413 protein-coding genes, 3 tRNA genes, 3 rRNA genes and 8 pseudogenes (1 of these 427 cut by a window edge) are annotated in these 458,190 nt (G+C 70.9%); 250 read left to right on the top strand and 177 right to left on the bottom strand.

Annotation, left to right across the window (positions count from 1 at the left end; all coding sequences use genetic code 11):
* The first annotated feature begins 105 nt into the window (after positions 1–105).
* From pdhA (CP975_RS17965) to CP975_RS18000, 9 genes are all read left to right on the top strand, one after another.
* Complete coding sequence (gene pdhA / locus CP975_RS17965) at positions 106–1,269, top strand: pyruvate dehydrogenase (acetyl-transferring) E1 component subunit alpha (protein ID WP_055529066.1); 1,164 nt, start codon at positions 106–108, stop codon at positions 1,267–1,269.
* The gene (locus tag CP975_RS17970; RefSeq protein WP_055529064.1) at positions 1,266–2,282 is read left to right on the top strand and encodes an alpha-ketoacid dehydrogenase subunit beta; all 1,017 of its coding nucleotides are present in this window, start codon (positions 1,266–1,268) and stop codon (positions 2,280–2,282) included. Before pdhA (CP975_RS17965) ends, CP975_RS17970 begins: the two co-directional genes overlap by 4 nt.
* Positions 2,282–3,721: a dihydrolipoamide acetyltransferase family protein gene (locus CP975_RS17975; RefSeq protein WP_055529062.1), complete on the top strand. Its 1,440-nt coding sequence runs from the start codon at positions 2,282–2,284 to the stop codon at positions 3,719–3,721. Before CP975_RS17970 ends, CP975_RS17975 begins: the two co-directional genes overlap by 1 nt.
* A 103-nt stretch (positions 3,722–3,824) precedes the next feature.
* Positions 3,825–4,874, top strand: coding sequence for an NTP transferase domain-containing protein (locus tag CP975_RS17980; protein ID WP_150477104.1), 1,050 nt, complete (start codon positions 3,825–3,827; stop codon positions 4,872–4,874).
* Positions 4,871–6,358 (top strand): molybdopterin molybdotransferase MoeA, encoded by a 1,488-nt coding sequence (locus tag CP975_RS17985; RefSeq protein ID WP_150477105.1) that lies wholly within the window; start codon positions 4,871–4,873, stop codon positions 6,356–6,358. Before CP975_RS17980 ends, CP975_RS17985 begins: the two co-directional genes overlap by 4 nt.
* A complete protein-coding gene (locus CP975_RS17990; RefSeq protein ID WP_199783075.1) occupies positions 6,346–7,452 on the top strand; it encodes a potassium channel family protein in 1,107 nt (368 codons plus the stop codon). The genes CP975_RS17985 and CP975_RS17990 overlap by 13 nt, the downstream gene beginning before the upstream one ends.
* A gap of 141 nt (positions 7,453–7,593) precedes the next feature.
* Entirely contained in the window at positions 7,594–8,571 is a 978-nt protein-coding gene (locus CP975_RS17995; RefSeq protein WP_055532437.1) for an NAD(P)H-quinone oxidoreductase, read from the top strand.
* Between the two features lie 236 nt (positions 8,572–8,807).
* Complete coding sequence (locus CP975_RS35065; protein ID WP_167532706.1) at positions 8,808–9,230, top strand: hypothetical protein; 423 nt, start codon at positions 8,808–8,810, stop codon at positions 9,228–9,230.
* Positions 9,231–9,295: 65 nt separating this feature from the next.
* On the top strand, positions 9,296–9,838 hold the full coding sequence (locus tag CP975_RS18000) for a bacterial proteasome activator family protein (RefSeq protein WP_055527234.1): 543 nt from the start codon (positions 9,296–9,298) through the stop codon (positions 9,836–9,838).
* 102 nt (positions 9,839–9,940) lie between these two features.
* Here the strand turns inward: CP975_RS18000 and CP975_RS18005 are convergent, their stop codons facing one another.
* Positions 9,941–11,563 carry a protein kinase domain-containing protein gene (locus tag CP975_RS18005; RefSeq protein WP_055527235.1) on the bottom strand — a complete coding sequence of 541 codons (1,623 nt, stop codon included), beginning with the start codon at positions 11,561–11,563 and terminating at the stop codon, positions 9,941–9,943.
* A 306-nt stretch (positions 11,564–11,869) separates the two neighbouring features.
* Here CP975_RS18005 and CP975_RS18010 point away from each other — a divergent pair, with 306 nt between their 5' ends.
* Positions 11,870–13,432, top strand: a complete 1,563-nt coding sequence (locus CP975_RS18010) for a protein kinase domain-containing protein (protein ID WP_150477107.1) — start codon at positions 11,870–11,872, stop codon at positions 13,430–13,432.
* Between the two features lie 49 nt (positions 13,433–13,481).
* Here the strand turns inward: CP975_RS18010 and CP975_RS18015 are convergent, their stop codons facing one another.
* A complete protein-coding gene (locus CP975_RS18015; RefSeq protein ID WP_055527239.1) occupies positions 13,482–13,925 on the bottom strand; it encodes a pyridoxamine 5'-phosphate oxidase family protein in 444 nt (147 codons plus the stop codon).
* A 73-nt stretch (positions 13,926–13,998) separates the two neighbouring features.
* The gene (locus CP975_RS18020; RefSeq protein WP_030794784.1) at positions 13,999–14,661 is read right to left on the bottom strand and encodes a response regulator; all 663 of its coding nucleotides are present in this window, start codon (positions 14,659–14,661) and stop codon (positions 13,999–14,001) included.
* Between the two features lie 393 nt (positions 14,662–15,054).
* Here CP975_RS18020 and pdhA (CP975_RS18025) point away from each other — a divergent pair, with 393 nt between their 5' ends.
* From pdhA (CP975_RS18025) to CP975_RS18035, 3 genes are read left to right on the top strand one after another with little or no spacing between them, the layout of a single operon-like run.
* The gene (pdhA, locus tag CP975_RS18025; RefSeq protein ID WP_055527240.1) at positions 15,055–16,257 is read left to right on the top strand and encodes a pyruvate dehydrogenase (acetyl-transferring) E1 component subunit alpha; all 1,203 of its coding nucleotides are present in this window, start codon (positions 15,055–15,057) and stop codon (positions 16,255–16,257) included.
* A gap of 2 nt (positions 16,258–16,259) precedes the next feature.
* Positions 16,260–17,240, top strand: a complete 981-nt coding sequence (locus CP975_RS18030; protein ID WP_055527241.1) for an alpha-ketoacid dehydrogenase subunit beta — start codon at positions 16,260–16,262, stop codon at positions 17,238–17,240.
* An 11-nt stretch (positions 17,241–17,251) separates the two neighbouring features.
* Positions 17,252–18,637: a dihydrolipoamide acetyltransferase family protein gene (locus tag CP975_RS18035; RefSeq protein ID WP_055527243.1), complete on the top strand. Its 1,386-nt coding sequence runs from the start codon at positions 17,252–17,254 to the stop codon at positions 18,635–18,637.
* 107 nt (positions 18,638–18,744) lie between these two features.
* Here the strand turns inward: CP975_RS18035 and CP975_RS18040 are convergent, their stop codons facing one another.
* Positions 18,745–19,641, bottom strand: coding sequence for a D-alanyl-D-alanine carboxypeptidase family protein (locus CP975_RS18040; protein WP_055527244.1), 897 nt, complete (start codon positions 19,639–19,641; stop codon positions 18,745–18,747).
* A 186-nt stretch (positions 19,642–19,827) separates the two neighbouring features.
* Here CP975_RS18040 and CP975_RS18045 point away from each other — a divergent pair, with 186 nt between their 5' ends.
* Together CP975_RS18045 and CP975_RS18050 are read left to right on the top strand one after the other, a co-directional pair.
* Positions 19,828–20,481, top strand: coding sequence for a GntR family transcriptional regulator (locus CP975_RS18045; protein WP_055527246.1), 654 nt, complete (start codon positions 19,828–19,830; stop codon positions 20,479–20,481).
* A gap of 107 nt (positions 20,482–20,588) precedes the next feature.
* Positions 20,589–21,854, top strand: a complete 1,266-nt coding sequence (locus CP975_RS18050) for an MFS transporter (RefSeq protein ID WP_246201798.1) — start codon at positions 20,589–20,591, stop codon at positions 21,852–21,854.
* A gap of 12 nt (positions 21,855–21,866) precedes the next feature.
* On the opposite strand, the gene CP975_RS18055 is transcribed toward CP975_RS18050, so the two are convergent.
* Complete coding sequence (locus CP975_RS18055) at positions 21,867–22,691, bottom strand: maleylpyruvate isomerase family mycothiol-dependent enzyme (protein WP_055527249.1); 825 nt, start codon at positions 22,689–22,691, stop codon at positions 21,867–21,869.
* 145 nt (positions 22,692–22,836) lie between these two features.
* Here CP975_RS18055 and CP975_RS18060 point away from each other — a divergent pair, with 145 nt between their 5' ends.
* Positions 22,837–23,646: a carbon-nitrogen family hydrolase gene (locus tag CP975_RS18060; RefSeq protein ID WP_055527250.1), complete on the top strand. Its 810-nt coding sequence runs from the start codon at positions 22,837–22,839 to the stop codon at positions 23,644–23,646.
* A 49-nt stretch (positions 23,647–23,695) separates the two neighbouring features.
* Here the strand turns inward: CP975_RS18060 and CP975_RS18065 are convergent, their stop codons facing one another.
* The 4 genes from CP975_RS18065 to CP975_RS18080 all read right to left on the bottom strand — a co-directional run bounded on the left by CP975_RS18065 (position 23,696) and on the right by CP975_RS18080 (position 27,965).
* Positions 23,696–24,193, bottom strand: coding sequence for an LURP-one-related/scramblase family protein (locus CP975_RS18065; protein ID WP_055527251.1), 498 nt, complete (start codon positions 24,191–24,193; stop codon positions 23,696–23,698).
* Positions 24,194–24,259: 66 nt separating this feature from the next.
* Entirely contained in the window at positions 24,260–24,490 is a 231-nt protein-coding gene (locus tag CP975_RS18070; RefSeq protein ID WP_055527253.1) for a hypothetical protein, read from the bottom strand.
* Between the two features lie 77 nt (positions 24,491–24,567).
* Positions 24,568–25,866: a M18 family aminopeptidase gene (locus CP975_RS18075; RefSeq protein ID WP_055527254.1), complete on the bottom strand. Its 1,299-nt coding sequence runs from the start codon at positions 25,864–25,866 to the stop codon at positions 24,568–24,570.
* A 272-nt stretch (positions 25,867–26,138) separates the two neighbouring features.
* Positions 26,139–27,965 carry an acyl-CoA dehydrogenase gene (locus CP975_RS18080; protein WP_030794821.1) on the bottom strand — a complete coding sequence of 609 codons (1,827 nt, stop codon included), beginning with the start codon at positions 27,963–27,965 and terminating at the stop codon, positions 26,139–26,141.
* A 120-nt stretch (positions 27,966–28,085) separates the two neighbouring features.
* On the opposite strand from CP975_RS18080, the gene CP975_RS18085 reads away from it, so the two are divergent.
* From CP975_RS18085 to CP975_RS18105, 4 genes are all read left to right on the top strand, one after another.
* Complete coding sequence (locus CP975_RS18085) at positions 28,086–28,577, top strand: SseB family protein (RefSeq protein WP_030794826.1); 492 nt, start codon at positions 28,086–28,088, stop codon at positions 28,575–28,577.
* A 569-nt stretch (positions 28,578–29,146) separates the two neighbouring features.
* Positions 29,147–30,394, top strand: coding sequence for a glycerophosphodiester phosphodiesterase family protein (locus tag CP975_RS18095; RefSeq protein ID WP_150477110.1), 1,248 nt, complete (start codon positions 29,147–29,149; stop codon positions 30,392–30,394).
* Between the two features lie 149 nt (positions 30,395–30,543).
* On the top strand, positions 30,544–31,500 hold the full coding sequence (locus CP975_RS18100; RefSeq protein ID WP_055535948.1) for a pirin family protein: 957 nt from the start codon (positions 30,544–30,546) through the stop codon (positions 31,498–31,500).
* Positions 31,501–31,549: 49 nt separating this feature from the next.
* On the top strand, positions 31,550–32,584 hold the full coding sequence (locus CP975_RS18105) for an AI-2E family transporter (RefSeq protein WP_055535953.1): 1,035 nt from the start codon (positions 31,550–31,552) through the stop codon (positions 32,582–32,584).
* 105 nt (positions 32,585–32,689) lie between these two features.
* Here CP975_RS18105 and CP975_RS18110 read toward each other — a convergent pair whose 3' ends face one another.
* Positions 32,690–34,903 carry an ATP-binding SpoIIE family protein phosphatase gene (locus CP975_RS18110; protein WP_055535949.1) on the bottom strand — a complete coding sequence of 738 codons (2,214 nt, stop codon included), beginning with the start codon at positions 34,901–34,903 and terminating at the stop codon, positions 32,690–32,692.
* A 164-nt stretch (positions 34,904–35,067) separates the two neighbouring features.
* Here CP975_RS18110 and aspS (CP975_RS18115) point away from each other — a divergent pair, with 164 nt between their 5' ends.
* Complete coding sequence (gene aspS / locus CP975_RS18115; RefSeq protein WP_055535950.1) at positions 35,068–36,846, top strand: aspartate--tRNA ligase; 1,779 nt, start codon at positions 35,068–35,070, stop codon at positions 36,844–36,846.
* 167 nt (positions 36,847–37,013) lie between these two features.
* On the opposite strand, the gene CP975_RS18120 is transcribed toward aspS (CP975_RS18115), so the two are convergent.
* From CP975_RS18120 to CP975_RS18130, 3 genes are all read right to left on the bottom strand, one after another.
* The gene (locus CP975_RS18120) at positions 37,014–37,193 is read right to left on the bottom strand and encodes a hypothetical protein (protein WP_030789072.1); all 180 of its coding nucleotides are present in this window, start codon (positions 37,191–37,193) and stop codon (positions 37,014–37,016) included.
* 149 nt (positions 37,194–37,342) lie between these two features.
* The gene (locus CP975_RS18125) at positions 37,343–38,044 is read right to left on the bottom strand and encodes a TetR/AcrR family transcriptional regulator (RefSeq protein ID WP_055535951.1); all 702 of its coding nucleotides are present in this window, start codon (positions 38,042–38,044) and stop codon (positions 37,343–37,345) included.
* A gap of 217 nt (positions 38,045–38,261) precedes the next feature.
* Positions 38,262–39,137 carry an NAD(P)-dependent oxidoreductase gene (locus tag CP975_RS18130; RefSeq protein ID WP_055535954.1) on the bottom strand — a complete coding sequence of 292 codons (876 nt, stop codon included), beginning with the start codon at positions 39,135–39,137 and terminating at the stop codon, positions 38,262–38,264.
* Positions 39,138–39,254: 117 nt separating this feature from the next.
* Between CP975_RS18130 and CP975_RS18135 the strand changes: the two genes are divergently transcribed.
* The gene (locus CP975_RS18135) at positions 39,255–39,899 is read left to right on the top strand and encodes a TetR/AcrR family transcriptional regulator (protein ID WP_150477111.1); all 645 of its coding nucleotides are present in this window, start codon (positions 39,255–39,257) and stop codon (positions 39,897–39,899) included.
* Here CP975_RS18135 and CP975_RS18140 read toward each other — a convergent pair.
* The 3 genes from CP975_RS18140 to CP975_RS18150 all read right to left on the bottom strand — a co-directional run bounded on the left by CP975_RS18140 (position 39,826) and on the right by CP975_RS18150 (position 43,881).
* Complete coding sequence (locus tag CP975_RS18140; RefSeq protein WP_055535956.1) at positions 39,826–40,734, bottom strand: endonuclease/exonuclease/phosphatase family protein; 909 nt, start codon at positions 40,732–40,734, stop codon at positions 39,826–39,828. The two genes, CP975_RS18135 and CP975_RS18140, sit on opposite strands and share 74 nt — an antisense overlap.
* Before the next feature lie 160 nt (positions 40,735–40,894).
* Positions 40,895–42,514 (bottom strand): methionine--tRNA ligase, encoded by a 1,620-nt coding sequence (gene metG / locus CP975_RS18145; protein ID WP_055535952.1) that lies wholly within the window; start codon positions 42,512–42,514, stop codon positions 40,895–40,897.
* Between the two features lie 107 nt (positions 42,515–42,621).
* Positions 42,622–43,881: a VWA domain-containing protein gene (locus tag CP975_RS18150; protein WP_342787963.1), complete on the bottom strand. Its 1,260-nt coding sequence runs from the start codon at positions 43,879–43,881 to the stop codon at positions 42,622–42,624.
* A 487-nt stretch (positions 43,882–44,368) separates the two neighbouring features.
* On the opposite strand from CP975_RS18150, the gene CP975_RS18155 reads away from it, so the two are divergent.
* Positions 44,369–46,459, top strand: coding sequence for a PhoX family protein (locus CP975_RS18155; protein WP_055533018.1), 2,091 nt, complete (start codon positions 44,369–44,371; stop codon positions 46,457–46,459).
* 18 nt (positions 46,460–46,477) lie between these two features.
* On the opposite strand, the gene CP975_RS18160 is transcribed toward CP975_RS18155, so the two are convergent.
* Together CP975_RS18160 and CP975_RS18165 are read right to left on the bottom strand one after the other, a co-directional pair.
* The gene (locus CP975_RS18160) at positions 46,478–47,341 is read right to left on the bottom strand and encodes a hypothetical protein (protein WP_055533020.1); all 864 of its coding nucleotides are present in this window, start codon (positions 47,339–47,341) and stop codon (positions 46,478–46,480) included.
* 190 nt (positions 47,342–47,531) lie between these two features.
* Complete coding sequence (locus CP975_RS18165; RefSeq protein ID WP_055533022.1) at positions 47,532–48,506, bottom strand: LysR family transcriptional regulator; 975 nt, start codon at positions 48,504–48,506, stop codon at positions 47,532–47,534.
* Between the two features lie 219 nt (positions 48,507–48,725).
* Here CP975_RS18165 and snpA point away from each other — a divergent pair, with 219 nt between their 5' ends.
* Positions 48,726–49,361 carry a snapalysin gene (snpA, locus tag CP975_RS18170; RefSeq protein WP_055533024.1) on the top strand — a complete coding sequence of 212 codons (636 nt, stop codon included), beginning with the start codon at positions 48,726–48,728 and terminating at the stop codon, positions 49,359–49,361.
* Positions 49,362–49,427: 66 nt separating this feature from the next.
* On the opposite strand, the gene CP975_RS18175 is transcribed toward snpA, so the two are convergent.
* The 5 genes from CP975_RS18175 to CP975_RS18195 form a co-directional block, all read right to left on the bottom strand.
* Entirely contained in the window at positions 49,428–51,422 is a 1,995-nt protein-coding gene (locus CP975_RS18175) for an FUSC family protein (RefSeq protein WP_150477113.1), read from the bottom strand.
* A gap of 80 nt (positions 51,423–51,502) precedes the next feature.
* The gene (locus tag CP975_RS18180; RefSeq protein ID WP_150477114.1) at positions 51,503–52,543 is read right to left on the bottom strand and encodes an endonuclease/exonuclease/phosphatase family protein; all 1,041 of its coding nucleotides are present in this window, start codon (positions 52,541–52,543) and stop codon (positions 51,503–51,505) included.
* A 437-nt stretch (positions 52,544–52,980) separates the two neighbouring features.
* Positions 52,981–53,862 (bottom strand): hypothetical protein, encoded by an 882-nt coding sequence (locus CP975_RS18185; protein WP_150477115.1) that lies wholly within the window; start codon positions 53,860–53,862, stop codon positions 52,981–52,983.
* A gap of 101 nt (positions 53,863–53,963) precedes the next feature.
* Positions 53,964–54,812, bottom strand: a complete 849-nt coding sequence (locus CP975_RS18190; protein ID WP_055534020.1) for an ABC transporter permease — start codon at positions 54,810–54,812, stop codon at positions 53,964–53,966.
* Positions 54,809–55,846: an ATP-binding cassette domain-containing protein gene (locus CP975_RS18195; protein ID WP_055534021.1), complete on the bottom strand. Its 1,038-nt coding sequence runs from the start codon at positions 55,844–55,846 to the stop codon at positions 54,809–54,811. Before CP975_RS18195 ends, CP975_RS18190 begins: the two co-directional genes overlap by 4 nt.
* A gap of 192 nt (positions 55,847–56,038) precedes the next feature.
* On the opposite strand from CP975_RS18195, the gene CP975_RS18200 reads away from it, so the two are divergent.
* Both CP975_RS18200 and CP975_RS18205 read left to right on the top strand, forming a co-directional pair.
* Positions 56,039–56,482, top strand: coding sequence for an SH3 domain-containing protein (locus CP975_RS18200; RefSeq protein ID WP_055534022.1), 444 nt, complete (start codon positions 56,039–56,041; stop codon positions 56,480–56,482).
* 69 nt (positions 56,483–56,551) lie between these two features.
* Positions 56,552–56,974 carry a hypothetical protein gene (locus tag CP975_RS18205; protein WP_055534024.1) on the top strand — a complete coding sequence of 141 codons (423 nt, stop codon included), beginning with the start codon at positions 56,552–56,554 and terminating at the stop codon, positions 56,972–56,974.
* A 6-nt stretch (positions 56,975–56,980) separates the two neighbouring features.
* On the opposite strand, the gene CP975_RS18210 is transcribed toward CP975_RS18205, so the two are convergent.
* Positions 56,981–58,402: an MFS transporter gene (locus CP975_RS18210; protein ID WP_055534026.1), complete on the bottom strand. Its 1,422-nt coding sequence runs from the start codon at positions 58,400–58,402 to the stop codon at positions 56,981–56,983.
* Between the two features lie 53 nt (positions 58,403–58,455).
* Positions 58,456–59,724 (bottom strand): SGNH/GDSL hydrolase family protein, encoded by a 1,269-nt coding sequence (locus tag CP975_RS18215; protein ID WP_055534028.1) that lies wholly within the window; start codon positions 59,722–59,724, stop codon positions 58,456–58,458.
* A 154-nt stretch (positions 59,725–59,878) separates the two neighbouring features.
* Here CP975_RS18215 and CP975_RS18220 point away from each other — a divergent pair, with 154 nt between their 5' ends.
* Complete coding sequence (locus CP975_RS18220; RefSeq protein ID WP_199783139.1) at positions 59,879–60,787, top strand: LysR family transcriptional regulator; 909 nt, start codon at positions 59,879–59,881, stop codon at positions 60,785–60,787.
* 68 nt (positions 60,788–60,855) lie between these two features.
* Here CP975_RS18220 and CP975_RS18225 read toward each other — a convergent pair whose 3' ends face one another.
* The 4 genes from CP975_RS18225 to CP975_RS18240 all read right to left on the bottom strand — a co-directional run bounded on the left by CP975_RS18225 (position 60,856) and on the right by CP975_RS18240 (position 66,414).
* Positions 60,856–61,302 carry a DUF7144 family membrane protein gene (locus tag CP975_RS18225; protein WP_055534034.1) on the bottom strand — a complete coding sequence of 149 codons (447 nt, stop codon included), beginning with the start codon at positions 61,300–61,302 and terminating at the stop codon, positions 60,856–60,858.
* A 101-nt stretch (positions 61,303–61,403) separates the two neighbouring features.
* Entirely contained in the window at positions 61,404–62,360 is a 957-nt protein-coding gene (locus CP975_RS18230; RefSeq protein ID WP_150477116.1) for an SGNH/GDSL hydrolase family protein, read from the bottom strand.
* A 162-nt stretch (positions 62,361–62,522) separates the two neighbouring features.
* Entirely contained in the window at positions 62,523–62,888 is a 366-nt protein-coding gene (locus tag CP975_RS18235; RefSeq protein WP_150477117.1) for a PH domain-containing protein, read from the bottom strand.
* Between the two features lie 88 nt (positions 62,889–62,976).
* Positions 62,977–66,414, bottom strand: a complete 3,438-nt coding sequence (locus CP975_RS18240) for an AfsR/SARP family transcriptional regulator (RefSeq protein ID WP_208835569.1) — start codon at positions 66,412–66,414, stop codon at positions 62,977–62,979.
* Positions 66,415–66,615: 201 nt separating this feature from the next.
* Between CP975_RS18240 and CP975_RS18245 the strand changes: the two genes are divergently transcribed.
* The 5 genes from CP975_RS18245 (at position 66,616) to wecB (ending at position 71,588) form a co-directional block, all read left to right on the top strand.
* On the top strand, positions 66,616–67,845 hold the full coding sequence (locus CP975_RS18245; protein ID WP_150477118.1) for an MFS transporter: 1,230 nt from the start codon (positions 66,616–66,618) through the stop codon (positions 67,843–67,845).
* Positions 67,846–68,169: 324 nt separating this feature from the next.
* Entirely contained in the window at positions 68,170–68,577 is a 408-nt protein-coding gene (locus CP975_RS18250; protein WP_055526729.1) for a DUF5994 family protein, read from the top strand.
* Between the two features lie 75 nt (positions 68,578–68,652).
* Complete coding sequence (locus CP975_RS18255; protein ID WP_055526732.1) at positions 68,653–68,856, top strand: hypothetical protein; 204 nt, start codon at positions 68,653–68,655, stop codon at positions 68,854–68,856.
* A gap of 189 nt (positions 68,857–69,045) precedes the next feature.
* Positions 69,046–70,389 (top strand): glycosyltransferase, encoded by a 1,344-nt coding sequence (locus tag CP975_RS18260; RefSeq protein WP_150477119.1) that lies wholly within the window; start codon positions 69,046–69,048, stop codon positions 70,387–70,389.
* Positions 70,386–71,588: a non-hydrolyzing UDP-N-acetylglucosamine 2-epimerase gene (wecB, locus tag CP975_RS18265; protein ID WP_246201543.1), complete on the top strand. Its 1,203-nt coding sequence runs from the start codon at positions 70,386–70,388 to the stop codon at positions 71,586–71,588. The genes CP975_RS18260 and wecB overlap by 4 nt, the downstream gene beginning before the upstream one ends.
* A gap of 25 nt (positions 71,589–71,613) precedes the next feature.
* Here the strand turns inward: wecB and CP975_RS18270 are convergent, their stop codons facing one another.
* On the bottom strand, positions 71,614–72,288 hold the full coding sequence (locus CP975_RS18270) for a DUF4232 domain-containing protein (protein ID WP_055526740.1): 675 nt from the start codon (positions 72,286–72,288) through the stop codon (positions 71,614–71,616).
* 330 nt (positions 72,289–72,618) lie between these two features.
* On the opposite strand from CP975_RS18270, the gene CP975_RS18275 reads away from it, so the two are divergent.
* The 3 genes from CP975_RS18275 to CP975_RS18285 all read left to right on the top strand — a co-directional run bounded on the left by CP975_RS18275 (position 72,619) and on the right by CP975_RS18285 (position 75,617).
* Entirely contained in the window at positions 72,619–72,807 is a 189-nt protein-coding gene (locus CP975_RS18275; RefSeq protein WP_055526741.1) for a hypothetical protein, read from the top strand.
* 1,035 nt (positions 72,808–73,842) lie between these two features.
* On the top strand, positions 73,843–75,012 hold the full coding sequence (locus CP975_RS18280) for a restriction endonuclease (protein WP_150477120.1): 1,170 nt from the start codon (positions 73,843–73,845) through the stop codon (positions 75,010–75,012).
* Positions 75,013–75,095: 83 nt separating this feature from the next.
* Positions 75,096–75,617, top strand: a complete 522-nt coding sequence (locus tag CP975_RS18285) for a hypothetical protein (protein ID WP_055526742.1) — start codon at positions 75,096–75,098, stop codon at positions 75,615–75,617.
* A 67-nt stretch (positions 75,618–75,684) separates the two neighbouring features.
* Here CP975_RS18285 and CP975_RS35070 read toward each other — a convergent pair whose 3' ends face one another.
* Positions 75,685–75,846: a hypothetical protein gene (locus CP975_RS35070; protein ID WP_167532707.1), complete on the bottom strand. Its 162-nt coding sequence runs from the start codon at positions 75,844–75,846 to the stop codon at positions 75,685–75,687.
* Between the two features lie 95 nt (positions 75,847–75,941).
* Between CP975_RS35070 and CP975_RS18290 the strand changes: the two genes are divergently transcribed.
* Positions 75,942–76,541, top strand: coding sequence for a hypothetical protein (locus CP975_RS18290; RefSeq protein WP_150477121.1), 600 nt, complete (start codon positions 75,942–75,944; stop codon positions 76,539–76,541).
* Positions 76,529–76,704, top strand: a pseudogene (locus CP975_RS36620) (IS1380 family transposase); the annotation flags it as partial. The gene CP975_RS18290 and the pseudogene CP975_RS36620, both read left to right, overlap by 13 nt.
* A 378-nt stretch (positions 76,705–77,082) precedes the next feature.
* Here CP975_RS36620 and CP975_RS35820 read toward each other — a convergent pair.
* The 3 genes from CP975_RS35820 to CP975_RS18305 are packed head-to-tail and all read right to left on the bottom strand — an operon-like array spanning position 77,083 to position 78,345.
* Entirely contained in the window at positions 77,083–77,469 is a 387-nt protein-coding gene (locus tag CP975_RS35820; RefSeq protein ID WP_150477122.1) for a hypothetical protein, read from the bottom strand.
* The gene (locus tag CP975_RS18300; protein ID WP_055526745.1) at positions 77,460–77,891 is read right to left on the bottom strand and encodes an ATP-binding protein; all 432 of its coding nucleotides are present in this window, start codon (positions 77,889–77,891) and stop codon (positions 77,460–77,462) included. Before CP975_RS18300 ends, CP975_RS35820 begins: the two co-directional genes overlap by 10 nt.
* 46 nt (positions 77,892–77,937) lie before the next feature.
* A complete protein-coding gene (locus tag CP975_RS18305) occupies positions 77,938–78,345 on the bottom strand; it encodes an NUDIX hydrolase (protein WP_055526746.1) in 408 nt (135 codons plus the stop codon).
* 107 nt (positions 78,346–78,452) lie between these two features.
* Between CP975_RS18305 and CP975_RS18310 the strand changes: the two genes are divergently transcribed.
* The 10 genes and pseudogenes from CP975_RS18310 (at position 78,453) to CP975_RS18355 (ending at position 85,420) form a co-directional block, all read left to right on the top strand.
* Positions 78,453–79,238 carry a GntR family transcriptional regulator gene (locus CP975_RS18310; RefSeq protein ID WP_055526747.1) on the top strand — a complete coding sequence of 262 codons (786 nt, stop codon included), beginning with the start codon at positions 78,453–78,455 and terminating at the stop codon, positions 79,236–79,238.
* A 164-nt stretch (positions 79,239–79,402) separates the two neighbouring features.
* Positions 79,403–79,759, top strand: coding sequence for an SCO3933 family regulatory protein (locus CP975_RS18315; RefSeq protein WP_055526748.1), 357 nt, complete (start codon positions 79,403–79,405; stop codon positions 79,757–79,759).
* Positions 79,759–81,138, top strand: a complete 1,380-nt coding sequence (locus CP975_RS18320; RefSeq protein ID WP_055526749.1) for an FtsK/SpoIIIE domain-containing protein — start codon at positions 79,759–79,761, stop codon at positions 81,136–81,138. Before CP975_RS18315 ends, CP975_RS18320 begins: the two co-directional genes overlap by 1 nt.
* A gap of 88 nt (positions 81,139–81,226) precedes the next feature.
* Complete coding sequence (locus CP975_RS18325) at positions 81,227–81,877, top strand: DUF2637 domain-containing protein (RefSeq protein ID WP_055526750.1); 651 nt, start codon at positions 81,227–81,229, stop codon at positions 81,875–81,877.
* A 38-nt stretch (positions 81,878–81,915) separates the two neighbouring features.
* Positions 81,916–82,107: a mobile element transfer protein gene (locus CP975_RS18330; protein ID WP_055526751.1), complete on the top strand. Its 192-nt coding sequence runs from the start codon at positions 81,916–81,918 to the stop codon at positions 82,105–82,107.
* 14 nt (positions 82,108–82,121) lie between these two features.
* The gene (locus CP975_RS18335; RefSeq protein ID WP_055526752.1) at positions 82,122–82,316 is read left to right on the top strand and encodes a hypothetical protein; all 195 of its coding nucleotides are present in this window, start codon (positions 82,122–82,124) and stop codon (positions 82,314–82,316) included.
* A 25-nt stretch (positions 82,317–82,341) separates the two neighbouring features.
* Positions 82,342–82,587: a hypothetical protein gene (locus tag CP975_RS18340; protein ID WP_055526753.1), complete on the top strand. Its 246-nt coding sequence runs from the start codon at positions 82,342–82,344 to the stop codon at positions 82,585–82,587.
* Between the two features lie 162 nt (positions 82,588–82,749).
* The gene (locus tag CP975_RS18345; protein ID WP_055526754.1) at positions 82,750–84,045 is read left to right on the top strand and encodes a replication initiator; all 1,296 of its coding nucleotides are present in this window, start codon (positions 82,750–82,752) and stop codon (positions 84,043–84,045) included.
* Positions 84,038–84,250 carry an excisionase family DNA-binding protein gene (locus CP975_RS18350; protein ID WP_030788957.1) on the top strand — a complete coding sequence of 71 codons (213 nt, stop codon included), beginning with the start codon at positions 84,038–84,040 and terminating at the stop codon, positions 84,248–84,250. The genes CP975_RS18345 and CP975_RS18350 overlap by 8 nt, the downstream gene beginning before the upstream one ends.
* Positions 84,250–85,420, top strand: a pseudogene (locus CP975_RS18355) (tyrosine-type recombinase/integrase). The gene CP975_RS18350 and the pseudogene CP975_RS18355 overlap by 1 nt, the downstream one beginning before the upstream one ends.
* Positions 85,421–85,470: 50 nt before the next feature.
* On the opposite strand, the gene CP975_RS18360 reads toward CP975_RS18355, so the two are convergent.
* Positions 85,471–85,544: transfer RNA gene (locus CP975_RS18360), tRNA-Gly, on the bottom strand.
* A gap of 572 nt (positions 85,545–86,116) precedes the next feature.
* On the opposite strand from CP975_RS18360, the gene dcd reads away from it, so the two are divergent.
* Both dcd and CP975_RS18370 read left to right on the top strand, forming a co-directional pair.
* On the top strand, positions 86,117–86,692 hold the full coding sequence (gene dcd / locus CP975_RS18365; RefSeq protein ID WP_030788950.1) for a dCTP deaminase: 576 nt from the start codon (positions 86,117–86,119) through the stop codon (positions 86,690–86,692).
* An 8-nt stretch (positions 86,693–86,700) separates the two neighbouring features.
* Positions 86,701–87,198, top strand: coding sequence for a phosphoribosyltransferase (locus CP975_RS18370; RefSeq protein WP_030788947.1), 498 nt, complete (start codon positions 86,701–86,703; stop codon positions 87,196–87,198).
* A gap of 120 nt (positions 87,199–87,318) precedes the next feature.
* Here CP975_RS18370 and CP975_RS18375 read toward each other — a convergent pair whose 3' ends face one another.
* From CP975_RS18375 to CP975_RS18405, 7 genes are all read right to left on the bottom strand, one after another.
* Positions 87,319–88,278, bottom strand: coding sequence for a Yip1 family protein (locus tag CP975_RS18375; RefSeq protein WP_055526756.1), 960 nt, complete (start codon positions 88,276–88,278; stop codon positions 87,319–87,321).
* A 145-nt stretch (positions 88,279–88,423) separates the two neighbouring features.
* A complete protein-coding gene (locus CP975_RS18380) occupies positions 88,424–89,863 on the bottom strand; it encodes an FG-GAP-like repeat-containing protein (protein WP_055526757.1) in 1,440 nt (479 codons plus the stop codon).
* A gap of 73 nt (positions 89,864–89,936) precedes the next feature.
* Positions 89,937–91,421 carry an FG-GAP repeat protein gene (locus tag CP975_RS18385; protein ID WP_150477123.1) on the bottom strand — a complete coding sequence of 495 codons (1,485 nt, stop codon included), beginning with the start codon at positions 91,419–91,421 and terminating at the stop codon, positions 89,937–89,939.
* 257 nt (positions 91,422–91,678) lie between these two features.
* The gene (locus tag CP975_RS18390; RefSeq protein WP_055526758.1) at positions 91,679–93,124 is read right to left on the bottom strand and encodes an FG-GAP-like repeat-containing protein; all 1,446 of its coding nucleotides are present in this window, start codon (positions 93,122–93,124) and stop codon (positions 91,679–91,681) included.
* 56 nt (positions 93,125–93,180) lie between these two features.
* Positions 93,181–94,566 carry an FG-GAP-like repeat-containing protein gene (locus CP975_RS18395; protein ID WP_055526760.1) on the bottom strand — a complete coding sequence of 462 codons (1,386 nt, stop codon included), beginning with the start codon at positions 94,564–94,566 and terminating at the stop codon, positions 93,181–93,183.
* A gap of 254 nt (positions 94,567–94,820) precedes the next feature.
* Positions 94,821–96,173: an FG-GAP repeat domain-containing protein gene (locus tag CP975_RS18400; protein WP_055526762.1), complete on the bottom strand. Its 1,353-nt coding sequence runs from the start codon at positions 96,171–96,173 to the stop codon at positions 94,821–94,823.
* Positions 96,174–96,327: 154 nt separating this feature from the next.
* Positions 96,328–98,595, bottom strand: a complete 2,268-nt coding sequence (locus tag CP975_RS18405; protein WP_055526763.1) for a (Fe-S)-binding protein — start codon at positions 98,593–98,595, stop codon at positions 96,328–96,330.
* 358 nt (positions 98,596–98,953) lie between these two features.
* Between CP975_RS18405 and dnaK the strand changes: the two genes are divergently transcribed.
* The 5 genes from dnaK to CP975_RS18430 all read left to right on the top strand — a co-directional run bounded on the left by dnaK (position 98,954) and on the right by CP975_RS18430 (position 103,898).
* Positions 98,954–100,819 (top strand): molecular chaperone DnaK, encoded by a 1,866-nt coding sequence (gene dnaK, locus CP975_RS18410; RefSeq protein WP_055526766.1) that lies wholly within the window; start codon positions 98,954–98,956, stop codon positions 100,817–100,819.
* On the top strand, positions 100,819–101,544 hold the full coding sequence (grpE, locus tag CP975_RS18415) for a nucleotide exchange factor GrpE (protein ID WP_055526767.1): 726 nt from the start codon (positions 100,819–100,821) through the stop codon (positions 101,542–101,544). The genes dnaK and grpE overlap by 1 nt, the downstream gene beginning before the upstream one ends.
* A gap of 33 nt (positions 101,545–101,577) precedes the next feature.
* Complete coding sequence (dnaJ, locus tag CP975_RS18420) at positions 101,578–102,771, top strand: molecular chaperone DnaJ (protein ID WP_030788920.1); 1,194 nt, start codon at positions 101,578–101,580, stop codon at positions 102,769–102,771.
* A 1-nt stretch (position 102,772) separates the two neighbouring features.
* On the top strand, positions 102,773–103,234 hold the full coding sequence (locus tag CP975_RS18425) for a heat shock protein transcriptional repressor HspR (protein ID WP_055526769.1): 462 nt from the start codon (positions 102,773–102,775) through the stop codon (positions 103,232–103,234).
* Positions 103,235–103,355: 121 nt separating this feature from the next.
* A complete protein-coding gene (locus tag CP975_RS18430; protein ID WP_055526771.1) occupies positions 103,356–103,898 on the top strand; it encodes a hypothetical protein in 543 nt (180 codons plus the stop codon).
* Here the strand turns inward: CP975_RS18430 and CP975_RS35835 are convergent.
* Both CP975_RS35835 and CP975_RS35840 read right to left on the bottom strand, forming a co-directional pair.
* Positions 103,861–104,592, bottom strand: a pseudogene (locus CP975_RS35835) (helix-turn-helix transcriptional regulator); the annotation flags it as partial. The gene CP975_RS18430 and the pseudogene CP975_RS35835 sit on opposite strands and share 38 nt — an antisense overlap.
* Positions 104,593–104,612: 20 nt before the next feature.
* Positions 104,613–105,617 carry a helix-turn-helix transcriptional regulator gene (locus CP975_RS35840; protein WP_425474324.1) on the bottom strand — a complete coding sequence of 335 codons (1,005 nt, stop codon included), beginning with the start codon at positions 105,615–105,617 and terminating at the stop codon, positions 104,613–104,615.
* A gap of 140 nt (positions 105,618–105,757) precedes the next feature.
* Between CP975_RS35840 and CP975_RS35075 the strand changes: the two genes are divergently transcribed.
* Positions 105,758–105,910 (top strand): hypothetical protein, encoded by a 153-nt coding sequence (locus CP975_RS35075; protein WP_167532708.1) that lies wholly within the window; start codon positions 105,758–105,760, stop codon positions 105,908–105,910.
* Positions 105,907–106,266, top strand: coding sequence for a Rieske (2Fe-2S) protein (locus CP975_RS18440; RefSeq protein WP_078594475.1), 360 nt, complete (start codon positions 105,907–105,909; stop codon positions 106,264–106,266). Before CP975_RS35075 ends, CP975_RS18440 begins: the two co-directional genes overlap by 4 nt.
* Positions 106,267–106,396: 130 nt before the next feature.
* Here CP975_RS18440 and CP975_RS18445 read toward each other — a convergent pair whose 3' ends face one another.
* Complete coding sequence (locus CP975_RS18445; protein ID WP_055526773.1) at positions 106,397–106,777, bottom strand: pyridoxamine 5'-phosphate oxidase family protein; 381 nt, start codon at positions 106,775–106,777, stop codon at positions 106,397–106,399.
* A 148-nt stretch (positions 106,778–106,925) separates the two neighbouring features.
* On the opposite strand from CP975_RS18445, the gene clpB reads away from it, so the two are divergent.
* Both clpB and CP975_RS18455 read left to right on the top strand, forming a co-directional pair.
* Positions 106,926–109,541, top strand: coding sequence for an ATP-dependent chaperone ClpB (gene clpB, locus CP975_RS18450; protein ID WP_055526775.1), 2,616 nt, complete (start codon positions 106,926–106,928; stop codon positions 109,539–109,541).
* A 175-nt stretch (positions 109,542–109,716) separates the two neighbouring features.
* Positions 109,717–110,265, top strand: coding sequence for a type III secretion system chaperone family protein (locus tag CP975_RS18455; protein WP_055526777.1), 549 nt, complete (start codon positions 109,717–109,719; stop codon positions 110,263–110,265).
* A gap of 72 nt (positions 110,266–110,337) precedes the next feature.
* On the opposite strand, the gene CP975_RS18460 is transcribed toward CP975_RS18455, so the two are convergent.
* Positions 110,338–111,537, bottom strand: coding sequence for a pyridoxal phosphate-dependent aminotransferase (locus tag CP975_RS18460; protein WP_055526779.1), 1,200 nt, complete (start codon positions 111,535–111,537; stop codon positions 110,338–110,340).
* 129 nt (positions 111,538–111,666) lie between these two features.
* Between CP975_RS18460 and CP975_RS18465 the strand changes: the two genes are divergently transcribed.
* The 8 genes from CP975_RS18465 (at position 111,667) to CP975_RS18500 (ending at position 118,483) form a co-directional block, all read left to right on the top strand.
* Complete coding sequence (locus CP975_RS18465; RefSeq protein ID WP_055526794.1) at positions 111,667–111,933, top strand: hypothetical protein; 267 nt, start codon at positions 111,667–111,669, stop codon at positions 111,931–111,933.
* 371 nt (positions 111,934–112,304) lie between these two features.
* Positions 112,305–112,829: a DUF2617 family protein gene (locus CP975_RS18470; RefSeq protein ID WP_055526781.1), complete on the top strand. Its 525-nt coding sequence runs from the start codon at positions 112,305–112,307 to the stop codon at positions 112,827–112,829.
* 67 nt (positions 112,830–112,896) lie between these two features.
* Complete coding sequence (locus CP975_RS18475; protein WP_055526782.1) at positions 112,897–114,465, top strand: polyamine aminopropyltransferase; 1,569 nt, start codon at positions 112,897–112,899, stop codon at positions 114,463–114,465.
* 60 nt (positions 114,466–114,525) lie between these two features.
* Positions 114,526–115,464, top strand: coding sequence for an SRPBCC family protein (locus CP975_RS18480; protein ID WP_150477125.1), 939 nt, complete (start codon positions 114,526–114,528; stop codon positions 115,462–115,464).
* 25 nt (positions 115,465–115,489) lie between these two features.
* A complete protein-coding gene (locus CP975_RS18485; protein ID WP_150477126.1) occupies positions 115,490–116,284 on the top strand; it encodes an aldose epimerase family protein in 795 nt (264 codons plus the stop codon).
* Between the two features lie 10 nt (positions 116,285–116,294).
* Positions 116,295–116,846, top strand: a complete 552-nt coding sequence (pyrE, locus tag CP975_RS18490; protein ID WP_055533773.1) for an orotate phosphoribosyltransferase — start codon at positions 116,295–116,297, stop codon at positions 116,844–116,846.
* 115 nt (positions 116,847–116,961) lie between these two features.
* Positions 116,962–117,990, top strand: a complete 1,029-nt coding sequence (gene fbaA / locus CP975_RS18495) for a class II fructose-bisphosphate aldolase (protein ID WP_030788870.1) — start codon at positions 116,962–116,964, stop codon at positions 117,988–117,990.
* A 79-nt stretch (positions 117,991–118,069) separates the two neighbouring features.
* Positions 118,070–118,483 carry a DUF3151 domain-containing protein gene (locus CP975_RS18500; RefSeq protein WP_055533774.1) on the top strand — a complete coding sequence of 138 codons (414 nt, stop codon included), beginning with the start codon at positions 118,070–118,072 and terminating at the stop codon, positions 118,481–118,483.
* Between the two features lie 100 nt (positions 118,484–118,583).
* On the opposite strand, the gene CP975_RS18505 is transcribed toward CP975_RS18500, so the two are convergent.
* Complete coding sequence (locus tag CP975_RS18505; RefSeq protein ID WP_425474257.1) at positions 118,584–119,765, bottom strand: NADH:flavin oxidoreductase; 1,182 nt, start codon at positions 119,763–119,765, stop codon at positions 118,584–118,586.
* Positions 119,766–119,877: 112 nt separating this feature from the next.
* Between CP975_RS18505 and CP975_RS18510 the strand changes: the two genes are divergently transcribed.
* The 7 genes from CP975_RS18510 to CP975_RS18540 all read left to right on the top strand — a co-directional run bounded on the left by CP975_RS18510 (position 119,878) and on the right by CP975_RS18540 (position 127,237).
* Positions 119,878–120,477, top strand: a complete 600-nt coding sequence (locus tag CP975_RS18510) for a CGNR zinc finger domain-containing protein (protein ID WP_150477127.1) — start codon at positions 119,878–119,880, stop codon at positions 120,475–120,477.
* A gap of 180 nt (positions 120,478–120,657) precedes the next feature.
* Complete coding sequence (locus tag CP975_RS18515; protein ID WP_055528549.1) at positions 120,658–121,509, top strand: tryptophan 2,3-dioxygenase family protein; 852 nt, start codon at positions 120,658–120,660, stop codon at positions 121,507–121,509.
* The gene (gene kynU / locus CP975_RS18520; RefSeq protein ID WP_055528551.1) at positions 121,502–122,746 is read left to right on the top strand and encodes a kynureninase; all 1,245 of its coding nucleotides are present in this window, start codon (positions 121,502–121,504) and stop codon (positions 122,744–122,746) included. Before CP975_RS18515 ends, kynU begins: the two co-directional genes overlap by 8 nt.
* Positions 122,747–122,858: 112 nt before the next feature.
* Positions 122,859–123,737 carry an alpha/beta hydrolase family protein gene (locus tag CP975_RS18525; protein ID WP_055528552.1) on the top strand — a complete coding sequence of 293 codons (879 nt, stop codon included), beginning with the start codon at positions 122,859–122,861 and terminating at the stop codon, positions 123,735–123,737.
* 174 nt (positions 123,738–123,911) lie between these two features.
* Complete coding sequence (locus CP975_RS18530; protein ID WP_055528554.1) at positions 123,912–125,267, top strand: sensor histidine kinase; 1,356 nt, start codon at positions 123,912–123,914, stop codon at positions 125,265–125,267.
* Complete coding sequence (locus tag CP975_RS18535) at positions 125,264–125,932, top strand: response regulator (RefSeq protein WP_055528555.1); 669 nt, start codon at positions 125,264–125,266, stop codon at positions 125,930–125,932. Before CP975_RS18530 ends, CP975_RS18535 begins: the two co-directional genes overlap by 4 nt.
* 78 nt (positions 125,933–126,010) lie before the next feature.
* Positions 126,011–127,237 carry a cytochrome P450 gene (locus tag CP975_RS18540; RefSeq protein ID WP_055528557.1) on the top strand — a complete coding sequence of 409 codons (1,227 nt, stop codon included), beginning with the start codon at positions 126,011–126,013 and terminating at the stop codon, positions 127,235–127,237.
* Positions 127,238–127,266: 29 nt separating this feature from the next.
* On the opposite strand, the gene CP975_RS18545 is transcribed toward CP975_RS18540, so the two are convergent.
* The gene (locus CP975_RS18545; RefSeq protein ID WP_055528558.1) at positions 127,267–128,886 is read right to left on the bottom strand and encodes an ABC transporter permease; all 1,620 of its coding nucleotides are present in this window, start codon (positions 128,884–128,886) and stop codon (positions 127,267–127,269) included.
* Complete coding sequence (locus CP975_RS18550) at positions 128,883–129,836, bottom strand: ABC transporter ATP-binding protein (RefSeq protein WP_055528560.1); 954 nt, start codon at positions 129,834–129,836, stop codon at positions 128,883–128,885. Before CP975_RS18550 ends, CP975_RS18545 begins: the two co-directional genes overlap by 4 nt.
* Before the next feature lie 90 nt (positions 129,837–129,926).
* On the opposite strand from CP975_RS18550, the gene CP975_RS18555 reads away from it, so the two are divergent.
* The gene (locus CP975_RS18555; protein ID WP_055528561.1) at positions 129,927–130,487 is read left to right on the top strand and encodes a GbsR/MarR family transcriptional regulator; all 561 of its coding nucleotides are present in this window, start codon (positions 129,927–129,929) and stop codon (positions 130,485–130,487) included.
* Positions 130,488–130,523: 36 nt separating this feature from the next.
* Here CP975_RS18555 and CP975_RS18560 read toward each other — a convergent pair whose 3' ends face one another.
* On the bottom strand, positions 130,524–131,570 hold the full coding sequence (locus CP975_RS18560; protein ID WP_150477128.1) for a diacylglycerol kinase family protein: 1,047 nt from the start codon (positions 131,568–131,570) through the stop codon (positions 130,524–130,526).
* Positions 131,571–131,763: 193 nt separating this feature from the next.
* On the opposite strand from CP975_RS18560, the gene CP975_RS18565 reads away from it, so the two are divergent.
* The gene (locus CP975_RS18565; RefSeq protein WP_055533032.1) at positions 131,764–133,047 is read left to right on the top strand and encodes an adenylosuccinate synthase; all 1,284 of its coding nucleotides are present in this window, start codon (positions 131,764–131,766) and stop codon (positions 133,045–133,047) included.
* A gap of 165 nt (positions 133,048–133,212) precedes the next feature.
* Positions 133,213–136,005 carry a type 1 periplasmic-binding domain-containing protein gene (locus CP975_RS18570; protein ID WP_055533034.1) on the top strand — a complete coding sequence of 931 codons (2,793 nt, stop codon included), beginning with the start codon at positions 133,213–133,215 and terminating at the stop codon, positions 136,003–136,005.
* A 15-nt stretch (positions 136,006–136,020) separates the two neighbouring features.
* Here the strand turns inward: CP975_RS18570 and CP975_RS18575 are convergent, their stop codons facing one another.
* The 4 genes from CP975_RS18575 to CP975_RS18590 form a co-directional block, all read right to left on the bottom strand.
* Positions 136,021–136,527, bottom strand: a complete 507-nt coding sequence (locus CP975_RS18575) for a hypothetical protein (protein WP_055533036.1) — start codon at positions 136,525–136,527, stop codon at positions 136,021–136,023.
* A gap of 218 nt (positions 136,528–136,745) precedes the next feature.
* The gene (locus tag CP975_RS18580; protein ID WP_150477129.1) at positions 136,746–138,770 is read right to left on the bottom strand and encodes a serine/threonine-protein kinase; all 2,025 of its coding nucleotides are present in this window, start codon (positions 138,768–138,770) and stop codon (positions 136,746–136,748) included.
* Between the two features lie 80 nt (positions 138,771–138,850).
* Positions 138,851–139,357, bottom strand: a complete 507-nt coding sequence (locus CP975_RS18585; protein ID WP_055527400.1) for a MarR family winged helix-turn-helix transcriptional regulator — start codon at positions 139,355–139,357, stop codon at positions 138,851–138,853.
* A gap of 13 nt (positions 139,358–139,370) precedes the next feature.
* Complete coding sequence (locus tag CP975_RS18590) at positions 139,371–139,967, bottom strand: DJ-1/PfpI family protein (protein ID WP_055527402.1); 597 nt, start codon at positions 139,965–139,967, stop codon at positions 139,371–139,373.
* Between the two features lie 183 nt (positions 139,968–140,150).
* Here CP975_RS18590 and CP975_RS18595 point away from each other — a divergent pair, with 183 nt between their 5' ends.
* The 3 genes from CP975_RS18595 (at position 140,151) to CP975_RS18605 (ending at position 142,063) form a co-directional block, all read left to right on the top strand.
* A complete protein-coding gene (locus tag CP975_RS18595; RefSeq protein ID WP_055527403.1) occupies positions 140,151–140,468 on the top strand; it encodes a hypothetical protein in 318 nt (105 codons plus the stop codon).
* Positions 140,469–140,603: 135 nt separating this feature from the next.
* Positions 140,604–141,260, top strand: coding sequence for a DUF4956 domain-containing protein (locus CP975_RS18600; protein ID WP_055527404.1), 657 nt, complete (start codon positions 140,604–140,606; stop codon positions 141,258–141,260).
* Positions 141,257–142,063 (top strand): VTC domain-containing protein, encoded by an 807-nt coding sequence (locus tag CP975_RS18605; RefSeq protein WP_055527405.1) that lies wholly within the window; start codon positions 141,257–141,259, stop codon positions 142,061–142,063. The genes CP975_RS18600 and CP975_RS18605 overlap by 4 nt, the downstream gene beginning before the upstream one ends.
* Here the strand turns inward: CP975_RS18605 and CP975_RS18610 are convergent.
* On the bottom strand, positions 142,002–143,366 hold the full coding sequence (locus CP975_RS18610) for a sensor histidine kinase (RefSeq protein WP_055527407.1): 1,365 nt from the start codon (positions 143,364–143,366) through the stop codon (positions 142,002–142,004). The genes CP975_RS18605 and CP975_RS18610 overlap by 62 nt on opposite strands.
* Positions 143,366–144,064, bottom strand: a complete 699-nt coding sequence (locus CP975_RS18615; RefSeq protein WP_055527410.1) for a response regulator transcription factor — start codon at positions 144,062–144,064, stop codon at positions 143,366–143,368. Before CP975_RS18615 ends, CP975_RS18610 begins: the two co-directional genes overlap by 1 nt.
* 97 nt (positions 144,065–144,161) lie before the next feature.
* On the opposite strand from CP975_RS18615, the gene CP975_RS18620 reads away from it, so the two are divergent.
* From CP975_RS18620 to CP975_RS18640, 5 genes are all read left to right on the top strand, one after another.
* On the top strand, positions 144,162–144,647 hold the full coding sequence (locus CP975_RS18620) for a hypothetical protein (RefSeq protein WP_150477130.1): 486 nt from the start codon (positions 144,162–144,164) through the stop codon (positions 144,645–144,647).
* A gap of 198 nt (positions 144,648–144,845) precedes the next feature.
* Positions 144,846–146,204, top strand: coding sequence for an aspartate aminotransferase family protein (locus CP975_RS18625; protein WP_150477131.1), 1,359 nt, complete (start codon positions 144,846–144,848; stop codon positions 146,202–146,204).
* Between the two features lie 234 nt (positions 146,205–146,438).
* Positions 146,439–147,137: a GntR family transcriptional regulator gene (locus tag CP975_RS18630; protein ID WP_055536344.1), complete on the top strand. Its 699-nt coding sequence runs from the start codon at positions 146,439–146,441 to the stop codon at positions 147,135–147,137.
* Complete coding sequence (locus tag CP975_RS18635) at positions 147,134–149,638, top strand: dolichyl-phosphate beta-glucosyltransferase (RefSeq protein ID WP_055536345.1); 2,505 nt, start codon at positions 147,134–147,136, stop codon at positions 149,636–149,638. The genes CP975_RS18630 and CP975_RS18635 overlap by 4 nt, the downstream gene beginning before the upstream one ends.
* A 152-nt stretch (positions 149,639–149,790) precedes the next feature.
* Positions 149,791–150,441 (top strand): hypothetical protein, encoded by a 651-nt coding sequence (locus CP975_RS18640; protein ID WP_150477132.1) that lies wholly within the window; start codon positions 149,791–149,793, stop codon positions 150,439–150,441.
* Between the two features lie 135 nt (positions 150,442–150,576).
* Here CP975_RS18640 and CP975_RS18645 read toward each other — a convergent pair whose 3' ends face one another.
* Positions 150,577–151,335, bottom strand: coding sequence for an SLATT domain-containing protein (locus CP975_RS18645; protein ID WP_055534968.1), 759 nt, complete (start codon positions 151,333–151,335; stop codon positions 150,577–150,579).
* 277 nt (positions 151,336–151,612) lie between these two features.
* Here CP975_RS18645 and CP975_RS18650 point away from each other — a divergent pair, with 277 nt between their 5' ends.
* The 7 genes from CP975_RS18650 (at position 151,613) to CP975_RS18680 (ending at position 157,972) form a co-directional block, all read left to right on the top strand.
* Positions 151,613–151,954 carry a YbaB/EbfC family nucleoid-associated protein gene (locus tag CP975_RS18650; RefSeq protein ID WP_055534966.1) on the top strand — a complete coding sequence of 114 codons (342 nt, stop codon included), beginning with the start codon at positions 151,613–151,615 and terminating at the stop codon, positions 151,952–151,954.
* A gap of 88 nt (positions 151,955–152,042) precedes the next feature.
* A complete protein-coding gene (recR, locus tag CP975_RS18655) occupies positions 152,043–152,642 on the top strand; it encodes a recombination mediator RecR (protein WP_030781910.1) in 600 nt (199 codons plus the stop codon).
* Positions 152,635–153,303 (top strand): DUF5063 domain-containing protein, encoded by a 669-nt coding sequence (locus CP975_RS18660; protein WP_030781913.1) that lies wholly within the window; start codon positions 152,635–152,637, stop codon positions 153,301–153,303. The genes recR and CP975_RS18660 overlap by 8 nt, the downstream gene beginning before the upstream one ends.
* Positions 153,304–153,549: 246 nt before the next feature.
* On the top strand, positions 153,550–154,827 hold the full coding sequence (locus tag CP975_RS18665; protein WP_030781916.1) for an aspartate kinase: 1,278 nt from the start codon (positions 153,550–153,552) through the stop codon (positions 154,825–154,827).
* Positions 154,824–155,882, top strand: coding sequence for an aspartate-semialdehyde dehydrogenase (locus CP975_RS18670; RefSeq protein ID WP_055534964.1), 1,059 nt, complete (start codon positions 154,824–154,826; stop codon positions 155,880–155,882). The genes CP975_RS18665 and CP975_RS18670 overlap by 4 nt, the downstream gene beginning before the upstream one ends.
* A gap of 438 nt (positions 155,883–156,320) precedes the next feature.
* The gene (locus tag CP975_RS18675) at positions 156,321–156,896 is read left to right on the top strand and encodes a SigE family RNA polymerase sigma factor (RefSeq protein ID WP_030781922.1); all 576 of its coding nucleotides are present in this window, start codon (positions 156,321–156,323) and stop codon (positions 156,894–156,896) included.
* Positions 156,893–157,972, top strand: coding sequence for a hypothetical protein (locus CP975_RS18680; protein WP_246201550.1), 1,080 nt, complete (start codon positions 156,893–156,895; stop codon positions 157,970–157,972). Before CP975_RS18675 ends, CP975_RS18680 begins: the two co-directional genes overlap by 4 nt.
* Positions 157,973–158,006: 34 nt before the next feature.
* Here the strand turns inward: CP975_RS18680 and CP975_RS18685 are convergent, their stop codons facing one another.
* Positions 158,007–158,780 (bottom strand): SURF1 family protein, encoded by a 774-nt coding sequence (locus CP975_RS18685; protein ID WP_055534963.1) that lies wholly within the window; start codon positions 158,778–158,780, stop codon positions 158,007–158,009.
* 30 nt (positions 158,781–158,810) lie between these two features.
* A complete protein-coding gene (locus CP975_RS18690) occupies positions 158,811–160,652 on the bottom strand; it encodes a S9 family peptidase (protein ID WP_055534962.1) in 1,842 nt (613 codons plus the stop codon).
* 72 nt (positions 160,653–160,724) lie between these two features.
* On the opposite strand from CP975_RS18690, the gene CP975_RS18695 reads away from it, so the two are divergent.
* Positions 160,725–161,549 carry a class I SAM-dependent methyltransferase gene (locus tag CP975_RS18695; RefSeq protein WP_055534961.1) on the top strand — a complete coding sequence of 275 codons (825 nt, stop codon included), beginning with the start codon at positions 160,725–160,727 and terminating at the stop codon, positions 161,547–161,549.
* A 43-nt stretch (positions 161,550–161,592) separates the two neighbouring features.
* Here the strand turns inward: CP975_RS18695 and CP975_RS18700 are convergent, their stop codons facing one another.
* From CP975_RS18700 to CP975_RS18715, 4 genes are all read right to left on the bottom strand, one after another.
* Positions 161,593–162,126: a GNAT family N-acetyltransferase gene (locus CP975_RS18700; protein ID WP_055534960.1), complete on the bottom strand. Its 534-nt coding sequence runs from the start codon at positions 162,124–162,126 to the stop codon at positions 161,593–161,595.
* Between the two features lie 137 nt (positions 162,127–162,263).
* Entirely contained in the window at positions 162,264–162,752 is a 489-nt protein-coding gene (locus CP975_RS18705; RefSeq protein WP_150477133.1) for a hypothetical protein, read from the bottom strand.
* A 72-nt stretch (positions 162,753–162,824) separates the two neighbouring features.
* Positions 162,825–163,232, bottom strand: a complete 408-nt coding sequence (locus tag CP975_RS18710; RefSeq protein ID WP_150477134.1) for a rodlin — start codon at positions 163,230–163,232, stop codon at positions 162,825–162,827.
* Positions 163,233–163,477: 245 nt separating this feature from the next.
* Positions 163,478–163,888 (bottom strand): rodlin, encoded by a 411-nt coding sequence (locus tag CP975_RS18715; protein WP_055533963.1) that lies wholly within the window; start codon positions 163,886–163,888, stop codon positions 163,478–163,480.
* Between the two features lie 292 nt (positions 163,889–164,180).
* On the opposite strand from CP975_RS18715, the gene CP975_RS18720 reads away from it, so the two are divergent.
* The 4 genes from CP975_RS18720 to CP975_RS18735 all read left to right on the top strand — a co-directional run bounded on the left by CP975_RS18720 (position 164,181) and on the right by CP975_RS18735 (position 167,849).
* A complete protein-coding gene (locus CP975_RS18720) occupies positions 164,181–164,585 on the top strand; it encodes a rodlin (protein WP_055533962.1) in 405 nt (134 codons plus the stop codon).
* Between the two features lie 297 nt (positions 164,586–164,882).
* Positions 164,883–165,074 carry a chaplin gene (locus CP975_RS18725; RefSeq protein ID WP_055533964.1) on the top strand — a complete coding sequence of 64 codons (192 nt, stop codon included), beginning with the start codon at positions 164,883–164,885 and terminating at the stop codon, positions 165,072–165,074.
* A 96-nt stretch (positions 165,075–165,170) separates the two neighbouring features.
* Positions 165,171–165,977: a chaplin gene (locus CP975_RS18730; protein ID WP_150477135.1), complete on the top strand. Its 807-nt coding sequence runs from the start codon at positions 165,171–165,173 to the stop codon at positions 165,975–165,977.
* A gap of 603 nt (positions 165,978–166,580) precedes the next feature.
* A complete protein-coding gene (locus CP975_RS18735; RefSeq protein ID WP_150477136.1) occupies positions 166,581–167,849 on the top strand; it encodes a glycoside hydrolase family 26 protein in 1,269 nt (422 codons plus the stop codon).
* Between the two features lie 21 nt (positions 167,850–167,870).
* On the opposite strand, the gene CP975_RS18740 is transcribed toward CP975_RS18735, so the two are convergent.
* The 8 genes from CP975_RS18740 to CP975_RS18775 all read right to left on the bottom strand — a co-directional run bounded on the left by CP975_RS18740 (position 167,871) and on the right by CP975_RS18775 (position 177,233).
* Positions 167,871–169,004, bottom strand: a complete 1,134-nt coding sequence (locus CP975_RS18740; protein ID WP_055533687.1) for a GNAT family N-acetyltransferase — start codon at positions 169,002–169,004, stop codon at positions 167,871–167,873.
* Positions 169,001–169,678 carry a YveK family protein gene (locus CP975_RS18745; protein WP_055533685.1) on the bottom strand — a complete coding sequence of 226 codons (678 nt, stop codon included), beginning with the start codon at positions 169,676–169,678 and terminating at the stop codon, positions 169,001–169,003. The genes CP975_RS18740 and CP975_RS18745 overlap by 4 nt, the downstream gene beginning before the upstream one ends.
* Complete coding sequence (locus CP975_RS18750; protein WP_055533683.1) at positions 169,675–170,820, bottom strand: glycosyltransferase; 1,146 nt, start codon at positions 170,818–170,820, stop codon at positions 169,675–169,677. Before CP975_RS18750 ends, CP975_RS18745 begins: the two co-directional genes overlap by 4 nt.
* Positions 170,817–171,542 (bottom strand): polysaccharide deacetylase family protein, encoded by a 726-nt coding sequence (locus CP975_RS18755; RefSeq protein WP_055533691.1) that lies wholly within the window; start codon positions 171,540–171,542, stop codon positions 170,817–170,819. The genes CP975_RS18750 and CP975_RS18755 overlap by 4 nt, the downstream gene beginning before the upstream one ends.
* Before the next feature lie 91 nt (positions 171,543–171,633).
* A complete protein-coding gene (locus CP975_RS18760; RefSeq protein WP_055533671.1) occupies positions 171,634–173,256 on the bottom strand; it encodes a lipid II flippase MurJ in 1,623 nt (540 codons plus the stop codon).
* Positions 173,253–174,599 carry an O-antigen ligase family protein gene (locus CP975_RS18765; RefSeq protein WP_055533669.1) on the bottom strand — a complete coding sequence of 449 codons (1,347 nt, stop codon included), beginning with the start codon at positions 174,597–174,599 and terminating at the stop codon, positions 173,253–173,255. The genes CP975_RS18760 and CP975_RS18765 overlap by 4 nt, the downstream gene beginning before the upstream one ends.
* A 4-nt stretch (positions 174,600–174,603) precedes the next feature.
* Positions 174,604–176,094: an exopolysaccharide biosynthesis polyprenyl glycosylphosphotransferase gene (locus CP975_RS18770; RefSeq protein ID WP_150477138.1), complete on the bottom strand. Its 1,491-nt coding sequence runs from the start codon at positions 176,092–176,094 to the stop codon at positions 174,604–174,606.
* Positions 176,091–177,233: a glycosyltransferase gene (locus tag CP975_RS18775; protein ID WP_150477139.1), complete on the bottom strand. Its 1,143-nt coding sequence runs from the start codon at positions 177,231–177,233 to the stop codon at positions 176,091–176,093. Before CP975_RS18775 ends, CP975_RS18770 begins: the two co-directional genes overlap by 4 nt.
* A 318-nt stretch (positions 177,234–177,551) precedes the next feature.
* Between CP975_RS18775 and CP975_RS18780 the strand changes: the two genes are divergently transcribed.
* The 7 genes from CP975_RS18780 to CP975_RS18810 all read left to right on the top strand — a co-directional run bounded on the left by CP975_RS18780 (position 177,552) and on the right by CP975_RS18810 (position 181,685).
* The gene (locus CP975_RS18780; protein WP_030781990.1) at positions 177,552–177,791 is read left to right on the top strand and encodes a chaplin; all 240 of its coding nucleotides are present in this window, start codon (positions 177,552–177,554) and stop codon (positions 177,789–177,791) included.
* A 209-nt stretch (positions 177,792–178,000) separates the two neighbouring features.
* Positions 178,001–178,282 carry a hypothetical protein gene (locus CP975_RS18785; RefSeq protein ID WP_055536456.1) on the top strand — a complete coding sequence of 94 codons (282 nt, stop codon included), beginning with the start codon at positions 178,001–178,003 and terminating at the stop codon, positions 178,280–178,282.
* A 226-nt stretch (positions 178,283–178,508) separates the two neighbouring features.
* Entirely contained in the window at positions 178,509–179,009 is a 501-nt protein-coding gene (locus tag CP975_RS18790; protein ID WP_055536455.1) for a DUF5949 family protein, read from the top strand.
* Entirely contained in the window at positions 179,009–179,674 is a 666-nt protein-coding gene (locus CP975_RS18795) for a vitamin K epoxide reductase family protein (RefSeq protein ID WP_150477140.1), read from the top strand. The genes CP975_RS18790 and CP975_RS18795 overlap by 1 nt, the downstream gene beginning before the upstream one ends.
* A 118-nt stretch (positions 179,675–179,792) precedes the next feature.
* Positions 179,793–180,299, top strand: coding sequence for a hypothetical protein (locus tag CP975_RS18800; RefSeq protein ID WP_055536454.1), 507 nt, complete (start codon positions 179,793–179,795; stop codon positions 180,297–180,299).
* 2 nt (positions 180,300–180,301) lie between these two features.
* On the top strand, positions 180,302–180,769 hold the full coding sequence (locus tag CP975_RS18805; protein ID WP_150477141.1) for a tyrosinase family oxidase copper chaperone: 468 nt from the start codon (positions 180,302–180,304) through the stop codon (positions 180,767–180,769).
* 43 nt (positions 180,770–180,812) lie between these two features.
* On the top strand, positions 180,813–181,685 hold the full coding sequence (locus CP975_RS18810; RefSeq protein WP_150477142.1) for a tyrosinase family protein: 873 nt from the start codon (positions 180,813–180,815) through the stop codon (positions 181,683–181,685).
* A 62-nt stretch (positions 181,686–181,747) separates the two neighbouring features.
* On the opposite strand, the gene CP975_RS18815 is transcribed toward CP975_RS18810, so the two are convergent.
* Positions 181,748–182,074 (bottom strand): chaplin, encoded by a 327-nt coding sequence (locus CP975_RS18815; protein WP_150477143.1) that lies wholly within the window; start codon positions 182,072–182,074, stop codon positions 181,748–181,750.
* Positions 182,075–182,299: 225 nt separating this feature from the next.
* Here CP975_RS18815 and CP975_RS18820 point away from each other — a divergent pair, with 225 nt between their 5' ends.
* The gene (locus tag CP975_RS18820) at positions 182,300–182,581 is read left to right on the top strand and encodes a hypothetical protein (RefSeq protein WP_150477144.1); all 282 of its coding nucleotides are present in this window, start codon (positions 182,300–182,302) and stop codon (positions 182,579–182,581) included.
* 188 nt (positions 182,582–182,769) lie between these two features.
* On the opposite strand, the gene CP975_RS18830 is transcribed toward CP975_RS18820, so the two are convergent.
* Positions 182,770–183,450, bottom strand: a complete 681-nt coding sequence (locus CP975_RS18830; RefSeq protein WP_246201552.1) for a M23 family metallopeptidase — start codon at positions 183,448–183,450, stop codon at positions 182,770–182,772.
* Between the two features lie 52 nt (positions 183,451–183,502).
* On the bottom strand, positions 183,503–183,688 hold the full coding sequence (locus CP975_RS18835) for a hypothetical protein (protein ID WP_055529166.1): 186 nt from the start codon (positions 183,686–183,688) through the stop codon (positions 183,503–183,505).
* A 129-nt stretch (positions 183,689–183,817) separates the two neighbouring features.
* On the opposite strand from CP975_RS18835, the gene CP975_RS18840 reads away from it, so the two are divergent.
* From CP975_RS18840 to CP975_RS18850, 3 genes are all read left to right on the top strand, one after another.
* A complete protein-coding gene (locus CP975_RS18840; protein WP_055529168.1) occupies positions 183,818–185,032 on the top strand; it encodes an FAD-dependent monooxygenase in 1,215 nt (404 codons plus the stop codon).
* Positions 185,033–185,312: 280 nt separating this feature from the next.
* Positions 185,313–186,221 (top strand): DUF2382 domain-containing protein, encoded by a 909-nt coding sequence (locus CP975_RS18845; protein WP_055529169.1) that lies wholly within the window; start codon positions 185,313–185,315, stop codon positions 186,219–186,221.
* 161 nt (positions 186,222–186,382) lie between these two features.
* On the top strand, positions 186,383–186,679 hold the full coding sequence (locus tag CP975_RS18850; RefSeq protein ID WP_030782019.1) for a DUF6401 family natural product biosynthesis protein: 297 nt from the start codon (positions 186,383–186,385) through the stop codon (positions 186,677–186,679).
* Positions 186,680–186,683: 4 nt separating this feature from the next.
* On the opposite strand, the gene CP975_RS18855 is transcribed toward CP975_RS18850, so the two are convergent.
* Positions 186,684–187,466 carry a mechanosensitive ion channel family protein gene (locus tag CP975_RS18855; RefSeq protein WP_055529171.1) on the bottom strand — a complete coding sequence of 261 codons (783 nt, stop codon included), beginning with the start codon at positions 187,464–187,466 and terminating at the stop codon, positions 186,684–186,686.
* A gap of 170 nt (positions 187,467–187,636) precedes the next feature.
* On the opposite strand from CP975_RS18855, the gene CP975_RS18860 reads away from it, so the two are divergent.
* Complete coding sequence (locus CP975_RS18860) at positions 187,637–187,843, top strand: hypothetical protein (RefSeq protein ID WP_150477146.1); 207 nt, start codon at positions 187,637–187,639, stop codon at positions 187,841–187,843.
* A 39-nt stretch (positions 187,844–187,882) separates the two neighbouring features.
* Here CP975_RS18860 and CP975_RS18865 read toward each other — a convergent pair whose 3' ends face one another.
* From CP975_RS18865 to CP975_RS18875, 3 genes are all read right to left on the bottom strand, one after another.
* Positions 187,883–188,224 (bottom strand): hypothetical protein, encoded by a 342-nt coding sequence (locus tag CP975_RS18865; protein ID WP_150477147.1) that lies wholly within the window; start codon positions 188,222–188,224, stop codon positions 187,883–187,885.
* A gap of 76 nt (positions 188,225–188,300) precedes the next feature.
* Positions 188,301–188,837 (bottom strand): hypothetical protein, encoded by a 537-nt coding sequence (locus tag CP975_RS18870; protein ID WP_055529175.1) that lies wholly within the window; start codon positions 188,835–188,837, stop codon positions 188,301–188,303.
* A 70-nt stretch (positions 188,838–188,907) separates the two neighbouring features.
* On the bottom strand, positions 188,908–189,357 hold the full coding sequence (locus CP975_RS18875) for a DoxX family membrane protein (protein ID WP_055529177.1): 450 nt from the start codon (positions 189,355–189,357) through the stop codon (positions 188,908–188,910).
* A gap of 180 nt (positions 189,358–189,537) precedes the next feature.
* On the opposite strand from CP975_RS18875, the gene CP975_RS18880 reads away from it, so the two are divergent.
* Entirely contained in the window at positions 189,538–190,758 is a 1,221-nt protein-coding gene (locus CP975_RS18880) for an amidohydrolase family protein (protein ID WP_055529178.1), read from the top strand.
* 33 nt (positions 190,759–190,791) lie between these two features.
* The gene (locus CP975_RS18885; RefSeq protein ID WP_055529180.1) at positions 190,792–191,712 is read left to right on the top strand and encodes an FkbM family methyltransferase; all 921 of its coding nucleotides are present in this window, start codon (positions 190,792–190,794) and stop codon (positions 191,710–191,712) included.
* 85 nt (positions 191,713–191,797) lie between these two features.
* Here CP975_RS18885 and CP975_RS18890 read toward each other — a convergent pair whose 3' ends face one another.
* The 3 genes from CP975_RS18890 to CP975_RS18900 form a co-directional block, all read right to left on the bottom strand.
* Positions 191,798–192,583: a glycosyltransferase family 2 protein gene (locus tag CP975_RS18890; protein WP_055529182.1), complete on the bottom strand. Its 786-nt coding sequence runs from the start codon at positions 192,581–192,583 to the stop codon at positions 191,798–191,800.
* Positions 192,584–192,945: 362 nt separating this feature from the next.
* The gene (locus CP975_RS18895; RefSeq protein WP_150477148.1) at positions 192,946–197,175 is read right to left on the bottom strand and encodes a WD40 repeat domain-containing protein; all 4,230 of its coding nucleotides are present in this window, start codon (positions 197,173–197,175) and stop codon (positions 192,946–192,948) included.
* 315 nt (positions 197,176–197,490) lie between these two features.
* Complete coding sequence (locus tag CP975_RS18900; RefSeq protein WP_246201554.1) at positions 197,491–198,372, bottom strand: hypothetical protein; 882 nt, start codon at positions 198,370–198,372, stop codon at positions 197,491–197,493.
* Positions 198,373–198,410: 38 nt separating this feature from the next.
* Here CP975_RS18900 and CP975_RS18905 point away from each other — a divergent pair, with 38 nt between their 5' ends.
* Both CP975_RS18905 and CP975_RS18910 read left to right on the top strand, forming a co-directional pair.
* Entirely contained in the window at positions 198,411–200,264 is a 1,854-nt protein-coding gene (locus CP975_RS18905; protein ID WP_055527227.1) for a toll/interleukin-1 receptor domain-containing protein, read from the top strand.
* Positions 200,265–200,674: 410 nt separating this feature from the next.
* Complete coding sequence (locus CP975_RS18910) at positions 200,675–201,010, top strand: MerR family transcriptional regulator (protein WP_055527226.1); 336 nt, start codon at positions 200,675–200,677, stop codon at positions 201,008–201,010.
* Positions 201,011–201,079: 69 nt separating this feature from the next.
* Here CP975_RS18910 and CP975_RS18915 read toward each other — a convergent pair whose 3' ends face one another.
* The gene (locus CP975_RS18915; RefSeq protein ID WP_055527224.1) at positions 201,080–202,330 is read right to left on the bottom strand and encodes a serine hydrolase domain-containing protein; all 1,251 of its coding nucleotides are present in this window, start codon (positions 202,328–202,330) and stop codon (positions 201,080–201,082) included.
* Positions 202,331–203,567: 1,237 nt separating this feature from the next.
* A complete protein-coding gene (locus tag CP975_RS18920) occupies positions 203,568–204,197 on the bottom strand; it encodes a hypothetical protein (protein WP_055527222.1) in 630 nt (209 codons plus the stop codon).
* 435 nt (positions 204,198–204,632) lie between these two features.
* Here CP975_RS18920 and dcm point away from each other — a divergent pair, with 435 nt between their 5' ends.
* The gene (gene dcm, locus CP975_RS18925; RefSeq protein ID WP_055527220.1) at positions 204,633–206,612 is read left to right on the top strand and encodes a DNA (cytosine-5-)-methyltransferase; all 1,980 of its coding nucleotides are present in this window, start codon (positions 204,633–204,635) and stop codon (positions 206,610–206,612) included.
* Here dcm and CP975_RS18930 read toward each other — a convergent pair.
* Entirely contained in the window at positions 206,524–207,021 is a 498-nt protein-coding gene (locus CP975_RS18930; protein WP_150477149.1) for a very short patch repair endonuclease, read from the bottom strand. The genes dcm and CP975_RS18930 overlap by 89 nt on opposite strands.
* A 57-nt stretch (positions 207,022–207,078) precedes the next feature.
* On the opposite strand from CP975_RS18930, the gene CP975_RS18935 reads away from it, so the two are divergent.
* Positions 207,079–207,267, top strand: coding sequence for a hypothetical protein (locus tag CP975_RS18935; RefSeq protein WP_055527218.1), 189 nt, complete (start codon positions 207,079–207,081; stop codon positions 207,265–207,267).
* A gap of 21 nt (positions 207,268–207,288) precedes the next feature.
* Here the strand turns inward: CP975_RS18935 and CP975_RS18940 are convergent, their stop codons facing one another.
* The 4 genes from CP975_RS18940 to CP975_RS18955 all read right to left on the bottom strand — a co-directional run bounded on the left by CP975_RS18940 (position 207,289) and on the right by CP975_RS18955 (position 214,620).
* Complete coding sequence (locus CP975_RS18940; RefSeq protein WP_055527217.1) at positions 207,289–209,298, bottom strand: AIPR family protein; 2,010 nt, start codon at positions 209,296–209,298, stop codon at positions 207,289–207,291.
* Positions 209,291–210,301, bottom strand: a complete 1,011-nt coding sequence (locus CP975_RS18945; RefSeq protein ID WP_055527215.1) for a PD-(D/E)XK motif protein — start codon at positions 210,299–210,301, stop codon at positions 209,291–209,293. Before CP975_RS18945 ends, CP975_RS18940 begins: the two co-directional genes overlap by 8 nt.
* Positions 210,298–213,081: a Z1 domain-containing protein gene (locus tag CP975_RS18950; RefSeq protein ID WP_055527213.1), complete on the bottom strand. Its 2,784-nt coding sequence runs from the start codon at positions 213,079–213,081 to the stop codon at positions 210,298–210,300. Before CP975_RS18950 ends, CP975_RS18945 begins: the two co-directional genes overlap by 4 nt.
* 63 nt (positions 213,082–213,144) lie before the next feature.
* Complete coding sequence (locus CP975_RS18955) at positions 213,145–214,620, bottom strand: ATP-binding protein (RefSeq protein WP_055527212.1); 1,476 nt, start codon at positions 214,618–214,620, stop codon at positions 213,145–213,147.
* Positions 214,621–215,022: 402 nt separating this feature from the next.
* Between CP975_RS18955 and CP975_RS18960 the strand changes: the two genes are divergently transcribed.
* The 6 genes from CP975_RS18960 (at position 215,023) to CP975_RS18985 (ending at position 220,327) form a co-directional block, all read left to right on the top strand.
* Complete coding sequence (locus CP975_RS18960; RefSeq protein WP_281292906.1) at positions 215,023–216,237, top strand: helix-turn-helix domain-containing protein; 1,215 nt, start codon at positions 215,023–215,025, stop codon at positions 216,235–216,237.
* A gap of 119 nt (positions 216,238–216,356) precedes the next feature.
* A complete protein-coding gene (locus tag CP975_RS18965) occupies positions 216,357–216,776 on the top strand; it encodes a hypothetical protein (protein ID WP_055527209.1) in 420 nt (139 codons plus the stop codon).
* 177 nt (positions 216,777–216,953) lie between these two features.
* Entirely contained in the window at positions 216,954–217,313 is a 360-nt protein-coding gene (locus CP975_RS18970; protein ID WP_055527208.1) for a hypothetical protein, read from the top strand.
* A 5-nt stretch (positions 217,314–217,318) separates the two neighbouring features.
* The gene (locus CP975_RS18975; protein ID WP_055527207.1) at positions 217,319–218,620 is read left to right on the top strand and encodes a radical SAM protein; all 1,302 of its coding nucleotides are present in this window, start codon (positions 217,319–217,321) and stop codon (positions 218,618–218,620) included.
* A complete protein-coding gene (locus tag CP975_RS18980) occupies positions 218,617–219,519 on the top strand; it encodes a radical SAM protein (RefSeq protein ID WP_055527206.1) in 903 nt (300 codons plus the stop codon). Before CP975_RS18975 ends, CP975_RS18980 begins: the two co-directional genes overlap by 4 nt.
* A gap of 37 nt (positions 219,520–219,556) precedes the next feature.
* Positions 219,557–220,327, top strand: a complete 771-nt coding sequence (locus tag CP975_RS18985; protein WP_055527205.1) for a hypothetical protein — start codon at positions 219,557–219,559, stop codon at positions 220,325–220,327.
* 58 nt (positions 220,328–220,385) lie between these two features.
* On the opposite strand, the gene aspS (CP975_RS18990) is transcribed toward CP975_RS18985, so the two are convergent.
* Positions 220,386–221,696 carry an aspartate--tRNA(Asn) ligase gene (aspS, locus tag CP975_RS18990; RefSeq protein WP_055527204.1) on the bottom strand — a complete coding sequence of 437 codons (1,311 nt, stop codon included), beginning with the start codon at positions 221,694–221,696 and terminating at the stop codon, positions 220,386–220,388.
* 344 nt (positions 221,697–222,040) lie between these two features.
* Between aspS (CP975_RS18990) and CP975_RS18995 the strand changes: the two genes are divergently transcribed.
* The 7 genes and pseudogenes from CP975_RS18995 to CP975_RS35845 all read left to right on the top strand — a co-directional run bounded on the left by CP975_RS18995 (position 222,041) and on the right by CP975_RS35845 (position 227,624).
* Complete coding sequence (locus CP975_RS18995) at positions 222,041–222,517, top strand: GNAT family N-acetyltransferase (protein ID WP_070321133.1); 477 nt, start codon at positions 222,041–222,043, stop codon at positions 222,515–222,517.
* A 92-nt stretch (positions 222,518–222,609) separates the two neighbouring features.
* The gene (locus CP975_RS19000; protein WP_055527231.1) at positions 222,610–223,461 is read left to right on the top strand and encodes a hypothetical protein; all 852 of its coding nucleotides are present in this window, start codon (positions 222,610–222,612) and stop codon (positions 223,459–223,461) included.
* 42 nt (positions 223,462–223,503) lie between these two features.
* A complete protein-coding gene (locus CP975_RS19005; RefSeq protein ID WP_246201556.1) occupies positions 223,504–225,021 on the top strand; it encodes an amino acid permease in 1,518 nt (505 codons plus the stop codon).
* Between the two features lie 210 nt (positions 225,022–225,231).
* Entirely contained in the window at positions 225,232–225,453 is a 222-nt protein-coding gene (locus CP975_RS19010) for a hypothetical protein (RefSeq protein ID WP_055527199.1), read from the top strand.
* A complete protein-coding gene (locus tag CP975_RS19015; protein ID WP_055527196.1) occupies positions 225,450–226,148 on the top strand; it encodes a restriction endonuclease in 699 nt (232 codons plus the stop codon). Before CP975_RS19010 ends, CP975_RS19015 begins: the two co-directional genes overlap by 4 nt.
* 230 nt (positions 226,149–226,378) lie before the next feature.
* Positions 226,379–227,065, top strand: a pseudogene (locus CP975_RS19020) (SPDY domain-containing protein).
* 97 nt (positions 227,066–227,162) lie between these two features.
* Complete coding sequence (locus tag CP975_RS35845) at positions 227,163–227,624, top strand: hypothetical protein (RefSeq protein WP_055527229.1); 462 nt, start codon at positions 227,163–227,165, stop codon at positions 227,622–227,624.
* 95 nt (positions 227,625–227,719) lie between these two features.
* Here the strand turns inward: CP975_RS35845 and CP975_RS36385 are convergent, their stop codons facing one another.
* Positions 227,720–227,869 carry a hypothetical protein gene (locus tag CP975_RS36385; protein ID WP_342787964.1) on the bottom strand — a complete coding sequence of 50 codons (150 nt, stop codon included), beginning with the start codon at positions 227,867–227,869 and terminating at the stop codon, positions 227,720–227,722.
* Between CP975_RS36385 and CP975_RS36390 the strand changes: the two genes are divergently transcribed.
* Positions 227,868–228,260, top strand: a complete 393-nt coding sequence (locus CP975_RS36390) for a hypothetical protein (RefSeq protein ID WP_342787965.1) — start codon at positions 227,868–227,870, stop codon at positions 228,258–228,260. The genes CP975_RS36385 and CP975_RS36390 overlap by 2 nt on opposite strands.
* A gap of 274 nt (positions 228,261–228,534) precedes the next feature.
* On the opposite strand, the gene CP975_RS19035 is transcribed toward CP975_RS36390, so the two are convergent.
* From CP975_RS19035 to CP975_RS19055, 5 genes are all read right to left on the bottom strand, one after another.
* Positions 228,535–228,924, bottom strand: coding sequence for a hypothetical protein (locus tag CP975_RS19035; protein ID WP_055527195.1), 390 nt, complete (start codon positions 228,922–228,924; stop codon positions 228,535–228,537).
* A 104-nt stretch (positions 228,925–229,028) separates the two neighbouring features.
* Positions 229,029–230,720 carry a relaxase/mobilization nuclease domain-containing protein gene (locus tag CP975_RS19040; RefSeq protein ID WP_150477150.1) on the bottom strand — a complete coding sequence of 564 codons (1,692 nt, stop codon included), beginning with the start codon at positions 230,718–230,720 and terminating at the stop codon, positions 229,029–229,031.
* 6 nt (positions 230,721–230,726) lie between these two features.
* Positions 230,727–231,113 carry a plasmid mobilization protein gene (locus CP975_RS19045; RefSeq protein WP_342787966.1) on the bottom strand — a complete coding sequence of 129 codons (387 nt, stop codon included), beginning with the start codon at positions 231,111–231,113 and terminating at the stop codon, positions 230,727–230,729.
* 577 nt (positions 231,114–231,690) lie between these two features.
* Positions 231,691–232,518: a DUF2637 domain-containing protein gene (locus CP975_RS19050; RefSeq protein WP_055532625.1), complete on the bottom strand. Its 828-nt coding sequence runs from the start codon at positions 232,516–232,518 to the stop codon at positions 231,691–231,693.
* Between the two features lie 212 nt (positions 232,519–232,730).
* On the bottom strand, positions 232,731–234,008 hold the full coding sequence (locus CP975_RS19055) for a DUF3631 domain-containing protein (protein WP_055532617.1): 1,278 nt from the start codon (positions 234,006–234,008) through the stop codon (positions 232,731–232,733).
* 249 nt (positions 234,009–234,257) lie between these two features.
* Here CP975_RS19055 and CP975_RS19060 point away from each other — a divergent pair, with 249 nt between their 5' ends.
* The 3 genes from CP975_RS19060 to CP975_RS19070 all read left to right on the top strand — a co-directional run bounded on the left by CP975_RS19060 (position 234,258) and on the right by CP975_RS19070 (position 236,856).
* Entirely contained in the window at positions 234,258–234,815 is a 558-nt protein-coding gene (locus tag CP975_RS19060) for a helix-turn-helix domain-containing protein (protein WP_425474258.1), read from the top strand.
* 125 nt (positions 234,816–234,940) lie between these two features.
* On the top strand, positions 234,941–235,318 hold the full coding sequence (locus tag CP975_RS35850) for a helix-turn-helix domain-containing protein (protein ID WP_425474259.1): 378 nt from the start codon (positions 234,941–234,943) through the stop codon (positions 235,316–235,318).
* 32 nt (positions 235,319–235,350) lie between these two features.
* On the top strand, positions 235,351–236,856 hold the full coding sequence (locus tag CP975_RS19070; RefSeq protein WP_055532615.1) for a LacI family DNA-binding transcriptional regulator: 1,506 nt from the start codon (positions 235,351–235,353) through the stop codon (positions 236,854–236,856).
* 23 nt (positions 236,857–236,879) lie between these two features.
* On the opposite strand, the gene CP975_RS19075 is transcribed toward CP975_RS19070, so the two are convergent.
* The 3 genes from CP975_RS19075 to CP975_RS19085 all read right to left on the bottom strand — a co-directional run bounded on the left by CP975_RS19075 (position 236,880) and on the right by CP975_RS19085 (position 240,358).
* A complete protein-coding gene (locus CP975_RS19075; protein ID WP_055532613.1) occupies positions 236,880–238,172 on the bottom strand; it encodes an HNH endonuclease in 1,293 nt (430 codons plus the stop codon).
* A gap of 384 nt (positions 238,173–238,556) precedes the next feature.
* Positions 238,557–239,156: a DUF4276 family protein gene (locus tag CP975_RS19080; RefSeq protein ID WP_055532610.1), complete on the bottom strand. Its 600-nt coding sequence runs from the start codon at positions 239,154–239,156 to the stop codon at positions 238,557–238,559.
* Complete coding sequence (locus CP975_RS19085; protein ID WP_055532608.1) at positions 239,153–240,358, bottom strand: AAA family ATPase; 1,206 nt, start codon at positions 240,356–240,358, stop codon at positions 239,153–239,155. The genes CP975_RS19080 and CP975_RS19085 overlap by 4 nt, the downstream gene beginning before the upstream one ends.
* Positions 240,359–240,564: 206 nt before the next feature.
* Between CP975_RS19085 and CP975_RS19090 the strand changes: the two genes are divergently transcribed.
* Positions 240,565–240,885, top strand: coding sequence for a 3'-5' exonuclease (locus CP975_RS19090; protein ID WP_055532606.1), 321 nt, complete (start codon positions 240,565–240,567; stop codon positions 240,883–240,885).
* A 22-nt stretch (positions 240,886–240,907) separates the two neighbouring features.
* On the opposite strand, the gene CP975_RS19095 is transcribed toward CP975_RS19090, so the two are convergent.
* The 3 genes and pseudogenes from CP975_RS19095 to CP975_RS35855 all read right to left on the bottom strand — a co-directional run.
* On the bottom strand, positions 240,908–242,899 hold the full coding sequence (locus CP975_RS19095; protein WP_055532604.1) for a hypothetical protein: 1,992 nt from the start codon (positions 242,897–242,899) through the stop codon (positions 240,908–240,910).
* Positions 242,889–243,299: a hypothetical protein gene (locus tag CP975_RS19100; RefSeq protein WP_055532602.1), complete on the bottom strand. Its 411-nt coding sequence runs from the start codon at positions 243,297–243,299 to the stop codon at positions 242,889–242,891. The genes CP975_RS19095 and CP975_RS19100 overlap by 11 nt, the downstream gene beginning before the upstream one ends.
* A gap of 382 nt (positions 243,300–243,681) precedes the next feature.
* Positions 243,682–243,906 (bottom strand): annotated as a pseudogene (locus CP975_RS35855) (YdcF family protein); the annotation flags it as partial.
* A gap of 198 nt (positions 243,907–244,104) precedes the next feature.
* Between CP975_RS35855 and CP975_RS19115 the strand changes: the two are divergent.
* The gene (locus CP975_RS19115) at positions 244,105–245,229 is read left to right on the top strand and encodes a hypothetical protein (RefSeq protein WP_246201557.1); all 1,125 of its coding nucleotides are present in this window, start codon (positions 244,105–244,107) and stop codon (positions 245,227–245,229) included.
* 174 nt (positions 245,230–245,403) lie between these two features.
* On the opposite strand, the gene CP975_RS19120 is transcribed toward CP975_RS19115, so the two are convergent.
* From CP975_RS19120 to CP975_RS19140, 5 genes are all read right to left on the bottom strand, one after another.
* On the bottom strand, positions 245,404–246,933 hold the full coding sequence (locus CP975_RS19120; RefSeq protein ID WP_055532598.1) for a hypothetical protein: 1,530 nt from the start codon (positions 246,931–246,933) through the stop codon (positions 245,404–245,406).
* Positions 246,934–247,209: 276 nt separating this feature from the next.
* Positions 247,210–247,692 carry a hypothetical protein gene (locus tag CP975_RS19125; RefSeq protein WP_246201558.1) on the bottom strand — a complete coding sequence of 161 codons (483 nt, stop codon included), beginning with the start codon at positions 247,690–247,692 and terminating at the stop codon, positions 247,210–247,212.
* Between the two features lie 255 nt (positions 247,693–247,947).
* A tRNA-Pro gene (locus tag CP975_RS19130) sits at positions 247,948–248,021 on the bottom strand.
* 51 nt (positions 248,022–248,072) lie between these two features.
* Entirely contained in the window at positions 248,073–248,828 is a 756-nt protein-coding gene (locus CP975_RS19135; RefSeq protein ID WP_150477153.1) for a Pr6Pr family membrane protein, read from the bottom strand.
* Between the two features lie 184 nt (positions 248,829–249,012).
* Entirely contained in the window at positions 249,013–249,972 is a 960-nt protein-coding gene (locus tag CP975_RS19140; protein WP_150477154.1) for a metallophosphoesterase, read from the bottom strand.
* Between the two features lie 164 nt (positions 249,973–250,136).
* Here CP975_RS19140 and CP975_RS19145 point away from each other — a divergent pair, with 164 nt between their 5' ends.
* Entirely contained in the window at positions 250,137–250,601 is a 465-nt protein-coding gene (locus CP975_RS19145) for a GatB/YqeY domain-containing protein (protein WP_055536041.1), read from the top strand.
* A 131-nt stretch (positions 250,602–250,732) separates the two neighbouring features.
* On the opposite strand, the gene CP975_RS19150 is transcribed toward CP975_RS19145, so the two are convergent.
* The gene (locus CP975_RS19150; protein WP_055536040.1) at positions 250,733–253,060 is read right to left on the bottom strand and encodes a transglycosylase domain-containing protein; all 2,328 of its coding nucleotides are present in this window, start codon (positions 253,058–253,060) and stop codon (positions 250,733–250,735) included.
* 384 nt (positions 253,061–253,444) lie between these two features.
* Here CP975_RS19150 and CP975_RS35080 point away from each other — a divergent pair, with 384 nt between their 5' ends.
* Positions 253,445–253,789: a WhiB family transcriptional regulator gene (locus CP975_RS35080; RefSeq protein ID WP_030782081.1), complete on the top strand. Its 345-nt coding sequence runs from the start codon at positions 253,445–253,447 to the stop codon at positions 253,787–253,789.
* A gap of 62 nt (positions 253,790–253,851) precedes the next feature.
* On the opposite strand, the gene bagB is transcribed toward CP975_RS35080, so the two are convergent.
* Positions 253,852–255,237 (bottom strand): ATPase BagB, encoded by a 1,386-nt coding sequence (gene bagB, locus CP975_RS19165; RefSeq protein WP_055536039.1) that lies wholly within the window; start codon positions 255,235–255,237, stop codon positions 253,852–253,854.
* On the bottom strand, positions 255,234–256,214 hold the full coding sequence (gene bagA, locus CP975_RS19170) for an ATPase BagA (protein WP_055536038.1): 981 nt from the start codon (positions 256,212–256,214) through the stop codon (positions 255,234–255,236). The genes bagB and bagA overlap by 4 nt, the downstream gene beginning before the upstream one ends.
* A gap of 104 nt (positions 256,215–256,318) precedes the next feature.
* Between bagA and sp36 the strand changes: the two genes are divergently transcribed.
* The 4 genes from sp36 (at position 256,319) to CP975_RS19190 (ending at position 258,785) form a co-directional block, all read left to right on the top strand.
* Positions 256,319–256,480 carry a Sp36 family protein gene (gene sp36, locus CP975_RS19175; protein ID WP_003975360.1) on the top strand — a complete coding sequence of 54 codons (162 nt, stop codon included), beginning with the start codon at positions 256,319–256,321 and terminating at the stop codon, positions 256,478–256,480.
* Positions 256,477–256,947, top strand: a complete 471-nt coding sequence (locus tag CP975_RS19180) for a RidA family protein (protein ID WP_030782088.1) — start codon at positions 256,477–256,479, stop codon at positions 256,945–256,947. The genes sp36 and CP975_RS19180 overlap by 4 nt, the downstream gene beginning before the upstream one ends.
* A gap of 52 nt (positions 256,948–256,999) precedes the next feature.
* Complete coding sequence (locus CP975_RS19185) at positions 257,000–257,893, top strand: NUDIX hydrolase (protein WP_055536037.1); 894 nt, start codon at positions 257,000–257,002, stop codon at positions 257,891–257,893.
* 61 nt (positions 257,894–257,954) lie between these two features.
* Complete coding sequence (locus tag CP975_RS19190) at positions 257,955–258,785, top strand: MBL fold metallo-hydrolase (protein ID WP_055536036.1); 831 nt, start codon at positions 257,955–257,957, stop codon at positions 258,783–258,785.
* Positions 258,786–258,866: 81 nt separating this feature from the next.
* Here the strand turns inward: CP975_RS19190 and CP975_RS19195 are convergent, their stop codons facing one another.
* Complete coding sequence (locus CP975_RS19195; RefSeq protein ID WP_016642758.1) at positions 258,867–259,541, bottom strand: Crp/Fnr family transcriptional regulator; 675 nt, start codon at positions 259,539–259,541, stop codon at positions 258,867–258,869.
* A gap of 182 nt (positions 259,542–259,723) precedes the next feature.
* On the opposite strand from CP975_RS19195, the gene nth reads away from it, so the two are divergent.
* From nth to CP975_RS19210, 3 genes are all read left to right on the top strand, one after another.
* Entirely contained in the window at positions 259,724–260,887 is a 1,164-nt protein-coding gene (gene nth / locus CP975_RS19200; RefSeq protein ID WP_425474260.1) for an endonuclease III, read from the top strand.
* A gap of 64 nt (positions 260,888–260,951) precedes the next feature.
* Complete coding sequence (locus CP975_RS19205) at positions 260,952–261,710, top strand: NUDIX hydrolase (protein WP_055536327.1); 759 nt, start codon at positions 260,952–260,954, stop codon at positions 261,708–261,710.
* 49 nt (positions 261,711–261,759) lie between these two features.
* Positions 261,760–262,965, top strand: a complete 1,206-nt coding sequence (locus tag CP975_RS19210) for a MarP family serine protease (protein WP_055536328.1) — start codon at positions 261,760–261,762, stop codon at positions 262,963–262,965.
* Positions 262,966–262,992: 27 nt separating this feature from the next.
* Here CP975_RS19210 and CP975_RS35860 read toward each other — a convergent pair whose 3' ends face one another.
* The 6 genes from CP975_RS35860 to CP975_RS19240 form a co-directional block, all read right to left on the bottom strand.
* Positions 262,993–263,181, bottom strand: coding sequence for a hypothetical protein (locus tag CP975_RS35860; protein WP_078594055.1), 189 nt, complete (start codon positions 263,179–263,181; stop codon positions 262,993–262,995).
* Between the two features lie 131 nt (positions 263,182–263,312).
* The gene (locus CP975_RS19220; RefSeq protein ID WP_246201560.1) at positions 263,313–264,338 is read right to left on the bottom strand and encodes an alpha/beta fold hydrolase; all 1,026 of its coding nucleotides are present in this window, start codon (positions 264,336–264,338) and stop codon (positions 263,313–263,315) included.
* Positions 264,335–264,832, bottom strand: a complete 498-nt coding sequence (locus tag CP975_RS19225) for a phage holin family protein (protein ID WP_055536329.1) — start codon at positions 264,830–264,832, stop codon at positions 264,335–264,337. The genes CP975_RS19220 and CP975_RS19225 overlap by 4 nt, the downstream gene beginning before the upstream one ends.
* A 52-nt stretch (positions 264,833–264,884) precedes the next feature.
* Positions 264,885–266,285 carry a Na+/H+ antiporter NhaA gene (gene nhaA, locus CP975_RS19230; protein WP_055536330.1) on the bottom strand — a complete coding sequence of 467 codons (1,401 nt, stop codon included), beginning with the start codon at positions 266,283–266,285 and terminating at the stop codon, positions 264,885–264,887.
* A 252-nt stretch (positions 266,286–266,537) separates the two neighbouring features.
* Entirely contained in the window at positions 266,538–268,499 is a 1,962-nt protein-coding gene (gene acs, locus CP975_RS19235) for an acetate--CoA ligase (protein ID WP_055535406.1), read from the bottom strand.
* Positions 268,500–268,661: 162 nt separating this feature from the next.
* Positions 268,662–271,025, bottom strand: a complete 2,364-nt coding sequence (locus tag CP975_RS19240; RefSeq protein ID WP_150477156.1) for a bifunctional SulP family inorganic anion transporter/carbonic anhydrase — start codon at positions 271,023–271,025, stop codon at positions 268,662–268,664.
* Between the two features lie 298 nt (positions 271,026–271,323).
* Here CP975_RS19240 and CP975_RS19245 point away from each other — a divergent pair, with 298 nt between their 5' ends.
* Positions 271,324–272,607: a polysaccharide deacetylase family protein gene (locus tag CP975_RS19245; RefSeq protein ID WP_150477157.1), complete on the top strand. Its 1,284-nt coding sequence runs from the start codon at positions 271,324–271,326 to the stop codon at positions 272,605–272,607.
* A gap of 15 nt (positions 272,608–272,622) precedes the next feature.
* Here the strand turns inward: CP975_RS19245 and CP975_RS19250 are convergent, their stop codons facing one another.
* On the bottom strand, positions 272,623–273,603 hold the full coding sequence (locus tag CP975_RS19250; RefSeq protein ID WP_055536325.1) for an ATP-binding protein: 981 nt from the start codon (positions 273,601–273,603) through the stop codon (positions 272,623–272,625).
* 101 nt (positions 273,604–273,704) lie between these two features.
* Between CP975_RS19250 and CP975_RS19255 the strand changes: the two genes are divergently transcribed.
* Positions 273,705–274,520 (top strand): Fic family protein, encoded by an 816-nt coding sequence (locus CP975_RS19255; RefSeq protein ID WP_055536324.1) that lies wholly within the window; start codon positions 273,705–273,707, stop codon positions 274,518–274,520.
* A gap of 398 nt (positions 274,521–274,918) precedes the next feature.
* On the opposite strand, the gene CP975_RS19260 is transcribed toward CP975_RS19255, so the two are convergent.
* Positions 274,919–275,743 (bottom strand): HAD family hydrolase, encoded by an 825-nt coding sequence (locus tag CP975_RS19260; protein ID WP_055536323.1) that lies wholly within the window; start codon positions 275,741–275,743, stop codon positions 274,919–274,921.
* 577 nt (positions 275,744–276,320) lie between these two features.
* Here CP975_RS19260 and ssd point away from each other — a divergent pair.
* The 7 genes from ssd to CP975_RS19295 all read left to right on the top strand — a co-directional run bounded on the left by ssd (position 276,321) and on the right by CP975_RS19295 (position 281,289).
* Positions 276,321–277,451: a septum site-determining protein Ssd gene (gene ssd / locus CP975_RS19265; RefSeq protein ID WP_150477158.1), complete on the top strand. Its 1,131-nt coding sequence runs from the start codon at positions 276,321–276,323 to the stop codon at positions 277,449–277,451.
* Complete coding sequence (locus tag CP975_RS19270) at positions 277,448–278,623, top strand: TadA family conjugal transfer-associated ATPase (RefSeq protein ID WP_055536248.1); 1,176 nt, start codon at positions 277,448–277,450, stop codon at positions 278,621–278,623. The genes ssd and CP975_RS19270 overlap by 4 nt, the downstream gene beginning before the upstream one ends.
* Positions 278,624–278,631: 8 nt before the next feature.
* Positions 278,632–279,495, top strand: coding sequence for a type II secretion system F family protein (locus CP975_RS19275; protein WP_150477921.1), 864 nt, complete (start codon positions 278,632–278,634; stop codon positions 279,493–279,495).
* A complete protein-coding gene (locus tag CP975_RS19280; RefSeq protein ID WP_055536506.1) occupies positions 279,492–280,277 on the top strand; it encodes a type II secretion system F family protein in 786 nt (261 codons plus the stop codon). Before CP975_RS19275 ends, CP975_RS19280 begins: the two co-directional genes overlap by 4 nt.
* 136 nt (positions 280,278–280,413) lie before the next feature.
* Complete coding sequence (locus CP975_RS19285) at positions 280,414–280,551, top strand: DUF4244 domain-containing protein (RefSeq protein ID WP_030782176.1); 138 nt, start codon at positions 280,414–280,416, stop codon at positions 280,549–280,551.
* The gene (locus CP975_RS19290) at positions 280,538–280,924 is read left to right on the top strand and encodes a TadE family type IV pilus minor pilin (protein ID WP_055536504.1); all 387 of its coding nucleotides are present in this window, start codon (positions 280,538–280,540) and stop codon (positions 280,922–280,924) included. The genes CP975_RS19285 and CP975_RS19290 overlap by 14 nt, the downstream gene beginning before the upstream one ends.
* Positions 280,921–281,289 (top strand): Rv3654c family TadE-like protein, encoded by a 369-nt coding sequence (locus tag CP975_RS19295; protein WP_055536503.1) that lies wholly within the window; start codon positions 280,921–280,923, stop codon positions 281,287–281,289. Before CP975_RS19290 ends, CP975_RS19295 begins: the two co-directional genes overlap by 4 nt.
* Positions 281,290–281,474: 185 nt before the next feature.
* Here CP975_RS19295 and CP975_RS19300 read toward each other — a convergent pair whose 3' ends face one another.
* Entirely contained in the window at positions 281,475–283,934 is a 2,460-nt protein-coding gene (locus tag CP975_RS19300) for a DEAD/DEAH box helicase (RefSeq protein ID WP_167532709.1), read from the bottom strand.
* 80 nt (positions 283,935–284,014) lie between these two features.
* Here CP975_RS19300 and bldG point away from each other — a divergent pair, with 80 nt between their 5' ends.
* From bldG to CP975_RS19355, 11 genes are all read left to right on the top strand, one after another.
* On the top strand, positions 284,015–284,356 hold the full coding sequence (gene bldG, locus CP975_RS19305; protein ID WP_003975386.1) for an anti-sigma factor antagonist BldG: 342 nt from the start codon (positions 284,015–284,017) through the stop codon (positions 284,354–284,356).
* An 81-nt stretch (positions 284,357–284,437) separates the two neighbouring features.
* Positions 284,438–284,878: an ATP-binding protein gene (locus tag CP975_RS19310; RefSeq protein ID WP_055532154.1), complete on the top strand. Its 441-nt coding sequence runs from the start codon at positions 284,438–284,440 to the stop codon at positions 284,876–284,878.
* A gap of 403 nt (positions 284,879–285,281) precedes the next feature.
* A complete protein-coding gene (locus CP975_RS19315; RefSeq protein WP_055532152.1) occupies positions 285,282–287,684 on the top strand; it encodes a sodium-translocating pyrophosphatase in 2,403 nt (800 codons plus the stop codon).
* Positions 287,685–287,912: 228 nt separating this feature from the next.
* Positions 287,913–288,500: a hypothetical protein gene (locus tag CP975_RS19320; protein ID WP_055532150.1), complete on the top strand. Its 588-nt coding sequence runs from the start codon at positions 287,913–287,915 to the stop codon at positions 288,498–288,500.
* A gap of 58 nt (positions 288,501–288,558) precedes the next feature.
* Entirely contained in the window at positions 288,559–290,103 is a 1,545-nt protein-coding gene (locus tag CP975_RS19325; RefSeq protein WP_055532148.1) for a DUF7059 domain-containing protein, read from the top strand.
* A 248-nt stretch (positions 290,104–290,351) separates the two neighbouring features.
* Positions 290,352–290,549: a hypothetical protein gene (locus CP975_RS19330; protein ID WP_055536295.1), complete on the top strand. Its 198-nt coding sequence runs from the start codon at positions 290,352–290,354 to the stop codon at positions 290,547–290,549.
* A gap of 565 nt (positions 290,550–291,114) precedes the next feature.
* Positions 291,115–293,946, top strand: coding sequence for a type I DNA topoisomerase (gene topA / locus CP975_RS19335; protein ID WP_055536294.1), 2,832 nt, complete (start codon positions 291,115–291,117; stop codon positions 293,944–293,946).
* Between the two features lie 71 nt (positions 293,947–294,017).
* Positions 294,018–297,266, top strand: coding sequence for a dTMP kinase (gene tmk, locus CP975_RS19340; RefSeq protein ID WP_055536293.1), 3,249 nt, complete (start codon positions 294,018–294,020; stop codon positions 297,264–297,266).
* Between the two features lie 162 nt (positions 297,267–297,428).
* Complete coding sequence (locus tag CP975_RS19345) at positions 297,429–298,634, top strand: DNA polymerase III subunit delta' (RefSeq protein ID WP_055536292.1); 1,206 nt, start codon at positions 297,429–297,431, stop codon at positions 298,632–298,634.
* A gap of 129 nt (positions 298,635–298,763) precedes the next feature.
* Positions 298,764–300,341: an alpha/beta hydrolase gene (locus tag CP975_RS19350; protein ID WP_055536291.1), complete on the top strand. Its 1,578-nt coding sequence runs from the start codon at positions 298,764–298,766 to the stop codon at positions 300,339–300,341.
* 95 nt (positions 300,342–300,436) lie between these two features.
* Positions 300,437–300,510 (top strand) — tRNA-Thr (locus CP975_RS19355).
* 97 nt (positions 300,511–300,607) lie between these two features.
* On the opposite strand, the gene CP975_RS19360 is transcribed toward CP975_RS19355, so the two are convergent.
* Positions 300,608–302,467, bottom strand: coding sequence for a serine/threonine-protein kinase (locus CP975_RS19360; RefSeq protein ID WP_246201562.1), 1,860 nt, complete (start codon positions 302,465–302,467; stop codon positions 300,608–300,610).
* A gap of 201 nt (positions 302,468–302,668) precedes the next feature.
* Positions 302,669–303,220 (bottom strand): LppU/SCO3897 family protein, encoded by a 552-nt coding sequence (locus tag CP975_RS35865; RefSeq protein WP_246201563.1) that lies wholly within the window; start codon positions 303,218–303,220, stop codon positions 302,669–302,671.
* A gap of 101 nt (positions 303,221–303,321) precedes the next feature.
* Between CP975_RS35865 and CP975_RS19370 the strand changes: the two genes are divergently transcribed.
* From CP975_RS19370 to CP975_RS19380, 3 genes and pseudogenes are all read left to right on the top strand, one after another.
* Positions 303,322–303,915, top strand: a complete 594-nt coding sequence (locus CP975_RS19370; protein ID WP_055536490.1) for a TetR/AcrR family transcriptional regulator — start codon at positions 303,322–303,324, stop codon at positions 303,913–303,915.
* A gap of 121 nt (positions 303,916–304,036) precedes the next feature.
* Positions 304,037–304,516 (top strand): annotated as a pseudogene (locus tag CP975_RS35870) (cupin domain-containing protein); the annotation flags it as partial.
* Positions 304,517–304,737: 221 nt separating this feature from the next.
* Positions 304,738–305,556 (top strand): SDR family NAD(P)-dependent oxidoreductase, encoded by an 819-nt coding sequence (locus CP975_RS19380; protein WP_150477162.1) that lies wholly within the window; start codon positions 304,738–304,740, stop codon positions 305,554–305,556.
* A 423-nt stretch (positions 305,557–305,979) separates the two neighbouring features.
* Here the strand turns inward: CP975_RS19380 and CP975_RS19385 are convergent, their stop codons facing one another.
* From CP975_RS19385 to CP975_RS19405, 5 genes are all read right to left on the bottom strand, one after another.
* Positions 305,980–306,624 carry a LuxR C-terminal-related transcriptional regulator gene (locus CP975_RS19385; RefSeq protein WP_150477163.1) on the bottom strand — a complete coding sequence of 215 codons (645 nt, stop codon included), beginning with the start codon at positions 306,622–306,624 and terminating at the stop codon, positions 305,980–305,982.
* Positions 306,588–308,036, bottom strand: coding sequence for a sensor histidine kinase (locus CP975_RS19390; protein WP_055532352.1), 1,449 nt, complete (start codon positions 308,034–308,036; stop codon positions 306,588–306,590). Before CP975_RS19390 ends, CP975_RS19385 begins: the two co-directional genes overlap by 37 nt.
* 166 nt (positions 308,037–308,202) lie before the next feature.
* Positions 308,203–309,048 (bottom strand): endonuclease/exonuclease/phosphatase family protein, encoded by an 846-nt coding sequence (locus tag CP975_RS19395; protein WP_055532354.1) that lies wholly within the window; start codon positions 309,046–309,048, stop codon positions 308,203–308,205.
* A gap of 87 nt (positions 309,049–309,135) precedes the next feature.
* Positions 309,136–309,681, bottom strand: a complete 546-nt coding sequence (locus CP975_RS19400; RefSeq protein ID WP_055532356.1) for a YceI family protein — start codon at positions 309,679–309,681, stop codon at positions 309,136–309,138.
* Positions 309,678–310,151, bottom strand: a complete 474-nt coding sequence (locus CP975_RS19405; protein WP_055532357.1) for a carboxymuconolactone decarboxylase family protein — start codon at positions 310,149–310,151, stop codon at positions 309,678–309,680. Before CP975_RS19405 ends, CP975_RS19400 begins: the two co-directional genes overlap by 4 nt.
* Positions 310,152–310,331: 180 nt before the next feature.
* Here CP975_RS19405 and sigJ point away from each other — a divergent pair, with 180 nt between their 5' ends.
* Both sigJ and CP975_RS19415 read left to right on the top strand, forming a co-directional pair.
* A complete protein-coding gene (gene sigJ, locus CP975_RS19410; RefSeq protein WP_150477164.1) occupies positions 310,332–311,321 on the top strand; it encodes an RNA polymerase sigma factor SigJ in 990 nt (329 codons plus the stop codon).
* A gap of 383 nt (positions 311,322–311,704) precedes the next feature.
* Positions 311,705–312,457: pseudogene (locus CP975_RS19415) on the top strand (AfsR/SARP family transcriptional regulator); the annotation flags it as partial.
* A gap of 552 nt (positions 312,458–313,009) precedes the next feature.
* On the opposite strand, the gene CP975_RS19420 reads toward CP975_RS19415, so the two are convergent.
* The gene (locus CP975_RS19420; RefSeq protein WP_150477165.1) at positions 313,010–314,719 is read right to left on the bottom strand and encodes a bifunctional 3'-5' exonuclease/DNA polymerase; all 1,710 of its coding nucleotides are present in this window, start codon (positions 314,717–314,719) and stop codon (positions 313,010–313,012) included.
* Positions 314,720–314,941: 222 nt separating this feature from the next.
* Here CP975_RS19420 and CP975_RS19425 point away from each other — a divergent pair, with 222 nt between their 5' ends.
* Positions 314,942–315,784, top strand: coding sequence for a nitrilase-related carbon-nitrogen hydrolase (locus CP975_RS19425; protein WP_055536405.1), 843 nt, complete (start codon positions 314,942–314,944; stop codon positions 315,782–315,784).
* Between the two features lie 64 nt (positions 315,785–315,848).
* Here the strand turns inward: CP975_RS19425 and CP975_RS19430 are convergent, their stop codons facing one another.
* Together CP975_RS19430 and CP975_RS19435 are read right to left on the bottom strand one after the other, a co-directional pair.
* A complete protein-coding gene (locus CP975_RS19430; protein ID WP_150477166.1) occupies positions 315,849–318,104 on the bottom strand; it encodes an ABC transporter permease in 2,256 nt (751 codons plus the stop codon).
* The gene (locus CP975_RS19435; protein WP_150477167.1) at positions 318,101–318,913 is read right to left on the bottom strand and encodes an ABC transporter ATP-binding protein; all 813 of its coding nucleotides are present in this window, start codon (positions 318,911–318,913) and stop codon (positions 318,101–318,103) included. The genes CP975_RS19430 and CP975_RS19435 overlap by 4 nt, the downstream gene beginning before the upstream one ends.
* Before the next feature lie 231 nt (positions 318,914–319,144).
* Here CP975_RS19435 and CP975_RS19440 point away from each other — a divergent pair, with 231 nt between their 5' ends.
* Entirely contained in the window at positions 319,145–320,323 is a 1,179-nt protein-coding gene (locus CP975_RS19440; RefSeq protein WP_150477168.1) for a DUF2786 domain-containing protein, read from the top strand.
* Between the two features lie 32 nt (positions 320,324–320,355).
* Here the strand turns inward: CP975_RS19440 and CP975_RS19445 are convergent, their stop codons facing one another.
* From CP975_RS19445 to CP975_RS19455, 3 genes are read right to left on the bottom strand one after another with little or no spacing between them, the layout of a single operon-like run.
* Positions 320,356–320,940 carry a GerMN domain-containing protein gene (locus CP975_RS19445; protein WP_246201564.1) on the bottom strand — a complete coding sequence of 195 codons (585 nt, stop codon included), beginning with the start codon at positions 320,938–320,940 and terminating at the stop codon, positions 320,356–320,358.
* Positions 320,937–322,379: a sensor histidine kinase gene (locus CP975_RS19450; RefSeq protein WP_055535245.1), complete on the bottom strand. Its 1,443-nt coding sequence runs from the start codon at positions 322,377–322,379 to the stop codon at positions 320,937–320,939. The genes CP975_RS19445 and CP975_RS19450 overlap by 4 nt, the downstream gene beginning before the upstream one ends.
* Positions 322,376–323,068, bottom strand: coding sequence for a response regulator transcription factor (locus CP975_RS19455; protein WP_055535247.1), 693 nt, complete (start codon positions 323,066–323,068; stop codon positions 322,376–322,378). The genes CP975_RS19450 and CP975_RS19455 overlap by 4 nt, the downstream gene beginning before the upstream one ends.
* A 160-nt stretch (positions 323,069–323,228) precedes the next feature.
* On the opposite strand from CP975_RS19455, the gene CP975_RS19460 reads away from it, so the two are divergent.
* From CP975_RS19460 to CP975_RS19480, 5 genes are all read left to right on the top strand, one after another.
* Entirely contained in the window at positions 323,229–323,888 is a 660-nt protein-coding gene (locus CP975_RS19460; protein WP_055535249.1) for a hypothetical protein, read from the top strand.
* Positions 323,888–324,991: an efflux RND transporter periplasmic adaptor subunit gene (locus CP975_RS19465; protein WP_055535251.1), complete on the top strand. Its 1,104-nt coding sequence runs from the start codon at positions 323,888–323,890 to the stop codon at positions 324,989–324,991. Before CP975_RS19460 ends, CP975_RS19465 begins: the two co-directional genes overlap by 1 nt.
* A complete protein-coding gene (locus CP975_RS19470) occupies positions 324,988–325,770 on the top strand; it encodes an ABC transporter ATP-binding protein (protein WP_055535253.1) in 783 nt (260 codons plus the stop codon). The genes CP975_RS19465 and CP975_RS19470 overlap by 4 nt, the downstream gene beginning before the upstream one ends.
* Positions 325,767–326,933, top strand: coding sequence for an ABC transporter permease (locus tag CP975_RS19475; RefSeq protein WP_055535255.1), 1,167 nt, complete (start codon positions 325,767–325,769; stop codon positions 326,931–326,933). The genes CP975_RS19470 and CP975_RS19475 overlap by 4 nt, the downstream gene beginning before the upstream one ends.
* 95 nt (positions 326,934–327,028) lie before the next feature.
* Positions 327,029–329,458: an FUSC family protein gene (locus CP975_RS19480; RefSeq protein ID WP_150477169.1), complete on the top strand. Its 2,430-nt coding sequence runs from the start codon at positions 327,029–327,031 to the stop codon at positions 329,456–329,458.
* Between the two features lie 425 nt (positions 329,459–329,883).
* On the opposite strand, the gene CP975_RS19485 is transcribed toward CP975_RS19480, so the two are convergent.
* The 3 genes from CP975_RS19485 to rpmB all read right to left on the bottom strand — a co-directional run bounded on the left by CP975_RS19485 (position 329,884) and on the right by rpmB (position 331,096).
* Positions 329,884–330,366 carry a hypothetical protein gene (locus tag CP975_RS19485; protein ID WP_150477170.1) on the bottom strand — a complete coding sequence of 161 codons (483 nt, stop codon included), beginning with the start codon at positions 330,364–330,366 and terminating at the stop codon, positions 329,884–329,886.
* A 118-nt stretch (positions 330,367–330,484) separates the two neighbouring features.
* Entirely contained in the window at positions 330,485–330,790 is a 306-nt protein-coding gene (gene rpsN / locus CP975_RS19490; RefSeq protein ID WP_150477171.1) for a 30S ribosomal protein S14, read from the bottom strand.
* Between the two features lie 69 nt (positions 330,791–330,859).
* Positions 330,860–331,096: a 50S ribosomal protein L28 gene (gene rpmB / locus CP975_RS19495; RefSeq protein WP_055536385.1), complete on the bottom strand. Its 237-nt coding sequence runs from the start codon at positions 331,094–331,096 to the stop codon at positions 330,860–330,862.
* 71 nt (positions 331,097–331,167) lie between these two features.
* Between rpmB and rpmG the strand changes: the two genes are divergently transcribed.
* The 5 genes from rpmG (at position 331,168) to CP975_RS19520 (ending at position 333,521) form a co-directional block, all read left to right on the top strand.
* Entirely contained in the window at positions 331,168–331,332 is a 165-nt protein-coding gene (gene rpmG / locus CP975_RS19500) for a 50S ribosomal protein L33 (protein WP_030361075.1), read from the top strand.
* Positions 331,333–331,337: 5 nt separating this feature from the next.
* Complete coding sequence (locus tag CP975_RS19505; protein ID WP_055536386.1) at positions 331,338–331,583, top strand: type B 50S ribosomal protein L31; 246 nt, start codon at positions 331,338–331,340, stop codon at positions 331,581–331,583.
* Complete coding sequence (locus CP975_RS19510) at positions 331,583–332,758, top strand: CobW family GTP-binding protein (RefSeq protein WP_246201565.1); 1,176 nt, start codon at positions 331,583–331,585, stop codon at positions 332,756–332,758. Before CP975_RS19505 ends, CP975_RS19510 begins: the two co-directional genes overlap by 1 nt.
* Positions 332,759–332,761: 3 nt before the next feature.
* Positions 332,762–333,001, top strand: a complete 240-nt coding sequence (gene rpsR, locus CP975_RS19515; protein ID WP_150477172.1) for a 30S ribosomal protein S18 — start codon at positions 332,762–332,764, stop codon at positions 332,999–333,001.
* Positions 333,002–333,293: 292 nt separating this feature from the next.
* A complete protein-coding gene (locus tag CP975_RS19520) occupies positions 333,294–333,521 on the top strand; it encodes a DUF397 domain-containing protein (protein WP_055533771.1) in 228 nt (75 codons plus the stop codon).
* Positions 333,522–333,558: 37 nt separating this feature from the next.
* On the opposite strand, the gene CP975_RS19525 is transcribed toward CP975_RS19520, so the two are convergent.
* On the bottom strand, positions 333,559–334,047 hold the full coding sequence (locus CP975_RS19525; RefSeq protein ID WP_055533768.1) for an ATP-binding protein: 489 nt from the start codon (positions 334,045–334,047) through the stop codon (positions 333,559–333,561).
* 314 nt (positions 334,048–334,361) lie between these two features.
* Here CP975_RS19525 and CP975_RS19530 point away from each other — a divergent pair, with 314 nt between their 5' ends.
* The 8 genes from CP975_RS19530 (at position 334,362) to CP975_RS19565 (ending at position 341,652) form a co-directional block, all read left to right on the top strand.
* Positions 334,362–335,225 carry a helix-turn-helix domain-containing protein gene (locus CP975_RS19530; RefSeq protein ID WP_030785815.1) on the top strand — a complete coding sequence of 288 codons (864 nt, stop codon included), beginning with the start codon at positions 334,362–334,364 and terminating at the stop codon, positions 335,223–335,225.
* An 86-nt stretch (positions 335,226–335,311) separates the two neighbouring features.
* Entirely contained in the window at positions 335,312–336,769 is a 1,458-nt protein-coding gene (locus CP975_RS19535) for an aldehyde dehydrogenase family protein (RefSeq protein ID WP_055533767.1), read from the top strand.
* A gap of 134 nt (positions 336,770–336,903) precedes the next feature.
* Positions 336,904–337,455 carry a DinB family protein gene (locus tag CP975_RS19540; protein ID WP_055533766.1) on the top strand — a complete coding sequence of 184 codons (552 nt, stop codon included), beginning with the start codon at positions 336,904–336,906 and terminating at the stop codon, positions 337,453–337,455.
* A 30-nt stretch (positions 337,456–337,485) separates the two neighbouring features.
* Entirely contained in the window at positions 337,486–338,127 is a 642-nt protein-coding gene (locus CP975_RS19545) for a PadR family transcriptional regulator (protein WP_055533765.1), read from the top strand.
* Between the two features lie 80 nt (positions 338,128–338,207).
* Positions 338,208–339,161, top strand: a complete 954-nt coding sequence (locus CP975_RS19550; protein WP_055533763.1) for an ATP-binding cassette domain-containing protein — start codon at positions 338,208–338,210, stop codon at positions 339,159–339,161.
* Between the two features lie 56 nt (positions 339,162–339,217).
* Complete coding sequence (locus CP975_RS19555) at positions 339,218–339,967, top strand: ABC transporter permease (RefSeq protein WP_150477925.1); 750 nt, start codon at positions 339,218–339,220, stop codon at positions 339,965–339,967.
* Between the two features lie 97 nt (positions 339,968–340,064).
* Positions 340,065–340,823, top strand: coding sequence for a MerR family transcriptional regulator (locus tag CP975_RS19560; protein WP_055533759.1), 759 nt, complete (start codon positions 340,065–340,067; stop codon positions 340,821–340,823).
* 148 nt (positions 340,824–340,971) lie between these two features.
* On the top strand, positions 340,972–341,652 hold the full coding sequence (locus CP975_RS19565; protein ID WP_055533757.1) for a DedA family protein: 681 nt from the start codon (positions 340,972–340,974) through the stop codon (positions 341,650–341,652).
* 19 nt (positions 341,653–341,671) lie between these two features.
* On the opposite strand, the gene CP975_RS19570 is transcribed toward CP975_RS19565, so the two are convergent.
* Both CP975_RS19570 and CP975_RS19575 read right to left on the bottom strand, forming a co-directional pair.
* Complete coding sequence (locus CP975_RS19570) at positions 341,672–343,348, bottom strand: threonine/serine exporter family protein (protein ID WP_055533755.1); 1,677 nt, start codon at positions 343,346–343,348, stop codon at positions 341,672–341,674.
* Between the two features lie 122 nt (positions 343,349–343,470).
* Positions 343,471–343,962, bottom strand: a complete 492-nt coding sequence (locus CP975_RS19575) for an inorganic diphosphatase (protein WP_030785786.1) — start codon at positions 343,960–343,962, stop codon at positions 343,471–343,473.
* A gap of 133 nt (positions 343,963–344,095) precedes the next feature.
* On the opposite strand from CP975_RS19575, the gene dacB reads away from it, so the two are divergent.
* From dacB to folE, 6 genes are all read left to right on the top strand, one after another.
* Complete coding sequence (gene dacB / locus CP975_RS19580) at positions 344,096–345,574, top strand: D-alanyl-D-alanine carboxypeptidase/D-alanyl-D-alanine endopeptidase (RefSeq protein ID WP_425474325.1); 1,479 nt, start codon at positions 344,096–344,098, stop codon at positions 345,572–345,574.
* 166 nt (positions 345,575–345,740) lie between these two features.
* Positions 345,741–346,862 (top strand): zinc-dependent metalloprotease, encoded by a 1,122-nt coding sequence (locus CP975_RS19585; protein WP_055533751.1) that lies wholly within the window; start codon positions 345,741–345,743, stop codon positions 346,860–346,862.
* Between the two features lie 236 nt (positions 346,863–347,098).
* Positions 347,099–348,136 carry a tRNA lysidine(34) synthetase TilS gene (tilS, locus tag CP975_RS19590; protein ID WP_150477173.1) on the top strand — a complete coding sequence of 346 codons (1,038 nt, stop codon included), beginning with the start codon at positions 347,099–347,101 and terminating at the stop codon, positions 348,134–348,136.
* A 54-nt stretch (positions 348,137–348,190) separates the two neighbouring features.
* Positions 348,191–348,751: a hypoxanthine phosphoribosyltransferase gene (hpt, locus tag CP975_RS19595; RefSeq protein ID WP_030785774.1), complete on the top strand. Its 561-nt coding sequence runs from the start codon at positions 348,191–348,193 to the stop codon at positions 348,749–348,751.
* A gap of 184 nt (positions 348,752–348,935) precedes the next feature.
* Complete coding sequence (gene ftsH, locus CP975_RS19600) at positions 348,936–350,960, top strand: ATP-dependent zinc metalloprotease FtsH (RefSeq protein WP_150477174.1); 2,025 nt, start codon at positions 348,936–348,938, stop codon at positions 350,958–350,960.
* Between the two features lie 111 nt (positions 350,961–351,071).
* On the top strand, positions 351,072–351,677 hold the full coding sequence (folE, locus tag CP975_RS19605; RefSeq protein ID WP_030785768.1) for a GTP cyclohydrolase I FolE: 606 nt from the start codon (positions 351,072–351,074) through the stop codon (positions 351,675–351,677).
* A 53-nt stretch (positions 351,678–351,730) separates the two neighbouring features.
* On the opposite strand, the gene CP975_RS19610 is transcribed toward folE, so the two are convergent.
* The 6 genes from CP975_RS19610 to CP975_RS19635 form a co-directional block, all read right to left on the bottom strand.
* A complete protein-coding gene (locus CP975_RS19610) occupies positions 351,731–352,216 on the bottom strand; it encodes a DUF3180 domain-containing protein (RefSeq protein ID WP_055526421.1) in 486 nt (161 codons plus the stop codon).
* A 78-nt stretch (positions 352,217–352,294) separates the two neighbouring features.
* Positions 352,295–352,906: a 2-amino-4-hydroxy-6-hydroxymethyldihydropteridine diphosphokinase gene (gene folK / locus CP975_RS19615; protein ID WP_055526419.1), complete on the bottom strand. Its 612-nt coding sequence runs from the start codon at positions 352,904–352,906 to the stop codon at positions 352,295–352,297.
* On the bottom strand, positions 352,903–353,262 hold the full coding sequence (gene folB, locus CP975_RS19620) for a dihydroneopterin aldolase (protein ID WP_030785759.1): 360 nt from the start codon (positions 353,260–353,262) through the stop codon (positions 352,903–352,905). Before folB ends, folK begins: the two co-directional genes overlap by 4 nt.
* Positions 353,263–353,428: 166 nt before the next feature.
* Positions 353,429–353,962, bottom strand: a complete 534-nt coding sequence (locus tag CP975_RS19625) for a nuclear transport factor 2 family protein (protein WP_055526417.1) — start codon at positions 353,960–353,962, stop codon at positions 353,429–353,431.
* Positions 353,959–354,828 carry a dihydropteroate synthase gene (gene folP, locus CP975_RS19630; RefSeq protein WP_150477175.1) on the bottom strand — a complete coding sequence of 290 codons (870 nt, stop codon included), beginning with the start codon at positions 354,826–354,828 and terminating at the stop codon, positions 353,959–353,961. Before folP ends, CP975_RS19625 begins: the two co-directional genes overlap by 4 nt.
* 30 nt (positions 354,829–354,858) lie before the next feature.
* Positions 354,859–356,679 carry a phosphatidylglycerol lysyltransferase domain-containing protein gene (locus tag CP975_RS19635; RefSeq protein ID WP_055526412.1) on the bottom strand — a complete coding sequence of 607 codons (1,821 nt, stop codon included), beginning with the start codon at positions 356,677–356,679 and terminating at the stop codon, positions 354,859–354,861.
* A 228-nt stretch (positions 356,680–356,907) separates the two neighbouring features.
* Between CP975_RS19635 and CP975_RS19640 the strand changes: the two genes are divergently transcribed.
* Positions 356,908–358,029 carry an alpha/beta hydrolase gene (locus CP975_RS19640; protein WP_055526410.1) on the top strand — a complete coding sequence of 374 codons (1,122 nt, stop codon included), beginning with the start codon at positions 356,908–356,910 and terminating at the stop codon, positions 358,027–358,029.
* Between the two features lie 62 nt (positions 358,030–358,091).
* On the opposite strand, the gene CP975_RS19645 is transcribed toward CP975_RS19640, so the two are convergent.
* Positions 358,092–359,249: an ABC transporter ATP-binding protein gene (locus tag CP975_RS19645; RefSeq protein WP_055526408.1), complete on the bottom strand. Its 1,158-nt coding sequence runs from the start codon at positions 359,247–359,249 to the stop codon at positions 358,092–358,094.
* Positions 359,250–359,407: 158 nt separating this feature from the next.
* Between CP975_RS19645 and CP975_RS19650 the strand changes: the two genes are divergently transcribed.
* The 4 genes from CP975_RS19650 (at position 359,408) to CP975_RS19665 (ending at position 363,046) form a co-directional block, all read left to right on the top strand.
* Positions 359,408–360,136, top strand: coding sequence for an ABC transporter permease (locus CP975_RS19650; protein ID WP_055526406.1), 729 nt, complete (start codon positions 359,408–359,410; stop codon positions 360,134–360,136).
* On the top strand, positions 360,133–360,813 hold the full coding sequence (locus tag CP975_RS19655) for an ABC transporter permease (protein WP_055526404.1): 681 nt from the start codon (positions 360,133–360,135) through the stop codon (positions 360,811–360,813). Before CP975_RS19650 ends, CP975_RS19655 begins: the two co-directional genes overlap by 4 nt.
* Before the next feature lie 38 nt (positions 360,814–360,851).
* Entirely contained in the window at positions 360,852–361,829 is a 978-nt protein-coding gene (locus CP975_RS19660; protein ID WP_055526402.1) for an ABC transporter substrate-binding protein, read from the top strand.
* A 113-nt stretch (positions 361,830–361,942) separates the two neighbouring features.
* Positions 361,943–363,046, top strand: a complete 1,104-nt coding sequence (locus CP975_RS19665) for a hypothetical protein (protein WP_055526400.1) — start codon at positions 361,943–361,945, stop codon at positions 363,044–363,046.
* Positions 363,047–363,149: 103 nt separating this feature from the next.
* Here CP975_RS19665 and CP975_RS19670 read toward each other — a convergent pair whose 3' ends face one another.
* Positions 363,150–364,481 carry a PH domain-containing protein gene (locus tag CP975_RS19670; protein ID WP_055526425.1) on the bottom strand — a complete coding sequence of 444 codons (1,332 nt, stop codon included), beginning with the start codon at positions 364,479–364,481 and terminating at the stop codon, positions 363,150–363,152.
* Positions 364,482–364,495: 14 nt separating this feature from the next.
* Positions 364,496–365,005 (bottom strand): PH domain-containing protein, encoded by a 510-nt coding sequence (locus CP975_RS19675; RefSeq protein ID WP_055526398.1) that lies wholly within the window; start codon positions 365,003–365,005, stop codon positions 364,496–364,498.
* Between the two features lie 101 nt (positions 365,006–365,106).
* Between CP975_RS19675 and CP975_RS19680 the strand changes: the two genes are divergently transcribed.
* Positions 365,107–366,270: an NADH-quinone oxidoreductase subunit D gene (locus CP975_RS19680; protein ID WP_055526395.1), complete on the top strand. Its 1,164-nt coding sequence runs from the start codon at positions 365,107–365,109 to the stop codon at positions 366,268–366,270.
* Here the strand turns inward: CP975_RS19680 and CP975_RS19685 are convergent.
* Positions 366,235–367,212: an SAM-dependent methyltransferase gene (locus tag CP975_RS19685; protein WP_150477927.1), complete on the bottom strand. Its 978-nt coding sequence runs from the start codon at positions 367,210–367,212 to the stop codon at positions 366,235–366,237. The two genes, CP975_RS19680 and CP975_RS19685, sit on opposite strands and share 36 nt — an antisense overlap.
* Positions 367,213–367,375: 163 nt before the next feature.
* Here CP975_RS19685 and CP975_RS19690 point away from each other — a divergent pair, with 163 nt between their 5' ends.
* On the top strand, positions 367,376–368,578 hold the full coding sequence (locus tag CP975_RS19690; protein WP_055526393.1) for a sensor histidine kinase: 1,203 nt from the start codon (positions 367,376–367,378) through the stop codon (positions 368,576–368,578).
* A 91-nt stretch (positions 368,579–368,669) separates the two neighbouring features.
* Positions 368,670–369,341: a response regulator transcription factor gene (locus tag CP975_RS19695; RefSeq protein ID WP_055526391.1), complete on the top strand. Its 672-nt coding sequence runs from the start codon at positions 368,670–368,672 to the stop codon at positions 369,339–369,341.
* Positions 369,342–369,369: 28 nt separating this feature from the next.
* On the opposite strand, the gene CP975_RS19700 is transcribed toward CP975_RS19695, so the two are convergent.
* Complete coding sequence (locus CP975_RS19700; protein ID WP_055526389.1) at positions 369,370–370,476, bottom strand: DUF5937 family protein; 1,107 nt, start codon at positions 370,474–370,476, stop codon at positions 369,370–369,372.
* Positions 370,477–370,717: 241 nt separating this feature from the next.
* On the opposite strand from CP975_RS19700, the gene CP975_RS19705 reads away from it, so the two are divergent.
* On the top strand, positions 370,718–370,963 hold the full coding sequence (locus CP975_RS19705) for a hypothetical protein (RefSeq protein WP_150477176.1): 246 nt from the start codon (positions 370,718–370,720) through the stop codon (positions 370,961–370,963).
* On the opposite strand, the gene CP975_RS19710 is transcribed toward CP975_RS19705, so the two are convergent.
* Positions 370,920–372,065 (bottom strand): threonine aldolase family protein, encoded by a 1,146-nt coding sequence (locus tag CP975_RS19710; protein WP_055526387.1) that lies wholly within the window; start codon positions 372,063–372,065, stop codon positions 370,920–370,922. The genes CP975_RS19705 and CP975_RS19710 overlap by 44 nt on opposite strands.
* Positions 372,066–372,211: 146 nt before the next feature.
* Here CP975_RS19710 and CP975_RS19715 point away from each other — a divergent pair, with 146 nt between their 5' ends.
* The 10 genes from CP975_RS19715 to CP975_RS19760 all read left to right on the top strand — a co-directional run bounded on the left by CP975_RS19715 (position 372,212) and on the right by CP975_RS19760 (position 380,448).
* Positions 372,212–373,150 (top strand): Rossmann-like and DUF2520 domain-containing protein, encoded by a 939-nt coding sequence (locus tag CP975_RS19715; RefSeq protein WP_150477177.1) that lies wholly within the window; start codon positions 372,212–372,214, stop codon positions 373,148–373,150.
* On the top strand, positions 373,147–374,151 hold the full coding sequence (gene panC / locus CP975_RS19720; RefSeq protein WP_150477178.1) for a pantoate--beta-alanine ligase: 1,005 nt from the start codon (positions 373,147–373,149) through the stop codon (positions 374,149–374,151). The genes CP975_RS19715 and panC overlap by 4 nt, the downstream gene beginning before the upstream one ends.
* Positions 374,148–375,863 (top strand): L-aspartate oxidase, encoded by a 1,716-nt coding sequence (locus CP975_RS19725; protein ID WP_150477179.1) that lies wholly within the window; start codon positions 374,148–374,150, stop codon positions 375,861–375,863. The genes panC and CP975_RS19725 overlap by 4 nt, the downstream gene beginning before the upstream one ends.
* Complete coding sequence (nadC, locus tag CP975_RS19730) at positions 375,860–376,855, top strand: carboxylating nicotinate-nucleotide diphosphorylase (RefSeq protein ID WP_425474261.1); 996 nt, start codon at positions 375,860–375,862, stop codon at positions 376,853–376,855. The genes CP975_RS19725 and nadC overlap by 4 nt, the downstream gene beginning before the upstream one ends.
* Positions 376,855–377,661 (top strand): type III pantothenate kinase, encoded by an 807-nt coding sequence (locus tag CP975_RS19735; RefSeq protein ID WP_150477181.1) that lies wholly within the window; start codon positions 376,855–376,857, stop codon positions 377,659–377,661. The genes nadC and CP975_RS19735 overlap by 1 nt, the downstream gene beginning before the upstream one ends.
* A gap of 317 nt (positions 377,662–377,978) precedes the next feature.
* On the top strand, positions 377,979–378,593 hold the full coding sequence (locus tag CP975_RS19740; RefSeq protein ID WP_208835623.1) for a hypothetical protein: 615 nt from the start codon (positions 377,979–377,981) through the stop codon (positions 378,591–378,593).
* A 14-nt stretch (positions 378,594–378,607) separates the two neighbouring features.
* Positions 378,608–378,787 carry a hypothetical protein gene (locus tag CP975_RS19745; RefSeq protein WP_055536232.1) on the top strand — a complete coding sequence of 60 codons (180 nt, stop codon included), beginning with the start codon at positions 378,608–378,610 and terminating at the stop codon, positions 378,785–378,787.
* A 157-nt stretch (positions 378,788–378,944) separates the two neighbouring features.
* Positions 378,945–379,331, top strand: coding sequence for a BlaI/MecI/CopY family transcriptional regulator (locus CP975_RS19750; protein WP_078594286.1), 387 nt, complete (start codon positions 378,945–378,947; stop codon positions 379,329–379,331).
* A 9-nt stretch (positions 379,332–379,340) separates the two neighbouring features.
* Complete coding sequence (locus CP975_RS19755) at positions 379,341–379,883, top strand: amino-acid N-acetyltransferase (RefSeq protein ID WP_030785673.1); 543 nt, start codon at positions 379,341–379,343, stop codon at positions 379,881–379,883.
* Between the two features lie 226 nt (positions 379,884–380,109).
* Positions 380,110–380,448, top strand: coding sequence for a histone-like nucleoid-structuring protein Lsr2 (locus CP975_RS19760; protein ID WP_055536231.1), 339 nt, complete (start codon positions 380,110–380,112; stop codon positions 380,446–380,448).
* Here CP975_RS19760 and CP975_RS19765 read toward each other — a convergent pair.
* The gene (locus CP975_RS19765; RefSeq protein ID WP_055536230.1) at positions 380,427–381,017 is read right to left on the bottom strand and encodes an SCO3374 family protein; all 591 of its coding nucleotides are present in this window, start codon (positions 381,015–381,017) and stop codon (positions 380,427–380,429) included. The genes CP975_RS19760 and CP975_RS19765 overlap by 22 nt on opposite strands.
* Before the next feature lie 440 nt (positions 381,018–381,457).
* Here CP975_RS19765 and CP975_RS19775 point away from each other — a divergent pair, with 440 nt between their 5' ends.
* Positions 381,458–383,986 carry an ATP-dependent Clp protease ATP-binding subunit gene (locus CP975_RS19775; RefSeq protein WP_030785664.1) on the top strand — a complete coding sequence of 843 codons (2,529 nt, stop codon included), beginning with the start codon at positions 381,458–381,460 and terminating at the stop codon, positions 383,984–383,986.
* An 82-nt stretch (positions 383,987–384,068) separates the two neighbouring features.
* On the opposite strand, the gene CP975_RS19780 is transcribed toward CP975_RS19775, so the two are convergent.
* Positions 384,069–387,122: an NACHT domain-containing protein gene (locus tag CP975_RS19780; RefSeq protein WP_055536229.1), complete on the bottom strand. Its 3,054-nt coding sequence runs from the start codon at positions 387,120–387,122 to the stop codon at positions 384,069–384,071.
* Between the two features lie 479 nt (positions 387,123–387,601).
* Here CP975_RS19780 and CP975_RS19785 point away from each other — a divergent pair, with 479 nt between their 5' ends.
* Positions 387,602–388,288: a M23 family metallopeptidase gene (locus CP975_RS19785; protein WP_150477183.1), complete on the top strand. Its 687-nt coding sequence runs from the start codon at positions 387,602–387,604 to the stop codon at positions 388,286–388,288.
* A gap of 39 nt (positions 388,289–388,327) precedes the next feature.
* Here the strand turns inward: CP975_RS19785 and CP975_RS19790 are convergent, their stop codons facing one another.
* Positions 388,328–388,915, bottom strand: coding sequence for a TetR/AcrR family transcriptional regulator (locus CP975_RS19790; RefSeq protein ID WP_055534660.1), 588 nt, complete (start codon positions 388,913–388,915; stop codon positions 388,328–388,330).
* A 168-nt stretch (positions 388,916–389,083) separates the two neighbouring features.
* Between CP975_RS19790 and CP975_RS19795 the strand changes: the two genes are divergently transcribed.
* Both CP975_RS19795 and CP975_RS19800 read left to right on the top strand, forming a co-directional pair.
* Positions 389,084–390,667, top strand: a complete 1,584-nt coding sequence (locus tag CP975_RS19795; protein WP_150477184.1) for an MDR family MFS transporter — start codon at positions 389,084–389,086, stop codon at positions 390,665–390,667.
* A 94-nt stretch (positions 390,668–390,761) separates the two neighbouring features.
* On the top strand, positions 390,762–391,208 hold the full coding sequence (locus tag CP975_RS19800) for a VOC family protein (RefSeq protein WP_055534658.1): 447 nt from the start codon (positions 390,762–390,764) through the stop codon (positions 391,206–391,208).
* A gap of 22 nt (positions 391,209–391,230) precedes the next feature.
* Here the strand turns inward: CP975_RS19800 and cseC are convergent, their stop codons facing one another.
* The 5 genes from cseC to CP975_RS19825 form a co-directional block, all read right to left on the bottom strand.
* Positions 391,231–392,607 carry a two-component system sensor histidine kinase CseC gene (gene cseC / locus CP975_RS19805; protein WP_070321282.1) on the bottom strand — a complete coding sequence of 459 codons (1,377 nt, stop codon included), beginning with the start codon at positions 392,605–392,607 and terminating at the stop codon, positions 391,231–391,233.
* A gap of 61 nt (positions 392,608–392,668) precedes the next feature.
* Positions 392,669–393,382, bottom strand: a complete 714-nt coding sequence (gene cseB, locus CP975_RS19810; protein ID WP_055534654.1) for a two-component system response regulator CseB — start codon at positions 393,380–393,382, stop codon at positions 392,669–392,671.
* A 125-nt stretch (positions 393,383–393,507) separates the two neighbouring features.
* Entirely contained in the window at positions 393,508–394,095 is a 588-nt protein-coding gene (locus CP975_RS19815; protein ID WP_246201567.1) for a hypothetical protein, read from the bottom strand.
* 41 nt (positions 394,096–394,136) lie between these two features.
* Positions 394,137–394,685 carry a SigE family RNA polymerase sigma factor gene (locus tag CP975_RS19820; RefSeq protein WP_030785636.1) on the bottom strand — a complete coding sequence of 183 codons (549 nt, stop codon included), beginning with the start codon at positions 394,683–394,685 and terminating at the stop codon, positions 394,137–394,139.
* A gap of 170 nt (positions 394,686–394,855) precedes the next feature.
* Positions 394,856–395,797 carry an HhH-GPD family protein gene (locus CP975_RS19825; protein ID WP_055534643.1) on the bottom strand — a complete coding sequence of 314 codons (942 nt, stop codon included), beginning with the start codon at positions 395,795–395,797 and terminating at the stop codon, positions 394,856–394,858.
* Positions 395,798–396,104: 307 nt separating this feature from the next.
* Here CP975_RS19825 and CP975_RS19830 point away from each other — a divergent pair, with 307 nt between their 5' ends.
* On the top strand, positions 396,105–397,706 hold the full coding sequence (locus tag CP975_RS19830; RefSeq protein WP_246201568.1) for a sensor histidine kinase: 1,602 nt from the start codon (positions 396,105–396,107) through the stop codon (positions 397,704–397,706).
* A 5-nt stretch (positions 397,707–397,711) separates the two neighbouring features.
* Complete coding sequence (locus CP975_RS19835; protein WP_281292907.1) at positions 397,712–398,416, top strand: response regulator transcription factor; 705 nt, start codon at positions 397,712–397,714, stop codon at positions 398,414–398,416.
* Positions 398,417–398,648: 232 nt separating this feature from the next.
* On the opposite strand, the pseudogene CP975_RS19840 reads toward CP975_RS19835, so the two are convergent.
* Positions 398,649–399,254, bottom strand: a pseudogene (locus tag CP975_RS19840) (phosphatase PAP2 family protein); the annotation flags it as partial.
* A 227-nt stretch (positions 399,255–399,481) separates the two neighbouring features.
* Here CP975_RS19840 and CP975_RS19845 point away from each other — a divergent pair.
* On the top strand, positions 399,482–400,315 hold the full coding sequence (locus CP975_RS19845; protein ID WP_150477185.1) for a hypothetical protein: 834 nt from the start codon (positions 399,482–399,484) through the stop codon (positions 400,313–400,315).
* A gap of 41 nt (positions 400,316–400,356) precedes the next feature.
* Here the strand turns inward: CP975_RS19845 and disA are convergent, their stop codons facing one another.
* Positions 400,357–401,481, bottom strand: coding sequence for a DNA integrity scanning diadenylate cyclase DisA (gene disA, locus CP975_RS19850; protein WP_055536174.1), 1,125 nt, complete (start codon positions 401,479–401,481; stop codon positions 400,357–400,359).
* Positions 401,482–401,558: 77 nt separating this feature from the next.
* On the bottom strand, positions 401,559–402,968 hold the full coding sequence (radA, locus tag CP975_RS19855; protein ID WP_030785619.1) for a DNA repair protein RadA: 1,410 nt from the start codon (positions 402,966–402,968) through the stop codon (positions 401,559–401,561).
* Between the two features lie 255 nt (positions 402,969–403,223).
* Between radA and CP975_RS19860 the strand changes: the two genes are divergently transcribed.
* Positions 403,224–405,143, top strand: a complete 1,920-nt coding sequence (locus tag CP975_RS19860; RefSeq protein ID WP_220450191.1) for a BACON domain-containing protein — start codon at positions 403,224–403,226, stop codon at positions 405,141–405,143.
* A 94-nt stretch (positions 405,144–405,237) separates the two neighbouring features.
* Here CP975_RS19860 and CP975_RS19865 read toward each other — a convergent pair whose 3' ends face one another.
* Positions 405,238–406,167, bottom strand: coding sequence for a DUF3109 family protein (locus CP975_RS19865; protein WP_055527787.1), 930 nt, complete (start codon positions 406,165–406,167; stop codon positions 405,238–405,240).
* A gap of 71 nt (positions 406,168–406,238) precedes the next feature.
* Here CP975_RS19865 and CP975_RS19870 point away from each other — a divergent pair, with 71 nt between their 5' ends.
* The 5 genes from CP975_RS19870 to CP975_RS19890 all read left to right on the top strand — a co-directional run bounded on the left by CP975_RS19870 (position 406,239) and on the right by CP975_RS19890 (position 411,108).
* A complete protein-coding gene (locus CP975_RS19870) occupies positions 406,239–407,174 on the top strand; it encodes a Ppx/GppA family phosphatase (protein WP_055527789.1) in 936 nt (311 codons plus the stop codon).
* A 57-nt stretch (positions 407,175–407,231) separates the two neighbouring features.
* Positions 407,232–408,056 (top strand): sugar phosphate isomerase/epimerase family protein, encoded by an 825-nt coding sequence (locus CP975_RS19875; protein WP_150477187.1) that lies wholly within the window; start codon positions 407,232–407,234, stop codon positions 408,054–408,056.
* Complete coding sequence (locus CP975_RS19880) at positions 408,053–408,685, top strand: TetR/AcrR family transcriptional regulator (protein WP_055527794.1); 633 nt, start codon at positions 408,053–408,055, stop codon at positions 408,683–408,685. Before CP975_RS19875 ends, CP975_RS19880 begins: the two co-directional genes overlap by 4 nt.
* A 148-nt stretch (positions 408,686–408,833) precedes the next feature.
* Positions 408,834–410,687 (top strand): dihydroxy-acid dehydratase, encoded by a 1,854-nt coding sequence (gene ilvD, locus CP975_RS19885; protein WP_055527795.1) that lies wholly within the window; start codon positions 408,834–408,836, stop codon positions 410,685–410,687.
* A gap of 115 nt (positions 410,688–410,802) precedes the next feature.
* Positions 410,803–411,108 carry an SH3 domain-containing protein gene (locus CP975_RS19890; RefSeq protein WP_055527797.1) on the top strand — a complete coding sequence of 102 codons (306 nt, stop codon included), beginning with the start codon at positions 410,803–410,805 and terminating at the stop codon, positions 411,106–411,108.
* 41 nt (positions 411,109–411,149) lie between these two features.
* Here CP975_RS19890 and CP975_RS19895 read toward each other — a convergent pair whose 3' ends face one another.
* Positions 411,150–413,375, bottom strand: a complete 2,226-nt coding sequence (locus CP975_RS19895) for a protein kinase domain-containing protein (RefSeq protein WP_055527799.1) — start codon at positions 413,373–413,375, stop codon at positions 411,150–411,152.
* 164 nt (positions 413,376–413,539) lie between these two features.
* Here CP975_RS19895 and CP975_RS19900 point away from each other — a divergent pair, with 164 nt between their 5' ends.
* The 4 genes from CP975_RS19900 to proC all read left to right on the top strand — a co-directional run bounded on the left by CP975_RS19900 (position 413,540) and on the right by proC (position 416,789).
* Entirely contained in the window at positions 413,540–414,022 is a 483-nt protein-coding gene (locus CP975_RS19900) for an EamA/RhaT family transporter (RefSeq protein WP_150477188.1), read from the top strand.
* 61 nt (positions 414,023–414,083) lie between these two features.
* The gene (locus tag CP975_RS19905; protein WP_246201570.1) at positions 414,084–415,058 is read left to right on the top strand and encodes an ABC transporter ATP-binding protein; all 975 of its coding nucleotides are present in this window, start codon (positions 414,084–414,086) and stop codon (positions 415,056–415,058) included.
* Between the two features lie 58 nt (positions 415,059–415,116).
* Entirely contained in the window at positions 415,117–415,854 is a 738-nt protein-coding gene (locus CP975_RS19910; protein WP_150477189.1) for an ABC transporter permease, read from the top strand.
* 113 nt (positions 415,855–415,967) lie between these two features.
* Positions 415,968–416,789, top strand: a complete 822-nt coding sequence (gene proC, locus CP975_RS19915; protein ID WP_150477190.1) for a pyrroline-5-carboxylate reductase — start codon at positions 415,968–415,970, stop codon at positions 416,787–416,789.
* Between the two features lie 27 nt (positions 416,790–416,816).
* Here proC and trpS read toward each other — a convergent pair whose 3' ends face one another.
* Positions 416,817–417,815 carry a tryptophan--tRNA ligase gene (gene trpS / locus CP975_RS19920; RefSeq protein ID WP_150477191.1) on the bottom strand — a complete coding sequence of 333 codons (999 nt, stop codon included), beginning with the start codon at positions 417,813–417,815 and terminating at the stop codon, positions 416,817–416,819.
* 864 nt (positions 417,816–418,679) lie between these two features.
* Between trpS and CP975_RS19930 the strand changes: the two genes are divergently transcribed.
* The 9 genes from CP975_RS19930 (at position 418,680) to CP975_RS19970 (ending at position 429,031) form a co-directional block, all read left to right on the top strand.
* Positions 418,680–420,205, top strand: a 16S ribosomal RNA gene (locus CP975_RS19930).
* Positions 420,206–420,524: 319 nt separating this feature from the next.
* A 23S ribosomal RNA gene (locus CP975_RS19935) occupies positions 420,525–423,650 on the top strand.
* Positions 423,651–423,737: 87 nt separating this feature from the next.
* Positions 423,738–423,854: ribosomal RNA gene (gene rrf / locus CP975_RS19940) — 5S ribosomal RNA — on the top strand.
* The 16S, 23S and 5S rRNA genes sit together here, the layout of an rRNA operon.
* Positions 423,855–423,970: 116 nt before the next feature.
* Entirely contained in the window at positions 423,971–425,146 is a 1,176-nt protein-coding gene (locus CP975_RS19945) for an acetoin utilization protein AcuC (RefSeq protein ID WP_055534180.1), read from the top strand.
* A gap of 118 nt (positions 425,147–425,264) precedes the next feature.
* Positions 425,265–426,080: a phosphatase gene (locus CP975_RS19950; RefSeq protein ID WP_055534178.1), complete on the top strand. Its 816-nt coding sequence runs from the start codon at positions 425,265–425,267 to the stop codon at positions 426,078–426,080.
* 132 nt (positions 426,081–426,212) lie between these two features.
* Entirely contained in the window at positions 426,213–426,422 is a 210-nt protein-coding gene (locus tag CP975_RS19955; protein WP_062770509.1) for a helix-turn-helix domain-containing protein, read from the top strand.
* Between the two features lie 158 nt (positions 426,423–426,580).
* Positions 426,581–426,679: a 30S ribosomal protein bS22 gene (locus CP975_RS19960; RefSeq protein ID WP_003948845.1), complete on the top strand. Its 99-nt coding sequence runs from the start codon at positions 426,581–426,583 to the stop codon at positions 426,677–426,679.
* Between the two features lie 232 nt (positions 426,680–426,911).
* Entirely contained in the window at positions 426,912–427,961 is a 1,050-nt protein-coding gene (locus tag CP975_RS19965; protein WP_055534173.1) for an NAD-dependent epimerase/dehydratase family protein, read from the top strand.
* 14 nt (positions 427,962–427,975) lie between these two features.
* Positions 427,976–429,031, top strand: coding sequence for a lysophospholipid acyltransferase family protein (locus tag CP975_RS19970; protein WP_055534171.1), 1,056 nt, complete (start codon positions 427,976–427,978; stop codon positions 429,029–429,031).
* Between the two features lie 92 nt (positions 429,032–429,123).
* Here CP975_RS19970 and CP975_RS19975 read toward each other — a convergent pair whose 3' ends face one another.
* From CP975_RS19975 to CP975_RS19985, 3 genes are all read right to left on the bottom strand, one after another.
* Complete coding sequence (locus tag CP975_RS19975; RefSeq protein ID WP_055534169.1) at positions 429,124–430,392, bottom strand: DUF5667 domain-containing protein; 1,269 nt, start codon at positions 430,390–430,392, stop codon at positions 429,124–429,126.
* A gap of 248 nt (positions 430,393–430,640) precedes the next feature.
* On the bottom strand, positions 430,641–431,429 hold the full coding sequence (locus tag CP975_RS19980) for an ECF subfamily RNA polymerase sigma factor, BldN family (RefSeq protein WP_055534167.1): 789 nt from the start codon (positions 431,427–431,429) through the stop codon (positions 430,641–430,643).
* Between the two features lie 344 nt (positions 431,430–431,773).
* A complete protein-coding gene (locus CP975_RS19985; RefSeq protein ID WP_055534165.1) occupies positions 431,774–432,718 on the bottom strand; it encodes an HAD family hydrolase in 945 nt (314 codons plus the stop codon).
* A 136-nt stretch (positions 432,719–432,854) separates the two neighbouring features.
* Here CP975_RS19985 and CP975_RS19990 point away from each other — a divergent pair, with 136 nt between their 5' ends.
* From CP975_RS19990 to CP975_RS20020, 7 genes are all read left to right on the top strand, one after another.
* Positions 432,855–433,133, top strand: a complete 279-nt coding sequence (locus CP975_RS19990; protein WP_030791715.1) for a glutaredoxin family protein — start codon at positions 432,855–432,857, stop codon at positions 433,131–433,133.
* A 307-nt stretch (positions 433,134–433,440) separates the two neighbouring features.
* On the top strand, positions 433,441–434,196 hold the full coding sequence (locus CP975_RS19995) for a redox-sensing transcriptional repressor Rex (RefSeq protein ID WP_030791719.1): 756 nt from the start codon (positions 433,441–433,443) through the stop codon (positions 434,194–434,196).
* Positions 434,193–435,926, top strand: coding sequence for a glutamyl-tRNA reductase (locus CP975_RS20000; protein WP_055534163.1), 1,734 nt, complete (start codon positions 434,193–434,195; stop codon positions 435,924–435,926). The genes CP975_RS19995 and CP975_RS20000 overlap by 4 nt, the downstream gene beginning before the upstream one ends.
* Positions 435,923–436,882 carry a hydroxymethylbilane synthase gene (hemC, locus tag CP975_RS20005; protein ID WP_055534161.1) on the top strand — a complete coding sequence of 320 codons (960 nt, stop codon included), beginning with the start codon at positions 435,923–435,925 and terminating at the stop codon, positions 436,880–436,882. The genes CP975_RS20000 and hemC overlap by 4 nt, the downstream gene beginning before the upstream one ends.
* Positions 436,879–438,537, top strand: a complete 1,659-nt coding sequence (locus CP975_RS20010) for a bifunctional uroporphyrinogen-III C-methyltransferase/uroporphyrinogen-III synthase (RefSeq protein ID WP_055534159.1) — start codon at positions 436,879–436,881, stop codon at positions 438,535–438,537. Before hemC ends, CP975_RS20010 begins: the two co-directional genes overlap by 4 nt.
* Before the next feature lie 65 nt (positions 438,538–438,602).
* On the top strand, positions 438,603–439,592 hold the full coding sequence (hemB, locus tag CP975_RS20015) for a porphobilinogen synthase (RefSeq protein ID WP_150477192.1): 990 nt from the start codon (positions 438,603–438,605) through the stop codon (positions 439,590–439,592).
* A 104-nt stretch (positions 439,593–439,696) separates the two neighbouring features.
* Complete coding sequence (locus tag CP975_RS20020) at positions 439,697–440,674, top strand: zinc-binding dehydrogenase (RefSeq protein ID WP_055534176.1); 978 nt, start codon at positions 439,697–439,699, stop codon at positions 440,672–440,674.
* Between the two features lie 34 nt (positions 440,675–440,708).
* Here the strand turns inward: CP975_RS20020 and istB are convergent, their stop codons facing one another.
* Positions 440,709–441,950, bottom strand: a complete 1,242-nt coding sequence (istB, locus tag CP975_RS20025) for an IS21-like element helper ATPase IstB (protein ID WP_425474262.1) — start codon at positions 441,948–441,950, stop codon at positions 440,709–440,711.
* Between the two features lie 110 nt (positions 441,951–442,060).
* A complete protein-coding gene (locus CP975_RS20030) occupies positions 442,061–442,960 on the bottom strand; it encodes an NAD(P)-dependent oxidoreductase (protein ID WP_055534153.1) in 900 nt (299 codons plus the stop codon).
* Positions 442,961–443,211: 251 nt separating this feature from the next.
* Here CP975_RS20030 and CP975_RS20035 point away from each other — a divergent pair, with 251 nt between their 5' ends.
* Entirely contained in the window at positions 443,212–444,525 is a 1,314-nt protein-coding gene (locus CP975_RS20035; protein WP_055534151.1) for a helix-turn-helix domain-containing protein, read from the top strand.
* 61 nt (positions 444,526–444,586) lie between these two features.
* Positions 444,587–445,795 (top strand): aminotransferase-like domain-containing protein, encoded by a 1,209-nt coding sequence (locus CP975_RS20040; protein WP_055534150.1) that lies wholly within the window; start codon positions 444,587–444,589, stop codon positions 445,793–445,795.
* An 18-nt stretch (positions 445,796–445,813) separates the two neighbouring features.
* Here the strand turns inward: CP975_RS20040 and argS are convergent, their stop codons facing one another.
* Positions 445,814–447,574 carry an arginine--tRNA ligase gene (gene argS, locus CP975_RS20045; protein ID WP_055534149.1) on the bottom strand — a complete coding sequence of 587 codons (1,761 nt, stop codon included), beginning with the start codon at positions 447,572–447,574 and terminating at the stop codon, positions 445,814–445,816.
* Positions 447,575–447,728: 154 nt separating this feature from the next.
* On the opposite strand from argS, the gene lysS reads away from it, so the two are divergent.
* On the top strand, positions 447,729–449,519 hold the full coding sequence (gene lysS / locus CP975_RS20050) for a lysine--tRNA ligase (protein WP_055534148.1): 1,791 nt from the start codon (positions 447,729–447,731) through the stop codon (positions 449,517–449,519).
* Positions 449,520–449,616: 97 nt separating this feature from the next.
* Here lysS and CP975_RS20055 read toward each other — a convergent pair whose 3' ends face one another.
* Positions 449,617–450,156: a hypothetical protein gene (locus CP975_RS20055; RefSeq protein WP_150477193.1), complete on the bottom strand. Its 540-nt coding sequence runs from the start codon at positions 450,154–450,156 to the stop codon at positions 449,617–449,619.
* Positions 450,157–450,282: 126 nt separating this feature from the next.
* Here CP975_RS20055 and CP975_RS20060 point away from each other — a divergent pair, with 126 nt between their 5' ends.
* Positions 450,283–452,115, top strand: a complete 1,833-nt coding sequence (locus CP975_RS20060) for a trypsin-like serine peptidase (protein ID WP_246201572.1) — start codon at positions 450,283–450,285, stop codon at positions 452,113–452,115.
* A 9-nt stretch (positions 452,116–452,124) separates the two neighbouring features.
* Here the strand turns inward: CP975_RS20060 and CP975_RS20065 are convergent, their stop codons facing one another.
* From CP975_RS20065 to CP975_RS20075, 3 genes are all read right to left on the bottom strand, one after another.
* Positions 452,125–453,468 carry a DUF2637 domain-containing protein gene (locus CP975_RS20065; RefSeq protein ID WP_150477194.1) on the bottom strand — a complete coding sequence of 448 codons (1,344 nt, stop codon included), beginning with the start codon at positions 453,466–453,468 and terminating at the stop codon, positions 452,125–452,127.
* A 145-nt stretch (positions 453,469–453,613) separates the two neighbouring features.
* Complete coding sequence (locus tag CP975_RS20070) at positions 453,614–454,546, bottom strand: DUF3558 family protein (protein WP_055527001.1); 933 nt, start codon at positions 454,544–454,546, stop codon at positions 453,614–453,616.
* 144 nt (positions 454,547–454,690) lie between these two features.
* Positions 454,691–455,659 (bottom strand): hypothetical protein, encoded by a 969-nt coding sequence (locus CP975_RS20075; protein ID WP_055526999.1) that lies wholly within the window; start codon positions 455,657–455,659, stop codon positions 454,691–454,693.
* A 181-nt stretch (positions 455,660–455,840) separates the two neighbouring features.
* Here CP975_RS20075 and CP975_RS20080 point away from each other — a divergent pair, with 181 nt between their 5' ends.
* The gene (locus CP975_RS20080) at positions 455,841–457,034 is read left to right on the top strand and encodes an RtcB family protein (RefSeq protein WP_055526997.1); all 1,194 of its coding nucleotides are present in this window, start codon (positions 455,841–455,843) and stop codon (positions 457,032–457,034) included.
* Between the two features lie 39 nt (positions 457,035–457,073).
* Here the strand turns inward: CP975_RS20080 and CP975_RS20085 are convergent, their stop codons facing one another.
* From CP975_RS20085 to CP975_RS20095, 3 genes are all read right to left on the bottom strand, one after another.
* On the bottom strand, positions 457,074–457,319 hold the full coding sequence (locus CP975_RS20085; RefSeq protein ID WP_055526995.1) for a hypothetical protein: 246 nt from the start codon (positions 457,317–457,319) through the stop codon (positions 457,074–457,076).
* Positions 457,319–458,083, bottom strand: a complete 765-nt coding sequence (locus CP975_RS20090) for an SDR family NAD(P)-dependent oxidoreductase (RefSeq protein WP_055526993.1) — start codon at positions 458,081–458,083, stop codon at positions 457,319–457,321. Before CP975_RS20090 ends, CP975_RS20085 begins: the two co-directional genes overlap by 1 nt.
* 95 nt (positions 458,084–458,178) lie before the next feature.
* Positions 458,179–458,190: the end of a YnfA family protein gene (locus CP975_RS20095; RefSeq protein WP_055526990.1), read on the bottom strand. 324 nt of this gene lie beyond the right edge of the window; only the last 12 of its 336 coding nucleotides appear in the window; its start codon lies beyond the right edge, outside the window; the stop codon is at positions 458,179–458,181.

Below are 458,190 nucleotides of genomic sequence, written 5' to 3' on the forward strand. Positions count from 1 at the left end.
CCAAAATGTGCCGACGACCGAACAATCGGTAGGTGAGGCGCATCACATCGCTGCGCCTCTTTTGCCGCTCCCACGAGGAGTCCGCTTCCCCCAGGAGGTGCCGTCATGACGGTCATGGAGCAGCGGGGCGCCTACCGGCCGACCCCGCCCCCCGCTTGGCAGCCCAGGACCGACCCCGCGCCGCTGCTGCCGGACGCCGAGCCGTACCGCGTCCTTGGCACGGAGGCCGCCGGGAAGGCCGACCCGGGGCTGCTGCGCCGGCTCTACGCGGAGCTGGTGCGCGGACGCCGTTACAACACGCAGGCGACGGCACTCACGAAGCAGGGCAGGCTCGCGGTCTACCCCTCGAGCACCGGCCAGGAGGCCTGCGAGATCGCCGCAGCGCTGGTGCTGGAGGAGCGGGACTGGCTCTTTCCCAGCTACCGGGACACGCTCGCCGTGCTCACCCGCGGGCTCGATCCCGTGAGTGCCCTGACGCTGCTGCGCGGCGACTGGCACACGGGATACGACCCGCGCGAGCACCGCATAGCGCCCCTGTGCACCCCACTCGCCACCCAGCTGCCGCACGCCGTGGGCCTGGCGCACGCCGCCCGTCTCAAAGGCGACGACGTGGTCGCCCTCGCCATGGTCGGCGACGGCGGCACCAGTGAGGGCGACTTCCACGAGGCGTTGAACTTCGCCGCGGTGTGGCGTGCGCCCGTGGTCTTCCTCGTGCAGAACAACGGCTTCGCGATCTCCGTGCCGCTCGACAGGCAGACCGCCGCCCCCTCCTTGGCCCACAAGGCCGTCGGGTACGGCATGCCGGGACGCCTGGTGGACGGCAACGACGTGGCCGCGATGCACGAGGTCCTCGGCGAGGCGGTCGCCCGCGCGCGGGAGGGCGGCGGGCCGACCCTGGTCGAGGCGATCACGTACCGCATGGAAGCCCACACGAACGCCGACGACGCCACGCGCTACCGCCACGACGACGAGGTCGCGGCCTGGCGTGACCACGACCCGGTCCTGCTCCTGGAGCGGGAGCTGGTGGAGCGCGGCCTCCTGGACGACGACACCAGGCGACGCGCGAGCGAGGACGCCGAGGCCATGGCGGCCGACCTGCGCGAACGCATGAACAAGGATCCCCTCCTGGACCCCATGGACCTCTTCACGCACGTGTACGCCGAGCAGACCTCGCAACTACGGGAGCAGGCGGCGCAGTTGCGGGCCGAGCTGGAAGCAGCCGCGGAAGAGGCGGAAGCGGCGGAGTCGGCGAAGGGGGAGACGCGATGACCACGGTCGCGGCGAAGCCGGCCACCAAACCGGCCACCATGGCGCAGGCGCTCGGACGAGCGCTGCGCGACTCCATGGCCGAGGACTCCTCCGTGCACGTCCTGGGTGAGGACGTCGGGGCCCTCGGTGGTGTCTTCCGGGTCACCGACGGGCTCACCAAGGAGTTCGGCGAGGACCGTTGTACGGACACCCCGCTGGCCGAGGCGGGCATCCTCGGGACGGCGGTCGGCATGGCGATGTACGGCCTGCGGCCCGTCGTCGAGATGCAGTTCGACGCCTTCGCCTATCCCGCCTTCGAGCAGCTGATCTCGCATGTGGCGCGCATGCGCAACCGCACCAGGGGCGCGATGCCGCTGCCCATCACCGTGCGCGTGCCCTACGGCGGCGGGATCGGCGGCGTCGAACACCACAGCGACTCATCCGAGGCGTACTACATGGCGACGCCGGGCCTGCACGTCGTCGCGCCCGCCACGGTCGCCGACGCGTACGGCCTGCTGCGGGCCTCCATCGCCTCCGACGACCCGGTCGTCTTCCTGGAGCCGAAGCGCCTGTACTGGTCCAAGGCGGACTGGAACCCGGACGCGCCCCAGAGCGTTGAACCGATAGGCCGCGCGGTGGTGCGGCGCCCCGGGCGCAGCGCCACGCTCATCACGTACGGCCCGTCCGTGCCCGTCTGCCTGGAGGCGGCCGAGGCCGCCCGCGCCGAGGGCTGGGATCTCGAAGTGGTCGACCTGCGCTCGCTGGTGCCCTTCGACGACGAGACGGTCGCCGCGTCCGTACGACGCACGGGCCGGGCTGTCGTCGTGCACGAGTCGAGCGGCTTCGGCGGGCCCGGCGGGGAGATCGCCGCGCGGGTCACCGAGCGGTGCTTCCATCACTTGGAGGCGCCGGTGCTGCGGGTCGCGGGGTTCGACATCCCGTATCCGCCGCCGATGCTGGAGAAGCACCATCTGCCGGGCGTCGACCGGATCCTGGACGCGGTCGCGCGGTTGCAGTGGGAGGCGCAGAGCTGATGGCGCAGGTGTTGGAGTTCAAGCTGCCCGACCTCGGCGAGGGGCTGACGGAGGCCGAGATCGTCCGCTGGCTCGTCGAGGTCGGGGACGTCGTCGCCGTCGACCAGCCGGTCGTCGAGGTCGAGACGGCCAAGGCGATGGTCGAAGTGCCGTGTCCCTACGGAGGCGTGGTCACGGCCCGATTCGGTGAGGAAGGCGCGGAACTGCCCGTCGGGGCGCCGCTGTTGACCGTCGCTGTGGGGGCTCCCGCCGATCCTGGCGCGCCGGTCGACAGTCACACCCCCGACGATGGAGGCGCACCGGTCGGGGTCCGTGCGCCGGAGGAGCCCGCAGAGCGGGCGCTGCAAGCGGCGGCCGAGGAGTCTTCCGGCAATGTCCTGGTCGGTTACGGCACCGCGGCCGCGCCTGCCCGCCGCAGGAGGGTGCGGCCCACCCGGCCGGCCTTTGAGGTGCCCGCCGCGCTCTCCGGAGAGGCGACCTCCGGAGGGTCGGAAAGTCCCGCCACGCGCGTGGACGGCCCTGTGCCGGTGATCTCTCCGCTCGTACGCAGGCTGGCGCGGGAGCATGACGTGGATCTGCGCGCGCTGGCGGGTTCGGGCCCCGACGGGCTCATCACGCGGGCCGACGTCGAGGCGGCCATCGGCGCGGGCCCGGCGGGCACGGCGGGCACACGTGAGGCCGTGGCCTCCGAGGAGCGCCGCCAGGTGGAGGCGGGGCAGGAGCCCACGCGCGCGGGCCTGGCGTCCCGGCATCCGCTGACCGGCGTCCGGGGCCTCGTCGCGGACAAGATGTCCCGCAGCAGGCGCGAGATACCGGAGGCCACCTGCTGGGTCGACGCCGACGCGACCGAGCTGCTCGCCGCCCGCGCCGCCATGAACGCCGCTGTGACGGAGCGCGACGGCCAGAAGGTGTCGCTGCTCGCGTTGTTCGCCCGCATCAGCGTGGCCGCGCTCGGCCGCTTCCCGGTGCTCAACTCCAGCGTGGACATGGAGGCGCGGGAGGTGCGCCGATTCGCCGACATCCACCTCGGGTTCGCCGCGCAGACCGATCGTGGCCTGGTCGTCCCCGTCGTACGGCACGCCCAGACACGGACGACGGAGTCGATCAACGCCGAGCTGATCCGGCTCACCGAGGAGGGGCGGGCCGGGAAGCTGACCCCCCGCGACCTCACCGGGGGGACGTTCACGCTGAACAACTACGGCGTGTTCGGGGTCGACGGCTCCACGCCGATCATCAACCACCCCGAGGCGGCCATGCTCGGCGTGGGCCGGATCGTGCCGAAGCCGTGGGTGCACCAGGGGGAGTTGGCGGTGCGGCATGTGGTCCAGCTGTCGCTCACGTTCGACCACCGGGTGTGCGACGGTGGTACGGCGGGCGGCTTCCTGCGGTACGTGGCGGACTGTGTCGAACAGCCGGCGTTGCTGCTGCGGTCGGTGTGAGGCGGGCGTCGGAGTGAGGGGGCGCCACCTGGTGACGTAAGTCCCTTGCCCTGAGCGCCCTTAGCGGGGTGGCAATGATCCTCCGTATGCCCATACTCAGGGGGTGACCGCGAACGAGGGTGCCTCCTATGACGCCGTGGTGCTCGCAGGTGGCGGCGCCGCTCGGCTCGGCGGCGCCGACAAACCCGGCGTGCGCGTCGGCGGGCGGACGCTGCTCGACCGGGTCCTGACCGCCTGTTCCGGCGCCGGGACCACCGTCGTGGTGGCCGCGCCGAGACCGACCGCGCGGCCCGTGGTGTGGGCGCGTGAGGAGCCGCCGGGCGGCGGGCCGCTGGCCGCGCTGGACGCGGGACTGCGGCGTACCGCGGCGGAGTGGGTGGTGGTGCTCTCCGCGGACCTGCCGTTCCTGGAGGAGTGGACCGTACGCCGCCTGCTGGAGGCTCTGCGGGACAGCGGGGCGGACGGGGCGGTTCTCACCGACCCGGAAGGGCGTGATCAGCCGCTCGTCGCGGCCTACCGCAGTGCGTCGCTGCGGCGGGGGATCGCGGAACTCGCGGGCACGGGTGAAGGCGGCGGGCTCGGCGGGCTGCCACTGCGGCGGCTCGTTTCGCGGCTCGGTCTGACCCGGGTAGCCGATCCCGTCGCCGCCTTCGACTGCGACACCTGGGACGACATCGCCACCGCGCGGGCGCGGATCAGGGAGCATGGGCATGTGTTGGATGAATGGATTTCCGCAGTCAAGGACGAGCTGGGCATCGAACTCGACGTCGATACCGGCATGCTCCTCGACCTCGCCCGCGACGCCGCGCACGGTGTGGCCAGGCCGGCGGCACCGCTGACCACCTTCCTCGTCGGCTACGCGGCAGCGCAGGCCGCTGCGCGGGGCGGGGCGGGGGCGACGGGCGGAGCCGAAGCCGTCGCCGACGCGTCGCGCAGGGCCGCGGCGCTTGCCGCCCGCTGGGCGGAGGAGGAGGCCCAGCAGGGTGCGACGCCGGGGGCCGGGGCCGCCCCCACCACCCCTGCAAAGCCGCAGACCTCGCCCTCGCAGCCGCAGACCTCCCCCTCGCGGTCGCAGGCCGCCGCCCCTACCCCGCACACCTCCCACACCTCCCACACTCCGCCCTCCCCCGGTTCCTCCTCGGATGCCGGATGACCGGGCAGCCCCTGCCGGACGCCGAGTTCGATGAAGCTCTCGCGCTGGTGAACGAGTGCAGGGACGGCCACGGTGCCGTCCCCCGTTCGGCGCCACCGACCACGCCGACTCCCACCCCCGCGCCCGCGCCGCAGGATGCCCCGTACGCGCAAGCCACCCCGCCCGCACAATCCACGCCCCCCACCCCCGGCGAGCCCAAGCACCGCGACGTCAGCCCCTGGCCCGCCGCCCGCGCCCGTGCCGCGCAGGCAGTGCCCCGGGCCGGGGGCGAGCCCGTGGCCGTCCCGCTGGACAAGGCGCTCGGCATGACCTTGGCCGCGCCGCTCGCCGCCCTGACCGATCTGCCGTCGTTCGACACCTCCGCGATGGACGGCTGGGCCGTCGCGGGCCCCGGCCCCTGGGTCGTACGGGCCGACGGGATCCTCGCCGGGCACGACCGCCCGGAGGCGCTGGGGGACGGCGAGGCGGTCCGCATCGCCACGGGCGCCCGTATCCCGCGGGACGCCACCGCGGTCCTGCGCAGTGAGCACGGCCGCATCGACGACAAGGGCAGGCTGCACGCCCTGCGCGAGGTCGTGCCGGGCCAGGACATCCGCCCGCGCGGCCAGGAGTGCCGTTCCGGCGACCACCTCCTGCCGTCCGGGGCCCGGATCACACCCGCCGTGCTCGGCCTGGCCGCGGCCGCCGGATACGACACGCTCAGCGCCGTCCGCCGACCGCGCGCCGAAGTCCTCGTACTGGGCGACGAGTTGCTGACCGACGGGCTGCCCCGCGACGGCCTCATCCGGGACGCGCTCGGCCCGATGCTGCCGCCCTGGCTGCGCACGCTGGGCGCCGAGGTCACCGGGGTGCGGCGGCTGGGCGACGACCCGGAGGCGCTCCACGAGGCCCTGACGACGTCCACAGCCGACCTGGTCGTGACGACGGGCGGTACGGCCGCGGGCCCGGTAGACCACGTCCACCCCACGCTGCGCCGCATCGGTGCCGAACTGCTCGTGGACGGCGTCGCCGTACGCCCCGGGCACCCCATGCTGCTGGCCCGCCTCCGTCCCGGTCGGCACCTCGTCGGCCTGCCGGGCAACCCGCTCGCCGCGATCTCCGGCCTGCTGACGCTGGCCGAGCCCCTGCTGCGTACGCTCAACGGACGCGGGCCGGGGCAGCCGGGCGGCCCCGCGACAACCGCGGCCTACCCCGCGAGCACCCCGCACCACGTAAGCACCGAGCACCCCGCAAACACCGCGTACACCGCACCTGTACGCGATGACGTGCAGGGGCATCCGTACGACACCCGCCTCGTGCCCGTCGCCCTGCGCGGTGAGCACGCCGTGCCGCTGCGCTTCAACGGTCCGGCGATGCTGCGCGGCATCGCCGCGGCCGACGGGCTCGCGGTCGTGCCGCCCGGCGGCGCGCACAAGGGACAGGAGCTGGAAATCCTCGACCTGCCATGGGGCCCGGCCGACGACGGCGGGGAGTGTTTCACGTGAAACTTCCCGGCCACGACGCCATCGCCCGTCACCCCGAAGAACACCACACGACGCACCGGATCAAGCTGCCCCAGCGGGTGGTTGAACGGCCCCTGCGCCAGGTCACCCGGCGTCTGGTGATGGCCTTGCTGGTGCTCGCCCTGACGACGTTCATAGTCTGGATCGATCGCGCCGGCTATCACGACAACTCCGACGAGCGCGTCGACTTCCTCGATGCCGCGTACTACGCCACGGTGACGCTCTCCACCACCGGTTACGGCGACATCGTCCCGTACAGCGACAGCGCCCGGCTCACCAACATCCTCCTGATCACGCCGTTGCGCGTGCTCTTTCTGATCATCCTGGTCGGCACGACCCTCGAAGTGCTCACGGAACGGACGCGCGAGGAATGGCGTCTGTCCCGCTGGAGGTCCAACTTGCGTGAACACACTGTCGTCGTCGGCTTCGGGACGAAGGGCCGCTCGGCGATCCAGACCGTCTGCGCGACCGGGCTGAAGCCGGAGCAGATCGTGGTGGTCGATCCCAGCGCGAAGGTCATCGACGCGGCCACGGCGGAGGGCTACGCGGGTGTCGTCGGCGACGCGACGCGCAGCGACGTACTGCTCCGCGCGGAGGTGCAGCGGGCCCGGCAGATCATCATCGCGACGCAGCGCGACGATACGGCGGTCCTCGTCGCGCTCACCGCGCGGCAGCTGAACCGCGGGGCGAAGATCGTCGCCGCGGTGCGCGAGGAGGAGAACGCGCCGCTGCTGCGGCAGTCCGGCGCCGACGCGGTGATCACCAGCGCCAGCGCGGCGGGGCGGCTCCTCGGGCTCTCCGTGCTGAGCCCGAGCGCGGGCATGGTCATGGAGGACCTGATCCAGCAGGGCTCGGGGCTCGACCTCGTCGAGCGGCCGGTCATAAAGGCCGAGGTGGGGAAGGGCGTCCGGGATACGGAGGACCTCGTCGTGAGTGTCGTACGAGGGCATCGGGTGCTGGGGTACGACGACCCCGCCGTCGGGAAGCTCCAGTTGACGGACCGGCTGATCACGATCGTCCGGGCCTCGCCCGCGACGGTGATCGCGCCTGACACGAAGCCGCTGCCGACGGACTGAACGGCCCGAACGGCCCGAACGGCCCGAACGGCCCGAACGGCCCGACGGTCCGAACGGTCCCGCCACGGTGGAGGGCGCCTCTCGCAGGGCGCCCCTGGCTTACAGGGCGCCCCAGTTGGGGTCGGGAGTAGCCTCGGAATCATGTATGCGATCACGATCCCCGAACCCGGCGGCCCCGAAGCGCTCGTGTGGGCCGAGGTGCCCGATCCCGTGCCCGGCGAGGGCGAGGTGCTGGTCGAGGTGGTGGCCAGCGCCGTGAACCGCGCCGATCTCCTCCAGCGGCAGGGCTTCTACAACCCGCCGCCCGGCGCGTCCCCGTACCCCGGTCTGGAGTGCGCGGGCCGCATCACCGCGCTCGGCCCCGGTGTCTCCGGCTGGGCGGTCGGCGACGAGGTGTGCGCCCTGCTCTCGGGCGGTGGATACGCCGAGCAAGTCGTCGTCCCCGCCGGGCAGCTGTTGCCCGTGCCCGAGGGCGTCGATCTCGTGACGGCGGCCGCGTTGCCCGAGGTGACCTCGACCGTCTGGTCCAACGTCTTCATGATCGCCCACCTGCGTCCCGGCGAGACGCTGCTCGCGCACGGCGGTTCGAGCGGCATCGGCACCATGGCGATCCAGCTGGCCAAGGCGGTCGGCGCGAAGGTCGCCGTCACGGCGGGCAGCAAGGAGAAGCTGGAGTTCTGCGGGGAGTTGGGGGCGGACGTTCTCATCAACTACCGCGAGCAGGACTTCGTCGAGGAGATCGAGCGGGCCACGGACGGGGCCGGCGCGGACGTCATCCTCGACAACATGGGCGCGAAGTACCTGGACCGGAACGTGCGGTCCCTCGCGGTCAACGGCCGCCTCGCGATCATCGGCATGCAGGGCGGCGTCAAGGGCGAGCTGAACATCGCCACGCTCCTCAACAAGCGCGCCGCCGTCACCGCCACCTCGCTGCGGGCGCGCCCCGCCGCCGAGAAGGCGTCGATCGTCGCGGCGGTACGGGAGCATGTCTGGCCGCTGATCGGCGGGGGGCACGTGCGGCCGATCGTCGACCGTACGGTGCCGATGAGGGACGCGGCGGCGGCGCATCGGGTGCTTGAGGAGAGCGGGCACATCGGGAAGGTGCTTCTTACGCGGTAGCGGTAGCGGTGGCGGTAGCAGTGGCGTTGGCGGTGGCAGCAGCGGTATGCGGAGCGGCCGCGGGTCGGACGTGGCTGAGCGCGCAGTTCCCCGCGCCCCTTTGGGGCGCTCGCCTTCGGGGCGCTCCCCTTCGGGCGCGATCAAGGTGCCGGAATTATTGCGTCATGTGAGGCTTGTCGGTGGCGTAGTGATCCGTCTGATCTTGGGCGTCCCGATGGCGGGAGGTGGCCGGCGCGGTGGCTGTTTCACGGGTGACTCTTCGCATGGCCCTCGTGGCCGCCCTCCTCACGGCCCTCGCGGCGGTCGTGCCCGGTCTCCTGGCGTACGCGGCCGAATCCGCGCCCAGCGGGCCCCTCACCACCGTCGACGAGACCCCCCGGGCCGGCAGTCGCCCCGGCGAGGGCCGGGCGCGGCCGGGCCGCCAGGACCCGCCCTTCCCCGACCCGCCACCACCGCCGCCCACGCCACCTCCCGCCGTCCCCCCGCCGCCACCGGACCCGTCGCCCGTGACCCATCACGACGGCGCGTCCGAGGCCACCGAGCCGACGCCCACCGAAACCGTCCTGACCGGCCTGCGCGTCCTGCCCCTCGGCGGCGGCCTGGTCCTCATCGGCCTCGGTCTCGGCTTCCTCGGTCTGCGTCTGCGGCGCGGTGGTTGAGGGTGGATCACCGCCGTACGGGGGCACCAACGATGTGTGATGTACGGGTGCGAGAGAATGGCGGCATGGAGATGCCGAGGAACGAACGGTCACCGGAGAACCCTCACGTCCTGGTCGTGGGCCAGGACGGAATGGCTCTCGGTGGTGGCGGAGACGACGATTCCCGCGAGGTCCCGGTGACGGAGATGGTCGAACAGCCGGCCAAGGTCATGCGCATCGGCAGCATGATCAAGCAGCTTCTCGAGGAGGTGCGGGCGGCTCCTCTCGACGAGGCGAGCCGGGTACGCCTCAAGGAGATCCACGCCAGCTCGGTCAAGGAGCTGGAGGACGGCCTCGCCCCCGAGCTGGTCGAGGAGCTGGAGCGGCTGTCCCTGCCCTTCACGGAGGAGGCGACGCCGAGCGATGCCGAACTGCGCATCGCGCAGGCCCAGCTGGTCGGCTGGCTTGAGGGCCTCTTCCACGGGATCCAGACGACACTGTTCGCGCAGCAGATGGCGGCGCGGGCCCAGCTGGAGCAGATGCGCCGTGCGCTGCCGCCCGGCGTGGGCGGCGGCGAGGACGACGACGAGGGCGGCCTCGCGGGCCGTACGGGGGGCCCGTACCTCTAGGCCCGTTGAACGACGAGGGGCCCGGTACGCATCGCGCGTACCGGGCCCCTCGTCGTGAAGAAGCAAAGACCCTCGTCGTGACGAAGCAGAGAGCAGAGAGAACTAGGCCGGGTTGCCCGTCGAGATGTCGAACTGGATGTCCACGTTCTTCGGGTCGACCTCCGTGCCTTCCTTCGGGGTCTGCCGCATCACGGTGTCCTTGCCGTAGGCGTTCTCGTCGACCAGGCGCTTGTCGTAGTTCCATCCGGCGGCCTGAAGGCAGGTCAGGACCGACTTCCAGTCCCTGAAGGTGAAGTCGGGGAGCTTGATCTTGGTCTCGTCGTTGTAGCCGACATCGGGCTCCTTGCACTTCTCCTTCTCGATCGTGTTGTTGCGCTCGGGCCCCTTGTACCCCGCCACCGGCTGCTTCGACTTGTCGTCCGAGGCTTCCTTGCCGTCGCCGCCGTTGAGGGTGAGCGCGGTGATGAGGCCGCCGATGGCGATGAGCGCGACGATGATCGAGCCGACGATCACCGGCATGTTCCGCCGCTTGCCGCCGCCCGAGCCCGACGCGGACGCGGTCGTGGCGGGCTGCGGGGAGAGGTTGTACGGGGGCGGGGTGTGCGCTCCCTGCTGCGGCGCGTACGCGTTGGTGGGCGCCGGGGTCGCGTAGCCCTGCTGGGGGTAGCCGTAGCCCGGCGTCGCGGCCGGGGTCGACGGGCCGTAGGCGCTCGGCTGGTACGGCGTCTGGATGCCGCCGGACTGCGGCGGGAGCGAGGAGTCGACCGGCGGGAAGACCGCGGAGCCGACGCCCGCGCCACTCGCCGTCTGCGCGCCCGGCACGATGCTGGGGGCCGCCGCCTGGAAGGACTGCGCGACGCGCAGGCACTCGTCGCGCATCGCCTCGGCGGTCGGGAAGCGCTCGTTCGGGTTCTTCTTCAGCGCGCGGGCGACGATCGCGTCGACCGCGGGCGGCAGCGAACGGTTGATCGAGGACGGAGCGACCGGCTCCTCCTGGACGTGGGCGTACGCGATGGCCAGCGGCGAGTCCGCCTCGAACGGCAGCCGCCCGGTGACCAGTTGGAAGAGCATGATGCCGACCGAGTACAGGTCGGAGCGCGCGTCCACGCCGCGGCCGAGGGCCTGCTCGGGGGAGAGGTACTGAGGGGTGCCGACGACCATGCCGGTCTGGGTCATCGACGTGACGCCGGACTGCATGGCGCGGGCGATGCCGAAGTCCATGACCTTGACGACGTTGCGCTTGGTCATCATGACGTTGCCCGGCTTGATGTCGCGGTGGACCAGGCCCATCTCGTGGCTGATCTCCAGCGCCGCCAGCACATCGGCGGTGATCTTCAGCGCCTGGTCGGTCGGCATCGCTCCGAACTGCGTGACGGACGCGTCGAGCACGGAGCCGAGCGGCTTGCCCTCGACGTACTCCATGACGATGTACGGCATCGTCGTGCCGTCCAGCTCGTCCTCACCGGTGTCGAACACCGACACGATGTTCGTGTGCGTGAGCTTCGCCACCGACTGCGCCTCGCGCCGGAAGCGCTCACGGAAGGACTGCTCGCGGCCCAGCTCGGTGTGGAGCGTCTTGATCGCGACCTGGCGGTCGAGAACGGCGTCGTACGCCAGGTGGACCGAGGCCATGCCGCCCTCGCCGAGCAGATCGCGCAGTTGGTAGCGGCCGCCGGCCAGCGAACGCCCCGCGTACCGCCCCTGTGCGCCGTCCTGGCTGCTCATCTCGTGCGTCCCCCATCGGCGCGGCGGCCGGACGGCTCCGCGGCTGGTGATCGATTACCCGCTATTCCTGGCCAAGTCTGCCCCAGGACGATGACGCGTCAAGCTCGGTGCCCGTTCCGTGACCGTACGCGCAAGAAGCGTCTCGGAAGCGTTACAAGTTTGCGCGTGAGGACCCGGGAACGCTTTTATGTCCGGTCCACCTCGAACCGGCAGGTGGCGTGAAGGCTGTAGCGTGGCCCGTCGGAGTACCCGTACAGCGGCGTACCCAGCACCAAGTACCACGACCAGAAACGACGGCGAGGACTGATGGCACAGACGCAGCGCGCTCAGGGCCCGTCCGACCCCGACGCGACTGGCGGCGGTATGTCAGACGCGCCCGAGTTGTGGGGCAATGGCGGGCTCGTCGGAGACGGCCGGTACCGGCTGACCCACCGGCTCGGCCGAGGCGGCATGGCCGAGGTGTTCGCCGCCGAGGACGTACGCCTGGGGCGGACGGTGGCGGTCAAGCTGCTGCGCTCCGACCTCGCCGAGGACCCGGTCTCCAAGGCGCGTTTCACGCGTGAGGCCCAGTCCGTCGCGGGCCTCAACCACCACGCTGTGGTCGCGGTGTACGACTCCGGTGAAGATGTCGTCGGGCCGAGCGTCGTCCCGTACATCGTCATGGAGATCGTCGAGGGCCGTACGATCCGCGATCTGCTGCTCAACGCGGAGGCGCCGGGTCCCGAGCAGGCGCTCATCATCGTCTCCGGGGTGCTCGAAGCGCTCGCGTACTCGCACCAGCACGGCATCGTGCACCGTGACATCAAGCCCGCGAACGTGATCATCACCAACACCGGCGCGGTGAAGGTGATGGACTTCGGCATCGCGCGCGCCCTGCACGGCGCGCAGTCGACGATGACGCAGACCGGCATGGTCATGGGCACGCCCCAGTACCTCTCGCCCGAGCAGGCGCTCGGCAAGGCCGTCGACCATCGCTCCGACCTGTACGCGACCGGCTGTCTGCTCTACGAACTGCTCGCGCTGCGGCCGCCGTTCACCGGTGAGACGCCGCTCTCCGTGGTCTACCAGCACGTCCAGGACACGGCCGTGCCGCCCTCCGAGGTCTCGGACGCGGCGCCGCCGGAGCTGGACGGGCTCGTCATGCGCTCCCTGGCCAAGGACCCGGACGACCGGTTCCAGACCGCCGAGGAGATGCGCGGCCTCGTCCAGTACGGGCTCCAGATGCTGCACGAACAGGGCAGCCACACGGGGACCTGGAACACCGGGCCCGTCGAGATGCACGAGGGCGGCAACACCCCGGCGATGGGCGTCGCGGGAACGACCGCGATGGGGCACCCCGATTCCGGGACCGCGCAGATCCCGGGCCCGATGCTGCGTCCGCCGGGCGGCGACGACGGTGGCTTCGAGGGCGGGCAGCGCGGGGGCAGGGGCGGCCGCGGCAAGATGTGGGTCTTCGCCGTGCTCGCGGTCCTCGCGATCGTCGTGGGCGTCGCCTTCGCGTTGAACGCCGCGGGCGACAAGACCAAGGACAAGACGCCCGACGTGACTCCTTCGACGAAGCAGTCGCAGGAGAAGAAGCCCAGCAAGAGCCCGGACAAGGACGAGACGAACGAGCCGACGGAGCCGGGCAGCGACACCGGGGGCCAGACGGGCTATCCCCCGCAGACGAACCAGCCGACCGGGCCCACGCAGCCGACCGGGGGCCCCACGCAGCCGACGGGGAACCCGACCACGCCGACGACGGACCCGACGACCGACCCGACGACGCCGGACCCGACGGACGATCCGACCGACGACCCGCCGCCGACGACGGACCCGACCGACGAGGGCGGCGACCCGGGCGGCGGCGGGGACGACCCGGGGGCCTGACCGGGCGACCCGGCCGCCCAGGGCCAGGTGGGTGAACCTGCCGCGTGCGTCAGCGGGCGTGCTGGAGGCCGCGGTCGCGGGCCGCGGTGAGGGTGTGGACCTTGGTCACCTGCGGCTCGATCCGCAGATAGACCGGGTCGAACAGCTCGCCGTCCGCGTAGTGCGGCGCGGGACCGAAGAGTTCCAGCTCGGCGTTGGACGGCTCGACCGCCTCGCAGAGGCCGATGCACTGCACGGTCCACTGGCCGCCCTGACGCGCGGTCGCCACGTCGAGGTTGTCCGCGCCGTACGCGACGACGCTGCCCACGCACGCGTGGTGGTAGCCGTATCCCCTGTGCAGACGCAGCAGGATCTGCCCGCCGACGACGATGTGGCGGGCCGCCGCGAGGAAGGGCAGCGCGCGCATGCTGGTCGCCACCCGCCCGTAGTCCGTACGGCGGAGCAGTTCGAAGGCGAGCTGTTCATCGGCGGAGGCGGTGGGGTCGATGGACATGCCCCCACCCTCGTCCAGAGGCGGGATGCCGCAAAAGAGGAGCCCGCCCCCATCAAACGGGACGAAAGTCCCTTCAGTGCTGCTTCTCGGCCTGCATGCGCGCCACATACGCGGCGGCCTGCGAGCGCCGCTCCATGCCCAGCTTGGAGAGGAGGCTGGAGACGTAGTTCTTGATCGTCTTCTCGGCGAGGTGCAGCCGCTCGCCGATGACGCGGTTCGTGAGGCCCTCGCCGATCAGGTCGAGGATCTTCCGCTCCTGGTCGGTGAGGTTGGCCAGGCGGTCGTCGCCCTTGGTGTTGTTGCCGTCGCGCAGCCGTTCGAGGACCCGGGCCGTGGCGACGGGGTCGAGCAGGGACTTCCCGGCAGCCACGTCGCGCACGGCGGTCAGCAGCTCATTGCCGCGGATGGCCTTGAGGACATAACCGGAGGCGCCGGCCATGATCGCGTCGAAGAGGGCCTCGTCATCGGCGAACGAGGTGAGCATCAGGCATTTGATGTCCTCGTTCTGCGAGCGGATCTCGCGGCACACCTCGACCCCGCTGCCGTCCGGCAGGCGCACATCGAGCACGGCCACGTCGGGCCGGGTCGCCGGGATCCTGACCAGGGCGTCCGCGGCGGTGCCGGCCTCGCCGACCACCTCGATGTCGGACTCGACGGAGAGCAGCTCATGGACTCCGCGCCGCACCACTTCGTGGTCGTCGAGGAGAAATACCGTAATTTTTCCATCTTCGCGCACGGAGCCAGTCTCACACACGATCTCTTCCGGTGCCCGGGCGGAACCCTTCCCGTGGCCGGGGTGGCCGGGATAACGTGCCGGTGTTCCGGCCCCCTGCCAGGCTGTGATCAGTGCTGTGACCAGGAAGTGTTCCCCCTTTTCTCGTGTACTTCTCGATGTACTCGGAAATCCGAGCAATCAGGTACTTGGATTTCCGAGTAAATTCGCAGGTCAGATGGGGTTTCACAGAATTGGCGAGCACTGGGTAACGTGCATTGTGCAGGGCGCTCGCCGGGGCACCTGTCACGCCTGTTCCCGGCCGAGACGCACCCACCCCGTGCGCGGGCACGGATCAGGCGAGCCGCACTGGCCTCACCGGTAACCCCCGGGGGCCGGACCGACGGAGGAGCACACGTGACCGTGGAGAGCACCGCCGCGCGCAAACCGCGCAGCAGCAGTACCGGCGGCGGCAAGCGCGCCGCAAGCGCCAAGAAGGCCGCTCCGCAGAAAAGCACGGAGCCCGAGCTCGTACAGCTGCTGACGCCCGAGGGCAAGCGGGTCAAGAGCGCGAAGAACGCCGTGTACGACGCGTACGTCGCCGGCATCACGAGCGAGGAGCTGCGCGGCCTGTACCGCGACATGGTCCTCACCCGCCGCTTCGACGCCGAGGCCACCTCGCTCCAGCGCCAGGGCGAGCTGGGCCTGTGGGCCTCGCTGCTCGGCCAGGAGGCCGCGCAGATCGGTTCCGGCCGGGCCACCCGCGACGACGACTACGTGTTCCCCACGTACCGCGAGCACGGCGTCGCCTGGTGCCGCGGGGTCGACCCGACGAACCTGCTCGGCATGTTCCGCGGCGTGAACAACGGCGGCTGGGACCCGAACAGCAACAACTTCCACCTGTACACGATCGTCATCGGCTCGCAGACCCTGCACGCCACCGGCTACGCGATGGGCGTGGCCAAGGACGGCGCCGACTCGGCCGTGATCGCGTACTTCGGGGACGGTGCCTCCAGCCAGGGGGACGTCGCTGAATCGTTCACCTTCTCCGCGGTCTACAACGCCCCCGTCGTGTTCTTCTGCCAGAACAACCAGTGGGCCATCTCCGAGCCGACCGAGAAGCAGACCCGTGTGCCGCTCTACCAGCGCGCCCAGGGCTACGGCTTCCCCGGTGTGCGGGTCGACGGCAACGACGTGCTCGCCGTGCTCGCCGTCACCAAGTGGGCCCTGGAGCGGGCGCGTACGGGCGAGGGCCCGGCGCTGATCGAGGCGTTCACTTACCGCATGGGCGCGCACACCACGTCCGACGACCCGAGCAAGTACCGCAACGACGACGAGCGGGTGGCGTGGGAGGCCAAGGACCCGATTCTGCGGCTGCGGGCGTTCCTGGAGTCCGAAGGCCACGCGGATGAGGGATTTTTCGCGGAACTCGACGACGAGAGCGAAGCGTTGGGCAAGCGAGTGCGAGAGGTGGTGCGGGCGATGCCGGATCCGGATCTGATGGCGATCTTCGAGAATGTCTACGCGGACGGGCACGCGCTCGTGGACGAGGAGCGCGCCCAGTTCGCCGCGTACCAGGCGTCGTTCGCCGACGCCCCCGCGGGCGGGGAGGTCAAGTAACCATGACTGTCCAGAAACTGCCCATCGCCAAGGCGATCAACGAATCGCTGCGCACGGCGCTGGAGAACGACCCCAAGGTCCTCATCATGGGCGAGGACGTCGGCAAGCTCGGCGGCGTCTTCCGGGTGACGGACGGGCTCCAGAAGGACTTCGGCGAGGAGCGGGTCATCGACACCCCGCTCGCCGAGTCCGGCATCGTCGGCACGGCCATCGGCCTCGCCCTGCGCGGGTACCGCCCGGTGGTGGAGATCCAGTTCGACGGCTTCGTCTTCCCCGCCTACGACCAGATCGTCACGCAGCTGGCGAAGATGCACGCCCGCGCGCTCGGCAAGATCAAGATGCCGGTCGTCATCCGCATTCCGTACGGCGGTGGCATCGGCGCCGTCGAGCACCACAGCGAGTCGCCCGAGACGCTGTTCGCGCACGTGGCGGGCCTGAAGGTGGTCTCTCCCTCGAACTCGGCGGATGCCTACTGGATGATGCAGCAGGCCATCCAGAGCGACGACCCAGTGATCTTCTTCGAGCCCAAGCGGCGGTACTGGGACAAGGGCGAGGTCGACAAGGAGTCGATCCCCGGGCCCCTGCACAAGGCCACCGTCGCCCGCGAGGGCAGCGACCTCACGCTCGCGGCGTACGGCCCGATGGTGAAGGTCTGCCTGGAGGCGGCCGCGGCGGCCGAGGAGGAGGGCAAGTCCCTGGAGGTCCTGGACCTGCGCTCCATGTCGCCGATCGACTTCGACGCCGTGCAGGCCTCGGTGGAGAGGACCCGGCGGCTCGTCGTCGTGCACGAGGCCCCGGTCTTCCTGGGCACGGGCGCGGAGATCGCCGCGCGCATCACCGAGCGGTGCTTCTACCACCTGGAGGCCCCGGTGCTGAGGGTCGGCGGCTACCACGCCCCGTATCCGCCGGCGCGCCTAGAGGAGGAGTACCTGCCGGGCCTCGACCGGGTGCTCGACGCCGTCGACCGCTCGCTGGCGTACTGAGGGAGAGGGTCGTGACGACGATGACAGACACCGCTCTTGCCGAGTTCAAGATGCCCGACGTGGGCGAAGGGCTCACCGAGGCCGAGATCCTCAAGTGGTACGTGGCGCCCGGTGACACCGTCACAGACGGGCAGGTCGTGTGCGAGGTCGAGACGGCCAAGGCCGCGGTCGAACTCCCCATTCCGTTCAACGGCGTCGTGAGTGAGCTGCGCTTCCCCGAGGGCACCACGGTCGACGTCGGCCAGGTGATCATCTCGGTGGACGTGTCGGGTGGGGCGGGTGCTGGTGCCTCGACGGCGCCCGAGCCGGTGACCGAGCCCGAGCCCGCCGAGCCGCAGGGGCGCCAGCCCGTGCTCGTGGGGTACGGGGTCGCCGAGTCCTCGACGAAGCGCCGGGCTCGGAGGGCCGAATCGGTGGACGCCCCTGTCGCGGCGCCGGAGCCGGCGGCACAGGGGCAGGGCGGGCTCAACGGCCACGGCGTCCGGCCGCTCGCCAAGCCGCCCGTCCGCAAGCTCGCCAAGGACCTCGGCGTGGACCTCGCGACGGTCACCCCGTCCGGGCCCGACGGGATCATCACGCGTGAGGACGTGCACGCGGCGGTGGCCCCGGCCGCCGCCGAGCCCGCGCCACAGGCGCCTCAGGCGGTGGAGGCACCCGCTCCGGTGGCCGCGTCCGCTCCCGCGGCCGGCGCGGATGCCAGGGAGACCCGCGTCCCCGTCAAGGGCGTCCGGAAGGCGACCGCGCAGGCGATGGTCGGCTCGGCGTTCACCGCGCCGCACGTCACCGAGTTCGTGACGGTCGACGTGACGCGGACGATGAAGCTGGTCGAGGAGTTGAAGCAGGACAGGGCTTTCGAGGGGCTGCGGGTCAATCCGCTGCTGCTCATCTCCAAGGCCCTGCTGGTCGCGATCAAGCGGAATCCCGAGGTCAACGCCGCCTGGGACGAGGCGAATCAGGAGATCGTCCAGAAGCACTATGTGAACCTCGGCATCGCCGCGGCCACCCCGCGCGGTCTGATCGTGCCGAACATCAAGGACGCGCACGCCAAGACCCTGCCCGAACTGGCCGAGGCACTCGGCGAGTTGGTGACCACGGCCCGCGCGGGCAAGACGTCGCCCGGCGCCATGCAGGGCGGCACGGTCACGATCACGAACGTCGGCGTCTTCGGCGTCGACACGGGCACGCCGATCCTGAACCCCGGCGAGTCCGCGATCCTCGCGGTCGGATCGATCAAGCTTCAGCCGTGGGTCCACAAGGGCAAGGTCAAGCCGCGCCAGGTGACGACGCTCGCGCTCTCCTTCGACCACCGCCTGGTGGACGGGGAGCTGGGCTCCAAGGTGCTCGCCGACGTGGCGGCCATTCTGGAGCGGCCGAAGCGGTTGCTGACCTGGGCGTAATGCCCGCAGGTAGGTGAACGACATGAAGGAGGGGCCCGCCGCGACAACGCGGCGGGCCCCTCCTTCACCTACGCACGCACGCACGTACGTACGGCTGCTGCTGAGCGTCAGGCGACCTTGAAGCCGTAGTCCAGCATCTTCTTGGCGTCCGCGGCGCGGTTGGCCGCCGAGGTGGAGGTCAGGACCGTGCCGACGAGCGTCTTGCCGTTACGGGTCGCGGCGAAGACGAGGCAGAACTTCGCCTCGGGGCCGGAGCCCGTCTTCACACCGATCGCTCCGCGGTAGGAGCCGAGGAGGGGGTTGGTGTTCTTCCACGGCATGTAGCGGTAGCCACCGGACCGCGTGGTGACCTTCTGCTTGGTCTCCTTCGTCTTCACGACCGTGCGGAACGTGGAGTACTTCATCGCGTTGCTGGCGAGCTTCGTCAGGTCCCGCGGCGTCGAGTAGTTCTGGCCGTGCCCGATGCCGTCGAACGAGTCGAAGTGCGTGTTCGTCAGGCCGAGGGACCTGGCGGTGGAGTTCATCTGGCCGATGAAGTTCTTCACGCGGGCCGAACGGGTCGAGCCCTTGCCGAACTTGTCCGCGAGTGCGTACGCGGCGTCGCAGCCGGAGGGCAGCATCAGCCCGTACAGCAGCTGGCGGACGGTGACCTTGTCGCCGACGATCAGGCGGGCGGAGGAGGCGTAGTTGTTGGCGACGATGTAGTCGCTGTACGCCTTCTGGACCGTGACCTTGGAATCCAGGTTGAGGTTCCGCTGGCCGAGGACCACGCGCGCCGTCATGATCTTCGTCGTGGACCCTGTGGACCGGCGGGTGTCGGCGGACTTGGTGAACAGGCTCTTGCCCGTGCCGTTGTTCATCACATAGCCGCCCTTGGCGGCGATGGACGGCTTCGGCGGTGCGGCCGCGTGGGCCGGGGTGGTGAGGGCGCCGCCGGCCAGTATCGCGCTCGCGGTGATGGTAACGGCTGATACGCGACGTACGCCCTTAATGCCGGTATTCAAGTTCTCTGCTCCAAATGCCCCTGGATTGCGGCCACATGGAGGGGCCGCTCTTACGTAAGACGAGCGGGAGACGTGAATGGATGTGCCGGATGACCCGGGAAATACCCGTGCGGCCTTCAAAGCGTCGAGTTTCCGCCATGTGGACCGGGGATTCCCGCGTATACGTGTTGTATCTATGCTGTGCGCATGTCAGTCATCGCCATCAAGCAGCCCCCCGCCGCGGAGCGCGTCTACGCGTATGTGAAGCGGGCCGTCCTGGAGCGCCGCTACGAGGGCGGCACGCTCCTCACCGAGGGTGAGCTGGCCGAGGCCGTGGGGGTCTCCCGCACGCCCGTACGGGAGGCGCTGCTGAAGCTTGAGGTGGAGGGGCTGCTGCGGCTCTACCCCAAGAAGGGGGCGCTCGTGCTGCCCGTCTCCGCGCAGGAGATCACGGACGTCGTCGAGACGCGGCTGCTCGTCGAGACGCACGCGGTGCGCAAGGCCGTGCCGGCGCCGACGGGGCTCGTGGAGCGGTTGGAGGGACTGCTCTCCCGGCAGCGGGAGCAGGCCGCGGCGGGGGATCTCGCCGGGGCGGCGGTCACCGACCGCTGCTTTCACGCGGAGATCGTGCGCAGCGGGGGGAACGAGATTCTCTCGCGGCTCTACGACCAGTTGCGGGACCGGCAGTTGAGGATGGGCGTGGCGGTGATGCATTCGCATCCCGACCGGATCGCCAAGACGCTCTCCGAGCACGAGGAGATTCTCGCGGCGTTGCGGTGCGGCGACGCCGAGGTGGCGGTCTCCGTGGTGACCCGGCATGTCGGGTGGTTCCAGAACCTGGCCCGGGGTGAGGTGCGGTGAGTTCTCCAGGCTCTCCGGGTTCTCCGGGCTTTCCGGGTTCTCCTTCCGACCCCTTTTCCCTTCCCGGTGATCCTTCCCCAAGCTCTGAAGGAGCTGGGGGAGACCCCATTGGCGGCAGGAAGGCCGTGATCGTCTGGTCCATCGGGGTCGCCGTCTATTTCGTCGCCGTCATTTTCCGGACCTCTCTCGGTGTCGCCGGGCTCGACGCCGCCGACCGGTTTCACGTCAACGCGTCCGCCCTTTCGACTTTCTCCATACTCCAGTTGCTCGTGTACGCGGGGATGCAGATACCCGTCGGCCTGATGGTCGACCGGCTCGGCACCAAGAAGGTGCTGACCATCGGCGTCGTGCTGTTCACGGTCGGACAGCTCGGCTTCGCCTTCTCACCCTCGTACGCGATGGCGCTCGCCTCCCGCGCCCTGCTCGGCTGCGGGGACGCGCTGACCTTCATCAGCGTGCTGCGGCTCGGCACCCGCTGGTTCCCGGCCCGGCGCGGCCCGCTCGTCGCCCAGCTCGCGGGGCTCGTCGGCATGGCGGGCAACCTCGTCTCCACCCTCGTCCTGGCCCGGCTGCTGCACTCCGTCGGCTGGACCGCCGCCTTCGCGGGCAGCGCGCTGTGCGGTGTCGTCGTCCTCGTCCTGATGACGCTCTTCCTGAAGGACCACCCGGAGGGCCATGAACCGGAGCCGGCCGGCCGCGCCGGCGTGGCCTTCGTCCGCGAGCAGATCGCCCTGTCCTGGCGGGAGCCCGGCACCCGGCTCGGGATGTGGGTGCACTTCACCACGCAGTTCCCCGCGATGGTGTTCCTGCTGCTGTGGGGCCTGCCGTTCCTCGTCGAGGCGCAGGGCCTGTCCCGGGCGACCGCGGGTGAGCTGCTGACGCTCGTCGTGCTGTCCAACATGGTCGTCGGCCTGGTCTACGGCCAGCTCGTCGCCCGGCACCACGCCGCGCGCCTCCCGCTGGCGCTCGGCACGATCGGGGCGACGGCCGCGGCCTGGGCGGCCACGCTCGCCTTCCCCGGGGAGCACGCCCCGATGTGGCTGCTGGTCGTCCTGTGCGCCGTGCTCGGCGCCTGCGGGCCCGCCTCGATGATCGGCTTCGACTTCGCGCGGCCCGCCAACCCGCCGGAGCGCCAGGGCACGGCCTCCGGCATCACCAACATGGGCGGCTTCGTCGCCTCCATGACGACGCTGCTCGCGATCGGCCTGCTCCTCGACGCGACCGGCCAGAACTATCGCGTGGCGTTCTCGGCGGTGTTCGTGCTCGAAGCGGTGGGGCTCTGCCAGATTCTGCGGCTGGGGTCCCGGGCGGTCCGCCGGGAGCGGGAGCGGCTGGTGGCCTCCCGGGTCGAGGCTGTCCACGTCCCTGCCTGAACCGCCCCGCCGCTACGGCGTCACCGCGAAGTTGCGCAGGATCGCCTCCGCGAGGTCCTGGTCGCCCTCAGCCTTGATCCGGTCGGCGACGGCCGGGTACGTCACGCGGCCGCAGGCCAGCCTGAAGTACGTCTCCCAGTCGAGGGCGATCGTGGCGAGCGGGCCCAGCGAGGGCGCGTTGTCCACCGTGCCCCTGCCCTCGGCGTCCACGCGCACCGTGCGCAGGAACTCCACGGGGCCGCTCACGTCGAAGACGACCGCCGAGTTCGCCGGCGCGCCCGCCTCCTTGGCCACGACCTTCGCGAGGCCTTGCAGGAGGAGGTCCCGGACGACGTAGGCACCGGCGGAGTCGAGGTTGCCGGGCTTCCGCAGCGTCGTACGCAGGTCCTGCTCGTGCACCCACACATCGAACGCCCGCATCCGCATGGCCAGTTCGAGGGTCTGCTCGGAGCCGAGCGGGCCGCGGATCTTGGTGCTCGGGTCCCGTGACTCGTTCCGCAGCTGCCGGGAGCGGCGGATGATCGTGTACTCCAGCTCGGAGGTCATCTCCGGTGCGGTGTGGTGGCGCCGCACGTCGACCTGCATCTCCATGTACCGCTGGCTCTCGGTCTTCACGTGGTACAGATCGCGGGGCAGCGTGTGGATCGGGCGCGGATCGCCCAGCATCTCGCAGTCGAGGCCGATGACGTGGGAGACGATGTCGCGCACGGACCACCCGGGGCAGGGCGTCGCCCAGTTCCACTCACCCTCGGCGAGCGGCGTGACCAGCTCGGATATCGCTTCCACGGAGTGGGTCCAGGCATCGGCGTAGGTTTGCAGGCTGGGATGGAGACTCACGGGACCCCTCGACGGTCGTACGCGGGCGGTGGGTGTCTGAGACGTTAAGTTACGCTGCCCGCAGGCACCCCGGCAGTGCTTTCGTGTGACGATCGTAGGCTGTACTTGACGGTGCCGACGGATCGAATGCCAGGACGGTGGTAGTGTGCGCGCCTCCCTCATCCAGATCGCTGTAGACGAGGGCGAGCCGGTCAATTCCCGTCGGTCGCGGGTTGCTTCACTGGTACGTGAGGTGAGCGCGCGGGACGGTTCGGACCTGGTCGTCCTCCCCGAGCTGTGGACCACGGGCGCCTTCGCCTACGAGTCCTTCGCCGAGGAGGCGGAGCCGCTCGAAGGGCCCACGTACGAGGCGATGGCCAAGGCCGCGAGCGACGCGGGCGTGTGGCTGCACGCCGGATCGGTCCCCGAGCGCGCCGCGTCCGACGGCGCGCTCTACAACACCTCGCTCGTCTTCTCCCCCGAAGGCGAACTCGCCGCCGCCTACCGGAAGATCCACCGCTTCGGCTTCGACAAGGGCGAGGCGGTACTGATGGCGGCGGGCTCGCAGCTCGTGACGGTACGGACGCCGGCCACCACCCTCGGCCTCGCCACCTGCTACGACCTGCGCTTCCCCGAGCTGTTCCGGGGACTCGTCGACGCGGGCGCCGAGATGTTCGTGGTGCCCGCCGGGTGGCCCGAACGGCGGCGTGAGCACTGGCGGCTGCTCGCCCGGGCGCGGGCGGTCGAGGACCAGGTGTACGTCCTCGCGTGCGGCACCGGCGGTACGCACGCGGGCGTCCCGCAGGCCGGGCACAGTGTCGTCGTCGACCCGTGGGGCGAGGTTCTCGCGGAGGCGGGTGACGGCGAGGAGGTCCTGACCGTCGACCTCGACCCCGCGAAGGTGGCGGCGACGCGCGAGCAGTTTCCCGCGCTGAAGGACCGCCTCCTGGGGCAGGCTCCGCCGCCGCGGGCCTGAGTCGCGGCCGGTGCTGGTCGCGCGGCTCCCCGCGCCCTCGCCCCTGGACTCAGTCGTGGTCCTCCCGCTCCTTCTCGGCGAGGCGGATGACGCAGACCGTGACGGCGAGCAGCAGCGCCGGGTCGGCGTCCTCGCGCACGACGTGCAGGCCGTACGCGTCGCGCACGCTGAACCAGCGGCGCGAGATGTCGGCGAGCAGTTCACCGTCGTACTCGATGGCGAACTCACGGTCGAGGATCTTGCCGCTGACGTCCAGCTCGGTGCCGTCGACGAGCGCGACGCGGTAGTGGTTGCGCAGCAGGGACAGGCGCTTGCGCTTGACGGTGGCGAGCGCCTGTCCCTCCCGCTCGATGACCATCGTGTCGCGCAGGGCGAGCATCTTGGCGTGGATGTCGACGAGGACCCTGCCCTGCATGTCCTTCAGCTCGAAGGTGTCGCGCAGCCGCATCGCCTTGCCGTCGACGAAGAAGACCTTGCGGCCCCGGTCGTCCTCGATCCAGTAGTCGTCGCCGATGCCGAGCAGCCGGTCGCGTACGAGTAGTTTCATGCCGCCATCACTACCCCGAAACCGGCACGGACCGGACGCGGCCCGACCGTGTCACCCCTCGGGGGGTCAGTAACCCCTGCGCTCCTGGTCGGGGTCGACGACCGTCGTCTGCGCGGCCGGTGGCACCACCGCCCGCCTGCGCCGCGCGATGCTGGTGAACGCGGCGACACCTATGAGACCCACCGCCATCATGACGAGACCGGCGACGGTGACGTTCAAGCCTTCCATCTTCCAGTCGGTCGCGAACGTGAGAATGGCGCCCACGGCGATGAGGATGATGCATCCGCCCAGGCCCATATGGACCGCCTCCCTGTGGTCGTGTCTGCGCAGCACCGTGTACCCGGCTCAGCCACCACCACACGGGATGCGGCCGCTCAGCCCTCCAGGAACGCCACGAGCGCGTTGGCCAGCAGGTACGGGTCGTCCGCGCCGCACAGCTCGCGCACGCTGTGCATGGACAGGATCGCGACGCCGATGTCGACCGTCTTGATGCCGTGCCGGGCCGCGGTGATGGGGCCGATGGTCGTGCCGCACGGCATCGCGTTGTTGGAGACGAACGACTGGAAGGGCACGCCCGCCTTCTCGCACGCGGCGGCGAAGACCGAGCGTCCGGCGCCGTCCGTGGCGTAGCGGTTGTTGACGTTGACCTTGAGGATCGGGCCGCCGTTGGCACGGGGGTGGTGCGTCGGGTCGTGCCGCTCCGCGTAGTTGGGGTGCACGGCGTGGCCGGTGTCGGAGGAGAGGCAGACGGTGCCGGCGAAGGCGCGGGCCCGGTCCTCGTACGAGCCGCCGCGCGCGAACACGGACCGTTCGAGGACGCTGCCGAGCAGCGGGCCGTCGGCGCCGGTGTCGGACTGCGAGCCGTTCTCCTCGTGGTCGAAGGCGGCGAGTACGGGGATGTAGGGGAGGTCGTCCCCGGCCGCCACGGCGGTGAGGGCGGCCGTCGCGGCGTGCACGGACAGGAGGTTGTCCATGCGGGGGCCCGCGACCAGCTCGCGGTCGCGGCCCAGGTACGCGGGCGGCTCCACGGAGTACGTCATGAGGTCCCAGCCGGTGACCTCTCCCTCGGCGAGGCCGGTCTCCTCCTCCAGGAAGCGGATGAGGTCGCCCTCGTCGACGTCGTCGCCCAGGCCCCAAATGGGCTGCATGTGCTTCTGCTTGTCGAGCTTGAGCCCGTCGGTGGGCACGTTCCGGTCCATGTGGATGGCCAGTTGGGGCACGCGCAGCAGCGGCCGGTCGATGTTCACGAGCCGCGAGGTGCCGTCGCGCAGCGAGAGGCGGCCGGCGAGGCCGAGGTCCCTGTCGAGCCAGGAGTTGAGCAGGGGGCCGCCGTAGATCTCGACCGCGACCTGGCGCCACCCGTGGGCGCCGGCGTCGGGCTGCGGCTTCACGCGGAGGTTGGGGGAGTCGGTGTGGGCGCCGACGATCCGGAAGGGGGTGTGCGGGGAGGCGCTCTCCGGGACGTACCAGGCGACGATGGCGCCGCCCCTCAGCACGTACTTGCCGCCGGTCGTCCCGTCCCAGGCGTCGGTCTCCTCGACCTGCCGGAAGCCGGCCTTCTCCAGCCGCTCGGCGGCGCTCGCCACGGCGTGGTACGGCGAGGGGCTCGCCGCGAGGAAGGACATGAGGTCTTCGGTGTGGCCGCGGTCGAAGGGGCCGGAGGGTGTGCGCATGGCTGCCAGCCTAGCCAGAGCGGTTGCTTTTCTGCGGGGCGGTTCTTCCGGTGCGGGGGCGGCTGTTCCCTGTCCCGCCGCTTCGCGACGGATACCTCCCACCCGCCCGTACGCCCCGCATCAGCTGCGGGGTGAGCCGCTCGGCCTGGGGCCTGCCTCAGGTCCCGCGGTCGCCGGGTGAGGAAGGGGGCGGGGCCCCCGGGGTGGCAGATGCGCGGGTGGCCCGCCCCCGAGGGGGGCGGGCCACTGCGTTGTGCGTGAGGTGGGCGGGGTCAGAACGCCGCCTCGTCCAGTTCCATGATGGACAGCTCCACGCCCTCGGCGAGCTTCCGCTCGGCCGCTACGCCCGGCAGGACCGTCGTCGCGAAGAACTTGGCCGCCGCGATCTTGCCCTCGTAGAACGGCTTGTCCTTCGCCGAGGCCGTCTCCAGCTTCTCGGCGGCGACCGCGGCACCACGGAGCAGCAGGTAGCCGACGACCACGTCGCCCGAGGCCATCAGGAGGCGCGTCGTGTTGAGGCCCACCTTGTAGATGGACTTCACGTCCTGCTCCGTCGCCGCGAGGTCCGTCAGCATGACGCCGACGATGGCCTCCAGCTCAACCGCGGCCTTGGCCAGCTCCTCGCGGGCGGCGGCCAGCGTCTCGCCGCCCGTGCCGACCGCCAGGAACTTCTTGATCTCCTCGGCGAGGCCGTTCAGCGCCGCGCCCTGGTTGCGGACGATCTTCCGGAAGAAGTAGTCCTGGCCCTGGATCGCGGTCGTGCCCTCGTACAGGGTGTCGATCTTCGCGTCACGGATGTACTGCTCGATCGGGTACTCCTGGAGGTACCCCGAGCCGCCGAACGTCTGGAGCGACTGCGCCAGCAGCTCGTACGACTTCTCCGAGCCGTAGCCCTTCACGATCGGCAGGAGCAGGTCGTTGAGCGCGTGCAGCTGCGACGCGTCCTCGCCCGCCGCCTCCTTGACCTGGATCTCGTCCTGGACGGCCGCGGTGTGCAGCACGAGCGCGCGCATGCCCTCGGCGTACGCCTTCTGCGTCATGAGCGAGCGGCGCACGTCCGGGTGGTGGGTGATCGTCACCTTCGGCGCCGTCTTGTCCATGAACTGGGCGAGGTCCGGACCCTGGACGCGCTCCTTGGCGTACTCCAGGGCGTTCAGGTAGCCCGTCGAGAGCGTGGCGATGGCCTTCGTGCCGACCATCATGCGCGCGAACTCGATGATCATGAACATCTGGCGGATGCCGTCGTGCTTGTCGCCGATCAGCCAGCCCTTGGCGGGGTGCTGGTCGCCGAAGGTCATCTCGCACGTGTTGGAGGCCTTGAGGCCCATCTTGTGCTCGACGTTCGTGGCGTAGACGCCGTTGCGCTCGCCCAGCTCGCCGGTCTCCCAGTCGAAGTTGTACTTCGGGACCAGGAAGAGGGAGAGGCCCTTGGTGCCGGGACCCGCACCCTCGGGGCGGGCGAGGACGTAGTGGAGGATGTTCTCCGACATGTCGTGCTCACCGGACGTGATGAAGCGCTTCACGCCCTCGATGTGCCAGGAGCCGTCCTCCTGCTGGACCGCCTTCGTGCGACCGGCGCCGACGTCCGAACCGGCGTCCGGCTCGGTGAGGACCATCGTGGAGCCCCACTGCTTGTCCACGGCGATCTGCGCGACCTTCTTCTGCGCCTCGTTGCCCTCCTCGAAGAGGATGCCGGCGAACGCCGGGCCCGAGGAGTACATCCAGACGGCCGGGTTGGCGCCGAGCAGCAGCTCCGCGTACGCCCAGATCAGGGAGCGCGGGGAGGTCGTGCCGCCGATCTCCTCGGGCAGGCCGAGGCGCCAGTACTCGGAGTCCATGAAGGCCTGGTAGCTCTTCTTGAAGGACGCCGGGACGGGCGCGGTGTTGGTCTCCGGGTCGAAGACCGGGGGGTTGCGGTCGGCGTCCGTGAAGGACTCGGCCAGCTCGTTCTCGGCGAGGCGGCGCAGCTCGTCGAGGATGCTCTTGGCGGTGTCGACGTCCATCTCCGCGAACGGGCCGGTGCCGTACAGCTTGTCGCGGCCGAGCACCTCGAAGAGGTTGAACTCGATGTCGCGGAGATTCGACTTGTAGTGGCCCATGGCGAAGGCTCCGTAAGCAGGAAAGGGATGGAATACCAGCAAGTAGCTACGATGATGCTACCCGTCGGTAATAAGATGCAACCCCTAGCCGCCCATCTGTGACTCAGTAGGCTTCCACCCATGTACGGCTATGACCAGAACCCCGGCGCTCAGCAGCAGTACGCACCGCCGGGGGCGCAGCCACCGCCGCAGCAGATGTCGGGCATGCCCGGCGGTGGGTACGGCCAGCAGCCTCCGCTCTACCCCGAGCCCTCGCCCCCGTCCCTGGCGGACGCGGTGCGGGCCTTCACGACCGGATCGATGTCCGCCGAGGACTTCCAGCAGATCTTCGCGGCCTCGAAGGTCTACTGCCCCCGCGGCGACAACCCCGGCTTCCTCGCGCTGCACAACACCCAGCAGCCCGTCATCCCGATGTTCACCTCCCTCAAGGAGCTGCGGCGGTACGCGGGCAAGGACTCGAAGTACTTCGTGATCACCGGCGCGGAGGTCATCGATCTCCTGCCGACGGGATACGGCTTCGTCCTGGACATGGAGGGCGAGCACCGGATGGTCTTCGACGCGAAGGCCGTGGAGCAGATGGTCGACTTCGCGATGCGGCGCATGTACGGGTGAGTGCGGCGCGCCCGGCCGGCTGACCTTCGGGGGCCGGACGGGGTACGGCAGGTGCCGCCCCGTCAGGTGAACGGGGAGCGGGGCGCGTTCGGGGCGGCGGCGGACGCGGGATGTCTCCGGCTATGCCCGCGTCCCTGATCTCCTGGCGGCCCGTCGCGGTCGGTGTCCTCCTATGCGTGACGATGCTCTGCGCTGTGCCGGTTACGTGGGCGGGGCCTCCCCCGCCTCCTGCGCCTGCGGCTCCTGCGCCTGCGGCTCCTGCGCCTGCGGCCCCCGCGCCTGTGGCCCCCGCGCCTGCGGCCCCCGGAGTCCCGGCCGACCCCGCCCTGGCCCGCCGCTTCGCGGCGGATGTCTCCCACCCACCCACCCGGTTGCCCCGCGCTGAGCAGCTGGGTGGGCGGGTGGCGGGTGTGCCTCCCGACCCGGGCCGTTTGCCCGGCGCTGAGCAGCTGAGCGGGAGGGTGGCGGATGTGCCTCCCGCCCGTTTGCCCGGCGCTGAGCAGCGAGCCGAAAGTCCCGCCGACCGTGCCCACCGCGACTTCCTCGACCGTGGGCCGGCGGCCCGGGTTATGACCGCCGCCCACCGGGGGCAGTGGCGCAAGGCGCCCGAGAACAGTCTCGCCGCGATCCGCGCGGGCTTCGCGGACGGGGCCGAGATCGTTGAGGTGGACGTCCGGCTGACCAGGGACAAGGTGCCCGTCCTGATGCACGACGCGACCGTGGACCGCACCACGGACGGCACCGGCCGCGTCGCCGACCTCACCCACGCCCAGCTGCGCGGCCTGCGCCTTCGCGCGGGCCTGGGCGGTCGCCAGGCGCCGCTCACCGGCGAACGGATCCCCACGCTCGCCGAGGCCATACAGACCGCCCGCACGCTCGGTCTGGTCAATCTCGACCAGGCGTGGAAGGACCGCGAGGCCGTCTGGCGGGTGCTTGAGGAGACCGGCACCGTGCGCAACGGCCTCTTCAAGTCTCCCGCTCCGGTGCCCGAGGTGCGGGCGTTCCTCGACCGTCACCGGGGCGCGCTGTACATGCACCTGGTGGACGACACCAACGCGGCATCCGTCGAGGAGTTCGGGAGGAACCGGCCGCCCGCCTTCGAGGTCGTCTTCGACGACGTGCGCGACAAGGTGGCCCAGCCCGTCTTCCTCCGGGGGCTGCGGGCGACGGGCCGGGTGTGGTTCAACACCATGCGGAACGACTACGCCGCCAAGTTCACCGACGAGGCCTCCCTCATCGACCCCGCCCGCGGGTGGGCGGCGCTCATCGCCGGCTTCCAGGCGACGCTCATCCAGACCGACAACGTCGAGGCGCTGGAGTCCTACCTGGCCAAGGGTGTCGCGGACGCGGTGCCGCCCGGTGCGGTACGCGTCCAGGCGGAGAACTACGCCCCCGGCGGCGCGGGCGTCTCCTACCACGACACCGATGCGGGGAACCGGGGTGACGGGCCGGGGCGGCGCGGCGACCACGTCGACGTGTGCGACCACGACGGCGCGGTGGTGGTGTGCTGGATGCGCGGCTCGGAGTGGATCACCTACGGAGTGGACGTACCGAAGGACGGCAGCTACACGCTCAAGGCGCGGGCGTCGTCCCCGTACGCGTCCGCGGGGACCTATCGGATCGCCTACGACGGCGGCCCGCCCGGCAGGCCCGTGCACGTCGCCAACACCACGGCCCACTACGCCTTCGCGCTCCAGGACAGCCGCGACCCGCGCCGCCTCACGCGCGGGCGCCACACCGTACGCGTCTCCCTGGACGCGGGCGCGTTCCAGAACTGGAACCTCGATTACCTCCAGCTGGAGCCGGTCGGGCCGTAACCGGGGACCGGACCGGAAGAGCACGGGACAGAACCAGCCACGCGCGCAGCACCGGAGAGACCCGGAGGGAATGTCCTCCGGGTTTCGTTCGTTCAAGTGGCAGAAAGTTCTACGTTCAACTAAAGTGAGCGCACAAGGAGGTCCCGACCATGCCCGCAGTGACCGTCGAGAACCCGCTGACCCTGCCCCGAGTGGTGGCCCCGGCCGATGCCGTGGCGCGCCCCGTGCTCGCTGTGACCACCGCGCCGAGCGGCTTCGAGGGCGAGGGCTTCCCGGTGCGCCGGGCCTTCGCGGGGATCAACTACAAGTACCTCGACCCGTTCATCATGATGGATCAGATGGGTGAGGTGGAGTGGGAGGCCGGCGAGCCGAAGGGCACTCCGTGGCACCCGCACCGCGGCTTCGAGACGGTCACGTACCTGATCGACGGCACCTTCGTCCACCAGGACTCCAACGGCGGTGGCGGCACCATCCGCAACGGCGACACCCAGTGGATGACGGCGGGCTCCGGGCTGCTGCACATCGAGGCGCCGCCGGAGCAGCTCGTCATGTCCGGCGGCCTCTTCCACGGCCTCCAGCTGTGGGTGAACCTGCCCGCCAAGGACAAGATGATGGACCCCCGCTACCAGGACATCCGCGGCGGCCAGGTCCAGCTGCTCGCCTCCCCCGACGGCGGCGCGCTGCTCCGCGTCATCGCCGGTGACCTGGACGGCCACGAGGGGCCGGGCATCACGCACACGCCGATCACGATGATCCACGCGACCGTGCGGCCCGGCGCCGAGGTGACGCTGCCCTGGCAGGCGGACTTCAACGGACTCGCGTACGTCCTCTCCGGGCGCGGCACGGTCGGTGCCGAGCGCCGCCCCGTGCACAGCGGGCAGACCGCGGTCTTCGGCGCCGGGTCCTCGCTGACCGTCCGCGCGGACGAACGGCAGGACGCGCACGCCCCCGACCTGGAGGTCGTACTCCTCGGCGGGCGGCCGATCCGTGAGCCGATGGCGCACTACGGCCCGTTCGTGATGAACAGTCAGGCCGAGCTGCGGCAGGCCTTCGAGGACTTCCAGAAGGGGTTGCTCGGCACGGTCCCGGCCGTGCACGGCATGTAGCCGTACATAACGTGCGCGGCGCCGGGCGGCGTGCTCGGGTGGGAGGGTGCTGACCCTCCTCCCCGAACCCGTCCGGCGCCTCGCCGCCTGGTGCGCGGTGGTGCTGCTCGTCGTGGGTGTGGCCGCCGTCGGCGTCTGGCTGTGCGTCACCTTCCAGACGGCCGTGACGCCGGTCCTGCTCGCCCTCCTCGGGACCGCGCTCCTCGGGCCGCTGTACAGGCGGCTGCTCAGGATGCGGGTGCAGCGGTCGCTGGCCGCCGGGCTGACCTGCGCGGCGGTCGTCGCCGTGGTCGGCGGGGTCACCTACATCGTGGCCAAGGCCCTGATCGACACGGGCGACCAGATCATCGCCTCCCTGAGGACCGCGGCGACCGACCTCGCCAAGTACTTCGGGGCCGCCGGCACCTCGCTCGACGACCTGGCGTCGAACGCCAAGGAGCTGCTCGGCAAGTTCGGCGGGACCGCGGCCTCGGGAGTGCTCAGCGGGCTCAGCGTCGTCGGCGAGGTCATCGCCATGGCCGTACTCGCACTCCTGCTGGTCTTCTTCTTCCTGCGGGACTCCGGCAAGGCGATGGCCTCGCTGCGCTCGCTCGCGCCGGGGGACTCCGCCGATGTCGTGGAGGCCATGGCGCACCGGGCCTTCGGCGCCATCGAGGGCTTCATGCGGGGCACGACGATCATCGCCTTCATCGACGCCCTCTGCATCACCGTCGGGCTGCTGATCCTCGATGTGCCGGGGGCGGTGGGCCTCGGCGCGCTCGTCTTCGTCGGCGCCTACATCCCGTACCTGGGGGCGTTCCTGTCCGGCGCGATCGCCGTCCTCGTCGCCCTCGCGGACCGCGGCTTCGTCATCGCGCTGTGGGCGCTCGGGGTGGTCCTCGCCGTGCAGGTCCTGGAGGGGCACGTCCTCCAGCCGGTGATCCAGAGCCGGACGGTGCAGATGCACCCGGCCGTGGTGATGCTGACCATCACGGCGGGCGCGTCCGTCGCGGGCATCATCGGCATGCTGCTCGCGGTACCGCTGACGGCGGCGGCCTTCGGCATCGTCGCGGAACTGCGCTCCCGCTACTCCGCCACGGCGTAGCGCCCCGAGCAGCGCCCCGAATAGCGCCCCGAAGGGGCGCGGGCAACTGCGCGACCAGCCAACGACAACCCGCGCGTTATCGGCCCCCCGCCGCTGCCCCGGTACTCACTCCCCCGCCTCACCGCCAAAGACCCCCGCGTCCTCATAAAGCTCGAACCAGATGCTCTTGCCGTCCCCGCGCGGATCCACGCCCCACGCCCCGGCGAGCAGCTCCATCAGGACGAGGCCGCGCCCGGAGGAGGCCAGTTCGCCCGGCTGGCGCTTGTGCGGCAGGTCGTCGCTGCCGTCCGCGACCTCGGCACGCAGCCGGCGCGCGCCCGGCTCGCCGGTGACCTCGGCGACCAGCAGGGCGTCCCCGTCCGTGTGCACGAGGACGTTGGTGAGCATCTCCGAGACCATCAGGACCGCCGAGTCGACCTGGTCGTCGTCCGCCCAGTCGTGCAGCAGCTCCCGCAGGTGGCGGCGGGCTCCCGCGACGCGCTCCGGCTCCGCCTGCGCGACCGTGAGGACCGTGCGGCGGGCGTCCGTGCGCTGCTCGGGGCGGCTCGTCCTGCTCAGCAGCAGCACCGCCACGTCGTCCTCGCGGCGGTCGGCGAGCGGGCCGGTGGTGTAGTGCGAGGTGGGCCCGTGCACGGTCTGCACGAGCCGGTCGGCGAGGAGTTCGAGGCCGTCCTCCTCGTCCTCGCCCAGATACCCCTCCAGGGTCGACCTGATCCGCGCCCAGCCGCTGTCCAGGTCGTGGCCGCCGGTCTCGATCAGGCCGTCGGTGCAGATCAGCATGGTCTCGCCCGGCTCAAGGACGAGGCGGGTCGTCGGATAGTCCGCGTCCGGGTCGATGCCCAGCGGAAGACCGCCCGCCGTGGGCCGTTGCAGAACCGTTCCGTCACTCGTGCGTATCGCGGGTTCGGGGTGGCCGGCGCGGGCCAGCTCCAGTACGCCGGTCGCCGGGTCGGCCTCGACGTACAGGCAGGTCGCGAAGCGCGGGTCGTAGACCGTGGACTCGTCGGCGCCGCTGCCGCTCGAACCGTAGGTGATGGACTCCGTGATCCCCGCGAGGAAACGTGTCGCCCGCGACAGCACCGCGTCCGGGCGGTGCCCCTCGGAGGCGTACGCGCGCAGGGCGATCCGCAGCTGACCCATCAGGCCCGCCGCGCGCACGTCGTGCCCCTGGACGTCGCCGATCACGAAGGCGATGCGGCCGTTGGGCAGCGGGATCATGTCGTACCAGTCGCCGCCGACCTGGAGGCCGCCGCCGGTCGGCACATAGCGGGCCGCCACGCTCATCCCCGGGATCCGCGGTCCGAGCATCGGCAGCATCGACCGCTGGAGGCCCTCGGTCAGCTCCCGCTCGGATTCCGCGACCCCGGCCCGCGAGAGGGCCTGCGCCAGCATCCGGGCGACCGTCGTCAGGACGGAACGCTCGTCGGGGGTGAAGGACACCGGGTAGGTGAACGCGGCCATCCAGGCGCCCATCGTGCGGCCCGCGACGGTCAGCGGCAGGAACGCCCACGACTGCCGCTCGAAGCGCCGCGCCAGCGGCCAGGCCGCCGGATAGCGGCGGCGGTAGTCCTCCGGGGAGGAGAGGTAGACGGCGCGGCCGGTGCGCACCACCTCGGCGGCCGGGTAGTCGGTGTCCAGCGGCATCGCGGAGAAGGGGCCGTCGTCGCCCGGCTGGTGGCCGTGGTGCCCGATGATCGAGAGCCGGTCGCCCGCCACGCCGAAGACGGCGAGCCCGTCCGGCGAGAACCCCGGCATGGAGAGCCCCGCGGCGACCCGCAGCACCTCTTCCGTCGACCGAGCCTCGGCCAGCGCCCGCCCGGCGTCCAGCAGGAACGCCTCGCGGGAGCGCCGCCAGTCGCCCGTGACGGGGGTGCGGGCGGCGGTGCCCGGCGTGGGCTCGGACACCTCTTGCAGGGTGCCGATCAGCTCGTACGCCTCGGTCGCGTCGTGCAGCACGGGCTTGGAGCGGCTGCGTACGGTACGCAGCACCCGGCGCCCCGTGTCGTCCATGATCCGCAGCCGGGCCTCGGCGAGGGTGCCCTCGGCGACGGCGAGCTGGACGGTTCCGTAGATCTCGTTCCAGTCGACCGGGTGGAAGCGGGAGCGCACGGCCGCCTCCGTGAGGGTCTGGGCGCGCGCGGGCAGACCGAGGAGCCGGGCCGCCTCGGCGTCGAGCGTGACGGTCCCGGACGCGTTGTCCCACCGCCACAGGCCCGTCGCGATGGCGGCCAGGACATCCCCTACGGGAGGCAGGGACTCGTCCCCCACCTTCGAGAGGGGATCGTTCCCCACCTGCGAGGGGGGATCGTCGGTGCGCATTGACCCACTTTAGGAAGATGTACGGGCCCGCCGCCACCGAGCCCCGGCGCCACGGGCCTCTGAACGGGGTGGCCGCGGCGGATATCCGGAAAGCGATCTTCGCCCGGACGGTAGCCTTGGAGGGTCTGCTCTCTCCCCTATTCGCGAAGACTGGATGAACGACGATGCATCGGTACAGGTCCCACACCTGCGGCGAGCTCCGCGCCTCTGACGTCGGCACCGACGTCCGGCTGAGCGGCTGGCTGCACAATCGCCGAGACCTGGGCGGCATTCTCTTCATCGATCTCCGCGATCACTACGGCATCACGCAGCTGGTGGCCCGCCCGGGCACGCCCGCCGCCGAGACGCTCGACAAGCTCTCCAAGGAGACGGTCGTGCGCGTCGACGGCAAGGTCGTCTCGCGCGGCGCGGAGAACGTGAACCCGGAGCTGCCGACCGGCGAGATCGAGATCGAGGCCGCCGAGGTCGAGGTGCTCGGCGCGGCGGGCCCGCTGCCCTTCACGATCAACGCCGAGGACGGGGTGAACGAGGAGCGGCGCCTGGAGTACCGCTTCCTGGACCTGCGCCGCGAGCGCATGCACCGCAACATCATGCTGCGCTCGGCCGTGATCGCCTCGATCCGCTCCAAGATGGTGGCCCTCGGCTTCAACGAGATGGCGACGCCGATCCTCACCGCGACCTCCCCCGAGGGCGCCCGTGACTTCGTCGTCCCCTCCCGCCTGAACCCGGGCAAGTTCTACGCCCTGCCGCAGGCCCCGCAGCAGTTCAAGCAGCTGCTGATGATCTCGGGCTTCGACCGCTACTTCCAGATCGCGCCGTGCTTCCGCGACGAGGACGCGCGCGCGGACCGCTCGCCCGGCGAGTTCTACCAGCTCGACGTCGAGATGAGCTTCGTGGAGCAGGAAGACGTCTTCCAGCCCATCGAGAAGCTGATGACGGAGCTGTTCACGGAGTTCGGAAACGGCCGCGAGGTGACGTCTCCCTTCCCGCGCATCCCGTTCCGCGAGTCGATGCTGAAGTACGGCAACGACAAGCCGGACCTGCGCGCCAAGCTCGAACTGCACGACATCACGGACATCTTCGAGGGCTCCGACTTCAAGGCCTTCGCGGGCAAGCACGTGCGCGCGCTGCCGGTGCCGGACACGGCCTCGCAGTCCCGCAAGTTCTTCGACGGCCTCGGTGACTACGCCGTCGAGCAGGGCGCCAAGGGCCTGGCCTGGGTGCGTGTCGCCGAGGACGGTTCGCTGACGGGCCCGATCGCCAAGTTCCTGACCGAGGCGAACGTGGCGGAGCTGACCAAGCGCCTCGGCCTTGAGGCCGGTCACGCGGTGTTCTTCGGCGCGGGCGAGTTCGACGAGGTCTCGAAGATCATGTCGGCGGTGCGCGTGGAGGCCGCGAAGCGTGCCGGGCACTTTGAGGACGGCGTCTTCCGGTTCTGCTGGATCGTCGACTTCCCGATGTACGAGAGGGACGAGGAGACGGGCAAGATCGACTTCTCCCACAACCCCTTCTCGATGCCGCAGGGCGGCATGAAGGACCTGGAGGAGAAGGACCCGCTCGATATCCTCGCCTGGCAGTACGACATCGTCTGCAACGGCATCGAGCTGTCCTCCGGCGCCATCCGGAACCACGAGCCCGAGGTCATGCTGAAGGCCTTCGAGATCGCGGGTTACGACGCGGAGACCGTGGAGCACGAGTTCGCCGGCATGCTGCGCGCGTTCCGCCTCGGCGCCCCGCCGCACGGTGGCATCGCGCCGGGCGTCGACCGCATCGTGATGCTCCTGGCCGACGAGCCGAACATCCGCGAGACGATCGCCTTCCCGCTCAACGGCAACGCGCAGGACTTGATGATGGGGGCGCCGACCGAGCTGGACGAGTCGCGTCTGCGGGAGCTGAACATCTCGCTGCGGAAGCCTGCGGCGCCGAAGCCTGCGGCGCAGTAGCGGTTGTTTTAAGGCCCCGGAACCTGATTGGTTCCGGGGCCTTTTCTTGTGCGTCTACTTCTGCTGGTTCGTCTTCGAGTGCCGGTGCGGTGTGGCTGGTCGCGCAGTTCCCCGCGCCCCTGACGGGGCCGCCCCTGATGGGGCGCTTCTGCTGAGGAGTTTTCAGATCACGCGGCGTGTGTGGGGGAGGAGTTGGCTTCCGCTTCGGCCCATTCGGTGACGAGTTGTTCGTACACCCGTCGCTCGTCGGGCCTCAGGCGTCCGCCGGCGCCCAGCCACAGCGCACGGATCTCCTCGTTGACCTCGTCGGCGGTGCGCCGCCGGTCGGGGGAGGGAGTCGTGGCCATGTAGTGAAGCTTACGTAGGCGAGTGTGAAGGCGGCGTCAAATTAAGCCATGACCGCGCATGACTTAGCTCACCGTGAGCAAGCGCTCAGCGCACGGTGAGCCGTACTCAGTTCGCCCTGGACCGCGCCGAGTTGGCCGCGAGGCGGCGCTCAGATCGCCGTGAGCCGCACGCCGAGTCCGTCGAGGACGCGCTGGAGGCCGTAGTCGAAGGTCTCCTCACGGGCCCTGGCCGGGTCTTCGTCCCCCGGCTCCCGCTCCCCGCTCCCCTGCTCCGAGCCCCGGAGGCTCGCGGCGAACTCGCGTTCGGTCCTGCCGCTGCGGGCGATCAGCGACAGATAGGCGGCTTCGCTGGTGGCCATGCCGATGACGTACGAGATGACGGTGCTCAGCGCCTGCTCGGTCTCCTCGGCGGGGAAGCCGGCCGCCCCGTACACGGCGGCCATCCGCTCCGACATCCTCGTCACGTTCGGCCCGAGGTGGATGAGGCCGACCTGGCCGAGCACGGAGGCGACCCAGGGGTGGCGCAGGATCATCGCGCGAAGGCTGTAGGCGCTGCGGGCGGCCGCGTCGCGCCAGTCGGCGGGGCCGGTGGCGGCGGGCACCGCCAGCTCGCCGTAGACCTCGTCGACGACCAGCTCGATCAGCTCGTCCTTGTTGGCGACGTGGCGGTAGAGGGAGGTGGCGCCCGCGTCGAGACGGGTGCCGAGCTTGCGCATGCTGAGCGCTTCGAGCCCGTCGGCGTCGAGCAGCCGCACGGCCTCGCCCACGATCTGCTCCCGGCTCAGCTGCTCGCGCTGCCGGCGCGGCCGGGTCCACACCGAGGCGATCTCGGACTTCTGCTCAGCGGGCACAGGGGCCTCCTCGTACGTCCACGGGTTCGTCCCGCCATCGTAGCGCACGGTGTACGCATCGTGCGTACACCGTCGGCGCGGGGGGCTTGCTACGCCGTTGCCCCCAGGCCGACGTGGGAGGCCTCGTGGTGTGAGGTGACCATGGGGGGGGGAAGCTGAGCGGGGACGGGTGCGGAAATCCGATGAGTTGACTGCGATCACCCTTTCGAGGGTGGCGTCACCGCTTCTTCAGGAGTTCGACCGCCCTGCTGAAGCTGTCCGAGCCGTGGCCCGCCTCGACCACGCGGCGGAAGATGTCCCGCACCGCCTCCGGGAACGCCGTGTCCGTGCCCGCGTCCGCCGCCGTGTGGACGACGTGGTCCATGCTGGCCAGGCCCATCGCGGTGCGGTCCACGTCGCCCTCGTGGTTGCCCGCGTCGATGCGGGAGGCGTAGAAGTCGACGAAGTGGCCCATGCCCGCGAAGTTCTCCGTGACGTAGGGGGCGATGTCGGTGGCGGTGAGGCCGTGGGCGCCGGCCAGGGCCACGGTCTGCCAGTAGGCGATCATCGATGGCCAGAAAATAGCCATGTTCAGCTGGTACATCAGCGCGGCCAGGCCCGGGTCCTCGCCCCGGTAGTCGGTCTTGCCGGTGATCACTTCGAGGGCGTCGCGATGGGTGTCGTACGCCTCGCGCGGGCCGCTGTAGAACGCCGACACCTCGGCCGTGCCGATCAGGGGCGGCGGGCACAGCACGCCGCCGGTGAGGTGCGTCCCGCCGAGTTCCGTCACCCAGCGGGCGCCCGCCCGCGCCTTCTCCGGGGTGTCCGAGCTGAGGTTCACCAGGGTGCGGCCCGCGAGCGCCGCCTTGGCGGGTTCGAGGATCGCGTACATCGCGTCGAGGTCCGTGAGGCTGAGGACCGTCACGTCGGATGCGGCCAGGGCCTGCTGGGGGCTCGCGGCCAGTGTCGCGCCGGCCCGCACCAACGCGTCGGCGCGGGAGGGTGTGCGGTTCCAGAGGGTGACGCGGTAGCCCCGGCCGAGGTAGGCGGCGGCCATGGCCTGGCCCATCGGGCCCAGGCCGATGACGGTGACGGAACGTGACGACTGCGGCATGTTCTTCAGCTCCAAGTGACGTTTCTCGTGACTAGAACGAGCGCTCTATTTAGGGTGGGGAAAACATAGCACAGCTCTAGAACGAACGCTCTACTTAGGAGTGGGTAGGGTGGGGTCATGACCCAGAGCAGTGCAGACAAGAGCGGCGCAGAGAAGAGCAGTGCGGGGAAGAGCAGTGGGGGGAAGAGTGCGACTCCTGGTACTCGGGAGCGGATCGTCGTCGTCGCCGCTCGCCTCATCCAGCGGCAGGGATACGTGGGTACGGGCATCAAGCAGATCGCCAAGGAGGCGGACGCCACGCTCGGCTCCGTCTACCACTTCTTCCCCGGCGGCAAGGAAGCCGTCGCCGTGGCCGCCCTCGCGTACAGCGCCGAGGAGTTCGCGGACCTGCTGCGGGAAGGGCTGGCCGGTGAGGGTGGTCCGGGTGCGTCCGTCGAGCGGTGCGCGGCCGAACTCGCCGTCGCGCTGCGGGAGTCGGGCTGGGTCGACGGCTGTCCGGTCACGGCCGCGGCCCTGGAGACCCTCGGCACGGACTCCGAGATCCAGCGGGTCTGCGCAAAGGCGCTGCGCGGCTGGGAGCGGATCGTCGAGGAGCGGCTCGCCGCGGCGGGGATCGCCCCCGAGGACGCGCGGGAGCTGGCGACGACCGTGATCAGTACGTTGGAGGGCGCGGAGGTGACCGCGCAGGTCAGCCGGAGCGAGGAGCCCCTGCGGGCGGCCGGACGGCAGTTGGCGAGGCTCGTCGGGACGTACGGGGTGTAGGGGCGGGGGCCAGGTCGGTGTGCAGCAGGTGGTGGTCCGAGTACGGGCTGGGACGCACGCCGTGCTTGAGCGGGACGAAGTCGCGCAGGAAGACGTAGTCGAACTTGGCGTGCCAGTCGGTGGTCGTCTCGCAGACGCCGGTTCCGGTGACGCCGCTCCCCGTGGGGCCGGTGCCGGTGGGCGAGGGGCGGCAGTGGGGGTCCGCGTCCGCGGCCAGTGACCACATGCCGGTGAGTTCGGGGGTGTGCGGTACGGCGTTGAAGTCGCCGAGAACGATCGCCCGGTCGTGCCGGGCGACCGCCTTGGCGAGTACGCCGGTCTGCTCGGCCCGGACCGCTTCCTGCCGCCGCTGGGCGAGGTGGGTGTTGAAGACGCGGGTGGGCCTGCCGCCCACCGCGGTGGTCACGGCCAGGTAGCCACGGTCCTCGGATCCGCCATCGGGGTACTCCACGTTCACGCGGTCCGTCATCGGTGCCGCCGAGAGGATCGCCTGGCCGAACGCGCCCGGCCGCCAGGGCCATCCTCCGCAGCGACCCCGGTTGCGCAGGACCGTCCCGTACTCGACGTGGTAGTCCAGCCCGTGCAGGCCCTTCAGATAGTCGCGGATCTTCTCGACGTCCCGTACGCAGGCTTCTTGCAGGCCGACGACCTGGGGCGCGTACCTGGCGATCTCCGCCGCCCGGCCGGCGTTGCCCGCGCCGCAGGGGTTGCAGATGTTCCACGTCATGACCCGGTTCGGCACGATGTCCTCGGCGGCCTCCGCGGGCAGCGACCTGCTGAGGAAGACGTCGCCCGGCGCGCTGGGGCCGATGAGCACCATGCAGGTCACGGTCATGGCGCCCGCGAGCAACCGCGTGCCTCTTCTGCGCACCCTGGCCTCCTCCGGCCCACCGATCGGAGAACCGATACGTAGAAGTCCCGGCGGCGCCCCGTCAAGTAAGGGGTTCCGCCGGGACTTTTATGCGATGCGTGAAGCCCGTACCGCTACGCGAACGCTACGCGTCCGGCTTCTCCTCCAGGCGCGGGAACAGCACCGCGCCCTTCGTCACCGTCGTACCCGCGGGAAGCCGGCCCCACGTGCCCGCGTCCTGCACGCGCTGGTCGGCCAGCGCGCCGAGGGAGGTCTCCGCGCCGAGGGAGTCCCACAGCTTCTGGGACGTCTCCGGCATGACGGAGTTGAGCAGGACGGCCATCGCGCGCAGTGACTCGGCGGAGGTGTAGAGGATCGTCGCGAGACGCGCCCGGCCCTCGTCCGAATCGTCCTTGGCGACCTTCCACGGCTCCTGCTCCGTGATGTAGCCGTTGACCTGCTTGACGAAGTCGAAGATCGCCAGGATGCCGCCCTGGAAGTCCTGCTCGTCGCCGATCAGCCGGTCGGCCTCGGCGACGGCCTTCGCGAGGCCCTCCCGCACGGCCTTCTCGGCGTCGCCGGACGCGTCACCGGCCGGAAGCGTGCCGCCGAAGTACTTGCCGACCATGGCGGCCACGCGGGAGGCGAGGTTGCCGTAGTCGTTGGCCAGCTCGGAGGTGTAGCGGGCGGTGAAGTCCTCCCACGAGAAGGAGCCGTCGCTGCCGAAGGTGATCGCGCGCAGGAAGTACCAGCGGTACGCGTCCACACCGAAGTGGCCGGTCAGGTCCTGCGGCTTGATGCCGGTCAGGTTCGACTTCGACATCTTCTCGCCGCCGACCATCAGCCAGCCGTTCGCGACGACCCTGCCGGGGAGCGGGAGGCCCTGTGCCATCAGCATCGCGGGCCAGATCACCGCGTGGAAGCGGAGGATGTCCTTGCCGACCAGGTGGACGTCGGCGGGGAAGGTCTCGTCGAACTTCTCCTGGTTGGAGCCGTACCCGACCGCCGTCGCGTAGTTCAGCAGCGCGTCGACCCACACGTAGATGACGTGCTTGTCGTCCCACGGGACCGGCACGCCCCAGTCGAAGGTCGAGCGCGAGATCGACAGGTCCTGGAGCCCCTGCTTCACGAAGTTCACGACCTCGTTGCGCGCGGACTCCGGCTGGATGAAGCCCGGGTTGGCCTCGTAGAACTCCAGCAGCTTCGGGCCGTACTCGCTCAGCTTGAAGAAGTAGTTCTCCTCCTTGAGGATCTCCACCGGCTTCTTGTGGACGGGGCAGAGCTTGGTCCCGTCCTCCGCCTCGACGAGGTCGCCGGGGAGCTTGTACTCCTCACAGCCCACGCAGTACGGGCCCTCGTACCCGCCCTTGTAGATCTCGCCCTTGTCGTAGAGATCCTGGACGAACTCCTGCACGCGGTCCGTGTGACGCTTCTCCGTCGTACGGATGAAGTCGTCGTTCGCGATGTTCAGGTGCTCCCAGAGGGGCTTCCAGGCCTCGGTGACGAGCTTGTCGCACCACTCCTGGGGGGTGACGTCGTTCGCCTCGGCCGTGCGCATGATCTTCTGACCGTGCTCGTCCGTGCCGGTGAGGAACCACACCTTCTCGCCGCGCTGACGGTGCCAGCGCGTGAGCACGTCGCCTGCGACGGTCGTGTAGGCGTGGCCCAGGTGAGGAGCGTCGTTTACGTAGTAGATGGGGGTCGAGACGTAGAACGCCTTCGCGTTCTCGTCCGCTCCCTGCTTCTCGGATCCAGTGGCCGCCATGGTCGAAATCCTAACGGCCGGATGAAGATCGACTCACACTGATATCGGGGGGTGGACCCGGGGGTTCCGGGGCCACCCCTCGGGGCCGCGTGCGTACCGTCTCGGGGTTACGGGCGCCAGGACGCCAGCAGGCCCTCGTACAGCTCCTTGTCCGTGAGTTCGCGCGGGGCGGGGCCCGCGTGGAAGAACGCCGCGTTCTCCGCCTTCAGCTTCCGGAGGTAGTCAAAGCCCTTCGCGTCGTGCTCGCCGAAGGCCACGAACTGGAAGAAGAGGGGGTGCGCGGCGGCCGCCGCCAGGGCCTGGGTCGCCGGGCCCTTCGCGTCCGGGGCGCCGTCGGTCTGGAAGATCACGAGGGCGGGGCCCTCGTGGGCCGACTTCTCGTAGTGCGATACGACCTCTTCGATCGCCCGGTGGTAACTGGTGCGGCCCATGTGGCCCGCGGCGGCGTGCAGCTCGTCGACGCGGCCCTCGTGGTCGGTGAGGGTGAGGGTGCCGGTGCCGTCGATGTCCGTGGAGAAGAAGACGACGTGGACGGTGGCGGCGGGGTCCGTGTGGGCGGCCAGGGCGAGCACCTGCTCGGCGAGGCTCTGGGCGGAGCCGTCCTTGTAGTACGGGCGCATGGATCCGGAGCGGTCGAGGACCAGGTAGACCTGGGCTCGGGTTCCTGTCAGGCCGTGCTTCTTCAGGGCGGTGCCTGCGGCCTTGTACGCGGTGGCCAGCCCCGGGGCTTTGGACCTCACCCTTGCCGCGGGGACGGCGGGCTTCCCGCCGACGCCGCCCTTGCTTTCCGGCTCCGCCGCGGTTTCCGGCTCTGCCGCAGGGGCCTCGGGCTCCGCCGTGGGTTCCGGCTCCGCCGAGGGGGTGGTGCTTGCCGTCGCTTCATCGGCCCCGGCGCCTTCGGGCTGTGCCCACCCGTCCCGCCCAGCGGGACGATTGCCCACAGTGGCGGGCGCCTCGCCTTCGGCGGCGTCTGCAGCGGGAGTGGCGGCCTCGCCTTCGGGGGCGGCGGCGTCAGCGGCAGCGGCCTCGCCTTCGGCGTCAGCGGTGGCAGCCTCAGCGGCGGGGGTCTGCTCCTGTTGTGGGCAGGCGTCCCGCAGGGCGGGACGGGTGGGCACAACTTCGTCGGCGGCGGGAGAGGCGGGAGCCTGACCCGGGGCTTCCGGGACGGCGGGCTCAGCCGCCTCGGCCTTCGGGGCGGCTTCCGGCTCGGGCTCGGGCTCGGGCTTCTGCTCCCGCGCCGCAGGCTGCTCCGCCGCCTCGGTCTCCGGGGCAGTCTCGGGCTCAGGATCGGGCTCAGGCTTCCGCTCCCGCGCCGCAGGCCCAGGTACCGAGACGTTGTCGAACGCGGCCGCGACCAAATCGTCCACCGCCGAAGGCGAGGGCTCCGGGCTCGGGGACGGGACGGAGGCCTTGGAGGGCGGCGTCGGCTCCGGGGACGGGGAGGGGAGTGAGACGGCGCCCGGCGCCGAGGACTCCCGCTCCGGTTCAGGCGCAGCCGCACGCTCAGGCTCCCGCGCCTCAGGAACGCTCTCCTTGCGTGACCGTCCGAACGCGTTCCGCAGGCGATCCAGAATGCCCATGTGCGCAACCCTTCGCGTGAGTTGATTCCCGAAATCCCTGGCCAGGGCGGACACGTAAGGTTAGCCGCCGCCCTGGGTGATCTTGGGCAGGGTCGCCGCCCATCACCCGGCCGAGCCATCCCCGGCCGCTCCCGGGTCAACTTCCTCCCATGTGCCACGGATTCACCCGCCGTTCACCCGGACGCCGCCGCCCTGCCGGAACCCACACCTAGCCTCACGGCGGAATCAAGCCACGCCAAGCCACGCCAGGCCACGCCACGACGACGGAGGATCCGTGCCCAAGCTGCTGCCGATCATCACCTCGCATCAGGGGAGCGGCGGCCGTTCCGCCCTGACCTGCCGCTTCCGCTGCGGTGACGCCTGCTTCAACGAGGTGCCCAACACCAGCGACAACGAGTACGTCGGCGACGTCATCGCCGGTGCGCTCAGCCGCCGTTCGATGATGCGCGCCGCCGCCGTCGTGACGGTCGCCGCCGCGGCGGGCAGCGCGGTCATAGCGGGCCCCGGCGCGAGCGAGGCCGCCGCGGCCACCCCGGACGGGATCAAGGGTGGGAAGGGCAAGGGGGCGCGTGGGCTGCGGTTCGCGCCCGTCGCTCCGAACACCACCGACGCCGTCACCGTCCCCACCGGCTACGAGCAGAACGTCGTCATCCGCTGGGGCGAGCCGATCCTGCGCGGCGCGCCCGCCTTCGACGCGGACCAGCAGACCGCCAAGGCGCAGGCCGGCCAGTTCGGTTACAACAACGACTTCCTCTCCCTGCTCCCGCTCCGCGGCGAGCACGGCCGCCAGGTCCTCGTGGCCAACCACGAGTACACGGACGAGATCCTGATGTTCAAGGGGTACGACCCCGAGAACCCGACCCGCGAGCAGGTCGAGATCGCGTGGGCGGCGCACGGCCTGTCCGTCGTCGTGGTCGAGGGCGAGCGCAAGGGCGGCGGCCTGCGCGCCGTCAGCCGGCACCACCTCAACCGGCGGCTCACCGCCACCAGCCGGTTCCGCCTCGCGGGACCGGTCGCGGGCAGCCCCCTCGTACGTACGAAGGCCGATCCGCGCGGCACCACCGTCCTCGGCACGCTCAACAACTGCTCGGGCGGCACCACTCCCTGGGGCACGACGCTGCACGGCGAGGAGAACTTCAACCAGTACTTCGCCAACGCCGCGAAGGTGACCGACCCGACGGCCGCCGCCCGCCTGAAGCGGTACGGCGTCGCGGGTGAGGCCTCGGAGCGGAAGTGGGAGCGGTTCGACGACCGTTTCGACCTCGCCAAGGAGCCGAACGAGGCGAACCGTTTCGGCTGGGTCGTCGAACTCGACCCGTACGACCCGGACTCGACCCCGCGCAAGCGCACCGCGCTCGGCCGCTTCAAGCACGAGGCCGCGCAGCCGCGCCTCACGCACGACGGCAGGCCGGTGGTCTACATGGGCGACGACGAGAAGTTCGACTACTTCTACAAGTTCGTCAGCAGCAAGCGCGTCGCCAAGGGCAAGTCCCGTGCCGCGCACGAGCACAACCTCACGCTCCTCGACGAGGGCACGCTGTACGTCGCCAAGCTCACCGGTGACTCCCCCGCGAGCGAGATCGACGGGAAGGGGACCCTCCCGGAGGACGGCGAGTTCGACGGCGGCGGCAAGTGGATCCCGCTCGCCACCGCCGGGCCCGGCGGGAAGGCCGTCAGCCACGTCGAGGGCATGACCGCCGAGGAGGTGTACGTCTTCACGCGCCTCGCGGGCGACAAGGTCGGCGCCACCAAGATGGACCGGCCCGAGGACATCGAGCCGTCCCCGCACACCGGCAAGGTGTACGTGGCGCTCACCAACAACTCCGACCGCGGCAAGGCCGGCAAGCCGGGCGCGGACGAGGCCAATCCGCGCAACCTCAACAAGCACGGGCAGGTGCTCGAACTGACCGAGCGCCGCAACCGCGCGGACGCCACGACGTTCGCCTGGTCGCTCTTCCTCGTCGCCGGCGACCCGAACGACCCCTCGACGTACTTCGCGGGCTTCCCCAAGGACCGCGTCTCGCCGATCTCCTGCCCGGACAACGTGGCCTTCGACCCGCACGGCAACCTGTGGATCTCCACCGACGGCAATCAGCTCGGCTCCCACGACGGCCTGTTCGGCGTCGCCACGCGCGGTGACCGGCGCGGCGAGCTGAAGCAGTTCCTGACCATGCCGAAGGGCGCGGAGACCTGCGGGCCGCTCGTCCAGGAGCGGCGCGTGGTCGTCGCCGTGCAGCACCCGGGCGAGGTCGACGGCGCGTCCGTGGAGAAGCCCGCGAGTGCCTGGCCCGACGGGCCGGGCAGGATCGTCCGGCCGTCGGTCGTCTCGGTGTGGCGCAAGGACGGCCGCGACATCGGCGTCTGATCGCGGGCCGGTCTCGGCTCAGCCGTTCTGCCTGCGGCGGTAGAGCGCGAAGCCGAGGCCGCCCGCGCCCAGGGCGGCCATGCCGCCGCCCGCGGCGACCAGCGGGGCGTCGGTGGCGGATTCCGGGGTGACCCCCTCGGCACCCGCCTTGACGCCCCCCTTCGGCACGACCTGGTGGGAGCCGTTCGCGGGCCGCGGCTTCGCGGGCTGGGGCTTCGTTCCGTTGTGGTGGTTCTTGCCCTCGACCCAGGACCTGACCGTGCCGTCGGGGTTGAGGACGACGTGCAGACCGTTGTTCTGGCCGTAGGCGGCCTTGCCGTTGGCGTCGAGGGTGTCGAGCTTGCTGCCGTGGGCGAAAACGTCGGCCTGGTAGTGGTGCGGCCCCAGCTTGTAGATCTTGGCGAGGGAGCCGTCGGCCAGCTTCACCGTGGTCCGGTAGACGCGCTTGGCGTCCGGCTTCGGCTCCGGCTTCGGCTTCGGCGGGGCCGGCTTGGCCGACATCGAGAGGGTGCCGTCGGGGGTCAGGGTGAAGGTGTTGCCGTCGACGGTGGTGCTCGCGGCCTTCTCGTACGCGGTGAGCGAGCCCTTCGCGGTGCCGTTCAGGGAGAGCGCGGCCTTGGCGGTACGGGCGGACACGTTGACGTCGACCTTCGCGGACCAGCCGTGGCCGAGGTCCGTGGTGCCCTTCGACTCCCAGCTGCCGGGCGCGGGGGCCTCGGAATCCGTCCGGTCCCGCGCGTCGGACGTGGTCCGGTCCTGTGAGGGCGAGGACGAGGGCGAGGGGGCGTCCGCGGCGAAGGCGGCCGTGGCCGGAACGGCGAGAGCGGCGATGGCTCCGGTGGCGATGGCGGCGGTACGGAAGGTACGGCGGGTGGCGCGCATGAGTGGCCCCTCGTGACTGGTCGTTCGAGCTTCGAGCTGTCCGTCTTTGTGCCCCTTTGCGGGGTGACGGCTCTGAAGGTACGGGCGCTCTGTGTGCGTCATCCGTAGGGAAGGTAACAACTGCCCTCATGCCTGGGCGCAGTACCGTAAACCGGGTGAAAGTGCAGGTCGGAGGCGGTGTGGCCGAAGGTCACCGGGTGGCGGGGACCAAGGGCCCGCCGGTGGCGCCCCGCGGGTCGCCGGCCCGCAGCAGCCACTCCGTATAGGCGGCGGACTGCCGCGCGGCCTCCCAGTAGGCGGCCTCCAGCTCGCCGTAGACCGCGTTCAGTTCGTCCTCCGTGCGGGCCGCCACCAGGAGCCGCACGCCGAGAGGATCGCCGAAGAGGGGACGTACGGCCATGTCGGCGCGGCCCCGCGAGGTCGGCTGGCAGAGCGTGACGACCTCGCCGGTCGCGACGAGGGACGCCGCGGTGAGGTAGTCGCCGTGCAGGACAGGCGGGTTGAGCCCGGCCGCGGACAGGACGCGGCGCAGGCCGTCCCACTCGCCGTCGACGGTGGGGTCGACCATCCAGCGGTCGTCCGCGAGGTCGCCGAGGCGTACGACGGGACGCTCGGCCGCCGGATGGTCCGCGGCGAGGGAGACGAACTGCGGCTCGCGGTCGAGCAGGACCCGTCTTCGGAGCGACTCGGGCAGCCGCAGCGGGCTGCCCTCGACCTCGTGCACGAACACGACGTCGAGCTGCGCCGCGGCCACCAGGCGCAGCAGCGCGTTGGCGGACACGTCCATCTGGAGGGAGATCTCGGTCCCCGGCAGGCGCACCCGCAGTCTGCGCAGCCAGCCCGGTATGGCGCGGCTCGCCGTGGAGCCGATGCGCAGCCGCGGCCCCTCGCCCCTGCCGGCGGCGGCGGCCTTGGTCTCGGCCACCAGGGCCCGCATCTCCGTGACCAGGGGGCGGGCCCGGCTGAGGACGATCCGGCCGAGCGGTGTGGGACGGCAGCCGGTGCGTTCGCGGGAGAAGAGCTGGCCGCCGAGCGCGTTCTCTATGCGCCGCAGCTGGGTCGTCAACGACGGCTGGCTCATACCGAGCTGGCGAGCGGCCTTGTGCAGGCTGCCGGCGTCGGCGATGGCGCACAGCGCGCGGAGGTGCCTGACCTCAAGCTCCATGGTCGATGAGCGTAGAGGCGGTACGGCTGCCGCACCAGACACCCAAACCCCATGAGAACCAGCCGTTCTGGGCAGGTCGGGGCCTGGTGATAGCCCCGCGCTATCGGGAGTTGCCATCATCCCCGCGCGGCTCGGGCTCCCCGAGACTCACAGCCACCGAAAAGTTCATCTTTCATCGACCCCCCACGGTCGTTCGAACGAGTAGGGAGCCCCCCACACATGAGCAAGCGACACCTGTCCCGATACCTGTCCGTCGCGGCCGTCCTCGGTCTCACCGTCGCCGGTCTCGGCGTGAACTCGGCGTCCGCCGCACCGTCGTACGCCCAGTACGAGGGTTCGGCGCGGGAGGCCAAGGCCAACAAGGCGTTCTTCGAAGCCGTCGTGAAGGCGGTCGCCGAGAAGCGCGCCGCCAACCCCGGCGCGAAGTCCGTGACGGTCGTCTACGACGCGTCCGGGGCGCCCACCTTCGCCCGGCAGATAGCCGGCTCCACGTCCATATGGAACTCCTCGGTCTCCAACGTGAAGCTCCAGCAGGGCAGTTCCGGCGCCAGCTTCTCCTACCGCGAGGGCAATGACCCGCGCGGTTCGTACGCCAGCACCGACGGCCACGGCAAGGGCTACATCTTCCTGGACTACGCCCAGAACAAGGAGTACGACTCGACGCGCGTCACCACGCACGAGACCGGGCACGTGCTGGGGCTGCCGGACACCTACGACGGGCCGTGCAGCCAGCTGATGTCCGGGGGTGGACCCGGGCCCTCCTGCACGAACGCGCAGCCGGACGCGGCTGAGCGCGGGAAGGTCGAGCAGCTCTGGGCCAACGGTCTCGCCAAGGCGTTGCACAAGGTTCGCTAACGGGGGCCCAGCTGTTGTCGGGGAGCCGCGGGGCCGTTGTGGCCGGCCGCGCGGTTCCCCGCGCCCCTATCGGGGGGTCGCGATTGCTCGTGCTGCTCCTACCTCCTGGCGCAGCGGTTCCAGGACGCTCTCCTTGGGGCCGACCGTGAAGTGTGAGCGCACCTCTTCCAGTACGTCCGAGGCGCGCAGGCCGTCCGCCAACTCCCGCAGTTCGTGCGCTACTTCCGCCACCTCGGCGGGGTCCGGTGGCTGCGCTCCGTGCTTGATGCGGACGCGGGCGGCGGTCGTGGCGTCCAGGATGCGTTCGACGGCGACGACCAGCGGCCACCACGCGGTGGCGCGCCTTCCGGTGGGCGGTGGCTCGGTCAGGGCCCGCTGGAACTCGGAGCGGATCACCGACAGGTCGCGGTAGAGACGGCGACGCAGGCGGGCCCGCGCGGCCGGTTCGACGGTGGCGCCGAACGCGCACTCCACGTACCCGGCGGTGTCCGCGACCGCGTCCGCGAGCCGGTCGCCGATCCGCGTCCCCCAGCTCTCGGGCCACAGCAGATACCCCGCGACGAGCGTGATGGCGCAGCCGATGAGGCTGTCGACCAGGCGCGGGACGACGAGGCCGAGGCCCTGGTGGTTGAGGATGTCGGAGAGCAGCAGGATGACGGGCGTGATCGCCGCCGTCTGGTAGCCGTAGCCGCGCGTGGTGAGCGCGGGGATGAGCGGGGCGAGCAGCAGCATCACGGGCACGTCCCACCAGCCGTGCGGCACCTCGGCGAGGACGGCGGCCGCGACGACCAGGCCCGCGGCCGTGCCGAGCGCGCGCAGGACGGCGCGGGAGAAGACCGAGCCGAAGTCGGGCTTGAGGACGAACGTGACGGTGAGGGCGACCCAGTACGACCTGGGCACGTCGATCAGCGAGACCAGTGCCTGCGCGACGCCGATGCACAGGGCGAGCCGCAGGCCGTAGCGCCAGGAGGCTCCGGAGAGTACGACGTTGCGGGCGGCGCGCCGGGCCCGCACCCGCAGCGCGGCGGGCCGGCCGAGGCGGTCGTCGGTCTCGATGACGCCGAGCGGGTCGGTGTCGCCCAGCGTCTCCACCGCGTGCCGCACGGCGTGGTCGAGGGCACGGGCCGCGTGGTCACCGGGCTCGTCGCCGGGCGCCGGGAGGGCCGTGGCGCCCTGCCCGCCCCGCTCCACGGCCTCCGCCAGGGACCGCACCGCCGCCGGGACCTCGGCGGGGAGGCGTACGCGCGCGTGGCGGGCGCCGAGGTGGGTGGCGGGTGCCGCCTCGATGATCGGGGTGAGGGCGTTCAACTGGGCGACGAGGCGGACCAGATCGGGGTTGCGGCCGTGGTCGCGGGCGCGGCGGGCGAGGACGAGGTCGTAGCTCTGGTTCAGCGAGGTGGTCACGGCGGCGCGCGCGTCGTCGTACGCGTCCGTGCCCGCCGCGTCGAGGAGCGCGGCCACCGCGCGGTAGGAGGCGGCGACCGCGGTGCGCTCGGGAACGCCGGACCGCAGCGGCCAGGCGAGCAGGCCGAGCGCGAGGACGAGGAGCCCGCCGCCGGTCATCAGGGCCGGGGCGAGCCACCACTGGCCGGGCATCGGAAGCCCCGCGCCGATCACGCAGTTGAGCAGCAGGAGCAGTCCCGATACGGACGCGACGGCCCCGATCGTCGACATCATCCCGGAGACGAGCGCCACGAAGGTGACCGCGCCGACCGTCACCCAGCCGTGCCCGAAGGCGAGCGAGCCGAGGGTGACGCCGAGGGCGCCGAAGAGCTGGGGGACGGCGATGTTGAGGACGCGCATGCGGTAGGCGTCGGCGGTGTCGCCGATGACGCCGGACAGCGCGCCCATGGAGGCGAGCGCGCCGTACGTGGGCTGTCCCGCGAGGAGGCCGACGGCGAGCGGCAGCGCCATGGCGAGGGAGGCGCGGGCGACGGCCGCCCAGGGGACGGGCGCGGACTGCGGCCTGAGGGACCTGACCAGCCAGTCCGGTGGGGTCAGCGGGCGGGGGCGCCGGGGGCCGCGTGGAACCGGAGGTGCGGTGGGGGTCTCACGAGGCATGTGCCCATTATCGCCGCTTTGCGCGGGCTGCCCGGGAGGGCGGGAACGACCGGGAGGCGGGGTCGACGGGGAGGGCGGGGTCAACGCTCCTTCTCGGGGCGGTGCAGGGTGAGCGTGACGACGAGTGTCCGGTGGTCGGTGTCGCCGATCTCCAGGAAACGGGCGTCGCGGGCGGAGAAGTCGGGCGTCGCGAGGACGTGGTCGATCTGCGCGCCGAGCGGCGAGGGCACGGCGGTGGGCCAGCTGGGGGCGCGCGAGGAACCGTCGAGGCGGGCGGCGTCGCGCAGGCGGCCCGCGTCGAGGATGGCGCGGAAGGCGGCGTGGTCCTGGGTGGCGTTGAAGTCACCGGCGATGATCGTGGACCGCCCCTCACCGGCGGCGGCGTACTCCCGGATCTTCCCCAGCTCCTCGCGCCACAGGCCGACCTGGCGGGGCATCGGGGGCATGGGATGGGCGAGCTGGACGCGCACGGGGTGCCCCTTCACGTCCGCCACCGCCGCGGGCATGCCGAGGGTGGCGGGGATGCGGGGGGCGCGCTTGAGGGGGACCTTGGAGAGGAGGACGGAACCCTCCGGGCCGTACGCGTCGACCGACGCGCGGTAGGGGTACTCGGCGCGGGGAAGCTCTTCGCGCAGGGTCGCGGAGCAGGCGTGGTCGCACTCCTCCACGAAGAGCAGGTCGGGTCGCTCCTCGCGGACGGCGCGGAGCAGCCCCGCTGTCTCGCGGTCGTACTCGACGTTGGACGTCATGACGCGCAGTTCGGCGACGGCCCTTCCCTTCGGGGCGTCGGTGTTGCCGTAGGGCTCCATGTACCAGGCGAGGAGGCCCAGGGCGGCCACGCCCCAGACCATGCCGGTGCGCCAGCGGGCGAGGACGGTCAGCAGGAGTGCGGTGGCGGTGGGCAGGAGGAGCCAGGGCAGGAAGGCGAGGAGTTGCGGGACGGGGGTGGGGCCGTCGGAGTCGGCGAGGCGGAATCCCAGGACGGCGCTGACGCCGCTGAGCAGGATTCCACCGCTCCACGCGGTGCCTCGCCTCCTTCTTCTACCTCGTGTGTGCGTCCCTGCTTCTGCCGCTGCTTCTGCCTCCGGTTCGGTGGCCGGGTTGGCGGTCACGCTGTCCAAGGCGGTGGCCTCTCGCTGGTTCTCGCGGTTTCTCGCGGTTTCTCGCGGGGTCGCGTGGGTTCGCGTTCATCGAATGTCGTGGCAGATCCTCTCTCAGGGACGAGGGATTGCCGCTTCGGGGTTGCGTGGGCCCTGTCGGGGGGCGGGATTGTTTGTCTGTCTGTGCGGGTGGGTGGTGGTTGCTCGCGCAGTTCCCCGCGCCCCTGGGGGGCTTGTGCCGTTGGCTGTCCGCGGGTGGGTGGTGGTTGCTCGCGCAGTTCCCCGCGCCCCTGACGGGGCCTTCTGTTGTTGGTTGTCCGCGGGTGCGTCGTGGCTGGTCGCGCAGTTCCCCGCGCCCCTACGGGGCACTCCGTCAGCGCCCCCGCCAGGGCCCCGTAAGGGGCGCGGGGAACGGCGCGAGCAACCACGTCCGATCCGCAGTCGCAGTACGTGCCCCTTTAGGGGCGTAGGGGCGTAGGGGCGCGGGGAACCGCGCGAGGGGCCGCTGCCCGCCGCACCCGGGGGGCGAGCCAAGCTCCCAGAGCCAGCAGCGTCCCTGCCCCCAGCACCACCCACCCCGCCACCCACAACGACTCCGTCAACGCGTCGTAGACGGACCCCACCGCCCCGCGGGAGATGTCCGGCGGGAGGTCGGAGAGGGTGAGCGCCCGGCCGACCGCCACGGCACCCAGGAGCAGCCCCGCCGCCAGGGCGATCCCGAGCCCCGCCACCACCACCGCCCGCCGCCGGCGACCCGCGGCGAGGACCCCGCCCACCGCGGACACGGCCGCCGCCACGGGAAGCCACAGCCCCGCCGACTGGAGCAGCTGGATGACCTGCCGCAGCCACCCCAGGTCCTTGGACCGCATGACCGTGACCTCCGTGTGCTCCACGGGGATCTTGGAGGCGAACGGCACCCCGTCGTCGGACAGTTGCTGCTTGATCCGCTGCGTGATCGGCGCGAGATCGATGGTGACCGCCCCGTCGGAGTCGTCGCTCAAGGCCCGCTGCACAGCGTCGTGCGCGGCCCGGTTCGCCGCGTTCCAGGCGGTCTTGTACGCCGCCGTCTCCGTGAAGGACCCCGCCGCGTCCCGTACGAAGGACTCCACCGCCCCCTGCAACGGCCCCACGTCGATCTCCTCCATGACCGCGCCGGTGACCGCGTCCGCCACGGCCGACCGCACCGCGGGGTCGGAGGCGAGCGGCGCCATCGTGGCGACGTAGTTGTCCGCGTCCCCGATCTCGTACCGCGACCAGGTGGAGAGCGCGCCGAGGGGCACGAGGAGGCAGGCCAGGACCAGGAGAACGGCGGACAGGGTGCTGCGGACGCTGCGGGGCACGCATCCCAGGCAAGGCCCCGCTCGCACGGGACGCGAGCGGGGCGACTGCATATGGGGCAAAGAGATCAGCCGACAGAGCAGACCAGGAGGCGCAGCACCCGCTACTTGCGGTTGTACAACCGCATGGTCACCGGCCCGAACACCCCCACCAGCAGCACCACCCACCCCAGCGTCCACATCAGCTCCGTCGTCGGCGACGTGCCGTCCATCAGGGCGCGGACCGCCGAGGAGACATGGGTGATGGGGTTGTTGTTGACGAAGGCCTGGAGCCAGCCCGGCATCGTCTCGGGCTTCACGAAGATGTCGCTGAGGAACGTCAGCGGGAAGATCACCATCATGCTGACGCCCATCACCGACTTCTCCGTGCGCAGCAGCAGCCCGAACATCGTCCAGATCCACGAGAACGCGAAGGAGAAGACGAGCAGCACCGCGATACCGCCGACCACGCCGAGCAGGCCGCCGTCGGGGCGGAAGCCCATGATGAGGCCGACGGTCAGGATGACGACGGAAGCGATGGCATAGCGCAGGGCGTCGCCGAGGAGGTAGCCGACCATCGTCGAGGGGCGCCAGATCGGCAGCGTACGGAAGCGGTCGAAGACGCCCTTCTCGATGTCGGTGTTGACCGAGACGCCCGTATACATCGTGATCATGACCACGGACATCACCAGGATGCCCGGCAGCAGGTACTGGATGTACTCCTGCGGCGACCCGGCCAGCGCGCCCCCGAACAGGTACGTGTACATCAGCACCATCATGATCGGGAAGGCCGTGACGTCGAACAGCTGCTCCGGTACGTGCTTGATCTTCAGCATCGCGCGCCAGCCGAAGGTGAGGCAGGCGGAGAGCGCGCTGGGCCGGGGCGGCCGCTCGGTGGCGATGAGGAGTTCGGCGAGGGACTCGGTCCTGACGGGCGCGAGGTCCTGGGTCTCGGTGGGGGCGGTGGCGCTCATGCCGTGGCCTCCTTCTGCGAGTCCTTCTGCGAGTGCTTCTGCGTGTCGGTCGCGGGGACGGAGTGACCGGCGTCCGCACCGGTCAGGGCGAGGAAGACCTCGTCCAGGCTGGGCTGGCCCAGCGCGAAGTTGTCGACGGTGATGCCGGCGTGGGCCAGCTCGGCCAGCGCCCGCGAGGCCTGCTCGGCGGCGCCGCGGCCGTTGAGGGCGCCGTCGTCCGTGCCGACGCGGGCCGTCAGCGCGACCGGGTCGGGCTCCAGCTGGATCTGCGCGTCGAGCACCGCGCCGAGCAGCCGCGCCGCTTCCTCGCGCTGGTCGGCCTCCCGCAGCCGCACGTGCACCGAGCCGGCGCCGACCGACGCCTTCAGCTCGCCCTTGGTGCCCTCGGCGATCACCTTGCCCTTGTCGATGACGGCGATGCGGGCGGCCAACTGGTCGGCCTCGTCGAGGTACTGGGTGGTGAGCAGGACCGTGGTGCCGTGGGCGACGACCGCGCGCACGATGTCCCAGACCTGGTTGCGGCTGCGCGGGTCGAGGCCGGTCGTCGGCTCGTCCAGGAAGAGCAGGTCGGGGGTGTTGAGGATGGACGCGGCGATGTCGATGCGCCGCCGCATGCCGCCGGAGTAGTTCTTCACCTGGCGACCGGCCGCCTCGGTCAGGCCGAACGCTTCGAGGAGCTGTCCGGCGCGGTCACGCGCCGCCTTCTTGGTGTGGCCGGTGAGGCGGCCCAGCAGGATCAGGTTCTCCAGGCCGGTCAGGTCCTCGTCGACCGACGCGTACTGCCCGGTGAGGCTGACCAGGCCGCGTACGGCGTCGGCCTCCCGCACCACGTCGTGGCCGAAGACGTGCGCCTCGCCGCCGTCGGGACGCAGGAGCGTGGCGAGCATCTTGACCGCCGTGGTCTTGCCCGCGCCGTTCGGCCCGAGTACGCCGTAGACCGTGCCGGCCCGGACGGTGAGGTCGATGCCGTCGACCGCGCGGTTGTCGCCGAAGGTCTTGACCAGACCCGCGGTCTCGATGGCCAGGGTGCTCATGTCCGTCCGCCCTCTCGCAAGGAGTGTCGTCGGGAGTGCAGACCGGTCGCGCGGCCGAAAGTCATCGGTGAGGGGCGCCGCAGGGCCCCGCCGGGCTTGGGAGGGCTCCGGTGGCTTCGGTGGCTCCGGTGGCTCCGGTGGAACGCTCGGCCGAACGGGTGTTTCCTGGATGAGGGGACGAGGAGGCCGATCATGCGAATCGCTCTGACCCTGGGGGCGGCCTGCGCGGCAGCCGTACTCACAGCCGGATCCGCCGCCACCGCCACCGCGTCCACGCCCGCGTCCACGCCCGCGTCCACGCCCGCGTCCACGCCCGCCGGCAACGACGGCTCGGTCATCTGGGGCACCGTCGTCTCCGGTCCCGATCTGAAGGTCAGGGACCAGCCGGCCACCAGCGGCGAGATCGTCGCGAAGCTGCCGCACGGCAGTCAGGACCGCGTCGAATGCGTCACGCACGGCACCGCTGTCCACGGCGACCCGCACTGGTACTGGCTGAGCGGCGTCCGCGGCTGGGTGAGCGCGGCGTACGTCGACACCGGCGGCCGCCACGTGCCGAGCTGCACCTCCGCCGACCCGTGCCCCCAGTGGCGTGACCGGGACTGCCACCACGACCCGTGCGCCGAGCACAACCACTGACCGCACATGAGCCGCGACCACTGACCGCATGACCGTATAACCGCACGACTGCACGGAAGGGGACCAGCCATGGCACACGCCGCACCCGTCCACTCCAGGCGCTCCAGGCACTCCGGGCCCGCCACGCCCCGCTCAGGGGCGGCCTCGACCCCCGCCGCCCGCTGGGCGGGCCTCGCTCTGCTGATGGGCGTCGTCTACGGCCTCTGGGCCTGCGCGATCCGGCGCGACGGCGGGCCGATCACCACCGGCAACGTCCTGTTCGGCGTGGTCACCGGTCTCCTCTTCGCCGCCCTCATGCTGGCCGTGCACCGGGTGGCGCCCACGCTCCCCCGCGAGCTGCGCGCCCTGTCCTGGGCGGCGTTCGCGGGGGTCGCCTTCGGGTTCCTCTACAGCCTGGCCGGGGCGAGTGTGCTGCGGTCCACGGTCATGGCCCTGTTGATCGCCGGGGGCGTCTTCGCGGTGACCTTCTACCGGTACTACACCACCGAGTGAGCGGTACTACTCCGCCGAGTGACCCGCCTGGCCCCTGCCCCGGCCCCGGGCCCGGTTTCCGCCCCCCAGCCGGTGCGCCGCGAGCAGTGAAGCGGCCAGCACCAGCGCCGAGTTGACGGCGAACGCAACGCTCACCCCGGACAGCACCGCCTCCGGAGCGGCGCCCGCGCCCGTCCCAGTCCGGGCCGCCACGATCGCGCTCATCACCGGGATGCCGAGGGTGATGCCGACCTGCTGGGTCATCGTGGCGAGCCCGGTCGCGAGGCCCTGTTCGGAGTCGGGCAGGCCGGACGTGGCGGTCACCATGAAGGCGACGATCAGCAGCATGTTGCCGACGCCGCCGACGAAGGCCGCGGCGAGTACCAGCCAGATCCAGCCCCCCGAGGTGCCGAGCGCGACGAGGGAGGCCGTGGCGGCGGCCTGGACGGCACCGCCGCCGAGGATCGTGGCACGGCCCCCGAACCGGCTCACCGCCCGGCCGCCCAGCATCCCGCCGAGCACCGTGCCGAGGCCGAGCACGCCGAACGCGAGTCCGGTCGCGAGCGCCGAGTAGCCGAGCACCTCCTGGAGGTAGAGCGTCAGGAGGAACACCAGCGAGGTCTCCGTGGCGAAGGCGATGAGCCCCGCCGCGTTGCCCCAGACCACCGTGCGGCGCCGCATGATGCGCACGGGGACCAGGGGCGCCGCCGACCGCCGCTCCACGCCCCGGAAGGCGAGGAGCAGGGCCGCACCCGCCACCAGCGCGGTGAGCGCCACCGGGTCGCCCCAGCCGCTCTCGCCCGCCCGCGTCAGCCCGTACACGAGGGCCAGCAGGCCGCCCGTGACCGTCACCGCGCCCGGCACGTCCAGGCGGTGCCTGCACACGATCCGGGAGTCGGTGAGCAGCGCGGGCGCGAGGGCGACGACGGCCGCGGCGACCGGCACGTTGATGAGGAACGCCCAGCGCCAGGAGAGCAGGTCCGTGAGGAGCCCGCCGAGGAGCGCCCCGGTGGTGAAACCGGCGGACATGAGCGCGCCGTTGAGCCCGAGCGCCCGGTCCCGCTGGGGCCCTTCGCGGAACGCCGTGGTGAGCAGCGAGAGCCCCGCGGGGGTGACGGCCGCGGTGGCGAGCCCCTGCAACACCCGGGCCGCCAACAGGACTTCCGGAGTGGTGGCGAGCCCGCCGAGAGCCGACGACAGGCCGAGAAGAGCCATCCCGCCGATGAAGAGCCGCTTGCGCCCGAAGAGGTCGGCGATCCGTCCGAGGAGGAGCGTGAAGCCGGCCGCGGCGAGGGCGAAGGAGGTGGCGATCCACTGGAGCCGGGCGAGGGGGAACCCGAGCCCCTCCCCGACGACGGGGAGGGCGACGTTCAGGATGGAGAAGTCCACGGCGACCATGAACTGCGAGCCGAGAAGAAGGACGAGGACGACCTTCTGCCGGCGGCTCATCGCTCCCGGCCGCTTCGGCGCGCGGGCCGGGGGCGGCGTGGCGGCGGCGGGCCTCACAGCTGCTCCAGTTCGACCGCGCGGGCCATGGCCCGGTAACCGGCCTCGTTCGGGTGCAGGTGGTCGCCGCTGTCGTACTCGGGGGCGATCCGCTCCGGGTCGGCCGGGTCGGCGAGGGCCTTGTCGAAGTCGACGTACGCGTCGTACTCGCCGGACGTGCGCACCCACGCGTTGAACTCGTCGCTCACGGCGGCGGCGTGCGGCCCGTAGTGGTCGGAGCCGCCGAGCGGCAGCAGTGTCGCGCCCACGACCTTCAGGCCCTTGGCGCGGGCCTCGCGGATCAGTCTCCGGTGGCCGTCGATGAGCTGGCGGGCGGAGACGGTCGGGCCGGGCTTGTAGGTGGGTTTGTCGGTCTCGCTGAAGCCGATGTCGTTGACGCCTTCGAGGACGACGACCGTGCCGACGCCGGGCAGGTCGAGGGCGTCCCGCGCGAACCGGTTGGCGCTCTTCTCGCCGTACCAGGCAGAGTCGTTGAGGACCATGTTGCCGCCGATGCCGGCGTTGAGGACGGGCCGCTGGCCGCCCGCCTTGGCGAGGCGCTCGGCGAGGGCGTCGGACCAGCGGCGGTTCCGGTCGGTGGAGGAGGCGAAGCCGTCGGTGATGGAGTCGCCGAAGAGGACGACGCCGTCCCGCTCGGCGGGCCGGGGGCCGCTGACGTCCACGCCCGAGAGGTAGTACCAGGACTCCGTCGACGCGCCGAAGGCCTCGGCGCCCGGGTCGGCGGTGTGGTCGCCGTCCGCGCGGTAGCTGGTCGCGAAGGCCTGGGCGTGGAAGGTGGCGGGGCCGGTCGTGCCCGAGAAGTGCAGTGTGACGGTCACCGACTCGAAGGCGTCGAGCTTCAATCCCGCCGCGTCACTGGATAGTTGGCCCCCGGCAGGGATGGTGACGGACCGTTTCCCGTCGAAGGTGAGCCGCCGCACCGACCCCTTCTCCACGGCGGCGCCCTTCTCCGTCCGGGCGACGGTGGCGCTCTCGACGCGCAGCGGCGAAGCCCCGTACGCGTTGGAGAGCCGGATGCGGGCTCTGGTGCCGCCCTCGGTGACGCGCACGACCTGGCGCAGGGTCTGGCGGTCGAATCCGGCCTCGGACCAGTTGGCATCGAAGCCGGCGCTGGGCCGCTGCGGGGCGGCCGCCCAGGCGGCGGACCACCCCGGCCCCCGGTCCTGTACGGCCGGGGAGGCGTGGGCGCCGGTCAGTGCGGCCCCGGCGGTCAGGGCGAGCGCGGAGGCGGTGGCGACGACGGACAAACGGGCACGCGAAATCATCGAAGACTCCAGGGAGTTGGGAGGAAGGGGGCCGTCCCGGCGGTGCGCCGGACCGACAACCCAAAGATCCGCCGAACCCGATGGCTCATCAACGACGATCCGTGAAACGATCTGCGTGCAGCGCTTATCGATGCAGGTCACAGGGGGGTACGCAATGGAACGGCAGGAGTTGGAGACCTTCCTGACGCTGGCCGAGGAGCTGCATTTCGGCCGCACCGCCGAGCGGCTGCTGCTCTCCCAGGCGCGGGTCAGCCAGACGCTGAAGAAGCTGGAGCGCAGGATCGGCGCCCCGCTCTTCGAGCGCACCAGCCGGGTGGTGCGGATGTCACCGCTGGGGCGGCAGTTGTACGAGGATGTCGCGCCGCTGCACGCTCAGATGGAGGCGGCGGTGGCGCGCGCGAAGGACTCCGCGCGGGGCGTCGAGGGCGTGCTGAACGTCGGCTTCCTCGGCTCGGGCGCGGGTTCGCTGACGGCGCCGGTCCTCGCGACGTTCCGCGAGCGCTGCCCCGGGTGCGAGGTGACGATGCGGGAGACGCAGTTCCAGGACCCGCTGGGGGCGCTGCGCGGCGGCGAGATCGACCTGCTCTTCACGTGCCTGCCGGTGGAGGAGCCGGACCTGACGGTCGGGCCCGTCGTCATCAGGGAACCCCGGCTCCTGGCGATGCCGCTCGGCCACCCGCTCGCCGGCCGGACGTCGGTGTCCCTGGAGGAGATGGCGGGCGAGACGTTCTTCGGCGTGGTCAACAGCGCGCCCGCGTACTGGTGGGACTTCCACGTCCCGCCGCGTACGCCCAGTGGGCGGCCGATCCGTCGCGGCCAGGCGGTGGCGTCGTTCCAGGAGCTGATGACGCTGATCGCGACGGGGAGGGGGATCTCCCCGGTGATCGCCTCCGTGGAGCGGTACTACTCACGTCCTGACGTGACGTTCGTCCCTCTACGGGATGTTCCGGCGGCGGAGGTGGCGCTGATCCACCGATCGGGTACGCCGGGCCCCCGCGTGGGGGCGTTCATCCGGGCGGTGGCCGACACGGTCACCGCGAACGGCGGCCCCGCCGCGTTCTGACGGTTCTCCCGTGCGGGCGCGAGCAACCACGACGCACCCGCAGAAAGGCCGCCGCCCAAGACCGCCCGTCAGGGCCCCGCGCTGTCGGGACGGTCCGTGCAGAGCGCCCAGATGACGAAGACGCCGATCGCGATCGAGATGAACGCCCACACCGGCGTATACGGCAGCCACAGGAACTGCGCCACGATGCCCAGCGCCGCCAGCGCCACGCCCGTAGCCTTCGCCCAGCTCGCGCCCTTGAGGATGCCCCAGCCGACGACGACGATGACGATGCCGAGCACCAGGTGGATCCAGCCCCACGCGGTGAGGCTGAACTTGTAGACGTAGTCGCCGATCCGCGTGTAGACGTCGTCCTTGGCGATGCCAGCGATCCCCGCGAACGCGCCGAGGAGCCCGTTGACCAGCATCAGGACCCCCGCGAACAGGGTGCCGCCGGTGGTCCACACGTCCTCGTCGCCGCCGTGGCCCGGCTTGCTGTGATCCGGCTTGCCGTGGTGCGTGGTCGCGCCGCTCATGGCCACCCCATCTCTCGCTGTCAGGACTCACAGCGTGTGACGGGCCCTGCGGGGAGGCGACCGGGCCTACTCCGAACGGGTGATGGGTGAGGGGTGGCGGGTTACGACGCCGACCCGTCGGCGACCGCCCGCGTGATCGCCGCCGCCATCCGCCGGATGCCCGGCGAACGGACCGGGCACGGCCGGGACTTGGCCGTGGTCGGCGCCAGACAGAAGTGCAGGTAGTCGTCGCCCCGGTGCAGAGCGGTCCGCCCCCGCCCGGGCTCGGTGCAGTACGCGGGGTTCTTGGTCTCGTACGCGGTACACGGCAGCTTCTCCGCCCACGTGTACCGCGCGGACGCCGGGGCGACGGCGCGGCCCGCGTCGGCGACGAGGCCGTTCGAGGCGCGGGCCTGTGCCTGGTAGAGGCCGTTGACGCGGCGGACGCGGTCGGGAGTGATGGGGTCGGGGCCCTGGAGGACCCACACGATGCGGGGCCGGTCCGCCCCGGCGGCGGAGTTGATCTGGCCGACCAGCGCACGCGCGTCCGCCGCGTACCGGTCGAAGTACTTCTCGCGGGCCTTGTCGTACGTGATGCCGTCCATGCAGGGCGTGTAGCCCCACGCGTTGCCCCAGAACTGGAGTACGACGTAATCGGGCCGCTCGGCCCGGACGAGGGCGGCGGCCTTGTGCCGGTCGGGGACGAGGGAGTCCTTGCCGGTGCCGTCGAGGTAGTCGCACAGGGTGGTGCCCGAGTAGGGCGCGCTGCGGTAGCGGGCGCCGAGCCCGTCCTTGAGCTGGGCGCCGAGGACGTCCTGGTTCTCCATGGCGAGGGAGTCACCGAGGTAGAGCACCTTCGGGGCTTTCCGGTGCCGGGTGGCCGAGGTGGAGGACGGGGCGGGGGAGCGGGCGTCGGGGCGGTCGGCGCCGGACTGGCCGGCGTCGGCGGGCCCTGGGCGCTTGGGTACGGGCGCGGCGGCCCGCGTCTCGCCCCCGGACCCCGGATCACCGCACGCCCCCAGCAGCAGCGCGCCCGCCAGCACCCCGGCGCCCACCCCCATGCCCCACAGCCTTCGCACGCGGCAACCCCCACCCCAGACAGCCGAAACGGCCCCCAGGCAAACACATGCGCGACGGCGACGGAAGGCGTCGGCCTGCCAAGTACGGCCGGGCGCCCTTCGGCCGAAGGTCTACGGGACCTTGGCCGAAGAGGGCGCCGCGGTGAGGCGTCCGGACAGTTCCTAGCGGGCGACGAACTGCGTGAGGATCGCCTGCACTTCGTAGATGTCGACGCCCTTGGTGAACGTCTTCTGGAGCGGCGTCGGATTGCTGGAGATCCAGATCTTCAGCTCGGCGTCGAGGTCGAAGTGCCCGGCCGTCTCGACGGCGAAGTGCGTGATGCTGCGGTACGGCACCGAGTGGTACTCGACCTTCTTGCCCGTTATGCCCTGCTTGTCGACCATGATCAGTCGACGGTCGGTGAACAGCATGGTGTCGCGTATCAGCTGGTACGCGGCGTGCACCTGCTCACCGTGACCGAGCAGACGCGCGTACTCGCCCTGGGCCTTCGACGGGTCGACGGTGTGTGCGTTTCCGAAAAGTGCCATGTAATGCCCCCCACTGGATAGTCACCGCTCGCGGTGACCCATCCCCTTTTTTCCCCGTGCCCGGGACGAGCCACGGGATCGGCCCACCCTAACCGGGGGCGCGGGCGGACGCGGGGGGTGAGGGGGCTCGGAGTGTGGGACGCGGGAGTTCGCCGGGCGGGAGGGTCGCGCCCCGCGCGAACGCGTCGGCGAAGGCGGTCTCACCGATGGCCGCCTTCGCAGCGGCCGTGATGCGGTCGACGTCGCCGCGTTCGGCGGGCGGCAGCGGGGCTCCCACACTGCGGCGGGCCGCGTCGGCGGCACCGAGGAGCAGGGCGCAGTGCGCGGCGCGCTCGGTGGGGCCCGCGGTATCGGCAGGGCCGGCGATATCCGGGAGGAGGGCCGCGCCGGCGAGGCCCTCCAGGGAGAGGGCCAGGGCGCGGGGCTCGGCGAGGCGGCGGGCGATCTCCAGGCCGAGCAGGTGCTCGGCCTCGGCGCGGGCGCCGTCGCCGCGGAGTTCGGCGACGAATCCCAGCTCGGCGTGGAGCAGGTGGTCGCCCGCGGGGGAGGACACGTCGGCGTGGCGGTCGCGGATGCGGAGCAGATGCGACTCCGCGGCGTCGAGGTCTCCGGAGCGGCGGGCGCCGAGGGCGAGCCCCATCTCGGCATGGATCTCGCCGTACCGGTAACCGTGGCGGGCCGCCAACGTCCGCGCCTGCTCATGGAGTTCGGCCGCCCTCTTCCCGTCCCTGGTGAGCAGGGCGAGCCGCCCGAGCCCGGAGAGCCTGGCGGCGACCTCGGCCTCAAGACCCAGCTCACGGGCGATGCGCAGCCCCTCGTCCTGGCGGCGCGCGGCTTCCTCGTAATCGCCCTTGATCTCGGCGAGCACGGCGAGCGGGGACACGGTCTGCAACGCACCCCAACGGTCCCCCAGCTCCTCGAAGAGCGCGGCCCCGCGCAGCCCGTCACGCCGAATCGTGGCGAGGTCACCCCGGATCAGCGCATGCATGGCCCGCAACGAAAGCGCCCCCGCGACCCCCCACACTTCCCCTCGCCTCTCGGCGAGCGCGAGCGCACAAGCGTTGACGTCCTCACTCCGCTCCAACTCGCCCCCGCTGAAGAGGGCGTAGGCGTACAGCCAGAGGGAACGGGGGGTGAGTCCGGCCCCGCCAGGGGCGCGGGGAACTGCGCGTTCGGCCACATCGCACCCGCAGGAACCCACACAGCCGCAGGCGCCACCCCTCTCGCCCGTAAGCAACGCGAACGCCGCCCACAACACCCGGAGTTCACGGCCCCCCACCCCCAGCCCGACCACCTCGGAGAGAGAACGGCGAGCCTCTGCAAGGCGGCCGCAAAGCAACCACCACCACGCCAGCGCCACCCCCATCCGCACCGCCAACCCAGCCGACGGCCCAACGGACGCCCCACCCCGCGCCTCCGCCGACGCCGCCCGCACCGCCTCCTCCAGCGCAGCCCGGAGATTGCCCGCCTCGGCGTCGAGCCGAGCGAGCCACTCCCGCTGACCGCTCCTGCGCAGGCACGGCTCAGCCTGCTCGGCCAAAGCGAGGTAGTAACGCAGGTGGCGTTCCCGTACGCCTTCCAGGTCCTCCCTCTCCGCCAGCCGCTCGACGGCATACGCCCCCACGGACTCCAGGAGCCGATACCGCGCCCCCGCCCCGGCCGCCGCCCCCGGCCGCCCGGGGACCAGTACCACCAGGGAGCGGTCCACGAGCCGGGTCACCAGATCGAGGACGTCCTCGCGCGCGACGCCGTCACCCGCGCACACGGCCTCCGCGGCCTCAAGGGTGCAGCCGTCGCGGTGGACGGCGAGGCGCCGCAGGACGGTGCGTTCGGGAGGGGTGAGCAGTTCCCAGCTCCAGTCGAGCACCGCGCGAAGCGTCCGCTGACGGGCGGGAGCGCCGCGCTGCCCGGAGGTGAGCAGCCGGAACCGGTCATGGAGCCGAGCGGCCAACTCCCGTACGCCGAGGCCGCGCACGCGGGTGGCGGCGAGTTCGAGGGCGAGCGGAAGACCGTCGAGCCGTCGGCAGATCTCGGCGACGGCCGCCGCGTCGCCGGGGTCGGCGAGCGAGAACCCGGGCGCCGAGGCGGCGGCGCGGGCGGCGAACAGAGTGACCGCGTCGGCGGCGTCCAGGGGCTCCACGAGGAAGACGGCCTCGCCCGTGAGGCCGAGCGGCTCCTGACTGGTGGCGAGGACCCGGAGCCGGGGTGCGGCGCGCAGCAGCGTGCCGACGAGGTGGGCGGCCTGCTCCACGACTTGCTCGCAGTTGTCGAGGACGAGGAGGGCGTGACGATCGCGCAGGGCGGCGGCGAGACGTTCGAGGGGCCCGGCGCAGGAGCCGGTCCCGGGCACGCCGGAGGGGGCGTCGTCCCGAAGCCCGAGCGCCCCGGCCACGGCCTCCGCGAGTTCGTCTACCCTGCTGCCCCCGCGCAGCCCGGCGAATTCCACGAGCCACACCCCGTCGGAAACCCCGCCGTCCCAGCCGCCTTCCCCAGCAGTCCGCGCCGCGGCCTCCACAGCGAGCCGGGTCTTGCCCACACCCCCGGCCCCGGTGAGCGTGACGACCCGCGCCCCCTCCAGCAGCCGCCGGACACCCCGTACGGCTTCCTCCCGACCGAGGAGGGGAGTGAGGGGAGCGGGCAGGTTGGTGAACTGCTGCCCGGGGCCTTGGGCGGGCGCCGGGTCTTGGCTCCTACGGGGCGGGGACGGGCGCGGCGAGACGGGTGTGTGGGTGGGAGACGGGGTGGGAGACGCCCGCCGCGGAGCGGTGGAAGAGGGAATACCCGGGGCAAGCCCGGGGTCCTGCCGAAGGATCGCCGCATGCAGCGCGGCCAGCGCAGGCCCCGGCTCGACCCCCAACTCCCAGTCCAGCCGCCCCCGCAGCTCCCGATAGGACGCCAGCGCTTCCCCCTGCCGCCCCGCGAGGTAGAGCGCCCGCATCTGCAACCCCCGCAACCGCTCCCTCAGCGGATACCGGGCCACGAGGTCGGCCAGCTCCCCGGTGAGCAACGTAAGGTCCCCCGAGGCGAGCCGCGCCTCCCCTCGCTCCTCCCACACCGCCAGCCGCTGCTCGGCCAGCCGCTGCGCCGACGCTCGTACGAACTCCTCGTCCGCGAAGTCGGCGTAGGCGGGCCCGCGCCACAACTGAAGTGCTTCATCGAGGAGTTCGGCGCGCACCCGGGGGTCCTCCTCAAGTCGCGCCCCGCCTACCAGGTCGCGGAAGTGGAACGCGTCCACGACGTCCCCCGCCGCCATGTCCAGCCGAAGCCAGTAACCGGCGGCCTGGTACACCACCCGGTCGCGCCCGATCGCGCGGCGCAGCTGGGAGACCTTGGACTGAAGGGCGTTGGCCGGGCGGCCGGGCTGTTCGTCGCCCCAGAGGTCTTCGACGAGCCGGTCGGCGGAGACCGGACGCCCCTCGTGCACCAGGAGGTCGGCGAGCAGCGCTCTGACCTTCGTCTCGGGGACCCTCACCGGCTCCCCCTCGCCGTCCCACACCGCCAGTGGACCGAGCACCCCGAACCGCATGCGGATCACCGTACACAGAGTCCGAGCCGCGGTGACGGCCGCGCCCGCCGACGGACCACACACGGATCACACGCGGACCATCAGCGGACCATCAGCGCCCCCGAAGCCCCCACGAGCAGAGTCGCCCTGCTTCACCGGACCACCGCCCGCCCTCACCGCCCCGAAGCCCCACTGCCTCGAAGCCCCGAAAGGTGCCCCTCCATGCCCACCGCGCAAACACCCCCCACAACCACACGCACGGTCGCCGCCCCAGCCCCAACTCCCCGGAAACTCCCCCTGGCCGCCCTACTGGCCCTGGCCACGGCCGTGTTCATCACCAGTCTGACCGAGACACTGCCCGCGGGCCTGTTGCCCGCCATGAGCGCCGACCTGGGCGTGAGCGAGTCCGCGACCGGCCAGACCGTCACCATCTACGCGATCGGCACCGCGCTCACCGCGATACCGCTGACGGCGGCGACGTCGGGCTGGCGCCGTAAGCGGCTGCTGCTCATGGCCATGGCGGGCTTCGCTGCCGCGAACACCGTGACAGCGGTCTCGGGCAACTACCCCCTCACGATGGCCGCCCGCTTCGTCGCGGGTGTGGCGGCGGGCCTGGCCTGGGCGCTGCTGGCCGGGTACGCCCGTCGTATGGCGCCCGTACACCTCCAGGGCAAGGCGATCGCGATCGCCATGGCGGGCATCCCCGTGGCGCTCTCGCTCGGCGTACCGGCCGGGACGTTCCTCGGCAAGGTGGTCAGCTGGCAGGTGGCGTTCCTGGCCATGACCGGGCTCACGGCGGGCCTGCTGGTGTGGATCGCCGCGCTCCTTCCCGACTTTCCCGGGCAGCCGCGCGGGGCGACGCCGCCGATGCTGCGGACCCTGCGTGTGCCCGGCGTGGTGCCGGTCCTGTCCGTGACCCTGATCTTCGTCCTGGCGCACACGGTTCTCTACACCTACATCGCGGCGTACCTCGACGGCCTCGGCATGGGCGGCACGACCGACCTGGTCCTGCTGGTCTTCGGCACGGCGTCCCTGACCGGCCTCTGGATCGTGGGCGCCCTGATCCACCGCAGGCCGCGTGCGCTGACCCTCGCGGCGGTCCTCCTCGTCGGCGTGGCGGCGGCCGTCCTGGCGGTGTTCTCCGGGACCCCGGCGCTCGTGTACGCGGCGGTGACGCTGTGGGGCCTCGGCTGGGGCGGCGCCCCCACCCTCCTCCAGACCGCGGCGGGCGACGCGGGCGGGGAGGCGGCGGACACCGCGCAGGCCATGCTGGTCACGCTGTGGAACGTGGCCATGGCGGCCGGCGGAGTAGCGGGCGGCCTCCTCCTGGACCTCTCGGGCACCGCCTCCTTCCCCTGGACCATCCTGCTGCTCCTGGCCCCGGTACTCGTCCTCGTCCTCACCTCCCGGACCCACGGCTTCCCCGCCCGCCGACCGGGCACGAGTCCCTGAGACGCGGCGCCGCCGGGGCCGGATCGAGCCGAAGGGATGCGGAGGAGCCCCCCGTTCAACTGCCCGCAGGAGTACGGTTGAACGAACGAGGGGCACGTAGCCCGCCGGTATCCGGACCGGCCTCGCTCTCACGCGCCGCGTCGCGCCGCCTCGCACTTCGCGCCTTCCGTAGCCCCGGCCCCCGGCGCACGGACCCACGCCACCACCGCACGACCCCCAGTACCTCACCAGTCCGCCTGTTGGACAGGGGCAGCCCAGGACCCCGGCCGCGCCGCGAGCCACGAGTATCCGACCGTCCCTCTTCCTCTCAGGAGCGCCCTCCCCATGACCGCCGCCCTTCAGCAGCCCCCGCTGCCTTCCCACCCCTTGCTCCGCCTGACCCTGGCCGCCCGCGTCGGCAGCACCCCGCGCCGCGTCGACGGCGCGTGGTGGCCGAGGTCGTACGACCTGCTGGTCGAACTCCCGCTCCTGGTCGCGGGGTTGCCCGCCGCCTGGGGCAACATCACCGCCGTCACCGTGACCGGCCCGGCCTGGACCTCATCCCCCGGCCGCCTCCTCATCGCCAACCAACTGGTACGCCTACGCAGGACGGACACAAGGACGGACGCCGGCCTCGCTCCGTCCACCATCTGCCTCCTGGCCCCCGGCCGGGGCCGCTGGGACCTGCTCGTCGTGCCCCCGGAGACCCCGGAGACGAGCGCCGAATCGGCCATGGCGGCCGCCGGGGAGTGAAGCTCTGCCCACAGGTCTGAGAGGATCGGGGCCCGTACGTAGGGCCCTGTGAAGGCCCGGCCAGGTGGGGTGGGGATGTCGATGATGGTGTTGCTGCTCTGCATGGGGGTGCTGATCGCGGCGGCGGGCCTCGGGGCCGTCGTGTGGGCCGCGCGGGGCGGCCCGCGCTGGGTCCACGGCGTGGCCAAGGCCACGTCTGTCGCGGCGGAGTTGGCCGCGTCGGCCACCAAGATGAGCCGCCGCGGCGGCGGCAACGGCAACGGCAACAACGCCGATTAGGCCGCGCCGGTCTGCCCAACTCCCGTACTGACGAGCCGATCCCGACACGAGAGGCGGTAGCGGGCAGCCGGAAGGCTTCAGCCGCAGCACCTTTCAAGCACGCTCGGTGTTTGCTCGGTCACCCGGAGTGCGGGACCATGAGCGCCTCGGCGGGCTGAAGGGCGTGTTGTGGACTCGTTGGACGCCGTCGTGCGCGACGTTGCTTTCCTCATCATGGCGGTCACGTTGGTCTACAACGGCCCCTTGATCGTCAGCGGCATCCTGTTCGCCCGCCGCGGCGGCGCATCGCTGCGCGGGCAGCTCGCGTTGAGTGGCGGAGTGCCGGTGGCGCTGCCCGGCCATTGGGCGGTGTTCGTCCTGATCCCCTGCCTGAACGAGGAGCGGGTCATCGGGAACACCGTGCGTTGCCTGCTCGACCTCCAGCCCGGAGTCCGGGCCGTGGTGATCGACGACGGCAGCGACGACCGTACGGCCGCACTGGCGGAAGCCGCGGGCGCGGGCCGTATCGAGGTGGTGCGGCGGGCGCTGCCCGAGGCCCGGCGCGGAAAGGGAGCCGCTCTGAACGCCGGTCTTCGGCACGTGCGCCACCGGGTACGGGACGAGGGCCTCGACCCGGCGCGCGTCCTGGTGTGCGTGCTCGACGCGGACGGCCGGCTGACGCCGGGGGCCACCGCCCGCGTGGCGGCGCTGTTCGAGCCGCCGGAGGTCGGTGGCGCACAGCTGGCCGTGCGGATCCGCGACCGCGGCCATGTCGCCCTGCGGTTCCAGGACTTCGAGTTCTGGGGGCTGAGCGCGATCAGCCAGTTCGGCCGGGTGGCCACGGGGTCGGTGAGCATGGGAGGCAACGGACAGTTCACCCGCCTGTCCGCGCTGGACAGCGTGGGCGAGCAGCCGTGGTCGTACTCCCTGACCGAGGACCTCGACCTGGGCGTCAGCCTCGCGGTGCACGGCTGGACGGTGACGTCCACGACGGGCGCCTACGTCTCCCAGCAGGGGCTGACCAGCCCTCGCCGCCTGCTGCGCCAGCGCACCCGCTGGCACCAGGGCCACATGACGGCTCTCGCGCGCGTTCCCCAGCTGTGGACCGCCCCCGGCATCCGGCGTGGGACCCGGATCGAACTCACGGGATACCTCCTGATCCCCTACCTGATCACCCTGCCCTGGTCCCTCGTCCAGCAATACCTGCTTCTGCGCCTCGTACAGGGGCACGGGTTGGAGCTGTTCGCCCTCCCGGCGGGGCCGTTGTGGCTCCAGGCGCTGGGCGGCCTGGGCTGCTACGCGCTGGCCTTCGCCGGGCACCTGGCCGTGGCGGCCGTCTACTGGCGGCGTACGGGCGACCAACCCCTGTGGAAGACGTTGGCCTACTCCCACGCCCTGGTGCTGTGGATGTACGTCAGTTTCATCGCCGTATGGCGAGCCGTGGGCCGCATGATCACGCTGCGCAGGGGGTGGGCCAAGACCGAGCGTTCCCAGGAGGAGCCCCTGGTGGCGGCGGACCCGCAGGCGGCTGCGGAAACGGGCTCTCGGACGTGAGTGATACGCCTGTCGTGATGGGCGCGCCCGTACGAGCCATGCTCGTCCTCGGCACCCGGCCGGAAGCCGTCAAGCTGGCGCCCGTGGCCCGCGCCATAACCGCCTCCCCGCTGTTCGAGCCGCTCGTGGTGACCACCGGGCAGCACCGCGAGATGCTCCACCAGATGCTGGACCTTCTCCAGACCGGCGACCGCACCGACCTCGACGTCATGCGGGAACGCCAGCAACTGTCCACCCTGACGGCCCGGTTGGTCGACGGCCTGGGCACGGTGATCCGGGAGCGGCGTCCCGACCTCGTCGTCGTCCAGGGCGACACGACGACGGCGCTGACCGGCGCCCTGGCCGCGTTCTACGAGCGGGTGCCCGTGGCGCACGTAGAGGCCGGGCTGCGTACGGGCGTGCTGGACAACCCCTTTCCGGAGGAGCTGAACCGCACCCTCATCGCCCGTATGGCGCGCTGGCACTTCGCGCCCACCGCGGGTGCTGCCGCCCACCTGAGATCCGAGGGCGTACCGGAGCGCGCGGTGTTCGTCACCGGCAACACCGTTGTCGACAATCTGCTGTGGGTGCTCGCCACGGGAACAGGCCGCAGCCACTTCACCACATCGCTGCGGCGCATCCTGCTCACCCTGCACCGCAGGGAGAGCCACGGCGGCGCCATGCGCGACATGGCGGGTGCGGTACGGACTCTCGCCGACCGGGAGGACGTCGAGATCCTGCTCCCTCTCCACAAGAGTCCCGCGGTCCGCGAGGTCCTGCTCCCCGCGCTCGCCGCGCATCCGCGCATCCGTGTGGTGGAGCCCCTGGACTATCCCGACTTCTCCGCGACCCTCGCCGCCTGCGACCTCGTCATGACGGACTCGGGCGGTGTCCAGGAGGAAGCACCGGCCCTGGGCAAACCGGCCCTGGTCCTGCGCACGGCCACGGAACGGACGGAGGCGGTGGAGGCAGGCGCCGCGCAACTGGTGGGCACCGAACCCCGCGCCATCGTGAACGCGGCGACGAGACTGCTGGACGACCCTCAGGCGTACACGCGGATGGCGACCGCCGAGAACCCCTTCGGAGACGGCCACGCCTCCCGCCGCATCATCGCCCACCTGGCCGCGGGCCTCAGGGCACCCGTCCCCGCCGCCGCACCGCCACCGACGTCACCGGCCCCTCGCCCCGCACCACACGCGGAGCCCACCGCGGCACGCTGACGACGCCCCGGCTATTCCCCTCGGCTCAGAAGTCGTCGGCGCCGTTACGCAGCTCGTAAGTCCAGTACCCGGTGGCCCACTTGGCCGGGTCCACGGCGATGCCGCCCTTGCCCGGAGCCGTGACGGCAGCCATGCCGCCTCCGCCCTGGAGCGTCACGGAGAAGCCGTTGACGATCTCGTTGTCCTCGTCGGTGCCCCCGTCCGACAGCCTGACCAGCGCGTACGCCGGGGCCCCCGCCTTGAGGACGACGGACGCGGCGGGCTTGCTCTTGGCGACCGGCGGCACGTTCTCCCGGTGGCTCTCCAGGAACTGGATCTCCGGGTAACCGGTCATCTTGCAGCTGTGCCCCGAGGTGTTCTTCGCGGTCAGGACGATGTGGGTGTAGGGCGGGCCGTTGTGGCGGGCGGCGCTGATGGAGAGGTCCTTGGCGGCGCAGACGGGGGCGGCGCCCGTGGCATCGGAGGCGGGGGAGGCCTGGCTACCGCCGCTCTTCGCGGCCGAGGCGCCCGCCTCGGACGACGCGGACGCGCCCGGCGACTTGGACGAGGAAACGGAAACGGACCCGCCGCTCCCACCACTCCCGCCCGTCCCGGACGCCTTGACCCCCGAGCCGCCACCACAGGCGGTGAGCGACAGCGCGAGCGCCGCGGTGGCGCCGGCGGCGGCGAGAACGGTGGTGCGGCTGCGGAACGTACGCATGGGACTTCCCCTGAGAGATAGAACGAGAGGCAGACCCGAGCTACCGACTGCCCCGCTGCCACCCCCCACCCTGCCGCCCACCACTAACGCCCCGCTGCCGCGCTACTCACGTCCGGCTGCCGTTCCACCGGGACGTGTGCGAAGCCGTCGGAGGCATGACGGGGTGGACCCGGCAGACGTACATCGGATCGGTACATGACCTAGGGGTGGGAACCCCTGCTGGTGAGCCGGTAGATCGCGTACGTCAGCGCCAGGGGTGCCGCTACTGCTGGCAGCGCCCCCTATGACCCAGATCAGGAAGAGCACCTCGGGTTCTGCTGCAACTTCTCCATGGTCACCGCATGGACGATGTCCCTGCTCGTGGCAGTGTTGTTCTCGCTCGTGCTGGCTCTGGTCGCCGGGATCCTGAAGACCAGCACCGGAGCCGCCTGCGCTGATGCAGTCCTTTACGGCGGCACTGCTTTCGCCACGTCGATGGGCCTCTGCGTGCTGGTCCTGTCCGCAGCTGGCCAACTCTGAGCGAACTGACATGCCTTTCGGAACGTCCAGACAACAAAGAAGGCCCAGGGCTTTTGACCTGGGCCTTCTTCAAAGAGCGGGTGACGAGAATCGAACTCGCACTCTCAGCTTGGGAAGCTGAGGTGATTTGCGGGCGGTTGCTCAGCTGACCTGCACGGGAGCGCTGCTGGCGTCTGACCATTCGCCGAGTCTTTGCCCGGTGATCCCCGTGGTTCCCCACACGACCTGGCACGCGACTGGCACGGGCGTGGTTGTTTGGTCTTCACCGGCCGCGCCACCGACTAGTCGTAGGTGGTTACAGCTCGCAGAGCACGTGTGAAGAAGATCGCGTATGTGGTTGTCGGCTCACCTGGGGAGAGGCTGACTTGCGCGTTCATGGTGAGCTTGCCGTCGTTCCCCCTTGTTCCCCGCTGGATGCCGTCTGATCGGGCACGTGGAGGACACGGGCTCTCTGATGCGCTCCCGGAGCCGCTGGGCTCGCTTCAGCCGGGCACGCACATCCTGCGGTGCGCTGGCATGACGGTCTCACTCGGCAGGGGATCGACTTCACGGACTCGTACAGCCACGATAGCGACGGCAATGGAGGGATCGGTCCGGTAGCTTCCGTTAAGCGCCGACGGAAGGGCTCTGGGACGTCTTTAGCGGGCAACTCCACCATGGCGAGGCCTACCCACCGGTCGCGGTTGGGTTGGTTAGACCCGAACCGGGGCGCCGCACTTGGGGCAGGTTGGCGGCTCGATCTCTGACACGTCGTCGGGATCAGGCTCGGGCCTTGGCGCGGCTGCGGCCCCATCGAGTTCGAGGATGTTCCAGCACGACTCGCAGTGCCTGATCGCATTAGGTAGCGATTCAGCCTCGTTCGGTGATCGCGCCTCACTTGGGCCGACGGATGCGCGGTTCAAGCAACGATGGGTGCGGTCACTAGCCGAAGAAGGGGGTGTCGGCTTCGCTGACGTGCAGCCTCCAGAGCGGCCAGGGACACAACTTAATGCGAAAGCCCTGCCGCTTCACGGTGCCCAATGCGAGTCTATGCGCATGGAACTGGAGGAGCTCCTTAGCGCCATGGACCGCACGGCGGCCAACCTGAAGAAGCTGGACAGCGTATGGGAGAGGGCCAAGCCGTTCATCCCAGCCGGCCCGCAACTCGGATCTGATGTCCAGTACGACAGCCTCAGGGCGGCGTGGGCGGACCTACTCCCCGGGCTCCCGCGCATCGACGGTTGGACGATCACCGACCCGCTTCCGGACATCAACGACCTAGGCCAAGCCTTCATCGACTGCCTCGACATCGGCGTGCCGCCCACCGCTGTGCATGCTGCTGGGGACAAGCCGGGAGCGGACATCGCTGCCTACCGATACCGGCTGGAACGGGCTCGCCGACGCGCCGCACGAGGTCGATTGGAGCAGCTTGTCGCTTCGATTGACGTCGCTCTCCCTCTCGCAATGGGAGGCACGGCGCGGGACTCCATGGAGCGCCTAGAGAACGAACAGACTGAGGAAATCGAGACGGCGATTGGAGAGATCGCTAGGCTCCTGGGTGAAGACGCCGAGAAAATTGATCGGTGGTGGGATCTGCATCGGCACATGCGCTTCAGTCAAGGGCAGGACTGGCACGACATTATCGAGCTCGACTGGCCCGCCGTACGCGCTGGCATCGAAGCTAAGGCGCTAGGCGACAGTGACCCGCTACCCGTCCCAGACATCGACCTTGGGCAGGCAGCTTCCGGCAGCCTCACGGGTGCGGCGACGTTGGCACTGCCGTGGGATCGGCTGAGCGACGACGGCTTCGAGCGGCTTCTCTATGACCTACTGCGAGACATTCCCGAGCATCAGAATGTCGAGTGGCTGATGCAAACTCGCGCTCCCGACCGAGGGCGCGACCTATCCATGGACCGCGTTCTTCGCGACGGTAGCGGCGGTGTCCGTACGGAACGCGTCATCGTTCAGGCAAAACACTGGCAGAGTCGTTCGGTGAACGCCGTTGCTGTTAGTGAGACTGCAACGGCTGGCAAGCTGTGGGGGCCCCCGCTCGTGCGTGTGGTTGTACTGGCCACTAGCGGCCGTTTCACTGCAGACGCAGTGTCCTGGGCAGAACGACACAACTCGGAGGGCAGCGTGCCCTACATCGAACTGTGGCCCGACAGCAGGCTCGAAACCCTTCTAGCTCAGAGACCGCATATTGCGGCGGCGCACGGCCTCAAGTAGCCCGCTAAGGCTCATGCTGCCGTCTGGTGTCAGGGGGGCGGCGTCGACCCGGCCTTTCGGTCAGCGAGGAGGGGGGAAGCAACATGTCGGAGACCTCGGTGGCACTGATCACCTCAGGTGCAGCACTTGCGGCGAGCGCAATCACTGGAGGGCTGACGTGGCTAGCCGGCCGCAGCAACTTGGCTCGGCAACTGGTGGACCAGAAGAGCGCTCGTCACGAGCAGCACCGCCGAGAGGTCTACACCTCTTGCCTCGAATCCTTGTCGACCATGCTCGACCTGATTCAGAAGTATGGCGCCAGCAGACTCTCCGATGGCGATGAAGGGGCACGAGAGCTTAGGGATGAGATCGCTTCTCAAATCGCTGTTCAGCTTCACCAGCAGTTGGCACTAACGCTCGTCGGCCCCGACAATGTCTTTGACGATTTTGCGTACGCCCACAGTGCCCTGATGGATTTTGCTGAGTTCATCGATGGCCTGCCGCCCGTCGGTAGTCCGTCCAGACCGAGTAATCCAGAGCAGGAAGCACACCGCCTCATGGCAAAGATCAGCGACACGAGAGAGCGCTTTGGGCGAGCCGCTCGCGCGTCTCTACAGACCCCCTGAGACAGGGGTGCGCGGTCGGTGAAGTCTCAGTGACCGAGTCGAGGTGACGGTCGTCGGCCGATGAAGCTCACGGCGCCCGTGCCAGGCTTAGGCCGTGAGGTCTGGCCTCATCCTTACCAGGTTGATCATGGGCATCGTAGAGGTCGGTCGACTCGCGCTGGGCTTCGACTAATCGTCCGCTGACGTTCAGCGCCGACCGCTCCTGCACGCGCTTGTTGGTGTCAGTCATCAGCCGACGGTCTTGACACGGTCGGCTTTCACCCGTTCGAGGAGCGTTCGAGCGGAGTAGGTCCGCACCAGCTTGCCGCATGTTAGGTCTCTTCCATGACCCAGAATCGCAAGCGTGTACCCGCTGCCGTTCAGCGGGCGCTGAAGGAAGAGGCCGATAACGGGTGCGCGATTCCCGGGTGCCCGTATGGCCACCCTCAGAAGTGCCACATCATCGATCATCAGTACGTCAATGGGCACAAATTCGGCGGAATGATCAACATGTGCGGCGCTCATCACGACGAGCACACGTACAAGGATCTGAAGAACCTAGACCTCTACATCGTGAAGGCGAAGCGGGCCTACGAGACGGACCGCTACACCGCGACGGAGCTGATCTACCTGGAGGTCTTCTCGCGCCTCAAGGGCTCCTACTTTCTTCACCCCGTCGCGACTCTGTGCTGTCTCGCGCGCCTCATCGATGACGGGTACGTCGAAGAAGTATCGCGAAGGGTGGACGAAGACGGCGTGCCGCAGGCCATATTCCGCCTCACTCGGTACGGCCGGGGACTCACGGCGGCATGGGTGGCGTCTGGCTCTCCTCGAATTCGCCTGAATCCGACCGAGGGCCGTTGGCGCCCGCCCCGGGGCGGGATGGTCGAGGTCCTGACGCACGATGGCCCGCAGGCGGCGGGCCCTTCGAATCAACGGCGCTGACGCTGTGGCGACGGCCGCGGGCGGTGCACGATCTGGGCAAGTTCCTGCTGGACGTGGCCCTCGCGGTCGCACTGGGCGGGACTGCCTCGCGTATGTCCCCCTCAACCCACCACTCACCCCAGCTCCTATCCCGTACGCCGTCGACCCACACACCGTGGAGCGGGCGTGGTTCAGGGCGTCCAGGTGGAGCGCGCCACTGTACGAACGACCTGGACGCCCTGGGCCGCGTCTGCTCGGCTCTGCCTGGGGCGACGGTGGTCGGGATGGGAGCGCCCCGCACGCCCCTACGGACTCGCAGTTGGCGACGGTGCCCCTCCACCCCGGTGCCGGCCGATCCCCCGCCGGAGGCATTGTCTTGACCGCCGGCTGCTTCCTGCGGTGCTCGCCTCATGGCCTCGGGCCCTATCCACCAGTGGGCGCGCGTCGGCGCAGCCCGGGCGGAGCGGGCCGAAGGCAGGAGCGGCGCCCGGAGCGGAGCCGGGAAGCGCGCCCGGCGGAGCGGAGCGCAGCCGGGGCTTGAACCAGTAGAGAAAGTTGTAACTCAGTCCATCTGCCGGGGCTTGAAGTCGTTTGCGCAGGCTGGGAGTTCTGCCGCCTGCCGGTGTGCGAACGGCAGGAAGAGGACTGGTCGTATCGTCCAGGTGATGCGTGTGTCTGAGTGAGCCACTGAGACCGTGCAGGGCTGCATCTGGAGAAGGGCTCTGCGGGTGCGGACGCGGCCCTCATATAGCCACTCCCAGGCTTCGACTGAAGCCTGGGTGTTCAGTGCCGGGGAGATCGTGCGGAGTGCCACCGCTACCCACCGATCCGCTTGCGGTGCCGAGTAGGCGTCGAAGGATGCTCGTAGCTGCGGCCCAGCCTGATCGTTCGTGACGAGTTCCGTCCAGCACTCGCACCAGTAACCGCGTCGGGGCCCGGTCATCCGCATAGTTGGCCTCCCCTGCCGGCCTCGGTGAAGAAAGCCGCGGTGACCGTGTGGCCGTGGTCGCTGTCGTTGACGACGACGCGGTGCGCGATGGCGCTGACCATGTCTAGACCTCGGCCGTGTTCCGCCTCCTCGTCCTGGTGCTCGGCCTTGGGGGCGGTTCCCGCGCCTCCGCCGTCGGTGACTGACAGGGTGACCATCTGAGGGGATACCTCGATGGCCAGGGAGAAGCTGCCCGACTGACGCCCGCTGGCCGTGTGCAGGATCGCGTTCGTGCTCAGCTCGCTCACGATTAGTGCGGCTTCATCCGCCAGGGGCGAGCCCCGCAGGATGTCCCGCGTCCAGCGCCGGGCCCGGCTGATCTCTTCTGGGAATCCTGGGCAAGTGAGGCCCCAGACTCGGGCGGTGCTCGTATACTCGTGCATACAAGTTCCTTCATGCTGGTAGGCCGCCATGTGCAGCGGGTTCGAGCTAGACGAGTTTCACGCCGTCATGGGCGCGAATGGCCGGCGGGGAAGCCGCGTCGAGTGCGTCCAGGACGCGGATCGCGTATGCCTCGTCGGCGAGTTCGGTGACTTCTTCGCGGGTGGCCCAGTGCAGTGCTCGGGTCTCGTCACCCGTGGTGGGCGTACCGTCGGCGGCCTCGCAGCGGAAGACCATGGAGACGATCAAGCCCGTCATGTTCTTGTAGATGCCGGTGAGGGTCGCCGGAAGCGCAATCTTGATTCCGGTCTCTTCGAGGACTTCGCGTTGCAGGGCTTCGGGGATGGTCTCCTCGCGTTCGAGGATGCCGCCCGGGGGTTCCCACTTGCCGTTGTCGCGGCGCTTGATCAGGAGGGCCCGGTTCTGGTCGTCGACGATGACTCCGGCAACGCTCACGGAGTGCGGACGGTCAGTGCTCAAGGTCCTCGACCCTCTCGGATGGCTAGGCTCTCCACCGTAGCAACAACACTCGCCCACTCGTCTAGATACCTAAAGGAGTACACGTGACGTCCCTTCCCGGCTTGCTCGGCGCTGTCGACCCCACGAGTGATCGTGCGGTCTTCCGGCAGATCGCTGACCAGCTTCGCGAGTCCATCGACCGCGGGCGATTCAAGGAGGGCGAGAAGCTGCCTTCCGAGGCAGAACTCGTCGAGCACTACGGCGTCTCCCGGATGACCGTTCGGAACTCCTTCTCGATTTTGCAGGGTGAGGGCCTGGTCCATGCCGAGCATGGCAAGGGCGTCTTCGTGCGACCACGGCCACCAGTGCGGCGTCTAGCCTCTGACCGCTTCGCCCGGCGCCATCGCGAACAGGGCAAGTCCGCCTTCATCGTGGAGGCCGACGCGGCGGGCAGTCACCCTCAGGTCGACAGCCTGGAGGTCAAGGAGGAGAAGGCCACACAGGACATCGCCACCCGCCTTGGTTCTGTGCGGCGCGTACTCGCTCGTCGGCGCCGGTATCTGCTCGATGGTCGGCCGGTCGAGTTCGCCACTTCGTACCTTCCGCTCGATATTGCGCGCGGTACGCAGATCGCCGAACCGAACCCCGGTCCAGGCGGCATCTATGCCCGCCTCGAAGAGCTGGGCCACCACCTCGACCACTTCGAGGAGGAAATCCGGGCCCGGATGCCCGCACCGTCAGAAGTGAAGACGCTCCGGCTGGCCTCCGGCGTACCCGTAATCCATCTGATCCGCACTGCGTATGACACCGAAGGACGGGCCGTGGAGGTCTGCGACACCGTCATGGCGGCGGACGCCTACGTCCTGTCGTACCAGCTCCCGGCCACGTGAGGGCCTGACGGCTGTGGCGCGCGGTGGTCCGCACCCTGAACTCGTATGCGCCAACAGGCCTACTCGTATAGACGAGTTGGCAAGTCGTGTGGCACAGTGGTTGGCGTTCCCGGAGATCGGGTTCGAACGCTGCATCTTGTATAGACGAGTAGATGGGAAGAACCTTGCGAACCATTCGTGTGGAGACCTCCGCCGCCACGATCCTGCTGACCGAGGCGCCCGAGCCCAAGGTTCGTGACCGGCAGACCGGCGAGATCGCCAAGGACGCCACCAGCGGTGAAGCACTCATGACGATCGGCGTCGTCTACATCGAGGAGGGGGAATCGTCCCTGATCAAGGTGACGATCCCGGAGAGCGGAGTCTCCGACGGGCTGACGCTCGGTGCGCCGGTCTCGCTGCCGGGGCTCGTGGCCCGGCCGTGGGAAAGCGTCTTCAACTGTCAGCAGCGGCACGGCATCGCCTACCGCTGTGCCGCCGTCACTCCGGCCGCCTTCCCGGCCGCCATGGGGGCCTCGGCCTGATGACCGATCTGACGACGCTTCTGGAGGTGGGTGGTCCTGTCGCCGCACTCGGCGGCGGGGCTGCCTACACCCGGGCCAAGCATCCCGGGGTCTACTGGTCCGCGGTCGGCCTGCCGATATCCACGGCCCGGCTGCTCAGCTCGTACGGCTCGGTCATGGAGGCCTGCGGCCTGTCCGTGACGCCGTCCCGACTGCGTGTCCTGGAGGTCAAGGCCACAACCCGTGGGGAGATCCGTCCCGTACCGCCTCGACGCGGAATCATCCGCCCGACCACGACCGGTTTACGGCTCCGGCTACGGCTCGCACCCGGCCAGGAACCCGCCGACGTGGCCGCCTCGGCCGAACGGCTGCGGCACGCCTGGGGAGTTCACGCCGTCTACGTGACCACGGTCAAGCCTGGCGTGGTCGACCTGCGTCTCGTCGGCTATGACGTGCTGCGAGAGGTCCGTATGCCGCGCAAAGCGGTGGGCGGATTCCTGAAAGTGCCCGTAGCGCTGCGGGAAGACGCCACACCATTCGTACGCGACTACCGCGTGGTGCCGCACGGCCTCTCCCTGGGCGCCACCCTGTCGGGCAAGTCCATGTACCTGCGGCACCTCGTTGCCGGACTCGCACCGCAGCCCGTCGCCCTGGTCGGCATCGACTGCAAGCGCGGTGTGGAGCTGGCGCCCTTCGCCTCGCGGCTGTCGGCGCTCGCCACCGATCCCGAGCAGGCTGCTGAGTTGTTGCCCGTGCTCATCAAGGAGATGGAGGACCGGTACGACCTGATCAAGGCACGCCAGAGGATCGCACCGGGCACGCCGAACGAGGAGATCACCTCCGACATCTGGGGGCTTCCCGAACAGGAACGACCCGTGCCCGTAGTCCTGTTCGTCGACGAAGTGGCGGAACTCTTTCTCATCGCCACGAGGAAGGAGGAAGAGCGGCGGGACGAGATGGTCACTCAGCTCATCCGGGTCGCCCAACTCGGCCGTGCGGCCGGTATCTACCTGGAGGTGTGCGGGCAGCGATTCGGCGCCGAGCTCGGCAAGGGCGCCACGATGCTCCGGGCCCAGTTGACCGGCCGCGTCTGCCACCGCGTGAACGACGAAGCTTCCGCGAAAATGGCGCTCGGCGACATAGCCCCCGAAGCGGTCTCCGCCGCCTGCGCCATCCCTGCCGAACGGCCCGGTCTCGCCGTCGCCGGTGACACGTCGGGCGGTTGGTCCCGCATCCGCACGCCGTATCTCTCCCTGTCCGACGCTGCCGAGACCTGCCGCGCGTCGGCCCACATGGTCCCCGACCTGCCCGCGCTGGAGCCCTTCCGGCCCTCCGTGCCCGCGCAGCCGGTCGAGTCCCCGGCCAACCCGGTCGTGCAGCCGCGACCGGTCATCGGCTGAGCCGCACCTTCCCGCACCCCCGGTCGGCGTGACCGTCTCGCGCCACGTCCCTACCCCTGCCATGCCTGAATCCGGAAGGAGCCGCAGCATGCGCGCCCAACTCGCCCGTATCGATGCGGTGCTCGTACAGGCCGTCATCGCGGCAGCCTTGTCCTTCGCCCACCTGCACGACGTCGCCTCGGCGGCCGGACAGGACGGGTGGAAAGCGTGGGCCTATCCGGTCTCGGTGGATCTGTTGCTCGTCGCCGCCTGGCGTCGGCTGCGGACCGGTGACGCCAAAGCCGCGGGCTGGTGCTGGTTCGTCATCGCGCTCGCGGCCTCCCTCGGTGCGAACGTCGCCACCGCCGGACTGCTCGACATGAACCACGTGCCGGCCTGGCTCCGCATCCTCGTCGCGGGCTGGCCTGCGGTCGCCTTCCTCGGCGGGACGCTCCTGGCGCACTCGACGCCGACACCGCCCGACGAGGTCCGGGAGCAAGACCCCGAGGGCGTCGACGACCAGGAGGACGCGCCCGATCCCGTACCGGAGCTCTCGTCGGCACCGGCGCCGGCCGCCGAGTCCGTCCCCACCTCGACCCCTCCGCCCACCGTTGCCGTCCCGGCTGCCCTCGTCGACCACGCCCGCAAGGTCGCCACCGAGCACCACACCCGTACCGGAACGGTCATCGACACCACGACCCTGCGCGCCCGTCTCGGCGTCCCGATGCCCATGGCCGACGCCATCGCCGCTCAGCTCTGAACGCCCGAAAGCTCTGAACGTCCTGAAGGGAGATCCACATGAGCGCCAACCGTCGCTTCCGCTCCGTCGCCCGTATCGGTCCCGTCCAGGTCGGCACGTCGTACGACGGTCGTGGCCGTGAGAAGCACACCGCCGCCTGCACGGCCCCGCGCTGCGGCTTCTCCGCCGACTACGACAGTCGCGCCGCCGCCGAACTGGCCGCCCGCACCCACCGCTGCCCCGTCCGCTGAAAGGACCCGCTTCCGTGACCGTCAGCCTGCCGCTCGTGTTCGTCCTCGGCCTCTTCGCCTGGGGAGCCGTCAAGTTCCTCGGCGTCCGCACGTGGATCGTCGTCGTGATCGCCCTGTTCGGCTTCTGGCTCTCGCACACCTTCATGGCCCCGGCCATCGAATCCGGCACGCGCTCCGGCGTGGACGTCGTAAACGGCTCGCATGTCTAGACGAGTAGGTAAGGAGAACTTTGCCGTGTTCCTGCCCAAGTACCCCGACAGCCCGACGCCGCCGCCCGTCCACCACCGCACGGTGGCCGACCCGGCGCCCGCGCGGCGGCCTTCACCTCAGGTCTCCGTCACCACCGGGGCGGTCGTGGCCGTCCTCGTCGGCGGCGTCGTGCTGACCGCGCTCCTGGCCGCCGTCGCCGTGACGGCCATCTCCGTCGCAGTGTGCGCCGTCGTCATCCGCTCGATGCTCCGCGACCAGCGGCGGCGCTAGTCGCCAGCACTGCCAGACCCCCGGGGCGGCCCTGATACCGCCAAGCATCCGCCGCCCCGGGGGCCCTGTCCCTCCTGACCGAAGCCAGAAGGAGAAGCCATCATTACCCGCGCCACCCCGCCCCCGCTCAGCGAACTCGGTCAACTGGCCGCAACCGGCACCATGCCGGGGCTCCTGCGTCAGCTCTCCGGCCTCGGCGGCTGCACCCATCCGGTCCGCCTCGACGGCCACCGGACCGAGCACGCCGTCGACACCCGGACCGGCGAGATCGGCAACGTCCTCCACCACCTCGACTCAGCCACCCTCCCGGCCGGTCACCTCCTGGTCCGCTGCAACAACCGCCGTACGACCCGCTGCCCGGCCTGCGCGGAGGTCTACCGCCGCGACACCTTCCACCTGATCACGTCCGGCCTGCGCGGCGGCAGGGGCGTCCCCGAACGCGTCGCCGCCCACCCCCGCGTCTTCGCCACCTTCACGGCCCCCGGCTTCGGCCCGGTCCACAACCGCCCCACCGGCCCGGCGAGAACAGTCCGCCCTTGCCGTTGCGGCCTCCTCCACGACCAGGACGACACCGCCCTCGGCACCCCGCTCGACCCGGACACCTACGACTACGAAGCAGCCGTGCTCTGGAACGCGCACGCGGGCCTGCTCTGGCGGCGCTTCTCGGTCTACCTCCGCCGGGAGGTCGCCAAGCGCGCCGGCCTCACCCAACGTGCCTTCCGCGAGTACGCCCGGGTCTCCTTCGCCAAGGTCGCCGAGTACCAGAAACGTGGTGCGGTCCACTTCCACGCGGTCATCCGCATCGACGGCCCGGACGGCGGCGACACCCCGCCCCCGCCCTGGGCAACCGCCGAGCTGCTGACCGACGCCATCCGCGCCGCCGCGACCGTCGCCCGCGTGGATGGCCCGGTCATCGACAACCGCGCGCACACCTTCGCCTTCGGCCGCCAACTCGACGTACGCACCGTCCGATCCGCCGACTTCGACGGCGGCCAGGAGCTGACCGAACGGGCCGTCGCCGCGTACATCGCCAAGTACGCCACCAAGGGCGCCGAAACCGCCACAGGAGCACTCGACCGCCCCCTCAAGTTCCTCGCCGAACTCGCGCAGCTCGACATCAGCGACCACGCCCGCCGCATGATCCGTACCGCGTGGACCCTGGGTGCACGCAAGGAGCTGGAAGAACTCCGGCTCCGCGCCTGGGCCCACATGCTCGGCTTCCGCGGCCACTTCTCCACCAAGAGCCGTCGCTACTCCGTCACCCTCGGCGCCCTCCGCGACGCCCGAGCCGAATGGCGCCGCGCCCAAGCCGCCACCGACGACCAGGCCGCGCCGGACACGACCCTCGTCCTCGCTCACTGGGTCTACGCCGGAACCGGCCTCACCGACGCCGAAGCCTGGCTTGCCGAAACCCTCGAACCCGCCCCCGGAACAGAAGGGGAACCCACCCGTGGCTGAGCGGCATCTCTCCGTCGACCAGGTCGCCGAGCTACTCGGCACGACCGCCCGTTTCCCGCGTCGGCTCATCGAGGAGCGGCGCATCCGGTACGTGAAGGTCGGCCGCCACGTGCGCATCCCGGAAAGCGCGGTCGAGGAGTTCATCACCTCCCACACCGTCGAGCCGATCAAGCGCTCCCGTGCTCGCTACGGGAGGGCTGCCTGATGGCGAACAGCAGGGGGAGGCGTCGCCGCTTCGGCGCGATTCGGCGGCTGCCGTCTGGCCGCTACCAGGCGCGGTACCCGGGGCCGGACGGCGTGATGCGCCCGGCGCCGTTCACCTTCGAGACGACCGCCGACGCTGACGACTGGCTGGCCGAGAAGCAGACCGAGATCCGCAGAGGTGATTGGCGGGACCCAGAGGCCGGGGCCGTCAACCTTCGCGCCTACGCAGACAAGTGGGTCGAGGAGCGCGAACTCAGCGTGCTCACGCGCGACCTGTACCGGTACCTCCTGGACCGGCACATCCTCCCGACCTTCGGTGACGACGACCTCGACGAGATCACCGCGCCCCGCGTCCGCACCTGGCGCACCGAGCGTCTCCGCACTGGCGCCAAGACGGCGACCGCCAAGGCGTACCGCCTCCTCAAGGCCATCATGGAGACCGCCGTCGACGACGACCTGATCCGCCGCAACCCGTGCCGGATCAAGGGCGCGGGTGCCGAGAAGGCACAGGAACGGCCTACGGCCACCGTCGCGCAGGTCGATGCCCTCGCCCGAAGCGGTCGGCATGCGGTGGCGCCTCATGGTCTACCTCGGCGCCTACGGCCCGACTCGTCCCGAGGAACTGGCCGGGCTCCGCCGCCGGGACGTCGACCTCGATGCTCTGCGCATCACGGTGCGGACGGCCGAACCTGAGAGGACGAACGGGCGACGCGCGCCCGGCGACACCAAGTCGGAAGCCGGTACCCGCACGATCTACCTACCCGCGTTTCTGGAGCGTGAGGTCCGCTGGCACATGGAGTCGTTCGCCGAGGAAGGACCGAACGGCCTCGTCTTCGTCGGCGATAGAGGAGCGCCCTTCCGCCGGAGCACCTTCGGCAAGTACTGGCGTAGGGCGCGCACGGTCGCCGGTCTGCCGGACAACTTCCGGTTCTACGATCTCCGCCACACCGGGCACACCCTGTCGACCCGATCCGGCGCGACCCTGAAGGACACGATGGTCCGCGCCGGCCAGTCGTCAGAGAGGGCGGCGATGATCTACCAGCACTCTGAGGAGGAGCGGCAACAAGAGGTCGCCGGGATGCTCGACCGGAGTGTTCGGAAGGCTCGCCGCTCCGTGGCACGGAAGCCGGATGATCAAGCATCTGGCACGGATGTGGCACGCGGCGACTGAGAGAAGGCAGACAGCAAAAAGGCCCGGGTCGATGACCTGGGCCTTCTTCGTGGAGCGGGTGACGAGAATCGAACTCGCACTCTCAGCTTGGGAAGCTGATGTTCTACCACTAAACTACACCCGCGAAACGCCCCGCTAGAAGCGGTGTCGTAACGTCGCACACTCTACCTCATCACGGGCCCCGGGCGCTCTCGCCCCGGGGCCCGCGTGCTGTCCGGGAGGTGGATGCGCCGTGCGGCGGGAGGGAGTTGGGGCGTACCGTGGGTGGGCCGTCCAGGGGTCGCGCCTTAGGTCGTGCCGCCTGGAGTGGCGTCCCTTTCATACCGTAATGTGGGCATTCGTCGTCGGCTCGGAAACGAGCCTCAGGCGTACGAGTTCACACACGGCTTTGGGGAAGGGACTCGAGGACTTGATGGACCGCACCGTCGTCCGATGTGCCGAAGGGCACGTGTTCAGCACCGCGTCGTTCCCGATGCAGCAGGCCGACCGGCTCGGGCCCGGCCGGCTCATCCGGTGTCCGCGCTGTGCCCGGCTCCGGCACTCCGTGCCGGTGACCTTGCAGAAGCAGTAATGCAGTAATGCAGTAATGCAGTAGTGCAGTAATCACGGGCAACGGGCAACGCTCGGTACGGGCGCGCGGGTCGTCACGGTCCAGGAGATTGTGGCGGGGCCGCGCGCTCTGCGTATCCTCGGTGCGTGCTTCTCTCAGACAAGGACATCCGGGCCGAGATCGACTCCGGACGGGTGCGGATCGACCCGTACGACGAATCCATGGTGCAGCCCTCGAGCATCGACGTGCGGCTGGACCGCTACTTCCGGGTGTTCGAGAACCACCGCTACCCCCACATCGACCCCTCCGTCGAGCAGGCCGATCTGACGCGGCTCGTGGAGCCCGAGGGTGACGAGCCGTTCATCCTGCACCCCGGGGAGTTCGTGCTCGCCTCGACGTACGAGGTCGTCAGCCTTCCCGATGACCTCGCCAGCCGTCTTGAGGGCAAGTCCAGCCTCGGGCGGCTCGGGCTCGTCACGCACTCCACCGCCGGGTTCATCGACCCGGGGTTCAGCGGGCACGTGACCCTTGAGCTGTCGAACCTCGCGACGCTGCCGATCAAGCTCTGGCCGGGCATGAAGATCGGGCAGCTGTGTCTGTTCCGGCTGACCTCGTCCGCCGAGGAGCCCTACGGCTCGGCGCGGTACGGGTCGCGTTACCAGGGGCAGCGCGGGCCGACCGCCTCCCGGTCCTTCCTCAATTTCCATCGGACGCAGGTGTGAGCAGCGGTATGAGTGACGTACGAGAGAACCTTACGTACGAGAAGTTCGGCGGCGCCGTGCGTGAGCTGGCGCAGACCATCGCCGACGACGGGTACCAGCCCGACATCATCATCTCCATCGCCCGGGGCGGTGTCTTCGTCGCCGGTGGGCTCGCCTACGCGCTCGACTGCAAGAACATCCACCTCGTGAATGTCGAGTTCTACACGGGCGTCGGGACCACGCTCGAAATGCCCGTCATGCTCGCGCCCGTGCCCAACGCCATCGACTTCACCGACAAGAAGGTGCTCATCGCCGATGACGTCGCCGACACCGGCAAGACGCTGAAGCTCGTGCACGACTTCTGCCTCGACCACGTCGCCGAGGTGCGGTCCGCGGTCATCTATGAGAAGTCGCACTCGCTCGTGAAGTGCGAGTACGTGTGGAAGCGCACCGACGAGTGGATCAACTTCCCCTGGAGCGTCGAGCCGCCCGTCGTGAAGCGGGCGGGGCAGGTACTCGACGCCTGACCGAGGTCGTCGATATACGTGGGGATATGCGTATGCGCGGGGATATACGTATGCGCGGGAGGGCCCGGCGGACCTAACGTCCGCCGGGCCCTCCCGCGTGGTCATGGGCCGTTCCGGCCGCTAGAACGTGCCCAGCTTGACGATCGACAGGATCGCGAGGAGCTGGATCGAGGCCGCTCCCAGCGCCTTCGGCCACGGCAGCTCGTGGGACTTGCTCACCATGGTCGTGAGCAGCGCGCCCGCCGCCAGCCAGGTCGCCCAGCCGAGGAGCTGGACGAAGGGCTGGCCGCCGCCCAGGAACATCGCCACGATCACGCGGGGCGCGTCCGTCAGCGACATGATCAGCATGGAGAGGCCGACCGTCGGCTGCCAGGCGCCGTCGCCGCCGAGCTGGCGGGCGAGGGTGTGCGTGACCACGCCCAGGATGAACGCGCTGATGGTGATCGCGACGCCGGTCGTCAGGACGTACGGGACCGCCGCCGAGAGGGTGGCGTTGATCGCGTCGGAGCGGGCGTCGTCGAAGCCGAAGATCGCGAGCAGTCCGTAGAGGAACGTGACGACGACCGCCGGGGCCCACATCGCGTAGTCCCGCATCTGGAGGAAGGTCGGAGCCGGGCGCAGCACGATGCCGCGCAGCAGGTCCTTCCAGTGCAGGCGCGGGCCGATGGGCGCGGGGGCCTGGCCCGCGCGGTACGTGTCGCCCTGGTTGTAGGGGTCATCCCCGATGGAGAAGGCCTGGGTGTGCCCGGGGTTGTTGGCCGCGTACGGGTCGTAGCCGCCCTGGGGGCCGGGGCCGGGGCCAAGGCCCTGGTCGCCGAAGTACTCCGGCTCCCCGTGACCGCCGCCGCCCGCCTGCGGCCACTGCTGGCCGCCGCCGCCACGCTGCTGCGGGCCGCCGCCCCCGTACTGGGGGCCGCCACCGCCGTACTGCTGCGGGTTCGGCGGCACGGGTGGGTAGCCGTACGGCTGCTGCTGCCCCTGGGGGGCCTGCTGTCCGTACGGCTGCTGCCGCGGTTGTTGTTGCGGTCGCGCTTGCGGGGCGCGGTTGTCCCGGCCGCGTCCGATCCTGAATCCAGCCACGAATCGAACGTACCTGGTCTCACGGAGTGGGGTCGTCCCCCCTCGGGAGGAGAGCGGCTTTGCGGCCGACCTGTGACAACCCTTAGGGGAAACCCTGAGGCCTGCTGCACCGGGCCAGCGGCGCAGCACTCACCGGCTCACCGGCTCAGCGGCGCAGCACCGCCCCGTACGCCAGCGGGTCCGAAGACGCGGGCAGGCCCAGGGAGTTCGGGGTGACGACCGAGCCGCCCGCGGTGACGGAGGGCAGGTCCCAGACACCGCCCGCCGAGGCGTTCTCGCCCGGCGCCGCGACGGAGAGGTCCGGGCGGCCGTCGCCGTTGTGGTCGGCGGTGGCGAGCGCCGCGCCGAAGGCGTCACCCTGCTCGGCGATGCCGCGGATGCCGGGGGAGTTCTGCTGGTACGCGACCGCCCTCGCCGCCCCCGACGCGTCGAGGATGCCCTTCGCGCCGCCCTTCAGGACCGTGACGCTGCCGGCCCGCGCCGCGCTGCCGATCGCCTCGCCGGGGGCGCCCGCGATCAGGTCGTCCTTGCCGTCGCCGTCGATGTCCGCGACGGCGAGGGCGTTGCCGAAGTCGTCACCCGTCTCGGCGACGCCGGGGACGCCCGGCGTGTCCTGGTTGAGGGTCTGGCCCTGCCAGATGGGCTCGTCGCCGCCCCCGTAGTGGATGTGGATGCCGCCGCCCTTGGCGCGCTCCTCGGGACCGCACGGGTCGTCGATGTTCTCGTCGGCGATCTCCCGGCAGTTGCCGAGCGCGAGGTCGTCGAGGCCGTCACCGTTGAAGTCGCCGGTGGCCAGCGCGTTCGCGGCGCTGTTGTCGCTGCTCCAGGTCAGGCCGAAGCGGTCCTCGTCCTTGCTGTAGCGGTAGAGCTGGACGTGGGACTGGGTGTGGGGCTGGTTCTGCGTGTAGTAGGCCACGGCCACTTCGGGGCGGCCGTCGGAGTTGAAGTCGCCGGTCGTCATGACGGGGGCGCGACCGCCCATGGGGTAGGTCATCACGGGCTTGGTCCGGGCGGCGTACGGGTTGAAGTTGGCGACGACCTTGTCCTTGGCGCCGATCGCCAGGTCGACGTCCGTGTCGCCGGTGAAGTCGGCGGCGGCCAGGGACATGCCGTACGCGTCGGAGGCCTTCTCGCCGCGGGCGGCGGTGTTGGCCAGGGCGAAGCCGTCGCCGGTGCCGTACAGGACGGTGACCGAGCCCGCGTCCGTCTTGGCGTCGATGTCCTCGCCCGGGGCGCCGATGACGAGGTCGGCGTACCCGTCGTCGTCGACGTACGCCGTGGTGACCGCGCCACCGAAGCGGTCGCCGGCCTCGGGCGTGCCGGGGACCTCGACGGTGGCCTGCGTGATGCGCCGCACGCCGTTTCGGCCCGGCCCGCCCTCGCCGCCGAAGACGACGCTCACGTAACCGGCCTTCGCCTTGCCGTTGACGGTGCCGGAGGGCACGCCGACGGCGAGGTCCGCGTAGCCGTCGCCGTTGAAGTCGGCGGTGTGCTTCGCGGGCGCGGCGAGGGCCGGCGTGGCGGGAAGGGCCAGCAGGCCCGTGGTCGTCAGGGACGCGCTCAGGAGGAAGGCACGGATGCGCACTGGGGCTCCGGGGGGTGAGGGCCGGGCCCGCGCTCGACAGCGCGGGCCCGGCGGTGAGGAGGAGAAGGGGCGGTCAGTCGGCGAAGTTGGTGCCGAGGCGGGGCGTGCCCGAGCCGGAGATGCCCACGGTGGAGGTGTAGACGCCGGACGTGCCCGAGAGCGTGCCGTCCGCCTTGGAGTCCAGGAGGTAGAAGGCGCCGTTGGAGCCGTTCTCGCCGGACGCGCCGATCGCGAGGTCGCCGCGGCCGTCGTCGTTCAGGTCGTCGACGTGGACCTCCGAGCCGAAGAAGTCGTTCTTCTCGTTGGCGTTCGGGACGCCGGGGGTGTTCTGGCTCAGCAGCACCGAGTTCTTGGTGGAGAGGCCGGAACCGTCCGTGGCGCCGTAGACGACGGTGACCGAGCCCGCGTCGCTGACGCCCTCCAGGTCCTCGCCGGGGGTGCCGACGACCAGGTCGAGGTGGCCGTCGCCGTTGATGTCCCCGAGGTCCAGCTCGGTGCCGAACGCGTCGCCGGTCTCGCCGCTGCCGGGCACGCCCTCGGACTCCTGGGTGATGACCTGGCTGCCTCCGTACGGGCCGGTGGACTTGCCCTTCACGACGTACACGGTGCCGCCCTTGTGCGCGCCGGAGATGCCGTCGTCCCAGGTCAGACCGATGATGATGTCGCCGTAGCCGTCGCTGTCCGTGTCGCCCACGTCGGTGATGACGCCGCCGGGAAGCCGCTGTACACCGGTCGTCGTGACGCCGTTCGCGCTGCCGGGCAGCCAGAGGTTCGCGTTCTCGCCCCCGGCGACGGAGTAGCCGTCGACGATCAGGTCGTCCTTGCCGTCGCCGTTGACGTCACCGGAGTGCAGGTTGAACGGGCCCGCGTCCTCGCCGCTCTGGATGGGCGGGGTGACGGTGTAGTGGCGGCCGGTGCCGCCGGCGCGGGTGAAGCCGCCCTCGTACACGTCGATGGTGGCCGTGCCGGAGCGGGAGCCGATGACGAGGTCGTCCTTGCCGTCGCCGTCGAAGTCGCCCGCCTGGATGGGCCCGCCGAAGAAGTCGTGCTTGGTGGGGCGCGGGTCCTTGAGCGTGGTCCCCCCGGACAGGCCGTTCTTCGAGCCCCACAGGATCTGTACGGTGCCGCCGTCGACGTCCGAGCCGACGTCCTCGCCGAACGCGGCTACCGCGAGGTCGTCGTACCCGTCGCGGTTGAAGTCGCCGTACGCGGTGTCGGCGCCGAAGCTGTCGCCCTTCTCGGCGTCGCCGGGCACGCCCGCGCTGTTCTGGCTGTACGTGGTGTGGTGCCGTTCGGCGCCGCCGTAGGTCACCGTGACCTGGCCGGCCCCGGCCTTCCCGCCGACGTACGCGCTCGGGGCGGAGGTGGCGAGGTCCGCGACGCCGTCGCCGTTGAAGTCGGCTTCGTCCGGCTGCGCGGCCGCGGCCGGCTCGGCGGCGGAGGCGGTGGCCGCCGTGGCGGTGAGCAGTCCACCGGACAGCGCGGCCGCGACGGCCGTCGCCGCGGCGAGGCGTATGCGTCCCGGTCTGGTGGCGGTGGTGCGCTTGTGCTGGGCCATGCGGTTCTCCTGCGGCAGGCGGGGGCGTTCACCGGGCATTGGCCCTGGCGTCACGCTGTGGTCGGCGAAGGGGAGACCGCCGGGGGGCCTCAAGGGTTGTACGGGAATGGGGAGTTGGGAGAGGTTGCTGTGTTCAGGGGATTTGGCGGGGAAACGCCAACGCCGGACGGGCTGGATCTCTCCAGCCCGTCCGGCGCTTGAGGACGAACTCGGCGAAGCCGGTGATCTACCGGCCAACCAAAGGCACCGCCCAGGGCCTACCGCCCAAGCACCGCCCCGTACTCCTTGGCGCCCGAGAGCCCCAGCTTGCCCGGTGTCACCGAGGTGACCGGCGGGTTCGGGCCGTCCTTCGGGGTCGCGGCGTACCAGACGCCGCCCTTGCCGTCCTCGCCCGGCGCGCCCACCGCGACGTCCGGGTAGGTGTCGCCGTTGTAGTCGCCGGTGGTGACGGCAGCGCCGAGCCGGTCGCCGGCCTCCGCCGTGCCCGCCACGCCCGTGGAGTTCTGGCTGAAGGAGGGGCCGACGAGGTGCTCGCCGGTGCCGAGCGAGGCGAGGACCGAGTAGGAACCGGCGTTCTTCGCGGTGCCGACGGCCTCGGTGTCGGCGCCGACGATCAGCTCGTCGATGCCGTCCTTGTCGACGTTGGCGGTCGCCAGGTGCGCGCCGAAGTTGTCGTCGGCCTCCGCGGTGCCGCCGACCTGCGGGCTGTCCTGCGTGGTGCAGGAGGAGCCGCCGTCGCCGAACGCGCCGCCCTTCTTGCCGTAGACGGTGAGGACGGCGCCGCCGAGGCGGTCCTCGCAGGCGGTGCTCTCGAACTCGGGGTTGGGCTGGACGTGTCCGATGGCGAGGTCGTCGGTGCCGTCGCCGTCGAAGTCACCGGCGGCCAGGGCGGAGTAGGTGGTGTCGCCGGTGGACCACGTCGTCTTCCACGCGCCGGACGCCCGGCTCAGCACCTCGGTGCCGCTGATCTCCATGCCGTCGTACGCCAGGGCGATGTCATCGCCGCCGTCGCCGTCGAAGTCACCGCTGGTCACGACGGTCGGCCCGGCGAAGTGCCAGCCCTGGATACGGGAGAGCGTGGCGGGCGAGCCCGCGGTGAAGGGGCCCGGCCGCATCGAGAGCGAGCTGGTCTCGTCGAAGTGGGTGTTGAGGGCGATGTCCTTGTCGCCGTCCCTGTCGAAGTCGCCGGTGGTGAGCACCGCCCCGTACCCGCGGGCTTCGCCGTTTCCTCCGGAGGCCGCGGTGAAGCCGCCCTTGAAGCCGCTCGCGGAGCCCCACACGATCGTGACGGTGCCCGCGCCCTGGGCGGCGTCGATGTCCTCGCCGGGGGCGCCGACGACCAGGTCCGCGTAACCGTCGCCGTTCATGTCGTTCGAGTCGACGGCCTTGCCGAACGTGTCGCCCGCCTCGGCCGTGCCGGGCACACCCGCGGTGGCCTGGCTGACCGTGACCGAGCCGTGCTTGCCGAGGCCGGACGCGCCGCCCCAGACGACGTTGACGTATCCGGCGCCGGCCTTGCCGCCGACCGTCGCGCCGGGCACACCGACCGCGAGGTCCGCGTAGCCGTCGCCGTTGTAGTCGGCGCGGAGCTGGGAGGGCGTGGCGGCCGAGGCGCCGCCCGCCGCCAGGCCCGTGAGGCCGAGGGCCGTGGCGGCGCAGAGGGCGCCCGCGGTGATGAGCTTGTTGCGCACGTGCTGAGTCACTGAGATATCTCCAACTGGCTGAGAGGAAGGGCAAGGTGCGCGGCGGGCGCGGGGCATCAACGCAGGGTGTGTCCGAAGCCCGCGTCCACGCCCCCGACGCCGAAGTCCCTGCCGTTGAAGGAGGTCGCGTAGGACGAGGTCAGGCCCGTCGCCGTGCCCCGCAGGGACCACACGGCGCCGACGTCCCGGGTCGTGTCGATGTCCTCACCGGTGGCGCCGGCGGCCAGGTCCGCCTTGCCGTTCTTGTTGATGTCCTTGAGGCGTACGGACGTACCGAAGTGGTCGCCCGGCTCCGCGACGCCCGGCACGCCCGAGGTCTCCTGGTGCCAGGACTTGCCCGAGGTGAAGTGCCCGCCGGAGGACTTCAGGAACGTCACGCTGCCCGTGCCCGCGACCGCGCCGACGGTCTCGCCGGGCGCGCCGACCGCGAGGTCGGCCAGGCCGTCGCCGGTCACGTCGCCCGCGGAGACGGACGCGCCGAAGCCGTCGCCGGTCTCATCGGTGCCGGGCACGCCCGCGCTGTCCTGGTGGTACGTCGTCGGGGCGCCGAACTCCCGGTCACCGCCGAGCCGCACGGTGACCGAACCGCCCTTGCCTCCCCGGGCGTTGCCGGTGATCAGGTCGGCGTAGCCGTCGCCGTTGACGTCACCGGAGGTGGCCGCGTCGCGGGTGGCGGTCGGGTCGTCGCCCTCGCCGAGGATCTCGGCGTTGTAGCCGTAGTCGCCCGCGCCGCCGTTCATGTGGGCGGTCCAGGCCCCGCCGTCCGCGCGCTCGCCGTACAGGACGAGGCTGATGCCGTCCGCCTGCTTGAAGTTCCCGGCGACCATGCCGTCGAGGCGGGTGCCCTCGGGGATGAAGTCGACCTCCAGGCCGAGCGGGCGCTCGAATTCGTTCCCGTCGCTGTAGTACCACCAGTTGTCGCCGCTGACCACGGCGAGCTGCTGGCTTCCGTCGCCGTCGAAGTCGGTCCAGACGGTGGCCTCGCCGAAGCGGCCCGTGGTGTCGGCCGGGGAGGTCACGACGCGGCCGCCGTCGTGGAAGCCGTCCTTGCCGCCCCAGATGATGGTGACGGCGCCGGACGGCTTGCCGTCGACCTTCTCGCCGGGGGCGCCGACGACGAGGTCGGCGTAGCCGTCGCGGTTCACGTCGCCCGTGGTGACGTTCTCGCCGAACTCGTCCTCGGGCTCGGTCACGCCGGGCACCTGGCGGGAGTTCTGGGTCAGGGTCGTCGCCTGGTTGGCGGCGAGCCCGGACGCCGAACCGAAGGTCACGGTCACGGAATTGGTGTGCGGCGAGCCGATCGCGAGGTCACGGTAGCCGTCGCCGTTGAAGTCGTCCTTCAGGGTGGAGGCGGCGCTCGCCGGACCGGCCAGCGGCAGCGTCAGCCCCGCGGCGGCGAGGGCCGCGACGGTGGCGGTGACGGCCAGGTTTCTTGCGCGCACGTGGTACTCCCGGGTTTGCGGCAGGACATCCGCGGGCTCCGACTGAGCCTTTGGGCAGGGCCTGAGCCTCTGGAGAGGGGCCTGGGCCTCTGGGCAGCGTGAGCCTTTGGGCAGGGCTCGGCTTCCGGGTGTGTGACTCGTGAGGCGTACGAAGGGTTGTGCGCCGGAAGTGGCGTGGTGGCCGCGAGATGAACACCGGCCCGCACTACTGACCCCCGCTCACCCGGCGCCCCCACCGCACTACTGACCCCCGCTCACCCCGCGCCCGGCGCCGCGAACTCCGCGGTGGAGAACGTCAACCGCGGCTTGCGCGCGACCACATCGCCCCGCACCCCCGGGTACACCCCCACGGTGTCCTCGGTGGCCCCGCGATACGTCCGTACGACCAGGTCGGCCCGCTTGTCGCCGTCGAAGTCGGCGACCTGGAGAACCTGCGTCGTGCCCTTGGCCGACGGGACCACCGTCGCCGTCGCCTTGGCCGCGAGGCCCGCCGTACGCCCCCTGAAGACCCGCACCTCCCCGGCGCCGCCATCGCTCCCGCCGCTCCCACCGCTGGCGACCAGCTCGCTCAGGCCGTCCCCGTCCAGGTCACCCGCGTCCACGGCGGTGTCACCGGCCTCCAGGGAGCCGCGCAGGGTGCCCGGAACCTCGTAGCGCAGGGCGATGCCCTTCGGGGCGGCGATCGCCGCGTCCACGCCCTTGCCCATGCCGAAGCGGCCGAAGGCGATGTCCTCGCCGGCCGGGAGGAGCACCCCGGCCGCCCCCGTCTTGCCGGGCCCTTGCGGGCCGCCGAGGACAAGGGCGCTCGCGGCGGCCCCGGAGGCGCCCGCGGTCTTGCGTACGAGCACGTCGTCGTAGCCGTCGCCGTCGACGTCCGTGGCGCGGCCCTTCCCGAGGCCGTCGCCGGGCGCGGTGACCGGGGCGCCCGCGGCGCGCGGCGCGCCCGACCGCTTGAACGGTCCGCGCAGGAAGGAGATCCGGGCCCCGCTCGCGTGCAGGACGAGATCGCTCGCGGTGTCCCCGTCGAAGTCCCCGCAGACCGGCTGGTCGGGCCAGTCGTTGCCGAAACGTGCCTGCGCGGGCACCTTCAGCTTCACGGCCTTGCCCGTCAGACCCTCGGGCGAGCCGAAGAGGATCTGGAGCGGCACGGGCGGCTGCCCCTGCCCGTCGTAGGGCGGGTCGGTGGAGACGAGCAGATCGGTGAAGCCGTCCTCGTCCAGGTCGCAGGAGACCTGGGACTCGAAGGCGGTCGGCAACTGTCCCTTCGTACGCGCCCCGTTGGCGTGCGCGCTCAGCAACTGCCGGGCACCGGGCACCAGGCCGCGCCCGGAGCCGTAGACCACGCCGATCCCCGCGTCGTCGCCGTGGTCGCGGTGCACCAGGTCGTCCAGTACGAGATCACGGGCGCCGTCGCCGTTGAAGTCGTCCTCGGCCCCGCTGCCGTCGCCGCGCGGCACGGGCAGCCGGGGCGCGCCCTTGCCCGCCATGCTGACCGGCCGGGGCTTGGTGCCGCCGGGTTTCGCGTCGTCCTGGTGGCCGGTGCAGCCCGCGAGGAGCAGCGCGCAGCCGACGGCCACCGCCGCCCCCGGGAGGCCGCCGCGCCTCACGCCGCGTCGCGCGTTGCGTGTCCCGATCCCGGTTCTGTGCACGCTTCTCACCCACCCCGAACGCCCCACAGGACAACAACAAGCCCATGATGTTACGCGTCAGGCCGGCCCCGCCCCGAGGGGCGGAACCGGCCTGACTGCCGTACCTAGGTGGTTACTTGACGGGCTCCGGCTCCGGCGTGTCCGCCGACTCCTCGTCGCCCGCCGGATCGGCCGGCGTCTTCACGGAGTCGAGCAGCAGCTGCGCGACGTCGACGACCTGGAGCGATTCCTTCGCCTGACCGTCGTTCTTCTTGCCGTTCACCGAGTCGGTGAGCATGACGAGGCAGAAGGGGCAGGCGGTGGAGACGATGTCGGGGTTGAGGGACAGCGCCTCATCCACGCGCTCCGTGTTGATGCGCTTGCCGATGCGCTCCTCCATCCACATCCGGGCACCACCGGCACCGCAGCAGAAGCCGCGCTCCTTGTGGCGGTGCATCTCCTGCTGGCGCAGGCCGGGGACGGCGGACATGATCTCGCGCGGGGGCGTGTAGACCTTGTTGTGACGGCCCAGGTAGCAGGGGTCGTGGTAGGTGATCAGCCCCTCGACCGGCGTCACCGGGATCAGCTTGCCCTCGTCGATGAGGTGCTGGAGCAGCTGGGTGTGGTGGATGACCTCGAAGTCGCCGCCGAGCTGCGGGTACTCGTTCGCGATGGTGTTGAAGCAGTGCGGGCAGGTCGCGACGATCTTCTTGGCCGACTTGGGCTTCTTGGTCGACTCGTCCTCGTCGTCCTCGCCGTACGCCATGTTCAGCATCGCGACGTTCTCCTGGCCGAGCTGCTGGAACAGCGGCTCGTTGCCGAGGCGGCGGGCGGAGTCACCGGTGCACTTCTCGTCGCCGCCCATGATCGCGAACTTGACGCCCGCGATGTGCAGCAGCTCGGCGAAGGCCTTGGTGGTCTTCTTGGCCCGGTCCTCCAGGGCGCCCGCGCAGCCGACCCAGTAGAGGTAGTCGACCTCGGTGAGGTCCTCGACGTCCTTGCCGACGATCGGGACCTCGAAGTCGACCTCCTTGGTCCACTCCACGCGCTGCTTCTTGGCGAGGCCCCAGGGGTTGCCCTTCTTCTCCAGGTTCTTGAGCATCGTGCCCGCCTCGGACGGGAACGCGCTCTCGATCATCACCTGGTAGCGGCGCATGTCGACGATGTGGTCGATGTGCTCGATGTCGACCGGGCACTGCTCGACGCAGGCGCCGCAGGTGGTGCAGGACCACAGGACGTCCGGGTCGATGACGCCGTTCTCTTCGAGGGTGCCGATGAGCGGCCGCTCGGCCTCCGCGAGAGCGGCGGCGGGGACATCGGCGAGCTGCTCGGCCGACGCCTTCTCCTCGCCCTCCATGGTCTTGCCGCCGCCCGCGAGCAGGTAGGGCGCCTTGGCGTGCGCGTGGTCGCGCAGCGACATGATCAGGAGCTTCGGCGAGAGCGGCTTGCCCGTGTTCCAGGCGGGGCACTGCGACTGGCAGCGCCCGCACTCGGTGCAGGTGGAGAAGTCCAGCAGGCCCTTCCAGGAGAACTGCTCGACCTGGGAGACGCCGAAGGTGTCGTCCTCGCCCGGGTCCTCCCAGTCGATGGCCTTGCCGCCACTGGTCATGGGCTGTAGCTCACCGAGGGTGGTGGAGCCGTCCGCGTCCCGCTTGAACCAGATGTTCGGGAAGGCGAGGAAGCGGTGCCAGGCGACGCCCATGTCGGTCTTCAGGGAGACCGTGATCATCCAGATGAACGACGTCGCGATCTTCACGCCCGCGAAGAAGTACGTGAGGTTCTGGAGGGTGGAGACGTCCAGGTCCTGGAGCGCCGAGACCAGCGGGTACGAGATGAAGAACGAGGCCTCGTAGCTGTCCACGTGGTGCTGGGCGCCCTCCAGGGCGTGCAGCGTGAAGATGCAGATACCGACGATGAGGATGACGGTCTCGACGAAGTACGCCTGGCCGGTGTTGGACCCGGCGAAGCGGGACTTGCGGCCCGGCTTGCCGGGACGGTTCAGCTGCCGGATCACGATCAGCGTCACGATGCCGAGCACGGTCATCGTGCCGAGGAACTCGACGAAGACGTTGTACGGCGCCCACTCGCCGATGATCGGCAGCATCCAGTCGGCCTTGAAGAGCTGGCCGATGGCATTGACGATCGTCAGCAGCAGCGAGAAGAAGCCCACCGCCACGAACCAGTGCGCGACGCCGACGATGCCCCATCGGTTCATGCGCGTATGGCCGAGGAACTCCTTGACCACGGTGAGCGTGCGCTGGACGGGGTAGTCGGTCCGGGTTCCGGCGGGCACGGGCTGGCCGAGCCGCATGAACTTGTAGATCTGCACGATGGCACGGCCGAACAGCGCGACGCCGACCGCGATTAGGACCAGCGACACGATGATCGCGGCGAGTTGCATTTGGGGGCTCCTCGGGCCTGCGAGGCGAACTATTACTAAGCGGTAACTTATGCAGTCCGTCTGAGACTACCCACTTACTCCGCCGCACTGTAGCCAGCAACCCGGTGATCTGCGTCGCTCAGGCAACCCTTCGCGGTTCGATCACGGGGCGACAGGGGGCGCCCCGTCAGGGGCGCGAGGAACTGCGCGAGCAACCACAACGAACCCGCAGCTGAGAAGAGACCCCCGGAAGGGTCCTACCTGCGCGTAAGCACAGGATAAGAGTTGAGTCCCCCAGACTCACATCTGTTGACGCCAGCGCAGCGCTCATGCATGCTTGAGCCAGATCCACTCAAGAAGTACATCTGGAGGAACCGAAATGGCACGTGCGGTCGGCATCGACCTGGGCACGACTAACTCCGTCGTCAGCGTTCTCGAAGGCGGCGAGCCCACCGTCATCACCAACGCCGAAGGCGCCAGGACCACGCCGTCCGTCGTCGCCTTCGCGAAGAACGGCGAGGTGCTGGTCGGCGAGGTCGCCAAGCGCCAGGCGGTCACCAACGTGGACAGGACCATCCGGTCGGTCAAGCGCCACATGGGCACCGACTGGAAGGTGGACATCGACGACAAGGGGTTCAACCCCCAGCAGATCTCCGCGTTCATCCTCCAGAAGCTGAAGCGCGACGCCGAGGCGTACCTGGGCGAGAAGGTCGCCGACGCGGTCATCACCGTCCCGGCGTACTTCAACGACTCGGAGCGCCAGGCCACCAAGGAGGCCGGTGAGATCGCCGGTCTGAACGTCCTGCGCATCGTCAACGAGCCGACCGCCGCCGCCCTGGCCTACGGCCTCGACAAGGACGACCAGACCATTCTGGTCTTCGACCTCGGTGGCGGCACCTTCGACGTCTCGCTGCTCGAGATCGGCGACGGCGTCGTCGAGGTGAAGGCGACGAACGGCGACAACCACCTCGGTGGTGACGACTGGGACCAGCGCGTCGTCGACTACCTGGTCAAGCAGTTCAACAACGGCCACGGCGTGGACCTCTCCAAGGACAAGATGGCGCTCCAGCGCCTGCGCGAGGCGGCCGAGAAGGCCAAGATCGAGCTGTCCTCCTCCACGGAGACCACGATCAACCTCCCGTACATCACGGCCTCCGCCGAGGGCCCGCTGCACCTGGACGAGAAGCTCACGCGCGCCCAGTTCCAGCAGCTCACGTCCGACCTCCTGGAGCGCTGCAAGACGCCGTTCCACAACGTCATCAAGGACGCGGGCATCCAGCTCTCCGAGATCGACCACGTCGTTCTCGTCGGTGGCTCCACCCGCATGCCGGCCGTCGCCGAGCTGGTCAAGGAGCTGACCGGCGGCAAGGACGCCAACAAGGGCGTGAACCCGGACGAGGTCGTCGCCATCGGCGCCTCGCTCCAGGCCGGCGTCCTCAAGGGTGAGGTCAAGGACGTCCTGCTCCTCGACGTGACCCCGCTGTCGCTTGGTATCGAGACCAAGGGCGGCATCATGACGAAGCTCATCGAGCGCAACACGACCATCCCGACCAAGCGCTCCGAGATCTTCACGACGGCCGAGGACAACCAGCCGTCGGTGCAGATCCAGGTCTACCAGGGCGAGCGCGAGATCGCGGCGTACAACAAGAAGCTCGGCATGTTCGAGCTGACGGGCCTGCCGCCGGCCCCGCGCGGCGTCCCGCAGATCGAGGTCTCCTTCGACATCGACGCCAACGGCATCATGCACGTGACCGCGAAGGACCTGGGCACGGGCAAGGAGCAGAAGATGACCGTCACCGGCGGCTCCTCGCTGCCGAAGGACGAGGTCGACCGCATGCGCCAGGAGGCCGAGAAGTACGCGGACGAGGACCACGCCCGCCGCGAGGCCGCCGAGTCCCGCAACCAGGGCGAGCAACTCGTCTACCAGACCGAGAAGTTCCTCAAGGACAACGAGGACAAGGTCCCCGGTGACGTGAAGACCGAGGTCGAGGAAGCCGTCGGCGAGCTGAAGGAGAAGCTCAAGGGCGAGGACACGGCCGAGATCCGCACCGCCACCGAGAAGGTCGCCGCCGTCTCGCAGAAGCTGGGCCAGGCCATGTACGCCGACGCCCAGGGCGCGCAGGCCGCGGGCGGCGCCGAGGGCGCGGCCCCCGGCGGCGAGCAGCCCAAGGAGGACGACGGGGTCGTCGACGCCGAGATCGTCGACGACGAGAAGCCCGGTGACGCGAAGGGCGGCGCTGCCTGATGACCGAGGAGACCCCGGGCTTCGGCGAGAACGCCGAGAAGCCTGACGTCCCCTCTGGCGCCACCCCTGATGACGCGGCGCCGAAGGCCGCCGAGCCCTCCACCGAGGAGGGCCCGGCGGCCCCGGCCGGGGACGCAGAAAGCAAGACGACGTCCGCCCAGGACGCGAGTGCGACGGCCCTGACCGCCCAGCTGGACCAGGCCCGCACCGCGCTCAACGAGCGCACGGCGGACCTCCAGCGGCTTCAGGCCGAGTACCAGAACTACCGCCGTCGCGTGGAGCGGGACAAGGTCGCGGTGAAGGAGATCGCCTCGGCGAACCTCCTCTCCGAGCTGCTCCCGACCCTCGACGACATCGGCCGCGCCCGTGAGCACGGCGAGCTGGTCGGCGGCTTCAAGTCGGTCGCCGAGGCGCTGGAGACCGTCGTCGCCAAGATGGGCCTCCAGCAGTTCGGCAAGGAGGGCGAGCCCTTCGACCCGACGATCCACGAGGCCCTGATGCACAGCTACGCCCCGGACGTCACCGAGACGACGTGCGTCGCGATCCTCCAGCCGGGGTATCGCATCGGCGAGCGCACCATCCGCCCCGCGCGGGTGGCCGTCGCCGAGCCGCAGCCGGGCGCGCAGACGGTCAAGGGCGACGAATCCCCCGAGGGTGCCGCGGGTCCCGCGGCCGCCGCGGAGGGCTCGGACGAGAAGGAGACCGGTGGCCCGGACGAGGGCTGACGGCTACGACATGAGTGAGGAGGGACGTCGAGGATGAGCACCAAGGACTTCATCGAGAAGGACTACTACAAGGTCCTCGGCGTCCCCAAGGACGCCACCGAGGCCGAGATCAAGAAGGCGTACCGGAAGCTCGCCCGCGAGAACCACCCGGACGCCAACACGGGCAACGCCAAGGCGGAGGAGCGCTTCAAGGAGATCTCCGAGGCGAATGACATCCTCGGGGACCCCAAGAAGCGCAAGGAGTACGACGAAGCGCGTGCTCTCTTCGGCAACGGCGGATTCCGGCAGGGCCCCGGAGGCGGCGGCGGTTCGTTCAACTTCGACCTGGGCGACCTCTTCGGAGGCGGCGCCCCGGGCGGCGGTGGAGCGGCCGGCGGCGGCTTCGGGGGCGGCCTCGGTGACGTCTTCGGGGGCCTGTTCAACCGCGGCGGCGCGGGTGCCGGTTCCGGCACGCGTACGCAGCCGAGGCGCGGCCAGGACATCGAGTCCGAGGTCACGCTGAGCTTCACGGAGGCGGTGGACGGCGCTACGGTGCCGCTCCGCATGTCCTCCCAGGCCGCCTGCAAGGCCTGTTCCGGCACCGGCGACAAGAACGGCACGCCGCGCGTGTGCCCGACCTGCGTCGGCACGGGCCAGGTCTCGCGGGGCGGCGGTGGCGGTTTCTCGCTGACCGACCCGTGCGTCGACTGCAAGGGCCGGGGCCTGATCGCCCAGGACCCGTGCGAGGTCTGCGCCGGCTCGGGACGCGCGAAGTCGTCCCGCACCATGCAGGTGCGGATCCCCGCGGGGGTGAGCGACGGCCAGCGGATCAGGCTCCGCGGCAAGGGCGCGCCCGGCGAGCGGGGCGGCCCGGCCGGCGACCTCTACGTCGTGGTGCACGTCGACACCCACCCGGTCTTCGGCCGCAAGGGCGACAACCTCACGGTCACGGTGCCGGTGACGTACCCGGAGGCGGCACTGGGCGGCGAGGTCAAGGTCCCGACCCTGGGCGGACCCGCCGTCACCCTCAAGCTGCCCGCGGGCACCCCCAACGGCCGTACGATGCGGGCCCGCGGCAAGGGCGCGGTCCGCAAGGACGGCACGAGGGGCGACCTGCTCGTGACGGTGGAGGTGTCGGTCCCGGCATCCCTGTCGGACGAGGCGAGGGAAGCCCTGGAGTCCTACCGCGAGGCGACCGCGGGCGACGACCCGCGCGCAGAGTTGTTCCAGGCCGCGAAGGGAGCATGAGATGGACGGCCGCCGTCGACAGTCCGGTTTCAGTAGCGCGTACCAACTCACCGACGAGACGCCGGTGTACGTCATCTCGGTGGCCGCCCAGCTGAGCGGCCTCCACCCGCAGACCCTGCGCCAGTACGACCGCCTGGGTCTGGTCTCCCCGGACCGCACCGCGGGCCGCGGCCGCCGCTACTCCGTCCGCGACATCGAACTGCTGCGCACCGTGCAGCAGTTGTCGCAGGAGGAGGGCATCAACCTCGCCGGCATCAAGCGCATCATCGAGCTGGAGAACCAGGTCGCCGCGCTCCAGTCACGCGTCGCGGAGCTGTCCGCGGCCGTGGAGGGAGCCGCCGCCGCCATGCAGCAGCGTGAAGCGGCGGTGCACGCCTCGTACCGCCGCGACCTCGTCCCCTACCAGGACGTGCAGCAGGCGAGCGCGCTGGTGGTCTGGCGTCCCAAGAGGGCGACGGAGTAGCTCGGCGATCTCTGTGTGCGACGCCGTCGGGGCCGGGAGGTGGGAACCTCCCGGCCCCGACGCGCGTTGCGTCTGACGACCTGAAGTGATTGTCGGTGCTGGGGGAAGTGGGTAGTTCGGCATGGCCATGGTGGGACTGTTCTGGATAGCCGAGGGCGATGTGTACGTGGGCGCGAAGCCGTCCGGCCTCGCTCCGGGGGTGCGCCTGACCCCGGAGGGCGTGGTGGCTCTCGGTGACAAGCAGGACGAGTTCTGGCCATGGGAGGACGTGCGTTCCCTGACGGTCGACGATGTGCCGCTGAAGTCGCTGATGCGGCAGGTGGGGGCGGCGGTCGACATGGTCCTGACGGTGGGCCTGGGCGGCACGGACGCGGCGTCGACGATGACGGTGCGGGTCGAGGGCCCCGAGGGCGAGAAGGAACTGACGGCGTACACCGCGACGGCCCTCTACTCCCCGGCCGAGTACGCCCTCTCCCGCGACCTGCTCGCCCGCCTCACGGAGGGCGCGGGCACGCTCCTGACGACGCTGGCGGCGATGGCGGAGTGGGGGCGGCGGCACGAGGGGGGCTCGCCGAGGGCGGCCGCGCGGGAGGCTCTGCTGCGGGAGTGGCTGGCGGTGGCGGACGCTACTGAGCCCGGTCGAGAAGACCTGACCGGCCGATGAGGTAGCCGAGTTGGGCGCGGCTCTCGCTGCCGAGGGTGGCGGCGAGTTTGGCTATGTGGACCCGGGCGGTGCGGATGTTCATGCCGAGGCGGTCGGCTATCTCGGCGTCGGTGAGGCCTTCGACGAGGAGGGCCGCTATGGCGCGCTGGCGGGGTGTGACGCCGCCTTCGGAGACCTGCGGGGCGGCCTGGGGCCACATGGGGGTGGCCAGGCGCCACAGCCGCCAGAAGGTGGTGGCGAAGTACTCCACGAGGGCCGGTTGGCGCACTTCCAGGGCGATGCTGCGGTCCCTGCTCGCCGGGATGAACGCCACGGTCCGGTCGAAGACGAAGAGGCGGTCGGTCACCTCGTCCAGGGTGCGGGCCTCGGCGTCGCCGTCGAGCTGCTCGAAGTAGGCGAGCACGGGCAGGGAGTGGCGCGTCGTGTGCTGGTAGAGGGTCCGCATCCGGCAGCCCCGGCTGAGCAGAGCCTGGTCCCTGGGGAAGGCCTCGGCCAGCGTCTCGGGCGGGCGGGTGCCGCCGGGCTGGATGGCGAGGAACTCCTCCGTGACGTCGTTCATGGCCTGGTCGATGGCCGAGTTGATGCGTTCGAGACCGTCGAGGACGGTGACCGCGGGGGCGTCCGCGAGGGTGCCCGCGGGGGTGTCCGTGGCGGAGAACAACCGCGCTTCGCGTGCGCGCCGGCCGGCCATGCGGGCTCCCTCCTGCTCTGCGCTCACTGCGTGCGGTTCTGGTCCAGGATCCCCGACTGGGCGATGAGATAGCCGAGTTGGGCACGGCTGCCGCTGCCGAGAGCCGCGGCGATCTTGGCGATGTGGGCGCGGCAGGTGCGGACGTTCATGCCGAGACGGCGGGCGATGGCCTCGTCGACGTGGCCCTCGATGAGGAGCTTGGCGATGGAGCGCTGGACGCCGGTTATCCCGTCGGTGGAGGGGGCGTACGGCACCTCGTCGAGGAGCGGGGTCGCCCGGCTCCACTCGTGTTCGAAGACCTTGGCGAGGTACTCGACGATGCCGGGGTGGCGCAGCTCCAGGGCGACTTGGCGGTCCTCGCGGGCCGGGATGAGCGCGACCGTACGATCGAAGATCATCAGTCGGTCGATCAGCTCTTCCAGGGTCCTGATCTGGACATTGCCCTTGGCCATGCGCGCCGCGTACGCCAGGGTCCCCTGGCTGTGTCTGACGGTGTGCTGGTAGAGGGTGCGCATCGTGATGCCCCGTTCGAGAACCGTCTGGCCGCGTTGCAGCGCCACGGTGAGCGAGTCCTCGCTGCGACCGCCTCCCGGCTGAGCGGTGAGTATCTCGAAACGGCATTCGGCCGTGGCCCGTTCGATGGCGGCGTCGATGTGCCCGTTGTTCTCCAGCACGGTGATCGAGTGGCCCGTCGGTTCGGTCCGGGCCGTGATGGACATAAATGGCTCGAAGATGTCGGTGAGCTGTACGGCGAGTCGCCGTCGGTCCTGGATTTCCCGTTCGATGGGGTTGAGGCGCTGGGCCAGCGCGGCGGACGGCGGAACCGGGCGGAGCCAGTCGACGTCGTCGGGGTCGGGGCGCAGCAGGCTGGACTCGAGGAGGCAGGGCGCGTTCTCAGCCTCCGAACGCGCCAGGCGACCGTTGCTCAGCGCGCTGGCGTAAAGCCTCGAACCCTCGTCGCAAAGTGGAGTCGAGGGGTGAGGATGTGTCGGTTTAGCGTGTGTTGTGAGCAAATCTCCACCCCCCAGGGTCCTGAACGTGCAGGAACATGATGCATCCACCCTGTGGCTTTGACGTGCTCGATTGAGACATCGTCTTGTTGGGCCGGGGGAGACGAACCTACCAAGTGAGGACGAAGCCGATCATGTTTAAGCGCATGCTTCGCTCGGTGCTTGTCACCACCTTCTCCGTCGGGCTGGGCCTGGGCGCGGTGACCACGCTGGATCTCTCCTGGAACAGCGAGCCGGCCGGCCGGTCTTCGGTATCCGCGCCGGAGTCGGATCTGTCCTGGCATGGTCTGCCGAAGGGTGGCGAGGCATGAGCACCCCTCCTGACGACCGCACCTTCCGCCGGGAAATGGCCACGGCCTACCGCTCCGGCTGGCACTTCATCGATCTCGTGACCGCGATCCCCCATCGCGGCGACTCGCTGATGGTGACCCTGCTCGGCGAGCCGATCGTCGTCACCCGTGACGACGAGGAGGAGATCCGGGCCTACCGGTGCCTCCGGAGGCCGCGGGGCGCGCCGCAGCCGGTGCGGTGTGCCGTGCGGTACGGGATGGTCTTCGTCAATCTCGACCGGCGCGACCACCAGCTCGTCGGAGAGCAGGAGCAGCAGGACCCCGGGGCGATGACGAGCGCCCCGGACAGCATCACAGCCACCCCCCGCAGTGCCTGACGCGATTCCCCCGTCGTTGTAAATCGCGCAGGTGCTTCCCCCAGCAGCGGCGCCACCGTGGACCTGAACACGGTGGCGCCGCTGTGGTGTGTGCGGGAAGAGCGGGGGCGGACGGGGGAGCAACCACCCCTCACGCCTTCCCCATGGTCCGCGTCACCTCGATCTCGATCAGGACCCGGTCCGGGTTCGGCGAGGGGCGCCGCCCGTAGCGGGCCTCGTAGTGCAGCTCCGCCGCCTCGATCTCCGCCGGTTCCGTCCTGATCGTCGCGATCCCCTCCAGCGTGGCCCAGCGCCGGCCCTCGAACTGGCAGACCGCCACCCGCGCCCCGCGGCCGTCCGCGACGCCCGTCGCCGCGAGGATGTGGACGACCTTCCGGCTCGTCTTCCGCGCGAGGACGCGGGCGATCCCGGCCTCCGGGTCGTAGGTCACGCCGACCGGGACCACGTGCGGGGTGCCGTCAGGGCGCAGGGTGGTCAAGGTGCACAGGTGCCGTTCACGCCAGAAGCTCATGGGTACGGAACTTAGCCGCCCCGTCTCCCCACCATGCCCTTGAGTGGAATAGACTCAACTTTGTGTACGTTGACTTAGTCAGCATGAGTGGTCGGACGCCCTGTGGGCGGACGCCAGTGGTGGGACGCCGTAAGGAGGACATGCGCACGTGGACGCAGAGCTGACCAACAGGAGCCGGGCCGCGATCAACGCGGCAGGCGACCGGGCCGTACAGGACGGGCACCCGGATCTGACCCCCGCGCATCTGCTGCTTGCGCTGCTGGAGGGGGAGGATAACGAGAACATCACCGACCTCCTCGCCGCCGTCGACGCCGATCAGGCGGCCGTGCGCGCGGACGCCGAGCGGGTGCTCGCGGCGCTGCCCAGCGTGACCGGGTCCACCGTCGCGCCGCCGCAGCCCAACCGCGAACTGCTCGCCGTCATCACCGACGCCGACCGGCGCGCGAAGGAGCTGGGCGACGAGTACCTCTCCACCGAGCACCTGCTCATCGGCATCGCCGCCAAGGGCGGCCGGGCCGGGGAGGCGCTCGCCGGTCACGGGGCCACCGACAAGAAGCTGCTCAACGCATTCGAGACGACAAGGGGAGGGCGCCGGGTGACCACACCCGACCCCGAGGGTCAGTACAAGGCGCTGGAGAAATTCGGCACCGACTTCACCGCCGCGGCCCGCGAAGGGCGGCTCGACCCCGTCATCGGGCGGGACCAGGAGATCCGGCGGGTCGTCCAGGTGCTGTCCCGGCGTACGAAGAACAATCCCGTGCTCATCGGAGAGCCGGGCGTCGGCAAGACCGCCGTCGTGGAAGGCCTCGCGCAGCGGATCGTGAAGGGCGACGTCCCGGAGTCGCTGAAGAACAAGCGGCTCGTCTCCCTCGACCTGGGCGCGATGGTCGCCGGCGCGAAGTACCGCGGCGAGTTCGAGGAGCGGCTCAAGACCGTCCTCTCCGAGATCAAGGAGAGCGACGGGCAGATCATCACGTTCATCGACGAGCTGCACACCGTCGTGGGCGCGGGCGCCGGCGGCGACTCCGCCATGGACGCGGGCAACATGCTCAAGCCCATGCTCGCCCGCGGTGAGCTGCGCATGGTCGGCGCCACCACCCTGGACGAGTACCGCGAGCGGATCGAGAAGGACCCCGCCCTGGAGCGCCGCTTCCAGCAGGTGCTCGTCGCCGAGCCGTCCGTCGAGGACTCCATCGCGATCCTGCGCGGGCTCAAGGGGCGGTACGAGGCTCATCACAAGGTCCAGATCGCCGACAGCGCGCTCGTGGCGGCCGCCACGCTCTCCGACCGGTACATCACCTCCCGCTTCCTGCCCGACAAGGCCATCGACCTCGTCGACGAGGCCGCCTCCCGGCTGCGCATGGAGATCGACTCCTCGCCCGTCGAGATCGACGAGCTGCAGCGCGCCGTCGACCGGCTGAGGATGGAGGAGCTGGCGCTCAGCAAGGAGACGGATCCGGCCAGCAAGCAGCGCCTGGAGAAGCTGCGGCGCGACCTCGCCGACAAGGAGGAGGAGCTGCGCGGCCTCACCGCCCGCTGGGAGAAGGAGAAGCAGTCCCTCAACCGCGTGGGTGAGCTGAAGGAGAAGCTCGACGAACTGCGCGGCCAGGCGGAACGCGCCCAGCGGGACGGCGACTTCGACACCGCCAGCAAGCTGCTCTACGGCGAGATCCCGACCCTGGAGCGCGACCTCGAAGCCGCCTCCGAGGCCGAGGAGGAGGCCGCCGCCCAGTCCAAGGACACCATGGTGAAGGAGGAGGTCGGCCCCGACGACATCGCCGATGTAGTGGGCGCCTGGACCGGCATCCCCGCCGGGCGCCTCCTCGAAGGCGAGACGCAGAAGCTGCTGCGCATGGAGGACGAGCTGGGCAAGCGGCTCATCGGCCAGGGCGAGGCCGTGCGCGCCGTCTCCGACGCGGTGCGCCGCACCCGCGCCGGGATCGCCGACCCCGACCGCCCGACCGGTTCCTTCCTCTTCCTCGGCCCCACGGGCGTCGGCAAGACCGAGCTGGCCAAGGCCCTCGCGGACTTCCTCTTCGACGACGAGCGGGCCATGGTCCGCATCGACATGAGCGAGTACGGCGAGAAGCACAGCGTCGCCCGGCTCGTCGGCGCCCCTCCCGGGTACGTCGGCTACGAGGAGGGCGGCCAGCTCACCGAAGCGGTGCGGCGGCGCCCGTACAGCGTCGTCCTGCTCGACGAGGTCGAGAAGGCGCACCCGGAGGTCTTCGACGTCCTGCTCCAGGTCCTCGACGACGGGCGCCTCACCGACGGGCAGGGCCGGACGGTGGACTTCCGCAACACCATCCTGGTCCTGACGTCCAACCTCGGCAGCCAGTACCTGGTCGAGCCGCTCACCTCCGAGGAGGAGAAGAAGCAGCAGGTCCTCGAAGTGGTACGGGCCTCCTTCAAGCCGGAGTTCCTCAACCGCCTCGACGACCTGGTGGTCTTCTCCGCGCTCACCAAGGACGAGCTGGCGCACATCGCGCGGCTCCAGATCGACCGCCTCGCCAAGCGGCTGGCCGAGCGGCGCCTGACCCTGGAGGTCACGCCCGAGGCCCTGGCCTGGCTGGCGGACGAGGGCAACGACCCCGCCTACGGGGCGCGGCCGTTGCGCCGCCTCATCCAGACCTCCATCGGCGACCGGCTCGCCAAGGAGATCCTCGCGGGTGAGGTGACCGACGGCGACACGGTCCGCGTGGACCGCGCCGGGGACGGCCTCCTGGTAGGCCCCTCGTCCGCCCCTGCGGGCAAGTCGCTGTAGCGGCATCGCGTCTGCCCCGGTCGCTTGTTCGCCGGGTGCGGCGGGAACTGCGCGACCAGCCACACGCTGTCCGCAGACGGCGAACGGCGGAAACACGGCAGACGAGCAGCCGGGCTTGCCCCGGGGGGCCCACCCTGGGAGAGGATGGGCCCATCCATACGAAGGGACAAAGCACGTGAGCATCGACCCGTCCTCGATTCCGAATTTCGGGGGACAGCCCGAACCGCCGCAGGGCGCAGGACCGGCGGGCCCCGTCGTCCCCGACCAGGACCTGGTCAAGCAGCTCCTGGACCAGATGGAGCTCAAGCACGTCGTCGACGACGAGGGTGACCTCGCGGCGCCGTGGGAGGAGTTCCGTACGTACTTCATGTTCCGCGGCGAGGACGACCAGCAGGTCTTCTCGGTGCGGACGTTCTACGACCGGCCCCACCAGATCGAGCAGAAGCAGCAGCTTCTGGAGTCGATCGACGACTGGAACCGCCGCACGCTGTGGCCGAAGGTCTACAGCCACACGCACGACGACGGCACGGTCCGCCTCATCGGCGAGGCCCAGATGCTGATCGGCACCGGAGTCTCCCTGGAGCACTTCGTGTCCTCGACCGTCAGCTGGGTGCGCGCCGCGATCGAGTTCGACCGCTGGCTCGTCGAGCAGCTGGGCCTGGAGTCCGAGGTCGACTCCGCCGAGGGCGAGACCGGCGAGAAGCAGGGCGACGACGAGGCCTGAGGGTCCGTACGCGCGCGAGAGCCCGGCCGGGGATGACACCCCGGCCGGGCTCTCGGCGTACCGGCGGCGGCTTCAGCCCGCCAGTGTCTTGAGGCGGGCCGCCGCCTCCTCAAGGACCGACGTCCGCTTGCAGAAGGCGAAACGGACGAAGGGCGCGCCCGCCTCCCGGTGGTCGTAGAAGACCGCGTTCGGGATGGCGACGACACCGGCCCGCTCGGGCAGCGCGCGGCAGAACGCGAAGCCGTCGGTCTCCCCCAGCGGGCGGATGTCGGTCGTCACGAAGTACGTGCCGGCCGGCCGGTAGACATCGAAGCCCGCCGCCGTCAGACCCTCGCTGAGCAGGTCCCGCTTGGCCCGCATGTCCGCGCGGAAGTCGGCGAAGAAGGAGCCGGGCAGGGCCAGCGCCTCCGCGATCGCGTACTGGAAGGGGCCCGAGGAGACGTACGTGAGGAACTGCTTCGCCGAGCGGACCGCGGCGACCAGCTCCGGCGTGGACGTCAGCCAGCCGACCTTCCAGCCCGTGAACGAGAACGTCTTGCCCGCGGACCCGATGGTGACCGTGCGCTCGCGCATGCCGGGGAAGGAGGCGAGCGGGATGTGCTCGGCGTCGTCGAAGACGAGGTGTTCGTAGACCTCGTCGGTGACGACGAGCAGATCGCGCTCGACGGCCAGCTTCGCGATCTCCGTCAGCTCGGCGCGGGTGAGGACCGTGCCGGTGGGGTTGTGCGGGGTGTTGATGAGGAGCAGCCGGGTGCGTGGCGTGATCGCGTCGCGCAGCTCGTCCAGGTCCAGGCGGAAGCGGCCGTCCGAGGGGCGCAGGGTGACCGGGACGCGCGTGCCGCCCGCCAGCGCGATCGAGGCGGCGTACGAGTCGTAGTAGGGCTCCAGCGCGATGACCTCGTCGCCCGGTTCGACGAGGGCGAGCAGGGACGCCGCGATCGCCTCGGTCGCACCCGCCGTCACGAGGACCTCGCGGTCGGGGTCGTAGGCGAGGGCGTAGCGGGCGAGTTGGTGCTCGGCGATCGCCGTGCGCAGCTCGGGGATACCGGGGCCCGGGGGGTACTGGTTGCCGCGGCCGTCGCGCAGCGCGCGCACCGCGGCCTCGCGGACGGACTCGGGGCCGTCCGTGTCGGGGAAGCCCTGGCCCAGGTTGATCGCGCCCGTCGACACCGCGAGCGCGGACATCTCGGCGAAGATCGTCGTACCGAACTCGGCGAGGCGGCGGTTGAGCAGCGGGCGCCCGCTCGCGGAAGTGGAGGTCATGGCGGCCATCCTCCGTCGAACCTCTGGAGTTCCTCAACTCTGCTTTGGGCCGTCCCGCACGGGGGCATCCCCCTGTCACGCAGGAGCGAGGCCCACGGGGGGACCGCGCTGCGGGGGAACGGAAGGAGCGTGGTGGTCATGTTCGTGGCCTTCATCTTCGCCGCGGTGATCATCTTCGCCGTGGTCGCGGCGGCCAATGTCGCGTACGGCCGCAGGAGCCACCGTGGGGGCCGGCGCTCGGGCACCGCCTCCACCGCGGCGGGCGGCGGCAGTTGGTGGGCCGGGGGCGGCGACAGCGGCGGCGGTTCCTCGTGCGGGGGCAGCTCCTCGTGCGGCAGCAGCTCCTCGTGCGGGAGCAGCAGCTCCTCGTGCGGGGGCGGGGGCGGATGCGGCGGAGGCAGCTGACACGGGGCAGCTGGTCCACCGATTCCAGTGGGCGCCCGGCGGGAGGACAACTCCCGCCGGGCGCTTCGGCGTTGTCGGACGCCACCGGACGCCCGTCGGACGTGGTTGCGTCATTGAACAGTTGAACTGTGGAGCCCCCAGGGGGATGGAAACCCTACGAAGTTGGGTAAAAACGCAGTGGCACTGTCGCCGACCATGATTCCCTCTTAACCGCCAGTACCGCCCTCGGACGTCCGTCACGGGTTTGGCAGGCCGAAGTCTGGAGACCTGTGCGTGACGTGCTCGTGGGCACGAGCCGGTATTCCGACCTCCCGGTGCCCGTAGCCGGGTGCGTCGGCCCCACCTCCATTGCGTGTTAGCGGAGCCGACCCATGCTCACGACCCTGAAGACTGTCTATACCGACACGCGCGCCGCGGACCTAGCCTGGGCCCTGGGGCGCGAGCCGTTGCCGGCGCTGGCCACCCTCGATGTGGAACTGGCCGACGCGAAAATGCAGTTGAGACTCCTCGGCGCCTCGCACCAGGTGTTGCTCGAGGAGGAGCAGGGCAGCTGTTCCGAGACCGTGGCCTGCATCCCCGGCAGCAGCACACCGCTCCCGCTGGGCGTGTCCAAGCGGGTGGGCGAATGGGAGTACGAGTTCGCCGCGCGCGTCGAGACGCTCTCGCGCGGCCAGTTCGCGGGCCGCGCCCAGGAGTTGCTCGCACTGGTGACCGAGCACCCGCATGGGCTTGCCGGGGTCTTCCCGGGCAGTCCGTACGCCTTCACGGCCATGCTGGCGCAGCGGCACGAGGGCTCGGTGATGTGGCGTACGTGGCACGCGTATCCGCAGGACGGCCAGCTGGTCGCCACGCGGACCCGGGTGGGTGTGCGGATGCCGCTTCCGGCGGCGCTGTGAGGGGCGCCTTCGATGTGCACCCATTTGGGGGACCCGGTGTGAGCGTGCGGTGACGTAGCGTGCTGGGGTGCTCGAGTCATCGGTGCGGTTGCCGGTCTCGCCCCGGGCAGGACGATTCCTCGTTCTGGCGGGCGTGTTCGTCTGCGCTGCCTGCGGACTCGTCTACGAACTGGAACTCGTCGCCCTCGCCGCGTACTTGATCGGCGACTCCGTCACCCAGGCCTCCGTCGTGCTCTCGGTGATGGTCTTCGCCATGGGCATCGGCTCACTGCTCGCCAAGCGGCTGCGGCGCCGCGCCGCCCTCTGGTTCGGCGTCGTCGAGGCGGCGCTCGCGCTGGTCGGCGGGTGCAGCGCCATGGCGTTGTACGCGGCCTTCGCGTGGACCGGCGACCAGGGCGAGGTCTGGGCGGGCGGCTCCCGCTACCTCCTGGTCGCCTTCTCGCTGGCCATCGGCGTCCTCATCGGCGCCGAGGTGCCGCTCCTGATGGTGCTCATCCAGCGCATCCGGCGGCAGGACGCCGGGGGCGCCGTCGCCGACCTGTTCGCCGCCGACTACGTGGGCGCGCTGGTCGGCGGCCTCGCCTTCCCCTTCCTGCTGCTGCCGATGTTCGGGCAGCTCACGGGCGCCCTGTTCACCGGCGCCGTGAACGCGCTCGCGGGCGGCGCGCTCGTCCTCGGCCTGTTCGGGCGGGACCTGAGCGCGCGCGGCCGCTGGGTGCTGGTCGGCGCGAACATCACCGTGCTGGCCGTGCTCGCCTCGGCGGCCGTGCTCGTCGACGACTTCGAGCGGGCCGCGCGGCGTGCGGTGTACGGCGCGGACGTGCGCGTCGCGGTCCAGACCGACGTGCAGGAAGTCGTCCTCACCGGAGGCCGGCGCCGCTCCCTCGACCTCTTCCTCGACGGACGCCTGCGCATCAGCGGCCGCGACGAGCACCGCTACCACCGAGGGCTCGTCCGCCCGGCGATGCGGGGCCCCCACGCGCGCGTGCTCGTCCTCGGCGGGGGCGACGGCCTCGCGGCGCGCGAGGTGCTGCGCCACCCGGGGGTGCGCCGCGTCGACGTCGTCGAGCTGGACGCGGGCGTCGTCGGTCTGGCCCGGCACGACCCGGCCCTGAGCGAGCTGAACGGCCACGCCTACCGCGACCGCCGGGTGCGGGTGGTGCACGCCGAGGCGTTCCACTGGCTGCGCTCGGCCCGCGAGCGGTACGACGTGGTGATCTCCGATCTGCCGGACCCCGGCATCACCGCGAGCGCGAAGCTGTACTCCCAGGAGTTCTACGGCCTCGCCACCCGCGTCCTCGCCCCCGGCGGCAGGCTCGCCGTGCACGCGGGCCCCGTGTCGGTCCGGCCGCGGGCCTTCTGGACGGTGGAGGTGACGCTGCGCGCGGCGGGCCTGAAGACCGTGCCGTACCGCGTGGGCGGGCGCCGGTCCGGGTTCGCCGCCGGACCCGACCGCACCTCCCAGGGGGCGCGGGCGCCACGCGACTGGGGGTTCGTGCTGGCCTCGCGGACGCGTCCCGTGCTGCTGCGCGCGGCCGGCTCCGAGGTGGTGCGCGCCGGGATGCGCTCGGCCGAGCCGACCAGGGTGGCGGGGCTGCGGGCGTCGACCCTGGTGCATCCGCGTTACGCGAACTGACGTACACGGTCGAGCGAAGCGACGTACATAGAGTCGAGTGCGTGGGTAGGCTCGACTGCCATGGAGCATGAGGTGTTCGTTCCGGTTTCGGCAGAGCGGCTCCGGCAGGTCCTGGCAGACCCCGAGCGGGTCGCCGGGGCGGTGCCCGGCCTTCAGCGCGCCGCGGAGGAGACGGCGGGCCCGCTCTCCGGCCGCCTCAAGGTGCGCGTCGGGGGGCACACCATCACGTACCGGGGGGCGGCGAGGGCCGAGAGTCATGCCGCCGGGGCGTACGCGATCGAGGGCGAGGGCGCGGAGGTGCGCGGTTCCGGTTCGGTGAAGCTCTCGCTGACCGTGCGGCTCGTGCCGGCCGTCGCGGGGACGACGGTCGTGTTCGGCGGGACGGCCACCGCGGACGGCCGGATCACGGAAAGTTCTCCACAGGCTGTGGAATCGGCTGTGCGCAGGCTCCTCGACCGCTTCGCGGAGGGGCTCGCCGAGGCGGCGCCCGCGGACTCCGGCCCCGCGGAGCCGGACGCGCCCCGGCCCGCGACCCCCACCGTCGTCGAGACGGAGGTGCCGCCGCCGTCCCTCGCGGGGCGCGGCGAGGAGGCCGATGACGCAGACGACGCAGCCGACGTAGATGACGTAGACGTAGATGCCGTGGACGACGTCGAAGACCTGGACGATGTCGACGACGCCGAGGACCTCGACGAGGTCGACGAGGTCGACGGTGTCGATGACGTGGACGGTATCGGCGGCATCGACGGTATCGACGACATCGACGACGACGTCAGCGACATCGACGTCCCGCCCGCCGAGGCCGCGCACGCCCGCCGCACGATGATCGGCCGCAGCGCCGAGGAGGTCGACCACGCCCCGCCCCGCGGCCGGTACGCCCCCGCGCCCGCCCCCGAGACCCTCGCCAACAGCGCCACGCTCCGCTGGGCCGCCCCCGCCGCCGCCCTCGCGCTCGCCTCGGCCATCGTGCTCGGCAGGGCCCTGCGCCGCCGCCGGTGACCGCGTACGCCGTAGGGTCGGGCCCGTGAGTACCGAAGACGTGACCCTGACCGCGGGCGACGCGGAAGTGACCGTGCAGCCGGGCAACGGCTGCCGCATCGGAAGCCTGCGCATCGACGGCGTCGAGCTGCTGAGGCAGGGGGAGCGATACGGCAGCTTCCCGATGGTGCCGTGGTGCGGCCGGATCCGGGACGGGCAGTTCCGCGACGGCGCGAGCGTCCACCAGATGCCGCTGAACTCCCCGCCGCACGCCATCCACGGCTTCGCCCGTGACGCCCGCTGGCGCACGGCACGCACCTCGAAGGCCGAGGCGGTCTTCACGTACGACCTCACCGCCCCCTGGCCCTACCCCGGCCGCGTCACCCAGATCGTGGAACTCACCGAGGAGGCGCTGACGCTGCGCCTCGGCATCGAGACGTACGGCGACTCCTTCCCCGCGCAGGCGGGCTGGCACCCGTGGTTCAACCGGGTCCTCGACGGCGGCGGCGAGCCCGTACGCATCGACTTCGACCCCGCCTGGCAGGAGGAGCGCGGCGACGACCACCTCCCCACCGGCCGTCGCGTCGATCCGAGGAGCGGCCCCCGGGACGACTGCTTCGGCATGCCCGAGGGCGTCGACGTGACGCTGACCTGGCCCGGTCGGCTCGCGGTGAACGTCAGGAGCCGCGAGCAGTGGGTCGTCGTCTACGACGAGCAGGACGCCGCGGTCTGCGTGGAGCCGCAGACCGGCCCGCCCAACGGGCTCAACACCGCGCCGCGCCTGGTGACACCCATCGAGCCGCTGGAGACGGCGACGACCTGGACCTGGACGCGGCTTTAAGCTGACAGGCATGACTGACGACGTACGTGGCGCTCTGCTCCAGCAGATCAAGGACAAGGCCGTGGTGCACGGCAAGGTGACCCTCTCCTCGGGTCTTGAGGCCGACTACTACATCGACCTGCGCCGCATCACCCTCGACGGCGAGGCCGCCCCCTTGGTCGGCCAGGTGCTGCTCGACCTCACCGCCGACCTCGACTACGACGCCGTGGGCGGCCTGACCATGGGCGCCGACCCCGTCGCCGGCGCGATGCTGCACGCGTCCGCCGCGCGCGGCAAGCGCCTGGACGCCTTCGTGGTCCGCAAGGCCGCCAAGGCGCACGGCATGCAGCGCCGCGTCGAGGGCCCGGACATCAAGGGCCGCCGCGTGCTCGTCGTCGAGGACACCTCCACCACCGGCGGCTCGCCGCTCACCGCCGTCGAGGCCGTCCGGGAGGCGGGCGCCGAGGTCGTCGGCGTCGCCACCATCGTGGACCGGGCCACCGGGGCGGGCGAGAAGATCACCGAGGGCGCGGGCGTGCCGTACCTCTTCGCGTACTCGAAGGACGACCTCGGCCTGGACTGACGGCAGCGCCCGGACCGGCGGCCGAGTCTGGAAAGATGGGGGCGACGATGTCGTCGCCCCCAGGTCAGGGTCAAGCAGCACAGCACCCAACCCGCACATCACAAGGAGCGGACACATGCCCATCGCAACTCCCGAGGTCTACAACGAGATGCTCGACCGGGCGAAGGCAGGCAAGTTCGCCTACCCGGCCATCAACGTGACCTCCTCGCAGACCCTGCACGCCGCACTGCGCGGGTTCGCGGAGGCCGAGAGCGACGGCATCATCCAGATCTCCACCGGTGGCGCGGAGTTCCTGGGCGGCCAGTACAGCAAGGACATGGTGACCGGCGCGGTCGCGCTCGCCGAGTTCGCGCACATCGTCGCCGCGAAGTACGACATCACGGTCGCGCTGCACACCGACCACTGCCCGAAGGACAAGCTGGACGGCTACGTCCGTCCGCTGCTCGACGTCTCCGCCGAGCGCGTCAAGGCCGGGCGGAACCCGCTGTTCCAGTCGCACATGTGGGACGGCTCCGCCGAGACCCTCGCCGACAACCTGGCCATCGGCCAGGAGCTGCTCGCGAAGGCCGCCGCCGCGAAGATCATCCTTGAGGTCGAGATCACCCCGACCGGCGGTGAGGAGGACGGCGTCAGCCACGAGATCAACGACGAGCTGTACACGACCGTCGACGACGCCCTGCGCACCGCGGAGGCCCTGGGCCTCGGCGAGAAGGGCCGCTACCTCCTGGCCGCGTCGTTCGGCAATGTCCACGGCGTCTACAAGCCCGGCAACGTCGTCCTGCGCCCCGAACTCCTGAAGGACCTCCAGGAGGGCGTCGGCGCCAAGTACGGCAAGGCCGGATCGCAGCCGTTCGACTTCGTCTTCCACGGCGGCTCCGGTTCGACCGCCGAGGAGATCGCCACCGCGCTGGAGAACGGCGTCGTGAAGATGAACCTCGACACCGACACCCAGTACGCCTTCACGCGGCCCGTCGCGGACCACATGTTCAAGAACTACGACGGCGTCCTGAAGGTCGACGGCGAGGTCGGTTCGAAGAAGACCTACGACCCGCGCACCTGGGGCAAGCTCGCCGAGGCGGGCATGGCCAAGCGCGTCACCGAGGCGTGCGCGAACCTGCGCTCCACGGGCACGCGCCTGAAGTAGCACCCCGTTCCGCACGGTGAAGGCCCCGGGTCACCCGACCCGGGGCCTTCACCGTGCCGCGATGCAGCAGACTGGGCCCATGGCCATTCACAAGGATCTGCTCGGGGGACCGCCCCCGACCCACCTGCCCGACGACCCGGAGCCGCGCGAGCTGCTGGCGAACGGCACGGCGCCCGCCGACGTCGCCGCCAAGTACCCCACGTCCTCCCTCGCCTGGGCGCAGCTCGCCGACGAGGCGTACGAGCGCGGCAGCGTCGTCGAGTCGTACGCGTACGCCCGTACCGGCTACCACCGCGGCCTGGACGCCCTGCGCCGCAGCGGCTGGAAGGGCCACGGCCCGGTGCCGTGGGAGCACGAGCCCAACCGCGGCTTCCTGCGGGCGCTGCACGCGCTGGCGCGGGCGGCGCAGGCGATCGGTGAGCAGGAGGAGTACGAGCGCTGCGCGGGCTTCCTGCGGGACTCCTCGGAGACCGCGGCGAAGACGCTGGGCTGACCTGGGGCGGGCCTACGTCGCTTGCGGCGCGGGCCCGCACTGCCGTGCCGTCGATCGCCCTTCGGGCTCGTCCTCAATCGCCGGACGGGCTCTTCCCCCGCTACCGCAGCTCGCGCAGCGAGCGCGCGTCGTAGGGCGCCGCCTCGGCCAGGCGGCCGGTAAGCGCCTTGTTCGCCCACACGGGGTCCGCGATGAGCGCGCGGCCCACCGCGATCACGTCGAACTCGTCCCGCTCCATGCGGTCGAGAAGCAGGTCGATGCCCGTGGCCGCCGTCTCCTTGGCCCAGCCCTGCGGACCCACGAACTCCTTGTCGAGGCCGACCGAGCCGACCGACAGCGTGGCCTTTCCGGTGAGCTTCTTGACCCAGCCCGCGAGGTTCAGGTCGTCGCCCTCGAACTCGGGGAGCCAGTAGCGCCGCGTGGAGGCGTGGAAGGCGTCGACGCCCGCGTCGGCCAGCGGCGCCAGCAGGGACTCCAGCTCGGCCGGACCGGACGCCGGCTTCGCGTCGAACGCGTTCGCCTTCCACTGCGAGAAGCGGAAGATCACCGGGAACGTCGGCGAGACCGCCGCCCGCACCGCCTCGACGATCTCGCGCGCGAACCGGGTGCGCGAGGCGAGGTCGCCGCCGTAGCCGTCGGTGCGGCGGTTGGTGGTGCCCCAGAGGAACTGGTCGATCAAGTAGCCGTGCGCGCCGTGCAGTTCGATGCCGTCGAAGCCGATCCGCTCGGCGGCGGCCGCGCTGTCGGCGAACGCGGCGATGACCGCGTCGATGTCGGCACCGGTCATCGCGTGCCCCTTGGCCTCGCCGTCCAGACCGAGGCCGGAGGGGCCGACCGGGGGCGCCGAGGGGATCGGGCCCTGGCCCTCGTCGCGGGTCGCGCCCACGTGCCAGAGCTGCGGGACGATCTTGCCGCCCGCCGCGTGCACGGCCTCGGCGACCTTCTGCCAGCCCGCGAGCGCCGCGTCACCGTGGAAGTGCGGGACGCGGTGGCTGCTGCCGGCCGAGGGGTGGTCGACGTAGGTGCCCTCGGTGACGATCAGGCCGACGCCGCCCGCCGCGCGGCGGGCGTAGTACGCGGCGACGTCCGCGCCCGGCACGCCCTCGGGCGAGAACTCACGGGTCATGGGGGCCATGGCGATGCGGTTGGGCAGGGTGAGGCCGTTGATGTCGAAGGGGCGGCCGAGAACCCGTGCGGCGCGTGAGGCGCCCGTCCCCGTCGTCCCGGTGGCCTCCGGCGTCGCTTCCGGCGCGGCTTCCGGCATCGCTTCCGTGGCTTCCATGCGGCCCTCCTGGGCTCTCGGTACGAATGGCGTCCTACGTTGCTGACAGCACTGTAGGCGGTTTGCTGGTGTCCCCCTTCGGGCGGGTGCCTCGCCGGGTACCTTGAGGGGCATGAACTGGCCAGCGACCGAGCGCCACTGCCTGAGTCCCGCGCCCGGCGGCCTCGCCCTCGTCCAGGAACTCCTGAACACCGCGCCCGCCGGCCGCCCCGGACCCGCCGACCTGCCCGACCTGCTGGGGGACGGCGCGCTCGGCGCCGCCCAGGAGTGGGCCGACCTCGCCGTGCGCGGCTGGGCCGGGGAGACGGGGCGGCCCGACGTGCACCTCGTACTGACCGAGGAGGACCTGCCGAAGCTGCGCTGTCTGCGCGACCAGGTGCGGCGGGCGCTCGCCGCGGGGGGCGGCGGGGGCGGGGACGCGGTGCGCTTCACCTCCGCGCCCGTCGTCGTCGGGCTCGCGGGGGACGGCACGCTGACCGTGGAGCCGGAGGGCGCGGGCGCCCGCTGGCTGGCCTCCGCGGCCCTCGCCGAGGGTCTGCTCGCCCAGGCGTCCGGCGTCTGGCGCCGCCTGAAGATCTGCCGCAACCCGTCCTGTGCCGCCGCGTTCTACGACCGTTCCCGCAACAACAGCGGCGTCTGGCACTCGGTGCGTGGCTGCGGGAACGCCGCCCACCTGCGCGCCTGCCGCGAGCGGCGCCGCGTGCGGGCCTGAGGGCGGCGCGTACAGGCAGAAGGGCGCTGACAACAGCGTAAAGCTTTAGCAGCTTTCACCGAACGGGTGTGCCTTGCCGTTTCGGGGAAAGTTGCAGAAGATTCCGGTGGGGACCGGGGCCCCCGTGCCGGTACCGGCAGGGGCGGACCGCTACCCGGAGTACGTATCGAGGAGACAGCGATGTCCCCAGAGGCGCATGAGACGCCCACCGAGGCGCACGCGGCCGAGAGCCCGAACCTCGACTTCGCGGGCACCACCCCGTACGAGGACTACGTCCAGGCGGACGTCCTCACCCACCTCCAGCATCTGCGCTCGGACGATCCCGGCGAGATGGTCTTCCTGGTCACCACCCAGGTCATGGAGCTTTGGTTCACGGTGATCGTCCACGAGTGGGAGACCGCGGCGCAGGCCCTGCGCCGCGAGGAGATCCCCGTCGCGGTGGCCGCGCTCAAGCGCAGCATCCGCGAGCTGGAGGCCCTGAACCACTCCTGGAAGCCGCTCGCCGGACTGACCCCCGCGCAGTTCAACTCCTACCGGGGCGCGCTCGGCGAGGGCTCCGGATTCCAGTCCGCGATGTACCGCCGCATGGAGTTCCTGCTCGGCGACAAGTCGGCGTCGATGCTGGTCCCGCACCGGGGCGCGCCGCGCGTCCACGCGGAGCTGGAGAAGGCCCTGCACGAGCCGAGCCTGTACGACGAGGTGCTCAGGCTCCTCGCCCGGCGCGGCCACGCGATCCCGGCCGCCGTCCTGGAGCGCGACCTCTCGAAGCGGTACGAGCCCTCACCCGAGGTGGAGGCCGTCTGGACGAAGCTCTACGCGGGCGACGAGAGTGACGAACTGGCCCGCCTCGGCGAGACGTTGACGGACGTCGCCGAGCTGGTCTGGCGCTGGCGCAACGACCACCTGGTCGCCACGCGTCGCGCGATGGGCTCCAAGACGGGCACGGGCGGCTCGGCCGGGGTGGCCTGGCTGGAGAAGCGCGCGACGAAGAACGTCTTCCCCGAGCTGTGGACGGCGAGGAGTCATGTCTGACCTGCGGCAGGAGGCGAACTCCCTGGACCGGGAGGACGAACTGCGCGCCAAGCGCAAGGAGTTCGTCCTCGACGACACCGTCTATCTGGACGGCAACTCCCTGGGTGCCCTGCCCGCGAACGTGCCGGGCCGCGTCGCGGACGTCATCGCCCGCCAGTGGGGCGAGCTGCGCATCCGCTCCTGGGACGAGAGCGGCTGGTGGACCGCGCCCGAGCGCATCGGCGACCGCGTCGCCCCGCTGATCGGCGCCGCCCCGGGCCAGGTCGTCGTCGGCGACTCGACGAGCGTGAACGTCTTCAAGGCGCTGGTGGGGGCGGTGCGGCTGGCACGGGGCGAGGTCTCCGGCGCCGCTTCCGGCGAGGTTGTGGGCGGCGGCGGTCACCCGGATGAGGGGCGCGACGAGATCATCGTTGACGCCACGACCTTCCCCACGGACGGGTACATCGCGCGGTCGGCGGCCCGCCTCACCGGCTGCCGCATCACCCCGCTCGCCCCGGCCGAGGTGCCCGCAGCGCTCAGCCCCCGCACGGCCGCCGTGCTGCTCAACCACGCCGACTACCGCACGGGCCGCCTGCACGACCTGCCGGGCCTGACGGCGGCCGTCCACGCGGTGGGCGCCCTCGCCGTCTGGGACCTGTGCCACACGGCGGGCGCCCTGCCCGTCGGCGTGGACGCGCACGGCGTGGACCTCGCGGTGGGCTGCACGTACAAGTACCTGAACGGCGGCCCGGGTTCGCCCGCGTACCTCTATGTGCGCGAGGAGCACCAGGCCCGCTTCGACTCGCCGCTGCCCGGCTGGACCTCGCACGCCGAACCCTTCGGGATGCACCCCGAATTCGAGGCGGCGCGAGGGGCGACGCGGGGCCGTGTCGGCACGCCCGACATCCTGTCGATGCTCGCCCTTGAGGCGGCCCTCGACGTCTGGGACGGGGTCTCCGTCGACGCGGTGCGGGCCAAGTCGCTCGCCCTGACCGACTTCTTCCTGCGGTGCGTCGAGGCGTACGTACCCGAGGGGCGGGTCGAGTCGCTCACCCCGGGGGCGCACGCCGAGCGCGGCAGCCAGGTCGCGCTGCGCTGCGAGGGCGCCGGGGACGTCATGAAGAGCCTGATCGAGCGGGGCGTGGTCGGCGACTTCCGCCCGCCGGACGTGCTGCGCTTCGGATTCACCCCGCTGTACGTCTCCTTCGCCGACGCCGAACGGGCGGCCCGCGTCCTCGCGGAGACCCTGGACGCGTGATGCCCGCGCTGACGCGAGACTGATAGCGTCCGGCGGATCTTGGTCCCGTCCCTCCGCACTCCGGAGGGACGGGACGGACCTGCCAGCCGCACTGCCGTTGAGAGGTTGCCGCATGCCGGACGACGCCGCCGTGGCCCGCGATGCCGCCGAGGCCGAAGCCGTCTACTCGCATCCCGTCGTGGAGCCGGACGCCACCGCCGCCTACGGCGAACACCCCGACCAGGTCATCGACTTCTACGCGCCCCGGGGCGACCTGGCCCGGCCCGCGCCGCTGGTCATCGCCCTGCACGGCGGGGCCTGGCGCACGCCGTACGACCGTTGGCACCTCACGCCGTTCGTGGACTTCCTCGCGCGCCGCGGTTTCGCGGTCGCCAACGTCGAGTACCGCAGGGGCAGCCCCATCCCCGCCCAGGGTGGCACGGGCCCGGTGGCCGGGCGCTGGCCGGAGACCTTCGACGACGTGGCCGCCGCGTTCGACGCGCTGCCCTCGCTCGTGCGGACCGCCCTGCCGTCGGCCGACGCGCGCCGCACGGTGGTCACCGGGCACTCGGCGGGCGGCCAACTCGCGCTGTGGGCGGCCGCGCGGCACCTGCTGCCCGCCGACGCGCCCTGGCGCACCGACCGCCCGGCCCCGCTGCGCGGCGTCGTCGCGCTCGCCCCGATCGCGGACTTCAAGGTCGCGGAGGAACTGGGGGTGTGCGGCGGGGCCGCGTCCCAGCTCCTTGGCGGACCCGCGAAGTTCGAGGCGCGACTGCCGTACGCGGACCCGGCTGCGCTGCTCCCGACGGGTATCGCCACGGCCGTCGTGCAGGGCCGCGAGGACATCGGGGTGCCGCAGGCCGTGGCCGAGGCGTACGCGGACGCGGCGGCGAAGGCGGGCGAGGTGGTGGGCCTCACGCTCCTGGAGGACGTGGGGCACTTTCCGCTGATCGACCCGGCGGCGGACGCGTGCGCGGTGGTCGCGGAGGAGATCGCGCAGTTGGCGTACTGAGCTTGGCGCCGGGGCGGGCGGGTGCGGGGGCGGACCCTGGGAGGGCCCCTGGGCGGGCCCAGTGGGCCCTGGGGAGAGCCCCCGGTGGCAGGCCGGGTAGTACCTGGGACGGACCCGCCAGGACCCGTCCTGGTGCGGACGCCGCGGGGGGCGGGCCCCCGTACCGTCGTAGACGTGACCGATACGACTGAGCAGCTCAGGGCCAGAGGCCCCAAGAGCCCGGAGTTCCATCTCGCGCGGGAGATCCTCGGCGGCCTGCGTGAGGCGCTGTTCCGCGACGTCTTCGCCTACCGGCTGCTGCCCCCGCGGACGACGGGCGGGCGGGGGGCCCGGCTCCTGCCGAAGCAGATACGTCCGTACGCCGTCTGGAACCGCCACGCCCTGGTGGTGGGCGCGGCCCTGATCACCGTCTCCATCGCCTACCAGGTGGGCGTCGGGGGCAACGAGGCCGCGTTCTTCCTCGCCGGTCTCATCCCGGCGGTCGCCGTCCTGATGACGCTGGTCAGGCCGGTCGGCGCGTTCTGGGTGTCGCTGGTGTCGACGCCGTTCACGGCGGCGCTCGGGAACAGCTGGGAGGGCTGGCCGTGGACGCCCGACGCCTTCTTCGCGCACATCGTGGTGATGGTCGTGGTCGCCGCCCGCACCCGGCCCCGTACCGCCCTGTGGATGTGGCTCCTGACTGCGGTGTACGCCCTGGGCACCGAGGCCTTCTTCGACGTCGGCGCCCGTGGCTACAGCGCGTCCGACGCCCCGGCGATGCTGTTCTTCTCGGCGCTCGCGCTGCTCGTCACCACGGTGGTGCACGTGCGTCGCGAGGCGCAGCGCGAGGTCACCGTGCAGCGCACCGTCACCGCCATCGAGCGTGACAAGCGCACGCTCCTGGAGGAGCGCACCACCATCGCCCGTGAGCTGCACGACGTGGTCGCGCACCACATGTCGGTGGTCGCCATCCAGGCGGAGGCCGCGCCCTACCGCGTGGAGAACCCGCCGCCCGAGCTGGAGCAGGCGTTCGTGACCATCCGGGAGAACGCGGTGGCCGCGCTGACCGAGCTGCGCCGCGTCCTCGGCGTCGTACGGGCGGAGGACTACGAGGCGCCGGACGCCCCGCAGCCGACCCTGGCCGACCTCGACCGGCTCCTGGACAACGTGCGGGACGCGGGACTGACCGTCGACAAGGCCGTCACCGGAGCGGTCCGCGAACTCCCGCAGGGAGTGGAACTCTCCGCGTACCGCATCGTGCAGGAGGCACTCAGCAACAGTCTGCGCCACGCGCCCGGCGCCCCGGCCCGCGTCGAGGTCGGCTACGTCCTCGGCGGCCTCGGCCTGCGCATCGTCAACGGCCCGGCGACCGGTCTGCTGAAACCCTCACCGGGCGCCGGCCACGGGATCACCGGCATGCGGGAGCGCGTCACGATGCTGAACGGCGAGATGATGGCGGAGGCGACACCCGACGGCGGCTACGAGGTCACGGTCTTCCTGCCCGTTCCGCTCGCCGACCGGCTCGACCCGGCGGGGGAGGACGTCGCATGACGATCCGCGTCCTGATCGCGGACGACCAGATGATGGTCCGCGAGGGGTTCTCCGTCCTGCTCAACGCCATGCCCGACATCGAGGTCGTCGGCGAGGCGGTGAACGGCCGCGAGGCGATCGAACGAGTCCGCGATCTCGCCCCCGACGTCGTCCTGATGGACATCCGCATGCCCGAGCTGAACGGCATCGAGGCGACCCGCGAGATCATCGCCTCCGAGGGCGAGGCGAAGGTGCTCGTGCTGACCACCTTCGACCTCGACGAGTACGTGTACCAGGCGCTGCGCGCCGGGGCGTCCGGGTTCCTCCTCAAGGACGCCTCCGCCCGCCAACTCGCTGACGGCGTACGGGTGGTGGCGTCCGGTGAGGCGTTGCTGGCCCCGACGGTGACGCGCCGCCTGATCACGGAGTTCTCCAAGCTGGCACAGGCGCCGCGGCTCTCGGCGGCGGCCCAGGCGCAGCAGTACGGCGAACTCACCGAGCGCGAGACGGAGGTCCTGGTGCTCATCGCGCAGGGACTGTCGAACGCGGAGATCGCCTCGCGCCTGGTGGTCGCCGAGTCCACGATCAAGACGCACGTCAGCCGGGTCCTGGTGAAACTGGGCCTGCGCGACCGCACGCAGGCGGCGGTATTCGCCTACGAGGCGAGGCTGGTGACGCCGGGCTGACGGGCGTGTCCCGCGGCGGCCCGGCCACAGAGCGCCCGCGGTGTTCCCCTAACACCGGACAGCGCCTAGCGTCGAGCCATGCCCGCCCGCCTGGAGCCCTCCGCGCTCTTCACCCCCACCGACCCGGAGTTCGTCGCCGACCCGTACCCGGCGTACAGCCGGCTCCGCGAGGCCGGCCGAGCCCACTACTACGCGCCCACCGGCCAGTGGCTGATCCCGCGCCACGCGGACGTCGCGGCCCTGCTGCGCGACCGCCGCCTGGGCCGCACCTACCTGCACCGCTTCACGCACGAGGAGTTCGGCCGCGCGGCGCCCCCGCCCGAGCACGAGCCGTTCCACACCCTCAACGACAACGGCATGCTCGACCTGGAACCCCCCACGCACACCCGCATCCGCCGCCTGGTCGCCAAGGCGTTCACCCCGCGCACGGTCGAGGGACTGCGTACGTACGTGAACGAGCTGGCGGACGCCCTCGTGCGCGGCCTCGTGGCGGACGGCGGCGGCGACCTCGTCGCGCGGGTCGCCGAGCCCCTGCCCGTGGCGGTCATCGCCCAGATGCTCGGCGTCCCGGAGAGCGACCGTCCGCTGCTGCGCCCCTGGTCGGCGGCGATCTGCGGGATGTACGAGCTGAACCCGTCCGAGGAGACGGCGGCCCGCGCGGTGCGCGCCTCGCTCGAATTCACCGCCTACCTGAGGGAGTTGATCGAGACCCGCCGCGGAAAGCCCGGGGACGACCTGATCTCGGGCCTGATCGCCGCGTACGAGGACGGGCAGTCGCTCAGCGAGCAGGAAATGATCTCGACGTGCGTGCTGCTCCTGAACGCGGGGCACGAGGCGACCGTCAACGCCACGGCCAACGGCTGGTACGCGCTCTTCCGCAACCCCGCCCAACTCGCCGCCCTGCGCGCGGATCCGGATGGCCTGATCCCCACGGCCGTCGAGGAGCTGATGCGCTACGACACCCCGCTCCAGCTCTTCGAACGCTGGGTCCTCGACGACATCGAGATCGACGGCGTGACGATCCCCCGCGGCTCCGAACTGGCGCTCCTCTTCGGCTCCGCCAACCATGACCCGGCCGCCTTCACCCGCCCCGGCGAACTGGACCTCGCCCGCCGCGACAACCCGCACATCTCCTTCGGCGCGGGCGTCCACTACTGCATCGGCGCGCCGCTGGCCCGTGTCGAACTCGCCGCGTCGATGCGGGCGTTGCTGCGGCGGGCCCCGTCGCTCCGGCTCGCGCGGGAGCCGGAGCGCAGTCTGAACTTCGTGATCCGTGGCCTGCGGGAACTGCGCGTCGAGGTGTGAGGCGTCAGGTGTGAGGCGTCAGGTGTGGGTCAGTTGGTCATGTCCCTGCGCCGCAGCACCGCGAGGCCCACGCCGGTCAGCGCCGCCGCCAGCAGTGTGAGCGTGATCAGCGGGGGCCAGGACAGCGCGGCGCCCGGCAGCTTCGGCAGGTGGCCGAAGGGGGAGAGGTTCATGACCGCCCGCGGGAGGTCGAGCGCGGGGCCGATCCAGCCGATCGCGAGGCAGCCGCCGACCACGGCCCAGGCCGCCGCCGCCCCCTTCGGATACGCGCCGACGAACAGCACCGTGAGCCCGCCGAGCACCCAGACGGCGGGGAGTTGCGCCAGGCAGGCGCCCAGCACCGCCCCCGCGTCCTCGCCGTGCCCGATGGCCACGCCGATTCCGCAGACGGTCATCAGCAGCGCCGACCCGCCGAAGGCGATCACCAGGTGCCCGGCGGCCCACCGCAGCCGCCCCACCGCGCCCGCGAGGAGCGGCTCGGCGCGCTGCGAGGTCTCCTCGGCGTGCAGCCGCAGCACGGACGCCGCCACGTACAGCCCGGCGACCATGCCGAACAGTCCGGTGATCGTGGAGAGGAAGGCCTCCGTCAGGTCCGACCGGCCGCCCATCCGCTCGATGATGTCGCGGGTGCTTTCGTTGTCACCGACGATGTCGGCCGCGCCGGACGCCATCTGCCCGAACACCATCCCGGCGAGCAGGAACCCGGCCGTCCAGCCCAGCACCGCACCCCGCTGGAGGCGCCAGGCGAGCGCGCCCGCGGTGGCGATGCGGCCCCGCGCGGGCCCGGGCCGCGTCGGCAGGAAGCTCATCCCGACGTCGCGCCGCCCCGCCAGTTCGTACGCGACGACGCCCTGTGCCACGGTCGCGGCGCCGACGAGGGCGAGCACCCACCAGCGCTCGCCTGCGAAGGCCCGCAGGTTCTCCTGCCAGCCGAGCGGCGAGAGCCAGGTCGGCGCGGACGAGCCGTCCGCCGTTCCCGAATCGCCCGCGGCCCGCAGCACGAACGCCGCCCCGAGGGCCGCGCCGGTCAGCCCCTTGGCGAGCCGCGCGCTCTCGGTGAGCTGCGCGGCGATCGCCGCCAGGGTGGCGAAGAGCATGCCGGTGCCGGCGATCCCGAGGCCGAGCGCGAGCGCCCCGCGCACGCCCTGCCCCGCCATGCCGGCGGTGATCAGCAACCCGGCCCCGGCGTTGGCCACGAACGCGGCAAGCAGTGCGGCGGTGAGCGGCGCCCGTCGCCCCACCATGGACGCGGCGAGCATCTCCTGGCGCCCCGACTCCTCTTCCTCGCGGGTGTGGCGTACGACGATGACGAGGCTCATGACGGCGGCGAGCACACCCGCGTAGCAGCCGATGCGCCAGGCGGAGAGGGCGCCGAGCGAGTCGCCGAAGACGGGGCCGTACATGGCCCGCATCGAGGAGTTGGAGTTCATCGTCTCCATGGCGTCGGCGCGCTCGGCGGCCGTTCCGTACACGCTCTCCAGGGAGCCCGGCATCGCGAGCACCAGCCCGGCGACGACGAGGATCCAGACGGGCATCATGACCCGGTCGCGGCGCAGCGCGAGCCGCAACAGGCTGCCGGTCCCGGCGAGTTGACGCGTCCTGCGCCCGCTCGCCGGGAGGGCGGTGGCGCGTGAGGCGACGGCGGTCATCGCGCCATCACCGCGCCCTCCGCGTCACCCGTATCACCCATATCACCTGTACCGCCCGTATCACTCGTATCGTCCTGGTAGTGCCGCAGGAACAGCTCCTCCAGAGTGGGCGGGGTGCTGGTCAGCGACCGGACGCCCGACTCGGTCAGCGACCGGAGTACGGCGTCGAGCTTGTCGGTGTCGACCTGGAGCTTGACCCGGTGGCCCGTCACGTCGAGATCGTGGACGCCGGGCAGGCGGGACAACCCGCCTGGCGGGCCCGCGAGTTCGGCGGTGACGCTGGTCCGGGTCAGATGGCGCAGCTCGGTCAGGGAGCCGCTCTCGACGGTCTGTCCCTTCCTGATGATGCTGACGCGGTCGCAGAGCGTCTCGACCTCGCTGAGGATGTGCGAGGAGAGCAGGATGGTCCGCCCGCGTTCGCGCTCCTCGGTCACGCAGCGCTGGAAGGCCTCCTCCATCAGCGGATCGAGCCCGGAGGTCGGCTCGTCGAGGATCAGCAGGTCGACGTCGGACGCGAAGGCGGCGACGAGGGCGACCTTCTGGCGGTTGCCCTTGGAGTACGTGCGTCCCTTCTTGGTCGGGTCCAGCTCGAACCGCTCGACGAGGTCGTCGCGCCGGGCCCGGTCGAGCCCGCCCCGCAGCTTCCCGTACAGGTCGATGACCTCGCCGCCGGAGAGGTTGCGCCACAGGGTGACGTCGCCGGGGACGTACGCGACACGGCGGTGCAGGGCGACGGCGTCGTGCCAGGGGTCCCCGCCGAGCAGCTGCGCGGCGCCGGAATCGGCGCGGAGCAGGCCGAGCAGGACGCGGATGGTGGTCGACTTCCCGGATCCGTTGGGCCCGAGGAACCCGTGCACCTCGCCGGTCTCGACGTCCAGATCGAGGCCGTCCAGGGCGTGGGTCCTGCCGAACGACTTGTGCAGTCCGGAGACGGTGAGTGCCTTCGTCATGATTCTGAAGGTACGCGAGTTTCACAAACTTGTGAAGTTAATGAACCGTATAAACTCGCAAGTGTGAGTGAGCAGGGAGATGATCTACGGATGACGAGCGAGCACGCGGGTGACGTCGAGGGCGAGGGCGTGGCCCCGGGGGCGGCCGAGGCGGACCGGCGTGACGCGGGCCCGCGTGACGCGGAGGCGGTCTCCCGCTTCGTAGAACAGTTCGCCTCGCAGCTCGTCGAGGCGGGCATGCCGCGGATGCCGTCGCGGATCTTCGCCGCGCTGCTCGCCTCCGACTCGGGGGCGCTGACGTCGGCGGAGCTGGGGGAGCGGCTGCGGGTCAGCCCCGCGGCGGTCTCCGGTGCCGTGCGCTATCTGACCCAGCAGCACCTGGTCTCCCGCGAGCGGGAACCGGGCACGCGGCGTGATCTCTTCCGGGTGCACAGCAACCAGTGGTACGAGGCGGTGGGCAACCGTGACGCGGTCCTCAACCGCTGGGAGATCGCGCTGCGGGACGGCATCGCCGGCCTCGGCGCGGACACGCCCGCGGGGCGGCGCCTCGCGGAGACCCTGGCGTTCTTCGAGTTCCTCCAGGAGGAGCTGGCCGCGATGATGTCCCGCTGGCGCACCCACAAAAAGTCCCTCTTCCCGGAGGACCACTGACACCGGTCCCGCGGCCCCGGGTGCCCTCATGACACCTCACCGCGGCAAGGTCAGCGCCCACGCCCCCTGCCGGACCGTCCACGTCCTCGTGCGGACCGGCCCCGCCACCGCCGAGTCCGCGCGGTAGCGGAAGTCCGCTCCCGACACCGTCACGGTCCGGGCCCGCACCCGCAGCGCTGCCGCCTCCGCGCCCACGGAGGAGGGCCGGATCTCCACCTGGGCAAGCCCGCCGTCCCCCGCGCTCACGCGGACGCCCTCGACCGGCTTGTCGAGGTCGACCAGCGTGACCCCGTCCGCCTCGATCCGCAGCCGCGAGGGCCCGGGCCCCGGCGCCGACGCCACCCGCGAGGGCCGCGCGGCGAGGGTCCGTACGAAGGACTGGCAGCTCCGCAGCCACGCATGCCCCTCGCCGGAGCCACCACCAGCCACCCCGGAAGCCCCAGCCGTCTCACTGACCCCAGCCGCTGTCTCGCTGATCCCAGCCGTCTCCGCGACCCCAGCCCTCTCAGAACCCCGAGAACCCCGCGACCCCCGCGACCCCCGCGAAGGCCAAGCCCCCCGGGAGACCCCACCGAGCCTCGCCGCCCCGGCCACCCAGGACCCCCCGAACCCCCCGGAAGCCCCAGAGGCCCCAGAAGCCCCCGCCCCCACTCCCCCCGAAGGAATCCGCAAGTCCCTCAACACCACCCCGTCACTGTCATCGACCAGCAGATCCATCCGCCGCTCGACCCCTTCAAGCACCGCCCGCGACGCCGCGACCGCCCCAGCGGGCACCCCGAGCGACCGTGCCAGCGACTGCGCGGCCCCTACCGGGACGAGGGAGAGCGCGGTCCCGCCGAGGACCCGCTCCCGGTGCAGCGCGGCCACCGCCCGCAGCAGCGCCCGGTCGTCGCCGATCACCACGAGCCGCCGCGCACCCCTCCTGGCCAGGGCTTTCGTGAAGTCCTCGGGGCTGTCCGGCAGGCACACCCGCACCGCCGCCCCCGCGCCGAGCACATCCCTCGCGATCCGTACCGACTCGCCGTCCGTGAGCCGGGCCACCGGGTCGATGACGACAAGGAGCTGGTCGCGAGCCGACACCATGCGCCCTTTCTTTTAGCCGTTCTTTGAGACCTCGGGTAGCATCTTTGTGCAAGAGCCCCTTGCGCTATTGCGCCAGGGGCTTCGTCTATTCCGGGGCAGCATCCAAGGCACACCCAGGCCGTACACGCCACTCCCACGCGGGGGCGACGGCCCCTGACCTTGGACATGCCCCGCCCGGAAGGGGTGTACGCCTGTGCCCGCACTTGTGCTGCTCGGTGCTCAGTGGGGTGACGAAGGCAAGGGAAAGGCCACCGACCTGCTCGGTGGCTCGGTGGACTATGTAGTGCGCTACCAGGGCGGCAACAACGCCGGCCACACGGTTGTCGTAGGCGACCAGAAGTACGCGCTGCACCTCCTCCCTTCCGGGATTCTCTCCCCGGACTGTGTCCCGGTCATCGGCAACGGAGTCGTCGTCGACCCGTCGGTCCTGCTCTCCGAGCTGAGCGGTCTGAACGAGCGCGGCGTCGACACGTCGAAGCTGCTGATCAGCGGTAACGCGCACATCATCACGCCGTACAACGTGACCGTCGACAAGGTGACGGAACGCTTCCTCGGCAAGAGGAAGATCGGCACGACCGGGCGCGGTATCGGCCCGACGTACGCCGACAAGATCAACCGCACCGGCATCCGCGTGCAGGACCTCTACGACGAGTCGATCCTCCAGCAGAAGGTCGAAGCGGCGCTGGAGATCAAGAACCAGCTGCTCACCAAGCTCTACAACCGCCGCGCGATCGAGGCGGAGCAGATCGTGGAGCAGCTCCTGGAGCACGGCGAGAACATCAAGCAGTACGTCGCCGACACCACCCTGATCCTCAACAACGCGCTCGACGAGGACAAGGTCGTCCTCTTCGAGGGCGGCCAGGGCACGCTCCTGGACGTGGACCACGGCACGTACCCCTTCGTCACCTCCTCGAACCCGACCGCGGGCGGCGCCTGCACGGGTACGGGCGTGGGCCCGACGAAGATCAGCCGGGTCATCGGCATCCTCAAGGCGTACACGACCCGTGTCGGCGCGGGCCCGTTCCCGACGGAGCTGTTCGACCAGGACGGCGAGGACCTGCGCCGCATCGGCGGCGAGCGCGGTGTCACCACCGGCCGTGACCGCCGCTGTGGCTGGTTCGACGCCCCGATCGCCCGTTACGCCACCCGCGTGAACGGCCTGACGGACTTCTTCCTCACCAAGCTCGACGTCCTCACCGGCTGGGAGCAGATCCCCGTCTGTGTCGCGTACGAGATCGACGGCAAGCGCGTCGAGGAACTGCCGTACAGCCAGACCGACTTCCACCACGCGAAGCCGGTCTACGAAATGCTGCCGGGCTGGTCCGAGGACATCACCAAGGCCCAGACCTTCTCCGACCTGCCGAAGAACGCGCAGGGTTACGTGAAGGCCCTGGAGGAGATGTCCGGCGCCCCGATCTCCGCGATCGGCGTGGGTCCGGGCCGCACGGAGACGATCGAGATCAACTCGTTCGTCTGAGCCGTTCACCCGGGCCGGTTCGGCCGAGTCGGCTCGGCAATTCGCAAAAGTTCAAAAAGCAAGCGCCTTCGACCCGTTCGCGCCGGTCGAAGGCGCTTGTCCTTTCCGTTCACAACTTCCCCCCAGGCGTGGATACTTGCTGCCACTCTTCGGGGGAGGGGTGGCATGGGTTTCCCGAACGCCGCGGGGGCGACGGACTTCCTGCGGGCATTTCGCGCGGTGGTTTACCCGAGCGACTGGAAGTCACTGAACGAGAAGGCGTTTCCGCCGGTCCTGCTGCGCACGGGCGGTGAGGGAGAGCGGGCGGCGCAGCGGTCGGCCCGGGTCCTCGACGCACTGGAGAACTCGCTGAGACTGCCGGACTGCCGTGCGGTCCCCTACGCCAGGCCGCAGCGCCCACCGTCCGCGACACCGGGCTCGGCGCTGCTGACGCTCCGCGTCGGCGCCGAACTGCCCCGGGACCCGCTCAAGCGCACGGGCAGGCTGAAGCTGCGCGACTTCAATCTCGTCGCGGAGCTGGTGGAGGGGGCCAGGAGGCTCGCCGAGCAGGACCGCGCGGCGCTGTCGGACCAGGAGTTACAGGACCGGCTGGTCGGCCGGGCGCTGCGGGACGACCTGTACGCGCTGCGGGCCCAGGATCCCGACGGCGTGCCGAACACCCTCGCGCAGCCGCCGCCCGAGGGCATGAATGTCGTCCTCGCCCTGATCCTGCGGGTGCTGGCGCGGCCCCTCTTCTACCGGCTGCCCCGGCGCCTGTGGGCGTGGCGGTGGAAGCGGCGGCTCCTCACGTCATGCCGGTACGGCTGGTACCGCAAGTGGCTGAACCTCGCGCACACCCACGGGTCGTTCTTCGACCGGGTCTCCGAAGTCCTGACGGCCCAGTCGACGGCGTTGCGAGGCAATGAACAGGACCGGCAGAACGCGCTGCTGGAGATGGAGAAGTTGCTGCTGCGCGCCCTGATGGCGGACCTCCACCGGGCGCGTTCCGGCCGGTGGGGGCCGTGGAAGCGGCGCCGCAGGACGCGCCGGGTCATCCTGCTCGATCTGCCGGCGGCCTCGACGCCCGGCGGCCAGGACGCCGTGCGGTTCCTCCAGGCGTACCGCAGTGTGTGCCGCGCGCCCGGCGCTTCCTCGCTGTGTCTGATCGGTGCGGGGCTGCCCGACGGCTATCCGGAGGTCGCCGGGCAGCGCTGGCACCTGGAGCAGACCGAGGGGCTCGCGGCCGTGGCGCAGTACTTGCGCGCGTCGGCGCCGTGGGAGGAGCGGGACGGCGATCCGAGACTGCTGCAACCCGCTCTGGACGACGACGCCTTCAGGGGGGTCGGCCTGGCGGTCGCCCCGCTGCATCCGGCGGTGCCGCCGATCGGCCCCCGCACGGAGAGCGCGCTGGCGGTCGCTCTCGCGCTGCTGCTCGCGGCGGTGCCCATCCCGTTCCTGCCGCTGTCCCCGCAGGATTCCTCTCCGGACACGCACTGCCTGGACGGAAGCGTCGCGGACGACGCCATCGAGCCGGAGCCGCTGCGCAACGTCGCACTTGAGCGGGGCGGACTGCGCAAGGAGAACGACAAGGCCGCGTACGACGCCGTGGTCCGGCAGATCGAGGGCCTGAAGAACAAGCAGTCGAACAACGAGCGGGCACGGGCCGCCGAGAAGGACGGCTTCACCGTGCGCAAGGTCGTCTACCTGGGTTCCTCGGTGAGCGCCGACCCCGGGCGGGGTGAGTTCAACGGCGCCGTCGCCGAACTGCGCGGGGTCTGGCTGGCCCAGACGCGGCTGAACGGCGAGGCCGCGCAGGACCCCCAGAAGGAGAAGGTGCAGCTGGTCGTCGATGTCCGGGACACCGGCAAGGACTTCGAGAACGCGGCGAAGGAGGCGGCCGAGGTGGTCGCCGAGGCCCGCAAGAACGCCAAGCACCACGACCACCGGACCATCGTCGGCGTGGTCGGGTTCGCCGAGAGCCGCGACCGTACCCAGAGCGCCGCCCGGATCCTCAACGAGGGCAAGGTGCCCGTGCTGAGTACGACGGCCACCGCCGACGCGATGCAGGAGGCGGGCCCGTACTACCGTCCGCTGGCGCCCAGCAACGAACGGGAGAGCCGGATCGCGGCGCAGTTCGCGCGCAGCGGCAGCGTCGTCGAGGAGACGGACGACGCCAAGAAGACGACCGGTTACTGCGAGACCGCGAAGCAGGCGGTCGTGGTGAAGGACCCCCGGGACCTCTACAGCGACGAGATCGGGTCGAAGTTCGTCAAACACTTCACCGGGGAGACCCACACGATCGAGTACCCGGGTGGCGCCGCCAACGGCATGGACACCGCCAAGCGGATCTGCGCGTTCCGCAAGGAGGAGCGGCGCACGGTCGTGTACTGGGCCTCACGCGTGGAGAGCTTCAACACGTTCCTCGACAACTTCAACAACACCGGCTGCGCGTACCAGACCCTGACGGTCATCGGCGGCAACGAACTCACCAACGCGGCGATGGCGGGCGAGTACAACTTCGCCCACGACTGGCTGCGGCTCTACCACACCGCGCACATCCTGCCCGTGGGGCACGAGGAGATGAACGGGGAGGCGCGGCGCTTCGCCGCCAACTACTCGTACTACGCCGGGGACAAGGACCCCTGGCTCAGCGACGGGCACGGCCCGCTGGGCTTCGACGCCCTGCGGGTCCTTGGCAGGGCCGCCGACGACGCGAACGCCAGCGTCAGGAACGAGGTGACGGCATCGGCCGTCAAGTCGAAACTGGACAACGAGCTGCGTCTCGAAGGGGCCAGCGGCGCGATCCACTACCGCGAGGGCAACGTGGGCTCGAAGCCGCCGGTCGACAAGGGTTTCGTCATCGAGAGGTACACGAAGAACGGCCCGAGCCTGGTGCTGCACTGCGGCTCCTTCAGCCTGAACAGACCCAGCGTCAAGACGTGGGGGCCGAACGATCTCTCCTGCCCCAAGGACCAGTAGTGCGGCCGCGTACCACTACGCGTCCTGGCGCCGACGCCGGTAGTACGCGTACGTGAGCACCAGGAGCAGTGGCCCCCACAGATTCATCAGCCCGCTCACGGTCATCGCGAGGACGTCCCAGCCCTCGGCGTAGGGCCAGCCGCTCGGGCCCCGGGTGAGGGCCGTGACCAGCCAGGCGATGGCGAGCGCGGTGAAGAGCAGCCCGCCGAGGGCCGCCGGGACGATCACGGCGGCGGGCGGGATGCGGCGGCCGCCGATGCGGGGCACCCAGGAGGGGACGACCTCGCCCCAGCCGCGTACGAGCCCGAAGCTCAGCAGCGCGGCGATCTCCGAGAGCACGCTGAGCCCGAAGACGTAGGGGATGTTGAACCACGCCGGGTCCAGGGTCTCCCCGCCCATCCCGTACCCGAAGGCGATGGGCAGCCGCCACACGCAGACCGGGAGCGCGACCAGGGGAATGGCGTGGGCGACCCGGACGGTCCAGGCGGGGGCGGGGGCGGCGTGCGCGGTTGCTGTGTTCATGCCTTCAGCCTCGCCGTGATCCCGGCGCGGTGGATCACCTCCGCGGCCGGTTCCCCTCCACCGCGCGGGGGAGGCCTGCTCGGCCCAGGAGAGGAACGCGGACCAGGCGTCCCGGCTCGTGGTCGAGGCCGAGAAGGATTCCGCCCTCAGGGTCTACGTACCCGCCCTGGCGCTCGCGGCCGCCGCCCGGTGCCGGCCAGGGCCCCGCGCCGCCGCGCTCACCCGGTCCTGTCGTACGTCAACTCACCCGTACCGTCCGTGTTCGCGCGGCGCAGCTTGCCGTTGCCGAGGATCGTCACGACGCTGGCCTTGCCGGGCGTGCAGGCCGACATGGGCTCGCCGACCGTGATCTCGGTCGGGCCGATGTGCAGCCGTTCCTGGGAGGCGGACTCCAGCTTGCCCTCGAAGACGCAGCGGTAGGTGCCGCCGTCCTCGCCGGGGCCCTCGGCTATCAGGGACAGCGCGGTCTCACCGGTCTCGCCCTGCTGGAGGGTGAGCCGGCGCGTGTGGTGGCCGAACTTGTTGTCGATGCCGCCGCTCCATGTGCCCAGGTACTTGTCCGGCACGGTGCCCTCCTCGTCGTCGGTGGAGGGGCTCGGGTCCGGACTCGTCGGGCCCGCGGACGGCGAGCTGCTGCCGGGAGTGCGCGGGGCGCTGCTCGCGGAGTTCTTGGAGTCGTCGCCCTTCTTCTCGCTGCCCTCGCCGTTCATGACGGCGTAGACGGTGCCGCCCGCTCCGATGGCCACTATCAACGCGACGGCGACGAGCGCGGCGGTCGAACGCCCGCTGCGGCGCGGCGGTTCGGGCGGCGGCGTGGGCAGGGGGGTGTACATGCCGGGCCCGTACGGGGGAGTGGGGCCGTAGCCGGGCGGCGCCTGGTGGGGGTAGCCGTAGGCGGCGGGCTGGGGGTGCTGTTGCGGGTGCTGGGGATAGCCGTACGAGGGGGCGCCGGGCGGCGGTGTGGGCGGCGGGGCCTGACCGGAGACCATGGTGGGGAGGTGGTCCAGAGGGGCGCCCCCGGGTGCGCCGGGGGGAGGCGGGGTGGGCCCGCCCCCGGAAGCGGCCGAGCCGGATGCGGCGGCGCCGGGAGCAGCCGCGCCCGCAGCTGCCGAGCCCGCGCCTGCGGCCTTCGCCCCGGGAGAGCCGGTCGAGGGGCTGCCTGCGGGGCCCGCGTCCGAGGGGCCCGCGTCTGAGGGGTCCGAGTCCGAGGAACCGTCGGCTCTCGCCCCGGCACCGCCCGCGCCACCGCCCTCGGCCGCCGAACCCTCGGCGGCGGCTCCAGCAGCTCCAGCGGCTCCAGCCGCGCCCGCGCCCGGCTCATCGGGATCCTCCGCGTCCAGCAACTGCACCGCGTGCCGCCCCAGCTGGGCGACCAGCGCGCCCGGCAGCCAGGGGTCGAGCGTGGTGCCCCCCGCGCTGAGGGTGTCCTGCGCCCCGGTCCGCTCCAGGACGTCGTCCAGGGAGGGCCGCGACGCCGGGTCCTTGCGCAGGCAGAGCGCGATCAGCTCGGCCAGGTTCTCCGGGAGCCCCTCCAGGTCGGGCTCCTCCTGCGCGATGCGGAACATCAGGGCGTGCACCCCGCTGTTGGCCGTACCGAAGGGCAGCGCGCCGGACGCCGCGTACGCCAGGACGGAACCGAGGCAGAACACGTCGCACGCCGGGGTGATGCGGTCCCCGCGCACCTGCTCGGGTGCCATGAAGCCGGGCGAGCCGACGAGCGCGCCGGTGCGGGTGAGGCCGCCGTCGGTGACCGTCTCCAGCGCGCGGGCGATGCCGAAGTCGATGACGCGCGGGCCGTCGATCGTGACGAGCACGTTCGACGGCTTGAGGTCGCGGTGGACGATGCCCGCCGCGTGGATGTCCTTGAGGGCGTTGGCGAGCCCGGCCGCGAGGATGTTCACGGACCGCTCGGGCAGCGGCCCGTGGTCGCGCGAGACGACGGTCTGGAGCGAGGGCCCCGCCACGTACCCCGTGGCGACCCACGGAATCGCCGCCTCGGTGTCCGCGTCCAGGACGGGCGCCGTCCACGCGCCGCCGACCCGCCGCGCGGCCTGCACCTCCTGCCGGAAGCGGTTCCTGAACTCGTCCTGTTCCGCCAGCTCCTGGCGGACCAGTTTGACCGCGACCGTGCGCCCCCTGCCCGACCGAGCGAGATACACCTGTCCCATGCCGCCCGCGCCGAGCCGCGCCAGCAGCCGATACGCGCCGATCCGCTGTGGATCCCCGGGCCCGAGCTTTTCCATCGCGGCACCGACCTCCCCCGTGTGGTGTGCAACAGGGTGAGGATAGTGCGGAGCCAGGACAGCGGCGCCCACCCCGCCCTCTACGGTTCCGTAACGGGTTCCGCATCCGGGTCGGCCACCGCGTCCAGCGCCTCGGACAGGCGTTCCAAAGCCCTTACGGTATGGGCGAATTCGTCCTCGCCGAGCGCCGCCGCGAGCCATCCGGCGAGTTCCGCGTGGCCCGGATCGATCTTCGCCACGGCCGCCCTGCCCCGGTCCGTGGGGCGCAGCAGCTTGGCGCGGCGGTGCGCGGGGTTCGGCACGTACTCGGCGAGACCCTCGCGTACGAGGATGTCCGCCACGCGCTGCACGCTCTGCCGCGTGATGCCCATCGCGCGGGCGACCCCCGCCACCGGCAGCGGCTCGCGCAGCACGGCGCCGAGCACCTGCCACCAGGCGGCGGTCAGGCCCGCGGGCCTCGCCAGCTCCTCGGAGCGGACGAGGAACTGCCCGTTCAGCCGGAAGACGGTGAGCGCCGCCCGGCTGAGCAGGTCCTGCGGATCACGGCGTGCGGAGCCGGCCTGATCGTGGTGTGCGGAGTCGGTCATCGGCCCGTCCCGCTCACGAGTTCAGCGTCTCGTACGCCGCCGGGTCCGAGTCGTGGAAGAGGCGGTACCACGCGTCGAGCTTCTCGCCCTCGAAGACATCGCCGAGCCGCCCGAAGACCTCCCGCGCGAACGCGACCGGCTCGGTCGGGCCGGCCGTGATCAGGTCGCCGTCGGTGACCGCGTCCGTCTCGACGTACCGCTCGCCGCCCTTGTAGCCGGAGGCCGCCAGATACATCGCGGCGCCGCTGGTGTGCGCCCGGTCGTCGAGCAGCCCCTCGCGGGCGATCCCCGCCGTGGCCCCGCAGATCGCGCCGACCGGCACCCCCGCGTCGAGGAACGCGCGGGCCGTGCGGGCGAAGGGCGCGAGGTCGTCGCTCGTGTCCCACAGATCGGCGCCGGGCAGGATCAGCAACGAGCTGTCCTCGGGGCGCAGTTCGGCGAGTGACAGATCGGGCTGGACGCGCAGGCCGCCGATGGAGGTGACCGGGGCGGCCGAGGGGCCGACCGTGCGGATCTCGTAGCCGACGCGGGCGAGCCACGCCGTGGTGTGACCGGTCTCCCAGTCGGCGAAGGTGTCGTAGACGGCGAGGTGTACGGGCTTGCGGGACATCAGGGCCTCCGTTGGCTGCGTGTCGGGCCGTTCTGCGTGCGACGTGCGTGCCGTGCTCTGTGTACGTAAGCATACTGTCAAAATGACAACATGCTGTCAAGGGGGCCAACCTTGGCGCGCCGCCTTCACCCCACTGGGCGCTCCCCGCTTTCGTGGAGGCGGGGGTGGGCGGAGGTTGGGCGCATGAACACCACACTCAAAGCAGTCTTCGTCTCCGGCGTCCTGGCCGTCACCGCTCTCGGTGCGGCGGGCACGGCGGGCGCCTCGATCCAGGATCCGCTTCCCCCGGTTACTGAAAACGGCGCCGCGAGCCTCGCGGATGCGCCCCTCGGTACGACGCTCGGTGATCCGCTCGCCAATGGCCTGTCTAACGGGGTCGACCCCGGCGGAGCCACCAACGGAGTGTCCCCGCCCCCCAACGGCCTGCCCGCCGCCGCGGCCCTCCCCGACCTGTCCGACTCTGACGGCCTACCCGCCCTGCCCAACAATCTCGACGACTAAGCCCATCCGTAGGACCAAGCCGTCGCCCGCGATGGCCCCGCCCCGGCGGGGCCATCGTCACGCCCGGCCCTCACCCGAGCAGGCTTAACGCCCGGCAGAGGCGCCCTTAACCCGCCGCTCCCTAGCGTCCCGGCCATGGACAGCACACTGAACCTCAGCGCCCTCGGTGCCCACCTGGGCCTCGACCTGGCCGCCGTCACGGTCCTGACCTTCGGCGTCTTCTATCCGCGGCACCGCAGGCGCGAGCTGGTCCCGGCGTATCTCGCCCTGAACGTCGCGCTGTTCGCCGTGGTCGCCGGGCTCGGGACCGTCGGCGGTGACGGTGGGCTCGCCCTCGGCTTCGGGCTCTTCGGGGTGCTCTCGATCGTGCGGCTGCGCTCCGACGCGCTCCAGCACCAGGAGGTCGCGTACTACTTCATCACCCTCGTGCTCGGCCTGCTCTGCGGACTTCCCGCGCTCAGCCTGCCGGTGGCGGCGCTGCTCTCCGGCGTGCTGCTCGTGGTGATGTACGGCGCCGACCACCCGCGGCTCTTCGCGCGCGACCGGCGCGCGGTCGTCACGCTCGACGCCGTGTACCGCGAGGAGGGCGCGCTCCGGGCCGAGCTGGCGCGGCGCCTCGGGGAGCCGCTGGGATGGACCGTCCAGGAGGTGGATTACGTACGCGACCTCACGGTCCTGGAAGTCCGCTTCCGCCAGCCGGAACCTTCGGTGCGGCGCGGGGAGTTGACGATACGACGACGCACGACCCGGTCCCGCACGATCGCCCCCAGCCACCCGAAGGAGACCGTGTGAACCCCGCCGTACGCGCCATCGGCCGCGCCGCGCTCGCCGCACACCCCATCGCCCTGGACGAGGTGAACGCGCGCGCGGAGCTGCTCGCCCGCTACGACAACAGCTATCTCGTGCCCGTGGAGATCTTCGAGGACCTCGCCGCGCTGCTGACCGACCCGCGCAGGGCCCACGGACCCTTCCGGGCGCTGAGCATCGGCGGGAAGCGCTGGTTCCGGTACCACTCGACGTACTACGACACCCCTGAGCTGGGCACCTTCCACGATCACCGGCAGGGCCGGCGGCTGCGCTACCGTATCCGTGAGCGCGTCTACCAGGACAGTGGCGAGCGCCAGTTCGAGATCAAGCTGAAGAGCGGGCGCGGCGAGACCGTCAAGCACCGGCAGCGGCTCGAAGGCGACGACCACGCCCTGGACGAGGCGCGGCGGGGCTTCCTCGCCGGTGTGCTGCGGGGGGCGTACGGCATCGAGGCCCCGGAGGGCCTCACCGCCTCGCTCGTGACCGACTACCAGCGGGCGACCTTCGTGGCCGACGGACAGCGCGTCACGTGCGACGCGGGTCTGGTCGTGCGGGACACCGCGACGGGGCGGACGGCCGCCGCCGACAGCGGGCTCGTCCTCGTCGAGACCAAGACCAAGGGGCATCTGACCGAGGCCGACCGGGTGCTGCACCGTTTCGGGGTGCGCGCCGCCGAGTTCACCAAGTACTGCGGGGGGTACGCGGCGGTCCGGCCCGAGCTGGGGATCAACCGCTGGGCGCGGGCGGTGCGGACGGCGTTCCCCCGGGGGGTACGAGCGGGAACGTGAGCGTGACACGCGCCCCTTCGGGTGTGCTCGCCGTCTCGAAGCGGCCGCCGGCCTCCTCGGCGGTACGCCGGGCGATGTCCAGGCCGAGCCCCGTGGAACCGGCGCCGCTCGTGCCGCGCCCGGGCGCCGTCGCGCCGGGAAAGCCGGGACCCTCGTCCGTGACGGTCAGCTCCGCCCCACGGCCCGGGGCCGGGGCCGTGCCGACCTCGATGGAGAACGCCGTGCCCTGAGGCGTGTGGTCCAGGACGTTCCCTATCAACGCGTCGAGTGCCGCGACGAGTTCGTCCTCGGGCACGGGGACCAGAACCTCATGAGCGGGCGTCGTGGTGCTGGTGGCGCGGTTCTGATCCTCCGCCAACGGCTTCCAGAACGCCGCGCGTTCGCGCGCCACCGCCGCCAGATCCGCGCGCGGCGCCTCGCGCAGAGGCCGCCTCGCCTTGCGGATCACGTCGTCGACGCTGTGCTCCAGCGCGGTGACGTCCGCCGCGATGCGGTGGGCCTCGTCCGGGTCCCGCAGGGTCTCCGCGTCCAGGCGCAGGGCGGCCAGCGGGGTGCGCAGCCGGTGGGCGAGGTCGGCGGCGTTCTCCCGCTCGGCCGCGAGCAGGGTGTCGATGCGGGCCGCGAGACGGTTCAGCTCGCCGGCGACCAGGCGCAGTTCGGGCGGGCCCTCCGGGGTCGCCCGAGCCGTCAGATCACCGGCGGCCAGGCGGTCAGCGGTGCGGGCGAGGCGACGGGTCGCCCCGACGAGCCGTGCCCCCAGGCGGTCGGCCAGGAGCAGACCGAGGAGTACGAGACCCACGCCGATGCCGGCCAGGACGAGCCAGGAAGCGAGCGTGCCCGCGTACAACTGGTGTTCGGTGAGCGTCACTTGGACGACGGCCGTGCCGTTCTGCGCGCCCTGCACCGGCACCAGGACCAGGCGGCCGCCGGACTCGGGCTCGTAGGTGAAGGCGCGGCCGGTACGGGCGAGACGGACCGGGGCGGTCACGGACCCCTGCCCGCCGCGGGACCCGGTGGCCGCCCGCACGCGCGGCCCGATGACCGTGCCGTCCGCGAGAATCAGCGAAGTGGCGGGCAGCCCCTTGCCGTTGACGCTCTCCACAGTCTGTTCAGCACTCTCCCGCTCGCCCGCGGTGGCCAGGGCGGGACCGAGGGCGTGGGCCACCCACTGGGCCCGCGCGGTCGCCTCGGCCGTGGCGCGGTCGGCCGCGTGGGTACGGGTGAGGAGGGTGAGGGGGACGAGGAGGGCGGTGAGGACCAGGGCGGTGGTGGCCGCGGTCAGCAGGAGCAGGCTGCGGCGCATCAGCCCGTGCCTTCGGGCTGCTCCGGTGCCGTGAGCTTGACGCCCACCGTGCGGACCGTGTGGAGGTAGCGCGGGTGCTGTGCCGTCTCGCCGAGTTTGCGGCGCAGCCAGGAGAGGTGGACGTCCACGGTCTTGTCGGCCCCGCCCAGGGGCTGCTGCCAGACCTCGGCGAGGAGTTCGCGGCGGGATACGACCTGTCCGGGGCGGCGGGCGAGATGGGCGAGGAGGTCGAACTCGCGGGGCGTCAGGTCGATGGGCGTGCCGTCCAGGGTGACCTCGCGGGACACCGGGTCGACGCGGAGCCCGCCGACGCGCAGCGGTTCCTCGGTCTCCGTCACGCCGAGACGCCGCAGGACGGCCTTGACGCGGGCGTCCAGCTGGGCCGCTCCGAAAGGCTTGACGATGTAGTCGTCCGCCCCGGCCTCCAGGACCGTGACCATCTCCGGTTCGTCGTCGCGGGCGGTGGCCACGATGACGGGGACGTCGCTGACCGCGCGCAGCATCCGCAGCACCTGCGCCCCGTCGACGTCCGGCAGCCCCAGATCGAGGACGACCAGGTCGGGGCGGCTGGTGACGGCCGCGTCGAGACCCGCCATGCCGCTGGGCGCGGTCGCCACCGCGTGCCCCTTGTCGCGCAGGGCCCGCACCAGGGCGCCGCGGAGCTGGGGGTCGTCCTCGACGACGAGAAGGTGCGCCATACAACCACCGTAGTCAGGGGCATTGGCCGGGGTTTAACCGGGCGTTAGGAAACGATGCGGCACAGTGGCGGGATGAGGGAAGCGGCGGGATGAGGAAGTGGCGGAGCGCCGCGGTGACGGCGGCGTGGGTGGCCGTCGGTACGGCGGCGGGGGCGCTGGGCGCCTGGCAGCTGGCCGGTTCGGACAGCGGGGGCGGCGCGGCGCACAGCCGTCCGCTGGACGAGGCGGCGGTGCGCGAGGCGCTGGCCAGGGCCTCGCGCAGGGGCCGCCGCCCGCACGGAAGCCGTCCGGCACGCCTCCGTCCCGCCCGAGGGCGACCCCCTCGCCCGAACGCTCCACGGTCCGCTTCACCGGCGGCGCGGCGACGGCGGAGTGCCGCCCGGACGGCACCGTCAGGCTCGTCTCCTGGAGTCCGGCGGACGGCTTCCACATCGACGACGACGTGGAGCGGGGCCCGGCGGCGGTCGCCCGCCTGGAGGCGGAGCCGGGTGACGACGACGAGCGGGAAGACCTCGTATACGAGATCCGCTGCACGGAGCAAGGCCCCCGAGCGAGGGTGACCCCGGACCGGGACGAGGACTGACCCCAGCGGCCCCCCACCTGCGGCCCGCCCCCCCATTGCGCGAGCTACCACGGCCGGCCGGCAGATCCCAGCTGAGGGCCCCCGGGCCTCGGCCCGACACGCTGAGGCCCCCGGCCAGACACTGTGTCGGGTTCCGCCCCCGACGCCCGACAAGACGCCCATACCCCGTCCACTCCGTGGACACTTACCCTCGGCCGCATGACCCCTCAGCCGAACCCGCAGCTCGGCGCCGCCGTGAAGGCCGCGGACCGCGCACATGTCTTCCACTCCTGGTCCGCACAGGAGCTGATCGACCCGCCTGCCGTCGCCGGTGCCGAAGGCTCGTACTTCTGGGACTACGACGGCAACCGCTACCTCGACTTCACCAGCGGCCTCGTCTTCACCAACATCGGATACCAGCACCCGAAGGTCGTCGCCGCGATACAGGCGCAGGCGGCGACGATGACGACGTTCGCGCCCGCCTTCGCCGTGGAGGCCCGCTCGGAGGCCGCACGCCTCATCGCCGAGCGGACCCCCGGCGACCTGGACAAGATCTTCTTCACCAACGCCGGCGCCGACGCCGTCGAGCACGCCGTCCGCATGGCCCGTCTGCACACGGGCCGTACGAAGGTCCTCTCCGCGTACCGCTCGTACCACGGCGGCACCCAGCAGGCGATCAACCTCACCGGCGACCCGCGCCGCTGGGCCTCCGACAGCGGCTCGGCGGGCGTCGTCCGCTTCTGGGCGCCGTTCCTGTACCGCTCGCGCTTCTACGCGGAGAACGAGCGGCAGGAGTGCGAGCGGGCCCTCCAGCACCTGGAGGACACGATCGTCTTCGAGGGCCCGCAGACCGTCGCCGCGATCATCCTGGAGACGATCCCCGGCACCGCGGGCATCATGACGCCGCCGCCCGGCTACCTCGCGGGCGTCCGCGAGATCTGCGACCGGTACGGCATCGTCTTCATCCTCGACGAGGTCATGGCGGGCTTCGGGCGCACCGGCAAGTGGTTCGCCGTGGACCACTTCGAGGGCGTCGTACCGGACCTGATGACCTTCGCCAAGGGCGTGAACTCCGGTTACGTCCCCCTGGGCGGCGTAGCGATCTCCGGCGCCGTCGCCGAGACCTTCGCACGGCGCCCCTACCCGGGCGGACTCACGTACTCCGGCCACCCGCTGGCCTGCGCCGCCGCCGTCGCGACGATCAACGTCATGGAGGACGAGGGCGTCGTCGAGAACGCGGCCCGCCTGGGCGCGGACGTGATCGGCCCCGGTCTTGCCGACCTCGCCGAGCGGCACCCGAGCGTGGGCGAGGTACGGGGCCTCGGCATGTTCTGGGCGCTGGAGCTGGTGAGGAACAGGGAGACGCGGGAGCCGCTGGTGCCGTACAACGCCACGGGCGAGGCGAACGCCCCGATGGCGGCGTTCGGCGCCGCGGCGAAGAAGCACGGCCTGTGGCCGTTCATCAACATGAACCGCACGCACGTGGTGCCGCCGTGCACCCTCACGGAGGCGGAGGCGAAGGAGGGCCTCGCGGCGCTGGACGCGGCCCTCACCGAGGCCGACGCCCACGTCGCCTGACCCCGCCCCTCCCAGGAGGCCCCGGCCCCGGCTCCCCCCTCGGGGGCCGGGGCCTCCCCCTTGCGCCGGCCGGAACTCACCGCGGCGCGGAACCCCCGCCGCCGCCCCCGCGGGGAAACACCGCCCAGGCCCCCAAACCCCCCACCGCGTAGTCTGACGTGCCCGCGCCCCTCCACAGGGCCCAGCAAGACGACCGCCCAAGGCGACCACGCCAGACTCCGTGGGAGAACCCAGATGCCCGGCACCGACGGCCCCGCCGTCATCCGCAGCACTCTGCGCCAGCAGATCGCCGACGCCCTCCGCGACGAGGTCCTCGCGGGCCGGCTGGAGCCGGGCCAGGAGTTCACCGTGAAGGAGATCGCCGACCAGTACGGCGTCTCCGCGACCCCCGTCCGCGAGGCCCTGGTGAACCTCACCGCCCAGGGCCTCCTGGACGCCGACCAGCACCGGGGCTTCCGCGTCCACGAGCACACGCTGGCCGACTACCGCGGCATGCTGGAGGCCCGCGGCCTGATCGCGGACGGCATCTTCCGCGACCTCGCCCGCACCGCGGACACCCGCGACGACATGTCCGACGCCCTGCTCTCCGTACGCCGCAGGGGCGAGGAGGCGGCCCGCGCGGCCTGCGCGGGCGACCTGAACGTCCTGATCGGCTACGACCTCCGCTTCTGGCGCGAGCTGAGCGCCCTCTTCGGCAACCCCTACCTCTCCGACTTCCTGCACCGCCTGCGCGTGAAGTCCTGGGTCTGCGCGGTCACGCACCTGCGCCGCTGGAGCGAGCAAGGCGGCGGCGACCTGCGCGGCGCCCTCTGGTCACGGCACACCGAACTGGTGGACGCCCTCGTGTGCCGCGACCCGGCCGCCGCCCACGCGATCGTCGTGGAGTACAACGCGCACTCCCTGTCCCTCATAGAGCGGCTGGCCACCGCATGAGCACGGACCAGACGTCCTCCGAACCGCACACCGGCACCCCGGAACTCACCGTCGTCATCCCCGCCTACAACGAGGAACGCCGCCTGGCCCCCACCCTGAAGGCGATCCAGGAGCACCTGGACTCGGCGGACGGCCACGCGGACTCCGGAGCCCGAAGCGCGTGGGAGCTGATCGTCGTGGACGACGGCTCCACCGACCGCACCGCGGAGATCGCCGCGGCGGCCTGTGCCGCCGACCCCCGCATCCACCTCGTCCGAAGCGAACGCAACCGGGGCAAGGGCCACGCCCTGCGCCAGGGCGTCCTCGCCTCCTACGGCCGCCGCGTCCTGATCACCGACGCCGACCTCGCCGCGCCCATAGCGGAGCTGGACCACCTCGACAAGGCGCTCGCCGACGGCCACACGGCCGCGATCGGCTCCCGCGCCCGCCCCGGCGCGACCATCGGCGCCCACCAGCACCGGCTGCGCGAGCTGCTCGGCCGTACCGGCAACTTCCTCATACGCTCGGTCGCCGTCCCCGGAATCCGCGACACCCAGTGCGGCTTCAAGCTCTTCGACGGCGACCGTGCACGCGAGGCCTTCGCCGCGTCCCGGCTGCGCGGCTGGGGGATAGACGTCGAGATACTCCAGTACTTCCGCCGGGCGGGCTGGCCGGTGGCCGAGGTCCCCGTGCGCTGGTCGCACCAGGAGGGCTCGAAGGTCAGGCCGCTGGACTACGTCAGGGTCCTCGCCGAACTGACCGCCCTCAAGGCCCGCGCGATCCGCCGCGCCGACGTCCTCGTCGCGCTCCTCTTCCTGGTCCTGTCGGTCACCCTCTACGCCCAGCGCTGGATATCCCCCGCGTCCCGCTACATCCCCGACTCCATGCAGGACCAGAACCAGTGGGAGTGGTTCTTCGCGGTGACGGCCGACAACGTCCGCCACTTCGACAACCCCCTGTTCACCACCCTCCAGAACTTCCCCGACGGTGTGAACCTCATGGCCAACACGGTCATGCTCGGCCTCTCCGTCCCCCTTGCCCCCGTGACCTGGCTCCTCGGCCCCGCGGTCGCCCTGAACGTGGCGATGACCGGCGGCCTGGCCGCCACCGCCGTCGCCTGGTACTGGCTGATCGTCAGACGCCTGACCGCACACCGGGGCGCCGCCGCCGTCGGCGCGGCCCTCGCCGCCTTCGCGCCGCCGATGATCAGCCACGCCAACGCCCACCCGAACTTCATCGTCCTGTTCATGATCCCGCTGATCATCGACAGGGCGCTGCGGCTCTGCGAGGGCACCCGCGTCGTACGCGACGGAGTCGTCCTCGGCCTCCTCACGACGTACCAGATCTTCCTCGGCGAGGAACCGCTGCTGCTCGCGGCCCTCGGCATGCTGCTCTTCGCCCTCGCCTACGCGCTCGCGCGCAGGGACGTGGCCAGGGCGTCCTGGCGCCCCCTCGCCCGCGGCATCGGCATCGCCCTCGCGGTCGCGCTCCCCCTCGTCGCCTACCCCCTGTACTGGCAGTTCTTCGGCCCGCAGAGCTACAAGAGCGTGCTCCACGGCGACCAGGCGGGCAACAGCCCGCTCGCGTTCATCTCCTTCGCCGAGCGCTCGCTCGCGGGCGCCGGGGACACCTCCGACGCCCTCGCCCTGAACCGCACCGAGCAGAACGCCTTCTACGGCTGGCCGCTCACCGCCCTGGCCTTCGCGATCGTCGTACGACTGTGGGAGCGCGCGGTGGTCAAGGCGCTCGCCTTCACGGTGCTCGCGGCGGCGCTGCTCTCGCTCGGCCCTGAGTTCCGCATCCCGCTCACGGACATCGTCCTGCCCGGACCGTGGGCCCTGATCCGCCACCGGCCGCTCTTCGAGTCGGTCATCGAGGGACGCGTGGCGATGGTGTGCGCCCCCGCGCTCGGCATGCTCCTCGCCCTGGCCCTCGCCCGTCTGCTGACCCGCCGCGAGACCGGCCGTCGCGGGGCCACCCGGTACGCGGGCCTCGCGGCCGTCGCCCTCGCCCTGCTGCCGATCGTGCCCGTGCCGCTCGACGCCGTGGACCGGGCCGAGGTGCCGCCGTTCATCGCGCGGGGCACCTGGCGTACGTACCTGGGCCCGGACGAGACCCTCGTGCCGATCCCGGTGCCCGACGCCGCCCACGCGGAGGCCCTGCACTGGCAGACCGTCGCCGGCCTCGGCTTCCGCTTCCCCGGCGGCTACTTCAACGGCCCCTGGGGCCCGGACCGCGTCGGCATCTACGGCCCCTCGCCCCGCAACACCTCGAACCTCCTGCGCCGCGTCAGCGAATCGGGCCGCGTCCCGGAGATCACCCCCGCCTGGCGCGAGGCGGCCCGCGTGGACCTGGAGTTCTGGAAGGCGGGCGTCCTCGTCCTGCCCCCGCAGCCGCACGAGGCGGCACTGCGGAACACCGTGGACGCGCTCGTCGGACGCCGGGCGCGGTGGGTCGACGGCGTGTGGGTATGGGACCTGTACGAAGGCGGCGGCGACCGGGGTGCGCACGGGGGCAGCTAGCGGACCCGGGTCGCGACTACGCTGCCTGCACGCGAGGCAACGCACAGCTACACAGCACGGCTACACAGCTACACAGCACAGCTACTCAGCACGGCACAGCTGCACAGCGCTAAGCACGTACCGTCCACCTGACCCTGACCCGAGGAGTCTTCTTGGCCTGCGACCTGTGGCTGGTCCCGCTCGTCGACGTGTTGTGCCACAGCCCCGACAACCCCTTCGCGGAAGAGATCGCCGCCTACGACAAGGCGCTGCACGAGGCGGGGTTCCCGCCCGTCCCCGTCTTCTCCTACATGCCGGGCCTGTCCGGTGACGTCGCCCCGGTCGCGGGCTTCGACTACGACGCGCTGCACTTCCTGCGCCGCGCCTACCTCCTGCGGATCTGCGGCCTGGAGGTCACGCCGGTGGACGAACTGGGCGGCGACTACGAGCAGTTGCTGGAGATGTTCGACGCCACGGCCCAGCACTCGCACCTGGTCTGGCACTACGACCACGCGGGCGCGTACGTGCCCGTGGACTTCCCGGCGCCGCTGTCCAACGACGAACTCCTCGCGGGCGGCGGCCCGTTGGGTTCGTCCCAGGCGCTCCTGCGTGAGCTGGAGTTCGTCGCCCCGTCTCTCGGCATCGACCCCGCGAACCCACCGCTGGCCCCGACCCCGCCCGCGGCCCCCACGTCCCTGGAGGAACCGGCGGCCCCCGCCCCTTGGGACGAGAGCCCCTTCGCCAGGGAGCGCCACGTCTGGCTGGGCCTGCACGCGGCGACAACGAGAAGCCTCGCCCAAGGCTCAATGATCATCTACAGCTGATACCAGAGCCCTGGCGCGGTGAATCAGAGGCCCGCACGGAGACCACAAGCCCGCACGGAAGATCTCAGGCCCGTCCGGCGTTTGAGGACGAACCAGGCGAAGCCGGTGACAAGCACCGCCCAAAGCAGCCGGTGACTACCTGGGCTCGGGCGGCCGCTGCCGGGGCATGTTCGGCCGTGCCCCCGGCGGCAGCGGGAACCGCCCGGGCGGAGAGGGGGCCTCCCGGGCGGCCCCGGGCACCATCGCCTGCATGACCAGCGGCACAGGGCCCGCCCGGAACTCCACCATCCAGTCCGACGTCTCCGCCCGCACCAGCTCCGTCACGTCCTCGGAGAACCTCCGCAGCACCCCGAGGCACCGGTCCGCCGCCTCCCCCGCGGTCCCCTCCGTCGGCCCGAGGACCTCCCGCACGCTCTCCGACGCCCAGTCGAACTGCAACGCCTGGAGCCGCCGCTGCACGGCCTGCGCGGTCGCCACGTCCCGCATCCACCCGGACGTCAGCCCGAAGAACCGGTCGCACCCCACGCACGCCACCCCGACGAGCAGCGAGACGAACCCCCACGTGGCCACGCCCTGCGCCGCCCCGGCCAGATCGAGCAGCGGCAGCACCCCGGCGCCCACGCCGCCCAGCGCGGTGCCGGTCCGCAGCAGCCGCGCCCCGCGCCGCTTCCAGCCGCGGTCCGTGAGATACCACTCGGCGGTGTCGAGGGCGCCCCGCTCCACCCAGCGGTACAGCTCGTCGAGCCGCGCGGCGGGCTCGCCCCAGTCGCCGAGCGGGAAGGCCCGCCCGGTCAGGTCCCCGACACGCTGCCCGCCCGCACCGGTACCGGCACCCGCCCCCGCACCCTGCCCCTCGGGGGGCACCCCCTCGGGCTGCATCTCCGGCTGGCTCACCCGGCACTCCTCTACGAGATCCCTGACTGTTCCCTGCGGGGCTGTTCCCTGCGGCGGCGCAACGTTTCCGGCCGATGCGGTGGCACAAGTCCTACCGCCCAATGGGTGGCCCTGAGCGCCGTTTCACGGCTTTTCCGCCCGGAAGAGGTGCTTGATCAGGTATAGGAGGACGGCCGACCTCACTCGAAAGAGTGCTGGGGCGACGGCACCCCTGACCACGTAGGCTCGTTTCAGGCGGAGACACCGCCTCATGGACCCGTAGGAAAGGGAGCTGATCGTGATCCCCGGTGGTGGCCAGCCCAACATGCAGCAGCTGCTCCAGCAGGCCCAGAAGATGCAGCAGGACCTCGCGACCGCGCAGGAGGAGCTGGCGCGGACCGAGGTGGACGGCCAGGCGGGCGGCGGCCTCGTCAAGGCGACGGTCACCGGCTCCGGTGAGCTGCGCGCCCTGGTGATCGACCCGAAGGCCGTGGACCCGGAGGACACCGAGACGCTGGCGGACCTGGTGGTCGCGGCGGTCCAGGCGGCGAACGAGAACGCGCAGACGCTCCAGCAGCAGAAGCTCGGCCCGCTGGCCCAGGGCCTGGGCGGCGGAGGCATGCCGGGCCTTCCCTTCTAAGAAACCCCCCGGCCAACTACCGTACGTAGAGAGTCGGCAACCTCCTGGGGACCTCGGGGTCCGCGGGATCTTCCGGAAAGGCGTTCCGTTGTACGAAGGCGTGGTTCAGGACCTCATCGACGAGTTGGGCAGGCTGCCCGGCGTCGGTCCCAAGAGCGCGCAGCGGATCGCCTTCCACATCCTCCAGGCGGAGCCCACGGACGTGCGCCGGCTCGCGCACGCCCTCCTTGAGGTGAAGGACAAGGTCCGCTTCTGCGCGACCTGCGGGAACGTCGCGCAGGAAGAGCTGTGCAACATCTGCCGCGACCCGCGCCGCGACCTCTCGGTCATCTGCGTGGTCGAGGAGCCGAAGGACGTCGTGGCGATCGAGCGGACCCGCGAGTTCCGCGGGAAGTACCACGTCCTCGGCGGGGCGATCAGCCCGATCGAGGGCGTGGGCCCCGACGACCTGCGGATACGGGAACTCCTGGCGAGGCTCGCGGACGGCACCGTCACGGAACTGATCCTGGCGACGGACCCGAACCTGGAGGGCGAGGCCACGGCGACGTACCTCGCACGCATGATCAAGCCCATGGGCCTGAAGGTCACCCGCCTGGCCAGCGGACTCCCTGTCGGGGGAGATCTGGAATACGCGGACGAGGTCACCCTGGGCCGCGCTTTCGAGGGGAGACGACTCCTAGATGTCTGACGCCACGCTGAACACCGTGACCGACAATCCGGACGACTTCGCGGTGCAGATCTCCGACCAGATCGAGAGCTTCATCGTCTCGGTCAGGGAGGTCGCGAAGGGCGACGAACCGGATTCGGCCGTTCCCTTCCTCCTCCTGGAGGTCTCCCAGCTCCTCCTGGCCGGCGGCCGCCTGGGCGCGCACGAGGACATCGTCCCCGAGGAGCGGTACGAACCCGACCTCGGCCCCGAGCAGGACGTCGACGACCTGCGGGAGCGCCTCGCGCTGCTCCTGGACCCCATCGACGTCTACTCCGAGGTCTTCGACCCGTACGAGCCCCGCAAGGCCCCCGTGCCCGCCCGGATCTCGGACGACCTGGCGGACGTCGTCGCGGACCTCTCCCACGGTCTGGCCCACTACCGCGCGGGCCGCACGACCGAGGCCCTGTGGTGGTGGCAGTTCTCGTACTTCTCGAACTGGGGCTCCACCGCGTCGGCCACCCTGCGCGCCCTCCAGTCCCTGGTGGCCCACGTCCGCCTGAACCAGCCCCTGGAGGACCTCGACGGCCTGGACACGGACGAGGACCTCGCCGAGGAGGCGCTCGCCGAGGAGGCGGGCCGGGTGATGGCGGAGGAGATCGCGGGCCCGCTGGGCCTGCACACGGTGAAGCCGGTGCAGTAGGCCCCGTCCGGCGGCCACCGCTTCCCCGCGCGCCCCTTGTGACCCGCCCCACTTTCCGGAGTGCAGCGCTCCACAGCGGGCATGTGCCAAGCCGAGCGATCGGAACGTACGACCCGACCAGCGGGAACGTACGCCCGCGGTGATCAGCTGGTGAGCGGGACATCTCACCATGTGACAGCCGCGAGGCGAATTTCGGTCGCTCGTTAAACTGAGCCGACCGCACAACGGATTGAGCGAGGAGCGCACGTGGGCCTTGTCGTGCAGAAGTACGGAGGCTCCTCCGTAGCCGATGCCGAGGGCATCAAGCGGGTCGCCAAGAGAATCGTCGACGCCAAGAAGAACGGCCATCAGGTCGTTGTCGTGGTGTCGGCGATGGGCGACACGACGGATGAGTTGATCGATCTTGCCGGGCAGGTATCCCCGATCCCTGCCGGGCGCGAATTCGACATGCTGCTGACCGCCGGAGAGCGGATCTCCATGGCGCTGCTCGCCATGGCGATCAAAAACCTGGGCCACGAGGCCCAGTCGTTCACCGGCAGCCAGGCCGGCGTCATCACCGACTCCGTCCACAACAAGGCGCGGATCATCGATGTCACCCCCGGGCGCATCAGGACCTCGATCGACGAGGGCAACATCGCCATCGTCGCCGGGTTCCAGGGCGTCAGCCAGGAGGGCAAGAACATCACCACGCTGGGCCGTGGCGGGTCGGACACGACCGCCGTCGCCCTCGCCGCCGCCCTCGACGCCGAGGTCTGCGAGATCTACACGGACGTGGACGGTGTCTTCACCGCCGACCCGCGTGTGGTCAAGAAGGCGCGGAAGATCGACTGGATCTCGTTCGAGGACATGCTGGAGCTGGCCAGCTCCGGGTCCAAGGTGCTCCTCCACCGCTGTGTGGAGTACGCACGCCGTTACAACATCCCGATCCACGTCCGCTCGTCCTTCAGCGGGCTCCAGGGCACGTGGGTCAGCAACAGCAACGAATCGCAAGGGGACCGCAAGGTGGAGCAGGCCATCATCTCCGGTGTCGCGCACGACACCTCCGAGGCCAAGATCACGGTCGTCGGCGTGCCGGACAAGCCGGGCGAGGCCGCCTCGATCTTCCGCGCCATCGCGGACGCCGAGGTCAACATCGACATGGTCGTGCAGAACGTGTCGGCCGCCTCGACGGGCCTGACCGACATCTCCTTCACCCTCCCCAAGGCCGAGGGCCGCAAGGCCATCGACGCCCTGGAGAAGACGCGCTCGGCGATCGGCTTCGACTCCCTGCGCTACGACGACCAGATCGCGAAGATCTCCCTCGTCGGCGCCGGCATGAAGACCAACCCCGGAGTCACGGCGACCTTCTTCGAGGCGCTCAGCGACGCGGGCGTGAACATCGAGCTGATCTCGACCTCCGAGATCCGCATCTCGGTCGTCACGCGCGCCGATGACGTCAACGAAGCCGTGCGCGCCGTGCACACCGCCTTCGGCCTGGACTCCGACACGGACGAGGCCGTGGTCTATGGAGGCACCGGCCGATGAGCCGAAAGCCGACGCTCGCGGTCGTCGGAGCGACCGGGGCCGTCGGCACGGTCATGCTCCAGATCCTGTCGCAGCACGCCGACATCTGGGGCGAGATCCGACTCGTCGCCTCACCGCGCTCGGCCGGCCGCAAGCTGACCGTGCGCGGTGAGCAGGTCGAGGTCCTCGCGCTCTCCGAGGACGTCTTCGACGGGGTCGACGTCGCGATGTTCGACGTGCCCGACGAGGTGGCCGCCCAGTGGGCGCCGCTCGCCGCGGCCAAGGGCGTCGTCGTGGTCGACAACTCCGCGGCCTTCCGGATGGACCCGGACGTCCCCCTCGTCGTCCCCGAGGTCAATCCGCACGCCGCGCGCGTGCGCCCGCGCGGCATCGTCGCCAACCCCAACTGCACCACCCTGTCGATGATCGTCGCCGTCGGCGCGCTGCACGCCGAGTTCGGGCTGCGCGAGCTGATCGTCTCCTCGTACCAGGCCGTGAGCGGGGCCGGCCGCGACGGCGTGGAGACGCTGCGGCGCCAGCTGAAGCTCGTGGCGGGCTCCGAGCTGGGCACGAGCCCCGGGGACGTACGCCGGGCCGTCGGCGACGACACGGGGCCCTTCCCGGAGCCCGTGGCGCTGAACGTCGTGCCGTGGGCCGGGTCGCTGCGGGAGGACGGCTGGTCGTCGGAGGAGATGAAGGTCCGCGACGAGTCGCGCAAGATCCTCGGCCTGCCGGGGCTGCGCGTCGCCGCCACCTGCGTACGCGTCCCCGTGATCACGACGCACTCCCTGACCGTCCACGCCCGCTTCGAGGACGAGGTCACCGTCGACCGCGCGCGCGAGATCCTCGCCACCGCGCCGGGGGTCGTGCTGTTCGACAACCCGGCCGCGGGGGAGTTCCCGACCCCCGCCGACGTGGTCGGCACCGACCCGACCTGGGTGGGCCGCGTGCGGCGCGCGCTGGACGACCCGACCGCCCTGGAACTCTTCGTGTGCGGGGACAACCTGCGCAAGGGGGCCGCCCTGAACACCGCGCAGATCGCGGAACTGGTGGCCAAGGAGTTCACGGCGGGCTGAGGCCCGCGGTGATATGCCCCCCCGGGGCGCGGCGATATGCCGCCCCAGGGCCGAGGCCTCTGTGAGGTCTGTGTAAGTTCTGTGTCCAACTCGGTGGCCCAGGGCGCTTGAACTGGATCATCTCCGCGTTCGAAGATTCCCGTCCGACCACTGCAACCGGCAGCCGGACGCGGGGCGTCTTTAGCGGTCGCCCTCCGGGGTGGCCTGAGCGCCGTAAAAATGGGGCATAGGGGAAGAGCTGGTACGCATGGGGGCATTTGATGCATCGTCACGAGCGGTGCCCGCGCGACGCGCCGCAAACGCGATGCCGGATGCGTACAACCCTGACGGGGGGAAGCGTGTCCAACAGGCGTGGCAGAGGTACTCGACTTCACAGCGGTACAGGCGAGAGGCGCGGCAGCGCTGCGTCCCCCTCGTCGTACCCGCGCGGCCGGCGGCATGCCGGTGATCGCGCCCATGCCCGCAGCGCGGGCCGCCTCTCTTCCGGCGCAGCGCGAGGGCGCTGACGACACGATGACCGCCGGCACCACTGTCGACCACCTCACCGAGACCTACCGCGCCCACTACCGGTCGCTGCTCGGCCTCGCCGCGCTGCTCCTGGACGACACGGCGTCCTGCGAGGACGTGGTGCAGGAGGCGTTCATCCGGGTCCACTCCGCGCGCAAGCGGGTGCGGGACCCGGAGAAGACGCTCGCCTATCTGCGGCAGACCGTGGTGAACCTCTCACGGTCCGCCCTGCGGCGGCGCATCCTCGGGCTGAAGCTGCTCTCCAAGCCGATGCCGGACATGGCGAGCGCCGAGGAGGGGGCCTATGACCAGCTGGAGCGCGACGAGCTGATCAAGGCGATGAAGGGCCTCCAGCGACGCCAGCGCGAGGTCCTCGTGCTGCGCTACTTCGCCGATATGACCGAGGCGCAGGTCGCCGAGACCCTGGGCATATCCCTGGGCTCGGTGAAGGCGTACGGCTCGCGCGGCATCGCGGCCCTGAGGGTCGCCATGGAGGCGCCGGCATGAGTGAGCGCAAGCGTGATGAGCAGGGCGGACTTGAGCAGCATGGCGGGAACGGAAACGTGAACCACGGCCCCGAGGACGAACCCGGCGAGCTGGGCTCCGACGAGCTGGCGCTCCGGCGCATGATGCGGCGGGCCGTCGAGGAGATCGAGCCGAGCGAGCGCTCCCTCGAACACCTGCGGCACGCGGTCCCCGCCCGCAGGGCCCGCAAGCGCCAGGCCGTCGTCGGCCTCGCCGCCGCGGCCCTCTTCATCGGCACGGCGGTCCCCGCCCTGGTGCACGTCACCAACTCCCGGGGCGGCTCGGACGACCGCCCCTCGATCGCGGGCAACAGCCAGGAGGCGCAGGGCGGCTCCGGTCAGGGCAAGGGCCCCGACTCCGGTCGGAAGGACGCCGACCGCAAGCCCGGCAAGTCCAAGGAGAAGGGCAAGAAGGACAAGAAGGGCAAGAAGGACGGCAAGGGCAAGGGCGGCACGGGCGGCGGCGGTACGGGATCACCCGACCCCGGCGCCTCCGAAGCCGCCACCTCGCCCGCCTGCTCCGCGGCCCAGCTCAGCGCCACGGGCACCGCGGGCCCGGCGGACGCCGACAACAAGGTGTACGGCAGCTTCCGCGTCACCAACGTCTCCGGCAGCAGCTGCACGGTCGAGGCCGCGGGCGCGGTCAGCACCACGGCGCAGGGCGCGGCCGACCCCGCGAAGATCACGGTGGTGGACCACACGGCGGGCGACGCCGCGGGCGCCCTGCCCGATCCCTCGCTGGAGGCGAGCCCCCTCGTCCTGCAACCCGGCACGGCCTACGAGGTGCGCTTCGCCTGGGTGCCCTCGGAGACGTGCCCCACGGACGGCGGCAACGAACCCACCCCCAACCCCACACCCACCGACAGCGGCGGCGGCACCACGGAGGGCGGCACGACCGACGGCACGGCACCCCAGCTGGAGCGGACGGACGGCGGAGTGGCCGACGGCAGCGTCGTCATCTCCCTGACCGCGGAGTCGGGCGCCCCCTCGGCGGCGACGACGGTCTCCAACGCGTGCGCGGGCACGATCTACCGCACCGGCATCCTGCCCGCGTCCTAGGCCCTTAGGGTCCCAGGTCCGCAGGGGCCCAGGTCTAGGGAGCCAGCCCCAGCCGCGCGTCGCGGGCGACCTCCGCCTCGCGGCGGAACAGGCGGAACCACATGAAGACGACGAAGCCCGCGAAGACGAACCACTCACCGGTGTAGCCGAGGTTCTGGAAGGCCTTCAGATCCAGGCCGGTGTTGTTCGGCGCGGTCGCCGGGACCGCCTTCATACCGGAGTCGCCCTTGTCGAGGGTGACCCAGGCGTCGTACACGTCGTCGCGTACGAGATTGACCAGCGAGGCCGAGCTGATCGCGCCCAGCTGACCCTTGGGGAGTCCGCCCGCCGCGCTCACCCCGTTGGAGCCGGGGCTCTCGGAGGCCTGGAGGGCGCCCTTGACGGTGACCTCGCCCTTGGGGGCGGCCGGGGCCTTGGCGGCGCTCGCGTCACCGGGAAGCCAGCCGCGGACCACGGGCAGCGACTTCCCGCTGTCCGTGCGCAGCAGGGTCAGCACATAGAAGCCGCGCTTGTCACCCAACTCCCGGTCCGGCACGAGGAGTTGCTCGCCGTACCGGCCGGTGGCCGTGGCCAGCTCGCCCGAGGTCTCCTTGTCGACGGGCAGCAGGGCGTCGAGAGGCCGGGCCCCGGCGTCCCGGCCGCGCGCGCCCCGCTGCTCCTCGGCCTGCTCCTTGGCGGACTCGTGGTCCTGCACGCGGTCCTCGAAGCGGCCGAGCTGCCAGGACCCCATGAAGACGCAGAAGGGGATGGCCAGCACGACGAAGACGTTGATCCCCCACCATCGGGGCGTCAGCAGAAACCGGTACACACTCCCACGGTACGGGGCCCCGGCGAGCCGCTAGGCGCCACCCCCCGCCAGGTGCCGCGCCGCGAAGTCCAGCTCCAGGGCGACCTGCTTGATCCGCTCGTCCACGACGAGCGACCCGTGCCCGGCGTCGTACCGGTACACCTCGTGCACCGCGCCCCGCGCGACCAGCCGGTCCACGTAGTTGTCGATCTGGCGGATCGGGCAGCGCGGGTCGTTGACACCCGCCGAGATGTAGACGGGGGCCTTGACCTGGTCCACGTACGTCAGGGGGGACGACGCGGCGAAGCGCTCCGGGACCTCCTCCGGGGTGCCGCCCAGCAGCGTGCGGTCCATCGCCTTGAGGGCCTCCATCTCGTCGTGGTACGCCGTCACGTAGTCCGCGACGGGCACCGCCGCCAGGCCCACCGCCCACGCCTCGGGCTGCGTGCCGAGCCCCAGCAGCGTGAGGTACCCGCCCCAGGAGCCGCCCGCGAGGACCAGCCGGTCGGGGTCGGCGAGGCCCGAGGCGACGGCCCACTCGCGGACCGCCGCGATGTCCTCCAGCTCGATGAGGCCCACGCGGTGCTTGAGCGCGTCCGTCCACTCCCGGCCGTAACCCGTCGAGCCGCGGTAGTTGACCCGCACCACCGCGTAGCCGTGGTCGACCCAGGCCGCCGGGCCCGCCGCGAAGGAGTCGCTGTCGTGCCAGGTGGGCCCGCCGTGCACCTCGAAGACGGTGGGCAGCGGCCCAGAGGCGCCCGCGGGCTTCTGCACGAGGGCGTGGATGCGGCCGCCAGGACCCTCCACCCACACGTCCTCCACCGGCACGGACCGCGGCGCCTGCATGCCGGGCGGGTCCAGCACCACGCCACCCGAGGTGGACCGCACCACCGGCGGCTCGGCCGCCGACGACCACATGTACTCCACGGAGCCGTCGGGCCGCGCGGTCGCGCCCGACACCGAGCCCGCGGGCGTCTCGATGCGCACCAGCTCCCGCGAGGCCAGGTCGTAGCGGAACAGCTCGCCCCGCGCCTCGAAGCCGTGCGCGATCAGCAGCGCGGAGCCGTCCGGATACCACTCGGCGCTCACGTCGCCCGGCAGCCCGAGCACGAGGTCGCTCTCCTCGCCCGTCGCGACGTCCCACAGCATCGGCTCCCAGCGGCCGCGCCGCTGGTGCCCGACCAGCAGCCGCGTGTCCCCGTCGACCGGCGCGAAGCCGAGCACCTCCAGGCCCAGCTCGACCGTGCCGCCCTCGGTGTCGTCCAGCTCGGCGACCGTGGAGCCGTCCGGCCTGATCACGCGGAGCGCGGAGTGCATCGCGTCGCCGTGCTCCGTGTGCTCCACGGCGATCAGCGTGCCGTCGTGGGAGAGGTCACCGACGCCCGCCGACTCGCGGTGGCGGTACACCTCGACCGGCTCCGCGCCCCGGCCGCCCGCGCCGTCCTGACCCACGACATGGATCGTCGAACCGTCCTCGTCCGTGGAGCGGCCGACGACCACCGTCCTGCCGTCCCTGCCGAGAGCGAGCCCCGCCGGGTACGAACCCTCAAGACCCGGCACCGCGGGCTCGTCCGGCCCTCCCGCGAACGGCTGGCGCAGCCATACGCCGAACTCGTCGCCGTCCTTGTCGTTGAACCACCAGATCCACTCGCCGTCGGGTGACAGCACGCCGTCCGTCGTCCCGTTCGGCCGGTCGGTGACCTGGCGCTGGGCGCCCGTCGTCCTGTCCCACGCGTACAGCTCGTACGTCCCCGTCGCGTTCGACACGAACAAGGAGCGCTGCGGCGCGTCCTCCGCCCAGTCCGGCAGCGACACCCGCGGCGCCCTGAAACGCTTCTCCCAGTCCGGCATGGACTTTGACCCCGTGGCCTTCTCGGCACCCGTCTCGCTCATGCCCCCCATAGTGCCCGCACCCGCCCACAATTCGCTGGCGAGGGTCCCCACCCTGTGGATAACTTTCCGACCATGTACTCCACCACCCCCACGGACTGGCTCGAAACCAACCGAAAACGCTGGGACGAACGCGTCCCGATCCACCTCGCGAGCGACTTCTACGACGTCGCCTCCTTCCGCGCCGGCAAGGACGCCCTGCGCGACTTCGAGCGCGCGGAAGTGGGTGACGTACGCGGCAAGTCGCTGCTGCACCTCCAGTGCCACGTCGGCATGGACACGCTGTCCTGGGCGCGGCACGGCGCCTCACGCGTCGTGGGCCTCGACTTCTCCGAGCCCGCCGTCGAGGCGGCCCGTGACTTCGCGGCCGAGCTGGGCCTCACCCCGGAGCAGGCCACGTTCGTCGCCGCGGACGTGTACGACGCGGCGCAGGTGGTCCCCGACCCCTCGTACGACATCGTCTACACCGGAGTGGGCGCGCTCTGCTGGCTTCCCGACATCCAGCGCTGGGCGGAGACCGCCGCCTCGCTCGTCGCCCCCGGCGGGTTCCTCTACCTCGCCGAGTTCCATCCGCTCACCGACATCCTGGACGACGCCACGGGCTCCCGCCTGGAGCACGACTACTTCGCGCGCGAGGCCTGGGTCGAGGAGGACCCCGCCGGGTACGTGGACTCGGACACGCCCACCGTCCACAACCGCTCGGTGGAGTGGCAGCACCCCATCGGCGAGGTCGTCTCCGCGCTCGCCGCGGCGGGCCTGCGCATCGACTTCCTGCGCGAACACGACATGACGCTCTACCGCCGCTTCGGCGCGCTGGAGATCCGGGACGGCGCCTACCGCTTCCCCGAGGACCGCCCCCGCGTCCCGCTCATGTACTCCCTGAAGGCGAGCAAGGTCTGAACGCACCCCGCGCGAAGACCCCGGGCAGAGGCGCTCCAGAGACTTACGGCAACGGCGAGGGCGGCCGCAGCCACCCCTCGCGCCCGGGGTCGAACTCACCCAGTTTCGTCCAGTCCCAGGCCCGCAGGACCTCCCGCCCCTGATCGTCGTCCCGCTTGATGACGGCGACGACGGCGTCTGCGGCGTGCCGGGTCAGGAGCAGCGTCCGCAGCCGGGTGGCGACGCCCGTCCCGCGGTGCGCGGGCGCCACCATCAGCTCGCTCAGCAGGAACACCCGCCCCGAGGCGGTCTGTTCCTCGATGCCGGCCGGCAGGATGCCGCGGAACCCCTCCCACCACTCGCCGGTGGGGGCGGCGCGGTGGCCGTAGAGGCAGCCGACGAGACCGCCCGAGTCGGCGACGACCATGTCGAAGTCGGGCTGCTGGACATCGCGTTCGAAGCGCCGCAGAAAACCCTGCCGGTCGCGGTACTCGGCGCCGGCCATGCCCCGATAGGCCTCGACGTAGAGGTTGGCGACGGAAGCGCGCTGCTGCTCCGCCTGCCAACGGCTCAGCCGCCGCAGGAACACCTCTGCCATGTACGCCTCCCGCCCCGCCCCCACTGAGGACGACTCCCCCTGCATCCCGGACTCCGCATGGTCGCAGCACGGACCGGCTAGCGGAACGGGGCGTGGGGGATCAGTGGGCGGCGGGACAGCGGCCCGGACCGCTGCCGCTAGGAGAACGTCACCGTGCGCGAGGCGGTGGCGTGCCGGGTCATCTTGAGGGTGGGCAGGTCGATGGAGGCCATGGTCACGGCCGCCTGCGCGGTGCTGTTCTTCGCCCACTCCCCGCGGAAGGAGCGCGTCCAGGGGCGGACCGTGTCACTGCCGTCACAGGTCACTTCGACGGTGCGGGCCTGGGTGGTGACGCTCGACAGCTTGGTGGGCGTGGACGGCCCGAAGAGCTGCTTCATCGCCTGGGTCTCGGCCGGGCTCGGCGTGCGGTCGCGCCGGGTCCGCAGGGAGACCATCAGCTGTACGGAGCCCTGCAAGCCCCGGCACGCGTAGGTGCCGGAGAGGACCGCGGCCGACGGACGCTGGCCGAGCCGGGCCGTTCCGTCCAGGGTCACCTCGGGCCGTTCGGCGGCGGTCGCCGCCACGGGAGCAAGGGCCGAGACGGCGGCCACCGCCGCCGTGAGACCGGCCTTAACGATTCGCTGCATCAGAGGCCTTCCGGAGCCGTACGAGCCACAGGGGCCGGCCGGTGTCCGGCCGGCCCCTGTCGGAACTCAGGTTCAGTGGTTGGCGACACCGTTGGCGGAGAGGGCCGAGATGTCGGACAGGATGTGCGACAGCGGCTCGTCGCCCTTGGCCTGCGTCGAGTTCTCGGTGCACTGCTGGGTCTGCGGCGCCGAGAGGATCGGGATGTCCTGGATGCCGACGTTGACGAGGGCGACGATGTTCTGGATGTTGCCCTTGACCGGGAGGCCGACACAGAGCTTGTTCAGCGAGCCCTGGGCCAGGGTCATCTGCGGGCTCATCCGGCCCTGGGTGGCGGAGTTGCCGAACGACTGCTTGGCGCCGTTGCCGCTGAGGGATTCGGTGCCCGAGTCATTGCCGGTGGCCATCGCCTGCGGAACCGCGCTGGCGGACATTCCGGCGGCGGACAGCGCGATGGCGGCTGTTGCGAGCAGCTTCTTCATGGTGAGGGGTTCCCTTCGAGTGAGGCTCCACTCCGGAGCCGCATGGTCATCAACTCAGTGACAAGGCGCGAGTTGCGGCGATTGGCCCATTCGGTGGATAAGTGTGCTGAATGCCAGTTCCTGGGAACGAAGACGAGAGGCGCACCCACTCTCGGCGAGGAACTATGAATGGCCGCCCCGGAACTGAGCACGGAGAAGCGGGCCGCCGAGGAGGAAGCCGGCGGCCCGCTTTTCTGTGGTCGGTGTCAGCGGTTGCGGACGCCGTTCCCGGCGAGGACCGAGATGTCGTCCAGGATGTGCGACAGCGGCTCGTCGCCCTTCGCCTGGGTCGAGTTCTCGGTGCACTGCTGGGTCTGCGGCGCGGACAGGATCGGGATGTCCTGGATGCCGACGTTGACCAGACCGACGATGTTCTGGAGGTTGAGCTTGGCCGGCAGAGCGATACAGGGCTTGTTGAACGAGCCCTGAATGAGCGCCATCTGCGGGCTCATGTTGCCGTGCGTGGCCGAGTTGCCGAACGACTGCACGGCGTGGTTGCCGCTCATCGTCTCGGTGCCGCCGTCGTTGCCGATGGCGAGGGCCGTGGGCGCGGCGGCGGCTGACATGCCGACGACGGAAGCCGTGACCGCAGTTGCGGCCATAACCTTCTTGATCACAGACGTTCCTCTCTGAGTTAGCCCCGTCCTCGGAGCACCCTGAGCAACTGCGCAGGATGGAAGGGGTTGCTGAAATTCACTCCGATGGCCCAATGCGCGGTCTCTCGACGGGTGTGAATCGCCGATCTGCGAATAATCGGACCGTCATTTCTGCGGGGCCTGTTCTATGAGCGATCCGTCGTCGCGGAGCCACCAAAAGATCCGATGGAGTGAATGCGCGGAACTAAACGTGGGGTGGGGAGTTGAGCAGGCCGCAGTAACGTGACCGTCTGCCCCAGAAAAGGAACCGCAAATGCTTAAGAAGGCAATGGCAACGGCAGCAGCCGCGGTCGCCGTGTCCGTGGCCGGTATCGGCTCCCCCGCGATGGCGATCGGTGACGACACCGGCACCCAGTCGATGAGCGGCAACGGCGCCCAGCAGTCGTTCGGCAACTCTGCCACCAAGGGTGACATGAGCCCGCAGCTCTCCCTTGTCCAGGGCTCGCTGAACAAGCCCTGCATCGGGCTCCCGGCCAAGCTCAACATTCAGAACATCGTCGCTCTCGTCAACGTCGGCATCCAGGACATCCCGATCCTGTCCGCGCCGCAGACCCAGCAGTGCACCGAGAACTCGACCCAGGCGAAGGGCGACGAGCCGCTGTCGCACATCCTGGACGACATCTCGGTCCTCGCCGGCAACGGCGGCGGCAACGGCTGATCCGTCACGTCGTAGGGCCCGCTCGGGCCGCCCGCTCTTCACGGTGGGCGGCCCGAGCTTTGTTTGTTCCACCGCCGAATCCGGGATTCTCGCTGCTCGGATTCGCAGTCGAGTGAATTTCCGAGGAACGTCAACACCTCGGTTTCCTCTGCGCTTATCACTCGTTAAGCAGGGCTCAGGTCACGGTGCGGGAACAGGAACTCCCCGCCCGGCCCCGGCCGCCGTTTAGGCGTGGCCCGAAAGAAGGGAAAAGCTGTGAAGCTCAAGAAGAGCGTGACGCTCATCGCCGGTGCGGTCATGGTCCTGGGCGTGGGCGCTCCGGCGTTCGCCGACGCCGGGGCCTCGGGCGCGGCCTCCAACTCCCCGGGTGTCATCTCCGGCAACGTGGTTCAGGTTCCCATCCACGTTCCGATCAACCTGTGCGGCAACACCGTCGACATCATCGGTCTGCTGAACCCGGCATTCGGCAACACCTGCGTCAACGACTGACGTAGCGACTCAGCTGCTCCAGCTGTGTCTTGGCCGGCCCCGGAAGCCCACCGGCTCCGGGGCCGGCTCCCCATCGCACAGAGAAAGACCACTAGATTGCGACAGGCCCTCAGCAAAGGAATGCTCTCCGCCGCGGCCGCCACGAGCATCCTGTCCCTGTCCGGCACCGCCGCGTTCGCCGACTCCGAGGCGAGCGGACAGGCTTCGGGCTCACCCGGTGTGCTGTCGGGCAACAGCGTGCAGGCGCCGCTGGAAGTGCCGGTGAACGTCTGCGGCAACTCCGTGAACGGCGTGGCCGCCCTCAACCCGGCCACCGGCAACAAGTGCGCCACCACCCCCTCTTCGGCCGGGCACCGCCACGACTCCTCGCGCACCGCGCGGAGTTCATCCACGGCCCAGGGGCGTCATGACTCCGCCGGGCACTCCTCAGGTGCCGCCGCCCGCGGCGATGTCACCAACTCACCCGGAGCGCTCTCCGGCAACAGTGTGAAGGCGCCGGTCTCGGTCCCGGTGAACGTCTGCGGCAACACCGTGGACGGTGTCGCCGCCGCCTCGCCCGCCATGAGCAACCACTGCGGCGGCCAGTCGCCCGAACCTCCCGCGGTGCGCCCGCCGTTCGTGCCGGAGCGGCCCGGTCACCGTCCCGGCGAACACGAGCCGCAAGACCCCGGAGCCGGGCCCGCGCCCGTACCGCCGGGGCACGCCCCGCAGTCGCCCCGGGCCGACAACCCGGCGCACCCGGCGTACGCGGCGGACGCGGCAGACGCGGCGAACGCGCAGACCGGGCTCGCCGAGACGGGCATGGACGGAGCGCTGCTGGGGACGGCGGCCGCGAGCACCGGCCTGCTGCTCGGTGGCGCGATCCTCTACCGGCGCGGACGCACCGCCCCGGGCCGCCGCTGACAGCCGTACGAAAACCGGTCGAGCCCCGCTACCTGCCGGGTAGCGGGGCTCAACCGGTCCTTGGCGGCCAAGGCTCTGACGCGTGGTGCCGGGCGCGTACGCCCCGAGGAATCGCGGAGCCGAGGCGGCGGACGGTGGACGACCGGCCCGCTGCGGGGATGTCGCTCACCCACGGCATGGCTGCCGACGGCTGGCGGGAAGCGACCCGGCCTGTCCCGTGAAGCCCGTCCAGTGCATCACCTGACGGGCCGTGCGGCGGACGAGGTTCACCCGTTCGCCCGCCGTGTCACTCATAAGAGAGCCGGTTTTTGAGGTCCGGTACTTGAGGACCGGTAATTGAGGGTCGGTACTTGGTGGCCCGGCTTCGGTGGACCATCGCATACACGGAAGCCGGGCCGGGTGCCGTCTCCGCGTCACCTGAGGCGAGCCTAGGGGTGCCGGGCCGCACGCGTGCGTGCCACGCCTTTGCCCGGCCGCGGTTCCACCCGATCAGCGCGGCCCATATGGGCGGTGTGGCGGATCGCGGGATTAGAAACTCGATTGGCGTAATAGGAATACATATGACGAAGTGTCATGGGTGGTGGTCGAGAAAGAGGAGCGGTTATGGGTGCGAGGACGGGTGCGGGGCGTCGGCGGCACGGTAAACGGCTTTCCTTCATCGCTGTCGGGGTGGTGTCGGCGGTGGTTCTCGTATCGGCGCCCGGATACACGGCGGGCGTCGTGCGCGACGGTGATCCGCCGGGTGCCCTGCCGTCGGCTCCCGCGGCTCCCGGTGCCCCCATGGCATCGGTCGGCCCGGTGGCCCCGGCGGCCTCTCCCGACCCCGCCCCCGACTCTGCCCCCGCCCCCGCTCCCGCCGCTCCGGGGAAGGCGCCCGCCTTCGGCGCGTACCTCCACTACGGGCCCCCCGGGGTGCGGCGCATCGACGAACTCAGCCAGTGGCTCGGCGGGGCCGAGCTGCGGGTCGGGCACACCTACCTCCCCGGTGACCTGTGGAGCAACATCGAGGGCGCTCCCGGCTTCCTGGACGCCTGGGCCACGTGGCGCAAGGAGAAGGACGACAGGCTCTTCGTCCTGAACGTCCCGATGCTCGAACGCAACGAGGAAGGCCTCGACGACGACGAAGTCGCCGGGCTGCTGCGGCAGGGCGCCGACGGCCGCTTCGACCACCACTTCCGGGCGCTCGCCGAACGCCTGGTCGACCTCGGCGTGCCCGACACGGTGATCGTGCCGGGCTGGGAGATGAACGGCACGACCTACACCCATCGCTGCGGCCCGGACCCGGAGTCCTGGAAGAAGTACTGGAGCAGGATCGTCACCACGATGCGGTCGGTGGCCGGGCAGAAGTTCCAGTTCGACTTCACGCCCAGCAGGGGGCGTGACGCCGTTCCGTGGACGCAGTGCTATCCCGGTGACGATGTCGTCGACATCATCGGCATGGACTCGTACGACCAGCCGCGCGGAATGTCGTTCGACGAACAGGTGGCGGAGCCGTACGGACTCCAGCAGCACGTCGATTTCGCGGCGGCCCACAAGAAACCCATTTCTTATCCCGAATGGGGACTTTTCCGCAACGGCGACAACGAAGAGTACATGCGCCGCATGCTGAAGTGGATGGACGAGAAGAAGCCGCTCTACAACACGGTGACCGACTACTGCCCGCACGGCGTGTGGCAGTGCAAGGAGAATCCGGCGGCCTCGAAGGTCTACCGCGATCTGCTCTCCGGCCGTGACGGCACCCCGAGCGTGCCGACCGCACCGGCGCTGCCGCCCGGGTGTTCGCCGGTGGACCTCGGCGACTGGGCGGAGCACTGGCTGGGCGGGAAGCTGTGCCTGCGGTTCGACTGGTGGAAGGGGACGGACCGCTCCTGAGCCGTCACGGGGTGCGGGCCGTCACGTGGTGGCGGCCCCGTCCCCGCGCCGTGCCTCGCGGCGTTCGCGCACCCGCTCCTTCGTCCACCGCCGGGCGGAGGCGTCCCAGACCGCCGCGCGGAGCAGGGGGGCCGTGCGCCTGCGGGCCAGCAGGAAGCGCTGGTTGGTGACCGGCTCGGGGCGCCAGTGGTGCTTGTACGGCTCGTCGCCGCGCAGGAGGCTCAGGGCGCGCCGCTGCTCGCCGCCGGTGTGGCGGGTGCACGCGTCCAGGAGCATCGTGGCCACGTCCACCTTGCGCTCCCGCAGCCGCGGATGGGCGCCGTACAGATAGCCGCCGGCCAGCGTCCCCGAGAGCAGGGTCAGATCGGCGGCCACCACCTCGCCGTCCAGGCGGAACTCGGTCATGACCGCTTCGCCGGCCGCGACCATCGGCCGCATCGAGCGCAGCAGGTGCTCACGGAACCGCGGCCGAAGATGCTCGGAGGTCACCTTCCGGCCGCGCCACTGCAACTGGTGCAGGCGCAGCAGGGTACGCACCGAGGCGTCCACCTCGTCGGCGGGCACGATGCGGCTCTCCACGCCCAGCTTGGTCAGCTTGCGCATCTTGGCCCGGGTGCGCTGGGCCCGCGACGTCGGCAGCCGCTTGAGCAGCTCCTCCATGGGCAGTGCGGGCAGCTCCAGGCACGGCGAGTCGGCCAGCGTCCGCTTCGGCCCCGGCCAGCGTGCGTGGACGCCCTCGACGCAGGCGCCCGGGCGTACCTCCCCGAAGTCGATCAGCGCGGTCCCGGCCAGCTCGGTGAGCCCGGCCACCAGCGCCTCGGTGGCGGCCTCGCGCGCCGCGCCGTCCACCAGGACGTCCGCGAAGTCGGAGATCGGCCCGCCGAGCGGCTTCAGCGCCGGGAGCGGACGGTGCACCCGCATCAGCGGAGCCGCGGCGATCAGCCGGTCCCCCTGCCGGACCAGGAGCACCCGCAGCCGCCCGGGCCGCCCGTAGGACCGCCACCAGGAGGACAGCCACGCGTGGCTCTGGAAGGGCGTGGCCGCCTCGCAGGCCCGGTGCAGCCGCCCCCACGGCTCGGCCAGCGCCTCGAACTCCCTCTCGTCCACGCACAACCGCGTCCTGACGAGGAGGCCCGTGCCCGTCGCCGTGCTCACGGGGCGGCGCTTCTGGCGAGGGCGGACGTGGGGCCGGACACGGGGCCGGACGTGGGGCCGGGAACGGAGGCCGCGCCGGCCGCCTCCGCGCGGCCCCGTGGGCGTACGAGGAGGGCGAGGCCGCCGAGCAGGCCGCCCGCGCATCCGCCCACCAGGGTCGTCACGCCGGTGGAGAGCGAGGACGGCGCGTCGGGCTCCAGCGCGCGGGAGAACGTCAGGAGTCTGACCTGGGTGCTGTCCTTGGAGTGGTTGGCGCTCCTGGAGAGGGAGCGGGCCACCGCGTCGGCGGTGACGGCGGCGGCCGAGGGCCGGGCGGAGCGCGCGGAGATCGCGATCATCGGCGCGTCGGGGGAGGTGGCCACCTGGACGCTGTCCCGCAGCTCCGTGGCCGACACGCCCGCCGCCACCTGCGCGTCGCCCAGCACGGCCAGCTGCGTCGCCACCCGTCCGTAGGCCTGGGCGAACCCGAGCGCCGCGGCCGGGTCCGACTTGGCCTGCGGTACGGCGACGACGTAACTCGTGGCGGTGTACTGCGGCGTCTGGAGCAGACCGTACCCGGCACCGGCCAGGACGCCGAGGGCCGCGCAGGCCGGCAGCGGCCACCAGCGGGGCAGCCGCGCGACGCGGGCACGCCAGGCGTCGGTACGCGGGCGCTCGTTCGCGGAGTCGCTCATCGGGGGTTCACCTCCGGGGTCGGGCCGGGGACGACGGAGGCGTAGACACGCATCAGTCGCTCGGCGCTGCGGGTGATGCAGTAGTGCCGCACCGCGGCCGGTGCGGGGCGGCGCGGCAGGAGGGCGGTGCGCAGGCCGTACAGGCCCTGCGCGAAGGAGTCCGCGTCGCTCGGGCAGTACGAGGCGTCCGCCCGCGCCCCGGCCGGGAAGCCGTCCACGGCGGGGCACGACGCGTAGATCACCGGAAGCCCGCAGGCCAGGCCCTCCACGAGCGCGAGCCCGAACGCCTCCTCGGGGGAGGGGGAGGCCAGGGCGTCCATCGCGGACAGCAGCGAGGGCAGGCCCGGTACACCGTCGGCGCCGCCGCCCTCCTCGTGGGCGGCCTCCCCGGCGAAGCGCACCCGGTCGGCCAGACCCAGCCGGTGGGCCAGCCGCCTCAGCTCCTGCTCCCGCGGACCGGTACCGACCAGCAGGACAGCCACGTCCTCGGGGAGTTGGGAGGCCGCGTGCAGGAGTACGTCGAAACGCTTGCCGTCGGTCAGCCGGCCCACACCCCCGACGACGAACGCGGAATCGGGCAGCCCGAGCCGGCGCCGCGTGCGGACGCGGGCCGCCGGGTCGAACCGGAAGCGGTCCAGGTCGATGCCGTTCGGCACCACCCGGATGCGCTGACGGGGCACTCCCCAGCGGTTCAGGCGCTGTCCGACGGCGGGGGAGACGGCGACCGTCATCCGCCCGAGCCGCTCCCCGGCGAGGTACAGCGCGCGGACACCGGCCGTCAGCGGGCGGCCCTCCATCTGCGAGTCGCCCAGCGAGTGCTCCGTGGCCACCACGGCCCGCACCCCGGCCATGCGGGCCGCGATCCGCCCGTACAGGCAGGCGCGGTACAGGTGGGTGTGGACCACGTCGTACCGCCCCGCCTTGATGAGCCGGGCGAGGCGGGGCAGCGCCGCGACATCGCGGTTGCCCGACATGCCGAGGTCGGTCACCTGGGTGCCGTCGGCGACGATGCCCCGCGCCACGGTGCCCGCGTCGGTCAGCGTGACCACGTCGCAGTCGGCGGGCAAGTGGCGCAGCATCAGGCGCAGTTGCAGCTCGGCGCCGCCCACGCCGAGGCCGGTGATGATGTGCAGGACCTTCATCCGGTGACCGCCGAGGTGACCGCCGGGGCGACCGCCACGCGGTCCAGGGTGCGGTGCCGCAGCCGGTTGGTCCACAGCTTCAGCCGCAGGCGCGGGGCCGTGTCGCTCTGGCCGATGTGGACGCGGGGCAGCGCGAGGACTCCGGAGAGGGGGCCGGGGGAGATCGCGCAGGCGTAGCGGTATCCGGCGTCCCGTACGGCGGCCGTCACCCGCTCGTCGACGTGGCCGTAGGGGTAGCAGAAGCCCTGCACGTCGGTGCCGGTCAGCTCGGCCAGGGCCGCACGGCTGTCGCTGACCTCGCGGCGCAGGAGCCGGTCGTCGGCTTGGGTGAGGTCGACGTGGGTCAGGCCGTGCGAGGCGATCTCCATGCCGTACTCGGCGGCGCGGCGGATGCCGGCGGCGCCCAGGAGCGGCTTGCGGGGGCCCAGCGGGTCCCAGGCGTTGTCGCCGTCGAGGCGGCCCGGCAGGACGAAAAGGGTGGCGGAGCAGTCGTGGCTCCGCAGCAGCGGGACGGCCTCGTCGACGAAGTCGCGGTAGCCGTCGTCGAAGGTGAGCCCCACCAGGTCGCGCTCCTGGCCCCGCGCGCACGCGTCCAGGAGCTGGCGCATCGACACCCCGCGCAGGCCCCGGCGGCGCAGCCACCGCAGCTGTGCGGCGAGGCGGTCGGGGGAGACGGTGATGCGGTACGGGTCGTCGGTGGGGTCGGCGACGGAGTGGTACATCGCGATCCACGCGCGCGTGCGGGGCGGCCCGGGGCGAAGGAAGGGCTCCGCGGACGGGGAGGACGGGGAGGACGGGGAGGACGGGGTGAGGTCAACGGACATGACGGACCTTTCCTCTGACGGAGCGAAGGGCGGACGGCCAGGGCTGCGCGCCCAGGAGCAGCCCGAACAGCACGAAGGAGACGGTGACGACCGAGCAGCCGGCCAGGACGGCGAGGGCGGGCTGCCCGGTCCCTTCCGCGCACAGGCCGCCCAGGGCCGCCGCGCCGACCGCGGCGAGCGTCAGGCGGCCCAGCTGCCCGGCGACCGCCCGCGTCCTGATGGGCACGGTGCGCGGGCCGAGACCGCGCAGCAGGAGCAGCGCGGTGACGCAGATGCCGGTGGCGTTCGCGGCGGCGATGCCGTGGACGCCCCAGGTACCGACGCTCAGGAAGCCGATCCCGGCGGTCATGACGATGCCGACGGCCATCGAGAAGAGCGGGATCCAGGTGGTGCGGGCGACGGCGAAGTGGGCGCGGGCGAGCGCGCCCACCAGCGTGTGTCCCAGCAGGCCCAGCGCGTACACCCGCATGACGGACGCCGTGGTGGCGGTGTCGCCCGCGGTGAAGGCGCCGCGCTGGAAGAGCAGTTCGATGAGCGCGGGCGCGGCGGCGACGACCGCGGCCGTGCCGCACAGCACCACGCAGCCCGCGAGGACGAGGTCGCGCTCCACGCGGTCCCTGGCCCGTTCCGTCTCACCGGCGGCCAGCGCGCGGGCGACCGTGGGGAAGGTGACGGTGCACAGCATGAGGGAGAGGACCATCGGCATCTGCGCGACCTTCTGCGCGTAGTTCAGGTGCGAGATGGCTCCGGCGGGCAGTGACGAGGCCAGGAACCGCTCGATGAGGACCTGCGACTGGCGGCAGAGCGCGAACAGCAGGACCGTCCAGATGATCGCCGTCTGGAGCGTCCTGTCAGCTGCCGTGCCCTTCGCGGCCGCCGCGCCGGGCCCGCGCCGCAACTGCCGCCACAGGGAGGGCGCCTGTACGACCACCATGAGGGCGCCGCCCACCGCTACGCCCGCCGCCGCGGCCCGTACGCCCCAGGGCGCCGCGAGGACGAACAGGGCGGTGATGATGGCCGCGTTGTAGGCGACGTACACGGTCGCCGGGGCGACGAACCGCTGGTGTGCCCGCAGCGCCGCGCTGCAATAACCGGTGAGCCCGAAGGTGAAGGCGCAGGTGGCGGTCAGCCGCGTACAGTCCACCGCCCGCCGCGGATCGGGCAGCCCCGGCGCGAGCGCGGCCACCACGTACGGCGCCGCCGCCATGAGCGCGAGCGCCGCCGCGGCGAACCACAGCGACATCCGCGGCAGCGACGCGCGGACGAGGTCGCGTACGGGGTCGGTGGCGGGGTCGGCCGCGCGGCGGGCCAGGGCCAGGCTGAACGCGGGGACGAGGAAGAAGGCCAGGCCGTCCTCGATGAGCAGCGTCGCGGCCAGCTCCGGGATCGTCCAGGCGACCAGGAAGGCGTCGGTGTCGGTACCGGCGCCGAAGAAGTGCGCGAGCGCCTGGTCGCGCACGAGGCCGAGGAGCGAACCCGCCACCGACAGCGCGGCGGTGACCAGCGCGGCCTTGGCGAGGAACGAGCCGCCGGTCTTCTCGGACGGCGCTCCCGCGCGCGCTTCGGCGGGCGGCGCGGTCTCCGGGACCACCGCGGGCGGCACGGTCGTCATCGCGCACCCGCCTCTCCCGCCGGCCCGCGCGAGCCGACCGCCCACCACGCGGCGATGCCGAAGGCCACCGCCGTCAGGACGGTGGAGGGCCCGCCGATGTCCGCGTACACGAAGTCGGTCAGCTGCCAGATCAGCAGTCCGCAGGCGACCAGCGCGCAGTCCAGCTCGGGCCCCTCGCGCCCGCCCGGCCGCGCGCACCCGCGCTTCCACCGGAGCAGTCCGCACACCAGGAGCGCCGCCCAGCCCCCGGCGAGGGTGGCGAGGCCGAGCAGCCCCTGTTCGCCGAGGACGAGCAGGTACATGTTGTGCGGGGACAGCAGCGGCTGGCGGACGAAGCCGCTGCCCGCTCCGGCCGTGTCGCTGCCGGAGGACAGGGCCAGCGAGGCGTGCTTGTCGCGGTGTTCGGGGAAGCCCTTCAGGCCCACGCCGGTCACCGGCCGCTCCCGCCACATGTCCGCAGAGGCCGCCCACATCGTGTACCGGTCAGTGACCGACTGATCGGGGGTGTCCGTGACCTGCGTGATGCTGCTGAGCCGTTCCTGGAGCATCGCGGAGCCCACCCCGAGCCCCGCGACCAGCACCACGGCCGCCGCGCCCCCCGCCAGCAGGACCGTGCCCGCCCGGCGCGCCCCGGCGAGCAGCAGGACGGCGAGGCAGGCCACCGCGGTGGCGATCCACGCCCCGCGGCTGAACGACAGGGCGAGCGGCACGGCCAGCAGGGCCGCGCACCCGGCCGCCGCCGCGCGCTGTCGTGGCGCGTGCGGACGGAAGGCGAGTGCGAGGGCGCAGACGAGCCCGTACGACACGACGGTCGCCATCCCCATGACGTCCGTGGAACCGAAGGTGCCGACGGCCCGGATGTCCTCGCCCATGTACGAGGCCCCGGTGCCCGTCAGGTTCTGCTGTACGCCGATGGCGCCCTGCCACAGGGCCAGCGCCACGAACGACCAGGCGAGCAGGCGGAAGTGGCGCGCGTCGCGGACGAGGATCAGCACGGCCGCCGGTACCAGCACGAAGATCTGGAGGTAGCGCGCGGCCCCGGCGACACCGGTCGCCGCGGAGGAGGCGCCGAAGGCGGCCGCGGTGATGCCGACGACCGGCAGCCCGAGGAGGACCGCGGCGGTCCGGCTCAGCGGGCGCCGCCCGGTCCGCGCCAGGTGGACGACGCAGGCGCCGACGACCAGGGCGGAGACCGCGTCGGCGAGCGTGCCGGTCCCGGTCTCCGCGCCGGACGCCTCGCCGCCGGCCGGCATCGGCAGGGCGAGCAGCGCGATGATCAGGACGACCGGCAGGACGGGCGCGGCGCGCCGCAGTTCGCGCGGGACGGCATCGCGTGGGGTCACCGTGTCAGCTCCCCGTGCGCCGCAGCAGGCAGCCGAGGGTGCGCAGCAGGATGCAGAGGTCCTGCCAGAAGGACCAGCTGTCGATGTAGGCGTTGTCGAAGCGGCACCGGTCCTCGATGGAGGTGTCCCCGCGCAGGCCGTGGATCTGGGCGAGCCCGGTGATGCCGGTCGGCATCCGGTGCCGTCGCGCGTAGTCCGGATAGGTCTGACTGAACTGCGCGACGAAGAAGGGGCGTTCGGGGCGCGGCCCGACCAGGCTCATGTCGCCGCGCAGGACGTTCCACAGCTGCGGCAGTTCGTCCAGCGAGGTGCTGCGCAGGAAGCGGCAGAAGGCGTTCATCCGCTGCTCGTCGGCGACGGTCCACCGCGTCGCCGACTCCTGCGGGTCGGCCGGCCGGTGGGTACGGAACTTCAGCAGGGTGAACAGGCGCCCGTCCTTGCCGACGCGCTCCTGACGGAAGATCACGCCGGGTCCTTCCACGGCCCGCAGCACCAGCGCGCAGCCCGCCAGCACCGGCGCGGCCACCAGCAGCAGTACCCCGGCGACCGTGATGTCCAGCAGCCGTTTGCCCACGCTCGTCCCGCGGGGCCCGGCGACCGTCAGCGGCCGGCAGGAGAACCCGGCCACGTACCGGTGGGCCCCCTCCCGGGCCGGGCCGAGTTCGGCGTGGCGCGGGCCGGTCTCCCAGAGGTCGCAGCCGAGGCCGGTCAGCACCGGCAGCAGGCCCGCGAGCCCGGGTCCGCCGCCGGGGAGCAGCAGCACGGCCCGTACGTCGTTCTGGATCACCGCCCGATGGAGTTCGTCCTCCGTGCCGAGCACCGGCAGTTCGGGAGCGGACCCCTGGCCCTGCTGGTCGGCCTCGCTCACCAGGCCCACGGGCCGCATGCCGCAGCGGGGGCGCCGCAACAGGGCCGCCGCCACGGCCCGCGCCTCGGCGCGGGGGCCGAGCACCAGCACCGGCCGGGGTCTGCGCAGGGCGTCCGCCCGCCGCTGCCAGTGCACCAGGGCGCGCCCGCCGACGACGAGCAGACACTGGGCGGCGCCCACGGTGGCCAGGTCCGACAGCGGGATCGGGGGCACGGGGGCGGGCAGGGCGGGGGCGAGAGCGATGGTGAGGGCGAGGCCGAGCGCGATCCGCCCGCTCAGCGCGGGGACCTCGTCGAGGGTGGCGGGCAGTGCCGTGTACGCGTACAGGCGCCCTTGCGCGTTCAGGGTGAGGACGGCGGCGAGCAGGAGGGGTGCCAGGGCGGCGTACCGGCTCGGCTCGTCGAGCGCGAGCAGGGCGAGCAGTGCGGCGGCGGAGTCGACGGCCACCAGGGCGGCGACCGAGCGGCGGTGGCGGGACGGGCGCCGCGCGCGTGCCCCGGCCCGCGAACCCTTCGCTCCCCGTGGGGCGATGACGAGGTTTCCGGGCGAGGCGTGGGTGTCCTGCCGTGACGTGGTGTCCTGCCGTGTCGGACCTGACGAGGAGGCAACGGTTCGTTCCGCACTCACGTGGTGGTGCACTCCCTGTACTTGGTGGGCGCCACGCCCAGAAGCTCGCGGTACACCACGTCGATCGCGTCCGCGGCGCGCCGCGCGTCGTGGTGGTCCAGGACATGCCGCCGGCCCCGCCGGCCGAGCGCGTCGCGCAGGTCTCCGTCCCGCAGCAGGGCGACCAGGGCCCGGGCCAGCGCGGCGGGGTCCTCCGGCGGTACGAGGCCGTGGGCGCGGCCGGCCCGCGGCAGGCTCTCCCGTGCGCCGTCCACGTCGGTGACGACCACGGGCCGAGCGCAGGCCATGGCCTCCAGCGGCGCCAGGGCCATGCCCTCCCACCGGGAGGGCAGCACCACCACGTCGGCCGCCCGGTACCAGTCGGCGGCGTCGCCGGCCGCCCCGGCGAACGTCACGGACGCGTCAGCCCCTTCGCGCAGCCGGGCCGCGTCAGGGCCGTCCCCCACCAGCACCAGGCGCGCTCCCGGCACCCGCGCGGTGACCGACGCCCACGCCCTGAGCAGGACGTCCTGCCCCTTCTGCCGGCACAGCCTGCCCACGCACACCACGAGGGGGGCGCGGGCGAAGGGGCCGGGCAGCAGCCGGTCGCGGGCCTCCCGTGGGGCGCGGGGCGAGAAGTGGTCCACGTCCACTCCGTTATGGACGACCGTGTAGGAACCGGTGATGCCCGCGCGGCGGCCCCTGGCCCGTTCGGCCTCGCTGACGCAGACGATGCGGTCCGTCCAGCGGGCCGCGCGGCGCTCCCAGAGCCGGGCCAGCAGCGCGGTGCTCCCGCCGACCGCTTCGAAGGACCAGGCGTGCGGCTGGAAGACGGTCGGGATCCGCCCGCGCAAGGCGATCCGCGCGGCGAGCCCGGCCTTGGCGCTGTGGGCGTGGACGAGGGTGGGCCCGACGGCGTCGACGACGCGGCGCAGCTCCGCCACCTCGACGCGCAGCCGGGGGCCGGGGGAGCGTGACGCCGCCCAGGGATGCCCGCGCACCCCGCCATCGGCGGCGGCCAGCGCCCGTGGCAGAGGCCCTTCGCCCGGACAGGCCACGTGGACGTCCATCCCCGCTGCCGCCTGGGCGACGGCCAGATCGGTGACGACCCGCGCCACGCCTCCGTCCACGGGCTGGCTGACGTGCAGGATCCGTGGCATGACGGCGTTGGCCTTCCGACGTGTGAAGAGCTCTGACCACAGCGGAGATGAGAGGTTCGCATCATTTACGCGAATCTGGCGCGTATGACTGAAATGCCCTAAATAGAAGGGCAACTGTAGCGGCTGCGAGAGGCCGATCCGTCAACCTGCGTACGTGTGTCGGATCGGTGAAGGGCATGGTGAATCGGCGATCGCGCGCGTGGGGGCCCGCCGCACATCACTCGTCTGGGCGCACAACTCGGCGTCCGGCTCGGCAGTTGATCCCTGTATACGGGCACCCGGCCCGTACGTCGCACCCTTACCAAGGAGCAGCACTCCATGTCGCGTACCACCAAGGCTCTCGCCCTGTCCGCCGTTGCCGCCGCCGCCGTGGCCGGAAGCGCGGGTGTCGCTGCCGCCGACGCCGGCGCGCAGGGCGCCGCCACCAACTCCCCCGGTGTGATCTCGGGCAACGCCCTCCAGGTGCCGGTCCACATCCCCGTGAACGTCTGCGGCAACTCCATCAACGTCATCGGTCTGCTGAACCCGGCGTTCGGCAACACGTGCGTCAACGACTGACGCGTCGTCTGACCTGACGGCCGTCCCCGCAAAAGCGGGGGCGGCCGTTTCGCGTGTGTTCCTCATTCACGTGGGTTCGGGGAAGTTTGCGGGCCAGGGGTTTCCGTACCGGCCTTGTCTCGTTAGTCCCGGTGAAGTGAGACGACAGGCATAACGATGCCTGAACGGTGCTCCCATAGGCGACACGAGTTGCCAAAGAAAGGAACATGATGAAGGCCCTGAAGGCTGCCGCTGTCCTTGCCGGTTCGATCGCCATCGCCGGTTCCGCCGCGCCCGCGTTCGCCGGCGGCCTGACGCCCACCAGCCTGAACGGCGGACTTGAGACCCTTGCCGGCCAGTCCCTGCTCGACACCAAGCCGGTGAGCACGAACATGCTCGACACCGAGAACAAGAACTCGGTCCTCAACACCGCCACGGACACCGTGGAGGGCCTGAACTCCGGTGGCGGTCCGGCGAAGACGCTCGGCGGACTCCCCCTCGCCACCCAGTAACTCCCGCTCCCTCCCCCCTTTCCGCTGCGGTGTATCGACCCGAGCGGAAAAGGGAACACACGACGACGCAAGGGCCGGCCCCCTCTCCCACGGGCCGGCCCTTTCGCGTGCCCGCGCGTCATCGGATTTCGTCGAATGACCCCATCGTGTGATGGAGGCCCCGCGATCGGCCAATTGGGTGACAGCTGAGGGAAATAAGAACCACGGCGTCTATACGGTTCCCCTCATGACCTCAACATCCAGCGAACAGCGCCCCTTCCAAGCAACTGACCTCGGAACCCTGGCTGTTCTTCCCTGGAGCGGCGAACACCCCGACGAGGAGGCGGACATGCCCTTCCTCCTCGCCTACTCCCTGGGCGACACGGAGGGCGGGCCCGAGGCCACGGCCGAGGCCATGCGCGTCCTGCTCCACGACGCGGGGCTGCCCGTCGGCGGACCCGTCGTCGACGGCGCGCGCCACCCGTCCCTGCCCGTCACTCTCCTCGTCGAGGTCGACCAGGCGGTCGTCACCATGCCGCATCTGCACGCGCAGTGCGTGGTGCCGCCGGAGTGGCTCGCCGCGGTGAAGCAGCGCGGCCACGCCTACTTCATGGTCACCACGCGCGCGTGGCCGGACGCCAAGCCGGGTGAGCCCGTCGACGAGAAGCGCCTCAGCGAGTTCGCGGGCGACGAGGAGACCTTGCTCAACGCCGCCCACTGCCTGCTGCCCGCGCGAAGCCTGCGCTGATGAGCACGACCGGACTGCCGGCCCGGGTGCCGCGGCAAGCCGTCGGCGGGCCCGGCGCGGCCGGCAGGACACCCTCGGACGGCCCCCACCGGACCGAGGGGAGCCGGTCGTTCGGCCTGCTCCTCGTCGCCACCGGCGCGGCGGGCCTGCTGGCGGCCTGGGTCATCACACTCGACAAGTTCAAGCTCCTCCAGGACCCGCACTTCACCCCGGGATGCAGCCTCAACCCGGTGGTGGCCTGCGGCAACATCATGAAGAGCGATCAGGCGTCGGCGTTCGGCTTCCCCAACCCGATGCTCGGCCTCGCCGCCTACGCCGTCGTCATCGGCGCCGGGGCGGGCGTGCTGGCGGGGGCCCGCTTCCCGCGCTGGTACTGGCTGACGTTCCACGCGGGCACGCTCTTCGGCGTCGCGTTCTGCACCTGGCTGCAATTCCAGTCCCTCTACCGCATCAATTCGCTCTGCTTGTGGTGCTGCCTGGCCTGGGCCGCCACCATTCTCATGTTCTGGTACGTGACGTCACACAACGTGCGCCGCGGATTTCTGCCCGCCCCCCGCGAAGTGCGCGCATTTCTGGGCGAGTTCGGCTGGACTCTCCCCGCCCTGCACATCGGCGTCATCGGAATGCTCGTACTGACGCGCTGGTGGGACTTCTGGACGAGTTGAACCCGCGAATGCTCGTGGGAATTAGTTCAGTCGGGCGAAGTTTGCGCTGATGTCGCCCCAGGATCGTTGATTCGGTGACGGCCGAGCGGCCGTCACGGCGAAAGGACGAGACCCCGCAATGAAGAAGTCAACCAGAGGCGCCCTCGCGGCGGTCATCGCCTGCGCGGCGGCGGTCGGCGGTGCCGGGTCCGCCACGGCGGCGGACCAGGTCGAGGTACCCGTACCGCTGCAGGGCATCGATTACGCCCTGGGGGTGCAGGCCCCCGAGATCGGCATCGGCCTCCCGGGGCCCCTGCCCAGCGGCGGCCCGCAGGGCCCCGACTACGTCGAGGGCCAGCTGCTGCCCGACCACGTGGTGCCGCGCGTCCCGGTCAACAACAGCCTGCCCTCCCTGCGGGTGTCGGCCCCGCTGTCCGATGTGCTCGGCGACGAGAGCGTCGAGTCCATCGACGCCGAGGTGAGCGCCTCCGACGTCACGGCCACCACGCCGGGCGCCGGCCTCGGTCTTCCCCTGACCGCGCCGCGCGCCGACCTCTGGGGGCTGCCCACCCCCCAGCTGCCGAGCGCGGGGCTCCACTCACCGACGCTGAGCGCACAGCCGACGACCGCCCTCGGTCTCAGCTGACCATGGCGCCCCTGCTGAACCGTGTGGGCCCGGTCCCGAGCCGGGCCCACACCTCACCGTGCCAGGAGCCCCCGCCCGCCGACCCGGCCCCGCGGCTCCTCGACCGCGTGACGCGACGCCATCTCCTCGGCGTCGCGGCCTCGGCGCTGCTCGCCGCCGGGGGCGTCCTCCGCGCCGTACAGACGCCGCACGGGGCGGGCCCGGCCACCCCGCCCGACGATCCGCCGTTCGACGAGACGTACCGGGGCCGCCGCATTCAGGGCGAGCCGGTCGCCCGGCAGGACGGGCACGCGCCGGGGGGCTGGAGCGTCACGGTCGACGGGCAGCCGCTCGGGCTCATGCGCCGCGCGGACGGCGGCTACCTCAGCATGGTCGACCACTTCCAGTCGTACGCCACACCGCTCGCCGCCGCCCGGGCCGCCGTCGACGAACTCGGCCCCTCCCAGGCCCTGAGCGGCCGCGGCCACTGAGAGGCGGTGCCGGGCGCCCCACCGGACCGCAGAACGGACGGACATGGCCCACACGCGCAAGAACCAGAGCAGCCTCAGCCGGTCCGAGCGGCGCAGGTTCGTCGACGCGGTGCTGAAGCTCAAGCGCAGGGGCGAGTACGACGAGTTCGTCCGCACGCACATCGACTACTACGTGTCGGACGGCGACGAAAGGCTCCGGGTCGCCCACATGACCCCGTCGTTCTTCCCCTGGCACCGCCGCTTCCTGCTGGAGTTCGAACGGGCCCTCCAGCGGATCGACTCGGGGGTCACCGTCCCGTACTGGGACTGGACGAAGGACCGGAGCCCCGCCTCGTCGCTGTGGGGCGAGGACCTGATGGGCGGGAACGGACGGGGGCCCGACCGGAGGGTCACGACCGGCCCGTTCGCCCATAGGAGCGGCGGCTGGGTCATCAAGGAGAGCATCACCGAGGGGGAGTTCCTCACCCGCGACCTCGGCCGTCCGCGCGACCCGATCGGCCTGCCCACCCCGCGGGACGTGGCCTGGGCGCTGGCCGACCCGCGCTACGACGTGCCGCCGTGGGACTCCCGTGCGCCCCAGGGCTTCCGCAACAAGCTGGAGGGCTGGACGTCGGCGACCGGCAAGGAGCGGTGGCGCAACCACAACCGGGTCCACCGCTGGGTCGGCGGGCACATGCTGGGCGGCGCCTCGGTGAACGACCCCGTCTTCTGGCTGCACCACGCCTTCGTGGACCTGCTGTGGGACCGCTGGCAGCGCCGCCACCCCCGCTCGGCGCCCTACCTCCCCGCACGGCCCCCCGGCCCCGGCTCCTCCCAGTACCGGCGCATCGTCGCCCGCCACGAGCCGATGCCGCCGTGGGACGTCGAGCCGGACGACCTGCTGGGGCACAAAGGGCTCTACACCTACGGCGGTTGACACCGCGGGCGGACAGCACGAAGCCCCCGGTGGAACGCTCACCGGGGGCTTCGCGGGACGTGTCAGCCGCCGTAGCCGCCGTGGTGGCGACCGCCACCCTTGTGGTCGTCGCCCTTGTGGTGCCCGCCGCCGTGGTGGTGGTGCTTGTCGCTCTTGTTGACACACTGGTTGCCGAAGGTGGGGTTCAGCAGACCGATGATGTCGACGGTGTTGCCGCAGAGGTTCACGGGGACGTGGATCGGGACCTGGAGCAGGTTGCCCGAGAGCACGCCCGGGGAGCCGACGGCCTGGCCCTGCGCACCGGCGTCCGCCGAAGCCAGGCCGGCGCCCCCGAGCACGACAGCACCGGTGCCGACGGTGGCGGCGGCTGCCTTCGCGATGCGATACATCACGTTCTCCTTTGAGTCGGAAAGAGCGGCTGCTGCGCGCAGCCGCATTTTTCTAACGTCTGTTCTCCCGGGGAAGTAACGGCATAAAACGCTTCGGCCACCGTTTCGGAAATCGCTATTCGGCGCGTCAAGCCGACGCGCCGAATACATGGTTTTCTGTTTTCTCATGAGTGAGAGCGGCGGGAAAGCCGTGTCCTTGGCGAGGGTCCGGCCGTTTCTGAGGGCATGACATCAGCACGACGACTTATCGCCGCTGTCTCACTGGCCGCCGGAACAGCCGCCCTGGCCACCCCGGCGGCCCACGCCGCCGGCGGCCTGCCGGGGCCGGGCAACATCTCGGTGCAGGGCACGATCAACGAACTCCAGACGGCGGGCATCCCCGAGGAGCACCGCGCCGTGGTGCCCACGATCGACCAGCAGCTCGGCGGTCTGAGCCAGCTGAGCAAGCTCCAAGCGCTGGTCGAGCCGGTGGCCCCCCTGATGAACCTCGTGCCCTCCGTCCAGTAGCCGGACACGCCCTAGGGCGTGTCCGCAAAGTCCCGCCTGCGCCGCGACGCCCGGCACGCACTCTCGCCGCGTCGGCCGAAAGCCCAAGTACGCCCAGTACGAGGGCATCCGGCCGCCACGCCGAGAGCACGCACCGGACGCCGCGACGCCCGCCCTGCGGGCGAACGACGGGACTTCGCGGACACGCCCTAGAGGAGCCGGGCTCCCCGTCTGGCCAGGTAGCGGACCGGGTCGATGTCCGTGCCGTAGCCGCGGTGGGCCCGGATCTCCAGGTGCAGATGGGGGCCGGTGGCCCGCCCCGTCGCACCGCTGCTCCCGATGCGGCCCCCGGCGCGGACCCGTGTTCCCTGCTGGACGTGGATGCGGGAGAGATGGGCGTAGACGGCATAGCGGCCGTCCCGCATCCGCACGGTCACCGCGTTGCCGTACGCCCCCGACCAGCGCGCGAGGACGACGACCCCCGCGCCCACCGCGTACACCGGCGTCCCGCGCGGCACCGCCAGGTCGATGCCCGTGTGGTGCCCGGCGAGCCAGTCGCCGCGGATTCCGTAGCGCGCGCTGACTCTGAAGCGCCTGCGCAGCGGGAGGGCGAAACGGCCGGGCGCTCGCTCGGGGGCGAGGCCCCGGGTCTCGTCGGGGGCGACGTGGGAGTCGGCCTCGGCCAGGGCCGCTTCGAACTCGGCGTCGTACCCACCCGTGCAGACATCCGCATCCGCTGGTCGCGCGAGGGCGCGGGACGCGGTCAGCGGGGCCGCTCCGACGGCCAGGATTCCGGCGGCGACGCGCAAAGCGTGGCGCCGCGTGGGAGGCGCCTTTGGCGCCTTCTCTATGTCGTAGTCCATGCCCGCCAGCTCACTAGCGGCGGGCACGACACGCATCCCGTGGCCGCCGTGACTACTCCAGGCGGCTCAATCGGCCCGATCACATGAAGGACATGCCGCCGCCCACGACGCAGGACCTGCCGTACTTCCAGTCGCACTCGACCTGGCCGACGACGGTCGCGGTAGGGCCGCTCGGGCCCGTGGGGGCCGCCGCGGAGGGGCTGAACACCAGCAGCGGGACCAACACCGCCACCAGCGACAAAAGCAGTCTGAGGTGAACCGACACGTCCGTTCTCCTCGTGATCGTCGTATCCCGAGACCCTCCGATCCTGCCCAGATGTCACTCATGATCGCTATTCCGACACGGTGAGTGACCTGCGGGGGAGCGGGGCGGTCGGCGCTTACGTTGGTCGGCGTGAAGATCGATTGCGTCGGTGGGGGGCCCGCCTCCCTGTATCTGGCCATCCTCGCCAAGCTTCAGGAACCGGCCCACGAGGTCACCGTCCACGAGAGGCACGCGGCCGGCACCAGCCACGGCTGGGGCGTCACGTACTGGCCCGATCTCCTGGAAGAGCTGCGCACCCACGACCCCGTGTCCGCGCGCGCCGTCGCGGAGCGGTCCGTGCGCTGGCGCGGCGGCTTCGCCCACGTCGGCGACAGGACCACGGCCCACGACGGCGACGTGGGCCACGCCATCGGGCGCCACCGGCTGCGGACCGTCCTCGCCGACCGCGCCCGGGAGCTGGGTGTCGGGCTGGAGTTCGGCGCCGAGATCGGCAGCCGGGCCGAGCTGCCCGACGCGGACCTCGTCGTCGCGGGCGACGGCGCGCACAGCAGGCTCCGCACGGAGAGCGCCGCCCACTTCGGTACGCGCGTGACCACCGGCGCCAACCGCTTCATCTGGCTCGGCACGACCCGGGTCTTCACCGCGTTCACCTTCGCCTTCGTGGAGAGTGGGCACGGCTGGATCTGGTGCTACGCCTACGGGTACGGCCCCGATCGCAGCACCTGCGTGGTGGAGTGCTCCGAGGCCACCTGGACCGGCCTCGGCCTCGACAGGATCGACCACGCCGACGCCCTGCGCCTGCTGGAGAAGCTCTTCGCCGACATGCTCGACGGCCACGAACTCCTCGGCCGTACGGACATCGAGGGCCACGCGCAGTGGCAGGCCTTCCCGACCGTCACCAACGAGGCGTGGTCCCACGGCAACCTCGTCCTGATCGGCGACGCCGCGCACACCACGCACTACTCGATCGGGGCCGGCACCAGCCTCGCCCTGCGGGACGCCGCGTGTCTGGCGCGGATGCTGGGTCCGGCGGGACCCGGGCGGCTTCCGGACGCGCTCGCGGCCTACGAGCGCGAGCGCAAGCAGGCCCTGCTCTCCGTGCAGAGCGCGGCCCGGCACAGCGCCCAGTGGTACGAGAACCTTCCCCGGTACATCGGCCTTGAGCCGCGGCAGATGTTCGCGCTGCTCGGACAGCGCCATTCGCCGCTGCTGCCGTATGTGCCGCCCCAGCTCTACTACCACCTGGACCAGACCGTGGGCCGCCTGCCGTCCCTGCGCCGGCTCAAGCAGAGCCTCGGCCCCCGGCTGGCGCGCGTCCTCCAGAGCCGACGCCCTCGGGGCTGAGCCGAGGGGCTGCGCCGAAGGGCGCGGCGGGGGCGGTGGAGGCGGTGGGTGCAGTGTCCACGCGTTCACCCGAATGGCCCCATCGGCCCCGGTGGGGGATGTGAGCGGTGCGAGCGGCGCCGGCCCCGGGATGGCGAGGCCTCGCGGGCCGTTCCCCGCACGCTGCGTGACGCTCCGCCTTGCGCGGCGGGCCTTGGCGGCGCGCGATGGAGCATGAGGCGTGCGTCGTCCGTGGCGGATTGGTTTCTGCCCGTCGCACGCTCCAAGGGAGTGATCACCCATGACGCAGGGCGAGGCCTTCACCAACCCCGATGCGCTCAAGGGCCTGACAGCCTACGACCGGACCGGCGAGAAGATCGGCAGCATCGAACGGGTCTACCTCGACGACCGCAGCGGACGCCCCGAGTGGGTGACCGTGAAGACCGGCCTCTTCGGCATGAAGGAGAGCTTCGTGCCGCTGGCGGGGGCCCGGCTGCGGGGCGAGGACCTGCACGTCACGGCCACCAAGGAGGCCGTGAAGGAGGCCCCGCGGGTGGATGCCGACCAGCACCTCGACCCTGGCCAGGAGCACGAGCTGTACGCCCACTACGGCCTGACCCGGCCGGGTGCCGCGACGGGCACCGGCAACGCGGCCACCGGAACCGGTACGGGCACGGCCGGCCTCGCGGGCGCGGGTGCCGGTGCGGGCCAGGGCCGTCACGCGGGTGACCGCGAGTACGCCATGCGGGCCGGCCTGGGCGAGGAGTCCAAGGAGCAGGACATGGTGCGCTCCGAGGAGCGGCTGCGGGTCGGCACCGAGGAGGAGGAGACCGGGCGCGCCCGGCTGCGCAAGACGGTCGTGAACGAGGAGGTCAGGACGTCCGTCCCGCTCTCCCACGAGGAGGTGCGCGTCGTACGCGAGCCGATCCGCGAGGGCGACCGGGTGCGCGGTGACATCGGCGAGGCCGAGACGGAGGTGACCCTGCACTCCGAGCGGGCCGTGGTGAGCAAGGAGACCGTGCCGGTCGAACGCGTGCACCTGGAGACGGAGAGGGTCACCGAGACCCAGGAGATCTCCGACACCGTGCGCAAGGAGCAGATCGAGTTCGACGACGCCAGGGACGCCAAGGGCCAGCGCCGCGGGATGAAGGGCGAGCGCGGCGCCAAGGGCGAGGACTGGCGTGACCGGAAGCAGGGCCCGCGCCACTGACGCGCCGGCTCCGCGGATCCACGGAGAGCGAGGGAAGCACTCACCGGAGTGCTTCCCTCGCTCTATGACGACCTCGTCGCTCTGTGACCACCCTCGGTCTGTGACCAATGGCATGGCGGAAGCCCCTCTTCGGGGCGGTCCGCCTGTCTTAGCTTGGAGGAATGTCGCCGCTCGCCCGCATCACCGCGTCCTACACCCCGCGGTTCGCGGAATTCGCCTTCGAGGCCGCGTTCACCGCGGCCGTGGACCAGCATGTGGCCCATCTGCGGGACCGGTTGGCGGCGGGCAGCCCCGGGCTCGTACCGCGGGCACCGGACCCGGACGCGCTGACGGACTACGCCCTCGGCTTCCTCGACGCGCTGGCCGAGTCGGACTGGCGCGAGCCGGTCGGGCACGACTACGCGGTGTGCCGCCTCACCGCCATTTCCTGGCTGGTGAGACGGCACGATCTGCTCTGAGGGATCAGAAGGGGTCGGTGGGTTCCCGTTCCTGGACCGGCTGGTTGGCCAGCGCGTCCTCGCGTCCCGCCTGGTAGGCGCTGACGCCGGTGCGGGCCTTGGCCGTCTCCTGCTCGGCCGTGTGCAGCCAGCGCTCCCAGCGCTCCCGCATCGGCCCGATGAGCCCGCCGCCCACGCCGACGATCAGGATTCCGGCGACCGAGGCGAGCACCGCGTACAGGACGGGCTGGGTGACGGTGGTGGCGATGCCGGCCTGGCCGAGGGCGGCGATCACGCCGAGCGCGACGATGCACGCCCAGACCATCGTGCCGACCGTCTTGCCGTACGAGAGCGCGGCAAGGGCGTTGGTGACGATGTCACGGACCATGTTCGCCACGGCCATGGCCACCACGATCAGGACCACCGCGACGATGCCGCGCGGCAGCCAGGCGACGATGCCGTCGATCATGGTGCTGACCGGGTTAGGGCCGAAGACGCCGAAGCCGAGCTGGAGGGTGATCAGGAGCAGGGCGGCGTAGACCACCTTGCAGATGATCGCCGTCATGTCGTACTTCGACCCGGCGAGCACCCGGGAGGCCCCGGCGCGGTCCGCCAGCTTCTCCGACCCGACCTTTCTCAGGACCCGGTCGAGAACCCGGGTGATCAGCTTCGAGACCATCCAGCCGATCGCCAGGACGACCAGGAACCCGACGAGTTTGGGTACGAACTGGGCGACCTTCGACCAGGCGTCGTTGAGCCCTTGGGTGAAATTCACGGAAAGGGTTATGCCCTCGGACAACTGGGACATGAGTGGTCCTCCACTCGCTGTGGCCCGCGCGCACGGTGGCGGCGGGCGTCTGACTCCCCACGAGCGGGGCTCTTTCAGCGGCGCCCGCTCCTGCGTCCGTGTCTATCACCGGGCCGGATCAGCGGCTCCTCGGGCCGAACCGAACGGATGACGCCGTCGTTGGGCAGGGCATGAGCGACGTACGAAGAAACGTTCTTCCGACTCGGCCGGGCGAGGCGGCCGCCGCTCCTGGAGACGGGGTACCCGGCTCGTCCACCCCCATCTACGACGCGCTCGTACGGCAGTGGCGCGCCCAGTGCCGGGAGGTGCCGCGCCCGCCCACGACGGGCGGGGACTGGGTGCGGGCCGATCCGCAGGATCTGTTCCGGCGCGGCTGACCGGTCGGCCCCGCGCGCGCAAGGCCGGGCGGCCCGGCGTCAGCCGAGGGCGACGGCCAGGACCCCTGACACCACCGCGGCGGTCGCGGCGGACAGCAGCATGACCCGGCCGAGCCCTCGCCACCTTCCGTCCCACAGCAGCCGTACGGCGACGGAATCGTTTCTCCTCGCCGCCCGTACGTGCGCGGACAGCTCGGCGAGCCCCCCGCCGAGGCCACCGTCGCCCAGCCCCCCGCCGCCGAGGCCGTCCGCCTGCCTCAACCGCGCGCACCACTCGCAGTAGTCGAGGCCCGCGTCGGGGTCCACCGGCCAGGGTGTCGCGCCGGTCGCAGCGGGAAGTGCGGGCGTCGGGTCGCGAGGGTCGTCGTCAAAAGCCGCCATGCCGGACCCAACGACTCACAGCGGGACGTCGGAACGTCCGGGTCAGTTTCCCGTACGGCTTTTCACCCGCCAGCGGTCACAGGTGCAGCATGGCCATCACCTCGGGGCTGCGTACGCCGGTCGCCACGCTCGGGACCGGCTCGCCGGGGCGGATCCATCCCGCGTCCTCGGCCGCTTTGACGGCCGCGCTCTCCGCTGCCGCGGCCTCGCCGTTCAGGTCCTCGTCGGCTCCCAGGTGCCCGGCCCCCGCCGCGGCGGCCGCGGCCTGTGAGGCTTCGCGGGCCGCCCGGCTCGCGCGAGCGCAGAACTCGGCCCCGCCGTCGATGAGTTCGGCCATCCGCGAGGCCTGCGCGGCGGCCGCCGCCGCGTTGCGGGCACAGCGCGAGTCCGCGGCCGGGTCGGGCGCGCTCTCGGAGAGCACGGCGAGGGCCTGGGCCGCCACGCGCGCCGCGTGGGCGGCTTTCCACACGGCGTCGGCGTGCTCCGCGCCCCGCTGCTCGGCATAGCGGCAGAGGGCCGCCGCGCGGGCTGCCGCGCTCTCGGCGCGGGCGGCGTGGTTCGCCCTGAGGGCCGCCGCTGTCGGCTCCCGCTCTTCGTGGTCGTGTTCGTTCACCGGCACCTCCGGGTCCGTGGGCAAAGGAGGGAGAGGGGGGCAGAGGCGGGAGAGGGGCGGCCGGCTGCGGTCAGAGGAAGATCCCCAGGGCCGCGTCCAGTGACCACGTCTGCCAGCTCATCGCGAAGAGCGCGACGAGGGAGATCAGCGCCATCATGAGGTTCTGCCCCTGCTCGGCCCAGTCGTGGATCATCAGCACGAGGTAGATCAGATTGAGCGCCAGGCCCGCGACGAGGGCGACCGGCGTGAGGAGGCCGACGATCAGGCCGAGGCCGAGGGCGAGTTCCGCGTAGGCGACGACGTAGGCCATGACCCGCGGCCGCGGCTTCACCACGACGTCGAAGCCGCTGCGCACGAGGGTCCACCGGTGCTTCTCGGCGATGCCCGCCGCCCAGCCGATGCCGCCCCCCTTGAACCACTCCTTCTTGTCCTTGTGGCGCCAGCTCTCAAGCCACCACAGGCCGAGGCCGATCCGGAGCACGGCCAGCCACTCGGCGCCGCCGAGCCACATCGTCTGCATCGAGAGCCCTCCCTCGCATAGCTCTGACGATCCGTCAGTTCAACTGATGTGCACGGGGTTCGCAAGGGGCGGGGCGAGTTCGGGAGGGATGGTTGCCGTCGTCGGGGCCAGCCCATAACCTCAATCTGATGGTCCGTCAGGTTCGCTGTGGCGGAACCGGCGAGCCGTAGGGGGCAAGCAGTGGTCAGCAGCCAGGTCGGCACCAAGGAAATCCCCCGGGTCATCAGCGTGGACGACCACGTGATCGAGCCCGCGCACCTCTTCGAGACGTGGCTCCCGGGCAAGTACCGCGACCGCGGGCCGAAGCCCTTCACCGCGGGCATCGGCGAACTGGCGTACGTCGGCGGGAAGTACAAGTTCACGACGGACCCGGAGGGCCAGACCACCGACTGGTGGGAGTACGAGGGCGACATCTTCCCCTACAAGCGCATCATCGCGGCCGTCGGCTTCTCCCGCGACGAGATGACCCTGGACGGCATCACGCGGGAGCAGATGCGGCGCGGCTGCTGGGACCCCAAGGCGCGCCTCCAGGACATGGACATCAACCACGTCGAGGCCTCGCTCTGCTTCCCCACCTTCCCCCGCTTCTGTGGACAGACCTTCGCCGAGGCCAAGGACAAGGAGGTGGGGCTCGCCTGCGTCCGCGCCTACAACGACTGGATGGTCGAGGAGTGGTGCGGCGACAGCGGGGGCCGGCTGATCCCGCTGTGCCTGATTCCCCTGTGGGACATCGGCCTGGCCGTCGCCGAGATCGAACGGAACGCCGCTCGCGGGGTGCGCGCGGTGACGTTCTCCGAGATCCCGACGTATCTGGGGCTGCCGTCCATCCACTCCGGGTACTGGGACCCGTTCTTCGCGGCCTGCGAGGAGACCGGCACGGTCGTGAACATGCACATCGGGTCCTCCTCGCAGATGCCGGCGGCGTCGCCCGACGCCCCGCCCGCAGTCCAGGCCGCGCTGAGCTTCAACAACGCCATGGCCTCGATGATGGACTTCCTCTTCTCGGGGGTCCTCGTGAAGTTCCCGAGACTCAAACTCGCCTACAGCGAGGGGCAGATGGGGTGGATTCCGTACGCCCTGGAGCGGGCCGACGACGTGTGGGAGGAGCACCGCGCGTGGGGCGGGGTGAAGGATCTGATCCCCGAGCCCCCTTCGACGTACTACTACCGGCAGATCTTCTGCTGCTTCTTCCGCGACAAGCACGGGATCGAGTCGATCGAGACCGTGGGCGTCGACAACGCGACCTTCGAGACGGACTACCCGCACGTCGACTCGACGTGGCCGCACACGAAGCAGGTGGCGCAGGACCATGTCGGCGGCCTGTCGGAAGAGGTCGCGTACAAGCTGCTGCGGGGCAACGCGATCCGGATGCTCGACCTGCCGTTCGACTCTCGGCGTTAGGGTTCGCCTGTTCCCTGCTGGAAAGGCGATCGGATGAGCAACCCCACGACGGAGGCCCTGGTCACACTCGGCCGCGCCTATGTACGGCGAGCCCCAGGGACGCTGTTCAAGAGCGCGCTCGCCGCCCGGTTCCTCAATCCCCGCCTCCGGGATCACCCGCGTCAGCGGGTCGTCGACGTGGCGTGCGGCGCGCGGTTCGCGGTCGACACCCAGGACCTCATCCAGCGCTATCTGTACCTCTTCGGCGTCTGGGAGCCGAACATGACGCGCTGGCTGAGGAGCCGGCTGCGCACCGGTGACGTGCTGGTGGACGTCGGTGCCAACGTGGGAGTGTTCGCCGTCCTCGGCTCGCGGCTCGTCGGCGGCACGGGCCGCGTGGTCGCCGTCGAGGCGTCCCCCGCCTTCCACCGACGGCTGCTGCGGAACGCCGAACTCAACGGCTGCGACAACATCCGCGCCGTCAACGCCGCTGTATCGGACAGCCGCAGGACGCTGACCTTCGTCCTCGCCAGCTCCCAGAACATGGGCGCGAACTCGATCGTTCCCTACGACGGCCCCGCCGAGTCCACCTTCGAGACGGAGGCGCTCACGCTCCCGGAGCTGCTGGAGGCGGACGAGATCGCCCGGGCCCGCGTCATCAAGATCGATGTCGAGGGCGCGGAGGGCGCAGTCGTCCGAGGGCTGAAGCCCGTACTGGACCGGCTCCGCCCGGACGTGGAGATCGCCGTGGAGGTCACGCCCGAGCGCATGGCCCAGCTCGGCGACTCGGTCGACGAACTGCTGGACACCATGCGGGAGCACGGCTTCCACAGCTACCGCCTCGCCAACGACTACGCGCCCGGGAGCTACCCGCGGACGATGAGGAGCCCTTCGGCGCCCGAGCGGTGGCGGGGGCCGGTGGTGGGCGAGACCGAGCTGGTCTTCTCGCGCGTCGACGCCGAGGTGCTGGTGTGACGGCTTGACGGCTTGACGGGCTGACACGGCCGGACGGTCCGGCGGCTTGGCGGCCAGCCGTTGTGCCGGTCAGCCGGTCGGTCGGTCAGCCGGCCAGTCGGTCAGCCGGCCAGTCGGTCTGGGCCGGGTATCGCCACCGGCAGTGCTCCAGAGCCCGTGCCCGCGCCGCGACGACGGCCATACGCGCCTCCCGCTCGGCGGCGTCCGTGTGGGACGGCCTGCTGGTGGCCTGGCCCTCCCACTTGCGGTAGAGGAGCCCCACCTCCGCCGAGAACCAGCCGCGGGCCACGGAGTTCAGCGCCAGCAGCAGGCCCGTGTCCTCGGAGGCGGGCAACGCCATCCAGCCGCCCAGCGCGAGGAGCAGGTCGCGCCGGACGAAGAGCGTCGCCGGGTGGACCTGCGCGCGGTAGTCGTGCGCCACCCAGTAGTCGAGCACGGCGCGGCGCTCGATCGGCCCCTGCCCGGGGTCGCCGGGAAACCCGGCGGTCGAACCGTCGGGCAGCAGGTCGAGCGCGCGGGACGTCGCCCAGCCGAGCGTCGGATCGCTTTCGAGAGCGGCCAGGTCGCGGGCCAGCGCACCGGGCGGAAGCTGGTCGTCGGCGTCCAGGATCTTGACGTACTCGCCGTCCGCGTGGGCGAGCGCCATGGTGCGGGCGACGCCGGGGCCGCCGGGACGCCCCTGGCGGAAGGTGACCCGCTCGTCGTCCGGGACGTGGGGGGCGACCTCGTCCGTCGCGCCGTCCTCCTGGATCACCCAGATCCACTCCCACCCCGCGGGCAACTCCTGTGCGCAGAGGGAGTCGTACGCCTCCGGCAGGAAGCGCGCCGACGGTGCATGGACGGCCGTGACGATGACGATGCGCCGGTTCACGGCTCACCACCTTTCCAAGCCGGCGTTATGCCGGATGCCGGATGTCCTGTCAGGTGCTTGTACTCGCGATATCGGGGAAGGCGGAGAGCTTTACCGCGCAGCCGCCCAAATTCGGGCTACCGGAGCCCGTCGTATCGCGTATCGGAAAAGCGCCTCGCGGCACGGTGATCCCATGAAAGGGCCCGACCGCTGGCGACGGGGGATGCACCAGCGATCGGGCTGCGACCAACAGTAACAAGGCTGCTTCCATGAGGGGAGTCAACTTCCCTGCTGTAATGGGGTGTTGTGAGCGGGATCACGTCGTAAAAGTGTGGTGTTCAACTGCCTTCCGCAATCCAGCTGAACAACCGGTTTTCCGAGCCCTACTCGTCGCATGGCGGCTCGTATGACAGCCGGGGCAGATACTCACGCCACTTTTCCGGTGTCAGAACGCCCCGCGTGGTCGAGCAGACCCGGTCAATCGCCGCGTCGGTGTCGAGGTCCCACATCCGGACGGTGTCGGTGCCGCTCGACACCCCGAGCATGTCGCTCTGCGGACTGAACGTCAGGAAGCTGCCGGTCTTGGCGTTGGGGCTCATCGACTGGCCGATGGCGGTGGCCTCGTCGGGGTCGACGACGTCCCAGAGCCGTACGGTGTTGTCGTTGCCGCCGCTCGCCAGTGTGCTGCCGTCCTGGCTGAACGTCAGCGATACCACCGCGTCCGTGTGGCCCTTGAGGGTGGCGGCCGGCCGGGCCGCCTTGTGCGGATCCGTGAGATTCCAGAGCCGGACCGTGCCGTCGTCGCTGCCGCTGGCCAAAGTGCGGCCGTCCGGGCTGTAGGAGAGCCTGTTGATCGGGCCCAGGTGGCCCGTCAGCGGCCTGCCGAGCGGGGTGGCGCGACGCGGATCGGCCGTGTTCCAGAGCCGGATGGTGCTGTCCGCGCTCCCGCTGGCGAGCCGTCGCCCGGCCTTGTCGAACACCAGGGAGTTGACGTACCCCTTGTGTCCGGTGAGCGGCTTGCCGAGCGGGCGCGGACGGGACGGGGAGCTGACGTTCCACAACTGGATGGTGCGGTCGGTCCGGGGCGTCGCCAGCGTGCGCCCGTCCGGGCTGAAGGCCAGCGCGGCCGCGAACCGCGTGCGCAGCGCGACCGGCGGCCCGTAGGGCGCGGGCCGGGTCGGGTCGGTGACGTTCCACAGCTGGACCGCGCTGTTCGCCGTCAGCACCGCGAGCGTATGCCCGTCGGGGGAGAACGCCGTCGTGCGTACGTCCCCCTTGCCGGCCCTGAACGGCCTGCTCAGCATGACCGGCCTGCCGGGGCGCTCCACGTTCCACAGCCGGATCTTGTCGTCGCGCGCGGCCGTGGCGAGCACCTTCCCGTCGGGGCGGAAGGACCCCGTCCGGCCGATCATGTCCGACGTCGGTATCGACCACAGCCGCACCTTGTTGTCACCGGTCCCGGTGGCGAGGTGACGTCCGTCGGGGCTGAAGCCGAGGGCGTACATCTCCCCGCTGCTCCCGGCGAGGGGCTCGCCGACCTGGGACGGGTGCGCCGGGTCGCTGACGTTCCACAGACTCGCCGTACTGTCCGCGCTGGCTCCCGCGAGCATCGTGCCCGCGGAGTTGAAGGACACGGACCACAAGGGGCCGGTGTGGCCGGTGAGCGGGGCGCCGAGCGGCTTCGCGCGGCGGGGGTCGGTCACGTTCCAGAGCCTGATGGTGTTGTCCGAGCTGCCGCTGGCGAGCGTGTCGCCGTCGGGGCTGAAGGCCACGGAGTGCACCCCGCTCGTGTGCTCCTTCAGCACCTTCCCGACCGGCTTCGGGCGGCGTGGATCCGCCATGTCCCACAACCTGATCGCGCTGTCGTCACCACCGGCCGCCAGTGTCCGCCCGTCGGGGCTGAAGGCCACGGAGCGTACGGCCGCCGTGGACCCGGTCAGGGTGCCGAGCGCCTTCGGCCGGCCCGGATCCGCCACGTTCCACAGGCCGACGGTGTGGTCGTCCTGGGCGGTGGCCAGCGTGCGCCCGTCCGGACTGAAGGCGACGAGGTAGATCGTGCCGCCGCGGCCGGGCAGGGGCGAACCGAGCAGGCGCGGGCGGCTGGGGTCGCGCAGGTCCCAGAGCCGGATCGTGCCGTCGTCCGAGGCGCTGGCGAGGGTCTGCCCGTCCGGACTGAAGACGGCGCTGCTCACCCAGCTCTTGTGGCCGGTGAGGGGCTTGCCCAGGCGCTTGGGGCGGGACGGGTCCGTCACGTCCCAGAGCCGGACCGTCCGGTCGTAGCTGGCCGTGGCCAGGAGGCGCCCGCTCGGGCTGAACGAGGTGAGGTAGACGGCGCCGGTGTGCCCGAGCAGCGGTGTGGCCAGCGGCGCGTTGACGATCGCGAGCAGCCGGTTGCGCGTGGCCGCGTCGTCCGGCCGCATCCGGTGGGCCACCAGATCGAGCTGGGCGGACAGGGAGGGGTCGGTGGGCTGGGCGCGATCGGCCTCGGCGACCACCTGCTGGAACACCGCGTCGTCCCGCTGCCGCCAGGCGACCACCGCCGAGACGACGGCCACCATCGCCAGGACGACCAGCGCCGCCACCGCGCCGCGGGCGATCCAGACCGTACGCTGGCGCAGCTTGGCCGAGGCCGCGAGGAACTCCGCCGCGCTCCGGGTCAGGAACGTGGCCCCGGCGGACTTCGCCCAGGCGCGGGCGTGCTCCAGCCGCGAGCCCCGGTAGAGCAGCGCGTTGTCGCGCTCCGATTCCTCCCAGGCCCTGCCGTCCTCCTCCAGGCGCTGGCGCAGCAGGTGGTCGTTCCGGTCCTCGTCGATCCAGTCGCGCAGCCTCGGCCAGGCGTGCAGCAGCGCCTCGTGCGTGATCTCCACGGTCTCCGCGTCGAGCGTCACCAGGCGGGCGCGGACCAGCGCTTCGAGCGACTCCTCCGTCTTGCCGGGGTCCGTCGACTCCTCCGCCAGCTGGCGCCGGGTGCCCCGCCTGCGGGTGGCCTGGGTGTCCTCGCCCAGCCGGACCAGCCGCAGGAGCAGCAGTCGCGCGGCGGTGCGGGCCGCGGGGTCGAGGTCGGACCAGGCCCGCTCGGCGGTCGCGGCCACCGCCCCTTGGATGCCGCCCGCCGCCCGGTATCCGGCGAGCGTCAGCCTGCCGGTCTTCCGCCGCTGCCAGGTGGCGAGCAGGGCGTGGGAGAGCAGCGGCAGTACTCCCGCGTCGTGCGTCCCGCGCGGGCCGTCGGTGCTCACTTCGCGGACGATCAGCTCGGCGAGTCCCGGTTCGAGTTCGAGGCCGACGGACTTGGCGGGCCCGGTCACCGCCTCGCGCAGCTCCGCGTTGGTCAGCGGCCCGAGCACCATGTGCCGGTGTTGCAGCGCGTCGGCCAGCTCGGGGTAGCCGAGGCACTGCTCGTAGAAGTCGGCGCGTATGCCGAGGACCACGAGTGCGGGAGCGGGGCCACCGGCGGCGGTGGGCGAGCAGGCGGCGTGCAGGAGATGGATGAACGTACGCTGTTCCGCCTCGTCCGAGCAGAGGGTGAAGGCCTCCTCGAACTGATCCACGATGATGACCGGGCGGGCGCGTGGGGGAGCGGGGACGGCGGGGGCTCCGGGGCTGCTGGAGGGGATTTCCGAGGGGGCCTCGTGCCGTGCCGCCCATGCCGTGATGGCCTCGTGCACGGCGCGCGTGAACGCGGGGTGCCCGGCGGAGGTGGCCTCGGAGGCGGAGAGGACGTGCGCGAGTCCGGGGATCTGGCGGGTCAGCTCGTCGAGAGGTGCGTTCCCCGGTACGAGCTGAAGCACGGGCCGGGCCGTGGCGGGGCGGCCTGCGTGGCCCGGGGTGCCGTCGCGAGGGGCGCTCGGGGCGCTCGGGGGGCCCGGTGCGCCCGGTGCATTCAAGCCCTGCGAGCCGTCCGAGCCGTCCGAGCCGGCCGAGCCGTCCGAGGCATCCGACCTCTTCACGCCATCCGAGCCATTCGGAACATTTACGGCATTCAAGGCATGGTCGCTCAACGCCCCGCCGCGCAGCGCGGGAACCAGACCGGCGTTCAAAAGGGAGGACTTCCCCGCGCCCGAAGCGCCCACGAGCATCACCAGGCCGCCCGTCTTCTCCACCGCTCGGAGCTGAGCGACGAGCGCCTTCGTGCTCCGCTCCCGCCCGAAGAACCACCGGGCGTCCTCGCGGCGATACGAGGCGAGTCCCCGATAGGGACACACGGCGGGGGCGGTCGGGGCCTCGGCGGGCGGCTGCCTCTCACCTTCCGCGGCTGCCGCGGAGCGCCCGCTGACCGGGTCGGCGACCGCCCGCTCCCACAGGAGCTGCCACTGGGCCATGTCGTACAGGCCCTCGGACACCGGTGCGGGCGACTCACGGCGCGCTTCGGGGATCAGGACGTGCAGCACCGCCGCGAGGGCGGCGAACTGGGCGGGCACGTTCTTGGCCCGTCGCCAGTCGCTGATCCGCTGGGCGGAGACCCGTACGGGCCGCCCGCGCTCGTCGACCCGTTGCAGCCGGACGACGGCCTCGGCCACGCGCTGGAGGGGCGGGTTGCCGGCTTCCTTGTACAGCAGAGCGAGCCGTTCCGCGAAGGCTGTGCGTGCCCCTGAGTCGGGACTCAAGGCCTCCACCCCTTACTTCCGCCGCGCTCGAACATCCGGACCGGAAAACTCACTTTATACGGCTGACCTGCGGATAACCGGTCCGGACGACTCCGGAACCTCCTCCGCAGAAGCGGTACCTGGCAGGATCTCAACCCAGTAGCGAGCCAACCGCGCAGTGTCAGGGCAGGCCACAAGCTCTGCGCTCGGAGAGGTGACTGATGACGCTGCACATTCTCGGCTGATTTCGGCCGGAGTCACGAAGCGGTGGCGACGACCTCGCCACGCGTGCTCCACCACGCCGGTCAGCCGGACACGTCCGGATCCTTGATCACTTTCCATCGATCACAGACCCGGACCCACCCCGATCCGTGCCGCAACGCCGACGCGACGCGGATCGACCCCGCGTCGTTCGGTACCGGTCCCCACAGGGGAGGGACCGGTGCCGATACGACGTGGCGCGCGCCCCCCACCACGCCCCGCCCGGCGCCCCTCACAAAAGGCGGCACTACCCCTGATCAGCGGGGGGGGGGTGCCCCCAACAGACCCGTCGTCAGGACGTGGGCCCGACTGGTCCGGATGACGTGGGCCCGACTGGTCCGGCGGAGTGAGCGGTCGCTGCCGCGGGCGAGCCGGCGGGGGCAGCGGCGGCCGGGGGACCGGCAGGTCGATCAGGTCGCCCACCTCCGCCACCTGCTGAAGCGTTCGTGCCAGCGAGCGCAGCGCCTGCCGCGTGGCATCCAGCTGGCGTCGCAGCTCGGCGGCCTCCGGCCAGGCCCGCTCGTAGCTCACCGGATCCGTGCCCTCCGGCCGCAGCGCCTCGTACGCCGAGAGCCGTGGATGCCACACCGTCAGCAGAGGCCGCAGCACGCGGTTGAGCGTCACCATCGCCAGCACCCCGAAGGTGAGCCGGCCCGGCGGCACCGGCGGCGCGACGGCCGGGCCGTGCTCGTGCAGGATGCCGCGGGTGACGTCATAGAGGGAGTACAGCGAGGTGAGCGCCTCGCGCAGCACACCCTCGTCCCGCTCCAGCGGAATCACCGCGACCCGGCTGGCCAGCTGGAAGTACAGCTCCCAGGCGGCGACGCGCTCGGCGTCCGCCGGCTCCCACAGGCCCGTCACCTCGCCGACGAACGGGATCGTCAGTTTCGCCGTGACCTGCGAAGGCCCCGTACGCCCCGCGCGCCCCGTACGCCCGCTCCGCGGTGCCTCGCCGGACTGCGTCATGATCGCCTCCCCGCTTCCCCCCAGTAGGGTAAGACACCGTGTGGGACGTCTTCCTCAGCTACAGCCGCAAAGACGCCGGGCACGTCCGCCGGTTCCACGAGGAGCTCATCGCGGCCGGGCTGAAGGTGTTCACGGACGAGTCCGCGGTCGCCGGGTTCGCCGGTATCAGCGAGACCATCCGCCGTGCGCTCGCCAACTCCCGCGTTCTGCTGGCGTACTACTCCCTCGGCTACCCCGAGCGTCCGGCCTGCCAGTGGGAACTGACCACCGCCTTCCTCGCGGGCCTCGGCGAGGGCGACCCGCGCCGCCGGGTCCTTGTGGTCAACCCCGAGCGGGACACCGCGCACATCCACCCGGTGGAGCTGCGCGACAGCAGGCACGGCGAACCGGAGACGCTCGTACCCGACATCCTCGCCCACCTGCGGCAGGTGTCCGGACCCATGCGGCCGGACGTCACCCCTCCGCGCGTACACGGCGAGTTGCCGGCCGCCGTGGGCGAGTTCACCGGGCGGCTGCCCGAACTGTGGCGCCTGCACAGCGCCCTGCACGTCCAGGAGGCCCCCCTCGTCACGGGCCGCACCTCGGCCAGACCCGTGCAGCTGCGCGGCATGCCGGGCATCGGCAAGACCCGGCTCGCACGGGAGTACGCGCTGCGGTTCGGAGCCGCGTTCCCCGGCGGCGTGCACTGGGCACGGGCCGCCGCGCCGCATCCGCCGCGGACACCCGACGGCCCGTGTCTGTACGTGGTGGACGACGTGCCCCACGGCCTGCCGCCCCGCGCCGTCACCGACCTCACCGCCCCGCACCCCCTGGTCCGCACCCTGCTGATCACCCGCAGCCGCGCCTACGGGGGACACGGCGAGCACCTCGACCTGGAACCGCTCCCCCAAGCTGCGGCCGCCGCCCTCGCGGGCGCCCCCGAGATCGTCGACGCCGCCGCCGGGCACCCCGGGGCACTCGGACTGCTCGGCCGTGCGGTGGGCGCCGGGCAGAACCCCGCGGCCCTGGCCAACCGGCTGTACGAACCCGGCCGTTCCCTGCTCGACATCCTCGCCGGCGACGAACTCACGGCCGACCACGTGCGGGACGCCCTGACCGCACCCGCCGAGGCCCAGGACGTGCTGCGCTGCGCCCTCGCCCTGTCGCCCCTGCCGGTCACCGCCGAGACCGCCGCCACCGTCCTCGCCGCGGCCGACCGGCTGCCGCGTGCCGTCGCGCTGCGCCGGGCCCGCTCCGGCCTGGCCGAACTGACCGCCCGCGGCCTGCTCACGCCCGCCCCGCACCTCCTGCACCCGGTCACGGCCCACTCCTGGCTCCACCACGAAGGCGACTCGGCCCGCGCGGAGACCCTGCGCCGTGCGGTCCTCTCCAGCCTCGGAGCCACGGCCACTACGCTGGACAACCCCGGACCGCCGGTCCCCGGCGTACGGAAGGAGAGCGTGCCGATGACGGTCAGCGAAGCCGAGCGGATGGCCGCCTTCGACCTCCAGGTCGAGCTGGTGAGCCGCATCGGCATCCAGCAACTCCCCGCCGACGGCGGCAGTCTGCGCGAGGCGCTCACCTCCCTGAACAGCCTCTTCCCGTTCACCCGCGACACGCTGCACCGCTACAGCATCGGCTTGAGGCCGAGCACGGGCCCCTCCGTCCAGTCGGTGGCGGACCAGCTCCTGAACGGGATCCTCCGCCCCTTCATGACCCGCTGGCACCCCCTGCTCATGGCCTGGGAGGCCCACCGCCCGCCGCACACGAGCGCGCTGGACCACGAGCGCACCTGGGACCGCGCCGAAAGCTTCCGCGCGGACCTGAACGCCCTGCACGAGCCACTTCGAGGCGTGGCGGCTTCCCTGGCGGCCATCTCGGGGGCGGACTTCGGGGTCTCGACGGAGGTCTGACCTCGGGACGGCTCCGTGTTCCTGCCCATGGACGATTACCTCACCCTGGAACGCTCGGAAATCTACCTTGGCTGAAGTAGACATTCGGTGGTCGTGTAGCTATGGTTTTCCCGTAGCCGAGATCGAGCGAGATCGAGCAAGGCCCGGCAGACACGAACTGCCGGGCAGCAGTTCACGTCTGTTCAAGTCAGTTCGAGTAGCAGTAGTACAGGTAGAAGCAGTACAGCTAGACCCGCGATTCACCGCATGACCATTCGCTCCCGGGTGGCCATGCGGATGCGGAGGCCGGCGCGGCACTAGGCCGGCAGACGGTATAGCAGTTCCTAGGGGCCCGGGTGCCAGTACGGCACCCGGGCCCCTCGACGTGTTCCCCCTCTTACCCCTCTTACCCTCTTGCCCAGTGAGGCGCGATGACAGCAGGCGATTCCTTCGACCGCCTCGATGACGACGACTACCCCGCCTACACGATGGGCCGGGCCGCCGCCATGCTCGGCACCACCCAGAGCTTCCTGCGCTCCATCGGGGAAGCCCGCCTGGTCACCCCGCTCCGGTCCGAGGGCGGCCACCGCCGCTACTCCCGCTACCAGCTGCGCATCGCCGCCCGCGCCCGGGAACTCGTCGACCAGGGCACCCCCATCGAGGCCGCCTGCCGCATCATCATCCTGGAAGACCAGCTCGAAGAAGCCCAGCGCATCAACGCCGAATACCGCCGCGCGGCCGAGGCGACACCGACGGCCGCGGGCTGAGGAAGACCTGAGCAAAGGCCCGAGCAAAGTCCTGGGGAAAGGGCTCAGGGGAGCCGAGGAGGGCGCGGCTCAGCGGCACAGGGCCGTCTCCACGACACGATCGACCCGCGCCCTGGACGCCGCGTCGGACAGCTGCATGGTCACCGCGACGTTGGCGGCGCGGCCGTCGTCGGTGGCCCCGCCCCGGGTCTCGTACCCCGGGAAGCTGCCGCCGTGCCCCCAGTAGAGGCCGCCGTCGCCGCAGGGCAGCGGCTTGCTCACGAGCCCCAGTCCGTAGCGGGCGCCGGGGCCGAAGGTCTCGTCGGCGGGGAGGGTCGCGGCGCGCATCTGGGCGAGCTGGGTCTCCGGGAGGAGCCTGCCGTCCAGGAGCGCGGTGAAGAAGCGGTTGAGGTCGGAGTTGGTGGAGATCAACTGCCCCGCTGCCCAGCCCCAGGAGGGGTCGATCTCCGTGATGTCACGCAGTGGCCCGCGCGCCGAGTCCCGGTAGTAGCCCTTGGGATGGGGCCCTCGGATGGTCGCGTCGCCGGGTGCGGGGAAGTAGGTGTGGCGCAGCCCGATGCGCTTGATGATGCGCCGGTCCATCTCCTCGGCGAGGGGCCGGCCGGTGACCTCTTCGACGATGAGCCCGGCCAGTACGTAGTTGGTGTTGCTGTACTCCCACTTCTTCCCGGGGTCGAAGCGGGCCTTGTGCTGGAGCGCGAGGTCGAGGAGCTCGCGGGGATCGTAATAACGGGCGTCGTCGCCGAGGTAGTTGCTGTAGTTGGGAAGCCCGCTGGTCTGCTGGAGAAGCTGCCGGACGGTGATGTGGCGTCCATCGATCCCCTCCCCGCGTACGACGCCCCGCAGATAGGTGTCGACCGAGGCGTCGAGGCGGATCTTGCCTTCCCCGACCAGTTGCAGCACGACCACGGCGGTGAACGTCTTGGTGTTGCTGCCGATCCGCACCTGCCCGTCCCTGGGCACCTTCGACCCGGTGGCGAGATCGCCGACGCCCGCGGTATAGCTACGACCACCCCCCTCCCAACCCTTCCACCCCTCCAGACCCTCCCGGCCCTGCACGCTCGCCAGCGCGGCGGGGGGCGGGTCGTCGGAACGCATGAGCGCGTTCAGGCCCTGCTGGACGGCGTCCGCGTCGGTGGCGGAAAGCGCCGGGGCCGGCGTGGGGGCGGCGAACGCGACGGACGGCGCGTGGACACCGCCCGCCACGACGCCCATAGTCACGAGACTCACGACCCCCGCGGCCACCGCGCCTCTACGCCGCCCGCGCTGCCGCTGCCGCTGCCCGGACGAACGGAACCTCTGCCACGCCTGCTTACGCACGAGCCAACTCCTAGGGAATCAACGGGATGGTGGGGACACCAGCGATACGTGCGCCCCGGACCCAGCATTTCCGGATACGACCGCCCGGGGCGATCCCGCTATCCCGCCCGCTCCAGGTGGGGCTAACCCCAGGTGACTGATCGGCGTTCGATTACCTAAGCCTCGAACACACGAAAACCTATGCCAGCCGAGGTAGACATTGGGTGCTGGTGTGGTTATGGTTTCTCTCGTAACCCAGAGAGACCGCAGGGCCTGGCAGAGACGAACTGCCAGGCAGCAGTACCCGCAGTTGCAGTGCGCAGTACGCAGGACGGTGCGGTGGTGGAGTTCCGAAGCCAGGGTTGTCGCAGGACGGCGACGGGGCTGACGACCGGACCGGGTGGCCCGCAGTGATCAGGGGCCGCCACAAGCAGTACCAGCAGTACGCAGTACTCCCGTGAAATAGCTAGTTGATCACCGAGGGAAGAACGGAGGGGCCAAGCGCCATCAGGATCGCCCAGGCGGAAGTCTCAAGCCTGGGTACCGCAGGACATCGATAGTGAGGTGGTCTCCGGTCAAGCAACCGCGATCCCCGCACCCCCGACCGCACCTCGGCCGGGCCTGCGGATACAGAAGGCCGACGCGGTAGAGGGTCGGCAGATGGTGTAGCAGTTCCTTCGGGGCCCTGGTGTCACACGACACCAGGGCCCCTCCATGCGTCGGCCCGCTGAGCCTCGCCCGGGAGGCCGGCGGCACCGGCTGCGAGATCACGGCTCAGAAGCCGCCCTCTCCGCTCTCCGGATTTCTCCGAAACGACCACCGGAAACAACTCAGGGCCACCAACTCGCGTGAGTCGATGGCCCTGACCTGGTACTTCAGCTGTCGGGGTGGCGGGATTTGAACCCACGACCTCTTCGTCCCGAATGAGGTTCGAGCAAGATCGCTACCGGGCTGAATAGGAATCTGTGCTGGTCAGGGGCTTAGGGTTGGGTGGTTTCGAGTGGCCTCAACGGGTCTCCGAGAGAAGATCATCTCCCAGATTTCTCCCAGACGGCGGCGTGGCAGCCGGGCAGCCTCAGCTGCAGACCGCGTTGCGTGGGCGAATTTGCGCGACGTACGGCATGTGGGCTGACGGGACGCATGACCTGACGGGCGCTCGCCATGTGCAGGCATCCGTCGGGGCGTCCCTGGCCCGATCTGTGGGCCGATCCCAAGTAATCGGCTGAGACGGTCAGCTGTGGGTTCAGCCGCTTCTCCCTCAGCAGTCGTTGACCCGCTCGAGTTCTTCCTCGAGCCCTTCGACCCACGTCGGTTGTGGCAGGGCGTCGAAGGCTTGCCGGTGCTCCAAGATCGACTGACCGAGGGCATGGAAGGCGGTCACCGACCTGGCGTACAGGTACCACCGGCCCCACTGCTGGCCGATTCCGCAGCCGGTACGTTCCGCGAGTTCGGCTATCAGGGTGGCGCGCTCTGCGTCGGGCACGAGGCCCACCATCGGGTACTTGGCGTGGTGCCGGTGATCGAGCCCGCTGGAACAGGAGTAGAAGGTGGCGGTCCGGGCCGCACTGAGAGCAAGACTCGCGCCGGCCACTCCGATGTCGTTCCAGTGGAAGACCGACATGAGTTCGGCGAACCCCACGCCATCCTCCTCGTGGAGCGCGTCGAGGATCTCCTCGATGCCGTCCGGCGCGCTCGAACGGGCAGCCCGCTCAAGGATCTCGGCCTCCTCGGCGAGGCACGCCGCGGCCTCCTGCCAGCTGGGCAGGCCGAGGCATTGGTAGTCGTGGTGCTCGACGAATCCAGAGGCCACATCCTCAGCGGTCAACTCGGTTCGTAACTCGACCAGTTCGTAGTGACGGCTGATCTCTACCTCGAACTCGGGAACCATGCGCTAATCATGTCGGAGAGGCTGGCGACGTGGATCCCTTTGTCGTGATTCTCGGCTGGGGCGGCCAACAATCGGCTCATGGCGTCCTGACTGACGCGGCCGTGCGGCCTGACGCGTGACTGCCAGCGGTGCCGCTCGTCGACAGTGGCTCGAACGTGTCTTCAGACCCGCCGGATCGTTGAGCCAGATACCGCACCTGACTGGGTCCGGTATGGCGCTGCTACGGCTGTCCTCTAAGATTGCGTCGGCATCGCACCAGAACATCGTTTCGAGGCGGAGGGCCGGAAGTCCTGTGGACGCGCCGGGGTGCCTGGCGGGACGACGCGAGCGGATCGCGGACATCTCCCGTGGTCAGCATGGTGGAATCCTTGCCTCCACCAGCGCGTCCGTGATCTCCTGGTGCTCGTTGTTCTCGCTGGTGTGGAGGTGCGTGCTGTGCAGGGTGGGCACTACGGCGTACCCCTTGAGCGAAGCGACTACCTGAAGCTCACGCGCAACAGGAACAGCTGTAAGCCCGAGCGCTTCGCCAAGTGGCTTGAAGGATTCGGGAGCGGAAAGCGGCTCGCTGTCGACCTCTTCTCGGGAGCAGGTGGGCTGAGTCTCGGACTCCAGCGCGCCGGCTGGACAGTCGCGGCCGCGGTTGACTTCGATGAACGGGCCTTGGAGACGCACGCCGCGAACTTCCCCGGCATGAGCCTGCACATGGACCTGGGCAACCCCGACGAGCGCGACCGGCTCGAGCAGGTGTTGGAACCGGCCAAGGGGAAGATCGATCTGGTGGCGGGAGGCCCGCCCTGCCAGCCGTTCAGCAGGGCGGGACGCAGCAAGATCCGGAACCTCGTCGAGTATCACGGGCGGGATCCCCACGACCGCCGCAAGGAGCTGTGGAGCGCCTACCTTGATGTGGTCAGGCGGCTGGAACCTCGTGCCGTCCTGATGGAGAACGTGCCCGACATGGGGCTGGGCGACGACTTCTTCGTGGTGCGCACGATCGAGCAGCAGCTGGAGGAGTTGGGCTACGCGACTCAGGTGCGCCTCGTCGATGCCTGGCGCTACGGAGTCCCGCAGCATCGCAAGCGGCTGATCCTGCTGGCCAGGAAGGACGTGGACAAGTTCGAGTGGCGGCAGGAGCTGGCGGAGGAGGACCGCACCACGCTGCGGGACGCCATCGGTGACCTGCCCGAACTTCCTGTCGTGCCCACGGAACGGGTCGGCGACCGTGAGTGGGCGTATTCCGCCGATCCCTCGGAACTCTCCTCGTTCGCGACGGACATGCGCAAGTGGGCGCGACGGGGCGTCGTCTTCGACCACATGACCCGGCGGGTCCGGAAGGACGACTGGGAGATCTTCGATGGGATGGACTCCAGGACCCTGTACTCGGAGATCTCCCCGGAGCTGCAGCGCTACGACGTCAAGCACTTCACGGACAAGTACAAGAAGCTCGGCTGGGGCGAACTCAGCAGGTCGATCACGGCCCACATCGCCAAGGACGGCTACTGGTACATCCACCCGGACCAGAACCGCACGCTGACCGTGCGCGAGGCGGCGCGGGTGCAGACGTTCCCCGACCGGTTCAGGTTCGCAGGAACGCGCAGTGACGCGTTCCGCCAGATCGGAAACGCCGTTCCTCCTCTGCTGGGCCAGGCCGCAGCCGAGGTTCTGTGGCCCACGGACCAGGGGCTGGCGGAGGGGGCGCTGCAGCCTCACTGGCGCACGGTGCGTAGGGAGCTGACCCTTTGGGCGGAGCGGCAACGCGAGGGAGACGAGTGGTACCAGCTTCCGAAGCTGTCCCCTCTGCACGCGGCGGTCGTGGCCATACTGTCCGGGACCAGAGTGCAGCCCGCCCAGATGTACAAAATGGTCGAGACGATCCGGGAACGCAGCTCCCTGACCAAGAACGCTTTCCTAGCCCTTCTTGAGGCCGCTCCCACCGACGCTGCTCGTGCGCGCGTAGACAGGCTGTCCGTGGTCGTGGGCAAGTCACGTGTGTGGCAGCAGCCGGAAGAAGTTCCTGGACACCTGGGGATGAAGCCTGGTGAACAGCGTCTCTACCAGCTGCTGACCGACAACGACCTCCTCTGGATCGGACAGGGTGCGCTCCGCGTCGCCGCTCGTCTCAACGGCAGCGAATCGGATCGCACGAACAAGCTCAGCGACGGACGGGTGGACCTCGTGAAGCTGGTCGGTGCCGGGGAGGAGGCGCCCCTGCGGATGGCTGCCCTGCGCCTGATCGGGGACACGCTGTGCCTGGCTCGGCAGCCACTCTGCGAACGATGCCCTCTGAGTGCGTTCTGCGCCAGCAGGGACGAGGTCTCGGGTGATCTGTTCAGTGACGCGGTGAGCGGGACCCACGGCCGGGCGGCGGTTCCTGCCCAGACCGGCGATCCTGAGCGGCGCACCGCAACGCGACGTTGAGCGCCGCCCGTTCGACGTCGCTCCGGACCTCGCACTCCCACACCCGGACAACGGCCCATCCTGCGGCTTCCGCCGCCTCGGTGTTCCGACGGTCCCGTTCCTTGTTCATCTCGATCTTCTGCTGCCACAGGGCGGCGTTGGGGCCTCGGAACACCTTGGGCCCGTGCACGGGACACCCGTGCCAGAAGCATCCGTCGACGAACACGGCAACGCCGTACCGAGGCAGGACGAAGTCGGCCGTGCAACGAGGGGTCACCTTGCGCTGAAGCCGGAACCGGAGCCCCTGCCGGTGAACGGCCCTTCGGAGGGCCACCTCGGGCGTGGTGTCACGTGCGCGACGTCCGCGGAGGTGCTCGCCCTTCGCCGTGCTGACCCAGTTTCCGCCTGCTGCGCTGCTGCTCTGTGCCATCCCCGTGGTTCCAGCCCGTCCGCGACGTCCCGGCAATGAGGGTGCCACACTCTGCTCATGCTCCGGGAAGCAGCTGAACTCCGTATCGACGGCCAAGGTCGTGTCGAACTCCCTCTAGGGCTGCTCGCCGAGGCCGGTCTCGCACCGGGCGCCGGCCTCGTGGCGTCCAGTGACGGGGACGGCAGGATCGTCCTCCGCCGGGCGGAGGACGCCATGCGGGACCTGGTCGAACGGGGGCGGCTCTGACGAGCGGGGCCACGGGGCTGCCTACGGCCCGGGGACGAAGCCCAGGGAGAGGGCCTCGTTGCGGGCGTGGAGGGCTTGGACCGCCTGAACTTCGGGAACCTCCTGGTCGAGTTCGAGGCGCCGACCGACGTACTGGGCGAGCTGACGCTGCCAAGGCTCGAGGTTGCGCGTTTCCTTCGCCCACTGTTCGACCGCGTACCACTCGTCCGGGGAGATGAGCGAGACCTCGTCAGTCGCGCCCGCGTCGGCCTGTGTACCGCCGGCGAGCGCCGCCTCGTCCAGGGGGTGGTCTCGGAGCTCCGCCCGCAGCGCCCCAGGCACAGCCCACGGCACTCGGGACACTGCATCCCAGCAGGCTGCCTTCTTGGCCCACTCGCCCACGTGGTTGCCCTCACGAGGCGCGGTCACGACCGCCATCACCCGGGGGCACAGGTCGTCGATCGACTCTGCGAGGGCCTCCGAGATCGCCTGTTCCCGCCAGATCTGGTCGAGATCGATCCGTCTGTCCGCAGCGAGTGACAGCCGGGCCATGGTGTAAGTGGTGATCATGCTCTTGTAGCTGCCTGCCTGGTGTGCGGCAGCGATGCGGTCCACCGCCTTGAACAGGATCGCCATGGCGATCACGTGCTGGCAGTACTGGACGTCGACTCGAGGGGGTGCCTCGTCGACGCGGAGCATGAACTCGGCGAAGTTCTTCTGGGCTCCCCGGCTGACGTGGTACGGAAGCTGGTTCCAGGAGTGGACGAACTTCGCTAGGTCCGCCTTCGTGAACTTCTGCCGTGTCGGATTGAGCGCCTTGAAGTGGCGCTGCCGGGCCGGGGTGCGGGCCTTGGCCAGCTCGTCGGTGAACTGGCCGCGGGCACGCTCGTAGAACCAGTGCGTCTCCTGGCCGCTCCCGTCCGTCGCAGGAGCCCAGAGGGAACGGGTGATCCTCTGAACGGCCACGTGGTACTCGTGGTTCGAGCTGAAGTCGACCAGTGTCACCCGATTCTGGGTGTTCGAGTACTGGGAGATCTTCGGAACGATCTCGGCGAGCCGTACCGGGGACACCTCCGTGAGCTTCATCTGCACCATGACGTGCGACAGGTCGGCCTTGTCACGGCTCGACGCGTAGTGAAGCGAGGCCGTCGTCTGGCCACCGTTGACGATCTGGAGCCCGTGCACCCGGGATATCCCGGTGGGCTCCCCGTGCGGGCCACGTGTGAAGTCGACCTGGGACGCCGTCGCCGTGATGCCGTTGTTGTAGGACAGGAACCTGCCGGGTGCGTCGAGCAGTGTCTCCCGGATGCCTCGGTTGACCGCGCCCCTGGTCTGCAGGAAGGAACGGACGTTCAGTTCGAGCAGCCGCGTGCCGTGCTCTCCGTACAGTTCTGCCAGCCGTTGCCCGGGGATCACCGACAGTGCCACGGAGTGGTCCGGCTCCGTGCTGGGGGTCGAGACGCAGGGCAGCGGTGGGTCGAAGGACACCACGATGGGCTCGCTGATGCTGCCGGACGTCGCGTGGCGGTGCAGCCGTGCCAGGTCCCACACCTCACGGCTGACCGGGAGTCCGCCGAACTCGCCGGGAGAGAGGTCGGTGGAGGTGCTCACACGGTTGGTGAGCAGGAACAACCTGATCCGCTGTACCTCGGTCAGGGCCTTCTCGACCGCGGCGCACATGTCGTACACGTCGAAGGACTCGTCGATGTGCTGCTGCAGTCCGTCCCGGCACCGGCGGGCGAACGTCAGGAGTCGTTTGAAGAACGACTCGGCCTGGGCCTTCGTGAGTTTGGCGTCCGACGGGTCGAGGCGGAAGTCCGTGAAGAAGAGGTCGAGGCACTCGCCGGACTCCCCGACGCCGTATCCGTGCACCTCGTGTCCGTGGGCCTTGTGGTAGGCGGTGAAGGTGTTGGACGCGATGCCGGTCTGCTCCAGGTCCTCGAACACCCTGCGTGTGAACGCCTCGGGGGTGGTGGTCCCCTCGGCGTCGGCGGTCGCCTGGACGTCCGCGACGAGGTCGCGGGAGAACTCGGTCAGGTCGAGTTCAGGCATGCTGGCCCCTGATCAGTTCGGTTACCTCGTCGGCCGTGGCTTGGTGCTGGTCAAGTCCCGTGGTGTTCACCTGGTACGTGCAGTGGCCGACGCCTTCGCGGAGATCGGCCTCGACGATTCTCGGAAAGTCGTCCCGCACGTGCCAGAAGCGCAGGTCACGAAGGGTGTACCGCGGCTCATCGTAGAGGTCACGGTGCCCCGGGAGGTATCCGGCCTGGATCAGACGGCCGTCGAACATGGTCCGGGCGGCAGGGCTGGTGAGCTGTTCCCGTATACGGTCGACCAGCCTGTTCAGGCTCTCGCCTGATCCGCCGCGCCGCTCGTCGAGCATCACGAGTGCCAGGAGGAGCGTGGGCACCCCGGTGGCGTCCAGCTGCCGCTCGCTGGCGATGCGGATACTCCGAGGACGCTTCGCGGTGCTCGACTTGGCCTCGATGGCCACAGCGGGAAGCTGGAAGTCCTGGTCGGCCCCCGCGGGCCCGGTCCAGGAGTCGACGGCGTCGGTCTGGGCGAGCGGGGGCAGGACGTGCTCCCTGAGGACCAGGAGCTCGCCGGCCAGCCCCCGGCGCTCCTCCGGCCTCAGACCGTCGGTGCCGACCGCCCGCAGCAGGTCCTGCCACCTCCCGAACCGGTCCACGGCAGCGGTCAGTGCCGCGTCGGCTGCGGGCGCGGCCCGCACCGTGTCAGCGACGTCGTCGACAAGCGGGTTGAAGACCTCACGAAGCTCGTTGGAGGTCAGGACCACCTGGAGTTCGTACTCGACCCGTGACACGGCGCTCAGGTTCATCTCCAGCCCTGCCGCCCGCGGAAGCCGGCCCACCGAGCGGACGATGTGGTCCGCGGCGCGTGCGTCGGCCCGGAGAACCAGCATGCGCTGGTGGCCCGGGTGGGAGACGGACAGGAAGACGTCCAGCGGTGCGTCAGGGTGCAGACGGAGGCGGGACCGCCCTGTCGTGCCCTGGGGCGTCTCCAGTTCACGCCATTCGTCCTCGGTTACGGTCACTCCGAGTCCTCCTCGTCGTAGGTGTCGAGGCCCTCCTGCTGCCAGATGCTGTTGACGACGTACGTGGTGTCTGACTGGTGCTGGGAGCGGGGGAAGCTCACCTTGAAGCCCACCAGAGGCGGTTGCGCCACCCCGTCCGCGGACGCGGGCCGCTCGATCAGGTAGATCAGCAGCAGCGCCTGGTCGGGCCTGCGCTGCCAGCGCAGGAGCTCGCCGGAGGGGTTCTGGGGAACCTTCTCCTTCTTGTTCTTCTCTGCTGCCTTCCGCGTCGCGTCGAGGGCGGCTTCCTTCTGGGGTTTGTCGAGGTCGAGGTACTCGTCAGGGGGGCTGAGCACACGACGGATCGTGTACCGCCCCTCAGCCTCGAAACCCGGGTTGATGGCTGTGCGCGTCACGGGTCCGACGGCGTGTCCGGCGACGTCCTGGGGGTCCTTCGCGGTGGTCTTGCCGACAAGGATCACCGTCCACTGGGGAAGTTCTCCCACGGCTACACACTGCTCGATGTACTTCGCGATGAACCGGGGGCGGACCCTCTGCGCCGTACGTTCGGTCTCGTAGCGGGAGAGGAACTCGACGACAGCGTCGGAGGGGACTCCGTTCCACCTCACGTTGCCGCCCGGCGTCTTCGCGGTCTCGGCCTCAGTGACCCCGTCAAGCCTCTGGACGAAGTCGCCGAGCGCCTTCAGGTTGTGCTCGACGGTCCGCTGGGCCAGGTCGAAGAGCACCGTCTCCGGACCTTCGCCCGAGTAGCTCAGCATGACCTTCGTGCCCTGGCGCATCTTGTTCGCGGCCGTGATCGCGAGACCGAGCGAAGAGGCACGTACCTTCAGCCCGAAGCTCCTCGGTGTGAGGTCGAGGGCGGCCATCTCCTCGACCTCACGGCGCAGTTCGTCGGTCGCAGAGGTCACCTCGACGTACCTGGCCTGGAGCTTGGGGGTGGTGTAGAGGCGGCAGAGGTCCTCGTAGCCTGGGCGGTATCCGAACCACCGGCCCATCTGGAGCAGACTGTCGTAGGTGGTGGTGTTGCGCAGGTAGTAGCTGACGGTCAGCCCTTCCAGGGTGAGACCTCGGGAGAGCTTCTGGCCTCCTATCGCGATGACCGAGAGGCCGTTCCTGCGGTGCTCGTAGTAGTCGAGCGCGTCACGCGAGGCACCGTTCACCGTCTTTACCACGATCTTGCGCAGGGCCGGCATGAGCTGCCGGGACACCTCCTTCCAGGTCACCCGCTCGGCCTCGTCGGCAGGGAAATGGTCAGTGGTGGGTACGAAGTCCCGCTCCCAGAGGTCCTGGAAGCTGGCCATGCGTGCTTGGGCCTGCCCGTATCGGTCGCTGAGTGAGTCCACGAGGAGGCGCAGGTGGTCGTAGACCTGGTCTCTCATGGCCGCCTGTGCCAGGTTGAAACGGCTGAGGTGGACGAGCATGGAGTTGTGGACCTTCGTCTGCCCCCGTGCCCTGCGGGCAGCACATGCGAGCACGAACGAAGCGATGGCCTCGTGAAGGGACCGCGGAAGGTCGTCGGAGGGTTCGAAGTCCGACTTGTGCTTGGTCGGCACCCAGGTCTCGCCGTCGTCCACAGGACGCACGAGCGGGAGCGGCAGGACGCCTTCCTCGTCGTCGTTGTCGACCTGGAGCCCGAAGACCCGTTCAGGGCCGAGGTAGTTGGTCGGTGAGGGAAGGGTACGGATGAAGCTCTCAGGGAAGAGGTCCGAGCCGAGGGAGGCGTGCTCGGCGTCCGGGTCGATGTAGATGTTGGCGAACGGCGTGGCCGTGTACCCGACGTACGCCGCCTTCTCGAAGCTCTTCATGAGGTCGCGGATCGCACCGTTGGTCCTGGTCGGGTCCGCTTCGGGGTCGCGCTTGGTGTTGACGGAGGCGTTGTCCGCCTCGTCGTCGATGACGAACAGCGGGATGTCACGTACGACCTTGCTACCCCTCTCGTCCTCCGTGCCCTGGACCTCCGTCACCCACGTACGCAGGTACTCGAGGATCTTCCAGTGCTTCTTGACGACGAGGACCACGGGGAAACGGCCGAGCGGGAAGTTGACTGCGTTCGCCGCCTGCCGACCGAAGTCGCCCTTCTCGGAGCTGTTGGTCGGTGACGCGATGTCCAGTCTCCGCGCACCGGGCATTCTCCCGGCTCCCATGAGGCGGGACTTCCCGTTCTGGTTGGACCGCTGCTGGTGCTGGGTGTCGAACCCGAGGAGGCCCTCGTCGACCCGCAGCTGCGTCTGGCTCCGGAGGTCGTTGTGGATGCCGGCGAGGATCACCACGAACTGGTACCCCGCATCGACGGCCTTCGCGGCGAGCCCGATGTACTGGCCCGTCTTGCCCGACTGGACCTGCCCGATCACGAGACCCGTGCGACGCCAGGATCCCGGGCGGCGAGGGTCCTCCAGCTGGCTCAGGACGTCGTCCGTGCTCTGGTCGAGGCGACGTACGACGACCGGGGGGAGGTTGCGGACGTCCTCGAGGTAGCGCCGGTATCGCTCCCAGAAGTCCCAGTCCCGGTCGTTCTTGGCCTCGGGCAACCACTGCTCGTGCCCTCTGTCGCTCTCCAGGCCGGAGGAGCCCTCCTGGAAGACGGCGGTCATGGCCTCGATCTCCTTGGCCAGTCGCTCCCGGTCGAGGACTTCGCCCTGCCCGGCCAGCATCCCGAAGATGACGGTGACCGCGTTCTGCACTTCATCGGGAGTCGGCTGTCGGTCCTGGGAGAGCAGGGCGAGTACCAGGCGCCTGGCCTTGGCGAGGGAGTCGGTCGACTCCTCGGGAGTGGGGCTCACAGCGGTCCTCCGACTGGAAGTTGACGGTATCGAGCAGCGTAGGGGCGGCCACTGACAACAAGCTCAGGTGCTCCAGAAACCCTGCAGTTGGTCGAAGGGCGGCATGGATCTCAGTCGCTCCCGGGCCGCGGCAGGTGAACGCCCGTCGGAGACCAGCGACTCGTACACCCGGTGGGCGATCTCCGTGGCCTCCGCGTCGGCGAACCCAGCCCCTCCGAAGGGTTCGGGGTCGTCGCTGGTGTCCGTCTCGTGCATCACGCGCAGCGCGGTGACGGGAACGGTCTCCTCCAGCAGGCGGATCAGCGCGCGTACGTCGTCCGCGCTGCCACCGCCGGGTCGCAGTGCCGCTCTGACCAAGGGGTGGCCACGGTTGATCCGGCAGCTGACCCGATCGTCGGTACGGCGGACGTTCCAGGCGTACAGCAGGGGATCGCCATGTGTCCGTGCCGCGATCTGCCCGCGGTAGCGCAACACGTCGGCAGCCTGTCTCCGGGTCCGCTTGGCGATGCGCTGGAGGTGGGGTCGCAGGCCGACGGGAGGGACGACGCTCGACTTGCGGACGTCGACGCCCCACTCGACATCGGTCTCGGCCGGGATGTCGACGGCGATGCGGGCCTGGTTGTACTTCTCCTCGCGGCGTATGCCGCGCTGTCCGAGCCAGTCCCCGGCGAGGATCAGACGGTCCCGGCGGTAGACGTAGAACCCCTGCTGGTCGAGCCAGCCACGTGGCCCTCCGGCAGATTCGTACTCGGCTGGGGTGAGCCGCTGGGCACTCGGCAGGACGAATGCCTCCACACGCACGGTTCCTGCTCCGAGTGGGAGCTGCTCGACCGGAAGTGACTGCACGGAGGGGTGTCCCGTCAGGAAGGGGTCCCACGGTTCGACGGGGCTCCCGGAGACCTGCAAGGTGCGGCGACGGCTTCCGACGAGGAAACGGGCGAAGACCATGGCGAGGTGTGACCTCACTCGGTGTCTCTCCGCGTAGAACTGCTTCTGGGTCCGCTCGTCGTCCACCGTCACGTCGTCGACGTGGTAGCCGTTGAGTCTCCGCCACAACACGATGGTGCCGTGATCCGACGTGCCGCGGATCCTGTCCAGCAGAGCGGTGGTCGTCTCGTCCGCGCCGCGCAGCAGGCGCCACTGGCCGGACTTCTCGACGACGTCGAGATCCCAGGTCCGTGTGTGCCACGCACCGGAGGTCGCGGTGGACACGGTGAGCTGTCTCGCCTGGGAGAACGACGCCGACTTGAGGCCGACCCCGAAACGACCCAGATCTGTGGTGCTCCGCTGCGTAGCCGGTCCACGCGCGGCCACGGTCATGGCGGTGACGAGCTCCTCCGCGTTCATACCGCCGCCGTCGTCGACGACGGCGATCCACGAGTCCCGTCCTGCCCAGGTGAACTCGACGTCGATGTCCGTCGCGTGCGCAGAGAGGCTGTTGTCCACCAAGTCCGCGACGGCTGCGGGCAGGGAGTACCCGAGGGAGCTGAGAGAGGCGACCATGCCCGCAGGTTCGGGGGCCGCGATGTCGTACGTCATGCGCAGTTCCAGCCCTGCTCCCGCTCCCTGCTGCTTCTCGGTGTGCGGCTGTCCCGAGAACCAGCGGAACCGAGTGAGCGAGCACCCCCTGACGGGCAGGGAAACCCAGCCGCACCTCTGGTTCTGACGTGCGCTCCAAGTCCCTGTCCAGGGCTGATGGTAATGGAGCGCGAGGGCGAAGAATCCGGGGTTGGCTTGAACCTGCCCATGGCATACGCACTCTCGCCGACCTTGGTGAAGGCGTCGACAGTTGTACTCGCTTCTCTTGGGGCACGCCCGCCGATCCCCAGGTCGGCCGATGCGTTAACTCTCAGCAACGGGCCTTCTGGGCACGGCTCGCAGTCCGTACTCTGGCCACATTGCTCCGATCAGCGAGGGGATCTCGACGTGGGTGAGAGCTTGATGCTGGGGGACCGTCTCCGGGTGGCACGCAAGACGCGCGGGCTGTCCGCCGCGCAGCTCGCCCAGCGGGTCGCGGTCTCCGTCAGCCTGCTTCAGAAGTTGGAGTCCGGCGCCCGGAAGGCGACGCCGAGTCTGATATCGGCCCTGGCGCGGGCGCTGCATTTCGGCCCGGAGGTGCTGACCGGCCAGCCGTACTACGGGGATCCGGAGGCCGAGGACGGGGTGCACACCGTCATCCCGGAACTGCGGCGCATCCTGCTGTGCTTCGACACTCCCGACGAGTTGGAGACCCGCCCGCGTGCGCTGCCTGTTCTGGCTTCCGAGGTGGACCAGATCGCGGCCCTGCGGCGTGACGCGCGGTACGTGCCGATGGGGCCGTTGCTGCCCCCGGTGATCACCGAGCTGACCCACGTAGCGCTCGGGTCGCGCGGTGAGGAACAGCAGAAGGCGTTCTGGCACCTGGCCCGTGCCTACCGGGCCGTCAACAGTCTGGCCCACAAGATGGGGCACCACGACCTGGGCAACACGGCGCTGGAGAGGATCCGGTGGGCCGCTGACCGAACCGGTGATCCGCTCATGCAGGTCACGGCTGGTTTCCTGGTCGCGGGGTCGATGCTCCGCCAGGGCGCGACCGAGTCGGCTCGCCGCAAGCTCAGGGGGCTGCGCGGGGAGCTGGAGCGGCTCCAGCCGGAGCGTTCGTACACCGATGACGCGTTGGCGGTCGACGGGGCGCTGTTGCTGAAGCTCGCGGTGGTGGAGTCGCGGGAGAACAATCCCGACGGGGCCGAAGACCTCCTGGCGGAGGCCGAGCAGGTCGCGCGTATGGCGGGCAACCGGGACAGCCTCGCCTACGAGATGAGCTTCGGGCCGACCAACATCAAGATCCACACGGTGCATGCACTGATCGACACCGGGGACAGCGAGCAGGCCCTCGCCCGACTCGACGAATGGGGCCAGGGGGGAGCCGGATGGGTGCCGCCTGCCTCGACGGTCGGCGAGCGATCCAGCCACCACCACATCGATGTCGCCTCCGCGCGCCTGGCGCTGGGCGATCGAAGCGGCGCGTTCGCCGAGCTGAAGCGGTCGAGGAAGATCGCCCCGAACCACACCCGATTCCACCCATCCGTACGTGAAACGCTCGGCTCGCTGCTGCGTATGGACACGCACCCGTCCGCTGAGTTGTCGGCGTTCGGTACCTGGGCAGGCGTCGCGTAGCACAACGCGCCTTCTCTCAACGGGAGTTGGCGTGATCTGGGTGCGGACAGTTTGTCCGCGCACACCTGCCTTGCGAATGGAATGGTCCTCTCACACCCAGTTGTGAGGGGGCCATTCCTATGTCGGACGCGATCCCGACCGCACGGCTGCCGAGGTGGATGCCGACCGGCAGCGAGCCGGAGCTGTGTCCCGCCGGTACCTGGTGGGATGCCATCCGCGCGCCTGAACATGTGGGGCGCCGGGCCGTGGCGCTCGTCGAGGAGCAGGGACTGCCGACGGGGCCTGTGATCCTCGACGACGGCGGCCGTGAGCCGCGGATGTACTTCCTGACGCCGGTTGGTACCGCGGCGCGCTGGGAGGAACCGGGAACGGTCGCGCTGGGTCTGACCTGTCACGTCGTGGTCCCGCAAGCGGACCGCACCACCGCCCCCGGCCTGCACTGGCACCGGCTGCCCAGCAGGCCCCGTTCCCTGATCGTGCCCGATGCGCTGCACCACGCCCTGATCAAGGCACGCAGGGAGCGCGAAGGCACCCCCTAGAACTTGCTTCGCGGTCCCGGTTCTCCGTCGGCCATGGGGCCGGCATCACCGTGGCCGACTACTGCGGAGCTGCTGAGCGCCGTCCCACTCACACTCCCCGAGTGGGGCGGTACCCGCCCGACCCCGGCGGACACAAGGGGTTGTTCCAGCACATCCAACACCGAGAAGGGATCAGCCATGCCTCAAGCCAGGCGAGAGAAGCAGGACCACCTCATCTACGCGGACGTCGTGGACTCCAAGTCCAAGGCGGGCGTGTGGATGGGCGAGCGCGCCTCCTTCCAGGAGAAGCAGGGCCTCATCATCGAGGCGCTCAAGGAGCAGACCGACTGGGTCGAGCTGAAGGACGCGGTCATGGTCATCAGCACCGACCCGGCCGGCATCACGGTCATCGCGCCGAACCCGACGCTGCCCGGTGTGATCGTCCTCGCCGACGGCGGCTCCCCGGCTGCCTCCGCGAAGCTCCAGGCCGCCGCCACCGAGAAGGTCCGTGCGGTCATGGGCGAGCTCGGGATCGTCGAAGAGGAAGCGGCGGCCTGACCACCATGGCCGTCCCCCGGATGTTGTGGGGGAAGTACTTCCAGTACGAGCGGGATGGGGAAGCGGTTCTCCTCGACCCGGTCGGCCTGGACAGTGTGTTCATCGACTCCGGCGAGGTCCACGACCTCGCCGGGGTCCCCCCGACCGCGACTCACGAAGCCCTCGCTGGGCTCGGCTTCACCCCCGACGGCCCCTCGGCCGACCGGCGCGAAGCACTCAACCATCGCCTTCGACTCCTCGGCCTCGACGCCGCCCCTCGCCGCATCAGCGGCCTGCGCGTCGTCCTCACCGACCGCTGCAACATGGCCTGCACGTACTGCTTCGTCGACACGAACACCGGCAAGCCGGACATGACGAAGGAAGAGCTGACGGAGGGGCTGGAGTTCCTGTTCGAGCAGAACGCTGGACAGGACGAGGTCTCCATCCAGTGGTTCGGTGGCGAGCCGACCATCCGCTTCGACCTCATGCGCTACGGCGATCAGCTCGCCGATACTCTCGCCGACCGCTACGACGTGCGCAGGGTGCGGCGCACGGTCGTCACCAACGGTGCCCGGCTGACGGACGAGGCACTCGACCACTTCGTCGCGTACAAGTACGGGGTCGGCATCTCCATCGACGGCCCTCCGGGCATCAACTCGGCCAATCGCCTGCTGCTCGGCGGCCAGCCCGCCGACGACCGGATCCGCCGCAACGTCGCCCGGTTCGTCGAGGCAGACGGCCTGCATGTGGGCTGCAACCTCACCCCGACGGCCGCGAACATCGGACGTCTCGCCGAGACCGTCCGGTGGATCATCGACGATCTCGGGCTGAAGTTCATCTACGTCAACACGCCCATCCCCACCGCGGGCCGCTGGCGGGTCAACGGCGCCGACCTGGCCCGGGAGTTGTACGAGGCCCGCGTGGCCGCCCTGGGGCGGGGCGGGATGCTGTTCTCCGTCCTGGACCGCGCCTTCCAGGCACTCGACACCCGCCGGCCGATGCTCTTCGACCACATGCAGGGCGACCGCAGCCTGAACGCGGCCCTGCTGCCCGGCAACCGCGTCAGCCTGTGTGACATCAACTTCACCGAGCCGTCGTTCCTGCACACCCTCGCCGAGCTCCGCGCCGATCCCAGTCTCCTGGCTGGCGTGGCGAAGAAGGTCGCGCCGATCCCCGAGTGCGGCGACTGCCCGGCGCTTGGCATCTGCGGCGGCCCGTCCCGTAACGAGCAGGCCCTCGTCGGCGGCGGCACGCCGGATCCGGAGATGTGCGCGTTCTATACGAGCACCGTGGAGATCGCGGTGTGGGACAACACGGGGGTGCAATGAGTACCCGCGTCCGTACCGCGTTGATCTCCACGGCCGGGCACTGCAAGGTGGCCTGCGGGTTCTGCTTCCGGGCCGACCGCGCCCACGGCCTCCTGGATACCGCGACCTACACCCGCACCCTGTCGCGGCTGAAGGAAGCGGGCGTGGAAGGGGTGTGCCTGAGCGGTGGCGAACCGACCCACCACCCGCAGCTCCGGCAGCTCGTACGGCTGGCTCGCCAGTTCGGCATGGCGGTGTCGATGGTGACCTCGGCCCGCACCGTGGCGGAGGTCATTGCTCTCTCCCAGGTGGCGCACCTGCTGGCCAATGTGACCGTCTCCGCCGACTCGCAGGGAGCGATGCTGCTGGGCCGCACCACCCGCACCGCGGTCTCCGGCCTCGACACGCTGCGAGCCATCAGCACCGAGACGAAGATCCTGCACGTCACCTGCTGGGGCCTGCGCGACGAGGAGTGCCAGAACCTGGCCGCCCTCGTGTCCGAGGCAGGGGTGGAGGTCCAGTTCAGTCCCGTCGTCCTCGACGAGCGCGCCCTGCGCCGCGATGGCAAGTCGGTCCAGGACTACCTGGTGCAGCAGCGGCTCGACGCCGACGTACTGAGCGACCACTTCAATCTGTCCGACCGATACCGGGCCTACCTCGACGAGCTGGGGGACCTGCAATTCCCCACGGACGGGGGTGAGCGGTGGTCATGCCGCTCAGCGGCCGCGTACGTCTCCGCGGACGGCGACATCCGGCGCTGCCCCTACGGCCAGGCATCGGTCAGTGCCCACGCTCCCCGGGCCGCGATCAGAGAGTTCCTGACCGCTCCGGCGCAGGACCGGGTGACCCCGGACTGCGCCGCCATCTGCCGCTCCGCCAGCACCTGTGCCGACGACAGTGCGTCGTGCGCTGCGGTGTGAGGCCGACTCGACGCATCCCGACTCCATGGACCGCTCTATGACGATCACGACGCCCGACGACTTCGCACTCCGGTGGAGGAAACCGCCGAACTTCCCACTGGAGGTCCCGTTCGACTACACGTTCCTGCCGGCCATCGATGTCCTCGACCACCTCCGCAAGGACGAAGAGGTCCGGTTCACGATCCTCGGGGACGACGACTGGCAGGTGCGCATGGACCGCACAGCCGCTTTCCGTACGGCGCCGATCGAGGAGATCGTCGCCTGGCCGTTCCGGCTGGTGCACTTCAATCTCAGCCGCTTCTACGACGACCTCCTGAACGGTTTCCAGGAGGAGGTAATGATCCCCTGGCGCAGCCATCTGTCCGACCGGGGATTCACCTGGCAGCGGCTGGCGCCGATCCTGTTCCTGTCCACCGAGGGTGCCGCCTCGACCTACCACAACGACAACTCCCACGGCCTGGCCTGGCAGGTCTACGGCACCAAGACCTTCCACAGCTACCTCAACCCCGACCAGCACCTGTCGGCCGAGGCGGCGGTCATCGGCGAGACCAGCGGAGAGGACCCGCCCGCCCACGATCCCGCCGACCGCCAGTCGGTCACCATGAGGCCCGGTGACCAGCTGTGGAGCCATGCTCTGACGCCCCACTGGGTCACCACCGAGTCGACGCTCGCCATGAGCGTCACCCTCTCCCACGGCGGCCTGTGCCACCAAGGCAACTTCTCCGAACGGGAGTTGGCGCTGCGGGCCTATTGGGACAAGAACCCCCACGAGGCGTGGGCACATGATCTGCGCAAGGTCCGCTACTGAGACTGCGTCCCACGGCACGAGGCACTCGCCCGTGCCGTGGGACGCAGCCCACTGCCGGTTACGGCGTGAGGCGGTTCGGGCCGCGGAAGAGGAAGGTGGCCTCGCGGATCGAGTCCAGGCCGAGCATCACCATCAGCACCCGCCCCAGGCCCATACCGAGCCCGCCGTGCGGCGGGCACCCGTAGCGGAACGCGTTCAGGTAGTCCTGCAGCGGCTCCGTGCTCATGCTCTTCTCGGCGGCCTGCTTCAGCAGCACGTCGTAGCGGTGCTCACGCTGGGCGCCGGTGGTGACCTCCAGCCCCTTCCACAGCAGGTCGAAGCTCAAGGTCACGCTCGGGTCGTCGGCCTGCCGCATGTGGTAGAAGGGCCGGATGCCGATCGGGTAGTGCGTGATGAACACGAACTCGTGCCCGGTGGCTTCCTTGATGTGAGCCGAGATGCTCCGCTCGCCCTCCGGGTCCAGGTCCTCCTTGACCCCCTGGGGGTCCCAGCCGCCCTTGCGCAGGATCTCGTGCGCCTCGGCCATGGTGATGCGGGGGAAGGGCGTGTTGGGGACGGTGACCTCGACGCCGAAGTGCTCGCGGATCGCCTCACCGTGCGTGTCGGCGACCTTGCCGATGGTGTGGGCGAGCATCTGCTCCTCGAACGCCATCACGTCCTCGACGCCGTCGATCCAGGCCAGCTCCACGTCGACGCCGGTGAACTCGGTGGCGTGCCGGGAGGTGAACGACGGCTCGGCGCGGAAGACCGGCCCGATCTCGAAGACCTTGTCGATGCCGGCCGAGATCGCCATCTGCTTGTAGAACTGGGGCGACTGCGCCAGGTAGGCGCTGCGGTCGAAGTAGCCGAGCTTGAAGACCTCCGCGCCGGACTCCGAGGCGGTGCCCATGAGCTTGGGGGTGTGCATCTCCGTGGCGCCCTGCGCATAGGCGTACTCGCGCATGCCCTGCTCCAGGGTGGTCTGTACGGCGAACAGCAGCTGGGCGGAGGGTCGGCGGCGCACGTCCAGGAAACGCCAGTCCAGGCGCTGCTCCAGACCGGTGTGCTCGTCGATCGGCAGTGGCGTGGCGGCCCGGTTCAGGACCTCGACCGTCTCGGGGACGATCTCCAGACCGCCGAGGTTGACCTGGGCTGCGTCGACGACACGGCCGGTGATACGGACGACGGACTCGGGAGTGAGGGCTTCGAGCTCGGCTTCCAGGGGGCCGTCGTCGCGCTTGTGGGTCACCTGCACCATGCCGGTGCTGTCTCGCACGATGACGAATTGCATCTTGCGCTGCAGGCGGAGGGTGTTCACCCACCCGCAGACGGAAACGGTACGGCCGACGTGTTCTCGCAGGTCAGAGACGTGTACGCGGCTGTGGATCATTGCGGTCCTCCGAAGGACATCGTCATGATCCCTTGGGAGTGCGGGCGAGAAGGGAACTCGCGGTACCACCGCACTTTCGCCGCCACCAGGTGGCGGCCTCATTCGGGCCCGATCACGGGGGCCGACCGGCGGGGCATTGGACCACGACGTGGTCGTTCCTCCCCGCGCTCAGGAGGGTCTTCGCCTCGGGGCGCGAGACCGCCTTCCCAGCTTCCGGCGGCTCTCTCTGCTCGCGTGATCCGTGGCTACTCGTCTCCGTCATCGCGTTGCCGAGCAGGATACGGACCTCGCGGGCACCGCCGCAATCAAGAACACACTCGTGATCAGGAGGATCTGTTGTGAGCGTGCCCGTACGACGGGCGGTAGTCGCCGATGCCGGGGAGCTGGCCCGCCTGCGCCAGCTTTCGCTGACCTGCCCGGCTGTGCCTTGGACCAGGCCGAGGGCGGTACCGGACGGGCCATGGGTCGAGGAGTGCCAGGAGGCCATCGCCGCCATGCTCCGCGACCAGGACACGGCTGCAGCGTTCGTGGTCGCCGCCGAACCGGGCCGCATGGCGGCCAGCGCGATGGGGCTTCTTCTGCCCAGGCTTCCGGGCCCAGATAGCGGCAAGCCGTTCAACGGCGACATCAGCACCGTCGCAACCGATCCGGAGTTCCGCAGGCGCGGCTATGCGCGGGCCGTGGTAACAGCGCTCATGGACTGGATGACCGTAAGCGGCTGCAAGCGCATCAGCCTCGCCTCCAGCCCGGAGGGTGAGCCGCTGTATACGTCGCTCGGGTTCGCTTACGACGACCCGCGGATGTCCTGGCGGGTCCGTTGACGGCGCGACACGGCCACGACCGCAGCCCTCCGCTCGACCAGCATCCGGCTCGCGATGACGCGGCGCTACGGCCGGTAGTGGAGGACGCGGCGATGGGCCGGTGGGAGGGCGCCCGGGATCTGCTGGCCGCGACGGGCCCGGACTGGGACCGGAGGATCTTCCGCCTTCAGATCCTTGCCGAAGCGGGGGCGCGGCTCAGGTTCGCCGACACCTGGGCCAAGGCCGAGCCCCGCTCTCCGCACGCCCTCGCTCTCCTCGCGAACGTGCAGGCCCTACGCGCGATGATCGCCGGGCGCAGTGCCGGACGAACCTTGATGGAGGAAGCCTGGTCCACCTGCCACACCGCTCTGGACGCGTGGCCCCAGGACGTGGCGCCGCTGGTCGTCATGCTCGCGCTGCTGCGAACCCACACCCCCGACCGGGACACGCTCGGCCGCGTGTGGGAGGAGATCAAGCAGCGCGACCCGTGGAACCGCGAAGCGCACCACGAGGTCGTCACCTACCTCTTCCCACGCCATCACGGCGCCCAGGGAGAGGCAGCGTGGTGGGCCGAGGAGCAGGCATCCATCGCTCCCCAGGGGCTGCCGATCGCCGTGCTGCCCCTGGTCGTCTTGGCAGAAGCACACCGCTCGCGCCAGGAGCGGGACCAGAAGGCGTACGGGCTGACGATCCACCCCTGGGTCGAGTGCCCGCAGATTGATCCGGTGCTGGAGCGGTGGTGGCGCTACCGCGCCCCGCGTTCGCACGCCTGCTTCGCCGATGACGCCAACTACCTCGCCCACGCCTTGTCGTTCGCGAATCGGCACCACGAGGCCCTGGAGGTCTTTGACGCGATCGGCCCGTACGCCACGCAAGTCCCCTGGTCGTACTGCGGCCAGGCCAGCGAGCTGTTCCTGCGGCATCGCGGCTGGGCGTACAGCCCGCCCCGGCGTCGACACCGCTGAGTCCCCGACCCATTCCTTTCCCGTACGAAGGACGGAATCCCTGTGCCTCTCGATGTCTCCCGTGTCTCCGACGAGGAACGCCTCAAGCAGCTGGGCTACCAGCAGACGCTGTCGCGCTCGATGTCCGGCCGCGCGAACTTCGGCGTCAGCTTCACGATCATCTCCATCCTGTCCGGCTGCATGACCATGTACGGCTACGGCATGAACACCGGCGGGCCAGCGGTCATCATGTGGGGCTGGCTGTTCGTCGGCCTGATGACGCTCTTCGTCGGTCTGTCCATGGCGGAGGTCTGCTCCGCCTATCCGACGTCCGCGGGCCTGTACTTCTGGGCCCACCGCATGGCCCCGAAGCGGTCGGCGGCGGCGTGGGCGTGGTTCACCGGCTGGTTCAACACCCTCGGACAGATAGCCGTGACCGCGGGCATCGACTTCGGCGCCGCCACCTTCCTCAACGCCTTACTGGACCTCCAGTTCGGCTTCGACGCCACACCCGGCCACACGATCACGCTGTTCGGGATCATCCTCGTGCTGCACGGCGTGCTGAACACTTTCGGCGTGCGCATCGTCGCCTTCCTCAACGAGGTGTCGATCTGGTGGCACGTCCTCGGCGTCGTCGTCATCTGCGGCGCCCTGGTCCTCGTCCCCGACCACCACCAGTCCACCGGCTTCGTGTTCGGCGAGTTCGTCAACAACACCGGCTTCTCGTCCAGCACCTACGTGGTGCTCATCGGCCTGCTGATGGCGCAGTACACCTTCACCGGTTACGACGCCTCCGCCCATATGACCGAGGAGACCATCGATGCCTCGACCGCCGGTCCCAAGGGCATCGTCCGCTCGATCCTCGTCTCCCTGGCGGCCGGGTTCGTCCTTCTCTTCGGCTTCACCTACGCCATCCAGTCCTACGCCGGATCCCTCGACTCCGCCACGGGCGTGCCCCCGGCGCAGATCCTCATGGACGCGCTCGGCGCGGCGGCCGGCAAGTGGCTGCTACTGGTCATCATCGTGGCCCAGCTGTTCTGCGGCATGGCCTCGGTGACCGCCAACTCCCGCATGATCTACGCCTTCTCCCGCGACGGCGCGCTGCCGTTCTCCCGGACGTGGCACAAGCTCAGCCCCGCCACCCGCACCCCTGCCAACGCCGTCTGGCTGGCCACTGGTGGCGCCTTCGTCCTGGGCCTGCCCTACTTGTGGAACAGCACGGCGTACGCGGCCGTCACGTCCATCGCGACCATCGGCCTGTACATCGCCTATGTGATCCCGACGCTCTTGCGGCTGCGGCAGGGGGAGCGGTTCGAGCGCGGCCCGTGGCACCTCGGCCCCTGGTCCACCCTCGTGGGCACGATCGCCGTCGCCTGGGTCGTGGTGATCACAGTGCTGTTCATGCTGCCGCAGAGCTCACCGATCACTGCTGACACTTTCAATTACGCGCCTATCGCAGTCGGCGTCGTCGTCGCCTTCTGCGGAATCTGGTGGCTCGCTTCGGCCCGCAAGTGGTTCCTGAACCCGGCCCACCCCCGCAACGCCCGCCCCGATCGCGAGCGGGAAGTGGCTCGCTCGTAGGCCGCGCTGGAGGGGAAACGGCTGAAGCCGGTCGGTCGAGCCATAGAACACGCTGGTCGCCAAGGCGCAGATACCGGAGTGCAACGGTTGCGATGACCGAAACCCCGCTACTGCTAGTGATCGAATCCTGACTACTTGTCAGTGGTGCGTGCTGTCATACGGCCTACGCGGGGAAACGACAACGACCTTGGACAGAGGGGGAGTTCCTCCGTGGTGGTTCAGGTGAAGGCGCACATGCGGGGCGGTGTCCCGGTACGGGCACACACCCGGTCCCATCCCGGATCCGGGCGCCAGCTCACGATCGCGGCCATCGTCGCGCTCCTGGTCTGGGGAGCCTCCGAGGGCGGCATCAAGTTCGAGGGCGAGGTCAAGACACTTCCGCCACACCGCTCCCCGTCCACCGCACCCGTACAGCCTGGCGGGGTCCGATGAGCCGCCGCCGCCCGGCACGGCGCCCCTCGCGGCGCAGCCCGGCTCGCCGTCGTTCCAGGAAGCAGGACGAGCAGGTCGCCTTGCTGGTGGCCGCGGTCGTCGCGATCGGCCTGGTCGCTGCCGTCGTGCAGTGGCTGCTGGTGCACTGGTGGGTCCTCGTCCTCGTCGTGCTGGTCGCCGCCGGCGCGGGTGGCCTGTGGTTCCGGCAGGTACAGCAGCGAGCTGCCTGGGTACGCGTCCGTGCCCAGGCCCTGCGGCTGCGCATCGCCGAGATAGATGCCCTGGACCACCGCGCGTTCGAGTTCGCCATAAGGGACTTGATGAGCCGGGACGGCGGTCAGGCCGAGCAGCTCGGCGGCGCCGGCGACAATGCCTGCGATGTGCGTGCCGTCGACCCGGCGGGCCGCGTGTGGGCGATCCAGTGCAAGCACCGCCGCGACGGCGACCGCGGCTCTGCCGTCGGGGTCGGGGTGCTCCAGCAGGTCAACGGCACCGCCCGGCAGATCCACGGGGCGGACATCGCGGTCGTCCTCACCAACGGCCGCTTCTCCTCCAAGGCCATCCCCTGGGGCCGGGAGCACCGCATCCATCTCGTCGACCGCCGCATGCTCGGAGAGTGGGCGGCGGGCTCGCGCCCGCTGTGGGACCTGCTGGACCGCATCCCACCGCCGCGTCGGCCGACGCAGCTTTCCTGATTCGGGGACAGCGCAATGGCCGCAGGGCGCATACCGGTAACGGGCAAATCCGGCCGCCATTTCAGCAGTTCGCCGGGGGCAGACAGGAATAGCCCGGCAAGGACTGGTGTCCTGCGGAACGGCATGCGAACGTGCAACGCCCTGCCGACAGTTCTGCCCCCGAGCCCGTGGAGGCGCCCCTGTATCCTCACTACCCCGCCAATCCCTCCCACCCCGAGACGACGGACCCGGTGTACTGGGTCACCCCCGCCACCTGGCTGGTGACGACGGTGCTCTCGCCGAGCAGATCGGTGATGCTCTGGCCGACCTCGGCTGGCGCATGTGGCCGACCGCCCGCAACACCCTGGTGTACACACGCCCGGACGGCCTGTGCGGCGCCGAGTGGATCCTCGCGGCCTACCCGTTCAAGCTGGGTGGACTCCCCGTTGCCTGGCAGCTGAGCGCCCGACCGCATACGGCCTCGGCGATGACGGAGTGGAACGCGTACTTCACGACCGGCATCCCGCACGAGGCGCTCGCCGATCTCTTCGTCGCACTTGATGCCCGTGAGACGCCTGTTGTCGGATTCGAGGGGCCGGAGACGGTCCTTGCCGCGCTGGGTGCCCAGGGGCTGGATGCGCGACGTGGACCGGCCCCGTACCACCGCCATGGACCCCGGGTTCTCCTGCAGCGTCTCCCTGGAGCTGCTGCCGCCGCTCATCCAGGACTCCGACCCGCGCCCTGACCTGCTGGGCTGGCAGGCGTGGGCGGAACCCGTGACTGGCGCCCCGTATCTGTGGTGCGCCGGCTTCAGCGCCAGCGTCCCCGATGGCCTGGTCGCCGCCTTCGTCTCCTCGCTCGCCTCGCCTGTCCCGGTGCCCCGCCGCACGTTGCCCAAGGGCGCCGAGGGCCGGCTCAGCGTCATCCACCGCAGCTGAGCCGACCTACGGCTCTTGAACGGCCGCTGTGCCGCTCGTGGCCGAGGCCCTGAACCACTTGTTCCCTGCCCTGTCCGATGACAGAGATGGAGTTTGCATGTTCCGAATGATTCGACGCCGTGCTCGCGCCGACCGTGAGTGGCGTGAGGCCCAGCGTGCGGGCCAGGAGATGCTGGCGATGCACGCCGAACTGCCGGTGCCCGACCTTCGTGACCCAGTCTCTGGCGCGGCCACGGCCGCTGCGCCGGAGGCGGCGGTGGTGCCCGACTTCCTGCCGCCGGACTTCAGGGCGCCGTCTCGCCAGGACGTCGCCGGGTTCATGATGCGCTGGGACCAGCCGCTCGTCATCGACGGGGAGGTCCACGCGTGCCCGACGTGCGGTTCGTACCGGGACTGGGTCGTCTTCAACATGCGCGACGGCGCTATCTGGCTGCGCTGCCGGGCCGACCACTACGCGCTTGAGCCGCGTCTGGATTCGGCCTGGTACAACCGCAACTCCGGTCCGGCCGACCGCTACCACCCGAATCTTGAGGACGGGCTGCGTCACCTCGGCCACTGAAGCCCTGGATACCCCGACTCCCTTGCTTCTCCGTATCGCCGGCGCTTGGAGGGCTGGCCCGGTCAGACCGTCCGCTTCACACCAACTCTGGGGTGTCACATCCGCTTTCCCACCACGACCGTCCTCCACTTGAGCGCCCTTGCTGTCCTGGCCTTGGCAGGCTGCTCCGTCGGCAGCGCTCCCGCCACGGCCCCGACTTCCTCGGCTGCCGAACGCCAGGAGCACAGGGATACCCCGGCGGGCATGCCTTTCTCCTCGGCCGCGTTGAGTAAGCGGCTCTTGGATGAGCGTGACCTGGGCGAGTGCTACATCCGCAGGCCGGATCAGCCCGAGCGGCACGACTACGTCACGGTGACCGGGTGTCCCGCGCTGGCCAGGCTCGGCGGCGAGGCAGCGGCCGGCGGCAGCCTCGGCTTCCCCCGCCAGGCGAAGGCGTCCTTCACCTACGCGGGCGGCAGTGGTTCGGAGCTGGCAGAGGAGCTCTACAGCGCCACCGAGACGGAGCTCTCCGACGGCGTGAGCAAGATCGTCGAGGCGATGACGGCTTGCTCGGCCTACGAAGTGCTCGCTGGTGGCACTCCTGTCACGGTCGCACCGCGTCGGGTGCCTGCCCCGCCGCTGGGCGACGAGCGGTAGAGCCATCTGCTCACCCTTACTACCGGTGGGCGCAGCAGCGTCGTCAAGCAGACGGCCGTGCGCATCGGGCCGGTGGTCGTGGTGGTCTCGGGGGCGGCCGCGCTGGTCGATGCCCATGTGGAGAAGGCGGTGGCGAAGGCCCGTGTGACCGAGTGAATTGCGCGGGTATGCCGCAGGCCCGGCCGGTGATTCCGGTCGGGCCTGCGGCATGTGCGGGGTCAGGGGCAACGTTGACGGGCGCAGTTCTGTCGAGCCGCCGCTGGCGTGTGGCGGGTCAGTCGGCCCCGTGCTCGGCGAGGTATTCGAGGGTGTCTTGCGCAGTCACGATCGGGAGCAGGCGCTCGTACTCCGCGTAGTCCTCGTCGGTCATGATGTCGACGACGTCGCTGACCGTGGAGCCTTCGGGAAGGTGGGCGTACTTCATGAGCAGCTCGACGAAGGTTTCCTTCAGCGCGTCGAGTTCACGTGCCCATTCGTCCTCAAGGCGCATCTGCGCATTCGCGGCGGAGAACTCCGCCCGGGTCGCGGTGGACAGCAGAGCGTGCTCGGCGGCGGTGAGCGGGCTCCCGTCGCAGCGGTACAGGCGCGAGGCGTCGTCGTGGCGGTCGTAGTCCACTTCGGTGAGGAGGACGACGACATGGGGGCGGATTTCAGTGTGGGGCATGCAGGGGCTCTTTCCGGGCTTGGGGTTGGGACTATCAAGGCTCCGGACGATCCCCGGTTTCGGTAACCGGGGATCGTCGGCTATTTTCCGGCCCGCTTGTGAGGTCAGTGCCGACGAGCGGCACCGTTCGTCGGCCTGACGCCGGGTGCGGTGGTGCCGGGGGCGGGGTGCGGCATGGCGGCCTGGAACTGGACCTGGGCGCGGGGGCCGGGGGCGTGGCGTTGGCCGAGGCGTTGGATGCGCCAGGTCAGGGCGCGGGCGGGGTTGCGGGCGTCGTCCAGAGTGCGCTGGCCGACGGCCTGGTCGAGGACGGTGGCCGCCTTGTGCCCCGCCTTCTCCGCCTCCACGAGCACGGCGGCGAGGGCATCCCAGGCAGAATCTTCAAGGATGCGCTCGGCGTACTCGGGGACGGCCTGCCGAACGTGCTGGGCGAGGCGGTGCTTGGTCTGCAGGGTGGGCGCGCGGTGGGCGAGGCCGTCCAGGACTGGTCCGGCGATCTGCGCGTACGCGGTCTGTAGGTGAAGGAGGGCCTGTTCGGCTGCCACTTCCTGCTGGGCGTGCTGGCGGGTGCGGTGCCAGTGCCGGGCGAAGCCGACCGCGGTGAGCGCGGCGTCGATCACCATCGCCAGGCCGGAGCCGTCGCCCACGGATGCAGGGTTGTGCCAGATTGCCTGGACGCTGCGGCGCAGGACACGGGCGCTGTCGAGGTCGGCGGCAATGCGGGAGCGGGTAGCGCGCTCGAACGCCGCGGCGGCCCGTTCCAGTTCGCCCCGCACCGCGGTCGGTGCGGTGAGCGGCAGCAGGTCCAGGGCGGCGCCGAGCGCGACGAGCTGTCCTTGGGCGGCACCGTCGTCACCGTGGGTGAGGTGGTGGGGGATGCGCTCGGTAGCGGCGGTGGCCTGGTGCCACGGATTGCCCGGCGGGGTGGCGGCGGGCTCGGGGCCGGTGGTGGCGAGGCGCTGGCGGATCTTGGGCAGGGAGAGGTCGCCTGCGAGGGTGGAGCCCGCGTACCAGATGGGTTCGTCCTGTTTGTTGACGTCGCCGGGCAGGGTGACGCTGTAGCCGGTGACGTCGCCGGACGGCTCGGTCTTCGGGCGTACGTTCACGCCGGTGGCCTTCAGGAAGGCGAAGAACTCGGCTTCGCTGGAGGCGGCGGCCACGGCGCGGCGTACGCGCGTGCGTAGGATCTCGCGGGATGTGGCGTCCTGGCCCAGGCGCTTGGCCTTGAAGTGCTCTTTGCTGGTGGGGCGCTTGGCGGCGGTGCCGTCGCCTGGCTTCAATCGGCGCAGTCCGTAGTCGACTTCGATCTGGCGGGCCTCCTTCTGGACGGCGCGCTGGTCGTAGTCGCGCTTGGGGCGTCGGCCGTCTTGGCGTACGAGGGTGGCGGCGATGTGGATGTGGTCGTCGGCGTGGCGGACGGCGACCCAGCGGCAGGCTTCCTCGTCGCCGTCGGGGGCGATGCCGGCAGCGGCCACGATGCGGCGGGCGATGTCGGCCCACTGGGTGTCGGTGAGGATGGGGTCTTCGGGTGCGGCGCGGACGGGGCAGTGCCACACGGTGTATTTGGGTGCCTTGTCGCCGAGCATCTGTACGGGCTGGTCGAGCTGACGGGCGAGTTGGTCCTCCACGTCCTTCGGGTCGCGGTGGGGGCTGCGGCCGGGGTCGGGGGCGAAGTTGTTCCAGGAGGCCACCAGGTGCGGGTCGGTGTGCTCGTTGGCGCGGCCCGGTCCGAAGAGGTAGCCGATCGTGCGACGGGCGGCCTTGGGCCCCTTGCCAAGGATGATCTTCGGTATCACCGGCTCTCACCGTCCCTCGGTGACCTGGGCGACGGCGGTGTCCAGCTCGGCGATGGATGCCTCGACGCGGTCCAAGAGGCGTTGGACGGTGTCGGGGTGGGGCCAGGCGCCGTCCTTGTGGAGGTGCCAGGTGAGCTGGTTGAGGTTGTTGCCGATCTGGCCGAGCTTTCCGTTGGCGGCCATCAGGGTCTTGACCATGGCGCGGTAGTCGGCGACCGAGGCGGTGGGGTCGTCGGCGCGGGCGGCGGCGAGGGAGCATTCGGCGACGTAGCCGCCCGCTGCCATCTCGCTCAGAGCGGCGGCGTTCTTCACGAGGGCGAACTCGTTGTCGTTGTAGCGGGGATGGACTCGATGCTCGCGCAGCTGCTTGTCACGCAGACGGCGACGCTGCACGGGCTTTTGCGGCACGTTTGACGACGACTTGCTGGTCCCCGTCTCGGTCGGCTCCCCAGGGCCGGCCGACTCCGGTGCCCCCTCGGCGCCGGATGCCTCCGTCCCCTGTGGGGCGGGGGCCGGGTAAGGACTCCTTACCCGACAACTTGCTGCGCGTGTGACGGGGGTGGCGGTCGTCTGCTGCTGAGTTGCGAGGGGTTCGTGGTGCGGGTCGTGCATGGGGCGGTTCTCCGTGGGGTGGTGGTGTCGAGGGCCACACTGTCCGGCCTCGGCAGTCCCGCGTTGTCCCCTGAAGGGACACGGGGCTAGCCGCGAGGGTGAGGTGAGCATGGGGAATCAGATGGCGTCGGCAGGGGTGTTGGGTGAGTCCTGCTGCTGAGAGGCGGCCTCGTCGCGTCCGTCGACAGGCTCGGCCTCGAAGCCGTCGTACGCGGCGTGCTCGGCCTGGCCGGTGCGCTCGTGGGGTGTTGATGGGGGGCGGTGATGTCGGATCGACTCGTCGCCAAAGGGGGACTCGTCCCCGCGCTGACGTGCGCGGGGACGAGGGATGCGGGACGCGGTCGGCAGCGGCCGATGGTCAGGAAACGATCGCCGCTGGCGTGGCCTCGCTCGGCTCGGCTGCGGCGGCTTCGTCGAGTTCGGCCTGCAGTGCATCCTTGACGCGTTCCGCCTCGTCCTTACCGATCGATCGACCGGTGCTGCGGACCGCGTCCTCGATGTGGCGGCGTGAGGCTTTGCCTCCGCGCCCAAGCGGCGCACGGCGGGCGAGGGCGAGCAGCTTGGGATCGACGGTGTCCGCCTCCTCTTCGTCGGCCGCAGGGCAAGAGGCGGAGGAATCCGCCACATCGGCAGCGTCCTCCGCCACGTCTGCCGGGGCGTCCGCCACCTTGAGGTGCGTGGACCGCTGGATGTCCGAGGTGGCGTTGCGCCTGGAGCCGACGACCTCCTGCTCGGCTGCCAGGGCAAGATCCCGCTGGATAATCTGGAAGAAGTGCACCGCGCCGGCCAGGGCGAGCGGCGGGAGCGCGGAGAGCACGGCCACGGTCCAGTCGCCGAGCTGCAGACCGCCGCCCAGGGCCTGCTGGTTGAGGCGTAGGGCGTGCAGCGCGTTGGCCCAGATGCTGAGCGCGGTGGCCAGGATGACGAGAACCCATACGTATACGCGGGCGGCCTTCGACGCGGTGCGTACCAGGAGCAGGGTGGCGATGCCGATGGCGATGAACCCGTCGATCACGAGGGGGAAGCCGATGGCGAAGAGCGGGCGTATGTGGGCGGCGATGGCCATCTGCCGTAGGGCGTCGTAGGACAGGACGAAGCCGATGGTGCCGAGCAGGGCGATGCCGAAGCGGATGGCGCCGGTCTTTGGCGCGGTTGATACGGGTGCGGTGGATTCGTGCGGGGGCAGGGGAGACCTCCGGTGGGTGGGAGGCACCTACAAGCAGCCAGGGCAGCGGGGCAGGGCGCTGTGGCTGCGAGGTGCTGGGACTCGTACCACTCGTCGCGTGCCTGGTCAGCACAGGTACGAGTGGAGTGGTGATGTCGAGACGACTCGTTGCGGGCTGTTCACTCGTCCCCGCGCTGACCTGCGCGGGGACGAGTGATGCGAGTGGAGTCGGGTCAGGCTGCGGTGCCGGGCAGCGGCCCGTCTGCTGACGAGGCGGGCGCGTCAGCAGCCTTCGGCTCGGGGCAGTACCGCGCCCACGTGTCGAGGAATTGGTTGCGAGCGAAGCCCTTGGCCTGGGTGCCGTCGGGGAAGCGGCGGTTGGCCGAGCTGATGCCGTAGGGCTTCAGGAGCAGCTGCAGACCGCGCGGGGTCAGGCCGTTTGCGCCGTACTCCGCCCACGGTGCTTCCTTGTCCGCGTTGAGGGACTCCAGCAGGTGCTTCGTGCTCAGCACGGCCGGATCGCCGACGGCGGCGAAGGCGCGGCGGATGCCGACCAGGAGGCGGGTGCGCAGACCGCCCTCCTCGTCCTGGCCGGCCTCGTAGTCGGTCATGGTGCGGCAGGCGGTGCGCGCCAGCATCGGCCAGTCGCCTCCGGCGAGGTCGGCGATGATCACCAGTGGTTCCCAGGTGTCCGCCGCGCGGTCCTCGACCGGCATGGCAGGCTCCATCTCCAGGGCCTGAGCGTAGAGCGGTTGGAGCCAGGCGTGGAGACGCTCGCGTATCGCGTTCAGGGCGGGGGTGTCCCGGCCGGTGCGGAAGGACGCCACCTTCTCGCCTGCCGCGCGGCGGCGCATCCGGATGACCACCGCCCGGTCCTGGATCGTGTCGGGCAGGTCGCCGATCCCGGCGAGTGCGGCCATGGCGAAGGTGGGGAACTCCTGCACCTGGTGCTCGGGACCGGACACCCGCAGAGTCGGCCGACCACGCTGGTGCCCCGCATTGATCAGGCCACGGACCTCCTCGTTCTTCTCCGCGGCCCTGGTGGTGCCGAAGAGGGTGTCGGCCTCGTCGACCAGGAGGGTCGGCGGGTCGTCCCCGTCGATCGACCGGAAGATCGCCGCCGCGCTGGCGTTGACCGTGATCAGCCGGTTGTGCACCGTCTCGGTCACCACGTCCAGCAGACGGGACTTACCGCACCGCTTCTCCGGAGCGACGATCGCCAGGCGCGGCGCGTGCTGCCATGCGCGCTGCAGATGCGTCGCCGCGATCCACAAGGCCACCGCCGTGACGGCCTCCTCGCTCGGCATCGCCACGTACCGCTTGATCTGCGCCCGCAGGGCGTCCAGGATCTGCGCCCCCTCGGTCCGCAGCGGTGACGAGGTGGCGTCGTCGCGGTCCCCCTCTGTCGGAGGCGCAGCGGAGCCGGACGGTTGGCCGGGCACGGCAACTGGAGGCCACGATGTGCCGGAGCCGTCAGGAAGGGATGGCGTATTCGGCTGGGCATCGGTCATACTGGGCATCAGCTCCTCTGCTTGCGGGCCATATGGGACGGCAATCCCGGGCTCCGCAGGTTGATCGCTAGGGATGGCGGTTGAGAGGTTTGCGCTTGAGCCCCCGGCGATGCCGGGGGCTTCTTTCATGTGACGTGCGGTCGTGCGAACTCCTGAGGTCGGTGGGGTGGGGTGCCACCACTATGCCACATGAATTGCAGATCGCAGAAGTGTTTTGCGTCTCGCAGTAGGAATGCTACTGTTTAGGCTGTGCTGCAAACCGCAGTGCATCGCTACGAACGGAAGGAGGTGCCGGTGGCGGAGGAAGAACCGTCCGAGGGCGTCCTGCTCAGCGGCGAGGCCAATGTCGCGACCCGCATCAGGGTGGAGCGTGAGGCGCGCGGCTGGAGCACCAATGCCCTGTCCGACCGGCTCAACGAGGCCGGCTTCGAGATGAACCCGTCCGCGGTCTGGCGGATCGAAAACGGGAAGCGCCGCATCAACCTCGACGACGCCATCGGCTTCGCCGAGGTCTTCGGCATCGACCTGCGCAACCTCGTCGGGCCACCGCAGCTGGCGGCCAAGGCCCGCGCCATGGAGCTCATCGACGAGGTCGTGGACGCGTTCCGCGCGACGCAGAGAGCCAACATGGCCTTCACGGAGGCGCGCGACGCTCTTGACGCCTACCTCGCCGAGCACCCCGACATCCGCGAGGAAGCCGACCTCATGGTCCAGAGCGCCATGGCGGAGGAGGCCAGCAAGACCATGCTGAAGATGCATGGCCCTCCGCCCGGTGACGGCGACGCCCACCCCGCCGACGAGGCGTAGCCTCCGGCGCCCACTCCCGTCCTGGGCCGCAAACCCCCAGGACGGGCAGCTCATCTCCATCCCTAGCGATCGACCGGCGGGTCGGCGTTGCCGCGCCTCATGCCTGCCAGAAGAGGACTCACCCCTTGCGCGAACCCGCGATAACCCCTGCCTCCGCACCGACTCCGCACGCTGAGGTCGGCCTGCCGCGCCTCCATGTCCCCGAGGAAGTTGCCGCCGTCCTCGGCTGCTCCGCCTGGTGGGTCAAGGACCGCGCCCGCCGCCGGCTCATCCCGTTCACCCGCGTTGGCCGTGCGTACCGCTTCTCGGACGAGCATCTCGCCGAGATCATCCGCATGCACGAAGAGCGTCCGGCCGTGAAGCCGCAGCGCCTTGGCGTTGCTGCTGCGCCGACTCGCAAGCCTCCCGCTCGGCAGCGATCTGAAGCGGCTGTGCCCACCGTCCGGCTCCAGGCCCGGCCGCCGCGCCGAATGGCCAAGTCCCAGTACGGAACCGCTGCTTAACGCACCCCACACGACAGAAGGGAGGGAAATCTGTGGGGTACGCCGAGAAGCGCAGCGGCTACTGGCGCGGCCGCTACAAGATCGAGGACGGCAAGTACGGCACCGTCGCCGATTCCACGGGCGCCGTGGTCAAGTTCGCCACCAAGCGCGAGGCCAAGCAGGCCGCAGACGCCGAAGAGGTGACCGTTCGCCGTGGCCAGTGGCGCGACCCGGGCCTCGGTCAGGAGACCTTCGGCGCGTACGCGAGCCGTTGGTACGCCGCCCAGGACCTGGCCGCCTCGACGATGCAGAACTACAAGCGCCACATCGAGGAGCACCTGCTCCCCGACTTCGAGGACAAGGCGCTCGCCGGCATCCTGCGTACGGACGTCGATGCCTGGGAGAAGAAGGAGAAGGCCGCCTACGCGACTTCCAGCGTCAAGACCTGGCGCTCCACGCTCCACCTGATCTTCGAGGACGCGATCGACGAGGGCCTGCTCACGTCGAACCCGGCGGCCAGGCGGCGCGGGCGGGGCAAGCGCGCCGGCCGCTCGCGCGACCGCGGCCCGGAGAAGGTCGTCACTGACGCGCTCGGTATCCTGCTCACCGCCGAGCGGGCGGCCCTGCTCTCAGGCCGCGACGACGAGTTCGTTGCCACGGTCCTCAAGGGCTACACCGGTAAGCGCTGGGGCGAAATCGTCGGCCTGGAAACGGAGTTCGTCCGGCCGAATGCCTTCCGGGTCGAATGGCAGCTGTACGAGCTGGACACCGGCGAGCTGGTGCGTTGCCCGCCCAAGGACGACAGCTACCGCGACATCGACTCGCCGGACTGGCTGTCCGCCTTGGTCTTCGACCACATCGCCCGTAGGAAGCCGACCCCCTGCCCCTGCCACGGCAGGACGTACGTCTTCCGAGGCCAGGGCGCGGCACGCACTGGCGGCCATCAGGGGGCGAAGCTCGTCGACGTCGCGCGCCGTGCCGGAGTCTCCACGGGCACGGTCTCGAACGTCCTCAACCACTCCGACCGCGTGCGCGAGGACACCCGCATGCGCGTCGAACTCGCCATCACAGAGCTCGGGTTCGTACGGGGCGGCACCACGTCGGAGCACGCGGCCCACTGGCGCCGAAACGGCTTCGCCACCTGGCTGTTCACCCCGGCGGTCTCCGGCTGGTACCCGAAGAAGGCGCCACAGGAGGCCCGCCCGGTGCCGATCCTCGGCGAGCCGTGGCCTGGTGTCCCGGCCCGAGGCCGAGGGGCAGCCGCTCGGGCGGACACCTGCTGGCTTCCGATCGCCAAGGGCCTCACACCGCACGGGCTTCGCCACACTCACCGGACGATGATGGAGGACCTCGGCACCGAGAAGGTCCTCATGGACGAACGCATGGGCCACATCGACGGCTCGGTCTCTGCGCGCTACGCCCACGTCACGCCCGGCATGCGTCGGCGCCTCATGATTGGCCTGACCGAGCAGTGGGAGGCGGCACTCGCGGCCAGGCGTGCGCTACACCCGCGTTCCCCGGTATCTGCGCTGGACAGACTTCTGCAGACCGGCGGTTGACGCTTCGGGCCCAGCCCTCCTCTTTAGGAGGGCTGGGCCTCGCCAGGTCCCCAGGCGTCTCCCTTGCGGATGTTGCAGATCCAATGGGCTGCCTGCAGGTTCCCGGCTGTGTGCGCGCCGCTCTCCGCGACAGGCTTGATGTGGTCGAGGGTGGCGGACCACGGGTCGGGCCACTCAACGGCGGGGTTCATCGCGCGATGACACAACTGGCAGACCCATTGGTCGCGTTCGTAGATGTCGAACGGGTCCACCTGGTCAGCGTCGGCGTTGAGAGCGCCGTAGCCGCGCATGCGGGCCTGGTAGCTGTTGCGGGCCCGAGTGGAGCGCCGCTGCTTCTCGGAGCGGGCGGTGTAGGCCGGGGTCCAGAGCGTGGGCGTCGGTTCTGCGACGCAGACCCAGGCTTCCCAGTCGTAGGTCTTCCCGCTCTCGTCCACGTCACGGAAGATCTCGTTCTGCCAGTGCCACTGCCGCCCGTCGTCCCCCTCGAACGACGTCTGCTGGACGAGGGGGTGTTCCTGGCCGGGCACTTTGGTCCACCACAGGACTCGGTCCGTGTAGGCGAGGAGTGCTCCGGTCTGCTGGTGGATCGCGACCATCGGCTCTGCATCGGGCTCGGAGTTGGCCTGCACCAAGGCGACGAGCTCGTCGGCGCCCAGGGAGGTGGCGGTGGCGTACGTCGTGACGGAGCTGTGCCGCTCGATGACATCGCCCTCGATGGGGCTCAACCCGTAGAACTCGTAGGGGAAGTCACCGTCGGCGGTCCTGGTGCGGAAGATCTGCGGCTCCCTTGCTGCCCCGAACCGAGCGCGCTGGTCGGCATCGGCGGAGGATCGGTCACCACGATCCGGGATGGCGGCCACGTCGATCTCACCCCGTTCGATCCGCGCCTTCGTACGCCGCTTGAGCGTGGTGTTGCACCGACCAGAGCAGACGTGCCGGTCACGGTGCTCCCAGTGCGCGCTCCTTGGAACGGGCTCGCCGCAGATCCGGCAAGGTTCGCCGCCGTTGGCACGTTCGGCAGCCGCGAGGATCGGGTTCCAATGAGGATCACCGCGAACCTCGCGGGTCCTGGAGAGGTCGGGCACCGGCGGCGTCCCTGGCGTGAGCGTCTGCTGCGGGCGCCGTACCTTCGGCGCGTCCTTCGGTCGTTCGGCCCGCTGCTTCTTGGCGGCCGAGGTACGGCAGGGATCGGAGCAGTACTTCTGGCTGCGCGGGCGCCAGTACTCCATCACTGTGCCGCAGACCGCGCAGGGGCGCCCCGCGTGCTCAGTGGTGCTGTTGTCGGCGTCGTTGCTGCTGCCGAAGCCGTGGTCCACAGGCTGTCCTCGGGTCGAGTGGGCGACTGGAGTTCGCGAAAGCGCAGGTGCGAGCGGACACGCGGGCGGCGTGCCGCTCCTGCCGGGCGATCGTCTGTTGGGAGAGGCCGACCAAGATCTTCTTCCATATTTCTCCCAAACGATCACCGGAGACGCAGGAAGGGCCTGATCCTCACTGAGGTTCAGGCCCTTGACCTGGTGTTTCTCTGTCGGGGTGGCGGGATTTGAACCCACGACCTCTTCGTCCCGAATGAGGTTCGGCGAGGATCGCCACCGGCGAAGTTGGTGTTTGTGCTGGTCATGCGACCAGACGTGGGTGGTTTGAGCTGGGTTCGAGTGGCTTCGGGAAGCAGGTCGGCTCCCAAACGGCTCCCTGAATGGACATCACCGGGGGGCCTTCCTGAGTAGACCCTCAACCGCGTGGACCATTCTCCGGAAGGATCTGCTCTTCTCCTTCGCGGCATGTAAGTCGATCAGTGCGGAGAACTTCGCCTGGTGGAGGGTCTCCTTGTAGGACTCGCACATCATGGATTCGAGCTGGCTCTTAGCGCCCCGCCTGGCTTCGGGATCTGCTGGTGCGGATGCGTTGTTGTGGACTGCTGGGTGGCTGCGGAGCGAGTCTGCTGCGGCGAGGAACCAGGCTTCGTATTCATGACGGGCGATCACGATCTCAACGGGGACCGGAACCAGGTTAGGTTCTGGGGCCAGTTGACGTGCAAGCTCGACTGGGCACTGGATGTCGCTGTCATCGCCGTCCCGTAGCACGAGGACACCGCCAGGCCCTTTGACACGCTCAGCCTGGACACGTACAGCTTTGGCCAGTTCGTCGGGTCTGCGCATCTTGCCAGAGTCGAGACGAAATGCTGGTGCGACATCTGTCCAAGTCCCGCAGAACTCGGCAGCGATGCGGGTGATGAGTTCACGCACCGCCTGGACCTCGCCGTGACCCTCCACGATCGGGGCCACGACAGGGGGTAGCGTCATCGGCGCACCCCCGACTGCGATTCCGCAGTGATTGCGGGAAGGAGCTGGTCGTTCCGAAGGAGCTCGCCGGGGGTGTAGAGCTGCTCGCGTAGAGCGAGGACTCCTGCTTCATCCAGCTCACCGATCTTGGTCTCGCCAGCAATGGAGCGCACGGCGCGCAACTCGGAGAGATCGAAGTCGTGGCGGTCGAGAAGGTCAGGACTGTGGCTGGTGACGATGACCTGGCGGCGTTCGCTGGCATCCCGCAACGCGTCGAGAAGCACGCCTGCTGCCGCAGGATGCAGGGCGCTTTCTGGTTCCTCGATACCAACCGTGCTGAGAGTGCTGCCCGTGCCGGCGAAGAGCGAGACCAGTACGCCAAGCGCGCGCAGCGTGCCGTCGGAGACAGACTGTGCCTGAAAGCGCCAAGGGTTCTTGGCACCCGGTACGTCCTGGGCGAACTCCAGAGTTTCCCAGTTTCCCAGGTCGGAGCGGGCCACGCCGTGCATGCCAGGCACGATCAGCTGTAGGTAGCTCTCAATCCGGCTCTTGTCTTCCCGGCCGCGGGCACTGCGCTGCAGACGATGCAGGACGCTGGCGATGTTGGAGCCATCACGATGCAGGAACTCTCCCGAGTCGGGTGTCTGAGGTTGGCGTATTACGTCCGGGTTGAGGCTGAAGACACTGATACCGGAGAGACCGTCGTAGACAGGTCGGAATGCGTCAAGGCCGGCGGCGGCCACCAGATACAGTCGCTGCTCGCTCACGGGAGGCATCACAGGTTCGGTCTTGCCTGCCAGCTCGCCGTTCTCGATGCGGAAACCAGCATCGGCGTACTTGGAGCCTTCCTCTCGTCGCGCGTCGTACCAGACGCCGCAGTACTCGCGCGAGATCCGGAAGCCACCGCCTCTCACTGCGGCAACCTCGAAGCCGTACTCGCCCTGGTACTCCGGCCCCCTGAACTGCAGGTCGATCGAGAAGTGAGTCGGGTGGCCAGTTGACCTCCTGCGTACTTCCGCCACGCCTCCACGACTCCGCAGAGCCTGGTCGAGAGACGTCTGCAGAGACTCGGAGAGCAGCCGCAAAGCGTCGAGGAAGTTGCTCTTCCCAGACCCGTTCGGTCCGACAAGCAACAGCAGTCTGCCCAACTCGACGTTGGCTGCCGCGATGCTCCGATAGTGCTTTAGCCGGACGCGGGTGAGCGAGAAATAGTTGTCCTGCATGCGATCAGTCTGGCAGCAATACAGCCTGCTTCGTGATGTTTGCTGGCAGGATCTGAGGTTCCCCGAGATGGGCCGTCTTGAGGGATCAGCCGGTGGGTTCTCTTGGCGGGCGTCATCCCGACGCTGAGGAAACCCCCGGATCAGGTCGAACCCGTACACCACTGCCGCCCGGAGAGCGCCCCGACACCGCCGTGCTGTGCCCGTCCATGCGCGCCATCGGCCACTACCAGCGGTTCCTCGAACGGTCCGGCATCCCCGTATGCCTGCTGGAGCACTACGACGGCCGCCCCGTCGACGCCGTCAAACTCGGCAGCTACCGCCGGGCCAAGGGCTTGGAGTTCAAGCGCGTCTACCTCCCGGAGCACGACGCGGCCTTGGCGAACGGCTTCCGCACACAACCCGAAGCGGAAGCCTCGGAGCCTGAACGCGGGCGCGAAGAGCTGGCCCGCAGCCAGCTCTTCGTGGCCATGACCCGAGCGCGTGACGTGCTTTGGCTGGGGAGTGTGAACCGACAGACAGAAGGTTGACGGGTGGAACTCGTATCCCCTTCTACACATCGAGGGCGTCCATGGCATCCACGTCGGCGCTTTGGCGCTCCTCGTCGTTCTGTGCGTTATACCAGTCCGCCCAGTCCGCCAGCGTGCGGCTGACCTTATCGAGGTAGCGGCGGGCCTTCTCGATCTCCGGGGGGTCCCATCCCTCCCTCTTGATCAGGCTGCCGCCGCCCTCGTAGGCAGGAACGGACTTCATGGCACTCACAGCCTGGCGCAGGTTGTCCACGCTCTTGGTCACTGTTGCCCAATGCGCTCGTGCCGCGGGAAGTCCTACGACCGCCTCGGTCAGTGCCTCGCCGTTGTACGTGTGGCGGACCAACGCATCCGTCAGCTCACGGTACCCACCACCGTCCGTGTAGATCGGTGCGCCGTCCTCGTCAACCTCGTGCAGCGGCCTGCCCAGCCGACCCGCGCGGACGACCTCATACGCCTGGATCACCCCACGCTGCCGAGAGAGCATCGCCCGCAGCACCCCGACCGCGCTGCGGCTGTCCTCGGCTCGTGCCGCGCCGGAGCCTTCGGTCTGGAGCGCCATGGTGTCGGCGGTGACCATGTAGAAGGTGGCCTTGACTGCAAGTTCCGTCTGAGCCACGCCCAGCCTGCCGCCCGCGCCGAGTCCTTCCGCAGCTTCCTTCAGCGCGGCGTCGCGTAGCTCCTCCAGTGATCGGCCACCGTCGGGCGCTCCCTCCAGCAGAGCGTCGGCGGGCAGCTCCTCAATCTCAGGAAGACGGTAGGCGCGCTGGAGCACGGCGCGCCGGGGACGGACGTACGGAGGGACGTCGTTCTTGGCCGTGCGGACGGGGCGGAGGATCAGCTCAACGGCGATGTCGACACGGTCCTCACGTTTGGGCCGTTGCTGCGCGGTCAGTGAGCGGATTCCCTCATTGACCCGCCGCGCGGTGCCGGTCCCACCACCGAGTACGGTCCGGATGATTTCTGCAGCGCGTACGTCCTGGTGCGGGCTGAAGCCCTCCTCGGCAGCCTCCTGCTCGGTGATTACGCCTGCGAACCAGCGCTTTTCCTGTGACGTGATCCGCGCGTTTCGGCTACGGGTGGGCTCGGCAAGCGAGTCGAGGACCGCGTCCCCCTTCGCCTCGCTCTCGACGGCAGACGCGTACGGCCTTGGCGGCCGAATGTGGGTAAGGCCGATGAAGTTGCGTACGGCGGTGTGGAAGCGGACACCGGCCCGGGCGTCGGGCACAAAACCCACCACCACCCGGGCAGGCACGGTCAATGCACGCAACTTGCCTTGATCTGCCGCACTCAGCGAGTCCCATCCCTGCTTCTGGACCAGCCGGATCCATCGATTGATCTCCTGCCGGAACTTCCGGGTGTTGTCTGCCAACTCGTACGCGAGCAGCGAAGGGCGGTAGCCAAGCAACTGGTGGACTGCGCTGATCCGGCTCGAACCGTCCGCTGTGATCAGCAGCGTGGGCGGCCTGTTTGGCGAGTTGTCGTAACAGACCATCATGGGGACAACCATCAAGGGCTGGAGTACCCCTTCGGCCGCGATGTCGTTGTCGAGAGGGTTCTCCTTGACGAGCCGCGCCTTGGCGTCATCCAGGCGATGCGCAAGGTCGTTGGGATGAGGCACCCGGATCTGCAACTCCGGACCGCCCCCAGGGGCCGGCTCCGGCATCGGGAGGATCCGCAGGGCGGCCGATGCACCCCCCAGGGCGTAGCTCCGGCGGCCGTACTCGCGGGGGTTGGCCGGGTGCGGGACCACCGCCGCTGACCACAGGCGGGTTTCGACGATGTGTATCGTGCCACCCTGCACACGCAGGTTGTTGACATCCGCCAGTTTTCGCCGCATGTCTTCCGGCTGAACGGCCGCCCTGGCCAGCGATTCGGCCGCCTCCTCGCTCAGACCTTTTCCGAACAGCGCGTCGGCGAGCTTGTCGACGGCGGTGATGCGCGGCAAAACGTAGGGTTCGGGCTGCCATCCGGTTCCGTCTTGACGGGGTTCCGCGTTGGCCTCATCGGTCATTCGTTGCCTCCGCGATCTTGTGCGCCAGATGCAGGGCGCGATACATCCGCTCTCGGACCGGGGTGTCGGCCGGGACGCTGTCGTCCAGTTCACCGGAGAGCTGGGCGACGCAGGCACTGAGTGCCGCCCGGACCTGATACCAGCCTTCGGCGGTCAGCGGGACCGTGAACAATCGCTCGCCGTGCAAATTCACGACGGCGCAGTGCAGTTCGCGCTCCGCGATGTCCGTCCAACGCGCGGTCAGCTGGCCCAGGGTGATACCGGTGTACTGGTCCGCAGTTACGTCAGACGGGGCGGCGGCACGACACTCGTCGGCCGCACGCTGGAGAATGCCTACGACCAAGGTGACTTCGTCCTGGTCGAGGTCGATCGAGATGGTGAGGGTGTCGTCGAGGGGCACGGGGAGGCGCTCCGGCGGGTACGCCGATGCCTGTGGCACCGGCTGTCGGCGTTCTGGCTGCATGACGCGGGCACGCCAGGCAGAGCGAGAGCGCGGACATTGTGCCGCTGACCTCCACCCGTGTCGGTCTGCGGAGCAGTACTCCGAGACGTCTGGTGCAGTCCGGACCACACATTGTCCGGCCCGGCAGCGAGAAGGAACACTGAGCTGAGGGAGCACGGCCAGGGAGACTGCTGCTCAGTTCCGCCTACGGCAAGCCTGGCGGAGGAGAAGCGGTCCCCCCCACAATGCGGGATCTCGAACAAGTCGCCCGGACGGAGCGTATTGGCTGTGTCACTTTGAGTGCAAGGTCTTCTCGGGGGTCACGGGGTGGCTGAAGTGCCACAGCCTCTCCGCGGGGCATCCGTGCTCGGGTCGTAGGGCTCGTGGCCCCGGTGCACACGATGCCCGACGCCATGGCCTGGGGGTACAGCACAACCGTCACGTCAGCCACGCCTAGATCGTGGCTGCCCAGACCGACGGCACCGGAGCAGGGGCGGGGGCCGTGGCGCATGCGGTGGTAGTCCCACAGAAGTCGGGCATCCGCCCATGTCTGCACCGAGATCATTCCTGCCCCTTCGTGTCCTGCGCCGATTCGGGAACCTTGAAGTCGTACTCCCACGCGAAGCGAGAAGCCGAATGCACGTTGCCTACATCAGCCGGGCCGACTGCCTGGCTCGATCCGTAGTGCTCGTGATTGAGCGGATTCCTCCCCGTCGCCTGGCATTTCCCTGCCAGGATCGGATGCGTGACATACGTAGTAACCGTGGACGCCCACATCTCGGAGGGCACTCCGGAGATGGACCCACTTCAGCGAGCTGGCGCCGTGGCGCTCATCGGGGACGGCTTCGACTCGGTTGAGGCCATCGAGGGACCCGACGGCATGGAAGTCGATCTCCTCGACAGCATCGTGGCCGTCTACCCGGGTGGAGCGCTGCTGAAAGTGTTCGTGGATGCGCCGGCCCTGGAATTCGCCGAGGAGGCGGTGCGCTCGGTCGTGGGTGAACTGCTGGAACGGTCCGAGCTGTTGGCTGACTGGCAGATCGACCGATGCGAGGTCGAACTGCACCCGGAACTCGCCCAGGAGAGTCTCGCCGCCGCCGACGGTCCCGATGCCCCGCCCGATGATCCGGCTGACCGTAAGGCCCGGCATGCCGAGCGGCCCACGGCCGAGGACGACAGCGACGGCTATGACGCCGAGGCGAAAGCTGAGGCAGTACGCAGTCAGATGCTGGCACTGGCAGACGAGCTGCGCTCTTTCCCGCCCGTGATGTTCGGCGTCCCGGACGACGAAGACGACGAAGACGAAGACGGTGACATCGAGTTCGCCGTCTCGCCGGAGGACGCCAAACTCGCTGCCGGTGCCTTGGTGTACGCGACGGACATCTTGGTGGACGAGCTGTTCCAAGACGTGCAGACCCTGACGGAGGAGGACACCACCGCTGCGGAATGCGATGGTCCCCTGTGGCACTTCGAGGATCTTCCCGAGCGATACGCCCTCCAGTACGACGCTCGTTTCGCCCGTCGCTTCCTGGTGACGGTGATCGCCATGACTACCCGCTTCACGGATGGCAGCTTCCAGCAGCTGAGCTGCGTCGCTGAGGAACTCGCGCTGAAGCTGCTGCTGAATGAGACGAACGTGACCCTGGAGACTTTCGGGCTGCTCGACGACGGCGTCTCGGCCGCGCTCGACTCGTTTGCCAACAACGTCTACGAGGACATGGACCACGAGTGGCTCTACGACGACTCCATGGACGGCATCGACGAGAGCACCGTCGGAGCGGCTCTCGGCGTCGCACCGATGGCGTTCAAGGCGTGGTTCACTCCGTTCAACGAGGGCAGGTATGTCCACCCGTCCGCGGCGGACGAACCCGAGGGGGCGGCGCAGTGAGGTGTGTCCCGTGGTCTCGAGGGCTTCACCCGTAGCTGCTCGTGGGCCGTTGTAGAGACCGACTTCGCGGCCAGCGACGGGTTTGAGGGCAGTGGTGGGTCATTGACGCCGGAAGATCACCTCAATCAGTCAGGGGCCCGATCCACCTATGGTTCGGGCCCCTGACTCAGCAACTCAGTCCGACTCTGTCGCGGTATGCCTGGCAAAGAACGCCGCAGCGACGGCGAGTACGGCCGCGGTGTCCTTCCGGTCGAGATCAGAGGGCGCACTGGCGAGGACGGACACCCGGTTCTGCAGCGTTGCGCCACCCCAGGCCCGGGCGAATTCGGCAGCGGAGTCCAAGAGCGATGGGTCCTCCTGTACGAGCTCCTCCAGCGAGGGGGTCATGCGGTCGAGGAAAGAGCCGAGCAGTTCCCCTCCACTTCTACCGTCCAAGATGGCGACGAGCTCGCGGCCGTGCTCGGGATCCTGAGCCGCCGTCATCACTTCCCTGGCCAGGAAGTTGGTCCGAAGGATCTCCATGTTGTCCTCGAAATCGGGGACCTCACCGTCGGCCTGTTCCGTGTAGCGAGCGACCGCTTCCTCCCACTCAGCGGCATCGCGCTCCGTCAGAAACGTGCCGTCAAGGCGCGGCAGCAGCCCCTTGGTCTCGCGGTAGGCAAAGATCCAAGCCGCGGACAGGCCGATGGTCTCCAGCAGCTCGACGCCCTGGGTTTCGACGCTGCGCAGGGAAGGTAGTTGGGGTGTTTCCGCGTCGGGATCGAAGAACACGGGGTCGTCAGGGCCGGGAGGCCGGCCGAATTTCTCCTCGAACCGACGGAGCTGCGCCTTGAAGGAGGCAACCGCGGTGTCGTCGATGCGAACGACCTTGCCGTTGCGAGTGACGACCTGGGAGAAGCCCCGCTCGAAAGCGAGATTGATCAGCGCGCACCCAGGGGAGCTGGTCCATCGCCTGTCCGTGCTGCTGACGGGCTCCCCGAGGTTGGGGAGGGCGAAGAGCCGAGCGAGTATCTCGTCTGTGCTCAGGCCATGAGCAGGTCCCAAGAGAAGGATGTCAGTGACCGGAATCAGCGAAGATCCCGGAGGCAGCGCGTACGCCCAGGCCACTGCTCGCCTCCCCGCATCGCTGATCTCTTCACCGTCCTTTGCCACCAGGGCGAGATAGAGGGCGGGGAGGAGTGCCATCGGGTCATCGTCGAGGCGCAGGCCCATTTGGGTGAGCAGGTAGACCCCATGCCGCAGTGCGTCAAGGGGCGTTCCGTCGTGAGCGAGCTCGATCTGAGTGCCCTCCCAGAAACGAGCGATCCTCTCGTTTGCGTCGGCCGGAGGTTCCGGCAGCACCTGGTCGGAGGGAGGTCCTTCGATCGGCCGCGTCCCGACCAGTGCTGACCCTGGCAGGCAGTTGGCGGGCAACTTGCGCTGGTCGAGGCCAAGCGGCTCCAACCGGCCGGTGAGCCTCAGCATCAACTCCCCTTCATCCACGGGGAGTTCGTATTCCTCGCTTGCAGCAACGACCTCGCGGACGAAGCTCTCGATGCCCTTCCAGTGCACGGTGCCATGAAGAATCCGGAGCCATCCGTCACGTGCGTTGGCGAACTCGAACTCGTCCCTGAACTTCTGCGGCCACGCGGTGCCTAAGAACAGGGCATCCAGGGGGTCGATGTCATGGAACCAAGGTTGGTCATCCCCCTCCAGCTGCGCCATTCCCAGAGCTCCGTACCCGAACGCGTACGCTCCTGCCAGGCTGACCTTGCCCGGGGAGTTCGTGCGCATCAACCGCTCCAGAGCGGCTTCGCCTTCGGCGCGCGGATCTGTAGGCGGTGGCGCAGCCACCCGTGCCTGCCTGCGTTGTCCTGCTGAACGCTGCTCACGCTTCTTTCGAGATGCCCGTCCCATATGTGCCCTCCTTGCGCTCAGCCTGCCGTAGGGCTGAGGCGCGTGGACGGCTTTTGGGAAGGATGCTGCGCTTGCTGCAGGCGTTCAGATGCCCAGACTCTTCCGTCGCACGCGCAGGGAGTAAGACGTGCCTTCGGGGCTACTGCTGCTGCCCCACCCAACGCTGGTCGCGATGGCCCACCCCTGCTGCTCCCGTATCTGGCTCGCGAAGGTGCTCAAGTCGCGGATCTCGCATCCGCACGTCAGGTTGAGCCGGATGCTGATGTACGGACTCCGGGGATTGAGGTCGCGGCCCGTTGCCTCGGTCCACTCCACGTCGTGAACGTGTTCCTCCAGTCCGGTCCGGTTCTGGTCGTGCTTGATCCCATGAGCTTTGGCGTACTCGTCGAGGTCGTCGATCACGAAGAGGTGGCTCGACCACTCGCCGGGCCAGACGGCGAACAGCCGCGACTTTCCGGCGACGGCGCGCTCGTACGCGGCCCGATCGTCGCCATGAGTGACTCTGCCGTCCTCATGAACCTCGATATAGCAGGTGGTACGCGCGGTGTACGGGAAGTCCCTTCCCACTGCTGCTGCACTTCTCGGTTCCACTGGCCCCCCTGGTTGACACGGTTCCCAACCGCGCCGGTCCTGCGGGTCCGCCGATTCACGAACGTGCATACGGCGGTCCCTGCTAGGCACCTCACCGTAGGGGAAGAGAGCAGATGCCGCTGGGAGGAGCCGACCAAGATCTTCTCCCAGATTTCTCCCAAACGATCTACAGAAACCCGTCAGGGGCCCGACCCGCTAAGCGGATCAGGCCCCTGACCTGGTACTTCACTGTCGGGGTGGCGGGATTTGAACCCACGACCTCTTCGTCCCGAACGAAGCGCGCTGCCAAGCTGCGCTACACCCCGATGTCGTTGCTCCACCGACCCGCATTGCTGCAAGGCCCGTGGCGACATCGATTACTTTAGCGGACCGGAGGCCTGAGGCGAAATCCGGTTCTCGGGAGGCCGGGGCCAGGGGCGGACGCGGTCCAAGGTCACCGTCAGCAGCGCCAGTGCGTAGAAGGCCAGGCCGAAGGTGAGCGCGTTGCCGAGGACGCCCGTATAGCCGTGGGACTCGACGTCCAGGAACGGGTAGGGGTAGCGGGCCGGGGAGCCCGGTGGCAGGAGGGCGCCCCGGGTCAGGGCGAAGCCCAGGTACGCCAGGGGATACAGCAGCCACAGGGCCGCGTGGCGCGGGCGCAGGCCGCCCGGCCTCGTCAGCAGCAGCCAGTCGAGGGCCACGGCGATCGGCGTCACGGTGTGCAGGAGCTGGTTGGAGAGGGTGTGCCAGCCGGATGGCGGTGCCGTTTCCTCTGTCATCGAGAAGCCGCTCGACGCGTTCGCCAGGACCAGGTGGTAGACGAGGCCCGTGATCGCGATGAAGAGCAGCGTGCCGCCGGTCACCCACGACGGAAGAGGGCGGCGGCCCCGCCACGCCCGCCACGCGGAGAGGCCCAGAACCACCGCCACCAGCGCGTTGCTCTGGACGGTGAAGTAGCTGAGGACGCGCGGAGGGCTGCCGATGGCCAGGTCGATCACGATCCCGGTCACCGCGATGAGGGCGATCAGCATGCGGAGAACGGCCACGAGGGGGCGGCGTACGGGTGGCACGACCGCCTCCACGGGGACGCCCGAAGCGCTTGAGGTGCCCGGGGGAGGAGTCGGAGCGATCATGCCCCCACGGTAGGGGGCAGGGGGTCATATTGGCCTAAAGGGGGCGGGCTGTGCGGGGCCCCGGCTCATGACCGTCCCGGTTAACGACCCGGCCCCGGCTCATGACCGTCCCGCTCAACGACCCGGCCCCGGCTCATGACCGTCCCGCTCAACGACTTACCCCCGTTCAACGGCCTACCCCCGCTTAAGCCACCCGCCCTGACGTCCCCGGTACCCTCGCCGCCCCCGGCACCAACGTCAACAACGTCGCCTCCGGCGGACACGCGAACCGCATCGGCGTATAGCGGTTCGCGCCGCAGCCCGCCGAGACGTGCATGAACGCCGTCCGGCCCTCCGCCGTGTGCGTCGAGAGGCCCTTCACGCGGTCCGTGTCGAGGTCGCAGTTGGTGACCAAAGCCCCGTAGAAGGGGATGCAGACCTGTCCGCCATGGGTGTGGCCGGCGAGGATCAGCGGGTAGCCGTCGGCCGTGAAGGCGTCCAGGGAACGCAGGTACGGGGCATGCACGACGCCCATCGAGAAGTCGGGCCCGGCCTCCGGACCGCCCGCCACGCGCGCGTACCGGTCGCGCTTGATGTGCGGGTCGTCCAGGCCCGTGAGGCCGATCTCGTAGCCCTCGATCTTCAGGGAGCCGCGGGTGTTCGTGAGGTTTACCCAGCCCGCCTCGTCGAAGCCGTCGCGCAGGCCTTCCCAGGGGTTGTGGATGACGCCGACGGCGGGTGCGTTGCCGTTCAGGCCGTGCTTGCCCTGGACCTTCTCGACAAGGTAGCGCGCGGGGTTGCGCGGCTTCGGTCCGTAGTAGTCGTTCGAGCCGAAGACGTACGCCCCGGGGAACTCCATCAGCGGACCGAGGGCGTCCAGCGTCTCCGGGACGCCCTCGGGGTCGGACAGGTTGTCGCCCGTGTTGATCACGAAGTCGGGCCGCAGGCCCGCCAGCGAGCGCAGCCACCGCTGCTTCTTGCGCTGCCCGGACACCATGTGGATGTCGGAGACCTGGAGGACCCGCAGGGGACGCATCCCCGCCGGCAGCACGGGCACCGTGACCCGCCGCAGCCGGAAGGAACGGGCTTCGAAGCCCACCGAGTAGGCGAGACCGGCCGCGGCCGTCGCCGTGATGCCCAGGGGTACTGCGTATCGCGCGCGCATCTTCCCATCGTGTCAGACGCGGTCCGGCCCGGATCGGGAGGGCGCCGAGGCCAAAGCGGGCGGCCGACCGACCCGGCGAAGGGGAGGGGCCTCGGGGTCAACCTCCCCGCCTTCCGGGGTAAATCGGTGGGCAGGAAACCGGCCGCACCTGCCACAATCAACCCATGACCACGCTCAAGTCGAAGCTCCAGGAAGACCTCACCGCCGCGATCCGGGGGCGTGACGAGCTGCGCTCCTCGACGCTCCGGCTGACCCTCACCGCCATCACGAAGGAGGAGGTCGCGGGCACGGAGGCGCGCGAACTCTCCGACGACGACGTGCAGAAGGTGATCGCCCGCGAGGCGAAGAAGCGCCGTGAGGCCGCCGAGGCCTTCGGTCAGGCCGGGCGCACCGAGCAGGCGGAGAAGGAGAAGGCGGAGGGCGAGATCCTCGCCGAGTACCTCCCGAAGCAGCTCTCCGACGACGAGCTGCGGGAGATCGTCACCCAGGCCGTCGAGGAGGCCAGGGCCGCCGGCGCCGAGGGCCCGCGCGCCATGGGCCAGGTCATGAAGATCGTGAACCCCAAGGTCGCGGGTCTGGCCGAGGGCGGCCGCGTCGCCGCCACGGTCAAGAAGCTCCTCGCGGGCTGAGGCTCCTCGCGGGCTGAGGCCTCGCGAGCCGCAAGTACCCCCTTCGTACGACGATCAAGTACCCCCTTCGTACGACGATGAGGGCGCCCCCTGAAGCCAGGGGGCGCCCTCACGCGCGTGCCGAGACGGGACTACCGGCCCCAGCCCCCGCCGTTCCCGCCGCCGTTCCCGCCACCGTTGCCGTGGCCCCCGCCGTTGCCGAGGCCGCCCAGCATGTCCGGCGGGATGGAGATGTCCGGCCACGGGTTGCCACCGCCACCGTCACCGCCGCCACCCCCGGGGCCGCCCGGCTTGTCGTCATCGTGATGGCCGCCGCCGTCACTGCCGCCACCACCGTCGCTGTCGTCGTCCCCGCCGCCGTCGCTCCCGTCACCCTCGTCGCTCCGGTCGTGGCCCTTCCCTCCGCCGGGGAGGTGCACGGAGTTGAAGCCGGGCGCCGGCTTGCCCGCCAGGGCGCCGCTCATCGCGTCGCGCCAGATCGGACCCGGCACCTCGCCGCCGAAGACCTTGTCGTACGGGACGCCGCCGATGGTGATCTTGACCATCTGACGCTTGTGCTGCGGGTCGCCGACCCAGACCGCGCCCGACATGTTCGGGGTGTAGCCGACGAACCAGGCGGCGTACCGGAAGTCCGTCGTACCGGTCTTGCCCGCGCTCGGCCGGGAGCCGAGGCCCGCCTTCTGACCCGTACCGTCCTCGACCACGCCCTTCAGAAGGGTGTTGATCGTGTCCGCGGTCTTCTCCGACATCGCGCGCGAGCACGTCGACTTCGGCACCGGCAGTGACTTGCCCGCGAGCGTGGTGATCGAATCGATGGCGACCGGGGAGCAGTACGTGCCGCGCGAGGCGAACGTCGCGTACGCGCTCGCCATCGTCAGCGGCGACATCTCCTGCGTGCCGAGCGCGATCGACGGCGCCTGGGCCATCTCCTTGCCGTCGGCCCGCTCGACGCCCATCTTGGCGGCCAGCTTCGTCACCGGGCAGATGCCGACGTCGCCGATCAGCTGCACGTAGTAGGTGTTGACCGACTTCGCGGTCGCTTCCCGCATGCCGTACGGGCCGACCTCGGACTCGTTCTCGTTGGTCAGCTTCTCGTTGTTGGTGTTCACCCAGGTCTTGCCGTCACAGGCCGAGACGCGGTCCGGATACGGCATCTCGTACGGGGACGAATACTTCTGCCCGGCCGACTTGCCGCCCTCCAGGGCGGCCGCCGCGACGATCGGCTTGAACGTCGAACCGGGCTGGTAGCCCGCGCCGCCGCCCATGGAGTCGTCCACGGAGAGGTTGATCGTGGTCTCGTCCTTGCGGAAGCCGTACGGCCGCGACTGGCCCATGCCGAGGATCTTGCCCGTGCCCGGCTCGACGAGGGTGGCGGCGGTCGCCACGTCGTCCGTCTTGTTCACGTGGTCCTTGATCGACGCCTGCACCGAGTCCTGCGCCTGCGGGTCGAGCGTCGTACGGACCTTCAGGCCGCCGCGGTTCCAGACCTTGGCCCGCTCTTCCTTCGTCTTGCCGAAGACCGGGTCGTTGAGGAAGACCTCGCGTACGTAGTCACAGAAGAAGCCGGCGCCGCTGACCGCGGTGATGCAGCCGTTCTTCGGCCGGCTCACCTTCAGGCCGAGGTCCGTCTTCTTGGCCTCGTCCGCCTCCTGCTGCGAGATGTCGTGCGTGTCGGCCATGCGCTGGAGTACGACGTTGCGCCGCTGGGTGGCCTCCGTCGCGTCGTTGACCGGGTCGTACCGGCTCGGCGACTGCACGATGCCGGCGAGGAGGGCGGCCTCCTGGAGCTTCAGCTCCTTGGCGGGCTTGGAGAAGTAGCGCTGGGAGGCGGCCTCGATGCCGTAGGCCTGCTGACCGAAGTAGGTGATGTTCAGGTAGTTCTTGAGGATGCGCTTCTTGCCCAGCTTGTCCTCGACCTGAATCGCGTACTTCAGCTCGCGGATCTTGCGGCCGAGGGTCTGCTGCGTGGCCTCGGCGACCTTCGTCGGGTCGTCGCCCGCCTCCTCGACGAAGACGTTCTTCACGTACTGCTGCGTGAGCGTCGACGCGCCCTGCGAGACGCCGCCGCTCTGCGCGTTCTGGTTGAGCGCGCGCAGGATGCCCTTGAGGTCGACCGCGCCGTGCTCGTAGAAGCGGGCGTCCTCGATCGCGACGATCGCCTTCTGCATGTACGGCGAGATGTCCTTGAGCGGGACGACCGTGCGGTCACGCGAGTAGACCGTGGCGATCTGACCGCCCTTGTTGTCCAGGATGCTGGTGCGCTGGCTGAGCGGCGGCTGCTTCAGATTGGCGGGGATCTCGTCGAACCCCTCGACCGACCCCTTGGCCGCCAGACCCAGCGCGCCGGCCGCGGGCAGCGCGATCCCGGCCAGCACGGCACCCGCCAGTACGCTGACCCCTAGGAACTTCGCGGCCTGCTGAGCCGGTGACAGACCACCACCCGAGCGCTTCTTTCCCATGAGGGCAGCCTACGTTCTGATTCTCCGGACAGGCCTTAATGCCTTGGCCTAAGCTGCTCTCAACTGTCACAGCTGTGGGGTGCAGCAACAAACCCTCCGTCGCTCCCGAATCCGACGGATTCATGTCCGAATTAGCCTTATGTGGCGCCGGGCGTCCGTTGTGACTCAACTGAAACGTCCCGCTTTGCCGGGTTCCTCACGCATGTCGCCAGCTCACTCCGTCGGGTGATCTGCCGCTTACGCATAGTCCGTTCGGGCCATTCAAGATTGGGCCCGAAGGGGGTGTTGCGCTGTGCCCACCTTCCGTAACGTCCTCAACTGGCGGCGGTGAATATGCCGCTGCCGCCGTGGGGGAGCCTCGATTCGGGAGAGGACGGCGCCGGTATGGGCTGGGTAACCGACTGGAGTGCGCAGGCGGCCTGCCGCACTACCGATCCAGATGAACTGTTCGTTCAAGGAGCAGCGCAGAACAGGGCCAAGGCGGTGTGCACCGGATGCCCGGTGCGGACCGAGTGCCTGGCCGACGCGCTCGACAACCGCGTCGAGTTCGGCGTGTGGGGTGGCATGACGGAGCGTGAGCGCCGCGCACTGCTGCGCAGGCGTCCCACCGTCACCTCATGGCGCAGGCTCCTGGAGACCGCGCGTTCCGAGTACGAGCGCGGCGCGGGCCTGCTGCCCGTGGACTTGGAGGACGAGGAGACGTACGAGAGCTACGCGGCGGTGGGCTAGCCCCGCCACCGAAACGGTATGCGTAGAAGCGGTATGCGTAGGGGTACGCGGTCGGCGCGGCGTCAGCCTGCCAGCCGGTCCCCGATGGCCCGGAGCCCCGCGAGGTCGTGCACATCGCCCGGCAGCGCGGCAACTTCGGCCACGGCCACCTCCGGGTGGAGCGCGGTGAACCTGTCTCGCGTGCGCTGTTCACGCGCGAGCAGCTGCATGCGCTCGGCGTGCAGCCGCAGCAACCCCGCGGTCAGCCGCTCGACGGACGGGTCGGCATCAGCGGACAGGGCGGCTTCAGCGGACGGGTCTGCTTCAGCCGAGGGGCCGGCTTCGGCCGATGCGTCGGCATCAGGCAGTGTGTCGGCGGACGGGTCGGCCGTGGGCTCGGGAAGTTCTGAGGTCTCGGGGGGCGCGGGACTCGAAGTCGCGGGATTATCGGAGGAGTTACGACCTCCAACCTTCCCGCCCTCCTGATCCACAATGCCGCTCTCCTCAAGATTTTCCGCGGCGGACAGCGCCCGCTCGGCCGACAACTGAGCGGCGCCACTGCCGTGCACGCGGTTCAGCACCAGACCGGCCAGCGGCATGTCGTCGGCGGCCAGGCGCTCCACGAAGTACGCGGCCTCCCGCAGCGCGTCCCGCTCCGGTGACGCCACCACGAGGAACGCCGTGCCGGGCGCCTGCAACAGCCGGTACGTGGCATCCGCCCGCGTACGGAACCCGCCGAACATGGTGTCCATCGCCGCCACGAACGTCTGTACGTCACGCAGCAGCGGCCCGCCGAGCAGCTTGCCCAGCGCCCCCGTCATCATCGACATGCCGACGTTCAGGAACTTCATCCCGGCCCGGCCGCCCACCTTCGCCGGCGCCATAAGCAGCCGGATCAACTTCCCGTCCAGGAAGGAGCCGAGGCGCTTGGGGGCGTCCAGGAAGTCCAGCGCCGAGCGCGAGGGCGGCGTGTCTACGACGATCAGGTCCCACTCGTCGCGGGAGCGCAGCTGCCCCAGCTTCTCCATCGCCATGTACTCCTGCGTGCCCGCGAAGCCCGCCGAGAGCGACTGGTAGAAGGGGTTGCCGAGGATCGCGGCGGCCCGCTCCTTGTCCGCGTGCGCCTCGACGATCTCGTCGAACGTGCGCTTCATGTCGAGCATCATGGCGTGCAGCTCGCCGTCGCCCTCGACCTCCTTGACCCGCCGCGGGACGTTGTCGAGCCGGTCGATGCCCATGGACTGGGCGAGCCTGCGCGCCGGGTCGATGGTGAGGACGACGACCTTGCGGCCCCGCTCGGCCGCGCGCAGCCCGATGGCGGCCGCGGTGGTCGTCTTGCCGACGCCCCCGGAGCCGCAGCACACCACGATGCGGGTCCGCCGGTCGTCGATCAGGGCGTCGACGTCCAGCGCGCGGGACGCGTCCAGGGGCCGTGCCGAGTCCGAGGTCCGTGCCGGTTCCGGGGTCATGCGATCCCTTGCTTCCGCAGTGCCGTGGCGAGCTCGTAGAGGCCCGCGAGGTCCATCCCGCCCGCGAGCAGCGGGAGTTCGTGCAGGGGCTGGCCGAACTCCGCGAGCACGGACCGCTGGTCGCGCTCCAGGGCGTACCGCTCGGCGTACTCCGCGGCCTGCTCCAGGAGCGGGTCTACCAGCCGCTCGGCGCTGCCCCCGCGCCGGGCGCCGCCGAGGCCGGCGGCGGACAGCGACTTGGCGATGGCCGTACGGGGCGCCCGCTCCAGGCCCAGCTCCAGCTCGGCCTCGTCGAGCAGGGCGGAACGCACCATGTTCACGATGACGCGCCCCACGGGCAGCCGCGCGGCCCGCAGCTCGGCGATCCCGTCCGCGGTCTCCTGGACGGGCATCTCCTCCAGCAGGGTCACCAGATGCACGGACGTCTCGGGCGACTTGAGCACCCGCATCACGGCCTGCGCCTGATTGTGTATGGGCCCTATCTTCGCGAGGCCCGCCACCTCGTCGTTCACGTTCAAGAAGCGGGTGATGCGGCCGGTCGGCGGGGCGTCCATCACGACGCAGTCGTACGCGTACCGCCCGCTCTTGTCCTTCCTGCGCACCGCCTCGCAGGCCTTGCCGGTCAGCAGGACGTCCCGCAGGCCCGGCGCGATGGTGGTCGCGAAGTCGATGGCGCCGAGCTTCTTCAGGGCCCGGCCGGCTCCCCCCAGCTTGTAGAACATCTGGAGGTAGTCGAGCAGTGCCAGCTCGGGGTCGATGGCGAGGGCGTACACCTCCCCGCCCCCGGGAGCGACGGCGATCTTCCGCTCCTCATAAGGCAGCGCCTCCGTCTCGAAGAGCTGCGCGATGCCCTGCCTGCCCTCGACCTCGACGAGGAGGGTGCGTTTGCCCTCCGTCGCGAGGGCGAGCGCGAGGGCCGCGGCCACCGTGGTCTTGCCGGTACCGCCCTTGCCACTGACGACCTGGAGCCTGCTCACACCTTGAGCCTAACCAGTACGCGCCCGGCCTACGCAGGACCCCACCCTGAGCGTTCCCTGATGCCCACCCTGAGCATCCCCCGACACCGACTACAGTCGGCCATATGACCAAGTGGGAATACGCAACCGTGCCTCTGCTCGTCCATGCCACGAAGCAGATTCTGGACACCTGGGGCGAGGACGGCTGGGAGCTGGTCCAGGTCGTGCCCGGGCCCAACAACCCCGAGCAGCTGGTGGCCTACCTGAAGCGCGAGAAGCAGGCATGAGCGGGGCCGTCGAGGCGCGCCTGGCCGAGCTGGGCCTGACGCTGCCGGAGGTCGTGCCGCCGCTGGCCTCGTACCAGCCGGCCGTCCAGTCCGGTGTGTACGTCTACACCGCGGGCCAGCTCCCGATGGTGGAGGGCAAGCTCGCCGTGACCGGCAAGGTCGGCGCCGAGGTCACCCCGGAGGAGGCCAAGGACCTGGCCCGTACCTGCGCGCTGAACGGACTGGCCGCGGTGAAGTCGGTCGCCGGTGACCTCGACCGCATCGCGCGCGTCGTGAAGGTCGTCGGCTTCGTGGCCTCCGCCCAGGACTTCACGGGCCAGCCCGGCGTGATCAACGGCGCGAGCGAGCTGCTCGGCGAGGTGCTCGGCGACAAGGGCGTGCACGCGCGCAGCGCCGTGGGCGTGGCCGTGCTGCCGCTGGACGCGCCGGTCGAGGTCGAGTTCCAGGTGGAGCTGACGGCCCCGTAGGGCGTGACGGCCGTCTCTCGAACATCAGCTCACTTGGGGATAGCCTCCGCCCATGGCAAATGGGCAGTGGTATCCCCCGGAGTGGCCCGACCGCATCCGCGCCCTCGCGAGCGGTGAGCTGATTCCGGCGACCCCGCGCCGCGCCGCGACCGTCATGCTGCTCAGGGACGGGCGGGACGGGGCGGTGAACGGCGCGATCGGCGCGCCTGAAGTACACATGCTGCGCAGACGCGCCTCCATGGCTTTCGCCGGGGGCGCGTACGCGTATCCGGGCGGGGGCGTCGACCCGCGCGACGACGACCACCTGGTGCGCTGGGCGGGGCCCACGCGTGCGTGGTGGGCCGCCCGGCTGGGCGTCGATGACGAGGCCGCGGCCCAGGCGATCGTCTGCGCGGCGGTCCGTGAGACGTACGAGGAGGCGGGCGTGCTGCTCGCCGGGCCCACTCCGGAGACCGTCGTCGGTGACACCACGGGCGAGGACTGGGAGGCGGACCGCGAGGCACTGGTGGCCCGTGACCTGTCCTTCGCGGACTTCCTGGACCGCAGGGGTCTGATCCTGCGCAGTGACCTGCTCGGTGCCTGGGCCCGCTGGATCACCCCGGAGTTCGAGCCCAGGCGCTACGACACGTTCTTCTTCGTGGCCGCGCTTCCGGAGGGGCAGCGCACGCGCAACGCCTCCACGGAGGCGGACCGCACCGTCTGGATCCGCCCGTCGGACGCGGCTGCCCGCTACGACGCGGGCGAACTGCTGATGATGCCGCCGACGATCGCGACGCTGCGCGCCCTGAGCGGGTACGGCACGCCTTCGGAGGCGCTCGCCGGGGCTTCGGCGCAGGACATGACTCCGGTGCTGGCCGAGGCGCGGCTGGTGGACGACGAACTGGTGCTGTCCTGGCCCGGCCACGACGAGTTCACCAAACGGATCGCACCGGGCGGCGCGAGGTGACGCCGGGCCGCGCCCGCACGAACCCCCCGCACCCCCCGAACCCGACGGGAGTCACCTCCGCATGACAGAAGCCGCCGCCCTCCCGGGCCAGCCCCGGGGCGGAGTCCTCAGTGGTCCCGCCACCGACCGCGCGGTCAACGTCCTCGCGCCCAACCCCTCCGCCATGACGCTGGACGGCACCAACACCTGGATCGTCTCGGAGCCGGGCTCACCCCTCGCGGTGGTCATCGACCCCGGGCCGCTCGACGACGCCCATCTGAGCCACGTCGTCGAAACCGCCGAGAAGATGGGCAAGCGCGTCGCCCTGACCCTCCTGACCCACGGTCACCCCGACCACGCGGAGGGCGCCGGCCGCTTCGCCGAGCTGACACGGACTCACGTACGGGCCCTCGACCCCGCCCTGCGCCTCGGCGACGAGGGCCTCGCCCCCGGGGACGTGATCACCACGGGCGGCCTGGAGCTGCGCGTGGTGGCCACCCCCGGCCACACCGCGGACTCGCTCTGCTTCCATCTCCCCGCCGACCGGGCGGTCCTGACGGGCGACACGGTCCTCGGCCGCGGTACGACGGTCGTGGCGCACCCGGACGGCCGTCTGGGGGACTACCTCGACTCCCTGCGCCGCCTGCGGTCCCTGGCGGTCGACGACGGCGTACACACGGTCCTGCCGGGCCACGGGCCGGTGCTCGACGACGCCCAGGGAGCCGTCGAGTTCTACCTCGCGCACCGGGCCAACCGGCTGGCCCAGGTCGAGACGGCCGTGGAGAACGGCCACACCGAGGCCGCGGATGTCGTCGCGCACGTGTACGCGGACGTGGACCGCTCCCTGTGGCCCGCCGCGGAGCTGTCGGTCCGGGCCCAGCTGGAGTACTTGCGGGAACACGGCCTGATCTGACCGGGCCTCCTACGCCGATGGGCCCCGCCTCCTGAGAGGCGGGGCCCATCCACGTACGGACTCGGCGTCACGGACTCGGCGTCAGCGCGACCGCTTGGCGAGCCGCTCCACGTCCAGCAGGATCACCGCACGCGCCTCCAGGCGCAGCCAGCCACGCCCGGCGAAGTCGGCCAGCGCCTTGTTGACCGTCTCGCGGGAGGCGCCGACCAGCTGGGCCAGCTCCTCCTGCGTGAGGTCGTGCACGACGTGGATGCCCTCCTCGGACTGCACGCCGAAGCGGCGCGACAGATCGAGCAGCGCGCGGGCCACGCGGCCCGGCACGTCGGAGAAGACCAGGTCGGACATCTGGTCGTTGGTCTTGCGCAGGCGCCGGGCGACGGCGCGCAGCAGCGCGGCGGCCACCTCGGGCCGTGCGTTCAGCCACGGCTGGAGGTCGCCGTGGCCGAGGCCGAGCAGCTTCACTTCGGTGAGGGCGGAGGCCGTGGCCGTCCGCGGACCCGGGTCGAAGAGCGACAGCTCACCGATCAGCTCGCCGGGGCCGAGCACCGCGAGCATGTTCTCGCGGCCGTCGGGCGAGGTGCGGTGGAGCTTCACCTTGCCCTCGGTGACCACGTACAGGCGGTCTCCGGGGTCGCCCTCATGGAAAAGCGCATCCCCGCGCGCGAGCGTCACCTCACTCATGGAGGCGCGGAGCTCCGCGGCCTGCTCGTCATCGAGCGCCGCGAAGAGCGGGGCGCGCCGCAGAACGTCGTCCACGAGTTCTCTCCTTGTCGACCTGCATTAGGGGACCGTGTTCCCCAGTTTGCCGGACGGTCCAAACAGTGTGATCAGTCACAAGTCTGCCGCACCGGCGTGGCGTGCTGTGCGGGAGGGGGCCAATTGGGGGCCGATCCATGACGGCAAGGACGGATGTCAGTGTCGGCCTCTAGGCTGGCCGGGTGTCCAAAAAGCCGGTGAGAGCACAGGCCAAGGGGGCTGAGAAGGTGGCCGCACCCCGTGATTCCGCTGTGGGCGAACACGCGTCCGGGGAGTCGGGTAATGCGACAAATCAGACAGGCGGGGCGCGTGTGGCGTCCGCGTCGGCTGCCGAGCAGGCGCGTACTACGCCGTCCGCGGGGAAGACCGGCTCCGTAGCGAAGAAATCCGCTTCCGCTCCGAGGACCCCCGCTTCCCCCGAGCGGGCCCCCGCTTCCCCCGAGCGCCGTCCCGCGTCCACCACGAGGAACTCCGAGCCCGCCGTGCAACAGTCCGCCTCCACGCCCGCAAAGAAGTCCGGCCGGTCCGGCCCCGCGAAGAAGTCGGCGGCCCCTGCGATCAAGCCGCCCGTCATCTCCCCGCAGGAGTCCCGCACCGCCCTCGTCCGCCGTGCCCGGCGGATCAACCGCGAGCTGGCCGAGGTGTATTCGTACGCCCACCCCGAGCTGGACTTCGAGAACCCCTTCGAGCTTCTGGTCGCCACGGTCCTCTCCGCACAGACCACCGACCTGCGGGTGAACCAGACGACCCCGCGCCTGTTCGCCAAGTACCCCACCCCGGAGGACCTGGCCGCGGCCGTCCCCGAGGAGGTCGAGGAGCTGATCAGGCCCACCGGGTTCTTCCGCGCCAAGACGAAGTCGATCATGGGCTTGGCGAAGGTGCTGAGGGACGACTTCGGAGGCGAGGTGCCCGGCCGCCTCGACGACCTGGTCAAGCTGCCCGGGGTGGGCCGCAAGACCGCGTTCGTTGTGCTCGGCAATGCTTTCGGCGTCCCCGGGATCACTGTGGACACCCACTTCGGCCGCCTGGTCCGCCGCTGGAAGTGGACCGAGGAGACGGACCCGGAGAAGGTCGAGACGGCCGTCGCCTTGCTCTTCCCGAAGAGCGAGTGGACGATGCTCTCGCACCGCGTGATCTTCCACGGCCGCCGCATCTGCCACTCCCGCAAGCCCGCCTGCGGCGCCTGCCCCATCGCCCCGCTCTGTCCGGCGTACGGGGAGGGCGAGACCGACCCGGAGAAGGCGAAGAAGCTCCTGAAGTACGAGATGGGCGGCTTCCCGGGCCAGCGGCTCAAGCCCCCGGCGGACTACCCGGGAAAGCCCGCGCCGCCGCTGGCCGCGGGGTGACACCGCGCCAGGTGGAACGAACCCAGGGGCAAAGAGCGTTGTCCAGAGACGGACGGGGGTGCCGATGACACACGCGAACAACACGGCCGACAGGACCGACACGACTGGCGGGACAGACACGGCCGGCGGGACCGGTGGGGCCGGAAGGACCGACCCCGCGAGCCTCCTCAGCACCGACGGCCTTCCTTCTTGGCTGACCCCCGTCGCCCGCGCCGCCGAGACCATCGAGCCGCTCCAGTTGAGCCGCTTCCTGCCCCCGGAGAGCGGCGCCGGGCGGCAGTCCGCGGTGCTCGTTCTCTTCGGAGAGGGCGAGCGCGGCCCCGAGCTGCTCCTGATGGAGCGCGCCGGCTCCCTCCGCTCCCACGCGGGGCAGCCCTCCTTCCCCGGCGGTTCCCTCGACCCCGAGGACGGCGACCCGCGGACGGACGGCCCGTTGCGCGCCGCCCTGCGCGAGGCCGAGGAGGAGACGGGCCTCGACCCCCGGGGCGTCCAGCTCTTCGGCGTGCTGCCGCGCCTGTTCATCCCGGTGAGCGACTTCGTCGTGACGCCCGTGCTCGGCTGGTGGCGCGTCCCGAGCCCCGTCGGCGCCGTCGATCTGAACGAGACAGCGCGGGTCTTCACGGTCCCCGTGGCCGATCTCACGGACCCGGCGAACAGGGCGACAGCGGTCCACCCGCACGGCCACAAGGGCCCCGCGTTCCTCGTCGAGTCCGCTCTGGTCTGGGGTTTTACCGCCGGAGTGATCGATAGAATTTTGCACTTCGCGGGTTGGGAGCGCCCCTGGGACCGCGGCAGGCAGGTCCCGCTCGACTGGCGCGCATGACAAGGTTGCGGGGACGTGGCGACCGCGATGCGAGGCGAGGATTGAATCGGTGAACGTGCTGGACATCCTGTTGCTGCTCGCCGCGGTCTGGTTCGCGATCGTGGGCTACCGCCAGGGCTTCGTGGTCGGCATCCTCTCGGTGATCGGGTTTCTCGGCGGCGGGCTCGTCGCCGTCTATCTCCTGCCGGTCATCTGGGACGCCCTGACGGACGACGAAGCGGCCGCGGTGAGTACGACCGTGGCGGTGGTCGCCGTCGTCATCGTGATCGTCTGTGCCTCGATCGGCCAGGCCTTCACCACCCACCTGGGCAACAAGCTGCGCAGATACATCACGTGGCAGCCCGCCCGCGCCCTGGACGCGACGGGCGGCGCGCTGGTGAACGTGGTGGCGATGCTCCTCGTCGCCTGGCTGATCGGCTCCGCCCTCGCGGGGACGACGCTGCCGACGGTCGGCAAGGAAGTGCGCAACTCCAAGGTGCTTCTCGGCGTCTCGCGCGCCCTGCCGAACCAGGCCGACACGTGGTTCAACGACTTCTCCTCGGTCCTCGCGCAGAACGGCTTCCCGCAGGTCTTCAGCCCGTTCTCGAACGAGCCCATCACGGAGGTCCAGCCTCCCGACCCCAAGCTCGCCAGGAGCGAGGTCGCCACGACCGCCAAGCGCTCCATCGTGAAGGTCCGTGGCGAGGCCCGCAGCTGCGGCAAGGTCCTCGAAGGCACCGGCTTCGTATTCGCCGACCGCCGCGTGATGACGAACGCCCACGTGGTCGGCGGCGTGGACGACCCGACGGTCCAGATAGGCGATCAGAACCAGACGTACGACGCGAAGGTCGTCCTCTACGACTGGGAGCGGGACATCGCCGTACTGGACGTGCCCACGCTGAAGGCACCGCCGTTGAAGTTCACGTCGAAGGACGCGGCGAGCGGCGTCGGCGCCATCGTCGCGGGCTTCCCCGAGGACGGGCCGTACGACGTCCGCCCCGCGCGCGTGCGCGGCCGCATCACGGCCAAGGGCCCGGACATCTACCACCGCGGCACCGTGCACCGTGACGTCTACTCGCTCTACGCGACCGTGCGCCAGGGCAACTCCGGCGGCCCGCTGCTCACCCCCGACGGCAAGGTCTACGGCGTGGTCTTCGCCAAGTCCCTCGACGACCCGGACACCGGCTACGCACTGACGGTGGACGAGGTGCGCGAGGACATCGAGCGAGGCCGCACCGCCAACCAGGAGGTCGACAGCCAGGGCTGCGCGCTCTAGCGAGCGAGAGGAAGAGGGAGGGCTGGGTCAGTCGCGCGTATGCCGAAGCCGCGCGGAGACCCAGCGGGCCCTGCGGCGGAGAATGCGGGGGATGCCCATGCCTTGAGGGGGGCCGTGACGGCCCGGATCCTGCGGCCCGCCCCTCTCGCGGCTGTTCAGCGCTGCGGCCGAGCGGCGATTGCGTGCTACGTCACTGTAGTCGTGCGTCCAGCCCATACCCCGACGTTTGCCCGGGCCTCATGGTCGGTAACCGCGCCCAAGGGCCCCAATTGGCCTATGCGCCGGGCAATTGGCGTTCGTAGGACAACTGTTCCCCTGCCGTTGGCCGTGCCGTCGGCTGGGGGGGCTCAGCGGTCCGGCTCGGGGTCCTTCAGCCAGTTCACCAGCTCCGTGGAGAACGCCACCGGGTCCTCCTCGTGCGGGAAGTGCCCGAGGCCGTCGAACAGCCGCCAGCGGTAGGGCGCTTCGACGTACTCACCGGACCCCGCCGCGCTCCTCGTACGCATCACCGGATCCAGCGACCCGTGCAGATGCAGCGTCGGCACCCGCACCGGCCGCTTCATGCGGCGGTTGAACTGGATGCCGTCGGGCCGCGCCATCGAACGCACCATCCAGCGGTACGGCTCGATCGCGCAGTGCGCCGTCGAGGGGATGCACATCGCCCGCTGGTACGCCTCCACCGCCTCGTCCTCCGGCAGCCGGGGCCCGGACCAGTCCCGGACCAGACGCCCCACCAGGGCGCCTTCGTCGGCGACCAGTTGACGCTCGGGCAGCCACGGGCGCTGGAAGCCCCACACGTACGCCCCCGCGGCGGTCTGCTTCCTGTCGGACAGCATCGCCGAGCGCCAGCGCCGCGGATGCGGCATCGAGGAGACCGCGAGGCGGCGCACCAGCTTGGGCCGCATCACCGCCGCCGTCCACGCGAGATATCCGCCCAGGTCGTGCCCGACGAGCGCGGCGTCCGGCTCGCCGAGCGAGCGCACGACGCCGGTGATGTCGAGCGCGAGGTTCGCCGGGTCGTAACCGCGGGGGGTGCGGTCGCTGCCGCCCACGCCCCGCAGGTCCATCGCGACCGCCCGGAACCCCGCGTCGGCGAGCGCCACCAGCTGGTGCCGCCACGTCCACCAGAACTGCGGGAAGCCGTGCAGGAGCAGGACCAGCGGCCCGTCACCCATCTCGGCGATGTGGAAGCGCGCCCCGTTGGCGGCCACGTCCCGGTGGGTCCAGGGCCCCTCGATGCGTACGGCCGAGGCCGGTTGCGCCGAATGGGCGGTGGCACCCAGCGTGGGGCCGAGCTGCGCGGAGCTGTGGTGCTTGGGGCCGTGCTGCGCGGGGCCGGTGGGGGCCTGGTCCTGATGGGCGGGGTCGGTCATGAGGACGAGCGTGCCACAGTGGCCCCCGTCTCACCGACTCGGACGTCAAGGGCGGCGGCGGGGTTCACCGGGCGGGGATGCGGCTTGACGTTCCCCAGTACGGCGGCCGTCTCCTTGGCCGAAGCGGCGACCTTCTGCGGGCCCTTGCCCTTCTTGGCCTTCTTGGCGAAGACGACGCCGATCAGTGCCAGCAGACCGGCCACCAGCACATTGGCGGCGAAGGACAGCAGGAAGCAGACCGCGAGGTTCCAGCCGCTCCAGGTACGGATGCCGTACGCGAGCGCGAAGCTCAGCATGGGCAGCGAGAAGATGAGGACCGCTCCGGCCGCGGCGAACGCGCCACCGCCGATCGCACCGCGCTTGACGTCCTGGCGCAGCTGGGCCTTGGCCAGTGCGATCTCGTCGTGCACCAGCGCGGACATCTCACCGGTCGCCGAGGCGACCAGCTGGCCGAGGCTGCGCTCGGCGCCGACAGGACCGTCGGGTGAGCTCATCGCGTTCTCCCCTTTTTCTCTTCTGATCTCTTCTGAGATGTGTCTGCTCAGATCATGCCGGACCGTTGCCATCCTCGCGTTCCCCGCCCGACACTTCGGCAAGCCTGCGGTGTTCCGCGGCCTTCTTCTCGTAGATGGCGGCCATCCGGAGGTGGTACCCCGGGTCGTCCATCTCGTAGATGTCGGGGACACCGCTGAGGTCGTCGTCGCGCTCCTCGTCCTCCCACAGCTTGCGGTACTTGGCGTTGCGTACCTTCAGCAGGGTTCCGGCGAACACCGCCGCGATCAGCGAGCCGACCAGGACGGCGGCCTTGACCTCGTCGGTGAGCAGTGGGTCCTCGGTGAAGGCGAGTTCGCCGATGAGCAGCGAGACCGTGAAGCCGATGCCGGCCAGCGAGGCCACCGCGAAGACGTCGGGCCAGGCCAGATCGTCGTTCAGCTCGGCCTTGGTGAAGCGCGCGGCTAGCCAGGTGCCACCGAAGATGCCGACCGCCTTGCCGATGACGAGGCCGAGCACGACGCCGAGCGTCTCCGGCTTGGTGAATACGTCGCCGAGCGCGCCGCCCGAGATGGACACACCGGCGCTGAACAGGGCGAACAGTGGTACGGCCAGGCCCGCGGAGAGGGGGCGTACGAGGTGTTCGATGTGCTCGCCGGGGGAGTGCCGCTCGCTGTCGTCCTCCTTGTGGCAGCGCAGCATCAGGCCCATGGCGACGCCGGCGATGGTGGCGTGGACGCCGCTGTTGTACATCAGGCCCCAGATGGCCAGGGCCAGCGGGAGGTAGATGTACCAGCCGCGCACCCGCTTCTTGAGCAGCAGCCAGAAGACGGCGAGGCCGATGACGGCGCCGCCGAGCGCCGCGAAGTTCAGGTCGCTGGTGAAGAAGACCGCGATGATCAGGATCGCGAACAGGTCGTCGACGACGGCGAGGGTGAGCAGGAAGGCGCGCAGCGCGGACGGCAGCGAGGTGCCGATGACGGCGAGGACCGCGAGCGCGAAGGCGATGTCGGTGGCGGTGGGCACGGCCCAGCCGTCCGTCGAACCTCCGCCGACGAGGTTGGTGAGGAGGTAGACGAGCGCCGGTACGGCCATGCCGCAGAGCGCCGCGACGACGGGCAGCGCGGCGGCCTTGGGGTCGCGCAGATCGCCCGCGACCAGTTCGCGCTTGAGTTCGATGCCCGCCACGAAGAAGAAGACGGCGAGCAACCCGTCCGCCGCCCAGTGCTGGAGGGAGAGGTCGAGCCCGAGCGACCCGGGCCCGAGGTGGAAGCCGCGCACCGACTCGTACGAGCCGCCGGCCGTGTTCGCCCAGATCAGCGCGGTGACGGCGGCGATCAGCAGCAGGACTCCGCCGACCGTCTCGGCGCGCAGGGCCTCGGCGACGAAATTCCGCTCGGGTAGCGAGAGGCGGCCGAGGACCTTGCGGCGGGGGTGGGGGGCGGGCGCGGTCACGGGTTGACCTCCGGTCGGTAGGCAGGGCTGAGCACATGCCGACCAGACTTCCCGGCGCACCTAGGTACTTCTCTTCGCTTCTCGGTCGTGTCGCTTCTCGTTCGCATGACTCTTGTCGCGACGTTGACGCGATTCTTAGCCTACCTAACGTGCGCGCGGGCGCATCCGGCAATCTTCACTTTAGGCATGAAGAGGGCACCCGGCGCGGTGCCGGATGCCCTCCTCACGTACGAGCGGTCCGCCGCGGCGGTCTCAGTCCTCGCTCGGCGCGGCCGGGAGCCGCGACTGGATCAGCTCCATCACGGAGGAGTCCGTGAGGGTGGTGACGTCACCCAGCTCGCGGTTCTCCGCGACGTCGCGCAGCAGGCGCCGCATGATCTTGCCGGACCGCGTCTTCGGCAGCTCGGCCACCGGAAGGACCCGCTTCGGCTTGGCGATCGGCCCGAGCGTGCTGCCCACGTGGTTGCGCAGGTCGGCCACCAGGCCCTCGTCCTCGACGTTCGCCGTGCCCCGCAGGATCACGAAGGCGACGATGGCCTGCCCGGTCGTCTCGTCCGCCGCGCCCACGACCGCCGCCTCGGCGACCGACGGGTGCGAGACGAGCGCGGACTCGACCTCGGTGGTGGAGATGTTGTGCCCGGACACGAGCATCACGTCGTCCACGCGGCCGAGGAGCCAGATGTCGCCGTCCTCGTCCTTCTTGGCGCCGTCACCGGCGAAGTAGCGGTCCTGGAAGCGCGACCAGTACGTGTCGATGAACCGCTGGTCGTCGCCCCAGATGGTGCGCAGCATCGACGGCCACGGCTCGGTCAGGACGAGGTAACCCCCGCCGCCGTTCGGCACTTCGTTCGCCTCGTCGTCCACGACGGTGGCGGCGATGCCCGGCAGCGCGCGCTGGGCACTGCCCGGCTTGGTCTCGGTCACGCCCGGCAGCGGCGCGATCATCATGGCGCCGGTCTCGGTCTGCCACCAGGTGTCCACGATGGGGCACTTGTCGGCGCCGATGTTCTTGCGGTACCACATCCAGGCCTCGGGGTTGATCGGCTCGCCGACCGAACCGAGGACGCGCAGGCTGCTGAGGTCGTACTTCGCGGGGATGTCGTCGCCCCACTTCATGAACGTACGAATCGCCGTCGGCGCGGTGTACAGGATCGTCACCCCGTACTTCTGGACGATCTCCCAGAAGCGGCCCTGGTGGGGAGTGTCGGGGGTGCCCTCGTACATCACCTGCGTCGCGCCGTTCGCCAGCGGGCCGTACGTGATGTACGAGTGGCCGGTGACCCAGCCGATGTCGGCCGTGCACCAGTAGACGTCGGTCTCCGGCTTGAGGTCGAAGACGGCGTGGTGGGTGTAGGCCGTCTGCGTGAGGTAGCCGCCGGAGGTGTGCAGGATGCCCTTCGGCTTACCCGTGGTGCCCGAGGTGTAGAGGATGAAGAGCGGGTGTTCGGCGTCGAAGGCCTCGGGCGTGTGCTCGGTGGACTGCTTCCGTGTGATCTCGTGCCACCACACGTCACGGCCCTCGGTCCACGCCACGTCCTGCTTGGTGCGCTGGACGACGAGGACGTGCCGGACGCTGTCGACCCGGCTCACGGCCTCGTCCACGGCGGGCTTGAGCGCGGAGGGCTTGCCCCTGCGGTAGCCGCCGTCGGAGGTGATGACGACCTTGGCGTCGGCGTCCTTGATGCGGGCCGCGATGGCGTCCGCGGAGAACCCGCCGAAGACCACCGAGTGCGCGGCGCCGATGCGGGCGCAGGCCAGCATCGCGACGACCGCCTCGGGGATCATCGGCAGATAGACGGCGACCCGGTCGCCCTTCTGGACGCCCAGCTCGGTCAGCGCGTGCGCCGCGCGGCTGACCTCGTCCTTGAGCTCGGCGTAGGTGATGGCCCGGCTGTCGCCGGGCTCACCCTCGAAGTGGATCGCGACGCGCTCGCCGTGTCCTGCCTCTACGTGGCGGTCGACGCAGTTGTACGCGACGTTGAGCTTGCCGTCGGCGAACCACTTGGCGAACGGCGGGTTCGACCAGTCGAGCGTCTCGGTAGGTTCCGTGGCCCAGGTCAGTCGGCGGGCCTGCTCGGCCCAGAAGCCGAGCCGGTCAGCCTTGGCCTGTTCGTACGCCTCCGCGGTGACGTTGGCGGCGGCCGCCAGCTCCACCGGCGGCGCGAAGCGACGCTCCTCCTTCAGGAGGTTGGAGAGGGAAGGATTCTCGGTCACTGTCCCATCTCCTCCCCCAAGAGGTTGGCCAGGCTTTCGTTGCTCACGACATCTCCCTTGCGCTGCTTTGCCGGGGGCGACCGTTGTGTCCGAAGCCACAGCTCATCAGACCCGCCCCGCGGTGACAAGGGCCTGCCGAAAATTGGTTTAGACCTTTACTCGTCAGGCGCTGGCCCTTCGCGTCTCGGCCCGGCCGCCCTCGACCAGCGCTGTGGGCGCGACCTGGGCGAAGACCTCGTCGGGAAGGTGCTCCGCGTCGCTGTTCTCCGTCAGCAGATACGCCTGCGCCTCTCCGACATGGAAGTACATACCGTGCAGTTCGAGATCGCCCTCGGCAAGGCGGCGCGCCACGGCCTCGTGCGCCTTCAAGTGCTCCAACTGCTGGACCACGTTGGTGAGGCAGAGCTGCTCGACCGCGTCGGCGGGCGCCCGCCCGGAGAGCCGCGCCCACGCCCTGTCCTGCGCGCCCACCCGCTCCAGGCTCGGCAGGCCGTGCCGCAGCCACCGCCGCAGCGGCGTCTGGGCGCCCCCGGGCGGGGTGTTGAGCAGTGCCTGCATCGCACCGCACCCGGAGTGCCCGCACACGGTGATGGACCGCACCTTGAGCACGTCGACCGCGTACTCGATCGCGGCTCCCACCGAGTCGTCCCCGCTCTCGGCGCCCGGCAGCGGCACCAGATTGCCCACGTTGCGCACGACGAAGAGGTCGCCGGGGCCGCTGGACGTGATCATCGATGTGACGACCCGGGAGTCCGCGCAGGTGAGGAAGAGCTGCGCGGGCTGCTGGCCCTCGCGCGCGAGCCTGGCCAGCTCGCCCCGCACATGCGGCGCCGTGTCCCGCTGGAACGCGCTGATACCGCTTGCCAGTTGATACCCGCTGGGCCTGGGCCGGCCCGCCTCCTGCTCCTCCTGCGGCCGGTCGCAGTGGTGATTGCGCCAGGGTGTCCACGGCCGGCAGCAGGAATGCGAGGCGCTGGCGGGCTCGGCGATGCGAGTGCCGTCCCGTCCGGTGATCTCGACACCGCCGCCGTGGGCGGTGTGCTCGTCCTGCCAGCACTGAAGGGATTCGTAGGCCGCGTGGTCCATGAAAGAGCCGTCCAATTCCACGACAGCGTCCGCGCCAGGGGGCACGAGATGCAGGGTTCTGCTGAGCCGCGGCACCGCGAGGAACGTCAACTGCCCGCGAGCGCGCACATGGTGAACGCCGTCCCGCACTTCGTGGGTGATCCGGGTACGGGCGAGGCGATGCAGCGCCACCGCCACGGCGACGGCGACGCCGAGCGCGACACCCTGGAGGACGCCGATGAAGGCAACGCCGACGGTGGTCACGGCGTAGACGAGGATCTCGCGGTGACGGGTGATCGTACGGATGTGGTAGAGGCTGACCATCTGGATGCCGACGGCCATGACGAGGGCGGCGAGGGCCGCGAGGGGGATCAGCTCCAGGACGGGGACCAGGAGCAGCGCGGCCACTACTACCCAAACGCCGTGCAGCATCGTGGAGTTCCGGCTGACGGCGCCCGCGCGCACATTGGCCGTGCTGCGCACGGCGACACCGGCGACGGGCAGGCCGCCGAGCGCTCCGGAGACGATATTGGCGCTGCCCTGGCCGAGCAGCTCGCGGTTGAGGTCGGAGCGGCGCACGTCCCTGTGCGGCTCGGGCTGCTTGGAGACGAGCTTGTCGACGGCCACGGCGCCGAGCAGCGACTGCACACTGCACACCAGCGTGATCGTGAGCACGGCGGCGACGAGCCCGAGCGCGGGGCCCTCGGGGAGCCCCACCAGCGCGTGACTGCGCCAGGACGGCAGCTCGACCTGGTCGACCCGGAAGCCGGCGGCGGAGGCCACGCCCGTCGCGAGGGCCACCGAGACCAGGGCGGCGGGCACGACGCGGGCGATGCGGCCCGCGCGCCCGGGGATCCGTGGCCAGAGCAGCAGCACGGCGAGGGTGAGCAGGCTGATCGACAGCGCGGCCGGATGCAGGTCGGCCAACTGGGCGGGCAGCGCACGGAGGTTGTCGACCACGGCGCTCTGCGGTGTGCCGCCGAGGACGATGTGCAACTGGGCGACGGCGATGGAGACGCCGATACCGGCCAGCATGCCGTGCACCACGGCGGGGCTTACGGCGAGCGCGGTGCGGGCCACGCGCAGGCAGCCGAGGCCCAGTTGAGCCAGGCCCGCGAGGACGGTGATGGCGCAGGTGGTCCGCCAGCCGAACCGCTGGATGAGGTCGGCGGTAACGACGGTGAGCCCGGCGGCGGGCCCGCTGACCTGGAGCGGTGAGCCACCGAGCCGACCGGCGACGATGCCGCCGACGGCGGCGGCGACAAGGCCCGCCTGGAGCGGCGCTCCGGTGGCGAGGGCGATGCCGAGGGACAGCGGCAGCGCGATCAGGAAGACGGCGATCGACGCGGAGATGTCGGCCCCCGCGACGCGGAACCGCTTGCCGGGCGGCCGGGTGGGGGGCGTGTCGGCGCCCGGGGTGGGGGCCGGATCAGTGGTGCGAGTGGGGACGCAGGCAGACATTTTTCCCGTCTCCTCCGGGGCAGCGCGGTCGCGGGACAAGGGGTCCTCCGGAGGGGCTCCGGAGGTCGGGTCGCGGCCGTGGGTCACGGCGTGCAGCGGCGGGATATCTCAACTCTCGGTAAACGAACAGTAATGCAGAGTAAAGGCTTTGGGTGGACTAAAGGGGCAAATGGGGTAATCAATCACCCGGATGAATGAATAAAAACTTTTGTCGGCTTGTCAGATCGGGACATTCCGACATCCGTGCGAAGTTGCTGACCGTTCTGTCCCGACTTGCACGGAAAGAGGTGGGCGGAAGATGGCCGCCACCCGTAGGATCACCGCGAGCCTCACCGCCCTCGTGGCCTGCGCGACAGCGCTGGCCGGCTGCGCGGGAAGCGACACCGGCGCGGACGCCGGCACCAAGGAAGGCGCCCACGGCGCGAAGAAGGCGGCCGGAGCCGCGGCGCCCAAGAGCCCGGTGCGCCTGATCGGGGACGGCTCCACCGCGTACACCGGAAAACAGCCGAACCTGCCGAGACCGGCCCGGCTGAAGCCCGGCCAGAAGCCACCGCAGTTCGTGGTCTTCTCCTGGGACGGCGCGGGCGAGGACGGCCAGAAGCTGTTCTCCCACTTCCGCAAGGTGGCCAAGCGGAACAACGCCACGATGACGTACTTCCTCAGCGGCGTGTACATGCTCCCCGAGGACAAGCGCGCTCTCTACGACCCGCCGCAGCACATGGCCGGCAGCTCCGACATCGGCTTCAACGACCGCAAGGGCATCAAGAACACCGTGGAGCAGCTCCGCGGCGCCTGGCTCGAGGGAAATGAGATCGGCACCCACTTCAACGGTCACTTCTGCGGTGCCGGCCGCGGGGTCGGCGAGTGGTCGGTCAAGGACTGGAAGAGCGAGATCAAGCAGGCCAAGTCCTTCGTGAAGGCCTGGAAGACGAACACGGGGATGAAGAAGGCGCAGCCCCTGCCCTTCGACTACGACAAGGAACTGATCGGCGCCCGCACGCCCTGCCTGGAGGGGCAGAAGAACTTCATGCGGGCGGCCCGGGAGCTGGGCTTCCGCTACGACACCAGCGGGGTCAACAACCAGCTGTGGCCCAAGAAGAAGCACGGCCTCTGGGACCTGTCGATGCAGCTCGTCCCGGTGCCCGGCCGTGGCTTCGAGACGCTCACCATGGACTACAACTTCATGGTCAATCAGTCCGGTTCGACGTCCAACGGCGACCCGTCCAAGCACGAGTACTGGGGCGACCAGATGCGCGACGGGCTGCTCCGGGGCTTCGCCCGCGCCTACAAGGGCAACCGCGCGCCGCTGATCATCGGCAACCACTTCGAGTCGTGGAACGGCGGCACGTACATGCGGGCCATCGAGGAGACCATCGACTCGGTCTGCACCAAGCGCGGGGTGCGCTGCGTCTCCTTCCGGCAGCTCGCCGACTGGCTCGACGCGCAGGACCCGAAGGTGCTGGCGAAGCTGACCAAGCTGCCCGTCGGCAAGGCGCCGAAGGAGGGCTGGGCGTCGTTCCTCTCCGCCCAGCCCGCACCGGCCCCCAAGGGCGTCCCGGGAGCTCCGGCGGTCAAGCCGTAACCCCCGCGGACCCGTTCAGGCAGGGGTGACCGTCTGCTCGCGCAGAACGAAGTCGGGGTCGACCTGGGCGGCCAGGTCGGCACCCGTCCGTTCGTTGCCCCAGCTCTGCGCGTTCTTCAGGTGGAAGTGGACCATCTGGCGGGTGTAGCGCTCCCAGTCCCGTCGCTCGTACGAGGCATCGACGGTGTCCTGAAGTACGCGCAGGGAGCGGCGGTTCTCCTCTTCCAGGTGCTCGAAGCGGGGCGGGTGGCCCTTCTCCATGGCGCGCACCCAGTCCGAGTGCCCGACGGTCACCAGGAGGTCGTCGCCGACCTGTTCGCGCAGGAAGTCGACGTCGTCCTGGCCCTGCACCTTGTTGCCGACGACCTTGAGGTCGACGCCGAAGTCGCGGGCGTACTCCTTGTACTGGCGATAGACGGAGACCCCCTTCCTCGTCGGCTCGGCCACCAGGAACGTCATGTCGAAGCGCGTGAACATCCCGGAGGCGAAGGAGTCCGAGCCGGCGGTCATGTCCACGACCGCGTACTCATCGCGGCCGTCGACGAGGTGGTTCAGGCACAGCTCCACCGCTCCGGTCTTGGAGTGGTAGCAGGCCACACCGAGGTCGGCTTCGGTGAACGGCCCGGTGACCATCAAACGCACGGTGGCGCCGTCGAGTTCCAGGGGCCGGGCGCACGCGTCGTACACGGGGTTGTCCTCGCGGACCCGCAGCAGCCGCGAGCCCTCGCCCGGGGGTGTCGTCTTGATCATGGTGTCGGCGGAGGCGATCCGCGGATTGGTGCCGCGCAGATAGTCCTTGATCAGGGACAGGTGGGCGCCGAGGGCGGGCAGCCGGGTGGCGTCCGCCTCGTCGAGGCCCAGCGCGGGGCCCAGGTGCTGGTTGATGTCGGCGTCCACCGCGATGACAGGGGCGCCGGTGGCGGCGAGGTGGCGGATGAAGAGCGAGGACAGCGTGGTCTTGCCGCTGCCGCCCTTCCCCACGAAAGCGATTTTCATAACCACATAGCGTAGTGGGTTCCTTACGTGCGGTACTCGTTCCGCGTGAAGAAGACCACTCCTTCGTGGAGTGGGCGCGCGGAGTACGTAGGGTCGTACTCATGAGTACGACATCCGATCCGCTCGTGGCCCTGGGGGCGCTCCCCGGCGTTGCCGACTCCGTGGACTCCGTGCGCAAGGCGGTGGACCGGGTCTACGGGCACCGGATCATGCGGCGCCGAAGCAACGAGATCACCTCCGAGGCGGCGCTGCGCGGCGCCCGTGGCTCCGCCGCGCTCTCCGGGGCCGAGTGGGCCCTCGAGGAGGTGCGCCGGCGCAGCGACTTCAGCGGTGACGGTGAGGCGCGCACGGTCGGCGGGGCCCTGCGGCTGACCGCGGAGGCCGGGCAACTCCTGTCCATCTGGCGGCAGTCGCCGCTGCGGGTCCTCGCGAGGCTGCACCTGGTCGCGGCGGCCGACTCGGTCGAGGCCGCGGGGCGCCCGTGGCTGGCGGGCGAGCCCGTCGAGGAGCCGCTGATCGAGCTTCCGCTGCCGGACGCGGACGAGGTGGCGGGGCGCCTGGAAGGCCTGTCGCGGCTGATCAGCGCGGGCAGCTCGGCGCCCGCCCTGGTGACGGCGGCCGTGGTCCACGGCGAACTGCTCAGTCTGCGGCCCTTCGCCTCGCACAACGGCCTGGTCGCGCGGGCCGCCGAGCGCATCGTCCTGGTGGGCAGCGGCCTCGACCCGAAGTCGATCTGCCCGGCGGAGGCGGGGCACGCGGAGCTGGGCCGGGCGGCCTACGTGGCGGCCCTGGACGGCTACGCGTCGGGCACGCCGGACGGCATGGCGGCCTGGATCGCCCACTGCGGCAAGGCCGTTGAGCTGGGCGTCAGGGAGTCGACCGCGGTCTGCGAGGCGCTTCAGCGCGGAGCGGCATAGGAGCTTCAGCGCGGAGCGGCATGGCGCTTCAGTAAGCAGTGGGGTGGCCCGAACAGGGTTGCGGCGGTACGGAATTCCGTACCGCCGCTGGCATGTTCACCGGGTTACCAAGCGTCCTCGAAATGTTGCCCATCAGGTCGGGAACTTGGCCCGTCACCTGGTGCGGCTGGCCCGTAATCGACGGGTCGACGTCGCGTGGGTGCCCAGTGTTCATGCTCGGTCCGTGGGGCCGTGGTTGCGTTTTAAGGTAATCCTCTCGGATGTCCTTGGTCTCGCGGGCCGTTGACTCCTTTGTACTCCAGTCCTGGGGCAAGCGGTAGTCCTGGCCGTACTTCTTTACTTTTGGGTTCAAACAGGTGCGAATGGGGCGCAGGGGGCGCCCTTGGCAACAGTGCTGGTCAGCTCGCCGCCGCGCGCCGCCGGCTCGCGAACCAGACGAGACCCGCGGTGGCCGCCGCGGCGCCCACCGCGGCGGCCGCTACGAGGGCGGGCCGGGGTGGGGCGGGCAGGCGCTGCTTGAGCCGCACGGGGCGGTGGAAGTCGAGGATCGGCCACGCGCGCGTGAGGGCCTCTTTCCGCAGGGCGCGGTCGGGGTTGACGGCGAAGGGGTGTCCCACGGACTGGAGCATGGGCAGATCGGTCGCCGAGTCGCTGTAGGCATAGCAGCGGTCGAGGTCGTACCCCTCCGACCTGGCCAGCTCCTTGATCGCCTCGGCCTTGGTGGGGCCGTACGCGTAGTACTCCACCTCGCCGGTGAAGCAGCCGTCGTCCCCGACCACCATGCGGGTCGCCACCACGCGGTCCGCGCCGAGGAGTTCGCCGATCGGCTCGACGACCTCGGCGCCCGAGGTGGAGACGATGACGACGTCGCGGCCCGCGGTGTGGTGCTCCTCGATGAGGGAGGCGGCCTCGTCGTAGATGATCGGGTCGATCAGATCGTGCAGGGTCTCGGCGACGATTTCTTTGACCTGTCGTACGTTCCAGCCGCGGCACAGCGCGGACAGGTACTCACGCATCCGCTCCATCTGGTCGTGGTCGGCGCCGCCCGCCAGGAAGACGAACTGCGCGTACGCGGTGCGCAGCACCGCCCTGCGGTTGATCAGGCCGCCTTGGTAGAACGACTTGCTGAACGTGAGCGTGCTCGACTTCGCAATGACCGTCTTGTCCAGGTCAAAGAAGGCGGCCGTGCGAGGCAAGGAGTGGTTTTCCACAGGCTTGAGCATAGGCGCCCACCATTCGGCGTAAGCTGAGGCGCGTGGGTTTGCCTGAGAAGGCTCTCGGGTACACCATGGAAGTCACGGATCGTTCGCGACCGTGCTAACCCGGTCTGGCTCCTCCCCCCCCCGAGTCGGACCGTGGGGACGACCCCCGCTCTCCCCCCCGGCGGGGGTCGTCGCATGTCCGGATGGGTTTTTGAGCCCTCCGTCGATCATCTTCCGGCCCTCAGGTCCCTCTCTCCGCCCTCTTGGCATTCTTGAGGTCTGCCCAAGATCCGTCACTGTGTGTAGTCGTCGCGCTGCTCTGCGGAAGCCCTCGGGAAGTCGGCGGAAGGTGCTGGGAAGTCGAGGCGAAGGTGGCGCGAAGCCGACGTGAAGCCGATGCGATGTCACTGGTTCGAGTGACCGAAATATTCACAGCCATCGCCTTGTCCACAGTTATTGACCAAGATCCACAAGATTTCCCGGATCGCTGCACGCTGATTCTGCTCGTTCTGCTCGCGAAGTTCATGGCCGGATTGCTTTGCCAGGTTCTTCGCCCCTTGCGGAACGCGGCATTCACAGGAGCTTGTGCGCGAGGGGGATGAAGATCGTGGGTGGACTGATTTCGCAGTGCGGGGCCGCGCCGACTGACGGACGGCAGGGTGGACCGCTGATCCTCACGGAGGATGTGGATCTCCTCGATGACCTGCTGCGGCTGTGCGCGGCGGCAGGGGCCCGGCCCGAGGTGCACCACGGCGGGCCCGACCGCGGAGGGGGATGGGACTCGGCTCCGCTCGTCCTGGTGGGCGACGACGCGGCGGAGCGGCTGCGCGGGGCCGCGCGGCGGCGCGGGGTCGTGCTGGTCGGGCGGGATCAGGACGATCCCGGGGTCTGGCAGCGGGCGGTGGAGATCGGCGCCGACCATGTGCTGCTCCTGCCCGACGGCGAGCAGTGGCTGGTGGAGCGCATCGCCGACGTGGCCGAGGGCGTGGGGCGGCCCGCGCTCACCGTCGGGGTCATCGGGGGGCGAGGCGGGGCCGGGGCCTCCACTCTGGCCTGCTCCCTCGCCATCTCGGCGGCCCGCGCGGGACGGCGCACGATGCTCGTCGACGCCGACCCGCTGGGCGGCGGCCTGGATGTCCTCCTGGGGGGCGAGACGGCCGAAGGCCTGCGCTGGCCGGCCTTCGCCGCGTCGCGGGGCAGGGTCGGCGGAGGAGCGCTGGAGGAGTCACTTCCGGAGCTGCACGCCCTGCGGGTCCTGAGCTGGGACCGCGGTGACGTGGTGACGGTCGCGCCGGAAGCCGTCCGTGCCGTCGTCTCGGCGGCCCGCAGGCGCGGCGGGGTGGTCGTCGTGGACCTGCCGCGCCGGGTGGACGAGGCGGTCGCGGAGGCACTGGCGCAGGTCGACCTCGGCCTGCTGGTGGTGCCGCCCGAGCTGCGCGCGGTGGCGGGGGCGCGGCGAGTGGCGTCGGCGGCCGGTCTGGTACTGCGCGACGTGCGCGTGGTGGTCCCGGCAGGCGTGGGCGCGCCGGGCCTCGGCACGCTCGACCCGGAGGAGGTCGCGGGGCTGCTCGGGCTGCCGCTGGTCGGAGAAGTGCCCTGGGAGCCGGGGCTCCGTGTGGCGCAGGCGGCTGGGGTGCCGCCCGGTGGCGCCGCGCGCGGCCCGCTGGCGCGATTCTGCGCCGAGTTCTGGGACCGGGTGCCGGCCGACACCCTCGGAGGGGGCGTATGAGCGCGGTCGTGGGGGCGCGGATGCTGGACGGGGTGCGCCAGTGGCTCGCGGAGAACGGCACGGAGCCGACCCCGGCGCGGGTCGCCGAGGCGCTGCGGGCGCAGGGCCGGGTCCTCGGGGACACCGAAGTGCTCGGAGCCGCCGCCCAGTTGCGTTCGGAGCTGGTCGGCGCGGGGCCCCTGGAGCCATTGCTCGCGGACGCCTCCGTGACCGATGTGCTGGTTTCCGCGCCGGACAAGGTCTGGGTGGACCGGGGCGGCGGCCTAGAGCTGACGGGGGTCACGTTCCGGGACGCGGCCGCGCTGCGGCGCCTCGCACAGCGCCTGGCGGCCGTCGCGGGGCGGCGCCTGGACGACGCGAGGCCCTGGGTGGACGCGCGCCTCCCGGACGGCACCCGGCTGCACGCCGTGCTGCCACCGGTCGCCGTGGGCTCCACCTGCCTCTCCCTGCGGGTCGTGCGGCCCCGCGCCTTCACCCTCGCGGAGCTGGCCGACGCGGGGACGGTGCCGCCCGGCGGCGACCGGGTGCTGCGGGCGCTGCTCGACGCCCGTCTGTCCTTCCTGATCAGCGGGGGCACGGGCACCGGCAAGACGACCTTGCTGAGCGCGCTGCTCGGCCTGGTCGGCCCGAAGGAGCGGATCGTACTGGCCGAGGACTCCACGGAGTTGAGGCCCGAGCACCCCCACGTAGTCCGGCTGGAGTCCCGCCCCGCGAACCAGGAGGGGGCCGGCCTCGTCGGGCTGGACGACCTGGTGCGCCAGGCATTGCGGATGCGTCCTGATCGGCTGGTCGTCGGCGAGGTGCGGGGAGCCGAGGTGATCCATCTGCTGGCGGCGCTGAACACGGGCCATGAGGGCGGTTGCGGCACGGTGCATGCCAATGCCGCAGGGGACGTGCCCGCCCGCCTGGAGGCCCTGGGCACCGCCGCCGGTCTCGACCGGGCCGCCCTGCACAGTCAGTTGGCGGCCGCGCTGTCCGTGGTGATCCATCTCGTACGCGACAGGGCGGGCCGCCGCCGCATCGCCGAGGTGCATGTGCTGGAGCGCGCAGCGTCGGGCCTGGTGGTGACGGTGCCCGCACTGCGGTGGGGCAAGGAGGCGTTCACCGAGGGGCCCGGGTGGGGGCGGCTGAGCGCGCTTCTGGAGGGCGGGGCCCGGGGTGGTGCGGTGTGAGTACGTCGATGTGGGCGGCGGCCGTGTGCGCGGGGAGCGCGGCCTGGCTGATGGACGGTCGCGACCGCACTGCCCAGCGGATCCGGTCGGTGCTCGGGGCCGGGGTGCCCGAGAGGGCGGGTGGCGGCTCCTGGCGGCGGGCGGTCGCCGCTGGGCGGGCTCGGGTGCGGCATGAGTGGTGGTGCCTGGCGGCAGGGGCGGTGGTGGCGCTCCTCGGGGAGTCGCCGTTGCCGCTGGTCGCGGGCACGGCGGGAGTGCCGTTGGCGGGGCGTGTGCGGCGGGCCAGGGACACGCGCCGGGAGCGCGAGCGGCGCGGCGACGCGGTGATCGCGCTGTGCGGGGCGCTCGCGGGCGAGGTGCGGGCGGGGCGGCAGCCGGGGGAGGCACTGCGGGTGGCCCTCGATGGCAGTACCCGCGGGGGAGACGGGTCCGGGGGCGACGGGGCCGGTGAGGGTCGGAGTGCCGTGCTGGCGGCGGCGCGGTTCGGCGGGGATGTGCCGGGGGCGTTCGGTGAGGCGGCGCGGGAGCCGGGGGCGGAGGGGCTTTTGGGGCTGGCCGCGTGCTGGCGGGTGGCGGTGGACCGCGGTGCGGGACTGGCGGCGGGCCTTGAGCGGCTGGAGGGCGCGCTGCGCTCGGAGCGCGACCAGCGGGCGGACCTGCGCGCCCAGTTGGCGGGCGCCCGGTCGACAGCCGTGATGCTCGCGGGGCTTCCGGTGCTCGGGCTGCTGATGGGCAGCGCGCTGGGAGCGGAGCCGTTGCGGGTGCTGCTGCACACGGGAGCGGGTCTCGGCTGCTTGGCGGCGGGCGGGGTGCTTGAGGGCGTCGGGGTGTGGTGGGCGCTGCGGATCGTTCGAGGAGCGGAGGGGCGATGAGTTCTGTCCACAGGCTGGGGGTGGCCGTGTGGGGAGTCGCGGCCGTGCTCTGGCTGGCTCTGGTCGTGCTGGCCGCGCGGCGCGAGAGGGCGCTGCGGCGGAGGGCCGGACAGCTGCTGGCTGTGGAGCGGCCGGACGTGCGGCGCGGGGAGCGGTGGTCGGGCCTGCGTGACAGAGCGCGCGCCTGGCTACCGGTCGCAGGGGTGGCGAGCGCGGCTTACGCCCTGGTGGGCGGAGTCCTCGGGCTCGCTGCGGGGGCGGTTATCGGCTACGGCACATGGCACTGGCGGCGAACCCACGCACCGCCCCGCACGCCGAAGGCAGCTGGCGAGGAGGCCGACGGGGTACGCCAACTACCGCTTGCCGCCGACCTCTTGGCGGCCTGCGTGACTGCTGGAGCGACGCCTGTCGCAGCGGCCCGAGCCGTCGGGGAGTCGCTGCGAGACCCGGTGGGCGAGAGCCTCGCGCGAGGAGCCGCGGAAGTGCGACTGGGCAGCGAACCAGCTGACGCATGGCGGCAGTTGGAGGCGATACCGGGCGCTGCCCCGCTGGCCGGGCTCCTGGAGCGCTCCGGCGACTCCGGAGCCCCCGCCGCGGAACCGGTGGCCCGCCTCGCCGCGGACGCCCGTTCCGCGCGGGCCCGGGCGGCCACGGCGAAGGCGAGAAGGGCGGCGGTCCTGATGACCGCGCCGGTGGGCCTGTGCTTCCTTCCGGCATTCGTCGCGGTCGGTGTCCTGCCGGTGCTGATCGGACTGGCAGAAGGCCTGCTGAGTACGGACTGAAGTCGAGCCGGACAACCGCTGCGGCCACCAGGGCCGCGGCACAAGGCACGAAGAAACCACGGGGGTTGACATGCAACTGAGCAAATACACACGAGCGCTGCTTCGGCGGACTCTCGCGAAGGACAGGGACGCGGGGATGGTCACGTCCGAGTACGCGATGGGGCTGATCGCGGCGGTGGGGTTCGCCGGACTGCTCTACAAGGTGGTGACGAGCGGCCAGGTCAGGGCGGCTTTGCAGGCACTGGTGGAGAAGGCACTCCATGCGCCGTTCTGATCGGGGCCCGAGGTCGCAGGCGGGGGACCGGGGGTTCGTGACGGCGGAGGCGGCCGTGGTGCTGCCGACGCTGGTCCTGTTCGCCATGGCACTGGTCTGGACGTTGCTGGCCGCGTGCGCGCAGATCCAGTGCGTGGACGCAGCGAGGGCAGGGGCTCGCGCGGCGGCGCGGCAGGACCCGGAGGCGGTGGCCGTGGCGGAGGCACGGCAGGCGGCACCGCGTGGAGCGCGTGTGTCGGTGCGGCGGGACGGTGACCTGGTGCGGGTCGAGGTGGTCGCGGAGGCGCCCGGCCCGAGGGCACTGGGTCTCGGCCTGCGGCTGCGGTCGGAGGCGGTGGCGTTGGCGGAGGAGACGGTGGGGGTGGGCGTATGACGGGCGGCATGTGGAGTGGCCCGGACAGGGACCGGGGGGCGGCCACGGTGTGGGTGGCGGTGGTGATGGCGGTGCTCTGCGTGGTCTGCGGGGCGGTGCTGGCGATGGGGCAGGTCATCGTGGCCCGGCATCGGGCGGGCGGTGCGGCGGACTTGGCGGCGCTGGCCGCGGCGGACCGCTGGGCGACGGGCGACTCGGCGGCCTGTGCGGGGGCTGGCCGGGTGGCCGAGGAGCAGGGCGCGTGGCTCCTGCGCTGCACTGTGCGGGGCGACACGGTCGACGTCACGGCCACGGCGTCTGTCGGCGCCTTCACCGCCAAGGCCCGAGCGCGGGCGGGCCCAGCAGCCGCCACCCTGCCGCCCTGACCATCGTGCGCCGCGCTCCCCCCGACTCCGCCGCGCTACGGCGAACGTTCCCCACCCGCCCGCCGAACCACAGAAACGAGTCCCCGCCCGGGGAGAGTCACCCCCACGGCCCCGCCCCACAACGGAGCCCAAGGCGAATCCCCGCCGAAGGCGCCCCCGCCAGTCAAGGCGCACCGCCAGGCGCCTCACCCAGCCGCCCCCTCCGCATCCCTCAACAACACCGAAAGCAACCGCACAGCCCCTCGCTTGTGCAACGGATCATTGCCGTTGCCGCACTTGGGGGACTGGATGCACGAAGGGCAGCCCGCCTCGCACTCGCAGGCCGCGATCGCCTGTCGCGTGGCCGTCAGCCACTCCCGCGCCGTGTGGAAGGCCCGCTCGGCGAATCCGGCCCCGCCAGGATGACCGTCGTACACGAACACCGTGGGAAGGAGCGTGTCCGGATGCAGCGGCACGGAGACGCCGCCGATGTCCCAGCGGTCGCACGTGGCGAACAGCGGCAGCATGCCGATGGAGGCGTGCTCGGCGGCGTGCAGGGCGCCGCCGAGGATCTCGGGATGGACGCGGGCGGCGTCCAGTTGGTCCTCGGTGACCGTCCACCAGACGGCGCGCGTGCGCAGCGTACGAGGAGGCAGCTCCAGCTTGGTCTCGCCGAGGACCTCGCCCGTGATGAGTTTCCTGCGCAGGAAGGAGACGACCTGGTTGGTCACTTCTACGGAGCCGTAGCACAGGCGGCCCTCGCCCCAGGGCACCTCGACATCCGTCTCCAGGATGGAGATCGCGGTGGTGTCGCGCGCGGTCGTCGAGTACGGCGGCACGGCCTCCTCGACCAGCGCCACCGAGTCCTCCAGGTCGAGTCGGCGCACGAGATACGTACGGCCTTGGTGGAGGTGGACCGCGCCCTCGTGCACGGTGGCGTGCGCGGCGGACGCGTCGACGGTGCCGAGTAGCCGCCCCGTGCCCTCCTCGACGATCTGGACGGGCTTGCCGCCCTCGCCGCGGATGTCGGTGAGATCGGCGGCCCGCTCGCGGCGGGTCCAGTGCCAGGCCTTGGTCCTGCGGCGCAACAGCTTCGCGGCCTCCAGCTGCGGAAGCAGTTCCGCGGCGGCCGGGCCGAAGAGGGCGAAGTCTTTGTCGACGAGGGGGAGTTCCGCGGCGGCGGCGCACAGGTGGGGCGCGAGAACGTACGGATTGTCGGGGTCGAGGACGGTGGACTCGACGGGCTGCTGGAAGAGCGCTTCGGGGTGGTGGACGAGATACGTGTCCAGGGGGTCGTCCCGGGCGACCAGCACGGCCAGGGCCCCCTGCCCGGAGCGTCCCGCCCGGCCCGCCTGCTGCCAGAGGGAGGCGCGCGTACCGGGGTAGCCCGCGATGATGACGGCGTCCAGGCCCGAGACGTCCACGCCGAGTTCGAGGGCCGTGGTGGCGGCGAGGCCGAGGAGTTCGCCGGAGTGCAGGGCGCGTTCCAGGGCGCGTCGCTCCTCGGGGAGGTATCCGCCCCGGTAGGCGGCGACGCGGCGGGCGAGGGAGCGGTCGACCTCGGCGAGGCGTTCCTGGGCGATCACCGCGATCAGCTCTGCGCCGCGCCGGGAGCGTACGAAGGCCACCGAGCGGACGCCCTGGACGGCGAGGTCGGTGAGGAGGTCCGCGGTCTCGGCGGTGGCGGTGCGGCGCACGGGGGCGCCCTTCTCGCCGTGCAGCTCGGTGAGCGGGGGCTCCCACAGGGCGAAGACGAGTTCGCCGCGGGGCGAGGCGTCGTCGGCGACCTCCTTCACGGGCAGGCCGATGAGGCGCTCCGCGGAGGCGGCGGGGTCGGCGGAGGTGGCGGAGGCCAGCAGGAAGACGGGCTCGGAGCCGTAGCGGGCGCAGAGGCGGCGCAGGCGGCGCAGGACCTGGGCGACGTGCGAGCCGAAGACGCCGCGGTAGGTGTGGCACTCGTCGATGACGACATAGCGCAAGGCGCGCAGGAAGGAGGCCCAGCGGGGGTGGGAGGGGAGGATCCCGCGGTGCAGCATGTCGGGGTTGGTCAGCACGTAGTTGGCGTACTGGCGCACCCACTCGCGTTCCTCGAAGGGGGTGTCGCCGTCGTAGACGGCGGGGCGTACGGCGTTGCCGAGAGGGGCGGCGAGTTCGCGGACGGCCCGGCGCTGATCGGCGGCCAGGGCCTTGGTGGGGGCGAGGTACAGGGCGGTGGCGCCGCGCCCGTTGGGTGCCTCGGAGCCGTCGAGGAGGGCGGAGAGGACGGGCGTGAGATAGGCGAGCGACTTGCCGGAGGCGGTGCCGGTGGCCACGACCACGGATTCCCCGTCGAGGGCGTGCTCGGCCGCCAGGGCCTGGTGGGCCCAGGGCTGCTCGATGCCCGCCGCCCGGACGGCGGATATGACTTCAGGGCGGATGCGGTCCGGCCAGACTGCATACCGAGCCGCACGTGGGGGCAAGTGCTCCGTATGAGTGACGCGCGATGCACGGCTCGGCCCAGCGCTGAGGCGGTCGAGGACCGCCTGCGGGGACGTCTGTGCCGGGGCGCCCGCAGAGGGTCCTCCGGGAGAAGAAATTTTGGCCATCGGCATCGAGTGTGTCACTGGCGGGATGGACAATGGTCCCAAGGCGTCGTGCACGCCTGCCGGTAAGTGATTGAATGCCATCGCGGCTGGCGATCCGTCCTGGGGGCTCTGCCGAGGTGTCCCGAGGGATGACCGCTCGATAGCAAGGTGCTGGAGGATCCGTGGACCTGTCCCTGTCGACCCGTACCGTCGGCGATCGTACGGTCGTCGAGGTCGGTGGCGAAATCGATGTTTATACCGCGCCCAAGCTGCGCGAGCAGTTGGTCGAGCTGGTGAACGACGGCAGTTTTCATCTGGTCGTCGACATGGAGGGCGTGGACTTCCTCGACTCCACCGGGCTCGGCGTGCTGGTCGGCGGCCTGAAGCGCGTGCGTGCCCATGAGGGCTCGCTGCGCCTGGTCTGCAACCAGGAGCGCATTCTCAAGATCTTCCGCATTACCGGCCTGACCAAGGTGTTCCCCATTCACACCTCGGTCGAGGAAGCAGTCGCTGCCACCGACTGAGGCCCGGAGTGGCAGTACAGCAGGGGACCGGGCCTGCGGCCCGGCCCCCTGACAGCACGCGCGTACGTCCGAGGGGGATGCATGGCCACCGTTGAACTCCGCTTCAGCGCGCTGCCCGAGCACGTCAGGACCGCCCGCCTCGTGGCGGCCGCGGTCGCGCGCAGGGCCGGGGTGGACGAGGCCGTCCTCGACGAGGTCAGGCTCGCGGTCGGCGAGGCCTGCACGCGCGCCGTCGGGCTGCACCAGAGCAACGGCGTGGACGCGCCGGTGCGGGTCGCGCTGATCGAGGACGAGAAGCAGTTCTCCATCGAGGTCGGCGACGAGGCGCCCCGTTCGGCGCCCGGTGACCGGGTGCCCGGCGCGCGCCCCGGCGCGGGCGACGAGCTGGAGGCCGAGGGCGAGGACGAGATGGGCCTCGCCGTCATCAGCGGCCTCGTGGACGACGTCGAGGTCACCGCCGGCGAGTCCGGTGGGCTGATCCGCATGAGGTGGCCGACGACCCCCGCGCCACTTCTGCCCTGATCCGCGCCACTTCGGGGGCCGTGATCCCGCGCCACTTCGGCCGTGATCCCGCGCCACTTCTGCCCTGATCGGCTCCGCTTCCGCTCCGGTCGTTGGCCGCTGTCTCCGGTCCGGTGCGCTCGCCCCTAGGCCCCGTAACCCGACGCCCCTCTAGCCCCGACAGGCCCTGTCACCACCACGGTGAACAGGGACTTTTCTTATTCTGATCACCTAATTATCTAGATCAACGATCTCTCGTCAACGGTTTTGAGGCATTACCGCTTTCGGGGCCAATCTGCGGCCGCGATCATTTGCTGAGAAGCAATCTCAGGTCAATTGCGTTAGTGGCGCTCTGTTTTGATCAGGTTCCGCTCCCTACAATCCGTCCACATCTTGAGCTCAGCCCAAGCGTCAAGGAGGACGAATGGCGGGGCTTTCTACCCCTCATCAGTTTGACCACCCCTCAACCTTCGCAGCCGCAGTCCTGACGGACGACAATCGGCTTATCGTGATGGTCATCGCGGCCGTCGCGCTCGCCGCGCTCGTCGTCGCCGGTGTCCTGGTGCGCCAGGTCCTCGCGGCCGGCGAGGGCACCGACAGCATGAAGAAGATCGCGCGGGCGATCCAGGAAGGCGCTAATGCCTATCTGGGCCGGCAGCTTCGCACGCTCGGCGTATTCGCCGTCGTGGTGTTCTTCCTGCTCATGCTGCTGCCCGCGGACGACTGGAATCAGCGCGCCGGACGATCGATCTTCTTCTTGATCGGAGCGGCGTTCTCGGCGACCACCGGCTATATCGGTATGTGGCTCGCCGTGCGCAGCAATGTGCGCGTCGCTGCCGCCGCCCGGGAGGCCACCCCGGCGGAAGGAGAACCCGCAAAGGATCTCACCGCCGTCTCGCACAAAGCCATGAAGATCGCTTTCCGCACGGGCGGTGTCGTCGGCATGTTCACGGTGGGGCTCGGTCTTCTGGGTGCCTCCTGTGTGGTGCTCGTCTACGCGGCCGACGCGCCGAAGGTGCTCGAAGGATTCGGGCTCGGAGCCGCGCTGATCGCGATGTTCATGCGTGTCGGCGGCGGCATCTTCACCAAGGCCGCCGACGTCGGCGCCGACCTGGTCGGCAAGGTCGAGCAGGGCATTCCGGAGGACGATCCGCGCAATGCCGCGACCATCGCCGACAACGTGGGCGACAACGTCGGCGACTGCGCCGGTATGGCCGCCGACCTCTTCGAGTCGTACGCCGTCACGCTCGTCGCCGCGCTGATCCTCGGCAAGGTGGCGTTCGGCGACGCCGGACTCGCCTTCCCGCTGCTCGTTCCGGCCATCGGTGTCGTGACGGCGATGATCGGCATCTTCGCGGTGGCGCCGCGGCGCGCCGACCGCAGCGGCATGAGCGCCATCAACCGCGGTTTCTTCATCTCCGCGGTCGTCTCGCTGGCGCTCGTGGCCGTCGCCGTCTACGTCTACCTTCCGTCCTCGTACGCGAAGCTGGACGGCGTCACGGACACGGCGATCGCGGGCCACAACGGCGACCCCCGGGTCCTCGCGCTCATCGCCGTGGCCATCGGCATCGTGATGGCCGCCCTGATCCAGCAGCTCACCGGCTACTTCACCGAGACCAACCGGCGTCCCGTCAGGGACATCGGCAAGACCTCGCTGACCGGTCCGGCCACCGTCGTGCTGGCGGGCATCTCGATCGGCCTCGAATCGGCCGTCTACACCGCGCTGCTGATCGGGCTCGGCGTGTACGGGGCGTTCCTGCTCGGCGGTACGTCGATCATGCTCGCCCTCTTCGCCGTCGCCCTCGCCGGTACGGGGCTGCTGACCACCGTCGGTGTCATCGTCGCCATGGACACCTTCGGCCCCGTCTCCGACAACGCCCAGGGCATCGCCGAGATGTCCGGTGACGTCGAGGGCGCGGGCGCGCAGGTGCTCACCGACCTGGACGCCGTCGGCAACACCACCAAGGCCATCACCAAGGGCATCGCCATCGCGACCGCGGTCCTCGCGGCGTCGGCGCTCTTCGGGTCGTACCGCGACGCCATCGCGACAGCGGCCAAGGACGTCGGCGAGAAACTCGGCGACGGCGCCCCGATGAACCTGGTGATGGACATCTCACAGCCCAACAACCTGGTGGGCCTGATCCTCGGCGCCGCGGTCGTCTTCCTCTTCTCGGGGCTCGCGATCAACGCGGTGTCGCGGTCGGCCGGGGCCGTGGTCTACGAGGTGCGGCGGCAGTTCCGCGAGCACCCCGGGATCATGGACTACAGCGAGCAGCCGGAGTACGGGCGCGTCGTCGACATCTGCACCAAGGACGCGCTGCGCGAGCTGGCCACGCCGGGTCTGCTCGCCGTGCTCACCCCGATCGCGGTCGGTTTCTCGCTCGGCGTCGGCGCGCTCGGCTCGTTCCTGGCGGGCGCGATCGGCACCGGCACGCTGATGGCGGTGTTCCTCGCCAACTCCGGTGGCGCCTGGGACAACGCGAAGAAGCTCGTCGAGGACGGTCACCACGGCGGCAAGGGCAGTGAGGCCCACGCCGCGGTCGTCATCGGCGACACCGTGGGCGACCCGTTCAAGGACACCGCGGGCCCGGCGATCAACCCCCTGCTGAAGGTGATGAACCTCGTGGCGCTGCTCATCGCGCCCGCGGTCATCAAGTTCAGCTACGGGGACGACGCCAGCGTCGGCATGCGGGTCCTCATCGCGGTGGCCTCCATCGCGGTCATCATCGGCGCGGTCTACGTCTCCAAGCGGCGGGGCATCGCCGTCGGGGACGAGGGCAACGCCGGTCGGGCGGCCAAGTCGGCCGATCCGGCGGTCGTTTCGTAACCCGGAGCGGCACGCGTCCAATGGGCGGGCGGACAGCGCGTTTTGACGCGCCGTCCGCCCGTCGGCGTGTGGGCGTCCGCCCGCCGTCGCCAGGTCTCTGACGGCTCGTGAGTCTCGTCTCGCGCTTCTCGCCATCTGCTTGGTGCAAATGGCTGCAATAGCGGTTGTATCGGACCCACGGCATGCGATTGTCGCTCGTTTGGCGTGTAAGTTCCGGGGCCGAGAGCCATGGAAGGGACCAATCCGGTGAACAAGAAGCTTGCAGCCGCACTGTCCGGCGGTGCGGTACTGGTACTCACTCTGTCCGGGTGCAGCAGCGACGACGGCAACAAGGAACTGGACGACTGGGCCAAGAAGGTCTGTGACTCCGTCCAGCCGCAGTCGAAGAAGATCGCGGACGCCAACGCGGCGATCCAGAAGGAGACCTCCGACAACAGTTCGCCCGCCGACGTCCAGAAGACCGACTCCAAGGCGTTCCAGGACATGTCCGACGCCTACAAGGCGATGGGCTCCTCCGTGAAGGGCGCGGGCGCGCCGCCGGTCGACGACGGTCAGAAGAAGACGGACGACGCAGTCAAGGAACTGAACGCCATCTCCAAGTCGTACGAGGACCTGAAGAAGCAGGTCGACGGATTGAACACCAAGAACCAGGCGGACTTCGCGGACGGCCTCAAGGACGTCGCGGGCGAGCTGGACAAGCTGAGCAAGAGCGGCAACGAGGCGCTGGAGAAGTTGCAGGAGGGGGAGGTCGGCAAGGCGATGGGCAAGCAGGACAGCTGCAAGAGCGCGTCCGCCACGCCGTCGGCCGGGAACTGACCCCCGCCCCACACTGCCCCGGCGCCCGGGTACTGTCCGCCCGCGCCGGGGCAGGGCCATGGAGCCGCTCGCGGGTCACAATGGGGGCGTGAGTAACCCCAGCCTCCCCCTGCCCTCGTCCGACCGCGCCGACGTAGCCGCCTCCCTGCGAGAGGCTCTGCTCGCCGCCGACTTCACCGCCGACGGGCTGCTCGAACTGCTCGGGGCGCCCGCGTACGCCGCGCTCGCGCGCAGTGAGACCGTGCCCGCGCTGCGGGCCACCCGCGGGGACAGCGGCCTCGCGGCCCTCGTACGCCTCTTCCTGCTCCAGGAAACCGTCCCCCACGCGCGCGTGGCGGACGTTCTGCCCGTCGACGCTCTTCTGGAGAGCCGCTGGCTGGCCGGCCAGGGGGACGAGCTGCGGGCGACCGTGGACGTGCGCCCCTATGGCGGGCCGGACGGCGAGGACTGGTTCATCGTCTCCGACCTGGGCTGCGCGGTCGGCGGCGCCGGCGGCATCGGCAGCCATGACGAAGGCGTCGTCCTCGGCGTCGGCGGGGCGTCCACCACGCTCGCGGGGATCACCGTGCGGACCCCGGTCGGCAGCGCGCTCGACCTCGGCACCGGCTCCGGCATCCAGGCCCTGCACGCCGCGCAGCACGCCACGCGCGTGACGGCGACCGACCTCAACCCCCGGGCGCTGGAGTTCACCCGGCTCACGCTGGCTCTGTCCGGCGCCCCGGAGGCGGACCTGCGCGAGGGCTCCCTCTTCGAGCCGGTGGGCGAGGAGACGTACGACCTGATCGTGTCGAACCCGCCCTTCGTGATCTCGCCGGGGGCCCGGCTCACCTACCGCGACGGCGGGATGGGCGGGGACGATCTGTGCCGGTCGCTCGTTCAGGAGGCGGGGGAGCGGTTGAACGAAGGGGGGTACGCGCACTTCCTGGCCAACTGGCAGCACGTGGACGGCGAGGAGTGGCAGGACCGCCTGCGTTCCTGGGTGCCGCGCGGCTGTGACGCCTGGATCGTGCAGCGCGAAGTCCAGGACATCACGCAGTACGCCGAGCTGTGGCTGCGGGACGCGGGGGACCACCGCCAGGACCCCACCGTGTACGCGCAGCGGTACGAGGCGTGGCTGGACGAGTTCGAGGCGCGCGGGACACGGGCCGTCGGGTTCGGCTGGATCACCCTGCGCAAGTCCGGGGCCGCCGAGCCGACCGTGACCGTCGAGGAGTGGCCGCACCCCGTCGAGCAGCCGCTCGGCCAGACGGTGCGGGAGTTCTTCGACCGCCAGGAGTACCTGCGTACGCACGACGACGCGGCGCTGCTCGCCGGGCACTTCAAGCTCGCCGACGAGGTCATGCAGGAGCAGGTGGGGCTGCCGGGCGCCGAGGACCCGGAGCACGTCGTGCTGCGACAGCACCGAGGGATGCGGCGGGCCACCAAGGTGGATACCGTGGGCGCCGGATTCGCGGGTGTGTGCGACGGCTCGCTGAGCGCCGGGCGGATCCTGGACGCCATCGCCCAACTGGTCGGGGACGACCCGGTGTTGCTGCGGGACCGGACGCCCGCTCAGATCAGGCTCCTGGTGGAGCAGGGCTTCCTGCTGCCGGTCCGGGCGTAGGGCCTGGCCCGTGCGGCAGTGCCCGGGGTGGTGAAATCGGCCAACATCCCGTACGCATCCGGCGATACGGGTGGGTACCACGGGTTCCGGGGGGGGGTACGGCGGGTTCCGGGCGTACGGCGGGTTCCGGGGCGGTGGCGGGTCGAGGGTGCCGTCCGTCGTTCACCCGGATTTCGCGCTCCCGATTCCCGGCCGTGCCAGCCTCCTGGCGGACCGCCGAGAAGAGCTGCCACGGGGAGGCAAGGGCCATGGAGAGCGCACCCGCGATCTTCGCCGGAACGGTGTTCGCGCTGTTCGGTGCCGGACTGCTGCTGTGGACCGGTGCGCGGGTCGCGCACCGCGAGCCCGTCGCCCACGGTGTGAAGCCCGTCGCATCGGCGACGCTCTCCGCGCTCGCCGGTTCCGGGGCGCTGCTTCTCGGAGTGTGGTGTTTCACTCGGCTGTGAATCCGGGGGCGCCGACAGCGGCGGACCGCCACCTTCCGGTGACGGTGGAGCGTCGTATTTCGGCTGCGGCGGAGCGCCGTGTTCCGGTCGACGGGCGGCCGTACGTCGATGGGGCGGATGGGGCCTGTCCCGGTGGTGCGGCGGGTGGTACTCCCGTAGGGAGTGGGGTCGCGCTTCCCGGTGGCGGTGTCGCCTTTCGACAGGGCGGACAGGCTCGGTCCGATGCCGTGGAGGGGACTGGTCCGGGGCGATACGGGGACTCCTCAGGTACCGGGGAGCGGACGGCTCCAGGTGATCGCGCAGGTGCGGCGGGGCCGCTGCCCCGGCGGGTCGCCGAAACGGCAGGTCGCCACTCCGGGCGGCAGGAATGGCGGTAGTCGGGTTACCGTTCGAGTGGCCGTTGCGGGCTTTTACCGTTTGACACGGGGGCGGGATGTACCGTCACACTCCGCAGCGTCAGCGCAACGCAAGCCATGCGAGCACTGCCACCGCACTGCCAGGAGCACTGCTACGAGCATTGCCACCGCGCACTGCCACCGAGCGTCGACCGGAGAGAAGAGCGAAGTTGTCCCCGACCAGCGAGACCGCACAGGGCGGCCGCCGACTCGTCATCGTCGAGTCGCCTGCCAAGGCGAAGACGATCAAGAGCTACCTCGGCCCCGGCTACGTAGTCGAGGCCAGCGTCGGGCACATCCGCGACCTCCCCAACGGCGCCGCGGAGGTGCCCGAGAAGTACACCGGCGAGGTGCGCCGCCTCGGCGTGGACGTCGAGCATGACTTCGCGCCCATCTATGTCGTCAACGCCGACAAGAAGGCGCAGGTCAAGAAGCTCAAGGACCTGCTGAAGGACTCCGACGAACTCTTTCTCGCCACCGATGAGGACCGCGAGGGCGAAGCCATCGCGTGGCACCTCCTCGAGGTCCTGAAGCCCAAGGTCCCCGTCCACCGGATGGTCTTCCACGAGATCACCAAGGACGCGATCCGCAGCGCCGTCGCCAACCCGCGCGAGCTGAACAAGCGCATGGTCGACGCGCAGGAGACCCGCCGCATCCTCGACCGCCTCTACGGCTACGAGGTCTCGCCGGTCCTGTGGAAGAAGGTCATGCCGCGCCTGTCGGCGGGCCGCGTCCAGTCCGTGGCCACCCGCCTCGTCGTCGAACGGGAGCGCGAGCGCATCGCCTTCCGTTCCGCCGAGTACTGGGACCTGACCGGCACCTTCGGCACCGGCCGCGCCGGTGACGCCTCCGACCCGTCGCAGCTCGTCGCCCGCCTCACCTCGGTCGACGGCAAGCGGATCGCCCAGGGCCGTGACTTCAACTCCGTCGGGCAGCTCAAATCCGACACCCTGCACCTGGACGAGGCGAACGCCCGTGCGCTCGCCGCCGCGCTCCAGGACACGAACTTCTCCGTACGCTCCGTCGAGTCCAAGCCGTACCGCCGCTCTCCGTACGCCCCGTTCCGTACGACGACGATGCAGCAGGAGGCCTCGCGCAAGCTGGGCTTCGGCGCTAAGGCCACGATGCAGGTGGCCCAGAAGCTGTACGAGAACGGCTTCATCACCTATATGCGTACGGACTCCACGACCCTGTCCGACACGGCGGTCACCGCCGCTCGCGCTCAGGTCACGCAGCTCTACGGCAGCGACTACCTGCCGGACAAGCCGCGTACGTACGCCGGAAAGGTCAAGAACGCGCAGGAGGCGCACGAGGCGATCCGCCCCTCGGGTGATCGTTTCCGCACGCCCGCCGAGACCGGCCTGACCGGCGACCAGTTCCGGCTCTACGAGCTGATCTGGAAGCGCACCGTCGCCTCCCAGATGAAGGACGCGACCGGGAACTCCGTCACGGTCAAGATCGGTGGCCGCGCCTCCGACGGCCGCGACGCCGAGTTCAGCGCGTCCGGCAAGACCATCACCTTCCACGGCTTCCTCAAGGCGTACGTCGAGGGCGCCGACGACCCGAACGCCGAGCTGGACGACCGCGAGCGCAGGCTTCCGCAGGTCAACGAGGGAGACGCGCTCTCCGCCGAGGAGATCTCGGTCGACGGGCACGCGACCAAGCCCCCGGCCCGCTACACCGAGGCCTCGCTGGTCAAGGAGCTGGAAGAGCGCGAGATCGGCCGCCCGTCGACGTACGCGTCGATCCTCGGGACCATCCTCGACCGCGGATACGTCTTCAAGAAGGGGACGGCGCTCGTCCCCTCGTTCCTGTCGTTCGCCGTCGTCAATCTGCTGGAGAAGCACTTCGGGCGGCTCGTCGACTACGACTTCACCGCCAGGATGGAGGACGACCTCGACCGCATCGCGCGGGGCGAGGCGCAGGCCGTGCCGTGGCTGCGGCGCTTCTACTTCGGTGAGGGCGAGCCCTCCGGCGGCGCGGCCGACGCGGGCAACGGCGACGGCGACCACCTCGGCGGCCTCAAGGAACTCGTCACCGACCTCGGCGCGATCGACGCCCGCGAGGTGTCGTCCTTCCCCGTCGGTGACGGCATCATGCTGCGCGTGGGCCGCTACGGCCCCTACATCGAGCGCGGCGAGCGCGACTCCGAGGAGCACCAGCGGGCCGACGTCCCCGAGGACCTGGCGCCCGACGAGCTGACCGTCGAGTACGCGGAGGAGCTGCTCGCCAAGCCGAGCGGGGACTTCGAACTGGGCGCGGACCCCGCGTCCGGCCACCAGATCGTCGCCAAGGACGGGCGTTACGGCCCGTACGTCACCGAGGTGCTGCCCGAGGGCACGCCGAAGACCGGCAAGAACGCGGTCAAGCCGCGCACGGCCTCGCTCTTCAAGTCCATGTCGTTGGACACGGTCACCCTTGAGGACGCGCTGAAGCTGATGTCGCTGCCGCGCGTCGTCGGCACCGACGCCGAGGGCGTCGAGATCACCGCGCAGAACGGCCGGTACGGCCCGTATCTGAAGAAGGGCACCGACTCGCGCTCCATCGAGAGCGAGGAGCAGCTCTTCACCATCACGCTCGAAGAGGCCCTGGAGATCTACTCCCAGCCGAAGCAGCGGGGGCGCGCGGCCGCGAAGCCGCCGCTGAAGGAGCTGGGCGAGGACCCGGTCAGCGGGAAGCCCGTCGTGGTCAAGGACGGCCGCTTCGGCGCGTACGTGACCGATGGCGAGACCAACGCGACGCTGCGGGCGGCGGACTCGGTCGAGGACATCACCCCGGAGCGCGGCTACGAGCTGCTCGCGGAGAAGCGGGCGAAGGGGCCGGCCAAGAAGACGGCGAAGAAGGCCGCCAAGAAGGCGCCTGCCAAGAAGGCGCCCGCTAAGAAGGCTGCCGCCACGAAGACTGCCGCGGCCAAGAAGACGACCGCTAAGAAGACTGCCGCTAAGAAGACCACTGCCAAGAAGGCGGCGGCTTCGAGTAAGGCTGCCTCTTCGGAGGACTGACACAACGGGGCGACCGGGCGTTAGTTCGGGTGGGCCCTCGGGGAAGCGGCGCGTCCAGATAGGCTGGACGGATGACGCGTGCCGAGCAGCCAACGGCCGGAATTCCGGCCCCCGACGACGCCCTGGTCGCAGATTCCCGAGAGCGTGCGGTCCGCGCTCTGCTGCGCGTACCCCAGCTGAAGCGGTTGTGGAGCGCCCATCTCGTCGGCAGTGCCGGCGACGCGCTCGCCCTGCTCGTCCTGGTGATTCTCGCGCTCCAGTCGGCCATCGCGGAAGGCGCCTTCGGCGGCGGCTACCGCGGCGTGGCCCTCGCCATCACCGCGGTCTTCGGAGCGCGCGTCCTCGCGACGCTGCTCTTCGGAGCGGTGCTCCTCGGGCCACTCACCTCCCTCACCTCACCGGGCGGCCCGCTCGACCGGCGCTGGACCATGGTCGGCGCCGACGGCGTGCGCGCGGCGCTGCTGATCGTCGCGCCGCTGTGGATCGACTGGACGCCGGACAACGCCCTCGCGGTGATCCTGGTGACCTCCTTCGTGGTCGGGGTCGCCGAGCGGTTCTGGACGGTCGCCAGGGAGAGCGTGGCGCCCGCGCTGCTGCCCGCGCCGCCCCTGGAGGGCGCGACGGTACGGCCGCTGCCGGACCACATGGACGCGCTGCGGCGCCTGTCGCTGCGTACGGGATTCGTGGCGCTGCCCCTCGCGGCCGCCGCGCTGGTCGCCATCACGCTCATCGGCAACCTCCTGGGCGCCGGGCTCGACTGGTTCGCACTGCACCAGGCGGGGCTCGCCTCGTTCCTCGCGGCCGGGCTGTTCGCCGGTTCGCTGTCCATCGTCTACTTCCTGCGGCTTCCCGGTACGCAGACGCCACGCGCGCGTAGCCCCCTCGAAGGGCTTCGCAGGCCGCGTACGGGCACCGGCACCGACAAGGGGCGTACGGGTGCCATCCCGCTGCTCGTCGTCGCCTGTGCCGCCGTCGCCACGGCCGTCGCCGCAGCCGTCGCCGTCGCCTTGCTGCACGCCAAGGACCTGGGCGGTGGGCCCGTCACGTACGGCCTGATCGTCCTCGCGCTCACCGGCGGCACCGTCGTCGGCATCCGTACCGCGCCCTCCCTGCTGACCTCGCTCTCGCGCCGCCGGCTGCTCGCTCTCGCGATCGCCCTCACCGGCGTCGCACTGCTCGCCGCGGGCCTCGTGCCCGACGTGACGACCGTCCTGCTGCTGCTGGCCCTCACCGGCGTCAGCGCGGGCGTCGCCGCGAACACCGGGCACGCGCTGCTCGACCAGGAGGTCGAGGACTACCGCAGGGCCCGCACCACCGAACACCTCCAGGCCGTCGTCCGGCTGAGCGTCGCGCTCGGCGCGCTGGTGGCCCCCGTGGTCGCCGCCGCGATCGGGCCGCACCGCATGGTCAACGGCAAGTTCGTCTTCGACCACGGAGGCGCCGCCTTCACGCTGATGCTGGTCGGCGCGCTGCTCCTGCCGGTGGCCGCGCTGGTCCTCGCCAAGGCCGACGACCGGCAGGGCGTACCGCTGCGACACGACCTGCTGGACGCGCTGCGCGGCGGCGACGACCCGGCGCAGGCTCCCTGCGCCACCGGTTTCTTCATCGCCCTGGAGGGCGGCGACGGCGCCGGTAAGTCGACGCAGGCCGAGGCGCTCGCCGAGTGGATCCGCGCCAAGGGCCATGAAGTCGTCGTCACGCGCGAGCCGGGCGCCACGCCCGTCGGCAAGCGGCTGCGGTCGATCCTGCTGGACGTGTCCTCGGCCGGCCTCTCGCACCGCGCGGAGGCCCTGCTGTACGCCGCCGACCGCGCCGAGCACGTCGACACCGTCGTACGGCCCGCCCTGGAGCGCGGCGCCATCGTCATCTCCGACCGGTACATCGACTCGTCCGTCGCCTACCAGGGCGCCGGACGCGACCTCTCGCCGACCGAGATCGCCCGCATCAACCGCTGGGCCACCGGTGGGCTCGTACCGAACCTGACGTGCCTGCTCGACGTATCGCCCGAGGCCGCCCGCGAGCGGTTCACGGAGGCGCCCGACCGGCTTGAGTCGGAGCCCGCCGAGTTCCACGCGCGCGTGCGGTCCGGTTTCCTCACGCTCGCCGCCGCCGACCCGGGCCGCTACCTCGTCGTCGACGCCTCCCAGGAGCCGGAGGCGGTCACGACCGTGATCCGGCACCGGCTCGACGTGGTCCTTCCGCTCTCCGAGGCCGAGGTGAAGGCCCAGGAAGAGGCCCGCAAGGCCGCCGAGGAGGAGGCGCGGCGCAAGGCCGAGGAAGAGGCCGCCCGCAAGGCTGAGGAGGAGCGCCTGGAGCGCGAGCGCCAGGAGCAGCTCGCCAAACTGCGCGCCGAGGAGGAGGAGCGCAAGCGGCGCGAGCTGGAAGAGGCCCAGCGCCGCGAGGCCGAGCGGCAGGCCGAGGAGGCCAGGAAGCGGGCCGAGGAGGCGCGGCGCAAGGCCGAGGAGGAGAAGGCCAGGCTGCTCGCCGAGGAGAAACTCAGGGAGGCCGAGGAGGCGCGGCGCCGCGCGGAGGCCGAGGAAGAGGCGCGGCTGCGGGCCGAGGCGGAGGAGCGTCGGCGCGAGAAGCAGCGCAAGGCGGAGGAGGCGTTGCTGCGGGCGGAGGAGGCGCGGCGGATGGCAGCGGCGTCCGCGTCCGCGGCTGCGGCGGCGGCTGAGGCGGCTTCGGCCTCCACGGCTTCTGCTTCTGTTTCTGCGCCGGGTGCCTCAGACGCACCCGCGCCGGGTGCCTCAGACGCCCCGGCCGTACCGGCTGCCCCGTCCGTGCCGCCCGCCGCGGCCGCACCAGCTGCCCCGTCCGCACCGGCCACCCCATCCGCACCGGCCGCCCAGCCCGTGCCGGACAACGAGACCACCGTGTCCACCCCCGTGGTGGCGCCGCCGCCCGCCGGAGCGGCCGACGAGACCGCCGTCCTGCCGGCGGTGCGGCCCGGAGGGCCGGGCCCGGAGGACACCGAGGTGCTGCCTCAGCCGCCGGTTCCGGGGGCTACGGACGAGACAGCGGTGCTGCCGGCCGTCTCCGAGGACAAGGTGCCGCCGGGCTACTTCCGCGACGAGCGTCCGTCGGCCGCCGAGGGGGCCAACGAACGCACCCGCGAGCTTCCCCAGATCGACGAGCAGGGCACGCCCCGGCGGTCCGGGCCCGGATGGGCCGAGGAGACGCCGGCGGGCGATCTGCCGACGCTGGCGGACGAACTGCTCGGCTCGCACGAGGACGGTGCCGACGGCGCCCACGAGGCGGATGGCGCCGATGACGCTGATGGCAGGAGCGGGCGGGGGCGCCGCGGCGGCCGCCGACGTTGATCGCGGGCGCGGGCGCGGGTCCGAAGGCGGGCCGGGGGCCGTCCGGGAGCCGGGCGGCCCGGATTGTCAGTGGCGTGTTCCACAATGGCAGTCCGGCAAGAGCAGTGCGCAGCGTAAGGCGGTGACCCCCATGAGCGTGTGGGACGACGTGGCGGTGACGTCGTGAGCGTGTGGGACGACCTGGTGGGCCAGGATCGGGTGAGCGCGCAGCTGAGTGCCGCCGCCCGGGACGCCGACGCGCTGGTGACCGCGGTCGCCGCCGACACGCCCGTGCCGGATTCGTCGAAGATGACGCATGCCTGGCTGTTCACGGGTCCGCCCGGCTCCGGACGGTCCACGGCGGCGCGGGCCTTCGCCGCCGCCCTCCAGTGCACCAGCCCGGACCGCGCCCTGGGCGGCGTTCCCGGCTGCGGGTTCTGCGACGGCTGTCACACCAGCCTCGTCGGTACGCACGCCGACGTGGAAGTGGTGCGTACGGACCTGCTGTCCATCGGCGTGAAGGAGACCCGCGAGCTCGTCCGGAGGGCCCAGCTCTCGCCCGCGGTCGGGCGCTGGCAGGTCATCGTCCTGGAAGACGCCGACCGCCTCACCGAGGGCGCGGGGAACGTCCTGCTGAAAGCCGTCGAGGAGCCCGCTCCCCGTACCGTGTGGCTGCTCTGCGCGCCCTCCCTGGAGGACGTGCTGCCGACCATCCGCTCCCGCTGCCGGCACCTGACACTGCGTACGCCTCCTGTGGATGCCGTCGCCGACGTGCTCGTACGAAGAGACGGCATCGAGCCCGACGTCGCCGCGTCGGTGGCGCGCGCCACGCAGGGGCACATCGGCCGCGCCCGGCGGCTCGCCACCGACCCCCGCGCGCGCGAGCGCAGGGCCGCCGTCCTGAAGCTGCCCCTGCGCGTGCAGGAGATCGGCGGCTGTCTGAAGGCGGCGCAGGAGCTGATCGACACGGCGACCGACGACGCGAAGCAGGTCGCCGAGGACGTCGACACCAAGGAGACCGAGGAGATGAAGGCGGCGCTCGGCGGGGCGCAGGGCAGCCGGATGCCGCGCGGCACCGCGGGCATCATGAAGGAGCTGGAGGACCGCCAGAAGCGCCGCAAGACCCGTACGCAGCGCGACAGCCTCGACCTCGCGCTCATCGACCTGACCGGTGTCTACCGCGACGTCCTCGCCCTTCAGTTGGGCTCCCGCGTCGCCATCGCCAACACGGAGGTGCAGGACATGCTGGAGCGCATGGCCCTGGCCACTTCCCCCGAGGCCACGCTGCGCCGCATCGAGGCGATCGGCGCCTGCCGCACGGCCCTCGATCGCAATGTGGCGCCGCTGCTGGCCGTGGAGGCGATGACGGTGGCGTTGCGGGCCGGGTGAGGCGGCCGGTCCCGTGAGGGAGCGGCGGTGAACCGCCGCGCGTGGCGGACTGGTTGACGCCGTCACCCGTACGAGTAGCGAGCGAGTACGTTATGTGTTCAGGCGTGCGCGGAGGGTTAGGCTCGCGTGATGGACATCAGCCGTCGCAACCGTCGCAGCCGCAGCCGTCACCTCCCCTTCCGCACGTGCGGCACGCTGCTCGTGACCGCGGGGCTGCTCATCTCCGGCTGTTCGTCGGGGAGTTCGAGGGCGGACGCCTCCATGGTCGCGCTGCCCAGCTCGACACCGGCGGACCTGGCCCCGTACTACGACCAGAAGCTCCGCTGGCGCGAGTGCGGGGTCGCCGGTTTCGAGTGCGCCACGATGAAGGTCCCGCTCGACTACGACAAGCCCGCGGCGGGCGACATCAAGTTGGCGGTGGCCCGAAAGAAGGCCACCGAGCGGCGGGCGCGGCTCGGTTCGCTCCTGGTCAACCCGGGCGGCCCCGGCGGCTCGGCGATCGGCTACCTCCAGTCGTACGCGGCGCTCGGCTATCCCGAGGAGGTCCGCGCCCGCTACGACATGGTCGCCGTCGACCCGCGCGGGGTGGCCCGCAGCGAGCCCGTCACCTGCCTCGACGGCAAGAGCATGGACGCGTACACGCAGACCGACATGACCCCCGACGACCAGCGCGAGACCGATGAGCTGCGCACTTCCTTCGAGGAGTTCGCGGACGGCTGCGAGGAGCGGTCGGCGAAGATCCTGCCGCATGTATCCACCGTCGAGGCGGCGCGCGACATGGACGTCCTCAGGGCGGCGCTGGGCGACGAGCGGCTGTCGTACGTCGGTGCCTCGTACGGGACGTTCCTCGGCGCGACGTACGCCGGTCTCTTCCCGAAGCGCGTGGGCCGTCTCGTCCTGGACGGCGCGATGGACCCCTCCCTGCCCGCACGCCGTATGAACCGCGACCAGACCGCCGGCTTCGAGACGGCGTTCCAGTCGTTCGCGAAGGACTGCGTGGCGCTCGGCGCGGAGTGCCCGCTCGGCTCAGGGAGCCCCGACGAGGCGGGCAAGCGCCTCAAGGCCTTCTTCGACGAGGTGGACCGGATGCCTCTGCCCGCCGACGACTCCTCGGGCCGCAAACTCGGCGAGGCCCTCGCCACGACGGGCGTGATCGCCGCGATGTACGACGAGGGCGCCTGGCCGCAGCTGCGTGACGCGCTCGGTTCGGCGATCAAGAACAAGGACGGGGCGGCACTGCTGGCCCTCTCCGACAGCTACTACGAGCGTGACGGCGACGGCACCTACGCGAACCTCATGTTCGCCAACGCCGCCGTGAACTGCCTGGACCTGCCGCCCGCCTTCACCACCCCGGACCAGGTCAAGAAGGCCCTCCCGGACTTCGAGAAGGCCTCCCCCGTCTTCGGCGAGGGCCTCGCCTGGGCCTCCCTGAACTGCGCGTACTGGCCGGTCAAGGCCACGGGCGAGCCGCACCGCATCGAGGCGAAGGGCGCGGCGCCCATCGTGGTCGCCGGCACGACCCGCGACCCCGCCACGCCCTACCACTGGGCCCAGGCCCTGGCCTCCCAGCTCTCCTCGGGCCGCCTCCTCACGTACGAGGGCGACGGCCACACGGCGTACGGCCGGGGCAGCGAGTGCATCGACTCGACGATCAACGCGTACCTCCTGGAGGGCAAGGTCCCGGCGGCGGGAAAGCGCTGTTCGTAGGGCGGGAGGGCCGCTCCGGGAGGGGTGTGCGGAGCACCCCCGGAAACTGTGTAGACTTGGCCGCGTTGCTGATCGCACGATGGTGCGGACGGCGCGCCGCCTTAGCTCAGATGGCCAGAGCAACGCACTCGTAATGCGTAGGTCTCGGGTTCGAATCCCGAAGGCGGCTCGGATTAACCCCAGGACTCACTCGCCGTGACCTGGGGTTTTTTCATGCCCGGACGCGGCGGGGGCGGACGCGGTGATCTTCGCGGTGAAGTGGCTGGTTACCTGTTCCACTTCTGGGATGCCTTGCCCGACTGGCATGTCGAGGCTGAGATGCCGCCTCCGAAGGCCAGGTCCAGGCAGCCGCCGTTCGATGTGCTCTTCAGGGTGCCGTTCGGGCCCCAGCGCCAGAGGCGGGCCGTGCCCTGGGTGCAGTCGCCTACGAAGACCGCCTGGCCGAGCATGTTGGCCACCAGGCAGGAGCCGGACTGTTTGTTGACGACCTTGATGCTGTTGTTCTCCGCGCTCACGGTGGACCACGAGGCGCTCGGGTCGCCGCAGGAGCCGTCGTCCGCGGAGCCGTATACCTGGATCAGGCAGGAGCCGTTGTCCGCGTTCTTCATGCGGTACGGGCCCGATGAGGGTTTCGTGTCCGTGGGGGAGTCGGGCTTGTCGTTGTGGTCGTCGTTGTTGTTGTCGGTGTCGCCGTCGCCCTCGCCGTTGGATGAGTCTTGGGGCGAGTCCTTCGAGCCCTCGGAGCCCTTGTTGCCGCCGTTGCTCTTTCCCGGTGGGTTCTTCGCGTCGGCGGGGGTGTCCTCGTCTGAGGCGTCGTCGGACTTCCCCTTGTCCGGTGATGCGTTCTTCTTGTCCTTCGGGTTCTTTCCGTTCTTGGCGGCGTCCGAGGGGTCGTTCGTCGTCGAGGGGCCGGAGGGCGGTGTTGTGGCGGTGGCCGAAGGGGGTGCGCCTGCCGCGCTGTCCGGGCTTGTGATGTAGGGGAGGTTCTGGAGCGCCAGTGTGGTGCCGGTGGCGATCACTACGACGGGGAGTACCGCCATCAGGACGCGAGTGCGGCGGCGGCGCTCGGGGGCGTGGGAGGCGGAGTGAGAGGCGGAGGTCGAGCCTGCGTTCGGGTTGGTTTCCGGTGGGGGTGGGGTGAGGGGGATGGGTGGGGCGGGGAGGAGGGTGGGGGGTCTTGTCGCGAACGCCGCTCGGCCCGCCAGGCGGTCCGTGACGGGGGTCGGCCAGGCGGGCGGGGTCGAAGGGCCCTGTCGTGCGGCCAGGTCGAGGAGTTCGGGGGCGGTCGGGCGGCCCTCGGGGTCCTTGTCCAGGCAGGTGGCGATGATCTCCGCCAGGCCTGGGTCCAGCGCGCGCAGCGGGTCCAGGTCGGGGGTGTCGTGGACGATGCGGTAGAGCGGGCTGCCCTCGGCGGCGTCCTTGAACGGCCATCGGCCGCTCGCCGCGTACGCGACCAGCAGGCCCAGCGTGAACATGTCCGATGCGCTGCTCAACCGCCGCTTCCCCGAAGCCTGTTCGGGCGACATGTACGCGGGCGTGCCGACGATCAGGCCCGTCTGGGTCAGCTGGCTCTGCTCGGCGGCGCGGGCGATGCCGAAGTCGATGAGGGTGACGCCGTCGAGGGTCAGCATGACGTTCGACGGTTTGAGGTCCCGGTGCACCATGCCGAGGGCGTGGACCGGTTCGAGGCCCTTCGCCACGCCCCGCAGCAGGCGCCACAGGGCGTCGGCCGGCAGCGGCCCACCGTGCGGCTCGACCGCTTCCGCCAAGGTGATGCCGGGTACGTACGCGGTGGCGAACCACGGAGGTTCGGCGGTGCGGTCGCTCGCCAGCAGCGGGGCGGTGGCCTCGGCCGGCAGGCGCGCGAGGTTGTCCATCTCCTGCCCGAAGCGGCGTACGAACCCCTCGTCCTCGGCGACGACGGACGCCAGCATCTGCTTGACGGCCGCGTACCGCCCCTCGACGACGCCGAGGTACACCCGCCCCATGCCGCCCGTCCCGAGACGGCCCACCAGGGGGATCGTGCCGATCTGCCGCGGGTCCCGTTCGCGCAGAGGCTCGGCGCCGCTGCCCGTGAGGTCGAACCCGTCCTGCGTGCCTGCCCCGTCCACCGTCTCCCCGTTCACCGGTCTCCCCGTTCACCGGTCTCCCGGCCGGGCCCGTGCCGCTCCCGTGCGCACCCCCGTCCGCACGGACGGACACCGGCCCCGGCCGGGCCGGACATCAGTTTGAACCATCGATCCTCTCGGGTGGAAGATCTTTCTAGAAAAGTGTTCCACTTTGGTGGGAAGTGGGCATGCGGGCCCGCGAGTTGGCGGGTTGGTGAGTTAGCGGGCGTATGAGCCTAGGCCCACCAGGCAGTAGACGTATTCGTTGATGGCCGTGCCGTTGAGGGTGTAGCGGTACGAGAAGGCGTACTGCGTCTTGGGATTGCTCTTGCAGCGGCTCAGGTCCGACGTCAGGGGGATCGTCTGGATCACCCGGTAGTGGGCGTCGGACGCGGAGCAGGAGACCTCCTCCACGCCGCTGACCTCCTGGGCCGTCTCGGAGTCCGGGAGCGTTCCGTTGAGGCAGGTACCCGATTCGTACGGGCTCGGGGCCGCGCTCGTGGGGGCGGGGGCGGGAGCGGCGGCGGAGTTCGACGGGGCCTGGGTCGGCGGTTCGTACGTCGTCTGCGAACTCGGCGAAGCGGCGTACGACGTGGTGGACGACGGCGTGGAGGAGGCGGTGCTGTCGTCGTCATCGCCCTGGTTCAGCACCAGGGCGGCGACGAGCACGGCGCCTGCGACGCCGAGCACCGCCAGGCAGCCGCGGGCGCTGGACCCGGGCGTACGGTTCGGCCGCGGCGTGGGAGATATGGGACGCGTGGGTTCGGACACGGGGCCAGTGTGGGGGAGGAGGGGTGGGTTTTGAAGTGACTTTCTAGAAAACAGCTCTAGAAATGATGTGGGGTGTGCGGGGGTTTACGCTGGTGGGCACGATGAGCCCCAAGCAACAACGCGGCGCGCAAACCGCCGAGCGCCTCCTGGACGCCGCCCTCCAGGTGTACGCCGAGTCCGGGGAGCAAGGCGTCACCGTCAGCGCCCTCACCAAGGCGAGCGGTGTCAGCCTCGGCAGCCTCTACCACCACTTCGGCAGCGTCGACGGCCTCATGCGCGCCCTGTTGCTGCGCTGGCTCGGGCGTCTCCTCGGCGAGCTGGCCGGGGGCGTGGAGCGTTCCCGTACGGCCAAGGGCGCTGTCCGTACGCTCGTACGGGCGTATCTGACGTTCATCCAGGAGCATCCGGACGCCTCCCGGCTCCTGCACTCCTCCTACGCCGACCGGGTCGGCATGGCGCAGGCCGCCCAGCTGCGTGACGCGCAGGAGGCCAGGCTGTCGCCGCTGACCGCCTGGGTGCGGCGGCACACGGAGTCGGGGGAGATCGCTCCGCTGGCCGCGCCGATGGTCGAGGCGCTGGTCATGGGGCCGATCGTCGCCACAGCGCGCCGCTGGCTCTCCGGCATCGACGACGCGGACCTCGATCAGGCCGCGCATGTCCTTCCGGAGCGGATCTGGCGGTCGATCAGTCCCTGAACGGCGGTGGGGCGCGCGGTTATCGCGCGCTTCGGGCGGGGAGCGATCGGGCATGGTCGAAAACCATGCGGAGCCGGCACGGGTGCCGGATGCGGTCGCGACGACGGGCGTGACGACGGGCGTGACGACGGGCGGAACCGCTGAGGAAGTGGCGGCGCGGCACGAGCTGGTGCCTCTGCCGGTGGAGGGGGGCCTGTACCGGCGGACCTGGGCGGGCCCGCCGGACGCCGACGGCCGGCCGGCGGGCTCGGCGATCATCGTGCTCCTGACCGACGCTCCTGGGGACTTCTCCGCCCTGCACCGGTTGCCCATCGACGAGGTCTGGCACTTCTACGAAGGCGACGCCTTGGAGGTGCTCCTCCTCGCCCCCGACGGCGCAGACCGCCTGGCGGTGCTGGGGCGGGACGGGCGCGTTCAGCTCGTCGTCCCGGCGGGGACGTGGATGGGGGCGCGGGTCGCGAGGGGCGGCGGGTGCGGGTGGTCGTTGTTCGGGACGACGATGGCGCCGGGATTCCTGCCCCAGGATTACGAGGGCGGTGACGCGGAGGAGCTCTGCGCACGGTATCCGGGGCGGGCGGCCGTCATCCGGGAGCTGTGCAGGGTCGGGGAGCCGGTGCGGATGGCGGGATTGGGAGGGGTGGGGGAGTCGGGAGATGTGGGGGAGTGGGGAGACGTGGGGGGTTCGGGGCCGGTGGGTGAGTCGGTGGCGGGGGTGGGATCGGTGGCGGTAGGGGAGCCGCCGGGGCCGGTGAGGGAGGAGGGGGCGACTGGTGGTGAAGGGGGCGGTGAGCGCGATGAGCGTGATGGGGGAGGTGGCGGGCGATGAGTGAGGAGGGGACGGAGCGGGTCGGCGCTCGGCGGGGGCTGTGGGACGACACCTTGCCCCGGATGGCCGGGCGCGTCGTCCTGGTGACCGGGGCCAGCGGGGGGCTCGGGGCCGGGATCGCGTGGCGGTTCGCGCAGGCGGGGGCCGCGGTCGTGGTGCATTTCCGGCGGGGGGAGACGCGGGCCCGGGAGCTGGTCGAGCGGATCGGGGGCGCGGGCGGTGACGCCGTCGCCCTGGCGGCGGACCTGACCCGGGAGGAGGAGTGCCATCGCCTCGTGGAAGCCGCGTACGCCTGGCGGGGGCGCCTTGACGCGCTGGTCAACAACGCCGGGATCCAGCCCGTGCGGAGCCTCGCCGACATGACGGCCGAGGACTGGCGGCGGCTCGCCGAGGCGAACGTGACCAGTGCGTTCTGCTGCACCCAGGCCGCGGCGAAGCTCATGGCCCGGCAGGACGGCGGCGGCACGATCACGCAGATCGCGTCCATCGAGGGCTCGCGTCCCGCCCCGGGCCACGCCCACTACAGCGCCTCCAAGGCCGCCCTGATCATGTTCGCCCGCTCGGCCGCGCTGGAGTACGGGCCGCTCGGCATCCGCGTCAACAGCGTCTCGCCCGGCCTCGTCGACCGGCCCGGCCTCGCGGAGGAGTGGCCGGAGGGCGTGGAGCGGTGGGGCAGGGCGGCGCCGCTCGGCCGTCTCGGCCGGCCCGAGGACATCGGCAGCGCGTGCGTGTTCCTCGCCTCGGACGCGGCGTCCTGGATCACCGGTACCGATCTGGTGGTGGACGGTGGGGTGGGGGCGGCGCCTGCCTGGTAGTGCCGTGGCCTGCTTGGCGGTCCGGGTGGGCCCCCAGGCGCTGCGGCCCGCTTAGTCGTCCCCGGGTCCGGTCGCCCCGGGTCCGGTCACCCCGGGTCCGGTCGCCCCGCCCCGGGCCTGGTCGCCACCGGGCTTGGCGGTCCCGGGCTTGGTCGCAACCGGGTCTGGCCGTCCCCGGGCGCCGTGGCCCGCCCGGTCCCCCCTGCGCCTGACCGCCCCCGCGCCTCGTCGTCCCCGGGCTTGGTCGTCCTCGGGTCTGGTCCCCCCCCGTGCCCGATCACCCCCCCTCCGCCTGGACATTCCCGGGCTTGGTCGCCTCCGGGGTTGCTCGCCCCCGCGCTTGGCTGCCCCCGCGCCTGACCGCCCCCGGCCCAGGACTCAGCGGACCGGCGCTCAGCGGGCCAGGGCCCAGTGGCCCAGGACTCAGCGCTCCAGATACGCCAGGACCGCGAGGACACGGCGATTGTCCGTGTCCGACGGTGGCAGCCCGAGCTTGGGGAAGATGTTGCCGATGTGCTTGGCGACGGCCTTCTCCGAGATGAACAGGGCCTCCGCGACCCCCGCGTTCGAGCGGCCCTGCGCCAGGCACTCCAGGACCTCGCGCTCGCGCGCTGTGAGCGTCGCCATCGCGCTGTCGCGGGCCTTGCGGACCAGGAGTTGGGAGATCACCTCGGGGTCCATGGCCGTACCGCCCCCGGCGACCCGTTCGATCGACCCGATGAACTGGGCGCCGTTCGAGACCCGGTCCTTCAGTACGTAGCCGACCCCCTCGGAACCGGTGGCCAGCAACTCATGCGCGTACAGAGGTTCCACGTACTGGGAGAGCAGCAGCACCGGCAGGCCCGGTACCCGGCCGCGCGCCTCCACGGCCGCCCGCAGGCCCTCGTCGCTGAAGCCCGGTGGGAGCCGGACGTCGACGATCGCGACGTCCGGCCGCAGGTCCATGAGCGCTGTCAGCAGGTCGGGGCCGTTGTCGACGGCCGCGGCGACCTCGTGCCCGAAGGCGGCGAGGAGGCGGGCGAGGCCGTCCCTCAGCAGGAAGTGGTCTTCGGCGAGGACAACGCGCACGGCACCTCCAGCGTCACCAGGGTCGGGCCACCGGGCGGGCTGCTCACGGCGAGGACGCCGTCGAACATCGCCAGCCGCTCCTCTATGCCGCGCAGGCCTGTGCCGCGCGCGGGGTCGGCGCCACCGCGGCCGTCGTCCGTGACGGTGATGCGGAGGGTGCCGACAGCACCCTCGGGTGCGTGCATGCCGGGGGTGCCCCCGTGAGGGGCGTCCACGTCGGGGGCCGGGCGCCCGGACTCGTGGCGGATGTCGATCCAGGCCCGCGCGGCACCGGAGTGTTTCGCCGCGTTGGCCATCAGTTCCGAGACCGCGAAGTACGCGGCCGACTCCACCGGTGGTTCGGGGCGCGCGGGCAGGTCGGCCCGCACCTCGGTCCTGAGCGGGCTGATCAGCGCCAAGGAACGCACGGCGTCGGCCAGGCCGCGGTCCGCGAGGACCGGCGGATGGATCCCGCGGACCAGGTCGCGCAGTTCCTGAAGGGCCTTGGCGGAGTTCTCGCGGGCCTCGGCGAGGAGGGCGCGCACGGCTTCGGGGTTCGATTCGAGCAGGTGCTCGGCGGCGTCGAGCGTCATGCCCATCGCCACCAGGCGGACCTGGGCGCCGTCGTGCAGGTCGCGTTCGATGCGGCGGATCTCGGCCATCTGCGTGTCGACGGCGGTGGAACGGGTCGTGGTGAGGTGGTCGATACGGTGGGCCATCTCGGCCATCTCCGCGCGCAGTTCGCTCTCACTGGGGGCGAGCATCGCGCGCAGGTAGCGTTCGTGGAGGCGTACGGCCCGGGGCGCGGCCCAGCGGAACGCGAGCGGGAACTGAAGGGCGCCGAGTACTCCCGCGAGGGCGGCCGTCGGCCAGTTCTGCACCGGGATGAACAGGTACCAGATGCTGCCCCACTCGCGGGAGAGCTGCACGCCGAACACCGCGGTGACGAGCCCCCACACCCCGCTGAGGACGAGTGCGAGCGGGATGAAGGCGATCAGCCCGCCGACGTACGGGTCGAGGTTCGCCCACCGCCAGTCCCGCCACACCTGGCCCTCCTTGCCCGCCAACTGGGCACGCAGCGCGAGGCCGTGGGGCCCCGCAGGTACCTCGCGGTAGGGAGCCGGGAAGTCCCGTCCCGACCACTCCTCGGCCAGCCTTCGCTGCTGGTCGGCCAGTTTCCGCACGCTCCTCACGGCGCTCGGGAGCAGCCTGGTGCGAGCGCCGCCCATGAAGAACGCGTGGGCGTGGGTCGTCCAGAGCGAGAGCCAGAACGCCCGCAGGGACAGGGACCACAGGAGCAGGGAGCGTGTGAAGGCGGCGCGGGGGCCGGGAGTCGGGGGCGGATTCGGTTTCGTGGCCTGGGCCTCGGCCTGGGCCGTGGTCATCTTCTGGGTCGTGTTCTGGGTCGCGTTCTGCGTCTGGGTCCTGGCCATGGTGATCCCCCTGTACTCCCGTACTCACGTACTCCCGTGGGCCCTTTTGCCGTCTTCCGGCGTGTTCTCCGTAGGCCCTGTCCCGCCGATTATGGGGCGGTCGGCGGGGGGAAGTCGGTGGTAAAAACTCCCCTTTTCGCGGGGGAGGAGGAAGGGGGAACGATGCTCAGGAGTGCGCGATCACCCCCACTTCCAGATCCGCGACGACTCCGTAGTGGTCGCTCGCCCATATGCCGTCCACGGGCTTGTGGAAGGCGAGTTCGGCGCGACGTACGCGGGCGAAGGCGTTCGGGTGGGCGTGCGGGGAGCCGACGAAGACGTAGTCGATACGGCGGTGGTGGCCGGGCTGGCGGACCAGGCGTTCGATGTCCTCGGCCGCGTTCGGGTTGTCGCAGGACCAGGTGTGGCCGGGGCCGGAGCCCGCGACCTCCCAGGCGTCGTGGAAGTGCGTGCCGCGCCCCGAGAGGGACTGCCGGCCGGTCAGGTACCGGATGCAGGCCGCGTCGGGGCCCGCGTTGAAATCTCCGGCGATGATCGTGGGCAGGGTGGTGCGGTGCCGGGCGTCCAGGTCGCTCAGGCCGATGGCCTGGCGCTCCCGTTCGGCTTCGGCTTCGAGACGGAAGGACAGGGTGGGGGCGATGAACAGGACCTCCTCACCGCCTGTTTCGGCCGTCGGCACGCGCGCCGCCAGCGTGAGCCAGGGAACGTCGGGGGCGTTCGCACCACGCTGGTCGAGGGTCTCGATGATGCGGTGCGGCTGCCGCGTCGCGATCGCGGTGCCGCCGTAACGGTCCACATGGGGTGGTGCTGTCGCGGCCGTCCGCGACTGGTGGGTGCCGTGCAGCCCGGTCCCGTCGAGCAGGGCGGGCAGCTGGTCCGGCAGGACTTCCTGAAAGGCGACGAGATCCGGTGCCAGCCGCCGCAGTTCGGCGTTGATCAACGCGGCTCGTGCGGTGGCGTCGCCACGGTTGTTCCATACGTTCAGTGTCACGACGCGCAGATTCGTCGCCATCAGGTTCCTCTCCTTCGGTTCCGGGGCGGGCCGGTCCTTCGGTTCCGGGGTGCGCCGGTCCTTCGGCTCTGGGGGGCCGGGTCTCCTTCAGGGGTTCCGGAGCGCGGTGATGTCGAACTCCAGCGTCACCTCCGGGCTGATCAGGGCCCTGGTCACGGCGTTCCAGTTCACACCCCAGTCACCGCGGTCGACCGTGACACCGCCCCGGAAGCCGACCCGGAAGTCGCCTCGCGGCCCGGTCGTGCCGACCAGCAACTCGACGCCGGCCGACACCGGTTGGGTCACCCCGCGAAGGGTCAGGTCCCCGGTGACGGTGAAGTGCGTATCGTCGGTCCGCGCCACCCCCACCGAGCTGAACGTGATGTCCGGATGGTTCTCCACGTCCAGGAATTTGCCGCGCAACAGGTCGTCGCGCTGCTTGCTGCCGGTCTGGATGCTCTGCGCCCGGATCGCGAGCCGTACGCCGGACCTCGACGGGTGGCCGCCGTCCAGGTGCACGGTGCCCCCGAACTCGTCGAACTGCCCGCGCACCCTGGTGGCCATCGTGTGCCGGGCGACGAACCCGATCCGGGTATGGGCGATGTCGATGACGTAGTCGCCGGTCAGCTCGTCGAGCCGGGTCGTCGGGGTCATCCGAACTGGCCGGGGGTGTAGTCGCCCGCGGGCTGCTGGGTGATGACGTTCATGCGGTTCAGGGCGTTGATGAGGGAGATGAGCGCCACCAGGGCGGCGAGCTGGTCCTCGTCGTAGTGCTTGGCGGCGTCCGCCCAGGCCTCGTCGGTGACGCCGCCCGCCGCGTCGGCGATGCGGGTGCTCTGCTCCGCCAGCTCCAGGGCGGCGCGCTCGGCGGGGGTGTAGACCGTGGCCTCCCGCCAGGCCGCGACGAGGTTGATACGGACCGCGCTCTCCCCTGCCTCGGCGGCCTCCTTGGTGTGCATGTCCACGCAGAAGCCGCAGCCGTTGATCTGGCTGGTGCGGAGGAGCACCAGTTCCCGCGTCGTGGCGGACAGCGACGATTCCTTGATCACCTTCCCCGCCGCGGCGAGATGCTTCACGGCCTTGACCGCGACCGGATTGGTGTGGATGTCGAGACGGGTTTCCATGGCGATCTCCTTGGTGGGCGCGGCGGTCGTCCGCCGCGTTCGAGTGCGTCCCAGCAGTACGACGAGGCAGCGCGCCGGAATGTGAGGTGGCGCGGCCCACGTCACATTCCGGAGGACCGGTCCGTCGTACTGGTGAGCCAGTGAGTGAGCGCCAGACGCGCCCGAGGGAGCAGCTACACCATGAGGACCCAGCCAGAGCCGACCGATCCGACCGATCCGACCGAGCCGACCGAGCCGGCCGACCCGGCTGCGCCGACCGATCCGACCGACCCGGGCCTGAGCGCCGTCACGAGCGAGCGGCGGCAGCTGATCAATCTCGCGTACCGGCTCCTCGGCTCCCTCGCGGACGCCGAGGACGTCGTACAGGAGACGTACGCCCGTTGGTACGCGATGTCCCCGGAGCGGCGCGCGGCCATCGAGTCCCCCGGCGGCTGGCTGACGCGGGTCGCCAGTCGCGTCTGCCTCGATCTGCTGGGCTCGGCGCGGGCGCGGCGGGAGAGTTACGTGGGCGAGTGGATACCGGAACCGGTGCCCGACCACACGGAATGGGCCGACGGGCGTGGCGGCGGCGCGACGGCCGACCCGGCCGACCGGGTCACGCTCGACGAGTCGGTCAACATGGCGTTCCTCGTCGTACTGGAGTCGATGACCCCGGCCGAGCGCGTCGCGTTCATCCTGCACGACGTCTTCCGTTACTCCTTCGCCGAAGTCGCGGAGATCGTCGGCCGGAGTCAGGGGGCGTGCCGTCAGCTGGCCTCGTCGGCGCGGCGCCGCGTCCGCGCGTCGCACGACGCCGTGGCCCCGACTCCGGCGGCTAGGCGCGCACGCCTCGTGCGGGACTTCAAGCAGGCGTGGGAGGCGAAGGACATCGAAGCCCTCATCGGGCTTCTCGACCCCGACGCCCTGGGGCTCGCCGACGGCGGAGGCCTGGTCAGCGCGGCGCCGCCCACGGGAGGCAGCGAGAGCATCGCGCGCGTCCTGGTCGCCCTCACCGGCGCGGCGAGCGATCTGGCGATCCTGGAGCGGACGGTCAACGGCCAGCCCGGCCTGGTGGTCCAGCAGGGCGGCGCCACCATGGCGGTGATCGCGTTCGACTTCGCGGGAGACCGGATCAAGGGCTTCTGGGCGGTACGGAATCCCGAGAAGTTGCAGCCTTGGGGGGTGTGCTGAGGCCACCCGTGGCGCGCCGGGCGCAAGAGGAGACCGGGGCACGGGAGGAGCCGGGCAGGACAAGAGCCCCGGTCGGTCACCTCCGCCGACCGAGGCTCTCTCTCTGCCCCCGGACCCGACCGCGGCGGCGACACTCCCCCGAGCTACGCGCGTTGCGCGAGTACCGGCGGGTCAGGTCCGATGTAGTGATCACATCAGATCCCGCCAACAGATCGCTAACATATGGCCAACGGTCGGCTGATAAGCGACGTTCGGTACGGGGAGACGGCGTGAGTGAGCGGGGCGAACTGCGGGCCGGGCAGGGAGGCGGACCGTGGCGCGGGCAGGAGTGCGGGGCGGGGCCTGGACCGAGGCCCGGTGCGTCGGACGGGCTGCGGTTCGGGCTGCTCGGGGCGCCTGTTCTGTACGACGCCACGGGCGAGCCGCGCCCGGTGCGCAGCGCCAAGGGGCGTGCGCTACTGGCCGCGTTGCTCCTGGAGCCGGACAGGGCCGTCCCGCTCGACGCCCTCAAGGACGCGCTGTGGGGAGGCTCCCCGCCCGCCTCGGCGCGGGCCTCCCTCCAGAACCACGTGACGCGGCTGCGGCGCCTCCTCGACGACCCGGAGCGGCTGCACGCGGTGCCGCCGGGGTACCGACTGCGGGTCGGCGAGGGCGAGTTGGACGTCCGCGTCTTCGAACGCCGGGTCGCGCGGGCGCGGGCCGCGCACGCCGAGCGGGACTGGACGCGGGTCGTCGACTCCGCCTCGGACGCGCTCGCGCTGTGGCGCGGGAGGCCGCTCAGCGGCCTGCCGGACCCGTTGGCGGACCACTTCCTCGTACCGCGCCTGGAGGAGGCGCGGCTGCTCGCCCTCGAATGGCGCTACGACGCCGAACTGGAACTCGGCACCGGTCTCGCCGCGCTCGCCCCCGAACTGGCGGCGCTGGTGGCCGAACACCCGCTCCGCGAGACCTTCCACCGCCAGCTGATGCTCGTCCTGCACCGCACGGGCCGTCAGGCGGAGGCACTGGCAGCCCACCGCGAGCTGCGCCGCAGGCTGGTGGAGGAGCTGGGGGTGGAGCCCGGGGCGGCTGTACGGGACGCGCATCAGGAGGTGTTGCGGGGGCGTCGCGAGGGAGCGGGTGGTTCTCGGGGTGCGGGGCCGTCAAAGGGGCGCTCCGAGGGACTGCGCCTCGAGGGACGGCGCTCCGAGGGACGGTGCTTTGAGGGACGGCGCTCCGAGGGACGGCGATCCGTAGATCGGTCCGTAGACCGGTCCGTGGATCTCGTACGCCGGTCCGCGCACCGCAACATCGGCTACGCCCACCTCACCCTCGGCGAACCGGCCGCCGCCCTCGCGCACTTCGAGGAGAGCCTGCGCGGCCACGGCGAGTACGAGGACTGGCACGGCGAGTCCCAGGCCCGTCTCGGCCTGGTCCGCGCCCTGCGGGGCCTGACCCGGGTGCAGGACGCGACGCGTGAGTGCGCCGCGCTGCTGGACCGCGCCGAACACCGAGGTGACGCCCGTATGACGGGCCTGGCCCGCCACCAGCGGGGACTCCTCCTCCGGGCGGAGGGGCGCGACGAAGAGGCGTACGAGCAGTGGCGGTCGGCGCTGGCGGCCCTCGACGGCACGGACAGCGAGGTGACCGACGAGCTGAGGACCCTGCTTACGGCGGACTGAGCACTCCGCTCACCTCGCTCACTCCACTCACTTCGCGTCGGCGTAGCACTCCACGACGGCCGTCGTGAAGGGAAAGCGGACCGGCGTGTCCCCGAAAGCGATCCGGCCCGCGAGGTCCCCCGCCTCGCGCACCGCGCGGGCGACCGCGTCCGCCTCCTCGGCGGGGCAGTGCACGATGACCTCGTCATGCTGGAAGAAGACCAGCTCGGCCCGCATCCCGCCCGCGGCGATCGTCCGCCGCAAGGCGGCCAGCATCAGCAGCGCCCAGTCCGCCGCGCTGCCCTGCACCACGAAGTTGCGGGTGAACCGGCCGCGCGCCCGGGCGTTGGTCGACGCGTACCCGGGAGTGAACTCCCCCTCGGAAGAAGGGAGTCCGTCCGCGGCCGGCGGGCCCTCCTGGGGAATGCCTGCCTCGTCGTCCTCCCCGGCCCCGGCCGCCGGCGGGCTCGTCCGCCCCAGCCAGGTCCGTACGAGCCGTCCTTCCTCGCCCGCCTTCGCGGCCTCGTCCACATACGCGACGGCCAGCGGGAAGCGGCGGCGCAGCGCGGCCAGGTTCTTCAGGCCGTCGCCCGACGTCTGTCCGTACACGGCGCCGAGCAGCGCGAGCTTCGCGTGCTCGCGGTCGCCGGAGAACGCGCGGTCCGACAGCCGCGTGTACAGATCCTCCTCGCTGCCCGCCACCTCCATCAGGCCCCGGTCCCGGGAGATCGCCGCCAGCACCCTCGGCTCCATCTGGTCGGCGTCGGCCACGACGAGCCGCCAGCCGGGGTCGGCGACCACGGCCCTGCGGATCACCTTCGGGATCTGGAGCGCCCCGCCGCCGTTCGTCGTCCAGCGGCCGCTGACCGTGCCGCCGGGCGTGTACTCGGGCCGGAAGCGGCCGTCCCGCACCCAGTCCTGGAGCCAGCTCCAGCCGTGCGCGGTCCAGATCCGGTACAGCTTCTTGTACTCGATCAGGGGCCGCACCGCCGGATGGTCGATCTCCTCCAGCTCCCAGCGACGCGTCGACTTCACCCTGATGCCGGCCTGCGCGAACGCCTTCACCACGTCGGCGGCCAGATCCGGGCGGACGCGACGGCCGAACGCGGCGGACACCTCGTCCGCCAGCTCGGCGAGGCGGCGGGGCTCACCGCCGCCCGCGTACCGCTCGCCGAGCAGTTCGGTCAGGAGCGCGCGGTGCACGTCGGCGCGCCAGGGCAGGCCCGAGGCGTTCATCTCCGCGGCCACCAGCATGCCCGCCGACTCGGACGCGGTGAGCAGGCGCATGCGGCCGGGGTGGGCGGCGGCGTCGTGTCTTCGCTGCTGGTGCGCGTACACCTCGACGAGTTCTTCCAGGGTGACGGGGGTGCCACCCGGGCGGGGCTCGAAGAGGGAGTCCTGGGAGCCGGGCTCTGCGGCGCGGGGCGGGGGATCGGGGGGTACGGGGCCGTTGCGCAGGCGGGCCAGGGCGGCGGCCGCCGAGCGGGGCTCGCCGAGGCGGCCCTCGTGGCCGAGGAGCAGCAGCTCGGCGGCCTCGATGTCGTAGCACCGCTCGACGCGGGCGCCCGCGTCGAGCAGACGGGGGTACAGCGCGGGGGTGGACCGCCACACCCATCGTCCGACGTCACTCCGCTTCCGCACGGCCTCGGCGAGGTCGGCCTCCCGGACGACGGGCCCCGCGGGCAGGCCGTCGCCGCCGAGGGGGACGAGGTCCGCGCCCCCGCCCTCGACTGCGGCGATGGCCCAGCGGTCGGTCATGAGGGGAGTGTGGCATCGGGGTCTGACATCGGCTGGCGGGGCGCCTTGGGCGGGGGCTCGCCTCGGCCCCGGTTGCGGGAATCCGGGTACGCGGGCGGTACCGCGCTCCCCCTCCCGGGGTGCCTCCTTCCGTGCGCCCCCCGGTCCGGGCGCCCCGCTCCGGGCGCCCCTAGCGGACGCTCCCGGCGTGCGCGGGCCGACGGGCGCTGGGAGGCTCGGGCCATGCGAGTGGCGCTGGCTCAGACCGACTGCGCCCTGGGCGAGGTCGGGCAGAACCTGGAGACCGCGCGGGACCAGGTGGACCAGGCCGCGGCCCAGGGCGCCGACCTCGTCGTGTTCCCCGAACTGAGCCTGCACGGCTACCACCTGGGCGGACTCGAACGGGATACGTCCATCACCACCGACGACCCCCGGCTCCTCGCCCTGGCGGGACCCGGCGGCCCGGACGTCCTGGTCGGCCTGCACGAGCACACCGGCCTGCGGGCCTACAACACCTCCGCGTACTACGCGCGGGGCCGGCTCCTGCACGCGCACCGGAAGCTGTACCTCCCCAACTACCTGGCCTGGGAGGAGCGCAAGCACGTCAGCCCCGGCCAGCACCTGCGCGCGTACGACCTGCCCGACGGGCACGGCCGGGCCGCCACGCTCGTGTGCAACGACGCCTGGCAGCCCGTGCTGCCGTGGCTTGCCGTGCAGGACGGCGCCGAGGTCATCGTCGTACCGACGAACAGCGCGGCCAGCCTGGACCCCGAGGCCATGGACACGGGCCTCTACTGGGACACGCTGCTCTCCTACACCGCCCGCATGCTGCAATGCTGGGTCGTCTTCGTGAACCGGGTCGGCAACGAGAACGGGGCCTCCTTCTGGGGCGGCTCCCGCGTCGTCGACCCGCGCGGCACGGTGGTGGCGCAGGCGCCGAAGTGGGAGGCGGCGCTGATGACGGTCGACATCGACGTCCACGAGGCGCGGCGGCAGCGGAGGGCTGTGCCGCTGGTCGCCGAGGCGCGGCTCGGCCTGGTCGACCGCGAGGTGCGCCGCCTGATCGACGAGGGCGGCGACAGCTGATCCCCGCGCCTTTCGGCGGCCTCTCCTGCGTTTCCCCCGGCAGCTTCTCCTCCGTTTCCCGGCGCTATCCCCTACCGCGCCGCCCCGCCCCGGCCCCCGCGACGGCGACCCCCACCCCCACCGCCCCGCAAACTCCCACCGCCACCCCCACCACGTCCCACGGCACCACCACCCCCACCGGTACCGACAGCCGCGCCAGCCCCGCGCACAGAGCGTCGAGGTTGACCGCCGTCACCGCGAGGCCGAGAAGCGTGCCCGCCACCACCGCCGCCAGCGCCTCCCCGGCCACCACCACCCGCACCTGGCTCCGCGTCGCCCCCGCCATCCGCAGCGACCGCAGCTCGGCCCCCCGCACGGACGTGGCCATCAGCAGGGTGCTCGCGAGGGAGATCCCCGTGTAGACGAGGGAGATGCCGAGCAGCATCAGCAGCCCGAGCCGCGTCTGTTCCTTGGTCCGGGGGTGCGTCGCGGCCAGCCACTCCTCGGCGGACCGCACCTCGCCCCCGCTCACCGCGGCGAGCGCGGCGGCGGCCCTGCCCGGATCGGCCCCCGCCTTCAACCGCACGTCGACCCGATCCACAGGCACAGGGACAGCCGCACGCCCAGAGTCGGCCGCAGCCCCCGGCGTCGCAGGCCCGCCGCCCCCCACCGACGCGTTGGCCGACGTGACGTACGCCCCGTTGTCCCCGCTCCCGCGCGCCAGCACCGCGGCGATCCGCAGCCGCGCCCGCCGCCCGTCGCCCAGCCAGACGTCGACGCGTTCGCCGACCCGCCGCCGCTCCCACTCCTCGTTGACGACGATCGAACGGTCGTCCAGGTCGCGTACGTCGCCCGCGACGACCGGCAGCCGGGACGTCGCCGCCAGCGCGGCGGGGTCGCGCACCGCGCGTGCCTCGGACCGGACGAGCGCGCTGCCCCCCTCGCGTACGAAGACGGCGGTGGACGCGGAGGCGGAGACGGCCACGGCCCCCGGGACCGCTCGTCGCGGCGGCGGCTTCAAACCGGCGCCCGTCACCACGAGTTGGGAGAGGGTGCGCTCCCGCGCCTCCGCGGCCTTGGCCCCGCTCACGGTCTGCGCCGCCCCCATCAGGCTGCCCGCGAGGGCGACGGTCACGAGGACGGGGGCCGCGACGGCGGCGGTGCGGCGCACGGAGGCGGTGGCGTTCTCGCGGACGAGGAGGCCGACCGCGCCGGGCAGCCGGAAGGCGCGGACGACGGGCCGTACGAGCAGCGGCGCGAGCGCGGCGGCCGCCGTGATCAGGAGCATCGGCTGGACCGTGTACGTCTTGCGCTTCATCAGCGAGGACGGGTCCGTGGCCAGGGTCCAGACGAGCAGCCCGAGCCCGCACGCGAGGAGCGCCCCGCCGGTGATCCGCCTGCTCCACGGCATGACGTCGCCGTCCACGGACGCGTCGCGCAACGCCTCGGCCGGGGTGACGCGCCCGGCCCGCCGGGAAGCGGTCCAGGCCCCGGCGAGGGCGACGAACAGGCCGGTCCAGAAGGCGAGTTGCAAGGGCCAGGAGAGCCATGCCCCGAGCGCCGCCGAGACTCCGTCGGCCGAGAACCAGCGCACCGCCGGAACCCCGTCGACCACGAACCGGCGCGGCGCCACCCCGGCCTCCACCAGCACCTCGCCGAGCAGCGGCCCGCCCCACGCCCCGAGCACGCACCCGACGGCCGACGCCGCGATGCCCACCGCCAGCGCCTCGCCCAGGAGTTGCCCGCGCACTTGTGCGGGCGTCGCGCCCGCCATCCGCAGCAGCCCGAACTCCCGCCGCCGCAGCGCCACGACGAAGGCGAACGTCGACGCCGTGACGAACACCGATACGAAGGCGGCCACCCCGCCCGCCGTGCCCAGGAAGGAGTTGACGGCCACCAGCGCCTCGGCGTCACGTGCCGTGCCGGGGTCGGCCCGGCGACGGTCGTCGCCGGTGAGGACGCGGGCCCGCCCGCCGACCACGTCGCGCACGTCCCGCGCGGGGGCGTCGACACCGACCGCGTCCCGTTTCCGGCCGTCCAGCCGTACGGGCCCGAGCCGCCGGAGCTCGCGCAGGAGTTCGGTATCCACAGGGTGTGGATGGGCGAGCGGCTTCGATACGTACGTGGTGTCCGGGCCGCGCTCGACCGGCACGGTCAGCCGGTCCTGCCCGAGGACGACGACGGGCGAGCCGGCGAACCGCACGGGCGGCCGTTCCGGCGCCGAGAGGCTCGCGTCGAGACCGAGGCCCATCGCCGCGGTGAGGCCGACGCCGAGGGCGACGGCGACGAAGGCGCCGAGGAGACTGCTCCAGCGGGCGCGCAGGGAGGCCAGAAAGATCATCGCCCATGCTCCTGGTCCGAGCCGACGCGGGCGGCGCGGTCGCCACCGGCAGCGCGGTCGCCACCGGCCCCGCGTCCCCCGTCCCCACCCGTGGTGCTCTCCAACGCCGCCATCCGCTCCGCCACCGCACCGGCACCCGGCGCCCGCAGCTCGCTCGTGATCCGGCCGTCGACGAGGAACACCACGCGATCCGCGTACGAGGCGGCCACCGGGTCGTGCGTGACCATCACGGTCGTCTGCCCTTCCTGGTCGACCAGTCCGCGCAGCAGCCCCAGCACCTGGCGGCTCGTGCCGGTGTCCAGCGCCCCGGTCGGTTCGTCACCGAAGAGGACGGCGGGGCGGCTGACCAGTGCCCGCGCGAGGGCGACCCGCTGCTGCTGGCCGCCCGAGAGCTCGCCGGGCCGATGCGCGGCCCGGTCGGCGAGGCCCACCCGGGCCAGGGCGCCGCGGATCTCCGTACGGGAGGGGCGGCGGCCCGCGAGGCGCAGCGGGAGCGCGATGTTCTGGGCGGCGCTCAGGGACGGCAGGAGGTTGAACGCCTGGAAGACGAAGCCGATCCGCTCCCTGCGCAACAGGGTGAGCCGGCGTTCGCTGAGCCCCGTCAGCTCGGTCCCGCCCACCTCGACGGTCCCCGAGGTCGGCCTGTCGAGCCCGGCGGCACACTGCAAGAGCGTGGACTTCCCGGACCCCGAAGGACCCATGACCGCGACGAAAATCCCGGCACGGACCTCCAGGTCGACGCCGTCCAGGGCGGTGAGGGGGCCGTGCCGGCGGCGGAGGGCGGTGAGGCGTACGGCGACTGTGTCCATGCCCTCAACCCAAGCGCCGGGAACGCGCTCGAACACGACCACTGGGGGGTGTCCCGGGGTATACCCAGCCCTACCCCTGCCCGGTGACCACGTCCCGCGAGCAAGGCAGCTCACTCACCGCGGACCCCACCGGCCCGAGGCCGCCGCGGCCCCGCCCCACCCTCGACAGAAGGCACGACGGTCACCCCACCGCCGGACCCGCACCCGTCCCCGCCCCCATACCCTTGCCCCATGGACTCGGTGATCGACAAAGCGTTCGCGGCGGCGCTGTACGGCGAAGGCCACGAAGGCCTGGACACCGGGGCCTCCCTCCTCGCGGCAGCCCCCGACGCGGACGCCGAGCTGCGGCGGCGCGGCGAGGAGTACCTGCGCCGGGCCTGGCGGCACGGCTGGCAGCCCGCGGACGTCGTACGCCTGGTCCGCCGCGACCTGGACGCCCCGCACACACGCCTGGTCGCCGCCCTGATCCGCTCCGAGACCGCCGGCTACCCGCACCTGCCACCCCGCTGGACCACCCAGCTGGCCGACCTCGCCGACACCGCGACCGCCCCCGAAACCGGCCGCCCCCGTGCCCAGGCCCAGCCCCGCGACCGCTTCTCGGACGCCACCGTCCACCTGGAGCTGTACCGACTGCTCCTGCGTCTCCCCCCGATCGAGCCGGTCGGCCCGCCGCCAGGCGAGACCGTGCCGGGGCCCGTAGAGGGCGAGCCCCGCACACTGACCCGCATCCGCGCCCTGCTCGCCAAGGCCGAGGCGACCGGCTTCCCCGAGGAGGCTGAGGCGCTCACGGCGAAGGCACAGGAGCTGATGGCGCGGCACTCGCTCGACGAGGCGCTGCTCGCGGCCCGTACGCACGCGAAGGACGCCCCCGGGGCGTGCCGCGTCGGTGTGGACGCTCCGTACGAGACGGCGAAGGCGATCCTGCTGGATTCCGTGGCCACGGCGAACCGCTGCCGGGCGGTGTGGAACGAGGCGTTCGGCTTCTCGACCGTCGTCGGCTTCGAACCCGACCTGGAGGCGGTGGAGCTGCTCTACACCTCCCTCCTCGTCCAGGGCACGGCGGCGATGACGAAGGCGGAGGCGGGGCAGCGCGCGGCGGGACGCAGGCGTACGAAGACGTTCCGGCAGACGTTCCTGCTGGCGTACGCGCACCGCATCGGCGCCCGCCTGGCGGAGGCGGGGGAGCACGCGGTCACGGAAGCGGCGGCCGAGGACGCCTCGGCGGCCTCGTTGCTGCCCGTCCTCGCGGCACGCGACGTCGCGGTGACCGACCGCGCCGAGCGGATGTTCCCCGAGACGACCACGACCCGCGTGCGCGGCGCGACGGACGGAGAGGGCTGGACCCACGGCACGGCGGCGGCCGACCGGGCCCACGTCCCGCCCCGGAACCAGGGCCCGGCCCTGCCCTGACGCCGCGCGCCCCGAGCCGGCCCTTACCCCCCTCACCCCAAGAAGTCGGAGCACACATAGGGCCCCAACTCGCCGCCTCCGCCCCCACTCCCGGTTCCGTCGCCCTCCGACGCGACCGTCACGCGCACGTCGTCCGGCCGTGTCCGCCCGCTCTCGTCGAGGACGGCCCGCGCCCGCGCCAGGCTGCACACCAGCTGGCCCGTGAGGTTCCGGTCTCGTACGGAGGTGGGGTCGAGGATCATGCCCGAGAGCCGCACGGAGAGACGGTCGCCCTCACCGGTGACCTCGTACTGGCCGTCTGTCAGCAGGGTGGTGAGCCCCGAGCGCTTCTCGGCTTCCGAGGGGCCGCCCATCAGGAGCTTGACCACGTCGACGGGGGCGCGGATCGGCTGGTCCGGCCGCGGCACACCCTCCAGGCGGCCCGATTCGGATACGAAGTACAGGCGCAGCCCCTTGGTGAGCCCGCTCGCCGACCCGCCCGCGTCCACCACGCCGGTGGGCCGCACCCCGCACCCGGTGAGAGCGAGCGCCACCATCACCACCCCGAGGACGAGACCGAGACGGCCCTCCCGACGCAGGACACGCACGAAACGCACGCAGCCAACGAAGACCCTCACGCGTCGCCCTCCCCGCACCCCCGCCGCCACGGCATCCGCAAGGTGAACACCGCGCCACCACCGGCCCTGTTGGCCACGTCGATCGACCCCCCGTGCAGCCGCGCGTTCTCCAGCGCGATGGCGGTGCCCAGGCCGCTGCCCTCCGACCGGGCCCGCGCGCTGTCCGCCTTGTAGAAGCGGTCGAACACGTGGGGGAGGACCTCGGGCGGGAGGCCGGGACCGCGGTCCGCGACCTCGACCGTCACCCGTTCCCCGGCGGCCACGACCTTGAGAGACACCGGCGGCGCGCCGTGCCGCAGCGCGTTGCCGACGAGGTTGGCGACCGCCACGTCGACGCGCCGCGCGTCGACCACGGCCCGTAGGCCGCTCGGGAGTTGGGCGTGCACCCGTGAGGTCCAGCCGCGCAGGGCGAGCGTGCCACGGAGGGTCTCGGCGAGGTCCACCTCGCCGAGGTTGAGACGCGCGGCGCCCGAGTCGAAGCGGGACATCTCCATCAGGTCGTCGACGAGCCGGGCGAGGCGGGCCGTTTCGGCGCTGACCGTACGGGCGGCCCGCGCCGCGTCCGGCGGCAGCTGCCCGGCGTCCTCGTCGAGGACGGTGGCGACCATCGTCATGGCGGCGAGCGGCGTACGCAGCTCGTGCGACACGTCGGCGACGAAGCGCCGCGCCCTGGCCTCCTGCTCGCGCAGCTCGGCGACGGACTTCTCCAGGGCCTCCGCGGTCCTGTTGAAGTCCCTCGCCAGATCCGCGAGTTCGTCCCGCCCGCTGGGGGCCGCCACTCGGGAGGTGAGGTCACCGGCGGCGTGCCGGCGGGTGGCGCGCCCCAGCTCGCGTACGGGCCGCAGGACGGTGCGCGCGGCGAGCAGCGCGAGCACGGCGGCGAGCAGGACCACGGGCAGCAGGCCGTCCCGTACGGAGTCGAGGATCGCGGCGGTGTCGTCCTCCTCGGCGCGCAGCGAGGTGATGGCGAAGACGTCGAGGCCGGACGGCGGTCCGGAGGCGAAGGTGACGGGCGTGCCCACCACGAGGTAGGGGCTGCCGTGCCGCTCGACCCGCTGGAGGCTCATTCGGTTCCGGTCGCGTACGGCGTCCCGGAGCGAACGGGAGATGCGCGTACGGTCGGCGGACGCGTCGGAGGACGCCGTCAGCGAGCGGTACTCGGCGACGACGACCGCGTCCCCGAGGCCCTCCGCGACGCTGACGGCGAAGCGGGTGAGGGAGACCTCATCGGGCGGCATGGAGAGATCGGCGGCGACCTGTTCGACGCGGCCCCTGAAATCGCTGCGTACGGCGTCCTGTTTGCGGTCGAGGACGGCGGTGCGGGACTCCCGGTAGGCGAGCCCGGTGGCCGTGACCGCGCTGACGAGCGCGACGAGCACAAAGGCGACGACGAGCCGAGCCCGCAGCCCGCCCCACGCCCGCCACCCGCCCAGCGTCATACCGGCCCGAACCGATACCCGAAGCCCCGCACGGTCTGTATGTAGACCGGTCTGGCGGGGACGTCCTCCAGTTTCGCGCGCAGGCGGCCGACCGCCGCGTCGACCAGGCGTGAGTCACCGAGGAAGTCGTGTTCCCACACCGACCGCAACAGTTGCTCGCGGCTGAACACCTGCCCCGGTGACGCGGAGAGTTCGAGCAGGACCCGCAGTTCGGTGGGCGGCAGCGCGAGCGGAGTGCCCCGCTTGGTGACCGTGAGCCCGGCGCGGTCGATGACCAGACCGGCGTATGTGTCCTCGTCGGGCCGTCGCCGCACCGGCTCGGCCCGCCGCAGCGCCGCCCGGATCCGTGCCTCGAGCACGGGCGCGGTCACGGGCTTGACCACGTAGTCGTCGGCGCCCGCCTCCAGGCCCCGCACGATGTCGCTGTCATCGCCGCGGGCGGTGAGCATGACGACGGGGATGGCCGAGCCGGAGGCGCGCAGCCGCCGGCAGACCTCGAACCCGTCCATGCCGGGCAGCATCAGGTCGAGCACGGCGAGTTCGATGCCGTGGCCCGCGGGCCCGGCGAGCAGCGCGAGGGCGTGCTCGCCGCTGGCGGCGGTGTCGACCGCGTACCCGTGGCGCCGCAGCACCAGTTCCATTCCGTCGCGCACGGACGCGTCGTCCTCGATCAGCAGCACATGGGGCACTCGGGGCTCTCGGGGCACTCTCGGCATGCCGCGATTATGGGCGAGGATTCGCCCGGTTCAGGGCCGATGGGAACGGAGAACGGGCGGCCACGGGCGCATTGTTACGTTCTCATCATGTGGTCATGGACCGGCCACCACATGGGGGCCGGACGGTGATCCCATGAGCATCCACAGCGTCCACACCACATCGCGCGGCGGTGCCCGCCCCCTGTTCACCGCGCTCCTCGCCACCTCGGTCCTGGTGGTCTGTGCCGCCTGCGGAGGCGGCGACGGCGGCGGCACGCGGCAGTCCGGGGAGGTCGCGTCGGCCCCACCTGCCGACGGCTCCCCGTCAGGGAAGGACAGGGAGGGCGGCGAGGGCGGCGGAAAGGCCGGCGGCAAGAGCGCCTTCTTCGACGCGCAGATGACGTACGTCCGTTGCATGCGCACCAAGGGCGGCGTCAAGGACTTCCCCGATCCCAAGCTCAGCGGCTATCTCGACTGGGCGAGGATCGACGAGATCACCGACCCGAACGGCCGTGGTGAGGAGCAGAAGGGCGGCAAGAACGGCGCCTGCGGACCGGAGTTGAGGGACGCCCTGAACCTGGAGCCCGAGCGCAACGCGCAGAAGGACTACGAGTCGATGCTGGCGCACGCCAAGTGCATGCGCGAGCACGGCGTCTCGAAGTTCGGCAATCCCACGATGACCGGCGGCAACGTCCTGCCCGGCGGCGAGACGAACCCCGCGGCCCCGACGATGGACCGCGACTCGCCCGCGTACAGGGAAGCCCGCGAGGCCTGCGGGGACAAACTGCTCGACGGCCTGGACGGGATGCAGTGATGCGGCGCCGTACGGGCTTCCTGGCGCTCGCGTCCGTGCTGGTCGCCGCGTCGGCGGCCGGGGCCGCGGTGTTCGTCGCGGGCGGCCCCGGCACCGGCGCCGAGGGCGGGAGCAAGGACCTGCCGCCCGCCACCGCCACCGTCACCCGCACGGATCTGGTGCGGTCCAAGACGGTCGACGGGAAGATCGACTTCGCGGGGCGCCGTGCGGTGAAGTCGGCGGTCGGGGGCACGGTCACGGTCGCCGCGAGGGAGGGCGTGACCGTGACGCGCGGGCAGGCGCTGTACGAACTGGACGACAAGCCGGTGACGCTCCTGTACGGCCCGGTCCCGGCCTTCCGTGAGATGAAGGAGGGGGACCGCGGCAGTGACGTACTGCAACTGGAACGCAACCTCGTCGCCCTCGGCTACGGCGAGGGCCCGCGCGGCGAAACCCTGTACGTGGACCCGCGCTACGACGGCGCGACGGCAGCCGCGGTCAAACGCTGGCAGAAGACCCTCAACCGGGTGCCGACCGGCAAGGTGGGCAAGGGAGATGTCGTCTTCCAGCCGGACCGGATCAAGGTGGCGTCGGCGGACGCGGCGCTCGCCGACCAGGTCGCCCCCGGAGACCCAGTCCTCACGGCCGCCTCCACCAAACCAGTGGTCCGCGTCGAACTCGACCAGAGCGACGCGTCCCTGACCGCGAAGGGCACGAAGGTCGAGGTCACCCTGCCGAGCGGCAGAACGGAGCCGGGCCGGGTCACGGGCACGGCGGAACCGGACGCCTCCGGTTCCCCCGAGGGCGCCGGGGACCCCGCCCCCGGCGACGGCATCACCGTCGAAGTCACCCTGGACGGCGGCAAGCCGGCGGCGGCGGGCGAGGACGCCAGGGCGACGGCGAGCGTGAGGTTCGTCAGCGCGTCCCGCAAGGACGTCCTCACGGTCCCGGTCGAGGCGGTGGTGGCCCTGCGCGGAGAGAACGGCGGCTACGGACTCCAGGTCGTCAGCGGCGGTACGTCACGCATGGTGCGGGTCGGGACAGGAATGACGGCCGACGGAAAGATCGAGGTCAGGGGCGCGGGAATCGCGGAGGGCACGAGGGTGGGGACGCCGGGCCAATGACTCCACCGCTCCTGCCCCCCGCCTCCAACTCACCGGCCTCCACCTCATCCGCCCCCGCCCCTCTCATCGAACTCCGAGACGTGACCAAGTCCTACCCGGGCGGCGTGCACGCGCTGCGCGGAGTGAGCCTCACCGTCCGCGCGGGGGAGCTGCTCGCCGTCGTCGGCCCCTCCGGGTCCGGCAAGTCGACGGTCCTGAACATCATCGGCACCCTCGACAGGCCCACCGCGGGCACGGTCCGCGTCGCGAGACAGGACGTGGGCGCCCTGTCGGACGCCCGGCTCTCGGCGCTGCGCGCCCGCCACATCGGCTTCGTCTTCCAGCACTTCCACCTGGCGGCGGGCCGCGACGCGGTCGACAACGTCGCGGACGGGCTCCTGTACGCGGGCGTCGCCCCGAAGGCACGCCGCGCCCGTGCCCGCGAGGCCCTGGAGCGGGTCGGCCTGGGCCACCGCCTCGGCCACAGTCCCGGCGAGCTTTCCGGAGGCGAGAAGCAGCGCGTGGCGATAGCCCGCGCACTGGTGGGGGAGCCGTCGGTCCTCCTCGCGGACGAGCCGACCGGCGCCCTGGACACGGCCTCGGGCGCGCTGGTCATGGCCCTGCTCCACGAGCTGAACGCGACGGGCACCACGGTCTGCGTGATCACCCACGACCATGACATAGCCGACGCCCTGCCCCGCCGCGTCCGCTTCCGCGACGGCGAGATCACCGCCGACTCCGCCACCGGCCGGGGAAGCCGACTTCACGACGTAACAGACGTACCAAGGGAGTCGGGATGAGGTTCACGGACATACTCCGGGTCGGCGCGATCGGACTGCGCGTCCGCCGCGCGAGGGTAGTCCTCTCCGCCCTCGGCATCGCGATCGGCATCGCCACGATGGTCGCGGTCGTGGGCCTCTCCCAGTCCAGCAAGGCGGACCTGATGGGCAGGCTCGACCGGCTCGGCACGAACCTCCTCACCGCCGAGGCGGGCAAGGACGCGACGGGCCAGGAGGTGCGGCTCCCCAAGGCGGCGGTGGCGATGGTCGAACGCATCGGCCCCGTCCAGCACGCCACGGAGACGGCGGATGTCGACGCCCGCGTCCGCCGCAGCGACGTCGTCCCCGAGGAGCGGACGGCCGGCGTCACGACCCAGGCGGCCCGCACCGACCTCCTGATGGCCCTCAACGCGCGCATGGCCAAGGGCAGCTGGCTCACCGGGACCACCGCCACCCTCCCCGTCACCGTCCTCGGCTCGGTCGCGGCAGAGCGCCTCGGCGTCACATCCCCCGGCGAGAAGATCATGATGAACGACGAGTACGTGGTCGTCGTCGGCATCCTGGAACCCGTCGAACTCGTCCCGAACCTGGACCGCGTGGCGCTGGTCGGCTTCCCGGCGGCCGAGAAGTACTTCGGCTTCGACGGGCATCCGTCCACCATCTTCGAGCGCTCGCCCGACGCGGCGGTCGAGGACGTGCGAGAGGTCCTGGCCCGCACGGTCAACCCCGGAGCCGAGGGTTCCGTGAAGGTCTCCCGCCCGTCGGACGCGCTGGCCGCGAAGGCGGCGACGGACGAGGGCCTGACGAACCTGATGCTGGGGCTGGGCGCGGTGGCGCTTCTGGTCGGCGGCGTCGGCGTCGCCAACACGATGGTGATCTCCGTACTGGAACGCAGGGCGGAGATCGGTCTGCGCCGCGCGCTGGGCGCCACGCGCAACGCGATACGCCTCCAGTTCCTCGCGGAGTCCCTGCTGCTCTCCGCGCTCGGCGGGGCTGCGGGCGCGGTGCTCGGCGTGGCGGCGACGTACGGCTTCGCCCTGACCCGGCACTGGACCCCGGTCGTCCCTGTCTGGTCCCTGACCGCGGCTTTCGGCGCGACGCAGCTCATCGGCGTGGCCGCGGGCCTGTACCCGGCGGTCCGGGCGTCCCGCCTCCACCCCACGACGTCCCTGAACGCCCCCTGACCCGTTCAAGAGCCCGCACGGCCAGGTACGTGTTGGTCGCGGACCGCACCGCCCCGCGACCCCGTCTCGCCCGATATGCCCCGTATCATCACAGAGTGACCTGGCTCCGAGCGCTGAAAGAGACAGCACGCTCAGGCCTGACCGTGGAGCGCAAACGGCTCGAACCCCTGGTCGCCGCCCGGGGCGCAGCGGGCCTGGCCATCGTCATCGGTCTCAGCCTCACCCTCTTCGGCCCGGCGGTGGCCGCCAGCTCCGCCTTCGGCGCGTTCCAGGCAGCCATCGCCACGTTCCAGCGCAGCTGGCGCCCCCGCCCGGAACTCGCCCTCGCCTCCGGCACGAGCCTCGCCGTCTCCACCTTCCTCGGCTACCTCACCGGCTCCCACACCCTCCTCTTCCTCGCCCTCCTCTCCCTCTGGACCTTCCTGGCGGGCCTGAGCTGGGCCGCGGGCCCGACCGTCGGCATCATCGCCTCGTCGAACGTGGCGATCATGCTGGTCACGGTCACCATCCCGACCTCGGCGGCCGCCGCCGCGGGCCACGCGGCGATGATGGTCGTGGGCGGCTTCGTCCAGGCGGCTCTCGTGGTGCTCCTTCCGGTACGCAGATGGGGCGCCCACCGGGACGCCCTCGCCGACGCCCTGGCCGCCGAGGCGGACTACGCCCGCAGGCTCAGGCACGACCCGGTCGCCCCCTTCGACCCGGAACCCCTGATGGCGGCCCGCGACGCGGCGACGATCACCCCGCGCCAGGCCCGCACCCGCCCCGCGGAACTGCACGGCGCGCGAGGCCTGGCCGAACGTATCCGCCCGGTCCTCGCCTCCCTGGCGGACCCGGCGGTGGGCGTCCCGCCGGAGGGCAGGGAACGCGACCGGGTGCGCGAACTGCTGGCCGCGGCGGGCTCCGTCCTGGACGCGGCGGCCCGCGCGATCCGCCACGGAGAGCCGGTGAAGATGCCCCCGGCGGCCCTGGCCACGCTCAGGACCCCGGACACGGGGGCGATCCTGACGGGCCCCGCGTACCGCGCGGCGACCCGCCTCGGGGCGCTCCTGAGGGACGTACTGGAAACAGCGGGAGGCCCCCAGCACACCCCCCACACCCCACCACCGCCCTCGGCCCCACCACCGCCCTCGGCCCCACCACCGCCCTCGGCCTCACCCCCGGCCTCGGCTGCACCACCGGCCCCGGCCTCACCACTGGCCTCGTCCCCACCACCGGCCCCGGCCTCACCACCGACCCCGGCCCCGCCACCGGCCTCGGCCGCACCGCCGGACCCGACCTCACTACCGGCCTCGGCTGCACCACCGACCCCGGCCTCACCACTGGCCTCGTCCCCACCACCGGCCCCGGCCTCACCACTGACCCCGGCCCCGCCACCGGCCTCGGCTGCACCACCGACCCCGGCCCCACCACCGACCACCACCCCCCACCCCGACACCCAGGCGGTCCCCCTCCTCCGCCCCTCGCTGCCCGCCCTCGTCCCCGCCGCCCTGCGCGCCATGCGGGCGTCCCTGCGCCACGAGTCCCCGATCGCCCGCCATGCGATCCGCGTCACCGCGGTGGCCGCCGCCGGTTATCTCCTCGGCACCTGGCTCCCGTTCGGCCACGGCTACTGGGCCCCCATGGCGTCGGTGATGGTGATGCGCCCGGACTTCTCCCAGACGTACTCCCGCGCCGTCGCCCGCTTCGGCGGCACCCTCGTCGGCGTCGCGCTCGCCACGGGCCTGGTCCAGCTGGCCGGCCCCGGCACGGGCCTGTCCGCCGCGCTCGCCGTGCTCTGCGCCGGGATGATGTACCTGCTGATGCGCACGGGGCAGGTGGCGGCGCAGGCCTGCGTGGCCGCGTACGTCGTGTTCCTGCTCGGTATGGGCGGCCAGCAGTGGACGCAGACGGTCCCGGAGCGCGTCGTACTGACGCTGCTCGGCGGCGTCCTCGCGATGATCGCGTACGCCGTGTACCCGGCGTGGGAGACCCCGCGTCTGCGCACGCGCCTGGCGGACTGGCTGATCGCGGACGGCCGGTACGCCGCCGCGGTCGTCGACCACTACGCGCATCCGGCGGGCAAGGCCTGCCCCGACGTACGCGAGGCGCTGCTCGCGGCGAGGGACGCCAGGATCGCCTGGCAGGACGCGACGGCCCGCGCCCAGAACGAACCGGTGCGCCACCGCGGCCTGTCCCGCGCCGCGGCCACGGAGGCGGCGGACGCCCTGGCCCAGCTGGGGCGCGTGGCGATGTTGATGGAGGCGCACCTGCCGGAGCGCGACGCGACGCCCGTCCCCGCGGCGGCGCGCCTCGCCGACGCGCTGCGCAGGTCGACGGAGCAGGGCGCGAAGGCGGTACGGGAACGCCGCGTCCCCCACTGGGAGGCGGTCCGCACGGCCCTGGAGGAGTGGGACGGCGAGGGCGTCCCCGACCGCGTGGTCCGCAGGGGAGCGGGCCTGCTCCTGACCACCCTGGAAGACCTCTCCAACGCCCTGGACACCCCCGCACCACCCATGCTCCTGGACGGCACCGCACCCCGCAGCTGACCCCCCTCGCAAAGTTCCGGCACGCGCAGCGGCGCGGCGCCCGGCTCCGGCCGGGGCCCCAGGGCACGCCCCCGACGTCGCGATGCCCGCCCCGCGGGTGAACGAGGGTGACGGCACCGCACCCCGCCGCTGCCCCCCGCGAAGTCCCGCATGCGCAGCGGCGCGTCGCCCGGCTCCGGCCGGGGCCCCAGGGCACGCCCCCGACATCGCGATGCCCGCCCCGCGGGTGAACGGGGGAACGGCACCGCACCCCGCCGCTGCCCCCCCCCGCGAAGTCCCGCCCGCGCAGCGGCGCGGCGCCCGGCTCCGCCGGGGACCCCCCGGGGCACGCACCCGACGCCGCGACGCCCGCCCCGCCGGCGCACGGCGGGCCTTTGCGCACGCGCCCAGGAGCCCCCCCGACAGAGCTCCCGCCAGAGCCCCCGCTAGGACTGCGGCGGCACCCCCGTAGGCAGCCCCTCCGGAAGCTTGCCTCCCTGGGTCTTCTGGAACTCGTCCGTGCCCGCGCCCTCCCACGCCACCTTCAGTGTCTTGGCGTCCACGGACTCGACCCGGCCCGTCGTGCGGTCGGAGTCGCCCTTCGGGCACTTGAGGCTGATCACCTGCGCGCCGGACCTGCCACTCGCGGTGCCGCTGCACATCACGTCCTCGCCCACCAGCGACGCCGACCCCTGGTGGACCACGAGAGCCAGCGGCTTCCCGTCGGTCGTCGTGAGCCACGCCCCCTCCACGCTGCCGCCCTCGGAACCGCCGCCCCCGGCCGAGTCGCCCTCCTGCGAGGAGTCGGACCCGCCGGCCGACGAGGCGCCGCGGTCCTTCTTGCCGCCGCCCCCGTCACCGTCCCCGCCTCCATCACCGTCGCTGCCGCACCCGGCCACGGCGAGCACCGCGACAAGACTGGCCGCCACGGCCCCGACCCGGGCCCGACGGACACGACGGACACTACGGACGTACGTACGCACTGGAACTCCCCCTGTATGACGTGGCGTTGCCCCGCCGGCATCCCCGGCGAAATCGCGCGCCAAGCTACCAGGAGGACTTCCGCACCCCGGGGAGGAAACCGGCGTGCGCTTGCTCACGCAACTTCACCCTCGACAATCCGAACGCCCCCACGTACCCGCGCGGACGCCCGTCGACACTGTCCCGGTTCCGCACCCGCGTGGCGCTCGCGTCGCGCGGGTGGCGTGCCAACTCCCGCTGGGCGGCGAGCCGTTCGGCATCGGCCGTGCCAGGCCTGCGGATGGCCTCCTTCAGCTCGGCCCGCCGGGCGGCGTACCGCGCGACGATCTCCCGGCGCTTCTCGTTCTTCGCGATCTTGCTCTTCTTCGCCATCGGTTCAGACCTCTTCCTTCTTCGTCCTTCTTCGTCCGTCTTCTTCCCTCTTCTGGTTTCCGCTCGGGATCAGACCTTCTCGCCCCGCGCGCGGATCCTCGCGACCGCCGCCTCGATGCCGAGGGAGTCCACGGCCCTGATGGCCCTCGCGCTGAGCCGCAGCCGCACGTACCGCCCCTCGCTCGGCAGCCAGTACCGCTTGCGCTGGACGTTGGGGTCGAAGCGGCGGGAGGTCCGCCGGTGGGAGTGGGAGACGTGGTTGCCGAAGCCGGGCTTCGCGCCCGTCAGCTGACAGTGGGCGGACATGGTGACGCACCTCTCGGTCGATGAAAGAACTCCGCAATTGAAAACGGGAGTCGTTTTCATATACTAGCCACATGGCCCGCAACGAACTCCGCCCCGTCATCAAGCTCCGCTCCACGGCGGGAACCGGCTACACCTACGTGACCCGCAAGAACCGACGGAACGACCCCGACCGCCTCACGCTGCGCAAGTACGACCCGGTGGCCGGACGCCACGTCGACTTCCGAGAGGAGCGCTGACCGCCATGCGCAAGGACATCCACCCCCCGTACGCCCCCGTCGTCTTCCGCGACAAGGCCGCCGGCTTCGCCTTCCTCACCCGCTCGACGGCCACCAGCCAGAAGACGGTCGAGTGGGAGGACGGGAACACGTACCCGGTCATCGACGTCGAGGTCTCGTCCGCGAGCCACCCCTTCTACACGGGCACGGCACGCGTCATGGACACGGCCGGCCGCGTCGAGCGCTTCGAGCGCCGCTTCGGTAAGCGCTGATGGACCACACGCACGACGGGCGGGGCGCGAACGCCGCCCGCCCGATGGACACCGTGATCGTCGGCGGCCTCCACGCGGACGCCCGCAGGGCGGCCGTCGACCACCTCCTCGCCACCGTCCCCGGCAGCGTCGCCCTCCACCACGACCTGTCGACCGCCGTGCGGGGCACCGTCGTACGCACCGTGCGCGACACCAGCGGCGTGCTCTCCACGGGCGAGACCCCCCTCGTCAACGACTGCGCGTGCTGCGCGCTCCGCGAGGACCTGGTGCCCGAGCTGCGGCGGCTCGCCGACGCGGGCCTGAACCGGCTCGCCGTCGTCGAGCTGTGGGACTCCGTCGAGCCCAAGGCCATGGCCGAGGTCATCGCGGCGCACGGCGGTGAGGGCATCAGGCTCGGCGGCGTCGTCACCGCGGTCGACCCCGCGCTGCTCCTGCCCTGCCTCGGCAACGGCGACGACCTCATGGACGCCGGCCTCGCCGCAGCCCCCACCGACCAGCGCACGGTCGCCGACACCTGGGCACGCCAGCTCGAATACGCGCCCGTGCTCGCCGTCGCGGACTCCGCCGAGGCCGACGACGAGGACCGCGCGCTGCTCACCCAGCTCCACCCGACGGCTCACCAAGTCCCGATCGGGCACGGCGACCTGGCCTGCGCCGCGCTCGCCGGCTTCGACGTCGAGGCGGCCGCCGCGGCCCAGCACCCGGCCTGCGCGCTGCTGCCGACCGAGGCCGACGCGTGCGGTGTCTCCACCTTCGTATGGCGCCGGGAGCGTCCGTTCCACCCGGAGCGGCTGTACGAGGCGCTGGAGGACCTGACCTGCGCGGCCGCCCGCAGCCGGGGAAGGTTCTGGCTGGCCGACCACCCGGACACGCTGCTCGGCTGGGACGCGGCGGGCGGCGCCCTGTGCGTCGAGAGCGCCGGGCCCTGGCTGGCCTCACTGCCGGACGCCGCGTGGGAGATGGTGCCGCCGATGCGCCGCGCGGCCGCCGCCCTCGACTGGCACCCGGAGCACGGCGACTGCTGCAACCACCTGGTGTTCACCTCGCCCGGCCTGGACCGCGAGGGCCTCGAACAGGTCCTGGAGTCCTGCCTGCTGACCGACGAGGAGTACGCCGCCGGGCGCGACGCCTGGAAGAACCTGCCCCCCGCCTTCGACACCCTCCTGGAGGTCTGACCCTTGTCCCCCCGCAAGGCCCCCGCCCGCCCGCAGAAGCCGCGTCCCAACCCCCTCGACGCGCTCGGCATCACGTACATCGACTACAAGGACACGGATCTGCTGCGGAAGTTCATCTCGGACCGCGGCAAGATCCGCGGCCGTCGGGTGACGCGTGTCACGGCGCAGCAGCAGCGGCAGATCGCCGCCGCGATCAAGAACGCCCGCGAGATGGCCCTTCTGCCGTACGGCACCGCGCGCTGACGCCTCCCGCTCTCTCCTCAGCCGCCCCCTCCGCCGCACCCCGCCGGTTGTTTTCCGCCTTTCGGACGGAACACATCCGGCGCGGTGCGCGTCTGTTACTAGAGCACTGTTTCTAGAGAACGGTTTCTGGAGTGCGGGGACCGGTGAGCTGTAATCAGGGCGCCACCCCGCGTGCACGTGCATCTGCCCATGCATCGGCATGTGAACACAGCTATGATCCGGGACAGTTGACCACTGCATCTAGAGCCACTAAAGGCACTGCACCACCGGGGAGCGATCTGTGCACCACGCGATGAACGGCATGGCGGCCACGGAGCTTCACGGGGTGGTCTGGCAGAAGAGCAGACACAGCAACTCGCAGGGATCCTGCGTGGAGTTCGCGAAACTGCCGGGCGGCGACGTCGCCGTACGCAACTCGCGCTTCCCGGACGGCCCGGCGCTCGTCTACACGCGCGCGGAGATAGAAGCGATGCTGCTGGGCATGAAGGACGGGGAGTTCGACCACCTGATAGGCGGTTGAGTACGCGAACGCCGCCCCGCCCCACGGGCCGTTCCCCTCAGCCCAGTTGGAACAGCGCCCAGACCACCTTGCCGCGCACGGTGCCCGCGAGCGGGTGCCAGCCCCAGCCGTCGCTGAAGGACTCCACCAGGAACAGGCCGCGGCCCGACTCCGCGGAGAAGTCGTCGTCGGTGTCGCGCGTCACCGGGCTCTCGTCGCTGGGGTCGCGCACCGCGCACACCAGCCGGGACGCCCAGCGCATCAGATGCAGCCGCACGGCCGGGTCGAGCTGCTCGCGCGGGGTGGCGGCGGGCAGCGCGTGCCGCAGGGCGTTGGTGACGAGTTCGGAGACGACCAGCGCTATGTCGTCGAAGCGCTCGTCCAGATCCCACTGCCCGAGCGTCTTGCGGGTGAACTTCCGCGCGCAGCCCACCGCTTCATAGCGGGCGGGGAGTGCGACGGAGGCCGCCGAGGAGACCGCCGAGGGATCGAGCGGAGGAAGCCCCTGCCGTAACGGCTCGAGCATGGTCGATCCATTCGTCCCCATGCGAGGCACTCCCCGGTTTCGCGGTACGTAGCGATGGAGCGGTGGCGCGGTCGGTCGCCGATGGTGCGGGTGGTACGCGGTCGGTACAGCAGTGGCGCGCGGACCATGGTTCCGAATGCGTACAGCAGATGCAAGGGCAGATGCACGTGCACGCGCCGGACTTGAGGGTGCCCGTGCCAGTTCTTGCCCATTTCTTCCTACGGATTCTTGTGGAGAGCTTTCGGAGGCTTTCCGTTTCCGTAACCGAACGAGTACGGCCCGAAGCGTTTAATGGCAGACTGCTGGCTTCCAGTCGATGGGGAGGATTGAGCGAAGTGACCGCAGGGGAGTCGAGTGGCTCGGTGGTACGGCGCATCCTGCTGGGGTCGCAGCTGAGGCGCCTGAGGGAATCCCGGGGCATCACCCGTGAAGCGGCCGGCTACTCGATCCGTGCATCCGAATCGAAGATCAGCCGCATGGAGTTGGGACGGGTGAGCTTCAAGTCCAGGGACATCGAGGACCTTCTGACGCTCTACGGCGTCACGGACGAGGCCGAGCGCGGCGCACTCCTCTCGCTTGCCAAGGAGGCCAATCTCACCGGCTGGTGGCACAGTTACTCCGACGTCCTGCCGGGCTGGTTCCAGACCTACATCGGCCTTGAGGGCGCGGCCTCCCTGATCCGTGTCTACGAAGTGCAGTTCGTCAACGGCCTGTTGCAGACCGAGGCGTACGCGCACGCGGTCGTCGCGCGCGGCATGAAGGGTGCGAGCGAGGCTGAGATCGAACGCCGCGTCGCGCTGCGCCTGGAGCGGCAGAAGCTCCTCGCCTCCGAGCACGCGCCCCGCTTCCACTGCGTCCTCGACGAGGCCGCGCTGCGACGCCCGTACGGCGACCGCGAGGTGATGCGCGGACAGATCCAGCACCTCATCGAGATCTCCGAGCGCCCGAACGTCACCCTTCAGGTGATGCCGTTCAGCTTCGGCGGCCACGCGGGCGAGAGCGGCGCGTTCACCATGCTGAGCTTCCCGGAGTCCGACCTCTCCGACGTCGTGTACGTGGAGCAGCTCACCGGAGCGCTCTACCTCGACAAGGCGGAGGAGGTCGCCCAGTACGAGCGGGTGGCGGCGCAGCTGCACCAGGACAGCCCGGATCCGGCGGACAGCCGCGACCTTCTGCGCGGTCTCCTCCAACTCACCTGAAACATAAGTACTATGACGTGACCTCAGGTGTCTGACGCTGATCGGATATCTGCTTCCGTCTGCTGCCGCGGCAAGGGGTCCGTCTCATGTCCTTCTTCACTGACCTGGCTCACCAGTACATCGACGGGGAATGGAAAGCCGGGTCGGGCTCCTGGGACATCATCGACTTCAATCCGTACAACGGCGAGAAGCTGGCGTCCATCACCGTCGCCACGGCCGACGAGGTCGACCAGGCCTACCGCGCCGCCGAGCGCGCGCAGCGGGAGTGGGCCGACACCAACCCCTATGCCAGGCGCGGTGTCTTCGAGCGAGCCCTGCGGATCATCGAGGACCGCGAGGCGGAGATCACCGAGGCGATCATCGCCGAGCTGGGCGGCACCCGGCTCAAGGCGGCCTTCGAGCTGCACCTCACCAAGGAGTTCCTGCGCGAGGCCGTGCACCTCGCGCTGCGGTCCGAGGGCCGGATCCTGCCCTCCCCGGACGACGGCAAGGAGAACCGCCTGTACCGCGTCCCGGTGGGCGTGGTCGGCGTCATCAGCCCCTTCAACTTCCCCTTCCTGCTGTCGATCAAGTCCGTCGCCCCGGCCCTCGCCCTCGGCAACGCGGTCGTCCTCAAGCCCCACCAGAACGCGCCGGTGCTCGGCGGCAGCCTCGTGGCCAAGGTGTTCGAGGACGCCGGGCTGCCGGCCGGTCTGCTCAACGTCGTCATCACGGACATAGCCGAGATAGGCGACGCCCTGATCGAGCACCCGGTGCCGGGCATCATCTCCTTCACCGGCTCGGACCGCGTGGGCCGCCACGTCGCCACGGTCTGCGCCTCGCACTTCAAGCGCTCGATCCTGGAGCTGGGCGGAAACAGCGCGCTGATCGTCCTGGACGACGCCGACATCGACTACGCCGTGGACGCGGCGGTCTTCAGCCGCTTCGTGCATCAGGGCCAGGTCTGCATGGCCGCCAACCGCATCCTCGTGGACCGCTCCGTGCGGGCGGAGTTCACCGAGAAGTTCGTCGCCAAGGCCGCCTCCCTCAAGGTCGGCGACCCGGCCGAGCCCGGTACGCACATCGGCCCGCTCATCAACTCCTCGCAGGCGGAGGCGGTTTCGTCCGTCGTCGAGCAGGCGGTCGCCGCGGGCGCGACGGCCCTGCTGCGCGGCGGCATCGAGGGCAACGTGGTCTCGCCCTCCGTCCTGACGGACCTGCCCGCCGACTCCCCGGTCCTCGGCCAGGAGATCTTCGGGCCCGTGGCCCTGATCCTGCCCTTCGACGGCGAGGAGGAGGCGGTGCGGATCGCCAACGACAGCCCGTACGGCCTGAGCGGCGCGGTGCACACGGCCGACATCGAGCGCGGCGTGCGGCTCGCCAAGCGCGTCAGGACCGGCATGATCCACGTGAACGACGGCACGGTGCACGACGAGGCGATCGTGCCGTTCGGCGGCGAGAAGAGCTCCGGCATCGGCCGGCTGAACGGCGAGTCGACGGTGGAGGCCTTCACCACGCAGAAGTGGATATCGGTGCAGCACGGGCGCTCGCGGTTCCCGTTCTGAGACTCGCGCCTTTCCGGGCCCCGTCCGAGCCACCCTTGCGGACAGAACCTGACCGCAAGGGTCCGTAGCTTGTGACGTGTCGGGAGGGAAGCCGAAGTCCGGCGGCCCTCAACCCCTCGGAAAAGGCGGGCATCATGGTCACCCACGTCAGTTCGGAAGCACGCGGCGACGAGCGCGGCGCCCTCATCGCCTTCGTGGAGGCCCAGCGCGGCGGCCTGCGCCGCTCCGTCCTCGGCCTCACCGACGAGCAGGCCGCCCAGCGGCCGAGCGCCAGTGAGCTGTCCCTGTCGGGCCTGGTGAAGCACGTCGCCGAGATGGAGCTGAACTGGCTGCGCATGGCCCAGCGCAAGCCGAACGAGAAGCAGCGCGACGAGGCGACCTGGGGCGACAGCTTCCGCCTCGTGGACGGCGAGACGCTCGCGGAGACCCTGGCCTTCTGGGACCGGGTCGCCCGCGAGACCGAGGAGTTCATCCGCGAGGTCCCGAGCCTCGACGACACCTTCCCGCTGCCCGAGGCGCCCTGGTTCCCCAAGGACGGCCAGGTGTCGATGCGCTGGCTGATGCTGCACCTGGTCGAGGAGATCGCCCGGCACGCCGGCCACGCCGACATCATCCGCGAGTCGCTGGACGGGCAGACCGCTTTCGCGCTCGTATCCCTGGAGCAGGGATACCCTAGTCAAAATTGATGACTGGGGGGCTAGCGGAAGGCGCGATACATGTCAGCGATCCGGCTACTGGTTCTCGGAGCCGTGCGCCAGCACGGCCGGGCCCACGGCTACCAGGTCCGCAACGACCTGGAGTTCTGGGGCGCCCACGAGTGGTCCAACGCCAAGCCGGGTTCGATCTACCACGCGCTGAAGCAGCTGGCCAAGCAGGGACTGCTGCGCGCGCACGAGGTCGCCCCCTCGACGGCGGGCGGCCCGCCGCGCACGGAGTACGAGATCACGGACCAGGGCACGCGGGAGTACCTCTCCCTGGTCCGCGAGTCCCTGACCACGTACGACCAGCGGCCCGACATCCTCACGGCGGCGCTCGGCTTCATGGTGGACCTGCCGCGCGAGGAGGCGGTGGCCCTCCTGGAGGAGCGCGTGCGCCGTATGAAGGAGTGGCGCGCCTCCGTCACCGAGTACTACACGCCCGAGGAAGGCCCGGGCCAGCTGGGCCACATCGGCGAGATCATGAACTACTGGGTGCACTCGGCCGACACCGGCGCGGAGTGGACCGAGAGCCTGATCGCCCGCATCAAGGGCGGCGCCTACACCTTCGCAGGTGAGGGCGAGCCGTTCGTCGGGGTGCTCGCCGACGGTGAGGAGAACCCGTTCGGGACGGGCGCGCCGCACGCCGGGGACCGCAAGTAATCAAGTTTGACGAATGCTGGACCTTCCGCTACCTTCGCCCATCTAGTCAACTTTGACTACATGATCAACGAGGGAGCCGGATGGCGGACGTGATCATCGTTGAGGGCGTACGGAAGAGGTTCGGGGAGAAGGCCGCGCTGGACGGCCTCGACCTACGGGTGGGGCGCGGCACGGTGCACGGCGTGCTCGGCCCCAACGGCGCGGGAAAGACCACGGCGGTACGGGTGCTCGCCACCCTGTTGCGGGCCGACGAGGGGCGCGTGGAGGTCGCGGGGCACGACGTGCGGCGCAGGCCCGACGAGGTGCGACGGCGCATCGGGCTGCTGGGGCAGCACGCGGCGGTGGACGAGGAGCTGAGCGGCCGCCAGAACCTGGACATGTTCGGGCGGCTCTACCACCTGGGCGCGCGCCACGCGCGCGTGCGGGCCGAGGAACTCCTGGAGCGGTTCGGTCTGGCGGACACCGGCGGCAAGGCGGTCAAGCGGTACAGCGGCGGCATGCGCCGCCGCCTGGACCTTGCCGCCTCGCTCATCACGGACCCCGAGGTGCTGTTCCTCGACGAGCCCACCACGGGCCTGGACCCGCGGGGCCGCGCCGAGGTGTGGGAGTCGGTGCGCTCGCTGGTCGGCGGCGGTACGACCGTGCTGCTGACCACGCAGTACCTGGAGGAGGCCGATCAGCTGGCCGACCGCGTCTCGGTGATCGACGGCGGCCGGGTCGTCGCGGACGGCACGCCGGACGGCCTGAAGCGGCGCCTCGGCGGCGACCGCATCGACGTGGTGGTGCGGGACGCGGCCCAGCTGGCCCGCACGGCCGATCTGCTGCCCGCGGGCGCCACGGTGGACGCCGACCGCAGGCTGGCCTCCGCACCCGTCACCGACCGGATGGAGGCGCTGACGGACGTCGTACGGGCGCTGCGGGACGCGGGCATCGACGCGGAGGACGTGGCGCTGCGCAGGCCCACGCTGGACGAGGTGTTCCTGAGCCTGACCGGGCCCGGGGAGCGTACGAAGCTCGCGAAGGAGGCAGTGTGAGTACGTTCCTGGCGGGCGGCACGGCACTCAGGTGGGCCGCGACCGACTCCTGGACCATGACCCGGCGCGAACTGGCGCACTGGGCGCGGCAGCCGGTGCAGGTCATGGTGGGCCTGGTCTTCCCGGTGATGCTGCTGCTGATGTTCACGTATCTGATCGGCGGCGGGAAGGGCATCACGGGTCAGTACGCGGAGTTCCTGGTGCCCGGCATGTTCGCCCTGACGATGGTCTTCGGCCTGGACGCCACGATGGTCGCGGTCACCCAGGACCTGAACAAGGGCGTGATCGACCGCTTCCGGTCCATGCCGATGACCAACGGCGCGGTCCTGGTCGGGCGCTCGGCCGCCGACATGCTCCAGTCCTTCGTCTCGCTGCTGGTCATGATGGCGGTGGGGCTCGCGATCGGCTGGCGCTGGCACGGCTCGTTCGCGGCCGTCCTCGCGGCCCTCGGGCTGCTGCTCATGCTGCGGTTCGCGATGCTGTGGCTCGGCATCCACCTGGCGATGATCGCGGGCAGGCCGGAGATGGTGGCGGCCGTGCAGATCCTGGTCTGGCCGGTCGGCTTCCTGTCCAACGCCTTCACGGTCCCGCAGAACATGCCGGGCTGGCTGGGCACCCTGGTCGAGTGGAACCCCATGTCCGCGACCGCCACCGCCGTGCGCGACCTCTTCGGCAACGACCCCGGAGTGACCGGCACGTCCTGGGCGGCCGAACACGCGGGTCTCCTGGCGGTGCTGTGGCCCGTGGTACTGGTGGGAGTCTTCCTGCCCCTGGCGGTACGGAGGTTCACGGCGCTCAGCAAGTAGCGGTCCCGCCCTCCGTGCCCTCTCCGGGCTCGCGCTTGCACCTCACGCGGCGTGAGGACGCAGGCTGAGGCGCGTACCGAGAAGAGAGGGGGAAGCCATGAGCCACTCGGTGGGACAGGTCGCCGGTTTCGCCGGGGTGACGGTGCGCACGCTGCACCACTACGACGAGATCGGCCTGCTCGTGCCGAGCGGGCGCAACCACGCGGGTCACCGGCGCTACGGCGACGCCGACCTGGACCGGTTGCAGCAGATCCTGTTCTACCGGGAGCTGGGCTTCCCCCTCGAAGAGGTGGCGTCCCTCCTGGACGACCCCGACGCGGACCCGCGCGCGCATCTGCGCCGCCAGCACGAGCTGCTGACCGCCCGGATCGCCAAGCTCCAGGAGATGGCCGCCGCCGTCGAGACCGCCATGGAGGCGAAGAAGATGGGCATCGATCTCACGCCCGAGGAGAGGTTCGAGGTCTTCGGGGACTCCGACCCCGAGCAGTACGCGGAGGAGACCGAGCGTCGATGGGGCGACACGGAGGCCTACCGGGAGTCGCAGCGCAGGTCGGCCACGTACACCAAGGACGACTGGAAGCGGATCAACGACGAGTTCGCGGCGGTCCACGCCCACCTGGGCGACCTGCTCGCCCAAGGGTTCGCCGCGGACTCCCGGGAGGCGATGGACGGCGCCGAGGAGCACCGCCGCTTCATCAGCCGCTACCACTACGAGTGTGGGCACGAGATGCACACCTGCCTCGGGGAGATGTACGTCGCCGACGAGCGGTTCACCGCCTTCTACGAGGCGATCCGGCCCGGGCTCGCGGTGTACATGAGGGACGCGATCCAGGCGAACGCGGCACGCGGCAAGTGATCGGTAAGGGGCGCTTCCCAGGGGAGGCGCCCCTTACTACGCTGCCTAACTGGACGGTGGAACCCGGCCCGCCCGCGCGGCGTTGATAACTTTGGGCGGCTGCACCCGCCGCCGCACCGCCCCCCTCACCCCTCAGGAGCCCGGAACCGTGACGACGCTTGCGCTCGGACCAAGCTGGCTGGATCCGGATTACCTGCTCAACCAGTTCGGCCTCTGGGGCCTGCTGGTGATCGTCTTCGCCGAGTCGGGCCTGCTCATCGGCTTCTTCCTGCCGGGCGACTCGCTGCTGTTCACCACGGGCCTGCTCATCACCACGCACAAGCTGGACACCCCGCTGTGGCTGGCCTGCGTACTGATCTGCGTCGCCGCGATCCTCGGCGACCAGGCGGGCTACCTCTTCGGCAAGAAGGTCGGGCCCGCGCTGTTCAACCGCCCGGACTCCAAGCTCTTCAAGCAGGAGAACGTGGTCAAGGCCCACGAGTTCTTCGAGAAGTACGGCCCGAAGTCCCTGGTCCTGGCCCGCTTCGTGCCGATCGTGCGCACGTTCACGCCGATCATCGCCGGCGTCTCCGGCATGCGGTACCGCTCGTTCATCACGTTCAACATCATCGGCGGCGTCCTGTGGGGCGCGGGCGTCACGCTGCTCGGCGCCTGGCTGGGCAACATCGACTTCGTCCACAAGAACATCGAGGCGATCCTCATCCTGATCGTCCTGATCTCGGTGGTCCCGATCGCCATCGAGTTCCTGCGGGCGCGGGGCAAGTCCAAGAAGGCGGCGGCGGCCGAGGGCGCGCCCCCGGCCCAGCGCGGCAGGCACGCGAAGCGCTGACGAAGCGGCCCGTCCGCGGTCAGAAGCCCCTGGTCCGCTTGGCCGCACGGCGATTCGCCGCGGTGGCCGCCCCGGGGACCTTCAGGATCAGCCGGGAGACCTCGCTCCCCAGGTTCACGCCGATCGCGATGGCCAAGGCCGTCGCGACGGCCTTGGTGAGCGAGTTCATGCCCGTGTTGAGGTCGTTCTGCGCGAGGGCGAGCAGCCCGAAGTACGTGGCGCTGCCGGGCAGCAGCGGCCCGATGGCGGCCGTCACGTACGGCAGCGAGGACGCGAACCGGTAGCGCGAGAAGAGCTGCCCGAACAGACCCACCAGGCCGGCCGCCACAGCCGTCGCCGCGACGGGGGACAGCTCCAGCGGTGTCTGCGCGAGCGCCCCGAACATCACCCAGGCGATGCCGCCGTTCAGGGTCACCATCAGCACGGTGTGACGTTCCTGCTGGAGCAGTATCGCGAAGGCGAGGCTCAGCGCCATCGACGCCAGGATCTGGATGACCGGCCGCGACGACGTGACGCCGAACTGCGTCTCCGGCGTCAGATTCGTCGCGTCCAGCATCACACCGAGCGACAGCACGAGCAGCACGCCGCAGACGATCCCGACGATCAGATACATGACCTCCAGCAGACGCGCGGCCGCGGTGATGTAGTAGCCGGTCAGACCGTCCTGCACCCCCGCCACCAGTGCCCGCCCCGGAATCAGCGCGAAGAGGCCACCGGTGATGACCGCGGAGGCCATCGTCGCCTCGGTGTGCGCGAAGCTCAGCGCGACACCCATCGCGGCGGGCGGCATCGCTGCCCCCACGAACTGGTAGAACTCCGGCAGCCCGCGCCCCGCGCACAGCCAGGCCAGCCGGTCGCCCAGCATCGCGCCGACCGCGGCCACGACGAAGACCAGCGCGCCACCGCCGACCAGGACGGACGCGGAGCCCGCCAGCAGGCCGCTGGCGGCCGTGAGGGCCCAGCCGGGGTAGGGGTGACGGTTACGCCGGATGCCCGCGAGGCGGCGGTAGGCCTCCTCCAGGGAGACCTCGATGTCCGGGTCGCTGATGTCGTCCACCAGGTGGAAGACCGCCGCCAGCCGGGTGTAGTCGGTGCCCCGGCGGCGCACCGTCCGGGAGGCCGTGACGGGGTCGTCCACCAGCGAGGGCTGGTGGGAGATCGAAAGGAGCGTGAACGTCACGTTCGGCTCGCAGCGGTCGAGCCCGTAGGACCGGCAGACGGCGAACATGGCCGCCTCGACGTCCTCGGCGCCCTCACCGCCGGCGAGCAGCAGCTCCCCGATACGCAGCGTGAGGTCGAGCACGCGCGGCACGGCGGGCCCGGCCTCGTCCTCCTGCTTCTGCGCGGGCTCCGGAGCGGGCCGCTCGGTGACCGGCATCCGCAGCATCGTGCGCATCAGGTCCTGCCAGGGCGCTTCCTTGGTGAGCTTCACCAGGGGGATGCCCTGCGCGGGCGTGAAGGCCTGGGGGGCGTTGCGGGCGCTGTAGGTGTGCGGCGTCGTGAACGCCGACTTCTCGGCCTCCTGCGTCGTCGACGGCGACGGGGCCGGCAGACCTGTGGGGAGGGCGAACTCGGAGGTGGTCTGGGACTCGTCCTCGGGCGCCTGCGGCTGCGCCGTCACCCCGCTGGGCTGCGCGAACGCGCTGCGGGCCTCGTCCGACTGAGGCTTTCGGTCCTCGGCCTCATGCTCGGCCACTGATGCCCTCACTTCTCATACGACTCGTACGCACCCTCCGTATGGCCAGTATGGGCACAGATACACGAACGGGCCGCGCGGTCCGGAACCCGGATCGCGCGGCCCGTACGAGGCCGGGAGGCTCAGTGGCCGCCCTGCGCCTCGAAGCGCTTGTACGACTTCTCGATCTCGGCCTCGGCGTCCGCGCGGCCGACCCAGTCGGCGCCCTCGACGGACTTGCCGGGCTCCAGGTCCTTGTAGACCTCGAAGAAGTGCTGGATCTCCAGGCGGTCGAACTCGGAAACGTGGTGGATGTCACGCAGGTGCTCCACGCGCGGGTCCGACGCCGGAACGCAGAGCAGCTTGTCGTCGCCGCCCGCCTCGTCGGTCATCCGGAACATGCCGATCGCGCGGCACTTGATGAGGCATCCGGGGAAGGTCGGCTCGTCCAGGATGACCAGAGCGTCCAGCGGGTCACCGTCCTCGCCGAGGGTGTTCTCGACGAAGCCGTAGTCCGCGGGGTAGCTGGTCGACGTGAAGAGGCGACGGTCCAGACGGATCCGACCGGTCTCGTGGTCCACCTCGTACTTGTTCCGCGAACCCTTCGGAATCTCGATGGTGACGTCGAACTCCACGGGTGGCTCCTCCATGATCAGCACATACTTCGGGTGATTAAGTGTCCCTCACGCAGATGTGTGATCGCGAAAGGGGCTGGTCGTCGTGCCGGAGCTCAAGCCTTGGCAGCGGCCTCGACAGCTTTTGAGACAGCTGCCAAAGCCTTCCGCCATCAAGCTCCCCCGGAAGCCGGGGAAGCTCACGACCTCGCAGCTCACGGCCTGTGCCGCCACCCTCGGCCTGGTGATCTCGGCCGGGGCGGTGGCCGCGGCCGGCCCTTGGGACTCCTCCGGTCAGCGTACGGCCGAGCGGGACTGGGCCGCTGCTCAGGAGGCCGGGGGTGGCGCAGATCACGGCGGGCACGGGTCCGCGGGGGCGCCCGAGGCCGCCCCGAGCGCCCCTTCCGTGCTCACCGGACTCGGCGCGCCCGCGGGGACGGCACCCGCGCCGACGGACCGCGCCCTCGCGGACGTACTCGATCCGCTCCTGAAGGACCCGGCGCTCGGCCCGGAGCGCTCGGCCGTCGTCCTCGACGCGGTCTCCGGGAAGCGGGTCTACGGCGAGAGGGCGGGGGACGGCCTGACGCCCGCGTCGACCATCAAGATCGCCACGGCGGTCGCGGCGCTGTCCGCCGTGGGGCCCGACCACCGCATCGCCACCACGACGGTCATCGAGCCGGACTCCGAGGAGGTCGTCCTGGTCGGCGGCGGCGACCCCACGCTCACCGCCCGCAAGGACGGCCGGTACACCGACACCGCCGCGAGCCTGCGCACGCTCGCCGAGGACACCGCCCGGGCGCTGAAGTCCCGAGACATCGACAAGGTGACGCTCTCCTACGACACCTCGCTGTACTCCGGGCCGCCGCAGCACCCCATCGGCCCCAACGAGAACATCACGCCGGTCAGCGCCCTGATGGCAGACGAGGGCCGCCTCGACGACTCCTCCAGCGGGCCCGCTCCGCGCGCGGGTGACCCGGCGGGCGACGCGGCGAAGAAGTTCGCGGACCTCCTGAAGGCCGAGGGCATCCACACGGAAGCCGACCCCGGCCCCTCCAAGGCGACCACCCGCGCCTCGTCCCTCGCCAAGGTCGAGTCGCCGCCCCTGTCCTTTCTGGTCGAGCGGATGCTGACCCACAGCGACAACGACATCGCGGAGGCCCTCGCCCGCCGGACGGCCATCGCCGCGAAGGAGCCGGCCAGCTTCGACGGCGCGGGCCGGGCGGTCGGCGCCCAGCTCACCAAGCTGGAACTGCCGCTCTCCGGAGCGAAGTTCGCCGACGGCAGCGGACTGGACCGCGCCGACCGCGTCTCCGCCGAACTCCTGGCGGCCCTCCTGGACCGCGCCGCCGACCCGGCCCGCCCCGAACTGCGCTCCGTCGTGACGGGCCTGCCGGTCGCGGGCTTCACGGGCACCCTGGTCGACCGCTACCCCAAGGACTCCCCGGGCACCGGCGTCGTACGCGCCAAGACCGGCACGCTCACGGGAGTGAACACCCTGGCCGGCACGGTCGTGGACGCGGACGGCCGCCTCCTGCTCTTCGCCTTCATGACCACGGACACGAAGGATCCCCAGGCGGCCCAGAAAGCCCTGGACCACATGGCCTCGACCCTGGCGAACTGTGGCTGCCGCTAACACCTCCGAGAGGCCGGCCCAGGCCCCGAAGGGGCGCGGGGAACTGCGCGCCCAGCCACCCCCAACCCGCACTCTCAAAGCCATGGAGGCCCCTAGGGGCAAGCTCCGGGGCAACCTGGGGGGTCAACACCCTCCACCGGAGGGGGCCAGCACGTACCGTTGACGCATGACGAGCATCGGTGGTGCGGAGATGGTCGACTGGAATCTCGCGGTGGCGACCGCGACCCGGCTCGTGCGGCCGGGCCCAGAGGTGAGCCGGGACGAGGCGCGAGCCATCGTCGCCGAGCTGCGCCGGCATGCCAAGTCCTCGGAGGAGCACGTCCGTTCCTTCACGGGCATGGCCACGGAGGACACCCACGACACCCCCGTCCTCGTCGTGGACAGAGCAGGCTGGATCAAGGCCAACGTCGCCGGCTTCCGGGAGATCCTCAAGCCCCTCCTGGACAAGATGCAGGACAAGCGCGGCAGCGGCCCCGGCGGCGCCGTCCTCGGCGCGGTCGGCGGCAAGGTGACCGGCGTGGAGCTGGGCATGCTCCTGTCGTTCCTGGCCTCCCGCGTCCTCGGCCAGTACGAGACCTTCGCCCCCGCCACCCGAGACCTCCCCGCGGGGGCGAACGGCGGCGGCAGGCTCCTCCTGGTCGCCCCGAACATCGTGCACGTGGAGCGCGAACTGGACGTGGACCCCCACGACTTCCGCCTGTGGGTCTGCCTCCACGAGGAGACGCACCGCACCCAGTTCACCGCCGTCCCCTGGCTGCGCGACCACCTCGAAGGCGAGATCCAGTCGTTCCTCGGCGAGACCGAGGTCGACCCGATGACCGTCCTCGAGCGCATCAGGGAGGCCGCCCAGTCGTTCGCCGGAGGCCGCCCGGAGGACGAGGAGGACGACGCGAGCCGCTCCATCGTCGAGCTGGTGCAGACCCCCGCCCAGCGCGAGATCCTCGCCCGCCTCACGGCCGTGATGTCCCTGCTCGAAGGCCATGCGGACTTCGTGATGGACGGCGTCGGCCCCGACGTCGTGCCCTCCGTCGCCGAGATCCGCGAGAAGTTCAAGGAGCGCAGGGCCCGCGGCGCGAGCCGCCTCGACCAGGCCCTGCGCAAGCTCCTCGGCCTCGACGCGAAATTGCGCCAATATCGGGACGGCGAGCGATTCGTACGAGCGGTCGTGCAGGAGGTCGGCATGGACGGCTTCAACCGCGTATGGACCTCGCCGAACACACTGCCCACGAAGGCGGAGATCGCCAAACCGGCGGACTGGGTCGCGAGGGTGCACCGTAAGGGAGACTGAGAGAACGGATGCGGCCGATGGCAGGAGAACGCCTCCGCAATCACCCGTCCGAGGGACCGTAGGCGAGGGGTAGGCGTGCAATGCTCGGGGAACGGCTCGGCTCTGTCACCATCGACACACTCTGAGTGACTGCACACTCGGTGTCCCGAGGCCTGGAGGACCAGGCCCGGTCTCCGGAGTGAGTCCTGAGTGATTGGTCCGAGGCTCACCCCCGAACTTCACGAAGGGAACCGGACATGGGTCCCCATCCTGCGGTCGCGGCGATACGCCTGGCGGTCCGCCGCGTACTCCACGACGTACTGACCGACGTACAGCGCAGCTCCGAGAACGACCCCCCACCCCCCGCACACGAGCACGCCCCCCAGCCGCTCGTGCTCGTCGCCTGCTCCGGCGGCGCCGACTCCATGGCGCTCGCCTCGGCCCTCGCCTTCGAGGCCCCCAAGCTCGGCATCCGCGCCGGCGGCGTCACCGTCGACCACGGCCTCCAGCCCGGCTCGGACCTGCGCGCGGCCGAGGTGCTCGTACGCCTCGGCGCCCTCGGCCTCGAACCGGTCGAGTCCGTCGCCGTGCGCGTGGGCCGCGAAGGCGGCCCGGAAGCCGCCGCCCGCGACGCCCGCTACGCCGCCTTGGACGCCGCCGCCGAACGGCACGCGGCGGCCGCGGTCCTGCTCGGTCACACGCGCGACGACCAGGCGGAGACCGTCCTGCTCGGCCTCGCCCGCGGCTCCGGGATCCGCTCCCTGTCCGGAATGGCCGCGACCTCGGGGGTCGCGGGCCGTTACCGCCGCCCCTTCCTGCACATCGACCGCCAGACCGCCCGCAAGGCGTGCATGGTCCAGTCGCTGCCCGTCTGGGACGACCCGCACAACGCCGATCCGGCCTACACCCGCTCACGGCTGCGCCACGAGGGGCTGCCCGCCCTGGAGAAGGCCCTCGGCAAGGGCGTCGTCGAAGCGCTCGCCCGCACGGCCCGGCTCTCCCGCGACGACGCGGACGCACTCGACACCTGGGCCGCCCAGGCCGAGGCGACCGTGCGCGACGCCGCGGGCGTCCTGGAGTGCGCCAAGCTCTACGCCCTGCCGCCCGCCGTACGCCGCCGCATCGTGCGCAAGGCCGTCATCGAGGCCGGGGCGCCCGCGGGCTCGCTCTTCGCCCGGCACATCGAAGAGGTCGACCGTCTGATCACCGGCTGGCGCGGCCAGGGAGCCATCAATCTCCCGGGCAAAGTCGTGGCTCAGCGCCAGGGTGGCAGACTGGTGATCCGGCAAGGCTGACGAGAGGCCCGTGCTCATCGCGGGCCCGGTCGGCCGGTGGGACGACCGAAAGTGATGCGGGTGGACGCGAAAGACATGGGCACCGACCTCAAGTCGGTGCTCATCACCAAGGAAGAGATCGACGCGAAGCTGGCAGAGCTGGCCGCGAAGATCGACGCGGAGTACGCGGGCAAGGACCTGCTGATCGTCGGCGTCCTCAAGGGCGCCGTGATGGTCATGGCGGACCTGGCGCGCGCGCTGTCCACCCCCGTCACGATGGACTGGATGGCCGTGTCGTCGTACGGCGCGGGCACCCAGTCCTCCGGCGTCGTGCGGATCCTCAAGGACCTGGACACCGACATCAAGGGCAAGCACGTCCTGATCGTCGAGGACATCATCGACTCCGGTCTGACGCTGTCCTGGCTGCTGTCCAACCTCGGCTCGCGCGAGCCCGCCTCCCTGGAGGTGTGCACGCTGCTGCGCAAGCCCGAGGCGGCGAAGGTCGCGATCGACGTGAAGTGGATCGGCTTCGACATCCCCAACGAGTTCGTCGTGGGCTACGGCCTGGACTTCGCGGAGAAGTACCGCAACCTCCCCTTCGTCGGAACGCTGGCCCCGCACGTCTACGGCGGCTGACGTCCCGTAGGACCGCGTACGACGGCGGGGAACCCTCACCCGTTTCCCGCCGTTGGACCATTCGAAGGCGGGTTTGCCAGCCGTCCCGTGCGGCTTCGGGTCACAATGCTGGGGTACCGTCCGAAGAACAGTCTTTATCAAACTCACTATGGCAGGAGGGACGGGGCGTCTTCGCTCCGTATGGATGGACGTGAAGCGATACTTCCGTGGGCCAGTCATGTGGATCGTGCTGGCCGTCCTTGCCGTGGTCGTGTTGATGCAGGTCGTCGGCTCGTCCGGTGGCTACAAGACGGTTGACACCGGTCAGGTCGTTCAGGCGATCAACGACAACAAGGTCGAGTCGGCCAAGCTCACCACCGGTGACGAGCAGATCATCAAGGTCGAGCTCAAGGACGGCCAGAAGGTCAAGGACAGCAGCAAGATCCAGGCGAGCTACATCGGCGACCAGGGCGTCGACCTCGCCAAGTCTCTGCAGGCCAAGTTCGAGGACAAGCAGATCAAGGACGGTTACACCGTCTCCCCGTCGAAGCAGAACCCCTTCGTCGGCATCCTGCTCTCCCTCCTCCCCTTCGTCCTCATCGTCGTCGTCTTCCTGTTCCTGATGAACCAGATGCAGGGCGGCGGCTCCCGAGTCATGAACTTCGGGAAGTCCAAGGCCAAGCTCATCACCAAGGACACCCCGAAGACGACCTTCTCCGATGTGGCGGGTTCGGACGAAGCCGTCGAGGAGCTCCACGAGATCAAGGAGTTCCTCCAGGAGCCGGCGAAGTTCCAGGCCGTCGGCGCCAAGATCCCCAAGGGCGTTCTCCTCTACGGCCCGCCCGGTACCGGCAAGACGCTCCTCGCGCGCGCCGTCGCCGGTGAGGCCGGGGTGCCGTTCTACTCCATCTCCGGCTCCGACTTCGTCGAGATGTTCGTCGGTGTCGGTGCCTCCCGTGTCCGCGACCTCTTCGAGCAGGCCAAGGCGAACGCCCCGGCGATCGTCTTCGTCGACGAGATCGACGCGGTCGGCCGTCACCGCGGCGCCGGCCTCGGCGGTGGCCACGACGAGCGCGAGCAGACGCTGAACCAGCTGCTCGTCGAGATGGACGGCTTCGACGTGAAGGGCGGCGTCATCCTGATCGCCGCCACGAACCGCCCCGACATCCTCGACCCGGCGCTCCTGCGCCCCGGCCGCTTCGACCGGCAGATCGCCGTCGACCGCCCGGACATGCAGGGCCGTCTGGAGATCCTCAAGGTCCACCAGAAGGGCAAGCCGGTCGCCCCGGACGTGGACCTCGGCGCGGTGGCCCGTCGCACGCCGGGCTTCACGGGCGCCGACCTGTCGAACGTGCTGAACGAAGCGGCGCTCCTGACGGCGCGCAGCGACAAGAAGCTGATCGACAACCACTCGCTGGACGAGGCGATCGACCGCGTCGTGGCGGGCCCGCAGAAGCGGACCCGGATCATGTCCGACAAGGAAAAGAAGATCACCGCGTACCACGAGGGCGGACACGCCCTGGTCGCGGCGGCTTCCCCGAACTCGGACCCGGTCCACAAGATCACGATCCTGTCCCGCGGCCGGGCCCTGGGTTACACCATGGTCCTGCCCGAAGAGGACAAGTACTCCACCACGCGCAACGAAATGCTCGACCAGCTGGCATACATGCTGGGCGGGCGCGCCGCCGAGGAGCTGGTCTTCCACGACCCGACGACGGGCGCGGCGAACGACATCGAGAAGGCCACGGCCACCGCACGCGCGATGGTCACGCAGTACGGCATGACCGAGCGTCTCGGCGCGATCAAGTTCGGCGGGGACAACACCGAGCCGTTCCTCGGGCGCGAGATGGCGCACCAGCGGGACTACTCCGAAGAGGTCGCCGCGCTGGTCGACGAAGAGGTCAAGAAGCTCATCGAGACCGCGCACAACGAAGCGTGGGAGATCCTCGTCGAGAACCGCGACATCCTCGACAACCTGGTCCTCCAGCTCCTTGAGAAGGAGACCCTCGGCAAGGAGCAGATCGCCGAGGTCTTCGCCGGGATCGTGAAGCGCCCGGCCCGCCCGGCATGGACCGGCTCCTCGCGGCGTACGCCCTCGACCCGCCCGCCGGTGCTCTCCCCCAAGGAGCTGTCGCTGACGAACGGTGCGAACGGCGCCACCCCCGCGGTGACGTCGGGCAGCGCGGACAAGCACCTTGAGGTGGCCCCGGAGGACCGCCCCGAGAGCTGATCCCGCGCGCCTCAGCAGGCCCGGAATGAATGCCGCGCCCCCCTGGTTCTAGCCTGGGGGGCGCGGCATTTTTGGTACGCCCGCGTGAGACGCACAGGAACGAGGCACAACATGACCGACCCGGTGACGCTGGACGGCGAGCACTCGATCGGCGAGTTCGACGAGAAGCGGGCCGAGAACGCCGTGCGTGAGCTTCTGATCGCCGTGGGGGAGGACCCCGACCGCGAGGGCCTCCTGGAGACTCCGGCGCGCGTCGCACGGGCGTACCGGGAGATATTCTCCGGGCTGCGGCAGAAGGCGGAGGACGTCCTGACGACGACGTTCGACCTCGGTCATGACGAGATGGTCCTGGTGAAGGACATCGAGGTCATGAGTTCGTGTGAGCATCACCTGGTCCCCTTCGTCGGGGTCGCCCACGTCGGGTACATCCCGTCCACCGACGGCAAGATCACCGGCCTGTCGAAGCTCGCCCGCCTCGTCGACGTCTACGCACGCCGTCCGCAGGTGCAGGAGCGTCTGACCACCCAGATCGCGGACTCCCTGATGGAGATACTGGAGCCGCGCGGTGTGATCGTGGTCGTCGAGTGCGAGCACATGTGCATGACGATGCGCGGGGTGCGCAAGCCCGGCGCCAAGACGATCACGTCCGCGGTCCGCGGTCAGCTGAGGGACCCCGCGACGCGCAACGAGGCGATGAGCCTGATCATGGCTCGCTAGCCGGACCGTATGCACGGCCGGACCGGTATGCACGGCCGGTCCGGACGGACGCCCTAGGCCGCCGGTGCCGCCTGGCCGTTCTCGTCGTCGTCCTCGGGGAGCTTGCAGACCCGCTCCAGGAACAGCGCGGCCGCTATCACCGCGATGCCCATCAGGACCGAGAGCCCGGCGTAGATCGCCTGGTCGCGGCGGGGCGGGACGTCGAGGAATTCGAGCAGGAACGCGCCCACGCCGCCGTACATCCCCGCGACGAGCGCCGCGACCAGGGCGCTGGCCTGGCCGAAGACGACCGAGCGGGCGGCCATCATGGGCTCGACGCCCTTCGCGCCGGGGCGGCGCTCACGCTGGGCGCGCAGGCGCGAGCGCAGCGAGAGCGCCGTCGACAGGAGAACGACCGCGATCACCGCGAGCACGACGGGCGCGGCCAGCGGGACCCGGGGCAGGGTGCCGACGGAGTCCCACAGGCGGGCGCCCGACCAGGACAGCACTCCGGCCACGACGAAGAGGCCGGCCAGTGTCCTGATGCGCAGTTGCTTCACGGGTGACCCTTCATTGCCTTCATCGTCGTGCCTGCACCGTCGTACGGATCCTGCGGAGGATCTTGTAGACCCTAACGACTATTCCGGCAGCCGGAGTTCCAGGTCGGCGCGCGGCGCGACACCGTCGCGGGTGACGCCGGCGAGCAGCTCGGCGACCGGGCCGTGACCGGCCAGCTGGGCGTCGGGCTCGACGTCGTGCCAGGGGGCGAGGACGAAGGCACGCTCGTGCGCGCGCGGGTGGGGCAGGGTGAGCGCCGGGTCGTCGGAGACGACGTCGGCGTACGCCACGATGTCCACGTCGATCGTGCGCGGGCCCCAGCGCTCGTCCCGGACGCGGTGGAAGGCCTCCTCGACGGCCTGGGCGCGCTCCAGGAGCGAGGAGGGCGGCAGGGTCGTCTTCACCACGACGACGGCGTTGAAGTACGAGGGCTGGGTGCCGGGGTCCACGCCCCACGGCTCCGTCTCGTACACCGGGGAGACCGCCTTGACCCGCAGTCCGGGGGTGTCCTCCAGGGCGTCGACGGCGCCCTGGAGCGTCTCCAGGCGGTTGCCGAGGTTGCTGCCGAGGGAGATCACGGCACGCTTGGGGTTGGACAGGGTGGTGTCCGCCGCGTCCACCTGCTCGACCACGGAGGTGGGCACCGGCTGGACGGTCGGGTCGCTCTGACCCGCTTTGAAGGGCGCAGTCATACTCGGCTCCGGGTGATGGTGACGGTCACGTCGTCGAAGGGCACGGTGATCGGGGCGTCCGGCTTGTGCACGCACACCTCGACCTCCAGGACTCCGTCGTGCTTCAGACACGTCTGGGCGATGCGCTCGGCGAGGGTCTCGATGAGATCGACCGGCTCGCCCTCGACGACGGCCACGACCTCCTCGGCCACGACGCCGTAGTGCACGGTCTTCGCCAGGTCGTCGTCGGCCGCGGCCGCTCGCGTGTCCAGGCCGAGAACCAGGTCCACGATGAAGGTCTGGCCCTCTTCGCGCTCCCGCGGATAGACACCGTGGTGCCCGCGGGCCTTGAGGCCGCGCAGCGCGACACGATCCACGCGAATCACTCCTGCAATCGTCGGTATGGGCAGGCCTGCGCCGAGTGCGGTCGGCACACCAGCCTCGATCGAATCTACCTGCGAGCACCGACAGTGCTCGCCCGAGGGGCCTCCCGACGGGGCCCGCCGGCCCCGCGAGCCCCGCTGTTCCTTGGCCCCTACCCACTCACGAGGGGGTCTCGTCACCCTCTTCGTCGTCGGTTTCGGCCAGGACGGGTGAGGCGTGGTGCGACCAGAGTTTCCAGCCGTCGGGTGTGCGGCGGAACACGTTCGTGGCGACCACGAGCTGCCCCACGAGGGGGCCCAGCTCGCCGCCGCCCTCCGGGGGCGGGCCGCCGCTGAGGATGTTCTCGGTGCAGGTGACCAGGGCGGTGTCACCGGCCACGCCGACCTTCAGGTCGGTGAGGAAGAACTGGATGTACTCCGTGTTCGCCATGATCAGCGCGTACGACCTGAGGACCTCGCCGCGGCCGGTGAGGACCGGCCAGCCGGGGTGGACGCAGGAGACCGCGTCCCCGTCCCCGTCGTCCGTGCTCTCGTCGGCGATGTCGTCGGCCGTGGGGGCCTCGGCCCCGGAGTCGGGAGCGGAGTCCAGCCACAGCTCGGAGACCTTGTCGAAGTCGCCGCGCTCCAGCGCTTCGTAGAAGGCGGTGTTGGCCAGCTCGACCTGTTCGACGTCGGTGCGGGCCGTCCCGGTCACAGGTGGCCGCCGGCGTCCGTCACGGCCTGGGCGACGCGCACGGCGTCCGCCGTGGCCCGCACCTCGTGCACACGGACCGCCCAGGCGCCCTGGTGGGCGGCGATGGCGGAGACCGCGGCGGTGGCTGCGTCCCGCTCACGGGCCGGCGGCGGAGCGCCCTCGGGGCCCGCCAGGACCCGGCCGAGGAACCGCTTGCGGGAGGCGGCCACCAGGATGGGGTGGCCGAGGCCGCGCAGCCGGTCCAGGCGGGCCAGGAGGGCCAGGTCGTGCTCGGCCTCCTTGGAGAAGCCGAGGCCGGGGTCGACGACGATGCGCTCGGGGGCGATGCCGCCCTCGATGGCGGCCTCCACGCGCGCGTGCAGCTCGGCGACGACTTCGGAGACCACGTCCTCGTAGACGGGCTTGGCGTGGATGTCGGTGAGGAAGCCCCGCCAGTGCATGACCACGAAGGGGGCTCCGGCGGCGGCGACCGCGGGGACCATGCGCGGATCGGCGAGGCCGCCGCTGACGTCGTTGACGAGCACGGCGCCCGCGGCGAGCGCCTGCTCGGCGACGGTGGCGCGCATGGTGTCCACGGAGACGGTGACGCCTTCGGCGGTCAGGCCCCGCACCACGGGGACGACGCGCTTGAGCTCCTCGTCCTCGTCCACGCGGGTCGCGCCGGGGCGGGTGGACTCGCCGCCGACGTCGACGAGGTCGGCACCCTGGGTGACGAGGTCGACGCCGTGCTTGACCGCGGCCGTGGTGTCGAACCAGCGGCCACCGTCGGAGAAGGAGTCGGGCGTGACGTTCACGACGCCCATGACCGCACAGCGGTCCCACTCCGGCAGCCCCTGGACCGTTCCCCGCCCGCGCAACGTACTCATGCCTCCAGCGTAGGCCCGGACGGGGACGGGTTACGCCGCTTGCATCTCGCGTTCCGTGCTCTGGTGGGGGCAGGGGCGGGGCTGCGCGGTGGCCCTGCGCAGGAACCGGGGCAGCGCGAGGGTGACGAAGCCCTCGGCCTGCATGGCGGCGAAGCCGATGCGGGGCAGGTCCTTGCTGGAGCGGTAGACGACGAAGCGGGGCTCCCAGCGGGGGCGGAACTTCGCGTTGAACTTGTACAGGGACTCGATCTGGAACCAGCGGGACAGGAAGACCAGCAGACCCCGCCAGGCGCGCAGGACGGGGCCCGCGCCGATCTTCTCGCCGCGGGCGAGGGCCGCGCGGAACATCGCGAAGTTGAGCGACACGCGCGCGATGCCGAGCTTCGGGGCGGCCTGGAGGGCGGCCACGATGAGCAGCTCGTTCATGCCGGGGTCGGCGGAGCGGTCGCGGCGCATGAGGTCCAGGGAGACGCCGTCCTTGCCCCACGGGACGAAGTGGAGGATGGCCTTCAGGTCGCCGTAGGAGCCCGGGTCCTCGTCGGCCTTGTGGGCGGTGGCGATCAGGCAGTCACCGTCGTTCGGGTCGCCGATGCGGCCGAGCGCCATGGAGAAGCCGCGCTCGGTGTCGGTGCCGCGCCAGTCGTCGGCGGCGCGCTGGATCTTGGCCAGCTCCTGCTCGCCGAGGTCACGGATGCGCCGTACGCGCGTCTCGTAGCCATTGCGCTCGATCCGCTTGACCATCTGGCGTACGTTGCGCATCGCACGCCCGGACAGGGAGAAATCCGCGACGTCCACCACCGCCTCGTCGCCCAGTTCGAGGGCGTCGAGGCCGGTCTCGCGGGTCCAGACCTCGCCGCCCGTCTCGGAGCAGCCCATGACGGCGGGCGTCCAGGAGTGGGCCTTCGCCTCGTCCATGAAGCGCTCGATGGCGCCGGGCCAGGCCTCGACGTCGCCGATGGGGTCGCCGCTGGCGAGCATCACTCCGGAGACGACGCGGTAGGTGACGGCGGCCTTGCCGCTGGGGGAGAAGACGACGCCCTTGTCGCGGCGGAGCGCGAAGTGGCCGAGGGAGTCGCGGGCGCCGTGCCGGTCGAGCAGGGCGCGCAGCTTCGTCTCGTCGTCCTCGGTGAGGCGCGCGGCCGGGTGCTCGGGGCGGAAGGCCAGGTAGATGGTGGTGAGGGCGGTGAGCATGCCGAGGGCGCCGAGGGAGAAGCCGACGGTCCAGGACGTATTGCCGGCGTAGCCGACCGGGCCCTCGAAGCCGAAGAGTCCGTAGAGGACGTGCTCCAGGCGTTCGGTGATACTGGGGTCCCCGATGACCTTGCCGGGGTGGGCGCTTACGATCACCAGCCCCAGCAGAATCGAACCGGCTCCGAGGAGGACGAAGTTGGCCAGCGCCCGCCAGCGGCTGCGCGGGTCGGGCAGGGCCGTGAACTCACTCCGGTGGCGCAACAGCAGCGCGAGGAGCGCGAGCGAGATCAGGACGCCGATCACCGAGTGCCGGTACGTGAACTGCGCCACCGCGCCCGCGGGCAGCAGCACCACGGCGGCCCGCCAGGCCCGCCGCTTGTGGCGCCGCAGGCCGTGGGCGAGCAGGAGCAGCAGGATGCCGGAGCTGAGCGCGAGCGCGGCCGCGAACGGGCCGAGCGCGCCGGGCAGGACCTCCGCGATGGCGTGCATGCGGCTGTGCCGGAAGCGGGGGAAGACACCCGCCGCGACGTTGAGCAGGCCCACGAGCGTGCAGGCTCTGGCGACGAGGGTGGGCACGGCCTCGGGGCGCGGACCGCGCAGAATCCGGTGGAGGCGGCCGTCGCGGTGGCGGTCGTCACCGCCCGGAACCCCACCCGACATTTCGCCATCTATCCTGACAGACATCGCATCCCGTAGTTCTGCGAGAGAGCTTGAATCCGGTGCCAAAGCGGCATCCGGCACCTTTGCGCCCTCTAGGACGGTTCTTCTGGGGAACGGGTTCATTCCCGTCCGGAAACCGCTGGAAAGGCTCGGGCACAGGTCCCCGGCCCTGGCGGGCAGCGGGAACACCGAGGCAACGGTAGTAGAAAGCGCAGGCAGGAACACCCCATGGGTCTCACGAGCAACAAGGTCCTCGCCCTTGCGGTCTTGCTGGCCGTACTGCTCTTCTTCGGCACCATCTGGCTCTGGCCGCGGCTCGCCCGCCGCTCCTGGAAGGCCGTCACGGGCCGCGTCGGGCTGCTCCTGGCCACCCAGCTCGCGATCTTCGCCTCGGTGGGCCTCGCGGCCAACCAGGCCTTCGGTTTCTACGCCACGTGGGCCGACCTCTTCGGCCAGGAGACGAGCCCGGGGATAGTGGTGGACCACGATCCGGCCAAAGGGGGTTCAGGGCCCGTCAAGGTCGTCGACACCCAGACCGTGAGCGTGCCCGGCGGCGACCGGCCCGTCACCGGAGGCCAGATCCAGAAGATCGAGGTCGGTGGCAAGGAGTCGAACATAGGCAGTCCCGCCTACGTCTACCTGCCGCCGGAGTACTTCCAGCCGCAGTACCGGAACCGCACGTTCCCCGCGGCCGTGGCCCTGACCGGCTACCCCGGCACCGCCGAGGCGCTCATCAAGGGGCTGCACTACCCCCAGACCGCCCACCGGCTGGCCTCCGAGGGCAAGATGCAGCCGATGATCCTGATCATGATGCGGCCGACCGTGGCGCCGCCGCGCGACACGGAGTGCGTGGACATCCCCGGCGGCCCGCAGGCCGAGACGTTCTTCGCCAAGGACCTCCCCGACGCGATCTCGCAGCACTACAGGGTGGGCACCAAGGCCCAGAACTGGGGTGTCATCGGCGACTCCACGGGCGGCTACTGCGCCCTGAAACTCGCCGTGCACCACCCCGACAAGTACGGCGCCGCCGTGGGCCTCTCGGCCTACTACAAGGCGCCCATCGACGTCACCACCGGCGACCTCTTCCACGGTGACGAGCAGCTGGAGCGCGAGGCCAACCTCCTGTGGTACCTCGACCACAAGCCGGCGCCCAAGACGTCCCTCCTCGTGACCAGCAGCAAGAAGGGTGAGGACAACTACCGGGACACCCTGAAGTTCATCGACAAGGTGAAGGCGCCCACGCGCGTGTCCTCGATCACGCTCGACAGCGGTGGGCACAACTTCAACACCTGGCGCAGGGAGATCCCCGCCGCCCTCCAGTGGATGAGCGGGCGCCTCAACGACAACTGACGGCGCTCGCGGCCCGGATGACCGACGGTCGGCCGACGTCCATCGCCGCGCCCGTCTCCCCGTCAGTCGGCGCCGATCGCCGCGATCGTCTCCAGTTCGACCTCCGCCCGGGCGATGTCACGGGCGTCCGCCGTCGTCGAGCGGCGCAGTGCCTCATGCAGCCGGGCCGGCGTCAGGACGCCCAGGAAGCGGCCCTCGCTCTCCTTGTCGATGACCGCGATCCAGCCCGCGTCGTGCTGGAGCATCGTCGCGAACGCCTGCTTCAGACTCGCGCCCACCGGGAGCCACGCCTCCATGCGGCGGGCGTGCTCGCGGACCGTGCCGGCGCCCACGCGCGCGTGCTCGGCGGAGATCCAGCCGTGCAGGTTGTTGTCACCGTCCAGGACGACCGCCCAGCGGGCCCCCAGCTCCCGGGGGAGCGGGTCGTCCAGGTGCACCACGGGGGGCTGCTCCAGGTCGCCCTCCTCGATCGGCGTCACGGAGAGCCGCTTCAGCCCGCGGTCCGCGCCGACGAAGTCGGCCACGTACGCGTTGGCGGGGGCACCGAGCACGGTGGACGGGGTGTCGAACTGCTCGATGCGGCCTTCTCCGTAGACGGCGATGCGGTCGCCGAGGCGGACGGCCTCCTCGATGTCGTGCGTGACGAAGAGCACGGTCTTGCGCACGGACTGCTGGAGGCGCAGGAACTCGTTCTGAAGGTGCTCGCGCACCACCGGGTCGACCGCTCCGAACGGCTCGTCCATGAGGAGGACGGGAGGGTCGGCCGCCAGGGCACGGGCCACGCCGACGCGCTGGCGCTGGCCGCCGGAGAGCTGCTCGGGGTAGCGGCCGCCGAAGACGGCGGGGTCGAGGCCGACCAGGTCGAGGAGTTCGGCGGCGCGCTCGCGGGCCTTGCCGCGCTTGACGCCGAGGAGGTGCGGGACGGTCGCCGTGTTCTCCAGGACCGTCTTGTGCGGGAAGAGGCCGACCTGCTGGATGACGTAGCCGATGCGGCGTCTCAGCTGAACGGGATCGATGGCGGATATGTCGTCCCCGTCGACGAATATCCGGCCCTCGCTCGGCTCGATGAGCCGGTTCACCATCTTCATCGTGGTCGTCTTGCCGCAGCCCGACGGGCCGACGAGCGTGACCAGTTCACCCTCGGCGACCTCGAAGGACAGATCGTCGACGGCGGTGGTGCCGTCCGCGTATCGCTTGGTGACGTGCTCGAACCGGATCATGTTTCCCCATTGTGGCGGGCGGAGGCGGGCTGTGCGTGACGGCCGTGTTGCGGCCGCACGACGAGTCTCGGCGATTGTCGGTGCCGCGCGTTAGGGTCGCCAGACACGGGGGGACGTGTGTGCGGCATACGTCCGGGAATTCGGGGGAGGTGGGGCGCGTGGCCGAGCAGAACTGTCTGGTGACGAACGACTGGATCTGCGGGGAATATCTCCGCACGCGCAGCCAGGAGTTGACCGACGCGACCCTTCAGCACGTCGGGATCACGCTCGCCTCGGTGGCGATAGGCCTCGCCGTCTCCCTGCCGCTCGCCCTCCTCGCCCGGCGGTGGCGCTTCCTCGCGGGGCCGATCCTCGGCGTGACGACCGTGCTGTACTCGGTCCCCTCGCTCGCGATGTTCTCGCTGCTCCTGCCGTTCTTCGGCCTCTCGGTCTCGCTGGTCGTCACCGGCCTGGTGCTGTACTCCCTCACGGTCCTCGTGCGGAACATCCTCGCGGGCCTGCGGGCCGTGCCCGAGGAGGCGCGGGACGCCGCCAAGGGGATGGGGTACGGCCCGCTGAGGCTCCTGTGGGAGGTGGAGCTGCCGCTCGCGCTGCCCGCGTTGCTGGCCGGCGTCCGCATCACCACGGTCTCCACGGTCGCGCTGACGACCGTCGGCGCCATCGTCGACTACGGCGGCCTCGGCACCCTGATCCTCGACGGGCTCGACACGACCTTCAAGGCGCAGGTGCTCACGGCGTCCGTGCTCTGCGTGCTGCTCGCCGTCGTCGCCGACCTGCTGCTGCTCGCTCTCCAGCGGTGGCTGACGCCTTGGACGAGGGCCCATCGAATACGGACGAGCCGAGCCGCGCGCAAGGCGGCCGTGGCCAAGGTGGCTGAACCTGCATGAACGCGATCACCGGTGCGTACGACTGGCTGACCACGGGCGCCAACTGGCAGGGCGAGAAGGGGGTGTGGCACCGCCTGGCCGAGCACCTGTACTTCAGCGGGGTCTGCCTCGCCGTCGCCTGCCTGATCGCGCTGCCCCTCGCGCTGTACCTCGGCCACATCGGCAAGGGCGGCGCCCTCGCGGTCAACATCTCCAACGTCGGCCGCGCGGTGCCCACGCTGGCCCTGCTGATCCTGCTCACGCTCACCCCGCTCGGTGAGCACGGCGACGCCCCGACGCTGATCGCGTTGGTCCTCTTCGCCGTACCGCCGCTGCTGACCAACGCCTACCTCGGGATGCGCGAGGTCGACCGGGCGGTGGTGGAGGCGGCGCGCGGAATGGGCATGAGCGGCGGGCAGTTGTTCGCGCGGGTCGAGCTGCCGCTGGCGTATCCGCTGATCATGACCGGCATCCGCTCCGCCGGGGTGCAGGTCGTCGCGACCGCCACCCTCGCCGCGATGGCGGGCGAAGGCGGCCTCGGCCGGATCATCACCGCCGGGTTCAACTTGCAGAACACCCCCCAAGTGGTCGCGGGAGCCGTCCTGGTGGCGCTGCTCGCGCTCCTGGTGGAGGGGGTCCTGGTGGTGGCCGGGCGCCTCTTCGACCCGATGCGGCGATCCGGCGGGACGGCCCACTGAGTTTTGTCTTCTCTCCCTTTCGAAATGGTGGTTCACCGATGAACAGCACAACGCGTCGCGCGCGACGGATGGCAGGGGCGGCCGCGGTCGCCGTGGCGCTGACCGCGGGGCTCGCCGCGTGCGGCGGGGACAGCCTGGAGGACGACGGCAAGGGGTCGGACAAGGCGGGCGACGGCAAGAAGGGCTCGCTCGTGGTGGGCTCGGCACGCTTCACCGAGCAGAAGGTCCTCGCCGAGCTGTACGTGGGCGTTCTTGAGGAAGCCGGATATGACGCGCAGGTCAAGACCGTGCAGAACCGCGAGATCTACAAGCCCGAACTGAAGAAGGGCTCGATCGACATCGCGCCCGAATACGCGGCGACGCTCGCGGAATTCCTCAACCTCGAGAAGAACGGCCCCAAGGCCAAGACCGTCGCCTCCAGCGATCTCGACGCCACGGTGAGCGCGCTGGAGAAGCTCGCGAAGCCGCAGGGTCTGAAGGTGCTCCCGGCGGGTGACGCGGTCGACCAGAACGCGTTCGCGGTCTCCAAGGAATACGCCGAGAAGCACAAGCTCAAGACGCTCTCGGATCTCGGCAAGTCGGGGGAGAAGGTGCGGATCGCGGCGGGTGACGAATGTGAGACCCGGCCGTTCTGCGCACCCGGCCTGAAGAAGAAGTACGGGATCGATGTCGCCGGAATCGACCCCAAGGGCGTCGGCACCACGCAGTCCAAGCAGGCCGTCAAGAACGGCACGGACCAGTTGGTGCTGACGACGACGACCGACGCGACGCTGAAGAACTACGACCTCGTGATCCTCCAGGACGACAAGAAGCTACAGAACGCGGACAACATCCTTCCCGTGGTCAACGCCAAGGAAGCGGGCGGCAAGGAGATAGCCGACGCGCTCGCGAAGCTCACCAAGACGCTCACGACGGAAGACCTCATCGAACTCAACCGGAAGGTCGACGAGGAGCGTCAGAAGGAAGCGGATGTCGCCAAGGAGTATCTGGAGTCGAAGCACCTGATCGGAAGTTGATCGCCGGAGCAAAGCGGAGGAGGGGTGGGGAGTTGTGACGAGTTATGGATGTGGCACCTGCTTTTTGCCGGGCGGGGCTCCACACTTCGCCTACGCGCGGTAAGTTTCTGGCCATGCCACGTGGACGTCACCGCCATTCCCCACCCCTGCACAGGCTGCTTCCCCCTTCGACGGTCGCAGGCGTCTCTGTTCTCTGCGCCGGCGGAGCCTGGATGTTCGCGGAACCGATCGTGCTCCGCGGGCTCGTCGCCGCGGCGGCGGCCGCCGCGGTCGTCGGCTCGGTCGTCATGCGGCGCTGGGACCTGGCAGCCGGTAAGCGCGTCGCCGAACTCACGCGCGCGCGAGCGAGCGACGAGTGGCGGCACGAGGAGCGGATAGCCGAGGCCGAGTCCGACCTCGAGGAGTCCCGCGAGCTGCGCGGCAAGCTGGAGACCAAGCTGCGCGCCAAGCGTTCCGAGCTGGCCGCGCTGCGCAACGAACACGCCGCGCTGCTGCGGCGGTACGCGACCGCGGAGACCGAGCGGGCCAGTGCCCTGGAGGGGCGGCGCCTGCTCGCCATCGAGGCGACCTCGTCGACGCCTGAGCCGGCGGCCGGTGCCGGCACGGGATCGGGCACGGGGGCATCGGAGTTGGTGCCCGCGGTGCGGGCCGGGGCGCCGGTGCCCGCGTCGCGCAAGGAGGACTCCGTCGCGGGTCCTGCCGCGCGGGGCGAAGGTGCCGCCAAAGCGTCCGGCGGCACGGGCGCGGGCCTCACCTCCTCGCTCTTCCTGCGGGCCAACGCGGCGCTCGACCGTCTGGCCCCGCCGGCGCCGGTCGCGCCCGAGGCGCCGCGCCAGGCGGAGGACGAGCCGCGGGGTGACCGCCGGGGGAAGTCCGGGGCGGCCGACGGGTTCGGCGGGCACGAGCGCGCGGTCGCCGTCGCGCCGCCCGTCAAGGCGCGGCGTCAGGCGCCCCGGGGCGGGTTCGACTTCTTCGGTACGAAGGGCGCGGCTCCGGCCGCGCTGGAGTCCGTGCAGAACGAGGACCTCGCCGACGTGGTGGGCGAGGAGGCCCTCGCGGTCCACAAGGCGGAGGCCGAGGCGGAGTTCAAGGACGCGCCGGCCGAGGGGGAAGCGGGCGACGCGGCACGCGGCGTGGGCCAGGTCATCGATCTGACCGCGCACGACGAGACCGAGCAGATCGACATCGCGGAGCTGCGGACGGCCCTGCGGGCGTGACCGTTTCCGCCGACCGGGGGCGCGGCGGAGTCCGTCCGCGGGCGGTCGGTGGCTGGTCGCGCGGTTCCCCGCGCCCCTGACGGGGCGGGACGCAGGCCGTACGTCACGCCATCCAGCGGTCCGGGCGGGCCTCGTCGCGGCCCGTGCGGGAGCGGTCCGCCTGGGACTGGAGGAGTGCGGCCGCCTCGTCCGCGGGACGCAGACGGGCCGTCACCGTCTTGTTGGCGCCCGTGTCCACCCGTACGTCGGCCACGCCCTTGTACCGCTCCCAGGGCCCCTGAGAGAGCCGCACGCTCTGCACCTTGGCGTGCGGCACCAGCGACAGGCGGCGCTTGAGCAGGCCGTGCCGCGCCGCGAACACCGCGTCGGTGACCGTGAGGCCGTGCCCCTTCCACCAGAGCGGCACGCACCACGCCGCGCGCTCGGGAGGCCTGGACAGCTCGGCGGGCTCCGGCACGCGTGCGCCCGGCAGGACGCGGGCGATCACCGCCTCGGCCAGCTCCCGCGGGGCCACCGGCACCAGCACGGTGTTGGCCGAGCCCGCCACGTCCAGCTCCACCCGCACCCAGCCGTACCGCCGCCACAGCAGGGGCTGGACGACGTGCACGGTCTGCACGCGGCCCGGCGGCACGGTCTCGTGGGCCTTGTCGAGGAGCCCGTGGTCGATGCGCAGGCCGTCCGGGGAGTCGCCCACCGTCCAGTCGTACTCCTTGATGAAGCGCCCGCCGCTGCTCGCGAACGCACCGCCCAGCATGGGCAGTCCGGTGGCGAGGACCGTCCACAGGTTGTGCGTGGCGAACCACAGGCCCGTCGGGACGACGGTCGCGGCGACGAGCATCACCCAGGGCGCGCCGGTCAGCGTCAGGGAGAGGGCGAGCATGCGCGGCTGTACGTGCAGCAGGGCGCGCACCGGCGCCTCGCCGACCTCGCGCGCCTTCTCGGGGGCGAAACCTGCGGCCCGCGCGAGAAGCTCGGCCCGCAGTTCGGCGGCGTCGCGCTCGCCGAGATAGGCGAGTTCGTCCTTCTTGTCGGCGCCGACGACGTCCAGCTTCAGCTTGGCGACCCCCGCGATACGGGCGAGCAGCGGCCGCGTCACGTCGACGGCCTGGAGGCGGTCGAGCCGGATGTGGGCGGTGCGCCGGAAGAACAGCCCGGTGCGGATGCGCAGTTCGGTGTCGGTGACCGCGAAGTGAGTGAACCACCAGCTCAGGAAGCCGTACGCGGCGCCGCCGAGGATCACCGCCGCGCTCCCCAGCAGCAAGGTGGTGGCCGTCAGTTCGGACAGGCGTTGCTGTGTGCCGTTCGGGTCGTGGACGGCCCAGCCCATCAGGACCGCGAAGGGCGCCCAGGCGCGCCGCAGCGGCGTCACGGGATGCAGCCGCCGCTCACTCGCCACGGCTGCGCTCTCGTCTGCGGCTATGCGCGCGTCGTCCACGGCTCCGCCGCCGCTCACAGCCCCGCCGATCGTGCTTCGCCCAGCTCCGTCAGCCGGTCGCGCAGCCGCTCGGCCTCCTCGGGGAGCAGCCCCGGGATGCACGCGTCGGTGGCCGCGGCGGCGGTGTGCAGCTGCACGCTCGCCAGGCCGAAGTGCCGCTCCACAGGGCCCGAGGTCACCTCGACGAGCTGCATCCTGCCGTACGGCACGACGGTCTCCTCGCGCCAGAGCACGCCCCTGCTGATGAGCAGGTCGTCCTCGCGCTCGGCGTACCGCCACGAGAGCCAGTTGCGCCCGAGCATCGGCCAGCCCCACGCCACGAGGGCGAGCGGCAGCAGCGCGAAGGCCGCCCAGGCCGGGCCCGCGAACAGGCCGAGCAGCACGCCGACCGCCGCGGCGATCGGCACCAGCCAGACCACGAGCAGCAGCCGCCGCATCCTCAGCAGACCTCGTGGCAGCCCCGTCCACACCGGCTCGGTCCGCGCCCCCGCGGGGCCCGCGGCCCCTGCCGTCCCCGTTTCCATGCCCCCAGCCTACGTACGGCCTCCGACAACCGCGTAGGCCGCACAGACCGCGTACGCCGAGTAGGCCGCCCCCTGGCCGGCGCGTGCGAGAGACTGTGCGCATGAGTCCCACGACGGAGACCACCACGCAGACCACGCTCGGTATCGGCGGCGCGGCCGAGAGCACCGACATGGTGCTCAACATCGGCCCCCAGCACCCGTCCACGCACGGCGTGCTCCGTCTGCGCCTCGTCCTGGACGGCGAGCGCATCCAGCACGCGGAGCCGGTCATCGGCTATATGCACCGCGGCGCGGAGAAGCTCTTCGAGGCCCGGGACTACCGGCAGATCGTGATGCTGGCCAACCGCCACGACTGGCTGTCGGCGTTCTCGAACGAACTCGGCGTGGTGCTGGCCGTCGAGCGGATGCTCGGCATGGAGGTCCCCGAGCGCGCGGTGTGGACCCGCACGCTGCTCGCCGAGCTGAACCGCGTGCTCAACCATCTGATGTTCCTGGGGTCCTACCCCCTCGAACTGGGCGGGATCACCCCGGTGTTCCACGCGTTCCGTGAGCGCGAGGAACTCCAGAACGTGATGGAGGAGATCTCCGGCGGACGCATGCACTACATGTTCAACCGCGTGGGCGGCCTCAAGGAGGACCTGCCCGCCGGATGGACTTCCCGCGCGCGTGAGGCGGTCGCGTCGGTGCGGTCGCGCATGGACGTGTACGACCGCCTGGTGCTCGGCAACGAAATCTTCCGGGGCCGCACGCGCGGCGTCGGCGTCCTCAGCCCCGAGGCGGTGCACGCCTACGGAGTGAGCGGTCCCATCGCCCGTGCCTCGGGGGTGGACTTCGACCTGCGCCGCGACGAGCCCTACCTCGCGTACGCCGAACTCCAGGACACCCTGAAGGTCGTCACGCGCCAGGAGGGCGACTGCCTGGCCCGCTTCGAGTGCCTCCTGGAGCAGACCCACAACGCCCTCGACCTCGCCGACGCCTGCCTGGACCGGATCGCGGAACTCCCGCGGGGGCCGATCAACCAGCGTCTCCCGAAGGTCCTCAAGGCCCCCGAGGGCCACACGTACGCGTGGACCGAGAACCCCCTCGGCATCAACGGTTACTACCTGGTCTCCAAGGGCGAGAAGACCCCGTACCGCCTGAAGCTGCGCTCGGCGTCGTACAACAACATCCAGGCGCTCGCCGAACTGCTTCCGGGGCAGCTGGTCGCGGACATGGTGGCGATCCTGGGGTCACTCTTCTTCGTGGTCGGCGACATCGACAAGTAGCGCGGCGCCGGCGGGCATGCCGACGGGCTGCACCAGCCATCCGAAGTCCCCGAGCCCGCCGGGAGCCGTCAGCTCGGCGGCCTGCCCCGCGCGCGCTAGAGCGCGTACGTACGCCGCCGGGTCCTCGGAGGCCAGCGACAGCGGGGGACGGCCGCCGCTCACCCCGAGCGCGCCGAGCGCCGCCCGCTGGGTGAGCAGCACGGCCCCCTCCATCGCGCACGCGTCCAGCGCCACGTGCGCGGTGATGTCGCAGCTTCCGTCCGGCACGGGAGCCGTCTCGCGGCCCTCCCTGAAGCCCGTGAGCGTCCCGAAGGGCGGGCGCCCCCGCCGGTCGTGCGCGTAGTCGACGGCGACGGCGAGGCCGCGCTCCAGACACGCCACCGCCGCGGCCCACGCCTCGTCCCGGGGGCGGCCGATCTCCGCGCGCAGGCCGGGCTCGGCCCCAAGGGGCCACCAGCGCGCCAGCCATGCGGCGTCCGGCCCCGTCACGGGGCCGCCCAGCGACTCGGTGCCGTCGTCGCGTACGAGCACCCGGCGCGCCGTTCCGTCGGCGGCCACCTCGGCGATGTCCACAGGGACGTTGTCGAGCCACTCGTTGGCGAAGAGCAGGCCCGTCACGCCGGTCGGCGGACCGGCCCGCCAGATGATGCGCGGATCGAGCCCCGGGGGGCACTCCGCGCGCTCCACCGCGTACGCGCGCACGCGTGCCGCCACATCGGCGGGGAGCGCGGCGAGCACACCCCCGGTCAGCTCCCCGCGGCCCGCGCCCATGTCCACGAAGGCGATCTCTTCCGGGTGGCCCAGAACCTCGTCGACCCGGCACAGCAGCCGGGCCACCGCGGCCGCGTAGAGGGGCGAGGCGTGCACGGAGGTGCGGAAGTGTCCCGCGGGTCCCTCAGGGCGGCGGTAGAAGCCGTCAGGGCCGTACAGGGCCGTCTCCATGGCCTCGCGCCAGCCACGCGGGACGCCCGCCCCGCCACCGTTGTCGTCATACGTCACAGGCCGCAGGCTAAGCGGGCCTCCACCTTGGGGAGTACACGTGCTCGATATGGATCGCACCTCCGGTTGACCCCGGGGCGCCTTCGGGCTGCCTACGCTGGGTTACGTGCACCGCCTCTATGACTTCCTCCGCAGACACCCGACAGGGGTCGACGGCTTCTGGGCCCTCGTCCTGCTCGGGATCTCCGGGCTCGGTCTGGTGTCCATGGCCGACGTGAACGGCCCCGTGGCGGGAATCGCGGTGATCCCGGTCGTCCTCGGAATGAGCCTGGTGCTCGCGCTGCGACGGAGGGCGACCGAGCGGATGCTCGTGCTCGCCGCGGTCCTCGGCGTCTGCCAGCTCGTCCTCGATGTGAGGGTGATGCCGGCGGACTTCGCCATGCTGGTGATCATCTACACCGCGGCCGCCGACGGGGCGCGGTGGGCCTCGCGGTTCGCGCTGGTGGGCGGCCTGTGCGCGGCTCCGCTCGCGTCGATGCGCTGGCCCGAGGAGAGCGTCACCGTCGTCGGCAGCGTCCTCTTCACGATCTTCCAGATAGTTCCCTTCGCGCTCGCGTGGGTCCTCGGCGACTCCATCCGCACCCGCCGCGCCTATCTGGCCCAGCTGGAGGAGCGCGCCGCCCGGCTGGAGAAGGAGCGGGAGGCGCAGTCGAAGGTCGCGGTGGCGGCCGAACGGGCCCGCATCGCGCGTGAGCTGCACGACGTCGTCGCGCACAACGTCTCGGTGATGGTGGTCCAGGCCGACGGCGCCGCGTACGTCATGGACACCGCACCCGACCAGGCCAAGAAGGCCCTGGAGACCATCTCGGGCACCGGCCGCCAGGCCCTCGCCGAGATGCGCCGCCTGCTGGGCGTGCTGCGCACGGGGGAGCCCGAGGAGGGTTCCGAGTACGTCCCGCAACCCGACGTCGAGCAGCTCGACGAGCTGATCGAACAGGTGCGCACGGCCGGTCTGCCCGTCGACTACAAGGTCGAGGGCACCCCGCGCCCCCTGCCCAGCGGCGTGGAACTCACCGCGTACCGCATCGTGCAGGAGGCGCTCACGAACACGCGCAAGCACGGCGGCGAGAACGCGGGCGCGAGCGTGCGCCTGGTCTACTTCGACGACGGCCTCGGGCTGCTCGTCGAGGACGACGGCAGGGGCGCCCCGCACGAGCTGTACGAGGACGGCGGCGCCGACGGCCGCGGGCACGGCCTGATCGGCATGCGCGAGCGCGTCGGCATGGTCGGCGGCACCCTGGACGCGGGACCGCGCCCCGGCGGCGGCTTCCGGATCAGCGCGCTGCTGCCGCTCAAACCAGCACACTGAACGTGGCCCCCGGCCGTCCGTCCGACCGACCCCATTTCCCGACCCCTCTCTCGCGCCTCCCTCTCTCGCCACCCCTCGAAGGGACTCCTAGATGTCCATCCGCGTGTTGCTCGTCGACGACCAGGCGCTGCTGCGCACCGGGTTCCGGATGGTGCTGGCCGCACAGCCGGACATGGAGGTTGTCGCCGAGGCGAGCGACGGCGTGGAGGCCCTGGAGGTGCTGCGCTCGACCAAGGTCGACGTGGTGCTGATGGACGTACGCATGCCGAAACTGGACGGCGTCGAGACGACCCGGCGCGTCTGCCAGGGCCCGAACCCGCCGAAGGTGCTGATCCTGACCACCTTCGACCTCGACGAGTACGCCTTCTCGGGGCTGAAGGCGGGTGCCTCCGGGTTCATGCTCAAGGACGTGCCTCCGGAGGAGCTGCTCGCCGCGATCCGCTCCGTGCACAGCGGTGACGCGGTCGTCGCGCCGTCCACCACGCGGCGCCTGCTCGACCGCTTCGCGCCGATGCTGCCGAACGCGGGCGGCCAGCCGCAGCACAAGGAGCTGGAGCGCCTGACGGCCCGTGAGCGCGAGGTGATGATCCTCGTCGCACAGGGCCTGTCGAACGGCGAGATCGCGGCGCGCCTCGTCCTCTCGGAGGCCACCGTGAAGACGCACGTCGGCCGCATCCTGACCAAGCTGGATCTGCGGGACCGGGTGCAGGTCGTGGTCCTCGCGTACGAGACGGGGCTCGTGCGGGCCGGGGGCAACTCCTAGGGCGTGTCCGTGGCGGGCCGGACGCGGCCTAGCGCAGGACGCCCTCGATGAAGTCGCTGCCCAGCCGTGACACCACGCTGATGTCCAGCTGGTGCTGCACATAGCGCCCCCGCCGGCGCGTGGTGATCAGGTCGGCCTTCTTCAGGACGCTCAGGTGCCGGGATATCTCCGGCGCCGTCATGCCGTGCGCGTCCGCCAGCTCGCTCGTGGTGTACGACCCGCGCGCAAGGTGGCGGCACAGGCGCATCCGCACCGGGTGGGCGAGCGCGGCCATACGGCGGGTCAGCTGCTCCACGGTGGGCGGGGCGGTGAGACCGGGGGCGCTGATGGGGTACGTGATGCAGGCCTGCCAGCCCTTTCGGTGCAGCACCATCACGTGCGGCCAGCCGAGACTGGTCGGGACGAGCACCAGACCGCCGGAGCCCGTGGTCGTACGCCCTGTGGTGATCTTGTCGACGGTGATGAGCTGCTCGCTCTCGTCCAGGGAGACCGCCCCGGAGAGCGCCTTCAGAGCTTCCGCGAGGCCTTTGCGCCGCAGGAGGTCGGTCTTGAGGCGGGCGTCCGCGGCCAGTTGATGGCTCAGGCGGGCCCAGGTGTCGGCGAAGAACGCCTCGTCGCAGTCCTCCAGGAGCTTGCGCAGCCACGCGCGCACGACCGGCGGCTCGTCCAGGAGGCGCTGGGTGAACTTCACCTGCTGCGGGCCGCGGGCGGCGGCGAGGTCCAGCGCGCGCCGCTGCACGGCAGGGTCGGCCAGCAGATTGCGGTCCGGCTCCGAATACGTCGACTGGCACGTGAACTCCAGGGCGGCGTCCACGAACTGCTCGTCCGTCAGCTTGTCCAGCTGGTCGAGCTCCTCGGCGAGCGTGGCCCCGGGGAGTGTGCTCTGCCCCGGGAGGCCGGCGAAGGGCGCGAACACGTCCGAGAACGTCGAGCGCCACAGGAAGTCGGCCTCGCACAGGCGGTCCGCCAGGCACGGGTCCAGGCGCGTCGAGACGGCCGTCGCCCAGCCCTGGAGCCCCGGGTGGTGGCCCGGCTCGGAGAGCGCGTGCAGCGCCATGCCCAGCTCGGCCAGGGGCGAGGGCACGACATGGATCCGCTCGTGGGACAGCCCGCTGATGTCGATGCTCACGCTCATGTCCTCATGGTGCACCGCGCCACTGACAGCGCGGCCGTCGATTGACGGCCGCCGTCAATCGACGCGACGGGGACGGGTTCGCGGGAGCAGTCTGAGGTCATCGCCGGAGCCACCGAAGCCTCCGGCCCCTCCTTCCCTCCTTCCTCCACCCGTGGGGACAGCCCCTCCTTCCTCCACCCGTGGGGACAGCGCGACCGTGTTGTGCCCGATAAGTACTATTTATACCGAGAGGCGATACGTCATGAGCGTCACCCAGCAGTACCTGCTCGACACCTACCGCGCCGCCCAGCACGGCGAACCGACGCCGCCCGCCCCCGGACACCACGACTGGCAGGTCGTCCGAGAGGTTCGCGACTACGGCCGCTTCCGCGCAGTCGTGCAAGAACGCCCCGCCCGCGGCAGGGTCCGCGCCGCACTGGCCCGCCTCGCGCGGGGCGGCCGCCTCAGCGGGGGAGCCGCCGCACGAACTCCGCGACCGCTTCCTTGACGTCGTCGGCCGTCCAGTCGAGGCCCTCCTCGGTCACGGTGACCTCCGTGGCCGAGAGGCCGGGCGGCCCGTCCGCGAACCACCGGCCGAACAGAAAGGTCTTCGTCTCCTCCGCCTGCCCCAGCGAGGCCTCGTCCAGCACCTCGGACGCGTACGGCAGCCACACCTGGAACTGGTGGGTGTGCGGCCGCCCCGGATGCACGCGCGACCAGGGCAGCCCGGCCGCCGCGAACCCCTCGCGCAGCGCCTCGGCCACCACGCGCGCGTGAGCGACGTAAGCGGGCAGCCGCGGCAGGACGTGCTTCAGGCCCAGCAGGGCGGAGACCGCGGCCGGGAACTGCTGGAACAGCTGCCCCCCGTACCGGTGGCGCCACATCCGCGCCTCCTCGACGAGCGTGCGCGGCCCGGCGAGCGCCGCCCCGCTCAGCCCCTCCAGGGACTTGTAGAACGACACGTACACGGTGTCCGCGAGCCCCGCGATCTCCCTGAGGGGGCGCCCGAAGTGCGGCGTGCACTCCCACAGGCGCGCGCCGTCGATGTGCACGACCGCGTCCCGTTCGCGCGCCGCCTCCACGACCGCTTCGAGCTCCTCCCAGTCCGGCAGGACGAAACCGGCGTCCCGGAGCGGCAGTTCGAGCATCAGCGCCCCGAAGGGCTCGGGAAACTCGCGCACTTCGCCGGCCATGGGCAGGCGCGGCTCGTCCGTCGGGTGCACCGTGCGCAGCCCGCTGACCGCGGTGAAGGCGTCGCCCTCGTGGAGTTCGGGGTGTGCCTTGGGGTGCAGTGCCACCGTCGCGTTCCCGGTGCGGCCCGCCCAGCAGCGCAGGGCGACCTGCTGGGCCATCGTGCCGGTCGGGAAGAAGACAGCCGCCTCCTTGCCGAGCAGGCGCGCCACCTCCTCCTCCAGGGTGGCGACGACGCCGTCCCCGTAGATGTCGGTGGCCTCGTCCGCGCCGACGACCTCGGGAGCGGCCGCCGCGAGCGCGGAGAGGCGTTCGGTGAGCGGGATGTGCAGAGGGGAGCGGTGCAGGGTGCGGGCGGCGCCACGGGCCGCCGCCGAGCGCCTGGCGCGGGTGTCCTGTTCCGCTTCGTTCGCAGTCATCCCCCGAGGATGACCGGTCCGTCGGCACCAGTCATATGAATAGCCACAGCCTGTGGACAGCGGAAGACGCGGCACCGGGCAATCGCGTTAACATGACGAGAAATCGTCCGGTACCCCGAGCGGACTGGAACGGAAGGCGTCATCGCGTGAACGCATCGCATCAGCCAGACCCGCGGGAGCGCCCCGCGAGGCTCACGGTGGGAGTCGTGGGAGCGGGCCGCGTCGGCCCCGCGCTCGCCGCGTCGCTCCAGCTCGCCGGGCACCGCCCGGTGGCCGCCTCCGGGGTGTCCGACACCTCCGTGCGCCGCGCCGCCACCATGCTGCCCGACGTCCCCCTCGTCCCGCCCGCCGAGGTGCTCGGACGGGCCGATCTGGTGCTCCTGACCGTGCCCGACGACGCCCTGCCCGGCCTGGTCGAAGGCCTCGCCGAGACCGGCGCGGTGCGCCCGGGCCAACTGCTCGTCCACACCTCCGGGCGGTACGGCACCAAGGTCCTCGAACCCGCCCTGCGGGCCGGCGCCCTGCCGCTCGCGCTGCACCCCGCGATGACGTTCACCGGCACCCCCGTCGACGTGCAGCGCCTGGCCGGATGCTCCTTCGGGGTGACCGCGCCCGAGGAGCTGCGGCTCGCCGCCGAGGCACTGGTCATCGAGATGGGCGGCGAGCCCGAGTGGATCGCAGAGGAGAACCGCCCGCTGTACCACGCGGCGCTCGCCCTCGGCGCGAACCACCTGGTCACGCTGGTCGCCGAGTCCATGGAGCTGCTGCGCGACGCGGGCGTGGAGGCCCCCGACCGGATGCTCGGCCCCCTGCTCGGCGCCGCCCTCGACAACGCGCTGCGGTCGGGCGACGCCGCCCTCACCGGCCCCGTCGCGCGCGGAGACGCCGGGACGGTCGCCGCCCACGTGGCCGAGTTGCGCAAGCACGCCCCGCAGACCGTCGCCGGCTATCTCGCGATGGCCCGCGCCACCGCCGACCGCGCCCTCGCCCACGGACTGCTCAAGCCGGAGCTCGCCGAGGACCTCCTCGGCGTACTCGCCAACGGCGCCGGCGGGACCGGCGGAGCCGAAGGAGGCAGTCGATGACCACCGCCCTCCTGCACACCGCCGACTCCCTGCGCACGCGCGCGCGTGCGGGCCGCCGAGCCGTCGTCATGACCATGGGCGCCCTGCACGACGGCCACGCCTCGCTGATCCGTGCGGCCCGCCGCATCGCGGGCCCCGAGGGCGAGGTCGTCGTCACCGTCTTCGTGAACCCCCTCCAGTTCGGGGCGGGCGAGGACCTGGACCGCTACCCCCGCACCCTCGACGCCGACATCAAGATCGCCGAGCAGGCGGGCGCGGACGTCGTGTTCGCCCCCGGTGTCGACGAGGTCTACCCCGGCGGCGAGCCCCAGGTCCGGGTGAGCGCCGGGCCCATGGGCACGGTCCTCGAAGGAGCCACGCGCCCCGGACACTTCGACGGCATGCTCACCGTCGTCGCCAAACTGCTGCACCTCACCCGGCCGGACGTGGCGCTGTTCGGGCAGAAGGACGCCCAGCAGCTCGCCCTGATCCGCCGCATGACCCGCGACCTGAACTTCGACGTGGAGATCGTCGGCGTCCCGACCGTGCGCGAGGACGACGGCCTGGCCCTCTCCAGCCGCAACCGCTACCTCTCACCGGACGAGCGGCGCACCGCGCTCTGCCTCTCCCGGGCGCTCTTCGCGGGCCGCGACCGGCATGCCGCACAGGAGGCGCTGCGCGCGCGTGCCGCGAGCGCGCCCGCCACGCTCGCGCGTGCCGACGCCCTCAACGCCATCGGCGAGTCCCGCGCGGCCGCCGACGCCCACGCCGTGGCGCAGTCCGCGGCGCCCTCCACGCCCGGCGGCCCCGCCGCCGTCGTCGCGGCGGCCCGGCAGGTCCTCGACGAGGCCACGTGCCTGAGCCCCCCGCTGGAGCTGGACTACGTGGCGCTCGTGGACCCCGCCGACTTCACCGAGGTCCGCCCCGGCCACACCGGCGACGCCGTCCTCGCGGTGGCCGCCAAGGTCGGCTCGACCCGGCTGATCGACAACCTCCCGCTGACCTTCGGAGCCGCCGTATGAGTGCCACCGGAATACGGCTGCACGCCCCCGCGCCGGGCTGGTCCCTGGACGCCGACATCGTCGTCGTCGGCTCCGGGGTGGCCGGACTGACCGCGGCGCTGCGCTGCTCGGCCGCCGGCCTGAAGACGGTCGTGGTGACCAAGGCCCGCCTGGACGACGGCTCCACGCGCTGGGCCCAGGGCGGCATCGCCGCCGCGCTCGGCGAGGGCGACACCCCCGAACAGCACCAGGACGACACGCTCGTGGCGGGCGCCGGCCTGTGCGACGAGGAGGCCGTACGCATCCTCGTCACCGAGGGACCCGACGCCGTGCGACGCCTCATCGAGACCGGCGCCCACTTCGACACCGGACCAAAGGGCACCATCGAGCTGACCCGCGAGGGCGGCCACCACCGCCGCCGCATCGCGCACGCGGGCGGTGACGCGACCGGCGCGGAGATCTCCCGCGCCCTCGTCGAAGCGGTCCGCGCGCGAGGCATACCGACCGTCGAGAACGCCTTGGTGCTCGACCTCCTCACGGACGCCGACGGCCGCACCGCAGGTGTGTCCCTGCACGTCATGGGGGAGGGCCAGCACGACGGCGTGGGCGCCGTCCACGCCCCCGCGGTGGTCCTCGCGACCGGCGGCATGGGCCAGGTCTTCTCCGCGACCACCAACCCGTCCGTGTCCACGGGCGACGGCGTCGCGCTCGCCCTGCGCGCGGGCGCCGAGGTCTCCGACCTCGAATTCGTGCAGTTCCACCCCACCGTGCTCTTCCTCGGCGCCGACGCCGAGGGCCAGCAGCCGCTGGTCTCCGAGGCGGTGCGGGGCGAGGGCGCGCACCTCGTGGACGCCGACGGCGTGCGCTTCATGGCCGGACAGCACGAACTGGCCGAGCTGGCGCCCCGCGACATCGTCGCCAAGGGCATCATGCGCCGCATGCAGGAACAGGGCGCCGAACACATGTACCTGGACGCCCGGCACTTCGGCGCCGAGATGTGGGAGAAGCGCTTCCCCACGATCCTCGCCGCCTGCCGCGCCCACGGCATCGACCCGGTCACCGAGCCCATCCCCGTCGCCCCGGCCGCGCACTACGCCTCCGGAGGCGTCCGCACCGACCCGCACGGCCGCACCACCGTCCCCGGCCTGTACGCCTGCGGAGAGGTCGCCTGCACCGGCGTGCACGGCGCCAACCGCCTCGCCTCCAACTCCCTCCTGGAAGGCCTGGTCTACGCCGAGCGCATCGCCGCCGACATCGCCTCCCGCCACGCGGAGAACGCCCTCCACGCGCGCGTACCGCACCCCGTCGCGCAGCCGGAGATCCCGACCCACCCGCTGCTCCCGCCCGAGGCCCGCTTCGCCATCCAGCGCGTCATGACCGAGGGCGCCGGCGTGCTCCGCTCCGCCGCGTCCCTCACGGAGGCCGCGGCCCGGCTGGCCCGCATCCACGCCGAGGCCGCGGGCGCGCTCGCCGAGGACGGCAAGACCGCCGAGCCGGGCGTCGACACCTGGGAGACCACCAACCTCCTGTGCGTCGCCCGCGTCCTGGTGGCCGCCGCCCAGCGCCGCGAGGAGACCCGCGGCTGCCACTGGCGCGAGGACCACGCCGACCGCGACGACGAGGCCTGGCGACGCCACATCGTCGTACGCCTGAACCCGGACAGGACCCTCGCCGCGCACACCACCGCGACCCCCGACTTCCCCCCGACCCGCCCCAGTCCCCAGGAGAAGTGACCGTGAGCACCCCCGACGACCTCCCCCTCACCCCGACCGGCGGCGGCTGCGGCGATGCCTGCGGCTGCGGCGGGGACGACGCGTTCGACCCCCTGGAGTGCGGCCTCGACCCCGCTCTCGCGCGGCTCCTCGCGGAGGCGGGCCTCGACCCCCTCCAGATCGAGGACATCGCCCACATGGCCATCGAGGAGGACCTGGCGGGCGGCGTGGACGTCACCACGGTCGCCACCATCCCCGAGGACGCCGTCGCCACCGCCGACTTCACCGCCCGCGAGGCGGGCACCGTGGCCGGACTGCGCGTCGCCGAGGCCGTCATGTCCGTCGTATGCGAAGAGGAGTTCGAGGTCGAGCGGCATGTGGAGGACGGTGACCGCGTCGAGGCGGGCGACACGCTGCTGAGCGTCACCACCCGCACCCGCGACCTGCTCACCGCCGAGCGCAGCGCCCTGAACATCCTGTGCCGCCTCTCCGGCATCGCGACCGCCACGCGCGCGTGGGCGGACGTACTCGACGGCACGAAGGCGAAGGTCCGCGACACCCGCAAGACCACGCCCGGCTACCGCGCCCTGGAGAAGTACGCCGTGCGCATGGGCGGCGGCGTCAACCACCGCATGTCGCTCTCCGACGCGGCACTCGTCAAGGACAACCACGTGGTCGCCGCGGGCGGCGTGGCGCAGGCCTTCAAGGCCGTGCGCGAGCGGTTCCCCGACGTGCCGATCGAGGTCGAGGTCGACACGCTCCACCAGCTGCGCGAGGTGGTGGACGCGGGCGCCGACCTGATCCTCCTGGACAACTTCACGCCGGGCGAGACCGCGGAGGCCGTCGCCATCGTCGGCGGCCGCGCGTTCCTGGAGTCCTCGGGCCGCCTCACCCTGGAGAACGCCCGCGCGTACGCCACCACGGGCGTCGACTACCTCGCGGTCGGCGCCCTGACCCACTCCTCCCCGATCCTCGACATCGGCCTCGATCTGCGGGAAGCGGTGCGTGACTGATGCTGCTGACGATCGACGTAGGAAACACCCACACCGTCCTCGGCCTCTTCGACGGCGAGGACATCGTCGAGCACTGGCGCATCTCCACCGACGCCCGCCGCACCGCGGACGAACTGGCCGTCCTGCTCAACGGCCTGATGGGCATGCACCCGCTGCTCGGCGAGGAGCTGGGCGACGGCATCGACGGCATCGCGATCTGCTCCACGGTCCCCTCGGTCCTGCACGAGCTGCGCGAGGTGACGCGCCGCTACTACGGAGACGTTCCCGCCGTCCTGGTCGAGCCCGGCATCAAGACCGGTGTCCCGATCCTCATGGACAACCCCAAGGAGGTCGGCGCCGACCGCATCATCAACGCGGTCGCGGCGGTCGAGCTGTACGGCGGCCCGGCGATCGTCGTCGACTTCGGCACGGCCACGACGTTCGACGCGGTCTCCGCGCGCGGGGAGTACGCGGGTGGGGTCATCGCCCCCGGTATCGAGATCTCCGTGGAGGCCCTCGGAGTACGAGGCGCGCAGCTCCGCAAGATCGAACTCGCGCGCCCGCGCAGCGTCATCGGCAAGAACACCGTCGAGGCAATGCAGGCGGGCATCCTGTACGGCTTCGCGGGCCAGGTCGACGGCGTCGTGAACCGCATGGCGCGCGAGCTGGTAGGCGCGGGCGGTGACCCCGAGGACGTGACGGTGATCGCGACGGGCGGGCTCGCGCCGATGGTCCTCGGCGAGGCGGCGGTCATCGACGAACACGAACCGTGGCTCACCCTGATCGGGCTCCGCCTGGTCTACGAACGGAACGTGTCCCGGTCCTGAGCCCCAGCCCCACTGCGGCCTCCACCGGCCCGCAGCCGCGCACGCTCGTGAGGGGACGTGGGGGTATGTGCGAGCGGAGCACAGTGGATCCATCTAACCGAGCCCAACAACCAACAGGCTCCCGCACCAAGATGGCGAGCACGCACATACCCCCGCGGCCCCGCCCCACGACCGAACCCAAGGCGCATCCCCGCTGAAGGCGCCCCCGCCGGCCAAGGCGCCCCGCCAGAACCCGCCCGAACTCGCTGATAACCCGATTTTGTCCGTTAAGCGCGTATCGTCACCCTATGCCCACGCCCTACGGATCCCGCGGCGGCATGGCCTTCAGCGCGGAGGAGCTGCGTGTGCTCCGTCGCGCTCTGGCCCTGGCCCTGCATCCCAGCCCCGTCCGCAGCCCCGCCCGCGACGAGGACCTCCAGGACTGTCTCCGCCTCGCCGAGTCGCTGGACGAGGCGGCGCGCGAGGGTGCCCGGCTCCGCGCCTTCCTGGTGGCCGACCTCGCCCGCTACCGGGCCGCCCTGCCCGGCACCGCCTCCGGCTACCTCGCCCTCCTGGAGGACGTACTCAGCACCGGCTACCAACCTGGCCCCGACGACCTCGCGGCCCTGCGCGCCCTGCGCGGCAACCCCACCGCGGCCGCCCTGCTCGACCGCTGCCGCACCCTCGCCGAGCGGTCCGTCCGGGCCCGTCTCACGGGCCGCGCCGTCCCGGCACCGGGACGTGCCCGTATGCCCGCGCCCCGCACCCGCCTGCTCGCCCTGCCGGGCGGCCTGGACGCCGCCGGGCAGGAACCGCCCCGCCCGGTCCCCACCCCGGCCGAGGTCTTCCCGCCCAAACGCCCCACGCCTCCCGCGCCCCAGGAACCCGCACCCCCCGCTCCGGCTCCCGCCCCCGTCCCCGCGGACCCCCCGCACCAGCTCGCCGCGGGCTAGCTACTCTGGGGGTCATGGACTACGTTTCCGCGCTCGTGCCCCCCGTAGTGATGGCCGTGTTCTTCGGCGGTCTCATCGTGACGATCGTGAAGACCCAGGGCGGTGCCAACAAGGCCAAGGAGGACGCGGCCGCGGACGCCGCGATCACCCGGGCCGAAGCCGTCCGCCAGGCCACGAAGGCGGGCGGCGCCTGAGCCTCGCGCCGACTGCCCCCAGGGCGTACGACTCGCTGACCGCGGCGTCGTGCGCCCTTTTTGTTGTGCAATGTCGCGTAATTAGGCGTACGCCACGTCGCTCACGCATCACACCAATAGTGACCTCTCCCACTATTGTTCAACTGTGCCTCGTCCATTGGGAGAACTCGAAGACTCCGTCATGACACGGGTGTGGAAGTGGAACCGCCCCGTGACCGTTCGAGAAGTCCTGGAAGACCTTCAGCAGGAACGGTCCATCGCCTACACGACCGTGATGACCGTTTTGGACAATCTCCATCAGAAGGGCTGGGTGCGCCGCGAAGCGGAAGGTCGCGCCTATCGATATGAGGCGGTCTCCACTCGTGCCGCCTACGCTGCCGCACTGATGAACGAAGCCTGGTCGCAGAGCGACAACCCGGCCGCCGCGCTCGTCGCCTTCTTCGGCATGATGTCGGAGGAACAGCGGGAAGCGCTGAACGACGCCATGCGTATCGTCCAAGGCCCGGAGAACCCCGGCTCCGCGGAGCGCGGCGCAGAGCGATAGCGTCCGCCCATGGCAGCAGAGGTCCCCGAACTCAGCGAACTCAGCGCAAAAGCGGTCTCCGTCCGCAGGGCGCGCACCTCCGATGTACCGGCCGTGCGGGGGCTCCTCGACTCGTACGTCCGCGAGCGCATCCTCCTGGACAAAGCGACCGTGACGCTTTACGAGGACATCCAGGAGTTCTGGGTGGCGGAACGGGACGACAACGCCGAGTTGGTGGGCTGCGGGGCCCTGCACGTGATGTGGGAAGACCTCGCGGAAGTACGCACCCTCGCGGTGAATCCGAAGGTCAAGGGGGCCGGGGTGGGACATCAGCTGCTCGGGAAGTTGCTCCAGACCGCCCGGTGGCTCGGTGTGCGGAAGGTTTTCTGTCTGACCTTCGAAGTCGACTTCTTCGCGAAGCACGGCTTCGTGGAGATCGGCGAGACTCCGGTCGACGGAGATGTCTACAGCGAGCTGCTGCGTTCCTATGACGAGGGCGTCGCGGAGTTCCTCGGCCTCGAACGAGTGAAACCGAACACCTTGGGCAACAGTCGGATGCTTCTGCATCTGTGATCGCCTCTGTGGTATTCCGGGCAGCCTCCTGCCCCGGTGCCCTATGTCCGAAACGCGCACGTTTCCAGGCTTCTCGGGGTCCCCGGTCTCTCCCAGGGGTTTGTGTTTTTCCGGCAAAAGCGGTTTGCTTTCCGACGTACTGCAGTACTGCATATAACAGGGGCCGGTGAATCGGTGGCGTACGTCGCCGGGGCCGGCCTCGAAGTTATCGATGAAAGGAAATCCAGTGGCACAGAAGGTTCAGGTCCTTCTTGTCGATGACCTCGACGGTGGCGAGGCGGACGAGACCGTGACGTTCGCGTTGGACGGCAAGTCCTACGAGATCGACCTCACCACGGCCAACGCGGACAAGCTCCGTGGCGCCCTGGAAGACTTCGTCAAGGCCGGCCGGCGCACCGGCGGCCGTGGTTCGGGCGGCCGCGGCAAGGCGCGCGCGGCGGCGACGAGCGGTGGTCAGGACACCGCCGCGATCCGTGCCTGGGCGAAGGAGAACGGCTTTGAGGTCAACGACCGCGGCCGCGTTCCCGCGTCGATCCGCGAGGCCTACGAGAAGGCCAACGGCTGACGGCTGCGACGCCGCAGCCTGACCCGGTGGCACTGTGTCGCCGCCGTGTCCACGAGCCGTACGAGATCGGAGCCCGCGGCGGGGTCGCTGCGGTGCGCGGTCCCGCCACCCCCCACCGTGGGCAGGGACACGAGTGCCGGCAGCGTCGGCTCCACCTCGCACCCGGGCTCCGGGGGTCGCAGCCAGACGGCGGCCCCCCGCGAGCCGGGCCACCCCGGAGGCGCGGGCGCGTCGATCCGTCCGCCCGCCCCGACGGCGGTGAGGCCGAGGGGGATGTCCCCCCACTCCAGCCAGTCGAGCAGCCCCGGCAGCTCGTCCGCGCTCCCCGCGCCCACCAGCAGCCGCATCGTTTCCCCACGCAGCGCCACCGGCGCCTTGGGCCCGAGGTGGCGCAGCGCCGCGAAGCCCGCTTCCGCGGGAAGTTCGAGGACGTCGAAGCGCAGCCCCGTCAGCAGGTGCACCGGGCCGGGGCCGGGGGAGGTCGCCCAGCCGAGCTCGTTCTCGTACCACTGCCGCACCGGGTCGCTCTGCTCGACCGGCGTGCGGGGCTGAGGAACTGTGGGGGCCATGTTCCAGCAACAGCCGGAAGGCCCTCCGGGTTACGCAGCGTCTCGGCTCGGATGCGTACGGTGGCCGGAAAAGGAGCGTGAGGGCGTGTTCGGCGGTGCAAGAGTGTTCGCCCGTAGCGGAGGGAACCGGCGCGCGCCGCATGGAGTGAGAGTCCTTGCGGGTAAGACATCCCTAGTGGGGAGGGGCGACACGCGGTCTTCGGCGTCTCACGTTCGCCATCGGCGTAGTGATGGTGGGGGTAACTGCCTGGCCTGCGGGAACATCGTCTCGCACCATCGGGTTGGAGCAGTTGTCGGCGTTCGAGGTCAGGACTTCCCCTGGGAAGGGGGCCGGGTGTCGGCAGTTGGAATGAGCGGTCCCCGCTTGCGGGACTAAGCTGCGGAAGGACAGGGAGGGGACCGACCCCTTACTGCCTGACCGCTCTGAGGAGCGATTAACGATGTTCGAGAGGTTCACCGACCGCGCGCGGCGGGTTGTCGTCCTGGCTCAGGAAGAAGCCCGGATGCTCAACCACAACTACATCGGCACCGAGCACATCCTCCTGGGCTTGATCCACGAGGGCGAGGGTGTCGCCGCTAAGGCCCTGGAGAGCCTCGGGATTTCGCTCGAGGCGGTCCGCCAGCAGGTGGAGGAGATCATCGGCCAGGGCCAGCAGGCCCCGTCCGGGCACATCCCCTTCACCCCCCGTGCCAAGAAGGTCCTGGAGCTGTCGCTCCGCGAGGCCCTTCAGCTGGGCCACAACTACATCGGCACGGAGCACATCCTGCTCGGCCTGATCCGCGAGGGCGAGGGCGTCGCCGCCCAGGTCCTGGTCAAGCTGGGCGCCGATCTCAACCGGGTGCGGCAGCAGGTCATCCAGCTGCTCTCCGGTTACCAGGGCAAGGAGACCGCCACCGCCGGCGGTCCTGCCGAGGGCACGCCCTCCACGTCCCTGGTGCTCGACCAGTTCGGCCGGAATCTGACCCAGGCCGCTCGTGAGTCCAAGCTCGACCCGGTCATCGGGCGCGAGAAGGAGATCGAGCGGGTCATGCAGGTCCTGTCCCGCCGTACGAAGAACAACCCGGTCCTCATCGGTGAGCCCGGCGTCGGCAAGACCGCCGTCGTCGAGGGCCTCGCCCAGGCCATCGTCAAGGGCGAGGTGCCCGAGACCCTCAAGGACAAGCACCTCTACACCCTGGACCTCGGCGCGCTGGTCGCGGGCTCCCGCTACCGCGGTGACTTCGAGGAGCGCCTGAAGAAGGTCCTCAAGGAGATCCGCACCCGCGGCGACATCATCCTGTTCATCGACGAGCTGCACACGCTGGTCGGTGCGGGTGCCGCCGAGGGCGCCATCGACGCCGCTTCGATCCTGAAGCCGATGCTGGCCCGCGGTGAGCTCCAGACCATCGGTGCCACCACGCTCGACGAGTACCGCAAGCACCTGGAGAAGGACGCCGCGCTGGAGCGCCGCTTCCAGCCCATCCAGGTCGCCGAGCCGTCGCTGCCGCACACCATCGAGATCCTCAAGGGTCTGCGCGACCGGTACGAGGCGCACCACCGCGTCTCGATCACCGACGAGGCGCTGGTGCAGGCCGCCACCCTGGCCGACCGCTACATCTCGGACCGCTTCCTGCCGGACAAGGCGATCGACCTGATCGACGAGGCCGGTTCCCGGATGCGCATCCGCCGGATGACCGCGCCGCCGGACCTCCGCGAGTTCGACGAGAAGATCGCGGGTGTCCGTCGCGACAAGGAGTCCGCGATCGACTCGCAGGACTTCGAGAAGGCCGCCTCCCTGCGCGACAAGGAGAAGCAGCTCCTGGCCGCGAAGGCGAAGCGCGAGAAGGAGTGGAAGGCCGGCGACATGGACGTCGTCGCCGAGGTCGACGGCGAGCTGATCGCCGAGGTCCTGGCCACGGCCACCGGAATTCCGGTCTTCAAGCTCACGGAGGAGGAGTCCTCCCGCCTGCTGCGCATGGAGGACGAGCTCCACAAGCGCGTCATCGGCCAGAAGGACGCCGTCAAGGCGCTCTCGAAGGCGATCCGGCGTACGCGTGCGGGTCTGAAGGACCCGAAGCGTCCCGGCGGCTCGTTCATCTTCGCCGGTCCGTCCGGTGTCGGTAAGACCGAGCTGTCCAAGGCGCTCGCCGAATTCCTCTTCGGTGACGAGGACGCGCTGATCTCCCTCGACATGTCGGAGTTCAGCGAGAAGCACACGGTTTCGCGTCTCTTCGGTTCGCCCCCCGGTTACGTGGGTTACGAAGAGGGCGGCCAGCTGACCGAGAAGGTCCGCCGCAAGCCGTTCTCCGTCGTCCTTTTCGACGAGGTCGAGAAGGCCCACCCGGACATCTTCAACTCGCTCCTCCAGATTCTGGAGGACGGTCGTCTGACCGACTCCCAGGGTCGTGTCGTGGACTTCAAGAACACGGTCATCATCATGACGACCAACCTTGGAACCCGTGACATCTCGAAGGGCTTCAACCTCGGCTTCGCGGCCCAGGGCGACACGAAGTCCAACTACGAGCGGATGAAGAACAAGGTCAGCGACGAGCTGAAGCAGCACTTCCGCCCGGAGTTCCTGAACCGCGTGGATGACGTCGTCGTCTTCCCGCAGCTCAGCCAGGACGACATCCTCCAGATCGTCGACCTGATGATCACCAAGGTGGACGAGCGGCTCAAGGACCGGGACATGGGTCTCGAACTCTCCCAGTCCGCGAAGGAACTGCTCGCGAAGAAGGGTTACGACCCGGTGCTCGGCGCGCGTCCGCTGCGGCGCACGATCCAGCGCGAGGTCGAGGACACCCTCTCCGAGAAGATCCTCTTCGGCGAGCTGCGCCCCGGCCACATCGTGGTCGTCGACACGGAGGGCGAGGGCGAGACCAAGACCTTCACCTTCCGCGGCGAGGAGAAGGCGGCACTGCCCGACGTGCCGCCGATCGAGTCGGCCGCCGGTGGCGGCGCGGGCCCGAACCTGAGCAAGGAGGCGTAGCCCTTTCAGGGTGCGCTTGTGGGGGCTGCCCCGGACCGTTTCCTACGGTCCGGGGCAGCCCCTTTTTCGTACGGGGGCGCACTCAGAATTTGGACGGCCCGTACACCCGCACGTCGATGTGGTCGGGCAGGGCGGAGACGTCCAGCCGTTGCCTCGCCTCGGCCGCTCCCACACCGGTCCGGTTCTCCACGTAGAGGTGTCGCAGTCCCGGCATCAGGGTGCCAATGCGGGCCATCGCTGCCTCCCAGTGGCCGTCGGGGGAGAGCTGGAGTTCGGTGAGGCCCGGCAGGCTCAGCCCCTCGGGCGCGTGCGGGAGGCTGTGGGAGCCGCAGTGCAGCCGCGTGAGACGGGGCAGGCGGGCGAGCGTCTCCCAGTCGGCAGCCGAGTCCGGGCCGTCCTCCTGGAAGGTGATGCGCGCGAGGAGCGGCCAGCGGGGCAGCAGCTCCAGGTCCCGCACGGAGGAACGGGACCCCGCGAGCCCGAGGAACATCAGCGGGGCCTCGGCGGGGAACAGCGTCAGGCTCCAGGGCTCTGCGGTGTCGCTGACGCTGAAGACGTTGAGCCCGTCCAGGCCGTGCAGGGCGGCCAGGGCCTCGGGCGTGAGGTGGGCCGGGGAGTAGGCGAGCAGCAGGAAGGTCGGCTCGCAGGCGGCCAGGAAGCGGGAGGCGACCTCGGGGGAGACGTCGACCCGCATGTCCAGCCGCTTGGGGAACAGCCCCAGCCGCTCCAGCTCCGCGATCTGTTCGTCGTCGCGGAGCGTGAAGTGGAGGGCGGTGGTGTCGAGGTGGGCGATGACCTCTTCCGCGTACGCGCGGCAGTCGTAGCGGTGCCACCCCCACATCAGCTGGCTGCCGACCATGATGCTGGGGTGCCGGGCGAAGCGGGCCAGGAACGGGATCGCCGCGTCGGACCGTACGTGGGTCGCGGTGATCGCCACCAGGCGGGCCTCTTCGTCGCTCAGGCCGTCGGGGCCAGGGAGCAGGTCGAGTACCATGGGGCCGACCTGCGCGAGGGCGCGGGCGTCCTCGGCGTCACGCGGCGGGATGAGCCCGGCCGTCCGGCGCTCCACCTCCTCCCGTACCGCCGGGGCCAGCTCCGCCGCGTGTTCGAGGCAGGCCGCGGCGAGGAGGTGGATCCGCTTCCGGGCGCGTTGGTCGGGATGGGTATCTCCGTAGGCCATCAAGTCCCGGAGGATCTCCGCGCGTTCGCGGGGGCGTGCCTGCGCCACCGCCATGCGGATGACGTCCGCCCACTGGTCGTCCGCCGCATGCCGGGCGAGGACGCCGAAGTCGCCCTCGTCGACCGCCGCGCGTGCGCCCAGGAAGTCCTGGAAGGTGCGGTGGACGAAGTCGACGGTGTCGGGGCCCGGTTCGCGCAGGAGGCCGCTGCGGTGCAGGAAGTGGGTGTAGACGGCGTGCGCGTCGCCGAGCGCGGACAGCTCCGGTACGGACGGCAGCGCGTCCGCGATGATCGCCTCGGCCCGTGAACGGTCGAGGACCGTGCGGCCGTTGCGGATCAGCCAGTACGCGAGGCGCTGGAGCAGCTGGAGCTGCGGTTCCTCCCGCAACTCGGGGACGGTCATGTGGCGTTCGCGGTCCCTGCGGACCAGGAGCATGGACAGCGCGGCCGTGTAGAGGTCCTTGCGGCCCAGCGGCAGGAAGCCTCTGCGGTCGCGGTGCAGGGCGCAGATCAGGCCGCACATCAGGGGGTTGGTGGCCAGGAGCCCCAGGTCCGGCTTGGCTCTGACCGCCGCCAGGAGCTGACTCTCGTACGCGGCCAGGGCCGCGTCCTCGTCGGGCGCGCCCGTGGCCGCCGCGGCGTGCCAGCGCTCGATGAACGCGGCCACCTCCCGCTCGCCCATGGCGGAGAGCGTCAGCTCCGCGAAGCCCTCGTCGGCGAGCCAGTCCGTGCGCACCGCCGAGGGGCGCGAGGTCACCAGCCAGTGGTTGCCGGGGAAGGCGTCGATGAGATCGGTGAGCCACGCGCGCGTGGCGGCGCGTTCGGCGTCCGGGATCTCGTCGATGCCGTCGATCAGGACCAGGGCGCGGCCCGCCGTCAGGACCCGCCCCTCCCAGCCTCCGGGCTGGGTGCCGGCGAGCGGGCAGCCGACCGCCGCGAGGAAGTCCGCGGGGGCGGGCAGGCGCTCCCCGTGGCGGGTCAGGGTGCGCAGGGGGAGGACGTAAGGGATGCGGTCGTCGAGGTACGCCATGGGGCCCTCGGCGAGTTCCTGGCGGGTGGTGCTCACCGCGAGCCACTGCACGAGTGTGGTCTTGCCGGAGCCCGCCTCGCCGCGCAGGAGGACTCGGTCGCGGGTGGCGAGGGCCTGGTCGGCGGGGCGGGCGGCGGTCAGTTCCTTCAGGGTGGCCACCCAGTCGTCGCCGGGGCGCAGCGCGGCCTCCGCGTCCGTGCTGGAGAGGGACGTCGCCTCCAGGGACATGTAGGCGACGTCCAGGGGCCATTTCCCCGGGGTATCCGTCAGGTCGATGCCGAAGATCGTCAGCTTGCCGTGCTTCTTCGCGACGTACGCCAGGTAGCGCTCCTCGAAGGCGGCGTCCCGCGCGCCGGGGAGTGGGCTGCGGGCGATCAGCTCGTCCACCTTGGCGATGAGTTCGTCCTGGCCCCGGCTCTGTGCGACCAGCGTCGCCGCCACGAACGTGGAGCGCTGCGTGAAGAACTGGAGGATGTGCAGGCAGGCCCACTCGGTGACGGATTCGAGGTAGAAGGACGCGTCCGCGGAGAGTTCGGCGGTGACGGGGCGCCCGGTGGCGGAGGCCTGGTGGAGGAGCGTGCGGGCCAGTTTCCGGTGGCCGAGGCGGACCGCCTGGACGTCGTCCATGTCGAGGTCGCCGAGGGCGAGGAGCGCGCGGGCCAGGGCGTCGGTGACCGCGGCGGTCTCGTCCGGCGGGAAGGGCCGCTCACCGGGCGAGGCCAGGGACCGGGACACCAGCCGCTCGGCGATGCGGCGCACGTCCGCGCCGTACAGGGTCCGCTTCTCGCCCCGGAAGGAGACGAGCCCGCAGACCCGCACGGGCCGCTCCACGAGCCCCGCCCCCGGGCCTTCCCGGACGAACAGTTTCTTGATCAGCGGGGCTACGACGCTCGATGCCAGACGGGTGCCGATGACCGCGGGATCCATGGGCGTGAGCGTAGTGGGCGTCACATCGCCTGCGGGGTGGATCTTCGGGTCCGGTGACATGGCGCACAGGGGTTTTGTCCGTTACTAGGCGGAATAGTGGGCCGGGGGTGCGGGGGGCGAGGGACTTTGGTCCCGCAACCTCCGGGACCTTCGCCGCGTCGGGGGGCGAGGGGCGCGGGCCCGTGGGGAGTGGGCGCCCGGGGGCCGTCCGACGTGGGGCTAAACCCGCGGATCGGCCTCGGATTCCATGGCGAGAGCGCGGGGTAATTGTCCGGATTTGATGGTGTCAAGAGGGCGAAATGCCGACGCTCGGCTACGGCTTTGGGTAGTAGATGGGCGTTTTGGGGGTTCGTCGGAGTGCGGGTTACCAAGGGATGGCCGACCCGGCGAAGCGTGCTCCGCGGGACTCACCCGCACCCGCCCCGCCGGGTCTCCTCACGCCCCCCTCAGTTCAGTCCCAAACTGCGAAGGACGTCCCCATGCCGAAGCGCACCGAGTCCCACCACCCCCGCCCGTCCATGCTCCGTACGCGGGCGGCCGTCATCGCCGCGGGCATCGGAGCGTCGACGCTGTTCGGGGCCGGGGTCTCGGTCGCTGCGGACAGCGCCAAGAGCGGCGGTGTACTGCCCGGCGTCGCCGTGAACTCCGTTCAGGCGCAGGCCGCCGCCCAGGCCAAGGCCGCCGACAAGGCGCAGCAGGACGCGGCCAAGAAGGCCGCGGGCATCAAGAAGGCCGCCGCCAAGGCCGCCGGCTGGGTCCACCCGGTCGAGCGCTACACCCTCTCCGCGAGCTTCGGCCTCGGCGGCAGCATGTGGTCCCACAAGCACTCCGGCCAGGACTTCGCCGTCTCGGTCGGCACGCCGGTCGCCGCCGTGCACGGCGGTACGGTCGTCAAGGCCGGCCCGAACGGCGCCGGTGACGGTCCCGCGTACGGCAACGCCCTCGTGATCAAGCACAGCAACGGCACGTACTCGCAGTACGCGCACCTCTCGAAGGTCGACGTCCGGGTGGGCCAGAACGTCACCACCGGCCAGCGGGTCGCCCTCTCGGGCAACACCGGCAACTCCAGCGGTCCCCACCTGCACTTCGAGATCCGTACGACGCCCAACTACGGCACGGCCGTCGACCCCGCCGCCTTCCTGCGCTCGGTGGGCGTGAAGGTCTGACCCGCGGGGTTTCGGCCCCGCATCGGCGCGCGCCGCGACTCAGTCGCCCGAGTGCGCCTGCGTGACCAGATCGATGGCGACTTCGAGGATGGCCTTCCGCTTCTCCTCGGGGTCGCCATCGATGTCTTTGAGGACGAACATCCCGCCGTGCATGGTGAACAGAGCGCTGAAGCACCGCACCTGGTCGGCCATCGGCGCGTCCGGGTCCTTGAGGATGTCGTAGAGCCCGAACATGCGGTCCTTGAAGCTCTCGCCGGTCTTCAGGTCCCGCACCGTGGCCTGGTTCTCCTGCATGAAGCGGAAGAGCGGCGCCGCGTCGACCAGGATCTCGCTGTAGCGGCTCAGGACCTGCTTGCGGACATCGAGGGACGGCGGCTGCGGCTGCTCGTGACCCCAGGCGATCAGCTCGTCGATGGGCCTGGTGCTGTCGTCGAAGATGCTGGTGAGAATGTCTTCCTTGGTCTTGAAGTGGTAGTAGAGCGCCGCCTTCGTGACGTCGAGGCGCTCGGCGATCTCGCGCAGCGACGTCTTCTCGTACCCCTGCTCGGCGAAGAGTTCGAGGGCCACGTCCTGGATGCGCTGGCGGGTGTTCCCGCGGCGCTGCTGCTTGCCTGTGCCCGTGCCCATCGGGGTGCTCCTCGGCTCCATTAACTTACTTGACGCCCGGCTAGTTGGGGGTCTACCTTCCCTCAGTGTAGTCAACTAGCCGGGCGGCAAGTAAGGCACCCGGTGGGGTTCAGGGCGGTCACAGGGTGGCCCCTGAGAAGAGTGCGGGGAGCGCGGGGAGTGGGGAACATGGCGGACAAGACCACGGCGGTAGCCGAGCCGGAGCGGGGGAGCGACGCCGCGCTGCAAAACAAGCCGCGCAAGCCGGACAAAGCCGAGCCGCAGCCGCGCAGCGTGCGCGTCGTGCTGATGGCACTGATGATCACGATGCTGCTCGCGATGCTCGACAACATGATCGTGAGCCCCGCGATGCCGACGATCGTCGGCGACCTCGGCGGCCTTGAGCACCTGTCGTGGGTCGTCACCGGATACACCCTGGCCACCGCCGCCTCCACCCCGATCTGGGGCAAGGTCGGCGACATGTACGGGCGCAAGGGCTCCTTCCTCACCGCCATAGTGATCTTCCTCGTGGGCTCTGTGCTGAGCGGCATGGCACAGGACATGGGGCAGCTCATCGGCTTCCGCGCGATCCAGGGACTTGGCGCGGGCGGCCTGATGGTCGGCGTCATGGCGATCATCGGTGACCTGATCCCGCCGCGGGAGCGCGGCAAGTACATGGGCATGATGACCGGCGTCATGGCCGTCGCGATGATCGGCGGCCCGCTCGTCGGCGGCACCATCACCGACCACCTCGGCTGGCGCTGGGCCTTCTACATCAACCTGCCGCTGGGCGCCGTGGCCCTCGCCATGGTCACCGCCGTCCTGCACCTGCCCAAGAAGAAGGCCGAAGGGCGCATCGACTACCTCGGCGCGGCCCTGCTCACCGTCGGCATCAGCGCGCTCGTGCTCGTCACCACCTGGGGCGGCACGGAGTACGCCTGGAGCTCGGCCGTGATCATGGAGCTGATCGCGATCGGCGTGGCCTCGCTCGTGGGCTTCCTCTTCGTACAGAAGAGGGCCGCCGAGCCGATCATGCCGCTGCACATCTTCCGCAGCCGCAACTTCTCCTTGATGGCAGTGATCGGCTTCATCAGCGGCTTCGTGATGTTCGGCGCGATGCTCTTCCTGCCGCTCTACCAGCAGTCGGTACAGGGCGCCTCGGCCACCAACTCCGGGCTGCTGCTGCTTCCGCTGCTGCTCTCGATGATGGTCGTCTCCCTGTTCGCCGGCCGGTTCACGACCGCCACCGGCAAGTACAAGGCGTTCCCGATCGTCGGCACCGTGCTGATGGTCGTGGGGTTCTTCCTGCTGGCCCAGATGGACACCGGGACCTCGCGGCTCACGTCGGGCCTCTACATGGCGGTGCTCGGCGCGGGCATGGGCTTCCTGATGCAGGTCACCATGCTGGTCGCCCAGAACAGCGTCGAGCTGAAGGACATGGGCGTCGCCTCCTCCTCGGCCACGCTCTTCCGTACGCTCGGCTCCTCCTTCGGCGTCGCGATCATGGGCGCGCTCTTCAACCACCGCGTCCAGGACGTGATGGCCGAGCGCGCCGGTGAACTGGGCGGCAAGGTGACCGAGAAGTCGGCGCAGCTCGATGCGGCGAGCCTCGCGAAGCTGCCGGAACAGGTGAGCGACGCGTACAAGTTCGCGGTGTCCTCCGGCACGCACTCGGCGTTCCTGCTCGGCGCGGCCGTCGGCGTCGCCGCGCTGCTCGCCTCGCTCTTCGTGAAGGAGACCCCGCTGCGGGGTGCGGGCCCCGCCGACAGCTAGTCCGCGGGCGAGGGGCCGTTGTCAGCGCCGCGTGCCAACATCGACGTATGACCGCATGACGGCATGACGGCATGACGGCAGTTGGGAGCAGACCATGATCAAGGGACTCGCCATCTCCACCGTCTGGGTCCTGGACCAGGACCGGGCCAAGGAGTTCTACACCCAGAAGCTCGGTTTCGAGGTCCGTACGGACATGACCATGGGCGACGGCGGCATGCGCTGGCTCACCGTCGGCGCAAAGGACCAGCCCGACGTGGAGCTGACGCTGATGGTGCCGGGCCCGCCGTCCCTGGACGACGAGTCGGCCGAGGCCATGAAGAAGCTGGTCGCCAAGGGAGTCCTCGGCGCGGGCGTCCTGGTCACCGACGACGTCCACGGGGACTACGAGAAGCTGAAGGCGCGCGGCGTGGAGTTCCTCCAGGAGCCGCAGGAGCGCCCCTACGGCACCGAGGCGCTCTTCCGCGACGACTCCGGGAACTGGTTCTCGTTCACGCAGCGCCGCGAGGGCGGCTTGGACCTCGACAAGGACTGGTCCTGCTGACGACGGCGCCCCCGGACCGGGATCAGAGGTTGTCCGGCAGCTGAAGGATCGGGAAGCTCCCCGTGCTCGTGGGCGCGTGTTCCGGCAGCCACAGCACGGCGACCGCCCCCTCGGAGGGCTCACCGGGCGCCACCCCCGCCGGGCGTACGTTGCGGAAGGTGAGCCGCGCGCCGAGCACCCGCGCCTGGCCCGCGGCGATCGTCAGGCCCAGGCCGTGGCCGTGCCCCGCCCGGTCCGTGCTGCCGGTGCGGAAGCGGCTCGGCCCCTCGTCCAGGAGCGCCTCGGGGAAGCCGGGCCCGTGGTCGCGCACCCGCACCACGCGGCCCTCGACGCTGACCTCGATCGGCGGCTTGCCGTGCTTGGCCGCGTTGGCGACGAGGTTGCCGAGGATGCGCTCCAGGCGGCGCGGGTCGGTGGTGACCTCCGACTCGTGCACCACCGTCACCGTCACGTCCGCGGTCAGGGCCGCCATCCGCCGGGTCACGAACTCGCCGAGCGTGATGTCCTGCAACTCGGCCCGCTCGGCCGCGGAGTCGAGACGGGCCACTTCGAGGACGTCCTCGACGAGCGTGCGCATGGCCTGCGCGCGGTCCTTGACCAGCTCGCTCGGCCGGCTGGGCGGCAGCAGCTCGGCGGCCGTGAGCAGACCGGTCACCGGGGTGCGCAGCTCGTGCGCGATGTCCGCGGTGACCCGCCGCTCGGCTTCGAGCCGCTGCTTGAGCGCGTCGGCCATGGCGTCCACGGCGCTCGCCAGATCGTCGGTCTCGTCCTTCACGACACCGCCGATGGCGGCACGGACACTGACGTCCGTCTGCCCCTGGGCGACCTCGCTCGCCGCCGTCGCCGCCTTGCGCAGCCGACGCGACAGCTGCCCGCCGATCAGCACGCCGAGCGCGCAGCCGCCGAAGACGACCGCGATCGAGCCGATGACCAGGGCCTGGTCGAGGTCCTTCATGACGGTGGCGCTGCGGTCGGTGAAACGGGAGTGCAGCGAAAGGACGTGCCCGTCGGCGAGCGGCACGGCCGCCCAGATGTCCGGCACCCCGTCGGGCTTGTCCTCCACATAGGTCGCGCGGCGGCCCTTGAGGACCGTCTCCCGCAGCTCCTCCGGGAGCGCCGGGTCGTCGACCTTCGTACCGAACTGGAGGGTCTGCCGCTGGGAGGCGGAGTAGAGCCGAAGGGCGAACTGGATGCGCTCGTCCTGCACATCGCGCGCGTTGTCGAGCATCGAGACCCGCGCGGCGTTGTGCACGACCAGGCTCAGCACCACCGCGACCAGCGCGCCGACCAGCGCGATCGCCGCGCTGATCTTCCAGCGCACGCCCGTGCGCAGGCCGGACCGCAGCACCTGGCGGGCACGGCCGACCACGCCGGGGCCTCCGTTCCTACCCCCGTTCATACACGTCCCTCGCGTTCGCGGCCCTTGAGGCGGCGCCGTACACCGATCGTCACGCGCCCGCTCACGCCTTGAGCTTGTATCCGAAGCCGCGGACCGTCTCGATGCGGTCCTGACCCACCTTCGTACGCAGCCGCTGCACATGGACGTCGACGACGCGGGTGTCGCCGCCCCAGCCGTAGTCCCAGACCCGCTCAAGGAGCTTGTCGCGGGACAGGACGGTGCCGGGCGCGGACGAGAACTCCAGGAGCAGGCGCATCTCGGTCGGCGTCAGCGCGACGGGGGCGCCGCCCCTGCGGACCTCCATGCCCTCCGTGTCGATCTCCAGATCGCCGAAGTGCAGCACGCCGCCGTCCGCCGACGCGCGCTCGTCCGCGGTGTTCGAGGCCGAGGCGGGGCCGCTCGCGTGTCCGAAGCGGCGCAGGACCGCGCGGATGCGGGCGACCAGGACGGCCCCGTCGAACGGCTTGGTCACGTAGTCGTCGGCGCCCGCCTCCAGACCCAGCACCACGTCGATGGAGTCGGCGCGCGCCGACAGCATGATCACCGGGACGGTCGACTCGTCACGGATGCGGCGGCACAGCGAGACACCGTCCAGGCCCGGCACCATCACGTCGAGCAGCGCGATGTCCGGCCGGTTCGCGCGGAACGCCTCCAGGCCCGCCAGACCGTCGGGCATGGCCGTCACCGCGAAGCCGTCGCGCTCCAGGGCGAGCTGGGTGGCCTCACGGATGACGTCGTCGTCCTCGACGAACAGGACATGGGTCTGCTCTGCCATCGGATGCTCTCAGTCCTTCTCGGTGCGTCGTACGTCGTACGTCGTACGTCGTGCTCGGTGCTCGGTGCTTGGTCCGCAGTGCTCAGTACTGTGCTCAGTACTCGTGTGTCCTTGAGGCCCGGTCGTCAACCGGCCGCCGGCGCGGGTTCCTCGCCGCCCACCGCGTTGCTGAAGTCGTTGCGCGTGCGTCCCGTCTCGGTGAAGCGGTTCGACGACCAGCGGTACGAGATCACTTCCTCGCCGGAGGGGTAGTCCACCGAGTCGCCCTCCTCGTACAGCTGTTTGGTCACGACCAGTTCGCCCCGGTCGATCTCGGTGTAGACGGAAGCCGGTTCCTCGGCCGTGAAGACATTCTCGTACCTGCCGCCCTGGGCGCGATACACATAGCTGCCGATGCCGACGGCGTCCGCGCAGGTCAGTACGTTCACCACGACATCGGCGGCGGATCCGCCGGTCAGGTTCCCGTACGACACGTCGACCGGGTACGTCTTGCCCGCGCAGGGCTTCAGATCCCGCTTCACGGCCGGGCTGACCTTCGGGTCCTCCTTGACGAGCCGCACCGCGTCGATCTTCTTCGGCACGGGGACCGAGGACGACGGGGAGGGCGAGGAGGACACCACGCGCTCGCTGCGGGCCGGTCCCTCGACCCGCGCGCCGGAACCGCCCGTCGAACAGGCGGAGAGCAAAAGGCCGACGGCGGCGAGTCCGGCCACCGCCGTACTCGCCGCCCGCACGCTTCTCGTGGCCCGAGGGCCTAGGCCGCGCAACGCTCCCGCTCCTCACGTTCGAGCGCGCGTGCGACCAGTTCCTCGCGGTCCCGGCTCTCCAGCTCCTGGCGGAGGCGGGCGAGCGCCCGGTGCAGCGTGCTCTTGACCGTTCCTGCCGACATGCCGAGTGCGGCGGCCGTCTCCTCTGTGGACATCTGCTCCCAGTGTCGCAGCACGACGACGCTGCGCTGCTTGGGTGCGAGCACCTTCATGATGTCCATGAGCAGAGCGCGGTCCGCGTGCTGTTCGGTGGAGTCTTCCACGCTCGCGTCGGGCAGCTGCTCGGTAGGCACCTCTTCGAGCTTGCGCGCCCGCCACCACTCCGTACGCGTATTGATCATGACGCGGCGCAGATAGGCGTCCGCGAGCCGCTTGTCGGCTATGCCGTCCCAACGGCCGTACGTGCGTACGAGTGCGGTCTGCAACAGGTCCTGGGCGTCCACGGGGTCGGGAACCAGGCGCCGGGCACTGCGCAGCAGGGCATCCTGCCGAGTGCGGACGTACTCTTCGAACTCGAGCACCTCGCCGTGCGCCATATCAAACCGCCTCCGTTCCATCCCCATTGCCGACCGCGGCCCCTGCCTGTGCGGTACAGGTAAGAAGCTACGTAGGCCGTGTCACGGGGTTGTGCGGAGCAGCCAGCGGAGGGCGCACGGCTGTGCGTAGGTTGTGTAACAGAAGTAGGACGCGCGTAAACGCCTGTGCGTCAGGTCATCGGCAGACGGTACATACCGCCCGGCAGGGGCTCGACGAGCCCGTCCGCGACCAGCCCGTCCAGCGCGCGGGCTCGCTGCACCGGCTCGTCCCACACCCGGTCCAGCGTCGCCTGCGGCACGGGCGTCACGGCCTCACGGAGCACGGCGAGCAGCTTGCCCCGCACCTGGCGGTCCGTGCCCGCGTACGTCTGGCCGCGGCGGGCCGGACCCTCGTGCGCCGGCTTCCCCGCCGCGCGCCAGGCGCACTGGGCGGCGATCGGGCACCGGGCGCAGTTCTCGTTCTTCGCGGTGCACACCAGGGCGCCCAGCTCCATCGAGGCGGCGGCCCAGCGCGACGCGGTGCGTTCGTCCTCGGGGAGCAGGGCGCGGGCGAGCTTGCGCTCGGCGGCGGTCGTCGCGTTCGGCGGGTACTGCACGCCGGTCACGGCCCGCGCGAAGACCCGGCGCACGTTCGTGTCGAGGACCGCGTGCCGCTGCCCGTACGCGAAGGACGCCACGGCGGCCGCGGTGTACTCCCCGATGCCGGGCAGGGCGAGCAGCTGGGCGTGGAGCCTGGGTACGTCGCCGCCGTGCCGCTCCGTTATGGCGACGGCCGCGCCGTGCAGCCGCAGGGCACGGCGCGGATAACCGAGCCGCCCCCAGGCGCGGACGGCCTCGCCGGGAGCCTCCTCGGCGAGGTCGGCGGGGCGGGGCCAGCGGGCCAGCCACTGCTCGTACACGGGCAGGACGCGACTGACGGGCGTCTGCTGGAGCATGAACTCACTGACCATCACGCCCCACGGCCCGGCGTCCTCGCGCCGCCACGGAAGATCACGGGCGTGTGCGTCGAACCAGGCGATGACGGGGGTGTGGAGGGTGTCCCCGGTGCGCTCGGGGGAGTCCCCCGGGTCGGCGGCCGGGTTGTGCGGCAGGGGCTTCGTGGGAGCAGTCATGGCAGGGTCGATCCTGCCATGGCCTCGACGGTTCTACGGGGTTGTGGGGGCGGGGTGTTGTTGCTCGCCTGCGGCCCGGTGGCGTCTTTCCGCGCTCCGCGCGGTTTCTCCCCCACCCACCCGCCCGTCTGCCCAGCGCTACACACCACTGGGCGGTGCTCTGCGCAGCGCCGTCGGGGGGGGGGGGAGACCTGACGATCGGCAGGGGCGCGAGGGCGAGGAGGGCACGTAGCGTCGAGGGCGTGCACAGGCGTATGCGGGGGATGGCGATGGGGGCGGGGCTCGCGCTGCCCGCCGGGGCAGTCGAGTGGCTGGGGCTGGACACCCCTCGCTCGATCCCCCAGCACCTCGCCGCACTCGCCACCCTCGCCTGCGCCATCGGCGTCCGCCGGACCCGCCCCCTGCTCGCGTTCCTCCTCGCGGCCGCCCTCGGCCTCGTCACCGCCCCCCCCTCTTCACCCTCTCCTACGGCCCGGCCCTCGCCGCCTTCGCCGTACTCCTCGGCCGCCGCGCGGTCCGGGCTTGCGGCGCCCTGCTCGCCTTCACGGCCATCGCCGTCTTCGGCACGGTCAAGATCGCCGCACGGGATGTCGACCCCGTGGTCGAGTGGCTCGTCCTCATGGGGACGCTCGTGTTCGGCGCGGTCTTCCCCTGGCTGGCGGGTCGCTACTGGCGCCAGGGCCGCGAACTGGCCGCCGCGGGCTGGGCGCGCGCCGGCCAGCTGGAGCGTGAGCAGCGCATCGTCGCCGACCGGGCGCGGCTGCGCGAACGGGCCCGCATCGCCCAGGACATGCACGACTCCCTGGGCCACGAACTGAGCCTGATCGCCGTTCGCGCGGGTGCCCTCCAGGTCGCCCCCGACCTGCCGAGTCCGCACCGCGAGGCCGCAGCGGACCTCCGCGCGGCCGCCTCGCAGGCCACCGACCGATTGCACGCCATCATCGGTCTGCTCCGCGAGGACGACGACGAGTGTGCCCCGCTCGCCCCGACCGGGGAGAGCGTCGCCGACCTCGTCGCCCGCGCCAAGGAGTCCGGCCTTCAGATCACGTACGACGACGACCGGTACGACGATGACCGTTACGCCGGTGGCCGGTACGACGGTGACCGAGGTGCCCTGAGTGCCCTAGGTGATCAACGGGGCCCGGCCGACCAAAGGGGAGCGGTGAGTGGCGTCGCCGACGGCGGGCCGGCCGAACGCACCCTCCACCGCGTCGTCCAAGAGGCCCTGACCAACGCCGCCAAGCACGCGCCCGGCGCCCCCGTCACCGTCACGGTGGCATGCGGCGACACCACGACGACGACGGTCACCGTCACCAACGGCCGCCCCGAGCACCACGGTTCGCCCTCCGACGGCGGCACCGGCCTGCGCGGCCTGCGCGCCCGCGTCACCGACCTCGGCGGCACCTTCGACGCGGGCCCGCACGGCGACGGCTTCCGGGTCACCGCGCGCCTGCCCGCCGAGGGCATCGCCCCCGCCCGCCCCGCCGCTCCAGGCCCCCCGCACCCCGGCGCCCACCTCGCGCACGCGCGCCGCCGCACCGTCCTGGCCTTCGGCGCCGCCGTCACCACGGGCGTGCTGCTCGTCGGGGGGACCTTCGCCTGGTACGCGTACTCCCGGACCCACTCGGTCCTCGACCCCGCCGACTTCGCGCGGCTGCGTGTCGGCGAGCCGCGCGCCGAGGTCGAACGCGTCCTGCCGGACCAGGCCGCCTCCGACCCGCCGGTCGAACGCGCGCCGACCCCGCCGCCCGAGGGCGCCGACTGCGCGTACTACCGCGCGAGCGGTGAACTCTTCACCGCCGTCCCCTACTTCAGAATCTGCTTCGGCTTCGGCAAGGGCGGTGCCCGGCTCGTGGACAAGACCGTGATCCCCACGGCTGACGCGATGAACAAGGAGCGTGTGCGGTGAACGCGGTGAACGCGGTGAACACGGTGAACACAGTGGACACGGTGAACGACGTCATCCGGGTCCTGTTGGCAGACGACGAGGCCATGATCCGCGCGGGCGTACGCGCCATCCTCGCGGCGGGCGGCGGCATCGAGGTCGTCGCGGAGGCGGGGGACGGGCGCGAGGCCGTCTCTCTCGCGCAGGCCCACCGGCCCGACGTGGCGCTGCTCGACGTTCGTATGCCGCGCCTGGACGGCCTCGCCGCAGGTGAGGAGATCGTGCGTACGGTGCCGGGCACCGCTGTCGCCATGCTGACGACGTTCTCCGAAGACGCGTACGTGGCACGGGCGCTGGGCGGGGGAGCCACCGGTTTCCTGCTGAAGTCCGGCGATCCGCACGAACTCATCGCGGGTGTCAGGGCGGTGGCGGGCGGCGCCGCCTTCCTCTCGCCCAAGGTGGCCCGGCACGTCATCGACGGCTTCGGCGCCCGCCGCATGGGCCGCGGCGTCGAGGCCCGTGCCCGCGTGGAGGCCCTCACCCCGCGCGAACGCCAGGTCCTCGGCCTGGTCGGCGCGGGCCTGTCCAACCCGGAGATCGCCGCCCGGCTCCATCTCGTGGAGGGCACGGTCAAGGCGTATGTGAGCGCGGTCCTCGACCGGCTCGGGGTCAAGAACCGCGTACGGGCGGCGATCGTCGCGTACGAAGCGGGGCTCGTCCCGGATCCGGACTGAGCCCCGCCCGGTCAGCCCCGTCCGGTCAGCGGCGGCGGTGCGAGTCGCGGCGGTGCGCGCCGCCCTGCCGCGGGTCGTAGTGCCGCGGGTCCTGGTGACGCGAGTCGCCGTACTGAGAGTCGCCGTGCTGCGCGTCGCCGTGGTGCGCGCCTCCGTGTTGCGCGTCGTGGCGGCGGAACGTCATCGTCGGGGTGTCGTACGCCGCCGGATCCGTCGCGGGCGACGGGGCGAGGGCGGGACCCGGGCCCGCGAACCACTTCACGACGCCCGTCGAGGACCCCCGCATCGCCTGCCCGATCCGCGCCACGGGACGCGTGGTGAGCCGTACGACCACGAACGTGATCACCGCGCCGAAGACGAGACCCACCACCACGTCGTGCGGGTAGTGCACGCCGACGAAGACCCGCGAGAAGGCCATGAGCACGGCCATCGGAACCGTCAGGGCCGCGATGCGCGGCCAGGCGAGCGCGAGGCCGACGGCGGCGGCGCCCGCGATCGTCGAGTGGTTGCTGGGGAAGGACCAGTCTCCGTAGGCCGGGCACTCGACGAGCGGCTTCAGCGCGCCGGACACCGCCCGGCAGGGACGCTCCTCGTCGATCACGGACTTGAGCAACTCGCTGCACACGTACGCCACCGCGGTGGCCAGGGGAGCGAGCACCGCGATCGCCAGCGCGCGCGGGTCACCGCGCCGGGCACGCCACCAGGCGACGATGAAGAGCACGCCGAAAAGAAGCAGTCCGAGCTCCGTCCACACCTCGGCGAGGTGCTGGAACCACGACGGGGTGTCGTGGGCGAAGTCGGTGATGTCGCGGTAGAGATCGTCGTCCATGGTGTCCATGATTACGGACGGTACGGAGTGGGTCCGAATCGTCACATCTGGCGATCGTCCCGTGCGGACCCTGACGATGGACAGGGTCGGGAGGGCATCAGGGGCTATAGGGGCTATAGGGGCTTTGGGGGCTTTACGGGCTTCGGAGGCTTCTGCGGAATGATGATCCGCAAACTTTGTTGCTCGGGGCGGCGGGTGGGGCGGGACGCGCGCCGGATCTCTCGTAAGGTTTGGGCGTGGGATCTCTGCGCAATCCGGTCGGGCCGCTTCCCTCCACCATCTACTGGCGTCGGAGGGCCGTTCTGCTGTCCGTGTTCGGCCTGCTGGTGCTACTCGCCGTATGGATCGCGACCTCGGGTGGCGGGGGCGGGAAGAACGGCGCCGACGGCCCGAGCGGCAACGGCCCCGCCACGTCCATCACTCCCGGACCGGGCGATTCCGGGCCCGCGATCAGTGAACACCCGGGCGGGCGGGACGAGTCGGACGAGGGCTCGGACTCCGGTTCCGGTTCCGGCTCCGGCGGCTCCGGCGGCTCCGGCGGATCGGGCGGCTCGGACGGATCGGGCTCCGGCGGTTCCGACGGCTCCAAGGGGTCCGGCGGCGGCTCGGACGGCGACGCCAAGGGTGGCGGCGGCTCGGGCGACCGGCTCCCGGCCGGCACGCGCGTGCCCGACTGCACCAGCGACGCCGTGAAGTTGAAGGTGCGAAGCGTTCGGAACGAGTACGAGATCGGCGAGAAGCCGAAGTTCGAGCTGATCGCCGAGAATCGCGGCGGCAAGGCCTGCAAGATCGATATGGGCGGCAAGGGAACGGTCCTGACGATCACTCAGGCCGACGGCGACGACGAGTTCTGGTCCTCGGCCGACTGCCCCTCCGGGGGCGGCAGCCTGCTGCTGCGCGTGCCGGCCGACGGGCGGATCACGCACACCGTGCAGTGGGACCGGCGGGGGAGCGAGCCGAAGTGCGCTACGCCTTCGGCGGGAGTTGCGGGGGCCGGTACGTATCTTGTCGAGGCGAAGGCGCCTGGGCTCGGGGTTGCTCGCGCCTCGTTCGTTCTTGAGAAGGACTGATCCCCGCAGACCGCTGGACGTAACCGACGCTAGGCGTACCGCTAGACGTACCGCTCCAGGATCGAGGACTCCGCCAGGCGGGAGAGGCCCTCGCGGACGCTGCGGGCCCGGGCCTCGCCCACGCCGTCCACCGTCTGGAGGTCGTCCACGCTGGCGGCGAGCAGCTTCTGTAGGCCGCCGAAGTGCTCGACGAGGCGGTCGATGATGGCGCCGGGGAGCCGGGGGACCTTGGCGAGGAGGCGGAAGCCGCGCGGTGAGACCGCCGAGTCCAGGGCCTCCGGGGAGCCGGTGTAGCCCAAGGCACGCGCCACGGTGGGCAGTTCGAGAAGCTCCGCGTGGGTGAGGGCGTCCAGCTCCTGGAGCGCCTCGTCGACCGTGCGGGAGCGCTTGGCGGTCGGCTCGGGCACGTAGTCCCTGACGACCAGCTCGCGCTCGGGCTCGACGCCCGCGATCAACTCGTCCAGCTGGAGGGCGAGAAGACGGCCGTCCGTGCCCAGCTCGACCACGTACTCGGCGATCTCCGTGGCGATGCGGCGCACCATCTCCAGACGCTGGGCGACCGCCGTGACGTCCCGCACCGTCACCAGGTCCTCGATCTCCAGGGCGGAGAGCGTGCCGGCGACCTCGTCGAGACGCAGCTTGTAACGCTCCAGGGTCGCGAGGGCCTGGTTCGCGCGGGAGAGGATCGCCGCCGAGTCCTCCAGGACGCGGCGCTGCCCGTCCACGTACAGCGCGATCAGGCGCATCGACTGGGAGACGGAGACGACCGGGAAGCCGACCTGCTTGGAGACGCGGTCCGCCGTGCGGTGCCGCGTGCCCGTCTCCTCGGTGGGGATCGTCGGATCCGGCACCAGCTGCACACCGGCGCGCAGGATCTTGGTGATGTCCTTGTCGAGGACGATGCCGCCGTCGAGCTTGCACAGCTCGCGCAGGCGCGTCGCGGTGAACTCGACGTCCAGGATGAAGCCGCCCGTGCACATCGACTCGACGGTCTTGTCCCAGCCGAGGACGATCAGACCGCCGGTGTTGCCGCGGAGGATGCGCTCGAGGCCGTCGCGCAGGGCCGTGCCGGGTGCGACGGCGCTCAGGGAGGCGCGCATCAGCACATCGGCAGCGGAGCTTCCGCCGGGCTTGCCGGGATTCGCTGCCCGGTCGTTGGCTGCCACTGCACTCCCTCGGTCGCAGGTTCCAAGCCTCTGCCGTACGTCTGTCTTCGTACGGATGGGCGAGACCAGGGCAAAGTCTACCGGCGCTCTTCCTCCTCCCGTGGGGCCTCCCGGCGACGGGACCGCGGAAGGACACGCAGCGCGTCACCCATGTCGGCGACTTCGATGACCTTCATACCGGCGGGGATCCTGCCGGGATCGGACGGCACGAGGGCGTGGGTGAAGCCGAGGCGGTGCGCCTCGGCCAGCCTGCGCTGGACGCCCGTGACCCGTCTGACCTCGCCCGCCAGGCCCACTTCACCGATCGCCACGAGATTCTTCGGCAGCGGGGTGTCGCTCGCCGCGCTGGCCAGGGCGAGGGCGACGGCGAGGTCCGCGGCGGGCTCGGAGAGCTTCACGCCGCCGACCGTCGCGCTGTAGATGTCCCGCTTGCCGAGGGCGGTGATCCGGCCGCGCTGCTCCAGGACGGCCAGCATCATCGAGACCCGGGAGGTCTCCAGGCCGGAGGTGGTGCGCCGGGGGCTCGGGATCTGGGAGTCGACCGTGAGCGCCTGGACCTCGGCGACCAGGGGGCGGCGGCCCTCCAGGGTGACGGTCAGACAGGTGCCGGGGACGGGCTCGGCGCGCCGGGTGAGGAAGAGGCCGCTGGGGTCGGCGAGGCCGGTGATGCCCTCGTCGTGCAGCTCGAAGCAGCCGACCTCGTCCGTCGTGCCGTACCGGTTCTTGACGCCGCGCACCAGGCGCAGGCGCGCGTGCCGGTCGCCCTCGAACTGGAGGACCACGTCGACGAGATGCTCCAGGAGGCGCGGACCCGCGATCGCGCCGTCCTTGGTGACGTGACCGACCAGGAGCGTCGACATGCCCCGCTCCTTGGAAGCGCGGATCAGCGCGCCCGCGACCTCACGGACCTGCGCCATGCCGCCGGGCGCGCCGTCGATCTCGGGCGAGGCGACCGTCTGCACCGAGTCGAGGACCAGGAGCGAGGGCTTGACCGCGTCCAAGTGGCCGAGGACGGCGGACAGATCGGTCTCCGCCGCCAGGTAGAGGTGGTCGTCGATGGCGCCGATGCGGTCGGCGCGCAGCCTGACCTGGCTCGCCGACTCCTCACCCGTCACATAGAGCGTGCGGTGCTGCTCGCTCGCCGCCTTCGCCGAGACGTCGAGCAGCAGCGTCGACTTGCCGACGCCCGGCTCGCCCGCGAGCAGCACCACGGCGCCGGGGACGAGGCCGCCGCCGAGCACGCGGTCCAGCTCGGGCACGCCGGTGGAGCGCGCGGTGGCCTGGCGGCCGTCGACCTCACCGATCGGGACGGCGGAGGAGGTGACCCGGCCGGGGGCGGTGGTACGGACCGCGGGCGCGCCGTACTCCTCGACCGTGCCCCATGCCTGGCATTCGGGGCAGCGGCCGAGCCACTTGGCCGTCTGCCAGCCGCACTCGGTGCAGCGGTAGGACGGACGGTCCTTGGTGGATTTCGTACGGGCAGCCATGCTCGGAACCGTAACCGAGCCCACTGACAACGCGGCCCGAGCCCACTGACAAACGCGGCCCGAGCCCGTCGGCAACGCCGCACGCCGTGGTCCCGTCCGCTCCTGACGTACGCCCGGCGCCCGCCCCGCGCGCGAGTCAAGGCCCCGGAATGATGGGTTCCTGTCCCCTTTTGAGGGATCTGTTCACCCGTAAGGATTAAATGTGCGCAAGAGGGCGGAAGGAGCCTGCATCATCCGCCTAACTTCGCACGGGTGATGAGCAGCAGGCCGGAAACTTCCGCGAACGCAACCGGCGCACACCGGGCGCACCGTGACGCGCGCCAGCGTGTGGTGCCCCGCCAGGCACCCCGGACGACTCCGCCCGCGCGCTACGAACCGTGTCTGGACGGCCTGTTCACGTACTGCCTGTCCGTCCTGTGCGATCACGACGCGGCGACCGCGGCGCTGGGGGACGTGCTCCACCTCGCCGAGCGCCGGGGCTCGCGCGGCCCCGAAGCCGACGGCGAGCTGCGCCCCTGGCTCTACGCCCTCGCTCGCTGGGTCTGCCTGCGCCGTTTGGCCGAAGCCAAACGGAACCGCCAGGGCGCGCACGCGGCCAGGGGGGCGGGGGGCCGCAGAGGCGCGGGCAGGGGCAGGGGCGGGGGCAGGGGCGCCGACCGGGACGCGGGTGCCGCCACCCGCGCCTCGAAGACCGAGGTCCCGACCGACCCGGCGACTCCGACCGACCATGCCGCCCAGGCCGCCCAGTCCGCCCAGTCCGCTCCGACCGACTCGACCGCCCCGACCGACCCGGCCCCCCGGACCACTCCGAACCCGCCCACCCCGCCGACCCCTGCCACACCCCCCACCCCCGAAGAGACCGAGCGCCAACGGCACCGCGAACTGGCCCAGCTCGCCTGGCCCGAGGCCGCCGGCACGACCCCCGAGCAGCGCGAGGCCCTCGAACTGGCCGTGCGCCACCAGCTCACCCCGGCCGAGGTCGCCGCCGTCCTCGGCATGGACCTCGCCAAGGCCCGCGCCCTGCTCGCCTCCGCCGCCTGCGAGGTGGAGCGCACCCGCGCCGCGCTCGCCGTCGTGGAGACCGGCAGCTGCCCCATCGTCGCCCGCCTCACCGGCGACAATCAGGTGCTGCTCGGCACGGCCCTGCGCCGCGAGCTGGTCCGGCACGTCGACGACTGCCCGCGCTGCCGCCGCACCGCCGAGCGCGCAGGCGCGGGCGCCTGGCCCGGCACGGCAGTCAGCCCCGCGAGGCTCCCCGTCGTCGAGGCTCCCCGCGACGCCCTCGCCACGGCGCACGTCCCACGCGCGCGGGGTGCCCACCCCCGCTACGACCGGCGTGGTTTCCCGATGGACCCCAAGGACCACGCCGCCCGCCGCGACCGCCTGCGCGCGCGTGCCGTCACGACGACCGTCGTCGCCACCGTGGTGGCCGCCCCGGTGCTCGCCCTCTGGGCCGCGTACCGCGGGGCGCCGCTCACCGGAGAGGGCCACGACGGCAGTTCGGTCACCGCCAGCGAGGGCGACGGCCCCGACGGCCTCGGCAGCGACCACGCGCGGGACTACGAGAACGCGGGCAACGCCCGCAAGGGCGCCGAGCCCCGCTTCACCGCGGACAGCCGCTCACCCCGCGTCTCCGTGGAGGTCATCAGCGGTGGCTCGGCGACGGGCCCCGGCCGCCTCACCGTAGAGGCGCGGCCCAGTGGCGACACGACGCTCATCACGCTCACGGCAACCGGAGGCTCGCCGGTCCGCTGGTCGGCGAGCGAGGGCGCGTCCTGGCTCTACCTGAGCCGCTCGTCCGGGACGCTCGCGCCGGGGGAGTCGGTCACGGTCCGGGTCTACGTCGACCATGCCCGTGAGCCCGCCGGGCACTGGCGGGCCCGGGTCGCCATCGCGCCATCGGGCGCGGCCATCTCCATCGAGGGGTACGGCGACGGACGACCGCCGGGCCGGCCGGGGCCGGGGCCGCGTCCCACTGACCCGGGGCCCTCTGATCCTGGTCCGTCCGATCCCGGGCCCTCCGACCCGGGTCCGTCCGATCCCGGTCCGTCCGACCCTGGGCCTTCTGACCCCGATCCCACACCTACGCCTACGGATCCGGCCCCTACGCCGTCGGATCCCGGGCCGGCGGACCCGTCCTCGCCGCCCGGCGATGAGGGCCCGAATCCCGGCTGAGCGCCGCCGGGGGCCGGGTTGTCTCGTATCCGTCGGCCGGAGGTGGCTGGGCGCGCCCACGCGGTGGAGCCGCACATGTCACAGCCCCGCGCCCCTACGGGGCTACCGGGTCCGCCGGATGCGGGGCCAGGAGCGGGAGTTGGGAGCCGAGGCGCTCCTCGCACAGCTCCACCAGACGGTCGTACCCCTCCTTGCCCATCATCTCGATCAGCTCGGGGCGATAGGAGACGTACACCGGGTCGCCCGCGCCGTGCGCCGACGTCGCCGACGTGCACCACCAGTGCAGGTCATGGCCGCCGGGGCCCCAGCCCCGCCGGTCGTACTCACCGATCGACACCTGGAGGACCCGCGTGTCGTCGGGCCGGTCGATCCACTCGTACGTACGGCGCACCGGCAGCTGCCAGCAGACGTCCGGCTTCGTCTCCAGGGGCTCGCGGCCCTCCTTGAGCGCCAGGATGTGCAGCGAGCAGCCCGCGCCCCCCGCGAAACCGGGGCGGTTCTGGAAGATGCACGAGCCGTTGTACGGACGGGTCTGGCGGTCGCCGTCCTCGTCCGTCGACACCCAGCCGGTCTCCCGGCCCACGTCGTGGTGCTGCCAGATGTCGGGCGTCAGGCGCTCCACGTACCCGGCGACGCGCTTCTCGTCGTCGTCGTCCGAGAAGTGCGCGCCCAGCGTGCAGCAGCCGTCGTCGGCGCGGCCCGCCTGGATGCCCTGGCAGCCACTGCCGAAGATGCAGTTCCAGCGGGAGGTCAGCCAGGTCAGGTCACAGCGGAAGATCTGCTCGTCGTCCGCGGGGTCGGGGAACTCCACCCACGCGCGGGCGAAGTCCAGGCCCTTCTCGTCCGGCTCGGTCTTCCCGGTCTTCGCGGTCTTCCCGGACTTGCCCACCGTCTCGTTCTTCTCGGGCCTGCCCAGCACCTTGTCGGCTTTGTCGGCCTTGCCGCCCTTCGCAGCCTTTTCCGGCTTCTCGGGCTTCTCAGGCTTCTTCGATTTGTCGGCCTTCGTCTTTTTCGTCTTTGGCACATCTCCAGGGTATGCGGGCGGTGGGCCGCCCGAGGCCAGACGAGCGCCCCATGCGGCGTAGCGTTCCGTACATGAGACTCGGTGTCCTCGACGTGGGGTCGAACACGGTGCATCTGCTCGTGGTCGACGCCCATCCCGGCGCGCGCCCCCTGCCCGCGCACTCCCACAAGGCCGATCTGCGCCTGGCCCAACTGCTCGACCCCGCGGGGGCGATCGGCCCCCAGGGCGTCGACCGGCTGGTCGCCACCGTCCGCGAGGCGGCGGAGGCCGCCGAGGACAAGGGCGTGGAGGAGATGCTGCCGTTCGCCACCTCCGCGGTGCGCGAGGCGACCAACGCCGACGAGGTGCTGGCCCGGGTCAGAGAGGAGACCGGCGTCGACCTCCAGGTGCTGTCCGGCGAGGACGAGGCCAGGCTCACGTTCCTCGCCGCCCGGCGCTGGTTCGGCTGGTCCGCGGGCAAGCTGCTCGTCCTGGACATCGGCGGCGGGTCGCTGGAGATCGCGTACGGCATGGACGAGGAGCCGGACTGCGCGGTCAGTCTGCCGCTCGGCGCCGGGCGTCTCACGTCCGCCTGGCTGCCCTCCGACCCGGCGGACCCCTCGGACGTGAAGGCGCTGCGGCGGCACGTGCGCGCCCAGATCGCCCGCACGGTCGGGGAGTTCGCCCGCTTCGGCGCACCCGACCACATCGTGGCGACGTCGAAGACGTTCAAGCAGCTCGCCCGCCTGGCCGGCGCGGCCCGCTCGGCGGAGGGCCTGCACGTCCAGCGCGAACTGAAGCACAAGTCCCTGGAGGACTGGGTGCCGCGGCTCGCCGCGATGACCACGCGCGAGCGCGCCGAGCTGCCCGGCGTCTCCGAGGGGCGGGCCGGACAGCTGCTCGCCGGGGCACTCGTCGCGGAGGGCGCGCTGGACCTCTTCGGGTGCGAGAGCGTGGAGATCTGCCCCTGGGCGCTGCGCGAGGGCGTGATCCTGCGGCGGCTCGACCACCTCCCCCCGACGCCGTGACCGGGCTCCATGAGGCCACCTCCCCGGCGCCGGGGCGCGGCCCGTACCCTGTCCCTCGTGGCAGAACCAGTGGTGCGCATCCCGGATGCGAAGGTCGCCCTGTCGACGGCCTCGGTCTATCCGGAGTCGACGGCGACGGCCTTCGAGATCGCCGCACGTCTGGGCTACGACGGTGTCGAGGTCATGGTGTGGACCGACCCCGTCAGCCAGGACATCGAGGCCCTGCGCAGACTGAGCGACTACCACCAGATCCCGATCCTGGCCGTCCACGCGCCCTGCCTGCTGATCACCCAGCGCGTCTGGTCCACCGACCCGTGGGTCAAGCTCCAGCGCGCCAGGGCCGCCGCCGAGAAGCTGGACGCGACCACCGTCGTGGTGCACCCGCCGTTCCGCTGGCAGCGGGGCTACGCACGCGACTTCGTCGACGGAATCTGGCGGATGGCCGACGAGACGGACGTGCGCTTCGCCGTCGAGAACATGTACCCCTGGCGCTACCGCGACCGCGAGATGCTCGCGTACGCCCCCGACTGGGACGTCACCAAGGACGACTACCGCCACTTCACCGTCGACCTCTCGCACACCGCGACCGCCCGCACGGACGCGATGCAGATGATCGACCGCATGGGCGACCGGCTCGGCCACGTCCACCTCGCCGACGGCAAGGGCTCCGCCAAGGACGAACACCTCGTCCCCGGCCGCGGCACCCAGCCCTGCGCCGAGCTGCTCGAACGCCTCGCTGCCACCGGCTTCGACGGCCACGTCGTCATCGAGGTCAATACGCGGCGCGCGATGTCCAGCGCCGAGCGCGAGGCCGACCTCGCCGAGGCCCTCGCCTTCACGCGGCTGCACCTCGCGTCGGCGGTGAAGGTGCCCCGCTCATGACGTCCGGCGCCCCCACGGGGGCCGCCGCCCCACGCCGCCGGGGCCGCCCGTCCCGTACGCAGTCGGATACCGGACCCGCGACGCGCGACCGCATCCTCCAGGCAGCCCGCGACGAATTCTCCGAACGGGGATACGAGAAGACGTCCGTACGCGGCATCGCCAAGGCCGCCGCGGTGGACCCGGCGCTCGTGCACCACTACTTCGGCACGAAGGAGCAGGTGTTCGAGGCGGCCATCACCGTCGCCTTCGCGCCCGCGCTGGAAGCGCCCGCCACCGTCGAGGAGGGCCCGCTCGACGGGGTCGGCGAGCGGCTCACCCGCTTCGTCCTCGGCGTCTGGGAGAACCCCTCCACGCGCGCCCCGCTGCTCGCCATCGTGCGCTCCGCGGTGAACAACGACACGGCCGCCGCCGTCTTCCGCCGCCTCATCGCCGCCCAGCTCCTCGGCCGCATCGCGCGCCGCCTCGAACTGCCGGACGCCGAACTGCGCGCCGAACTGGCGGCCGCGCAGCTGGTGGGCATCGCCATGCTGCGTTACGTGATCAAGGTAGAGCCGCTGGCCTCGGCGGACATGGAGCAGATCGTGGCGCGGGTGGCGCCGGTGGTGCAGGGGCATCTGACGGGGGCGTGAGCCAGGGGCCCGCACAGTCGAGGCAGCCCGAGGCGGAAGCCCCGGAAGCGTGAGACAGGCGTCCCGCGATCCGGACACCCTGTCCGGATCCTGGAGCCTCGGCGTACGCTCGACAGCAGCCCCATCTCTGACGAAGGAGCGAGCGACGATGCCCGAGCTCAGGTCCCGCACAGTCACCCACGGCCGCAACATGGCGGGCGCCCGCGCCCTTATGCGCGCCTCCGGTGTACCCGGGGCCGACATCGGGCGGAAGCCGATCATCGCCGTGGCCAACTCCTTCACGGAGTTCGTGCCCGGCCACACCCACCTCCAGCCCGTCGGCCGCATCGTCTCCGAGGCGATCCGCGAGGCCGGCGGCATCCCCCGCGAGTTCAACACCATCGCGGTGGACGACGGCATCGCGATGGGCCACGGCGGAATGCTGTACTCCCTGCCCTCGCGCGACCTGATCGCCGACTCCGTGGAGTACATGGTCGAGGCCCACTGCGCCGACGCCCTGATCTGCATCTCCAACTGCGACAAGATCACCCCCGGCATGCTGATGGCGGCCCTGCGCCTCAACATCCCGACGGTGTTCGTCTCCGGCGGTCCGATGGAGGCCGGCAAGGCCACGCTCGTCGACGGCACGGTCCGCAAGCTCGACCTGGTCAACGCGATCAGCGACGCGGTGGACGAGAGCGTCTCGGACGAGGACATCCTCCGTATCGAGGAGAACGCCTGCCCGACCTGCGGCTCCTGTTCCGGCATGTTCACCGCCAACTCCATGAACTGCCTGACCGAGGCCATCGGCCTCTCCCTGCCGGGCAACGGCTCGGTCCTCGCCACGCACACCGCCCGCAAGGAGCTGTACGAGCGCGCGGGGCGGACGGTCGTCGACATCACCAAGCGGTACTACGACGGCGACGACGCCTCCGTCCTGCCGCGCAGTATCGCCACGCACGCCGCGTTCGAGAACGCCATGGCCCTGGACATCGCCATGGGCGGCTCGACGAACACGATCCTGCACCTGCTCGCCGCCGCCCGCGAGGCCGAGGTCGACTACGACCTGACCGACATCGACGCCGTCTCGCGCCGCGTCCCCTGCCTGGCCAAGGTCGCGCCGAACGCCGCGCCCACGACGACGTACTACATGGAGGACGTGCACCGCGCCGGCGGCATCCCCGCCCTCCTCGGCGAGCTGTACCGCGGCGGCCTCCTCAACGAGGACGTGCACACCGTCCACTCGCCCTCCATCAAGGAGTGGCTGGACACCTGGGACATCCGCTCCGGCTCCGCCTCCGAGGAGGCCGTCGAGCTGTGGCACGCGGCGCCCGGCTGCAAGCGCTCCGCCGAGGCCTTCTCGCAGTCCGAGCGCTGGGACACCCTCGACACGGACGCCGCGAACGGCTGCATCCGCGACGTCGCCCACGCCTACTCCAAGGACGGCGGCCTCGGTGTCCTCAAGGGCAACCTCGCCGTGGACGGCTGCGTGGTGAAGACCGCGGGCGTCGACGAGTCGATCTGGACGTTCGAGGGCCCGGCGGTCGTCTGCGAGTCGCAGGAAGAGGCCGTCGAGAAGATCCTCAACAAGGCCGTGAAGGAAGGCGACGTGGTCGTCATCCGCTACGAGGGCCCCAAGGGCGGCCCCGGCATGCAGGAGATGCTCTACCCCACCTCCTTCCTCAAGGGCCGCGGTCTCGGCAAGGCCTGCGCCCTGGTCACCGACGGCCGCTTCTCCGGAGGCACGTCGGGCCTCTCGATCGGCCACGCCTCGCCCGAGGCGGCGTCCGGCGGGACGATCGCGTTCGTCGAGGACGGCGACCGCATCCGCATCGACATCCCGAACCGCTCGATCGAACTGCTCGTCGACGACGCGGAGCTGGACCGCCGCCGCGCCGCGCTCGGTGGGGTGTACGAACCCAAGGGCCGTGAGCGCAAGGTCTCGGCCGCCCTGCGCGCGTACGCGGCGATGGCGACCAGCGCCGACAAGGGCGCGGTGCGCGACGTGTCGAAGCTCGGCTGACACCCGGCGTTCGGCTGACGCGTTCGGCTGACACCCGAAACCTTTCGCGGCGCGGGCGCGTCCTTGGTGGGGAACACACCAGGGGCGGCCCGCGCCGCCGGTTACGGGGGACACCATGAGCGAGAGCGTCATCACACCGGAGACCGCCGACGGCACCGAGGCCGAGGCCGAGGCGCTGGCCGGCAGAACCTACGTGGTCGCCGCGGACGTCAACGTCCGCTCCGGCCCCGGCTCGTCGTACCGCAAGGTCGGCCGCCTCAGCGCGGGCGCCCGCGTCACCATCCAGTGCCAGAAGCCGGGCGAGACGGTCACGGGACCGACCGGCACGTCGAAGCTGTGGGACCGGATCGGCAGCGGGCGGTACATCTCCGATACGTACGTCCGCACGGGCAGCGACGGTTACGTGGCCCCGCGCTGCTGACGGCCTCCGGAGCCGCCGGGATCACTCGGAAGCCGCCGGGATCACTCGGATTCCGGCGGCTTCGCCGTGTCGAAGGCGAACACCGTGTTCTCCGCGCCGGTCACGATCGCCGCACGGCCCGCGACGGTCACCCGGGGACTCGCGTTCATCTCGCCGGACACGCCGTCGGCCCGCGGATCGGTGTGCCACAGCTTGGCCCCGCCGCGCTCGCGCAGGGCGGCCACCCGGCCGCTGGCCGAGCTGAAGTACAGCGTGCCGTCCGCGGCCACCGGCCCCGAAGCCCCTTCGAGGCCCGTCTGCCGCGACCACTTCCGCTTGCCGGTCGCCGGATCGAGCGCGCGGACGAGGCCGGTCCGCCCGGTGATGTAGACGGTGCCGCCCGCCACCGCGGGAGTGCCCTCGTACGGCGTCGGCAGCGGCGCGTACGACACCTTCCGCGCGTCCGTGTCGACCCGCGCCACTCCCTCGTACCCGAGCAGCTCCGGCCCCTTCACGCGCTGCCGCAGGAGTACGACGTCACCGTCGACGGAGCCGACCGGTTGGACGGGGCCCGGGACGGGGACACCCTTGCCGAGCCTCCCCGAGCCGCGGCCGATCTCGTACACCACGGAGTGGCGCACCGCGCCGGCCTCCACCTCGACGCGCGGCGCGCACATCGCGTACAGCCGTCCCCCCGCGGGGAGCGGGGCGCACTCCGCGGCGGCGGGGAAGGGCGTCGTCCAGGCCACGTGGCCGCTGTGCGCCTGCCGGGCCTCGAAACGGGAGTTCGACGCGTCGACCGTCACGACGAGGGAGCCGGACACCACGGCGTCCTGCGTCCGCCCCGTCACCGCCGTCGACTGGGAGCCGGACCGCACGGACCACAGCTCCTTGCCCTTGTCCGCGTCGACCGCCACCACGTCGGTCGCACCGCCGCCGGGCGCGCCCTCGGCGGCGAAGCGGTAGCCGAGAACCGTGTCGTCGGTGACGCCCACCAGGTGCATGCCCTGGACCGGCACGCCCGGACTCTTCCGGGTCCACACGCGGGTTCCGTCGGCGATCCGCAGCCGGGTCGCCACGACACCGCCGCCCCCGCAGAACAGCGCGTCCCCGCGCGCCTCGCACCGCAGCTCGTCCGGGATGTCCGCCCGGCCGCCGCGCACCTGCTTCCGCCAGGGCTCGAACCCGCGCGGCAGCGGGTCCCCGGTCGCCGCCACGTTGCGGCCCTTGTCACCCGTGCCACCCGGCTCGCCCGGGGCGTCGGTCCGCATCAGGGCGACGCCACCGCCGATCGCCGCGACGGCGACCGCGGCGGCGAGGACGGGGCGCAGGCGGCGGCGCTTCCCGGAGCGGGGGCCGGTGGCGGAGGCGGATTTCGCCGGGGAGGCGATCGGCGTGGACGTGTCCTCACCGGCCAGATGGTGCTGTGTGTCCGTCTCGCACGTGGGGCGCGCGGCACCCTCCACGGCGGCGGTCCCGAGATCCGTGGGCAGATCCCGCAGCCGTACGAGGAGTTCGTCGGCCGAGGGCCGGTCCTTGGGGTCCTTCGCCAGACACGGCTCGACGACCTTCCGCAGCACGGCCGGGACCGAGCCCAGCGAGGGCGGCTCGTGCACCACTTGATACGCCGTCATATACGGACTGTCCGCGTCGAAGGGCCCCTGCCCCGTCGCCGCGTACACGAGCAGCGTGCCCAGCGAGAACACGTCGGAGCGCGGCCCGACCCCGCGCGGCGCCTGCAACTGCTCCGGCGACATGAAGGGCGGCGTGCCGATCACCCGCCCCGTCATCGTCAGCGTCTGCTGGTCCGCCGCGCGCGAGATGCCGAAGTCGATGACGCGCGGGCCCTCGGGGGAGAGGACCACGTTGGACGGCTTGAGGTCCCGGTGCACGACCCTCGCGCGGTGGATGTCGCGCAGCGCCTCCGTGAGCCCGATGGCGAGCGTACGCAGCTCGGCGCCGCCGATCGGGCCCTGCTCGGCGATGCGCTGCGCGAGCGTGTGGCCCTCGATGTACGTCGTGGCCATCCACGGGTGCGCGGCCTCGGGGTCGGCGTCGATCACGGCCGCGGTGAAGGCGCCGCTGACCCGCCGGGCCGCGGCCACCTCCTGCCGGAAGCGGATCCGGAACTCCTCGTCGCCCGCGAACTGCTGGTGGATCAGCTTGATCGCGACGGGGCGCCCCGATGCCGTACGCGCCAGGAAGACGGTGCCCATACCGCCCGAGCCGAGCCGCGCCTCCAGCGGATAACCGCCGATCTCCTCCGGATCTCCTCCACGGAGTGACACTGTCCCGACCTCCCCGTGATTACCCGCCAGGCCCTACGCCTTCACGCTCCGCGCGTTATGCCGTACGCCGCCCAAACTAGCCGCCGGGTGGTGGGGCAGGACAAGGAGGGGGACGAATAGGGCGCGCCGCCCTGCGCGGTTTTCGCCACGGCGATAATCAAACGGTGAGCGAAGAACCCACCACCCCCGGTCCACAGCCCGAACCGATCCGCTTCTTCGGGACGACGTGGCTCGCCCACGACGGCGGCTACGGCGTGCGCAGGGCCGGTGTCGCCGTCGGCTCGCTGCTCGCGGCGGCCGCGGGATGCTTCGTCCTGCGGTTCGCCTACGAGGGCCTGGCCATCGCGGACGTGGGCACGTTCGTGAACCTGCTCGTGGTCGTGATGTTCGCGATCTGTAGCGCGATCGCCTTCCGCCGCACGTGGGAGGGGTTCACCAAACGCCACGACCCGGCGTCGCAGGCCCAGATGCGCGGCCTGCTGACCATCGGCTTCATCGGCGTCCTGCTGGCCTACTTCTTCCGCTCCCTGAGGGAGGCCCCCGGAGAGCAACTCCACCGCGAGGAGTACGAGACGGCCCGCGCCCAGTACAAGAAGCGGACCTCGCGCCGGACGGGCAACCCGTCCCGGAAAAAGCGCAGGGCCTGAAGCCTCGCGGCCCCGGCGGCCCGCCTTGACGGGCCGTACCCCTCGGAGGATTATTCATCGCATGATGAATAACGAGCATCCGCAGGCGGCCAACGACCCGCCCGAGAGGGGCGGGCCCGACGGCTGGGCGGGCGACCCGGACACCGCGAACCGGCCCGGCGCCGCCCGGAAAGCCGACGGCGACTCACTCCTCAGCGGCAGCCGGAACATCCGGGGCCGAGGCGGGGACGGGGACAAGGAGGTCACCGCCCCAGCCGCTCCCGCTGCCGCTCCCGCCATCCTGGCCGAAGGCCTCACCGTGATCCGCGGCCGCCGCACCGTCCTGCGCGGCCTCGCCTTCGCGGTCCCGCGAGGCCGGATCACCGGCCTCCTCGGCCCTTCCGGCTGCGGCAAGTCCACCCTCATGCGCGCGGTCGTCGGCACCCAGGCCGAAGTCACGGGCACCCTGCGCGTCCTCGACCACCCCGCGGGCGCCCCCGCCCTGCGCTCCCGCATCGGATACGTCACCCAGGACCCCTCCGTCTACGACGACCTGACCGTCCGCCAGAACCTGGAGTACTTCGCCGCCGTCCTCGACCCCGGCCGGGGCCCCGCCGCGGCCCGCCGCCGCGACCACGTCGCCCGCGCCATCGACGACGTCGACCTGGCCTCGCAGGCCGATTCCCTCGCCGGCAACCTCTCCGGCGGCCAGCGCAGCCGCGTATCCCTCGCGGTCGCGCTCCTCGGCACCCCCGAACTCCTCGTACTCGACGAGCCGACCGTAGGCCTCGACCCCGTACTCCGCCGCGACCTGTGGAACCTCTTCCACGACATCGCCGCCGAACGCGGCGCCACGATCCTCGTCTCCTCCCACGTCATGGACGAGGCCGAACGCTGCCACCGCCTCCTCCTCATGCGAGAGGGCGAGATCCTCGCGGACGACACCCCCGAAGCGCTGCGCACCCGCACCCGCACCGACACCGTCGAAGCGGCCTTCCTCCACCTCGTGGACGAGGCCGCGGCCCGCCCCGCGACCCCCTCCGCGAGCCCCCCATAACCACCGGCCCCCCACCACGCGCCGCCCGGGCCCCCATTCCACACACCCGGAGCCCTCAATGAACCCTCACCGCACCTTCGCCACCGCCGCCCGCGTCCTGCGCCAGCTCCGCCACGACCCGCGCTCCATCGCGCTGATGGTCCTCGTCCCCTGCGTGATGCTGCTCCTCCTGCGCTACGTCTTCGACGGCGACCCCCGCACCTTCGACTCCATCGGCGCCTCGCTCCTCGGCATCTTCCCCCTCATCACGATGTTCCTGGTGACCTCGATCGCCACCCTCCGCGAACGCACCTCCGGCACCCTCGAACGCCTCCTCGCCATGCCCCTCGGCAAGGGCGACCTCATCGCCGGCTACGCCCTCGCCTTCGGCACCCTCGCCGTCGTCCAGTCCGCCCTCGCCACCGGCCTCGCCCTGTGGGCCCTCGGCCTGGACGTCACCGGCTCCGCCTGGCTGCTGCTCCTGGTCGCCCTGCTCGACGCCCTGCTCGGCACCGCCCTCGGCCTGTTCGTGTCGGCGTTCGCCGCGTCCGAGTTCCAGGCCGTCCAGTTCATGCCGGCGGTGGTCTTCCCCCAGCTCCTGCTCTGCGGTCTCTTCGCGCCTCGCGCCGCCATGCAGCCGGTCCTGGAGTGGATCTCCAACGTCCTCCCCATGTCGTACGCCGTCGACGGCATGAACGAGGTCCGGCGCCACCCCGACATCACCGGCGACTTCGTACGCGACGCCGTCATCGTCGCGACCTGCGCCCTGCTGGTCCTCGGCCTGGGCGCGGCGACCCTCCGCCGCCGCACGGCCTGAACCCGACGAGCCGCGCCCCCTCCACCCCGTCCGCCCACCGGACGCGCCCCCTCCCCGGCACACCCCGATGCGAGGATGGCCCCCAGGACGACGCAACCCCGGAGGCCCCACTCATGAGCCGCACCACGAGCCAGAAAGTCGCAGTCCTCGGCACCGGAAAGATCGGCGAGGCCCTGCTCAGCGGCATGATCCGCGGTGGCTGGGCGCCCGCCGACCTCCTGGTCACCACCCGCCGCCAGGAACGCGCCGACGAACTCCGCACCCGCTACGGCGTCACCCCCGTCAGCAACGCCGACGCCGCCAAGCAGGCCGACACCCTCATCCTCGCCTGCAAGCCGCAGGACATGGCGAGGCTGCTCGACGAACTCGCCCCGCACGTCACCGCCGACCGCCTCGTCATCAGCGCCGCCGCCGGCATCACCACCGCCTTCATCGAAGAGCGCCTGGCCGACAGGACCCCCGTGGTCCGCGTCATGCCGAACACCCCCGTCCTCGTCGACGAGGGCATGTCCGTCATCTCCGCGGGCAGCCACGCCACGGCCGAGGCGCTCGCCCACGCCGAGGACATCTTCGGCGCCGTCGGCAAGACGCTCCGGGTCCCCGAGACCCAGCAGGACGCCTGCACGGCCCTGTCCGGCTCGGGCCCGGCCTACTTCTACTTCCTCGTCGAGGCCATGACCGACGCGGGCATCCTGCTCGGCCTGCCCCGCGACAAGGCCCACGACCTGATCGTCCAGGCGGCGGTCGGCGCGTCCGTGATGCTCCGCGACAGCGGTGAGCACCCGGTGAAGCTCCGCGAGAACGTCACGTCTCCCGCCGGTACGACCATCAACGCGATCCGCGAGCTGGAGAACCACGGCGTCCGCGCGGCGCTCATCGCGGCCCTGGAGGCGGCCAGGGACCGCAGCCGCGAACTCGCCTCCGGCAACAACTGACGCGACCTGGGCGAGGGGGCGGGCAGGTCACGTCGGCGGCAGCAGCCCGACCGCCCGATAGGCACCGTCCACCGTCGGCCCGGCCATCCCCCTGGCACGCTCGGCCCCCCGCCGCAACACCTCTTCCACATACGACGGATCCGCCATCAGTTCCTTGTGCCGCTCCTGCACGGGCCTGAGCAGCTCCACCACGGCCTCGGCGGTATCGCTCTTCAGCGCGCCGTACGACTCGTACGCCCCGCTCAGCGCTTCCGGGTTCCCGCCCCGGCAAGCCGCGAGGATCTCCAGCAGATTCGAGACCCCCGGCTTCGCCTCAGGGTCGAACACGACCTCGCTGCCGCTGTCCGTGACCGCCCGCAGGATCTTCTTCCGTACGACATCGGGCTCGTCCAGCAGATAGACGATCCCGGCCCCGGCATCGTGGGACTTGCCCATCTTCGACGTCGGGTCCTGGAGATCCATGACCCGCGCCGCCACCTTGGGCGGCGTGGCCCGCGGCACTACGAAGGTCTGTCCGTACCGCTGGTTGAACCGCACCGCCAGATCCCGTGTCAGCTCGACGTGCTGCGTCTGATCCTCACCGACCGGCACCTCGTCGGCCCGGTACGCCAGGATGTCCGCCGCCATCAGCACGGGATAGGTGAGAAGGGACAGCCGCACGCTCCCGCCCCGCGCCCGCTCCCGCACGGACTTCTCCTTGTACTGGATCATCCGCCGCATCTCACCGTCCGTGGCGACGCACTCCAGCAGGTACGAGAGCCGCGCGTGCTCGTCGACATGACTCTGTACGAAGACGGTGGCCTGTTCGGGATCGATCCCCGACGCGAGCAGCAGCGTCGCCGCCTGCCTGCTGAGCCTGCGCACCCGGCCGGGATCGTGCTCCACCGTCAGGGCGTGCAGGTCCACGACGCCGAACAGCGATTCGGCGCGGTACTGGTCGACCTCGGCCCACTGCCGGACGGCTCCCAGGTAGTTCCCCAGGGTCAGATGCCCCGTCGGCTTGACCCCACTGAAGATCCTCGTCATCTCTCCGCCTCCTGCTCGGGACCGCCGACCCGACGACCGGGTTCCGGGCCTCCAGGGGGAGAAACGAGAACGGCCGCCGAAGCGGCGGCCGTTGAGTACACGCGTATGTACGGCCGCCGTCAGGCGGCCCACCACAGCTGGGTGTACGCGTGCGTTGTCATGCCGCCCAGAGTAGTCCCCGGGGGACCACGCGTCAGGGAGTTGACACTCCCGGGGGGCCTACGTAGTGTTCTCCGAGTTGCCCGACGTGAGCGTCGACCACTTGGTCGGTCCCCGGGCGGCCATTCCGCAAGAACCATTCAAGCGATCGATGTCGTGCGCCCTCTTGGGACTCGCCTTCGGCCCGCTTTCATGCGTATTTGCGAAATGAGGAATCGGCGTTCGAAAGGACGCCCCCGATTAGCTCGGGAGCCAGGATTCCGCTAAAGTCTCACTCGTCGGAACGGCCCAACAGCCGCGAGGACAACCCACATTCGACTGGGAGTCAGGCCCGCAAGGATCTGATAGAGTCGGAACCGCCGGAAAGGGAAACGCGAAAGCCGAAAGGCTGGAGCGGGAACCGGAAAGGCACCGAGGAAATCGGACACGAAAGAGTCTGATAGAGTCGGAAACGCAAGAACAAAAGAAACACCGAAGGGAAGCGCCCGGAGGAAAGCCCGAGAGGGTGAGTACAAAGGAAGCGTCCGTTCCTTGAGAACTCAACAGCGTGCCAAAAGTCAACGCCAGATATGTTGATAACCCCGTCTCCAGCATCAGCTGGGACGCGGTTCCTTTGAAGAAACACAGCGAGGACGCTGTGAACGGACGGGATTATTCCTCCCGACCGTTCCGCTCTCGTGGTGTCATCCCGATTACGGGAGAACATTCACGGAGAGTTTGATCCTGGCTCAGGACGAACGCTGGCGGCGTGCTTAACACATGCAAGTCGAACGATGAAGCCCTTCGGGGTGGATTAGTGGCGAACGGGTGAGTAACACGTGGGCAATCTGCCCTTCACTCTGGGACAAGCCCTGGAAACGGGGTCTAATACCGGATAACACCTCCACTCTCCTGGGTGGAGGTTAAAAGCTCCGGCGGTGAAGGATGAGCCCGCGGCCTATCAGCTTGTTGGTGAGGTAATGGCTCACCAAGGCGACGACGGGTAGCCGGCCTGAGAGGGCGACCGGCCACACTGGGACTGAGACACGGCCCAGACTCCTACGGGAGGCAGCAGTGGGGAATATTGCACAATGGGCGAAAGCCTGATGCAGCGACGCCGCGTGAGGGATGACGGCCTTCGGGTTGTAAACCTCTTTCAGCAGGGAAGAAGCGAAAGTGACGGTACCTGCAGAAGAAGCGCCGGCTAACTACGTGCCAGCAGCCGCGGTAATACGTAGGGCGCAAGCGTTGTCCGGAATTATTGGGCGTAAAGAGCTCGTAGGCGGCTTGTCACGTCGGGTGTGAAAGCCCGGGGCTTAACCCCGGGTCTGCATTCGATACGGGCTAGCTAGAGTGTGGTAGGGGAGATCGGAATTCCTGGTGTAGCGGTGAAATGCGCAGATATCAGGAGGAACACCGGTGGCGAAGGCGGATCTCTGGGCCATTACTGACGCTGAGGAGCGAAAGCGTGGGGAGCGAACAGGATTAGATACCCTGGTAGTCCACGCCGTAAACGGTGGGAACTAGGTGTTGGCGACATTCCACGTCGTCGGTGCCGCAGCTAACGCATTAAGTTCCCCGCCTGGGGAGTACGGCCGCAAGGCTAAAACTCAAAGGAATTGACGGGGGCCCGCACAAGCAGCGGAGCATGTGGCTTAATTCGACGCAACGCGAAGAACCTTACCAAGGCTTGACATACACCGGAAAGCATCAGAGATGGTGCCCCCCTTGTGGTCGGTGTACAGGTGGTGCATGGCTGTCGTCAGCTCGTGTCGTGAGATGTTGGGTTAAGTCCCGCAACGAGCGCAACCCTTGTTCTGTGTTGCCAGCATGCCCTTCGGGGTGATGGGGACTCACAGAAGACCGCCGGGGTCAACTCGGAGGAAGGTGGGGACGACGTCAAGTCATCATGCCCCTTATGTCTTGGGCTGCACACGTGCTACAATGGCAGGTACAATGAGCTGCGATACCGTGAGGTGGAGCGAATCTCAAAAAGCCTGTCTCAGTTCGGATTGGGGTCTGCAACTCGACCCCATGAAGTCGGAGTTGCTAGTAATCGCAGATCAGCATTGCTGCGGTGAATACGTTCCCGGGCCTTGTACACACCGCCCGTCACGTCACGAAAGTCGGTAACACCCGAAGCCGGTGGCCCAACCCCTTGTGGGAGGGAGCTGTCGAAGGTGGGACTGGCGATTGGGACGAAGTCGTAACAAGGTAGCCGTACCGGAAGGTGCGGCTGGATCACCTCCTTTCTAAGGAGCACTTCTAAGCCAAGCTTGCTTGGTTCAGAGGCCACTACGTCGGCAAACGATCGACGGTGGTTGCTCATGGGTGGAACGTTGACTACTCGGCCTGGTTCACGGGTCGGAGGCTGCAAGTACTGCTCTTCGGGGCGTGGAAAGCATGATCTTCGGACGGGACTCGGTCGGGCACGCTGTTGGGTATCTGAAGGTACGGGCTGTCAAGCCTGTCCTTCGGGATGCCGACCCCAGTACACTCACTGGTTTTGCTGGTGGGGTGATGGGTGGTTGGTCGTTGTTTGAGAACTGCACAGTGGACGCGAGCATCTGTGGCCAAGTTTTTAAGGGCGCACGGTGGATGCCTTGGCACCAGGAACCGATGAAGGACGTGGGAGGCCACGATAGTCCCCGGGGAGTCGTCAACCAGGCTTTGATCCGGGGGTTTCCGAATGGGGAAACCCGGCAGTCGTCATGGGCTGTCACCCGCTGCTGAACACATAGGCAGTGTGGAGGGAACGCGGGGAAGTGAAACATCTCAGTACCCGCAGGAAGAGAAAACAACCGTGATTCCGGGAGTAGTGGCGAGCGAAACCGGATGAGGCCAAACCGTATACGTGTGAGACCCGGCAGGGGTTGCGTATGCGGGGTTGTGGGATCTCTCTTTCACAGTCTGCCGGCTGTGAGACGAGTCAGAAACCGTTGATGTAGGCGAAGGACATGCGAAAGGTCCGGCGTAGAGGGTAAGACCCCCGTAGTCGAAACATCAGCGGCTCGTTTGAGAGACACCCAAGTAGCACGGGGCCCGAGAAATCCCGTGTGAATCTGGCGGGACCACCCGTTAAGCCTAAATATTCCCTGGTGACCGATAGCGGATAGTACCGTGAGGGAATGGTGAAAAGTACCGCGGGAGCGGAGTGAAATAGTACCTGAAACCGTGTGCCTACAAGCCGTGGGAGCGTCGGACATCAAGCTTGCTTGGTGTCTCGTGACTGCGTGCCTTTTGAAGAATGAGCCTGCGAGTTTGCGGTGTGTTGCGAGGTTAACCCGTGTGGGGAAGCCGTAGCGAAAGCGAGTCCGAATAGGGCGGTTTAGTAGCGCGCTCAAGACCCGAAGCGGAGTGATCTAGCCATGGGCAGGTTGAAGCGGCTGTAAGAGGTCGTGGAGGACCGAACCCACCAGGGTTGAAAACCTGGGGGATGACCTGTGGTTAGGGGTGAAAGGCCAATCAAACTCCGTGATAGCTGGTTCTCCCCGAAATGCATTTAGGTGCAGCGTCGTGTGTTTCTTGCCGGAGGTAGAGCACTGGATAGGCGATGGGCCCTACCGGGTTACTGACCTTAGCCAAACTCCGAATGCCGGTAAGTGAGAGCACGGCAGTGAGACTGTGGGGGATAAGCTCCATGGTCGAGAGGGAAACAGCCCAGAGCATCGACTAAGGCCCCTAAGCGTACGCTAAGTGGGAAAGGATGTGGAGTCGCAGAGACAACCAGGAGGTTGGCTTAGAAGCAGCCACCCTTGAAAGAGTGCGTAATAGCTCACTGGTCTAGTGATTCCGCGCCGACAATGTAGCGGGGCTCAAGCGTACCGCCGAAGTCGTGTCATTCCAGCATATAGGGCCAACGCCTGCTGGGATGGGTAGGGGAGCGTCGTGTGCCGGGTGAAGCTGCGCCGGAAGGCAGTGGTGGACGGTTCACGAGTGAGAATGCAGGCATGAGTAGCGATACATACGTGAGAAACGTGTGCGCCGATTGACTAAGGGTTCCTGGGTCAAGCTGATCTGCCCAGGGTAAGTCGGGACCTAAGGCGAGGCCGACAGGCGTAGTCGATGGATAACCGGTTGATATTCCGGTACCCGCTGTGAAGCGTCAAACATCGAGCCCATTAATGCTAAGGCCGTGAAGCCGTCCTGATCTCTTCGGAGTTGAGGGAAGTGGTGGAGCCGCTGACCCAAGGTGGTAGTAGGTGAGTGATGGGGTGACGCAGGAAGGTAGTCCAGCCCGGGCGGTGGTTGTCCCGGGGTAAGGGTGTAGGCCGTGTGATAGGTAAATCCGTCGCACATTAAGGCTGAGACCTGATGCCGAGCCGATTGTGGTGAAGTGGATGATCCTATGCTGTCGAGAAAAGCCTCTAGCGAGTTTCATGGCGGCCCGTACCCTAAACCGACTCAGGTGGTCAGGTAGAGAATACCGAGGCGTTCGGGTGAACTATGGTTAAGGAACTCGGCAAAATGCCCCCGTAACTTCGGGAGAAGGGGGGCCATCACTGGTGATCGGATTTACTCCGTGAGCTGGGGGTGGCCGCAGAGACCAGCGAGAAGCGACTGTTTACTAAAAACACAGGTCCGTGCGAAGCCGTAAGGCGATGTATACGGACTGACGCCTGCCCGGTGCTGGAACGTTAAGGGGACCGGTTAGTGCACTTTCGGGTGTGCGAAGCTGAGAACTTAAGCGCCAGTAAACGGCGGTGGTAACTATAACCATCCTAAGGTAGCGAAATTCCTTGTCGGGTAAGTTCCGACCTGCACGAATGGCGTAACGACTTCTCGACTGTCTCAACCATAGGCCCGGTGAAATTGCACTACGAGTAAAGATGCTCGTTTCGCGCAGAAGGACGGAAAGACCCCGGGACCTTTACTACAGTTTGATATTGGTGTTCGGTTCGGCTTGTGTAGGATAGGTGGGAGACTTTGAAGCGGGCACGCCAGTGTTCGTGGAGTCGCCGTTGAAATACCACTCTGGTCGTGCTGGATGTCTAACCTCGGTCCGTGATCCGGATCAGGGACAGTGTCTGATGGGTAGTTTAACTGGGGCGGTTGCCTCCCAAAGAGTAACGGAGGCGCCCAAAGGTTCCCTCAGCCTGGTTGGTAATCAGGTGTTGAGTGTAAGTGCACAAGGGAGCTTGACTGTGAGACCGACGGGTCGAGCAGGGACGAAAGTCGGGACTAGTGATCCGGCGGTGGCTTGTGGAAGCGCCGTCGCTCAACGGATAAAAGGTACCCCGGGGATAACAGGCTGATCTTCCCCAAGAGTCCATATCGACGGGATGGTTTGGCACCTCGATGTCGGCTCGTCGCATCCTGGGGCTGGAGTCGGTCCCAAGGGTTGGGCTGTTCGCCCATTAAAGCGGTACGCGAGCTGGGTTTAGAACGTCGTGAGACAGTTCGGTCCCTATCCTCTGTGCGCGTAGGAATATTGAGAAGGGCTGTCCCTAGTACGAGAGGACCGGGACGGACGAACCTCTGGTGTGCCAGTTGTCCTGCCAAGGGCATGGCTGGTTGGCTACGTTCGGAAAGGATAACCGCTGAAAGCATCTAAGCGGGAAGCCTGCTTCGAGATGAGTATTCCCACCCCCTTTGAGGGGTTAAGGCTCCCAGTAGACGACTGGGTTGATAGGCCAGATCTGGAAGCCCGGTAACGGGTGGAGGTGACTGGTACTAATAGGCCGAGGGCTTGTCCTCAGTTGCTCGCGTCCACTGTGTTGGTTCTGAAACCACGAACAACCCCGTACATGGTCACGTGCGGTGCGGTTGACAGTTTCATAGTGTTTCGGTGGTCATAGCATGAGGGAAACGCCCGGTTACATTCCGAACCCGGAAGCTAAGCCTCATAGCGCCGATGGTACTGCAGGGGGGACCCTGTGGGAGAGTAGGACGCCGCCGAACTAATTTTGAATGGGAAACCCCCGCACCTCATGGTGCGGGGGTTTTCTGCGTTCTGGTCGTGTTTTTGTTGTACACCTGTTCCTTCGCTCCCGGAGCGGACCGATACGGTGACGGGCATGAGCGGCCGCGCACAGCTGATGTGGGACGAGGCAGTAACGGGCTATGACTTCGGCCCGGGGCACCCGATGGACCCGGTCAGACTCGGGCTGACCCGAAGTCTCGTCGGCGCCTTCGGGCTCGACCGGGAGCTGGACGTGGTCGCGGCCAAGCGGGCCGGCGACTCGACGCTGCGGCTCGTGCACCGCGAGGACTATGTGGCGGCGGTCAAGGCGGCCTCCGCCGACCCGGGCTCCGCGCGCGGGGAGTACGGCCTCGGGACGGAGGACGACCCGGCCTTCGCCGGCATGCACGAGGTGTCGGCGCTGATCGCCGGACAGTCGGTGGGGGCGGCCGAGGCGGTGTGGCGCGGCGAGGCCCTGCACGCCGTGAACTTCGCGGGCGGCCTGCACCACGCCATGCCCGGCGGCGCCTCGGGATTCTGCATCTACAACGACGCGGCGCTGGCGATCGCGCGCCTGCTGGAGCTGGGCGCCGAACGGGTCGCGTACGTGGATGTCGACGTGCACCACGGGGACGGGGTCCAGGCCGCGTTCTGGGACGACCCTCGGGTTCTGACGATCTCGCTGCACGAGCACCCCCGGACCCTGTTTCCGCAGACCGGGTGGCCCGAGGAGACAGGCGCGGGAGACGTGGCCGAGGGATCCGCCGCGAATGTCGCGCTGCCGGCCGGGACCGGCGACGCGGGCTGGGTGCGGGCCTTCCACGCCGTCGTACCCGAGCTGCTCGCGGAGTTCCGCCCGCAGGTGCTCGTGACGCAGCACGGCGCCGACACACACTTCGAGGACCCCCTCGCGCACCTCGCCGTCTCGCTGGACGCACAGCGGGCCGTGCAGGTCGCCTGCCACGAGCTGGCCCATGAGTACGCCGGAGGACGGTGGGTCGCGCTGGGGGGCGGGGGATACGCCGTGGTGGATGTGGTGCCGCGGTCCTGGACGCATCTCGTGGGTATCGCCGCGGGGCGGCCCGTGGCGCCCGAGAGCCTGGTCCCCGAGTCCTGGCGGCAGGAAGTGTATGCCCGTACACGGCAGTTGGCGCCCGGCCGGATGACGGACGGGCGATGGCCGGTGGGCTGGAAGGAATGGGAGTCGGGGTACGACCCCGCCGACCGGCTCGACCAGGCCGTCCTCGCGGCGCGGCGTGCGGTGTTCCCCCTGCGGGGGCTGCTGGCGTAGAACGGCTCCTCCCCAACCCGGGGCTGGATTGGCCGGTATTGTGCCCCCGTTAGCCCAACTGTGGGGGTTTTCCGGGGTTTTGACGGCCCGTATGCCCTCGATGCGCCAGCATCGGACCGTGTTGACCACCGGCGCCCTGCGCGCGCACCTGTTGGCGGCTCGGCTGGCCGGGCCCGTGGCCACCTCCAGGGAAGAGAGCCTGCGGAGCTATCGGCTCTTCGCGGCCAGGGATCCCCGGGTGCTGCTCGGGCTCGACCCCGAGTGGAGTTGGGGGTGTGCGGACCTGCTGCGGCTGATGGCCGACAAGTGCGGGGTGTCGGCGGATCCGCGGCACACCACGGGAGCCGACGTCATCGATCCGGAGCGGACGCTGCGGGCGCTCGACGCCTTCGCGGAGCGGCTGGCGGACGCGGCGCGACGGCGGTTGCCGGTACTCTTCGGGACCGGACACCCGCACCGGTTGCTGGGCTTCTACGCCGCGTTGGCGGACGCCTTGTCGGCGGCAGGGTGCACGGTCCTCACCCCCGCGCAGGGCAACAGTGTCGACATAACGACCCGGTTCGGCCTACGCACGTACAACCTTGACTACGTACAAGGAGTCGCGCTGGTGCGCGAACCCGGCGCGCGTTCCACCGGGAGTGAGACCGGCGCACACACCCACTCACCACTCCCGGTTCGGGCCGTTCTGGATGCCGCGGCGGAGGTCGGCGGACCGCTTCCCGAGCTGGTCGTCGGAGACCACGGATGGGTCTGCGGAGCAGGTCAGCTGGGGTTTGAGGCGATCGGTCTGGCGGATACGGACGATCCCGCGCTGTTCGTCGGAGAGGCCGAGGGGCGGGTGTCCGTCGTCGTTCCACTTGATGACGCTGTGCGGTCTGATTACTACCGACCGCTTACTCGCTATGTACTCAATCGAGCGTGTCTGTCACAGTAGGCGGCCGATGGCTGCTCCTCTTCCCCACTCGCATCATCCGCCCCTAGTCTGGGGAGTGAGCGCGCAGCGACGAAGAGTCACCGGAAGGGGAAGCCGGTGCCCGTCATGTGCGGAAGGTTCAGGTGGGGTGTCATGGCTGAGAACCAGAGGCCGCTGAACGAGGTTCAGTTTCTGACCGTGGCGGAAGTCGCCTCGGTGATGCGAGTGTCCAAGATGACCGTGTACCGCTTGGTGCACAGCGGTCATCTGCCCGCCATTCGGGTCGGAAGGTCCTTCCGGGTCCCGGAGCAGGCGGTTCACGAGTACCTCCGCGAGTCCTATGTGGGGGTCGAGGCAGGCTGAGCGCAGGGGCCCGAGGGCCCCTCGCCGCAGGGTCCGCGGAGGATCCATGGCCCTCGATTACGTCCCTCACGCGGGGGCAGGTAGGCTAGGCCGACGTAGGTCGTGTGGGCCCAGTCTGCTGCCCCGCACCGAGTGAAGAGAAGTGAGCGAGGGTAGTCGTGGGCTCTGTTATCAAGAAGCGGCGTAAGCGGATGGCCAAGAAGAAGCACCGCAAGCTGCTGAAGCGCACTCGCGTTCAGCGTCGCAACAAGAAGTAGCGATCGCTGCACAGCGAATTTCGAAGCCCCCCACCACCGGTGGGGGGCTTCGGCATGTTTGGGGCCCTCCCGCGCGGTACTTGAGGGGCGTCGACTTGGTCCGTACGTACCCCTGTGTCCGTCGTCACTTCCCGCAGCACGCGGTCATCACAGCGCAACACGGACCCGCTAGCGTGGGCCGGGACACAGTCGGCTGTGTGCGGCGAGGGTTGGGGAAAGGCAGGCGCTGATCTTGGGCAAGGTCGTGCTCGTGACCGGAGTGGCCCGACAGCTGGGCGGGCGGTTCGTCCGCCGCGTCCAGCGCGACCCGGAGGTCGACCGGGTGATCGCCGTCGACGCGATCCCACCCGAGCACCATCTCGGCGGCGCCGATTTCGTCCAGGCCGATATCCGGCAGCCCGCGATCGCCAAGGTGCTCGCCGAGTACGGGGTGGACACGGTCGTCCACATGGACGTGACGGCGACCGCGCTCGGCCGGGGCGGCCGGAGTTCGGTCAAGGAGACCAACGTCATCGGCACCATGCAGCTGCTCGGCGCCTGCCAGAAGTCGCCGACGGTCAAGCGGCTCGTGGTGAAGTCCAGTACGAGCGTGTACGGCTCCGCGCCCAGGGACCCCGCGGTCTTCACCGAGACCACGCCGCCGAAGTCGCTGCCCAGCGGTGGCTTCGCCAAGGACACCGTCGAGGTCGAGGGCTATGTGCGCGGCTTCGCGCGGCGCCGCCCCGATGTGGCGGTGTGCGTGCTGCGCTTCGCGAACATCCTGGGGCCCGCGGCGGAGTCCCCGCTCGCCGAGTACTTCTCGCTGCCGGTCCTGCCGACCGTGTTCGGCTACGACCCGCGCCTACAGTTCGTCCACGAGGACGACGCGGTCGAGGTGCTGCGCCTGGGTTCGCACGAGCCGCGCCGCGGGACCCTCAACAGTGGAACGTTCAACATCGCGGGCGACGGACAACTGCTGCTCTCGCAGTGCTCGCGACGGCTCGGCCGCCCCACCGTGCCGGTGCTGCTGCCGGCCGTCACCTGGGTCGGTTCGGCGCTGCGCACGCTCGGCGTGACGGACTTCTCGCCGGAGCAGATCCGCCTGCTCACGCACGGCAGGGTCGTGGCCACCCGGCAGATGCGCGAGACACTGGGCTTTGAACCGAAGTACACCACCGCCGAGACGTTCGCGGACTTCGTGCGCAGCCGGGGCCCTGGACTGCTGCCGCCGGGTGCCCTCGCGGGGGCCGTGGACCGGATCGCCGCGCTGCCCGTCGCGGGTGGCAACCGATGCGCCAACTGAGGAGAGCGTCAACGATGGCGGACGCCAAGGTCATTCCGTTCGACGACGACCGGTCGCGCGGGGGTGCGCAGCGCACGCCGCGCCGCAGGTCCGCGCCCCGGCTCACGGGCGATCCCGCGCCCGTGAGCGAGGTCAAGGCGCTGCCGGGCCGGCAGGACGGCCGGGAGGACGCGGAGCCGAGGGTGGAGCGGCCCGAACCGATGGAGGAGGCGGCGCCGCCGGCGCGCGGTGGTGGCTGGGACCGGCGAGTCGCCGGGGGCCTGGCCTTTCTGCGGCGGCGGCTCACCGGTGAGTACGAGGTCGACGACTTCGGTTACGACGAGGAGCTGACCGACAAGGTCCTGATGTCGCTGCTCCGCCCCTTCTACGAGAAGTACTTCCGGGTGGAGGTGAAGGGCGTCGAGAACATACCCGCGGACGGCGGGGCGCTGATCGTCGCCAACCACTCCGGGACCCTGCCGCTGGACGGCCTGATGATGCAGGTCGCGGTGCACGACAACCACCCGCAGGGCCGGCATCTGCGGCTGCTCGCCGCAGACCTCGTCTTCATGCTGCCGGTCATCAACGAACTGGCCCGCAAGGCGGGGCACACGCTGGCCTGCGTGGAGGACGCGGAGCGGCTCCTTGAGCGGGGCGAGCTGGTCGGGGTGATGCCGGAGGGCTTCAAGGGCATCGGGAAGCCGTTCAGCGAGCGCTACAAGCTCCAGCGGTTCGGCCGTGGCGGCTTCGTCTCGACGGCGCTGCGGACGGGTTCGCCGATCGTGCCGTGCTCGATCGTCGGGGCGGAGGAGATCTACCCGATGATCGGCAACGCCAGGACATTGGCGCGTGTCCTCGGCTTCCCCTACTTCCCGATCACGCCGACGTTTCCGTGGCTCGGTCCCTTGGGCGCGGTGCCGTTGCCGACGAAGTGGACGATCCAGTTCGGTGAGCCGATCCCGACGGACGGCTATCCGCCTGAGGCGGCGGAGGACCCGATGCTGATGTTCAACCTGACCGACCAGGTGCGGGAGCAGATACAGCACTCGCTGTACAAGCTGCTGGTGCAGCGGCGGTCCGTGTTCTTCTGAGAGCTCTTCTGACGCGTGGGGTTTCCTGCGTACGTACGTGATGGGGGCGCCCTCCTGATGTGGAGGGCGCCCCCATCACGTACTGACGAGGGTTACCTTGCGTCCCCCTCGTCGATGCCGAGCTCCGGGAGCAGGCCGGGCAGGAGCGGGGGCAGGGTGACGTCCGGCTTGGCCGAGGGGCGGGTCTTGCCGGGCTTGCTCTTGCCGTCCGACGGGGCCGGAGGCGTCTTCCTGTCGGCGGGCGGGTCGAGGAGATCGCCGACGCTGCCGCCGAGGACGTCATCGTCCGGGCTGTGCGGCGAGGAGGGTCTGGGCTTTCCGGCGCCGCCGGGGTCGCCGCGGTGTCCGCCGCCGCTGCCCGATGGGGTGGAGGAGCGTCCGTCCGTGCCGTCGGAGCCGGTGGGGCTCTGCGGGGCGCGGCCGGACGGGCCGCCCTTCTCGGGCGCGCGCGGCAGCAGCGCGCGCAGCGGCTCGACCTCTTCGTCTATGGCGTCGAAGACCGAGTCCACCTGCGCGCCCACGTCACCCAGCTGGACCGGCAGGCGGTCCTGGAGGTCGCTCCAACTCTCGCGGTGCGACCGGGAGAACGCGGACAGCGCCTGGATCGGGCCGAGCGAGCCGTCCCGCTCATACGCCTCAAGGAGGAGGCGGTGGCCCTCGGTGGCGTCGTGCCGCATGCCGGAGAGGGCGCGCCTGACCTCGCCGACGGACTCGTGGTCGAGCGGGCCGGTGCGGCCGCGCTCCATGAGCCTGCGGGCCTCGTTCAGCCGGGTGGAGGCCTGGTCGAGGTAGATCTGGCCGCGGTCCGCGTCGCCGTCGGCCATGCCCAGCTTGAGGTCCTCCATGCCGCGCTTGAGGCCGTACAGCGAGTCGCCCGGGAGGGCGTCCGAGCTGGCGGCGGCGACTCCGCCGAAGGCACCGGCCGCGACGCCGACGGTGAGGCCGCCCGCCGCGATGCCCTTGGAGAGGCGGGAGCGGGGCCGCAGCTTGTGCAGCGGGCCCGCTCGGTGGGCGCCCTTGCGGGAGCGCTGTTCGGGCACCGAGGCACTGCTGCCCTCGAGGAACATGGCTTCCATCGCGGCCACGAGCTGGGCGCGCTGAACGACCTTGACCTCGGGGTCGAGGGCGGGTTTGGGCAGCGCGTCGAGGCTGTCCGCCAGGGCCAGCATGCGGCCCTGCTCGGTCGGCTCGGCGCGGGCCACGGTGGTTTCGGGGGACTCCACGGATGCGGCCGCGGGCGCGGTGGACGCGGAGTCCTCGGACTGCTCGGACTGCTCGGCCGCCGGGTCCTGGTCGGAATGCTCCTCCAGGGCCTGGGCGAAGGCGTTCGCCCGCCGGTGGGCCGATACGTTCGCGATCACTGGCGGCACCTCCTCTCGTCATGACGGTCGACTCCCCAGGGGGTCCTGAGGGTTGCCTGCCCTGAACGGTTCCACACGATCGGGTGAGCGTGGGTGTTCGGGTGGCGACCACAGGGAGCCTGCATCCCGCACAACGAGCGTCGCGGCACTTGGGTTACGGACGGAGGATGATCGGACCGCGAAGAATCGGCGAGGGGCCGTGGCGGCCATCTGGCCGCCACGGAAGGTGAGTTGAGCGCTACGGAGGGCTAGCGCGCGTCGTCCGGGAGGAGGCGGGCGAGAGTGCGCACCGCCCGGTACTGGAGGGTTTTGATCGCGCCTTCGTTCTTGCCCATGACGCGAGCGGTCTCGGCGACGGAGAGACCTTGGAGGAACCGCAGGGTCACGCACTCCTGCTGCTGGGGGTTGAGGCGGCGGACGGCTTCGAGCAGTGCCGCGTTCGACAGGGACTCCAGGACGGAGTCCTCGGGGCTGCGCTCGACCTCATTGGCGTCGAGCATTTCGCCGGTGGTCACTTCGAGACGGAAGCGGCTCGACTTGAAGTGGTCGGCGACCAGGTTGCGAGCGATCGTGACCAGCCAGGCGCCGAAGTCACGACCCTGCCAGGTGAAGGTGCCGATGCGGCGCAGGGCGCGCAGAAAGGTCTCGCTGGTGAGGTCCTCGGCGGTCGCCTTGCCGCCGACGCGGTAGTAGATGTAGCGGTAGACCGTGTCGCTGTACTGGTCGTAGAGGCGGCCGAAGGCGTCCGACTCGCCGGCCTGGGCGCGCTCGACCAGGTCCATCATGCGGGCGCTGTCACTGTCGGCGGCGGGACGGCGGGGGGTGGGCGTAGAGGCGGCGGCGCCGGAGCGGGACCGTCTGCCGACTGCCGCACCGCCGTCCGCCAGGGCATAGCACGGCCCGGCGGGTGCGGGGACGGCGAAGACGGGGACGGCGGGGACGGCGTACGCGGTGGGGACGAAGCCGCGCAAGCGGTCGATGACCGTTGCGCGCAGCGTAGCCAGGCCCGAGGCGTCAACCCCGACGTGTGGGTACACGGGACTCCCAGAGGCAGAGCTTCCATCACGTGCAGTACGGAACCGTTCACTCGTCGTAGCGACGCGCGGGGTCCCTCATGCGTTTGAGGAGAATAACGCTTCGTACAGGCAGTGCTACACCCAGTTGCTCAAATCATCGATTACGTCGCTTCTGTAACCGATTGGAGGCGCTTCAAGTATCAGAGAGTGAGCGCTTGTTGATCGGAACGGTTCACATTCCGTCGCCACGCGGGGCGTGTTGTGCCCGAGTTCAACCCGCGGGACTGGCCGGAGGCGGGGCGGGGTAGGAGCGGGGGAATGCGCGGTGACCGGCGGCGTTACGGGCGGGGGCCGGTGACGGTGAGTCAGTGGCGGCGGCGGTGCAGGGCGATCGCCGCGGCCGTGCCGCCCGCGAGCGCGCCGACGCCCGCCGCGGCGGGGATGCCGACCTTCGCCGCCTTGCGGCCGGTGCGGTAGTCGCGCAGCCGCCAGTCCCGCTCGCGGGCGTGCTTGCGCAGCTTGGCGTCGGGGTTGATCGCGTACGGGTGCCCGACGAGCGAGAGCATCGGGATGTCGTTGTGCGAGTCGCTGTACGCGGCGCAGCGGCCGAGGTCCAGGCCCTCGGCGGCGGCCAGGGCGCGGACGGCCTCGGCCTTGGCGGGGCCGTGCAGGGGCTCACCGACGAGCTTGCCGGTGTAGACGCCGCCGATGGACTCGGCGACGGTGCCGAGGGCGCCGGTCAGGCCGAGGCGGCGGGCGATGACCGTGGCGATCTCCACCGGGGCGGCGGTGACCAGCCAGACCTTCTGGCCCGCGTCGAGGTGGGCCTGGGCGAGGGCGCGGGTGCCCGGCCAGATGCGCTCGGCCATGTACTCGTCGTAGATCTCCTCGCCGATGGTCATCAGCTCGGCGACGCGGTGGCCCTTGACGATGGACAGGGCGCTGTCGCGGGCGTCCTGCATGTGCTCGGGGTCCTCGACGCCCGCGAGCCTGAACCACGCCTGCTGCCAGGCGAATCGGACCAGTTCCTGGCGCTCGAAGAACTTCCGCTTGTACAGGCCGCGGCCGAAGTGGAAGATCGCGGCGCCCTGCATCACGGTGTTGTCGAGGTCGAAGAAGGCGGCGGCCTCCACGTCGCCGACGACGGGGAACTCCGGTTCGCCGGGGCCTTCCTCGGGCACGGTCCGCCCGGTGAGTTCCTCCAGCTCCTGGGAGGATTTGCGGGCGGCCTCGGCCGAGGCCTCGCCTGCCAACACGCTCCGCGCCGTGGCGGAGCGCCTACGGGGGGTGAGCCATCCGAGAGCGGCCATGCCGTGAGCATAGCTAGTTCGTTCGGTGGTTCCGGAGTCGGTGGGATGCCGCCCTGTGAACTCTTCGCGGCCGGGCCGTTAAACGGCGTGGGTCCGGTGCGGCCGCCGGGCGCGTCGGCGGGGCGAGAATGGGGGCATGAGCCCGATTTTTCGTCGTACGGAGAAGAAGAAGCCCGCGGATCGCACGGTCACCCTGATCGGGAAGCCGGGCTGTCATCTGTGTGATGACGCACAGCTGGTGATCGAGAAGGTCTGCGGGGAGCTGGGGGCCGCGTGGGAGAAGAAGGACATCACTCAGGACGAGGAACTGCACCGGGCCTACTGGGAGCAGATCCCGGTCGTCCTGGTGGACGGGGAGCAGCACACCTTCTGGCGCGTGGACGAGGCCCGGCTGCGGCGCGAGCTGGCCGGCTGACCGTCTGAAGTTACTGACCGGGTAGTCCAAACTGGCCCCGAAGTCGTTTACGCTTTGGGGCGGTTTTGGTCTCGGGGGCGATGATCGTGAGGGAGAGTGTGCGGTTTTGCCCCCATCCAATAAGCAACGGCGCCGCCCGCGCTTCGGTTCCACGATCGTGCGCCGGGGGCGCGTGACCCCGGTCACGTTGGCCGGGCAAATCGGACACAATCTTTGTGCACGCGTTCACAAAGACATAGCCTGCTGTCGACGGGGCGGTCTGGGGACGAGTGACCGCCTACAGCCCCGCTCTACCCGCAGGAGCACCGTGGCAACTGGCCGAACTCACCGACCGGCGACCCGCAGCCGAGGGATTCCCGAGGCCACTGTCGCCAGGCTTCCGCTGTACCTCCGAGCCCTCACCGCACTGTCGGAGCGCTCGGTGCCCACGGTCTCCTCCGAGGAGCTCGCGGCCGCCGCGGGGGTCAACTCCGCGAAGCTGCGCAAGGACTTCTCGTACCTCGGTTCGTACGGGACGCGAGGCGTCGGCTACGACGTCGAGTATCTCGTGTACCAGATCTCCCGTGAACTCGGCCTGACGCAGGATTGGCCTGTTGTCATCGTCGGCATCGGCAACCTCGGCGCCGCCCTGGCCAACTACGGCGGGTTCGCCTCGCGTGGTTTCCGTGTCGCGGCGCTGATCGACGCCGATCCGGCAATGGCCGGAAAGCCCGTCGCCGGCATGCCCGTGCAGCACACCGACGACCTTGAGCGGATCATCGAGGACAACGGCGTCTCGATCGGTGTCATCGCCACCCCGGCCGGGGCGGCCCAGCAGGTCTGCGAGCGGCTCGTCGCCGCGGGTGTGACCTCCATCCTGAACTTCGCGCCGACCGTGCTCTCCGTGCCGGACGGCGTCGACGTACGCAAGGTCGACCTCTCCATCGAGTTGCAGATCCTCGCCTTCCACGAGCAACGCAAGGCCGGTGAGGAGGCCGCCGCGGACGGTGTCGCGCCGCCCGTCGCGGCCAAGCCGCACCGCAAGGGACCCGACGGGGACGTCCCCGCCGTGATGCCGGCATGAGTCTCCTGGTCGTAGGGCTGAGCCATCGCAGCGCTCCGGTGAGCGTCCTGGAGCGCGCCGCGCTGCCCGCGGACACGCAGGCGAAGCTGTTGCAGGACTCGGTGGCCGCCGAGCCCGCGGCCGAGGCGGCCGTGCTCGCCACCTGCAACCGCATCGAGCTGTACGCGGACGTCGACAAGTTCCACGCGGGTGTCGCCGAGCTGTCGACGCTGCTCGCGCAGCACAGCGGGGTGGGCCTGGACGAGCTGACTCCTTATCTGTACGTCCACTACGAGGACCGGGCCGTCCATCACCTCTTCTCGGTGGCGTGCGGCCTCGACTCGATGGTCGTCGGCGAGGGGCAGATCCTCGGGCAGATCAAGGACGCCCTCGCGCGTGCGCAGGAGCTGCACACCGCGGGCCGGCTCCTCAACGACCTGTTCCAGCAGGCCCTCAGGGTCGGCAAGCGCGCGCACTCCGAGACCGGGATCGACCGGGCCGGGCAGTCGCTCGTCACCTTCGGCCTCGAACAGCTCGCCGTGCGCGAGCCGGTCGAGACCTGGGCCAAGGGCAAGCGGGCCCTGGTCATCGGCGCGGGCTCCATGTCCTCGCTCGCCGCGGCGACGCTCGCGCGGGCCGGGGTCGAGGAGGTCGTGGTCGCCAACCGCACGCTGGAGCGCGCCGAGCGGCTCGCGGCCATCCTGGGGGAGCAGGGCGACGCGGGCGTGAGCGCGCGAGCCGTGCCCATGGACCAGGTGGCCCACGAACTGACACGTGCCGATGTGGCGGTGTCCTGCACGGGCGCCACCGGTCTGGTGCTGACGGCGGACGCGGTCGCCGCGGCCGTCGAGGGGCGCCTGCCCGCGGGCGCCTGGGCGGGTGACCTCCCCGCGCAGGCCAGGAACGGCTCGGCGGGCCAGACCGCGTCGCAGCCGACCGTGGCCGACGAGGGCTGCCCCGTCGACCTCTCCGCGCCGCGCGGCTTCTCCGTCGCCGGTGAGGCCGCCGTCGCCGGGATGGACGCCGCGTCCCTGGAGCAGCACGCCGCCTGGGTGGACAACGCCCCGGCCGAGCGCCGCGAGGAGAAGGCCGACCCGCAGGCCGAGGCGGACGCCATCGCCGCGCTGGTGGCGGCCGCGCGCGTCTCGGGCAGGCTGCCCGAGCGGCGCAGGCCCCTCCCGTCGGCGAGTGCGGCCCGCCCGGCCGTGCTGGCCCTGCTCGACCTCGCCATGCCCCGCGACATCGACGCCGCCGTGCACCGCATCCCCGGCGTACGTCTTGTCGACATCGAGTCGCTGGCCGAGGCCTCCGCCGACGCCCCGATGGCCGCGGACGTCGAGCAGGTGCGCGGCATCGTCTCCGACGAGGTCGCCGCCTTCGGTGCCGCGCAGCGCGCCGCGCACATCACGCCTACCGTGGTCGCCCTGCGCACCATGGCCGCCGATGTGGTGGCGAGCGAGATCGCGCGGCTCGACGGACGGCTGCCGGGCCTCGGGGACAAGCAGCGCGCGGAGATCACGCAGACCGTGCGCCGCGTCGTGGACAAACTGCTGCACGCGCCGACGGTGCGGGTCAAGCAGCTGGCGAGCGAGCCGGGCGGCGCCGGGTACGCGGACGCGCTGCGCACGCTCTTCGACCTCGACCCGCAGACGGTCGCGGCGGTCAGCAGGGCCGACCACCTGACCGCGGACCGCCCGAACGCCGACCACGTGAACAACGAGAACGACGACCCGAATAGAGGCCGGGCATGACCGAGAGGGCTCTGAGGCTCGGGACCAGGCGCAGCAAGCTGGCCATGGCCCAGTCGGGCCAAGTGGCCGAAAAGGTGCGGCAGTTGACCGGCCGCCCCGTCGAACTCGTGGAGATCACGACGTACGGCGACATCTCGCGCGAGCACCTGGCGCAGATCGGCGGCACCGGCGTCTTCGTCGCCGCCCTGCGCGAGGCGCTGGTCCGGGGCGAGGTCGACTTCGCCGTGCACTCGCTCAAGGACCTGCCCACCGCGCAGCCCGAGGAACTCGTCCTCGCCGCCGTGCCGGAGCGCGAGGACCCCCGCGACGTCCTGATCGCCCGCGACGGGCTGACCTTCGCCGAGCTGCCCGACGGCGCTCGGGTCGGCACCGGCTCGCCGCGCCGCATGGCGCAGCTGAACGCCTACGCGCGCAGCCACGGCATGACCATCCAGACCGTGCCGATCCGCGGGAACATCGACACCCGCATCGGATACGTGCACAAGGGGGAGCTCGACGCCGTCGTGCTCGCCGCCGCCGGACTGAGCCGCATCGGCCGGACCGGCGAGGTGACCGACTTCCTGTCGGTCGACACCGTTCTGCCCGCCCCCGGCCAGGGGGCACTGGCGATCGAGTGTGCCGCGCACAACGCGTCACTCGCCGCCGCGCTCGCCGAGCTCGACGACCCGTACACCCGGGCCGCCGTGACCGCCGAGCGGTCCCTGCTCGCCGCCCTGGAAGCCGGTTGCAGCGCACCTGTGGGTGCGTTGGCCGACTTGCTGGCCGACGGGCAGATTGTCAAGGAAATGCGCCTGCGCGGTGTCGTCGGTACGACCGACGGCTCGACGCTGGTGCAGCTGTCCACCACCGGTCCCGTGCCCGAGACGGAGACGCAAGCCATGGCGCTTGGCCGTGAACTCGCGGTCGAGATGCTCGCCAAGGGCGCGGCCGGTCTGATGGGGGAGCGAGCACTTTGAGCCCCACCTCGAACCTTCCCGGCATTCCCGCACACGGGCACGTCACCTTCCTGGGTGCCGGACCCGGAGATCCGGGACTGCTGACCCTGCGCGCCGTCGAGGCGCTGGCCCGAGCGGATGTGCTGATCGCCGAGCCTGATGTGCTCGACGTCGTCCGTGTGCATGCCAAGGGAGGTGTGGACACACCCCTGCCGCCGACCACTGACGACACGTCAGCAACCGCGGACACGACGACGATCCGAGTCGCCGCCAATCTTGTCATGGAGGCCGCGAGGGGCGGCAAGCGGGTCGTGCGCGCGGTCAGCGGCGACCCCGGCCTCGACACGGACGCGGCGCAGGAGATGCTCGCCTGCGCCGCCGAGGGCATCTCCTTCGAGGTCGTGCCGGGCATCGCGGCCGCGGTCGGTGTGCCCGCGTACGCCGGTGTGCCGCTGCGGGACTCGCAGGGCGCGGACGTCCGCTTCGTCGACGCCCGTACGGCGTCCGACCGCTGCTGGAGCGAGGTCGGCGCGTCCGACGGGACCGCGGTGGTCTCCACGTCGCTCGACTCCGTCGCGGCGGCCGCGGGCGAGCTGGTGGCCGCGGGCCGCAAGCCGGACACCCCGATGACGGTGACCATCGCCGGTACGACGACGCGCCAGCGCACCTGGAACGCGACGCTCGGCACCATCGCGCAGGTCCTCAAGCAGGCGAAGGTGCTGCCCTCGCCCGACGGGGGGCAGCCCGTCATAGCCGTGGTCGGCGAGCGCTCCGCCGCCGCCCAGCGCGACCAGCTGTCGTGGTTCGAGTCGAAGCCCCTCTTCGGCTGGCGCGTGCTCGTCCCGCGTACGAAGGAGCAGGCGGCCTCGCTCTCCGACCAGCTGCGCTCCTACGGCGCGGTGCCGCACGAGGTGCCGACCATCGCGGTCGAGCCGCCGCGCACGCCCCAGCAGATGGAGCGCGCGGTCAAGGGCCTGGTCACCGGGCGGTACGAGTGGATCGCCTTCACGTCCGTCAACGCGGTGAAGGCGGTGCGGGAGAAGTTCGAGGAGTACGGGCTCGACGCGCGTGCCTTCGCCGGGATCAAGGTCGCGGCCGTCGGTGAGCAGACGGCCGCCGCGCTGATCGCCTTCGGCGTCAAGCCCGACCTGGTGCCGAGCGGTGAGCAGTCGGCCGCGGGCCTCCTGGAGGACTGGCCGCCCTACGACCCGGTCTTCGACCCGATCGACCGCGTCTTCCTGCCGCGGGCCGACATCGCCACGGAGACGCTGGTCGCCGGTCTCATCGACCTGGGCTGGGAGGTCGACGACGTCACGGCCTACCGGACCGTGCGCGCCTCGCCGCCGCCGGCAGAGACGCGGGAGGCCATCAAGGGCGGCGGTTTCGACGCCGTGCTCTTCACGTCCTCCTCGACCGTGCGCAACCTCGTCGGCATCGCGGGCAAGCCGCACAACGTGACGGTCATCGCGTGTATCGGCCCCGCCACCGCGAAGACGGCGGAGGAGCACGGGCTGCGGGTGGACGTGATGGCTCCGGAGCCCTCGGTGCACAAGCTGGCCCAGGCGCTGGCCGACTTCGGTTCGCAGCGGCGGGCCGCGGCGCTGGACGCCGGGGACCCCGTGACGCGGCCGAGCGAGCGTCGGCCCGGTTCGCGTCGGCGACGCACCGCGCCGTAGGTTCTTGTGGGCGGGCTTCCCGGCCCGCCCACAACGACAGCAGCGTACGAATCCAGGTGACGTCAGTGACGAAGTACGGATCTTTCCCCGGTACGCGGCCGCGGCGGCTGCGGACGACTCCGGCCATGCGGCGCATGGTCGCCGAGACGCGGCTGCATCCGGCCGATCTGATCCTGCCCGCGTTCGTGCGCGAGGGGATCAGCGAGCCGGTGGCGATCGGCTCCATGCCCGGCGTCTTCCAGCACACCCGCGACACTTTGAAGAAGGCGGCCGTCGAGGCGCTGGAGGCCGGGGTCTCCGGGATCATGCTCTTCGGGGTGCCGGAGGAGTCGAAGAAGGACGCCGCCGGGACGGTGGGCACCGACCCCGACGGGATCTTGCAGCTCGCCCTGCGGGACGTGCGTTCCGAGGTCGGCGACGACCTCATCGTCATGTCCGACCTGTGCCTGGACGAGTTCACCGACCACGGGCACTGCGGGGTGCTGGACTCCGAGGGTCGCGTCGACAACGACGCGACCCTTGAGCGGTACGCGGAGATGGCCCAGGTCCAGGCCGACGCGGGCGCCCATGTGGTCGGCCCGAGCGGCATGATGGACGGTCAGATCGGCGTCGTCCGCGACGCGTTGGACCAGGTCGGCCACGAGGACGTGTCGATCCTCGCCTACACCGTGAAGTACTCCTCGGCGTTCTTCGGCCCCTTCCGCGAGGCGGTCGGCTCGTCGCTGAAGGGCGACCGCAAGACGTACCAGCAGGACCCGGCCAACGCCCGGGAGTCCCTGCGGGAGCTGGCGCTCGATCTGGACGAGGGCGCCGACATGGTGATGGTGAAGCCCGCCGGGCCCTACCTCGACATCCTCGCGAAGGTCGCCGACGCGGTGGACGTGCCGGTGGCGGCGTACCAGATCAGCGGTGAGTACGCGATGATCGAGGCCGCCGCCGAGCGCGGCTGGATCGACCGGGACAAGGCGATCATGGAGTCCCTCACGGGGATCAAGCGCGCGGGCGCCAACATGATCCTCACGTACTGGGCCACCGAGGTGGCGCGGCAGCTGTGACCCCGGCTGCGGCCCCGGGCCGGTCGGGGCTTGACCTCAACTTCGGTTGAGGTCGCAGAGTGGTGTGCAAGCGGTCCACGGAGGACCGGTCCGAGGAGGGCATGATGCGCGCCGTTGTTCTGCATGAGTTCGGACCCGCCGAGAACCTGCGGTACGAGACCTGGCCGGACCCCGTCGCGGGCCCCGGCCAGGTGCGGATCGCCGTACGGGCGGCCGGGGCGCACTTCGTGGAGACCGTGATGCGGGCCGGTGAGGCCTCGGACAAGGCGCCGCCGCTGCCCGAACTGCCCGCGGTCCTCGGCGGAGAGGTCGCGGGCGTCGTCGACGCGGTCGGCCCCGGCGTGGACGCCTCCTGGCTCGGCCGGCCCGTCGTGACCTCGCACGGGGCGCCCGGCGGGTACGCCGATCTGGCGGTCGCCGCCGTCGACGAGCTGCACGCCGTCCCGGACGGGCTCGGTTTCGAGGACGCCGTGACCATGGTGATGACCGGCGCCACCACCATGGGGCTGCTCGGGGTCGCCCGACTGCGGCCGGACGACGTGGTGTTGGTGACGTCCGCCGCCGGGGGAGTGGGGCGGCTCGTCGTGCAGTACGCGCACGCCATCGGCGCGACGGTCGTCGGCGCGGCGGGCGGACCCGGCAAGGTCGACGCGGTGCGGGCGCTCGGCGCCGATGTCGCCGTGGACTACAACGTGCCCGGGTGGGCCGACTCCGTCCGCGAACGGCTCGGGGGGCGGCCGGTCACCGCCGTCCTGGACGGCGTCGGGGGCGAAAAGGCCGCGGCCGCCTTCGAGTTGATCGGGCGGGGCGGGCGGTACGTCGTCATCGGCTGGTCCTCGCAGGAGGCCTTCGAGCCGACGCCGCAGGTCCTTGCCGGGCGGGGCATCTCGTACGCCAATGCCCTCATGGAGTTGATCGGACACCCCGAGGAGCGGCCCGCGCGGGAGCGGGAGGCTCTGGAGGCCGCCGCCAAGGGGGAGTTGGTGCCCTCGTGGCAGGCGTTCCCGCTGGCGCGGGCGGCGCAGGCGCATGCGGCGATGGAGCGGCGGGAGACCACGGGGAAGGTGGTGCTCGTCCCCTAGGCGTCCAGGCCCCTAGTCGCCTAGCCGGGCCGGGCTAGGCCCAGCCCGTGGTGGACGCGCCGTCCAGGCGGCGCGTGCGGTAGCTGTCGGCGTCGAGCGTGATGACCTCCGCGTGATGGGCCAGCCGGTCCACCGTCGCGGACGCCGTCGCGCTGTCGCCGAACGCCTCGTCCCAGCGGCCCAGCGGGCGGTTGCTGGTGACGATCAGCGAGGCCCGTTCGTAGCGGTGCGAGACGAGCTGGAAGAGGAGGCGGGCGGCCTCGGGGTCGAGGGGCACGTAGCCGACCTCGTCCACGACGAGCACCGGGTACGCGTCGAGCCCGGCCAGCTCCTCGCGCAGCCGCCCCGCGGCCTTGGCGTCCGCGAGCCGGGCGCCCCACTCGGCAGCGGTCGCGAACAGCACCTGGTGGCCGGCCTGGCAGGCCCGTACGCCCAGGGCGACCGCCAGATGCGTCTTGCCCGTGCCGGGGCCGCCGAGCAGTACCACGTTCGCCTTGCGGGTGACGAAGTCGACCTTTCCCAGCCGGGTGATCACCCCCGGCTCGGGCGCCCGCAGATGCCCCTCGTCGAACAGTTCGAGGACCTTCCTGGCCGGGAACCCGGCGGCCTCGATGCGTTCCTCGGCGCCGGACGCGGGACCCGCCGCCTCGCCCGCCCCGGGATCCCGCTGGGCGGGGACGGCCGCGGGCCGGGAGCCCGCGCCCGCGGTGCGCGCACGGGTCTCGTGCGCCGCCATGGGCCCGGACATGTAGGCGAGGATGGCCGCGGAGGCGATGAACGCCATGTGGATGACCGTCCCCCACATGAGGTCGTGCCGGGGCGTGTGGTGCACGTCGACGAACATCTGGAGCAGGTGTACCGACGAGATCCCCACGATCGCGGTGGCCAGCTTGACCTTCAGCACGTTGGAATTGACGTGCGAAAGCCACTCGGGCTGGTCGCGGTGGCCCTGGAGGCCGATCCGCGAGACGAAGGTCTCGTACCCCCCGACGATCACCATGATCAGCAGATTGGCGATCATCACCACGTCGACGAGCTTGAGCACGGCGAGCATGACGTGCGTCTCGTCCGCCCGGCCGCTGATGACGTGGTGGATGAGGTGCCACAGCTCGTTGAAGAACTTGTAGACGTACACGCCCTGCGCGGCCACCAGGCCGAAATACAGGGGCGCTTGGAGCCAGCGGGTCGCGAAGAGGGCGCACCCCAGAGTGGTCATGTTCGGCGGGGGCGGGGCGGAACGGGACACGAGACCTCCAACGGCCGTGAGGCTCGACATTCTTGTGGACCGCCGCCGACTATCTGAATTCCGGCCACCCGTTGGGGTTAATAGAAATCCAGTCGGACAGGTCCCTCCATACGACCGCAGCGCCCCCTCGGTTGTGGTTGTCAGTCCTTCTTGGCCGCTATCCGGTCCTTCTTGATCAGGGTGGCGAGGCGGGAGAGGCCGTCGGCCGCGTATCCCTCGTCGACCGCTCGGTCCAGGAGGGTCTGGAGCGGCTCGAACAGCTCGGTGCTCAGGCCCTGTTGGGTGAAGGCGTCCAGGAAGTTCGGAAGCGCGGCCTGGTTGACCGCCAGGGACGACACGTCCGTGAGGTGCCGCCCGGAGTCCAGCGCCTCGGCCATGCCGGGCACGAGGCCGGCCGTCATCGCGTGGACCCAGTCCTTGAGCAGGGGCGCGAACTCGCGGGCCGGTACGCCTGCGCTGCCGATCAGGGCGTACGCCTGGGCGACGCCCATCACCATGCCGTACATGCCGGTGAGCAGGGACAGGTCGTACAGGGCGGCGGCGCCCGGGTCCTTGCCGACCCACTTGGTCTCCGCGAGGGCCGCGAGCGTGGGCCGGTGCGTCGCGTACGCCTGCTCGTCGGTGCCGCTGTAGAGGATGTACGCGCCGGGCGTGGCGATCATCTGCGGGACGGCCATGATGCCGCCGTCGATGTACGCGATGCCGTGCTCGGTCGCCCAGTCCGCCAACTCCCGTGCCTGGCCGGGGGTTCCGTTCGTGAGGTTCACGAGGGTGCGGCCGGCGAGGGCGGGCGCCTCGGGCTCCAGAAGGGCGCGGACGCGGTCGTTGCTCGTGAGGCAGACGATGACGAGGGGGGCGGCCTCGACGGCTTCCGTGACGGTCTCGGCGGGTCTCGCGCCCTGGGCGGCCAAGGGGCCTGTCTTGGCCGCGGTGCGGTTCCATACGGTGGTGTCATGGCCCGCCTTGAGCAGAGCGGAGGCCAGGGCCGTACCCATGAGGCCGAGGCCCAGTACGGCTACGGAATTGTTCTTCTCGGGCATGACGGCTCCTCGGGAGGCGTGGCGTGTTTTCCGCGTACACCTCGATCCTCGGGCTGCCCTTGGGACGCGACAAGTACTGACTAATTAGTGCGGTACTTACCGAACGGTGTGTGGGCCGAATCGGAAAAGGCGGCGGTGTGCCGGTTGGTGGCGGGATGCGGAACCGTGCTGTGCTTAATCGTCGTCTGTGCCACGGGTGTTGCCGCGCGCGGTGCCCGTGGACCGTCTGGAGAGAAGGGTGGAGGGTGGCGATGGCGTCTCTCGCGGAGCTGCTGCGGGAGCTGAAGGAGCGGTCGGGGCTCAGCTACGGGGTGCTGGCCAAGCGGCTCCACATGAGTACGTCCACCCTGCACCGGTACTGCAACGGCGACGCGGTGCCGGTGGACTTCGCCCCCGTGGAGCGGTTCGCCCGGCTCTGCAAGGCGTCGCCCGAGGAACTCGTCGAAGTGCATCGGCGGTGGATCCTCGCGGACGCGGCGAGGGGGCAGAAGGCCGAGCCCCGGCCGGAGCCAGGACCGGAACCGGAACCGGAACCGGAACCGGAACCGGAAGCGGGAACGGGGGCTGGAGCGGGTCAGGGTCCGGAGGCTGAAGCCGCTGTTGCCCACAGCTTTCTCGGAGCGGGAAGGCGGCGCCTGGTCACGCTGGTCTCCGCGGCCGCCGGGGTCGCCGTCATCGCGGTCGGCTCCGTGGCCCTCGCCATGAACGGCGACGACGACGGCGGGCACAAGCGGAACGACAAGGCCGCCGCCCCGGCCCACCCGAGCGCGTCCCCGGACGGCGGGGACGGCGAGGGCGAGGAAGACAAGGACCGGAGTGACGGCAAGAGCACGAAGAAGGAGGGCGATCCGTCCGCGTCGCCCTTCAGGAAGGGCAGCCCCAAATTGGGCGTGCCCCGGGCCGGCGGCGGCGGACGCGGCGGCAACGAGACCTCCTCCGCCGGGGGCTCCGCGAGCGACGACCTCGTCGAACCGCTGACGACACGCACCCGCCCGTATGTCTACGAAGACGCCTGCACCCAGCACTTCCTGGTCAACCGCAAGGCCAACGAGGTGCCGCAGCCGCCGTCCGAGCAGGACGCGCCCGCCTGGGTGGCCGACCTCGGCGCCGTCTCGTCCGGCGAGCAGTTCATCGAGGTCACCGTGCAGGGCATCGGCGAGGAGACCGTCGTCCTCCAGGACATGGACGTCCGTGTGCAGAGCACCAGCGCGCCGCTGGCCTGGAACGACTACGCGATGGAGACCGGCTGCGGCGGCAAGGTGAACACCAAGTCCTTCGGCGTCGACCTCGACGACAACGCGCCGCGCACCACACCCAAGGGGGGCCAGCGGGACTTCCCGTACAAGGTGAGCGAGAACGACCCCGAGGTCTTCTACATCAAGGCGCACACCGCGTCCCACGACGTCCGCTGGTACCTGGAGCTGGAGTGGTCGAGCGGCAAACGGCACGGCACGCTGCGCATCGACGACCAGGGCAAGCCGTTCCGCACCAGCGGCCGGGAGGAGCGCCCCTCGTACGGCTGGCCGCCCGGCAGCTCGAAGTGGTACCGGCAGCTGGACAGTTGAACTGTCACGGAAAAGGCTTAGGGTGCGGGCAGAGCCGTCCCAGCCGAAGGAGCCCGCCGCCATGACCGTCACCGAGCCAGCCCGCGCCGCCGCCCCCATGCCGCCGCTCGCCGCGCGCGCCGCCGGGGTCGGAGGCTCGCCGGTACGGGACATCCTCGCGGTCACCGCGCGGCCCGAGGTCATCAACTTCGCGGGCGGCCTGCCCGCCCCCGGCCTCTTCGACAGCGAGGGCATAGCGGCCGCCTTCCGCGCGGTCCTCACCGAGATGCCCCAGCGGGCGCTCCAGTACTCGACGACCGAGGGCGAGCCCGCCCTGCGCACCGCCATAGCCGCGCGCACCTCCGCGCGCGGGCTCGCGACCGCCCCCGACGACGTGCTGATCACCACGGGATCGCAGCAGGGCCTCTCGCTCCTCGCGACCGCGCTGGTGGAGCCCGGCGACACCGTCCTCGTCGAGGACCCCTGCTACCTGGCGGCGCTCCAGGCCTTCGCCTTCGCGGGCGCGCGCGTGGTGCCGGTGCCCTGCGACGAGTTCGGCATGGACCCCGCCGCCCTCGACGAACTCGTCGCCCTGCACCGGCCGAAGCTGCTCTACACCGTGCCCACCTTCCAGAACCCGACCGGCCGCACGCTGCCCGCGGGGCGGCGCGCCGCGGTCGCCGGGATCGCCGAGCGGCGCGGGGTGTGGATCGTGGAGGACGACCCTTACGGGGAGCTGCGGTTCGAGGGGGAGCGGGTGCCGTGGATCGCCACGTACCCGGGGGCCGAGGAGCGCACGGTCCTGCTCGGGAGCTTCTCCAAGGTCATGGCGCCGGGGCTGCGGCTCGGCTGGCTGCGGGCGCCGGGCGCGCTGCTGCGGGCCTGTGCGGTGGCCAAGCAGGCGGCGGATCTGCATACGCCGACCGTCAATCAGCTGGCCGCTGCGCGGTATCTCGCGGAACGCGATCTTGATGGGCATATCGCCCGGGTGGCGGGGATCTACCGCGAGCGGCGGGACGCGATGCTTTCCGGGATCGGGGAGGCGTTGCCGGAAGGGTCCGGCTGGGTTCGGCCCGAGGGCGGGATGTTCGTGTGGGCGAAGCTGCCTGAGGGGTACGACACGGGGGCGTTGCTGGGGGGTGTCGTCGCGCACGACGTGGCGTATGTGCCGGGGGCGCCGTTCTTTGCGGGGGCGCCGGATGTTTCTACGTTGCGGCTGTGCTTTGTGACGCAGGCCCCCGACGAGATCGCCGAGGGGCTGCGTCGGCTGCGGGGCGCGCTTCGGATCTGACCCGCAGGCTCGGCGCCTTCAGAGGCGCTCAGGCGTCCTGATCCCCAGCAGAGCCATGCCCTTGTGCAGTGTGCGGGCCGTGATGTCGCACAGGAACAGGCGGTTCTCGGTCTGGGCCGGGGTGTCCGCCTTGAGGACCGGGCACTTGTCGTAGAACGAGGTGTACAGCGACGCCAGCTGGTAGAGGTACGCGGCCAGCTTGTGCGGGGCGTACTCCGCGGCGGCCTCCGCCAGCGTGTCACCGAACGCGTCCAGGTGGAGGCCGAGCGCCCGCTCCGCCGGGGCGAGTTCGAGCTCCGGGTGCGCCACCGGGCCCGCCTGTGCGCCCGCCTTGCGCAGGATCGACTGGATACGGGCGTACGCGTACTGGAGGTAGACCGACGTGTCGCCGTTCAGGGACACCATCTGGTCGAGGTCGAACTTGTAGTCGCGGTTCGCCGACGTCGACAGGTCCGCGTACTTCACGGCGCCGATGCCGACCTGGAACGCCCGCTCCTGGATCTCCTCCTCGGTGAGGTCGCGCGCCTTCTCCCGTACGACCTCGGCGGCGCGCTGCACCGCCTCGTCGAGCAGGTCCTCCAGGCGCACCGTCTCGCCCTCGCGGGTCTTGAACGGCTTGCCGTCCGCGCCGAGCACCGTGCCGTAGCCCATGTTGTGGGCCGTGACGTCGTCGTTCAGCCAGCCCATCCGGCGGGCCGCCTCGAAGACCATCTTGAAGTGCAGGGACTGGCGCACGTCCACCACGTACAGCAGGGTCGTGGCGTGCAGGCCGAGGACGCGGTCGCGGATCGCCGAGAGGTCCGAGGCCGCGTACCCGAAGCCGCCGTCGGCCTTCTGCACGATCAGCGGGACCGGCTTGTCGTCCTTGCCCTTGATGTCGTCGAAGAACACGACGAGCGCGCCCTCCGAGCGGACCGCGACACCCGACTCCTCAAGGAGCCGCGCCGTCTCGGCCATCATGTCGTTGTACGCGGACTCGCCGACGATCTCGTCGTCGCGGACCTCCACGTCCAGCTTCTCGAAGACCGAGTAGAAGTAGACCTTCGACTCGTCCACGAAGCGCTGCCACAGCTCCAGAGTCTCCTTGTCGCCGGACTGGAGGGCGACGACCCGCTTGCGCGCCCGGTCCTTGAACTCCTCGTCCGCGTCGAACACCGCGCGCGACGCCTTGTAGACGCGGTTCAGGTTGCTCATCGCCTGCTCGCCGTCGACGTCCTCGGCCGGGGCCAGCTGGCCGGGATTCTCGATCAGGTACTGGATGAGCATGCCGAACTGGGTGCCCCAGTCGCCGATGTGGTGGCGGCCGATCGTCTTCTCGCCCGTGAAGTCCAGCATGTGGCGCAGGGCGTCACCGATGACGGCCGACCGCAGGTGGCCGACGTGCATCTCCTTGGCCACGTTCGGCTGGGCGTAGTCGATGACCGTCGTGCCCGCGTGCGGGTTCAGGGGGACGCCGAGCCGGTCGCCGTCGGCGGCGCGGGCCGCGAGCGTCTCGACGATCGCCTTGTCGGTCACCGTCACGTTCAGGAAACCGGGGCCCGAGACCTCGATGCCGGCGAGCAGGTCGCCGCTCTCGATCCGGGACACGACCTGCGTGGCCAGCTCCCGCGGGTTGCCCTTGAGCTTCTTGGCGAGCGCCAGGATGCCGTTGGCCTGGAAGTCGGCCCGGTCGCTACGTCGCAGCAGCGGGTCCGCGGAACCGGCCTCCGGCAGGGCAGCCGAGAGGGCGTCCGCGAGGCGCTGGTGGACGGAGGCGGTGAGGGACGTGACCGAGGCCATGAATGGGTGCCGTTCTGCTCGGGTGCCTGGGCGTGCTGAAGCTACAGAAGCCGAGTATCCCACGCGGTGAAAAGCGGTTTTCGCGGTTACGGGGCGACCTGGGAGAATGGCTGCGTCAAGCGGTACTCACGTACTCACGTAGAAGAAGAAGGGCGTGCCGATCGTGGCTCAGAGCACCGATACCACCGACTGGGTCTCCCGCTACGCGGACGAGGTCATCGCCGAGTCGGAGCGTCGTGCCCCGGGCGCGAAACAGCACGGCACCGCCGGACCGGCGATCGTCGTCGCCTCCGGCCTCTCCCCCTCGGGCCCGATCCACCTCGGCAACCTCCGCGAGGTCATGACCCCGCACCTGGTCGCCGACGAGATCCGCCGCCGCGGACACGAGGTCCGCCACCTGATCTCCTGGGACGACTACGACCGCTACCGCAAGGTGCCGGCCGGCGTCCCCGGCGTCGACGAGTCCTGGGCCGAGCACATCGGCAAGCCCCTCACCTCCGTGCCCGCCCCGGCCGGCTCCGCGTACCCGAACTGGGCCGAGCACTTCAAGGCCGCCATGGCCGAGGCGCTCACCGAGCTGGGCGTGGAGTACGACGGGATCAGCCAGACCGAGCAGTACACCTCGGGCGCCTACCGCGAGCAGATCCTGCACGCGATGAAGCACCGCGGTGACATCGACGCGATCCTCGACCAGTACCGCACCAAGAAGGACCCCGCCAAGGCCGGGCAGAACGGCAAGGGCAAGCAGCAGCAGAAGCCGGTCGACGAGGCCGAGCTGGAGGCCGCCGAGGGGTCCGGCGCGGCGAGCGAGGACGACGGCAGCGGCGGCAGCGGCGGGTACTACCCGTACAAGCCCTTCTGCGGGCAGTGCGAGAAGGACCTGACCACGGTCACGTCGTACGACGACGAGTCCACCGAGCTGGTCTACACCTGCACGGCGTGCGGCTTCGGCGAGACCGTGAAGCTGAGCGAGTTCAACCGCGGCAAGCTGGTCTGGAAGGTCGACTGGCCCATGCGCTGGGCGTACGAGGGCGTCGTCTTCGAGCCGAGCGGCGTGGACCACTCCTCGCCCGGTTCGTCGTTCGTCGTCGGCGGCCAGATCGTGCGGCAGATCTTCGACGGCGTGCAGCCGATCGGCCCGATGTACGCCTTCGTGGGCATCAGCGGTATGGCGAAGATGTCGTCCTCCAAGGGCGGCGTGCCGACCCCGGCCGATGCCCTGAAGATCATGGAGGCGCCGCTGCTGCGCTGGCTGTACGCGCGCCGCAAGCCCAACCAGTCGTTCAAGATCGCCTTCGACCAGGAGATCCAGCGGCTCTACGACGAGTGGGACAAGCTGGAGGCCAAGGTCGCCGACGGCTCCGCGCTGCCCGCCGACGCGTCCGCGCACTCCCGTGCGGTGCGCACCGCCGCGGGCGAGCTGCCCAGCACCCCGCGGCCGCTGCCGTACCGCACGCTGGCCTCCGTCGCCGACATCACCGCCGGTGCCGAGGACCAGACGCTGCGGATCCTGAGCGACCTCGACCCCTCCGCGCCGCTGTCCTCGCTCGACGAGGTCCGGCCGCGGCTGGACCGCGCCGAGAACTGGATCACCACGCAGGTCCCGGCGGACGCGCGCACGATCGTGCGGTCCGAGCCCGACACCGAGCTGCTGTCGTCCCTGGACGACGAGTCGCGTGAATCGCTGCGGCTGCTCCTGGAGGGCCTGGACACGCACTGGTCCCTGGACGGCCTCACGCACCTGGTGTACGGCGTGCCGAAGGTGCGGGCCGGGTTCTCGGCGGACGCGACGGCCAAGGAGCTGCCGCCGGAGATCAAGGTCGCGCAGCGGACGTTCTTCGCGCTGCTGTACCGGCTGCTCGTGACCCGGGAGACCGGTCCGCGGCTGCCCACGCTGCTGCTGGCCGTGGGCGCCGAGCGGGTGCGGAAGCTGCTCGGCGCGTAACGCCGCGCCGGACGGGCGCCGGTGCCGGTGCCGGTATTCCGGAGGGTGGGGGCCGTGCCGTTGCTTCGCGACGGCACGGCCCCCACCCCTTCGCGTATCAGGGGCGTCGTCGGTGGCGGCGTACGGCGAAGAAGGCCAGCCCGGCCATGACCGAGAGGGCGGCGGCGGTGATGGTGACGGTCGCCGGGGTCCAGTCGTCGCCCGTGGACCCGGTGGACCCCGTGGCCCCCGTAGCGCACTCGGGACGGGGTGTCGCGCCGCCCGCCTCGACCGTCACCCTGCCGTTCGTCCGCGCCTCGTCGGGCGGCACCGGCTGGTCGAAGCGCAGGGTGTGGCTGCCGGGCTCGGCATCGCAGCGGACCATGGCCCGGCCCTTCCAGGAGACCTTTCCGGAAGGGGCCAGTTTCACCGGCCGCGCGAAGGCGTCGGAATGGACGGTCACGCGGTGGTCGTCGTCCATCTGGTCCATCAGTTCCGGGTTCAGAACGGACAGCGTGACGCTCTCCCCGGGCGCCACCGAGCCGGGTGTGACGCTGAGTTGACCCTTTCCGCCCGCCTCCGCGGCGGCGCTCGGAATTCCCGCCAGTGAAAGGGCGAGGGCGAGCGCTCCAGCGGCCGCGGCGAGTTTACGTGGCATAAGGTGCAGTCCTCGGGTTCGGCCGGCCGGCGTTCATTTCCGGTTCGCTGGGTCCGTTCTTTGCGATCTTAACCAGGGGGAGTCTGGACACCCGCCGACCTCGGGTGTTCCAGCAGAAAGGCAAGAGTGCGCATTTCCCGTTGGGCCAGGGCCCTCACCATGGGGATAGGCGGCGGATTGCTCGCCGTATCGGCGGCCGGCGCTTCCGCCGCGACGCTGGACACGCCACCACCGGGCGCGTCAAAGGACAGTGAAAGCACGGCCGTTCCGAAAGAGAGCGGCGAGAAGTGGGGGGCGGCGGCCGCGGAGCGGTTCTGGACCGCCGACCGCATGGAGTCGGCGACTCCGCCGGAACCGGTGACGGGGAGTGCGGGGAGCACCCCGGCCGCTTCCACCCCCGTGTCCGCCACCCCGGCCGCGTACACCGCTGCCGCGCCCGCCGCACCGACCGCCGAGACCGGCTACGCGGGCTCCAAGACCATCGGCGTCCTCTACTTCGTCGACAAGGACATGTCCACGCACAACTGCACGGCCAGCGTGGTGCACAGTCCCAAGGGCAACCTCATCCTCACCGCGGGGCACTGCGGCAACGGCGACAAGTACGCCTTCGTGCCCCAGTACCGCACGGGGAAGACCCCGGCGCAGCAGCCCCACGGCATCTGGGCGGTCGACCGGGTCTTCAGGGACCCGCGGCACACCGATCGCGGCCCCGGCTCGGACCTCGACTTCGCCTTCGCGACCGTCAAGCCCGACAGGGAGGGCCGGCAGGTCGAGCAGGTCACCGGCGCCAACACGCTGACGCGCACGCCCGGTTACCAGGTGGCCGTCACCGTCATCGGCTACCCGTCGGCCAGGAACGCCCCCAGGGACCAGGCCATCAAGTGCCGGGTGAAGACCACCAGGCTCTCCGGATACAAGCAGCTGCGCATGGAGTGCGGCGGCTTCTACGGCGGCACGTCCGGCAGCCCGTGGCTGATGGACTACGACGAGCGGACCGGGACCGGCAAGGTCGTCGGCAACCTCGGCGGCGTCGGCGGCGGCGGGGCGACCGACTCCGTCTCCTACGCGCCGTACTACGACGGCGAGGTGTTCAGGCTCTACGACGACGCCGTCAACGACGCCGCCGTGGTCGAGCGGCCCCCGCTGCCCGCCTCGCTCGGCACCGGCGAGACCTGGCAGCACGCCAAGCGCACGGCGAGCGGCGACTACACCGGCGACGGCAAGGCCGACCTCCTCGTGGTGTGGGACGACGGGGAGGTCACCCTCCGCCCCGGCGACGGCAAGGGCGGCTTCACCGGCGAGCGCCGCCTGAAGAAGGCCAACGCCACGTGGAAGCACGCCACGACCATCACCGCCGGCGACTTCACCGGCGGCCCGCTCTCCGACCTGATGGTCCGCTGGTCCGACGGCGAGGTCACCCTGTACCGGGACGTGTCCGCCGACGGCCTCGGCAGGGAGACCAAGCTCGCCGCGGCCCGTTCCGTGTGGGCGCACGCCGGGCAGATCACCGCGGGCCGCTTCAGCGGGGACAAGCGGCTCAACGACGTGGTCGTGCGGTGGAGCGACGGCGAGGTCAGCCTCTACGCCGACGTGGACGGCGGCGGCTTCAAGAGGGAGACCAGGCTTCAGCGGGCCAACGCCACCTGGAAGGGCGCCACCCTGCTCACCAGTGGCGACTTCACCGGCAACGCCTCCTGGGACATCGTCGTCCGCTGGACCGACGGCCGGCGCTCCCTCTACCAGGACGTGAGCAAGGGCGGCCTCGGCAAGGAGACTCGGTGGAAGACTTCCGCCGGTCTGTGGAAGCACGCCAAGGCGGTGACGGCGGGCGCCTTCACCGCCAACGGCCGGCCCGACGACCTGCTCGTGCGGTGGAGCGACGGCGAGGTCACCCTCTACGCCGACACCACGACGAAGCTCGGCCGGGAGATCAACCTCGTTCCGCCGAAGGTCTCCTGAGCGGGTCTCCTACGCGATGTATTCCGCGCCCGCGTCCAGGTCCTGCTGGTAGCGGGAGCGGAAGTCGCGCAGGTACGGGCGCAGGGTGCTCTCCGTGAGAGGGCCGCCCGCCTGGCCCGTCACGCCGTACAGGTCCATCAAGTAGAGGCTGAACTGGCGGGCGTTGGGGTAGTCCCCCAGCTCGCTGACGTACTTGCGGAACGCCATGAAGTACGCCTCTTCGCGGCTGATGTCCTCCGGGAGCCCGAGGATGTCGGGCTCGGGCTCGGCCTCGGGGCCGGCGCCGGTCTCGGGCTCGGGCTCGGGTTCCGTGGGGGCCTGCGGCTGCTGCGCCTCGTGGGGCTGCTGGGCCGGGTGGGGCTCATGCGTCTCGTCGCCGTGCGGTCCGTGGTCGTCGTAGGGCGCCTGCTCCTCGTACCACTGGTCGTACGGCTCCTCGGGGGCGTACGACGCGGGGTGCCGGGCGAACCACGGGCTCGTGTGCGGCAGGGCGTCCGGCTCGGGCTGCGGCTCGGGCTGCGGTTCGGGCTGCGGTTCGGGCTGGGGCTCGGCGCCGGGATCGGGCTGCGGCGCGGGTTCCGGCTGGGGGCGGGGCGCCTGGGGGATCTCCTGCTGCGCGGGCTTCGTCAGCTCCGGCTGCCGGGGGACCGGGGGGAGCAGGGCCGGTTCGATGCCGGCGGCGGCCAGGCCCGCGGGGGCGGTCTCCGCCAGGGGGACGCCGTAGCGGGCCAGGCGCAGCGGCATCAACGACTCCACCGGGGCCTTGCGGCGCCAGGCGCGGCCGAAGCGGGAGCGCAGCCGGGCCTGGTAGACCAGGCGTTCCTGCTCCAGCTTGATCACCTGGTCGTAGGAGCGCAGCTCCCACAGCTTCATCCGCCGCCAGAGCAGGAACGTCGGCAGCGGCGACAGCAGCCACCGCGTGATCCGTACGCCCTCCATGTGCTTGTCGGCGGTGATGTCGGCGATCCGGCCCACCGCGTGCCGGGCCGCCTCGACCGCGACCACGAAGAGCACGGGGATCACCGCGTGCATGCCCGTGCCGAGCGGGTCGGGCCAGGCCGCCGCGCCGTTGAAGGCGATCGTCGCGGCCGTCAGCAGCCACGCCGTCTGGCGCAGCAGCGGGAAGGGGATGCGGATCCACGTCAGCAGGAGGTCCAGGGCCAGCAGGACGCAGATGCCCGCGTCGATGCCGATCGGGAAGACCACCGAGAAGCCGCCGAAGCCCTTCTTCTCGGCCAGCTCGCGCACGGCCGCGTACGACCCCGCGAAGCCGATCCCGGCGATGACGACCGCACCGGCGACGACCACCCCGATGAGTATCCGGTGCGTGCGTGTCAGCTGCATCGCGGCCACCCGCGAACCCCTCCCTGTTCAGCCTGTATCGGCTCGTTGCGAGCGACAGCCTGGCACATGTGTGCGGACCGCCTGACGGCCGGTACGCCAAGAGCCCGGCCCCATGGGGCCGGGCTCCGTCAACTGCTGTGCCTGTGCGGCTGGTTCAGGACTTGGACTTCGGCTTGTCGCCGGCCGACTTGGAGTCGTCGGCCTTGGAGTCGTCCGCCTTCGGGTCGTCCGACTTCGAGTCCCCCGCCTTCGGGGCGTCCTTCGTCGGCTCGTCCTTCTTCGCGTCGTCCTTCTTCGCGTCGTCGGTCTTGGGCTTCTCGCTCGAACCGGACGACGCCTTGCCGCCGCCCTCGTTGGCGGAGACGACCGACGCCGCGGCCTCCTTCGCCGCCTTCTGCGCGGCCTTCGACAGGTCACCGGCGTCGGGGGACTTGTCGCCCGCGAGGCCCGCGCCGTTGTAGTCGATCGTGACGACCGCGTTCTCCACGCGCGTCACGAACGTCTGCTGCTTGAAGGTGTCCTTGTCCTTCTTCAGGTCGTACCGCACGAGCGTCGCCTGGTCGCCCACGCCCTGCACCGGCTCCGCCTTGACACCCTTGGCGTCCTTGATCGCCTGGGCGTCCGCGACCTGCTTGGCGAAGTTGTCCTGCGCACGCTTCGCGCCGCTGCCGAGCGAGGCGTCCGAGTCGAAGCGCATCAGCGAGACGCGCAGCCAGCGGAACTGGGAACCGTCCACGCCGTTGTTGTCGAGACTGTCCCACGAGCAGCTGCCGCGCAGCGCCGTGTCCGTGGACGTGCCGGCCTTGCCCTTGTCCTTGGCCTTCGGCACCAGGTCCGCGAGCGTCTTCTTCGACAGGACCTCGCAGGGCTCGGGAAGCTTGCTGTACGCGGCCTTCTCCACGCTCGCGGGCTTGTCCCCGGGCTTCTTCGAGGCCGAGGCCTTCGAGCCCGTGTCCTTCTTGGCCCCGTCGGAGCCGGAGTCGGAGTCGGAGGAGCAGCCGGAGGCGACGAGGATCACCGGTACGGCGGCCGCGCAGACGATGATGCGGCTGAGGCGCTGTCGCTGTCGCTGTGCAGGTCGGTGCATGGTTCCTTCACTCAGTTCGTCTCGTGACGTCCAGTTCGTCTCGTGACGTCGTCGGGTCCGAGGGGCCACGGTACGCGCATGGGACGGCGGGTGGCTCCGATTCACCGGAGCCCGGACCCCGCCGGGGCCCGCTGCGGCCGACGGCTACTCGTCGAACGCGCCCGCGAGCGACTCGGCCAGTTCCTGCGCCTTGTCCTGCATTTCCTTGCTGTCGGGGACGTCCGTGCGGCGGCCGGGCTGCTCGTCGTACTCGATGGTCACGATGACGTTGGACGTGCGGAACACCACAGTCACGGTGCGGTGTCGGGTGGCCGAGGCGGCGGTCGTCAGGGCGTCGTCGAGGAAGGCCTCGTCGCCGAGGTCGTCGAGGGTGCGGGGTTCGAGGCCGGCGGGCGGGGTGGCGGGGGCGGTGCTGGCCGCCGTGTCGTCCGCGCCGTCCTTGTCGTCCTTGCCGTCCTTCTTGTCGGACTTCTCGGACTTCTCGGGCTCGCCGGACTCCTCGGACTTGCCCTTGTCGTCGTCGCGGCGCGCGCTCCTGGCGGCCTTTCCGCCCTGGGCCACTCCGCCTTGGGCCTTGTCGCCCGCCGCGTCGTCGGACTCCTTCGCGGAGCGGGTGCCGGAACTCCCGCCGTCCCCCTGGCCCCCGGGCTCGGAGGAGGCGGGCCGGGAGAGGTCCGCGCCCCGGAGCTTGGTCGCGTAGACCTCCGCGGCGCGGTCGTCGTCGCTGACCGTGCTGTCGTAGGAGACGACGCGCTCGAAGTCGAGGAGGAGGCGGTGGGAGGCGCCGGACGACTCGACCTTCCAGCTACAGCCGACGCGCCGGTCGGTGTCGTACGTGACCGTGGGCGTGCCCTCGTACGCCTTCTCGCGCTGTTCGCCGTCGTCCATCTCCTTGAGGCCGGGCAGCATCGCGTCGAGCGTGCCGGGCTCGACCTCGCCGCAGGGCTCCGGGAGCGTGCGGTACCTGCCGGGCTCGGCGGCGGCGGCCGAGCTGCCGGTGTCGCCCGGCTTGGAGTCGTCCGACGCGTCGCCCGTGCCGGAGCCTGAGGTGCAGCCTGCGAGCAGCGCCGCGAGCAGCGCGGCGACACCGGGTACGTAGACCTTCCGCTGCACCGTGATGGCTCCTCTCGTGGGGGATATTCGGTTGCCGCTGGTGGGCGACCGGTGGACACAATGTCTATCGCACGCGCTGCCGTGGACGCCGGTCCGATACCCCTTTCGTTGACCTTGGCTCCGGTATTTGCGCTTCAGATGCTTCTAGGCTTGTAGTGGATTACGGGGGAAAGAGGGCGATATGTCGTATGTAGAGGTTCCGGGTGCGAAGGTGCCGATCCGGATGTGGGCGGACCCGGCGTCGGTCGAGGAATCGGCGATGCGCCAGCTGCAGAACGTGGCGACGCTGCCGTGGATCAAGGGCCTGGCCGTCATGCCGGACGTCCACTTCGGCAAGGGCGCGACGGTCGGCTCGGTGATCGCCATGCAGGGCGCGGTCTGCCCGGCGGCGGTCGGCGTCGACATCGGCTGCGGCATGTCGGCGGTCAAGACCTCGCTGACCGCCAACGACCTGCCGGGGGATCTGTCGCGGCTGCGATCGAAGATCGAGCAGGCGATTCCGGTGGGGCGGGGCATGCATGAGGACCCCGTCGAGCCGGGGCGCTTCCACGGGATGGCGACGGCGGGGTGGGACGACTTCTGGTCCCGCTTCGACGGGGTCACCGAAGCGGTCAAATTCCGTCAGGAGCGAGCCGCTAAGCAGATGGGAACGCTCGGGTCGGGCAACCACTTCATCGAGTTCTGTCTCGACGAGTCGGGTTCGGTGTGGCTGATGCTGCACTCCGGTTCGCGGAACATCGGCAAGGAGCTGGCCGACCACCACATCGGCGTGGCCCAGAAGCTCGCGCACAACCAGGGCCTCGTCGACCGCGACCTGGCCGTCTTCATCGCGGAGACCCCGCAGATGGCGGCGTACCGGAACGACCTGTTCTGGGCGCAGGAGTACGCGAAGCACAACCGCGCCCTCATGATGGCGCTCTTCCAGGACGTGGTCCGCAAGGAGTTCCGGAAGGCGAAGGTGACCTTCGATCCGGTGATCTCCTGCCACCACAACTACGTCAGCGAGGAGCGGTACGACGGGATGGACCTGCTGGTCACCCGCAAGGGCGCGATCCGGGCCGGCGGCGGTGACTTCGGGATCATCCCCGGCTCGATGGGCACGGGCTCGTACATCGTGAAGGGCCTCGGCAACGAGGCGTCCTTCAACTCGGCCTCCCACGGCGCCGGCCGGCGCATGAGCCGGGGCGCGGCCAAGCGCCGCTTCTCGACGAAGGACCTGGAGGAGCAGACGCGGGGCGTGGAGTGCCGCAAGGACTCGGGCGTCGTGGACGAGATCCCGGGTGCGTACAAGCCGATCGAGCAGGTCATCGATCAGCAGCGTGACCTCGTCGAGGTCGTGGCGAAGCTGAAGCAGGTCATCTGCGTCAAGGGGTGAGCGCGGGCCGCCCGGCCGCCGCGGGGGCCGGGCGATCCGTCAGGCGCCGCCGTCGCGTTCCGCCGCGTGGCGGGTGCGGGCGGTGGTGAGAGCCTTGTCGAAGTCGCGCTGGGTGTCGTCGCACCAGTGGAGCAGGTCGGCGAGGACGCGTTGGAGGGTTTCGCTGGGGCTGTCGCGCCAGCCCTCCTCCGAGAGCGTGTACGCCTGAAGGGCTTCGGCCGCCCGACGTGAGGCGGCGTCGTGGGGTGAGGCGGCCTCGTGGGGTGAGTTCGGCAAGTTCGGCATCAAAGCTCCCTGTGCACCTTGGTGTTGGAGGCCTGCGCCCGGGGGCGGACCACCAGCAGGTCGATGTTGACGTGGGGCGGGCGGGTGACCGCCCAGGTGATCGTCTCCGCTACGTCCTCGGCCGTGAGCGGCTCGGCGACGCCCGCGTAGACCTTCGCGGCCTTCTCGGAGTCGCCGCCGAAGCGGGTCAGCGCGAACTCCTCCGTCCTGACCATGCCGGGCGCGATCTCGATGACGCGGACCGGGGTGCCGACGATCTCCAGGCGGAGGGTCTCGGCGAGGACGTGCTCGGCGTGCTTGGCGGCGACGTATCCGCCGCCTCCCTCGTACGTGCCGTGCCCGGCGGTCGAGGAGAGGACCACCACCGTGCCGTCGCCGCTCGCGGTGAGTGCGGGCAGCAGGGCCTGGGTGACGTTCAGCGTGCCGATGACGTTCGTCTCGTACATCCGGCGCCAGTCGGCGGGATCGCTCGCGGCGACGGTGTCCGCGCCGAGCGCGCCGCCCGCGTTGTTCACCAGGACGGCGATCTTCTTGAACGCCGTCGCGAAGGTGTCCACCGCCGCGCGGTCGGTGACATCGAGCGCGTACGCCATCGCGTCGTGCCCCGCGTCGGTCAGCTCGGCGGCGAGCGCCTCGATGCGGTCCTTGCGGCGCGCGGTGAGGACGACGCGGTAACCGGCGGCGGCCAGGCCGCGGGCGGTGGCGGCGCCGATGCCGCTGCTGGCGCCGGTGACGATCGCGATGCGCTTGGCGGCGGCGGTCATGGTGCGCTCCTTCGTCGTGGGGCGGGTCCTGGGAGGCCGAAGCGGGCCTGGGCCCGTGATGTTCGTCCGTCCGTGAGCCAGGATAGGCGGGCCCCTCAGCGGGCTCG

It is taken from the genome of Streptomyces alboniger, assembly GCF_008704395.1.
In the GTDB taxonomy this organism is placed as follows: domain Bacteria; phylum Actinomycetota; class Actinomycetes; order Streptomycetales; family Streptomycetaceae; genus Streptomyces; species Streptomyces alboniger.

Coding starts and splice junctions, on each gene's coding strand:
- CP975_RS18935 (WP_055527218.1), top strand. CDS start 207,079: ATGCTCCGGGAAGCAGCTGAACTCCGTATCGACGGCCAAGGTCGTGTC.
- CP975_RS18075 (WP_055527254.1), bottom strand. CDS start 25,866: ATGCGCACACCCTCCGGCCCCTTCGACCGCGGCCACACCGAAGACCTC.
- CP975_RS18015 (WP_055527239.1), bottom strand. CDS start 13,925: ATGTCCATCGACCCCACCGCCTCCGCCGATGAACAGCTCGCCTTCGAA.
- CP975_RS19655 (WP_055526404.1), top strand. CDS start 360,133: ATGAACGCGATCACCGGTGCGTACGACTGGCTGACCACGGGCGCCAAC.
- CP975_RS19745 (WP_055536232.1), top strand. CDS start 378,608: ATGGACTACGTTTCCGCGCTCGTGCCCCCCGTAGTGATGGCCGTGTTC.
- CP975_RS18625 (WP_150477131.1), top strand. CDS start 144,846: ATGACCCCTCAGCCGAACCCGCAGCTCGGCGCCGCCGTGAAGGCCGCG.
- rpsN (WP_150477171.1), bottom strand. CDS start 330,790: ATGGCGAAGAAGAGCAAGATCGCGAAGAACGAGAAGCGCCGGGAGATC.
- CP975_RS19255 (WP_055536324.1), top strand. CDS start 273,705: ATGAGTACGACATCCGATCCGCTCGTGGCCCTGGGGGCGCTCCCCGGC.
- CP975_RS20040 (WP_055534150.1), top strand. CDS start 444,587: ATGACCGTCACCGAGCCAGCCCGCGCCGCCGCCCCCATGCCGCCGCTC.
- sigJ (WP_150477164.1), top strand. CDS start 310,332: ATGAGGACCCAGCCAGAGCCGACCGATCCGACCGATCCGACCGAGCCG.
- CP975_RS18160 (WP_055533020.1), bottom strand. CDS start 47,341: ATGCGCGCCACCCGCCGTACCTTCCGTACCGCCGCCATCGCCACCGGA.
- CP975_RS18205 (WP_055534024.1), top strand. CDS start 56,552: ATGGCACACGCCGCACCCGTCCACTCCAGGCGCTCCAGGCACTCCGGG.
- CP975_RS18675 (WP_030781922.1), top strand. CDS start 156,321: ATGCCGGTGATCGCGCCCATGCCCGCAGCGCGGGCCGCCTCTCTTCCG.
- CP975_RS19370 (WP_055536490.1), top strand. CDS start 303,322: ATGAGCCCCAAGCAACAACGCGGCGCGCAAACCGCCGAGCGCCTCCTG.
- folE (WP_030785768.1), top strand. CDS start 351,072: ATGACCGACCCGGTGACGCTGGACGGCGAGCACTCGATCGGCGAGTTC.
- CP975_RS18555 (WP_055528561.1), top strand. CDS start 129,927: ATGACGAGCGAGCACGCGGGTGACGTCGAGGGCGAGGGCGTGGCCCCG.
- CP975_RS18290 (WP_150477121.1), top strand. CDS start 75,942: ATGACCCAGAATCGCAAGCGTGTACCCGCTGCCGTTCAGCGGGCGCTG.
- CP975_RS20085 (WP_055526995.1), bottom strand. CDS start 457,319: ATGCCGAACTTGCCGAACTCACCCCACGAGGCCGCCTCACCCCACGAC.
- CP975_RS19465 (WP_055535251.1), top strand. CDS start 323,888: ATGCGGCGCCGTACGGGCTTCCTGGCGCTCGCGTCCGTGCTGGTCGCC.
- CP975_RS19540 (WP_055533766.1), top strand. CDS start 336,904: ATGGTCACCCACGTCAGTTCGGAAGCACGCGGCGACGAGCGCGGCGCC.
- CP975_RS19430 (WP_150477166.1), bottom strand. CDS start 318,104: ATGATCTTTCTGGCCTCCCTGCGCGCCCGCTGGAGCAGTCTCCTCGGC.
- CP975_RS19970 (WP_055534171.1), top strand. CDS start 427,976: ATGGCGGACGCCAAGGTCATTCCGTTCGACGACGACCGGTCGCGCGGG.
- rpmB (WP_055536385.1), bottom strand. CDS start 331,096: ATGTCCGCCCACTGTCAGCTGACGGGCGCGAAGCCCGGCTTCGGCAAC.
- CP975_RS18405 (WP_055526763.1), bottom strand. CDS start 98,595: ATGCAACTCGCCGCGATCATCGTGTCGCTGGTCCTAATCGCGGTCGGC.
- CP975_RS19585 (WP_055533751.1), top strand. CDS start 345,741: ATGACGAGCATCGGTGGTGCGGAGATGGTCGACTGGAATCTCGCGGTG.
- CP975_RS19395 (WP_055532354.1), bottom strand. CDS start 309,048: ATGGCGACGAATCTGCGCGTCGTGACACTGAACGTATGGAACAACCGT.
- CP975_RS18635 (WP_055536345.1), top strand. CDS start 147,134: ATGAGCACGGACCAGACGTCCTCCGAACCGCACACCGGCACCCCGGAA.
- aspS (WP_055527204.1), bottom strand. CDS start 221,696: ATGATCCACAGCCGCGTACACGTCTCTGACCTGCGAGAACACGTCGGC.
- CP975_RS18225 (WP_055534034.1), bottom strand. CDS start 61,302: ATGAGCGGCGCGACCACGCACCACGGCAAGCCGGATCACAGCAAGCCG.
- CP975_RS19685 (WP_150477927.1), bottom strand. CDS start 367,212: ATGGAGACGGCCCTGTACGGCCCTGACGGCTTCTACCGCCGCCCTGAG.
- ssd (WP_150477158.1), top strand. CDS start 276,321: ATGAAGATCGTGGGTGGACTGATTTCGCAGTGCGGGGCCGCGCCGACT.
- CP975_RS19140 (WP_150477154.1), bottom strand. CDS start 249,972: ATGCGCGCGCGATACGCAGTACCCCTGGGCATCACGGCGACGGCCGCG.
- snpA (WP_055533024.1), top strand. CDS start 48,726: ATGAGCAAGCGACACCTGTCCCGATACCTGTCCGTCGCGGCCGTCCTC.
- CP975_RS19725 (WP_150477179.1), top strand. CDS start 374,148: ATGAGTGCCACCGGAATACGGCTGCACGCCCCCGCGCCGGGCTGGTCC.
- CP975_RS19000 (WP_055527231.1), top strand. CDS start 222,610: ATGGGCCGGTGGGAGGGCGCCCGGGATCTGCTGGCCGCGACGGGCCCG.
- CP975_RS19285 (WP_030782176.1), top strand. CDS start 280,414: ATGGTCACGTCCGAGTACGCGATGGGGCTGATCGCGGCGGTGGGGTTC.
- CP975_RS18885 (WP_055529180.1), top strand. CDS start 190,792: ATGAGCAACCCCACGACGGAGGCCCTGGTCACACTCGGCCGCGCCTAT.
- CP975_RS18570 (WP_055533034.1), top strand. CDS start 133,213: ATGGGTTTCCCGAACGCCGCGGGGGCGACGGACTTCCTGCGGGCATTT.
- CP975_RS18030 (WP_055527241.1), top strand. CDS start 16,260: ATGACTGTCCAGAAACTGCCCATCGCCAAGGCGATCAACGAATCGCTG.
- istB (WP_425474262.1), bottom strand. CDS start 441,950: ATGTCGAGCCTCACGGCCGTTGGAGGTCTCGTGTCCCGTTCCGCCCCG.
- CP975_RS18500 (WP_055533774.1), top strand. CDS start 118,070: ATGGCCATTCACAAGGATCTGCTCGGGGGACCGCCCCCGACCCACCTG.
- CP975_RS18615 (WP_055527410.1), bottom strand. CDS start 144,064: ATGGCGCACCTTCTCGTCGTCGAGGACGACCCCCAGCTCCGCGGCGCC.
- CP975_RS19435 (WP_150477167.1), bottom strand. CDS start 318,913: ATGGACACAGTCGCCGTACGCCTCACCGCCCTCCGCCGCCGGCACGGC.
- CP975_RS19675 (WP_055526398.1), bottom strand. CDS start 365,005: ATGGAAACGGGGACGGCAGGGGCCGCGGGCCCCGCGGGGGCGCGGACC.
- CP975_RS18795 (WP_150477140.1), top strand. CDS start 179,009: ATGAGCACGACCGGACTGCCGGCCCGGGTGCCGCGGCAAGCCGTCGGC.
- CP975_RS18220 (WP_199783139.1), top strand. CDS start 59,879: ATGGAACGGCAGGAGTTGGAGACCTTCCTGACGCTGGCCGAGGAGCTG.
- CP975_RS17995 (WP_055532437.1), top strand. CDS start 7,594: ATGTATGCGATCACGATCCCCGAACCCGGCGGCCCCGAAGCGCTCGTG.
- CP975_RS19535 (WP_055533767.1), top strand. CDS start 335,312: ATGTCCTTCTTCACTGACCTGGCTCACCAGTACATCGACGGGGAATGG.
- CP975_RS19550 (WP_055533763.1), top strand. CDS start 338,208: ATGGCGGACGTGATCATCGTTGAGGGCGTACGGAAGAGGTTCGGGGAG.
- CP975_RS18080 (WP_030794821.1), bottom strand. CDS start 27,965: ATGGGCCACTACAAGTCGAATCTCCGCGACATCGAGTTCAACCTCTTC.
- CP975_RS19645 (WP_055526408.1), bottom strand. CDS start 359,249: ATGATCCGGTTCGAGCACGTCACCAAGCGATACGCGGACGGCACCACC.
- CP975_RS18855 (WP_055529171.1), bottom strand. CDS start 187,466: ATGTCCCAGTTGTCCGAGGGCATAACCCTTTCCGTGAATTTCACCCAA.
- CP975_RS18970 (WP_055527208.1), top strand. CDS start 216,954: ATGCCTCAAGCCAGGCGAGAGAAGCAGGACCACCTCATCTACGCGGAC.
- CP975_RS19780 (WP_055536229.1), bottom strand. CDS start 387,122: ATGGATCCCGCGGTCATCGGCACCCGTCTGGCATCGAGCGTCGTAGCC.
- CP975_RS18140 (WP_055535956.1), bottom strand. CDS start 40,734: ATGACCGTGACCTGCATGGTGCTCATCGGCCCCAGCGCGCCGGGCGAC.
- CP975_RS18580 (WP_150477129.1), bottom strand. CDS start 138,770: ATGGAAAAGCTCGGGCCCGGGGATCCACAGCGGATCGGCGCGTATCGG.
- CP975_RS18920 (WP_055527222.1), bottom strand. CDS start 204,197: ATGGTTCCCGAGTTCGAGGTAGAGATCAGCCGTCACTACGAACTGGTC.
- radA (WP_030785619.1), bottom strand. CDS start 402,968: ATGGCTGCCCGTACGAAATCCACCAAGGACCGTCCGTCCTACCGCTGC.
- CP975_RS19095 (WP_055532604.1), bottom strand. CDS start 242,899: ATGACCGATGAGGCCAACGCGGAACCCCGTCAAGACGGAACCGGATGG.
- CP975_RS19705 (WP_150477176.1), top strand. CDS start 370,718: ATGAGCGTCACCCAGCAGTACCTGCTCGACACCTACCGCGCCGCCCAG.
- CP975_RS19135 (WP_150477153.1), bottom strand. CDS start 248,828: ATGATCGCTCCGACTCCTCCCCCGGGCACCTCAAGCGCTTCGGGCGTC.
- CP975_RS19325 (WP_055532148.1), top strand. CDS start 288,559: ATGGAGCCGCTCGCGGGTCACAATGGGGGCGTGAGTAACCCCAGCCTC.
- CP975_RS19860 (WP_220450191.1), top strand. CDS start 403,224: ATGAGCAGCAGGCCGGAAACTTCCGCGAACGCAACCGGCGCACACCGG.
- CP975_RS18300 (WP_055526745.1), bottom strand. CDS start 77,891: ATGCACGAGTATACGAGCACCGCCCGAGTCTGGGGCCTCACTTGCCCA.
- CP975_RS18385 (WP_150477123.1), bottom strand. CDS start 91,421: ATGGCCCAGCACAAGCGCACCACCGCCACCAGACCGGGACGCATACGC.
- CP975_RS19295 (WP_055536503.1), top strand. CDS start 280,921: ATGACGGGCGGCATGTGGAGTGGCCCGGACAGGGACCGGGGGGCGGCC.
- CP975_RS18940 (WP_055527217.1), bottom strand. CDS start 209,298: ATGCCTGAACTCGACCTGACCGAGTTCTCCCGCGACCTCGTCGCGGAC.
- CP975_RS19400 (WP_055532356.1), bottom strand. CDS start 309,681: ATGACCCCGACGACCCGGCTCGACGAGCTGACCGGCGACTACGTCATC.
- CP975_RS18285 (WP_055526742.1), top strand. CDS start 75,096: ATGTCGGAGACCTCGGTGGCACTGATCACCTCAGGTGCAGCACTTGCG.
- CP975_RS17975 (WP_055529062.1), top strand. CDS start 2,282: ATGGCGCAGGTGTTGGAGTTCAAGCTGCCCGACCTCGGCGAGGGGCTG.
- CP975_RS18505 (WP_425474257.1), bottom strand. CDS start 119,765: ATGGAAGCCACGGAAGCGATGCCGGAAGCCGCGCCGGAAGCGACGCCG.
- CP975_RS18325 (WP_055526750.1), top strand. CDS start 81,227: ATGCGCGCCCAACTCGCCCGTATCGATGCGGTGCTCGTACAGGCCGTC.
- CP975_RS18690 (WP_055534962.1), bottom strand. CDS start 160,652: ATGAGCGAGACGGGTGCCGAGAAGGCCACGGGGTCAAAGTCCATGCCG.
- kynU (WP_055528551.1), top strand. CDS start 121,502: ATGTCTGACCTGCGGCAGGAGGCGAACTCCCTGGACCGGGAGGACGAA.
- CP975_RS18480 (WP_150477125.1), top strand. CDS start 114,526: ATGGAGCATGAGGTGTTCGTTCCGGTTTCGGCAGAGCGGCTCCGGCAG.
- CP975_RS18960 (WP_281292906.1), top strand. CDS start 215,023: ATGCTGGGGGACCGTCTCCGGGTGGCACGCAAGACGCGCGGGCTGTCC.
- CP975_RS19440 (WP_150477168.1), top strand. CDS start 319,145: ATGGACTCGGTGATCGACAAAGCGTTCGCGGCGGCGCTGTACGGCGAA.
- CP975_RS18515 (WP_055528549.1), top strand. CDS start 120,658: ATGTCCCCAGAGGCGCATGAGACGCCCACCGAGGCGCACGCGGCCGAG.
- CP975_RS19380 (WP_150477162.1), top strand. CDS start 304,738: ATGAGTGAGGAGGGGACGGAGCGGGTCGGCGCTCGGCGGGGGCTGTGG.
- CP975_RS18255 (WP_055526732.1), top strand. CDS start 68,653: ATGTCGATGATGGTGTTGCTGCTCTGCATGGGGGTGCTGATCGCGGCG.
- CP975_RS36390 (WP_342787965.1), top strand. CDS start 227,868: ATGCCTTTCTCCTCGGCCGCGTTGAGTAAGCGGCTCTTGGATGAGCGT.
- CP975_RS19755 (WP_030785673.1), top strand. CDS start 379,341: ATGGCAGCAGAGGTCCCCGAACTCAGCGAACTCAGCGCAAAAGCGGTC.
- CP975_RS20055 (WP_150477193.1), bottom strand. CDS start 450,156: ATGCCACGTAAACTCGCCGCGGCCGCTGGAGCGCTCGCCCTCGCCCTT.
- CP975_RS19420 (WP_150477165.1), bottom strand. CDS start 314,719: ATGACCGACCGCTGGGCCATCGCCGCAGTCGAGGGCGGGGGCGCGGAC.
- hemC (WP_055534161.1), top strand. CDS start 435,923: ATGACCGAGAGGGCTCTGAGGCTCGGGACCAGGCGCAGCAAGCTGGCC.
- CP975_RS19015 (WP_055527196.1), top strand. CDS start 225,450: ATGAGCCGCCGCCGCCCGGCACGGCGCCCCTCGCGGCGCAGCCCGGCT.
- CP975_RS19180 (WP_030782088.1), top strand. CDS start 256,477: ATGAGCGGGGCCGTCGAGGCGCGCCTGGCCGAGCTGGGCCTGACGCTG.
- CP975_RS18425 (WP_055526769.1), top strand. CDS start 102,773: ATGGACGGCCGCCGTCGACAGTCCGGTTTCAGTAGCGCGTACCAACTC.
- CP975_RS18095 (WP_150477110.1), top strand. CDS start 29,147: ATGACCGCCGCCCACCGGGGGCAGTGGCGCAAGGCGCCCGAGAACAGT.
- CP975_RS19145 (WP_055536041.1), top strand. CDS start 250,137: ATGACCACGCTCAAGTCGAAGCTCCAGGAAGACCTCACCGCCGCGATC.
- sp36 (WP_003975360.1), top strand. CDS start 256,319: ATGACCAAGTGGGAATACGCAACCGTGCCTCTGCTCGTCCATGCCACG.
- CP975_RS18955 (WP_055527212.1), bottom strand. CDS start 214,620: ATGACGTACGACATCGCGGCCCCCGAACCTGCGGGCATGGTCGCCTCT.
- CP975_RS18850 (WP_030782019.1), top strand. CDS start 186,383: ATGTCGCCGCTCGCCCGCATCACCGCGTCCTACACCCCGCGGTTCGCG.
- CP975_RS18610 (WP_055527407.1), bottom strand. CDS start 143,366: ATGCGCCGCAGCCTGCTCCTGCTGACCGCGGCCACCACCGCCCTGGTC.
- CP975_RS18470 (WP_055526781.1), top strand. CDS start 112,305: ATGCTCACGACCCTGAAGACTGTCTATACCGACACGCGCGCCGCGGAC.
- CP975_RS18215 (WP_055534028.1), bottom strand. CDS start 59,724: ATGATTTCGCGTGCCCGTTTGTCCGTCGTCGCCACCGCCTCCGCGCTC.
- CP975_RS19315 (WP_055532152.1), top strand. CDS start 285,282: ATGGCGGGGCTTTCTACCCCTCATCAGTTTGACCACCCCTCAACCTTC.
- CP975_RS19735 (WP_150477181.1), top strand. CDS start 376,855: ATGCTGCTGACGATCGACGTAGGAAACACCCACACCGTCCTCGGCCTC.
- CP975_RS18755 (WP_055533691.1), bottom strand. CDS start 171,542: ATGTACCACTCCGTCGCCGACCCCACCGACGACCCGTACCGCATCACC.
- CP975_RS19795 (WP_150477184.1), top strand. CDS start 389,084: ATGGCGGACAAGACCACGGCGGTAGCCGAGCCGGAGCGGGGGAGCGAC.
- CP975_RS18595 (WP_055527403.1), top strand. CDS start 140,151: ATGAACACCACACTCAAAGCAGTCTTCGTCTCCGGCGTCCTGGCCGTC.
- CP975_RS19870 (WP_055527789.1), top strand. CDS start 406,239: ATGAGACTCGGTGTCCTCGACGTGGGGTCGAACACGGTGCATCTGCTC.
- CP975_RS18240 (WP_208835569.1), bottom strand. CDS start 66,414: ATGCGGTTCGGGGTGCTCGGTCCACTGGCGGTGTGGGACGGCGAGGGG.
- CP975_RS18785 (WP_055536456.1), top strand. CDS start 178,001: ATGAAGGCCCTGAAGGCTGCCGCTGTCCTTGCCGGTTCGATCGCCATC.
- CP975_RS19510 (WP_246201565.1), top strand. CDS start 331,583: ATGGACCACACGCACGACGGGCGGGGCGCGAACGCCGCCCGCCCGATG.
- CP975_RS18540 (WP_055528557.1), top strand. CDS start 126,011: ATGCCCGCCCGCCTGGAGCCCTCCGCGCTCTTCACCCCCACCGACCCG.
- CP975_RS20035 (WP_055534151.1), top strand. CDS start 443,212: ATGGCGTCTCTCGCGGAGCTGCTGCGGGAGCTGAAGGAGCGGTCGGGG.
- CP975_RS19150 (WP_055536040.1), bottom strand. CDS start 253,060: ATGGGAAAGAAGCGCTCGGGTGGTGGTCTGTCACCGGCTCAGCAGGCC.
- CP975_RS36385 (WP_342787964.1), bottom strand. CDS start 227,869: ATGCCCGCCGGGGTATCCCTGTGCTCCTGGCGTTCGGCAGCCGAGGAA.
- CP975_RS35070 (WP_167532707.1), bottom strand. CDS start 75,846: ATGACTGACACCAACAAGCGCGTGCAGGAGCGGTCGGCGCTGAACGTC.
- CP975_RS19280 (WP_055536506.1), top strand. CDS start 279,492: ATGAGTTCTGTCCACAGGCTGGGGGTGGCCGTGTGGGGAGTCGCGGCC.
- CP975_RS19225 (WP_055536329.1), bottom strand. CDS start 264,832: ATGAGCTCACCCGACGGTCCTGTCGGCGCCGAGCGCAGCCTCGGCCAG.
- CP975_RS19660 (WP_055526402.1), top strand. CDS start 360,852: ATGAACAGCACAACGCGTCGCGCGCGACGGATGGCAGGGGCGGCCGCG.
- CP975_RS18860 (WP_150477146.1), top strand. CDS start 187,637: ATGAGCGACGTACGAAGAAACGTTCTTCCGACTCGGCCGGGCGAGGCG.
- CP975_RS19390 (WP_055532352.1), bottom strand. CDS start 308,036: ATGGCCAGGACCCAGACGCAGAACGCGACCCAGAACACGACCCAGAAG.
- CP975_RS19290 (WP_055536504.1), top strand. CDS start 280,538: ATGCGCCGTTCTGATCGGGGCCCGAGGTCGCAGGCGGGGGACCGGGGG.
- CP975_RS18900 (WP_246201554.1), bottom strand. CDS start 198,372: ATGACGCAGTCCGGCGAGGCACCGCGGAGCGGGCGTACGGGGCGCGCG.
- bagB (WP_055536039.1), bottom strand. CDS start 255,237: ATGACCCCGGAACCGGCACGGACCTCGGACTCGGCACGGCCCCTGGAC.
- CP975_RS18510 (WP_150477127.1), top strand. CDS start 119,878: ATGAACTGGCCAGCGACCGAGCGCCACTGCCTGAGTCCCGCGCCCGGC.
- CP975_RS18745 (WP_055533685.1), bottom strand. CDS start 169,678: ATGAGCGACTCCGCGAACGAGCGCCCGCGTACCGACGCCTGGCGTGCC.
- CP975_RS19245 (WP_150477157.1), top strand. CDS start 271,324: ATGGCCGCCACCCGTAGGATCACCGCGAGCCTCACCGCCCTCGTGGCC.
- CP975_RS18735 (WP_150477136.1), top strand. CDS start 166,581: ATGGGTGCGAGGACGGGTGCGGGGCGTCGGCGGCACGGTAAACGGCTT.
- CP975_RS19190 (WP_055536036.1), top strand. CDS start 257,955: ATGACAGAAGCCGCCGCCCTCCCGGGCCAGCCCCGGGGCGGAGTCCTC.
- CP975_RS19985 (WP_055534165.1), bottom strand. CDS start 432,718: ATGGCCGCTCTCGGATGGCTCACCCCCCGTAGGCGCTCCGCCACGGCG.
- CP975_RS18070 (WP_055527253.1), bottom strand. CDS start 24,490: ATGGGCCTGGGCGGATGCATCATCCTCATCGCCGTGGGCGCCATTCTC.
- CP975_RS19055 (WP_055532617.1), bottom strand. CDS start 234,008: ATGACCGATGCCCAGCCGAATACGCCATCCCTTCCTGACGGCTCCGGC.
- CP975_RS18370 (WP_030788947.1), top strand. CDS start 86,701: ATGAGTGACGTACGAGAGAACCTTACGTACGAGAAGTTCGGCGGCGCC.
- CP975_RS18320 (WP_055526749.1), top strand. CDS start 79,759: ATGACCGATCTGACGACGCTTCTGGAGGTGGGTGGTCCTGTCGCCGCA.
- rpmG (WP_030361075.1), top strand. CDS start 331,168: ATGGCCCGCAACGAACTCCGCCCCGTCATCAAGCTCCGCTCCACGGCG.
- CP975_RS20030 (WP_055534153.1), bottom strand. CDS start 442,960: ATGCCCGAGAAGAACAATTCCGTAGCCGTACTGGGCCTCGGCCTCATG.
- CP975_RS35845 (WP_055527229.1), top strand. CDS start 227,163: ATGTTCCGAATGATTCGACGCCGTGCTCGCGCCGACCGTGAGTGGCGT.
- CP975_RS18700 (WP_055534960.1), bottom strand. CDS start 162,126: ATGGCAGAGGTGTTCCTGCGGCGGCTGAGCCGTTGGCAGGCGGAGCAG.
- CP975_RS19185 (WP_055536037.1), top strand. CDS start 257,000: ATGGCAAATGGGCAGTGGTATCCCCCGGAGTGGCCCGACCGCATCCGC.
- CP975_RS19270 (WP_055536248.1), top strand. CDS start 277,448: ATGAGCGCGGTCGTGGGGGCGCGGATGCTGGACGGGGTGCGCCAGTGG.
- CP975_RS19790 (WP_055534660.1), bottom strand. CDS start 388,915: ATGGGCACGGGCACAGGCAAGCAGCAGCGCCGCGGGAACACCCGCCAG.
- CP975_RS18100 (WP_055535948.1), top strand. CDS start 30,544: ATGCCCGCAGTGACCGTCGAGAACCCGCTGACCCTGCCCCGAGTGGTG.
- CP975_RS19425 (WP_055536405.1), top strand. CDS start 314,942: ATGCGAGTGGCGCTGGCTCAGACCGACTGCGCCCTGGGCGAGGTCGGG.
- CP975_RS18590 (WP_055527402.1), bottom strand. CDS start 139,967: ATGTCCCGCAAGCCCGTACACCTCGCCGTCTACGACACCTTCGCCGAC.
- CP975_RS19665 (WP_055526400.1), top strand. CDS start 361,943: ATGCCACGTGGACGTCACCGCCATTCCCCACCCCTGCACAGGCTGCTT.
- dnaJ (WP_030788920.1), top strand. CDS start 101,578: ATGAGCACCAAGGACTTCATCGAGAAGGACTACTACAAGGTCCTCGGC.
- CP975_RS18445 (WP_055526773.1), bottom strand. CDS start 106,777: ATGAGCTTCTGGCGTGAACGGCACCTGTGCACCTTGACCACCCTGCGC.
- CP975_RS18980 (WP_055527206.1), top strand. CDS start 218,617: ATGAGTACCCGCGTCCGTACCGCGTTGATCTCCACGGCCGGGCACTGC.
- cseC (WP_070321282.1), bottom strand. CDS start 392,607: ATGAACGGGGGTAGGAACGGAGGCCCCGGCGTGGTCGGCCGTGCCCGC.
- CP975_RS18010 (WP_150477107.1), top strand. CDS start 11,870: ATGGCACAGACGCAGCGCGCTCAGGGCCCGTCCGACCCCGACGCGACT.
- CP975_RS19250 (WP_055536325.1), bottom strand. CDS start 273,603: ATGAAAATCGCTTTCGTGGGGAAGGGCGGCAGCGGCAAGACCACGCTG.
- pdhA (WP_055529066.1), top strand. CDS start 106: ATGACGGTCATGGAGCAGCGGGGCGCCTACCGGCCGACCCCGCCCCCC.
- CP975_RS19205 (WP_055536327.1), top strand. CDS start 260,952: ATGACACACGCGAACAACACGGCCGACAGGACCGACACGACTGGCGGG.
- CP975_RS19310 (WP_055532154.1), top strand. CDS start 284,438: ATGGCCACCGTTGAACTCCGCTTCAGCGCGCTGCCCGAGCACGTCAGG.
- CP975_RS18910 (WP_055527226.1), top strand. CDS start 200,675: ATGACAGCAGGCGATTCCTTCGACCGCCTCGATGACGACGACTACCCC.
- CP975_RS18930 (WP_150477149.1), bottom strand. CDS start 207,021: ATGGCACAGAGCAGCAGCGCAGCAGGCGGAAACTGGGTCAGCACGGCG.
- CP975_RS19220 (WP_246201560.1), bottom strand. CDS start 264,338: ATGACCGACCCCGCCCATCAGGACCAGGCCCCCACCGGCCCCGCGCAG.
- folP (WP_150477175.1), bottom strand. CDS start 354,828: ATGAGTACGTTGCGCGGGCGGGGAACGGTCCAGGGGCTGCCGGAGTGG.
- CP975_RS19710 (WP_055526387.1), bottom strand. CDS start 372,065: ATGACTGCGAACGAAGCGGAACAGGACACCCGCGCCAGGCGCTCGGCG.
- CP975_RS18600 (WP_055527404.1), top strand. CDS start 140,604: ATGGACAGCACACTGAACCTCAGCGCCCTCGGTGCCCACCTGGGCCTC.
- CP975_RS18760 (WP_055533671.1), bottom strand. CDS start 173,256: ATGACGACCGTGCCGCCCGCGGTGGTCCCGGAGACCGCGCCGCCCGCC.
- CP975_RS17985 (WP_150477105.1), top strand. CDS start 4,871: ATGACCGGGCAGCCCCTGCCGGACGCCGAGTTCGATGAAGCTCTCGCG.
- CP975_RS19300 (WP_167532709.1), bottom strand. CDS start 283,934: ATGGCATTCAATCACTTACCGGCAGGCGTGCACGACGCCTTGGGACCA.
- CP975_RS19945 (WP_055534180.1), top strand. CDS start 423,971: ATGAGCGGCCGCGCACAGCTGATGTGGGACGAGGCAGTAACGGGCTAT.
- CP975_RS18575 (WP_055533036.1), bottom strand. CDS start 136,527: ATGAACACAGCAACCGCGCACGCCGCCCCCGCCCCCGCCTGGACCGTC.
- proC (WP_150477190.1), top strand. CDS start 415,968: ATGAGCCGCACCACGAGCCAGAAAGTCGCAGTCCTCGGCACCGGAAAG.
- ftsH (WP_150477174.1), top strand. CDS start 348,936: ATGGACGTGAAGCGATACTTCCGTGGGCCAGTCATGTGGATCGTGCTG.
- CP975_RS19695 (WP_055526391.1), top strand. CDS start 368,670: ATGTCCATCCGCGTGTTGCTCGTCGACGACCAGGCGCTGCTGCGCACC.
- CP975_RS19775 (WP_030785664.1), top strand. CDS start 381,458: ATGTTCGAGAGGTTCACCGACCGCGCGCGGCGGGTTGTCGTCCTGGCT.
- CP975_RS18775 (WP_150477139.1), bottom strand. CDS start 177,233: ATGCCACGGATCCTGCACGTCAGCCAGCCCGTGGACGGAGGCGTGGCG.
- CP975_RS18000 (WP_055527234.1), top strand. CDS start 9,296: ATGGAGATGCCGAGGAACGAACGGTCACCGGAGAACCCTCACGTCCTG.
- pyrE (WP_055533773.1), top strand. CDS start 116,295: ATGACTGACGACGTACGTGGCGCTCTGCTCCAGCAGATCAAGGACAAG.
- CP975_RS18235 (WP_150477117.1), bottom strand. CDS start 62,888: ATGGCACTTTTCGGAAACGCACACACCGTCGACCCGTCGAAGGCCCAG.
- CP975_RS19520 (WP_055533771.1), top strand. CDS start 333,294: ATGAACGGCATGGCGGCCACGGAGCTTCACGGGGTGGTCTGGCAGAAG.
- CP975_RS18805 (WP_150477141.1), top strand. CDS start 180,302: ATGGCGCCCCTGCTGAACCGTGTGGGCCCGGTCCCGAGCCGGGCCCAC.
- CP975_RS19460 (WP_055535249.1), top strand. CDS start 323,229: ATGAGCATCCACAGCGTCCACACCACATCGCGCGGCGGTGCCCGCCCC.
- aspS (WP_055535950.1), top strand. CDS start 35,068: ATGCATCGGTACAGGTCCCACACCTGCGGCGAGCTCCGCGCCTCTGAC.
- CP975_RS18245 (WP_150477118.1), top strand. CDS start 66,616: ATGCCCACCGCGCAAACACCCCCCACAACCACACGCACGGTCGCCGCC.
- CP975_RS18200 (WP_055534022.1), top strand. CDS start 56,039: ATGCGAATCGCTCTGACCCTGGGGGCGGCCTGCGCGGCAGCCGTACTC.
- CP975_RS19785 (WP_150477183.1), top strand. CDS start 387,602: ATGCCGAAGCGCACCGAGTCCCACCACCCCCGCCCGTCCATGCTCCGT.
- CP975_RS18460 (WP_055526779.1), bottom strand. CDS start 111,537: ATGGCCGCCATGACCTCCACTTCCGCGAGCGGGCGCCCGCTGCTCAAC.
- CP975_RS18670 (WP_055534964.1), top strand. CDS start 154,824: ATGAGCCGAAAGCCGACGCTCGCGGTCGTCGGAGCGACCGGGGCCGTC.
- CP975_RS18630 (WP_055536344.1), top strand. CDS start 146,439: ATGCCCGGCACCGACGGCCCCGCCGTCATCCGCAGCACTCTGCGCCAG.
- CP975_RS35820 (WP_150477122.1), bottom strand. CDS start 77,469: ATGCGGATGACCGGGCCCCGACGCGGTTACTGGTGCGAGTGCTGGACG.
- CP975_RS19560 (WP_055533759.1), top strand. CDS start 340,065: ATGAGCCACTCGGTGGGACAGGTCGCCGGTTTCGCCGGGGTGACGGTG.
- CP975_RS19990 (WP_030791715.1), top strand. CDS start 432,855: ATGAGCCCGATTTTTCGTCGTACGGAGAAGAAGAAGCCCGCGGATCGC.
- grpE (WP_055526767.1), top strand. CDS start 100,819: ATGACCGAGGAGACCCCGGGCTTCGGCGAGAACGCCGAGAAGCCTGAC.
- CP975_RS18845 (WP_055529169.1), top strand. CDS start 185,313: ATGACGCAGGGCGAGGCCTTCACCAACCCCGATGCGCTCAAGGGCCTG.
- CP975_RS18085 (WP_030794826.1), top strand. CDS start 28,086: ATGTACGGCTATGACCAGAACCCCGGCGCTCAGCAGCAGTACGCACCG.
- CP975_RS19085 (WP_055532608.1), bottom strand. CDS start 240,358: ATGCAGGACAACTATTTCTCGCTCACCCGCGTCCGGCTAAAGCACTAT.
- CP975_RS18705 (WP_150477133.1), bottom strand. CDS start 162,752: ATGCAGCGAATCGTTAAGGCCGGTCTCACGGCGGCGGTGGCCGCCGTC.
- CP975_RS19120 (WP_055532598.1), bottom strand. CDS start 246,933: ATGGCGCAGCTGGAGGGGGATGACCAACCTTGGTTCCATGACATCGAC.
- CP975_RS19090 (WP_055532606.1), top strand. CDS start 240,565: ATGCGCGCCATCGGCCACTACCAGCGGTTCCTCGAACGGTCCGGCATC.
- CP975_RS18065 (WP_055527251.1), bottom strand. CDS start 24,193: ATGAAACTACTCGTACGCGACCGGCTGCTCGGCATCGGCGACGACTAC.
- CP975_RS18680 (WP_246201550.1), top strand. CDS start 156,893: ATGAGTGAGCGCAAGCGTGATGAGCAGGGCGGACTTGAGCAGCATGGC.
- CP975_RS18535 (WP_055528555.1), top strand. CDS start 125,264: ATGACGATCCGCGTCCTGATCGCGGACGACCAGATGATGGTCCGCGAG.
- CP975_RS19240 (WP_150477156.1), bottom strand. CDS start 271,025: ATGTCTGCCTGCGTCCCCACTCGCACCACTGATCCGGCCCCCACCCCG.
- CP975_RS19955 (WP_062770509.1), top strand. CDS start 426,213: ATGGCTGAGAACCAGAGGCCGCTGAACGAGGTTCAGTTTCTGACCGTG.
- CP975_RS18465 (WP_055526794.1), top strand. CDS start 111,667: ATGTTCGTGGCCTTCATCTTCGCCGCGGTGATCATCTTCGCCGTGGTC.
- CP975_RS18720 (WP_055533962.1), top strand. CDS start 164,181: ATGCTTAAGAAGGCAATGGCAACGGCAGCAGCCGCGGTCGCCGTGTCC.
- CP975_RS20000 (WP_055534163.1), top strand. CDS start 434,193: ATGAGTCTCCTGGTCGTAGGGCTGAGCCATCGCAGCGCTCCGGTGAGC.
- hpt (WP_030785774.1), top strand. CDS start 348,191: ATGCGGGTGGACGCGAAAGACATGGGCACCGACCTCAAGTCGGTGCTC.
- CP975_RS18810 (WP_150477142.1), top strand. CDS start 180,813: ATGGCCCACACGCGCAAGAACCAGAGCAGCCTCAGCCGGTCCGAGCGG.
- metG (WP_055535952.1), bottom strand. CDS start 42,514: ATGGCGGCCACTGGATCCGAGAAGCAGGGAGCGGACGAGAACGCGAAG.
- CP975_RS19800 (WP_055534658.1), top strand. CDS start 390,762: ATGATCAAGGGACTCGCCATCTCCACCGTCTGGGTCCTGGACCAGGAC.
- CP975_RS19905 (WP_246201570.1), top strand. CDS start 414,084: ATGATGAATAACGAGCATCCGCAGGCGGCCAACGACCCGCCCGAGAGG.
- CP975_RS18820 (WP_150477144.1), top strand. CDS start 182,300: ATGACATCAGCACGACGACTTATCGCCGCTGTCTCACTGGCCGCCGGA.
- tilS (WP_150477173.1), top strand. CDS start 347,099: ATGGGTCCCCATCCTGCGGTCGCGGCGATACGCCTGGCGGTCCGCCGC.
- CP975_RS17970 (WP_055529064.1), top strand. CDS start 1,266: ATGACCACGGTCGCGGCGAAGCCGGCCACCAAACCGGCCACCATGGCG.
- CP975_RS19545 (WP_055533765.1), top strand. CDS start 337,486: ATGTCAGCGATCCGGCTACTGGTTCTCGGAGCCGTGCGCCAGCACGGC.
- CP975_RS18165 (WP_055533022.1), bottom strand. CDS start 48,506: ATGGAGCTTGAGGTCAGGCACCTCCGCGCGCTGTGCGCCATCGCCGAC.
- CP975_RS19700 (WP_055526389.1), bottom strand. CDS start 370,476: ATGAGCGTGAGCATCGACATCAGCGGGCTGTCCCACGAGCGGATCCAT.
- CP975_RS18975 (WP_055527207.1), top strand. CDS start 217,319: ATGGCCGTCCCCCGGATGTTGTGGGGGAAGTACTTCCAGTACGAGCGG.
- CP975_RS18175 (WP_150477113.1), bottom strand. CDS start 51,422: ATGCCTCGTGAGACCCCCACCGCACCTCCGGTTCCACGCGGCCCCCGG.
- CP975_RS18790 (WP_055536455.1), top strand. CDS start 178,509: ATGACCTCAACATCCAGCGAACAGCGCCCCTTCCAAGCAACTGACCTC.
- CP975_RS19275 (WP_150477921.1), top strand. CDS start 278,632: ATGTGGGCGGCGGCCGTGTGCGCGGGGAGCGCGGCCTGGCTGATGGAC.
- CP975_RS18270 (WP_055526740.1), bottom strand. CDS start 72,288: ATGCGTACGTTCCGCAGCCGCACCACCGTTCTCGCCGCCGCCGGCGCC.
- CP975_RS18280 (WP_150477120.1), top strand. CDS start 73,843: ATGGAACTGGAGGAGCTCCTTAGCGCCATGGACCGCACGGCGGCCAAC.
- CP975_RS19525 (WP_055533768.1), bottom strand. CDS start 334,047: ATGGGGACGAATGGATCGACCATGCTCGAGCCGTTACGGCAGGGGCTT.
- CP975_RS35860 (WP_078594055.1), bottom strand. CDS start 263,181: ATGGGCTGGACGCACGACTACAGTGACGTAGCACGCAATCGCCGCTCG.
- CP975_RS35080 (WP_030782081.1), top strand. CDS start 253,445: ATGGGCTGGGTAACCGACTGGAGTGCGCAGGCGGCCTGCCGCACTACC.
- CP975_RS18965 (WP_055527209.1), top strand. CDS start 216,357: ATGTCGGACGCGATCCCGACCGCACGGCTGCCGAGGTGGATGCCGACC.
- CP975_RS18560 (WP_150477128.1), bottom strand. CDS start 131,570: ATGGTGTCGGCTCGCGACCAGCTCCTTGTCGTCATCGACCCGGTGGCC.
- CP975_RS20070 (WP_055527001.1), bottom strand. CDS start 454,546: ATGCACCGACCTGCACAGCGACAGCGACAGCGCCTCAGCCGCATCATC.
- CP975_RS19260 (WP_055536323.1), bottom strand. CDS start 275,743: ATGCTCAAGCCTGTGGAAAACCACTCCTTGCCTCGCACGGCCGCCTTC.
- CP975_RS18250 (WP_055526729.1), top strand. CDS start 68,170: ATGACCGCCGCCCTTCAGCAGCCCCCGCTGCCTTCCCACCCCTTGCTC.
- CP975_RS19640 (WP_055526410.1), top strand. CDS start 356,908: ATGGGTCTCACGAGCAACAAGGTCCTCGCCCTTGCGGTCTTGCTGGCC.
- CP975_RS19765 (WP_055536230.1), bottom strand. CDS start 381,017: ATGGCCCCCACAGTTCCTCAGCCCCGCACGCCGGTCGAGCAGAGCGAC.
- dnaK (WP_055526766.1), top strand. CDS start 98,954: ATGGCACGTGCGGTCGGCATCGACCTGGGCACGACTAACTCCGTCGTC.
- CP975_RS18815 (WP_150477143.1), bottom strand. CDS start 182,074: ATGTATCGCATCGCGAAGGCAGCCGCCGCCACCGTCGGCACCGGTGCT.
- CP975_RS18865 (WP_150477147.1), bottom strand. CDS start 188,224: ATGGCGGCTTTTGACGACGACCCTCGCGACCCGACGCCCGCACTTCCC.
- CP975_RS18985 (WP_055527205.1), top strand. CDS start 219,557: ATGACGATCACGACGCCCGACGACTTCGCACTCCGGTGGAGGAAACCG.
- CP975_RS18345 (WP_055526754.1), top strand. CDS start 82,750: ATGCCGGGGCTCCTGCGTCAGCTCTCCGGCCTCGGCGGCTGCACCCAT.
- CP975_RS18780 (WP_030781990.1), top strand. CDS start 177,552: ATGTCGCGTACCACCAAGGCTCTCGCCCTGTCCGCCGTTGCCGCCGCC.
- CP975_RS19680 (WP_055526395.1), top strand. CDS start 365,107: ATGAGTCCCACGACGGAGACCACCACGCAGACCACGCTCGGTATCGGC.
- CP975_RS19820 (WP_030785636.1), bottom strand. CDS start 394,685: ATGGCGCACGGCGAGGTGCTCGAGTTCGAAGAGTACGTCCGCACTCGG.
- tmk (WP_055536293.1), top strand. CDS start 294,018: ATGACGCGTGCCGAGCAGCCAACGGCCGGAATTCCGGCCCCCGACGAC.
- folK (WP_055526419.1), bottom strand. CDS start 352,906: ATGACTGCGCCCTTCAAAGCGGGTCAGAGCGACCCGACCGTCCAGCCG.
- CP975_RS20020 (WP_055534176.1), top strand. CDS start 439,697: ATGCGCGCCGTTGTTCTGCATGAGTTCGGACCCGCCGAGAACCTGCGG.
- CP975_RS19450 (WP_055535245.1), bottom strand. CDS start 322,379: ATGACGCTGGGCGGGTGGCGGGCGTGGGGCGGGCTGCGGGCTCGGCTC.
- trpS (WP_150477191.1), bottom strand. CDS start 417,815: ATGACGAGGATCTTCAGTGGGGTCAAGCCGACGGGGCATCTGACCCTG.
- CP975_RS18210 (WP_055534026.1), bottom strand. CDS start 58,402: ATGAGCCGCCGGCAGAAGGTCGTCCTCGTCCTTCTTCTCGGCTCGCAG.
- CP975_RS20090 (WP_055526993.1), bottom strand. CDS start 458,083: ATGACCGCCGCCGCCAAGCGCATCGCGATCGTCACCGGCGCCAGCAGC.
- CP975_RS18725 (WP_055533964.1), top strand. CDS start 164,883: ATGGTCCTGGGCGTGGGCGCTCCGGCGTTCGCCGACGCCGGGGCCTCG.
- CP975_RS19330 (WP_055536295.1), top strand. CDS start 290,352: ATGGAGAGCGCACCCGCGATCTTCGCCGGAACGGTGTTCGCGCTGTTC.
- CP975_RS19880 (WP_055527794.1), top strand. CDS start 408,053: ATGACGTCCGGCGCCCCCACGGGGGCCGCCGCCCCACGCCGCCGGGGC.
- CP975_RS18275 (WP_055526741.1), top strand. CDS start 72,619: ATGGTCACCGCATGGACGATGTCCCTGCTCGTGGCAGTGTTGTTCTCG.
- CP975_RS18800 (WP_055536454.1), top strand. CDS start 179,793: ATGAAGAAGTCAACCAGAGGCGCCCTCGCGGCGGTCATCGCCTGCGCG.
- CP975_RS19910 (WP_150477189.1), top strand. CDS start 415,117: ATGAACCCTCACCGCACCTTCGCCACCGCCGCCCGCGTCCTGCGCCAG.
- CP975_RS18550 (WP_055528560.1), bottom strand. CDS start 129,836: ATGACGAAGGCACTCACCGTCTCCGGACTGCACAAGTCGTTCGGCAGG.
- CP975_RS18120 (WP_030789072.1), bottom strand. CDS start 37,193: ATGGCCACGACTCCCTCCCCCGACCGGCGGCGCACCGCCGACGAGGTC.
- CP975_RS18750 (WP_055533683.1), bottom strand. CDS start 170,820: ATGAAGGTCCTGCACATCATCACCGGCCTCGGCGTGGGCGGCGCCGAG.
- CP975_RS18130 (WP_055535954.1), bottom strand. CDS start 39,137: ATGCCGCAGTCGTCACGTTCCGTCACCGTCATCGGCCTGGGCCCGATG.
- panC (WP_150477178.1), top strand. CDS start 373,147: ATGACCACCGCCCTCCTGCACACCGCCGACTCCCTGCGCACGCGCGCG.
- CP975_RS19505 (WP_055536386.1), top strand. CDS start 331,338: ATGCGCAAGGACATCCACCCCCCGTACGCCCCCGTCGTCTTCCGCGAC.
- CP975_RS19825 (WP_055534643.1), bottom strand. CDS start 395,797: ATGACTGCTCCCACGAAGCCCCTGCCGCACAACCCGGCCGCCGACCCG.
- CP975_RS18195 (WP_055534021.1), bottom strand. CDS start 55,846: ATGAGCACCCTGGCCATCGAGACCGCGGGTCTGGTCAAGACCTTCGGC.
- CP975_RS18045 (WP_055527246.1), top strand. CDS start 19,828: ATGTCAGTCATCGCCATCAAGCAGCCCCCCGCCGCGGAGCGCGTCTAC.
- CP975_RS18545 (WP_055528558.1), bottom strand. CDS start 128,886: ATGACCGCCGTCGCCTCACGCGCCACCGCCCTCCCGGCGAGCGGGCGC.
- CP975_RS18695 (WP_055534961.1), top strand. CDS start 160,725: ATGTACTCCACCACCCCCACGGACTGGCTCGAAACCAACCGAAAACGC.
- CP975_RS18190 (WP_055534020.1), bottom strand. CDS start 54,812: ATGAGCGCCACCGCCCCCACCGAGACCCAGGACCTCGCGCCCGTCAGG.
- CP975_RS19555 (WP_150477925.1), top strand. CDS start 339,218: ATGACCCGGCGCGAACTGGCGCACTGGGCGCGGCAGCCGGTGCAGGTC.
- CP975_RS19475 (WP_055535255.1), top strand. CDS start 325,767: ATGAGGTTCACGGACATACTCCGGGTCGGCGCGATCGGACTGCGCGTC.
- ilvD (WP_055527795.1), top strand. CDS start 408,834: ATGCCCGAGCTCAGGTCCCGCACAGTCACCCACGGCCGCAACATGGCG.
- CP975_RS19035 (WP_055527195.1), bottom strand. CDS start 228,924: ATGCCCCACACTGAAATCCGCCCCCATGTCGTCGTCCTCCTCACCGAA.
- CP975_RS19405 (WP_055532357.1), bottom strand. CDS start 310,151: ATGGAAACCCGTCTCGACATCCACACCAATCCGGTCGCGGTCAAGGCC.
- CP975_RS18135 (WP_150477111.1), top strand. CDS start 39,255: ATGACCCAGAGCAGTGCAGACAAGAGCGGCGCAGAGAAGAGCAGTGCG.
- CP975_RS19080 (WP_055532610.1), bottom strand. CDS start 239,156: ATGACGCTACCCCCTGTCGTGGCCCCGATCGTGGAGGGTCACGGCGAG.
- CP975_RS18110 (WP_055535949.1), bottom strand. CDS start 34,903: ATGCGCACCGACGATCCCCCCTCGCAGGTGGGGAACGATCCCCTCTCG.
- CP975_RS18430 (WP_055526771.1), top strand. CDS start 103,356: ATGGCCATGGTGGGACTGTTCTGGATAGCCGAGGGCGATGTGTACGTG.
- CP975_RS18660 (WP_030781913.1), top strand. CDS start 152,635: ATGTCTGACGCCACGCTGAACACCGTGACCGACAATCCGGACGACTTC.
- argS (WP_055534149.1), bottom strand. CDS start 447,574: ATGGCCTCGGTCACGTCCCTCACCGCCTCCGTCCACCAGCGCCTCGCG.
- CP975_RS19740 (WP_208835623.1), top strand. CDS start 377,979: ATGGCCTTCAGCGCGGAGGAGCTGCGTGTGCTCCGTCGCGCTCTGGCC.
- CP975_RS19635 (WP_055526412.1), bottom strand. CDS start 356,679: ATGTCGGGTGGGGTTCCGGGCGGTGACGACCGCCACCGCGACGGCCGC.
- CP975_RS18875 (WP_055529177.1), bottom strand. CDS start 189,357: ATGCAGACGATGTGGCTCGGCGGCGCCGAGTGGCTGGCCGTGCTCCGG.
- CP975_RS18710 (WP_150477134.1), bottom strand. CDS start 163,232: ATGAAGAAGCTGCTCGCAACAGCCGCCATCGCGCTGTCCGCCGCCGGA.
- CP975_RS19890 (WP_055527797.1), top strand. CDS start 410,803: ATGAGCGAGAGCGTCATCACACCGGAGACCGCCGACGGCACCGAGGCC.
- CP975_RS18440 (WP_078594475.1), top strand. CDS start 105,907: ATGAGCACCCCTCCTGACGACCGCACCTTCCGCCGGGAAATGGCCACG.
- CP975_RS20080 (WP_055526997.1), top strand. CDS start 455,841: ATGTCGTATGTAGAGGTTCCGGGTGCGAAGGTGCCGATCCGGATGTGG.
- fbaA (WP_030788870.1), top strand. CDS start 116,962: ATGCCCATCGCAACTCCCGAGGTCTACAACGAGATGCTCGACCGGGCG.
- CP975_RS19320 (WP_055532150.1), top strand. CDS start 287,913: ATGGAAGGGACCAATCCGGTGAACAAGAAGCTTGCAGCCGCACTGTCC.
- CP975_RS18525 (WP_055528552.1), top strand. CDS start 122,859: ATGCCGGACGACGCCGCCGTGGCCCGCGATGCCGCCGAGGCCGAAGCC.
- cseB (WP_055534654.1), bottom strand. CDS start 393,382: ATGGCAGAGCAGACCCATGTCCTGTTCGTCGAGGACGACGACGTCATC.
- CP975_RS18330 (WP_055526751.1), top strand. CDS start 81,916: ATGAGCGCCAACCGTCGCTTCCGCTCCGTCGCCCGTATCGGTCCCGTC.
- CP975_RS19470 (WP_055535253.1), top strand. CDS start 324,988: ATGACTCCACCGCTCCTGCCCCCCGCCTCCAACTCACCGGCCTCCACC.
- CP975_RS18005 (WP_055527235.1), bottom strand. CDS start 11,563: ATGAGCAGCCAGGACGGCGCACAGGGGCGGTACGCGGGGCGTTCGCTG.
- CP975_RS18585 (WP_055527400.1), bottom strand. CDS start 139,357: ATGACCGACTCCGCACACCACGATCAGGCCGGCTCCGCACGCCGTGAT.
- CP975_RS19350 (WP_055536291.1), top strand. CDS start 298,764: ATGGACATCAGCCGTCGCAACCGTCGCAGCCGCAGCCGTCACCTCCCC.